Source organism: Pseudomonas sp. LB3P14 (assembly GCF_054898045.1).
Genome location: NZ_CM142714.1, coordinates 6,173,549 through 6,629,009, shown reverse-complemented (window position 1 = coordinate 6,629,009; position 455,461 = coordinate 6,173,549). Strand labels below are relative to the sequence as shown.

Annotated in this window: 418 protein-coding genes, 8 tRNA genes, 3 rRNA genes, 1 other RNA gene, 9 pseudogenes and 1 riboswitch (2 of these 440 cut by a window edge); of the genes and pseudogenes, 198 read left to right on the top strand and 241 right to left on the bottom strand. The window is 58.9% G+C overall.

All coding sequences use genetic code 11. The features are described 5' to 3' along the window. The 7 genes from dsbC to ffh form a co-directional block, all read right to left on the bottom strand. A protein-coding gene (dsbC, locus tag ACYZT5_RS30440; RefSeq protein WP_123365749.1) for a bifunctional protein-disulfide isomerase/oxidoreductase DsbC crosses the window boundary here: on the bottom strand, positions 1 to 225 show its 5' portion. It extends 507 nt beyond the left edge of the window; only the first 225 of its 732 coding nucleotides appear in the window; the start codon lies at positions 223 to 225; its stop codon lies off the left edge, out of view. A gap of 280 nt (positions 226 to 505) precedes the next feature. Next, positions 506 to 1,402, bottom strand: coding sequence for a site-specific tyrosine recombinase XerD (gene xerD / locus ACYZT5_RS30435; RefSeq protein ID WP_462048623.1), 897 nt, complete (start codon positions 1,400 to 1,402; stop codon positions 506 to 508). Positions 1,403 to 1,501: 99 nt separating this feature from the next. Then, positions 1,502 to 1,852 carry a 50S ribosomal protein L19 gene (gene rplS, locus ACYZT5_RS30430; protein WP_003175895.1) on the bottom strand — a complete coding sequence of 117 codons (351 nt, stop codon included), beginning with the start codon at positions 1,850 to 1,852 and terminating at the stop codon, positions 1,502 to 1,504. A 45-nt stretch (positions 1,853 to 1,897) separates the two neighbouring features. Continuing rightward, the gene (gene trmD / locus ACYZT5_RS30425; RefSeq protein WP_282377051.1) at positions 1,898 to 2,671 is read right to left on the bottom strand and encodes a tRNA (guanosine(37)-N1)-methyltransferase TrmD; all 774 of its coding nucleotides are present in this window, start codon (positions 2,669 to 2,671) and stop codon (positions 1,898 to 1,900) included. Further along, the gene (rimM, locus tag ACYZT5_RS30420) at positions 2,653 to 3,192 is read right to left on the bottom strand and encodes a ribosome maturation factor RimM (RefSeq protein WP_282377052.1); all 540 of its coding nucleotides are present in this window, start codon (positions 3,190 to 3,192) and stop codon (positions 2,653 to 2,655) included. Before rimM ends, trmD begins: the two co-directional genes overlap by 19 nt. Before the next feature lie 5 nt (positions 3,193 to 3,197). After that, positions 3,198 to 3,449 (bottom strand): 30S ribosomal protein S16, encoded by a 252-nt coding sequence (rpsP, locus tag ACYZT5_RS30415; protein WP_007944872.1) that lies wholly within the window; start codon positions 3,447 to 3,449, stop codon positions 3,198 to 3,200. A 409-nt stretch (positions 3,450 to 3,858) separates the two neighbouring features. Beyond that, positions 3,859 to 5,235, bottom strand: coding sequence for a signal recognition particle protein (ffh, locus tag ACYZT5_RS30410; protein ID WP_462048622.1), 1,377 nt, complete (start codon positions 5,233 to 5,235; stop codon positions 3,859 to 3,861). Between the two features lie 210 nt (positions 5,236 to 5,445). Between ffh and ACYZT5_RS30405 the strand changes: the two genes are divergently transcribed. Next, positions 5,446 to 6,258, top strand: a complete 813-nt coding sequence (locus ACYZT5_RS30405) for a cytochrome C assembly family protein (RefSeq protein ID WP_462048621.1) — start codon at positions 5,446 to 5,448, stop codon at positions 6,256 to 6,258. A gap of 12 nt (positions 6,259 to 6,270) precedes the next feature. Further along, positions 6,271 to 7,515 carry a transporter associated domain-containing protein gene (locus tag ACYZT5_RS30400; protein ID WP_462048620.1) on the top strand — a complete coding sequence of 415 codons (1,245 nt, stop codon included), beginning with the start codon at positions 6,271 to 6,273 and terminating at the stop codon, positions 7,513 to 7,515. Positions 7,516 to 7,554: 39 nt separating this feature from the next. On the opposite strand, the gene ACYZT5_RS30395 is transcribed toward ACYZT5_RS30400, so the two are convergent. Beyond that, positions 7,555 to 7,773 (bottom strand): hypothetical protein, encoded by a 219-nt coding sequence (locus ACYZT5_RS30395; protein ID WP_462048619.1) that lies wholly within the window; start codon positions 7,771 to 7,773, stop codon positions 7,555 to 7,557. A gap of 84 nt (positions 7,774 to 7,857) precedes the next feature. Here ACYZT5_RS30395 and ACYZT5_RS30390 point away from each other — a divergent pair, with 84 nt between their 5' ends. After that, on the top strand, positions 7,858 to 9,174 hold the full coding sequence (locus tag ACYZT5_RS30390; RefSeq protein WP_462048618.1) for an MFS transporter: 1,317 nt from the start codon (positions 7,858 to 7,860) through the stop codon (positions 9,172 to 9,174). A gap of 116 nt (positions 9,175 to 9,290) precedes the next feature. Here the strand turns inward: ACYZT5_RS30390 and purT are convergent, their stop codons facing one another. The 5 genes from purT to ACYZT5_RS30365 form a co-directional block, all read right to left on the bottom strand. Further along, on the bottom strand, positions 9,291 to 10,472 hold the full coding sequence (gene purT, locus ACYZT5_RS30385) for a formate-dependent phosphoribosylglycinamide formyltransferase (RefSeq protein ID WP_462048617.1): 1,182 nt from the start codon (positions 10,470 to 10,472) through the stop codon (positions 9,291 to 9,293). Between the two features lie 115 nt (positions 10,473 to 10,587). Beyond that, positions 10,588 to 11,055 carry a preQ0 transporter gene (locus ACYZT5_RS30380; RefSeq protein WP_462048616.1) on the bottom strand — a complete coding sequence of 156 codons (468 nt, stop codon included), beginning with the start codon at positions 11,053 to 11,055 and terminating at the stop codon, positions 10,588 to 10,590. A 134-nt stretch (positions 11,056 to 11,189) separates the two neighbouring features. After that, the gene (locus ACYZT5_RS30375; protein ID WP_462048615.1) at positions 11,190 to 11,405 is read right to left on the bottom strand and encodes a DUF1289 domain-containing protein; all 216 of its coding nucleotides are present in this window, start codon (positions 11,403 to 11,405) and stop codon (positions 11,190 to 11,192) included. Beyond that, positions 11,402 to 11,926 carry a gamma carbonic anhydrase family protein gene (locus ACYZT5_RS30370; protein ID WP_007944857.1) on the bottom strand — a complete coding sequence of 175 codons (525 nt, stop codon included), beginning with the start codon at positions 11,924 to 11,926 and terminating at the stop codon, positions 11,402 to 11,404. Before ACYZT5_RS30370 ends, ACYZT5_RS30375 begins: the two co-directional genes overlap by 4 nt. Before the next feature lie 69 nt (positions 11,927 to 11,995). Continuing rightward, positions 11,996 to 12,595, bottom strand: coding sequence for a CoA pyrophosphatase (locus ACYZT5_RS30365; protein ID WP_462048614.1), 600 nt, complete (start codon positions 12,593 to 12,595; stop codon positions 11,996 to 11,998). Between the two features lie 146 nt (positions 12,596 to 12,741). Between ACYZT5_RS30365 and ACYZT5_RS30360 the strand changes: the two genes are divergently transcribed. The 7 genes and pseudogenes from ACYZT5_RS30360 to nagE all read left to right on the top strand — a co-directional run bounded on the left by ACYZT5_RS30360 (position 12,742) and on the right by nagE (position 21,600). Next, positions 12,742 to 13,293, top strand: a complete 552-nt coding sequence (locus tag ACYZT5_RS30360) for an NUDIX hydrolase (protein ID WP_462048613.1) — start codon at positions 12,742 to 12,744, stop codon at positions 13,291 to 13,293. A gap of 64 nt (positions 13,294 to 13,357) precedes the next feature. Then, a complete protein-coding gene (locus tag ACYZT5_RS30355; protein WP_462048612.1) occupies positions 13,358 to 13,861 on the top strand; it encodes a L,D-transpeptidase family protein in 504 nt (167 codons plus the stop codon). Between the two features lie 418 nt (positions 13,862 to 14,279). Then, complete coding sequence (locus tag ACYZT5_RS30350) at positions 14,280 to 15,011, top strand: GntR family transcriptional regulator (RefSeq protein ID WP_462048611.1); 732 nt, start codon at positions 14,280 to 14,282, stop codon at positions 15,009 to 15,011. A 45-nt stretch (positions 15,012 to 15,056) separates the two neighbouring features. Next, complete coding sequence (gene nagA / locus ACYZT5_RS30345; RefSeq protein ID WP_462048610.1) at positions 15,057 to 16,163, top strand: N-acetylglucosamine-6-phosphate deacetylase; 1,107 nt, start codon at positions 15,057 to 15,059, stop codon at positions 16,161 to 16,163. After that, complete coding sequence (locus ACYZT5_RS30340) at positions 16,156 to 17,166, top strand: SIS domain-containing protein (protein ID WP_462052335.1); 1,011 nt, start codon at positions 16,156 to 16,158, stop codon at positions 17,164 to 17,166. The genes nagA and ACYZT5_RS30340 overlap by 8 nt, the downstream gene beginning before the upstream one ends. 156 nt (positions 17,167 to 17,322) lie before the next feature. After that, positions 17,323 to 19,839 (top strand): phosphoenolpyruvate--protein phosphotransferase, encoded by a 2,517-nt coding sequence (ptsP, locus tag ACYZT5_RS30335; protein WP_462048609.1) that lies wholly within the window; start codon positions 17,323 to 17,325, stop codon positions 19,837 to 19,839. A gap of 46 nt (positions 19,840 to 19,885) precedes the next feature. Continuing rightward, a pseudogene (gene nagE, locus ACYZT5_RS30330) lies at positions 19,886 to 21,600 on the top strand (N-acetylglucosamine-specific PTS transporter subunit IIBC). 184 nt (positions 21,601 to 21,784) lie between these two features. Here nagE and ACYZT5_RS30325 read toward each other — a convergent pair. Next, complete coding sequence (locus ACYZT5_RS30325; RefSeq protein ID WP_462048608.1) at positions 21,785 to 22,096, bottom strand: NGG1p interacting factor NIF3; 312 nt, start codon at positions 22,094 to 22,096, stop codon at positions 21,785 to 21,787. Between the two features lie 5 nt (positions 22,097 to 22,101). Further along, on the bottom strand, positions 22,102 to 25,998 hold the full coding sequence (purL, locus tag ACYZT5_RS30320) for a phosphoribosylformylglycinamidine synthase (RefSeq protein ID WP_462048607.1): 3,897 nt from the start codon (positions 25,996 to 25,998) through the stop codon (positions 22,102 to 22,104). A 274-nt stretch (positions 25,999 to 26,272) separates the two neighbouring features. On the opposite strand from purL, the gene mltF reads away from it, so the two are divergent. After that, positions 26,273 to 27,733: a membrane-bound lytic murein transglycosylase MltF gene (mltF, locus tag ACYZT5_RS30315; RefSeq protein WP_462048606.1), complete on the top strand. Its 1,461-nt coding sequence runs from the start codon at positions 26,273 to 26,275 to the stop codon at positions 27,731 to 27,733. A gap of 129 nt (positions 27,734 to 27,862) precedes the next feature. Here the strand turns inward: mltF and pdxJ are convergent, their stop codons facing one another. From pdxJ to lptF, 8 genes are all read right to left on the bottom strand, one after another. Next, positions 27,863 to 28,606: a pyridoxine 5'-phosphate synthase gene (gene pdxJ / locus ACYZT5_RS30310; RefSeq protein WP_462048605.1), complete on the bottom strand. Its 744-nt coding sequence runs from the start codon at positions 28,604 to 28,606 to the stop codon at positions 27,863 to 27,865. A 51-nt stretch (positions 28,607 to 28,657) separates the two neighbouring features. Beyond that, positions 28,658 to 29,347 carry a DNA repair protein RecO gene (gene recO / locus ACYZT5_RS30305; protein WP_462048604.1) on the bottom strand — a complete coding sequence of 230 codons (690 nt, stop codon included), beginning with the start codon at positions 29,345 to 29,347 and terminating at the stop codon, positions 28,658 to 28,660. Between the two features lie 174 nt (positions 29,348 to 29,521). Further along, positions 29,522 to 30,424 (bottom strand): GTPase Era, encoded by a 903-nt coding sequence (gene era / locus ACYZT5_RS30300; RefSeq protein ID WP_131062818.1) that lies wholly within the window; start codon positions 30,422 to 30,424, stop codon positions 29,522 to 29,524. Then, entirely contained in the window at positions 30,417 to 31,106 is a 690-nt protein-coding gene (rnc, locus tag ACYZT5_RS30295) for a ribonuclease III (RefSeq protein WP_059403405.1), read from the bottom strand. Before rnc ends, era begins: the two co-directional genes overlap by 8 nt. 184 nt (positions 31,107 to 31,290) lie before the next feature. Continuing rightward, positions 31,291 to 32,145: a signal peptidase I gene (gene lepB, locus ACYZT5_RS30290; RefSeq protein WP_462048603.1), complete on the bottom strand. Its 855-nt coding sequence runs from the start codon at positions 32,143 to 32,145 to the stop codon at positions 31,291 to 31,293. 5 nt (positions 32,146 to 32,150) lie between these two features. Continuing rightward, on the bottom strand, positions 32,151 to 33,950 hold the full coding sequence (gene lepA / locus ACYZT5_RS30285; RefSeq protein ID WP_150746888.1) for a translation elongation factor 4: 1,800 nt from the start codon (positions 33,948 to 33,950) through the stop codon (positions 32,151 to 32,153). 171 nt (positions 33,951 to 34,121) lie between these two features. Further along, positions 34,122 to 35,183: an LPS export ABC transporter permease LptG gene (gene lptG / locus ACYZT5_RS30280; RefSeq protein WP_462048602.1), complete on the bottom strand. Its 1,062-nt coding sequence runs from the start codon at positions 35,181 to 35,183 to the stop codon at positions 34,122 to 34,124. Next, on the bottom strand, positions 35,176 to 36,294 hold the full coding sequence (gene lptF / locus ACYZT5_RS30275) for an LPS export ABC transporter permease LptF (protein WP_462048601.1): 1,119 nt from the start codon (positions 36,292 to 36,294) through the stop codon (positions 35,176 to 35,178). The genes lptG and lptF overlap by 8 nt, the downstream gene beginning before the upstream one ends. 299 nt (positions 36,295 to 36,593) lie before the next feature. Between lptF and ACYZT5_RS30270 the strand changes: the two genes are divergently transcribed. The 4 genes from ACYZT5_RS30270 to ACYZT5_RS30255 all read left to right on the top strand — a co-directional run bounded on the left by ACYZT5_RS30270 (position 36,594) and on the right by ACYZT5_RS30255 (position 42,041). Further along, positions 36,594 to 38,084, top strand: coding sequence for a leucyl aminopeptidase (locus ACYZT5_RS30270; protein WP_462048600.1), 1,491 nt, complete (start codon positions 36,594 to 36,596; stop codon positions 38,082 to 38,084). A 60-nt stretch (positions 38,085 to 38,144) separates the two neighbouring features. Then, a complete protein-coding gene (locus ACYZT5_RS30265) occupies positions 38,145 to 38,573 on the top strand; it encodes a DNA polymerase III subunit chi (RefSeq protein WP_462048599.1) in 429 nt (142 codons plus the stop codon). A gap of 8 nt (positions 38,574 to 38,581) precedes the next feature. Continuing rightward, positions 38,582 to 38,971, top strand: a complete 390-nt coding sequence (locus ACYZT5_RS30260) for a DNA polymerase III subunit chi (RefSeq protein ID WP_462048598.1) — start codon at positions 38,582 to 38,584, stop codon at positions 38,969 to 38,971. A gap of 223 nt (positions 38,972 to 39,194) precedes the next feature. Beyond that, a complete protein-coding gene (locus ACYZT5_RS30255; RefSeq protein WP_462048597.1) occupies positions 39,195 to 42,041 on the top strand; it encodes a valine--tRNA ligase in 2,847 nt (948 codons plus the stop codon). Positions 42,042 to 42,087: 46 nt separating this feature from the next. Here the strand turns inward: ACYZT5_RS30255 and ACYZT5_RS30250 are convergent, their stop codons facing one another. Next, the gene (locus ACYZT5_RS30250) at positions 42,088 to 43,419 is read right to left on the bottom strand and encodes an IS4 family transposase (protein ID WP_462048596.1); all 1,332 of its coding nucleotides are present in this window, start codon (positions 43,417 to 43,419) and stop codon (positions 42,088 to 42,090) included. 115 nt (positions 43,420 to 43,534) lie between these two features. Continuing rightward, a complete protein-coding gene (locus ACYZT5_RS30245) occupies positions 43,535 to 43,924 on the bottom strand; it encodes a hypothetical protein (RefSeq protein ID WP_462048595.1) in 390 nt (129 codons plus the stop codon). A gap of 277 nt (positions 43,925 to 44,201) precedes the next feature. On the opposite strand from ACYZT5_RS30245, the gene rlmF reads away from it, so the two are divergent. Beyond that, positions 44,202 to 45,224: a 23S rRNA (adenine(1618)-N(6))-methyltransferase RlmF gene (gene rlmF / locus ACYZT5_RS30240; RefSeq protein ID WP_462048594.1), complete on the top strand. Its 1,023-nt coding sequence runs from the start codon at positions 44,202 to 44,204 to the stop codon at positions 45,222 to 45,224. Between the two features lie 102 nt (positions 45,225 to 45,326). On the opposite strand, the gene ACYZT5_RS30235 is transcribed toward rlmF, so the two are convergent. Then, positions 45,327 to 45,608 carry an HU family DNA-binding protein gene (locus tag ACYZT5_RS30235; RefSeq protein WP_007905514.1) on the bottom strand — a complete coding sequence of 94 codons (282 nt, stop codon included), beginning with the start codon at positions 45,606 to 45,608 and terminating at the stop codon, positions 45,327 to 45,329. A gap of 394 nt (positions 45,609 to 46,002) precedes the next feature. Here ACYZT5_RS30235 and yejK point away from each other — a divergent pair, with 394 nt between their 5' ends. Together yejK and ACYZT5_RS30225 are read left to right on the top strand one after the other, a co-directional pair. Then, positions 46,003 to 47,007: a nucleoid-associated protein YejK gene (yejK, locus tag ACYZT5_RS30230; protein WP_462048593.1), complete on the top strand. Its 1,005-nt coding sequence runs from the start codon at positions 46,003 to 46,005 to the stop codon at positions 47,005 to 47,007. Further along, a complete protein-coding gene (locus ACYZT5_RS30225) occupies positions 47,007 to 47,357 on the top strand; it encodes a glutaredoxin family protein (protein ID WP_462048592.1) in 351 nt (116 codons plus the stop codon). The genes yejK and ACYZT5_RS30225 overlap by 1 nt, the downstream gene beginning before the upstream one ends. 85 nt (positions 47,358 to 47,442) lie before the next feature. Here ACYZT5_RS30225 and ACYZT5_RS30220 read toward each other — a convergent pair whose 3' ends face one another. Both ACYZT5_RS30220 and ACYZT5_RS30215 read right to left on the bottom strand, forming a co-directional pair. After that, positions 47,443 to 48,378 carry a glutathione S-transferase family protein gene (locus ACYZT5_RS30220; protein ID WP_462048591.1) on the bottom strand — a complete coding sequence of 312 codons (936 nt, stop codon included), beginning with the start codon at positions 48,376 to 48,378 and terminating at the stop codon, positions 47,443 to 47,445. A gap of 88 nt (positions 48,379 to 48,466) precedes the next feature. After that, positions 48,467 to 48,535: pseudogene (locus ACYZT5_RS30215) on the bottom strand (GIY-YIG nuclease family protein); the annotation flags it as partial. 161 nt (positions 48,536 to 48,696) lie between these two features. On the opposite strand from ACYZT5_RS30215, the gene ACYZT5_RS30210 reads away from it, so the two are divergent. Further along, entirely contained in the window at positions 48,697 to 49,152 is a 456-nt protein-coding gene (locus tag ACYZT5_RS30210; RefSeq protein WP_462048590.1) for a Panacea domain-containing protein, read from the top strand. 518 nt (positions 49,153 to 49,670) lie between these two features. On the opposite strand, the gene ACYZT5_RS30205 is transcribed toward ACYZT5_RS30210, so the two are convergent. From ACYZT5_RS30205 to ACYZT5_RS30190, 4 genes are all read right to left on the bottom strand, one after another. Beyond that, the gene (locus tag ACYZT5_RS30205) at positions 49,671 to 49,982 is read right to left on the bottom strand and encodes a GIY-YIG nuclease family protein (RefSeq protein WP_462048589.1); all 312 of its coding nucleotides are present in this window, start codon (positions 49,980 to 49,982) and stop codon (positions 49,671 to 49,673) included. A 40-nt stretch (positions 49,983 to 50,022) separates the two neighbouring features. Continuing rightward, positions 50,023 to 50,493: a nuclear transport factor 2 family protein gene (locus tag ACYZT5_RS30200; RefSeq protein WP_462048588.1), complete on the bottom strand. Its 471-nt coding sequence runs from the start codon at positions 50,491 to 50,493 to the stop codon at positions 50,023 to 50,025. Positions 50,494 to 50,617: 124 nt separating this feature from the next. Next, a complete protein-coding gene (locus ACYZT5_RS30195; protein ID WP_462048587.1) occupies positions 50,618 to 51,934 on the bottom strand; it encodes a CynX/NimT family MFS transporter in 1,317 nt (438 codons plus the stop codon). After that, positions 51,924 to 52,583, bottom strand: coding sequence for a FadR/GntR family transcriptional regulator (locus tag ACYZT5_RS30190; protein WP_462048586.1), 660 nt, complete (start codon positions 52,581 to 52,583; stop codon positions 51,924 to 51,926). The genes ACYZT5_RS30195 and ACYZT5_RS30190 overlap by 11 nt, the downstream gene beginning before the upstream one ends. A gap of 166 nt (positions 52,584 to 52,749) precedes the next feature. Here ACYZT5_RS30190 and ACYZT5_RS30185 point away from each other — a divergent pair, with 166 nt between their 5' ends. Together ACYZT5_RS30185 and ACYZT5_RS30180 are read left to right on the top strand one after the other, a co-directional pair. After that, positions 52,750 to 53,061, top strand: coding sequence for a type II toxin-antitoxin system MqsR family toxin (locus ACYZT5_RS30185; RefSeq protein ID WP_462048585.1), 312 nt, complete (start codon positions 52,750 to 52,752; stop codon positions 53,059 to 53,061). Further along, a complete protein-coding gene (locus ACYZT5_RS30180; protein ID WP_462048584.1) occupies positions 53,058 to 53,546 on the top strand; it encodes a type II toxin-antitoxin system MqsA family antitoxin in 489 nt (162 codons plus the stop codon). The genes ACYZT5_RS30185 and ACYZT5_RS30180 overlap by 4 nt, the downstream gene beginning before the upstream one ends. Before the next feature lie 64 nt (positions 53,547 to 53,610). Here the strand turns inward: ACYZT5_RS30180 and ACYZT5_RS30175 are convergent, their stop codons facing one another. From ACYZT5_RS30175 to ACYZT5_RS30160, 4 genes are all read right to left on the bottom strand, one after another. Then, positions 53,611 to 54,375, bottom strand: coding sequence for an amino acid ABC transporter ATP-binding protein (locus ACYZT5_RS30175; protein ID WP_462048583.1), 765 nt, complete (start codon positions 54,373 to 54,375; stop codon positions 53,611 to 53,613). 11 nt (positions 54,376 to 54,386) lie between these two features. Continuing rightward, on the bottom strand, positions 54,387 to 55,484 hold the full coding sequence (locus ACYZT5_RS30170) for an amino acid ABC transporter permease (RefSeq protein ID WP_462048582.1): 1,098 nt from the start codon (positions 55,482 to 55,484) through the stop codon (positions 54,387 to 54,389). A 10-nt stretch (positions 55,485 to 55,494) separates the two neighbouring features. Next, the gene (locus ACYZT5_RS30165; RefSeq protein ID WP_462048581.1) at positions 55,495 to 56,676 is read right to left on the bottom strand and encodes an amino acid ABC transporter permease; all 1,182 of its coding nucleotides are present in this window, start codon (positions 56,674 to 56,676) and stop codon (positions 55,495 to 55,497) included. A 65-nt stretch (positions 56,677 to 56,741) separates the two neighbouring features. Next, the gene (locus tag ACYZT5_RS30160) at positions 56,742 to 57,770 is read right to left on the bottom strand and encodes an amino acid ABC transporter substrate-binding protein (protein ID WP_462048580.1); all 1,029 of its coding nucleotides are present in this window, start codon (positions 57,768 to 57,770) and stop codon (positions 56,742 to 56,744) included. Positions 57,771 to 58,237: 467 nt separating this feature from the next. Here ACYZT5_RS30160 and ACYZT5_RS30155 point away from each other — a divergent pair, with 467 nt between their 5' ends. The 5 genes from ACYZT5_RS30155 (at position 58,238) to ACYZT5_RS30135 (ending at position 63,599) form a co-directional block, all read left to right on the top strand. Further along, complete coding sequence (locus ACYZT5_RS30155) at positions 58,238 to 58,894, top strand: alpha/beta hydrolase (protein ID WP_462048579.1); 657 nt, start codon at positions 58,238 to 58,240, stop codon at positions 58,892 to 58,894. Positions 58,895 to 58,985: 91 nt separating this feature from the next. Further along, a complete protein-coding gene (rhlB, locus tag ACYZT5_RS30150) occupies positions 58,986 to 60,473 on the top strand; it encodes an ATP-dependent RNA helicase RhlB (RefSeq protein WP_462048578.1) in 1,488 nt (495 codons plus the stop codon). Positions 60,474 to 60,614: 141 nt separating this feature from the next. Continuing rightward, a complete protein-coding gene (locus ACYZT5_RS30145; protein WP_462048577.1) occupies positions 60,615 to 61,562 on the top strand; it encodes an ornithine cyclodeaminase family protein in 948 nt (315 codons plus the stop codon). Between the two features lie 160 nt (positions 61,563 to 61,722). Further along, positions 61,723 to 62,850 (top strand): NAD(P)/FAD-dependent oxidoreductase, encoded by a 1,128-nt coding sequence (locus ACYZT5_RS30140; RefSeq protein ID WP_462048576.1) that lies wholly within the window; start codon positions 61,723 to 61,725, stop codon positions 62,848 to 62,850. Positions 62,851 to 62,942: 92 nt separating this feature from the next. After that, positions 62,943 to 63,599, top strand: a complete 657-nt coding sequence (locus tag ACYZT5_RS30135; protein WP_462048575.1) for a helix-turn-helix transcriptional regulator — start codon at positions 62,943 to 62,945, stop codon at positions 63,597 to 63,599. 94 nt (positions 63,600 to 63,693) lie between these two features. Here the strand turns inward: ACYZT5_RS30135 and hmpA are convergent, their stop codons facing one another. Beyond that, on the bottom strand, positions 63,694 to 64,875 hold the full coding sequence (hmpA, locus tag ACYZT5_RS30130) for an NO-inducible flavohemoprotein (RefSeq protein ID WP_462048574.1): 1,182 nt from the start codon (positions 64,873 to 64,875) through the stop codon (positions 63,694 to 63,696). 157 nt (positions 64,876 to 65,032) lie between these two features. Here hmpA and norR point away from each other — a divergent pair, with 157 nt between their 5' ends. From norR to ACYZT5_RS30105, 5 genes are all read left to right on the top strand, one after another. Further along, positions 65,033 to 66,583: a nitric oxide reductase transcriptional regulator NorR gene (gene norR, locus ACYZT5_RS30125; protein WP_462048573.1), complete on the top strand. Its 1,551-nt coding sequence runs from the start codon at positions 65,033 to 65,035 to the stop codon at positions 66,581 to 66,583. Positions 66,584 to 66,849: 266 nt separating this feature from the next. Next, a complete protein-coding gene (locus ACYZT5_RS30120; RefSeq protein WP_223488608.1) occupies positions 66,850 to 67,752 on the top strand; it encodes a chemotaxis protein CheV in 903 nt (300 codons plus the stop codon). Between the two features lie 27 nt (positions 67,753 to 67,779). Further along, the gene (locus ACYZT5_RS30115; RefSeq protein WP_462048572.1) at positions 67,780 to 68,238 is read left to right on the top strand and encodes a GNAT family N-acetyltransferase; all 459 of its coding nucleotides are present in this window, start codon (positions 67,780 to 67,782) and stop codon (positions 68,236 to 68,238) included. Positions 68,239 to 68,281: 43 nt separating this feature from the next. Then, positions 68,282 to 68,608 (top strand): hypothetical protein, encoded by a 327-nt coding sequence (locus ACYZT5_RS30110; protein WP_462048571.1) that lies wholly within the window; start codon positions 68,282 to 68,284, stop codon positions 68,606 to 68,608. 83 nt (positions 68,609 to 68,691) lie between these two features. Continuing rightward, positions 68,692 to 69,441, top strand: coding sequence for a YkgJ family cysteine cluster protein (locus ACYZT5_RS30105; protein ID WP_462048570.1), 750 nt, complete (start codon positions 68,692 to 68,694; stop codon positions 69,439 to 69,441). Between the two features lie 155 nt (positions 69,442 to 69,596). On the opposite strand, the gene ACYZT5_RS30100 is transcribed toward ACYZT5_RS30105, so the two are convergent. Then, the gene (locus ACYZT5_RS30100) at positions 69,597 to 69,854 is read right to left on the bottom strand and encodes a hypothetical protein (RefSeq protein ID WP_007943495.1); all 258 of its coding nucleotides are present in this window, start codon (positions 69,852 to 69,854) and stop codon (positions 69,597 to 69,599) included. A gap of 439 nt (positions 69,855 to 70,293) precedes the next feature. Between ACYZT5_RS30100 and ACYZT5_RS30095 the strand changes: the two genes are divergently transcribed. The 6 genes from ACYZT5_RS30095 to ACYZT5_RS30070 all read left to right on the top strand — a co-directional run bounded on the left by ACYZT5_RS30095 (position 70,294) and on the right by ACYZT5_RS30070 (position 78,946). Then, a complete protein-coding gene (locus ACYZT5_RS30095) occupies positions 70,294 to 71,454 on the top strand; it encodes an efflux RND transporter periplasmic adaptor subunit (protein WP_462048569.1) in 1,161 nt (386 codons plus the stop codon). After that, positions 71,451 to 74,558 carry a multidrug efflux RND transporter permease subunit gene (locus ACYZT5_RS30090; RefSeq protein ID WP_462048568.1) on the top strand — a complete coding sequence of 1,036 codons (3,108 nt, stop codon included), beginning with the start codon at positions 71,451 to 71,453 and terminating at the stop codon, positions 74,556 to 74,558. The genes ACYZT5_RS30095 and ACYZT5_RS30090 overlap by 4 nt, the downstream gene beginning before the upstream one ends. Before the next feature lie 9 nt (positions 74,559 to 74,567). Next, the gene (locus tag ACYZT5_RS30085; RefSeq protein ID WP_462048567.1) at positions 74,568 to 75,245 is read left to right on the top strand and encodes a heavy metal response regulator transcription factor; all 678 of its coding nucleotides are present in this window, start codon (positions 74,568 to 74,570) and stop codon (positions 75,243 to 75,245) included. Beyond that, entirely contained in the window at positions 75,235 to 76,599 is a 1,365-nt protein-coding gene (locus ACYZT5_RS30080; protein ID WP_462048566.1) for a heavy metal sensor histidine kinase, read from the top strand. The genes ACYZT5_RS30085 and ACYZT5_RS30080 overlap by 11 nt, the downstream gene beginning before the upstream one ends. A gap of 235 nt (positions 76,600 to 76,834) precedes the next feature. Beyond that, entirely contained in the window at positions 76,835 to 77,059 is a 225-nt protein-coding gene (locus tag ACYZT5_RS30075) for a hypothetical protein (protein WP_462048565.1), read from the top strand. A gap of 390 nt (positions 77,060 to 77,449) precedes the next feature. Beyond that, complete coding sequence (locus tag ACYZT5_RS30070) at positions 77,450 to 78,946, top strand: GGDEF domain-containing protein (protein ID WP_462048564.1); 1,497 nt, start codon at positions 77,450 to 77,452, stop codon at positions 78,944 to 78,946. A gap of 69 nt (positions 78,947 to 79,015) precedes the next feature. Here ACYZT5_RS30070 and lpxC read toward each other — a convergent pair whose 3' ends face one another. From lpxC to rsmI, 18 genes are all read right to left on the bottom strand, one after another. Next, positions 79,016 to 79,927, bottom strand: a complete 912-nt coding sequence (gene lpxC, locus ACYZT5_RS30065) for a UDP-3-O-acyl-N-acetylglucosamine deacetylase (protein WP_462048563.1) — start codon at positions 79,925 to 79,927, stop codon at positions 79,016 to 79,018. Between the two features lie 112 nt (positions 79,928 to 80,039). Further along, complete coding sequence (gene ftsZ, locus ACYZT5_RS30060; RefSeq protein WP_462048562.1) at positions 80,040 to 81,233, bottom strand: cell division protein FtsZ; 1,194 nt, start codon at positions 81,231 to 81,233, stop codon at positions 80,040 to 80,042. Between the two features lie 75 nt (positions 81,234 to 81,308). Beyond that, entirely contained in the window at positions 81,309 to 82,568 is a 1,260-nt protein-coding gene (gene ftsA / locus ACYZT5_RS30055; RefSeq protein ID WP_033061341.1) for a cell division protein FtsA, read from the bottom strand. A 14-nt stretch (positions 82,569 to 82,582) separates the two neighbouring features. Next, positions 82,583 to 83,452, bottom strand: coding sequence for a cell division protein FtsQ/DivIB (locus ACYZT5_RS30050; RefSeq protein ID WP_462048561.1), 870 nt, complete (start codon positions 83,450 to 83,452; stop codon positions 82,583 to 82,585). 4 nt (positions 83,453 to 83,456) lie between these two features. Then, entirely contained in the window at positions 83,457 to 84,425 is a 969-nt protein-coding gene (locus tag ACYZT5_RS30045; RefSeq protein WP_462048560.1) for a D-alanine--D-alanine ligase, read from the bottom strand. Then, complete coding sequence (gene murC / locus ACYZT5_RS30040) at positions 84,422 to 85,882, bottom strand: UDP-N-acetylmuramate--L-alanine ligase (protein WP_462048559.1); 1,461 nt, start codon at positions 85,880 to 85,882, stop codon at positions 84,422 to 84,424. The genes ACYZT5_RS30045 and murC overlap by 4 nt, the downstream gene beginning before the upstream one ends. Continuing rightward, complete coding sequence (gene murG / locus ACYZT5_RS30035) at positions 85,875 to 86,945, bottom strand: undecaprenyldiphospho-muramoylpentapeptide beta-N-acetylglucosaminyltransferase (protein ID WP_462048558.1); 1,071 nt, start codon at positions 86,943 to 86,945, stop codon at positions 85,875 to 85,877. Before murG ends, murC begins: the two co-directional genes overlap by 8 nt. Further along, positions 86,935 to 88,152 (bottom strand): putative lipid II flippase FtsW, encoded by a 1,218-nt coding sequence (gene ftsW / locus ACYZT5_RS30030; protein WP_462048557.1) that lies wholly within the window; start codon positions 88,150 to 88,152, stop codon positions 86,935 to 86,937. The genes murG and ftsW overlap by 11 nt, the downstream gene beginning before the upstream one ends. Continuing rightward, the gene (gene murD / locus ACYZT5_RS30025) at positions 88,149 to 89,495 is read right to left on the bottom strand and encodes a UDP-N-acetylmuramoyl-L-alanine--D-glutamate ligase (RefSeq protein WP_462048556.1); all 1,347 of its coding nucleotides are present in this window, start codon (positions 89,493 to 89,495) and stop codon (positions 88,149 to 88,151) included. The genes ftsW and murD overlap by 4 nt, the downstream gene beginning before the upstream one ends. Positions 89,496 to 89,500: 5 nt before the next feature. Then, positions 89,501 to 90,583: a phospho-N-acetylmuramoyl-pentapeptide-transferase gene (gene mraY / locus ACYZT5_RS30020; protein ID WP_462048555.1), complete on the bottom strand. Its 1,083-nt coding sequence runs from the start codon at positions 90,581 to 90,583 to the stop codon at positions 89,501 to 89,503. Beyond that, entirely contained in the window at positions 90,583 to 91,950 is a 1,368-nt protein-coding gene (locus tag ACYZT5_RS30015; protein WP_462048554.1) for a UDP-N-acetylmuramoyl-tripeptide--D-alanyl-D-alanine ligase, read from the bottom strand. Before ACYZT5_RS30015 ends, mraY begins: the two co-directional genes overlap by 1 nt. Beyond that, positions 91,943 to 93,406, bottom strand: coding sequence for a UDP-N-acetylmuramoyl-L-alanyl-D-glutamate--2,6-diaminopimelate ligase (locus tag ACYZT5_RS30010; protein WP_462048553.1), 1,464 nt, complete (start codon positions 93,404 to 93,406; stop codon positions 91,943 to 91,945). Before ACYZT5_RS30010 ends, ACYZT5_RS30015 begins: the two co-directional genes overlap by 8 nt. Beyond that, complete coding sequence (locus tag ACYZT5_RS30005; protein WP_462052334.1) at positions 93,406 to 95,145, bottom strand: peptidoglycan D,D-transpeptidase FtsI family protein; 1,740 nt, start codon at positions 95,143 to 95,145, stop codon at positions 93,406 to 93,408. The genes ACYZT5_RS30010 and ACYZT5_RS30005 overlap by 1 nt, the downstream gene beginning before the upstream one ends. Further along, positions 95,145 to 95,438, bottom strand: coding sequence for a cell division protein FtsL (gene ftsL, locus ACYZT5_RS30000; protein ID WP_003205353.1), 294 nt, complete (start codon positions 95,436 to 95,438; stop codon positions 95,145 to 95,147). Before ftsL ends, ACYZT5_RS30005 begins: the two co-directional genes overlap by 1 nt. Further along, positions 95,435 to 96,382 carry a 16S rRNA (cytosine(1402)-N(4))-methyltransferase RsmH gene (gene rsmH / locus ACYZT5_RS29995; protein WP_462048552.1) on the bottom strand — a complete coding sequence of 316 codons (948 nt, stop codon included), beginning with the start codon at positions 96,380 to 96,382 and terminating at the stop codon, positions 95,435 to 95,437. Before rsmH ends, ftsL begins: the two co-directional genes overlap by 4 nt. Next, complete coding sequence (mraZ, locus tag ACYZT5_RS29990) at positions 96,379 to 96,834, bottom strand: division/cell wall cluster transcriptional repressor MraZ (RefSeq protein WP_008147486.1); 456 nt, start codon at positions 96,832 to 96,834, stop codon at positions 96,379 to 96,381. Before mraZ ends, rsmH begins: the two co-directional genes overlap by 4 nt. A 354-nt stretch (positions 96,835 to 97,188) precedes the next feature. After that, positions 97,189 to 97,542: RNase P RNA component class A (gene rnpB, locus ACYZT5_RS29985), an RNA gene on the bottom strand. Positions 97,543 to 97,617: 75 nt separating this feature from the next. Further along, positions 97,618 to 98,523, bottom strand: a complete 906-nt coding sequence (rsmI, locus tag ACYZT5_RS29980; protein WP_462048551.1) for a 16S rRNA (cytidine(1402)-2'-O)-methyltransferase — start codon at positions 98,521 to 98,523, stop codon at positions 97,618 to 97,620. 176 nt (positions 98,524 to 98,699) lie between these two features. On the opposite strand from rsmI, the gene ACYZT5_RS29975 reads away from it, so the two are divergent. The 4 genes from ACYZT5_RS29975 (at position 98,700) to ACYZT5_RS29960 (ending at position 102,146) form a co-directional block, all read left to right on the top strand. Further along, positions 98,700 to 100,511 carry a penicillin-binding protein activator gene (locus ACYZT5_RS29975; RefSeq protein WP_462048549.1) on the top strand — a complete coding sequence of 604 codons (1,812 nt, stop codon included), beginning with the start codon at positions 98,700 to 98,702 and terminating at the stop codon, positions 100,509 to 100,511. After that, a complete protein-coding gene (locus ACYZT5_RS29970) occupies positions 100,511 to 100,873 on the top strand; it encodes a YraN family protein (RefSeq protein WP_282481488.1) in 363 nt (120 codons plus the stop codon). Before ACYZT5_RS29975 ends, ACYZT5_RS29970 begins: the two co-directional genes overlap by 1 nt. Before the next feature lie 104 nt (positions 100,874 to 100,977). After that, entirely contained in the window at positions 100,978 to 101,571 is a 594-nt protein-coding gene (locus tag ACYZT5_RS29965) for a phosphoheptose isomerase (RefSeq protein WP_008025961.1), read from the top strand. Next, on the top strand, positions 101,568 to 102,146 hold the full coding sequence (locus ACYZT5_RS29960; protein ID WP_008147477.1) for a BON domain-containing protein: 579 nt from the start codon (positions 101,568 to 101,570) through the stop codon (positions 102,144 to 102,146). The genes ACYZT5_RS29965 and ACYZT5_RS29960 overlap by 4 nt, the downstream gene beginning before the upstream one ends. A gap of 118 nt (positions 102,147 to 102,264) precedes the next feature. On the opposite strand, the gene ACYZT5_RS29955 is transcribed toward ACYZT5_RS29960, so the two are convergent. The 7 genes from ACYZT5_RS29955 to rplM all read right to left on the bottom strand — a co-directional run bounded on the left by ACYZT5_RS29955 (position 102,265) and on the right by rplM (position 107,152). Beyond that, the gene (locus ACYZT5_RS29955; protein WP_462048548.1) at positions 102,265 to 102,678 is read right to left on the bottom strand and encodes a ClpXP protease specificity-enhancing factor; all 414 of its coding nucleotides are present in this window, start codon (positions 102,676 to 102,678) and stop codon (positions 102,265 to 102,267) included. A gap of 16 nt (positions 102,679 to 102,694) precedes the next feature. Then, positions 102,695 to 103,312: a glutathione S-transferase N-terminal domain-containing protein gene (locus ACYZT5_RS29950; protein WP_007905304.1), complete on the bottom strand. Its 618-nt coding sequence runs from the start codon at positions 103,310 to 103,312 to the stop codon at positions 102,695 to 102,697. Between the two features lie 150 nt (positions 103,313 to 103,462). Then, positions 103,463 to 104,245 carry a cytochrome c1 gene (locus ACYZT5_RS29945; protein WP_462048547.1) on the bottom strand — a complete coding sequence of 261 codons (783 nt, stop codon included), beginning with the start codon at positions 104,243 to 104,245 and terminating at the stop codon, positions 103,463 to 103,465. Next, positions 104,245 to 105,456 carry a cytochrome b gene (locus tag ACYZT5_RS29940; RefSeq protein ID WP_008155974.1) on the bottom strand — a complete coding sequence of 404 codons (1,212 nt, stop codon included), beginning with the start codon at positions 105,454 to 105,456 and terminating at the stop codon, positions 104,245 to 104,247. The genes ACYZT5_RS29945 and ACYZT5_RS29940 overlap by 1 nt, the downstream gene beginning before the upstream one ends. Beyond that, on the bottom strand, positions 105,456 to 106,049 hold the full coding sequence (gene petA / locus ACYZT5_RS29935; protein ID WP_046053402.1) for a ubiquinol-cytochrome c reductase iron-sulfur subunit: 594 nt from the start codon (positions 106,047 to 106,049) through the stop codon (positions 105,456 to 105,458). The genes ACYZT5_RS29940 and petA overlap by 1 nt, the downstream gene beginning before the upstream one ends. 267 nt (positions 106,050 to 106,316) lie before the next feature. Then, positions 106,317 to 106,709, bottom strand: coding sequence for a 30S ribosomal protein S9 (gene rpsI, locus ACYZT5_RS29930; RefSeq protein ID WP_003216038.1), 393 nt, complete (start codon positions 106,707 to 106,709; stop codon positions 106,317 to 106,319). Positions 106,710 to 106,723: 14 nt separating this feature from the next. Further along, positions 106,724 to 107,152: a 50S ribosomal protein L13 gene (gene rplM / locus ACYZT5_RS29925; RefSeq protein WP_007905295.1), complete on the bottom strand. Its 429-nt coding sequence runs from the start codon at positions 107,150 to 107,152 to the stop codon at positions 106,724 to 106,726. Between the two features lie 245 nt (positions 107,153 to 107,397). On the opposite strand from rplM, the gene ACYZT5_RS29920 reads away from it, so the two are divergent. After that, entirely contained in the window at positions 107,398 to 108,438 is a 1,041-nt protein-coding gene (locus ACYZT5_RS29920) for an NADP(H)-dependent aldo-keto reductase (protein WP_462048546.1), read from the top strand. 87 nt (positions 108,439 to 108,525) lie between these two features. On the opposite strand, the gene ACYZT5_RS29915 is transcribed toward ACYZT5_RS29920, so the two are convergent. Continuing rightward, entirely contained in the window at positions 108,526 to 109,662 is a 1,137-nt protein-coding gene (locus ACYZT5_RS29915) for an acyl-CoA dehydrogenase family protein (protein WP_462048545.1), read from the bottom strand. Between the two features lie 244 nt (positions 109,663 to 109,906). On the opposite strand from ACYZT5_RS29915, the gene ACYZT5_RS29910 reads away from it, so the two are divergent. The 5 genes and pseudogenes from ACYZT5_RS29910 to ACYZT5_RS29890 all read left to right on the top strand — a co-directional run bounded on the left by ACYZT5_RS29910 (position 109,907) and on the right by ACYZT5_RS29890 (position 116,361). Further along, positions 109,907 to 110,803 carry a GlxA family transcriptional regulator gene (locus tag ACYZT5_RS29910; protein ID WP_461971142.1) on the top strand — a complete coding sequence of 299 codons (897 nt, stop codon included), beginning with the start codon at positions 109,907 to 109,909 and terminating at the stop codon, positions 110,801 to 110,803. A 243-nt stretch (positions 110,804 to 111,046) separates the two neighbouring features. Further along, positions 111,047 to 112,989, top strand: a pseudogene (locus ACYZT5_RS29905) (flavin monoamine oxidase family protein). Between the two features lie 200 nt (positions 112,990 to 113,189). Then, positions 113,190 to 114,077, top strand: a complete 888-nt coding sequence (locus tag ACYZT5_RS29900; RefSeq protein ID WP_462048544.1) for a nitrilase family protein — start codon at positions 113,190 to 113,192, stop codon at positions 114,075 to 114,077. Positions 114,078 to 114,093: 16 nt separating this feature from the next. Then, positions 114,094 to 115,302 (top strand): hypothetical protein, encoded by a 1,209-nt coding sequence (locus tag ACYZT5_RS29895; RefSeq protein ID WP_462048543.1) that lies wholly within the window; start codon positions 114,094 to 114,096, stop codon positions 115,300 to 115,302. Positions 115,303 to 115,380: 78 nt separating this feature from the next. Continuing rightward, positions 115,381 to 116,361 (top strand): asparaginase, encoded by a 981-nt coding sequence (locus tag ACYZT5_RS29890; RefSeq protein ID WP_462048542.1) that lies wholly within the window; start codon positions 115,381 to 115,383, stop codon positions 116,359 to 116,361. A 74-nt stretch (positions 116,362 to 116,435) separates the two neighbouring features. Here ACYZT5_RS29890 and zapE read toward each other — a convergent pair whose 3' ends face one another. The 3 genes from zapE to ACYZT5_RS29875 all read right to left on the bottom strand — a co-directional run bounded on the left by zapE (position 116,436) and on the right by ACYZT5_RS29875 (position 119,630). Then, on the bottom strand, positions 116,436 to 117,530 hold the full coding sequence (zapE, locus tag ACYZT5_RS29885; protein ID WP_462048541.1) for a cell division protein ZapE: 1,095 nt from the start codon (positions 117,528 to 117,530) through the stop codon (positions 116,436 to 116,438). Between the two features lie 90 nt (positions 117,531 to 117,620). Then, the gene (locus tag ACYZT5_RS29880; protein ID WP_462048540.1) at positions 117,621 to 118,976 is read right to left on the bottom strand and encodes a tryptophan--tRNA ligase; all 1,356 of its coding nucleotides are present in this window, start codon (positions 118,974 to 118,976) and stop codon (positions 117,621 to 117,623) included. Between the two features lie 24 nt (positions 118,977 to 119,000). Beyond that, positions 119,001 to 119,630, bottom strand: a complete 630-nt coding sequence (locus ACYZT5_RS29875; protein ID WP_462052333.1) for an alpha/beta hydrolase — start codon at positions 119,628 to 119,630, stop codon at positions 119,001 to 119,003. Between the two features lie 144 nt (positions 119,631 to 119,774). On the opposite strand from ACYZT5_RS29875, the gene ACYZT5_RS29870 reads away from it, so the two are divergent. Next, the gene (locus ACYZT5_RS29870) at positions 119,775 to 120,209 is read left to right on the top strand and encodes a Z-ring associated ZapG family protein (RefSeq protein ID WP_283181616.1); all 435 of its coding nucleotides are present in this window, start codon (positions 119,775 to 119,777) and stop codon (positions 120,207 to 120,209) included. A gap of 85 nt (positions 120,210 to 120,294) precedes the next feature. Here the strand turns inward: ACYZT5_RS29870 and ACYZT5_RS29865 are convergent, their stop codons facing one another. From ACYZT5_RS29865 to ehuR, 8 genes are all read right to left on the bottom strand, one after another. Continuing rightward, positions 120,295 to 121,680, bottom strand: a complete 1,386-nt coding sequence (locus ACYZT5_RS29865) for an aminotransferase (RefSeq protein WP_462048539.1) — start codon at positions 121,678 to 121,680, stop codon at positions 120,295 to 120,297. A gap of 23 nt (positions 121,681 to 121,703) precedes the next feature. Beyond that, a complete protein-coding gene (locus ACYZT5_RS29860) occupies positions 121,704 to 123,176 on the bottom strand; it encodes an NAD-dependent succinate-semialdehyde dehydrogenase (RefSeq protein WP_462048538.1) in 1,473 nt (490 codons plus the stop codon). 144 nt (positions 123,177 to 123,320) lie between these two features. After that, complete coding sequence (locus ACYZT5_RS29855) at positions 123,321 to 123,800, bottom strand: Lrp/AsnC family transcriptional regulator (RefSeq protein ID WP_462048537.1); 480 nt, start codon at positions 123,798 to 123,800, stop codon at positions 123,321 to 123,323. Positions 123,801 to 123,910: 110 nt separating this feature from the next. Beyond that, positions 123,911 to 124,912, bottom strand: coding sequence for a N(2)-acetyl-L-2,4-diaminobutanoate deacetylase DoeB (gene doeB / locus ACYZT5_RS29850; protein ID WP_462048536.1), 1,002 nt, complete (start codon positions 124,910 to 124,912; stop codon positions 123,911 to 123,913). 3 nt (positions 124,913 to 124,915) lie between these two features. Continuing rightward, positions 124,916 to 126,106: an ectoine hydrolase DoeA gene (gene doeA, locus ACYZT5_RS29845; protein WP_462048535.1), complete on the bottom strand. Its 1,191-nt coding sequence runs from the start codon at positions 126,104 to 126,106 to the stop codon at positions 124,916 to 124,918. 42 nt (positions 126,107 to 126,148) lie between these two features. Further along, complete coding sequence (gene eutC / locus ACYZT5_RS29840) at positions 126,149 to 127,141, bottom strand: ectoine utilization protein EutC (protein ID WP_462048534.1); 993 nt, start codon at positions 127,139 to 127,141, stop codon at positions 126,149 to 126,151. 35 nt (positions 127,142 to 127,176) lie between these two features. After that, a complete protein-coding gene (eutB, locus tag ACYZT5_RS29835) occupies positions 127,177 to 128,148 on the bottom strand; it encodes a hydroxyectoine utilization dehydratase EutB (protein WP_462048533.1) in 972 nt (323 codons plus the stop codon). A 107-nt stretch (positions 128,149 to 128,255) separates the two neighbouring features. Beyond that, positions 128,256 to 129,650: a MocR-like ectoine utilization transcription factor EhuR gene (gene ehuR / locus ACYZT5_RS29830; protein WP_462052332.1), complete on the bottom strand. Its 1,395-nt coding sequence runs from the start codon at positions 129,648 to 129,650 to the stop codon at positions 128,256 to 128,258. A 281-nt stretch (positions 129,651 to 129,931) separates the two neighbouring features. Here ehuR and ehuB point away from each other — a divergent pair, with 281 nt between their 5' ends. The 4 genes from ehuB (at position 129,932) to ehuA (ending at position 133,046) form a co-directional block, all read left to right on the top strand. After that, positions 129,932 to 130,789: an ectoine/hydroxyectoine ABC transporter substrate-binding protein EhuB gene (gene ehuB / locus ACYZT5_RS29825; RefSeq protein WP_462048532.1), complete on the top strand. Its 858-nt coding sequence runs from the start codon at positions 129,932 to 129,934 to the stop codon at positions 130,787 to 130,789. A 69-nt stretch (positions 130,790 to 130,858) separates the two neighbouring features. Further along, complete coding sequence (ehuC, locus tag ACYZT5_RS29820) at positions 130,859 to 131,518, top strand: ectoine/hydroxyectoine ABC transporter permease subunit EhuC (RefSeq protein ID WP_462048531.1); 660 nt, start codon at positions 130,859 to 130,861, stop codon at positions 131,516 to 131,518. Continuing rightward, positions 131,515 to 132,171 carry an ectoine/hydroxyectoine ABC transporter permease subunit EhuD gene (gene ehuD / locus ACYZT5_RS29815; protein WP_240888109.1) on the top strand — a complete coding sequence of 219 codons (657 nt, stop codon included), beginning with the start codon at positions 131,515 to 131,517 and terminating at the stop codon, positions 132,169 to 132,171. Before ehuC ends, ehuD begins: the two co-directional genes overlap by 4 nt. After that, positions 132,171 to 133,046, top strand: coding sequence for an ectoine/hydroxyectoine ABC transporter ATP-binding protein EhuA (gene ehuA / locus ACYZT5_RS29810; protein WP_462048530.1), 876 nt, complete (start codon positions 132,171 to 132,173; stop codon positions 133,044 to 133,046). Before ehuD ends, ehuA begins: the two co-directional genes overlap by 1 nt. A gap of 134 nt (positions 133,047 to 133,180) precedes the next feature. On the opposite strand, the gene ACYZT5_RS29805 is transcribed toward ehuA, so the two are convergent. Together ACYZT5_RS29805 and ACYZT5_RS29800 are read right to left on the bottom strand one after the other, a co-directional pair. After that, on the bottom strand, positions 133,181 to 133,906 hold the full coding sequence (locus ACYZT5_RS29805; RefSeq protein WP_462048529.1) for an OmpA family protein: 726 nt from the start codon (positions 133,904 to 133,906) through the stop codon (positions 133,181 to 133,183). 117 nt (positions 133,907 to 134,023) lie between these two features. Continuing rightward, entirely contained in the window at positions 134,024 to 134,662 is a 639-nt protein-coding gene (locus tag ACYZT5_RS29800; protein WP_462048528.1) for an MBL fold metallo-hydrolase, read from the bottom strand. Between the two features lie 357 nt (positions 134,663 to 135,019). Between ACYZT5_RS29800 and ACYZT5_RS29795 the strand changes: the two genes are divergently transcribed. Genes ACYZT5_RS29795 through ACYZT5_RS29780 form a run of 4 tightly spaced genes read left to right on the top strand, consistent with a single transcriptional unit; the run spans position 135,020 to position 140,089 of the window. Continuing rightward, entirely contained in the window at positions 135,020 to 135,934 is a 915-nt protein-coding gene (locus tag ACYZT5_RS29795; protein ID WP_462048527.1) for a phosphoribosyltransferase-like protein, read from the top strand. A gap of 2 nt (positions 135,935 to 135,936) precedes the next feature. Beyond that, on the top strand, positions 135,937 to 137,922 hold the full coding sequence (locus ACYZT5_RS29790) for an ORC-CDC6 family AAA ATPase (protein ID WP_462048526.1): 1,986 nt from the start codon (positions 135,937 to 135,939) through the stop codon (positions 137,920 to 137,922). Continuing rightward, positions 137,922 to 138,809 (top strand): hypothetical protein, encoded by an 888-nt coding sequence (locus tag ACYZT5_RS29785; protein ID WP_462048525.1) that lies wholly within the window; start codon positions 137,922 to 137,924, stop codon positions 138,807 to 138,809. The genes ACYZT5_RS29790 and ACYZT5_RS29785 overlap by 1 nt, the downstream gene beginning before the upstream one ends. Continuing rightward, on the top strand, positions 138,806 to 140,089 hold the full coding sequence (locus ACYZT5_RS29780; protein ID WP_462048524.1) for an N-6 DNA methylase: 1,284 nt from the start codon (positions 138,806 to 138,808) through the stop codon (positions 140,087 to 140,089). The genes ACYZT5_RS29785 and ACYZT5_RS29780 overlap by 4 nt, the downstream gene beginning before the upstream one ends. A gap of 221 nt (positions 140,090 to 140,310) precedes the next feature. On the opposite strand, the gene ACYZT5_RS29775 is transcribed toward ACYZT5_RS29780, so the two are convergent. The 4 genes from ACYZT5_RS29775 to ACYZT5_RS29760 form a co-directional block, all read right to left on the bottom strand. Next, positions 140,311 to 143,049: a LuxR C-terminal-related transcriptional regulator gene (locus tag ACYZT5_RS29775; protein WP_462048523.1), complete on the bottom strand. Its 2,739-nt coding sequence runs from the start codon at positions 143,047 to 143,049 to the stop codon at positions 140,311 to 140,313. Positions 143,050 to 143,449: 400 nt separating this feature from the next. Continuing rightward, positions 143,450 to 144,814, bottom strand: a complete 1,365-nt coding sequence (locus ACYZT5_RS29770) for a DUF1329 domain-containing protein (protein WP_033061304.1) — start codon at positions 144,812 to 144,814, stop codon at positions 143,450 to 143,452. Between the two features lie 28 nt (positions 144,815 to 144,842). Continuing rightward, entirely contained in the window at positions 144,843 to 146,780 is a 1,938-nt protein-coding gene (locus ACYZT5_RS29765) for a DUF1302 domain-containing protein (protein ID WP_462048522.1), read from the bottom strand. Positions 146,781 to 147,116: 336 nt separating this feature from the next. Then, the gene (locus ACYZT5_RS29760) at positions 147,117 to 148,799 is read right to left on the bottom strand and encodes a fatty acid--CoA ligase (RefSeq protein WP_462048521.1); all 1,683 of its coding nucleotides are present in this window, start codon (positions 148,797 to 148,799) and stop codon (positions 147,117 to 147,119) included. Between the two features lie 347 nt (positions 148,800 to 149,146). Between ACYZT5_RS29760 and ACYZT5_RS29755 the strand changes: the two genes are divergently transcribed. Then, positions 149,147 to 150,040, top strand: a complete 894-nt coding sequence (locus ACYZT5_RS29755; protein ID WP_462048520.1) for a glycosyltransferase family 2 protein — start codon at positions 149,147 to 149,149, stop codon at positions 150,038 to 150,040. Positions 150,041 to 150,056: 16 nt separating this feature from the next. Here the strand turns inward: ACYZT5_RS29755 and ACYZT5_RS29750 are convergent, their stop codons facing one another. Continuing rightward, positions 150,057 to 150,686, bottom strand: a complete 630-nt coding sequence (locus ACYZT5_RS29750; RefSeq protein WP_462048519.1) for a LysE family translocator — start codon at positions 150,684 to 150,686, stop codon at positions 150,057 to 150,059. 92 nt (positions 150,687 to 150,778) lie between these two features. Between ACYZT5_RS29750 and ACYZT5_RS29745 the strand changes: the two genes are divergently transcribed. The 3 genes from ACYZT5_RS29745 (at position 150,779) to ACYZT5_RS29735 (ending at position 153,625) form a co-directional block, all read left to right on the top strand. Next, positions 150,779 to 151,744, top strand: a complete 966-nt coding sequence (locus tag ACYZT5_RS29745; protein WP_462048518.1) for a 2-hydroxyacid dehydrogenase — start codon at positions 150,779 to 150,781, stop codon at positions 151,742 to 151,744. A gap of 33 nt (positions 151,745 to 151,777) precedes the next feature. Then, entirely contained in the window at positions 151,778 to 152,776 is a 999-nt protein-coding gene (locus tag ACYZT5_RS29740; protein WP_462044302.1) for a methyltransferase, read from the top strand. Positions 152,777 to 152,827: 51 nt separating this feature from the next. After that, positions 152,828 to 152,952: riboswitch (yybP-ykoY riboswitch) on the top strand. Between the two features lie 88 nt (positions 152,953 to 153,040). Next, entirely contained in the window at positions 153,041 to 153,625 is a 585-nt protein-coding gene (locus ACYZT5_RS29735; protein WP_008155932.1) for a TMEM165/GDT1 family protein, read from the top strand. A gap of 129 nt (positions 153,626 to 153,754) precedes the next feature. Here the strand turns inward: ACYZT5_RS29735 and ACYZT5_RS29730 are convergent, their stop codons facing one another. Further along, on the bottom strand, positions 153,755 to 154,573 hold the full coding sequence (locus tag ACYZT5_RS29730; protein ID WP_462048517.1) for a M48 family metallopeptidase: 819 nt from the start codon (positions 154,571 to 154,573) through the stop codon (positions 153,755 to 153,757). Between the two features lie 198 nt (positions 154,574 to 154,771). Between ACYZT5_RS29730 and ACYZT5_RS29725 the strand changes: the two genes are divergently transcribed. Beyond that, positions 154,772 to 156,913 (top strand): methyl-accepting chemotaxis protein, encoded by a 2,142-nt coding sequence (locus tag ACYZT5_RS29725; RefSeq protein WP_462048516.1) that lies wholly within the window; start codon positions 154,772 to 154,774, stop codon positions 156,911 to 156,913. 98 nt (positions 156,914 to 157,011) lie between these two features. Here the strand turns inward: ACYZT5_RS29725 and ACYZT5_RS29720 are convergent, their stop codons facing one another. Genes ACYZT5_RS29720 through ACYZT5_RS29710 form a run of 3 tightly spaced genes read right to left on the bottom strand, consistent with a single transcriptional unit; the run spans position 157,012 to position 158,126 of the window. Further along, positions 157,012 to 157,635 carry an SOS response-associated peptidase gene (locus ACYZT5_RS29720; protein WP_462048515.1) on the bottom strand — a complete coding sequence of 208 codons (624 nt, stop codon included), beginning with the start codon at positions 157,633 to 157,635 and terminating at the stop codon, positions 157,012 to 157,014. A 35-nt stretch (positions 157,636 to 157,670) separates the two neighbouring features. Continuing rightward, on the bottom strand, positions 157,671 to 157,931 hold the full coding sequence (locus tag ACYZT5_RS29715) for a putative signal transducing protein (protein WP_462048514.1): 261 nt from the start codon (positions 157,929 to 157,931) through the stop codon (positions 157,671 to 157,673). 12 nt (positions 157,932 to 157,943) lie between these two features. Beyond that, positions 157,944 to 158,126 carry a CPXCG motif-containing cysteine-rich protein gene (locus ACYZT5_RS29710; protein ID WP_008153387.1) on the bottom strand — a complete coding sequence of 61 codons (183 nt, stop codon included), beginning with the start codon at positions 158,124 to 158,126 and terminating at the stop codon, positions 157,944 to 157,946. A 142-nt stretch (positions 158,127 to 158,268) separates the two neighbouring features. Between ACYZT5_RS29710 and ACYZT5_RS29705 the strand changes: the two genes are divergently transcribed. After that, a complete protein-coding gene (locus ACYZT5_RS29705; RefSeq protein ID WP_462048513.1) occupies positions 158,269 to 159,432 on the top strand; it encodes a 1-acyl-sn-glycerol-3-phosphate acyltransferase in 1,164 nt (387 codons plus the stop codon). A 64-nt stretch (positions 159,433 to 159,496) separates the two neighbouring features. On the opposite strand, the gene ACYZT5_RS29700 is transcribed toward ACYZT5_RS29705, so the two are convergent. Next, positions 159,497 to 159,781, bottom strand: coding sequence for a hypothetical protein (locus ACYZT5_RS29700; RefSeq protein ID WP_462048512.1), 285 nt, complete (start codon positions 159,779 to 159,781; stop codon positions 159,497 to 159,499). Positions 159,782 to 159,973: 192 nt separating this feature from the next. On the opposite strand from ACYZT5_RS29700, the gene ACYZT5_RS29695 reads away from it, so the two are divergent. Continuing rightward, positions 159,974 to 160,180, top strand: coding sequence for a hypothetical protein (locus ACYZT5_RS29695; protein WP_054045634.1), 207 nt, complete (start codon positions 159,974 to 159,976; stop codon positions 160,178 to 160,180). Between the two features lie 192 nt (positions 160,181 to 160,372). On the opposite strand, the gene ACYZT5_RS29690 is transcribed toward ACYZT5_RS29695, so the two are convergent. Beyond that, entirely contained in the window at positions 160,373 to 160,957 is a 585-nt protein-coding gene (locus ACYZT5_RS29690) for a YajG family lipoprotein (protein WP_033061281.1), read from the bottom strand. Between the two features lie 205 nt (positions 160,958 to 161,162). Here ACYZT5_RS29690 and ACYZT5_RS29685 point away from each other — a divergent pair, with 205 nt between their 5' ends. Next, on the top strand, positions 161,163 to 161,396 hold the full coding sequence (locus tag ACYZT5_RS29685; RefSeq protein WP_462048511.1) for a hypothetical protein: 234 nt from the start codon (positions 161,163 to 161,165) through the stop codon (positions 161,394 to 161,396). A 739-nt stretch (positions 161,397 to 162,135) separates the two neighbouring features. Continuing rightward, entirely contained in the window at positions 162,136 to 163,644 is a 1,509-nt protein-coding gene (mqo, locus tag ACYZT5_RS29680; RefSeq protein WP_462048510.1) for a malate dehydrogenase (quinone), read from the top strand. Between the two features lie 135 nt (positions 163,645 to 163,779). Here the strand turns inward: mqo and ACYZT5_RS29675 are convergent, their stop codons facing one another. The 3 genes from ACYZT5_RS29675 to ACYZT5_RS29665 form a co-directional block, all read right to left on the bottom strand. Then, positions 163,780 to 164,067 (bottom strand): PA4642 family protein, encoded by a 288-nt coding sequence (locus ACYZT5_RS29675; protein ID WP_462048509.1) that lies wholly within the window; start codon positions 164,065 to 164,067, stop codon positions 163,780 to 163,782. 63 nt (positions 164,068 to 164,130) lie between these two features. Continuing rightward, entirely contained in the window at positions 164,131 to 164,616 is a 486-nt protein-coding gene (locus tag ACYZT5_RS29670) for a hypothetical protein (protein ID WP_462048508.1), read from the bottom strand. 164 nt (positions 164,617 to 164,780) lie between these two features. After that, complete coding sequence (locus ACYZT5_RS29665) at positions 164,781 to 165,338, bottom strand: hypoxanthine-guanine phosphoribosyltransferase (RefSeq protein ID WP_462048507.1); 558 nt, start codon at positions 165,336 to 165,338, stop codon at positions 164,781 to 164,783. Positions 165,339 to 165,512: 174 nt separating this feature from the next. On the opposite strand from ACYZT5_RS29665, the gene upp reads away from it, so the two are divergent. Together upp and ACYZT5_RS29655 are read left to right on the top strand one after the other, a co-directional pair. Next, on the top strand, positions 165,513 to 166,151 hold the full coding sequence (gene upp / locus ACYZT5_RS29660; RefSeq protein ID WP_008025893.1) for a uracil phosphoribosyltransferase: 639 nt from the start codon (positions 165,513 to 165,515) through the stop codon (positions 166,149 to 166,151). 2 nt (positions 166,152 to 166,153) lie between these two features. Further along, positions 166,154 to 167,428 (top strand): uracil-xanthine permease family protein, encoded by a 1,275-nt coding sequence (locus ACYZT5_RS29655; protein WP_008153403.1) that lies wholly within the window; start codon positions 166,154 to 166,156, stop codon positions 167,426 to 167,428. Positions 167,429 to 167,467: 39 nt separating this feature from the next. Here ACYZT5_RS29655 and hemH read toward each other — a convergent pair whose 3' ends face one another. Together hemH and ACYZT5_RS29645 are read right to left on the bottom strand one after the other, a co-directional pair. Further along, the gene (gene hemH / locus ACYZT5_RS29650; protein ID WP_462048506.1) at positions 167,468 to 168,493 is read right to left on the bottom strand and encodes a ferrochelatase; all 1,026 of its coding nucleotides are present in this window, start codon (positions 168,491 to 168,493) and stop codon (positions 167,468 to 167,470) included. A 13-nt stretch (positions 168,494 to 168,506) separates the two neighbouring features. Then, positions 168,507 to 169,409 (bottom strand): TIGR01777 family oxidoreductase, encoded by a 903-nt coding sequence (locus ACYZT5_RS29645; RefSeq protein WP_462048505.1) that lies wholly within the window; start codon positions 169,407 to 169,409, stop codon positions 168,507 to 168,509. Between the two features lie 196 nt (positions 169,410 to 169,605). On the opposite strand from ACYZT5_RS29645, the gene ACYZT5_RS29640 reads away from it, so the two are divergent. From ACYZT5_RS29640 to ACYZT5_RS29615, 6 genes and pseudogenes are all read left to right on the top strand, one after another. Further along, entirely contained in the window at positions 169,606 to 170,592 is a 987-nt protein-coding gene (locus ACYZT5_RS29640; protein ID WP_462048504.1) for an NAD(P)/FAD-dependent oxidoreductase, read from the top strand. A 162-nt stretch (positions 170,593 to 170,754) separates the two neighbouring features. After that, positions 170,755 to 171,435: pseudogene (locus ACYZT5_RS29635) on the top strand (DUF1722 domain-containing protein); the annotation flags it as partial. A 10-nt stretch (positions 171,436 to 171,445) separates the two neighbouring features. Next, on the top strand, positions 171,446 to 172,387 hold the full coding sequence (locus ACYZT5_RS29630; RefSeq protein ID WP_462048503.1) for a MerR family transcriptional regulator: 942 nt from the start codon (positions 171,446 to 171,448) through the stop codon (positions 172,385 to 172,387). 33 nt (positions 172,388 to 172,420) lie between these two features. Next, positions 172,421 to 173,866 carry a deoxyribodipyrimidine photo-lyase gene (gene phrB, locus ACYZT5_RS29625; protein ID WP_462052331.1) on the top strand — a complete coding sequence of 482 codons (1,446 nt, stop codon included), beginning with the start codon at positions 172,421 to 172,423 and terminating at the stop codon, positions 173,864 to 173,866. Positions 173,867 to 173,879: 13 nt separating this feature from the next. Next, a complete protein-coding gene (locus tag ACYZT5_RS29620) occupies positions 173,880 to 174,659 on the top strand; it encodes an SDR family NAD(P)-dependent oxidoreductase (protein WP_462048502.1) in 780 nt (259 codons plus the stop codon). A 68-nt stretch (positions 174,660 to 174,727) separates the two neighbouring features. Beyond that, entirely contained in the window at positions 174,728 to 175,033 is a 306-nt protein-coding gene (locus ACYZT5_RS29615) for a YkgJ family cysteine cluster protein (RefSeq protein WP_282378837.1), read from the top strand. 124 nt (positions 175,034 to 175,157) lie between these two features. Here ACYZT5_RS29615 and ACYZT5_RS29610 read toward each other — a convergent pair whose 3' ends face one another. From ACYZT5_RS29610 to hemA, 6 genes are all read right to left on the bottom strand, one after another. Beyond that, complete coding sequence (locus ACYZT5_RS29610; protein ID WP_462048501.1) at positions 175,158 to 175,676, bottom strand: acyloxyacyl hydrolase; 519 nt, start codon at positions 175,674 to 175,676, stop codon at positions 175,158 to 175,160. A gap of 113 nt (positions 175,677 to 175,789) precedes the next feature. Next, positions 175,790 to 176,581 carry a glutamate racemase gene (murI, locus tag ACYZT5_RS29605; protein ID WP_462048500.1) on the bottom strand — a complete coding sequence of 264 codons (792 nt, stop codon included), beginning with the start codon at positions 176,579 to 176,581 and terminating at the stop codon, positions 175,790 to 175,792. Continuing rightward, positions 176,574 to 177,329 (bottom strand): molybdopterin-synthase adenylyltransferase MoeB, encoded by a 756-nt coding sequence (locus tag ACYZT5_RS29600; RefSeq protein WP_462048499.1) that lies wholly within the window; start codon positions 177,327 to 177,329, stop codon positions 176,574 to 176,576. The genes murI and ACYZT5_RS29600 overlap by 8 nt, the downstream gene beginning before the upstream one ends. Then, positions 177,323 to 178,153 (bottom strand): peptide chain release factor N(5)-glutamine methyltransferase, encoded by an 831-nt coding sequence (gene prmC / locus ACYZT5_RS29595; RefSeq protein ID WP_462048498.1) that lies wholly within the window; start codon positions 178,151 to 178,153, stop codon positions 177,323 to 177,325. Before prmC ends, ACYZT5_RS29600 begins: the two co-directional genes overlap by 7 nt. Further along, entirely contained in the window at positions 178,154 to 179,236 is a 1,083-nt protein-coding gene (gene prfA / locus ACYZT5_RS29590) for a peptide chain release factor 1 (RefSeq protein ID WP_462048497.1), read from the bottom strand. Next, positions 179,233 to 180,522, bottom strand: a complete 1,290-nt coding sequence (gene hemA / locus ACYZT5_RS29585; RefSeq protein ID WP_462002688.1) for a glutamyl-tRNA reductase — start codon at positions 180,520 to 180,522, stop codon at positions 179,233 to 179,235. The genes prfA and hemA overlap by 4 nt, the downstream gene beginning before the upstream one ends. A gap of 282 nt (positions 180,523 to 180,804) precedes the next feature. Here hemA and ACYZT5_RS29580 point away from each other — a divergent pair, with 282 nt between their 5' ends. The 8 genes from ACYZT5_RS29580 to ychF all read left to right on the top strand — a co-directional run bounded on the left by ACYZT5_RS29580 (position 180,805) and on the right by ychF (position 187,730). Then, positions 180,805 to 182,529 carry a tetratricopeptide repeat protein gene (locus tag ACYZT5_RS29580; RefSeq protein WP_462048496.1) on the top strand — a complete coding sequence of 575 codons (1,725 nt, stop codon included), beginning with the start codon at positions 180,805 to 180,807 and terminating at the stop codon, positions 182,527 to 182,529. A gap of 4 nt (positions 182,530 to 182,533) precedes the next feature. Then, positions 182,534 to 183,151: a lipoprotein insertase outer membrane protein LolB gene (gene lolB, locus ACYZT5_RS29575; protein WP_462048495.1), complete on the top strand. Its 618-nt coding sequence runs from the start codon at positions 182,534 to 182,536 to the stop codon at positions 183,149 to 183,151. Positions 183,152 to 183,153: 2 nt separating this feature from the next. Beyond that, positions 183,154 to 184,005 (top strand): 4-(cytidine 5'-diphospho)-2-C-methyl-D-erythritol kinase, encoded by an 852-nt coding sequence (gene ispE, locus ACYZT5_RS29570; protein ID WP_462052330.1) that lies wholly within the window; start codon positions 183,154 to 183,156, stop codon positions 184,003 to 184,005. 37 nt (positions 184,006 to 184,042) lie between these two features. Beyond that, positions 184,043 to 184,117 (top strand) — tRNA-Gln (locus ACYZT5_RS29565). Between the two features lie 47 nt (positions 184,118 to 184,164). Then, positions 184,165 to 185,106 carry a ribose-phosphate pyrophosphokinase gene (locus ACYZT5_RS29560; RefSeq protein WP_003208392.1) on the top strand — a complete coding sequence of 314 codons (942 nt, stop codon included), beginning with the start codon at positions 184,165 to 184,167 and terminating at the stop codon, positions 185,104 to 185,106. 141 nt (positions 185,107 to 185,247) lie between these two features. Further along, on the top strand, positions 185,248 to 185,853 hold the full coding sequence (locus ACYZT5_RS29555) for a 50S ribosomal protein L25/general stress protein Ctc (RefSeq protein ID WP_033061244.1): 606 nt from the start codon (positions 185,248 to 185,250) through the stop codon (positions 185,851 to 185,853). Positions 185,854 to 186,022: 169 nt separating this feature from the next. Further along, positions 186,023 to 186,607 (top strand): aminoacyl-tRNA hydrolase, encoded by a 585-nt coding sequence (gene pth, locus ACYZT5_RS29550; protein ID WP_046030136.1) that lies wholly within the window; start codon positions 186,023 to 186,025, stop codon positions 186,605 to 186,607. Positions 186,608 to 186,629: 22 nt separating this feature from the next. Beyond that, the gene (gene ychF, locus ACYZT5_RS29545) at positions 186,630 to 187,730 is read left to right on the top strand and encodes a redox-regulated ATPase YchF (RefSeq protein WP_449643090.1); all 1,101 of its coding nucleotides are present in this window, start codon (positions 186,630 to 186,632) and stop codon (positions 187,728 to 187,730) included. A gap of 184 nt (positions 187,731 to 187,914) precedes the next feature. On the opposite strand, the gene ACYZT5_RS29540 is transcribed toward ychF, so the two are convergent. After that, the gene (locus ACYZT5_RS29540; protein WP_462048494.1) at positions 187,915 to 189,132 is read right to left on the bottom strand and encodes an MFS transporter; all 1,218 of its coding nucleotides are present in this window, start codon (positions 189,130 to 189,132) and stop codon (positions 187,915 to 187,917) included. Between the two features lie 332 nt (positions 189,133 to 189,464). Here ACYZT5_RS29540 and ACYZT5_RS29535 point away from each other — a divergent pair, with 332 nt between their 5' ends. From ACYZT5_RS29535 to ACYZT5_RS29525, 3 genes are all read left to right on the top strand, one after another. After that, positions 189,465 to 191,522 (top strand): methyl-accepting chemotaxis protein, encoded by a 2,058-nt coding sequence (locus ACYZT5_RS29535; protein ID WP_462048493.1) that lies wholly within the window; start codon positions 189,465 to 189,467, stop codon positions 191,520 to 191,522. A gap of 116 nt (positions 191,523 to 191,638) precedes the next feature. Next, positions 191,639 to 191,715: transfer RNA gene (locus ACYZT5_RS29530), tRNA-Met, on the top strand. 144 nt (positions 191,716 to 191,859) lie between these two features. After that, a complete protein-coding gene (locus ACYZT5_RS29525) occupies positions 191,860 to 192,768 on the top strand; it encodes a bestrophin-like domain (protein WP_462048492.1) in 909 nt (302 codons plus the stop codon). Here ACYZT5_RS29525 and ACYZT5_RS29520 read toward each other — a convergent pair. Then, positions 192,672 to 193,781 (bottom strand): DUF2817 domain-containing protein, encoded by a 1,110-nt coding sequence (locus ACYZT5_RS29520; protein ID WP_462048491.1) that lies wholly within the window; start codon positions 193,779 to 193,781, stop codon positions 192,672 to 192,674. The genes ACYZT5_RS29525 and ACYZT5_RS29520 overlap by 97 nt on opposite strands. A 163-nt stretch (positions 193,782 to 193,944) precedes the next feature. On the opposite strand from ACYZT5_RS29520, the gene ggt reads away from it, so the two are divergent. Beyond that, positions 193,945 to 195,777 (top strand): gamma-glutamyltransferase, encoded by a 1,833-nt coding sequence (gene ggt / locus ACYZT5_RS29515; protein WP_462048490.1) that lies wholly within the window; start codon positions 193,945 to 193,947, stop codon positions 195,775 to 195,777. 64 nt (positions 195,778 to 195,841) lie between these two features. Here ggt and ACYZT5_RS29510 read toward each other — a convergent pair. The 4 genes and pseudogenes from ACYZT5_RS29510 to ACYZT5_RS29495 form a co-directional block, all read right to left on the bottom strand. Beyond that, positions 195,842 to 196,269 (bottom strand): annotated as a pseudogene (locus ACYZT5_RS29510) (TOBE domain-containing protein). A gap of 36 nt (positions 196,270 to 196,305) precedes the next feature. Beyond that, positions 196,306 to 197,400, bottom strand: coding sequence for a D-alanine--D-alanine ligase (ddlA, locus tag ACYZT5_RS29505; RefSeq protein ID WP_462048489.1), 1,095 nt, complete (start codon positions 197,398 to 197,400; stop codon positions 196,306 to 196,308). 136 nt (positions 197,401 to 197,536) lie between these two features. Then, positions 197,537 to 197,749 carry a helix-turn-helix domain-containing protein gene (locus ACYZT5_RS29500; RefSeq protein WP_123365625.1) on the bottom strand — a complete coding sequence of 71 codons (213 nt, stop codon included), beginning with the start codon at positions 197,747 to 197,749 and terminating at the stop codon, positions 197,537 to 197,539. Positions 197,750 to 197,756: 7 nt separating this feature from the next. Continuing rightward, on the bottom strand, positions 197,757 to 198,317 hold the full coding sequence (locus ACYZT5_RS29495) for a DUF2975 domain-containing protein (RefSeq protein WP_462048488.1): 561 nt from the start codon (positions 198,315 to 198,317) through the stop codon (positions 197,757 to 197,759). 163 nt (positions 198,318 to 198,480) lie between these two features. Here ACYZT5_RS29495 and ACYZT5_RS29490 point away from each other — a divergent pair, with 163 nt between their 5' ends. Together ACYZT5_RS29490 and ACYZT5_RS29485 are read left to right on the top strand one after the other, a co-directional pair. Continuing rightward, on the top strand, positions 198,481 to 199,290 hold the full coding sequence (locus ACYZT5_RS29490; protein WP_462048487.1) for an AraC family transcriptional regulator: 810 nt from the start codon (positions 198,481 to 198,483) through the stop codon (positions 199,288 to 199,290). A 76-nt stretch (positions 199,291 to 199,366) separates the two neighbouring features. Next, positions 199,367 to 199,735 (top strand): cupin domain-containing protein, encoded by a 369-nt coding sequence (locus ACYZT5_RS29485; RefSeq protein ID WP_046048322.1) that lies wholly within the window; start codon positions 199,367 to 199,369, stop codon positions 199,733 to 199,735. A gap of 12 nt (positions 199,736 to 199,747) precedes the next feature. On the opposite strand, the gene ACYZT5_RS29480 is transcribed toward ACYZT5_RS29485, so the two are convergent. From ACYZT5_RS29480 to ACYZT5_RS29460, 5 genes and pseudogenes are all read right to left on the bottom strand, one after another. Next, a complete protein-coding gene (locus ACYZT5_RS29480) occupies positions 199,748 to 200,347 on the bottom strand; it encodes a flavin reductase family protein (protein WP_462048486.1) in 600 nt (199 codons plus the stop codon). A 57-nt stretch (positions 200,348 to 200,404) separates the two neighbouring features. Beyond that, positions 200,405 to 200,842: pseudogene (locus ACYZT5_RS29475) on the bottom strand (methyl-accepting chemotaxis protein); the annotation flags it as partial. Between the two features lie 150 nt (positions 200,843 to 200,992). Next, a pseudogene (locus ACYZT5_RS29470) lies at positions 200,993 to 201,631 on the bottom strand (PAS domain-containing protein); the annotation flags it as partial. A 211-nt stretch (positions 201,632 to 201,842) separates the two neighbouring features. Then, a complete protein-coding gene (gene pseH, locus ACYZT5_RS29465; protein ID WP_462048485.1) occupies positions 201,843 to 202,397 on the bottom strand; it encodes a UDP-4-amino-4,6-dideoxy-N-acetyl-beta-L-altrosamine N-acetyltransferase in 555 nt (184 codons plus the stop codon). Between the two features lie 46 nt (positions 202,398 to 202,443). Then, the gene (locus tag ACYZT5_RS29460; RefSeq protein ID WP_462048484.1) at positions 202,444 to 203,757 is read right to left on the bottom strand and encodes an MFS transporter; all 1,314 of its coding nucleotides are present in this window, start codon (positions 203,755 to 203,757) and stop codon (positions 202,444 to 202,446) included. A gap of 201 nt (positions 203,758 to 203,958) precedes the next feature. Between ACYZT5_RS29460 and ACYZT5_RS29455 the strand changes: the two genes are divergently transcribed. The 4 genes from ACYZT5_RS29455 (at position 203,959) to ACYZT5_RS29440 (ending at position 209,208) form a co-directional block, all read left to right on the top strand. Next, positions 203,959 to 205,377, top strand: a complete 1,419-nt coding sequence (locus tag ACYZT5_RS29455) for a short-chain fatty acid transporter (protein WP_462048483.1) — start codon at positions 203,959 to 203,961, stop codon at positions 205,375 to 205,377. A 149-nt stretch (positions 205,378 to 205,526) separates the two neighbouring features. After that, positions 205,527 to 207,227 (top strand): acid phosphatase, encoded by a 1,701-nt coding sequence (locus ACYZT5_RS29450; protein WP_462048482.1) that lies wholly within the window; start codon positions 205,527 to 205,529, stop codon positions 207,225 to 207,227. A gap of 106 nt (positions 207,228 to 207,333) precedes the next feature. Further along, a complete protein-coding gene (locus ACYZT5_RS29445; RefSeq protein WP_462048481.1) occupies positions 207,334 to 208,506 on the top strand; it encodes a hypothetical protein in 1,173 nt (390 codons plus the stop codon). Between the two features lie 177 nt (positions 208,507 to 208,683). After that, positions 208,684 to 209,208, top strand: a complete 525-nt coding sequence (locus ACYZT5_RS29440; protein ID WP_462048480.1) for an SET domain-containing protein — start codon at positions 208,684 to 208,686, stop codon at positions 209,206 to 209,208. Positions 209,209 to 209,214: 6 nt separating this feature from the next. On the opposite strand, the gene can is transcribed toward ACYZT5_RS29440, so the two are convergent. Further along, a complete protein-coding gene (gene can / locus ACYZT5_RS29435; RefSeq protein ID WP_462048479.1) occupies positions 209,215 to 209,859 on the bottom strand; it encodes a carbonate dehydratase in 645 nt (214 codons plus the stop codon). A 141-nt stretch (positions 209,860 to 210,000) separates the two neighbouring features. On the opposite strand from can, the gene ACYZT5_RS29430 reads away from it, so the two are divergent. Continuing rightward, positions 210,001 to 210,405, top strand: a complete 405-nt coding sequence (locus ACYZT5_RS29430; protein ID WP_462048478.1) for a serine kinase/phosphatase — start codon at positions 210,001 to 210,003, stop codon at positions 210,403 to 210,405. Positions 210,406 to 210,530: 125 nt separating this feature from the next. On the opposite strand, the gene rimI is transcribed toward ACYZT5_RS29430, so the two are convergent. Together rimI and ACYZT5_RS29420 are read right to left on the bottom strand one after the other, a co-directional pair. Then, on the bottom strand, positions 210,531 to 210,983 hold the full coding sequence (gene rimI / locus ACYZT5_RS29425) for a ribosomal protein S18-alanine N-acetyltransferase (RefSeq protein WP_462048477.1): 453 nt from the start codon (positions 210,981 to 210,983) through the stop codon (positions 210,531 to 210,533). Next, positions 210,976 to 211,716, bottom strand: a complete 741-nt coding sequence (locus ACYZT5_RS29420; RefSeq protein ID WP_462052329.1) for an energy transducer TonB — start codon at positions 211,714 to 211,716, stop codon at positions 210,976 to 210,978. The genes rimI and ACYZT5_RS29420 overlap by 8 nt, the downstream gene beginning before the upstream one ends. 206 nt (positions 211,717 to 211,922) lie before the next feature. Here ACYZT5_RS29420 and mksB point away from each other — a divergent pair, with 206 nt between their 5' ends. From mksB to mksF, 3 genes are read left to right on the top strand one after another with little or no spacing between them, the layout of a single operon-like run. Next, the gene (gene mksB / locus ACYZT5_RS29415) at positions 211,923 to 213,212 is read left to right on the top strand and encodes an Mks condensin complex protein MksB (protein ID WP_462048476.1); all 1,290 of its coding nucleotides are present in this window, start codon (positions 211,923 to 211,925) and stop codon (positions 213,210 to 213,212) included. Next, entirely contained in the window at positions 213,202 to 213,903 is a 702-nt protein-coding gene (gene mksE, locus ACYZT5_RS29410; RefSeq protein ID WP_462048475.1) for an Mks condensin complex protein MksE, read from the top strand. The genes mksB and mksE overlap by 11 nt, the downstream gene beginning before the upstream one ends. Next, complete coding sequence (mksF, locus tag ACYZT5_RS29405) at positions 213,900 to 216,740, top strand: Mks condensin complex protein MksF (RefSeq protein WP_462048474.1); 2,841 nt, start codon at positions 213,900 to 213,902, stop codon at positions 216,738 to 216,740. Before mksE ends, mksF begins: the two co-directional genes overlap by 4 nt. A 74-nt stretch (positions 216,741 to 216,814) precedes the next feature. Here mksF and ACYZT5_RS29400 read toward each other — a convergent pair whose 3' ends face one another. The 14 genes from ACYZT5_RS29400 to ACYZT5_RS29335 form a co-directional block, all read right to left on the bottom strand. Further along, the gene (locus ACYZT5_RS29400; protein ID WP_462048473.1) at positions 216,815 to 219,118 is read right to left on the bottom strand and encodes a PqiB family protein; all 2,304 of its coding nucleotides are present in this window, start codon (positions 219,116 to 219,118) and stop codon (positions 216,815 to 216,817) included. Beyond that, a complete protein-coding gene (locus ACYZT5_RS29395; protein WP_462048472.1) occupies positions 219,111 to 219,734 on the bottom strand; it encodes a paraquat-inducible protein A in 624 nt (207 codons plus the stop codon). Before ACYZT5_RS29395 ends, ACYZT5_RS29400 begins: the two co-directional genes overlap by 8 nt. After that, the gene (locus tag ACYZT5_RS29390) at positions 219,721 to 220,380 is read right to left on the bottom strand and encodes a paraquat-inducible protein A (RefSeq protein WP_283181676.1); all 660 of its coding nucleotides are present in this window, start codon (positions 220,378 to 220,380) and stop codon (positions 219,721 to 219,723) included. Before ACYZT5_RS29390 ends, ACYZT5_RS29395 begins: the two co-directional genes overlap by 14 nt. A gap of 148 nt (positions 220,381 to 220,528) precedes the next feature. Next, positions 220,529 to 220,644 (bottom strand): 5S ribosomal RNA (gene rrf, locus ACYZT5_RS29385). Between the two features lie 150 nt (positions 220,645 to 220,794). After that, a 23S ribosomal RNA gene (locus tag ACYZT5_RS29380) occupies positions 220,795 to 223,686 on the bottom strand. A gap of 235 nt (positions 223,687 to 223,921) precedes the next feature. After that, positions 223,922 to 223,997: transfer RNA gene (locus tag ACYZT5_RS29375), tRNA-Ala, on the bottom strand. Between the two features lie 28 nt (positions 223,998 to 224,025). Next, positions 224,026 to 224,102, bottom strand: a tRNA-Ile gene (locus tag ACYZT5_RS29370). Positions 224,103 to 224,184: 82 nt separating this feature from the next. Next, positions 224,185 to 225,723, bottom strand: a 16S ribosomal RNA gene (locus ACYZT5_RS29365). Together the 16S, 23S and 5S rRNA genes with 2 tRNA genes alongside form the textbook arrangement of a ribosomal RNA operon. Before the next feature lie 544 nt (positions 225,724 to 226,267). Beyond that, a complete protein-coding gene (msrQ, locus tag ACYZT5_RS29360) occupies positions 226,268 to 226,888 on the bottom strand; it encodes a protein-methionine-sulfoxide reductase heme-binding subunit MsrQ (RefSeq protein WP_462048471.1) in 621 nt (206 codons plus the stop codon). Further along, entirely contained in the window at positions 226,888 to 227,901 is a 1,014-nt protein-coding gene (msrP, locus tag ACYZT5_RS29355) for a protein-methionine-sulfoxide reductase catalytic subunit MsrP (protein WP_462048470.1), read from the bottom strand. Before msrP ends, msrQ begins: the two co-directional genes overlap by 1 nt. Before the next feature lie 63 nt (positions 227,902 to 227,964). Continuing rightward, positions 227,965 to 228,822 carry a CDP-diacylglycerol--serine O-phosphatidyltransferase gene (pssA, locus tag ACYZT5_RS29350; RefSeq protein WP_462038985.1) on the bottom strand — a complete coding sequence of 286 codons (858 nt, stop codon included), beginning with the start codon at positions 228,820 to 228,822 and terminating at the stop codon, positions 227,965 to 227,967. Between the two features lie 143 nt (positions 228,823 to 228,965). Further along, a complete protein-coding gene (ilvC, locus tag ACYZT5_RS29345) occupies positions 228,966 to 229,982 on the bottom strand; it encodes a ketol-acid reductoisomerase (RefSeq protein ID WP_007948647.1) in 1,017 nt (338 codons plus the stop codon). A gap of 48 nt (positions 229,983 to 230,030) precedes the next feature. Next, a complete protein-coding gene (ilvN, locus tag ACYZT5_RS29340; protein ID WP_003176102.1) occupies positions 230,031 to 230,522 on the bottom strand; it encodes an acetolactate synthase small subunit in 492 nt (163 codons plus the stop codon). Positions 230,523 to 230,524: 2 nt separating this feature from the next. Next, positions 230,525 to 232,249: an acetolactate synthase 3 large subunit gene (locus ACYZT5_RS29335; RefSeq protein WP_462048469.1), complete on the bottom strand. Its 1,725-nt coding sequence runs from the start codon at positions 232,247 to 232,249 to the stop codon at positions 230,525 to 230,527. A gap of 401 nt (positions 232,250 to 232,650) precedes the next feature. On the opposite strand from ACYZT5_RS29335, the gene ACYZT5_RS29330 reads away from it, so the two are divergent. Next, positions 232,651 to 233,067 (top strand): DUF4124 domain-containing protein, encoded by a 417-nt coding sequence (locus tag ACYZT5_RS29330; RefSeq protein ID WP_462048468.1) that lies wholly within the window; start codon positions 232,651 to 232,653, stop codon positions 233,065 to 233,067. Between the two features lie 113 nt (positions 233,068 to 233,180). On the opposite strand, the gene ACYZT5_RS29325 is transcribed toward ACYZT5_RS29330, so the two are convergent. The 3 genes from ACYZT5_RS29325 to mrcB are packed head-to-tail and all read right to left on the bottom strand — an operon-like array spanning position 233,181 to position 236,591. Further along, a complete protein-coding gene (locus ACYZT5_RS29325; protein WP_033054374.1) occupies positions 233,181 to 233,516 on the bottom strand; it encodes a YqcC family protein in 336 nt (111 codons plus the stop codon). Then, entirely contained in the window at positions 233,516 to 234,250 is a 735-nt protein-coding gene (locus tag ACYZT5_RS29320) for a tetratricopeptide repeat protein (protein WP_462048467.1), read from the bottom strand. Before ACYZT5_RS29320 ends, ACYZT5_RS29325 begins: the two co-directional genes overlap by 1 nt. Before the next feature lie 16 nt (positions 234,251 to 234,266). Next, complete coding sequence (gene mrcB, locus ACYZT5_RS29315) at positions 234,267 to 236,591, bottom strand: penicillin-binding protein 1B (RefSeq protein ID WP_462048466.1); 2,325 nt, start codon at positions 236,589 to 236,591, stop codon at positions 234,267 to 234,269. Positions 236,592 to 236,709: 118 nt separating this feature from the next. On the opposite strand from mrcB, the gene ACYZT5_RS29310 reads away from it, so the two are divergent. From ACYZT5_RS29310 to ACYZT5_RS29295, 4 genes and pseudogenes are all read left to right on the top strand, one after another. After that, complete coding sequence (locus tag ACYZT5_RS29310; protein ID WP_462048465.1) at positions 236,710 to 238,266, top strand: bifunctional aminoglycoside phosphotransferase/ATP-binding protein; 1,557 nt, start codon at positions 236,710 to 236,712, stop codon at positions 238,264 to 238,266. 91 nt (positions 238,267 to 238,357) lie between these two features. Next, positions 238,358 to 238,702 (top strand): pentapeptide repeat-containing protein, encoded by a 345-nt coding sequence (locus ACYZT5_RS29305; RefSeq protein WP_008015079.1) that lies wholly within the window; start codon positions 238,358 to 238,360, stop codon positions 238,700 to 238,702. A 244-nt stretch (positions 238,703 to 238,946) separates the two neighbouring features. Continuing rightward, entirely contained in the window at positions 238,947 to 239,219 is a 273-nt protein-coding gene (locus ACYZT5_RS29300; RefSeq protein ID WP_003228231.1) for a TfoX/Sxy family protein, read from the top strand. Between the two features lie 15 nt (positions 239,220 to 239,234). Continuing rightward, a pseudogene (locus ACYZT5_RS29295) lies at positions 239,235 to 239,336 on the top strand (cAMP-binding protein); the annotation flags it as partial. Between the two features lie 330 nt (positions 239,337 to 239,666). Here ACYZT5_RS29295 and ACYZT5_RS29290 read toward each other — a convergent pair. Genes ACYZT5_RS29290 through ACYZT5_RS29275 form a run of 4 tightly spaced genes read right to left on the bottom strand, consistent with a single transcriptional unit; the run spans position 239,667 to position 243,213 of the window. Further along, positions 239,667 to 240,518 (bottom strand): ChaN family lipoprotein, encoded by an 852-nt coding sequence (locus tag ACYZT5_RS29290; protein WP_462048464.1) that lies wholly within the window; start codon positions 240,516 to 240,518, stop codon positions 239,667 to 239,669. Positions 240,519 to 240,539: 21 nt separating this feature from the next. After that, complete coding sequence (locus ACYZT5_RS29285; protein WP_462048463.1) at positions 240,540 to 241,307, bottom strand: heme ABC transporter ATP-binding protein; 768 nt, start codon at positions 241,305 to 241,307, stop codon at positions 240,540 to 240,542. Continuing rightward, a complete protein-coding gene (locus tag ACYZT5_RS29280; protein ID WP_462052328.1) occupies positions 241,307 to 242,290 on the bottom strand; it encodes a FecCD family ABC transporter permease in 984 nt (327 codons plus the stop codon). The genes ACYZT5_RS29285 and ACYZT5_RS29280 overlap by 1 nt, the downstream gene beginning before the upstream one ends. A 50-nt stretch (positions 242,291 to 242,340) precedes the next feature. Further along, positions 242,341 to 243,213, bottom strand: a complete 873-nt coding sequence (locus tag ACYZT5_RS29275; protein WP_462048462.1) for a heme/hemin ABC transporter substrate-binding protein — start codon at positions 243,211 to 243,213, stop codon at positions 242,341 to 242,343. Positions 243,214 to 243,379: 166 nt separating this feature from the next. On the opposite strand from ACYZT5_RS29275, the gene ACYZT5_RS29270 reads away from it, so the two are divergent. Further along, positions 243,380 to 243,697: a Rieske (2Fe-2S) protein gene (locus tag ACYZT5_RS29270; RefSeq protein ID WP_462048461.1), complete on the top strand. Its 318-nt coding sequence runs from the start codon at positions 243,380 to 243,382 to the stop codon at positions 243,695 to 243,697. Here ACYZT5_RS29270 and sfsA read toward each other — a convergent pair. Continuing rightward, positions 243,694 to 244,407: a DNA/RNA nuclease SfsA gene (sfsA, locus tag ACYZT5_RS29265; RefSeq protein ID WP_462048460.1), complete on the bottom strand. Its 714-nt coding sequence runs from the start codon at positions 244,405 to 244,407 to the stop codon at positions 243,694 to 243,696. The two genes, ACYZT5_RS29270 and sfsA, sit on opposite strands and share 4 nt — an antisense overlap. Then, the gene (locus ACYZT5_RS29260) at positions 244,407 to 245,579 is read right to left on the bottom strand and encodes a pyridoxal phosphate-dependent aminotransferase (RefSeq protein WP_462048459.1); all 1,173 of its coding nucleotides are present in this window, start codon (positions 245,577 to 245,579) and stop codon (positions 244,407 to 244,409) included. Before ACYZT5_RS29260 ends, sfsA begins: the two co-directional genes overlap by 1 nt. Positions 245,580 to 245,912: 333 nt before the next feature. Here ACYZT5_RS29260 and dksA point away from each other — a divergent pair, with 333 nt between their 5' ends. The 16 genes from dksA to ACYZT5_RS29180 all read left to right on the top strand — a co-directional run bounded on the left by dksA (position 245,913) and on the right by ACYZT5_RS29180 (position 266,685). Continuing rightward, complete coding sequence (gene dksA / locus ACYZT5_RS29255) at positions 245,913 to 246,353, top strand: RNA polymerase-binding protein DksA (RefSeq protein WP_007902025.1); 441 nt, start codon at positions 245,913 to 245,915, stop codon at positions 246,351 to 246,353. Between the two features lie 77 nt (positions 246,354 to 246,430). Beyond that, positions 246,431 to 247,327, top strand: coding sequence for a tRNA glutamyl-Q(34) synthetase GluQRS (gluQRS, locus tag ACYZT5_RS29250; RefSeq protein WP_462048458.1), 897 nt, complete (start codon positions 246,431 to 246,433; stop codon positions 247,325 to 247,327). A 77-nt stretch (positions 247,328 to 247,404) separates the two neighbouring features. Next, positions 247,405 to 247,581 (top strand): hypothetical protein, encoded by a 177-nt coding sequence (locus ACYZT5_RS29245; protein ID WP_003176118.1) that lies wholly within the window; start codon positions 247,405 to 247,407, stop codon positions 247,579 to 247,581. Then, a complete protein-coding gene (locus ACYZT5_RS29240) occupies positions 247,565 to 250,519 on the top strand; it encodes a sensor histidine kinase (RefSeq protein WP_462002726.1) in 2,955 nt (984 codons plus the stop codon). Before ACYZT5_RS29245 ends, ACYZT5_RS29240 begins: the two co-directional genes overlap by 17 nt. A gap of 22 nt (positions 250,520 to 250,541) precedes the next feature. Then, complete coding sequence (locus ACYZT5_RS29235; protein WP_462048457.1) at positions 250,542 to 251,978, top strand: sigma-54-dependent transcriptional regulator; 1,437 nt, start codon at positions 250,542 to 250,544, stop codon at positions 251,976 to 251,978. A 735-nt stretch (positions 251,979 to 252,713) separates the two neighbouring features. Continuing rightward, a complete protein-coding gene (locus ACYZT5_RS29230; protein WP_462048456.1) occupies positions 252,714 to 254,114 on the top strand; it encodes a polynucleotide adenylyltransferase PcnB in 1,401 nt (466 codons plus the stop codon). A gap of 3 nt (positions 254,115 to 254,117) precedes the next feature. Beyond that, positions 254,118 to 254,597, top strand: coding sequence for a 2-amino-4-hydroxy-6-hydroxymethyldihydropteridine diphosphokinase (gene folK / locus ACYZT5_RS29225; RefSeq protein WP_462048455.1), 480 nt, complete (start codon positions 254,118 to 254,120; stop codon positions 254,595 to 254,597). 370 nt (positions 254,598 to 254,967) lie between these two features. After that, positions 254,968 to 255,768 (top strand): 3-methyl-2-oxobutanoate hydroxymethyltransferase, encoded by an 801-nt coding sequence (gene panB, locus ACYZT5_RS29220; protein ID WP_462048454.1) that lies wholly within the window; start codon positions 254,968 to 254,970, stop codon positions 255,766 to 255,768. Then, positions 255,765 to 256,625: a pantoate--beta-alanine ligase gene (gene panC / locus ACYZT5_RS29215; RefSeq protein ID WP_462048453.1), complete on the top strand. Its 861-nt coding sequence runs from the start codon at positions 255,765 to 255,767 to the stop codon at positions 256,623 to 256,625. Before panB ends, panC begins: the two co-directional genes overlap by 4 nt. Positions 256,626 to 256,820: 195 nt before the next feature. Next, on the top strand, positions 256,821 to 257,201 hold the full coding sequence (gene panD, locus ACYZT5_RS29210; protein WP_003228271.1) for an aspartate 1-decarboxylase: 381 nt from the start codon (positions 256,821 to 256,823) through the stop codon (positions 257,199 to 257,201). Between the two features lie 229 nt (positions 257,202 to 257,430). Then, the gene (gene pgi / locus ACYZT5_RS29205; RefSeq protein WP_462048452.1) at positions 257,431 to 259,095 is read left to right on the top strand and encodes a glucose-6-phosphate isomerase; all 1,665 of its coding nucleotides are present in this window, start codon (positions 257,431 to 257,433) and stop codon (positions 259,093 to 259,095) included. Positions 259,096 to 259,280: 185 nt separating this feature from the next. Then, positions 259,281 to 261,218, top strand: coding sequence for an acetate--CoA ligase (gene acs / locus ACYZT5_RS29200; protein ID WP_462048451.1), 1,938 nt, complete (start codon positions 259,281 to 259,283; stop codon positions 261,216 to 261,218). A gap of 66 nt (positions 261,219 to 261,284) precedes the next feature. Beyond that, positions 261,285 to 262,154: an oxygenase MpaB family protein gene (locus ACYZT5_RS29195; protein WP_462048450.1), complete on the top strand. Its 870-nt coding sequence runs from the start codon at positions 261,285 to 261,287 to the stop codon at positions 262,152 to 262,154. Between the two features lie 173 nt (positions 262,155 to 262,327). Continuing rightward, positions 262,328 to 263,344 (top strand): class I SAM-dependent rRNA methyltransferase, encoded by a 1,017-nt coding sequence (locus ACYZT5_RS29190; RefSeq protein ID WP_462048449.1) that lies wholly within the window; start codon positions 262,328 to 262,330, stop codon positions 263,342 to 263,344. 93 nt (positions 263,345 to 263,437) lie between these two features. Further along, positions 263,438 to 266,389 (top strand): DUF748 domain-containing protein, encoded by a 2,952-nt coding sequence (locus tag ACYZT5_RS29185; RefSeq protein ID WP_462048448.1) that lies wholly within the window; start codon positions 263,438 to 263,440, stop codon positions 266,387 to 266,389. Further along, entirely contained in the window at positions 266,389 to 266,685 is a 297-nt protein-coding gene (locus ACYZT5_RS29180; protein WP_462052327.1) for a DUF2845 domain-containing protein, read from the top strand. Before ACYZT5_RS29185 ends, ACYZT5_RS29180 begins: the two co-directional genes overlap by 1 nt. Before the next feature lie 161 nt (positions 266,686 to 266,846). Here ACYZT5_RS29180 and ACYZT5_RS29175 read toward each other — a convergent pair whose 3' ends face one another. Further along, positions 266,847 to 267,203 carry a BON domain-containing protein gene (locus ACYZT5_RS29175; protein ID WP_462048447.1) on the bottom strand — a complete coding sequence of 119 codons (357 nt, stop codon included), beginning with the start codon at positions 267,201 to 267,203 and terminating at the stop codon, positions 266,847 to 266,849. Between the two features lie 318 nt (positions 267,204 to 267,521). Beyond that, complete coding sequence (locus tag ACYZT5_RS29170) at positions 267,522 to 267,932, bottom strand: pilin (protein WP_462048446.1); 411 nt, start codon at positions 267,930 to 267,932, stop codon at positions 267,522 to 267,524. A 225-nt stretch (positions 267,933 to 268,157) separates the two neighbouring features. On the opposite strand from ACYZT5_RS29170, the gene pilB reads away from it, so the two are divergent. From pilB to yacG, 5 genes are read left to right on the top strand one after another with little or no spacing between them, the layout of a single operon-like run. After that, positions 268,158 to 269,858, top strand: coding sequence for a type IV-A pilus assembly ATPase PilB (gene pilB / locus ACYZT5_RS29165; RefSeq protein WP_462048445.1), 1,701 nt, complete (start codon positions 268,158 to 268,160; stop codon positions 269,856 to 269,858). Between the two features lie 2 nt (positions 269,859 to 269,860). Next, positions 269,861 to 271,078 carry a type II secretion system F family protein gene (locus ACYZT5_RS29160; RefSeq protein WP_462048444.1) on the top strand — a complete coding sequence of 406 codons (1,218 nt, stop codon included), beginning with the start codon at positions 269,861 to 269,863 and terminating at the stop codon, positions 271,076 to 271,078. Position 271,079: 1 nt separating this feature from the next. Further along, positions 271,080 to 271,952 carry a prepilin peptidase gene (locus ACYZT5_RS29155; RefSeq protein ID WP_462048443.1) on the top strand — a complete coding sequence of 291 codons (873 nt, stop codon included), beginning with the start codon at positions 271,080 to 271,082 and terminating at the stop codon, positions 271,950 to 271,952. After that, positions 271,949 to 272,572, top strand: coding sequence for a dephospho-CoA kinase (gene coaE, locus ACYZT5_RS29150; RefSeq protein ID WP_462048442.1), 624 nt, complete (start codon positions 271,949 to 271,951; stop codon positions 272,570 to 272,572). Before ACYZT5_RS29155 ends, coaE begins: the two co-directional genes overlap by 4 nt. Beyond that, positions 272,569 to 272,769 (top strand): DNA gyrase inhibitor YacG, encoded by a 201-nt coding sequence (gene yacG / locus ACYZT5_RS29145; RefSeq protein ID WP_462048441.1) that lies wholly within the window; start codon positions 272,569 to 272,571, stop codon positions 272,767 to 272,769. The genes coaE and yacG overlap by 4 nt, the downstream gene beginning before the upstream one ends. A gap of 187 nt (positions 272,770 to 272,956) precedes the next feature. Here the strand turns inward: yacG and ACYZT5_RS29140 are convergent, their stop codons facing one another. Together ACYZT5_RS29140 and ACYZT5_RS29135 are read right to left on the bottom strand one after the other, a co-directional pair. Further along, positions 272,957 to 273,646 (bottom strand): energy-coupling factor ABC transporter permease, encoded by a 690-nt coding sequence (locus tag ACYZT5_RS29140; RefSeq protein ID WP_462048440.1) that lies wholly within the window; start codon positions 273,644 to 273,646, stop codon positions 272,957 to 272,959. A 76-nt stretch (positions 273,647 to 273,722) separates the two neighbouring features. After that, positions 273,723 to 274,655, bottom strand: a complete 933-nt coding sequence (locus tag ACYZT5_RS29135; protein WP_462048439.1) for a LysR family transcriptional regulator — start codon at positions 274,653 to 274,655, stop codon at positions 273,723 to 273,725. 121 nt (positions 274,656 to 274,776) lie between these two features. On the opposite strand from ACYZT5_RS29135, the gene ACYZT5_RS29130 reads away from it, so the two are divergent. Then, entirely contained in the window at positions 274,777 to 275,019 is a 243-nt protein-coding gene (locus ACYZT5_RS29130; protein WP_462048438.1) for a DUF2790 domain-containing protein, read from the top strand. Between the two features lie 8 nt (positions 275,020 to 275,027). On the opposite strand, the gene ACYZT5_RS29125 is transcribed toward ACYZT5_RS29130, so the two are convergent. From ACYZT5_RS29125 to ACYZT5_RS29115, 3 genes are read right to left on the bottom strand one after another with little or no spacing between them, the layout of a single operon-like run. Further along, entirely contained in the window at positions 275,028 to 276,296 is a 1,269-nt protein-coding gene (locus ACYZT5_RS29125) for an OprD family porin (RefSeq protein WP_462048437.1), read from the bottom strand. A gap of 17 nt (positions 276,297 to 276,313) precedes the next feature. Then, a complete protein-coding gene (locus ACYZT5_RS29120) occupies positions 276,314 to 277,534 on the bottom strand; it encodes a benzoate/H(+) symporter BenE family transporter (RefSeq protein ID WP_462048436.1) in 1,221 nt (406 codons plus the stop codon). Continuing rightward, a complete protein-coding gene (locus ACYZT5_RS29115; protein WP_462048435.1) occupies positions 277,531 to 278,898 on the bottom strand; it encodes an aromatic acid/H+ symport family MFS transporter in 1,368 nt (455 codons plus the stop codon). Before ACYZT5_RS29115 ends, ACYZT5_RS29120 begins: the two co-directional genes overlap by 4 nt. Before the next feature lie 252 nt (positions 278,899 to 279,150). Between ACYZT5_RS29115 and ACYZT5_RS29110 the strand changes: the two genes are divergently transcribed. The 5 genes from ACYZT5_RS29110 (at position 279,151) to ACYZT5_RS29090 (ending at position 282,618) form a co-directional block, all read left to right on the top strand. Then, positions 279,151 to 279,777: a DUF1780 domain-containing protein gene (locus tag ACYZT5_RS29110; RefSeq protein ID WP_007970534.1), complete on the top strand. Its 627-nt coding sequence runs from the start codon at positions 279,151 to 279,153 to the stop codon at positions 279,775 to 279,777. Next, the gene (locus ACYZT5_RS29105) at positions 279,774 to 280,301 is read left to right on the top strand and encodes an MOSC domain-containing protein (protein ID WP_462048434.1); all 528 of its coding nucleotides are present in this window, start codon (positions 279,774 to 279,776) and stop codon (positions 280,299 to 280,301) included. The genes ACYZT5_RS29110 and ACYZT5_RS29105 overlap by 4 nt, the downstream gene beginning before the upstream one ends. A gap of 54 nt (positions 280,302 to 280,355) precedes the next feature. After that, a complete protein-coding gene (locus ACYZT5_RS29100; protein ID WP_032830895.1) occupies positions 280,356 to 280,529 on the top strand; it encodes a DUF3094 domain-containing protein in 174 nt (57 codons plus the stop codon). Positions 280,530 to 280,589: 60 nt separating this feature from the next. Beyond that, positions 280,590 to 281,888 (top strand): NAD(P)/FAD-dependent oxidoreductase, encoded by a 1,299-nt coding sequence (locus tag ACYZT5_RS29095; RefSeq protein ID WP_462048433.1) that lies wholly within the window; start codon positions 280,590 to 280,592, stop codon positions 281,886 to 281,888. Positions 281,889 to 282,219: 331 nt separating this feature from the next. Then, positions 282,220 to 282,618 carry an HvfA family oxazolone/thioamide-modified RiPP metallophore gene (locus ACYZT5_RS29090; protein WP_462048432.1) on the top strand — a complete coding sequence of 133 codons (399 nt, stop codon included), beginning with the start codon at positions 282,220 to 282,222 and terminating at the stop codon, positions 282,616 to 282,618. Between the two features lie 62 nt (positions 282,619 to 282,680). Here ACYZT5_RS29090 and ACYZT5_RS29085 read toward each other — a convergent pair whose 3' ends face one another. The 8 genes from ACYZT5_RS29085 to rluD all read right to left on the bottom strand — a co-directional run bounded on the left by ACYZT5_RS29085 (position 282,681) and on the right by rluD (position 289,552). Next, on the bottom strand, positions 282,681 to 284,306 hold the full coding sequence (locus ACYZT5_RS29085) for a methyl-accepting chemotaxis protein (RefSeq protein WP_462048431.1): 1,626 nt from the start codon (positions 284,304 to 284,306) through the stop codon (positions 282,681 to 282,683). A 152-nt stretch (positions 284,307 to 284,458) separates the two neighbouring features. After that, positions 284,459 to 284,535, bottom strand: a tRNA-Pro gene (locus tag ACYZT5_RS29080). A gap of 96 nt (positions 284,536 to 284,631) precedes the next feature. Continuing rightward, positions 284,632 to 284,707, bottom strand: a tRNA-Lys gene (locus tag ACYZT5_RS29075). Between the two features lie 5 nt (positions 284,708 to 284,712). Continuing rightward, positions 284,713 to 284,789, bottom strand: a tRNA-Pro gene (locus ACYZT5_RS29070). 9 nt (positions 284,790 to 284,798) lie between these two features. After that, positions 284,799 to 284,874: transfer RNA gene (locus tag ACYZT5_RS29065), tRNA-Asn, on the bottom strand. Positions 284,875 to 285,172: 298 nt separating this feature from the next. Further along, on the bottom strand, positions 285,173 to 287,737 hold the full coding sequence (clpB, locus tag ACYZT5_RS29060; protein ID WP_462048430.1) for an ATP-dependent chaperone ClpB: 2,565 nt from the start codon (positions 287,735 to 287,737) through the stop codon (positions 285,173 to 285,175). 130 nt (positions 287,738 to 287,867) lie between these two features. Beyond that, positions 287,868 to 288,593 (bottom strand): peptidoglycan editing factor PgeF, encoded by a 726-nt coding sequence (pgeF, locus tag ACYZT5_RS29055; RefSeq protein ID WP_462048429.1) that lies wholly within the window; start codon positions 288,591 to 288,593, stop codon positions 287,868 to 287,870. After that, positions 288,590 to 289,552: a 23S rRNA pseudouridine(1911/1915/1917) synthase RluD gene (gene rluD / locus ACYZT5_RS29050; protein WP_140681055.1), complete on the bottom strand. Its 963-nt coding sequence runs from the start codon at positions 289,550 to 289,552 to the stop codon at positions 288,590 to 288,592. The genes pgeF and rluD overlap by 4 nt, the downstream gene beginning before the upstream one ends. Before the next feature lie 151 nt (positions 289,553 to 289,703). On the opposite strand from rluD, the gene ACYZT5_RS29045 reads away from it, so the two are divergent. The 4 genes from ACYZT5_RS29045 to ACYZT5_RS29030 all read left to right on the top strand — a co-directional run bounded on the left by ACYZT5_RS29045 (position 289,704) and on the right by ACYZT5_RS29030 (position 294,004). Continuing rightward, complete coding sequence (locus ACYZT5_RS29045; protein ID WP_462048428.1) at positions 289,704 to 290,726, top strand: outer membrane protein assembly factor BamD; 1,023 nt, start codon at positions 289,704 to 289,706, stop codon at positions 290,724 to 290,726. A gap of 122 nt (positions 290,727 to 290,848) precedes the next feature. Next, positions 290,849 to 291,082 (top strand): PP0621 family protein, encoded by a 234-nt coding sequence (locus tag ACYZT5_RS29040; RefSeq protein ID WP_462048427.1) that lies wholly within the window; start codon positions 290,849 to 290,851, stop codon positions 291,080 to 291,082. Continuing rightward, entirely contained in the window at positions 291,072 to 292,661 is a 1,590-nt protein-coding gene (locus tag ACYZT5_RS29035; RefSeq protein WP_462048426.1) for a sensor histidine kinase, read from the top strand. Before ACYZT5_RS29040 ends, ACYZT5_RS29035 begins: the two co-directional genes overlap by 11 nt. Further along, positions 292,658 to 294,004 (top strand): sigma-54-dependent transcriptional regulator, encoded by a 1,347-nt coding sequence (locus tag ACYZT5_RS29030; RefSeq protein WP_462048425.1) that lies wholly within the window; start codon positions 292,658 to 292,660, stop codon positions 294,002 to 294,004. The genes ACYZT5_RS29035 and ACYZT5_RS29030 overlap by 4 nt, the downstream gene beginning before the upstream one ends. 3 nt (positions 294,005 to 294,007) lie before the next feature. Here ACYZT5_RS29030 and thiO read toward each other — a convergent pair whose 3' ends face one another. From thiO to ACYZT5_RS28995, 7 genes are read right to left on the bottom strand one after another with little or no spacing between them, the layout of a single operon-like run. Next, positions 294,008 to 295,108 (bottom strand): glycine oxidase ThiO, encoded by a 1,101-nt coding sequence (gene thiO, locus ACYZT5_RS29025; RefSeq protein WP_462048424.1) that lies wholly within the window; start codon positions 295,106 to 295,108, stop codon positions 294,008 to 294,010. Between the two features lie 58 nt (positions 295,109 to 295,166). Continuing rightward, positions 295,167 to 295,568: a type IV pilin protein gene (locus ACYZT5_RS29020; protein WP_462048423.1), complete on the bottom strand. Its 402-nt coding sequence runs from the start codon at positions 295,566 to 295,568 to the stop codon at positions 295,167 to 295,169. 14 nt (positions 295,569 to 295,582) lie between these two features. Beyond that, positions 295,583 to 298,660, bottom strand: coding sequence for a pilus assembly protein (locus tag ACYZT5_RS29015; RefSeq protein WP_462048422.1), 3,078 nt, complete (start codon positions 298,658 to 298,660; stop codon positions 295,583 to 295,585). Next, on the bottom strand, positions 298,647 to 299,120 hold the full coding sequence (locus ACYZT5_RS29010) for a pilus assembly PilX family protein (RefSeq protein ID WP_462048421.1): 474 nt from the start codon (positions 299,118 to 299,120) through the stop codon (positions 298,647 to 298,649). The genes ACYZT5_RS29015 and ACYZT5_RS29010 overlap by 14 nt, the downstream gene beginning before the upstream one ends. An 11-nt stretch (positions 299,121 to 299,131) precedes the next feature. Beyond that, positions 299,132 to 299,893 carry a PilW family protein gene (locus tag ACYZT5_RS29005; protein WP_462048420.1) on the bottom strand — a complete coding sequence of 254 codons (762 nt, stop codon included), beginning with the start codon at positions 299,891 to 299,893 and terminating at the stop codon, positions 299,132 to 299,134. Beyond that, positions 299,890 to 300,339, bottom strand: a complete 450-nt coding sequence (gene pilV, locus ACYZT5_RS29000; RefSeq protein WP_462048419.1) for a type IV pilus modification protein PilV — start codon at positions 300,337 to 300,339, stop codon at positions 299,890 to 299,892. The genes ACYZT5_RS29005 and pilV overlap by 4 nt, the downstream gene beginning before the upstream one ends. Further along, positions 300,336 to 300,809, bottom strand: a complete 474-nt coding sequence (locus ACYZT5_RS28995) for a GspH/FimT family pseudopilin (RefSeq protein WP_462048418.1) — start codon at positions 300,807 to 300,809, stop codon at positions 300,336 to 300,338. Before ACYZT5_RS28995 ends, pilV begins: the two co-directional genes overlap by 4 nt. Positions 300,810 to 300,940: 131 nt before the next feature. Here ACYZT5_RS28995 and ACYZT5_RS28990 point away from each other — a divergent pair, with 131 nt between their 5' ends. Beyond that, complete coding sequence (locus tag ACYZT5_RS28990) at positions 300,941 to 301,498, top strand: GspH/FimT family pseudopilin (RefSeq protein WP_462052326.1); 558 nt, start codon at positions 300,941 to 300,943, stop codon at positions 301,496 to 301,498. Here the strand turns inward: ACYZT5_RS28990 and ispH are convergent. The 6 genes from ispH to murJ form a co-directional block, all read right to left on the bottom strand. After that, positions 301,467 to 302,414, bottom strand: coding sequence for a 4-hydroxy-3-methylbut-2-enyl diphosphate reductase (gene ispH / locus ACYZT5_RS28985; RefSeq protein WP_348124531.1), 948 nt, complete (start codon positions 302,412 to 302,414; stop codon positions 301,467 to 301,469). The genes ACYZT5_RS28990 and ispH overlap by 32 nt on opposite strands. A gap of 156 nt (positions 302,415 to 302,570) precedes the next feature. Further along, positions 302,571 to 303,008 (bottom strand): FKBP-type peptidyl-prolyl cis-trans isomerase, encoded by a 438-nt coding sequence (gene fkpB / locus ACYZT5_RS28980; protein ID WP_462052325.1) that lies wholly within the window; start codon positions 303,006 to 303,008, stop codon positions 302,571 to 302,573. A 7-nt stretch (positions 303,009 to 303,015) separates the two neighbouring features. Next, on the bottom strand, positions 303,016 to 303,528 hold the full coding sequence (gene lspA / locus ACYZT5_RS28975; protein ID WP_129441088.1) for a signal peptidase II: 513 nt from the start codon (positions 303,526 to 303,528) through the stop codon (positions 303,016 to 303,018). Then, entirely contained in the window at positions 303,521 to 306,352 is a 2,832-nt protein-coding gene (gene ileS, locus ACYZT5_RS28970) for an isoleucine--tRNA ligase (protein WP_462048417.1), read from the bottom strand. The genes lspA and ileS overlap by 8 nt, the downstream gene beginning before the upstream one ends. Beyond that, positions 306,353 to 307,303 carry a bifunctional riboflavin kinase/FAD synthetase gene (gene ribF / locus ACYZT5_RS28965; protein WP_056742826.1) on the bottom strand — a complete coding sequence of 317 codons (951 nt, stop codon included), beginning with the start codon at positions 307,301 to 307,303 and terminating at the stop codon, positions 306,353 to 306,355. 129 nt (positions 307,304 to 307,432) lie between these two features. Then, the gene (gene murJ, locus ACYZT5_RS28960) at positions 307,433 to 308,971 is read right to left on the bottom strand and encodes a murein biosynthesis integral membrane protein MurJ (protein WP_462048416.1); all 1,539 of its coding nucleotides are present in this window, start codon (positions 308,969 to 308,971) and stop codon (positions 307,433 to 307,435) included. A 252-nt stretch (positions 308,972 to 309,223) separates the two neighbouring features. Here murJ and rpsT point away from each other — a divergent pair, with 252 nt between their 5' ends. Next, positions 309,224 to 309,502: a 30S ribosomal protein S20 gene (rpsT, locus tag ACYZT5_RS28955; RefSeq protein WP_008154937.1), complete on the top strand. Its 279-nt coding sequence runs from the start codon at positions 309,224 to 309,226 to the stop codon at positions 309,500 to 309,502. Positions 309,503 to 309,618: 116 nt separating this feature from the next. Here the strand turns inward: rpsT and ACYZT5_RS28950 are convergent, their stop codons facing one another. The 5 genes from ACYZT5_RS28950 to rplU all read right to left on the bottom strand — a co-directional run bounded on the left by ACYZT5_RS28950 (position 309,619) and on the right by rplU (position 313,379). Next, positions 309,619 to 310,083 carry a CreA family protein gene (locus ACYZT5_RS28950; RefSeq protein WP_010467533.1) on the bottom strand — a complete coding sequence of 155 codons (465 nt, stop codon included), beginning with the start codon at positions 310,081 to 310,083 and terminating at the stop codon, positions 309,619 to 309,621. A gap of 12 nt (positions 310,084 to 310,095) precedes the next feature. Continuing rightward, positions 310,096 to 311,214 carry a glutamate 5-kinase gene (gene proB, locus ACYZT5_RS28945; protein ID WP_131061798.1) on the bottom strand — a complete coding sequence of 373 codons (1,119 nt, stop codon included), beginning with the start codon at positions 311,212 to 311,214 and terminating at the stop codon, positions 310,096 to 310,098. Between the two features lie 123 nt (positions 311,215 to 311,337). After that, positions 311,338 to 312,561: an Obg family GTPase CgtA gene (gene cgtA / locus ACYZT5_RS28940; RefSeq protein ID WP_461955782.1), complete on the bottom strand. Its 1,224-nt coding sequence runs from the start codon at positions 312,559 to 312,561 to the stop codon at positions 311,338 to 311,340. A 193-nt stretch (positions 312,562 to 312,754) separates the two neighbouring features. Further along, positions 312,755 to 313,030, bottom strand: coding sequence for a 50S ribosomal protein L27 (gene rpmA / locus ACYZT5_RS28935; RefSeq protein WP_003215862.1), 276 nt, complete (start codon positions 313,028 to 313,030; stop codon positions 312,755 to 312,757). Positions 313,031 to 313,064: 34 nt separating this feature from the next. Then, positions 313,065 to 313,379: a 50S ribosomal protein L21 gene (rplU, locus tag ACYZT5_RS28930; protein WP_007901869.1), complete on the bottom strand. Its 315-nt coding sequence runs from the start codon at positions 313,377 to 313,379 to the stop codon at positions 313,065 to 313,067. A 240-nt stretch (positions 313,380 to 313,619) separates the two neighbouring features. Between rplU and ACYZT5_RS28925 the strand changes: the two genes are divergently transcribed. The 3 genes from ACYZT5_RS28925 (at position 313,620) to ACYZT5_RS28915 (ending at position 315,504) form a co-directional block, all read left to right on the top strand. Then, positions 313,620 to 314,588 (top strand): polyprenyl synthetase family protein, encoded by a 969-nt coding sequence (locus ACYZT5_RS28925; protein ID WP_462048415.1) that lies wholly within the window; start codon positions 313,620 to 313,622, stop codon positions 314,586 to 314,588. A 111-nt stretch (positions 314,589 to 314,699) separates the two neighbouring features. Continuing rightward, positions 314,700 to 315,041 (top strand): zinc ribbon domain-containing protein YjdM, encoded by a 342-nt coding sequence (locus ACYZT5_RS28920; RefSeq protein WP_008154270.1) that lies wholly within the window; start codon positions 314,700 to 314,702, stop codon positions 315,039 to 315,041. A gap of 205 nt (positions 315,042 to 315,246) precedes the next feature. Beyond that, positions 315,247 to 315,504: a PA4570 family protein gene (locus ACYZT5_RS28915; protein ID WP_008154268.1), complete on the top strand. Its 258-nt coding sequence runs from the start codon at positions 315,247 to 315,249 to the stop codon at positions 315,502 to 315,504. Between the two features lie 116 nt (positions 315,505 to 315,620). On the opposite strand, the gene ACYZT5_RS28910 is transcribed toward ACYZT5_RS28915, so the two are convergent. From ACYZT5_RS28910 to ACYZT5_RS28900, 3 genes are all read right to left on the bottom strand, one after another. Then, positions 315,621 to 316,238, bottom strand: a complete 618-nt coding sequence (locus ACYZT5_RS28910; protein WP_462048414.1) for an FKBP-type peptidyl-prolyl cis-trans isomerase — start codon at positions 316,236 to 316,238, stop codon at positions 315,621 to 315,623. Between the two features lie 121 nt (positions 316,239 to 316,359). After that, positions 316,360 to 316,653, bottom strand: coding sequence for a DUF6482 family protein (locus ACYZT5_RS28905; protein WP_462048413.1), 294 nt, complete (start codon positions 316,651 to 316,653; stop codon positions 316,360 to 316,362). 133 nt (positions 316,654 to 316,786) lie between these two features. Further along, positions 316,787 to 317,275 (bottom strand): TIGR00645 family protein, encoded by a 489-nt coding sequence (locus ACYZT5_RS28900; protein ID WP_462048412.1) that lies wholly within the window; start codon positions 317,273 to 317,275, stop codon positions 316,787 to 316,789. Between the two features lie 159 nt (positions 317,276 to 317,434). Here ACYZT5_RS28900 and ACYZT5_RS28895 point away from each other — a divergent pair, with 159 nt between their 5' ends. Continuing rightward, positions 317,435 to 319,264, top strand: a complete 1,830-nt coding sequence (locus ACYZT5_RS28895; RefSeq protein WP_462048411.1) for a hypothetical protein — start codon at positions 317,435 to 317,437, stop codon at positions 319,262 to 319,264. Between the two features lie 5 nt (positions 319,265 to 319,269). Here the strand turns inward: ACYZT5_RS28895 and ACYZT5_RS28890 are convergent, their stop codons facing one another. Together ACYZT5_RS28890 and ACYZT5_RS28885 are read right to left on the bottom strand one after the other, a co-directional pair. Then, positions 319,270 to 319,611, bottom strand: coding sequence for a PA4575 family protein (locus ACYZT5_RS28890; protein WP_046048783.1), 342 nt, complete (start codon positions 319,609 to 319,611; stop codon positions 319,270 to 319,272). A 291-nt stretch (positions 319,612 to 319,902) separates the two neighbouring features. After that, complete coding sequence (locus tag ACYZT5_RS28885) at positions 319,903 to 322,341, bottom strand: Lon protease family protein (protein WP_462048410.1); 2,439 nt, start codon at positions 322,339 to 322,341, stop codon at positions 319,903 to 319,905. A gap of 276 nt (positions 322,342 to 322,617) precedes the next feature. Here ACYZT5_RS28885 and ACYZT5_RS28880 point away from each other — a divergent pair, with 276 nt between their 5' ends. The 4 genes from ACYZT5_RS28880 (at position 322,618) to ACYZT5_RS28865 (ending at position 326,070) form a co-directional block, all read left to right on the top strand. Continuing rightward, the gene (locus ACYZT5_RS28880; RefSeq protein ID WP_218537511.1) at positions 322,618 to 323,106 is read left to right on the top strand and encodes a DUF3015 domain-containing protein; all 489 of its coding nucleotides are present in this window, start codon (positions 322,618 to 322,620) and stop codon (positions 323,104 to 323,106) included. 105 nt (positions 323,107 to 323,211) lie between these two features. After that, positions 323,212 to 325,065 carry an Lnb N-terminal periplasmic domain-containing protein gene (locus tag ACYZT5_RS28875; RefSeq protein ID WP_462048409.1) on the top strand — a complete coding sequence of 618 codons (1,854 nt, stop codon included), beginning with the start codon at positions 323,212 to 323,214 and terminating at the stop codon, positions 325,063 to 325,065. Between the two features lie 83 nt (positions 325,066 to 325,148). Beyond that, complete coding sequence (locus ACYZT5_RS28870; RefSeq protein ID WP_462048408.1) at positions 325,149 to 325,505, top strand: hypothetical protein; 357 nt, start codon at positions 325,149 to 325,151, stop codon at positions 325,503 to 325,505. 70 nt (positions 325,506 to 325,575) lie between these two features. Continuing rightward, entirely contained in the window at positions 325,576 to 326,070 is a 495-nt protein-coding gene (locus tag ACYZT5_RS28865; protein WP_462048407.1) for a GreA/GreB family elongation factor, read from the top strand. Positions 326,071 to 326,157: 87 nt separating this feature from the next. Here the strand turns inward: ACYZT5_RS28865 and ettA are convergent, their stop codons facing one another. Then, positions 326,158 to 327,822, bottom strand: coding sequence for an energy-dependent translational throttle protein EttA (gene ettA / locus ACYZT5_RS28860; RefSeq protein ID WP_462048406.1), 1,665 nt, complete (start codon positions 327,820 to 327,822; stop codon positions 326,158 to 326,160). Between the two features lie 553 nt (positions 327,823 to 328,375). Between ettA and ACYZT5_RS28855 the strand changes: the two genes are divergently transcribed. From ACYZT5_RS28855 to ACYZT5_RS28835, 5 genes are all read left to right on the top strand, one after another. Continuing rightward, positions 328,376 to 332,224 (top strand): sensor domain-containing protein, encoded by a 3,849-nt coding sequence (locus ACYZT5_RS28855; RefSeq protein WP_462048405.1) that lies wholly within the window; start codon positions 328,376 to 328,378, stop codon positions 332,222 to 332,224. A gap of 254 nt (positions 332,225 to 332,478) precedes the next feature. Then, the gene (gene glyA, locus ACYZT5_RS28850; RefSeq protein ID WP_462048404.1) at positions 332,479 to 333,732 is read left to right on the top strand and encodes a serine hydroxymethyltransferase; all 1,254 of its coding nucleotides are present in this window, start codon (positions 332,479 to 332,481) and stop codon (positions 333,730 to 333,732) included. 277 nt (positions 333,733 to 334,009) lie between these two features. Then, complete coding sequence (locus ACYZT5_RS28845) at positions 334,010 to 335,323, top strand: C4-dicarboxylate transporter DctA (RefSeq protein ID WP_462048403.1); 1,314 nt, start codon at positions 334,010 to 334,012, stop codon at positions 335,321 to 335,323. 67 nt (positions 335,324 to 335,390) lie between these two features. After that, a complete protein-coding gene (locus ACYZT5_RS28840) occupies positions 335,391 to 336,095 on the top strand; it encodes a FadR/GntR family transcriptional regulator (RefSeq protein ID WP_462048402.1) in 705 nt (234 codons plus the stop codon). Between the two features lie 25 nt (positions 336,096 to 336,120). Next, positions 336,121 to 336,810, top strand: a complete 690-nt coding sequence (locus ACYZT5_RS28835; RefSeq protein WP_462048401.1) for a GntR family transcriptional regulator — start codon at positions 336,121 to 336,123, stop codon at positions 336,808 to 336,810. A gap of 131 nt (positions 336,811 to 336,941) precedes the next feature. Here the strand turns inward: ACYZT5_RS28835 and yjiA are convergent, their stop codons facing one another. From yjiA to ACYZT5_RS28820, 3 genes are all read right to left on the bottom strand, one after another. Then, positions 336,942 to 337,928, bottom strand: coding sequence for a GTPase (gene yjiA / locus ACYZT5_RS28830; protein WP_462048400.1), 987 nt, complete (start codon positions 337,926 to 337,928; stop codon positions 336,942 to 336,944). A 107-nt stretch (positions 337,929 to 338,035) separates the two neighbouring features. Continuing rightward, complete coding sequence (locus tag ACYZT5_RS28825) at positions 338,036 to 338,233, bottom strand: YbdD/YjiX family protein (protein ID WP_007895266.1); 198 nt, start codon at positions 338,231 to 338,233, stop codon at positions 338,036 to 338,038. A 14-nt stretch (positions 338,234 to 338,247) separates the two neighbouring features. Next, on the bottom strand, positions 338,248 to 340,314 hold the full coding sequence (locus ACYZT5_RS28820) for a carbon starvation CstA family protein (RefSeq protein WP_462048399.1): 2,067 nt from the start codon (positions 340,312 to 340,314) through the stop codon (positions 338,248 to 338,250). A 159-nt stretch (positions 340,315 to 340,473) separates the two neighbouring features. On the opposite strand from ACYZT5_RS28820, the gene ACYZT5_RS28815 reads away from it, so the two are divergent. Then, positions 340,474 to 340,842 (top strand): PilZ domain-containing protein, encoded by a 369-nt coding sequence (locus ACYZT5_RS28815; RefSeq protein ID WP_462048398.1) that lies wholly within the window; start codon positions 340,474 to 340,476, stop codon positions 340,840 to 340,842. Positions 340,843 to 340,860: 18 nt separating this feature from the next. Here ACYZT5_RS28815 and radA read toward each other — a convergent pair whose 3' ends face one another. The 3 genes from radA to ACYZT5_RS28800 are packed head-to-tail and all read right to left on the bottom strand — an operon-like array spanning position 340,861 to position 344,428. Beyond that, positions 340,861 to 342,228: a DNA repair protein RadA gene (gene radA / locus ACYZT5_RS28810; protein WP_462048397.1), complete on the bottom strand. Its 1,368-nt coding sequence runs from the start codon at positions 342,226 to 342,228 to the stop codon at positions 340,861 to 340,863. Between the two features lie 46 nt (positions 342,229 to 342,274). Then, a complete protein-coding gene (locus tag ACYZT5_RS28805) occupies positions 342,275 to 342,829 on the bottom strand; it encodes an ankyrin repeat domain-containing protein (RefSeq protein ID WP_462048396.1) in 555 nt (184 codons plus the stop codon). Between the two features lie 57 nt (positions 342,830 to 342,886). Then, positions 342,887 to 344,428, bottom strand: a complete 1,542-nt coding sequence (locus ACYZT5_RS28800) for a catalase (RefSeq protein ID WP_462048395.1) — start codon at positions 344,426 to 344,428, stop codon at positions 342,887 to 342,889. Between the two features lie 285 nt (positions 344,429 to 344,713). Between ACYZT5_RS28800 and mscL the strand changes: the two genes are divergently transcribed. Then, positions 344,714 to 345,127 (top strand): large-conductance mechanosensitive channel protein MscL, encoded by a 414-nt coding sequence (gene mscL, locus ACYZT5_RS28795; RefSeq protein ID WP_462048394.1) that lies wholly within the window; start codon positions 344,714 to 344,716, stop codon positions 345,125 to 345,127. Positions 345,128 to 345,174: 47 nt separating this feature from the next. On the opposite strand, the gene ACYZT5_RS28790 is transcribed toward mscL, so the two are convergent. Continuing rightward, positions 345,175 to 345,951, bottom strand: coding sequence for a ferredoxin--NADP reductase (locus ACYZT5_RS28790; protein WP_462048393.1), 777 nt, complete (start codon positions 345,949 to 345,951; stop codon positions 345,175 to 345,177). Positions 345,952 to 346,285: 334 nt separating this feature from the next. Here ACYZT5_RS28790 and ACYZT5_RS28785 point away from each other — a divergent pair, with 334 nt between their 5' ends. Both ACYZT5_RS28785 and ACYZT5_RS28780 read left to right on the top strand, forming a co-directional pair. Further along, positions 346,286 to 347,017: a helix-turn-helix transcriptional regulator gene (locus ACYZT5_RS28785; RefSeq protein WP_462048392.1), complete on the top strand. Its 732-nt coding sequence runs from the start codon at positions 346,286 to 346,288 to the stop codon at positions 347,015 to 347,017. 176 nt (positions 347,018 to 347,193) lie between these two features. Continuing rightward, a complete protein-coding gene (locus tag ACYZT5_RS28780) occupies positions 347,194 to 348,318 on the top strand; it encodes a methyltransferase (RefSeq protein WP_462048391.1) in 1,125 nt (374 codons plus the stop codon). A 225-nt stretch (positions 348,319 to 348,543) separates the two neighbouring features. On the opposite strand, the gene ACYZT5_RS28775 is transcribed toward ACYZT5_RS28780, so the two are convergent. From ACYZT5_RS28775 to ACYZT5_RS28765, 3 genes are read right to left on the bottom strand one after another with little or no spacing between them, the layout of a single operon-like run. After that, positions 348,544 to 348,711 (bottom strand): DUF2474 domain-containing protein, encoded by a 168-nt coding sequence (locus tag ACYZT5_RS28775; RefSeq protein WP_462052324.1) that lies wholly within the window; start codon positions 348,709 to 348,711, stop codon positions 348,544 to 348,546. A 57-nt stretch (positions 348,712 to 348,768) separates the two neighbouring features. After that, positions 348,769 to 349,776, bottom strand: coding sequence for a cytochrome d ubiquinol oxidase subunit II (gene cydB, locus ACYZT5_RS28770; protein WP_462048390.1), 1,008 nt, complete (start codon positions 349,774 to 349,776; stop codon positions 348,769 to 348,771). Positions 349,777 to 349,779: 3 nt separating this feature from the next. Beyond that, on the bottom strand, positions 349,780 to 351,219 hold the full coding sequence (locus ACYZT5_RS28765) for a cytochrome ubiquinol oxidase subunit I (protein WP_462048389.1): 1,440 nt from the start codon (positions 351,217 to 351,219) through the stop codon (positions 349,780 to 349,782). A gap of 522 nt (positions 351,220 to 351,741) precedes the next feature. Here ACYZT5_RS28765 and ACYZT5_RS28760 point away from each other — a divergent pair. The 3 genes from ACYZT5_RS28760 to ACYZT5_RS28750 all read left to right on the top strand — a co-directional run bounded on the left by ACYZT5_RS28760 (position 351,742) and on the right by ACYZT5_RS28750 (position 353,644). Further along, positions 351,742 to 352,980, top strand: a complete 1,239-nt coding sequence (locus tag ACYZT5_RS28760) for an MFS transporter (protein WP_462048388.1) — start codon at positions 351,742 to 351,744, stop codon at positions 352,978 to 352,980. Positions 352,981 to 353,064: 84 nt separating this feature from the next. Further along, positions 353,065 to 353,343, top strand: a complete 279-nt coding sequence (locus ACYZT5_RS28755) for a type II toxin-antitoxin system RelE/ParE family toxin (protein WP_462048387.1) — start codon at positions 353,065 to 353,067, stop codon at positions 353,341 to 353,343. A 13-nt stretch (positions 353,344 to 353,356) separates the two neighbouring features. Next, positions 353,357 to 353,644 (top strand): HigA family addiction module antitoxin, encoded by a 288-nt coding sequence (locus ACYZT5_RS28750; protein ID WP_462048386.1) that lies wholly within the window; start codon positions 353,357 to 353,359, stop codon positions 353,642 to 353,644. 6 nt (positions 353,645 to 353,650) lie between these two features. Here ACYZT5_RS28750 and ACYZT5_RS28745 read toward each other — a convergent pair whose 3' ends face one another. Beyond that, positions 353,651 to 354,202 (bottom strand): DJ-1 family glyoxalase III, encoded by a 552-nt coding sequence (locus ACYZT5_RS28745; RefSeq protein ID WP_462048385.1) that lies wholly within the window; start codon positions 354,200 to 354,202, stop codon positions 353,651 to 353,653. Between the two features lie 66 nt (positions 354,203 to 354,268). Next, positions 354,269 to 354,724 carry a DUF4879 domain-containing protein gene (locus tag ACYZT5_RS28740; protein WP_462048384.1) on the bottom strand — a complete coding sequence of 152 codons (456 nt, stop codon included), beginning with the start codon at positions 354,722 to 354,724 and terminating at the stop codon, positions 354,269 to 354,271. A gap of 214 nt (positions 354,725 to 354,938) precedes the next feature. Here ACYZT5_RS28740 and ACYZT5_RS28735 point away from each other — a divergent pair, with 214 nt between their 5' ends. Together ACYZT5_RS28735 and trmA are read left to right on the top strand one after the other, a co-directional pair. Then, positions 354,939 to 356,234 carry an NCS2 family permease gene (locus ACYZT5_RS28735; protein WP_462048383.1) on the top strand — a complete coding sequence of 432 codons (1,296 nt, stop codon included), beginning with the start codon at positions 354,939 to 354,941 and terminating at the stop codon, positions 356,232 to 356,234. Then, positions 356,231 to 357,310, top strand: a complete 1,080-nt coding sequence (gene trmA, locus ACYZT5_RS28730) for a tRNA (uridine(54)-C5)-methyltransferase TrmA (RefSeq protein ID WP_462048382.1) — start codon at positions 356,231 to 356,233, stop codon at positions 357,308 to 357,310. Before ACYZT5_RS28735 ends, trmA begins: the two co-directional genes overlap by 4 nt. 54 nt (positions 357,311 to 357,364) lie before the next feature. Here the strand turns inward: trmA and ACYZT5_RS28725 are convergent, their stop codons facing one another. The 3 genes from ACYZT5_RS28725 to ACYZT5_RS28715 all read right to left on the bottom strand — a co-directional run bounded on the left by ACYZT5_RS28725 (position 357,365) and on the right by ACYZT5_RS28715 (position 358,656). Continuing rightward, positions 357,365 to 357,811 carry a DUF2442 domain-containing protein gene (locus tag ACYZT5_RS28725; RefSeq protein ID WP_462048381.1) on the bottom strand — a complete coding sequence of 149 codons (447 nt, stop codon included), beginning with the start codon at positions 357,809 to 357,811 and terminating at the stop codon, positions 357,365 to 357,367. Beyond that, positions 357,808 to 358,236, bottom strand: coding sequence for a DUF4160 domain-containing protein (locus ACYZT5_RS28720; protein ID WP_462048380.1), 429 nt, complete (start codon positions 358,234 to 358,236; stop codon positions 357,808 to 357,810). Before ACYZT5_RS28720 ends, ACYZT5_RS28725 begins: the two co-directional genes overlap by 4 nt. 213 nt (positions 358,237 to 358,449) lie before the next feature. Beyond that, a complete protein-coding gene (locus ACYZT5_RS28715; RefSeq protein WP_462002807.1) occupies positions 358,450 to 358,656 on the bottom strand; it encodes a tautomerase family protein in 207 nt (68 codons plus the stop codon). A gap of 143 nt (positions 358,657 to 358,799) precedes the next feature. Here ACYZT5_RS28715 and ACYZT5_RS28710 point away from each other — a divergent pair, with 143 nt between their 5' ends. The 3 genes from ACYZT5_RS28710 (at position 358,800) to ACYZT5_RS28700 (ending at position 361,152) form a co-directional block, all read left to right on the top strand. Beyond that, positions 358,800 to 359,711: a LysR family transcriptional regulator gene (locus ACYZT5_RS28710; protein WP_462048379.1), complete on the top strand. Its 912-nt coding sequence runs from the start codon at positions 358,800 to 358,802 to the stop codon at positions 359,709 to 359,711. A 140-nt stretch (positions 359,712 to 359,851) separates the two neighbouring features. Beyond that, complete coding sequence (aroQ, locus tag ACYZT5_RS28705) at positions 359,852 to 360,292, top strand: type II 3-dehydroquinate dehydratase (protein ID WP_416129059.1); 441 nt, start codon at positions 359,852 to 359,854, stop codon at positions 360,290 to 360,292. Between the two features lie 5 nt (positions 360,293 to 360,297). Next, complete coding sequence (locus ACYZT5_RS28700; RefSeq protein WP_462048378.1) at positions 360,298 to 361,152, top strand: shikimate dehydrogenase; 855 nt, start codon at positions 360,298 to 360,300, stop codon at positions 361,150 to 361,152. 36 nt (positions 361,153 to 361,188) lie between these two features. Here the strand turns inward: ACYZT5_RS28700 and ACYZT5_RS28695 are convergent, their stop codons facing one another. Both ACYZT5_RS28695 and quiC read right to left on the bottom strand, forming a co-directional pair. Then, on the bottom strand, positions 361,189 to 361,866 hold the full coding sequence (locus ACYZT5_RS28695) for a TetR/AcrR family transcriptional regulator (protein WP_462048377.1): 678 nt from the start codon (positions 361,864 to 361,866) through the stop codon (positions 361,189 to 361,191). A gap of 102 nt (positions 361,867 to 361,968) precedes the next feature. Next, the gene (quiC, locus tag ACYZT5_RS28690) at positions 361,969 to 363,870 is read right to left on the bottom strand and encodes a 3-dehydroshikimate dehydratase QuiC (RefSeq protein ID WP_462048376.1); all 1,902 of its coding nucleotides are present in this window, start codon (positions 363,868 to 363,870) and stop codon (positions 361,969 to 361,971) included. A 511-nt stretch (positions 363,871 to 364,381) separates the two neighbouring features. On the opposite strand from quiC, the gene ACYZT5_RS28685 reads away from it, so the two are divergent. Further along, a complete protein-coding gene (locus ACYZT5_RS28685) occupies positions 364,382 to 365,719 on the top strand; it encodes an MFS transporter (RefSeq protein WP_462048375.1) in 1,338 nt (445 codons plus the stop codon). Between the two features lie 96 nt (positions 365,720 to 365,815). Next, positions 365,816 to 367,438, top strand: a complete 1,623-nt coding sequence (locus ACYZT5_RS28680; RefSeq protein ID WP_462048374.1) for a methyl-accepting chemotaxis protein — start codon at positions 365,816 to 365,818, stop codon at positions 367,436 to 367,438. Between the two features lie 6 nt (positions 367,439 to 367,444). On the opposite strand, the gene ACYZT5_RS28675 is transcribed toward ACYZT5_RS28680, so the two are convergent. From ACYZT5_RS28675 to ACYZT5_RS28660, 4 genes are all read right to left on the bottom strand, one after another. Next, positions 367,445 to 368,323, bottom strand: coding sequence for a DMT family transporter (locus ACYZT5_RS28675; protein ID WP_462048373.1), 879 nt, complete (start codon positions 368,321 to 368,323; stop codon positions 367,445 to 367,447). 42 nt (positions 368,324 to 368,365) lie between these two features. Beyond that, positions 368,366 to 369,181 (bottom strand): sugar phosphate isomerase/epimerase family protein, encoded by an 816-nt coding sequence (locus ACYZT5_RS28670; RefSeq protein ID WP_462048372.1) that lies wholly within the window; start codon positions 369,179 to 369,181, stop codon positions 368,366 to 368,368. A gap of 8 nt (positions 369,182 to 369,189) precedes the next feature. After that, complete coding sequence (locus ACYZT5_RS28665) at positions 369,190 to 370,245, bottom strand: Gfo/Idh/MocA family protein (RefSeq protein WP_462048371.1); 1,056 nt, start codon at positions 370,243 to 370,245, stop codon at positions 369,190 to 369,192. Between the two features lie 123 nt (positions 370,246 to 370,368). Further along, the gene (locus tag ACYZT5_RS28660; RefSeq protein ID WP_462048370.1) at positions 370,369 to 371,145 is read right to left on the bottom strand and encodes an IclR family transcriptional regulator; all 777 of its coding nucleotides are present in this window, start codon (positions 371,143 to 371,145) and stop codon (positions 370,369 to 370,371) included. Positions 371,146 to 371,322: 177 nt separating this feature from the next. On the opposite strand from ACYZT5_RS28660, the gene ACYZT5_RS28655 reads away from it, so the two are divergent. The 4 genes from ACYZT5_RS28655 (at position 371,323) to ACYZT5_RS28640 (ending at position 375,958) form a co-directional block, all read left to right on the top strand. Further along, on the top strand, positions 371,323 to 373,071 hold the full coding sequence (locus ACYZT5_RS28655; RefSeq protein ID WP_462048369.1) for an FAD-dependent oxidoreductase: 1,749 nt from the start codon (positions 371,323 to 371,325) through the stop codon (positions 373,069 to 373,071). Then, the gene (locus ACYZT5_RS28650) at positions 373,055 to 373,888 is read left to right on the top strand and encodes an aldo/keto reductase (protein WP_462048368.1); all 834 of its coding nucleotides are present in this window, start codon (positions 373,055 to 373,057) and stop codon (positions 373,886 to 373,888) included. The genes ACYZT5_RS28655 and ACYZT5_RS28650 overlap by 17 nt, the downstream gene beginning before the upstream one ends. Positions 373,889 to 374,104: 216 nt before the next feature. Then, positions 374,105 to 374,998, top strand: a complete 894-nt coding sequence (gene ypfJ, locus ACYZT5_RS28645; RefSeq protein WP_462048367.1) for a KPN_02809 family neutral zinc metallopeptidase — start codon at positions 374,105 to 374,107, stop codon at positions 374,996 to 374,998. Next, complete coding sequence (locus ACYZT5_RS28640) at positions 374,999 to 375,958, top strand: alpha/beta hydrolase (protein ID WP_462048366.1); 960 nt, start codon at positions 374,999 to 375,001, stop codon at positions 375,956 to 375,958. A gap of 97 nt (positions 375,959 to 376,055) precedes the next feature. On the opposite strand, the gene ACYZT5_RS28635 is transcribed toward ACYZT5_RS28640, so the two are convergent. From ACYZT5_RS28635 to ACYZT5_RS28625, 3 genes are all read right to left on the bottom strand, one after another. Beyond that, positions 376,056 to 376,649: an HAD family hydrolase gene (locus ACYZT5_RS28635; protein ID WP_462048365.1), complete on the bottom strand. Its 594-nt coding sequence runs from the start codon at positions 376,647 to 376,649 to the stop codon at positions 376,056 to 376,058. After that, positions 376,646 to 377,515 carry an acyl-CoA thioesterase II gene (gene tesB, locus ACYZT5_RS28630; protein ID WP_462048364.1) on the bottom strand — a complete coding sequence of 290 codons (870 nt, stop codon included), beginning with the start codon at positions 377,513 to 377,515 and terminating at the stop codon, positions 376,646 to 376,648. The genes ACYZT5_RS28635 and tesB overlap by 4 nt, the downstream gene beginning before the upstream one ends. Before the next feature lie 103 nt (positions 377,516 to 377,618). Next, positions 377,619 to 378,188 carry a GNAT family N-acetyltransferase gene (locus ACYZT5_RS28625; protein ID WP_462048363.1) on the bottom strand — a complete coding sequence of 190 codons (570 nt, stop codon included), beginning with the start codon at positions 378,186 to 378,188 and terminating at the stop codon, positions 377,619 to 377,621. 86 nt (positions 378,189 to 378,274) lie between these two features. Between ACYZT5_RS28625 and ACYZT5_RS28620 the strand changes: the two genes are divergently transcribed. Together ACYZT5_RS28620 and ACYZT5_RS28615 are read left to right on the top strand one after the other, a co-directional pair. Further along, on the top strand, positions 378,275 to 379,195 hold the full coding sequence (locus ACYZT5_RS28620; RefSeq protein ID WP_462048362.1) for a histone deacetylase family protein: 921 nt from the start codon (positions 378,275 to 378,277) through the stop codon (positions 379,193 to 379,195). Positions 379,196 to 379,382: 187 nt separating this feature from the next. Then, positions 379,383 to 380,624, top strand: coding sequence for a TIGR03862 family flavoprotein (locus ACYZT5_RS28615; protein ID WP_462048361.1), 1,242 nt, complete (start codon positions 379,383 to 379,385; stop codon positions 380,622 to 380,624). 114 nt (positions 380,625 to 380,738) lie between these two features. On the opposite strand, the gene ACYZT5_RS28610 is transcribed toward ACYZT5_RS28615, so the two are convergent. Further along, complete coding sequence (locus ACYZT5_RS28610) at positions 380,739 to 382,073, bottom strand: DEAD/DEAH box helicase (protein ID WP_462048360.1); 1,335 nt, start codon at positions 382,071 to 382,073, stop codon at positions 380,739 to 380,741. A gap of 78 nt (positions 382,074 to 382,151) precedes the next feature. Continuing rightward, positions 382,152 to 383,078: a drug/metabolite exporter YedA gene (gene yedA / locus ACYZT5_RS28605; RefSeq protein ID WP_462048359.1), complete on the bottom strand. Its 927-nt coding sequence runs from the start codon at positions 383,076 to 383,078 to the stop codon at positions 382,152 to 382,154. Between the two features lie 163 nt (positions 383,079 to 383,241). On the opposite strand from yedA, the gene ACYZT5_RS28600 reads away from it, so the two are divergent. Next, positions 383,242 to 383,691: an Lrp/AsnC family transcriptional regulator gene (locus ACYZT5_RS28600; RefSeq protein WP_074871128.1), complete on the top strand. Its 450-nt coding sequence runs from the start codon at positions 383,242 to 383,244 to the stop codon at positions 383,689 to 383,691. A gap of 123 nt (positions 383,692 to 383,814) precedes the next feature. Here ACYZT5_RS28600 and ACYZT5_RS28595 read toward each other — a convergent pair whose 3' ends face one another. The 3 genes from ACYZT5_RS28595 to ACYZT5_RS28585 form a co-directional block, all read right to left on the bottom strand. Further along, complete coding sequence (locus tag ACYZT5_RS28595; protein WP_046048736.1) at positions 383,815 to 384,426, bottom strand: 3'-5' exonuclease; 612 nt, start codon at positions 384,424 to 384,426, stop codon at positions 383,815 to 383,817. A gap of 22 nt (positions 384,427 to 384,448) precedes the next feature. Beyond that, complete coding sequence (locus tag ACYZT5_RS28590) at positions 384,449 to 384,928, bottom strand: LabA-like NYN domain-containing protein (RefSeq protein WP_046048735.1); 480 nt, start codon at positions 384,926 to 384,928, stop codon at positions 384,449 to 384,451. Positions 384,929 to 385,065: 137 nt separating this feature from the next. Continuing rightward, positions 385,066 to 385,821 (bottom strand): DUF2076 domain-containing protein, encoded by a 756-nt coding sequence (locus tag ACYZT5_RS28585; RefSeq protein ID WP_462048358.1) that lies wholly within the window; start codon positions 385,819 to 385,821, stop codon positions 385,066 to 385,068. Positions 385,822 to 385,995: 174 nt separating this feature from the next. On the opposite strand from ACYZT5_RS28585, the gene ACYZT5_RS28580 reads away from it, so the two are divergent. Beyond that, positions 385,996 to 386,670: a YciC family protein gene (locus tag ACYZT5_RS28580; protein ID WP_462048357.1), complete on the top strand. Its 675-nt coding sequence runs from the start codon at positions 385,996 to 385,998 to the stop codon at positions 386,668 to 386,670. A gap of 74 nt (positions 386,671 to 386,744) precedes the next feature. After that, complete coding sequence (locus ACYZT5_RS28575; protein WP_462048356.1) at positions 386,745 to 387,824, top strand: endonuclease/exonuclease/phosphatase family protein; 1,080 nt, start codon at positions 386,745 to 386,747, stop codon at positions 387,822 to 387,824. Positions 387,825 to 387,957: 133 nt separating this feature from the next. Here the strand turns inward: ACYZT5_RS28575 and ACYZT5_RS28570 are convergent, their stop codons facing one another. The 5 genes from ACYZT5_RS28570 to ACYZT5_RS28550 form a co-directional block, all read right to left on the bottom strand. Next, positions 387,958 to 388,794, bottom strand: a complete 837-nt coding sequence (locus ACYZT5_RS28570; RefSeq protein ID WP_462048355.1) for an ABC transporter ATP-binding protein — start codon at positions 388,792 to 388,794, stop codon at positions 387,958 to 387,960. Beyond that, on the bottom strand, positions 388,782 to 389,585 hold the full coding sequence (locus ACYZT5_RS28565; protein ID WP_462048354.1) for an ABC transporter permease: 804 nt from the start codon (positions 389,583 to 389,585) through the stop codon (positions 388,782 to 388,784). The genes ACYZT5_RS28570 and ACYZT5_RS28565 overlap by 13 nt, the downstream gene beginning before the upstream one ends. Positions 389,586 to 389,594: 9 nt before the next feature. After that, positions 389,595 to 390,581, bottom strand: a complete 987-nt coding sequence (locus ACYZT5_RS28560) for an ABC transporter substrate-binding protein (RefSeq protein WP_462048353.1) — start codon at positions 390,579 to 390,581, stop codon at positions 389,595 to 389,597. A gap of 384 nt (positions 390,582 to 390,965) precedes the next feature. After that, positions 390,966 to 392,336, bottom strand: coding sequence for an aspartate aminotransferase family protein (locus ACYZT5_RS28555; RefSeq protein WP_462048352.1), 1,371 nt, complete (start codon positions 392,334 to 392,336; stop codon positions 390,966 to 390,968). A 31-nt stretch (positions 392,337 to 392,367) separates the two neighbouring features. Next, the gene (locus tag ACYZT5_RS28550) at positions 392,368 to 393,861 is read right to left on the bottom strand and encodes an aldehyde dehydrogenase (RefSeq protein ID WP_462052323.1); all 1,494 of its coding nucleotides are present in this window, start codon (positions 393,859 to 393,861) and stop codon (positions 392,368 to 392,370) included. A gap of 225 nt (positions 393,862 to 394,086) precedes the next feature. On the opposite strand from ACYZT5_RS28550, the gene ACYZT5_RS28545 reads away from it, so the two are divergent. Further along, the gene (locus ACYZT5_RS28545) at positions 394,087 to 395,001 is read left to right on the top strand and encodes a LysR substrate-binding domain-containing protein (RefSeq protein WP_462048351.1); all 915 of its coding nucleotides are present in this window, start codon (positions 394,087 to 394,089) and stop codon (positions 394,999 to 395,001) included. A 196-nt stretch (positions 395,002 to 395,197) separates the two neighbouring features. Here ACYZT5_RS28545 and ACYZT5_RS28540 read toward each other — a convergent pair whose 3' ends face one another. The 4 genes from ACYZT5_RS28540 to ACYZT5_RS28525 all read right to left on the bottom strand — a co-directional run bounded on the left by ACYZT5_RS28540 (position 395,198) and on the right by ACYZT5_RS28525 (position 397,890). Continuing rightward, positions 395,198 to 395,359 (bottom strand): hypothetical protein, encoded by a 162-nt coding sequence (locus ACYZT5_RS28540; RefSeq protein ID WP_462048350.1) that lies wholly within the window; start codon positions 395,357 to 395,359, stop codon positions 395,198 to 395,200. Between the two features lie 3 nt (positions 395,360 to 395,362). Next, positions 395,363 to 395,620, bottom strand: a complete 258-nt coding sequence (locus ACYZT5_RS28535; protein WP_462048349.1) for a hypothetical protein — start codon at positions 395,618 to 395,620, stop codon at positions 395,363 to 395,365. Between the two features lie 433 nt (positions 395,621 to 396,053). After that, positions 396,054 to 396,986: a hypothetical protein gene (locus ACYZT5_RS28530; protein ID WP_462048348.1), complete on the bottom strand. Its 933-nt coding sequence runs from the start codon at positions 396,984 to 396,986 to the stop codon at positions 396,054 to 396,056. Then, positions 396,979 to 397,890, bottom strand: coding sequence for an alanyl-tRNA editing protein (locus tag ACYZT5_RS28525; RefSeq protein WP_462048347.1), 912 nt, complete (start codon positions 397,888 to 397,890; stop codon positions 396,979 to 396,981). Before ACYZT5_RS28525 ends, ACYZT5_RS28530 begins: the two co-directional genes overlap by 8 nt. A 108-nt stretch (positions 397,891 to 397,998) precedes the next feature. On the opposite strand from ACYZT5_RS28525, the pseudogene ACYZT5_RS28520 reads away from it, so the two are divergent. After that, positions 397,999 to 398,448: pseudogene (locus ACYZT5_RS28520) on the top strand (aromatic amino acid transporter AroP); the annotation flags it as partial. Between the two features lie 54 nt (positions 398,449 to 398,502). On the opposite strand, the gene hrpB reads toward ACYZT5_RS28520, so the two are convergent. Further along, positions 398,503 to 401,019 carry an ATP-dependent helicase HrpB gene (gene hrpB / locus ACYZT5_RS28515; RefSeq protein ID WP_462048346.1) on the bottom strand — a complete coding sequence of 839 codons (2,517 nt, stop codon included), beginning with the start codon at positions 401,017 to 401,019 and terminating at the stop codon, positions 398,503 to 398,505. A 109-nt stretch (positions 401,020 to 401,128) separates the two neighbouring features. Here hrpB and ACYZT5_RS28510 point away from each other — a divergent pair, with 109 nt between their 5' ends. Both ACYZT5_RS28510 and ACYZT5_RS28505 read left to right on the top strand, forming a co-directional pair. After that, positions 401,129 to 401,548, top strand: coding sequence for a polyribonucleotide nucleotidyltransferase (locus ACYZT5_RS28510; protein WP_415771593.1), 420 nt, complete (start codon positions 401,129 to 401,131; stop codon positions 401,546 to 401,548). A gap of 41 nt (positions 401,549 to 401,589) precedes the next feature. After that, positions 401,590 to 402,486 (top strand): cation diffusion facilitator family transporter, encoded by an 897-nt coding sequence (locus tag ACYZT5_RS28505; RefSeq protein WP_462048345.1) that lies wholly within the window; start codon positions 401,590 to 401,592, stop codon positions 402,484 to 402,486. Here ACYZT5_RS28505 and ACYZT5_RS28500 read toward each other — a convergent pair. Continuing rightward, positions 402,480 to 403,514 (bottom strand): DUF6515 family protein, encoded by a 1,035-nt coding sequence (locus ACYZT5_RS28500; RefSeq protein ID WP_462048344.1) that lies wholly within the window; start codon positions 403,512 to 403,514, stop codon positions 402,480 to 402,482. The two genes, ACYZT5_RS28505 and ACYZT5_RS28500, sit on opposite strands and share 7 nt — an antisense overlap. 435 nt (positions 403,515 to 403,949) lie before the next feature. On the opposite strand from ACYZT5_RS28500, the gene ACYZT5_RS28495 reads away from it, so the two are divergent. Continuing rightward, a complete protein-coding gene (locus ACYZT5_RS28495; protein ID WP_054052470.1) occupies positions 403,950 to 404,429 on the top strand; it encodes an Lrp/AsnC family transcriptional regulator in 480 nt (159 codons plus the stop codon). Positions 404,430 to 404,669: 240 nt separating this feature from the next. Then, positions 404,670 to 404,876: a DUF2788 domain-containing protein gene (locus ACYZT5_RS28490; RefSeq protein WP_462048343.1), complete on the top strand. Its 207-nt coding sequence runs from the start codon at positions 404,670 to 404,672 to the stop codon at positions 404,874 to 404,876. Here the strand turns inward: ACYZT5_RS28490 and ACYZT5_RS28485 are convergent. The 4 genes from ACYZT5_RS28485 to ACYZT5_RS28470 form a co-directional block, all read right to left on the bottom strand. Further along, positions 404,871 to 405,512, bottom strand: coding sequence for a pseudouridine synthase (locus ACYZT5_RS28485; protein WP_462048342.1), 642 nt, complete (start codon positions 405,510 to 405,512; stop codon positions 404,871 to 404,873). The two genes, ACYZT5_RS28490 and ACYZT5_RS28485, sit on opposite strands and share 6 nt — an antisense overlap. Positions 405,513 to 405,584: 72 nt before the next feature. Continuing rightward, positions 405,585 to 407,084, bottom strand: a complete 1,500-nt coding sequence (gene amn, locus ACYZT5_RS28480; protein WP_462048341.1) for an AMP nucleosidase — start codon at positions 407,082 to 407,084, stop codon at positions 405,585 to 405,587. 117 nt (positions 407,085 to 407,201) lie between these two features. Then, a complete protein-coding gene (locus ACYZT5_RS28475; RefSeq protein WP_462048340.1) occupies positions 407,202 to 408,851 on the bottom strand; it encodes an acyl-CoA dehydrogenase family protein in 1,650 nt (549 codons plus the stop codon). 74 nt (positions 408,852 to 408,925) lie between these two features. After that, positions 408,926 to 411,310 carry a 7TM diverse intracellular signaling domain-containing protein gene (locus tag ACYZT5_RS28470; protein WP_462048339.1) on the bottom strand — a complete coding sequence of 795 codons (2,385 nt, stop codon included), beginning with the start codon at positions 411,308 to 411,310 and terminating at the stop codon, positions 408,926 to 408,928. Positions 411,311 to 411,613: 303 nt separating this feature from the next. On the opposite strand from ACYZT5_RS28470, the gene ACYZT5_RS28465 reads away from it, so the two are divergent. The 4 genes from ACYZT5_RS28465 to ACYZT5_RS28450 all read left to right on the top strand — a co-directional run bounded on the left by ACYZT5_RS28465 (position 411,614) and on the right by ACYZT5_RS28450 (position 415,146). Beyond that, positions 411,614 to 412,411, top strand: a complete 798-nt coding sequence (locus ACYZT5_RS28465) for a hydroxymethylpyrimidine/phosphomethylpyrimidine kinase (RefSeq protein WP_008152868.1) — start codon at positions 411,614 to 411,616, stop codon at positions 412,409 to 412,411. A gap of 32 nt (positions 412,412 to 412,443) precedes the next feature. Continuing rightward, the gene (thiE, locus tag ACYZT5_RS28460; protein ID WP_462048338.1) at positions 412,444 to 413,067 is read left to right on the top strand and encodes a thiamine phosphate synthase; all 624 of its coding nucleotides are present in this window, start codon (positions 412,444 to 412,446) and stop codon (positions 413,065 to 413,067) included. Positions 413,068 to 413,082: 15 nt separating this feature from the next. Beyond that, positions 413,083 to 414,366 (top strand): glutamate-1-semialdehyde 2,1-aminomutase, encoded by a 1,284-nt coding sequence (gene hemL, locus ACYZT5_RS28455; RefSeq protein ID WP_462048337.1) that lies wholly within the window; start codon positions 413,083 to 413,085, stop codon positions 414,364 to 414,366. Between the two features lie 225 nt (positions 414,367 to 414,591). Beyond that, a complete protein-coding gene (locus tag ACYZT5_RS28450) occupies positions 414,592 to 415,146 on the top strand; it encodes a tetratricopeptide repeat protein (protein WP_449645734.1) in 555 nt (184 codons plus the stop codon). Between the two features lie 113 nt (positions 415,147 to 415,259). On the opposite strand, the gene ACYZT5_RS28445 is transcribed toward ACYZT5_RS28450, so the two are convergent. Further along, positions 415,260 to 415,589: a DUF1820 family protein gene (locus ACYZT5_RS28445; protein WP_007894425.1), complete on the bottom strand. Its 330-nt coding sequence runs from the start codon at positions 415,587 to 415,589 to the stop codon at positions 415,260 to 415,262. 135 nt (positions 415,590 to 415,724) lie between these two features. Here ACYZT5_RS28445 and miaB point away from each other — a divergent pair, with 135 nt between their 5' ends. From miaB to lnt, 5 genes are all read left to right on the top strand, one after another. Beyond that, complete coding sequence (gene miaB, locus ACYZT5_RS28440; RefSeq protein ID WP_462048336.1) at positions 415,725 to 417,050, top strand: tRNA (N6-isopentenyl adenosine(37)-C2)-methylthiotransferase MiaB; 1,326 nt, start codon at positions 415,725 to 415,727, stop codon at positions 417,048 to 417,050. 185 nt (positions 417,051 to 417,235) lie between these two features. After that, positions 417,236 to 418,240 carry a PhoH family protein gene (locus ACYZT5_RS28435; protein WP_462048335.1) on the top strand — a complete coding sequence of 335 codons (1,005 nt, stop codon included), beginning with the start codon at positions 417,236 to 417,238 and terminating at the stop codon, positions 418,238 to 418,240. After that, on the top strand, positions 418,233 to 418,727 hold the full coding sequence (ybeY, locus tag ACYZT5_RS28430) for an rRNA maturation RNase YbeY (protein WP_462048334.1): 495 nt from the start codon (positions 418,233 to 418,235) through the stop codon (positions 418,725 to 418,727). The genes ACYZT5_RS28435 and ybeY overlap by 8 nt, the downstream gene beginning before the upstream one ends. Before the next feature lie 5 nt (positions 418,728 to 418,732). Beyond that, on the top strand, positions 418,733 to 419,572 hold the full coding sequence (locus ACYZT5_RS28425) for an HlyC/CorC family transporter (RefSeq protein ID WP_008152854.1): 840 nt from the start codon (positions 418,733 to 418,735) through the stop codon (positions 419,570 to 419,572). A gap of 259 nt (positions 419,573 to 419,831) precedes the next feature. After that, on the top strand, positions 419,832 to 421,367 hold the full coding sequence (gene lnt, locus ACYZT5_RS28420) for an apolipoprotein N-acyltransferase (RefSeq protein ID WP_462048333.1): 1,536 nt from the start codon (positions 419,832 to 419,834) through the stop codon (positions 421,365 to 421,367). Between the two features lie 35 nt (positions 421,368 to 421,402). On the opposite strand, the gene ACYZT5_RS28415 is transcribed toward lnt, so the two are convergent. Both ACYZT5_RS28415 and ACYZT5_RS28410 read right to left on the bottom strand, forming a co-directional pair. Continuing rightward, on the bottom strand, positions 421,403 to 422,164 hold the full coding sequence (locus ACYZT5_RS28415; RefSeq protein WP_462048332.1) for a YdcF family protein: 762 nt from the start codon (positions 422,162 to 422,164) through the stop codon (positions 421,403 to 421,405). A gap of 107 nt (positions 422,165 to 422,271) precedes the next feature. Continuing rightward, on the bottom strand, positions 422,272 to 422,592 hold the full coding sequence (locus ACYZT5_RS28410) for a hypothetical protein (RefSeq protein ID WP_462048331.1): 321 nt from the start codon (positions 422,590 to 422,592) through the stop codon (positions 422,272 to 422,274). A gap of 279 nt (positions 422,593 to 422,871) precedes the next feature. On the opposite strand from ACYZT5_RS28410, the gene leuS reads away from it, so the two are divergent. From leuS to ACYZT5_RS28385, 5 genes are all read left to right on the top strand, one after another. Then, positions 422,872 to 425,478 (top strand): leucine--tRNA ligase, encoded by a 2,607-nt coding sequence (leuS, locus tag ACYZT5_RS28405; RefSeq protein ID WP_462048330.1) that lies wholly within the window; start codon positions 422,872 to 422,874, stop codon positions 425,476 to 425,478. A gap of 88 nt (positions 425,479 to 425,566) precedes the next feature. Next, positions 425,567 to 426,172: an LPS-assembly lipoprotein LptE gene (locus tag ACYZT5_RS28400; protein ID WP_462048329.1), complete on the top strand. Its 606-nt coding sequence runs from the start codon at positions 425,567 to 425,569 to the stop codon at positions 426,170 to 426,172. 39 nt (positions 426,173 to 426,211) lie between these two features. Then, complete coding sequence (holA, locus tag ACYZT5_RS28395; RefSeq protein WP_449645726.1) at positions 426,212 to 427,249, top strand: DNA polymerase III subunit delta; 1,038 nt, start codon at positions 426,212 to 426,214, stop codon at positions 427,247 to 427,249. A 184-nt stretch (positions 427,250 to 427,433) separates the two neighbouring features. Then, positions 427,434 to 427,598: an alternative ribosome rescue factor ArfA gene (gene arfA, locus ACYZT5_RS28390; protein ID WP_283189191.1), complete on the top strand. Its 165-nt coding sequence runs from the start codon at positions 427,434 to 427,436 to the stop codon at positions 427,596 to 427,598. A 62-nt stretch (positions 427,599 to 427,660) separates the two neighbouring features. Beyond that, the gene (locus ACYZT5_RS28385; protein WP_462048328.1) at positions 427,661 to 428,983 is read left to right on the top strand and encodes a lytic murein transglycosylase; all 1,323 of its coding nucleotides are present in this window, start codon (positions 427,661 to 427,663) and stop codon (positions 428,981 to 428,983) included. 123 nt (positions 428,984 to 429,106) lie between these two features. On the opposite strand, the gene ACYZT5_RS28380 is transcribed toward ACYZT5_RS28385, so the two are convergent. The 13 genes from ACYZT5_RS28380 to ACYZT5_RS28320 form a co-directional block, all read right to left on the bottom strand. Next, positions 429,107 to 430,057, bottom strand: a complete 951-nt coding sequence (locus ACYZT5_RS28380; protein ID WP_462048327.1) for a S66 peptidase family protein — start codon at positions 430,055 to 430,057, stop codon at positions 429,107 to 429,109. Positions 430,058 to 430,231: 174 nt separating this feature from the next. Next, positions 430,232 to 431,254, bottom strand: a complete 1,023-nt coding sequence (gene lipA, locus ACYZT5_RS28375) for a lipoyl synthase (RefSeq protein WP_007946663.1) — start codon at positions 431,252 to 431,254, stop codon at positions 430,232 to 430,234. Between the two features lies 1 nt (position 431,255). After that, positions 431,256 to 431,903 carry a lipoyl(octanoyl) transferase LipB gene (gene lipB / locus ACYZT5_RS28370; protein ID WP_095130754.1) on the bottom strand — a complete coding sequence of 216 codons (648 nt, stop codon included), beginning with the start codon at positions 431,901 to 431,903 and terminating at the stop codon, positions 431,256 to 431,258. Further along, entirely contained in the window at positions 431,903 to 432,178 is a 276-nt protein-coding gene (locus ACYZT5_RS28365) for a DUF493 domain-containing protein (protein WP_008152827.1), read from the bottom strand. The genes lipB and ACYZT5_RS28365 overlap by 1 nt, the downstream gene beginning before the upstream one ends. A gap of 80 nt (positions 432,179 to 432,258) precedes the next feature. Further along, positions 432,259 to 433,416 carry a D-alanyl-D-alanine carboxypeptidase family protein gene (locus tag ACYZT5_RS28360; RefSeq protein ID WP_462048326.1) on the bottom strand — a complete coding sequence of 386 codons (1,158 nt, stop codon included), beginning with the start codon at positions 433,414 to 433,416 and terminating at the stop codon, positions 432,259 to 432,261. Between the two features lie 181 nt (positions 433,417 to 433,597). After that, entirely contained in the window at positions 433,598 to 434,608 is a 1,011-nt protein-coding gene (locus ACYZT5_RS28355) for a septal ring lytic transglycosylase RlpA family protein (protein ID WP_462048325.1), read from the bottom strand. Then, positions 434,608 to 435,618 carry a lytic murein transglycosylase B gene (mltB, locus tag ACYZT5_RS28350; RefSeq protein WP_462048324.1) on the bottom strand — a complete coding sequence of 337 codons (1,011 nt, stop codon included), beginning with the start codon at positions 435,616 to 435,618 and terminating at the stop codon, positions 434,608 to 434,610. Before mltB ends, ACYZT5_RS28355 begins: the two co-directional genes overlap by 1 nt. A 17-nt stretch (positions 435,619 to 435,635) precedes the next feature. Next, entirely contained in the window at positions 435,636 to 436,739 is a 1,104-nt protein-coding gene (gene rodA / locus ACYZT5_RS28345) for a rod shape-determining protein RodA (protein WP_462005864.1), read from the bottom strand. A gap of 31 nt (positions 436,740 to 436,770) precedes the next feature. Further along, entirely contained in the window at positions 436,771 to 438,666 is a 1,896-nt protein-coding gene (gene mrdA / locus ACYZT5_RS28340; protein ID WP_462048323.1) for a penicillin-binding protein 2, read from the bottom strand. A gap of 10 nt (positions 438,667 to 438,676) precedes the next feature. Continuing rightward, a complete protein-coding gene (gene rlmH, locus ACYZT5_RS28335) occupies positions 438,677 to 439,144 on the bottom strand; it encodes a 23S rRNA (pseudouridine(1915)-N(3))-methyltransferase RlmH (protein WP_007937439.1) in 468 nt (155 codons plus the stop codon). 9 nt (positions 439,145 to 439,153) lie between these two features. After that, positions 439,154 to 439,648 carry a ribosome silencing factor gene (gene rsfS / locus ACYZT5_RS28330; RefSeq protein WP_282379099.1) on the bottom strand — a complete coding sequence of 165 codons (495 nt, stop codon included), beginning with the start codon at positions 439,646 to 439,648 and terminating at the stop codon, positions 439,154 to 439,156. Positions 439,649 to 439,720: 72 nt separating this feature from the next. Further along, positions 439,721 to 440,410 (bottom strand): nicotinate-nucleotide adenylyltransferase, encoded by a 690-nt coding sequence (gene nadD, locus ACYZT5_RS28325; protein ID WP_462048322.1) that lies wholly within the window; start codon positions 440,408 to 440,410, stop codon positions 439,721 to 439,723. Between the two features lies 1 nt (position 440,411). After that, positions 440,412 to 441,683: a glutamate-5-semialdehyde dehydrogenase gene (locus ACYZT5_RS28320; RefSeq protein ID WP_462048321.1), complete on the bottom strand. Its 1,272-nt coding sequence runs from the start codon at positions 441,681 to 441,683 to the stop codon at positions 440,412 to 440,414. A 189-nt stretch (positions 441,684 to 441,872) separates the two neighbouring features. Here ACYZT5_RS28320 and ACYZT5_RS28315 point away from each other — a divergent pair, with 189 nt between their 5' ends. The 5 genes from ACYZT5_RS28315 to ACYZT5_RS28295 all read left to right on the top strand — a co-directional run bounded on the left by ACYZT5_RS28315 (position 441,873) and on the right by ACYZT5_RS28295 (position 449,477). Continuing rightward, a complete protein-coding gene (locus ACYZT5_RS28315) occupies positions 441,873 to 442,571 on the top strand; it encodes a DNA-3-methyladenine glycosylase (protein ID WP_462048320.1) in 699 nt (232 codons plus the stop codon). 176 nt (positions 442,572 to 442,747) lie between these two features. Continuing rightward, positions 442,748 to 444,064, top strand: a complete 1,317-nt coding sequence (locus ACYZT5_RS28310) for a bifunctional DedA family/phosphatase PAP2 family protein (protein WP_462048319.1) — start codon at positions 442,748 to 442,750, stop codon at positions 444,062 to 444,064. 213 nt (positions 444,065 to 444,277) lie between these two features. Continuing rightward, entirely contained in the window at positions 444,278 to 447,733 is a 3,456-nt protein-coding gene (locus ACYZT5_RS28305; protein ID WP_462048318.1) for a calcium-binding protein, read from the top strand. A gap of 149 nt (positions 447,734 to 447,882) precedes the next feature. Then, positions 447,883 to 448,344 carry a hypothetical protein gene (locus tag ACYZT5_RS28300; RefSeq protein WP_462048317.1) on the top strand — a complete coding sequence of 154 codons (462 nt, stop codon included), beginning with the start codon at positions 447,883 to 447,885 and terminating at the stop codon, positions 448,342 to 448,344. Beyond that, positions 448,323 to 449,477, top strand: coding sequence for a hypothetical protein (locus ACYZT5_RS28295; RefSeq protein WP_462048316.1), 1,155 nt, complete (start codon positions 448,323 to 448,325; stop codon positions 449,475 to 449,477). Before ACYZT5_RS28300 ends, ACYZT5_RS28295 begins: the two co-directional genes overlap by 22 nt. A 55-nt stretch (positions 449,478 to 449,532) precedes the next feature. On the opposite strand, the gene ACYZT5_RS28290 is transcribed toward ACYZT5_RS28295, so the two are convergent. The 3 genes from ACYZT5_RS28290 to ACYZT5_RS28280 are packed head-to-tail and all read right to left on the bottom strand — an operon-like array spanning position 449,533 to position 451,209. After that, positions 449,533 to 450,123, bottom strand: coding sequence for an LON peptidase substrate-binding domain-containing protein (locus tag ACYZT5_RS28290; RefSeq protein ID WP_462048315.1), 591 nt, complete (start codon positions 450,121 to 450,123; stop codon positions 449,533 to 449,535). A gap of 10 nt (positions 450,124 to 450,133) precedes the next feature. Next, positions 450,134 to 450,850 carry an LrgB family protein gene (locus ACYZT5_RS28285; RefSeq protein ID WP_282379112.1) on the bottom strand — a complete coding sequence of 239 codons (717 nt, stop codon included), beginning with the start codon at positions 450,848 to 450,850 and terminating at the stop codon, positions 450,134 to 450,136. Further along, positions 450,847 to 451,209 carry a CidA/LrgA family protein gene (locus ACYZT5_RS28280; protein ID WP_462033253.1) on the bottom strand — a complete coding sequence of 121 codons (363 nt, stop codon included), beginning with the start codon at positions 451,207 to 451,209 and terminating at the stop codon, positions 450,847 to 450,849. The genes ACYZT5_RS28285 and ACYZT5_RS28280 overlap by 4 nt, the downstream gene beginning before the upstream one ends. A gap of 195 nt (positions 451,210 to 451,404) precedes the next feature. On the opposite strand from ACYZT5_RS28280, the gene ACYZT5_RS28275 reads away from it, so the two are divergent. The 3 genes from ACYZT5_RS28275 to ACYZT5_RS28265 all read left to right on the top strand — a co-directional run bounded on the left by ACYZT5_RS28275 (position 451,405) and on the right by ACYZT5_RS28265 (position 454,361). Then, positions 451,405 to 451,860 carry a MaoC family dehydratase gene (locus tag ACYZT5_RS28275; RefSeq protein ID WP_084319697.1) on the top strand — a complete coding sequence of 152 codons (456 nt, stop codon included), beginning with the start codon at positions 451,405 to 451,407 and terminating at the stop codon, positions 451,858 to 451,860. A 113-nt stretch (positions 451,861 to 451,973) separates the two neighbouring features. Further along, positions 451,974 to 453,692: a C13 family peptidase gene (locus ACYZT5_RS28270; protein WP_462048314.1), complete on the top strand. Its 1,719-nt coding sequence runs from the start codon at positions 451,974 to 451,976 to the stop codon at positions 453,690 to 453,692. Between the two features lie 27 nt (positions 453,693 to 453,719). Then, positions 453,720 to 454,361, top strand: a complete 642-nt coding sequence (locus ACYZT5_RS28265; protein ID WP_462048313.1) for an oxidoreductase — start codon at positions 453,720 to 453,722, stop codon at positions 454,359 to 454,361. Positions 454,362 to 454,495: 134 nt separating this feature from the next. Here the strand turns inward: ACYZT5_RS28265 and ACYZT5_RS28260 are convergent, their stop codons facing one another. The 3 genes in view from ACYZT5_RS28260 to mpl are tightly spaced (each overlapping or abutting the next) and all read right to left on the bottom strand, a layout consistent with a single transcriptional unit that may run on beyond the window. Then, complete coding sequence (locus tag ACYZT5_RS28260; RefSeq protein ID WP_282379122.1) at positions 454,496 to 454,780, bottom strand: YceK/YidQ family lipoprotein; 285 nt, start codon at positions 454,778 to 454,780, stop codon at positions 454,496 to 454,498. Beyond that, positions 454,773 to 455,405, bottom strand: a complete 633-nt coding sequence (gene ubiX, locus ACYZT5_RS28255; RefSeq protein ID WP_462048312.1) for a flavin prenyltransferase UbiX — start codon at positions 455,403 to 455,405, stop codon at positions 454,773 to 454,775. Before ubiX ends, ACYZT5_RS28260 begins: the two co-directional genes overlap by 8 nt. Beyond that, positions 455,402 to 455,461 carry the final stretch of a UDP-N-acetylmuramate:L-alanyl-gamma-D-glutamyl-meso-diaminopimelate ligase gene (gene mpl, locus ACYZT5_RS28250; protein WP_462048311.1) on the bottom strand. 1,290 nt of this gene lie beyond the right edge of the window, so the window shows 60 of its 1,350 coding nt (coding positions 1,291-1,350); its start codon lies beyond the right edge, outside the window; its stop codon occupies positions 455,402 to 455,404. Before mpl ends, ubiX begins: the two co-directional genes overlap by 4 nt.

Sequence of the window (455,461 nt, the reverse complement as noted above, 5' to 3'; positions counted from 1 at the left end):
CTGAACCACGTACTGGCCATCGGCGCTGGCGTAGAGCACGCGGCTGCCCTTGAGTTTGACTTCGTACAGACCTGGCAGCGGGCTGGCGGTGATGGTTTCTACTGGCACCTCGAGCTGGAGGTTTTCCAGGCTTTTACGAATGGCTTTGTCGGCCGCGTCATCGGCGACGGCAAAGGTGCTGACCAACGCAATGGCTGCGGCGGCGAAAATCTGGGTCAGACGCATGAGAACTCCTGAAGGCGGACAAATGGGACGATCAGAACGCCCGTGCCGAAACACCGGGTCATAACCGCCCATCGTGCAAACCGGCAAAGCCTACCACATAAGGCCCGCGTGGCCGAATGCGCCTGACAAAGACACCGCACTGCTACCTGACACCCATTATTGTGGCGAGGGGATTTATCCCCGCTGGACTGCGCAGCAGTCCCCTTTTTGGGGCTGCTTCGCAACCCAACGGGGATAAATCCCCTCGCCACGGGTCAGCATTCCACTTCAGGAACTGTGTTCAGCCGCGCGGGTGATGTTTGGCATGCAGGTCCTGCAAGCGTGCGCGGGCGACATGGGTATAGATCTGCGTGGTCGACAGATCGCTGTGGCCGAGTAGCATTTGCACCACCCGCAGGTCGGCTCCGTGGTTGAGCAGGTGCGTGGCGAAGGCATGACGCAGGGTATGCGGCGACAGTGACTTGCCGATCCCGGCGACCTTGGCCTGGTGCTTGATGCGATGCCAGAAGGTCTGCCGAGTCATCTGCTCGCCGCGCTGGCTGGGGAACATGACATCGCTGGGACGCCCGCCGAGCAATTCCTGGCGGCCATCGCGCATGTAACGCTCGACCCAGACAATCGCCTCCTCGCCCATCGGCACCAGCCGTTCCTTGCTGCCCTTGCCCATCACTCGCAGCACGCCCTGACGCAGGTTGACCTGCTCCAGCGTCAGGCTGATCAGCTCCGTCACACGCAAACCGCAGGCATAAAGCACTTCGAGCATGGCGCGGTCGCGCTGGCCTATGGCTTCGCTCAGGTCTGGTGCTTTCAGCAGTGCTTCCACGTCGGCTTCCGACAACGATTTAGGCAATGGCCTACCCAATTGCGGCATATCGACGCGCAAGGTTGGATCGACGGCGATCAGCTTTTCCCGCAGCAAATAGCGATAGAAGCCACGCACACCGGAGAGAAATCGCGCCGTCGAGCGGGGCTTGTAGTTTTGCTCCAGACGCCAGGCCAGGTGATCGAGGATCAACTCGCGGCCGGCGTTGATCAACTCCAACCCTTTCTCCTGCAGCCAGCCGTTGAACAGGGCCAGGTCGCTGCGATAGGCATCACGAGTGTTATCAGCGAGACCTTTCTCCAACCACAGAGCGTCGAGGAATTGGTCTATCAAAGGGTGATCGATGGCGGGCATAAAGGCTCAGGCAAGACCGACAGTACGGCCAAGGAAGATAAATCGCAGGCAACAAAAAAGCAGCCCGTAGGCTGCTTTTTTCTGCATCGGAAGCTGGACTTAAGCCAGTTTTTCCTTGATGCGAGCTGCTTTACCGGACAGGTCACGCAGGTAGTACAGCTTGGCTTTACGTACGTCACCGCGACGTTTAACGGCCATGCTGTCGATTTGCGGGCTGTAGGTCTGGAAAGTACGCTCTACGCCAACACCGTTGGAGATTTTACGAACGGTGAAAGCACTGTTTACGCCGCGGTTACGCTTGGCGATAACAACACCTTCGAACGCTTGCAGACGCGAACGGTCGCCTTCCTTCACTTTCACCTGAACGACAATGGTGTCGCCCGGGGCAAAGGTAGGGATCTCTTTGGTCATCTGCTCTGCTTCGAGTGCAAGGATGATTTTGTTAGTCATGCTGTGCTCCTAAGGTAAATCGTCGGATCTACCATCGATACGTTGTTAACTATCGTCCCGCTCGCGGATGTATTCCTCGAGCAGCTTCTTCTCTTCTCCAGAAAGCGAGCGGCTTTCCAGAAGATCGGCGCGTCGTTCAAAGGTCCTACCAAGGGACTGCTGTAAACGCCAACGCCGGATGTGCGCGTGATTGCCACTTAGCAATACGTCGGGAACACGCTGATCCGCATACACCTCCGGTCGGGTGTAGTGCGGGCAATCCAGCAAACCATCCGTAAAGGAATCTTCCTCGGCGGAGTCCGCATGCCCTAAAGCTCCAGGCAGCAGTCGTGTAACCGCATCGATCAGGACCATCGCCGGCAGCTCGCCGCCAGACAGTACATAGTCGCCAATCGACCACTCTTCATCGACATGAGCTTCAATAAAACGCTCGTCAATGCCTTCATAGCGGCCGGCAATCAGGATCAATGCATCCGAATTCGCCAACTCGCGTACCGCCGACTGAGTCAGTTGACGGCCTTGGGGGGACAGGTAAATTACCTTCGCCGCCTCCCCGGCTGCTGCCTTGGCCTGAACCAACGCATCTTCCAGGGGCTTGATCTTCATCACCATGCCCGGACCACCGCCAAATGGGCGATCGTCCACAGTGTGATGTCGATCCGTCGTGTAGTCTCGCGGATTCCAACAGGTGAGCTGCAAGAGCCCCTGTTTCACCGCACGACTGGTGATGCCGTACTCGCTGATGGCGGAAAACATCTCGGGAAACAAACTGATCACTTCTACGCGCAAGTTAGCCACGCTTAGAAGTCCGCATCCCATTCCACCTTCATCTCGCCTGCGGCAAGGTCGACAACCAACACGCATTGCTCCGTATAGGGCAACAGGCGTTCGCGATCGTCCAGGCTGCCAGCGCAAGGCTTGACCACCATGACATCGTTCGAGCCAGTCTCTAGCAGGTGATCGATTTTCCCGAGCAGTTGCCCGAGTTGGTCGATGACCTTGAGACCTTCCAGCTGGTACCAGTAGTACTCGCCGTCGGTCAGATCTGGAAACAGGTTACGCGGCACGCAGATCTCATAACCGGCCAGAAGACGAGCTTCTTCACGATCATCGAGACCCTTGAGCTTTGTGACCAGAAACTTGCCGTTATGTACACGGCCGCTGACCAGCTCTACCTGCCGTACAACGCCTTCGCGCTTGAGCGTCCAGGTTTTGTAGTCCAACAGGTTTCCAATTGGATCAGTAAAGGAAAAAACCTTCACTTCGCCGCGAACACCATGAATCGAATAGATTTTGCCGATAACGATCAAATCATCAGCAATGGCTGGCGTCGCGTTCATATTGCTCAGGCCGCAGCCTTAGCAGCGTCCTTCAACAACTGAGCAACACGCTCAGAAGGTTGTGCACCAACGCTCAGCCAGTAGGCTACGCGCTCTTGGTTCACGGACAGACGAACTTCTTGACCACGAGCAACAGGGTTGAAGAAACCAACCTGTTCCTTGTGCGAACCGTCGCGCGGGTTGCGGCTGTCGGTTACGGTCAAGTGGTAAAACGGGCGCTTTTTGGAGCCGCCAAGGGCAAGACGGATTGTTAGCATGTGAACATCGTTCCTGTAGTCGGTGCTGCAAATCTAAAGGCACTGCGGGCATAGGTGCCCGAAAGGCCGCATATTCTAAGGAATATCCGGACTTTTGCAAATGTCTTTTTCCGGCGGTCTATCGGCCGCCATCCAGATTTGCTATAGAGCCGTCGTTGAAAACGGCCAGTCAGCTCCCGCCAAGTGCGGGTTTGCTGGAGATCCCACTTCCGTGTGGGTAGCGCAAGAGCAAGCCCTTGCGCGAATTCTTTGTGTCCAGTCTCGCCAATAATGCTCATATTTTGGCGAGTGACTGTTGACCTCAGGCAAGGCGCCGCGACGAGTCATAGCTGGCTATGGCGAGGAGCGGCAACGCAGCATGAGGTCAACAGGCGCCGCCAAAATTGAGCAGTATTGGCGTGACTGGACACTATATTTTCGGCATGCCGCCGCCGGGCAACATACCGCCCATGCCGCGCATCATTTTGGCCATTCCGCCTTTGGCGGAGAATTTCTTCATCATCTTCTGCATCTGCTTGTGCTGCTTGATCAAGCGACCGATGTCCTGCACCTGGGTGCCGGAACCCATGGCGATCCGGCGTTTGCGCGAACCGCTGATCATCTCAGGGTCGCGGCGCTCGGCCGGGGTCATGGAATTGATGATGGCTTCCATCTGCTTGAATTGTTTCTCTGCCGCGCCCTGGGCGTTGCCCATCTGCGCCAGGTTCATACCACCGATGTTCGGCAGTTTGTCCATGAGGCCGCCGAGGCCGCCCATGTTTTTCATCTGTTGCAGTTGATCGCGGAAGTCCTCGAGGTCGAAGCCCTTGCCCTTCTTCAACTTCTTGGCCAGTTTGTCGGCCTTGTCCTTGTCGAGGGTCTGTTCGGCCTGCTCGATCAGGCTGAGTACGTCGCCCATGCCGAGGATGCGCGAAGCAATACGCTCTGGATGGAACGGTTCGAGCGCTTCGCTCTTCTCGCCCATACCGATGAATTTGATCGGCTTGCCGGTGATGGCGCGGACCGACAGCGCAGCACCGCCACGGGCGTCGCCGTCGACTTTGGTCAGGATCACACCGGTCAGCGGCAGTGCATCGCCGAAGGCCTTGGCCGTATTGGCGGCGTCCTGACCGGTCATGGCGTCGACCACGAACAGCGTTTCGACCGGGTTGATCGCGGCGTGCAGTGCCTTGATCTCGCCCATCATCTCTTCGTCGATGTGCAGACGACCGGCGGTATCGACGATGACGACGTCGATGAATTTCAGTTTTGCTTCTTTAATAGCCGCTTGCGCGATGTCGACCGGCTTCTGGCTCAGGTCGGACGGGAAGAAGGTAACGCCGACTTCACCCGCGAGCATCTCCAGCTGTTTGATCGCTGCCGGACGGTAAACGTCTGCAGACACAACCATGACCGACTTCTTCTTGCGCTCTTTGAGGAAGCGCGCGAGTTTGCCGGCGGTGGTGGTTTTACCCGCGCCCTGCAAACCGGCCATCAGCACGACGGCAGGAGGAACGGCGCTCAGGTTCAGGTCTTCGTTGGCCGCGCCCATCAGGCTTTCGAGTTCGGCCTGGACGATTTTCACGAAGGCCTGGCCCGGCGTCAGGCTGCGCGACACCTCGGTGCCGACGGCGCGCTCCTTGACCGAGTTGACGAAGTCTTTCACCACCGGCAAGGCGACGTCAGCTTCGAGCAACGCCATGCGCACTTCACGCAGGGTGTCTTTGATGTTGTCCTCGGTCAGCTTGGCCTTGCCGGTGACATGGCGCAGCGTCTGCGAGAGACGGTCGGTTAAGTTTTCAAACATTGCGCGATCCTTTCAGGCCCTGTGTAGACCGGGATAATGGCGGCCCAGACCGGAATAAGCATGTGCTCGGCGAGCCTGCGGCGTGGGCAGGTCGCGGATTATAGCGAAGACTGCGTCTGGCGGACACCTCGTCGTCAGGTTGCATGGTCTTTCGTGCTGCGGGGGTTCTATGCCAAACTCAGCGCCTTTCGGGCTTGCCTAACAGGATTTATGCTCCCCTTGTCACCCAGCTTGCTAACTACCCTCGCCGCCGCCTGCTTATATGCCGCTGCGACCCTCTATCAGGGCACTCGTCTGGCCACCGGCGCCAAGGCGAACAAACGCCTGCTGGTCACGCTCGGCGTGCTTGCGGTGCTGGCTCACAGCGCCAGCCTGCTCACCCACCTGCTGACACCGATCGGCCTGGGCCTGGATTTTTTCAGCGCCGCCAGCCTGATTGCGGCCGCGGTGATTGCCCTGACGCTACTGGCCTGCTCGCGGATCCCGGTGGAGAACCTGCTTATATTGCTGTTCCCGCTCGGCGCCGCCACTGTGCTGCTCGCACAATTCGCCCCCGCTGGCACCGTCCAGATCATCGACGAAGAACCGGGCATCCTCGCCCACATCCTGCTGTCGATCCTCGCTTACGGCATGTTCACCATCGCGGTGTTCCAGGCGTTACTGCTGCTGGTTCAAGATCATCAGCTCAAGCACAAGCATCCGTCCGGCCTGATCAAGAACTTCCCGCCACTGCAAACCATGGAAAGCCTGCTGTTCGGCTTCCTCTGGGCCGGCTGGACCCTGCTGTCGCTGTCGCTGATCTCCGGCTGGCTGTTCGTCGACAACCTGTTCGCCCAGCACCTGGTGCACAAAACCTTGCTGGCGTGCCTCGCCTGGATCGTTTTCAGCGTGCTGCTCTGGGGCCGTAATCGCCTAGGCTGGCGCGGACACAAGGCCATTCGCTGGACCCTCGCCGGTTTCTGCCTGCTGATGCTGGCGTATTTCGGCAGTAAGCTGGTTCGTGAATACATCCTGCATATCTGACGGGCGGCATTAATGGACGACTTGCCCATAGGGCCGATGCTCGCGGTAGTGGCCCTGCTGATTTTATGGTCGGGGCTGTTTACCGCCATCGAAGTTGCACAACAGCACTTGCTCGCCCAGCGGACTGCTTCGCGTTCGAGCGACAAACCGGTGGCAAAGCTGAGATTTGCGCTCAATAGCCTGATCCTCTGCAACACCCTGTGCCGCGCACTGGTCGTGGTCATCAGCACATTGCTGGCGATTTTCACCTGGGCGGAAAACGGTCCATGGGTTGCCTGCCTCGGGGCTGGCGCCGTGCTTCTGGTGTTCGCCGACTACCTGCCGCGCACCCTCGCCGTTCGCTATCCGGACGCCGTCCTGGCCTTGGGCAACACCTTGCTTGGCGCGCCACTGAAAATCGTCTATCCCGCCGCCTGGTTGCTCAATGGCATAAGCCAGTTGCTGATGCGACCGTTCGCCCGCAAAGTCAAAGTGGTGCAGCAGAGCGAAGACGAGGCACCGAACGATAGGCACAACGATCACGAACACGCCGTCTGCCGCCCGCACCCGCTGTCAGGCATCCATGCGCTGGACAACATCACGGTCAACGACATTCTGGTGCCACGCAGTGACGTCGACGGGATCAACCTGGACGACTCCCTCTCAGAGATCATCGAGCAGCTTCTCGCCAATAAACGCACGCGCTTGCCGGTTTTCCACAGCGACATCAATCAGGTCGAGGCGGTGCTCAATACCCGACAGATCCGTCATCTGCTGTCCGACGCCAGCCTGACCCCAGAGGCACTGCTGGCAGCCTGTCATGAACCCTACTTCGTGCCGGAAAGCACCCCGTTGCAGCTGCAACTGTTGAATTTCCACAAACAACAGCGACGCCTGGGCATGGTGGTCGACGAGTACGGCGAAGTGCTCGGCATCGTGACCCTGGAAGACATTCTCGAAGAAATCGTCGGCGAGTTCGAAAGCCAGCACAGCCTGAAAAACCCGCACATCCATCCACAGGCGGATGGCCGTTTGGTGATCGAAGGTGCGGCGTCGATTCGCGAACTGAACAAGAGCCTCGGCTGGCACCTGCCCAGCGACGGTCCGAAAACCCTCAACGGGTTGGTGACCGAGGCGTTGGAGACGATTCCGGAAAGTGCGGTATGCCTGAAGATCGGGCGCTATCGCCTGGAGATTCTGGAGACCGAGGATAATCGCGTTACCCGGGTGTTGATCTGGCATACCAGTTCGACGCCTGCGATTGCCTCTATCCGTTAGATAGTTAAAAGATCGCAGCCTCGCTTCGCTCGACAGCTCCTACAGTTTGGAATGCGTTCCCTTGTAGGAGCTGTCGAGCGAAGCGAGGCTGCGATCTTTTTCAATATCTATGCCTTGTTCGATCGTTAGCCGCCTTTCTATAATCGAGCCGCTTACCCAAGCCCCGCCGAACCACGTGCTTACCCCGCACGCAGCAGGTTCCGGCCAGATCATCGACAATATCCGCACCACACAGACGACTGTTCCTACCTTGAACATCGGCCGCGCCTCACTCCCACATCCCTGGGTGTTCGACCATAATAATTCGCTCCACTGGGGCACATGACTGTCAGGGATAACCGCATGACGACCAGCACGACTTATAACGACACCGCACCTGCGCAACCGACGAACTCCGCCACCCGCGTGGCGACCGCGAGTTTCATCGGCACCGCTATCGAGTTCTACGACTTCTACGTCTATGCCACTGCCGTTGCGCTGGTGATTGGTCCGGTGTTCTTTCCGCAGACCTCCGGCACGGCCCAGATGCTGTCGGCGTTCCTCACCTTCGGCATCGCCTTCCTTGCTCGACCGCTGGGCTCGGCGCTGTTCGGCCATTTCGGTGACCGCATCGGGCGCAAATCGACACTGGTTGCCTCGCTGCTGCTGATGGGCGTGTGCACCACGCTGATCGGCGTGCTACCGGGTTACGACAGCATCGGGGCCTGGGCGCCGATTTTGCTCTGCGTGCTGCGCTTCGGCCAAGGCCTGGGACTGGGCGGTGAATGGGGCGGCGCTGCGCTCCTGGCGACGGAGAATGCGCCGAAGGGCAAACGCGCCTGGTTCGGCATGTTCCCGCAACTCGGCCCTTCTATTGGCTTTCTCGCGGCCAACGGCCTGTTTCTGACGCTGACAATGACCCTGAACGACGAGCAGTTCCGCTCATGGGGCTGGCGGATTCCTTTCCTGCTCAGTGCCGCGCTGGTGATGGTGGGTCTGTACGTGCGCCTCAAGCTTCACGAAACGCCGGTATTTGCCAACGCAATGGCTCGCCAGGAGCGGGTGAAGATCCCGCTGGTCGAGCTGCTCAGTCAATACTGGGCACCGATGCTGCTGGGCGCCGGATCGATGGTGGTGTGCTACGCGCTGTTCTATATCTCGACGGTGTTTTCGCTGAGCTATGGCGTATCGACGCTCGGCTACACCCGCGAAACCTTCCTCGCGCTGCTGTGCTTCGCTGTACTGTTCATGGCCGCTGCCACCCCGCTGTCGGCCTGGGCCAGTGACCGTTACGGGCGCAAACCGGTGCTGATCATCGGTGGCGTGCTGGCGATTTTGTCCGGATTCCTGATGGAACCGCTGCTGACCCAAGGTTCAACCTGGGGCGTGGCACTGTTCCTGTGCATCGAGCTGTTTCTGATGGGCGTGACGTTTGCACCGATGGGCGCAATGCTGCCGGAGCTGTTCCCAACTCACGTGCGTTATACCGGTGCGTCGGCGGCCTACAACCTGGGCGGCATTGTCGGGGCCTCGGCGGCACCGTTCTTCGCACAGAAGCTGGTGGCAATGGGCGGTTTGAGTTATGTCGGCGGGTATGTGTCGGGGGCGGCGGTGCTGAGCTTGATTGCTGTGCTGTGCCTGAAGGAAACGCGAAATAACGATTTGAATCGGGTCTCATAAGATCGTTCCCACGCTCTGCGTGGGAACGCCTCAACGGACGCTCCGCGTCCGCTTTTGGGACGCGGAGCGTCCCGGGCTGCATTCCCACGCAGAGCGTGGGAACGATCTGTGTAGCCCTACAGCTCTACTTTTACGGCTTGAGAAGCACGAGTCGCTTTAGCACGAGCCGCTTCAATCGACTCATCCCGCGCCAACGCCACACCCATCCGACGCTGACCATTCACCTCAGGCTTGCCGAACAGACGCAACGCCGTATCCGGCTCGCTCAACGCAGCCCCCAGATTGGCGAACGCCGTCTGAGTCGACTGCCCTTCCACCAGAATGACCGCCGAAGCCGAAGGCCCGAACTGACGGATCAACGGAATCGGCAAGCCCAAAATCGCCCGCGCGTGCAGCGCGAACTGCGACAGGTCCTGGGAAATCAGGGTGACCAGACCGGTGTCATGTGGACGCGGCGAGACTTCGCTGAACCAGACTTGATCACCTTTGATGAACAGCTCAACACCAAACAGACCACGTCCACCCAGGGCTTCAGTGACGGCTTTGGCAACGCGCTCGGATTCGGCCAGGGCAATCGGGCTCATGGCTTGTGGCTGCCAGGATTCCTGATAGTCGCCCTTCTCCTGACGGTGACCGACTGGCGCGCAGAACGTAGTGCCGCCGACGTGACGCACGGTCAACAGGGTGATTTCGTAGTCGAAGTCGATAAAGCCTTCGACGATCACGCGGCCTTTACCGGCACGGCCGCCTTCCTGAGCGTAATCCCAGGCAGTTTTCACATCATCGACGCTGCGCAGCAGGCTCTGGCCTTTGCCCGAGGAACTCATGACGGGCTTGACCACGCACGGGAAGCCCAGGTCCTGGACGGCCTTGCTGTAATCCTCAAAGGTGTCGGCGAAGTGGTACGGCGAGGTCGGCAGGTCCAGCTCTTCAGCGGCTAGGCGACGGATGCCTTCGCGGTTCATGGTCAGCTGTGCGGCGCGAGCGGTAGGGATGACGGTGAAGCCTTCGGCTTCCAGTTCCACGAGGGTCGCGGTGGCAATGGCTTCGATTTCCGGCACGATGAAGTGCGGCTTTTCGGCCTCGATCACGGCACGCAGGGCGGCGCCGTCGAGCATGTTGATCACATGGCTGCGATGGGCGACCTGCATGGCCGGCGCATTGGCATAGCGATCCACGGCAATCACTTCAACGCCCAGGCGTTGCAGCTCGATCACCACTTCCTTGCCCAACTCGCCACAGCCACACAGCAATACGCGGGTCGCGGTTGGCGACAATGGAGTTCCGATACGGGTCATCTCAGGTCCTCAAGAAGCGGATCATCGAGGGTCGCGGCGAAAATAGCCTGTGTGGCCAAGCGCGCTTCCCATGGGGAGAAAGCGCGGCATTTTACATGAACCGAGGGGTTTGGCTTTAACCGGGAATCGCGTTCTTGCGTAGACGCCAGGCCATTGCGATCCAGACGACGGTGACACCCGCGAACTTTGAGCCCATGGCGGTGAGGATCACGCCCGGGGTGAACGCATCGATCATGCCGAAGAAGATGAAGGTATCGAGGGGAATACTCAGGGCCGAACTTATCCACAGACGGTCGTGCAAGGGACGCTTGGTGATACTGAACACCAGCCAGTCGATGCATTCGGACACCGCGAACGCGGTGGCGCTGGCCAGGGCGATGGACGGATCGGACGTCACATAGGACAACACCAGCGCGGCCAGCATCGCCGCGATCGAGCCATGGCCGAAACGGGTTTGCACCATGTCGCGCAAAACGAACACTAAACCACCCCAGGCCGACCAGATGATGTCCAGATGCGGAGCGGTGGAAAAGGCGTAGTTGATCAGCACGACACTGCTGATGTAAGCGATCAGGAAGAGCATGGGGTGGCGGGATACCTGTCAATTTTGCGCACAGGGTACCGTAGGAGCTGACGAGTGCAACGAGGCTGCGATCTTTTGACGTTGTTTTTAAAGACAAGATCAAAAGATCGCAGCCTCGTTGCACTCGTCAGCTCCTACAGGTCTGGTGTTTTGCCTAGCATCCAGAGAAGGCCGCTGGACTTGGCCCGCTCATGACACAACCCCAACACCTTGCGCCGCTCCTCGTTATCCATCCGGCTCCAGCGAGTAATCTCTTCCACCGTGCGCTGACACCCGGTGCAAATGTCATCCTCGTCCAGCGCACAGATATTCACGCAGGGCGATCGAACCGGGCGTTCGGGCGTGTTCATTCTTCCTGCTCAACCAGATCGCGGGCATAACGTTGCGAGTTATGCACATAGTGAGCAGCGCTGGCCTCCAGCATTTTTTTCTGCTGCTCGGTCAGCTCACGCACCACTTTGCCTGGCGAGCCCATGACCAGCGAACCGTCTGGAATCTCCTTGCCCTCACCGATCAGCGAGTTGGCGCCAATGATGCAGTTCTTGCCGATTTTCGCGCCGTTAAGGATCACCGCGTTAATGCCGATCAGACTGTAATCACCCACCGTGCAGCCATGAAGCATGGCGTTATGGCCGATGGTCACGCCGGTGCCGATCGTCAGCGGGTAACCCATGTCGGTGTGCATTACCGTGCCGTCCTGGACGTTGCTGTTCTTGCCGATCAGGATCAATTCGTTGTCACCGCGCAGCACGGCGTTGAACCAGACGTTAGCGCCCTCTTCCAGTTTGACCTTGCCCACCAGCACGGCATTGGGTGCGACCCAGCTCTGCGGATGGGTTTCGACGCGGGCGTCGCCCAGGCGATATTTCATCATAATTGTCCTCAAGGCCAGGCAGGCTCACTTGGAAAAAGCAGGGTTCAGGCCATACCAGCGATGGCTTCAGGTGTTGATAAAAGTCTTGGGCGGCTGATGCAGGCTGATTTTGGCGTCATAGAGCAGGTTGATCAACTCGACGATCATAATCGCCGTGAGGCCCCAGATTTTGTACTCGCCATAGCGATAGCTCGGCACGTACCAACTCTGGCCCTGGTAATCGATGCGATGGGTGTGTTCGCGCGGATCCTTGCGGAAGAACTCCAGCGGTACGCTGAAGACTGCGGCAATCTCGGCGTCGTTGGCCTGGTACTCAACAAAGTCCGGAATCACACCGACATAGGGTGTGACCTTGATGCCATGCAGGGAGATCAACGGGCTCAGCGGGCCGATCACTTCGACCAGCCCCGGCGGCAGGCCAATTTCTTCCTGGGCCTCACGTAGCGCAGTGAAAATCAGGTCAGGGTCTTCAGGGTCACGTCGCCCACCGGGAAAGGCCACTTCACCGCCATGGGTCGAGAGCCCGCTGGCGCGCAGGGTCAGAACCAGTTCAGGTTCGTCACTGCGGGTGATGGGCACCAATACCGCGGCTTCGGGGAAACGTCGGTCGGTTTCCAGGGTTAGCGGCGTGTGGTTGCTTACCCGGTGAAGTAGCTCGTCCAGCATGAGTCTTCTCGATTTATTCTCTACCCCGCATCATGCACCAATCGAACCGACCGCCCAACCCCATAACCGCTGCATGTCGCTAAACGACAACTTGCCGACAGACACCGCCGCACGCCAAGATAGGCGCAGCATTCAGGAACCCAAGCATGAAATTTTGCAGTCAGTGCGGCAACCCGGTGACCCAGCGCATCCCAGAAGGCGATTCGCGCCTGCGTTTTGTCTGTGACAGCTGCCAGGCGATTCACTACCAGAACCCCAATATCGTCGCCGGTTGCGTGGCGACCTGGGGCTCCAAGGTCTTGCTGTGCCGACGCGCCATCGAGCCTCGGCTCGGTTATTGGACCCTGCCCGCCGGTTTCATGGAAAACGGTGAAACCATCGAGCAGGCGGCCATTCGCGAGACGGCCGAAGAAGCCTGTGCGCGGGTACGCAACCTGACCATCTATACGTTGATCGACGTGCCGCACATCAGCCAGGTACATGTGTTTTTCCGCGCAGAGCTGGTGGACCTGGATTTTGCCGCCGGTCCCGAGAGCCTGGAAGTGCAGCTTTTCGAAGAAGCCGACATCCCTTGGTCCGAGCTGGCTTTCCGCACAGTGGGCCGTACCTTAGAATGCTTCTTCGCTGACCGGCAGACCGAGGTCTACCCCGTGCGGTCCGAGTCGATCCCGCCGCTTGTTCAGCCTGCCATCACATAAAGCTCCTGGTTCTAAAATCACCTATAACTAAATAGTCGCGACACCTCTTAGGGATATCGTTTCAATGCGCTGGTTGCTTGCCCTGTTTTGCTTGGCGTTCGTCGCTGTCTCCCAGGCTTCCGTTGCGGAAACCCTGGACGGCAAAGTCATCGAAAAAATCCTGGTTCTCAAATCCGCCCATCAATTGCAATTGATCAATGACGGCAAGCCGCTCAAGACCTATCGCATTTCCTTGGGTAAACGCCCCAAGGGGCCAAAGCTGATGGAAGGCGACAAACGCACGCCGGAAGGTTTTTATTGGCTGGACTGGCGCAAGACCAGTGACCGTTTCAACCTGTCGATGCACATCTCCTACCCGAACATCAGCGACTCCGCCCGCGCCCGGCGCGAAGGTGTCGAGCCCGGTGGCATGATCATGATCCATGGCACCCCGGACACCGAAGAGAACCCCGAAAACCTGTTCCACACGCTGGACTGGACCGACGGCTGCATCGCCATGCGCAACATGGACATACGCGAAGTCTGGAATCTGGTGCCGGACGGCACGATGATCGAAATCCGTCCGTAACCCCCTCCTATGATCGTTCCCACGCTCTGCGTGGGAATGCAGCCCGGGACGCTCTGCGTCCCATCCAGAGCCGAACGCGGAGCGTCCGTTGAGGCATTCCCACGCAGAGCGTGGGAACGATCAGTAACGCTACCGTCGGTCTCCTTCGAAAAATAATTTCAATAGATCGCAGGCTGCGGCAACTCCTACAGGGTTGATACCACTCGTGCCCGCAAGATCTGCCGAAGGCAGCGATCTTTGCTTCCAAAACCCCCACCTCTAATACCACTTAAAACCAACCATGATTCCAACCATCCAGAAGGGCAAGCTTTTACGCGCCTTTAGCAAAGTGGTCTCATTGACATGGTATTTAAGTGGTATTAATTTCCCCTCACCACCGAGCGACAACAATCCTACATCCGCATCGGACCAAACCTACATGAATGATCTCCAGGCCCTACGCCCTGACGACACCCAGCCCACGCCGTTGTACTTGCAACTGGCGCGCAACCTGGAAGCGGCGATCCACGCCGGCCAGTGGAAAGCCGAACAGGCCATGCCGTCGGAGCGCAACCTCAGCGAAATGCTGGGCATCTCCCGCGTCACCGCGCGCAAGGCGTTGGAAGTGCTGTTCGAACAAGGGCTGATCCGGCGCAACCAAGGTTCCGGCACGTTTATCACCCCACGCCTGGAACAACCGCTGTCGCGCCTCTCGGGTTTCAGCGAAATGCTGCGGCTGAAGGGCTTCGTCCCCGGCTCCCAATGGCTGGAACGGGAAATCACTCCGCCGACCCACGAAGAACTGATCCGCCTCGGTCTCTCGCCGAACGACAAGGTCGCGCGCCTCAAACGTCTGCGCAAGGCCGACGACACGGTCATGGCGATCGAAATGAGCACCCTGCCCGCCTCGATCATTCCCAAGCCACAAGCGGTGGGCGACTCCCTCTACGAATACCTCGACAGCATTGGCAAGCCGGTTGTCCGCGCCCTGCAGCACATTCAGGCGATCAACGCCTCGGACGAATTCGCCGCCCTGGTGGGCATCGCCCCCGGCACCGCCATGCTGCTGATGACCCGGGTCGGCTACCTCGAAGACAACACGCCGATCGAAGTCACCGACACCTATTGCCGCAACGACTACTACGACTTTGTCGCAGAGCTCCGCAGATAAAGAGCTCCGTAGATAAAGAGCTTCGCCGCTAACCGAGAACCGATCATGTCCGAAGACAACATCCTAACCGCCCACGGCTGGGTTCGCGGCCGGCTGATTCATGAACACGGCAAGGTCGTGTCGATCGAAGGCCAACCGTGCGATCCAGCCGACAACGACCTGCCTTACCTGCTGCCGGGTTTTATCGACCTGCACGTTCATGGCGGTGGAGGCAAAGACATCATGGAAGGCGCAACCGCCTTCGAGACCATCACCAAAACCCACGTGCGTTTCGGCACGACGTCGATGCTGGCGACCACCATGACCGCGCCGCCTGCAGAAATTTCCAGCGTACTCAAAGCCGTTGGCGAATTCTGTTTACAGCGCCCGAAAGGCAGCGCCCGGGTGCTGGGCGTACATCTCGAAGGCCCGTACATCAACCCCGGCAAACTCGGCGCCCAACCGAATTTCGCCCACACCGCGTTGATGGCCGAAGTCGAAGAATACCTGGCCCTGGCGCCGATCCGGGTGATCACCATCGCCCCGGAAATCGCCGGCCACGATGCGTTGATCCGCGCCCTCAGCGATCGCGGCGTGCGCATGCAAATCGGCCACACGCTCGGCAGTTACGAGGAAGGCGTTGCTGCGCTTGCGGCCGGCGCCAGCAGTTTCACCCACCTCTACAACGCCATGAGCCCGCTGCACCACCGCGAGCCAGGCATCGTCGGCGCGGCACTGGCTCACGCCAAATACGCCGAATTGATTCCGGACTTACTGCACGTTCACCCCGGCGCCATCCGCGTGGCCTTGCGCTCGATCCCCTGCCTGTATTGCGTCACCGATTCCACTGCCGCCGCCGGCATGCCCGACGGTGAATACAAGCTTGGCAGCCACACCGTGACCAAATGCCTGGGTGGCGTGCGCTTGCCCGACGGCACGCTCGCCGGCAGCACCCTGACCATGGATCAGGCCCTGCGCAATCTGGTGAAGATCGGTTTGCCGATCGCCGAAGCCTCGCAACGTCTTTCGCAATTCCCCGCCGACTACCTCGGCATCACCGAACGCGGGCGCCTGCAACCTGGCAGCTGGGCTGACTGCGTGCGGCTGGATCGCTCACTCACACTGACCGCCGTCATGGTCGAAGGAGAAGACATTGACTTCAAAAATGCTTGAAGAGGCGCTGTCCTCGTGCGAGGCCGTGCACGCCCAACTGCAACAACTCGACCCACACATGATCGAGATCGCCGGGCGCCTGCGCCGTCAGCCACCGCAAGTGGCGATGACCGTCGCTCGCGGCAGCTCCGACCATGCCGCCAGTTACTTCGCCTACCTGACCATGCAGCAATTGGGCATTCCGGTGGCATCGTTGCCGATGTCGGTGGTGACCATGCAGCAAGCGCCGTTGAAGGTCAGCGGCCAAGTGGCGTTCGCCTTCTCGCAGTCTGGGCAAAGTCCCGATCTGGTGAACAGCATGCGTCTGCTGCGCAAGCGTGGCGCCCTGAGCATTTCGATGGTCAATGCCGAGAGTTCGCCGCTGGAGGCCGCGTGTGAGTTCAGCCTGCCGCTGTGTGCCGGCACCGAAAACAGCGTCGCGGCGACCAAGAGTTTTATCGCCACCCTCAGCGCCAGCGCCCGTCTGATCGGCCATTGGAAAGAGGATGTGGAATTACTGGAGGCCGGCCTCGCGCTGCCAGAAGGTTTGCGCGACGCGGCGAAACAGGACTGGAGTGTGGCCATCGACGCCCTGCGCGATTGCCAGCACCTGATGGTGATTGGCCGTGGCGCCGGTTTCGCCATCGCCCAGGAAGCCGCACTGAAATTCAAGGAAACTTCGGCAATCCAGGCTGAAGCCTTCAGTAGCGCCGAAGTACGTCACGGCCCGATGGCGCTGATCGACGAAAATTACCCGCTGCTGATCTTCGCCCCACGCGGTGCCGAGCAAGCCGGTTTGCTGAGCCTCGCCGCCGACATGCGCCAGCGTGGTGCTCGCGTCCTGCTGGCTGCGCCGGATGACGTCGTCGAACGCGACCTCACCCTGAGCCGCGCCGAACACCCGATGTTTGATCCAATCCTGGCGATCCAGAGTTTCTACGTCATGGCCGCCGGTTTGGCCGTGGCCCGAGGCATGGACCCGGACCAGCCGCGTCACCTCAGCAAAGTCACGCGCACCCACTAATTCGAATGGCAACCCGATCCCCCTGTAGGAGCGAGGCTTGCCCGAGAAGAAGTCACCGCGGTCTATCTGAATGACCGCGTTATCGTTCTTCGCGGGCAAGCCTCGCTCCTACAGAGACCGCGTTGATCCGAACTGTATTTTTAATGAGACCGAGCCATGCACAACAATAATAAAGAGCTGACCCTCAGCGCCCCGCTCAGCGGCCCGGTGCTCACGCTCGCCAAAGTCCCGGACCCGGTGTTCGCCAGCGGCGCCATGGGCGACGGGATCGCTATCGATCCGCTGAACGACACCCTCCACGCCCCGTGCGCCGGCGTCGTGGTGCACGTTGCCCGCACCGGCCACGCCGTCACCTTGCGTGCCGACAATGGTGCCGAATTGCTGCTGCACCTGGGCCTCGACACCGTCGAGTTGCAGGGCGAAGGCTTCTCGATGCTGGTCAACGAAGGTGCGCGGGTCAGCAACGGCCAACCGCTGTTGCGCTACGACCTGGACAAGGTCGCGCAGCAGTGTAAAAGCCTCGTCAGCTTGATGATCCTGACCAACAGCCAGGACTTCCAGGCGCGGCCGATCACGCTGAAGTCGGTGAAAGTTGGCGAGCCCTTGCTGCACATCATTCGTCGGCACGCGCCTGGCGCGCAGGCTGAAGCGGAGCTTTCGGGGGACGAAATTGTCGGCCACATTCGCATCGCCCATCGTGGCGGTCTGCATGCTCGCCCGGCGGCGCTGATTCGTCAGACAGCGCAAGGGTTCAAGAGCAAATCGCAGCTGCATTTCGCCGGAAAATCGGCGACCTGTGACAGCTTGATCGGGCTGATGAGCTTGGCCGTCGGCGAGCAAGACGAGGTTCAGGTCAGCTGCCAAGGCCCGGATGCTGAAGCGGCATTGCAAGCGTTGCTGATCGCCTTGTCCACAGCGCTGGCCGAAGACAGCCACGCCGCCGCGCCGACACCGTTTTCCCAGCGTAAACGGGCAGCCGAAGCGGGCGTTCTGCACGGCGTCTGCGCCGCTCCCGGTTTGGTGGCCGGGCCGTTATTTCGCTTGAACGCCATCAGCCTGCCGGTGGTCGCCGGCCACCATGATCCCGAGCAACAACGGCAAACCCTCGACACTGCACTGACCGTCGTGCGCAGCGAAATCGACAACACGCTGGCCCAAGCCAGGAAGCAAAAAAACACCGACGAAGAAGCGATCTTCGCCGCGCACCTCGCCTTGCTTCAAGACCCGGCGCTGCTGGACGCTGCGAACACGTCCATCGATCAAGGCATGGCCGCGACGCACGCGTGGAGTCAATCGATCGACGTGCAGTGCGAGGTTCTCCAGCAACTCGGCAGCCCGTTGTTGGCCGAACGCGCCAACGATCTGCGCGACCTCAAACAACGCGTGCTGCGCGCCTTGCTCGGCGAAACCTGGCACTACGACGTACCGGCCGGCGCGATCGTCGCCGCGCATGAACTGACGCCGTCCGACTTACTGCAACTGAGCCAGCAAGGTGTCGCCGGGTTGTGCATGGCCGAGGGCGGCGCAACTTCTCACGTCGCCATTCTCGCGCGCGGCAAAGGCTTGCCGTGCATGGTTGCACTGGGTTCGACGCTGCTGGATCAGGCGCAAGGCCAAGCGGTGGTGCTGGATGCCGACGGTGGTCGCCTCGAATTGGCGCCTTCTGCCGAACGCTTGGCCGAAGTGCATCAAGCGCAACTCGACCATCAGCAACGTCGCGCGCTTCAACAATCTCAAGCGCACACCAGTGCATTGACGCTCGACGGCCTGCAGATTGAAGTCGCCGCCAACGTGGCCTCCAGCGCTGAAGCGGCTGATGCGCTGGCCAATGGCGCCGACGGCGTCGGCCTGCTGCGTACCGAGTTCCTCTTCGTTGACCGCAACACCGCGCCGGACGAACAGGAACAGCGCGTCGCCTACCAGGCCGTGCTCGACGCCATGGGCGACAAGTCGGTGATCATCCGCACCATCGACGTCGGCGGTGACAAGCAACTCGATTACCTGCCGCTGCCGGTTGAGGCCAATCCGGTGCTGGGCTTGCGTGGCATTCGCCTGGCTCAGGTCCGTCCGGAACTGCTCGATCAGCAACTGCGCGCGCTGCTGCACGTCAGCCCGCTCTCCCGGTGTCGGATCCTGTTGCCGATGGTCACCGAAGTCGATGAGCTGCTGCACATCCGCCAGCGTCTCGACGCGTTGTGCACTGAACTCGGTGTGAGTGAGCGCCCGGAACTGGGCGTGATGATCGAAGTCCCCGCCGCCGCATTGCTGGCCGAGCAACTGGCCGAACACGCGGACTTCCTGTCCATCGGCACCAACGACTTGTCCCAATACACCCTGGCCATGGACCGCGACCACGCCGGCCTCGCCTCGCGGGTCGACGCCATGCACCCGGCATTGCTGCGATTGATCGCCCAGACCTGCGCCGGTGCTGCGGTGCATAACCGCTGGGTCGGCGTCTGCGGCGCACTCGCCTCTGATCCGTTGGCCACGCCGGTGCTGATTGGCTTGGGCGTCAGCGAGTTGTCGGTCAGCCCGGTGCAGATCGGTGAAATCAAGGATCGCGTGCGCCACCTCGACGCCGCCGAATGCCGACGCATCAGCCATGACCTGCTCACGTTGAGCAGCGCCAGTGCAGTGCGTCACGCCTGTCACCAGCAATGGCCTCTGAGCTGAACAACTACAACAGCTCTAAAACAAAAAGAACACAGGGAGAACCGCCATGTACCAATACTTCATCGAAGGCCTGCAGCGCCTCGGCCGCGCGCTGATGCTGCCGATCGCGATCCTGCCGATTGCCGGCCTGTTGCTGCGCCTCGGCGACACCGATCTGCTGAACATCGCGATTATCCACGACGCCGGCCAGGTGATCTTCGCCAACCTGGCGATGATCTTCGCCATCGGCATCGCGGTCGGTTTCGCCAAGGACAACAACGGCACGGCAGGCCTCGCCGGAGTGATTGGCTACCTGGTGATGATCTCCACCCTCAAGGTGCTCGACGCGAGCATCAACATGGGCATGCTCGCCGGGATCATCAGCGGCTTGATGGCTGGCGCGCTGTACAACCGCTTCAAAGACATCAAGTTGCCGGAGTACCTGGCGTTCTTTGGTGGTCGGCGCTTCGTGCCAATTGTCACCGGGTTCGCCGCCGTCGGCCTGGGCGTGATCTTTGGTCTGATCTGGCCGCCGATCCAGCACGGCATCAACAGCTTTGGCACGCTGATGATGGAGAGCGGCAGCTTCGGCGCGTTCGTCTTCGGCGTGTTCAACCGCCTGCTGATCGTCACCGGGCTGCATCACATCCTCAACAACATGGCGTGGTTCGTCTTCGGCAACTTCACCGACCCGACCACGGGCGCCATCGTCACCGGCGACTTGTCGCGCTACTTCGCGGGTGACCCGAAGGGCGGCCAGTTCATGACCGGCATGTTCCCGATGATGATCTTCGGCCTGCCCGCCGCATGCCTGGCGATGTACCGCAACGCCTTGCCGGAACGGCGCAAGGTGATGGGCGGGATCTTCCTGTCGATGGCGCTGACTTCGTTTTTGACGGGTGTGACGGAGCCGATCGAATTCGCCTTCATGTTCCTCGCGCCGCTGCTTTATCTCGTGCATGCGTTGCTGACCGGCCTGTCGATGGCGATCACCAACCTGCTGAACATTCACCTCGGGTTTACGTTTTCCGGTGGCTTCATCGACATGATTCTCGGCTGGGGTAAATCCACCAACGGCTGGTTGGTGATACCGGTCGGGCTGGCGTATGCGGTGATCTACTACGTGGTGTTTGATTTCTGCATTCGCCGCTTCAACCTCAAGACGCCGGGGCGCGAAGAGGTGCCGACGGGCGACAAGGTTGTGGTCGCCGAGAATGAGCGAGCCGGGGCTTACATTAAGGCATTGGGTGGTGCGCAGAATTTGATCACCGTGGGTGCGTGCACCACTCGGCTGCGGTTGGACATGGTGGATCGCAACAAGGCGTCGGATGCGGACTTGAAAGCGCTGGGTGCGATGGCGGTGGTTCGGCCGGGCAAGGGTGGGAGTTTGCAGGTAGTGGTCGGGCCGATGGCCGACAGCATTGCCGATGAGATTCGGCTGGCGATGCCGGCGTTGGGCCGCGCAGTCGTGTCCTCCCCCGCTGCTGCTGTCGATGCGCCGAAACCTGCGGCGGTGACGACGCCGCAAGCGCAGCAATGGCTGAAGGCGTTGGGCGGTGGCGAGAACGTGCTGCAGATGGATTGCATCGCCATGACCCGGATCCGACTGCAACTGGCGGATGGCAAGGCGTTGTCGGATGTGATTTGAAAACGCTGGGTTGCCAGGGCGTCAGCCAGTTGGATGGAGGGGTTTGGCACCTGCTGATTGGCGACAAGGCGCAGAGTTTGAGTGGGGCGCTGGAAGCGTTGGTTAATCGGAGTGAGGTGAGTGCCAAGGTTTAGATCTTGGTCCGATCGTTCCCACGCTCTGCGTGGGAATGCCGCCAGGGACGCTCCGCGTTCCGCTTCAAAATGTGACGCAGAGCGTCACGGGATGCATTCCCACGCAGAGCGTGGGAACGATCATTTCAGGCATAAAAAACCCGCTGATCTTCATCAGCGGGTTTCTCATTTCAGCAGCGGAAGATCAGAAATCCTCCAACCGCCACACCTCATAAGCCGGCGTCTCGTAGGGATGACTCTGCTTCAGAGCCAACACCACAGAACGAATCAACTCATCCGCCACGACAAGCTCAACCTTCCATTCCTCAACCTGCTCGACCTGCCCCGCCTCACCAATGAACGGCTGACTGCCGTCCAACGGGCGAAACTGGCCAAGGCCGAGTACTTGCCAGGCGCAATGGTCGTAAGCACCAATCCGTCCGCCACCCGCGGCGAACACAGCACTTTTGACCTGTTCCACATGACTGGCCGGAACAAAAAAGCTGAGCTTATACACGGCTCTTAATTCACCCACACACGAGCATTACGGAACATACGCATCCAAGGTGCGTCTTCGTTCCAGTCTTCCGAGCGCCACGAGTTCTGCACTGCGCGGAACACACGCTCCGGGTGCGGCATCATGATCGTCACGCGACCGTCACGGCTGGTCAAACCGGTGATCCCACGCGGCGAGCCGTTCGGGTTGGCCGGGTAGCTCTCGGTGACCTTGCCATGGTTGTCGACGAAACGCATCGCCACGCAACCCGACAGATCGGCTTCCAGCAACGCTTCTTCGCTGGCGAACTCGGCATGCCCTTCACCGTGTGCGATAGCGATCGGCATACGCGAACCGGCCATGCCTTGCAGGAAGATCGAGTTCGACTCCTGGACCTGAACCATCGCCACACGCGCTTCGAACTGCTCGGAACGGTTACGCACAAAGTGCGGCCAGAACTCGCTGCCCGGGATCAGCTCGTGCAGGTTGGACATCATCTGGCAACCGTTGCACACGCCGAGGGTGAAGCTGTCGTTACGTTCGAAGAAGCCCTGGAACGCATCGCGAGCGCGGCTGTTGAACAGCGCGGACTTGGCCCAGCCTTCGCCGGCGCCCAGTACGTCGCCGTAGGAGAAACCACCGCAGGCCACCAGACCTTTGAACTCATTCAGGTCGACACGGCCGGCCAGAATGTCGCTCATGTGCACGTCGATCGCGTTGAAACCGGCGCGGTCGAACGCGGCCGCCATTTCCACCTGACCGTTGACGCCCTGCTCACGCAGCACGGCAACTTGTGGGCGGATGCCTTTCTTGATGTAAGGCGCGGCGACGTCCTGGTTGACGTCGTAGCTCAGCTTGACACTCAGGCCAGGGTTGTCTTCTTCCAGCAGCACGTCGAACTCTTGTTCGGCGCAATCGGCGTTATCACGCAGACGCTGGATCTGGTAGCTGGTTTCAGCCCACTGACGTTGCAGCAGACGACGCTGACCTTCGAACACGGTTTCGCCGTTGAAGGTGATGTTGATCTGGCCGTTGTTCATTGGCTGACCGATCACCGACACGCACTCGCCCAAACCAGCAGCGCTGAACTGCGCGAGGATGTCCGGGGTAGCGTCCTGACGAACCTGGATCACAGCGCCCAGTTCTTCGTTGAACAGGATCGCGGCGATGTCGGCGGAGGTTTCTGCCATACCGTCGAGGTTCAGGCTCAGGCCGCAGTGGCCGGCGAACGCCATCTCCACCACGCTGGTCAGCAGACCACCGTCGGAACGGTCGTGGTAAGCCAGCAGGTGACCGTCGGCGTTGAGGCCCTGGATCACGGCGAAGAAGGCTTTGAGGTCTTCGGAGTCATCGACGTCCGGCGCTTGAGAGCCGAGCTTGCCGTGAACCTGGGCCAGGATCGAGGCGCCCATGCGGTTTTGGCCACGACCCAGATCGATCAGGATCAGGTCGGTGGTGCCCTTGTCCATGCGCAGTTCCGGCGTCAGGGTCTGACGGATGTCAGCCACAGGCGCGAAACCGGTCACGATCAGGGACATCGGCGACGTCACGGTCTTGTCGACGCCTTCGTCGCTCCAGCGGGTGGCCATGGACATGGAGTCCTTACCCACCGGAATGGTAATGCCCAGCTCAGGGCACAGTTCCATGCCGACCGCTTTCACGGTGTCGTACAGACGCGCGTCTTCACCTGGGTGACCGGCAGCGGACATCCAGTTCGCCGACAGTTTGATGTCGGAGATCTTGTTGATGCGCGAAGCGGCGATGTTGGTCAGGGTTTCGCCAATGGCCATACGGCCCGACGCCGGAGCGTCCAGCAGTGCCAGCGGAGTGCGCTCGCCCATGGCCATGGCTTCACCGGTGTAGACGTCGAAGCTGGTGGCGGTGACGGCAACGTCGGCCACCGGAACCTGCCACGGGCCGACCATCTGATCACGGGCAACGAGGCCGGTGATGGTGCGGTCGCCGATGGTGATCAGGAAGCTTTTGCTGGCCACGGCAGGGTGATGCAGAACGCGCTCGACGCAGTCGGCAATGTCCAGCGTGCTTGGATCGAAATCGTCACCCAGTTCGTTTTCGCGAACGGCCGAACGGTGCATGCGCGGGGCTTTGCCCAGCAGCACTTCCAGCGGCATGTCCACCGGGCTGTTGCCGAAGTGGCTGTCGGTGACCGTCAGTTGCGGCTCGGCAGTGGCTTCGCCGACGACGGCAAACGGGCAACGCTCACGTTCGCAGATCGCCTGGAAGCGTTCGAAGTCAGCCGGGCCGACCGCCAGAACGTAGCGTTCCTGGGATTCGTTACTCCAGATTTCGTGCGGGGCCATGCCCGGCTCGTCGTTTGGAATGTTGCGCAGTTCGAAGCGACCGCCACGGTTGCCGTCGTTGACCAGTTCCGGGAAGGCGTTGGACAGACCGCCCGCGCCCACGTCGTGGATGAAGCTGATCGGGTTGTGTTCACCCAACTGCCAGCAACGGTCGATGACTTCCTGGCAGCGACGTTCCATTTCAGGGTTTTCGCGTTGTACGGAAGCGAAGTCCAGGTCCGCCGAGCTGGTGCCGGTGGCCATGGAAGAAGCAGCGCCGCCGCCCAGACCGATCAACATCGCCGGGCCGCCGAGGACGATCAGCTTGGAGCCAACGGTGATCTCGCCTTTCTGCACGTGTTCGGCACGGATGTTACCCATGCCGCCGGCCAGCATGATCGGCTTGTGATAACCGCGAACTTCGTCGCCACGCGGGGTGGTGATCGACTGTTCGAAGGTCCGGAAGTAACCGGTCAGGGCCGGACGACCGAATTCGTTGTTGAACGCGGCGCCACCCAGTGGGCCTTCGATCATGATGTCCAGCGCGGTAACGATGCGCTCAGGCTTGCCGTACGGCACTTCCCACGGCTGTTCGAAACCCGGGATTTGCAGGTTGGACACGGTGAAACCAGTCAGGCCAGCCTTTGGCTTGGCGCCGCGACCGGTGGCACCTTCGTCGCGAATCTCGCCGCCGGAGCCGGTGGACGCGCCTGGGAACGGGGCAATCGCAGTCGGGTGGTTGTGAGTTTCGACTTTCATCAGGATGTGCACCGGTTCCTGCACCGCGCCGTACTGGCGGGTTTCAGGGTCCGGGAAGAAACGGCCGGCGACGTTGCCGACGATGACCGAAGCGTTGTCCTTATAAGCCGACAGAACGCCTTCGCTGTGCATCACGTAGGTGTTCTTGATCATGCCGAACAGGCTTTTTTCCTGGCTCTGACCGTCGATGTCCCAACTGGCGTTGAAGATCTTGTGACGGCAGTGCTCGGAGTTCGCCTGGGCGAACATCATCAGTTCGATGTCGTGCGGGTTGCGCTTCAAGCCGACGAAGGCGTTGACCAGGTAGTCGATCTCGTCTTCGGCAAGAGCCAGGCCCAGCTCGGTGTTGGCCTTTTCCAGCGCGGCGCGGCCGCCACCCAAGACGTCGATCGCGGTCAGCGGTTTCGGCTCGGCGTGGCTGAACAGGCCGGCGGCTTGTTCGAGGTTGCCCAATACGATCTGGGTCATGCGGTCGTGGAGCGCATCGGAGATGAGCTGCGCTTCGGCGTCGCTGAACTGGCCGGCGACGTAGAAAGCAATGCCGCGCTCCAGGCGCTGGATTTTCGTCAGGCCGCAGTTGCGAGCGATGTCGCTGGCTTTACTGGACCACGGCGAGATGGTGCCGAAACGCGGCAACACCAGGAATAGACGACCGGTCGGCTCTTGTACCGGAACACTTGGGCCGTACTTCAGAAGGCGCGCGAGCACCTGCTGTTCGTCGCCGGTCAGGACGCCAGTGACTTCGGCGAAGTGAGCGAATTCAGCATACAGGCCGCTGACAGCCGGGACCTTCTGGCTCAGTTGCTCAAGGAGTTTGCTGTGGCGAAAGGCAGAAAGGGCAGGAGCGCCGCGCAGGATCAACATCTTCGGGACAGCCTCGGGAAGGGGTGTGCTTTGAGGCCGTGCATTCTAGCCTAAACAGCCCGCGACATCACCCGAAACGGTACGGGCGGCTGCACCCGGGCGTCGGGTCGGGTGTTTGGGCCTGAAACAGGGGGGCGCCAGGGGTTATTTTTGCTGTCACACATTAGCGTCCGAGCCCATTCCTGCGGGCTTCACGCAGGTTTATCGCTCTCTAGCAGACAAGCCCTTCGCTGTCGAGATATGGCGCTCGTGGTCCTTTGCGTATACTGCGCAGATGTTTTCCCCAACGGCTTTGCGTCCGCGGTACGCCAAATGGCTGATCGCAACCGGACTCTTCCTGATGCTCAGTGGCTGTGTTGATAAACCCAACACGCTGGAGCGCGTAAAGGAGGATGGCGTGCTGCGGGTGGTTACCCGTAACAGCCCCGCCACCTACTTTCAGGATCGCAACGGTGAAACCGGCTTCGAATACGAGCTGGTGAAGCGCTTCGCCGACGATCTGGGGGTGGAACTCAAAATCGAAACCGCCGACAACCTCGACGACCTGTTTGATCAGGTGGGCAAACCCAACGGCCCAGTGATCGCTGCTGCCGGCCTGGTCAGCAGCGAAGTACGCAAAAAGCAGGTACGGTTTTCCCACTCCTATCTCGAAGTCACCCCGCAGATCATCTATCGCAACGGCCAATCGCGGCCGACCGACGCGAAGGATCTGGTGGGTAAGAAGATCATGGTGCTCAAGGGCAGCACCCACGCCGAGCAATTGGCGGAGCTGAAAAAGAAATACCCCGGCATTGATTACGAAGAGTCCGACGCCGTTGAAGTCGTCGACCTGCTGCGGATGGTCGATGAAGGCCAGATTGATCTGACCCTGGTCGACTCAAACGAAGTGGCGATGAACCAGGTCTACTTCCCCAACGTGCGGGTAGCCTTTGACCTCGGTGACGCCAGCAACCAGAGCTGGGCAGTGGCCGCCGGCGACGACAACAGCTTGCTCAACGAGATCAACGCCTACCTCGACAAGGTGAAGAAGAACGGCACTCTGCAACGTCTGAAAGACCGCTATTACGGGCACGTCGATGTTCTCGGCTACATGGGCGCCTATACCTTCGCCCAGCACTTGCAGCAACGGCTGCCCAAGTACGAGAAGCACTTCAAGGCTTACGCCAAGGAAGAGAAAGTCGACTGGCGTCTGCTGGCAGCGATCGGCTATCAGGAGTCCCTGTGGCAACCGGCCGTCACGTCGAAGACCGGCGTGCGCGGCCTGATGATGCTGACCCAGAACACCGCGCAGGCCATGGGCGTCTCCAATCGACTGGACCCCAAACAAAGCATCATGGGCGGCGCCAAGTACCTGGCCTACATGAAGGATCAGCTGGATGAGTCGATCCAGGAGCCGGATCGCACATGGTTTGCACTGGCGGCCTACAACGTAGGCAGCGGTCACCTGGATGACGCACGCAAACTGGCGGCCAAGGAAGGATTGAACCCGGACAAGTGGCTGGACGTGAAAAAGATCCTGCCGCGCCTGTCCGAGAAGAAGTGGTTCAGCAAAACCCGTTACGGCTACGCCCGTGGCGGCGAACCCGTTCACTTCGTGGCGAACATCCGCCGCTACTACGACATCCTGACATGGGTTACGCAGCCGCAGCTTGAAGGCAATCAGGTCGCCGAGGGCAACCTGCATGTGCCAGGGGTCGACAAGACCAAGCCGAATCAGGAAACCCCACAGCTCTGACACTGATCGTTCCCACGCTCCGCGTGGGAATGCCGCCAGGGACGCTCCGCGTTCCGCTTCAAGAGCTTGACGCGGAGCGTCAGGGGATGCATTCCCACGCAGAGCGTGGGAACGATCAGTAGGGAATTCTTAGGCTTTTGCAGCGGCCAGGATCAATGCTTTCATCTCGGAAACAGCCGACTTGAGCCCGACAAATAACGCATGAGCCACCAGCGCATGGCCGATGTTCAGTTCGTTGATGCCTTTGATCGCCGCGACCGCTTCGACGTTGTGATAGTGCAGGCCGTGACCAGCATTGACTATCAGGCCTTGAGCCAGACCAAACGCCACGCCATCCGCCACACGCTTGAGCTCTTCAGCCACATCGGTTGGCGTCTCGGCGTCCGCGTAACGACCCGTGTGCAACTCAATAGCCGGCGCGCCAACGCGTTTGGACGCTTCGATCTGCCGCTCGTCAGCATCAATGAACAGCGACACTTCGCAGCCGATCTTTGACAGGCGATCCACCGCGGCTTTGATCCGAGCTTCCTGCCCCGCCACGTCCAGGCCACCTTCGGTCGTCAGCTCCTGACGGGTTTCCGGCACCAGGCAAATATGCGCCGGACGAATGCGCTCGGCGAACGCCATCATCTCTTCGGTAACGCCCATTTCGAAGTTCATGCGGGTTTGCAGCACATCCTTGAGCAGCAACACATCGCGCTCCTGAATATGCCGGCGGTCTTCGCGCAGGTGCACGGTGATGCCGTCAGCGCCCGCCTCTTCCGCGTCCAGTGCTGCCTTGACCGGATCCGGATAGCGCGTGCCCCGGGCCTGACGCAGAGTGGCTACGTGATCGATGTTCACGCCAAGAAGAATGCGATTGCTGGTGGTCACGGAAGCGCTCCTGAAAATGGAAAAGTTCGGCGCACAGCATACACGGGGAATTTACGGCTTTCGAAACAACTCTCGGGAAACCAGCGGACGACCGCCCAAGTGAACGGCCAATGCCTGGCGCATCAATCGCTTGGCTGCTGATAGCGCGCCTGGGGCTGACCAATCTGCATCGGCCATGGCCAACAGTTCGGTGCCATTGAACAGACCGGGTTGCAGCAAGTAGACCCGTTCGAGCCCCGCGTCCACTTGCAAGCGGTAGAGACCGTCCGGCGCGATGGGCTTGTCGTGGATATCGGTGGTCAGGGCAAAGCCGTAACCCAAGTCGTCAAGCAGCCGCCACTCGAAGGATCGCAACAAGGGCTCCAGCGGACGGCCTTCGGCAAGCGCAAGCAGGGTCGCGGCGTAATGATCGAACACACCGGGGTGCGGGTCTTCGGACGGCAGCAGCCGAATCAACAATTCATTGAGGTAGAGACCACTGAACAGCGCCTCACCGTTGAGCCAGGTGGAAACGCCAGCGCTTTCCATGCGTCCGACATTCTTCAATTCACCACGGCCACGGAACTCGACTTCCAGCGGCACAAACGGCCGCGCCAGCGTCCCGGCCTTGCCCCGCGCACTGCGCAACACCGCCCGCAGCCGACCTTGCGGCGTGAGGAAGTCCACCAAAGCGCTGCTTTCGCGGTAGGCGCGGCTGTGAAGCACGTAGGCGAGTTGGCCGATGGGTGGGGTTTGAGACATGGAAGTCAGAGTTCTCAATGAACGAGCACAGCTTTATAAACTACCCAAAACCAATGTGGGAGCGAGCCTGCTCGCGAATGCGGTGTGACAGTCAACATCATTGCTGAATGTTACATCGTCTTCGCGAGCAGGCTCGCTCCCACAGGGTTTCTCTGGTGTATCAGAAACCGAGACTTACAGGTCGCCGTAACCCAGCGAACGCAAGGCGCGTTCATCGTCGGACCAGCCGCCTTTCACTTTCACCCAAAGGTTGAGCATGATCTTGGAGTCGAACAGCAGCTCCATGTCCTTGCGCGCCTCGGTGCCGATGCGTTTGATGCGCTCGCCCTTGTCGCCAATGATGATTTTCTTCTGGCCGTCGCGCTCAACGAGGATCAAGGCATGGATGTGCAGGGTTTTGCCCTGCTGCTTGAACTCTTCGATTTCGACGGTGATCTGGTATGGCAGCTCGGCGCCCATCTGGCGCATGATTTTCTCGCGCACCAGTTCAGCGGCGAGGAAGCGGCTGCTGCGGTCGGTGATCTGGTCTTCCGGGAAGAAGTGATCGTTTTCCGGCAGGTAACCGGCAATCACACGCTCCAGCGCTTCGAGGTTGTGCCCGTGCTGGGCCGAGATCGGCATGATCTGCGCGTTCGGCAACTGTTCCTGCAACCAGGTCAGGTGCGGCATCAGCTCGGATTTGTCTTCGATGCGGTCCGTCTTGTTCAGCGCCACGATCAGCGGGCCGGTCACGTATTGAACGCGCTCGAGGACCATCTGGTCTTCGTCGGTCCACTTGGTGCGGTCAACCACGAAGATCACCACGTCGACGTCTTTCAACGCCGCCGAAGCGGTCTTGTTCATGTAGCGGTTCAGGGCTTTCTCGCCACCTTTGTGCATGCCGGGGGTGTCGACGTAGATCGCCTGCACGGCGCCTTCGGTCTTGATGCCGAGCATGTTGTGGCGAGTGGTCTGAGGCTTGCGCGAGGTGATCGCTAGCTTCTGACCGAGGATGTGGTTCAGCAGCGTGGACTTGCCCACGTTGGGACGGCCGACGATGGCGACATAGCCACAGCGAGTTGCAGTTGAATCAGTCATGGCCATTCTCCACGCCCAGGGCAATCAGTGCTGCGGCGGCCGCTACCTGTTCGGCAATACGACGACTCACACCCTGACCTCGGCTTTTTTCATTCAGTAAGGTGATTTCACATTCGACGAAGAACGTCCGGCAATGCGGCTCACCCTGGATATCCACCACTTCGTAACGCGGCAGCTCACAACCCCGCGACTGCAGGAATTCTTGCAGGCGGGTTTTTGGATCTTTGTTGGTGTCGACCAGCGTCAGGCCTTCGAACTCCCCGGCCAGCCAGGCCAGCACGCGTTCACGTGCCATGTCCATGCCGGCGTCCAGGTAGATCGCACCAATCAGCGCTTCAAGGGCATCGGCCAGAATCGACTCACGACGGAAACCGCCACTTTTCAATTCACCGGAACCCAGGCGCAGGTAATCGCCCAGGTCGAAACCGCGGGCCAGTACGGCCAGGGTCTCGCCTTTCACCAGGCGTGCGCGCAAACGCGACAACTGGCCTTCGCGGGCCAACGGGAAGCGATCGAACAGCGCCTCGCCAGCGACGAAGTTAAGGATGGCATCACCGAGGAATTCCAGGCGTTCGTTGTTTCGCCCGGCAAAGCTGCGGTGAGTCAGGGCCAGGACCATCAGTTCCTGATCCTTGAAGGTGTAGCCGAGCTGACGCTCAAGACGGCTTAAGGAAACGCTCACGGTTTACCCACGCTGAGTTCGTGGCTGGATTCCACCGCCATCGCCGTGATGCGGCGCAGGCTTGGGACAATTAACGCTGTGTTCAAAAATAACGTCCTGAATATCATTGTTTTCATGCTTCTGGCGCCGATTGTGCCGGTTCCAGAAATGCATTCGGCGCTGTGTTCAACAGCGCCGTGTGTGATTACTTGATCAGGCCAACCCGCGAGAAATTCGGCAGGTGACTGAGTTTAGGTTCCGGCCAGCTCATCCAGACTGCGAAGGCCTTGCCGACAATATTCTTGTCGGGAACCATGCCCAGCAGATCCTTGGGAATACTCGGATCATCCCAGTAGCGACTGTCGTTCGAGTTATCGCGGTTGTCGCCCATCATGAAGAAGTGCCCGGCAGGCACGGTCCACGAATGGTCCGGCGTTGCGCGGTAACGGCTCATTTCCTTGCGGATCAGGTGCTCGGCGGCGCCGAGTTTTTCCTTGTAGAGCTCAGCGCTGCCCAACGTGCCCGGCTCGGAGCCGACCAGTTGTTCGGCAATCGAATCACCGTTGACGAACAGACGCTTGTCGGCGGTGTATCGAATCTGGTCACCCGGCAGGCCCACCACACGTTTAATATAGTTGACGTTCGGATCGCTCGGGTAGCGGAACACCATCACATCGCCGCGCTGTGGGTCACCCACTTCGATGACTTTCTTGTCGATCACCGGCAAGCGGATCCCGTAAGAAAACTTGTTCACCAGAATGAAGTCGCCAACGTCCAGGGTCGGTTTCATCGAGCCGGAAGGAATCTGGAACGGTTCCACCAGGAACGAACGCAGTACCAGCACGATGAACAACACCGGGAAGAACGACTTGCCGTATTCGACCAGCAGCGGCTCTTTGTTCAGTTTCTCGACGACCACCATGTCAGCCTGGCTGACACTCCCCTGATAGGAGTTGATGGCAGCCCGGCGCCGTGGCGCCAGGAACAGCAGATCGAGCAACGCCAACAGGCCGCAGACGAACACGGCGATGACCAGCAACAGCGGGAAATTTAGTGACATAGGACCTAACTATCCAACCTGAGCACTGCAAGGAAGGCTTCTTGTGGAATTTCCACGTTACCGACTTGCTTCATGCGTTTTTTACCGGCCTTTTGCTTTTCCAACAGCTTGCGCTTACGGCTAACGTCACCACCGTAGCATTTGGCCAATACGTTCTTTCTGAGCGCCTTGACAGAGGTCCGCGCAATAATCTGCCCGCCAATGGCGGCCTGGATTGCGACGTCGAACATCTGACGTGGAATCAGTTCTTTCATCTTCTCGGTCAGCTGGCGACCTTTGTAGTGCGCGTTATCCTTGTGCACGATCAACGCCAGGGCGTCGACTTTGTCACCGTTGATCAGCACATCCAGTTTCACCAGATTAGCCGATTGATAACGATCGAAATGGTAATCCAGCGATGCATAGCCACGGCTGGTGGATTTCAGACGGTCGAAGAAGTCCAGGACCACTTCGTTCATCGGCAAATCGTAGGTCACTTGAACCTGAGTACCGAGGAACAGCATGTCGTGCTGTACGCCACGCTTCTCGATGCACAGGGTAATGACGTTGCCCAGATGCTCTTGCGGCACAAGAATATTGGCCCGCACGATCGGTTCACGCATGTCTTCGATCGAGGACAGGTCTGGAAGCTTCGACGGGTTGTCGACGTAAATCGTTTCACCGGTTTTCAGCAACAGCTCGAAAATTACCGTCGGCGCCGTGGTGATCAGGTCCAGGTCGTACTCGCGCTCCAGGCGCTCCTGGATGATTTCCATGTGCAGCATGCCGAGGAACCCGCAACGGAAACCGAAGCCCAGGGCGTCGGAGCTTTCCGGGGTGTATTGCAGGGACGAGTCGTTGAGCGTGAGCTTTTGCAGGGCTTCACGGAAATCTTCGAAGTCGTCGGAGCTGACCGGGAACAGGCCGGCGTACACCTGCGGTTGAATGCGTTTGAAACCGGGCAACACGTCGACGTCGGGCGTGGAGCTCAAGGTCAGGGTGTCACCGACCGGTGCACCGTGAATGTCCTTGATGCCGGCGATGATGAAACCCACTTCGCCAGCCTTCAGGTCAACGGTAGCGGTGTGTTTCGGGTTGAAGACACCGACGCTGTCCACGAGGTGGATCTTGCCGGTGGACTTGACCAGGATCTTGTCGCCTTTCTTCACGCGACCGTGGCGCACGCGTACCAGGGAAACAACGCCCAGGTAATTGTCGAACCAGGAGTCGATGATCAACGCTTGCAACGGATCTTCGTAATTGCCGGTCGGCGCAGGAATGGTTTGAACCAGACGTTCGAGCACTTCATCGACACCCAGGCCGGTCTTGGCGCTGCACTCGACCGCGTCGGTGGCATCGATACCGATGATTTTTTCGATTTCTTCTTTAACGCGGTCCGGATCAGCCTGTGGCAGGTCGATCTTGTTCAGGACTGGCATGACTTCCAGGCCCTGCTCAATCGCGGTGTAGCAGTTGGCAACCGACTGCGCTTCAACGCCCTGACCGGCATCGACCACCAGCAACGCGCCTTCACAGGCCGCCAGCGACCGGCTGACTTCATAGGTGAAGTCGACGTGGCCCGGGGTGTCAATGAAGTTCAACTGGTACTTGATGCCATCGCGAGCGGTGTAATACAGGGTGACGCTGTGGGCCTTGATGGTGATCCCGCGTTCACGTTCCAGGTCCATGGAATCCAGAACCTGGGCTTCCATTTCGCGCTCGGCAAGGCCGCCGCACATCTGGATGAAGCGATCGGCCAGCGTCGACTTGCCATGGTCAATGTGGGCGATGATGGAGAAATTGCGGATATGACTCAAATCACTCACGGATCAACACTCAAAAAGGCTGCAGGCATAGCCCGCCGAAAAATAGCCGGGAATTGTACCTGATCCACGGCGCAAGCGTCACGTTCGCAGGTCAGACGGCGGATACAAAAACGCCCCGGTCTTGCGACAGGGGCGCTTTGAGTGACCAGCAAGGTCAGGAGAAACCCCTGATCAACCGGCCCGGCGCAACAACCACACCCCGGCCAAGGCACAAACACCTGCCGGAACAAGTACCGCAAACAGTGGCGAGAAACCGAAGACCAGGCTCGAAGGACCGAGCAAATCCTGAACGATGCGGAAGGTGAAGCCCACCAGCACGCCAGTGAACACCCGCTGACCGAGGGTCACCGAGCGCAACGGACCGAAGATGAAGGAAATCGCCATCAGCACCAGCGCGGCGGTCACCAGCGGCTGCAACACCTTGACCCAAAACGCCAGCCAGTAACGGCCATTGCTCAGGCCCTGGTCAGCCAGGTAGTGGATGTAACCCCACAGACCGCTGATCGACAGCGTCTCAGGCGACATGACCACGGTACTCAACAGCTGCGGGCTCAAGGCGACATCCCAGCGCTCGTCCGGGGCGGTGACCACTTCAGTGCTCTTTTCATGGAACAGCGTGGTGGTGACGTCGCTCAATTGCCAGTGATCCTGATCGAACTTCGCCCGCTTGGCGAAGCTGGAAGACAGCATATGACGCTCATTGTCGAAACGATAACGGGTGACGCCGTACAGCAGACCGTTGGGCTGCACAGAGTTGACGTGAATAAACTCATCACCCTGGCGGTGCCACAAACCATGCTTGGCGCTTTGCGCATCGCCGCCGCCCTGAGCCAGGGAGCGATTGGCCTGAGCGGTGACTTCGGTGGCCGGCGCGACGTATTCGCCGATCAGCACACCCACCGCCATCAGGATCAGCATTGGTTTCATGACCGCCCAGACGATTCGCCCGATCGACACGCCCGCAGCGCGCATGATGGTCAGCTCGCTGTGACTGGCCAGACTGCCGAGGCCGATCAGGCAACCGATCAGCGCTGCCATTGGCAACATGTCGTAAAGACGGCGCGGCGCGGTCAACAGGACATAACTCAACACGTCGACCAAGGTGTAGGTATCGCTGACCTCACTCATTTCATCGATGAAAGCGAACAGTGTTGCCAGACCGAGAATGATCCCCAGTACTGCCAGAATCGCCACGAACACGCTGCTACCAATGTAGCGATCGAGCTTAACCACGAGCCACCTCCAGCGCGCTGCGGCGACTCGCCAGCTTCAACTGCAAGGGTTCCCAATAGAGCAAGCCCAGGCCGATGACCAGGAAGATTGCATGCACCCACCACAACCCCAGAGCAGGCGGGATTTTGCCCTTTTCAAGGGCGCCGCGAGCGGCAATCAGGATGGACAGGTAAGCCATATAAAGAAGAATCGCCGGCAACAGCTTGAGGAAGCGGCCCTGACGCGGGTTGACCCGCGATAACGGCACCGCCATCAAGGTCACGATGAAGACCAGCAATGGCAAGGACAGACGCCATTGCAGTTCGGTACTCGAACGGATGTCGTCACTGCCCATCAACGACGCGGTGGTCATTGCGTCACGGTCGGTCACTTCGTCGCTGACGTCCGGCTTGGGCAGCAATACGCCGTACTCGTCGTACTTGATCGCCCGGTAGTCGGCCTGACCCGGATTGCCGTCATAGCGATAGCCGTTGTCGAGAATCAGGTAACGGTTACCGTCGGGGCGAATTTCCTGACGACCCTTCTCGGCCACCAGTACGGAAATTCCACGATCCTTCTCATCGGACGAGACGTTTTTTTGCGAAATGAAGACGCCTCCGAGGTTGATGCGGTCATCCGACAGCGTTTCGGTGTAGGTCACCCGCGTGCCGTCACGCAAAGCCTGGAAGCGACCCGGTTCCAGGGTGTCGAACTCGGTCAGGGCATCCTGCTTGTTCAACAGCAACTGGAATTGATTGGCGCCTTGTGGCGCCAGGCTCAGGCTCAGCCACGCCACCACCAGTGCAACCAGGGTGGCTGGAAAAAGGGTCATGATAAACAGACGCTGCTGGCTCATGCCGGTGGCAGACAGCACCGTCATTTCACTTTCAAGGTACAGGCGACCGTAGGCCAGCAGGATGCCGAGAAACAGGCCCAGAGGCAAAATCAGCTGCAGGAAACCCGGCAGACGAAAGCCCATGATCAGGAATAGCGAGCCCGGATCCAGGAGGCCTGAGGCCGCCTGGGCGAGGTACTTGATGAAGCGACCGCTCATGATGATGACCAGCAGCACAGCGCTGACGGCGCTCAAGGTCAACAGGACTTCGCGGGATAGATAACGGAAGACGATCAAACCAGACACTCCAGGGTTGTCAGGCTAAGGCGGCCAAACAAGCAAACGCATCAGCCGGCTCGAAGGGCAGAGCCGCCGAAAAAGATGCGCATTATCCTGTGATTGAGCGCGCCTGTCACTGCGCACGCTCAAGCAGGCGGTTAAAGCGTTGAAGATCGTACAACCGAGGGTTGTCAGGCGCCGGTAGCGAGGTTCAAACTGCGGCCTTTGTCGCAGGCCGTGACCTGCGTCTTTCTATTTATAAGCAAGCTCGAACGCATGCCGTCGAGCGTGTTGACCATTAATTCAGGGACCCGGACATGGAACTGGTTGTAAAAAGCGTTAGCCCAGAAACGTTGAAAACCGCCACTCTGGTAGTCGCCGTCGGCGAAGGCCGCAAGCTCGGCGCCGTCGCCAAACAACTCGACGAACTAAGCGGTGGCGCCATCAGCGCTGTGCTCAAGCGCGGCGACCTGGCGGGTAAAGTCGGCCAGAGTCTGTTGCTGCACAGCCTGCCGAACCTCAAGGCCGAGCGCGTGCTGCTGGTCGGCGTGGGCAAAGACGAAGAGCTGGGCGACCGCCCGTTCCGTAAAATCATCGTCGGCATCCTCAACACCCTCAAAGGCCTGGGCGGCAGCGACGCAGTACTGGCCCTGGACGAAGTTGCGGTCAAAGGCCGAGACAGCTATGGCAAGACCCGCCTGCTGGCCGAAACCCTGGTCGACGGCGAATACACCTTCGATCAGTTCAAGAGTCAGAAAGCCGAGCCTCGCACCCTGAAGAAAGTCACCTTGGTGACCATCAAGGCTGCCCAGGCTGAAGTTGAGCGCGCCGTGGCCCACGCCACCGCCATCGCCAACGGCATGGCGTTCACCCGCAACCTGGGCAATCTGCCGCCGAACATCTGCCACCCGACGTTCCTGGGTGAGCAGGCCAAAGACCTGGGTAAAGAATTCAAGAGCCTGAAAGTCGAAGTCCTCGATGAGAAGAAGATCAAGGACCTGGGCATGGGCTCGTTCTACGCCGTCGGCCAGGGCAGCGCCCAGCCACCGCGCCTTATCGTCATGCAATACAACGGCGGCAAGAAATCCGAGAAGCCATACGCACTGGTCGGCAAAGGCATCACCTTTGACACTGGCGGCATCAGCCTGAAACCGGGCGCCGGCATGGATGAAATGAAGTACGACATGGGCGGCGCTGCCAGCGTATTCGGCACCCTGCGTGCCGTGCTCGAGCTGAAACTGCCGATCAACCTGGTGTGCATCCTGGCGTGCGCCGAGAACATGCCGAGCGGCAATGCTTCGCGTCCTGGCGATATCGTCACCACGATGAGCGGCCAGACCGTGGAAATCCTCAACACCGATGCCGAAGGCCGCCTGGTGTTGTGCGATGCCCTGACCTACTCCGAGCGCTTCAAGCCGCAAGCGGTGATCGACATCGCGACCCTGACCGGCGCTTGCGTCGTCGCGCTGGGCTCCCACACCTCGGGCCTGCTGGGCAACAACGACGAATTGATCAGCCAACTGCTGAGCGCCGGCCAGTCCGCCGACGACCGCGCCTGGCAACTGCCGTTGTTCGATGAGTACCAGGAACAGTTGGACAGCCCGTTCGCCGACATCGCCAACATTGGCGGTCCGAAAGCCGGCACCATCACCGCGGCCTGCTTCCTGTCGCGCTTCACCAAGAACCTCAACTGGGCGCACCTGGACATCGCCGGCACGGCCTGGACCAGCGGCGGCAAGGACAAGGGCGCCACTGGCCGCCCGGTTCCCCTGCTGACCCAATACCTGCTGGATCGTGCCAAAGCCTGAAACCGATGACCTCGGGCGGCGTCACTTTCGGGCGACGCCGCTCAAGGCTCAGGAACCGCAATGACCAAAGTCGACTTCTATATCCTGCCCAGCGCCGATCCTTTGGCACGGCTGGATTTCGCCTGCAAGCTCACCGAAAAAGCCTGGCGCATGGGCCATCGCATCTACCTGCATTGCAGCGATGCTGCAGAGCGCGACGATCTCGATGCGCGTCTATGGGCGTTCAAAGGCGAAAGCTTCGTGCCTCATGGCCCTGCTGAAAATGAGCCGGACAGTTTGATTGTATTGGGTCTTGGCGATGACTGCGGTCAACATCAGGATTTGCTGGTCAACCTTGACCTGAAAGTCCCGGTCTTTGCTAAACAGTTCGCCCGTGTGGCGGAAGTGGTGGTGGAAGATCCGACCATTCGTACGGCTGCGCGGGAGAGTTTCCGCTTCTACCGCGAACAGGGCTATCCTCTGCAAGATCACCGTTTACAGCGACTCTGAGCATTCCGATGGACACTCCAAAACCGCAACAAAAGTCCGCGCACCTGCTGGACGACCTCGAGTCGATCCGCCAATTGCTCGGCGATGACAACCTGCAACCACCCTTGCTCACCGATACGGTCGAGGAAGGTGATCAGGAACAGATTCCGATGCTGTTCGATACGGTCGGCGTCAACCCACCAACCCTCGAACCGGCACCACCCGCCCCTGCTGCCCAACCGGCGCCCTCCGCCAGCAAAGGCCCTGACGCTCTGCTGCACCTGGACAGCGAATTGCGCGCCGCCGCGCAATTGATCATGCAAGACGTGATCGACGACTTCGCCCCGCACATCGAAACCGAAATCAAACGCCGCCTCAGTGCGCGGATGGAACGGTTGTTGAGCCAGTACAACGACTGAGCTAAACAGAGATCCCCTGTGGGAGCGAGCCTGCTCGCGAAAGCGGTGTACCAGTCAACGTCAATGGCGACTGAAACACCGCTTTCGCGAGCAGGCTCGCTCCCACATTTGATCTGCGTCGTTTTTGATGATGCGCCCTGTCTGCACCTGCTCGCCCTACGCCCCATGCCCCGCTATACTTGCCGGCTTTTCCTGAATAAATGCCAATAGGGTCCCGCCGCGCATGGATAAGACCTACCAGCCGCACGCCATTGAAACTTCCTGGTACAACACCTGGGAGTCAGAGAATTACTTCGCCCCGCAAGGCGCGGGCGAGTCCTACACCATCATGATCCCGCCGCCGAACGTCACCGGCAGCCTGCACATGGGTCACGGTTTCAACAACGCGATCATGGACGCCCTGATCCGTTTCCGCCGCATGCAGGGTCGTAACACCCTGTGGCAACCGGGTACCGACCACGCCGGTATCGCCACACAAATGCTGGTGGAGCGTCAACTCGAAGCCCAGGGCCAGAATCGCCACGACCTGGGCCGCGAAAAATTCCTCGAAAAAGTCTGGGAATGGAAGGATCAGTCCGGTGGCAACATCAGCCGTCAGATCCGCCGCCTCGGCTCGTCCGTCGACTGGAGCCGCGAGCGCTTCACCATGGACGACGGTCTCTCGGAAGCCGTTAAAGAAGCGTTCGTGCGCCTGCACGAAGACGGCCTGATCTACCGCGGCAAGCGCCTGGTCAACTGGGACACCAAGTTGCACACGGCGATTTCCGACCTCGAAGTGGAAAACCACGACGAGAAAGGTTTCCTGTGGAACCTGAAATACCCGCTGGCCGATGGCGCCAAGACCGCTGAAGGCCAGGATTACCTGATCGTCGCGACCACTCGCCCGGAAACCATGCTCGGCGACGCCGCCGTCGCGGTTAACCCGAACGATGAACGCTACCAAGCCCTGATCGGCAAATTTGTCGAGCTGCCGCTGGTCGGCCGCCGCATTCCGATCATCGCCGACGATTACTGCGATCCAGAATTCGGCACCGGCTGCGTGAAAATCACCCCGGCCCACGATTTCAACGACTACGAAGTCGGCAAGCGCCACAACCTGCCGCTGCTGAACATCTTCGACAAGAACGCCGCCGTCTTGCCGGCCTGTCAGGTGTTCAACCTGGATGGCACGCTCAACGAAAGCATCGACGGCAAGATCCCGGCCGACTACGCCGGCCTCGACCGCTTCGAAGCGCGCAAGCAGATCGTTGCGGCGTTCGATGCTGCCGGCCTCTTGGTCAGCGTCAACGATCACGCTCTGAAAGTGCCGAAAGGCGACCGTTCCGGGACCATTATCGAACCGTGGCTGACCGACCAGTGGTACGTGTCGACCAAGCCATTGGCCGAGCCTGCGATTGCCGCCGTTGAAGACGGCCGCATTCAGTTCGTGCCCAAGCAATACGAAAACATGTACTTCTCGTGGATGCGCGACATCCAGGACTGGTGCATCAGCCGTCAGCTGTGGTGGGGCCACCGGATTCCGGCCTGGTACGACGAGTCGGGCAAGGTCTATGTCGGTCGCGACGAAGCCGAAGTACGTGCCAAGCACAACCTCGGCCCGGACGTTGCCCTGCAACAAGACAACGACGTTCTCGACACCTGGTTCAGTTCGGGCCTGTGGACGTTCTCCACGCTCGGCTGGCCTGAGCAGACCGAATTCCTGAAGAAATTCCACTCCACCGACGTGCTGGTCACTGGTTTCGACATCATTTTCTTCTGGGTTGCCCGGATGATCATGCTCACCATGCACTTGGTGAAGAACGAAGACGGCACGCCACAGGTTCCGTTCAAGACCGTTTATGTTCATGGTCTGGTGCGTGATGGCCAGGGCCAGAAGATGTCCAAGTCCAAGGGCAACGTCCTGGACCCGCTGGACATCATCGACGGTATCGAGCTGGAAGAGCTGGTGCAGAAACGCACCTCCGGCATGATGCAGCCGAAACTGGCGAAGAAGATCGAGAAGCAGACCCGCGACGAGTTCGCCGACGGCATCGCCAGCTACGGCACTGACGCCCTGCGATTCACCTTCTGCTCGCTGGCCTCCACCGGTCGCGACATCAAGTTCGACATGGGTCGCGTCGAAGGCTATCGCAACTTCTGCAACAAGATCTGGAACGCCGCGCGCTACGTGCTGGACAAGGGCGAAGACTGCGGCCAGAACGGCGAGGCTTACGAGCTGTCGCTGGCGGATCGCTGGATCATTTCGCAGCTGCAACGCACCGAAGCCGAAGTGACCCGTCAACTCGATCAGTTCCGTTTCGACCTGGCCGCACAAGCCTTGTACGAGTTCATCTGGAACCAGTATTGCGACTGGTACCTGGAACTCTCCAAGCCTGTGCTGTGGGACGAAAACGCGCCGGTCGAACGTCAGCGCGGCACCCGCCGCACCTTGGTTCGGGTGCTGGAAGTTGCCCTGCGTCTGGCGCACCCGTTCATGCCGTTCATCACCGAAGAAATCTGGCAGCGCATCGCGCCGCTGGCCGGTATCGAAGGCAAGACGATCATGCTGCAACCCTGGCCAGTGGCCAATGAAGAGCGCATCGATCCGGCCGCCGAGAACGATATCGAATGGCTCAAGGGCCTGATGCTCGGCACGCGCAACATCCGTGGCGAAATGAACATCGGTCCAGGCAAGCCGCTGAACCTGTTCCTGAAAAACGTCAGTGCCGAAGATCAGCGCCGCCTCACCGAGAACGAAGCCCTGCTGAAGAAGCTGGCTCGCCTTGAATCGATCACCGTGTTGGCCGCCGGCGAAGAAGCGCCGCTGTCCGCCACTGCTCTGGTCGGCGAGATGGAAGTGCTGGTGCCGATGGCTGGCCTGATCGACAAAGATGCCGAGTTGGCACGTCTGGACAAGGAAATCCTGCGTCTGCAGGGCGAAGTTCAGCGCGTGGGCGGCAAGCTGTCCAACGCTGGCTTCGTCGACAAGGCTCCGGCCGAAGTCATCGACAAGGAACGCGCCAAACTGGCCGAAGCTGAACAGGCTTTGGGCAAGTTGGCCGAGCAGCACGCGCGGATTGCCAGCCTGTAACGGCAAATCGCAATGAAAGCGGGAGGCCCATTTGGCCTAATGCCAGTCAGTTAAGCTGACTGGCATTTTTATTTTTGATCGGATACTTCGGGGATTTGAGCCTAATAGCCCGAGGATAAATGCGTTCCTCCCGCCGCTGAGGCAGGACGTAATGCATGGCTGAGGCATGAAGCTCGGCCAGGTACTTGGGGATGTTCCCGGAACGGTCGGCGGAGACGCTGTTGATAAACCCGAGAATCGCCCAGGTGCACGCGCTAAAGCTCATTTCGCATGGGTAAATTCCTGGACAGTGACGACTCATTTCCACCATCTGATAGCGCAACAAGTTGTAGCCCAGCAGTACTCCCCACAGCTCCTGCTCGATCATCTCCGGCGTCTTGCTGCGCAGCGTGTAACTGCTGTTGAGCAAAGTCTGTTTCATCTCCCGAAATCCTAATTCGATCTCCCATCGCTGGCTGTACAGGTCGACGATTTCGTCGGGCGGAAAGCGCAGCGGATCGGCCATCGACGTCAGGATCTGACACACCTTGCCCTTGACCGTTTTGCTCAGGAGCCGCGCGGTCAGGCGCTCCGGCAGCCCCGGCCATTGCTTGCGGGCCTGCGGCGAAGTGCTTAATGAGACAACCGCATCCTGGCGCCCCAAACGCTGAAGCACTTCGTACTGCGAGCCTTTTTTCAGCGGCATCAGCCAGTGACGCTCGATCCCTGCCTGCTGCCATTGATGCAGTAAACCTAACGAATAAAAACCACGATCAAACAGCGTCAGCGAGTGATCAGGGGTGGTTTCGATCAACTGCTCCGCCAGTTTCATCTCGTTGCTGCGATAGCCGTCAAACGCACTGCCGATGAGCAAATGGCTGGTCAACTCCATTTGGCAGACCATGCGTACCCGAGGAAAACCGGTGTCGCCATGCTGGTTGCTGGCGGAGTCGTAACGCGCACGGTTTTCCAGCGTATCGGGCGTTCGCCAGACAACGCCATCGACCCCCAGTAAACGCAAACCGGCCCAAGTTGGATGAGAGGCCGCTTCATGCCAACTTTTCTGAGTCAGATGGAAGACTTGTCGTACAGCCTCGCTGCCCAATCTCTGACGGGCTTGAACCACGGCGCTGGGTGCCACCAGCGGGCGCTGGCCCGGCAGCATGATATTCATGCGGCTGACCACATCCCACGCCGACATGCGCCGAAAGAACGCCATGGAGATCACGCACCAAAGCATCATTTCCAACGGCAAGCGCCGCTTGCGCAGGGTCGCTACGCCTGCCTGTTCAAGTGCTTGCTCGACCAAAGAAGGGTCGAGCAAGGAGTCCAATCCCTCGATTGAGTTTGGAGTGGAGACGATGGTGTGGGTCAGTTCCAGTGCCCGAGCGAGACGCATAAAAAAATCCGATGCCAGTACAGGCATCGGATTTTGATTTCTTGCGGCCAAAGGTCAAGCGAAAGGGCTTAACTGATCGGCATTACCCATTTGGCCTCCCTTTTTCATGCCTGAATTATTCTTCTGGACAGAAATCTCCTGCCGCGTCAACCAAAACAACCTGAACATGGGCCTTAGTAGATTCGCCACCATTGATGGTATAGGCGGCTCGCGCCGATCCATCTCGAATGGGCTTGATGTGCTTATAATAATCGCCAATAGTTTTTATCAATCCCTTGTTAATATCTTCCGGGGTAACAAAATGATTGAGTGATGTCGCCGTTTCAGGAATAGGCTCTTTGCCTTCTCTGTCTTTGTATCCTAACCATGAAAGTTTCAATACTGCGCCGACCTGTACTCCAGTCAGCGAGCCAATTTTTACTCGGATACCTCGTACAGGATTCGAATTGCAGTTAATAATTCCATACATCGGATCAGCATCTGGAAACTCAATAGCTGGATTCATAGTCGTTCTCCATTACATCGTAGTTGGTCAGGTTTTGAGCCACTGATATATGCGACTGAAGCGGCTGTTCAAATTCGCAGTAAACTGAATCCAAGCAGTCAGCAGTCAACGACGTAAGTAAACGTGAAAAATGACTGGGTAGACCACTGTCATAAGTGACAGTTTTTTAGACTTACTTCGCATAATAAAACGCAACAATCACACAATGCAGACCGGTCTAATAGTAGATGTGGGACAATACCCGCCACTTTTAGCCATACCCGAATCGACAACGCCCATGAACGCCCCCCGCACACCAAGACCTGCGCGCAAGAAGCCTGACACCGCCACCCCGGCCAAAGCCGTGGAGCCTCGCGAGAAGGCCAGCCTGCACCCGCGCAACCGCCATCAGGGTCGTTACGACTTCCCGGCGCTGATCAAAACCACGCCGGAACTGGCGAAGTTCGTGATCATCAACCCGTATGGCAAGGAAAGCATCGACTTCGCCAGCCCGGACGCGGTGCGTGTGTTCAACCGGGCGCTGCTCAAATCCTTTTATGGCATCGCCCACTGGGACATCCCGGCTGATTATCTCTGCCCCCCGGTTCCGGGCCGTGCCGATTACGTGCATTTCCTGGCCGACCTGCTGGCCAGCGTCAACGACGGCGAGATCCCTCGCGGCGCGCCGGTCAAGGTGCTCGATATCGGCATGGGCGCGAACTGCGTCTATCCGTTGATCGGCTACAGCGACTACCGCTGGCACTTCCTGGGCTCGGAAATCGACCCGACGGCCGTGGCCGCTGCCAAAGCCATCGTGCAGTCCAACGGGTTGAACAAAGCCATCCAGTTGCGTCAGCAAAGCAATCCCAAGCACATTCTGCTGGGTCTGCTGGAACCCGGCGAACGCTTTGACCTGACCATGTGCAACCCGCCGTTCCACGCCTCAATGGACGAGGCCACCAAGGGCAGCGAGCGTAAATGGCGCGCGCTGGGCCGCGCCGACCCGAAGCGCAAACTGCCGGTGCTGAACTTTGGCGGTCAATCGGCCGAACTGTGGTGTGAAGGTGGCGAAGCACGGTTTGTGACGCAACTGATCGCTGAGAGCGCGCACTTTCAACACAAAGTGCTTTGGTTCAGCACGCTGGTTTCGAAGGCCTCCAACCTGCCGTCGATCCAGACCGCACTGAAAAAGGCTGGCGTATTGGAAAGCCAGGTCGTGGAAATGTCCCAAGGGCAGAAGCAAAGCCGTTTTGTCGCTTGGACCTTCCAGACCAAATCCGAGCAACAAACCTGGCGCGAACGCTGGGTTCGCAAGAGCTGAGTAGCGACTGAAACAGCGATTGGCCCCTGGTCAATCGCTGAATCGCAGACACAAAAAAACCGTGCCCGGATTGCTCCGGAGCACGGTTTTTTTTACTGCGTCTTACTTGTTAACAGCGTCGGTCAGGCCTTTGGCCACAACCAGCTTGATAACTTTCTTGGCAGCGATTTCGATGGCAGCGCCAGTCGAAGGGTTGCGGCCAGTGCGGGCAGGACGCTCAGTCACTTTCAGTTTGCCGATACCTGGCAGAGTGATTTCGCCGCCGTTTTCCAGCTGATCGGCAACGATTTGGCCCAGTTGGTCCAAAGCGTTACGCGCGGTGGTTTTTGGCGCGTCGATAGCTTCAGCGATGTCGGCGATCAGTTGGTCTTTAGTAAGAGCCATGTAGTGTTCCTTCCCTATCAAATTCATATGGATTGCAGAGTGCAGTGTCAGCCATCGAGCCCGATCTTCTGGATCTGGCACCCTCGGCCAATAACCACGGGATCGGGGTTATAGATACCGAAATCAGGGTTTGGTTCGACCTGACAAATGCTGAATGCACGCTTAACGCAGTGACTTCGCGTAAGACCGGGCAAAACTAGCACAGAGACGGGGAAATATCCGCCTCTAGCTACCCATTTGGTCAGCTTTATTGCTCTAAAAGTGTAAAAAACAGCATAAGCGTCATCGGACACCCGCGAATCGCCCTTCGTGCCGCGCCAAAACCAGTGGTTGCGGTACACTGAGCGCTTTTTCGGGGAGCACGCCCTCCTCTCTTCAATCAGCCGAGAAGCCCATGCCGATCCGTCATTGCATCGTCCACCTGATCGACAAAAAACCCGACGGCACACCTGCAGTTCTCCATGCTCGCGACGAAGAACTGCCCGAGTCGAGCGCCATCGAGTACATGCTTGCCGACCTCAATGAGAGCTACAACGCCAAACAAGGCAAGGCCTGGGGTTTCTTCCATGCCGAGTCCGGGGCGCATCCGTTCAGCGGCTGGCTGAAGGAATACCTCGATGACGGCAAGGACTTCACCGCGTTTAGCCGTGTGGCGGTAGAACATCTGCAAAAGCTGATGGAAGAGTCGAACCTCTCTGTGGGCGGCCACGTGCTGTTTGCGCATTATCAGCAAGGCATGACCGACTACTTGGCGATCGCCCTTCTGCACCACAGTGAAGGCGTTGCAGTGACCGATCAGCTGGACGTGACTCCGTCCCGGCATCTGGATTTGGGCCAACTGCATCTGGCGGCACGGATCAACGTGTCCGAGTGGCAGAACAACAAGCAGTCCAAGCAGTACATTTCGTTCATCAAAGGCAAGAACGGCAAAAAGGTTTCGGAGTATTTCCGAGACTTCATCGGCTGCCAGGAAGGCGTTGATGGCCCGGGCGAAACCCGCACCCTGCTCAAGGCCTTCAGTGACTTCGTCGAAAGCGAAGACCTGCCGGAAGAGTCCGCCCGCGAGAAGACCAAGACCCTGGTGGATTACGCCAGCAGCCAGGCAAAATTGGGCGAACCCATGGGCCTGGAAGAACTCTCGGAGCTGATCGACGAAGAGCGCCCGAAAGCCTTTTACGACCACATCCGCAACAAGGACTACGGCCTGTCGCCGGAGATCCCGGCAGATAAACGCACCCTTAATCAGTTCCGCCGCTTCACCGGTCGCGCCGAAGGCCTGTCCATCAGCTTCGAAGCGCACCTGTTGGGCTCGAAGATCGAATACGACGAAGAAGCCGGCACGCTGATCATCAAAGGCCTGCCGACCCAACTCACCGACCAGCTCAAGCGACGTAACTGATGCTCGGCGGCGTGCTGAAGAAATTCCTGCTGATCTTGCTGGTGGTCGTGGTTTATCAGAACTGGGGCAAGATCGAGCGGATGTTCCACCCGGCGCAGGTGGTGTCCGAGCAGACTCAGGCCAAGGCCAACGTCGTGCTCTACGCCACCGAATGGTGCGGTTACTGCAAATTGACTCGGCGCTTTCTCGACCAGAAAGGCATTCCTTATAAGGAATTCGATATCGAGAAGGATGCCGAGGCGCGCAAGGCCTATGAGGCGCTGGGTGGCGGCGGGATTCCGATTATCGATGTGAACGGGACGTTGATTCGCGGGTATGACCCGGACAGCATTCTCGCCGCGCTGAAATGATTTGAAGATCAAAGATCGTCCGAAGGCTCGGGCCGCGTTCGGACGATCTTGGCGATATCCCTATCGCCAGAGTATTAGTAATGGATCAGCGTTTTTCGATGCGAAACCCAAACCGCGGAAAGTGCACATGCACCACGCCGCCCCGCTCGTCTTCACGCCGCAGAATCAATTCTTCGCTGCCTGCAAACAGCAACTCACCGGCGACCGGGTTCACGCCGTAGTCCGTGGCAGCAATGACCACCTGCTGGCCAACCTCAAAACCATTCGGTTCGTCGAGTTGCTCATCCGGCAACGCGGCCGGTGTGGCACTACGCGCCACTTCCAGCGCCTCCTCGGACGTCATCTCGCTGAACGCGCCATGACCGAAGCCCATCACGCGACCAAACCAGGCCGAAACCGCCGGATAAGCATCGACCAGCGGTGACGTCACCGGCGTGGCTTTGAGGAACCACAGCGGATGGGCCAGGGCAAAGTCGGCAATCGACGGCTCGCCGAACAGGAAGTCGCCCTGCTCGCGCTGAAGCTGTTGCTCCAGACGCGTCATGATGGTCGGCCATTGATGCCGGGCTTGCTCGGCCGACAACCGTGTAGCACTGCCACCACTGAACAACTCGGCGCGGTCAGCCATGAACGCCTTGATCGCCTCCGGCGGCAAATTGCCGAAACGCACGGCTATCGATTCCGGCTGAAATACCAGGCTGACCGCGTGCTGGAACACCACAGAATCCGCCCACGTGGCGAAGGTCGCGGCGATCATTTCCTGACCTTCCGGGAAGAATGCCGGCAAGGCTTTTTCCTGCTCCAGACGGCGGGCGATCAGCGACGTGTCGCAATAGATATCCGCGCCAACCTGCAACACCGGTGTCCTGCGGTAGCCGCCGGTCAGCGCGGTCAGATCGGGTTTAGGCATCACCGGCGAGATCTTCACCGAGCGCCAGGACAGCCCCTTGAAGCCCAGCAGCAGGCGGGCCTTTTCGGCGAAAGGGGACGTCGGGTAATGATGAAGAATTAACTCTGACATGCTCGGCTCCGCCGCACGGATAGGGAATCCGCAGCTTAGCGCGCATTCCATGTGCAGCCCACCGATCTGCCTGATGGGCACTTATCAGTCAGATTGATAAGCCTGCGGCAGCGCTTGCGACCAGACATCCCTTGGCGCTTTTCTTGAGTTTTTTAATCGGCGAGCCATGGAGGCTGGAATTTGAAGATTGGACTCTGGATGATTCCAAGCACGCCAACTATCGGTTAACCACTGTACATATAGACACATAGGTTTATATCCGGCACATTTCGCCTCCGTTGTTATAATTTGAGTCTACAAACCCAAGGAGATTGAAAAATGCCTGCTCAACACATCCCGGTTCGGGCTGTCGATGTAGCAGCCGCCATCCAGGAAAGGATGGGGGAAATGACAGCTATGAAACTTCAAAAACTTGTTTACTACAGCCAGGCTTGGTCACTTGTATGGGACGAGGCACCGCTGATATCGGAGCAGGTGCAGGCTTGGGCAAATGGACCTGTAATTCCTGAGCTCTACACCGCTCATCGGGGCCTTTACACTGTCGCGCCGGGCCAGATCGAAGGCAATCCACGCAAACTCGACAAGGACCAGCTTGAAACGGTTGAAGCTGTTTTACAGCATTACGGCGACAAGCACTCTCAATGGCTAAGTGACCTAACGCACGCGGAAGACCCGTGGAAAAATGCACGCCAGCAGGCAGGCTTGACTGACGGAGCACGCGGCAACGTGGAAATTAGCCAAGCGGCTATGGCCGAGTACTACAGCTCTCTGTGAGGTTACATGGCGAAGGGATCGCAAAAGAAAGTACCTAAAACTCGCGTAGCCCCAACTTTCGACAAACCCGCAAAGCACCCGCATTCACGAGAGATGCCAGTGACCGGCATTTCATGGCGCTTTAGTCGTATTGATAAAGGTGGGCCGTTCTCGTGGTCCGATCTCGCAGAACCCGCCGACTACAAAGCAGTAATGGAGCGCTTGCACTGCTTTGAAACCATGTGTGCTCGGGAGATACGCGAAAGCGGGTCCCACGACATTGAGATTGCCGGCCTATCGAAAGAGGCGCGACAACGTCTCCAAGAAATCCAACAAGACGACATTGACTCCCTAATGTCGTTTCGCATTACTGGGCCCAAACGAGTTTTCTGTATTCGAGAACGTGAGGTTATGAGAGTACTTTGGTACGACCCCGATCACCGAGTCTGCCCCTCCATTAAGAAGCACACTTGAGCGGAGCTTGCACGGCTGCAGGTTTAGTACATAGCTCCAGAACTCTCACGTTCTTGATCAAACAATCAGATTGATAAGCCTGCAGCAGCGCTTGCGACCAGACATTCCTTGGCGCTTTTCTTGAGTTTTTTGATCAAGCGTTCCTGGCGCAGCGCTTCGCTTTTGTCGCGGCAGACTTCGGTGTAAACCAAGGCCACGGCCGGGCTGGAGAGGAAGAATCGCGCACCCTTGCCGCTCTGGTGAGTAGCGAATCGGCGCACGGGATCATCACTGATCCCGCAGTAGAGCGAACCATTGGCCGCGCGAACGAGGTAGACGAACCAGGGTTTGCTCACCGGCGTGTCGGCATCGACGGAGATTTCGCTGAGGGTGTTCACGTGACGATCAAGGCTTGAAAGGAAACAAGCCGCGATCTTATCAGCGACTGGCCTGGAATGCCTTCAGCCCCTTCAAGGCTTGAGCGCGAACAGCGTTTCTCACCGCTGGCGTCCAGCCCAACAGCAGCCCTTTGAAACCCAGTGCCTGCCGGGACCAGGTCCACATGTCGAAGCTGTCGTGATGCTCGCAGATCTTGCCATCGCGAAAAACGAAGCGTGCCTGAATATCGTTGACCACCGTGTTGCCGGTCTGGCTGAACAGGTACGTCGCCACCCAATGGGCACCACCAGCGCGCTCATCGCTGCGCACGTTATCGAACGTCAGGGAAAAGTCCTTGGCCCGGGTGGTGAGCATGCGCCACATGTCGCCGGCATCGCGGCCGCGCAGTTCGCCGAACGCTGGATCGCTGAACAGCACATCGTCGGTATAGCAGGCACTCATGGCCTCGGCATCCAGCCGCTGGAAAGCTTGGTAGAACTGGGTGATCAATGCGCTGTGGGCATCACTCATGGGCAGGCTCCCTGATGTGCAAATAGATGTGCAAAATGGTTTTGAAAGATTGCCTGCACGATAGTCAACAAACGCGCGGAACACTATCGGCATTCGTGGGCCGAATACCGACAGTGTGCGGGTGTCAGATCTTTTCGCTTTCGACCTGGACGTACAGCGAACGTCCGGCGCCGAGACCGGCAATGATCGCCCCGAGGCCAATGATGCCAAAGATCCAGCCCAGGGCGTTCCAGCCGCCGGTCCAGTCATGCACGATACCGACCGCGAACGGCCCCATGGACGCGAGGGTGTAACCGAAGCCCTGGGCCATGCTCGACAGGTTTGCCGCGACATGCGAGTCCCGCGAGCGCAGCACAATCAGGGTCAGCGCCAGACTGAACGTACCGCCCTGCCCCAGACCGAGCAGGATCGCCCAGCCCCACAAGCCTTCGATCGGCGCGTAGAGGCAACCGAATAAACCGCCAAGGGTCAGCAGCATGACGATGACGATCGCCAGACGCTGGTCCTTGCCGCGGGTCGCCAGCCACGGCGCGGCCAGTGAACTGGCCAACTGGACAATGACAGAACCCGAGAGCACCAGGCCGGCCTGGGTCGGGGTCAGGCCGCGGCCAATCAGGATCGATGGCAACCAGCCGAACACGATGTAGGCCAGGGACGATTGCAGGCCCATGTAGAGCGTCACTTGCCAGGCCAGCGGATCACGCAACAGACCGCGAACCCGATAGGCGACGTTGTGTGCGCCGTGTTTCTGCCCGACTTGTGGCAACCAGAAAATCGCCGCGACCAATGCCGGCACCACCCAGAAGCCGAGGCCCAGTGCCCAGCTCTTGTCGAAATGCTCGCTCAACGGCACGGTCGCGCCCGCCGCCATCGCCGCGCCCAGGCACAGGGCCATGGTGTAGACGCCGGTCATGGTCCCGGCCTGTTTCGCGAAGTCGCGTTTAACGATGCCTGGCAGCAACACGCCGATCACACCGATGCTGGCGCCGGCCAGCACGCTCCCGGCAAACAGGCCGATCTCGCCGAACGAACTGCGCAGGATGATCCCGCCGGCCAGCATCAAAAGAATCCCCAACACCACCCGCTCGGCGCCAAAACGTCGTGCCAGCACGGGCGCCAGCGGTGCAAACAAGCCGAGGCACAGCACCGGCAACGTCGTCAGCAAACCGGCCTGGGCTGCCGACAAACCGAGGGTCTTCGAGACCTCGCTGAGCATCGGCGCCATGCTCGACAGCGCCGGGCGCAGGTTCAGCGCCACCAGAATCAGGCCCAGCAGCAGCAACCACGGACGACGCAGGATCGGGTGGCTTTGCTGGACCTGTTCGTCATCGGCCTCGGCGTCGATCAGCAGTTCTTCGAGCTCCGCTGTGCGCTTGGCTTGGGGGATGCTGCTGTTGTTGACCTGCTGGCTGGACATGGGATTCTCGGTTTCAAGGTTCATTGATCAACTGCCTCGACAGGGCTTTGGCCCGTTCCGGGTCGCGTTGCTCGACGGCATCAAGCAGTGCGATATGAAGGTCGAACACCTCCTGGCGTCGGGGGCTGATGTTCAGGGTCTCGCGCAGCTGTGCACCGACGATGCTGGAGAAATAGCGATACAACTCGCTAAGCGTCGGGTTGTGCGCGGCGTCCACCAGACGACGGTGAAACACCAGATCGCAGGCGATATAAGTGTCGAGATCGCCGTGATAGTGACTGCCGCTGATGCCTAGCGCCTCACGCAGCGCCACAAGGTCTTCGTCGGTACGCCGCAGTGCGGCCAGACCGATGGCCTCGACTTCCAGAATGTGCCGAGTCTCCCGGGCTTGCTCGTGGGAGCAGCGGGACAACGCCTTCATGGTGTCGAGCGGATCGACCACCGCGCGCAGATAACTGCCATCGCCCTGACGGATTTCGATCAACCCGGAAAACGCCAACACGCGCATGGCTTCGCGCACGGTGTTACGGCTGATGCCTAGCTCCGCGGACAGCTCGGGCTCTGTGGGCAAGCGCTGGCCGACCGTCCAGACACCTTCGGTGATGCGCAGGCGTAATTGGTCCAAGGCCTGGTCAACCAGGGACCGTTTAACAAGCGGAGAAATGTCTGACATAGATTCGCCCTTTCATCCAATCATAGGATGAATTTTCTGACATGTTAGTCAGCTCCACGTAGGACGGCAACCGCCTACGGTCAGAGAGAGGGAAATGGAGCGGGATTTTCGATTAGTCAAAATTACCCTTTAAGGGTAATTTCAGGGATAGGGCTTTTAGTTTCTTATGGAAAAGAACACACCCCATTACGACTTGGCAGTGGTCAAGGCGGAGGTTGTCAGGTTTGGCAAAAAGGCGTTCACCCGACGGGCTCTGGAATCGGGCAATGACATGGGTTTCAACCTCTGGCAAATGATCCAGGCGATCTGTGCACTGGAGCGCCGAATGCTCTTCAAATCCATGACCTCCTATGTCGACCACCGGGTCTGGCAAGACGTTTATCACACAACATTTCATGGAATGGAGATTTACATCAAAGTGTCTTACCGCCCCGGCGGTGGACACCCGGTAGTCTCCTTCAAGGAGAAAAACCTATGAGAACGCAGCAATGCGTCAACTGCGGCACTCACGATGGAATGGGACACTTCGAAGGACGTACCCTCTCCGTCAATTACAAACAGATGTCGCGACTTGTTTACGATCTTGCAGGTTGGGAATGCAGGGTTTGCGGTGAAATCGAATTCGATCATGACACCGACAGCGCCGATCGCTATTCGGATGCCGGCGATCAATTGCTCAAGGACTGCCTGCAACTTATTGGCTCCGAGATAAAGCGTATCCGCCGCAAACTCCAACTCACGCAAAAAAACGCAGTGAAGTTGCTGTCCGGCGGTGGGAACAATGCCTTTTCGCGGTATGAGCGTGGAGAGCTGCCTGCGCCCAAACCGTTACTCACACTGATGCAGCTGTTGGATCGTCATCCCTATTTACTGGCGCAAATTCAGGTGTTGAACGAAGGTGCCGCCCTCAAACAACTATTGGCCGCCCGCCATCCGGAACTGGAAGCGGCACTAACCTCCTGACCTAAAACCCCAGACAAAAATAAACCCGGATCAAGTCCGGGTTCATTTCAACACTTGCGCAGGATCAATGCAGGATCTGACTCAAGAACAACTTCGTACGCACATTCTGCGGATTATCGAAGAAGTCGTTCGGCGCGGCCTGTTCGACGATTTCGCCCTTGTCCATGAAGATCACGCGATTGGCCACGGTGCGGGCGAAGCCCATTTCGTGGGTGACACAAAGCATGGTCATGCCGTCTTCAGCCAGGCCGATCATGGTGTCCAGAACCTCTTTCACCATCTCCGGGTCGAGTGCCGAGGTCGGTTCATCGAACAGCATGATTTTCGGTTTCATGCACAAGGCACGGGCAATCGCCACACGCTGTTGCTGACCGCCGGACAGTTGCCCCGGGAATTTATGCGCCTGCTCCGGAATGCGGACGCGTTCCAGGTAATGCATGGCGATTTCTTCGGCCTTGCGCTTGGGCATCTTGCGCACCCACATCGGCGCCAGCGTGCAGTTCTGCAGGATGGTCAGGTGCGGGAACAGGTTGAAGTGCTGGAACACCATACCCACTTCGCGGCGGACCGATTCGATCTGCTTGAGGTCGTTGGTCAGCTCCACGCCATCGACCACGATGCGCCCCTGCTGGTGTTCTTCCAGACGGTTGAGGCAACGGATGGTGGTGGATTTGCCGGAACCCGACGGGCCACACAGGACGATACGCTCGCCCTGTTTAACGTTCAGGTTGATGTCTTTCAACACGTGGAACTGGCCGTACCACTTGTTCACGCCCTGCATCTGAATAATGCCTTCAGGGCTCACAGGCTGTTTGATCGCTTCACTCATAAACTACGCTCCTAACGCTTGTGGCCAGTGTCCAGCTTACGTTCCAAATGCATGGAGTAGCGGGACATACCAAAACAGAAAATCCAGAACACCAGGGCCGCGAACACATAGCCTTCGGTGGCCATGCCCAACCATTTCGGGTCGGCGGCGGCTTGTTTCACGCTGTTGAGCAAGTCGAACAGGCCGATGATGATCACCAGGCTCGTGTCCTTGAACAGCGCAATGAAGGTGTTGACGATACCGGGGATCACCAGCTTCAGGGCTTGCGGCAGAATCACCAGGCCCATGCTGCGCCAGTAACCGAGGCCCATCGCTGCAGCCGCTTCGTACTGACCCTTGGGAATCGCTTGCAGACCGCCGCGCACCACTTCGGCGACGTAGGCCGACTGGAACAGGATCACGCCGATCAGCGCTCGCAGCAGTTTGTCGAAGTTCATGCCTTCAGGCAGGAACAACGGCAGCATCACCGAAGACATGAACAGCACCGTGATCAACGGCACGCCGCGCCAGAATTCGATGAAGGTCACGCAGACCACCCGAATCGCCGGCATGTTCGAACGACGGCCCAGCGCCAGGACGATACCCAGCGGCAACGCACCGGCAATACCGACGGTGGCGATCACCAGGGTCAGCATCAGGCCGCCCCACTGACTGGTCGCCACGGTGCTCAGGCCGAAGAGACCACCATGCAACAGGAAGTAGGCAATGATCGGGTACAGCACCAGGAAGCTCAGGCCATACACCGCTTTATGGTGAAAGCGCGAGATAAACAACGGTGCCACGCCGATGACCGCCAGCCACACGGTCAGGTCCACGCGCCAGCGCAGGTCTGTCGGGTAGTAGCCGTACATGAACTGGCCAAAGCGCTGTTGGATGAACACCCAGCAGGCGCCCTCCTTCGTGCAGTCGGCGCGGGTAGTGCCGACCCAGTTGGCATCGAGGATCGCCCAGCTCAGGATCGGCGGCACCACCAGGTAGATCAGGTAGAACGCGAACAGGGTCAGCAGGGTGTTGAGCCAGCTGGAGAACATGTTGGCGCGCATCCACGCCACGACACCGATGCTGCGGCTCGGGGGTGGCATGTCAGGTTTGAAAGTATGAGTACTCATGCGCTTTTCCTTACCGCTCGATCAGCGCAATGCGCTTGTTGTACCAGTTCATCAGCAGGGAAATGCTGATACTGATCGCCAGGTACACGCTCATGGTGATGGCAATCACCTCGATCGCCTGCCCGGTCTGGTTCAGCACCGTACCGGCAAACAACGACACCATCTCCGGATAACCGATACCGGCCGCCAGCGAGGAGTTCTTCGCCAGGTTCAGGTATTGGCTGGTCAGCGGTGGAATGATCACGCGCAGGGCTTGCGGGATGATCACCTTGCGCAGCGTCGGACCGTTGCGCAAACCCAACGAGTGCGCCGCTTCGGTTTGGCCGTGGCTGACCGATTTGATGCCCGAACGCACGATCTCGGCGATGAACGCCGCGGTGTACACCGTCAGGGCCAGGGTCAGCGCCAGCAGTTCCGGGATCAGCACCCAGCCACCGACGAAGTTGAAGCCTTGCAGCTTCGGCATTTCCCAGTGCACCGGCGCGCCGAAGATCAATGCGCACAGCGCAGGGATCACCAGAAACAGCGCCAGGCCCACCCAGAATTTGTGGAACGGTACGCCGGTTGCTTCAAAGCGCTTGGTCGCCCAGCGATTCATCAGCACGATGGCGACAATGGCCACGACGATACTGACCACAAACGGCCAGAAACCCTCTGCCACCAGAGCGGCCGGCATGTTCAGGCCGCGGCTGCTGACGAAGAAGGTGTCGCCGAAGTTATGGCTGTTGCGTGGCCCCGGCATGGTCAGGAACACCGCGAAGTACCAGAACAGGATTTGCAGCAGCGGCGGAATGTTACGGAAAACCTCGACATACACCGTCGCCAGCTTGGCAATGATCCAGTTCTTCGACAGCCGTGACACACCGACGATAAACCCGAGGATCGTCGCCAGGATCACGCCGATGAAGGTCACCAGCAGCGTATTGAGCAGGCCGATGACAAACACCCGGGCATACGTGTCCGATTCGGTGTAGTCGATCAGGTGTTGAGCGATGCCGAAACCGGCACTGCGCTCCAGAAAGCTGAAGCCGGAGGTAATGCCCCGGTGTTGAAGGTTGGTCTGTGTGTTATCGAACAGGTACCAGCCCATCGAGACCACCGCCACAATGGTGATGATCTGAAATAGCCACGCACGCACTTTCGGATCGCTGAGGCTGAGCCTCTGCTTTGGTGCGCCGATTGAATTTTGCATGAAGTGCCCCGCAAATAATGGAACAGAACATCACCCGGCGGTTGGCCCACCGGGTGATAGAACCATCAGCGCACTGGTGGTGCGTATTGAATGCCGCCGTTGTTCCACAGAGCGTTCAGCCCGCGGTCAATGGCCAGTGGAGTGCCCTTGCCGAGGTTTTTCTCGAACACTTCACCGTAGTTACCCACTTGTTTGACGATCTGGACGACCCAGTCCTTCTTCACTTTCAGGTCTTTGCCGTATTCACCGTCAGAGCCCAGCAGACGAGCAACGTCCGGGTTCTTGGTGGCTTTGGCTTCAGCTTCAACGTTTTTCTGGGTGATGCCCATTTCTTCAGCGTTGAGCATCGCGAACAGGGTCCACTTGACGATGCTGAACCACTCTTCGTCGCCTTTACGCACGACCGGGCCCAGAGGCTCCTTGGAGATGGTTTCCGGCAGAACGACGTAGTCGGTCGGGGTCGCCAGCTTGCTGCGTTGTGCGTAGAGCTGGGATTTGTCGGAGGTCAGCACGTCGCAACGACCGGATTCCAGCGACTTGGCGCTTTCATCGGAGGTGTCGAAGGTGATCGGGGTGTATTTCAGACCGTTGCCGCGGAAGTAGTCGGAAACGTTCAGCTCGGTGGTGGTACCGGCTTGAATGCAGATGGTGGCGCCGTCGAGCTCTTTAGCGCTCTTCACGCCCAGCTTGTTGTTCACCAGGAAGCCGATGCCGTCGTAGTACGTCACGCCGGCAAACACCAGACCCATGCCCGAATCGCGCGAGCTGGTCCAGGTGGTGTTACGCGACAGCACGTCGATTTCGCCGGACTGCAGCGCGGTGAAGCGCTCTTTGGCGTTCAACTGGCTGAATTTGACTTTGGTCGCGTCGCCGAAAACGGCAGCGGCCACAGCGCGGCAGACGTCAGCATCGATACCGATGATCTTGCCAGTCGAGTCCGGTACCGAGAAGCCCGGCAGACCGTCACTTACACCGCACTGTACGAAACCTTTCTTTTGCACTGCATCCAGGGTTGCACCCGCCTGAGCGAACCCACTGACACCGAGTACTGCGGCTGCAGTCACGATAGCCAGGGTGGATTTCAACATCTTCATTCAAACCTCCAGTTTTGCTCTTGTTGTGTCGGAGCTTGAGTCCCGTCGCACCCTTATGAGGCGTTGTTGACCCGTGTTGGCTTTTTTTGGGGTCAACCGACGTAAGACCTGCGCTATGAGTCTAGTAGGAGAAAATCCACATCATGGACAACTCACTTCTCACCAATCGGCCGAACGGGCTGTAGCCCTTTCACGTTCGCGAAGCCCGTAGCGGCCACTGGCGAACATCCATCACCGGATTCTTTGCTATCCCACCGCTAGCAGTACACTGATAGTGTTACCGCAAGGCGCGAGATGGGTTGCACCGTTTTCCCATAGCAAAGCCCGTACCAGACCGCTCGCAGAAGCGATTCAGCGACAGGTCAATAGCAAAACTTGTAGCCTTGCGACATCTTCTTAACTGATCAACCAGGCGCGCACTCGGATCTCGCACTGAATGAGCGCGCACGCACATATATGGAGCACCCATGACCGAGCCCTTGATTCTTCAACCCGTCAAGCCCGCAGACGCCTGCGTTATATGGCTGCACGGCCTGGGCGCCGACCGCTACGACTTCCTGCCGGTGGCCGAAGCGCTGCAGGAAATCCTGCTGACCACCCGCTTCGTTCTCCCTCAGGCACCGACCTGCGCCGTGACCATCAATGGTGGTTACGAGATGCCGAGCTGGTACGACATATTGGCCATGAGCCCCGCGCGCGCGATCAACCGCGAGCAGCTTGAAGCGTCCGCGCAAAGGGTCTTTGGTTTAATTGAAGAGCAGCGCGCCAGCGGAATAGACGCTTCGCGAATATTTCTTGCAGGCTTTTCCCAAGGTGGCGCCGTGGTGCTACACACCGCCTTTCTGAAATGGCAGGGGCCGTTGGGTGGCGTACTAGCCCTCTCGACTTATGCACCGACCTTCAGCGATGAACTGGAGCTTTCCGCCAGCCAGCAGCGCATTCCTGTGCTGTCTTTGCACGGCCAGTACGATGACGTGGTGCAAAACTCCATGGGCCGGACCGCCTACGAGTATTTAAAGCAGCATGGTGTCACCGTGACATGGCAGGAATACCCAATGGGTCACGAAGTGTTACCCGAGGAAATTCGCGACATCGGTGTCTGGCTCGCCGAGCGCTTGCGTTAACTGTTTATGTGAAAAGCAGCCCATTGATCCATCCCACTACGCCGCGCCCGATTCTTGCATTACACTGGCCGGCACTTAACCAATTGATGAGATGACCGTGCTCAAAGCACTCAAGAAAATGTTCGGTAAAAGCGAGACTGAGCAGCTCGCGCCAGTCTCCAGCGCTCCGTCTCACCATCCCAGCCACCGCGCCGACGGTAATCAGTCTGGCCGGACCGCAACCGTAGCGGTACCGAAGCACGAGCCGATGGCCATACCGGCCGTCCAACCCGTTGAGGCTCAAGCCTCTGAAGAACCGAGCAGCGAAGCTGCGAAACCTGCAAAACCGCGTCGCGAACCGAAGCCAAAAGCGCCGGTTATTCCCTGGAAACTCGAAGACTTCGCCGTCGAACCCCAGGAAGGCAAAACCCGATTCCACGATTTCAAACTCGCCCCTGAACTGATGCACGCCATCCAGGACCTGGGCTTCCCGTATTGCACGCCGATTCAGGCACAGGTGCTTGGCTTCACCCTGGCGGGCAAAGACGCCATCGGTCGCGCCCAGACCGGCACTGGCAAAACCGCTGCATTCCTGATTTCGATCATCACCCAACTGCTGCAAACCCCGCCGCCGAAAGAGCGTTACATGGGTGAGCCGCGGGCGCTGATCATTGCTCCGACCCGTGAACTGGTGGTGCAGATCGCCAAGGACGCGGCCGACCTGACCAAATACACCGGCCTCAACGTCATGACGTTTGTCGGCGGCATGGACTTCGATAAGCAGCTCAAACACCTCGAAGCTCGTCATTGCGACATCCTCGTGGCCACCCCGGGCCGTCTGCTGGACTTCAACCAGCGCGGCGACGTGCATCTGGACATGGTCGAAGTCATGGTCCTGGACGAAGCCGACCGGATGCTCGACATGGGTTTCATCCCACAAGTGCGTCAGATCATTCGCCAGACTCCGCCGAAGAACGAGCGTCAGACGCTGCTGTTCTCCGCGACCTTCACCGAAGACGTGATGAACCTGGCCAAACAATGGACCACCGACCCGTCGATCGTCGAGATCGAGTCGCAGAACGTGGCCAGCGAAAACGTCGAGCAACACATTTATGCCGTTGCCGGCGCCGACAAATACAAACTGCTCTACAACCTGGTCAACGACAACGGTTGGGAGCGGGTGATGGTGTTTGCCAACCGCAAGGACGAAGTGCGGCGCATCGAAGAACGCCTGGTACGTGATGGCGTCAATGCCGCGCAACTGTCCGGCGACGTGCCGCAGCACAAGCGCATCAAGACCCTCGAAGGTTTCCGCGAAGGCAAGATCCGCGTACTGGTCGCCACCGATGTGGCCGGTCGCGGCATTCACATCGACGGGATCAGCCACGTAATCAACTTCACCTTGCCGGAAGTTCCGGACGACTACGTGCACCGCATCGGTCGCACCGGTCGTGCTGGCGCCGATGGCGTGTCTATCAGTTTTGCCGGTGAAGACGACTCCTACCAGCTACCGTCCATCGAGGCGCTGCTGGGTCGCAAGATCAGCTGTGAAACGCCACCGACACATCTACTGCGGGCGGTTGAGCGCAAGCGTCCGTAACGCGGGTCGCACTAAAAGAGGCGCAGCCGGAAACGGACTGCGCTTTTTTTTCGTCCGGCTTTTTTTCAACAGGAGCTTGCTCGCGACAACTAAAAGTCCATAATGGACAAATTAGTTTACTTCCAGCTCCCGGAGCCGACCATGTCCAGTACGCCCTACGTGATCACCCAACCCCAGGCCCGCGAGCTGCTGGCGCAGGTCGACGTGCCGCAGATCTTGCGCAAGCTGTTCCGCGACCTGGCTGCCGGGCAAGCCATGCAACCAGCGCAGCAACTGGTGGAGTTTCCGCAGGGCGCTGGCGACTTCATCAACTACCTGGGTGTGCTGGCCGAAGACGGTGTTTACGGGGTCAAGACCTCGCCGTACATCGTGCGTGAACAAGGCCCGCTGGTGACCGCCTGGACGCTGCTGATGTCGATGCAGTCCGGCCAGCCGCTGTTGCTCTGTGATGCCGGCGAACTGACCACGGCACGCACCGCTGCAACCACGGCAGTGGCGGTCGACGCCCTCGCCCCGCTGAAGGCCCGGCGCCTGACGATCATCGGCAGCGGCAAGGTCGCCCAGGCGCACCTGCACTACGTGAAACGTCTGCGCGAATGGCAGAGCATCAGCCTCTATTCGCCGAGCCTTAGCGACGAGAATCCCGAAGTATTGGCGCAGCTCAAAAGCCTCGATCCACGCCTGACCATCGCCGACAGTCGTGAAGCGGCGATTCAGGACGCTGACGTGATCATGCTCTGCACCTCGTCCGCAGGGCCGGTGATCGACCCTTCAAGCTTGAGCAAACCGGCGCTGATCACTTCCATCAGCACCAACGCACCGCGTGCCCATGAAGTACCGCCGCAGAGCCTCAATGACATGCACGTGTTCTGCGACTATCGCCTGACCACCCCGGGCTCGGCCGGCGAGATGCTGATTGCCGGTGAACAACATGGTTGGGACAAGAACGCGATTGTCGGCGACTTGCCTGATCTGCTCAGCGAAAAAGTCCAGCGCCCCGACTACGACCGTCATGTGTTCTTCCGCTCCATCGGTCTGGGCCTGGAAGACATTGCACTGGCGAATGCCCTTTACCGCTTGCAGCGCTAACACCACGAACCCTTGTAGGAGCTGTCGAGTGAAACGAGGCTGCGATCTTTTGACTTTGCTTTTAAAGGCAAGATCAAAAGATCGCAGCCTCGTTTCACTCGACAGCTCCTACAGGGGGCCATCGAAAACATTGGCATTTGCGCCCCATCAGGAGACGTTCATGAGCCAGGCAGATTTCATCATCATCGGCGGCGGGATTGCCGGCGCTTCCACCGGTTTCTGGCTGTCGCAGCACGCCCGAGTAATCGTGCTCGAACGCGAATCCCATCCGGCCTACCACTCCACCGGACGTTCGGCCGCACTGTTTACCGCCGCATACGGTACGCCTCAAGTTCGGGCGCTGACCCAGGCCAGCCGTGATTTCTTCGACGCGCCGCCATCCGGTTTCTGCGAACACCCGCTGCTGACCCCGCGTGGCGAGATGACCGTGGACTTCACCGGCGACCCGGCCGAACTGAACCATCAATACCTGAGCGCCAAAACCACCGTGCCGGAAATGCAGCTACTCAGCGTCGACGAGGCCTGCGTACGCTTGCCGATCCTGCGCCGGGAAAAAGTCCATGGCGCGATTTACGATCCGACCGCCAGCGACATCGACACCGATGCCTTGCACCAGGGTTACCTGCGCGGTATCCGACGCAATAAAGGCGAAGTTCATACCGACAACGAAGTCCTGAGCCTGACCCGTGACGCCGAAGGTGTGTGGCACGTGCAAACCAACGGTCAGACCTTCAGCGCCCCGATCATCATCAACGCGGCAGGCGCCTGGGCCGACAAAATCGGTGAGCTGGCCGGTGCCAAACCTCTGGGCCTGCAACCCAAGCGGCGCGCAGCGTTCATCTTCGCCGGCCCCGAGGGCGTGGACATCCATCATTGGCCAATGCTGGTCAGCCTCGACGAATCCTTCTACATGAAGCCCGACGCGGGGATGTTCCTCGGCTCGCCAGCCAACGCCGACCCGGTAGAACCGCACGACGTGCAGCCCGAAGAGCTGGACATCGCGATGGGCATCTACCAGATCGAAGAAGCCACCACCCTGACCATCCGCCGTCCGACCCGCACCTGGGCCGGCTTGCGCAGTTTCGTCAGCGACGGTGACTTGCTGTCCGGTTTCGATCCGCAGGTACCGGGGCTATTCTGGGTAGCGGCACAAGGCGGTTATGGCATCCAGACCTCGCCGGCCATGGGCCAGGCCAGCGCAGCACTGGTGCGCGGTGAAGCCTTGCCCGAGCAACTGACTCGCTTCGGTCTGAACACCGAGATGCTCTCCCCCGCGCGGCTGGGCTGACGTTCAGACTCAGGTGACGTGTCGACACGATTGCGGCAAACTTCCAGCGCCCTTTTTTGACGGGGCGCTGATGCTGCCTGGAGCTCCATTTTATGAACGCCCAAGAACAAGATCCGGCCCTTGATGACTCTCCATTGAAGAGCTCGCCGCTGGACAACTTCCGAGCGATCGCCGATGCCATCGCCACGTTGTTCTTTCCTCACGCCGAGGTGGTGCTGCACGATCTGCGCACACAGAAGGTCGACTATATCGCCAACAACCTGTCCAAACGGGAAGTCGGTGACGACTCGGCGCTGGAGGACATGCTCAGTGAAGAGATCAGCGAACGAAACATCGGGCCGTACGAAAAGCTCAATTGGGATGGCCAGAAGATTCGCAGCCTGAGCAGCGTGCTGCGCGACAACGAAGGTCATCCGCTGGCGGTGCTGTGCATCAATCTGAATATTTCGCTGTTCGAAAATGCCAAGGCCGCTTTGGATCTGTTCCTGTCACCGAGCAAGTTGATTCCGCAACCGGACTCCCTGTTTCGCGATGATTGGCAGGAGCGGATCAACACCTTCCTCCACGCCTGGCTGCGCGAACGTCAGCTGAGCCTGAACCTGCTGACCCGCGACCATAAACGCGAACTGGTGCTGGCACTGCACGCCGAAGGCGCCTTCAAAGGTAAAAGCGCCTCCAACTATGTGGCGAACGTGCTGAACATGGGCCGGGCGACGGTGTACAAACATTTGAAGGAATTGAAGGGCTGAAAGACCGACACGCACTCGTAGGAGCACGGCTTGCCGGCGAAGGCGTCCGCAAGATCGCTTTCGCCGGCAAGCCGTGCTCCTACGAGATAAGCGGTTACTCCAGCGCCGAAGCCGGCCCGAAGAATTCGTAACGGCTTTGCTTTTCCGGTACACCCAAGGCTTTGAGGTGGCGCTTGATCGCCGCCATGAAGCCTTTAGGCCCGAGGAAGTACGCGTCCAGATCGCGCTGTTGCGGCAACCACTCGCCCAGTTGCTCCTGGCTTAACAGGCCAACCTTGTGCGCCGCCGGGCTTACGCCATCATCTTCGTCGTAGCAATAGAAGCGTTTGAGTTGCGGGTGACGCTCGGCCAAGCCATCGATCCAGTCGCGGAAGGCGTGAACGCTACCGTTGCGTGCGCAGTGAATAAAGTGCACCGGCCGCTCGGTCGCCAGCGCCGCTTCGAGCATCGCCAGCGTCGGAGTGATACCGACGCCGCCGCTGATCAACACCAATGGTTTGTCGCTTTCGGTCAGGGTGAATTCGCCCGATGGCGGGAACAGTTGGATGCTGGCACCCACATGCAGTTGATCGTGCAAATGGTTAGAGGCGCGGCCACCGGTTTCACGCTTGACGCTGATGCGGTACTGACCCTTGTTCGCCAAGGCCGACAGCGAGTAGTTACGACGAATCTCTTCGCCATCGAGGATCAGTTTCATGCCGATGTATTGGCCTGGCTCTGCCGCCAGAATCGGGCCTTTGTCAGCCGGTTCGAAGTAGAACGAGATGATTTCCGCACTCTCCTCGATCTTGGCCACCACGATGAATTCCCGCGCCCCGCGCCAGCCGCCCGGTGCCTGCTCCTTCTGGTCGTAGATGCTGGTTTCGGCGCCGATCAGGATGTCGGCCAATTGACCGTAGGCAGCCCCCCAGGCGGCCATCACTTCAGGGGTGGCAATCTCGTCGCCCAGCACTTCGGAGATAGCTCGCAGCAGGCAGGAGCCGACAATCGGGTAGTGTTCCGGGAGAATTTGCAGGGCCACGTGCTTATTGATGATCTTGGCCACCAGGTCGCCCAACTGGTCGAGTTGGTCGATGTGCCGCGCATACATCAAGACACCGTTCGCCAGGGCACGCGGCTGATCACCGCTGGCCTGGTGAGCCTGGTTGAACAGCGGGCGGACTTCCGGGTACTCGGAGAGCATCATGCGGTAGAAATGAGTGATCAATGCTTCGCCACCGCTTTCCAGCAAGGGCACGGTGGATTTGACGATTGCACGGTCTTGAACGCTAAGCATAAAGGAGACTCCTGATCTACTTGGGGTGCCAACTGATTGCCTTATGCTTATCAGTTTCCGTGCCACAAATTAAAACGCTATAAATCAATAACTTGAATTCTTAATAGTCATATCGACACAGACTGTTTTATAGTCATACCGACTACATGGAGTCACTATGACTGCAAAATCCCTGCTTACCGCCCTGCTGCCACTGGTCTCCGACCTGTCCCGCGAACTCCCTGAAGGCGAGCGTTATCGGCGCTTGCTCGAAGCCATGCGTGCCCTGCTCCCCTGCGATGCCGCCGCCCTGCTGCGCCTCGATGGCGAATGGCTGGTGCCGCTGGCCGTCGACGGGTTGAGCACCGACACCCTCGGCCGACGCTTCAAAGTCAGCGAACACCCACGTTTCGAAGCCTTGCTCAGCAGCCCCGGCCCGACTCGCTTCGCCGCCGACAGCGAATTGCCCGACCCTTACGACGGCCTGGTCGATGGCCTCGACGATCATCTGGAAGTCCATGACTGCATGGGTTGCCCGCTGTTTATCGACGAACGTCCGTGGGGCTTGCTGACCCTCGACGCACTCGATCCGGAGCGCTTCGAACCGATCGAACTGGACGCCCTGGAAGCCTTCGCCAGCCTGGCCGCCGCCACGGTCAACGCCGCCGAGCGCATCGAACGCCTGGCCAATCGTGTCGAAGACGAACATCAGCGTGCCGAGGTTTACCGACAAGCCAGCGGCCAGCAGAACCGCGAGATGATTGGTCAGAGCAAGGCCCACAAACGGCTGGTGGAAGAAATCAATCTGGTGGGCGGCAGCGATCTTACTGTGCTGATCACCGGTGAAACCGGGGTCGGCAAGGAACTGGTAGCCCAAGCCATCCACGCCGCATCGCCCCGGGCCGACAAGCCGATCATCAGCCTCAACTGCGCAGCACTGCCGGACACGCTGGTGGAGAGCGAATTGTTCGGCCATGTCCGCGGTGCCTTCACCGGCGCAATGAACGATCGGCGCGGCAAGTTCGAACTGGCCAATGGCGGTACGCTGTTTCTCGATGAAGTCGGTGAGCTGTCCCTGACCGTCCAGGCCAAATTGCTGCGAGTTCTGCAAAGCGGTCAATTGCAGCGGTTGGGTTCGGATAAAGAGCATCAGGTCGACGTACGACTGATCGCCGCGACCAACCGCGATCTGGCGGAGGAAGTGCGCAGCGGCCGCTACCGTGCCGACTTCTATCACCGACTGAGCGTTTATCCATTGTTGGTGCCAGCACTGCGTGATCGTGGTCGGGATGTGTTGCTGCTCAGCGGCTATTTCCTGGAGCAGAACCGCTCTCGCATGGGCCTCAACAGCCTGCGCCTGAACAGCGACGCCCAGGCTGCATTGCTGGCGTATACATGGCCGGGAAATGTGCGGGAACTGGAGCACTTGATTGGCCGCAGTGCCTTGAAGGCGCTCGGTAATTGCAAGGAACGGCCGAAGATTCTCAGCTTGAGTGCGGCGGATCTGGATTTGCCCAATGGCAGTGTTGAGCCGGCAGCCGAGCCAGCCCCTGTCAGCCCTGCTGCTTTGGTCTCGGGAGACTTGCGGGTGGCGACCGAGGATTATCAGCGTCGACTGATCAACGCCTGTCTGGAACGGCACCATAACAATTGGGCGAGTGCGGCACGTGAGCTAGGCTTGGATCGGGCGAATCTTGGAAGGATGGCCAAACGCTTGGGAATGAAATAACGCGACCCCTTGCAGCTGCCGAAGGCTGCGTTCGACTGCGCAGCAGTCGTAAACCGGTAAACGCGGTGCCTCCGATACAACGCATTGCCCGGTTCAGCGAGGACTTCGCCCTCGAACGCAGCCTTCGGCAGCTGCTACAAAGTTCGCGTTGGTCGGCGATACCGGGTATTTAACCTAAAGCCTGCCCGCAACAAGTCGATAACCCGGCATCGATAGCTGTTGGCGATCCCGCGATCGCCCATCACCTTTTTCCACAGAAGGTTTTTATGTCTTCAAACAAAGCCCGCGCAGACTCACTTTCGCTTCTGCTGTTTACCTTGCGCAGCGGCAAGCTGATGGCGATCAACCTGCTGAAAGTCAGTGAAATCATTCCCTGCCCGCCGCTGACCAAACTGCCGGAGTCGCATCCCCACGTCAAAGGCATCGCCACCCTGCGCGGTGCGTCGTTGTCGGTGATCGACCTCAGCCGTGCCATCGGTGAACGGCCGCTGGAAGACCCTAACGGTGGTTGCCTGATCGTCACCGATGTCAGCCGCTCCAAGCAGGGTTTGCACGTTCAAGCGGTGAGCAAGATCGTCCACTGCCTGACTACCGACATCCGTCCGCCGCCCTTTGGCTCTGGCGGCGTGCGGTCGTACATCACTGGCGTGACCTCGGTCGACGGCACGTTGGTACAGGTGCTGGACATCGAAAAAGTGATCCATGGCATCGCCCCAGCGCAGATCGAAATGGCCCCGACCGAACTGAGCATGGAAGACGCCGAAGTACTCGGTAACGCGCGAATTCTGGTGGTCGACGACAGCCAGGTTGCGTTGCAGCAATCGGTTCACACCCTGCGCAACCTCGGCCTGCAATGCCACACCGCCCGCAGTGCCAAGGAAGCCATCGACTGCCTGCTGGACCTGCAAGGCACGGCCCAGCAAATCAACCTGATCGTCTCGGACATCGAAATGTCGGAAATGGACGGCTACGCCTTCACCCGCACCTTGCGTGAAACCCCGGATTTCTCGCACCTCTATGTGCTGCTGCACACCTCTTTGGACAGCGCGATGAACAGCGAAAAGGCCCGTCTTGCCGGCGCGAACGCGGTGCTGACCAAGTTCTCCTCTCCAGAATTGACCAAGTGCCTGATCGAAGCAGCCAAGGCTGTCGCTGAACAAGGTCATTGAGGCTTGAGCAAGGACTTCTGCTTTCTAATGCGGCGCAACCTCGCTGAAGGTGTGCCTGCGATCACTTGGCCTCAGGGAATCGTCCTCAGCGAATACCGCCCCGATCTGGCAGAAGCTGTTCATCGTTTGATGGAACTGGGTTATCAGCAAGGTGGCGGTCGCGTGCCGGCACTGGACGTCTGGCAACAGCGTTTTGAAACCGATCCGGAATACGACCCGACCCTGTGCTTCATCGCTCTGGATGCCGAAGGTATTGTGGGTGTTTGCCAGTGCTGGACAAGTGCCTACATCAAAAACCTGGTGGTGCATCCACGAGCTCAGGGCCTCGGGCTAGGCCGCGCATTGCTGGCACAAGCTTTCAAAGTGTTCCAGGAACGACGCGAAGGTTTTGTAGATTTGAAGGTGCTTGAGGGCAACCTTCGGGCGCAGCGTTTGTATGAAAGCGCCGGGATGCGTGTGGTCCGCCGGGAACCGGTTCCGGCCTGACAGACTCAGACCTAGGTCAATACCCGCCCACGGATGCCAGAATATGAAAGCCTCAACCCTGACCTTCCTCTGCCTCAGCGCCCTGGCCACCCAGGCCCACGCCTCGAGCCCCGACGCCTGGGCCGCGTACGACAAAGCCGTGCTCGCCAGTTGCACCAAGGCCAGCGGCCTGAAGAATGCCAAACCTGTCGGCAACGCCGCACAGTTTGATGACCGGGTTGGCTACACCGCACTTCTGTTACAAGGCCAATACCCGCAAAAACACATGAAAGGCCAGCAAGGCACCGAGCTGTGCCTTTACAACAAGAAAAGCAAAACCGCTTATGTCACCGAATGGGACTCCATCCGCCCAGCCGCCAAGGCGCAGTGACTGGCGCATAACTTGCTTCGACAGTGGCCTTTGCGGCGGCATTCTGTCGCCGTTTCATGCCCTCATAGGCGACTGGCCGCTCAATGAATACGACGTTTTCCTGCGTAGGTTGTGGCAAATGCTGCAACGACCACCACGTGCCCCTGACCCTGAGCGAAGCCCGGATGTGGGCGGCCGATGGCGGTCAGGTGATCGTGCTGGTGGAAGGTTTCCTGGGCAATGGCCTGGGCCTGCCCATGCAGCAACGCGAGCACGCCGAACGCCGTTCGGTGATGGTTCGAAGCGGCGCATCCGAGGCGTACATAGCCATCACCTTTGCCGCCTACAACGTCGGTCCTTGCCGGAATCTTGACGAAGACAACCTCTGCCGCATCTACGAACGTCGGCCGCTGGTGTGCCGCATCTACCCGATGGAAATCAATCCGCACATTCCCCTGAACACTGCGGTGAAGGAATGTCCGCCCGAGTCGTGGGAAAAGGGACTGGATCTGATTGTGGGTGGTGAATTGGTGGCTCAGGAACTGGCCGGATTAATCCAGCGCTCCCGTCAGGCTGATCGCGATGACGTTCGGACCAAGGATGCGATTTGTGCGTTGCTAGGAATTCGGACTACAGCGCTGAAGGGCGATGGCTTTACCGCTTATCTGCCGGATATGACCGCGTTTTCGATGGTCATCGATCAGGTTGCGGCGCAGCCGCTGGCTGAATCACACGCTGATTGGCTGTTTCATGTGTCGGGTGAGGACATTGCCGGGCAAGTGCAGGCGGCGGGTGCGCACGTGGCGACAGATACACCCGTGAACTATGCGTTTATTTCGTTGCGGGCGGCTTGATTCAGAAGTTGTATTGCCTGATATGGCCCCTTCGCGAGCAGGCTCGCTCCCACAATGGATCTTCGTCATACACAAAATCTGTGTGCTATGGAGATCAACTGTGGGAGCGAGCCTGCTCGCGAAGGCGATAGATCAGGCACCGCAGAGTTTGAAGCTCAGCGCTTACCCATCGACCGGCGGGTGCCGGGAGGCGCTGCGCCCGGAGTCTTGGTATGGCCGTTCTTGGCGCCGTTCTTGTACCAAGGCTGGCTGGCGTTCTTCGCTGCGGCCAGGTCGCCCGGCTTGAACGGGAACTTGAACGCCGGGATGGCGGCTTTGGTTTCGCTGTCTGCGCTGGAGTCGACGCTGTCTGGCAGGTCTGCCTGGTCGTCGCTCAAAGCGTCGGCAACCGGCGGTTGTGTCGGGGAAGTCATGAAAGCTCCGGGTGATGCACAAAGAGTCGGGCCCGGACAGCGAGCCACGAAAGGCGGCAGTATAACTGGATGAAGCGCCGCAAGCTTCAAGCGGCAAGCAACAAGCGACAAGTAACGGGGATCTCCCGCCCAGCCGCTGAATTTGCAGACCGTTGTATCAGGTAAGCGGCTTTGAAAAGTGTCCACCATGTCTCCGAACATGTGTCCACCATGTGTCCGGTACAAACAGGCGGTTGCCAAAGTGACACGCCGTAAGGGTGAAACCCTAAGTGGCCGTTACCGCAGAAATGGATATGTACAAGGCATCAGCCCGAAACCGCAAAGCCCAAACTGACAGCGCCGTCAGTTACCCGTCACCTTCCTGACCGGCGAACAGGTTTATAAAGGAAGGTATAAACCTGAAAAAACTCCGACCACCCAGCCCCGGCGCCCCACTCGCATGCGAATTCAGAAAAAACCCGCCCTGCTCGCAGCCCTTCTGATCGTTCTGGCAGCGCTGGGCCTGTGGTACGCCACCAAACCCGTCACGACAAAACTCGCCGCCCCTACCGCCATCCCCGTGCGGGTCGTCAGCGTCACCGAAAAAGACGTCCCCCGCTACGTCAGCGGCATCGGCTCGGTGCTGTCCTTGCACAGCGTTGTGGTGCGCCCGCAGATCGACGGCATCCTCACCAAATTGCTGGTCAAGGAAGGCCAACGGGTGAACAAAGGCGACCTGCTGGCCACCATCGACGACCGCTCGATCCGCGCCAGCCTCGACCAGGCCCGGGCGCAACTCGGGGAAAGCCAGGCGCAACTGCAAGTCGCACTGGTCAACCTCAAACGCTACAAATTGCTGAGCGTCGATGACGGCGTTTCCAAGCAGACCTACGACCAGCAACAAGCCTTGGTCAATCAACTCAAAGCCACCGCCCAAGGCAACCAAGCGTCGATCGACGCCGCTCAGGTGCAGCTTTCCTACACACAGATTCGCTCTCCGGTCACCGGCCGCGTCGGTATTCGCACGGTGGATGAAGGCAACTTCCTGCGCATGACCGACGCCCAAGGGCTATTCACGGTGACCCAGATCGACCCGATCGCCGTGGAGTTCTCCCTGCCACAGCAAATGCTGCCGACCCTGCAGGGCCTGATCGGCGACCCACAACGCGCACAAGTGAAAGCCTACATCGGTGCCGACACTGACGGCGAAACCGGCAATCTGCTCGGCGAGGGTCATTTGACCCTGATCGACAACCAGATCAACGCCAACACCGGGACCATCCGCGCCAAGGCTGAATTCGACAACCCCGGGCAGAAACTCTGGCCGGGCCTGCTGGTGACGGTAAAAATTCAGACAGCCCTGGATAAAGATGCGCTGGTGGTGCCGCCCACTGTCGTACAACGCGGGCTCGATCAACATTTCGTCTACCGGGTCAACGGCGACAAGGTCGAGACCGTGCAAGTGCAGATGGTCTACCAGGGCAGCGGTCAGGACATCATCAAAGGCGTGAAGCCTGGCGACATATTGGTCAGCGACGGCCAGTCACGGCTCAAACCGGGTTCGACCGTCCAGGTACTGACCGACCCGGCGCAAGTGGTCCAATCGGAGCCGAAACCATGAAGGGCCATGGCTCGATCTCTGCCTGGTGCATCGATCATCCGGTCGCGACGATCCTGATGACCTTCGCGCTGGTGCTGCTCGGTGTCATCGCCTTCCCGAAGCTGCCGATCGCGCCGTTGCCGGAAGCCGAATTCCCCACCATCCAGGTCGCCGCGCAATTGCCCGGCGCCAGCCCGGAAACCATGGCGTCGTCGGTGGCCACGCCGCTTGAAGTGCAATTCAGCGCCATCCCGGGCGTGACCCAAATGACCTCGAGCAGCGCTCTGGGCTCGACCAACCTGACCCTGCAATTCACCCTCGACAAAAGCATCGATACCGCCGCTCAGGAAGTCCAGGCAGCCATCAACACCGCCGCCGGCAAACTGCCCAAGGACATGCCGACCCTGCCGACCTGGAGGAAGGTCAACCCGGCCGACAGCCCGGTGCTGATCCTCAGCGTCAACTCAACCCAGATGCCCGGCACCGAACTCAGCGACTTGGTGGAAACCTTGCTCGCCCGTCAGATCAGTCAGATCGACGGCGTAGGCCAAATCAACATCACCGGTCAGCAGCGTCCGGCGATTCGCGTACAGGCCTCGGCCGACAAACTCGCGGCCATCGGCCTGACCCTGGCAGACATTCGCCTGGAGATCCAGCAGACCAGCCTCAACCTGGCCAAAGGTGCGTTATACGGTGAGTCGAGCATCTCGACCCTGTCGACCAACGACCAGTTGTTCCACCCCGAGGAATACAGCCAGCTCATCGTTTCCTACAAGGACGGCGCCCCGGTTCACCTCAAGGATGTGGCCAAAGTCGTCAACGGCTCGGAAGATGCCTACGTGCAAGCTTGGGCCGGTGATAAGCCGGGGGTGAACCTGGTGATTTCCCGGCAACCGGGCGCCAACATCGTCGAAACCGTGGACCGAATTCAGGCCGCCCTGCCCGGCCTCGAAGCCATGCTGCCAGCCTCGGTGCAGGTCAAGGTGCTGGTCGACCGCACCCAGACCATCCGCGCTTCGCTGCATGAAGTGGAAATCACCCTGCTGATCGCGATCATGCTGGTGGTGGCGGTGATGGCGCTGTTCCTGCGCCAATGGTCGGCGACGATGATTGTCTCCGCCGTGCTGGGCGTGTCGCTGACCGCCAGTTTTGCCCTGATGTACATCATGGGCTTCAGCCTGAACAACCTGACGCTGGTGGCCATCGTGGTAGCCGTGGGGTTTGTGGTCGACGATGCGATTGTGGTGGTGGAGAACATTCACCGTCACCTGGAAGCCGGCGACGGCATGCGCGAGGCGGCGATCAAGGGTGCCGGCGAGATTGGTTTTACTGTGGTCTCGATCAGTTTTTCGCTGGTGGCGGCATTCATTCCGCTGCTGTTCATGGGCGGTGTGGTCGGGCGGCTGTTCAAGGAATTCGCCCTGACTGCGACTTCGACCATCATGATTTCGGTGGTGGTGTCGCTGACGTTGGCGCCGACCCTGGCCGCGCTGTTCATGCGTGCGCCCGTGCATCACGCCCACAGCAAACCCACGTTCGGCGAACGCTTGCTGGCAGGCTATGAAAAACTTCTACGCCGCGCCCTCGCCCACCAAAAGCTGATGATCGGTGTGTTCTGCCTGTCTCTGGGCCTGGCGATTGCCGGTTACATCTTTATCCCCAAGGGATTCTTCCCGGTGCAGGACACCGGTTTTGTCCTCGGCACCACCGAAGCCGCCGCCGATATTTCCTACGGCGATATGGTGAAAAAACACCTGGCGATGGCCGAAATCGTCGCTGCGGATCCAGCGGTCGCGGCGTTTTCCCACTCGGTGGGCGTCTCGGGCAGCAACCAGACCATCGCCAACGGTCGCTTCTGGATCTCCCTGAAAAAGCGCGGCGACCGCGACGTGTCAGCCAGCCAATTCATCGACCGGATTCGTCCGCAACTGATGAAGGTCCCGGGTATCGTGCTGTACCTGCGCGCCGGGCAAGACATCAACCTCAGCTCCGGCCCAAGCCGCGCCCAGTACCAATACGTACTCAAGAGCAATGACGGTGCAGTCCTCAGCACCTGGACCCAGCGCCTTACGGAAAAACTGCGCAGTAACCCGGCGTTCCGTGACATTTCCAACGACCTGCAACTGGGCGGCAGCATCACCCACATCAGCATCGACCGCAGCGCTGCCGCGCGTTTCGGCCTGACCGCCAGCGATGTCGATGAAGCACTGTACGACGCTTTCGGTCAGCGCCAGATCAACGAATTCCAGACTCAGATCAACCAGTACAACGTGATTCTGGAACTGGACACCAAGCAGCGTGGCAAGGCTGAAAGCCTCAACTATTTCTACCTGCGCTCGCCCCTGAGCGGGGAAATGGTGCCGCTGTCGGCGCTGGCGAAATTCGATGCGCCGACCGTGGGTCCGCTGTCCATCGCCCATGACGGCATGTTCCCGGCCGCCAACCTGTCGTTCAACCTGGCGCCCGGTGTGGCGTTGGGCGATGCGGTGATCATGCTCAACCAGGCCAAGGCTGAAATTGGCATGCCGGCGGCCATGAGCGGTAACTTCCAGGGAGCGGCCCAGGCGTTCCAGAGTTCGCTGGCCAGCCAACCGTGGTTGATCCTGGCGGCGCTGGTGGCGGTGTACATCATTCTCGGCGTGCTGTACGAGAGCTTCGTCCACCCGTTGACCATCATCTCGACGCTGCCCTCCGCCGGGCTCGGCGCGGTGATCATGCTGTGGATTTGCGGGCAGGACTTTTCGATCATGGCGCTGATCGGGCTGGTGTTGCTGATCGGGATCGTGAAGAAGAACGGCATCCTGATGATCGACTTCGCGCTCGAAGCCCAGCGCAAAGGTGGCTTGCCACCGGAAGAGGCGATCTACCAGGCCTGTATCACGCGGTTCCGGCCGATCATCATGACCACCCTCGCCGCCCTGCTCGGTGCGCTGCCATTGATGCTCGGCTACGGCACCGGTGCCGAACTGCGCCAACCCTTGGGGATCGCGGTCGTGGGCGGCTTGCTGGTGAGCCAGGCGCTGACGCTGTTCACCACTCCAGTCATATACTTGTGGCTTGAGCGGCTATTCCATCGGCCCAAACCAGCACCAGTACCGACGCCGGCGCTGGCGACCACAGACTGAGGCGGGGTCATGCGCGTTCTGATTATCGAAGACGAGGAAAAAACCGCGGATTATCTGCACCGCGGCCTGACGGAACAGGGTTACACCGTGGACCTGGCGCGCGACGGCGTCGAAGGCCTGCACCTGGCGCTGGAGGGCGACTACGCGGTGATCGTCCTCGACGTCATGCTGCCGGGCCTCGACGGCTTCGGTGTTTTGCGCGCCTTGCGTGCGCGCAAACAAACCCCGGTGATCATGCTCACCGCCCGCGAGCGTGTGGAAGATCGCATCAAAGGCTTGCGTGACGGTGCCGACGATTACCTTGGCAAACCGTTTTCCTTTCTCGAACTGGTGGCGCGCCTGCAAGCGCTGACCCGCCGCAGCGGCGGTCACGAACCGGTGCAGGTGAGCATCGCCGACCTGTGGATAGATTTGATCAGCCGCAAAGCGACCCGCGCCGGCGCCCGCCTGGACCTGACCGCCAAGGAGTTCTCGCTGCTGAGCGTGCTGGCCCGCCGTCAGGGTGAAATTCTTTCGAAAACCGCCATCGCCGAAATGGTCTGGGACATCAATTTCGACAGCGACGCCAACGTCGTCGAAGTCGCGATCAAGCGCTTGCGGGCCAAGCTCGACGGGCCGTTCGACGAGAAACTGCTGCACACGATTCGTGGCATGGGTTATGTGCTGGAGAGCCGCGGTGTCCAGTAATTCTATTGCGCTACGCCTGAGCGGGATGTTTACGCTAGTGGCGCTTTTGGTGTTCCTGTTGATCGGCTGGGCGCTGTATCAACAGGTCGATAAAGGTTTGGGCTTGCTGCCCGAGGCTGAGTTGGACGCGCGTTACAGTGTGCTCGAATCAACGGTCGGCCGTTATGGCACGCCCGAGCATTGGGTGAAGATCAACAACAAGCTCAAGCTGCTCGGAGAGGAAGACAAACGCATCAGTTTCTGGATTATCAGCGGCGATCCGCACTACGAATACGGCAACCTGACGCCGCAGATCCGCGCCTTTGCCGAAGGCCCGCTGGGCATGCGTGATTTGAATCTGCCGGATCAGCCTTATCCACTGAAAGTGCTGGTCAGCCAGTTCCCCGCCAAGGATCAACGTCCACCGCTGCGCTTCATGATCGGCATCGACACCGAGACGTTTTTGCAGACTCAGCACCATTTGCTGATTGCCCTGATCAGCCTTGCGATCATCGGCGTGTTGCTGGCGTCGGCCCTCGGTTATTGGGTGGCGCGGATCGGCCTCAAGCCGCTGATCAAGTTGTCCCAGGAAGCCCAGCGACTGGCCCCGCCGTTGTTGTCCGGTCGGCTGCAATTGTCACCGCTGCCGCCCGAACTGAATCAGTTCGTCAATTCGTTTAACTCGACACTGGAGCGGGTCGAACAGGCTTACTCGCGCCTTGAGTCGTTCAACGCGGACGTGGCCCATGAACTGCGCTCGCCGCTGACCAATCTGATCGGCCAGACCCAGGTGGCGCTGACTCGCGGGCGATCCGCCGAACACTATTTTGAAGTGTTGCAATCGAACCTTGAAGAGCTTGAGCGACTGCGCTCGATCATCAATGACATGCTGTTCCTCGCCAGCGCGGATCAGGGCAGCAAGGCCACCAAACTGACCTCCACCTCGCTGGCGGATGAAGTGGCGACGACCCTGGAGTATCTGGATTTCATTCTTGAAGACGCGCAGGTGCAGGTGCAGGTCAGTGGTGACGCGCAGGTGCGGATCGAGATTGCTCATCTGCGCCGGGCGTTGATCAACTTGCTGAGTAACGCGGTGCAGCACACCGAGCCTGGGCAAGTGATTCAGGTACGGATCGAGGTTGAGGAGCATCAGGTCAGCATCGGGGTTGCGAACCCTGGGTCGCCGATTGCCAGCGAGCATTTACCGCGATTGTTTGAGCGTTTTTATCGGGTGGATGCGTCGCGCAGCAACAGTGGGAACAACCATGGGCTGGGGTTGGCGATCGTCAAGGCGATTGCGTTGATGCATGGGGGGGATGTGTTTGTGCGCAGTGATCACGGCATGAACATCTTCGGCATCCACCTCCCGGTTTAACCCCACCAAATGATCGTTCCCACGCTCCGCGTGGGAATGCAGCCAGGGACGCTCCGCATCCCATCCCAAGCCGAACGCGGAGCGTCCGTTGAGACATTCCCACGCAGAGCGTGGGAACGATCAACTCTTACCCTATACGCAACAGTCCTTTCACCAATCCGCTCTTTTTCCCCTCTTCAAACCCCCTTATCTTTGCCGCACCAAACAGCACTTGCCAAGCAAGAAGGTTTTAACGATGTCCAACACTATGGGTATTGCCAGCACTTTCGTTTTGTCCTCTTTGTTTCTGTCTCCGTTCGCCATCGCTGAAGAGTCGCAGACGTTCGCCGTGCAAAATTCCGCACGAGCTGCTGCGTTCGAACAGTATCAGAGCGAACTGACGGCCAAGGCTCCGGAAGCTGCGCAAACCCCACAAGCGTCGACTACTCAACCCCGGCCACCGGTTGAGAAAGACAGCTGATTATTAATTATCCATCTGTTTCCCTCGACACTTTTCATCGGCTCTTCCCTTGACAAGTTGTCTTCAAAGCCGCTGCTATCAGCGGCTTTTTTTCGTTGTGTGTCTCGTCCTGAATAAGGTTTACACCTTCTGACTTCATATCAGGAAGGTGCAATGGATACGGTCTCTTACTCCCGGGGTGTGCTGGATCAGGACACCGATGAATACCGGGTGATCGTCGACTACCCGCTCAATGTCTTCTAAGCTTCAATTAGTAAAAGGCCAGCACGTTTTGCTGGCCTTTTTTTTATCCGGGATTTATACAGGCGCTCTGAACGAAAACGGTTTCTGGGATTCTGCCCGATTCTTGCAAAAAACTTTCATAACGCCTCATTAGCAGAAGTCAGAACCATGAGTGTGAGCAGTGCAACATCTCACCAACCGGTCCGGTCGACGCGATCGGAGCGGCTTCTGGTTCTCAGCAGTTTGCTGTTGGTGATTGCGATATTGAGCATCGTGGCGTTCCTGCTCATTCGCGAACGCGCCAATGCTGAACAGTCTGCCACTCGCGCAGCAAGCAATATCGTGCAACTGATCGACGCAGACGTGTTACGCAACGTCGAACTCTATGACCTGTCCTTGCAAGGCTTGATCGCCGCCTCACGCCGCGACGACCTCAAGACCGTTTCTCCCGTCATCCGCCATTTGGCCTTATTCGACCGCGCCACCGCCGCACCGTACAAGGGCGACATACTGTTGCTCGATGCGCGTGGAGAGGTGGTCGCCGACTCGGCGTCGGTGGAGCCACGGCAGGGTAATTTCGCGGACCGTGAATACTTCCAGTCCCACGTCAACAACCCGAACCCAGGCATGTTCATCAGTCGGCCCTTCCGGTCCAGACAGCCCGAACATGAATGGCGTATCAGTTTCAGCCGCCGGATCAGCGGTACACACGGCGAATTTCTCGGCGTAGCTGAAGCGGCCATGCGCTTGAGCTACTTCGACCAGTTGTTCAACAGTTTGAGCATTGGTCGTGACAGCTCGGTCAATCTGATCAGCAAGGACGGGATTCTTCTGGCCCAGGAACCCCGCCTGGCCGAAGAGCTGATTGGCAAGGACTTCAGCAACCGCCCCAACTTCCAGCGCATCGTCAAAGAAGGCGACGGCAGCTTCACCAGTGTTTCAAGCCATTATCAGGACAAACGCCTTTACACGTTTTCCAAGGTGGGCAACTTGCCGTTGATCGTCATCGTTGCGCTGTCCAGTGATGAAGTTTTTGCGTCGTGGAAGCGCACGGCTATGGTGGTCAGCCTTGCGACCCTTGCGCTGTGCGTCAGCCTGCTCTGGCTGACCTGGTTGCTCAGCCGGGAATTGCGCCTGCGCCACAATGCCGAGCAGGAACTGGCGCAACTGGCGGCCACCGATGCCTTGACCGGCCTGGCCAACCGCCGAACGCTGGACCAGGCCCTGCGCCATGAGTGGTTCCGCGCCCAACGCTCCGGCCTGCCGTTATCGCTGCTGATGATCGATGCCGACCACTTCAAGGCGTTCAACGATCGTCACGGGCATCAGGGTGGCGATGATGCCTTGCGCTCGGTGGCCAAGGTGATCTCCGCCAATGTGAGGCGACCAGCGGATCTGGTCGCTCGTTACGGCGGCGAGGAATTTTCGGTGATCCTCGCGGAAACCGACAGCCAGGGTGCACAACAGATTGCCGAACACATCCGAGCGACGGTGGAGCAATTGCCGTTGGTGGCAGGTGCCGAGTCGCCGATTACTGTCAGTATCGGTATCAGTACCTGGACCACATCCGCCGAGATCAGTCTGGAACAACTGCTGTTCGCAGCGGACAAGGCGTTGTATCAGGCCAAGGAAAGTGGACGTAATCGGGTGGTGGCTGCGGCTTGAGGCCTTTCCCGCAGGCATAAAAAAAGGCCACCCGAAGGTAGCCTTTAAAAAACTAGAGAGGTTTTTTACTTACACGGCCGCAACTGGACGCATGTAAGAGATCGGTGCGGTGCTGGCGTCATCGAACGTCACGACTTCCCAAGCATCTGTCTGCTCAATCAACTTGCGCAGCAGCTGGTTGTTCAATGCGTGTCCAGACTTGAAGCCCCTGAACTCACCAATCAGGCTATTGCCCAACAGGTAGAGGTCACCAATTGCATCGAGGATCTTGTGCTTCACGAATTCGTCTTCATAGCGAAGGCCGTCTTCGTTCAGTACACCATCTGCGTCGACCACAATTGCGTTTTCAACGCTGCCGCCGAGTGCGAGGTTGTGCTTGCGCAGGTACTCGATGTCACTCATGAAACCAAAGGTACGGGCGCGGCTGACTTCTTTTACGAACGAAGTGCTGGAAAAATCCACGCTTGCACTTTGTGTGCGGTTACGGAAAACCGGGTGATCGAAATCGATCTCGAAGCTCACTTTGAAGCCTTCGAAAGGGACGAAAGTGGCGCGCTTGTCGCCGTCTTCCACTGTCACTTCGCGCAGGATCCGGATGAACTTCTTCGGTGCGTCCTGTTCTTCCAGGCCGGCCGACTGAATCAGAAATACGAAGGGTCCAGCGCTACCATCCATGATCGGAACTTCGGACGCGGAGAGCTCGACGTAGGCGTTATCGATGCCCAGGCCAGCCATGGCCGAGAGCAAGTGCTCCACCGTATCCACTTTGGTGTCACCACTGACCAACGTGGTCGACATCGTGGTTTCACCGACGTTTTCCGCGCGGGCAGGAATCTGCACCACAGGGTCGAGGTCGGCACGACAAAACACAATGCCGGTGTCGATAGGTGCGGGCTTGAGGGTCAGGTATACCTTCTCCCCGGAGTGCAGGCCTACACCTGTGGCACGGATAATATTTTTCAGTGTGCGTTGTTTAATCATGGCTTGGGCCGCTTCAGCGCAAATTGCGAACTGGTATCAACAAAGGCTGGCGATAATAGCAGACCAGGCCTTTGCTGAACACCAATCACCTTCATAGCCCTGATACATTCCATCAATCAGCCTGACGACGCAGGAAAGCCGGGATGTCCAGGTAGTCCAGGTCATCTTGCGGATTCATCTTCGCGGCAGTCGCAGCACCGGCCTGAGCCTGGTTGCGCATGACGGTCGGACGGTCCAGGTCACGGTAGTTTACCGCTGGCTGTTCATGACGTGCAGGAGTTTGTTGCTGTGGCTGAGAAGCCATGGAGGTGTGAACGCTATTGTCGATGACCTTCACAGGTTTCTCGATTTTCGCGCCCAGACCGGTGGCAACCACGGTCACGTGCAGCTCGTCGCGCATGTCCGGATCGATAACGGTACCGACCTTGACCATTGCGTGTTCGGAAGCGAAGGCTTCGATGATGCTACCCACGTCGGAGTACTCACCCAGGGACAGGTCAGGACCGGCGGTGATATTCACCAGGATGCCGCGTGCACCTTGCAGGTTCACGTCTTCCAGCAGTGGGTTGCGAATGGCCGCTTCGGTGGCCTCGCGTGCACGGTTCGGACCGCTGGCGCAGCCAGTGCCCATCATCGCCATGCCCATTTCGCTCATCACGGTACGCACGTCGGCAAAGTCGACGTTAATCATGCCCGGACGCTTGATGATGTCGGAGATACCGCGAACGGCACCGGCCAGTACATCGTCAGCCTTGGCGAATGCGGACAGCAGGCTTGCGTCCTTGCCAAGGATAGTCAGCAGCTTCTCGTTGGGAATGGTGATCAACGAGTCGACGCTTTCAGACAGCAGACGGATACCTTCGTCGGCGATCTGCATGCGCTTGCGGCCTTCGAACGGGAACGGACGAGTCACCACCGCAACGGTGAGAATCCCCATTTCCTTGGCCACTTCAGCAATGATCGGCGCAGCACCGGTACCGGTACCACCGCCCATGCCAGTGGTGATGAACACCATATTGGTGCCCTGCAGGACTTCGGCAATGCGCTCACGATCTTCGAGAGCGGCCTGACGACCTACTTCAGGGTTGGCGCCAGCGCCGAGACCTTTGGTCACGCCGGTGCCCAGTTGCAGGATGGTCCGCGCGCCGATACTTTTCAGCGCCTGGGCATCAGTGTTGGCGCAGATGAATTCAACGCCTTCAATGTTGCTCTTGACCATGTGGTTGACGGCGTTGCCGCCGCCTCCGCCAACACCGATAACTTTAATAACCGGGCTTGCGGGGATGTTGTCTACGAGTTCGAACATTTTCCCTCTCCTTACATTCTCTAGTTTTTTCGCCTACTGCTTTTTGAAACGGTGCTGCGGTGCTGCGGTAAATCTTTAGAAGTTGCCTTGTACCCAGCTCTTGAAGCGATCGAGCAAGGCGACTTTCGGTTCTTCATTGCTGTAACTGTCGCGGCTGCTGATGCCCGAGAACGAAATCCCGTCGGACTGCTTCTGCAGGCCGTACATCAACAGGCCAACGCCGGTGGAATAAATCGGGTTGCGAACCACATCGTCCAGACCCTTGACGCCATGCGGCACGCCCAGGCGGACCGGCATGTGGAAGATCTCTTCGGCCAGTTCGACCGCGCCTTCCATCTTCGACGTACCGCCGGTCAGCACGATGCCGGCCGGGATCAGGTCTTCGTAGCCGCTGCGACGCAGTTCGGCCTGGATCAGCGTGAACAGCTCGTCGTAACGCGGCTCGACCACTTCGGCCAGGGCCTGGCGGGACAGCTCGCGCGGTGGACGGTCGCCGACACTTGGGACCTTGATGGTTTCACCGGCACCGGCCAGTTTGGCCAGGGCGCAGGCGTAGCGAATCTTGATTTCTTCGGCGTACTGGGTCGGGGTGCGCAACGCCATGGCGATGTCGTTGGTCACCTGATCGCCCGCGATCGGGATCACCGCGGTGTGACGGATCGCGCCTTCGGTGAAGATCGCGATGTCGGTGGTACCGCCACCGATGTCCACCAGGCACACGCCCAGCTCTTTCTCGTCGTCGGTCAGGACCGAATACGCGGAAGCCAGCTGCTCGAGAATGATGTCGTCGATTTCCAGGCCGCAGCGACGCACACATTTTTCAATGTTCTGTGCGGCGTTGACGGCGCAGGTGACCACGTGAACCTTGGCTTCCAGACGTACGCCCGACATACCCAGAGGCTCACGAACACCTTCCTGGTTATCGATCACGTAATCCTGCGGCAGGGTGTGCAGCACGCGCTGGTCAGCCGGGATTGCCACGGCCTGGGCGGCGTCGAGCACGCGTTCGAGGTCGGCGGAGCTGACTTCGCGATCACGAATCGCCACGATGCCGTGAGAGTTCAGGCTGCGGATATGATTGCCAGCCACGCCGACGAACGCCGAGTGAATGCGGCAACCAGCCATCAGCTGCGCCTCTTCGATCGCGCGCTGGATCGATTGCACGGTGGACTCGATGTTCACCACCACGCCTTTCTTCAGGCCACGGGACGGATGGGTACCGATCCCGACGATTTCCAGCGTGCCGTCGTCCGAGACCTCGCCGACCAGCGCCACCACCTTGGAGGTGCCGATATCGAGACCGACGATCATTTTGCCGCTTTGCACGTTTGCCATGGTCCTGCCTCTTCTTAATTCTTCGCGACAGCGGGTTGGGCTGTCGTGGGCGCTACAGGTTCCCGCCAGCCAACAGCGAGGCCGTTGGCGTAGCGCAGATCGATGCGCGCAATGTTCGTAATCTGTTCTTTAAGCGTCTTGTCATAGATGGCAATGAAGCGGCGCATCTTTTCCAGCAGGTTGCCGCGTCCCAGCAGCAGTTCGATTCCCGGGCCTGCGCTGCCGGCGCCGGTGGTCAGGAACCAGCTGCCTCGGTCACGCAACTCCAGGCGCGCAATCGAGAAGCCCAACGGCCTGAGCATCTGGCTCAGCACCTGGTATTGCTGCATCACTTGCTGTTGGGCCCGTTGTGGGCCGAACAGCTGTGGCAAGTGTTCGTAGTTCGCCAGCTCACGCGGGGTGAACGCCTGACCCTGGTTGTTCAACAGCGACTCATCGCCCCAACGGGCCACCGGCAGCTGTTCTTCCAGGCGGATCACCACTTGATCCGGCCACACTCGCCGCACTTCGGCGTGGGCAATCCATGGCATCGTTTCAAGCTCGGTACGCATGCTCTCAAGGTCGATAGTGAAGAAGCTCGACGCCACGTACGGGGCGATCCGCTGCTGCACCGCTTGCTGGCTGATGTAACTCAAATCGCCCTGCACATTGATCTTGGTGATCGGCCGGTCGGCGTACGGCAACAAACGCTGCGCGCCTTCGTAAGTGCCGAAACCCAGCGCGACCAACAGCACCGGCCAGAACAAAGCTTTCAGAAAGCCAAAATTGGCTTTCGGCAGGCGCGCAGACATCGGCTCTTTGGCCACCATTCGGCTGGCACCCCGCGGCACCGGCTTGCGGCCGGGTGGTGCGGAGGGCTGATGTCTCAGCTGAGCGCCTTGCATGGTCTTAACCTCGCGGCTCGTTGTTGCTGGCAATGCTGGCGGCCAAAATCGCCAGAACCAGTTGCTGGAAATCCAGACCGGCAGCACGGGCCGCCATCGGCACCAGACTGTGATCGGTCATGCCCGGTGCGGTATTGACTTCCAGGAACCAGAACTGCCCGTCGGCGTCCTGCATCACGTCTGCCCTGCCCCAACCGGCGATACCCAGCGCCTCACAGGCTTTCGCCGTGAGGTCCATGAGTTCTTTTTCTTTGCTGCTGTCGAGGCCACAGGGGATCCGGTACTGGGTATCGGAAGCCACGTACTTGGCGTCGTAGTCGTAGAAACTGTGCGTCGTGCCCAGGGCAATCGGTGGCAACACCTGGTCACGCAGGGTGGCGATGGTGAACTCCGGACCTTGAATCCATTGCTCGACCAACACTTGCGAATCGTAGGTACTGGCCGCTTTCCATGCGTCGATCAACTCAAGAGCTGAAGACACTTTGGCCATCCCGATACTTGAACCTTCATGGGCCGGTTTGACGATCAAAGGGAAGCCCAGTTCCGTCGCTGCCGAAATACAATCGGCCTCAGAGCTCAGTACCGCATGGCGTGGCGTCGGAATCCCGAGGCTGTGCCAGACCTGTTTGGTGCGCAATTTGTCCATGGCCAGTGCCGAGGCAAGAATGCCACTGCCGGTGTACGGAATACCCAGGCATTCGAGCAGGCCCTGCATGCTGCCGTCTTCACCACCACGACCGTGGAGAATGATGAAGGCGCGGTCGATTTTTTCGTTCAGCAGACGCTGCAAAAGGTCATCGCCCACGTCGAGACCAAACGCGTCCACACCGGCGCTTAGCAGCGCGTCGAGAACCGCGTTACCCGACTTCAGGGAAACCTCACGCTCGGCACTCTTGCCGCCGAACAGCACGGCAACGCGGCCGAAGTCTTTCGGCGCGAGTGTGGAGACGAGGTTGGCGTAAGCAGCAGTCATTTCAACTTCCCCACGCTTGGCGCGGCAACGGCGCCTGCGAACAACGGACTTTTCAACAGTTTCGGTGCAAGACCGCCGATATCACCGGCGCCCTGGCACAGCAGGATGTCGCCGGCACGCAGCAGCGGTTTGACGATGGGTGCGAGGTCGACACCGCGCTCGATGTAGATCGGGTCGAGCTGACCGCGCTGACGGATGCTGTTGCACAACTTGCGGCTGTCGGCGCCCGGGATCGGTTCTTCACCGGCCGGGTAGACTTCCATCAGCAGCAGAACGTTGGCGTCGGCCAATACATTGACGAAATCGTCGTACAGGTCGCGGGTCCGGCTGTAACGGTGCGGCTGGTAGACCATCACCAGACGGCGTTCCGGCCAGCCACCGCGCACGGCTTTGATCACGGCGGCGACTTCGGTCGGGTGGTGACCGTAGTCGTCGACCAGCATCACGTTGCCGCCTTCTACCGGCAGTTCGCCGTAGACCTGGAAGCGTCGGCCGACACCCTGGAACCCGGAAAGGCCCTGGACAATGGCTTCATCGCTGACGCCCTCGTCGGTGGCGATGCAGATGGTTGCCAGTGCGTTCAACACGTTGTGGTTACCCGGCATGTTCACCGAGACATCCAGCGGATCGCGATCAGGACGCAGCACGGTGAAGAAGGTCTGCATGCCCTGCTGGCGCACATTGATCGCGCGCACATCGCAGTCGTCGCCGAAGCCGTAAGTGACCGTAGGACGTTTCACCTGTGGCAGGATTTCACGCACCACCGGATCGTCCAGGCACACCACCGCCAGACCATAGAACGGCAGGTTGTGGAGGAACTCGACGAAGGTTTTCTTCAGTTTGTTGAAGTCGCCGTCGTAGGTCGCCATGTGGTCGGCGTCGATGTTGGTGACCACGGCCACCAGCGGCTGCAGGTGCAGGAAGCTGGCGTCGCTTTCATCGGCTTCGGCGATCAGGTAACGGCTGGTGCCGAGCTGGGCATTGGTGCCCGCGGCATTCAGACGTCCACCGATGACGAATGTCGGGTCCAGGCCACCGGCGGCAAACACCGAAGCGATCAGGCTGGTGGTGGTGGTTTTGCCATGGGTACCGGCGACGGCGATGCCGTGGCGGTAGCGCATCAGCTCGGCCAGCATTTCAGCGCGCGGCACCACCGGAATGCGGCGCTCCAGGGCGGTGGCGACTTCCGGGTTGGACGTGTTCACGGCACTGGAGGTGACCAGCACATCGGCGGTCGCGGCGTTCTCGGCACGGTGGCCGATAAAGATCTGGGCACCGAAGGACTCGAGACGCTCGGTCACCGGCGAAGCTTTCAGGTCGGAACCGGACACTTCATAGCCCAGGTTCAGCAACACTTCGGCGATGCCGCACATGCCCACGCCGCCGATCCCGACGAAGTGGATGCGACGGATGCGGCGCATTTCCGGGTGCGGCATGGCTTTCTGATTCTCAACCATGGGCCACCTCCAGGCAGGTATCGACCACGTTACGGGTTGCATCGGGTTTGGCCAGGCGGCGTGCAGCGGTGGCCATGTCGGTCAGTCGTTGTGGTTGCATCAGGACCTCTGTCAGGCGTGCGGCAAGATCCGCTGCGCCAGTCGTTCTTTGCGGCATCAGGAAGGCAGCGCCTTCACGGGCCAAATAATCGGCGTTGCGGGTCTGGTGATCGTCGATCGCATGGGGCAAAGGCACCAGCATCGAGGGCAGACCGGCGGCAGCCAGTTCACTGATGGTCAGCGCGCCTGCGCGGCACACCACCAGGTCGGCCCAGCCATAGGCTTGGGCCATGTCTTTGATGAAAGGCTGCACTTGCGCCTCGACGCCAGCCGCGCGATAGCGCTCTGCAGTCACTTCATCGTGGTTTTTGCCGGCCTGATGGAACACTTCCGGGCGCAGGTCGGGGGCGACTTGCGACAGGGCTTCAGGCAGCAACTTGTTCAACGGCTCTGCGCCCAGGCTTCCGCCCAGGATCAGCAAACGCGCCTTGCGACCGGCCAGAGCCTGTCGCGGTGTTTCGAGGAACAGCTCGGTGCGCACCGGGTTACCGGTGGTCCGACGGCTGTTCGACAGGGTAAAGGTGTCGGGGAACGCTTCACAGACTCGGGCGGCCAACGGCACCAGCAACCGATTGGCGGTACCGGCCACGGCGTTCTGCTCGTGAACGATCACCGGCACGCCAGCCAGTTTGGCTGCAACGCCGCCAGGACCGGTCACATAACCACCAAAGCCAACCACACAGACTGGCCGCAGCTGACGAATGATCGCCCGCGCCTGCCAGATCGACTTGAGCAACATGAACGGTGCCTTGAGCAAGGACAACTTGCCCTTGCCGCGCAAACCGCTGGCATTGATCCGATACAGCTCGATTCCGGCCATCGGCACCAGATCGTTCTCGATGCCACGCGGTGTCCCGAGCCAATGCACGGTGTAACCGCGGGCCTGAAACTCGCGAGCGCACGCCAGTGCCGGGAACACGTGGCCACCAGTACCACCCGCCATGATCAATACGTTAGCGCCCATGGGTCGGCTCCTCGGCGAAGTCGCTCTCATGGAACTCCATCTCTTCACTGCCCAGGTGGGTTCGACTTTCCCACTCGATGCGCAGCAACAATCCAAGACAGGCACAGCAGATCACCAACGAACTACCGCCATAACTGAGGAACGGCAGGGTCAGACCTTTGGTCGGCAGCAGGCCGACGTTCACCCCGATGTTGATCAGGAACTGACCAATCCACAGGAACGACAGGCCGTACGCGATGTAGGCGGCGAAGAATTGCTTGGCCTTCTCGGCCCAAAAACCGATGTACATGCCACGAATACAAACGAAGACGAACAGCGCCACGGTGCACAAGGACCCCACGGCCCCCAGCTCTTCGGCCAGGACCGAGAACACGAAGTCGGTGTGGGCTTCCGGCAGGTAGAACTGTTTCTGCACGCTGTTACCCAGGCCAACGCCTAGCCATTCGCCGCGCCCAAACGCGATCAATGCTTGAGACAACTGGTAGCCAGCACCGAACTGGTCGGCCCACGGGTCCGCAAAGTTGGTCAGTCGCGCCATTCGATACGGCTGTACCTGAATCAAGAGCACCACCGCCGCCACTGCGAGGATCACCATCAAGGAAAAACGGAAAAGCCCGACCCCACCGAGGAACAGCATCGCCGCAGCCGCCCCCATCATCACGACGGTGGCACCGAAGTCCGGCTCCATCAGCAACAGACCGGCCATCGGCAGAAGCACGATGAACGGCTTGAAGAAGCCCATCCAGCTTTCACGCACTTCTTTCTGGCGACGCACCAGATAACCGGCGAGGTAGATCACCACAAACACCTTGGCGATCTCGGAAGGCTGAACGTTGAAGAAACTGAAGCCGATCCAGCGCATCGAACCGTTCACTTCACGGCCGATCCCCGGGATGATCACCATCACCAGCAAGCCGAACGCACCAATCAGCATCAGCCAGCCCAGGCGCTGCCAAGTGGCGATCGGAATCATCATGGTGACGATGCAGGCTCCCAGGCCCAGCACCACGTAGATCAGGTGGCGAATCATGTAGTACAGGGCACTGCCCGACTGTACTGCCGCTACTTCGGTCGATGCCGATGCAATCATGACCAACCCTAAGCCAATCAATGCCAGGCAGCCGGCGAGCATCGGGAAGTCGAGGTCGATACCGCGCCCGGTAATGATCGGCGACGGGTATGGCTTGATGATATTTCTCAGGCTCATGCCAGATCCTCCACCGCTTGGACGAACTGGTGACCACGGTCTTCGTAATTCTTGAACATGTCGAAACTGGCGCAGGCCGGGGACAGCAGCACCGCGTCGCCCGGTTCGGCGATGGTGCGGCATTGCGCGACCGCTTCGATCAGCGAGTTGACACGAATCAGTGGCACGGCATTGCCGATGGCCTGAGCGATCAGCTCGGAGTCGCGACCCATCAGCACCACGGCGCGGCAATTAACCGCGACCGGATCACGCAGGTCCTTGAACTCGGCACCCTTGCCATCGCCACCGGCGATCAGCACGAGCTTGCCGTCGATGTCCGCGCCCAGGCCTTCGATGGCAGCCAGTGCGGCGCCGACGTTGGTGGCTTTGGAATCGTTGTAGTAGCCCACGCCATTCAGGTCGCGGACCCATTGGCAGCGATGCTCAAGCCCGGCGAAAGTACGCAGGCTCGACAGCATGGCGTCGAACGGCAGGCCAACAGCATGGCCCAAGGCCAATGCCGCCAGGGCGTTGGACTGGTTATGGGCGCCGCGAATTTTCAACTCGCGCACCGGCATCAGGTTCTGGAACTCGAAGGCCAGGTACTTCTCGCCGTCTTCTTCGCGAATACCAAAGGCCTTGAAATCAGGTTTGCTCAAACCGAAAGTCCAGCATGGCTGACCTTCGCCCATCAGCGGGCGGCTCAGGGCATCCTGACGGTTGACCACAAACTGCTTCGCACCACGGAAGATCCGGTGCTTGGCCAGATGGTAGGCCGGCAGACCGCTGTAGCGGTCCATGTGGTCTTCGCTGACGTTGAGCACGGTCGCCACTTCGGCGTTCAGTTGATCGGTGGTTTCGAGCTGGAAGCTCGACAACTCCATCACGTACAACTCGACGTCGTCACTGAGCAGATCCAGCGCCGGCGTACCGAGGTTGCCGCCGACGGCGACACGCTTGCCGGCCGCTGCAGCCATCTCGCCCACCAACGTGGTGACGGTGCTTTTCGCGTTGGAACCGCTGATGGCGACAATCGGCGCCTTCGCGTTACGCGCGAACAGCTCGATGTCACCGGACAATTTCACGCCACGGGAGGCGGCGGCCTGCAGGGTCGGGGTCGCCAGCGCCAGGCCGGGGCTCACGTAGAGCTCGTCGGCGCGGCACAGGAACTCGACGTCCAACTCGCCACAACGCACTTCCACGTGCGGATAGTCACGCTTGAGCGTGGCCAGTTCCGGTGGATTTTCCCGCGTATCGGCGACAGCAAACGACACGCCCCGGTTCGCCAGGAAGCGAACCAGGGACATGCCGCTCTTGCCGAGGCCGACAACGATGCGGAAGTGGTCAGAAGCGATCAGAGACACTCGTTCTACCTCAGCTTCAGGGTGGCAAGGCCAACCAGCACGAGAATCACGGTGATGATCCAGAAACGGACGATCACACGTGGCTCGGGCCAGCCCTTGAGTTCAAAGTGGTGGTGAATCGGTGCCATGCGGAACACACGGCGACCGGTGAGCTTAAAGGAAGCAACCTGAATGACGACTGACAGGGTCTCCATCACGAACACGCCGCCCATGATGAACAGGACGATTTCCTGACGGACGATCACCGCGATCGTGCCCAGGGCCGCACCCAGCGCCAGTGCGCCGACGTCGCCCATGAACACCTGAGCCGGATACGTGTTGAACCAGAGGAAACCGAGGCCTGCGCCGATCAAGGCGCCGCAGAACACGATCAACTCACCCGCGCCCGGCACATACGGGATCAGCAGGTATTCAGCGAATTTCACGTTACCCGACAGGTAGCAGAAGATCCCCAACCCGCCGCCGACCATTACAGTGGGCATGATCGCCAGACCGTCGAGGCCGTCGGTCAGGTTGACCGCGTTGCTCGAGCCGACGATCACGAAGTACGTCAGGACGATGAAACCTGCGCCCAGCGCAACGCTGTGGTCCTTGAGCATCGGCAGGATCAGGGTGGTTTCTACCGGTGTCGCTGCGGTCATATAAAGGAAGATCGCCGCGCCCAGGCCGAACACCGATTGCCAGAAATACTTCCAGCGGCTCGGCAAGCCACGGGAATTCTTCTCGATCACTTTGCGGTAGTCGTCGACCCAGCCGATGGCGCCGAACAACAAGGTCACCAGCAGCACGGTCCACACGTAACGGTTGGTCAGGTCAGCCCAAAGCAAAGTGCTGACGCCGATGGACGAAAGAATCAGCGCGCCGCCCATGGTCGGGGTGCCCGACTTGGACAGGTGCGATTGTGGACCGTCGTTACGAACGGATTGACCGATCTGACGGTTCTGCAAAGTGCGGATCATCCACGGGCCATAGCACAGCGACAAAACCAACGCGGTCAGCACACCGAGAATCCCGCGCAGGGTCAGGTACTGAAAGACCGCGAAGCCTTTGTAGAACTGTTGTAGGTACTCCGCTAGCAGCAGCAGCATTAATGTTTCTCCAGGCTGGTCCCGCACAAAGCGGCGACGATGTTTTCCATCGCAGCGCTGCGCGAGCCCTTGATCAAAATGGTGGTGTTTGTGTCTTGCTCGGCGCTTAGGGCCTTGATCAGCTCAGCCTGAGTGGCAAAGTGAAAAGCCTGTGGACCGAAAGCGTTCACGGCGTGAGCCATCATTGGCCCGACGGCGTATAGCGCGCAAACCTTGCCGCGGGCGTACTCGCCCACATCGCGGTGCCCCTGCTCCGCCCAATCGCCCAGCTCGCCGATATCTCCTAGCACCAGAACGGTGCGGCCGGAAAAGCCGGCGAGTATATCAACGGCGGCGCACATCGAGGTGGGGTTCGCGTTGTACGTGTCATCGATCACGCGCATGCCATTGGTGGCCAGTTGCGCGACGGTGCGACCCTTGACCGGTTGCACCGCGCCGAGGCCGGTGGCGATGCCGAACAGCGACACGCCCAAGGCATGCGCGGCAGCGGCGGCGGCCATGGCATTGGCGACGTTATGGGTGCCGAGCAGGTTCAGTTGAACGCGCGCCACACCTTCAGGACTGTGCAGGTTGAACGCCGGGCAACCGCGAGCGTCACGGTCCAGATCGCTGGCGTAGAAATCGGCGCTGACATTGCTCAGGGCGAAGGTCAGGACCTTGCGACCGGCAGCGCGGGTCTTCCAGATGTTGAACGCCTTGTCGTCAAGATTGAGAACGGCGACGCCATCGGCATCCAGCCCTTCAATAATCTCGCCCTTGGCTTCAACGATTTTTTCCGGCCCGCCGAACTCACCGACGTGGGCGGTCCCGGCGTTGTTGAGCACGGCCACATGAGGCTTGGTCATGCCGACGGTGTAGGCAATTTCGCCGAGTCGCGAAGCACCGAGTTCGATGACTGCGGCGGTATGTTCCGGCGCGAGTTCGAGCAGGGTCAGCGGAACGCCGAGGTCATTGTTCAGGTTGCCACGGGTCGCCAGCACCGGACCACGGGTGCGCAGGATGCTCGCGAGCATTTCCTTGACCGTGGTTTTGCCGCTGGAGCCAGTGATGGCCGCGACCGGGTGGGTATAAGCAGCACGGTTCATCGCGCCCAGTTGACCGAGGGCCTGGCGGGTATCTTTGACCAGCAATTGCGGCAGTGTGCTGTCGATGACTTCGCGCTCGACCAGCGCCGCTACGGCGCCTTTTGCGGCAACGTCATTAAGATAGTCATGACCATCGAAACGCGGACCGGTCAGGGCAATAAAGAGTTGGCCTGGTTTGATCGCACGACTGTCGATGCTGACACCGTCGAAGTTGGCATCGGCAGTGATCAAGCGGGCATTCAGCGCGCCGGTCAGTTCGCTCAATTTCAAGGCTTTAAGCATGAGCCACCTCCCACGCGGTGAGGGCGTGATCAGCTTCGACCAGGTCGGAGAAATCGTGACGCTGGCCGTTGATTTCCTGATAGTCCTCGTGACCTTTACCGGCCAGGACAATCACGTCATCCGCCGAAGCGCTGGCGATCAATTGGGCAATCGCCTGGCCACGGCCAGCGACGAAGGTGACTGTATCCACAGCCTTGAAACCGGCGCGGATGTCGTCGAAGATCACTGCCGGGTCTTCGGTACGCGGGTTGTCATCGGTCACCAGCACGCCGTCAGCCAGGCGCTCGACCACTTCGGCCATCAGCGGACGCTTGCCGCGATCGCGATCTCCGCCGCAACCGAACAAGCACAGCAAACGGCCTTTGGCGTGAGGACGCAGGGCCATCAAGACTTTTTCCAGCGCATCCGGCGTGTGGGCGTAATCGACCACGACCAGCGGCTGAGTGCCACCGCCAAGGCGCTGCATGCGTCCGGCCGGGCCTTCGAGTTTCGGCAGGACCTTGAGGATTTCGTCCAGCGCATAGTCCAGACCGAGCAAAGCGCCGACCGCGGCCAGCACGTTGCTCAGGTTGAAGCGACCGAGCAAGGTGCTGCGCAGATGATGCTCGCCCTGAGGCGTGACCAACGTGGCGCGCACGCCTTCGTCATCGAACTGCGCTTCACGGCAATAAAGGTAAGCGCTGGCATTTTCCAGGCTGTAGGTGATCAAGCGCGATTCGAGTTTATCCGCAGCCAGTTGCCGGCCGAAATCGTCGTCGAGGTTGACCACCCGGCACTTCAAATCATTCCAGGCAAACAGCTTGGCCTTGGCGTCGCCGTAGGCTTGCATGGTGCCGTGGTAATCCAGGTGATCGCGGGACAGGTTGGTCATCACCGCCACATCAAACGCCAGTGCGGTCACGCGGCCCTGGTCCAGACCGTGAGAGGAGACTTCCATGGCGACCGCTTTGGCGCCGGCCTTTTTCAGGTCAGCAAGGGTCGCCTGCACGGCGATCGGGTTCGGCGTGGTGTGCAAGCCGCTTTCGAGCGCGCCGTAAAAACCGGTACCCAACGTGCCGACGATGCCGCAGTGCTGGCCGAGCAGGTCGAGCGCCTGGGCAACCAACTGAGTCACGCTGGTTTTGCCGTTGGTGCCGGTCACGCCGATCAGGTTCAGGTGACGGCTCGGGTCGCCATAAAAGCGCCCGGCGATGTCCGACAACTGCGCCGCCAGGCCTTTGACCGGAATCAACGGCACATCGGTAATCGGCAATACGGTCGCGCCTTCAACTTCATACGCCACAGCGGCAGCGCCGCGTTGCAAGGCGTCGGCAATGTGCGCACGACCGTCGAATTTGCCACCAGGGACGGCGAGAAACAGATCGCCAGCCCGCACGTTGCGGCTGTCCAGGGTCAGTTCGCGGATCAACAGATCGCGGCCGGCGTGGGCGAAAATCTTGTTCAGGCTCAGAGACATCAGCCGCGCCCTCCATTGGCTTTCAGCGGAACGACCGGTACTGCGTTCGCTTGTTGAGTAGGTGGCAGGTTGTCCGGAGTAATGTTCATCAGGCGCAGGGTCCCGGACATCACTTTGCTGAACACCGGAGCCGAGACCAGACCACCGAAGTAACCGGCCTTGGTCGGCTCATCAATCACCACCACGATTGCGTAACGCGGATCGCTCATCGGGCCGAAGCCTGCGAACAGCGAACGGTAGGAATTCTCGGCGTAGCCTTTGGTGCCCACCGACGTCTTGCGCGCAGTACCCGACTTGCCGGCCACGTGATAGGCCGGCACCTGCGCACGGAACACACCACGCGGGGCTTCGATCACTTGGGTCAGCATGCCTTGCATGGTTTTCGCGACCGCTTCGGGCAATACCTGTGTGGTTTGCGGTGGCTTGTCGGTTTTGATCAGGGTCAACGGCGCGAGGCGACCGTTATTGGCCAGGGCCGAAAAGGCGTGAACCAACTGGATCGCGGTCACGGAGATACCGTAGCCGTAGGACAGGGTGGCGGTTTCAGCCTTGCGCCATTCGCGGTAGTTCGGCAGGTTGCCGACGCGCTCGCCCGGGAAGCCCAGACCCGTGTCCTGGCCGAGGCCGACTTTTTGCGCCAGACGGAAAATCGTTTCGCCGCCGATATCGAAGGCGACCTTACTCATGCCGACGTTACTGGAGTTGATCAGGATGCCGGTCAGGTCGAGCACCGGGCCTTCGGTCTTGGAGACGTCCTTGATGGTGTATTTACCAATCTGCAAGCTGCCCGGATACACCTCGACGGTGTCGCTCGGCTTCCAGCGCCCGGTTTCAATCGCGGCGCTCATGGAAATCGCTTTCATGGTCGAACCCGGTTCGAACACGTCGATCATCGCGCGGTTACGCATCATCGCCGGTTGCAGGTTGCGACGGTTGTTCGGGTTGTAGGTCGGCTGGTTGACCATGGCGAGGATCTCGCCGGTCTTCACGTCCATGATCACCAGGCTGCCAGCCTTGGCGCCGTTCTCGATGATCGCGTTACGCAGTTCGCGGTTGGCCAGGTATTGCAGGCGCAGATCAATGGACAACGCCAAGGGCTTTCCGGCCTTGGCGTTTTTGGTGACCTGAACATCCTTGATAAGTCGGCCACGCCGATCCTTGATGACCTGTCGCTTGCCGGCGACCCCGGCCAGCCATTCGTCGTAGGCCAGCTCGACACCTTCACGACCGTGGTCATCGATGTCGGTAAAACCGACCATGTGAGCAGTGACTTCGCCGGCCGGGTAGAAACGCCGAAATTCTTCGATGCCATAAACGCCCGGCACTTTCAGATCGAGCACGGACTGGCCCTGCTCGGGAGTCAGCCCGCGCACCAGGTAAATGAATTCTTTATTGGCTTGAGCCTCGAGACGCTCGGTCAGGGCTTTCGGGTCCTGGCCCAGAGCAGCCGCCAGTGCAGGCCACTTCTCTTTGGCCAGCTGCATTTCCTTGGCGTTGGCCCACAACGTGGTGACCGGCGTACTGACGGCCAAAGGCTCGCCGTTACGATCAGTGATCAGACCACGGTGAGCCGGAATCGGAATATGACGAACGCTGCGCGCATCGCCCTGACCTTTAAGGAAGGCACGGTCAACCACTTGCAGGTCGATAATGCGCCAGGCAATCGCCGCAACCATAACGCCGAGCAAACCCAGCACCAGGCGGAATCGCCACGGAAAGAGTGCGCCCTCGAGTTTCATCATGGCGCCACCATCTGCACTTCAGCTGCGCCAGGAATACGCATCTTCAGTTGCTCGGTCGCCAGGACTTCGATACGGCTGTGGGCGGTCCAGGTGCTCTGTTCGAGAATCAAACGGCCCCACTCCGCTTGCGCCTTGTCACGCACGCTCAATTCGTTGTACAGCGAATTCAACAGCTGACGGTTCCAGTGGGCGCTGTAGGAAACGCCGATGGCCGACACGAGCACGCCAATAAACAGCAGCAGCATGAAAAAGCTTCCGCCGGGAAGTGGCTTGGCGAAAAGCTTGCTCACCGCAGCTTCTCCGCGACGCGCATGACGGCGCTACGGGAACGTGGGTTGGCTTTGAGTTCGGCCTCGGAGGCGGACTGCGCTTTGCCATGGATTTTGATGATCGGTTCGAAGGCAACGTGACGGACCGGCAGGTTGCGCGGCAGGTTGTCGGCTTCGCCTTTCACCAGTTTGCGCATGAACAGTTTGACGATGCGGTCTTCCAGCGAGTGGAAGCTGATGACGACCAGACGGCCGCCGATTTCAAGGCATTCCAGCGCGGCTTCGAGGCCGGTTTGCAGATCGCCCAGTTCGTTGTTGACGTGAATACGCAAGCCCTGGAACGCACGGGTCGCCGGATTCTTGCCCTTTTCCCACGCCGGGTTGGCAACTTTCAGGACTTCAGCCAGATCGGCAGTGCGCTCGAACGGCTTGATGTCGCGACGCTCGGCCACGGCACGGGCCATGCGACCGGAGAAACGTTCTTCGCCATATTCCTTGAACACCCGGGCGATTTCTTCCACCGGGGCGGTGTTGACGAATTCGGCAGCGCTGATCCCGCGGGATGGGTCCATGCGCATGTCCAGCGGGCCATCATTGAGGAAACTAAAGCCGCGCTCAGGGTCGTCGAGCTGCGGCGAAGACACGCCGAGGTCGAGCAAAACGCCACTGACCTTGCCGTCCAGACCCCGTTCGGCGACTTCCGAACCGAGCTCGGCAAAGCTGCGCTGTACAACGACAAAGCGGCCGTCTTCGGCCGCTAGCGTTTGCCCGGTGGCAATCGCTTGAGGATCTTTATCGAATCCGAGTACCCGGCCATCGGGACCGAGCTGGCTTAAGATCAACCTGCTGTGTCCGCCGCGCCCGAACGTACCGTCCAGATAGCAGCCATCAGGGCGTACGGCGAGAGCCTCCACGGCTTCGTCAAGCAGTACGGTGATGTGGTTAAAGCCGCTATCAATAGTCACAGGATCAAATCACGCAGTTCATCAGGCATGGCGCCCGGTTGTTGAATAGCAGCCAGGTCAGCGGCAGAAACCGCATCCCAGGCATCCTCGTCCCACAATTGGAACTTGTTCAGTTGGCCTACCAACATCGCGCGCTTATCCAACTTGGCATATTCACGAAGACGCGGCGGAACCAGAAAACGACCACTGCCATCGAGCTCGAGGTCGACGGCATTACCAATCAGTAAACGTTGCAGGCGGCGGTTCTCTTCGCGAAGCGAAGGCAGTGCGCGCAGTTTGGTTTCAATAATTTCCCACTCATCGAGGGGGTAAACACACAAACACGGATCAACGGCATCAATTGTGACGATTAACTGACCGGAACTACGCGAAACGAGCTCGTCACGGTACCGGCTCGGCATGGCGAGACGGCCCTTTGCGTCGAGACTGATAGCGTTAGCTCCGCGAAACACGACAGCGTTCTCCAAATTTTAGCGTTTTGAGTTCAAAAACCCCACTTCATGCCACTTTCCGCCACTTGTGCACACTATAGGAATGCGGCCACCGCACCGTCAAGGCGCGGATTAAAGGAAAAGCCTTACAGAACGGAGATTTAGGAGCGTATTAGGGGGGGGAAGGAGAATCAGATGTGTCATCAAGATCAATAACTTGAACCAGCACTGATGGCTGCGCTCGAAAGTTAAAGTAATTTATTAAGAGTAAGATTTTTTCGGTATTACGAAAGTGTTTCTGCCGACGATTGTGTAAGGAGGGAAATTGCCATCACCAGCACCCTGCTCAATGATTTAAGCAGAGGAGAGAAAAAGGTGGAGAGTCGATCTGTAAGCCGGGTTCTGTCTTGAACAGTCATTCGTCTACGATGGCCATCACTGGACATCTTTAGCAACCTACCCGGTCCCAGCGCGGGCCACGCCTTGGGACCCTATTTGGTCTTGCTCCAAGTGGGGTTTACCTAGCCACGAACTGTTGCCAGACGTGCGGTGCGCTCTTACCGCACCTTTTCACCCTTACCGGCGCCGAAGCGCTTAGGCGGTTATTTTCTGTGGCACTTTCCGTAGGCTCACGCCTCCCAGGCATTACCTGGCACTTCGCCCTATGGAGCCCGGACTTTCCTCCCCCCCCTAATTTTCATAGAGGGCAGCGACTGTCCGATCGACTCTCCGCCGCAAAGGTTAACGGCAGAGCGGCTGAAGAACAAGTGCTAAACGCCTTTGGCCACTCCTGCACGTCGGGTTTTACTCGCCCTTCTGTTTGTCCAGCGCAACCTGGTAGAGAACATTTTTACGCTCCCCGGTAATTTGCGCCGCCAAGGCTGCGGCACGCTTGAGCGGCATTTCTTCAAGCAACAGATTCAGAACGCGCATCGCTTCGCTGCTGACAGCGTCCTCGGTCTCGGGGGCAGACCAACCCGCCACCAATACCACGCACTCGCCGCGCTGCTGATTGCTGTCCGACTCGACGAACTCGCGTAACTCGGCCAGCGGCAAGCCTTTAAGGGTTTCGAAAGTCTTGGTCAGCTCGCGCGCCAGTAACGCTGGACGCTCGCCGCCAAATACCAGCTCCATGTCTTGCAGGCACTCAAGGATCCGGTGCGGGGCTTCATAAAAGATCAGCGTGCGTGGCTCTTCCTTTACCAGCTCAAGACGAGCGCGCCGACCGACAGCCTTGGCCGGCAGGAAGCCTTCGAAGATGAAACGGTCCGACGGCAGCCCCGCCGCCGACAACGCCGCGATCAGCGCGCAGGCGCCCGGAACCGGCACCACGTTGATCCCGGCGGCACGGGCCTGACGCACGAGGTGATAACCCGGATCGGAAATCAACGGCGTGCCGGCATCGGAAATCAGCGCCACATCGTCGCCGGCGAGCAAGCGGGTGATAAAGCGGCTACCTTCATCCCGCTCATTGTGTTCATGACAGGCCGCCAACGGTGTTGGAATGCCGAAATGCTGCATCAATCGCTGGGAGTGGCGGGTATCTTCGGCAGCGATCAGGGCGACCTCGCGCAGGATCTTCAGCGCACGCGCACTGATATCGTCCAGGTTGCCGATGGGCGTCGCCACCACATAAAGCGAGCCAGCAGCGGAATTCAAAGCACCTGGAGCAGTCAAAGCGCACACCTCATGATCGGTAAAAGCCGCCATTGTAGCGCGTCGTGACGCTCGCGATACGCGCAAGCAGCCCTCGGTTTTGCAGCCCTTTGTGCAGTGCCGCAACATTTGCACGAGCTAAATTGATCGATTCACGCCAGTAACATCGCGCCCCGGCCAGTGCTTGGGTACAATTCCACGCTAATTTGATCGAGTATCAGGAACACTACATGATCGCTTGCCTGCGGCTGTTCACTGCCCTCTGCCTCGCTGCCTTGCTGGCGGCTTGCGCCAGCTCGCCCTCCTCCAGCCTTGGCGAACTTCCACGGACCCCGGATGCCAGTATCGAGCAATTGCTCGCACAGGCAGCCCAAAGCAAAGACCCGGAAAAAGCCGCCCTGTTGCGCCTGAGCGCGGCTGACCTGGCTTATCGTCAGGGGAATGCCGGCCAGTCCGCGCAAATCCTGCAACAAGTCCCCGTCGAACAACTCAAACCTGGCCAACAGGTTTTCGCCAGCACCCTGGCGGCTGAATTGGCCATGGTTCGCAATCAGCCCAAAGCGGCGCTGACGGCCTTGAGTCATCCGAGCCTGCAACGCCTGAGCGAACTGCCGGTCGAGCAACAGGTTCGCACCGGCACCGTTCATGCCCGCGCCCTTGAAGCCGACGGCCAGACCCTGGCTGCCGCACGGGAGCGGATCTTCATCGCGCCAATGCTTGAAGGTGAAGCCGCCAGCAAAAACCACGAAGCGATCTGGACCCTGATCGCTTCGTTGCCAACCGATCAATTGCAGCCGACCGCCACCGACGATCTCGGCGGCTGGATGGGCCTGGCGCTGGCGGTAAAAACCGCCGGTACCCTGGAACAGCAGCAAGCCGCGATCGACAACTGGCGCGCGCAGAATCCAAAGCACCCGGCCGCTCTTCAATTGCCGCTGCCACTGACCAAACTCAAGGAACTGGCCAGCCAGCCCTTGGGGAAAATCGCCCTGCTGCTGCCGCAAGACGGCCCGCTGGCGTCGGTCGGCAAAGCACTGCGCGAAGGCTTCATGGCCGCTCACTACCAGGCGCAACAAGCCGGGCAGAAGCCGCCAGCCATCGAGTTCTATGACAGCTCGCGCCTGACGTCCATGGATGAGTTTTATCGCAAGGCACAGGCCGATGGCGTGCAACTGGTCGTCGGCCCATTGGAAAAGCCGCTGGTCAAACAGCTCAGCGCTCGTCCACAACTGCCAATCACCACCCTGGCGCTGAATTACAGCGAAGGCGAACAAGGTCCGGCCCAGCTGTTCCAGTTTGGCCTTGCTGCTGAAGACGAAGCCCGCGAAGTGTCGCGTCGTGCTCGCGCCGATGGCCTGCATCGCGCAGCCATCATGGTGCCAAAAGGCGAATGGGGCGATCGAGTGCTGAGAGCGTTCAGCCAGGATTGGCAAGCCAACGGTGGCAGCATCGTCGCTACCGAACGGGTCGACCAGCCGGTTCAACTGGCCCAGCAGATTGCCGACATGTTCCAGCTGCGTCAGAGCGAAGGTCGTGCCAAGACTTTGCAAAGCACCGTTGGCTCGCAGGTAGCCGCACAGCCTTCGCGTCGCCAGGACATCGAGTTCATCTTCCTGGCCGCAACACCTCAGCAAGCCCAGCAGATCAAACCGACCCTGAACTTCCAGTACGCCGGCGACGTGCCGGTTTACGCCACCTCCCACGTGTTCAGCGCCAGCGGTGACGTGAATCAGTACAACGACATGAACGGTATTCGCTTCTGCGAAACCCCATGGTTGCTGGAGCCCAACGACCCACTGCGCAAACAAGTGACGGCTCAATGGCCACAAGCTGCTGGCAGCCTGGGCCGCCTGTACGCGATGGGTGTCGACGCCTATCGCCTGGCACCACGCCTGGGGCAACTCAAGGCTTTGCCGGACAGCCGCATCGAAGGTCAATCAGGCAGCCTTGGCATGACTGCAAACCAACGCGTCGTGCGTCAGTTGCCGTGGGCCCAGTTCGCCAACGGCCAGGTTCAACGCCTGCCGGATACCCCGCACTGATGCCCGACAGGTCACGCCAGCAAAGCGGTAAAGATGCCGAGCGTCATGCGCTCGAGCATCTTCAACAACAGGGTCTGCGCCTGCTGGCGCAGAACTGGTTGTGTAAACGCGGTGAGCTTGATCTGGTCATGCTTGATGGCGATACAGTAGTATTCGTCGAAGTCCGCTACAGAAAAAACACTCAATGGGGTGGCGCGCTCGATAGCATCGATGAGCGCAAACGGCAGAAACTGATAGTTGCCGCGCAGTATTTTCTTCAGCGCGAGTCGCGTTGGGCCAATTCCCCTTGCCGTTTCGACGTGGTTGCCATCGACAGCAACCTCGATCAGTTGAACTGGTTGCAGAATGCCTTCGACAGCTGATCGCGTACGTTCCGAACCGGACACTTTCACCCAACACTTTTGCTCTTTGCTTTGCGGGCTGCACATTCATGTGCCGAGTAGCCGCGCTAATTAAGGTCACACAGATGGACATGCAATCCCGAATTCGCCAGCTTTTTCAGGCCAGTATCGACACCAAGCAAATGGCGATGGACGTACTTGCACCGCACATCGAGCAAGCCAGCCAGGTGATGGTCAACGCCCTGCTCAACGAAGGCAAAATGCTGTCCTGCGGCAATGGCGGCTCTGCCGGTGATGCCCAGCACTTCTCGTCCGAGCTGCTCAATCGCTTCGAGCGCGAACGTCCGAGTCTGCCAGCCATCGCGCTGACCACCGACAGCTCGACGATCACCTCGATCGCCAACGACTACAGCTACAACGAAATCTTCTCCAAACAGATCCGCGCCCTCGGCCAGCCGGGTGACGTATTGCTGGCGATTTCCACCAGCGGCAACTCGGCGAACATAATTCAAGCGATCCAGGCCGCACATGATCGCGAAATGATTGTCGTAGCATTGACCGGTCGCGATGGCGGCGGCATGGCATCGCTGCTATTGCCCGAGGACGTCGAGATTCGCGTACCGGCCAACGTCACCGCACGTATTCAGGAAGTCCACCTGCTGGCGATCCATTGCCTTTGCGATTTGATCGACAGCCAACTGTTCGGGAGTGAAGAATGACCCCTAATCGCCTAGGCCTTCTGGCCTTGACCCTGTGCCTTGGCATCAGCGGCTGCACCTCGGTGGTTAACGCCAGCCGTGAAGCGCCGATTGAAGATGACCGCGGCACCCGCACCTTCGGCAGCAAGATCGACGACTCTCTGATCGACACCAAGGTCGGCGTGAACATCGCCAAGGCCGACCCGGCCCTGGACAACGATTCGCACATCGTCGTCACGAGCTTCAACGGTGTTGTGCTGCTCGCCGGGCAAACCCCGCGAGCAGACCTCAAGGCCAAGGCCGAACAGGCTGCTGCTGCAGTTCAGCGGGTGAAGACGGTTCACAACGAACTGCAGGTCCTGCCACCCTCCGGCTTCCTTGCCCGCCAGAACGACACTTGGCTGACTTCCAAGATCAAGACCCAGATGCTCACCGACCCGAACATCCCTGGCTCGCGCATCAAGGTTGTTACCGAGAACGGCATCGTCTACCTGCTGGGCCTGCTGACCAAACAGGAAGCCGCTCAGGCCACCAACCTGGTGCAAGGCGTTTCCGGCGTGCAGAAGATCGTGAAGCTGTTTGAATACATCGACTGATATCTCTCTCCTGTAGGAGCACGGCTTGCCGGCGAAGGCGATTTCAAGGACGCCTTCGCCGGCAAGCCTGGCTCCTACAAGTAATAAAAAAGGCGATCCATCCGGATCGCCTTTTTTATTACTTCACCACTTTCAAACTGGGTCGACCGCTGGGACGCGGCGGCTCGCTGTCGGGTGGCGGAATATCATCATCCGGCTCGATCTCTTCCTCGTCTTCCAAAGGCGATTCCAGATCGAACACCATGCCCTGACCGTTCTCCCGAGCGTAAATGCCCAGGATCGATGCGATAGGCACGTACAGGGTGTGCGGCACGCCACCGAAGCGCCCTTCGAAGCTGACCGCTTCGTTGTCCATGTGCAGATGACGCACGGCTGCCGGTGATACGTTCAGGACAATCTGTCCGTCACTGGCAAAACCCTGAGGCACCTGCACCGACGGATACTCGGAATTGACCAGCATGTGCGGGGTGCAATCGTTGTCCACAATCCACTCGTAGAGCGCGCGGACCAGATAAGGTCGACTGGAGTTCATAGCGGCTCCTTAAGCCTTAGCGCATATCGCGTTCGACGCCAGACAGACTCGCCTGGAAAGCCTCACGCGCAAACGAGCGCTCCATATAATCAAGCAGCGGCTTGGCAGGCCGCGGCAGTTCAATACCCAAAATCGGCAATCGCCAGAGTATTGGCAATAGGCAGCAATCCACCAGACTTTGTTCCTCGCTGAGGAAAAACGGCTTGTCGGCGAACAACGGCGACACGCCGGTCAGGCTTTCGCGCAGCTCTTTACGAGCCACGACACGGGCTGCTTCCTTGGTCCGCGAATCCAGGATCAGATCCACCAGACCACACCAGTCACGCTGAATACGATGAATCAGCAGACGGCTGTTGGCACGCGCCACAGGATAAACCGGCAGTAACGGCGGGTGCGGGTAACGCTCATCCAGATATTCCATCACCACGGTCGACTCCCACAACGCCAGGTCACGATCGACCAGGGTGGGCAGGCTGCCGTAAGGGTTCACTTCAATCAGTTTAGGCGGCTGGCGACCAGCTTCCACGTAAATGATCTCGGCGCTGACACCCTTCTCTGCAAGTACGATACGCACTCGGTGGGAATAGTGGTCGGCGGGGTCGGAGTAACAGGCCAACCGATTGGTCACGCCCATGGCGGTCCTCCTCGCTTGTTGAAATTATCGGAAGCGGAAAAACGCACGCGCCCAGAGGGCGCCTCCCGTAACGCCTGGTTCACCAGGCTCGTTACACCTTCAGAGACGCCCTTGGGCGCGCGCGATTAACAGCAATTGCTTACAGCTTTATCAATGGACGTCTTTCCAGTATTCACGCTTGAGCAAGTAAGCGAATACGAAGAAGAACGCCAGGTACAGCAACACATAGGTACCGATGCGCTGATGCTGCAGCTTCACCGGGTTGGCCGAGTAGGCCAGGAAGGTCACCAGATTCTTGACCTTCTCGTCGAACTGCTCTTCGTTCAGCGTGCCGGTTTTCGGCAGTATGGTCAGCTGGTCGCAGGCTTCATGAGTCAAAGCCGTGCCGGTCAGCGGATCGTATTGCTTCTTGCCGTCTTCGACGATTTGAACTTGTTTACAGCCTACCACCTGACGCCCCTGCAGGCCGACCAGAACGTTAGGCATCCCGACGTTCGGGAACACCTTGTTGTTCACGCCCCAAGGACGCGACGGGTCTTCATAGAAGGATTTCAGGTAACCGTAGAGCCAGTCAGTACCACGAACGCGGGCGACCAGGGTCAGGTCCGGCGGTGCCGCACCGAACCAGGTCTTGGCGTCAGCCGGCTGCATGCCGACGCTCATGTGGTCGCCGATCTTGGCGCCGGTGAACACCAGCTTCGAGAGCATCAGGTCGTGCGGAATGCCCAGATCATCGGCGACACGCTCGTAACGCTGGAACTTGGCGCTGTGGCAGCCCATGCAGTAGTTGGCGAATGTACGCGCACCATCCTGCATTGCAGCCTTGTCGGCAACGTCAATGTCGACTTTTTCCAGCTCAGGACCACCGTGTTCGGCCGCGAAGGACAGCACAGGCAAAGCAGCAAGAATCAGTACAGCAAATAGCTTTTTCATCAGCCAGTCACCCTTTCCGGAACCGGTTTGGTCTTCTCGAGCCTGGTGTAGAACGGCATCAGAATGAAGTAGGCGAAGTACAGGAAGGTACATACCTGCGACAGCAACGTCCGCTCAGGGGTTGGGGCCAATACGCCCAGCACGCCCAGGATCACGAACGAGATGCAGAACACCCAGAGCCAGATCTTGCTCAGCCAGCCTTTGTAGCGCATCGACTTGACCGGGCTGCGATCCAGCCATGGCAGGACGAACAGCACAGCGATGGCGGCGCCCATGGCGATAACGCCCAGGAGCTTGTCCGGAATCGCCCGCAGAATCGCGTAGAACGGCGTGAAGTACCAGACCGGAGCGATGTGCTCCGGGGTCTTGAAGGCGTTCGCCACTTCAAAGTTCGGCTTCTCGAGGAAGTAGCCGCCCATTTCCGGGAAGAAGAACACGATCGAGCAGAAGATGAACAGGAACACCACCACGCCGACGATATCTTTCACGGTGTAATACGGATGGAAGGCAATGCCGTCCAGCGGTACCCCGTTTTCGTCTTTGAATTTCTTGATGTCCACGCCGTCCGGGTTGTTCGAACCGACTTCGTGCAGCGCCAGAACGTGCAGCACCACCAGACCGAGAATCACGATCGGCAAGGCAACAACGTGCAGGGCGAAGAAGCGGTTCAGGGTGATACCGGAAATCAGGTAGTCACCACGGATCCACTGGGTCAGATCGTTGCCGATGACCGGGATCGCACCGAACAGCGAGATGATCACCTGGGCACCCCAGTAGGACATCTGGCCCCACGGCAGCAGGTAACCCATGAAGGCTTCAGCCATCAGCGCCAGGTAGATCAGCATGCCGAAGACCCACACCAGCTCACGCGGCTTCTGGTACGAACCGTAGAGCAAGCCACGGAACATGTGCAGATAGACCACGATGAAGAACGCCGAGGCGCCGGTGGAGTGCAGCAGACGCAGGATCGAGCCGTACTCGACGTCGCGCATGATGTATTCGACGGAAGCAAACGCTTCTTCTGCCGACGGGGTGTAGCTCATGGTCAGCCAGACACCGGTAACGATCTGGTTGACCAGAACGAGCAATGCAAGGGAGCCAAAGAAATAGAAGAAGTTGAAGTTCTTCGGGGCGTAGTACTTGCTGAGATGGTCTTCCCACATTTTGGTCGCGGGAAAGCGCGCATCAACCCAATCCATGAACTTGCTCATCACGCTTTCTCCGTATCGACGCCAATGACAATGATGTCATCGGTCTCATAGGAATGCGGGGGAACTGGCAGGTTCAAAGGCGCAGGTTGCGACTTGTAGACGCGACCAGCCAGATCGTAGTGGGAACCGTGGCAAGGGCAGAAATAACCACCTACCCAGTCCTTGCCCAGATCCGCAGGTGCCACTTCTGGACGGAAGGTCGGCGAGCAACCCAGGTGTGTGCAGATACCGATCAGCAGCAGAACCTCTGGCTTGATCGACCGCGTTTGCGGGTCGACATAGGTCGGTTGTGTCGAGTTCTTGGAGGTCGGGTCAGATAGCTGGCCCTCGATCTTTTTCAGATTCCCCAGGATTTCCTCGGTACGGCGGACAATGAACACCGGCTGACCACGCCACTCAGCAATCATCTGCTGGCCTGGCTCGATTTTGCTGACATTCACCTTCACCGGTGCACCTGCGGCTTTCGCCTTGGCACTGGGAAACCATGACCCCACGAACGGGACCGCAGCCCCCACCGCTCCTGCAGCACCCACCACGGATGTGGCTGCTACCAAGAAGCGACGCCGGCCTGCATTCACGCCGTCATTGCTCATTCAGTCCTCTCCCATCAGCTTTGTGGCCTGTTAAATCAGGCATCTACTAAGTAAAAATCTGAACTTATAAAAATTTTGCCGAATGGTAATGAAAAGCCCCAATTCTGACAAGGTAATTACCGAGGGGCTCCACTGCCAAGCCTTGCAGTATAGGGCTTCTACGGCTGTGGCAAGTTGTCACAGAGCAATTCTTTAATAAATCGCGCCCATAAAAAAACGCCCAGCTTCGCGAGGAAACTGGGCGTTCTTTTTGAACGCGAAAGCGAATTAACGCTTCGAGTACTGCGGACGCTTACGCGCTTTACGCAGACCAACTTTCTTACGTTCAACTTCACGAGCATCGCGAGTAACGAAGCCAGCTTTGCGCAGAGCGCCACGCAGGGTTTCGTCGTACTGCATCAGTGCGCGAGTGATACCGTGGCGGATTGCGCCAGCTTGACCACTTACACCACCACCGATCACGGTGACGTAGATGTCGAATTTCTCGACAGTCTCAGTCAGTTCCAGCGGCTGACGAACTACCATGCGGGCAGTTTCGCGGCCGAAGAAATTTTCCAGGGTGCGGTTGTTGATGGAGATGTTACCAGTACCCGGACGCAGGAAAACGCGTGCGGTTGCGGTCTTGCGACGGCCAGTGCCGTAATTTTGAGTCGCCGACATAATGAACTATTCCGTTAAAACTTCAGTTCTTGGGGCTGCTGAGCAGTATGAGGGTGTACAGCGCCCGCATAGACTTTCAGCTTACGATACATGTCGCGACCCAGCGGGTTCTTAGGCAGCATGCCTTTGACCGCGGTCTCGATCACGCGCTCAGGGGCTTTAGCGATCAGCTTTTCGAAGTTGATCGACTTGATGCCGCCCGGGAAACCGGAGTGGGAGTAGTAGATTTTGTCGGTGGTTTTAGCACCGGTTACACGAATCTGCTCGGCATTGATAACGACGATGTAATCGCCGGTGTCAACGTGAGGAGTGTACTCAGCTTTATGCTTGCCACGCAGACGGCTCGCGATTTCGGTGGCCAGACGACCCAGGGTCTGACCTGCAGCGTCGACGACAAACCAGTCGCGCTGTACTGTTTCCGGTTTAGCAGTAAAAGTTTTCATTCTTTATAGCCTCAGGGGCCGCCCTGTAAATTAGACGGCGGATCTTACTGAATAGTGCGTACTTTGACAAGTCAAAGGCAGCCGGATACAGACGCTTTCGGGGGCTCGGGTCGGCGCGTCCGTTCAACGGCAAGATTCTTCGGCGGCGGCGCATCACTTCCACTGCAGAAAGAGGTGCGCAATTATGCAGATTGCGAAAAATAATTCAACCTGCTTTTATGATTGTTTTGCCAAGGGAGCACCCGATGGACTATCGCCAGCTAGGCCGAACCAATCTGAACGTGAGTGCAATCTGCCTCGGAACCATGACCTGGGGCGAGCAAAACAGCGAGGCTGAAGCCTTCGCCCAGATTGAACGGGCCAAGAGCGCCGGGATCAATTTCATCGATACCGCCGAGATGTACCCGGTGCCACCCAAGGCCGAAACCTACGCCACCACCGAGCGCTACATCGGCAATTACTTCAAAAGCCGTGGCGATCGCGCGGACTGGATCCTGGCCAGCAAGATCGCCGGCCCCGGCAACACCATTGACTACATTCGCGACAAAAACCTGCGGCACAACCGCCAACACATCAGCGAAGCCGTGGACGCCAGCCTCAAGCGCTTGCAGACCGACTACATCGACCTCTACCAGCTGCATTGGCCGGAACGCAGCACCAATTTCTTCGGTCAGCTCGGTTACAAACACAAGATCGAAGCCAATCTCACGCCACTTGAGGACACCCTCGAAGCGCTGGACGAACAGGTCAAGGCCGGCAAGATCCGCCACATCGGCCTGTCCAACGAGACGCCGTGGGGCACCATGCGCTTCCTGGCCCTGGCCGAAGCCCGTGGCTGGCCGCGTGCGGTGTCGATCCAGAACCCGTACAACCTGCTCAACCGCAGCTTCGAAGTCGGCTTGGCGGAAATCGCCATTCGCGAACAGTGCGGCTTGCTCGCCTATTCGCCGCTGGCGTTCGGCTTCCTGTCGGGCAAGTACGAAGGTGGCGCGCGTCCGCCGAAGGGGCGCCTGAGCCTCTACAGCCGCTTCAGCCGCTATTTCAATCCGCAGTCGGAAGCCGCATGCAGTCGTTATGTGGCATTGGCGCGGGAACACGGCCTGGACCCGGCGCAAATGGCGTTGGCGTTTGTCACTCAGCAGCCGTTTGTGACCAGCAACATCATTGGCGCGACGACAATGGAGCAATTGGACAGCAACATTGCCAGCTTCGACTTGAAGCTGTCGGATGAAGTGCTGGAGGGGATTGAGGCGATCCACAAGGATCACCCGAATCCTGCACCTTGATCGATTTCTAGATCCATTCGCGAGCAGGCTCGCTCCCACAGGAGATCACTTAACCTGCTCGCGAAGGCGGTCAACGATCACGCTGCATTACAGCGACCGCGCAATAATCTCCTTCATGATTTCGTTGGTGCCGGCATAGATCCGCTGCACCCGCGCATCCGCCCACGCCCGGGCGATCGGGTATTCCCACATGAAACCGTAACCGCCATGCAACTGCACGCACTCGTCGAGCACCTTGCATTGCAAGTCCGTGCCCCAATACTTGGCCATCGCCGCTGTCGGCACGTCGAGCTTGCCTTGCAGGTGCAGCTCCAGGCAACGATCGACAAAGACCCGACCGATCTGAATCTCGGTCGCCATCTCCGCCAGTTTGAAGCGGGTGTTCTGGAAGTCAGCGATCGCCTTGCCGAATGCCTTGCGCTCGCGGGTGTAATCCAGCGTCCATTGCAGCGCAGCTTCAGCCGAAGCAAGCCCCCCAATGGCAACGGTAAGACGCTCCTGCGGCAACTCCTGCATCAGGTAGGCAAAGCCCATCCCGGCCTGCCCCAACAGGTTTTCCTTGGGCACCCGAACGTCCTGGAAGAACAGTTCCGAGGTGTCTTGAGCCTTCATGCCGACTTTTTCCAGGCGCTTGCCCTTGGCGAAGCCTGGGGTGTCGGCTTCCACCAGAAACAGGCTGGTGCCTTTCGCGCCGGCCTTCGGATCGGTCTTGGCCACGACAATCACCAGGTCAGCGAGAAAGCCGTTGGTGATAAAGGTCTTGGAACCGTTGATCACGTACTCATCGCCTTCCAGCACGGCGGTAGTTTTCACCCCTTGAAGGTCGGAACCGGCACCGGGTTCGGTCATGGCAATCGCGGTGACCATCTCGCCAGACACCAGCTTCGGCAGGTATTTGTGTTTCAGCGCTTCACTGCCGTAATGCAGGATGTAAGGTGCGACGATGTCCGAATGCAGGGAAAAACCGATACCGGTCAGACCGAGACGACCGATCTCTTCGATGACCACCGCGCTGTAGAGAAAGTCCGCCCCCAGCCCCCCGTACTCTTCCGGCAGATGCGAGCACAACATTCCCGCCTCCCCTGCCTTGCTCCAGAGTTTGCGGTCGATATAGCCTTGTTTTTCCCATTGTCCATGGAACGGCACGGCCTCTTTTTCGAGGAACGTTCGCACGCTGTCGCGAAAAAGCTCGTGCTCGGAACTGAACAATGTTCTGGGGATCATGCGGCACCTGTCGTTGTTGTAAGCCGGAATTGACCTTCAGAGACTAAGCCTCGTATCCGATACAGGACACTGGACACATCAGACAAAAAATAAGACGATCCAGCCGTCTGGTGACCACTTTCCCCTATAAGAATAAAGTTGAATTATGTCTAACCAAGTCTCCACGCCTTTGCGGCGCGTCAGCATCCTGGCTATCGACCGGGTTTTCGCCTCCACCCTCATGCAAGCCAAGGATTTCTTCCACCTGGCCAGCCTGCGTTACGGCAAACAACTGGGCCACGGCCTGACGCCGGCGTTTGAAACCCGCCTGGTCAGCCCCGACGGCAAACCGGTGAACAGCTTCAGTGATGTGATCATGCCGGTGGACGGCGGTCTGGAAAACGCCGACATCATTGTCCTTCCAGCCTTCTGGGACGATTTCGACACCCTTTGCCAACGTTATCCACAGGTCCTGCCTTGGCTGCGCCAGCAACATGCTCGAGGCGCAGTGCTCTGCGGCGAAGCCACCGGGGTGTTCTGGCTGGCCGAGGCCGGGCTGCTCGACGGCAAGGAAGCGACCACTTACTGGCGCTTCTTCAATGCGTTTGCCGAACGCTTCCCACGGGTTCAGCTCAATCAGGACAAGCACCTGACCGACGCCGATAACCTGTATTGCGCTGGCGGCACCACCTCGGCCTGCGACCTTTACATCTACCTTATCGAACGCTTCTGCGGCGCCAACGTGTCCCAGGCCGTGGCGCGAGACATTCTCTATGAAGTGCAGCGCAGCTACTCGCCGGGACGCATCGGTTTCGGCGGTCAGAAGCTGCACCAGGACGTGATCATCCTGCAGATCCAGCACTGGCTCGAAGAACACTTCGCCGACAAATTCCGCTTCGAAGACGTGGCTCGCGAACACGGCATGAGCATCCGCAATTTCATGCGGCGCTTCCAGACCGCCACCGGCGACAAACCGCTGCATTACCTGCAACGACTGCGCATCGAAACCGCCAAAGGCTTGCTGTCCGGCAGCCGCAAGAGCATCAAGACCATCAGCTATGAAGTCGGTTACGACGATGCCAGCTTCTTCGCGCGGTTGTTTCGCCAGCACACCGAATTGTCGCCGAACCAGTATCGGCAGCAGTTTCAGCAAGCGGCTTAACGAAACGCGCCTCCTGTAGGAGCTCAGCTTGCTGGCGATGAACGATGACTCGGTTGCCTGATGCACCCTGTCGCTGCAGTCGTGCGCAAGCCTTGCTCCTACAAGTATCAGCGGTTTTCGAATATCTTTTTCCCACACTGAATCGGGAATTCAGAGCAGCGCAGAACCCAATTCTGCTCACATACACGCCCCCCGAAAAACGCCAACATCTTTCCCTGCCAATCACATCAGGGAAGATCAACAGTGACCATCGGATCAAGCTACAACTACCCATCATTTGTCGCCAAGACCGTTCGGGCAAAGCGTTCGACTGAAAACAAATGGGCGACTCGCTTTCCAAATCCACCCGACTTGTGCTTCGACTATCGAGCATTGGTTGAACAGAAAAACGGCATCGCCAAGCCAACTGACCCACAACATAAAATTTGCATTATTGGCGCCGGCATCACCGGACTGACTGCCGCCAGAGAACTTTATCGTTGCGGGTTCACCCATATCACCCTCATAGAACAATCCAGACGCATAGGCGGCAGACACCTGACCGTCCCTGGAAGCCCGAACTCGGCGATGAGTCATACACCGTTTGAAATGGGGGCCATGCGCATGCCCTTCTTCAACCGGGCGGACGAGTCACCGACAGAGGGCCGGTCGCTTTTGGCTTACTACGCCAAGGCGTTCGACCTGGCGTTTTCAGATTTTGCCAATCCCGGAAGCCAATGGGTCACTTCGACCGGGATCTATCTGCGAGAGGGCAGCATGGGCGGCGGACCGACTCCGCAGATGCTGATCTGGAAAAATGAAGATGGCAAGACACCACCTCCCGGTGAAGAACTGCAAAAGGTTTATGCAAAGTGGAAGGCCTTTGCCGATCGCATGACCCGGCACGTCGCAGAGGTTTACGCCAGTCAGGAATGGGAGCCATGTGGGCCGCTATCGTCGAAAAATACGAGAGCGTTTCGTTTCGCGATCTGGTCAGTATGCCCACCCTGCAAGCATGGGATGAACGCTCACCGGGGGACTTTGGCGGAATGGGAATGTCCGCGCAGGAGTCCGCGATCTTCTATGCCATTGGCATCGGCGACGGTAGCTGGGGTGCCTTTTACGATGTCTGCTCCCTTTATCCCCTGCGCACTGCCATTTTTGGATTCAGCAGCCAGCTGCAATTGATCCATGGTCGGGTCGACTCAATTGGCGATCCGCTGGATTCACCCTGCCTGCACAACGAAGCCGTTTTTGACTCAAGGGGGTTAAGTTTCGACAGCCCACGCTACATCGGACTCGCAGCGCTGGCCGAATGCCTGCTGTTCATGAAAACCGACGAAACCGGAAAGTCCTTCTACGAACACTGCCGGGAAAGAAACAACGGTTTGCTCATGGACTCATCCGTTACAAAACTTAAAAAACTGACGAACCAGAAAACACGCGTCTACTACAACTCGAAACATAGCCAACCCGAGCAAATCCAGGAGCACTACGATGACTTTGATTCGGTCATCACGACCCTTCCCTCCTGGCTGATCGAAACTCGCATCAAGCTTGAAAACTTCACGCCACAGATGCTGCCGTTCGAGACGATCAATGCCTATAAAACCGCGCACTGGGAAACCAGTTGCAAAGTCTTCGCACCGTTAAAAAAATCCTTCCTTTCGAAAAACAGCAAAATCCCGCAAGTCATCGTCACTGACAGCTTCATTCACGACGTCTACACCTACCGCTACAACGATAACTACAGTTATGACTGCATCCTATTAAGTTACACATGGGAGGATGACGCCACCAAACTGGCCTCTTTCACCGACAAGGAACTGGTGAACAAGTGTGCCAAAGAGCTGGACCGGATCCTTATGCATTCCGCCAATATCCAGGAGAAAATCACTCCCTACATTGACCTGGACCAAGCCGTGGTCCAACGCTGGATCTCCGATAAAAATGCGCTGGGTTGTGCAAAGTTATACCGACCCGGCACCTACTACGACGCCGTCAGCCTGATGAAGTACAACCGGGACTTCGCGCATGTTTCAGGTCTGTATTTTTCCGGGGAGTCATTTTCAGTCGATGCTGGCTGGACCGAGCCGTGCTTTCGGGGCGCCGTCGATGCGGTCATTCATATCTGCAACAATACCGGTGCGGCCTTCCATGGCGGTTTTTCCATGAGCGACTATCCGCACTATAACGTCAGAACCTGATCACCTTCCTTGCCCTGGAGCCATGCACGACGTGCATTGGCTCTACTTTGGCGACCCTCCTGCCAAGCGCCTCGCGCAGTCATATTGGGATACGGACTACACCCTAAACGGAAGTAGCTGACTTACGCGTTCTCGCCGATTCGACTCTCATAAGCACGCAATTAAACAGCGTGAATAACAATAAAAAGAGGTCATCGGGAATGAGTGAGCCAACAAGCCCTGTTCGTGTAGCAGTCGTGCAATTCGATCCACAAGTCGGCATGCAAAATCGCGAAGCAAATCTGCGTAACAGCCTGGAATTAGCGTTGGAAGCGGCAAATGACGGTGCGAATCTCATCGTCCTGCCCGAGCTTTCAAGCACAGGTTACTTCTTCAAAACCCGGCAGGATGCGTTCGAGCATTCGGAGGCCGTTCCCAGCGGGCCGAGCGTGCAGAGCTGGATGGACTTTGCCCGCCAGCACAAGGTTTATCTGGTCGCCGGTTTGACGGAGCGCGACGGCATGCAGCTGTTCAACACCGGCGTTCTTGTCGGGCCTGACGGCTTCATCGGCAAGTACCGAAAAGCACATTTATGGAATCTGGAAAAATTGTGGTTCACGCCGGGCGATCTGGGCTTCCCGGTTTTCGACACCCCAATCGGTCGCATAGGGTTGTTGATCTGCTGGGATATCTGGTTCCCGGAAGTACCGCGTATTTTGAGCCAGCAAGGCGCCGACATTATTTGCAGCCTGAACAACTGGGTCTGGACCCCGCCGCCCCTGTTCGATGACGCCGGCAAGTGCATGGCGTCGTACCTGACGATGACGGCGGCTCACGTCAACAATGTGTTTATTGCGGCGGCGAGCCGGATCGGCGAAGAGCGAGGTGCACGTTACCTGGGTTGTTCGCTGATCGCGGGCACCAACGGCTGGCCGATTGGCCAGGTGGCTTCAGCGGACAAGCAGGAAATCCTGTTTGCCGACATCGACCTGACCAGTTCGCGCAGCGCGCCGATCTGGAACAACTTGAACGATCTGCATCGTGATCGTCGAGCCGATCTCTACGATCAAATGCTCGGTTACACCCAGCACCCTTGTCTACCGCGCTGATAAGGGGGCATGACTGATGGAAACCGCAAACGAAAAACCGAAAAATCGGCTTGCCGCCAGGTCACCGCTGGATACGGCGATCATCTGGCTGATGCTCGGCACGGCACTGTTGATCATCTGGCTTTCATTCACCTACCGGACATCCTGGTCAGCCCATTGGCCAGACTACAGTCACATGGTATCGAGCCTCCCGGAGCCAAGTGCCTGGATGCGTTGGGTCCCGGGAGACATCAGCGAGGTGGCGTTCTACAAACATGAGTTCGCTTCGATCGGGCTGCTTGCAGGCGCCTATCTGGCCTACTGGGCGAATCGAACGGGAAAAGCCTGGCAAGGTTTTACCATTTGCTACGGCAGCGGATTATGGCCGTGGCTCGTCACCAGCTCGTTGCTTGGCCTGTTGTTGAGCAACCTTCTGTGGGGCTGGACGGTGACGGCCACCAGCTGGCAGCCCACGTTTGCCGCCTTTGTTTCGTTGCCGGCGGCGATGGTGCTGATGTTTGGCGGCGGCTGGAAGGTCACGATCAATGGCGCAATCATGGGCGCCGTGTTCGTCACTCCGATGTGCTTGTTGATCGTCAATTACGTCTGCAATCCCCTCGGATTACCAGCTGTGATCGGCAACGTCACGGGCATGGCGGTCGCCAGCGTCGGCGCTTTTCTGCTCTGCCGTTACCTGCCGAGCCTGGTGAGGTCCGACCCACTCAAGAAGCCGTCCGCCCCTGTGCCCGCACCCGCCATCACCAAAACGCCGGATTATGGCGTCGTGTGGAGTCTACGCCGGGTGTTGGCCGACTTTTCGGAAGCGCCGTTCTTCGGCAATGAATGGGCCAGTCTCGGCTTGATCGCGGGCGCCTTGCTGGCTTACACCTTGAACCCGACGAGCCCGGTGTATGGCACGGGCTTGCTGCCCCAATTGATCGCCGCACAGGCGTTGACCTCGGCGTTAGGGGTAATGATCTGGCGTCGACAATGGATATTGCGTGGTTGGTATCCCACCTATGTTCCATTGGTGTCAGTCGTGCCGGCGGCCGTTCTGACGTACGGTGGCAGCTGGCAGGTCATCGCCTCAAGCGCACTATTGGGGGCACTGATAGCGCCACCGCTGGCGTGCGCGATTGCCAAGCGGTTGCCGGCCGACATGCACGGTTTCATCGGCAATGTATTGGCCATGGCCATCAGTACGTTGCTGATCATTCCGTTTGTCGGACTGCTGGTAGCCAACTGACGAACGTCGCGATTGGGCTGTATCACGGACTCAAATCCGGATACAGCCACTTTTCATCACTAGCTAATGAGGTATCACATGGACCTGCCCAAACTGGCCATTGCGGCGCTCGGCGGCACCGTGAGCATGCAAGCCAGCAACGCCGGTGAAGGGGTGATCCCGATCGTCAGCGGCGAAACCCTGCTGGCCTCGGTGCCAGAGTTGGCGACCTTGGCACGGGTCACCGTAGAAACGCTCGGACTGTTGCCGAGTGCCTCACTGGATTTCGAATTTTTGCTGAGCGTCCTTTCCTGGGCGCATGTTCAAATCAGGCAAGGTGCGGTGGGTGTTGTCATCACTCAAGGCACGGACACCCTCGAAGAAACGGCCACATTTTTCGACTATTTGTGGGACCACGACGAGCCGTTGGTCCTGACCGGCGCCATGCGTTCGGCAGCCCAGGCAGGGGCCGATGGCCCGGCGAATCTGCTGGATGCTTGCCGGGTTGCACTGGCTGGAAGCAGCCGTCAACGAGGCGTTCACGTGGTGATGAACGGACAGATTCATTCAGCGAGCGCCGTCCGCAAAACCGATTCATTGGCATTGCAGGCGTTTTCCTCCCCTATCGTTGGTCCTGCCGGCATGCTGATGGAAAACACCGTCAACTATCTGCGCCTGCCAGTCCGGCGCAGGGTCCTGCCGTTGCCACAGCTGACCACACAGAAGATTGCCCTGCTGGAAGCGTCGCTTTGCGCCGATACCCTGTTAATCGAGAACATCCTCGAACTGGGTTACGACGGGCTGGTGATTGCGGGTTTCGGTGCAGGACACGTTGGCGCGAGCTGGGCGGATGTCATTGAAACCATTGCCAGAAAAATCCCTGTCATCGTTGCCACCCGGACAGGTTCCGGCTCCACGGCTCAATCAACCTACGGATTTATTGGCAGCGAGATGGACCTGATCAGTAAAGGTGCATTGATGGCTGGATTTCTCTGTCCACGCAAAGCCCGAATCCTGCTGTGGCTGCTCGTCGGCTGCCAGCGACAAGATGAAGTGGCGCGCTTTCTCGTTCAAAACTGACACACAGCGCACAAAAAAGGCCTGCATTTGCAGGCCCTTTTTTATTTTCCGAAACGTTCTACTTTTTTATCGCTCTACGGCCTGTGCGCCCGGGACAGGAACTCGTGGGACTGCATTTCCAACAGACGGCTGAGGGTGCGCTGGAACTCGAAGTTCAGGCGACCGCCGGTGTAGAGGTCCTTGAGCTCGACTTCAGCGGAAATGATCAGCTTCACGTTGCGGTCGTAGAACTCGTCGACCATGTTGATAAAGCGCCGGGCGATGTCGTCGGTGGTGACGCTCATCTGCTCGACACCGCTAAGCAACACGGCGTGGAAGATCTTGCCCAGCTCGATGTAATCGTTCTGGCTGCGCGGGCCGTCGCAGAGTTCGCGGAAGTCGAACCAGGCCACGTCATCGCAGGTGCGCAAGGCACGGATTTCGCGATTTTCGATCATCAGCACGTCGTTTTCGATGGCTGCCGTGCATTCCGGCGTCAGGGCGCGGAAGCTCTTGCGCAAGCTTTCGTGGGATTCATCGTCGAGCGGGAAATGAAACAGCTCCGCTTGTTCAAGGTGGCGCAGACGATAATCGACGCCGCTGTCGACGTTGACGATCTCGGTGTTCTGCTTGATCAGCGCAATGGCCGGCAGGAAGCGCGCACGTTGCAGGCCGTCCTTGTACAGACCGTCCGGCACGATGTTCGAGGTCGCGACCAGGGTCACGCCGTTCTTGAACAGCTCTTCCATCAGCGTGCCGAGGATCATCGCGTCAGTGATGTCGGACACGAAGAACTCATCGAAACAAATCACCCGGGCTTCGTCGGAGAAGCGCTTGGCGATGATGGTCAGCGGGTTTTTTTCGCCGCCGAGGGTCTTCATCTCTTCGTGCACGCGCTTCATGAAGCGGTGGAAGTGGGTGCGGACCTTTTCCTTGAACGGCAGCGCTTCGAAGAAGGTGTCGACCAGATAGGTCTTGCCGCGACCGACACCACCCCAGAAGTACAGACCCTTGACCGGCGCCGCGTCTTTCTTGCCAAACAGTTTGCCGAACAGACCCGGTTTGCTGTGCGAGGCCGCGACCAGATCGTCGTACAGGCGCTGCAAATGGCGCACCGCAGTTTCCTGCGCGGCGTCATGGAAGAATTCCGGGCGTTTCAGATCAGCTTGATATCGTTCTAGGGGCGTCATAATTCGTTAGCAAGGCAACAAAAACGGGCCGTCACTGTAGCGACGGCCCGTGGGAATGGCAATCGGCCCTTGGTCGGACCGAGCCGTTGATTATTCCTGAACCGGGGTCAGGGCAACTCGCAAGGCATCGATGGCGACGTCGCGAGCGGCGTTGTCAGCAAAAGTCGGGCTGTCGGCCACGCACTCGCCTTCCAGCCAGACGCTGAAACTGCGGTCTTCACTGCGCACCTCCAACGGCTGACCCGATTGCAACTGCTTGGTCACCTGACCTGCGGTTTTGCCGTCGGCGAAGTTGCGCGACAACAGCAGCTGCTCGCCATCGGCCGCCAGCAGACGGAAACGGAAACTGCTGTCTTCTTCGCGGAAACTGACAAAACGCGCGGCTTTCGCGGTTTTCTTCTTGGTGGTGGTCGCGACTTGGGTCTGAGCGACGAAAGAGCGCAGGCCAACCGCTTCACGCAGTTCGTGGAGGAACGGTGTCGCGACCGAACGAGCCTTTTTGGCGCCGATTTGCAGGATGTCTTCCAGGTCTGCCGGGCGTTCGATCAGCTGGTAATACCGCTCGCGGGACTCGCCCAATTCGTTGTCCAGCAGCTGGAACAGACGATTCTTCGCCTCACCCCAACCCAGGCCCTGCAGCAGTTCGCTGCGGAATTCGTCGGCCTGCGCCGCCGTGGCAAACGCCTGGAACAGAGTGAACAGGTGCGAATTGTCCGGATCCTTCGCTTCGCCCGGAGCACGGGAGTCGGTGACGATCCGCGAAATGGCGTCCTTCATTTCCTTGGCGCTGCTGAACAACGGAATGGTGTTGTCGTAGCTCTTCGACATTTTACGACCGTCGAGGCCTGGCAGCGTCGCGACGCTTTCTTCAATCAGCGCCTCGGGCATGGTGAAGAATTCTTTGCCCTGACCGAACAGATGGTTGAAGCGCTGGCCGATGTCTCGGGCCATTTCCACGTGCTGGATCTGGTCACGACCGACCGGCACCTTATGGGCGTTGAACATCAGAATGTCCGCCGCCATCAGCACCGGGTAGCTGTACAAGCCCATGGTGATGCCGGCATCCGGGTCTTCGCCGGTTTCAACGTTCTTGTCCACCGACGCCTTGTAGGCGTGTGCACGGTTGAGCAGGCCCTTGGCGGCGACGCAGGTGAGCAGCCAGGTCAGCTCGGGGATTTCCGGGATGTCGGACTGGCGATAAAAGGTTACGCGGTCCACGTCCAGGCCACCGGCCAGCCAGGTCGCGGCGATTTCCAGACGCGAGCGCTGGATGCGCAGCGGGTCATCGCATTTGATCAGGGCGTGGTAGTCGGCCAGGAAGTAGAACGAATCGGCATTGCTGTCACGGCTGGCGACGATCGCCGGGCGGATGGCGCCGGCGTAGTTGCCCAGGTGCGGCGTGCCGGTGGTGGTGATGCCGGTGAGGATACGGGTACGAGTCGTCATGGGTAATCGCTTGTCAGACTGCAATCAATTCGAAAGGCGCGGCAGGATCAGATCCTTGAGATCAGTCAGCTTGCCATGAAAAAAGTGTCCGCATTCTGCCACTTTCAGCAGCTCATGGGGGCGCTCGAGTTTCGAAGACCAGTCGTAGACAGCTTGCGGATCGATCACTTCGTCGGTTTCCGGCTGGATCAGGGTCAACTCGCCTTGCTGCGGCAGTTGATCCTGATCACCCAGGCGCATGACCGCAGGCGCGACCATGAACAAATGTTTCAGTTGTTCGCCCTTCGCTTCCAGGCGTCCGCCGAGACTTGCGGCAACAAAACCGCCAAAGGAGAACCCGAACAGGGTCAGCGGCAAGTCTGGATGTTTGGCCCGCAGCCATTCGGCGACCGCTTGTGCATCATCGACTTCGCCCGTGCCCATATCGTGGGTGCCTTCGCTGGCACCGACGCCGCGATAGTTGAAGCGCACCGTAATCAAACCGGCATCGCGCGCGGTGCGCTGCAAGGTCGAGACGACTTTGTTGAGCATGGTGCCGCCCTGCACCGGGTTTGGGTGGCAGATCAGCGCCACGCCGCGGGCCTGGTCGTTGTCCAGGTAAAGTGCTTCCAGTTGTCCGACCGGACCATCAATCACTACAGGGGTTTCGCGCATAAGCAAGGAAGGAACTCCGTGACCTCGAATCGGGTCGACTCGTCTAGCAAATTGTCTGTGCCAATCTATTGCGAGTGAATCGCGGTATACAGCGCAGGTTCGAGCCGTTAACGTAAAGCAAAGCCGTTTATAGAGGAAGGACTCGTGGAACACTCGCTCTTAGTTTGGTTGTTGCCGACTCTTGCCCTGGTTGTGGGTGTCGCCATTGGATTCCTGATCGCTCGCCTGGTGCCGAATGCCGCTCCTAGCAGCACACAACGTCAGCTGGATGACGTTCAGGAACGTTTCGACAGTTATCAGAACGAGGTGGTCACCCACTTCAACAGCACTGCAACCCTGGTCAAGAAACTGACTCAGAGCTATCAGGAAGTGCAGGATCATCTCGCCGAGGGTGCCAACCGCCTGGCCCTGGACGAGCAGACCCGTCAACGCTTGCTGGCCTCCCTGCATGCCGACGCGGCAGTGGCCCCACGGGAACGCCTGACGCCACCGCGCAATCAGGAGCCGCCTCGCGATTACGCCCCCAAAGCCCCGAACGCGCCGGGCATGCTCGATGAGCATTACGGCCTGAAGAAGTAATCAGGTTTCGCGCGACATGAAAAAGCCCTCGGACGAGTGATTGTTCGAGGGCTTTTTTGTGGTCGAAGTTTATTGGTCGCCTGAGTTAGCCAAGCACTTCGCTGGCCACGTGATCGACCGCACTTTTGGTGATGTCGACGATCAGGTCGGCCTCTTCCTCGGTCAGGATCAACGGCGGTGCAAAGCCGAGAATGTCGCCATGGGGCATCGCCCGGGCAATCATGCCGCGCTCGAGACAGGCTGCCGATACTTTCGGGCCGACCTTCAACGCTGCATCGAACGGCGTACGTTGCTCACGATCAGCCATGAACTCGACCGCGGCAAGCATGCCATCACCACGCACTTCGCCCACCAGCGGATGACCTTCCAGGGTTTCGCGCAACCGACGGTTCAGGTAGCTGCCGACCTTCTCGGCATTGGCCGTCAAGTTTTCCCGTTCCAGGATATCGAGGTTGGCCAAGGCCGCCGCCGCGCAAATCGGATGCCCGGAGTAAGTCCAACCGTGACCCATGGCACCTTCGGATTCTGAGGCTTTTTCAATCACGTCCCAGACCTTTTCGCCGACGATCACCGCCGACAACGGCGCGTAGGCGCTGGTCAGGCCTTTGGCGGTAGTGATCAAGTCCGGGCGCATGCCGTAGCGCTGACTGCCCATCTTCGAACCTAGCCGACCAAAGGCGCAGACCACTTCATCGGCGATCAGCAACACGTCGTATTTGTTCAGCACTGCTTGAATCGCCGTCCAGTAGCCAGCCGGTGGAACGATGATGCCGCCGGTGCCCATCAGCGGTTCACCGATGAACGCAGCGACGGTGTCCGGCCCTTCGGCCAGGATCATCTTTTCCAGTTCGTCGGCGCAGTAGCGCACAAACGCCGCTTCATCCATGCCAGCCGGAGCCTTGCGGTACCAGTGCGGGCAAACGGTGTGTTTGACGCCTTCGGCCGGCAGGTCGAAATGCTGATGGAAGGTCGGCAAGCCAGTGAGGCTGCCGGTCATGATGCCCGAGCCGTGATAACCGCGATCACGGGAGATGATTTTCTTCTTCTGCGGGCGACCCAGCACGTTGTTGTAGTAACGCACCAGTTTGACCTGGGTTTCGTTGGCGTCGGAACCGGACAGGCCGTAGTAGACCTTTTTCATGCCCTCGGGCGCCCAGTCCATGATGCGGCTCGACAGCTCGATGATCGCCTCGGTCGAGTGGCCCATGTAGGTGTGGTAATAGGCCAGTTCCTTGGCCTGCTTGTAGATCGCGTCGGCCACTTCGGTGCGGCCGTAGCCGATGTTCACGCAGTACAGACCGGCAAAGGCGTCGATGAAATCACGCCCCTCGTGGTCGCGAATACGAATGCCCGACGCACTCTTGATGATGCGCCCCTTGAGCGCGCCGCTGGCGTGGTCATGGGCGTGGGTCGACGGGTGCATGAAGTGCGCACGGTCTTGTTCGAACAGCGTATCGAGTTCTTGGTTCATGGCATGTCTCCTGAGAACTGGCCTTAGAACTGGCCTTGATGGTGCAGGCAAAAGTATTTGGTTTCGACAAACGCTTCGAAGCCCTCGGTGCCGCCTTCGCGGCCCAGACCCGAGGCTTTCATGCCACCGAACGGGATCGGGTGGCCGGTGAACTTGACGCCGTTGACTGCGACCATCGCATGGTCGAGGCGGCGAATCAGTGGGTAGATCAGGTCCAGACGGTTGGAACAAATGTAGGCGGCCAAACCGTATTCGGTGTCGTTGGCCATTTCGATGGCTTGCTCGAGGGTGTCGAAAGGCATCACCCCGGCAATCGGCGCGAAATTTTCTTCGCGGTAGATGCGCATCTGCGGCGTGACATCGGCCAGCACCGTCGGCTGGTAGAACAACCCGCCAAGGGCATGGGCCTCGCCACCGACCAAGCGTTGTGCACCGTGTTGCAAGGCATCCGCGACGCGCTCGGCAGTGACATCGAATGCGCCCTGATGCATCAACGGACCAATGTCGACGCTTTGCTCCCGGTCGCCCACCAGCGCCGGGCCGACCCGCAGTTCGCGCACGGCGGCGGCAAAGCGGCTGAGGAATGCCGGGTAGATTGAGCGCTGCACCATGATCCGGTTGGCCGCGCAGCAATCCTGGCCGGAGGTCTGGAACTTGGCCTCCACCGCGACTTTCACCGCCAGTTCCAGATCGGCATCGGCGCAGACAATGAACGGCGCGTTGCCGCCCAGTTCCAACGACACCTTCTTCACATCCTGGGCCGCCGCTTGCAGGACCAACTTACCGACCCGGGTCGAGCCGGTGAAGCTGACGGATCGCACGCGGCTGTCCTGAACCAGGGTCTGCATGGTCATCTGCGGTTCACCCAACACCACGTTGAACACGCCTGCCGGAAAGCCTGCTTCTTCCGCCAATTGCGCCAGGGCCAATGCCGAATAAGGCGTTTCGTGGGCCGGTTTGATTACCACGGTGCAACCCGCAGCCAATGCTGCGGCGGCTTTACGGGTGATCATCGCCGACGGGAAATTCCACGGTGTCAGCAGTGCACAGACGCCAACCGGTTCCTTGATCGTGCCCAGATGCGCGCCGGGGATATGGCTGGGAATGTTCTGTCCATAAAGGCGCCGCGCCTCTTCGGCAAACCACGGAATGAAACTGGCGGCGTAGGCGATTTCGCCGCGTGACTCGGCCAGGGGTTTGCCTTGCTCCTGACTGAGGATGCGCGCCAGGTCTTCCTGATGCTCAAGGATCAACGCCGCCCAGCGCCGCAGAATCGTCCCGCGGGCATCGAGGCTTTGCTCACGCCAGGCCGCAAACGCCCGGTGTGCAGCATCAACGGCGGCGACGATCTGAGGCTGATCGAGCATCGGCACATGGCCGATCAACTTCCCATCGGCCGGGTTGTGCACGGCGACGCTGTGGCCGCTGTCACTGTGGACCCAGTGCCCGTCGACGTAGCAAAGTGCTTTGAACAACAGCGGATGTTTGTATGTCATGGCGTTCACTCCAAACCGTGTGCGTGAATCCATGCTAGGGCAGTGCGGCCCGGGTGATTTGGCGTTTGGCGGGGCGCAACACGCGGTTTTTTCTGATTGAGCATCGGCAAACAGCGGCTTTTTGCGGTGAGGTTTTGCGCTGGCTTATGGCTCCTGCGCCAACTCGGCCGGCAACGCTCCGGCGGTCTTGATGGTCTTGGTCACGATGTAGGTGAAGTAGCGTTCGATGCCCAGATCATCGAGCAACAACTGGTCGATAAAACGCTGGTAGTGGTCGATGTCCGGCGCCTGGATCATTGCCATGTAATCGACGCCGCCACCGGTGGCGTAACAGAACGCCACCTCGGCAGCCTCGTTCATGCGTTGCTCGAAACGCCGCATGTCCTGGGCGGTGTGCCGGGCCAAAGTGATTTCCACCAGCACCTGCTGACTTTTGAACACGGCGTTCCAGTCGATCTGCGCGCGGTAGCCCTTGATCAAGCCCAGGGCTTCGAGTTTGCGCACGCGTTCCCATGCCGGCGTCACCGAGAGATTGATCGCCTCGGCCAGGCTCGACTTGGTGATCCGTCCGTCTTCGGCGAGGATCCGCAGGATGTTCAGGTCATAGCGATCGAGCTTGTGCATGGACGAAAACCTCCGGGCAAATGAGCCGCTATTCGTAGGAGCCAGGCTTGCCGGCGAAGGCGTACTTAAGAGCGCCTTCGCCGGCAAGCCTGGCTCCTACAGGGTTTGTGTTACACCAACACATCCGCGATGACTGCAACAGTATCGCCACACTGCACCAACCCGGGAAAATGCCGCGCAGCCAGCAGACCGCCACGCGCAGCGCGATATTCCACTGGGGCCACCCCGCTGCGGGTGGCGTCGTAAACGCGGGCAATCACCTCACCCTTGCTCACCTTGTCACCCAGATCGCGGCACATTTCCAGCAGGCCGTCGTGCTCGCTGGCGATGAAACAATCGGCGTCGGGCATGTCGAGCATGATCGACTCTGCGGTCTGGACCTCACCTTCGAGAATCCCCGCATGCACCAGCAGATTGCGCACCCCGCGCTCGGCAATCGCCACACTGCGCGCACTGGACGAACCACCGCCACCCAGTTCGGTCGTGACGAACACTTTGCCCTGACGCTCGGCGGCGGTGTCGTACATCGCCCCGGCATCCAACTCCAACATGCGCATGCTGTAAGGCGCATTGAACGCGCGCATGCCCGCTTCGCACTGGGCCTGCTGATGTTTATCGGGCAGCACATGGCAAGCGGCGAACGGCAGGAAATCCAGGGTGCGGCCGCCGGAATGAATGTCCAGCACGATATCGGCCAAGGGCAACAAGGTCCGGTTGAAATAATCGGCGATTTTCTCGGTCACCGTGCCGTCCGGCTTGCCGGGGAAACTGCGATTCAGGTTGCCCTTGTCGATGGGTGAAGTCCGCCGCCCGGCATGGAACGCCGGGGTGTTCATGAACGGGACGATAATCACCCGTCCGGTCACTTCGGCAGCCGTCAGGCCCTGCGCCAGTTTGCTCAGCGCCACCGGACCTTCGTATTCGTCACCGTGGTTACCGCCGGTGAGCAGTGCAGTCGGCCCCTGACCGCGCTGAATCACCGTGACCGGAATCATCACCGCCCCCCAGGCCGAGTCGTCCCGGGAATACGGCAATTTGAGAAATCCGTGCTGCACGCCTTCGCGGGCAAAATCCACCGTGGCGCTGATCGGGTTGTCAGGCAGGTCGCTCATGGCTCAATCCTTCACGAACAGTTGGCGTGGCACATTGCACAGCGTCTCGACGCCGGTCTCGGTGATCAAAATGCTTTCGGTGATTTCCAGCCCCCAATCGTCCATCCACAGGCCCGGCATGAAGTGGAAAGTCATGCCCGGTTGCAACACGCTGGTGTCGCCGGGACGCAGGCTCATGGTGCGCTCGCCCCAGTCCGGCGGATAACTGATCCCGATCGGGTAGCCGCAACGGCTGTCCTTGTGGATGCCGAACTTCTCCAGCACCTTGAAAAATGCTACGGCAATGTCGCCGGTGGTGTTGCCCGGTTTGGCCGCGTCGAGCCCAGCCGCAATGCCTTCGACCACGGCTTTCTCGCCGTCGAGAAAGTACTGTGGTGGTTTGCCCAAATAAATCGTGCGCGACAGCGGGCAGTGATAGCGCTTGTAGCAACCGGCGATTTCAAAGAAGGTCCCGGCACCTTTTTCGAACGGCGAATCGTCCCAGGTCAGGTGCGGCGCGCTGGCGTCGGCACCCGTGGGCAAAAGCGGCACGATGGCCGGGTAATCGCCGCCATGACCGTCGGCGCCGAGAATGCCGCTGCTGTAGATTTCAGCCACCAGTTCATTTTTGCGCATGCCCGGCTCGATCCGTTCGAGGATCCGCCCGTGCATGTTTTCGACGATGCGCGCAGCGATGCGCATGTAAGCGATTTCCTGGGGTGACTTGATCGCCCGCTGCCAGTTCACCAACCCGACCGCGTCGATCAGCCTGGCCTGCGGCAGGTTTTTCTGCAGCGACAAATACGCGGCGGCGCTGAAGTAATAGTTGTCCATTTCCACGCCAATGGTCAGCGCGTCCCAACCCCGGGCACTGATGACTTCCCGCGACAAATAATCCATGGGATGGCGTTCCCGGGACTGCACGTAGATGTCCGGGTAACCGACGATGTTCTCGTGCTGCATGAACACGGTACGTTTGGCACCGTTGGCATCTTGCCCGCGACCGAACCAGACAGGCTCGCCGTCGAGCGCCAACAACACGCACTGGTGGACGTAAAACGACCAACCGTCATAGCCGGTCAACCAGGCCATGTTCGATGGATCGGTCACCAGCAACAGTTCGATGCCCTGGGTCTGCATGGCCGCTCGAACCTTGGCCAGACGCTGGGCGTATTCCTCCCGTTCGAACGGGAGATTGACGACTATCTGAGACATGCACATGCCCTCTGATAAATGACGCACGAATGAAAAAACCGATTAGCTGCCGAACTGGAAACCCTTGCCGGCCGAGCGCGCGCGCTCGAAGGCCAGATTGGCCATGGCCGTGTCCTGCGCGCCGGTGCCGGTGAGGTCGCACAAGGTGACTTGCGCCGAGCGGGTCCGACCCGGGCGTTGGCCTGCGAGCACCTGACCCAATTCGGCCAGGCCCGATTCGTCGGCGATAACGCCGGCCGCCAAGGCGTGATGCAACTCGCCGAGGATTCGGGTCTGGCTCAAGCGATCCGCCACGTAGCGATCGACCTTGACCAGCGCCTGGGGAGAAATTTCGTTTTTGTGTTCGGCGTCCGAGCCCATGGCGGTGATGTGCAGGCCGGGGTGCAGATGGCGCGCTTCGATCAAGGGTTCGCGGCTCGGGGTGCAGGTGATCGCAATGTCCACGCCGGCCATGGCCTCGTCGATGCTCGCGCAAGGCGTGACCACCAGACCGCTGTCGCGCGCCAGCTCGGCGCTGAAGGCTTCAGCCTTGGCGATGTCGCGTGCCCAGACCCGTACGTTTTCAATCGGGCGAACCAGACGCAACGCCTGAAGCTGCAACGCGGCCTGCTCGCCGGCACCGATCAGCGCGACGCTGCGACTGTCGGCCCGCGACAGGGCACGCGCAGCGACAGCACCGGCCGCGGCTGTGCGCACGGCGGTCAGGTAACCGTTATCCAGCAACAAGGCATCCAGCAAACCGGTGCGTGCCGACAGCAACATCATCATGCCGTTGAGGCTCGGCAGGCCGAGTTTCGGATTGTCGAAAAAACCCGGACTGACCTTGATCGCAAAGCGTTCCAGGCCCGGCAGGTACGCAGTCTTCACGTCCACTTCGCCGTTGTATTCGGGGATGTCCAAACGCAGGATCGGCGGCATCGCCACTGCCGCCGTGGCCAGCAACACAAAGGCTTGTTCGATGGCCTCGATGCTCGGCAGATCCAGCGCCACGCAGGCGCGCAGATCCGCTTCGCTCAATAAGGTGATTTCACTCATCAACGCAGCTCCAGTCAGACGGTTATTGTTTGGATTCATGCATCCGCGCCCGTCAGGACGCGTAAATGCTGATCGATGTCGACGTTACGGCCGCTGACCACCACCACGATCGGTCCGCGCGGTTCGATCAAGCCGTCGAGCAGCGCCGCGATGCCGACCACCGCCGCGCCTTCCAGCACCAGACGCTCTTCGCGATAGGCATGGCGGATGGCATTGGCGATGGAGTTTTCACTGAGCAGGTGCAGGTGATCGCACAGGTCGCGGGTCATGTTGAAGGTGTAACGATTATCCAGACCGATGCCGCCGCCCAGGGAGTCGGCCAGGGTCGGCAACTCTTCGACTTCCACCGGATGCCCGGCCGCGAGGCTGGCGTGCATGGCCGCACCACGCTGCATGCTGATGCCGTGAGTGACGATGTTTGCACTGGCACTTTTGATCGCCAATGCGACGCCGGCAAATAGACCGCCGCCGGACAACGGCACGAGGATTTGCGCCACGTTCGGTTGCTGTTCGAGGATTTCCAGACCGAGGGTGCCCTGCCCGGCGATGATGGCCGGATGATCGAACGGCGGCAGCAATGTCGCGCCGTGCTCGCTGGCAATCCGTTCGGCTTCGCGCTGGGCATCGTCCTGGGACTGGCCGACGATGCACACCTGGGCGCCAAGATCTCGAATCGCCTGAACCTTATTCGCGGGCACCCGGTGCGACAGGCAAATCGTCGCCTTCACGCCTTGCCGGGAAGCGGCATACGCCAGTGCACGACCGTGATTACCGGTCGACGCCGCCACCACGCCACGCACTTTCTCCTCGGCGCTGAGCTGCGCTACGGCATTGCTCGCGCCGCGCAATTTGAAACTGCCGGTGATTTGCTGGGATTCGAGTTTCAGGTACACCGCCACGCCCAATTGCTGCGAAAGGCTCGGCGAATATTCCATGGCTGTGCGCCGGACCAGCGATTCGATTCGCTGGCGAGCGAGGTAAACATCGTTTAGTTGCAGCGCTGACATGACCGCATCCCGACTGAGGTGTTGGGCGCAGTCTAAGAGGGCTGGATTGTCGCGATGAATGTACTAGGGCAATTTAGCCGACAAACTTTTTGCGGACTTTTTTCCGCTCAAAAGTCATGGATTTGTGGGTACTGACTGAATATCTCGCGCATGCCAATCAGCGCATCGCGCATTTCTTCGTCGCTGCATTCGGCGCCGACACACATCCTCACCGCTCGAGCCCGAGGCGTGCCACGCACGGTAAACGGGTCAGGCGACGTGACGGCAATGTGCCGGTGACGCAGGGCCCGCACCAGGCTGTCGACCTCCCAGTGCGGGGGAATGCCGACCCACGCATTCAATGCATGAGGATGCTGGCCGAGCAGGTATTCGCCCAGGTATTCGCTGACCATCGCCTGACGGCCGGCCAACAGTTTGCGCTGCAAACGCACGAGTGTGTCGGCGCGACCGTCGCGAATCCAGCGCGCGGCGATTTCGGAGACCATGGGCGTGGCCATCCAGCTGTTGACCCGCAAGATGCTCTCGGTGCGCAACGCCAGACGCTTGGGCACCACCAGATAGCCGATGCGCAAACCGGTCAGCACCGACTTGGTCATGCTGGTGCAATAGAACGACAGTTCCGGCAGGTAATGGCTGATCGGCGGCGCGCGCTGTTCATCCAGCAATGGGCCGTACACATCGTCCTCGATGATGTGCACACCGAAACGCCGGGCGATGTCGGCAATCTCACGCCGGCGGCTGTCCGGCATCAGGCTGGTGGTCGGGTTGTTCAGGTTCGGCGTGCACACCAGCGCGGTGATGCGCTCGTTGCTGCACATGTCTTCGAAATGTTCCGGGTCAATGCCATAGCGGTCCATCTCCAGGCCTTTGAGGGTAAATCCCAGCACCTGCGAGTTGCCGATCACGCCGTGGTCAGTCACGCCTTCACAGAGCACCACATCATCGGGGCCGGCTAGCGACGCCAAGGCGAGGAAGATGCCGTGGGCCGCGCCGTTGGTGATCAGGATGTCATCGCGCTCGACCCGCAGTCCTTGCCGTCCGATCCAGTGCATGGCCGCCTCGCGGTGCGATTCGAAACCGGCAATCGGACGAAACGCGTGAATCCACGGCTGATCCTCTTCAGTGCTGAGCTCCCGACAGGTGTCACGCCAGAACTGGTCGTGCTCGCGGGTGTGCAGGATCCGCGCGATGGAAAAATCCACCAGGGCCCGTTCGGGGCTATCGAGAATATACGTAGCCACCCGATCGCTCATGCGCCGCGATACAAAGCTGCCGCGCCCGACTTCGCAACGCACCAGCCCCTGGCGCTCCAGTTCTTTATAGGCGTTGGTGACCGTCTGCACGCTGATGCCCATGGCATCGGCAACGTGCCGCTGGGGTGGCAGGCGCTGATCGTTGGCCAAGACACCCTGCTCGATATCGTCGGCAATCGCCTGCACCAGGATTTTGTATTTGGACTCGCCGCTGCGGGCGATTTCCAATGCTGCTTTCCACTTGTCCATCAGCGCTAAAACCCGCGTCTGTGCTCGTCGGGACAGCATCCCGCGAGAATCCATGCAAAGCAATTGTCCTAGTGCAATGCAATGATGCTCGGGGCTTTTGTATGCTCGGTTCAAGGTCGATAGCCGGGCACGTTTCAAGCCCCCACAACAAAACCAATTGACCTGTACCGGAACTGTGTCCCGATCCATGGGATCAGTCCTTGTACGCTTTGCTCTTGTAACACTGCCTCCTACCACAGAGCCGTCAACGACGGGTCCACAAGAAACAGGAGATTTTATCGATGAGCAATTTCCCCTCCGGCACCACCCATGTTTTGCGTCGCCTGTTCGTGGCTTGCGCGATGTTCGGCCTGGCCGCTAGCGCCCACGCCGCCAGTACGTTGGAAACTGTCAAACAGAACAGCAGCATCCGCATCGGTTACGCCAACGAAACCCCGTTCGCCTTTACCGAAACCGACGGCAGGGTCACCGGTGAATCGCCGGAAATCGCCAAAGCCATCTTCGCCAAAATGGGTATTTCCAAGGTCGACGGCGTATTGACCGAGTGGGGTTCATTGATTCCGGGTTTGCGCGCCGGTCGTTTCGATGTGATTGCCGCCGGCATGTACATCACTCCGGCTCGTTGCAAGCAGGTGCTGTTTACCGATCCGCAGTATCAACTGCCGGACGCGCTGCTCACGGCAAAAGGCAACCCGAAGGGGCTGCACAGCTATGAAGACATTGCCAAGAATCCCGAGGTGAAACTGGCGATCATGGCCGGTACGGTGAACCTGGCATATGCGCGGGATTCGGGCGTGAAGGATGCGCAAATCCTGCAAGTACCGGACACCACCGCCCAGTTGCAAGCCGTGCGCGCCGGCCGAGCCGATGCCGCCGTGGGTACTCAACTGACCATGAAAGGCCTGGCCGCCAAGGGTGGCGAAAAAGTCGAAGCGGTCACCGAGTTCAAGGACGACCCGTCGCACATCGGTTACGGTGCGCTCGCCTTCCGTCCGGAAGACAAAGACCTGCGCGATGCGGTCAACGCCGAGTTGAAAAAGTGGCTGGGCTCCGAAGAACACCTCAAGGCTGTTGCCCCTTTCGGGTTCGACAAATCCAACGTGACAAGCAAAACGGCTGCCGAGCTCTGCGCTCAATAGCCGAAACAGGCATGGCGCCACGGCGCGATGCCTATTTCCCTGCTTAATCCGGATGGCCAGGTTTAAACCATGGGTGAATTACTTCCGCTATTGATACAAGGCGCCTGGGTGACGCTCCAGGTGACAATTTTCGGTTCGCTGCTGGCGATTGTCGCGGCGATTCTCGCGGCGCTGGGGCGCATGTCGCCATGGCGGCCATTGCGCTGGTTTTCCATTGTCTACATTGAAGTGTTTCGCGGCACGTCGTTGCTGGTGCAATTGTTCTGGCTGTTTTTCGTGCTGCCGCTGCCACCGTTCAACCTTGAACTGAGTCCCTACAGCGTGGCCATCGTCGGCCTCGGCTTGCACATCGGCGCTTACGGCGCGGAGGTGATGCGCGGTGCGATCAGCTCTGTCGCCAAGGGTCAGTACGAGGCGTCCACGGCGCTGAACTTCAGCGGCTACAAGCGTTTTCGCCGAATCATTCTTCCGCAGGCGTTGCTGGCGGCTATCCCGCCGGGCACCAATCTGCTGATCGAATTGCTGAAGAACACCTCGCTGGTATCGCTGATCACTTTGTCCGACCTGAGCTTCCGGGCTCGGCAACTGGATCAAGCGACCTTCCAGACCCTGGAAATTTTCAGTCTGGCGCTGGTGATGTATTTCGTCCTGGCCCAAGCCATCAACATCGGCATGCGCCAGATTGAACGGCGCCTGGCTCGCGGGCGGATGCGTGGAGGTCTGTCATGACACTGTTCGACTGGACCTACGCCTGGCAAATCCTCCCTGATTTGCTGCGCGCTTCGCTCAACACCGTGGGGATTACCCTGATCGGCTTCCTGATCGCCATTGTGCTTGGGCTGTTCCTGGCTATCGGCCGACGCAGCCGCAGAGTCTGGCTATCGTGGCCGGCCACCGCCGTGATCGAGTTCATTCGCAGCACGCCGCTGCTGATCCAGGTGTATTTCCTCTACTACGTGCTGCCCAACTACGGCGTCAGCATGACCGCCATGCAAGTCGGGATTCTCGGCATCGGCCTGCATTACGCCTGCTACATCGCCGAGGTGTATCGCGGCGGCCTCGACGCGGTGCCGCGCGCACAATGGGAAGCGGTCACGGCGCTGAACATCGCCCCGTACAGCGCTTATCGCAACATCATCCTGCCCCAGGCCTTGCGGCCGATCCTGCCGCCATTGGGCAACTACCTGGTGGCGATGCTCAAGGACACGCCGGTGCTGTCGGCGATTACCGTGGTGGAAATCATGCAACAGGCCAAGAACATCGGCTCCGAGAACTTCCGCTACCTGGAGCCGATCACCATGGTCGGTCTGTTTTTCCTCGCCCTGAGCATCGCTTTGGCTTATCTGGTACGGCGCCTTGAAGTGCGCCTGGAGCTACGCTAATGACTTCTCCACTCTCGACACCCAGCGACCTTTCCCGGCACAGCAACCCGACCCCGCTGCATCCGCAGGAGGCCACGGCCATGCAGGAAACCAAACCGGTCAAGCCGATCGTCAGCTTCCAGGACGTCACCAAGAGCTACGGCAACTTCACCGTGCTCGACCACTTGAACCTGGACGTCACGCCGGGTGAGAAAGTCGCGATCATCGGCCCCAGCGGTTCGGGCAAATCCACGCTGCTGCGGGTCTTGATGACGCTCGAAGGCATCGATGACGGACTGATCCGCATCGAGGACGACCTGCTGACCCACATGCCCAATCGCAACGGTGTGCTGGTGCCGGCCAACGATCGGCATATCCGTCGAGTGCGCGGCAAAATCGGCATGGTGTTCCAGAGCTTCAACCTGTTCCCGCACATGACGGCGCTGCAAAATGTCATCGAGGCGCCCGTGCAGGTCCTCGGCATGAAACCTGTCGAGGCTCGGGAGCGAGCGGCGGACTTGCTGGAACTGGTGGGTCTGGGCAGTAAACTCGGGCATTACCCTTCGCAGCTGTCCGGGGGCCAGCAACAACGGGTCGCCATTGCCCGAGCACTGGCCATGCGGCCTAAAGTCATGCTGTTCGACGAAGTGACTTCGGCGCTCGACCCGGAACTGTGCGGCGAAGTGCTCAACGTGATCCGCAAGCTCGGCACCGAACACAACCTGACCATGCTGATGGTGACGCACCAAATGGGGTTCGCCCGGGAGTTCGCCGATCGTGTGTGCTTTTTCTACAAGGGGCAGATTCACGAACAGGGCACCCCGGCGAAGATCTTCGAACACCCGCAGCAGGAGCGCACATGCGCGTTTCTCAGCGCGGTGAAAGAGGCCAATTAGGAAAGTCGGGTTAGGCACAAACCCAATGTGGGAGCGAGCCTGCTCGCGAAAGCGGTGTGCCAGGCGACATTAATGTCGTCTGACACGCCCTCTTCGCGAGCAGGCTCGCTCCCACAGTTTTTATTGCGCAGATATTACTGGTATTGCTGAACAGGTTGACCCTGCTGCTGATATTGCTGACCCGGAATCGCCTTCAGGTTGACCTCGACCCGACGGTTCTGCGCCCGGCCATTGACGTCGCCGTTGCTGGCAATCGGGTTATCCGGCCCGGCACCGCGAGCCGACAGGTTGGCACCGCTCACGCCTTGCGACGTCAGGTAAGTCGCCACGCTCTGGGCGCGACGCTGGGACAGGTCCATATTGTGCTGTCGGGCGCCGGTGCTGTCGGTGTAACCGACGATCTCGATCTGGTTCTGGCTGAACTCCTTGAGCGAGCCTGCCAGATTGTTCAGCGGCTGGTAGAAGCCCGACGCGATGTTCGCCGAATCGGTCGCGAAGGTGATGTTGCCCGGCATGATCAGTTTGATCTGATCGCCCTGGCGCTGCACTTCCACCCCGGTGTTGGCCATGCTGGCGCGCAGTTTCTTCTCCTGCTGGTCGGCGTAATACCCGTAACCGGCGGCGGAAGCACCGACCACGGCAGCGCCAATCAGCGCGCCCTTGCCACGGTTGTCGTGACCGATGGCGGCACCGGCCAACGCACCGGCCAGAGCGCCGAGGCCACCGTACTTGGCGGTTTTGCTCATGCCCGTGGAGCCACCGTCGGCCTGCCCCTGACTGTCGTAAGGGTTAGGCGAGGCGCAGCCAGACAACAAGGCCACAGCAGTAGCGACAATAATCAAACGACGCTTGGTGAACATGAAGAGCTCCTACTTTTTGCATTCTGTGGTGCAACGGACCAAGGCATTGAACCTTTGCGGGCGTTGGATCATTGCGGATGAAAAAAATTCCGCGGCGCGTCCTCCCAACTGCAGAAATCAGGCCCGCACAAAAGGGTTCTCGCGCATTTCATCACCCAGACGCGTGTCCGGACCATGCCCGGTCACCACCGTCGCCTCTTCATCGAGGGTGTACAGCCGCTGCTTGATCGACCGCACGATGGTCGCTTGATCGCCACCCCACAAATCCGTGCGCCCTACCCCGCGACGAAACAACGTGTCACCGGCAATCAGCAGCTTTGCCTCTGAAAACCAAAAGCTCATGGAGCCCGGCGTATGACCCGGCGTGTGCAACGCTACGCCGCAACCGCACGCCAGCTCTTCATCATCGGCCAACCAGCGATCCGGCGATGGCACCGGCGTGTAAGGCACACCGAACATCTGGCACTGCATCTCCAGGTTGTCCCAGAGAAATTGATCTTCTTTATGCAAATGCAGGGTTGCGCCGGTTTTCTCCTTCAACTGACCGGAAGCCAGGAAGTGATCAAGGTGCGCGTGGGTGTGAATGATGCTGACCACCTTCAGGCCCAGTGCGTCGAGCCGCGCGAGGATCAGTTCGTGATTGCCCCCAGGATCGACCACGATGGCCTTTTTGGTGATCGGATCGCCGATGATTGTGCAGTTGCACTGCAACGGGCCGACGGGGAAGGTTTCGCGGATGAGAGGTACATTGGTCATATGTAATCCTTACTAAAATTTTTTCGCATGACGTTGAGCGAGCTAACGAGGAAACCAAGCAGACCTGAGTTTTTTGCCGAAATAATCAGATTGTCGATTTCGGCTTTCAAATCAAAGAACGGACAGATCAAGCACGGAGGCATGAAAACGCGCCTCCAAATCAACCAGATATCAACGAACCCAAGGTAACCGACCTGATTTCACCCTATAGAGAAAAAAGCACGCAACCCCAGGTAACTCGACCTTCGCAACAAGGAGGGGGAAACTAGACCTCCCTCCGTGCCCAAAACCACGCCCCAAATGGTATCGTACAGATTATCGAGCAGCGATAGCCCAACCTAAACTTTGAGTAATGATATGACCGACTTTTTCGGGGAACAAGGGATTCTCTTCTATGAAAATGTCCTTACATCTACTAAAACATTAATCAGCTCTGGTTTATGGAAAGACATAAATCTACGTTCTATCGAAAAATGGACTGAGTATTTTGAAAGTAACGAAGAAAAAACTCTTTGCGGCCTACTTCTAGACTCACTTACATTTAGATCCAGAGTACAAACCCAAGCCTTACTCTCTAACATCATAGAAAAATCCATACCTCAAGCAACTTTGAAGTCAAACATTACTTTTAATAACAGCCTCCAGAAAATACTTACTGAACAATATCCAGGAGCCAACAAGGATATTATTAAAATAGTACCTGTTATAAGCGATATGGACCCACCTACAAAAAGCGGCCCTCTTGTAGCACGACTCTATAAAAAAGAAATAGGCGTAAACGAAAAATTCATGGAGTGGCCGTGGAAACTTGAAAACCACGCAGACACCGTAAAGCTCGTCGTATTCATTGATGACTTTATTGGGACTGGCGACCAATTCCTAGAATTTCTAGACCGTTTCTTCCCCACAGGCAATTTCAAAGATGGAACAGAATACATATACGCTCCTTTAGGTGCCTGCCAAAGCGGAGTAAGTCACATTATTGAAAACGCCCCAAGAATAAAGATATGTCAATCAGAGCTTATTAAAAAAGAGAATTATTTTTTTTCCGGCCTAAGTTCTCGATACAAAGAACTAGATGACAATTTTGCTGACAACCTACGCTCGGTTTATCTAGACTTCTTAAACAAAGTCGGACTTAAATCCTTAAAGAACAAATTTGGATATGGAGATCTTGAACTAACATATGCTTACTCTCATGGTACGCCTAATGCGACGCTGCCAATTTTTTGGGCGGCTAATAAAAACTACCAACCAGCTTTCTCGAGGTAACCATGGAGCTCAACTATAAAGACAGCTTAAGCGCCGTGCTGGCAAACAACAGAAGTGAACACATTGGAATGGATGTATGGGAAGACTTCGTACTTCCTTACTTTTATAAAAAAATCGACTTCAATAGCAGCTTCCCTCTTAGAATTGAAGGAGGAAGAGGTTGTGGCAAAACGATGCTTTTAAGATACCTTTCCTACCACAGCCGTTTTTCAGACAAAAGAACTAATATCCCTTTATCAGAGCTTGAAGCCATTGGGCTATACTTGAGAGCCGACACACAGTTCCTTAGGCAACTACAGAAAAGAGGTCTTGAGGAGCACAAGTGGCAATCAATTTTTTCACACTATATCAATGTCTGCCTGCTGACAGAAGCAACAAGCGCACTTCTCAAAATATCAAGCGCAAGTTACTCGGAAGGTGAAAGCTTTGACGTCAACAACTTAGAACTGCTATCGCTTAAAATTTATGGCGACAACTTTAGCGGCACAATCCAGGCATTGTTTGAAGAGTTTAGAAATCAAAGGAAATTATGCGAACTTGCGGTTGCAAACCCGAGAATGATTGATGACTTGCTAATACTTCCAGACTCCGCCCTGACCGACCTAATTAATGAAGTAAAAGAGAAAGTAGCCCCTAGAGAACTAAAATTTAAAGTTTACTTTGACGAATACGAAAACCTACTAAAATACCAACAGCTCATTATTAATACGCGCATGAAGCATTCCGAACCTCCGCTAATATTCAATATCGCGGCGAAACTCAACGGCGTGCCTTACTCAGAAACAACCGGAAACGAATCACTTTCATACAAACACGATTACACGATTGAAAATCTAGACAATCGACTCGCAGAGGAATCATTTGAGTGTTTTGCAGCAGAGATTCTATTTTTAAGACTGTCTAAAAGTGATGCCAAATATAAAGAAATTTTTGGTGGCGCCCAGCTAAATTCAATCGCTGATTTAGAAAAGCGATTAGAGAGTGGGTATCAAGAACGCGTATTGGCTGCAGCAAAGAGTTTACTCCCGGGTAAAACTCATGAAGGTTTAGCCGAAGAGATTTTTTCAGACCCGAAACTTTTAAAGAAACTGAGAAACGAATTAACTATCGGCCTAAAAAACAAATCTTCAAATCTGAGTCCTGACTTGTTCATCGATACCAACTATAAAAAAGCGTCGATAGTTGCGTCTTCATTAATATTCAGAAAGAAACTTAGCCCTGATGACATTGCACTCCAACTAAAAAATTTACGAGAGGATAAAGATAATAAATTTACAGGTACCACTTCTTGGGTTCAAAACTTTTTCATCGGTAGCTACCTAAAACTTATTCGTTCTTTTAAAACCGAGTCAACCTTCTACGCAGGCTTCGACGTATATGTACTCTTATCCAACGCAAATATGCGACATTTTCTTGAGTTATGCCGAACAGCATTCTCAAATTTCACACTGAAAAGCTCTGAAAACCTAAGCATTGATTGTCGGGCGCAACATATTTCGGCAATGCAAACCAGCGAAATACTTTTCAGAGAAATTTCAAGTTTCATGCCCCACGGAAAAAGGCTAAAGATTTTCTGCGGCAGACTGGGTGAAGTATTTGGTCTATTTCAAGAGCGAAATTCACAAAGCGAACCTGAAATAACCCATTTCAATATAAAGGGAGGTTTTCTAACTCTTAACTCAGAAGAGCAAGATTTCCTTAAAGAAGCTGAAAAATGGGGAATTCTCTATAGAACGGATTCGACCAAGGGAAAAAGTCTAGATATAAAGGACGATAGTGACTGGGTGCTAAACCCTATTTACACCCCTTACTTTTTTATAAGCTATAGAAAAATTCGAAAAACATACTTTGAACCAGAGGAACTGAGTTCCATCATCGCCGAATCTGAAGCGGAATTCGAGAGCATCCGTAACGCCAGAAAGAAGAAGCTTGATCTAATAGAAGATACCGAAGGCCAGGATAGTTTTTACCAAAAAGGACTTTTTTAATGGAAATTATTGAATACAGTTCTTTGCCAGAAATTGCCGAGTATCGATGGAACATCGCGATTCACGGGAAACACGCTGATGAGCGAGACAAAGAAATCAGGACTTTTTTCAAAGAATCTTGTGATGAAGTTCATATCTTTCAGTACGACCGTTTAGAGATGCAAGTTAACCTTTCAATGGAAATACTAGAGCTACATGACATAGAAGAAGCATTAAAAAAATTCGTCGGACTCAGTATTATTATTGACGCAACTTCTTTCGACGTAGCGGAGCTAGCCATAATTTGCGTAGGCTTGAAAGGCGCCGGCATAGTGAGTTTTGATGTCATTTATGCGGAACCGTCAGAATATTCTCACGACTCAACTAATGGGGAAAAGAACTATAATTTGTCTGAGAGCTTACTCGGATTTGAAGAAGCAGGCATCCCTGGTATATCCAAGGCAATTCCAACAGACGATCCAAAGCTTTTTATTTTTTTTATGGGCTATGAGGGAGACCGATTTAAAAATGCACTTGAGCTATCCGAGCTATCGGGAAAAGAGTGCAACTTAGTTTTTGGAGTTCCCGCCTTTAAATTTGGATGGGATAAAAATTCTCTACTCAGTAGTGCACGATCAATCTTAGAAAACAGCCTTCAAGACTCATTCTTGTTCTGCGGCGCAACGAACATTTATGGAGTTTCACGGCTACTCGAAGAGTTGCGTCAGAAGTTCACAAGAGAAACATTTTTTCTCGTGCCGCTTGGGCCAAAACCCATGAGTATAGGAGCAATAAAATTTCTTTGTGATGATAAAAACTCCTCATTGCTGTATGATCACCCAGCTCGATCACTCAATAGATCGAAAGGTATTGCAAGCATTCATTTAGTTCGAGGGTTCCTTTCTTGAGGAATTGTTTCTTCCCAACGCCTGAAGCTGTTGTTCAAACCATAATTAAAGCTGAAGCTTCTGGGCATCATCAGTGCGTCCTCGAGCCGGCTGTAGGAGACGGCGCATTACTTCGGGCGCTAGATGAAAACTATCGAAAGTTAGTAGCATTTGATATAAGTCAAGAAAACCTAGACAAAGTATCTACATTTGCAAACGCATCAAAAACTCAATTATGGTGCGCAGATTTTTTGAGTTCTACCTTGGACTCTCATTACGATTTGATACTATCCAACCCTCCATTTAACAATAATCTTGCTCACCATGTAAGTTACAACGGTAAAAAAATGCCAGTTGAGGCTGCTTTTGTCCTCAAGTGCCTAGATCACTTGAGCCTAGGAGGCAAGGCGATTTTCATTCTACCGCCGTCGATCATGACAGGAGATAAAATGAAATGGCTAAGAATACATTTAGCCACTCACTATAAAATATCCTCTATTTATAAACTCCCGAAGTTCTCCTTTAGCAAAGTAGAGGGGGGGTTTTATGTACTTTGTGTCGAAAGAGCTCGAGAGAACAACTACACATTACAATTACATTCTGAAACCCATGCCAAACAACTCATAAATTCCGCACAGCTTCATACGTACGATTATTACCTAGACCCAGATCATCTCAAACGACTGATAACTTACAAAAAACACCTAGCACGACTCGGAAGCACATCACTTTCTGAAATAAGCAGAATAACTCGAGGGACTGTTGGAGCCACAGGCAATATAAAATCAGTTTATCACTCTACCGACTTCAAATCCCACATTGCCACAGCAAAACCACTGGACGGTTTAATTAAAAGTTCTGCTACGCTAAGCAAATACGACATAGTTATTAAACGTGTATGCAGATCCGCGAGCGCGAGCTTTTCTGTGTATATGGGTCCTATGGACACGCCATACAGTGATTGTCTAATTGCAATATCTCCTTTAGTCAAAAATAGAATCTCATCCGCTCGACTGCTACTTATGCTCCGTGTTTCTGTGCTGCTAGGGGCCGATGCAAACTTCGAAAACTCAGGAAGCGGAGCTAACTATATATCCCTAGGAAGACTTAGAACACTCGACATCCCATTCTCACTACTCGCCAACGATACAAAACTCGTAGAAAAATACTCCAGATTTATTTTTTCCGGGAAGATTACGGAGGCTTTAGACGTCGAACAAAAGCTCGCTAGAACATTAACTGCAGAAACTTTTAACAATCAGACCCTTATAGATTACAAGCAATTATCCAGTGCGTATTGAGAATCAAGTGCAATCTAGGTAACATCGAGCGAATGATTCTGCTGCGATTAAAAAGCGAACTAACTATTTGATTTCGTTTCGACAAAAACTTTTTCCGGTTTAGTTTCTTCTTTGTTAAAAACGATTTTATGATTCTATCCACTCGTCCGGCATCCTAATACCATCGTCTGCGTTCTCTGAGTTCAGGGATGAGAAGTGGTCCAATATACAGCTCCTTACGATTACCCCAACACCCCCAACTCCTTCGCCCGCGCCACCGCCTGCGTACGCCGCTCCACCCCAAGCTTGCTGTTGATATGGCTGGCATGGGTTTTCACCGTGTGCAGCGAAATAAACAGCTGATCGCTGATTTCCTGATTCGAACAGCCCTGGGCGATCAGTCGCAGGACGGCCATTTCCCGCGCACTGAGTTGTTCCGCCGCGGCGGATGACTCCGTTGCGGGACGGGCTATCACTGCCGGAAGTTTTTCTGAAAGGCTCAATGAAACAGGAGTCGGCACACCGAGTTGAAGTTGGTTACGCAGCCAGTCCGGATGTTCAGCCAACAACCCGTCAAACGGTTGCAGCACACCACCGGCCGCCGCCTCCAGGGCTTGAGCCAACGTTTTGCGGGCCTCGGGTTCGCGCCCGCTCCCCAGCAACAACGTCACTTTCTGAGTCAACGCCATTACGCTGAGCATCTGCCTGCCGGTTTGCTGCCCATGCTCAAGCAACGCATTCAATCGTCCTTCGGCCCGCATCGGTTGCCCTTGAATGACCTCCAGCAAGGCCTGCTGCAACTCGATATGCAGCGGCAGTTGCGGATGGAACTCCGGAGGCGCTGCAGCGTGTTCGCCGTTATAGGTCTGGCCCAAGCGAGCGAGCCAGGCTTCGGCCAGATCGGTACGACCCTGGGCTAGCCAGAGCTCGCATTTGACCAGCGTGATCATCGCCAGGTAGTAAATCGGCGGTACGTCCCAGATGTGCATCAAGCGCTCGGCTTCGGCGAGTTCGGCAAAGGCTTTGGCGAATTCGCCGCTGCTGCCCTCGAGCCTGGCGATCACGCAGTGACCGATCAATACGCTGATGTCGCGACAGGCTCGTGCTTCACTCAAACCGGCTTGCAAACGTGCCCGTGCAGCTTGCGGTTGCAAGCGCAGGGCCAGTAAAAAGCCCTCGTACAAGGTCAGCCGAGCGCGCACCGCATAGAGCCGTTGCGGGGATAACCCTTGCAGGCGTTGCAGCCCCTGACGCACTTCATCCAGCGAACGAAGGATTTCCCCTCGCGCTTGCAGCACGCGAGCGCGGTCGTAATGGGCCAGCGCTTCGAACAGCGGGTTGCCCACCCGTTGCGCCAACTCCAGAGACTCACGGTTCAACCCGCGTGCTCGCCACAAGTCGCCGTCGGCAATGGCCAGGTTGGACAGGGTCGAGAGGCACATCAGGCGTTGCCCGTAGCGTTTGGCCGGCAGGCTCTCCTGCGCTTCGGTGCAATAGAGCAACGTCAGCTCGCGATTGCCGCGCCCGCGAGCGATGATTCCGCTCAGGGCCAGCCATTGCGCCAGCATGGATTTTTGCGCAGTGGCTGACGGGGCCGGCAGGAAGCGGCTCAAATGACTGGCCAGTTCCTCGGCGGCGTCCAGCTGACAAGCCAGCCCCAACGCCCAGCTGTACAGCACGATCAACCGTGGCGTGCTGATCAGCAGGCTGTCGGGCAAGTCCATCTTCCAGCGCAGCAACATGCCGACGTTCTGTTCGGCCAGCAGTTGTTCTTCGGAGAGGTTCTGGACCAGGTTCGCCGCGACATCCAGGTGCCCGGCACGCAACGCCTGCTCGACCGCCTCATCGAGCAGCCCCTGGGCATTGAACCATCGACAGGCGCGCAGGTGCAGGCTGGCCGCCGGCACCATCGCCTGCGCGGTAGGCCGGGTGCGCAGCAGGTCGGAGAACAAATGGTGGTAGCGATACCAGTGACCCTGTTCGTCCAGCGGTACCAGGAACACCTGGTGCGCCAGCAGGAAACCCAGGATCTCGGCGCTGTCATGGGCTTCGCGAACGGCGTCGCACAGTTCGCTGCAAAAGCGTTCCTGGGGTGCGGTGTCGTAAAGGAATGACTGCACCTCGGCGGGCAGACAATCGATGACTTCTTCGAGCAGGTAATCGCGGATCAGCCCTTCCCCGCCATGCAGCGTCTGCGGCAAAGCACCCTGGGTGCCCGCTTCGGACGCCGCCAGCAGCCAGAAACGCAGCCCGGCGACCCAACCTTCGCTGCGCTGGATGAGGCTCTCCAGCGCTTCGCCGCGCAAGGAACTGCTATGACGATCAAGCAGGGTCAAGGCTTCGTCGTGAGTCAGGCGCAAGTCCTGTTCATTCAACTCGAGCAGTTGCCGTGACAGCCGCAGACGCGCCAGATGCCAGTCCGGCCGCTGCCGACTGGTGACCATGACCAGCAAGCCGTCAGGCAGATGATTGAGGAAAAATTGCAGGCAGCGGTCGAGAACCGGGCCCTGCGCCAGATGGTAGTCATCAAGCACCAATAGCAAAGGCGTACTCGATACCAGGTGCACAGCCAACTCATCGAGCAAACCGTCCAGCCATTCTTCAAAGGCAAACGGCTGATGGCGCTGCCTCATTTTCAGCAGTCCCAGGGACTGACTGCCGAGTTGCGGATAATAGTCCTGGAGGCCTTCGAGCAACCGCTCAAGAAAACGCCCTGGATCGCTGTCTCGCGGACTCAACCCCAGCCACAGACTTTGCCAGTGAGCCGGCAAGCCCTGACAGAACTCCACTGCCAACGAACTTTTGCCAAACCCCGCCGGTGCGCTGACCAGCAATAGCCTGCCACCGAGCCCCGCACTCAGGCGCTCGCACAGACGAGGCCGCAGCACATGGCCGTCGGGCAACGGAGGCCGAAAAAAGCGCCCGTCCAGTGCCGCGACGGCAACGCTTGCAGGGCCCGGGGGTGGGGACAGATCAGTCATGGCCGGCTCTTGTTTGAATGGCGGTTGGCGGCGTTGCAGATGTCCGCAGCCTAGCGGTAAACGAAGACGGAATGAAGGTTATTGCTACAAATGGCTACAAAAAGAATACAAGCAGAAGTGTCGAGCAAACCCGATAGTCACACCGCCCTCGCAGCTGTCGAGCTTGCGAGGCTGCGTTCGGCTCGGTCCGCGCTCGGGCGAAGCAGTCGTGAAATCGAGCGCTGCGGTGTTCCAGGACAACCTTGCATTCAGGTTTTACGACTGCTGCGCCCGAGCGCGGACCGAGCCGAACGCAGCCTCGCAAGCTCGACAGCTGCTACACGACCTTTATGAAATTCAAAAAAAACGCCCCGAACCAGTCGGGGCGTTTTTCGAGGATGCGGCCTCTGTTGAGTACCGCTTAGCGAACACCATCCTGGCGCAGCGCGGCCGGGGTGAAGTCGCTGGTGGTGGCGGTGAAGCCGAAGTCATACGCCGATTTCTCTTCGTTCTTCATGCCCAGTGCCAGGTAGCGGCCCGATTGCAGGTCGTACAAGGTTTCCAGGGTGTACCACGGCACCTGAACGTTGTAGTAGTTCTGGGAGTGAGCTTCCGCCACACGCCACAGTTGATTACGACCGTCGTAGTGATCGATCACAGCCGCCTGCCAGGTGTCTTCGTCGATGTAGAAGTCACGCTTGGCGTAGATGTGACGCTGACCTTCCTTCAAGGTCGCTACCACATGCCAGACCCGGCGCAGCTCGTAACGAGCCAGGTCCTGGTTGATGTGACCGGCCTTGATGATGTCGTCGTACTTGAGTTGAGGCGAGTCGAGCTTGTAGCTGTCGGAGGCGATGTACATCTCTTTCTTGCCTTCGAGCTTCCAGTCGTAACGATCCGGCGCGCCGTTGTACATGTCCAGGTTGTCGGAGGTACGCAGGCCATCCGCCGCAGTACCCGGCCCGTCATAGGACACTTGTGGCGCGCGACGCACGCGCCGTTGACCGGCGTTGTAGACCCACGCCGAACGCGGTTCTTTAACCTGGTCGAGGGTTTCGTGCACCAGCAGCACACCACCGGCCAGACGTGCTGGCGCGGTCACTTTCTGCTTGAAGTAGAACAGGATGTTGCCCGGGTTCGCCGGATCGTAATCCTTCATCTTGTCGCGGAACACGAACTGATCCTGGAAGTACACCAGGCTGTACGAGCCGTTCGGTTGTGGCGTAGCCTGGGTTACCAGGCGGGTCACGCTGCCACCGCGATAGCGGGTGATGTGGTTCCAGATGACTTCGACGCCGGTTTTCGGAATAGGGAACGGTACCGCCGTTTCGAAGTTCTCCAGGCCGTTGCCGCCGGACACCAGGTTCGTGGCGGTGGCGTTTTTCTTGATGGAGGCAAACACGGCATCCGGCACGGTCGCGCCGCGATGGGACGGGTAGACCGGCATCTTGAAGGTTTCCGGGTAGCGCTTGAACATCGCGTACTGTCCCGGTGCGAGCTTGTCCTTGTACTGGTCGACGTTCTGCGCCGTGATGGTGAACAGCGGTTTTTCACTGGCGTACGGGTCGGACAGGAAACCTTTGCTGTCGGCGGTGCCGGCGTTTTTCGCCATTGGTTTCCAGGCCGGGATAGACCCGTCAGCGTTGCCCGCCATCTCGGCGCCCATCGGGGTCAGGCTCTTGCCCAGTTTGTCCGCTTCGGCCGCAGGGACCGCCGCCATGACACCGGTCGCCAGCAGCGAAAGTCCCAGAACACCGACGTGGAACAGACTCTTTGTTATTTTCATAGGTGTGTTCGTCCTGATAATGCAGTGCTTAGAAGTTCACGCCGAAGCTGAGCGCAACGAAGTCGCGGTCGTCGACGGTGGTGTACTTGCCGTCGAAGAAGTTGGTGTACGCCAGGCTCGCGGTGTAGGTGTTCTGGTATTCGGCATCAACGCCCAGGCTGACCGCTTTGCGACCTTCCTCGAAGTTGCCGCCAGGGCCAGGCGAGTAGCCTTCCACGTCATGGGACCAGGCCACGTTCGGCTTGAGGTTCACACCGGCGAATACGTCGTTGTATTCCCAGATGGCACGACCGCGGTAGCCCCAGGAGTTTGCGGTGGTGAATCCGTCGTTTTCGCAGTAGCGGCTCACGTTGTTTTGCGCACCGCCTGCCAGGGTAGAGGTGTTCAATGCCACGCATTGACCACTTGGCAATGGGCCAGGGCCGTAGCTCGGATCACGACCGTAACGCGCTTTGGAAGTGCTTTCCAGACCGCCAACGTGAGTAAAACCGACCTCGCCCACCAGGGTCAGTCGCTCGGCGCCCATCACCTGGTCGAAGAAGTGAGTAAGGGTCGTCTGGAGCTGAGTCACTTCCTTGCGGCGATAGCCTTTTTGATCCTGCCCTGGCGTACCCTGGAGCACGGAAACGTTAGGGTTCAGGGGCGTCAGACCGGAAAAGAGAATGTCGGTGGTGTTGAGCTGAACCGGAGCATTCGGCCGGTAGCTGACTTCACCACTCCACGCCGTACCTGTAGGTAACGTGGTGGAGAAGCTCAAGCCATACAGGCGAATATCTTCAGGGTACTCGACGTAGTAGCTGGAGTTACCGGCCACCACCAACGGCAGCAAGGTCGGGGCCAGGCCTGCCGCGACACCGGCCGGAACACCCGCAGCCCTCAATGAACCCACCAGGCCCGCCGCGCTGTAAGCGCTCGCCGGAGCACCTTTGCCGCTGAAAATCGGCGCACGGCTGTGGTAGTTCATGAAGTAGGCGCCGAACTCGGTGTCCAGCGGATCGAACATGTATTTGAAGGACACGCCAAATTGACCGCTGTCACGGGCATCGCGATCCGGACCGCGACGAACGATGACACCTTCATCCGGGTTACCCCACGTCACGCCATTGGCAGCGAGGGTGTTGATGCTGGCATTACGCAGCGAAGCCGGCAGCCCCGCAGCCGTCAATGCGCTGTTGAGTCCGTTACGGGTGCGCAGTACGGCCAGGTTGTTGTCGCAGCCATCCGCAATCACGTCCGGTTGCGAGAAGAAGGTGCCGCAGTTGTCGACAACGGTCTGGTCCCATTCGAGCTGGTAGAAGGCTTCGGTCGAGAGGTTCTCGGTGAGGCTCTGCGAGACGTAGAACATGTTGACCGGGATCAGGCCTTCCTTGATCTCGGCACCGGGGCGACGGAACGCGGACACGTCGATAGGGTTGATCGAGTTGATACCGCCGCCGATGAAGGTACTTTCACCCCAACTCACTACTTGCTTGCCCAGACGCACGGAACCCGGCTGATCGGCAATGGCGTAGTTGTGGTAGACGAAGGCGTCGAGGATTTGGCCGCCGGAGGACTTGGCGCCTTCCTTGCGGTTGTTGTCGCTGATGTCCTTGAACTCGCGGCTTTCGTCCTTGAGTTCAAAGTCGTACCAGTATTTGCCACGGACGAAAACGCCGGTGTCGCCGTATTTCAATTCAAGGTCATGGATGCCCTTGAAGATCTTGGAGAACGTTTCGCCGCTCTTGAAGTTCAAGTGACCATCGTCGGAAGTCTGGGACAGGCCATGCCCGCCATTGTTGACGCCGATAAGGTTCTTGTTGGCACCTTCAGTAGACCAACTGGCACCGATCGACAGGGACGAGTCGAACTGACCTTCGATTTCACCAACGTTGAAACTGACGCCGAATGCTGGCCCGGCGAGCGTAGAGGCAAGACTGACCGCCAGGGGCAGTTTCGCCCGGCGCCAGAACTGGTTTACTGATGTCATCGACGCTACTCCATGTGCATTATTTTTATGGCAGTGAGCACTTCTAAAAACGCTGTGGATGACTGGGAGCCAAGGTGTCCCTAAGTCATTCCAAAGATGCATCGCCCCGGTTTGTGCGTTTGCTCCGTTCTTAAAAATCCTTGAGCGGACTATAGCCAGCAGGTAGTACTGCTTGATCCCTCTAAAGTGTGATTTGCAGCTGCCAGCCACTCTGGAACAGTCCTTTGCCGTGCCGACACCTGTCGGCCCGGCAAGGATGGCTGAAAATTCAAATTTAACAAGCCAAGCGCTTGCTTGGTGGGGCTGGCGTGCCCTTTCGGGCACGCCAAATGACGCTTAAAGCGTCGAGAGGAAGGTGCTGTTGTTGGCTTGCCATTCAGTGATGTCGACGCGAATGCGCTTCTTGTCGAGCTTGCCGACACTGGTCTTGGGAATTTCAGTAACAAGAGCGATCTGGCTCGGGATGGCCCACTTGCTCAGGTGCCCCAATTCCACGAATGGCTTGAGGTGTTCCTTCAGCTCCTTCGCCCCGATCACATGGCCTTCGCGGACCACCAGCAGTGCGAACGGACGCTCGCCCCACTGCGGATCGGCAATCCCCACCACTGCTACTTCGCGTACCGCCACGTGGCGACTGATCAGGTCTTCCAGGTCCAGTGAGGAGATCCACTCACCGCCGGTCTTGATCACGTCTTTGATCCGGTCGCGAATATCGATCACACCCATGCTGTCCAGGGTCGCTACGTCACCGGTGTGCAGCCAGCCCCCGGCCCAGAGCTCGGCGCCCTTTTGCGGCTCGTTGAAATAGCCCTCGGTGAGCCACGGCGCACGCAGCACCAGTTCGCCCTGGGTCTCGCCATCGGCGGGCAGGAAGTTGCCATCGGTGTCGACGATTGCCGCTTCCACCAATGGCCCCGGCACACCGGCCTTGATCCGATACGTGGTGCGTTCGTCTTCGGTGCCGGCCATCAGCTCATCGTTGAGGTGTGCGCACGACACCAGCGGCCCGGTTTCCGACATGCCGTAAGCAGCGGTCAGTTGAATGCCCTTGGCCTTGGCCGCTTCGTATAGCGCACGGTTCAGCGCACTGCCGCCGATCACGATTTTCCAGCCACCAAAGTCGGCGCCTTGCGCGGCCTTGGAGTTAAGGATCATTTGCAGAATGGTTGGCACGCAATGGGAAAAGGTGACCTTTTCCTTGCGCCACAGCTCCACCAGATATTCCGGGTCGTAACGGCCGGGATAGACCTGCTTGAGCCCGAGCATGGTCGCCACATATGGCAGGCCCCAGGCGTGCACATGGAACATCGGGGTGATCGGCATGTAGACGTCGTTGGTGCCCAGCAAACGCACGCTGTCGATGGCGCCCATGATGGTCGACACGCCCATGGTGTGCAGCACCAGTTGCCGATGAGTGAAGTACACGCCTTTGGGATTACCGGTGGTGCCGGTGGTGTAGAACGTGGTCGCGACCGAATTTTCGTCGAAGTCCTGGAAGTCGTATTGCGTGCTCGCGGCCGCCAACAACTGTTCGTACTCGCCGATCAGGTTCGGCACGTCGGCAGTTTTCTCCGGCAAGTCGGTCAGCAGCAGGGTTTTCTCCACCGTGGTCAGGTGCCCGGCAATGGCCTGGTACAACCCGACGAACTCGCTGTTGACCAGCACAAAGCGGTCCTCGGCGTGGTTCATGGTGTAGAGGATCTGTTCCGGCGACAGGCGCACGTTGATGGTGTGGATCACCGCGCCGATCATCGGGATGGCGAACATGCATTCCAGATAACGATGGCTGTCCCAGTCCATCACCGCCACGGTATCGCCAGCCTTGACGCCGGCCGCCGTCAGCACGTTGGCCAGCCTTGCAACCCGTTCAATCAGGGTCGGATAGCTGTAGCGCAACTGGTCGCGGTAAATGATCTCGCGGGTTTTCTCATAACGAGCGCCGGACATCAGCAGCCGTTTAATCAGCAACGGATACTGGTAAGCGCCTTCGGCTGGGGGGATAACGCGAGTCTGCAACATAAGAGTCCCTTTTCTGACTGCACGGTCGTGGCTGAAAGTAAGCACTTTAGTGCCCTTGAACGCCAGCCAAATCAGCCAAAGGAATGATTTGCAGATCCGGGCAAAATGCTAGCTTTGCGCCACTACTTGACGTGTTTCGTCGGGAATTAGGGACCTGCGCTGTAAAACGTTGCAACGCATGCGCGCAACACTTGTCTGTGAGCCTACGTAACATACGGACACGATGAGCCGATCGGTTGGCAGCCGAACAGTTGCCCCAAGTCACCCGACCCTCCACCTCATCTTCAAGAGAAAGATCTTGCTCACTAGACCTGTCTGGTCACACGCCATCGGTATTGCATACAACAATGAGTATTGAACTGATCACCCCCGAGAACGGCCCCTCCACACAAGCGCCCCTGGTGTCCATCGTGGCGCCCTGTTTCAACGCGCAAAAGTACCTGGAAGACGCTATCAAGAGCATCTTCGCCCAAGACTACCCGAACATCGAAGTCATCATCGTGGACGATGGCTCCAGCGACGACAGCCTCGCCATACTCAAGCGATTACAACAAACCTATGACTTCCAGCTGTATTCGCAACCGAACCAGGGTGTGAGTGCGGCGCTCAACCACGGCTTGCGATATGCCAAAGGTGTCTATGTGTCGACCCCGGACCTGGATGACATCATGCTGCCGGAGTCGGTGCGCATTCGCGCCGAATACCTGGACCAGCACCCGAATGTCGGCTGCGTCGGCGCGCTGATCAGCTACATGGACAGCGATGGCAACACCATCAAGCAGCAGCAACGCGACCAGATCCACACCTACAACTTCGATCAGGTCCTCAGAGGTGCCGTCGTAATCGGTGCCCCAGTTGCGCTCTATCGCATGAAAGCCATGCGAAGTGCCGAATTCTACGCGCCGAAGCTGCGGGTTCAGGACTTCCAGATGACGTTGCGGATTGCCCGGCTGGGCTATGAGATCCATGAACTGCCGGTCTGCATGACTCGCTATCGCCGCCATGCCAACAACCTGTCGAGAAAATACCGGATATTGCTCCAGGCCGACCTTGAGGCCATCGCACCGTACGCGAACCATCCCGGCTACCACAGCGCCCGCACCAAACTGGTGAACAAGGCTCTCAAATATGCCGTCGTCGAAGACAAGAAAGAAGCCTGGCAGCTGTTGCGCTCGATTCCCTGGCGGCACCTCAATAGAACCACCTTCAAACGCTTCAAGCGGCTGGTATTACATCGCTAGCCGCATCCCAGGGCCTCTAGTGCATTTCGGTAAACGCAAGTTTCACACCGATGGCGATCAATACCGCGCCCATGGTCCGGTCGAACCAGTGGCCCATGCGGGCGAAACCGGCGCGCACACGCTGCTGGCTGAACAGCATCGCCACCAGGCAGAACCACACAGCGGTGGCCACCGCGAGGTAGACGCCGTAGCCAGCCTGTACCGCCAGCGGTGTATGCGGATTGATCACCACGGTGAACAGCGAGAGGAAGAACAGCGTCGCCTTCGGGTTCAGACCGTTGGTCACGAAACCCGACGTGAAGGCGCCGCGAGCCGTGCGCTCGCCTGCTTCCTTGTGTAGATCGTCAGTCACCGGTTTGGCCGGTTGCGCGCGCAAGGCCTTGAAGCCGATGTACAGCAGGTACGCGGCGGCAGCCCATTTAAGGGCATTAAACAACACGATCGATTGGGACACGATCAGGCCGATGCCGAGCAGCGAATAGCCAACGTGCAGGAAAATCGCCGTGCCGACACCCAGCGCCGTCCAGGTACCCGCGCGACGCCCATGGGTCACGCTCTCACGCACCACCACGGCAAAATCCGGGCCGGGGCTGGCCACGGCCAGCAAGTGAATCAGGGCAACGGTCAAAAACTCTGTCCAGTACATGGGGGGATCCTTTTGGCCAAGCGTAACTGTTTGTTTCATCTGGTAGGCTCGGCAGATTACGCCTTCAGTTCATTGCACAAAAGGTACAGTTGATGACGAACACTCACCGCGCCGTTTTCCTCGACCACCCGTCCCTGGACCTGGGCGACCTCGACCTCAGCCCGCTGCGAGAGTGTTTCAGCGACTTACAGCTGTTCGCCCAGACCACGCCGGATCAGGTGATCGAACGCCTCAAGGGCGCCACCGTCGCCATCAGCAACAAGATCCTGATCGATGCCGCCGCCATCGCTGCCAGCCCCGAGTTGAAGCTGATCCTGATCACCGCCACCGGCACCAACAACGTTGACCTCGCGGCTGCCCGCGCCCACGGGATTACCGTCTGCAACTGCCAGGGTTACGGCACGCCGTCGGTGGCGCAGCACACGATTATGTTGCTGCTCAATCTGGCAACGCGCCTGGCCGATTATCAAAAGGCTGTCGGCGAAGGTCGGTGGCAGCAAGCGAAACAGTTCTGTCTGCTGGATTATCCGATTGTCGAACTGGAAGGCAAAACCCTCGGTCTGCTCGGTCATGGCGAACTGGGCGGCGCGGTCGCACGACTGGCCGAAGCCTTTGGCATGCGCGTACTGCTCGGACAGATTCCCGGGCGCCCTGCCCGACCGGATCGTTTGCCGCTGGATGAGCTGCTGCCGCAAATCGACGCGCTGACCCTGCACTGTCCGCTCAACGAACACACCCGCCACTTCATCGGAGCCCGTGAGCTGGCCTCGATGAAACCCGGTGCGTTCGTGGTCAACACCGCACGCGGTGGTTTGATCGACGAGCAGGCGCTGGCCGATGCCTTGCGCAACGGTCACCTGGGGGGGGCGGCCACCGATGTGTTGAGTGTCGAGCCGCCGACCGCCGGCAATCCGCTGCTGGCCCATGACATTCCACGGCTGATTGTCACCCCGCACAACGCCTGGGGCAGTCGCGAGGCACGCCAGCGGATCGTGGGCCAGTTGACCGAAAACGCGCAGGGATACTTCAGCGGTAAAGCGCTGCGGGTCGTCAGTTGATAGACTGCGGCACTTTTTTCACAGGAGCAGAGTATGGATCCGCGCAGTGAAGTACTGCTTCGTCAGGCCGAGTTATTCCAGGGTTCGGTGCTGCTGGCCGGTTTGCCCGCCGATGATCTGCTGGGCCGTCTGCCCGACGCTCATGGCTGGTGCTGGCATGCCGGCGATCAAGCAGCGCTGGACGCCCGCTTCGCCGAGCGCAGCCATTTCGGTGTGACTGTATCGGAGCGCGCGTTCGACACCGCCGTGGTGTTTCTGCCCAAGTCCAAGGATTTGACCGACTACATCCTCAACGCCCTCGCCTCTAAACTGGCCGGTCGTGAACTGTATCTGGTGGGTGAAAAACGTAGCGGCATCGAAGGCGCGGCCAAGCAACTGAACCCCTTCGGCAAACCGCGCAAGCTCGACAGCGCGCGGCATTGCCAGCTCTGGCAGGTCACCGTGGCCACTGCGCCAGAAGCCAAATCGCTGGAAAGCCTGGCCGAGACTTATGAGTTGCCGCTAGCCGAAGGTCCGTTGAAAGTCATCAGCCTGCCGGGCGTGTTCAGCCACGGTCGGCTGGATCGCGGCAGCGCGCTGTTGCTGGAGCATCTGGACAAATTGCCGAGCGGCCATTTGCTGGATTTTGGTTGTGGCGCGGGCGTATTGGGTGCGGCCGTGAAACGTCGTTATCCACACAACCAGGTCACTTTGCTCGACGTTGATGCCTTTGCCGCCGCCAGCAGTCGCCTGACATTGGCTGCCAACGGTCTGGAAGCTGACGTGATTACCGGTGACGGCATCGACGCTGCACCGATGGGCTTGAGTGCAATTCTGAGCAATCCACCGTTCCATGTCGGCGTTCACACCGACTACTTCGCTACCGAGAACTTGCTGCGAAAAGCAGCCAAACATCTGAAAAACGGAGGCGAACTGCGCTTGGTGGCGAACAGCTTCCTGAAGTACCAGCCGCTGATCGAAGAGCACCTCGGGGTGTGCGCAATCAAGGCTGAAGGACAGGGTTTCAGAATCTATCGAGCCAAACGCGGCTAGGCCTTCTTTTTAAAAAAGAGGCTTGCCCAATCGGATTTGCCTAGGCAGAATCCGCTCCGTCCTAGGGGAGTAGTCTCCCACGAGCGCCATGCTCGTCCGGCATACGTCAACATACTTGGTCAACAGACCATGGCGTATGCGACCCAAGCGTCCGCATCAGACGGATCGCAGGGTTTGACAAGACCTATGACACGAACACCTTACCCGGGGCGGGAAGGCTGTACGTGTCATAGCCGTGTCGACCCGCCCCTTAGGAAAACCCTGATGTTGGACTCTCTACTCGTTCCCACCGCAATCGTTGCCTTGGCCGAAATCGGCGACAAGACGCAACTGCTCGCGCTCATTCTCGCCGCTCGCTTTCGCAAACCCTGGCCGATCATCGCCGGTATCGTCGCTGCAACCCTGGCCAACCACGCGGCAGCCGGTGCGGTAGGTGCCTGGGTCGGTAGTTTCTTCTCGAATGCGACGCTGCACTGGATCCTCGCCGCGAGCTTCACCGCGACGGCATTGTGGACCCTGGTGCCGGACAAGATGGACGACGACGAAGCCAGCACCGCCCGCAAATTCGGACCGTTCCTGACCACGTTGATCGCGTTTTTCCTTGCGGAAATGGGCGACAAGACCCAGGTCGCCACCGTGATGCTTGCTGCGCAATACCCGGAACTGTGGCTGGTGATTATCGGCACCACTGCCGGGATGTTGATTGCCAACGTGCCGGTGGTTTTGGCGGGTAACTTTGCCGCGGATAAATTGCCGCTCACCCTGATCCGTCGCCTGGCGGCGTCGGCGTTCTTCATCCTCGCCATTGTCGCTGTGTACAAGGCGATGCAGAGCAGCGGGTGGGTCTGACCCCAGACACCGATCGTTCCCACGCTCTGCGTGGGAATGCCGCCTTGGACGCTCCGCGTCCGCTTTAACGTCGTGACGCAGAGCGTCACAGGATGCATTCCCACGCAGAGCGTGGGAACGATCATCGGTTCAGGATTTCTTGGCTTTCTCGTACAGCGGCATGACTTTCGGAATCGCCGCTTGCAACGAAGCAATACGACTTGACGACGCCGGGTGAGTGCTCATGAACTCCGGCGGCGAACCTTCCGAGGCCTTGGTCATCTTGTTCCACAGGGTGATCGCGGCGTTCGGGTTGTAACCGGCGCGAGCCGCCAGTTCCAGGCCGATCAGGTCCGCCTCGTTTTCATTGGCGCGACTGTTGGGCAAGGTCATGCCGTAGTTGGCCACGGTATCCGCCAGTGCCAGGCTGTCCTGACCCAGACCGAACAAGGCACCGGCGCCCTGCTTGGCCATTTCGATGCCGTACGCCTTGGACATCGCTTCACGACCGTGCTCGCGCAGGGCGTGGGCAATTTCATGACCCATGATCGCGGCAATTTCATCGTCGGTCAGTTGCAGGCTGTCGATCAGGCCGGTGTAGAAAATGATCTTGCCGCCAGGCCCGCAGTTGGCGTTGAGCTCGTCGCTCTTGATCAGGTTGACCTCCCACTTCCACTGGGCCGAATCCGGTCGGAAAATCGGCGCCTGGGCAATCAGCCGGTCGGCAATGGCCTGGACACGTTTGGCCTCGCTACTGGTCTTGTCCAGCACGCCTTTACTGCTCGCCTCGCCGACGGTCTTTTGATAAGACTGGGCGTACATCTGGTTGACCTCGTCAGTCGACAGCATGCTGAACATGTACTGTTTGCGCTCAACGCCCACTGCGCCACCGCTGGTGGTGTTGACCGACTGACAACCGGCGAGTAGCAAACCTGCGCTCAGTGCGCACAAAACCAATGTCTTATTCATCAAAAGTCTCCCTGAAAACATGCGGCGTATCCTAGGCGGTGAATTGTATCGGCGCCAGATACAACGGACGTGTAGCACACGCTAATTCATTTACGACATCAAACATTCCAAAACAGCCAATTCGCCATCCCCCGCTCATGGCCATCGACACTCCGGCCGATACAGCACCGCAGACGTCCTCTTGCGTGCGGAGCACCCATGAAATTCAAGTCGATCCAGTTTTCCGTGGCAGCCCTCGCCGGCGCCATCGTTCTTAGTGTCGTGGCAGCCCTGGTGCTGTACGCGCTGTTTTCCGGCGCACGGACACAAGACATGGTCCAGGAGCGGACCCAGGCACAATTCGAGCAAGTCATCGAACAGCGCCTGACGTCACTGGCGCAAACCCAGGTCAGCCAGATCCAGCGCGAGCTCGAAGCGCCACTGCTGATTGCCGGCGGACTGGTGCGAGTCAACGCATTGATCGGCACACCGGGCGCCGATGGCCAGCCACAGTTGAGCCTGAGCCGTGAGCAGTTGATCAGCCTGATCAAGGAAAACGTCACCAAGAACCCGAAGATTCTCGGCACCTACATTGGTTGGGAAAAAAACGCCCTCGATCACAACGATGCGGCCTACGTCGACACCAAGGTGGTCGGCATCGACGCCAGCAACGGCCGCTTCCTGCCGTGGTGGTTCCGCAACGAAGACGGCAGCCTTGGCCTGGACAAACTGGTGGACGTCGACGACCAGAAAACCCTGTCCACCGGCGTGCGCGCCAGCGAGTACTACCTGTGCTCGAAAGAAACCAAAAAATCCTGCGTGATCGATCCGGCGCCCTACAAGGTCGGCGACAAGATCGTCATGCTCGCCTCCTTTATTGAACCGATCATGCTCAACGGGGCCTTTCAAGGCATCGTCGGCGCCGATTTGTCAGTGAACTTCATTCAGGAAATGCTCCTGGGTGCGAATCAGAAGTTGTACAGCGGTGCCGGTGAAATGGCCCTGATCGGCGGTAATGGCCGGATCGTTGCCTACACCAAGGACCCGAGCAAATTCGGTGAGAAAGTCAGCGACATCCTTGACAGCCAGCAGATCGCCAACATGGCCAATCTCAAGCGCGGCGAAGTCACCTATACCGTCGACAAGGCCCAGGGCCGGATCGAGTTGTACCTGCCGTTTGGCATCGGCCAGACCGACGCTCGCTGGACCCTCATGCTGCAACTGCCGCTGAACGCGGTGATGGCCGACCTGCAAAAACTTCAGGGCGATCTGGACGCTCAGCGCAAGTCCGACACCTTTGGCATGGCCATGGTCGGTTTGTTGATCGCCGGTATCGGTTTGCTGGTGATCTGGCTGGTAGGCCACGGCATTGCCCGGCCGCTGAAGCAGATGGTCGCCATGCTCGACGACATCGCTCAGGGCGAAGGCGACCTGACTCGCCGCCTGACCAGCGACCGCGCCGATGAACTGGGCTCGATCGCCAAAGGCTTCAATACCTTCCTGGCCAAGTTGCAGGCGATGATCACCCAGGTGGTGACGTCGGTGCAGAGCGTCAGCGACTCGTCGGAACACACCGCCGACATCGCCATCCGCACCAACATCGGCGTGCACAAGCAAATGGCCGAGATCGATCAGGTGGCCACGGCGGTGCATGAAATGACCGCCACCGCCCAGGACGTCGCGCGCAACGCGACCCAGGCTGCGCAAGCCGCCAGCCATGCGGATAAGGCGGCGGCCCAAGGCATGCAAATCGTGCGCGATACGTCGAACTCGATCGGCGTGCTGGCGGTGGAAATCGGCAAGGCCGTCAGTGTGGTACAGACCCTGGCCAAGGACAGCGAGAACATCAACGCGATCCTCACCGCCATTCGCGGGATCGCAGAACAGACCAACCTGCTGGCCTTGAACGCCGCCATTGAAGCGGCCCGTGCCGGTGAGCAGGGACGTGGTTTTGCGGTGGTGGCCGATGAAGTGCGCAATCTGGCGCAGAAGACTCAGAAAGCCACTGAAGAAATTCAGACCATGATTCAGCAGTTGCAACAAGGCACGCGCGATGTGGTGCGGGTGATGGAAGACAGCCAGAACCGCACCGACGAAAGCGTGCAGCATGCGGCGAAAGCGGCCGAGGCGTTGGAGACGATTACTCAGGCGGTGTCGGTGATCAACGACATGAACACGCAGATTGCCAGTGCGGCCGAGGAACAGAGCGCGGTGGCTGACGACATTAATCGGAACGTGATCAACATTGGGCAAGTGGCCAATGAAGTGGCTGGCGGGGCGGATGAATCGAGTGCGGCGAGTGCGGATTTGACCAAGTTGGCGGAACAGCAGCGGCGGTTGATTAATCAGTTCAAGGTTTGATCCAAAGGCCCCTTCGCGGGCAAGCCTCGCTCCTACAGGTTAGGTAATCCCCCTGTAGGAGCGAGGCTTGCCCGCGAAGGCGTCAGCGCAGACAACCTTTAACCCGGAGTAAGACACTCCGGCCCATTCAACTTCGGATCATTCACCAAATTCGCCAACACCCGCTCGCGCAACGCAGCAGGCTCACTGGCGAGCAACGCCTGCAACGCATGCAACGGCGTTTCGGGATTCAGCCACGCCTCCTGCCCCTCAGCATCGAGAATCAACGGCCGGCGCTGACTCGCCGCCGGCTGCGTGATCACCGCCGTGCTCAGCCACACCTGCTCCTGCACCGGATACGCTTCCCAGATTGCCGCGAAGAACAGCGTCGAGCCCTCCCCCGGTGTCAGCCAGTACGGACGCTTGCGGGTCGTGCCCCGCCACTCGTAAAAACCATTGGCCGGCAGCAGGCAACGGCGTTCGCGCAGGGCTTGGCGAAACATCGGTTGTTCAGCGACGGTTTCGGCACGGGCATGGGCCGGGGTACGGGAAAGATCGGTCAGCCACGGCGGCGTCAAACCCCAACGCGCCCGAGCCAACTCACGCTGACCGTCAACGCCTGCACGTAGCATCAGCACCGAATCGTTGGGAGAAATATTCCACTGGGCCTGCTGATCGGCGGGGAAGCCAGGCAGGGCCGCGAAGGCGGGGTTCCAGCGAAACAGGGCATAACGTCCACACATGGGGCAACACGGCTCTTGATAAAACGAACGTCAGCCTAACAGACCAGCGTGCCGGGAAAACTTTCCGGTTCATCACCGGGCAGTGGCAGCGCGGCATTGTACGCGGTGATCAGCTCCCGGGCGTATTCGGCCTGGTCGTTATCAACCGATAAACCCAGCAGGCCGAAGATCGGCAATTCGCCGGTGCCGCCGAGCAAATCACGCCCCACCAGATGCGCTTCGATGCCCTCGCTGGCCAACATGCTTTGCAGCAACTCGCCTTCCATAAGGTTTTCCGGCTCGTAGATTCGCTGCATGGGGTGCCCCTTTCATTCGTTTTCGCTGTGAACTTCGAGCAACCATTCCTGACCGTCAGTCTGCAGAACAAACGTGATCGGACGACAACACACCGGACAGTCTTCGATATAGGTCTGATCGCCACCGGACAAGTCCAGAACAGCCTCAGCCTCTTCACCACAATACGGACATTCGTAGCGCTCGGTTTCCAGCATCGCGGTCTCCCAGGTGACTTGTGCGTATAATCGCCGGTCTATTTGCAGGGCTATTTTTGTCTGGCTACCGTTTCAGACCGTGCCCCGTTGGTTTTCGATCAAAACCTTTACTTACCCTAGCCGTTTCTAACAAGAGAGCATGATGGGCGAATTCGATGCCATCCGACCGTACGACGACAGCGAAGTCCCAGCGGTGCTGGACCGGCTGCTCGGTGACAAGGCGTTTCTAGATATCCTCATCCACTTCCGCTTCCCGCGTTTTGCCGGTGCTTTCGGCTGGATGCTCAAACCTCTTATAGCTCATCGGCTGCGCCGTGAGTTCGCCGGCGTCACGTCGGTGGCCACGTTGCAGGATAAAGTCGAGATGTACGTCGACCACACCATCGAACGGGCCACGGACGGTGTGACGTACACCGGCGTCGAGCAGTTCAAGTCCGGCAGCGCCTACCTGTTCATCGCCAATCACCGCGACATCGTGATGGACCCGGCCTTCGTCAACTACGCCGTGTACCACGCCGGCCTGCCGACACCGCGCATCGCGATTGGCGACAACCTGCTGCAAAAGCCCTTCGTCAGCGATCTGATGCGCCTGAACAAGAGTTTCATCGTGCACCGCTCGATCACCGGTCGCCGCGAGAAGATGGCGGCGTATCAACTGCTGTCGGCCTACATCAACCACTCGATCCGCAACGATTGCGCCTCGATCTGGATCGCCCAGGCCGAAGGCCGGGCCAAGGACGGCGATGATCGCACCGAGTCGGCCATCCTCAAGATGTTCCACATGAGCCGCAAGGACGAGCCGTTCGGCGAGGTCATTCGCTCGCTGAACATCACCCCGGTGTCGATCAGCTACGAATATGACCCGTGCGATCAAGCCAAGGCTCGCGAGCTATTCATCCGCGCCACCACCGGCAGCTACAGCAAAGTGCCGGGCGAGGACGACGTGAGCATCGCCAAGGGCATCACCGGCTACAAGGGCCGGGTCCACGTAAACTTCGCCTCGCCGATCACCGAGCTGTTCGACGACACCAAGCAATTGGCGATCGAAATGGACCGGCAGATCCTCGGTGGCTACCGCCTGTTCCCGGTGCACTACCTGGCCTACGCCCAATGGAAAGACGCCGACCCGCAATTGCAGGTCCCGAAAGCGGCTGAGGTGTTTGCGGCCGACGAACTGGCCAAGGCTCAAGAACAATGGCAACAGCGTCTTGACGCTTGCCCGGAGGAACATCGTCCGTTCCTGGTGCTGCAATACGCGACGCCGGTGCGCAATCAGTACCGAGTGAAAGCGGGATTGCCGCTGTAAAGTTTTTGGCTGGATACGACAACGGCGCCCTTGGGCGCCGTTTTCATTGCTGCTTTTTTTGCTGTCAGACCCGCGTGCTGATCCACGACACCAGCAGCGCCAATCCCAGGCAGGCAAAACCGAATCGATAGAAAAACCGGTTCATGCGCAAGGTCGCGCCGTCCAGCATCAACGTCGGTTCATCGATACGACGGCTCTGGGTTTGCGCGTCGAGAATGGCCAACGCGCGCTGTTCGCGGCGACGAGTGGCATGCAGCAACCAGCCGCCCGGAAAGGCAAACAGCAAGGCCAACAGGTTGATCAACTTGGCGGGATGGTTGGTAAACAGCGAAATCAAATGCAACGACATCACGGACCTCAGCAAAACAGGTGTGGCAGACGCCGAACCGACGGCCGCGGCGCGAATTCTACCGAAAGCCTGCCCAACTGCCCTGCCTTTCCGACAAATAACGAAACATCTGAGCAAATGTTGCCCTGTGTCACGGCTCCGTCATTTGTATACGCCAGTCTGGCGCCCCTCAAAACCGACATGGAAACCGTCATGCTGCACGCCGAAAACCAGGATCGCCTCTACCTCATCGCCCAGAGCGACGAACAACAAAACCTCGTTGGCAGCCTCGCCTTTAATGTTCAGGACCGCCACTGGTTGGTGTATTGCGCGCTGGGTGGGCATCAACATGCGGACTTGCCGGAGACGGATTTGTTGACTGGGGTGAGTGTGCTGGATTTCTATTCGGAAGCGGCCTGACACCACTGCTCCACTTGTGGGAGCGAGCCTGCTCGCGAAAGCGGTGTGTCAGTCACCTTCAATGCTGGATGTCAGAAAGCCTTCGCGAGCAGGCTCGCTCCCACAGTTATTCTGTGTACATCTGCTGAATCGGCGGGCATGAAAAAACCCGGAACCACCACTGGCACCGGGTTTTTTTAATCCAGCGAAAATTTATTCGCCGAGAATCTGACCAATCGTCGGATCCTTGAACAACCGCGTCAACGCATCGCTCAACACATCACTGACCAGCTTGGTATTAGTCTCCTGATTCGGCGCCATACCAAAACGCTGATCCAGGGAAGCACCATACCGACCGCTGTAACGACGATTGGCATTCTGCACATCGGAGCGGAACGTCGCGCCAATGGTCGCCTCAGTCACATACATGCCTTCTTTAGGCGACTGATACTTCAGCTCCGCCAGCGTCACGGTCAACTGCGGAGCATTCAGCGCATTGGAAGTTGGGGTAAAGCCCAACAACCGCACGGCCGCCTCAGCCTGAGCCTGCAACTTCGGCAGAATCTGCGCGCCCTGCACGGTGATCGCACTGGTCTCAGGGTACAGGCCACCACGAGTGCCCAGGGTCGGCGACGGACGACCGTCCACCACACGCACCACCACCGGCTGACCATGGCCGACCGGTGCCAGCTGAGTCGTCAGCTTGGGTTCCGGATTCAGTTGTTGCGGGCTGTGGGCGCAGCCGACCAGGGTCAAACTGGTCACAGTGATCAAACCGAACAACAGGCGTTGCAACATGCTCTTCTCTCCAGAATCAGGCACAAACAGGCCGGCAGTATAGCGGTGGGCCACTGCGGGTAACTAGCACCTCACAGGGAATACTGAAATCTCTGACAAACCCTTCAGATCGCGGTTCCTGTCACGCATCTGTCACCGCCCATACACTTTCACGTCACGGTCCACTGGCAACCTTCACAGCAGTCACCCCACAAGGTACTTCGCCATGCGCTATCTCACCTCGCTGTTCACCCCACGCCCTCTGCATCGCTGCTTCGCCCTGCTCGATCGCAACGGCCACTGCCAGGCTTTCAAACAGTGCAGCCTCCAGCCCATGGGCGATAGCTGGGTCGAAATCGAAGAAATCCGTCTCAATTGGTTGCACCATCCCCTGCCCCCTAGCGCCCGTGTCAGCCAGCGCCAACCACGTGCGCGGGCTCAGCAACTGCTGGCCACCTGACCAGACGTCTAATAAAAGTCATTAAACACGACCATTTCCCTGCGTTTCTTCGCTACAATCTCCCCCCGATTATAAGGACGTCTCCTGATCGGGCCTCGCAGCATCGTCAATACGCTTGTATTGACACCCCGCACCGCCCACAGAGAGCCGCCCACACAGATCGAGTGAAGCTGGCGCGCTTGCTGTTCATTAAGCAAAACCCCCACTTTTCGCGAATCTGCAGAGCTGTCATTACGCTCGGTTACTGAGCTGTTTGCCCGTTTTGCCTGTCATGTATTCCATGGCGGCAATCCATCCGGGCACGGTGCCAGGCTGGGGCAGCCCTTTTTTGAGGTTCACGTCTTCAAAAGAGCGTGAAAAAAACGGGTTTTCACAACTTCACAAGAGTGTGGCGAGCAAATGAATAGTTTTGCGTCTGAATATGCACCATTAGCGTCTGAAACAGCCCAACGACACAGGACCGAGTACTCCTCGAACACCGGAGCCTGAAGCCTGTCCGCTACGGATTTGGTTGCACAAACGGATGTATCGACCATAAGTCGAATTGCCAGCCGCGCGTTGAAGTGAGTTCATGTAACTCTTTCAGACCCGGTCGGTAGCGTCCGTCGAAGTTGCGAAAAATTGCGAAGATTCGGACGTGGCGATACTGCCATGGGTACCTGGGGCATCACTGACACGCCCCTGAACGCCTGGCAGCCATGCCGACAATTTGGTGCTGCAGATTTTGGAGACGCGTTAAATGGCGCATAACGAAGCAGTCGACGTAGTACTGGTTGGGGCCGGCATCATGAGTGCCACCCTTGCTGTACTGCTCAAAGAGCTCGACCCCGCGATCAAGCTGGAAGTCGTCGAGCTGATGGATTCCGGTGCCGCGGAGAGTTCGAACCCGTGGAACAACGCCGGTACCGGTCACGCCGGGCTGTGTGAGCTCAACTACACGCCGCAGGCCGCCGACGGCACCGTCGACATCAAGAAAGCCGTGCACATCAACACCCAGTTCGAGGTGTCGAAGCAGTTCTGGTCCTACCTGACCAAGAAAAGCACGTTCGGCTCGTGCAAGACGTTCATCAGCCCGGTGCCGCACCTGAGCTTCGTGCAGGGCGACAATGGCGTTTCCTTCCTCAAGGAACGCTTCAAGACGCTGAGCAAGCACCACGCCTTCTCGGACATGGAATACACCGAAGACAAGGCCACCATGGCCGAGTGGATGCCGCTGATGATGCCTGGCCGGCCGGCCGACGAAGTCGTCGCCGCCACCCGCGTCATGAACGGCACCGACGTCAACTTCGGCGCCCTGACCAATCAACTGCTCAAGCACCTGACCAGCGCACCCGATGCCCAGGTCAAGTACTGCAAGCGCGTGACCGGCCTCAAGCGTAACGGCAGCGGCTGGACCGTCAGCATCAAGGACGTCAACAGCGGCAACTCGCGTGACGTCGACGCGAAATTCGTGTTCCTCGGCGCCGGTGGCGCGGCACTGCCGCTGCTGCAAGCGTCGGGCATCGAAGAAAGCAAAGGCTTCGGCGGCTTCCCGATCAGTGGACAGTGGCTGCGTTGCGACAACCCGGAAGTGGTCAAGCACCACCAGGCCAAGGTTTACAGCCAGGCGGCTGTGGGTTCGCCACCTATGTCGGTGCCGCACCTGGACACCCGCGTAGTCGATGGCAACAAGTCCCTGCTGTTCGGACCCTACGCCGGTTTCACCACCAAGTTCCTCAAGCACGGCTCCTTCATGGACCTGCCGATGTCGGTTCGCGCCGGCAACATCGGCCCGATGCTGGCCGTCGCCAAAAACAACATGGACCTGACCAAGTACCTGGTCAGCGAAGTGATGCAGTCGATGGAACAGCGTCTGGACTCGCTGCGTCGCTTCTACCCTGAAGCGAAAGCCGAAGACTGGCGCCTGGAAGTGGCCGGCCAACGGGTGCAGATCATCAAGAAAGACCCGAAAAAGGGCGGCATTCTGCAGTTCGGTACCGAACTGGTCGCGGCCAAGGACGGCAGCCTTGCCGCCCTGCTCGGCGCTTCGCCAGGCGCGTCGGTGACCGTTTCGATCATGCTGGAACTGATCGAAAAGTGCTTTCCGAACAAAGCGTCTGGTGAGTGGGCTGCCAAGCTCGCGGAAATCTTCCCGGCTCGCGAAAAGGTTCTGGAAACCGATGCTGCGCTGTATCGCAAGCTCAATGTGCAGAACAACGTCGCGCTGGAACTGGTTGAAGCCAGCAACGAGACCGAAAGCTACGCTTGATTCGGCCGCATAAAAAACGCCCCGTTCTCATTGAGAGCGGGGCGTTTTTTTTGCCTGTCTGTAGGAGCACGGCTTGCCGGCGATGGCGTCCTTGAGAACGCTATCGCCGGCAAGCCGTGCTCCTACAGGTAAGGGTTAGCCGCGAGCCTTTTCGATCAGCTCGATGTACTCGGCCGCGTTGCGCTGATCCTTGATCAAGGCAACGAAGTCATTACCGTGCTCATCCTTGCCGTCCAGATCCAGACCGGCTTCGACGAAGAACGTCAGAAAAAGCTCGAAGTCATCGATACGCAGGCCGCGGTAGGCCTTGATCAGTTTGTGCAGCGACGGCGACGTGGCGTCGACCGGTTCGAAATCGAGGAACAGCTTGATCTGCTCATCGCCGATCTCGTCACCAATCACTTGCTTCTTATCTTTACGCATTGCCGACTCCAGCTCGCAGACATTTCACGGGGCGGGCAGTTTACCCCTCCCCGGGCACAGGGCTCAACGCGGACGAACGCTGCCTGTGTGCAGATCGGCCCAGATATGGCCGTTGGCGTAGCTGAGGAACTGGCAATACACCGTGTCATTGCGCAATAAGTCGATCACCACGCGGTACTGGGCCATCGGGTAAAACAGCGTCAGGGTTTTGCTCTTGTCGTCGTAGATCGGCTTTTTCAGGCTTTTGCTTTCGCCATCGAAGTTGACCAGCACCTGGGTGATGGTCGCACCCTTGTTCAAGGATTTGCCCTTGAGACGGATCAGCAAGGGTGACGTCACCGGAATCGGCTGCTGGTTGGACTGGCGTTGACTGCCGACCACCACCGAATACTCGGTGACTTGCAACAGCTGTTGCTGCTCGGGCTCCGCATCACGCAGGGTCAGGTCATCCGAGGGCAGGAACTGCGCATGCATCGGCGCCGGGGCGGCCGCCAGAGGCAGGCTGAGGGTCAGCAACAGGGCGGCGCAGCTGCGGATCAAAAGGCTCATGACAGGCTCCGGAGGCGGGGCCGAGCACTCTAGCATGGGTTTAAAAGCAAAAGATCGCAGCCTTCGGCAGCTCCTACAGAGAACCGGATACACCCGATAATCTTCGGGTGAACTCAATCATGTAGGAGCTGCCGCAGGCTGCGATCTTTTGGGGCGCTACGGTCTTACATGCCTTTAACGGCAAAAATCCCGTTGGCGTTACGCCAGTAGCCTTTGTAGTCCATGCCGTAACCGAAGATGTAACGGTCGATGCATGGCAGGCCGACGAAATCGGCTTTCAGGTCCGGGCGAGCCTTGCGGTCATGGTCCTTGTCGATCAGCACGGCGGTGTGCACAGCGCGTGCGCCGGCGTGTTTGCAGAAGTCGATGATCGCGCCCAGGGTGTGACCTTCGTCGAGGATGTCGTCGATGATCAGCACGTCACGGTCGATGAACGAGACTTCCGGCTTGGCTTTCCAGAACAGGTCGCCGCCGCTGGTTTCATTGCGATAACGGGTGGCGTGCAGGTAGGACGCTTCCAGCGGGAATTGCAGATGGGTCAGCAGCTTCCCGGCGAAGATCAGGCCGCCGTTCATCACACAGAAGACCACCGGATTGCTGTCAGCCAGCTGTTCGTTGATGTGTGCACCGACGCGGGCGATGGCCGCCTCGACTTCTGCTTCGGTGTACAGGCAGTCAGCCTCTCGCATGATTTGACGGATATGCTCGAGATCAGCGGACATGGCGCTCTCCAGGGGGGTGAGGGGAGGGACGGGTTCAGGAAAAGCGGGCAAAGGTACGCATCAAGCGAGGCCAGATCAAGCGTTTGTGGACTAACGTACTTTATGTCTATAGGACAACACCCTCGGATAGATTAATCTAGGCCGGTTTTTTTGCCCGCCGCCGGAGCCTTTCCCATGCCCATCCTCGAGATCCGCCATCCGCTGATCCGTCATAAACTTGGCCTTATGCGCCGCGCCGACATCAGCACGAAGAATTTCCGTGAGCTCGCTCAGGAAGTCGGTGCCCTGCTGACCTATGAAGCCACCAAAGACTTGCCGCTGGAATCCTACGATATCGAAGGCTGGTGCGGCACCGTGTCGGTCGAGAAAATCGCCGGCAAGAAAATCACCGTGGTGCCGATCCTGCGCGCCGGCATCGGCATGCTCGAAGGCGTGTTGAGCCTGATCCCGGGCGCCAAAGTCAGCGCCGTCGGCGTGGCCCGCAACGAACAAACCTTGCAGGCCCACACCTACCTGGAAAAACTCGTTCCGGAAATCAACGAACGCCTGGCGATGATCATCGACCCGATGCTCGCCACCGGCAGTTCCATGGTCGCTACCATCGACCTGCTGAAAAAGGCCGGTTGCCGCGACATTCGCGCGATGGTGCTGGTGGCTGCCCCTGAAGGCATCGCCGCCGTGGAGAAGGCTCACCCGGACGTGACCATCTACACCGCTTCCATTGACGAGAAACTCAACGAACACGGTTACATCATCCCAGGCCTGGGCGATGCCGGTGACAAGATCTTCGGCACCAAGCAGAAGGACGCTTGAGCATGCAACAAGAGTTCAACGATCCGCTCTGGCGCACGGTGCTGTCTGGCGCACAGATGCTGTTCGTGGCCTTCGGCGCCCTGGTGTTGATGCCGCTGATTACCGGCCTCGATCCGAACGTGGCGCTGTTCACCGCGGGCCTGGGGACGATTCTGTTCCAGATCGTCACCGGGCGTCAGGTGCCGGTATTCCTGGCATCGAGCTTTGCCTTCATCACCCCGATCATCCTCGCCAAGGGCCAGTTCGGCCTCGCGGCGACCATGGGCGGCGTGATGGCGGCGGGTTTCGTCTATACCTTCCTCGGCCTTGCGGTGAAGATCAAAGGCACCGGCTTCATTGACCGTCTGCTGCCACCGGTGGTGATTGGCCCGGTGATCATCTCCATCGGCCTGGCCATGGCGCCGATCGCCGCCAACATGGCGATGGGCAAGGCTGGCGACGGCACTGAGCTGATTCATTACCAAACGGCAATGTTGATCTCGATGCCAGCGCTGCTGACCACCCTGATCGTCGCGGTGTTCGGTAAAGGCATTTTCCGCCTGGTGCCCATTATCTCCGGCGTGCTGGTGGGCTTTGCGATGGCGTTCTACTTCGGTGTCGTCGATACCGCGAAAATTGCCGCCGCACCGTGGTTTGCCATCCCGCACTTCACCGCGCCGGAATTCAACTGGCAAGCGATTCTGTTCATCGTTCCAGTGGCCCTGGCCCCGGCCATCGAGCACATCGGCGGCGTGATTGCAGTCGGTAGCGTGACCGGTCGCGATTACCTGAAGAAACCCGGCCTGCACCGCACCCTGCTCGGCGATGGCATTGCCACCACCGCGGCGGGCCTGTTTGGCGGTCCACCCAACACCACCTACGCCGAAGTGACGGGCGCGGTGATGCTGACCAAGAACTACAACCCGAAGATCATGACCTGGGCGGCGATTTTCGCCATCAGCCTGGCGTTCATCGGCAAGTTCGGCGCGCTGCTGCAAAGCATTCCGGTGCCGGTGATGGGCGGGATTCTGTGCCTGTTGTTTGGTTCGATTGCGGCGGTGGGGATGAATACGCTGATTCGCCACAAGATCGACCTGGGCGAAGCGCGCAATCTGGTGATTGTCTCGGTGACCCTGGTGTTCGGGATTGGCGGCGTACTGGTCGGCACTGGCACTGGGCCGGACGACTTCGGCCTCAAAGGCATCGCGCTGTGCGCGGTGACGGCGATTGCGCTGAACCTGCTGCTGCCGGGTAATGACAGCTGGAAGCACAAGAAGGCGAATGAGTCGTTGCTCTGAGTGAACTGATCGTTCCCACGCTCTGCGTGGGAACGATCATCAGAGGGCCAGCGGGGCTCTTTCGCACAAGGTGTTCAACGCCTTCGCCCACTGCGGGTCATCGTTGAGACATGGCACCAGCACCAACTCCTCCCCCCCTGCTTCGCGGAACTGCTCCAGCCCGCGATCACCGATTTCTTCCAGCGTCTCAATACAATCGGCGACAAACGCCGGGCACATCACCAGCACTTTCCTCACGCCCATTCCAGCCAACTCATCGAGGCGCGCTTCGGTGTAGGGTTCGATCCATTTGGCTCGACCCAGTCGCGACTGAAATGACACCGACCACTTGCCGTCCGCCAAGCCCATGCGCTTGGCAAACTCGGAGGCGGTGCGCAGGCACTGGGCGCGGTAACAGGTGACCAACACTTCGGGGGAAGCGTTCTTGCAGCAGTCTTCATTCTTGAAGCAATGCTGCCCGGTCGGATCGAGCTTGGTCAGGTGCCGTTCCGGCAAACCGTGAAAACTCAGCAGCAGGTGATCAAAATCCTGCTGCAAATACGGTTTGGCACTGGCCACCAGCGCATCGAGGTATTCCGGTTGATCGTAGAACGGCTGCAGAATCGAAAACTGCACATCCAGTTTTTTCTCGCGCACCACCCGCCTGGCTTCCTCGATCACCGTGGTCACGGTGCTGTCGGCGAACTGTGGATAGAGCGGTGCGAGAGTGACCCTCTTGTGCCCTTGGGTTGCCAGGCGCACCAGCGTCGATTCAATGGACGGTTCACCGTAACGCATCGCCAACTCCACCGGACCGTGGGTCCACTGGGCAGTCATGGCCTGTTGCAGGCGACGGCTGAGCACCACCAACGGCGAGCCCTCCTCCCACCAGATCGAGGCGTAGGCGTGGGCTGACTGCTCCGGGCGCCTGAACAGGATCAGCGACACCAGCAAACGTCGCACCGGCCATGGCAGGTCGATCACATACGGGTCCATCAGAAATTGATTGAGGTAACTGCGCACATCCGCCACCGAGGTGGAGGCCGGTGAGCCCAGATTGACCAGAAGCAATGCGTGATCGGTCATGCAACGTCCTATTTCAAAGGCGGCTGGAAAGGTCGTCCAGAGCCGCGCGCAAATCTGTGAACTGGAAAGTGAAACCCGCTTCCAGCAAGCGAGCCGGTACTGCCTTCTGGCCGCCCAGCAACAGCAATGACAACTCGCCCAGACACACCTTTAAAGCCAGGGCCGGCATGGGCATGAACGTCGGGCGGTTCAGCACACTGCCCAACGTCTTGGCGAACTCGCGATTGCGCACCGGCTTGGGCGCGCAGGCATTATAAGGACCGCTGGCGTCTTTCTGATGCAGAAGAAAATCAATCAGGGCGATTTGATCGTTGATATGGATCCATGGCATCCACTGCCGGCCATTGCCGATAGGCCCGCCCAGCCCCAGTTTGAACGGCAGCAACAGCCGCGACAAAAAGCCGCCCTCGGCTGACAACACCAGCCCGGTGCGAATGAAAATCACGCGAATGCCCAAGGCTTCGGCACGCTGGGCGGTTTCTTCCCAAGCGATACACAACTGGCTGGCAAAATCATCGATGACCGGTGGAGATTTCTCGGTCAATTCCCGCTCGCCCCCGTCGCCGTACCAACCGATCGCAGACCCCGAAATCAACACCTGCGGTTTTTGCTCGCGGGTGTCGAGCCAGGCCAGCAGCGTTTCGGTCAGGGCGATTCGGCTACTCCACAACAGCGCTTTGCGTTTGGTTGTCCAGGGCCGATCGGCAATCGGTGCGCCCGCGAGGTTGATAATCGCATCCACCGGCTCCTGGCCGATGTCCTCGAGGCGAGCCACTGCGCGCACTTGGGCGCCGCAGATGTTCGCAACTTTTTCAGGCTTTCGACTCCAGACCGTCAGACGATGTCCCTGACTCAACCAGTGTCGGCAGAGCTGACGTCCTATCAAACCAGTACCGCCGGTCAGCAATATGTGCATGACTTCTTCCTCGCGTGGCGTTTTACCTTGATCACTAGTCTATTTTTATAAGCAGGGATCTTTGGTATCGGGCAGGCTCTGTGTTTAACCATAGGCCAAGCTGTCAGAACGAGAACGCTAAAAGTTATACCAAAAAACAATATTGTACAGGTTTCAACCACGGCGTAGTCTGTACAGAAAGGTAAACGAGGCCCCTATGACTGTACCTATCGCAATCGTCGGCACCGGCATCGCCGGGCTCTCCGCCGCCCAGGCCCTGACAGAGGTCGGGCATGTCGTTCAACTTTTCGATAAAAGCCGTGGCAGCGGTGGACGCATGTCGAGCAAGCGCAGCGATGCGGGTGCTCTGGACTTGGGCGCGCAATATTTCACCGCCCGCGATCGCCGCTTCGTCACTGAAGTCCAGCGCTGGCAAGGCAACGGCTGGGTCGCCGAATGGATGCCGCAGCTCTACACCTACCACGGCGGCCAGCTCAGCCTGTCGCCGGACGAACAGACTCGCTGGGTCGGCACGCCACGTATGAGCGCTATTACCCGCGGCCTGCTCGGAGACCTCGAAGTGCATTTCGCCTGCCGGGTCACCGAGGTCTATCGCGGTGAAGAACACTGGCATCTGCAGGACGCCGAGGGTTTCACCCACGGCCCGTTCAGTCATGTGGTGATCGCCACGCCGGCGCCACAGGCTACTGCACTGCTGGCCTCGGCGCCGAAACTCGCCGGTGCTGCCGCCGGGGTGAAAATGGACCCGACCTGGGCTGTCGCGCTGGCGTTCGAGACACCGCTGGATACGCCCATGGAAGGCTGCTTCGTACAGGACAGCCCGCTCGACTGGCTGGCTCGCAACCGCAGCAAACCGGGACGTGACAACACGCTGGACACTTGGGTCCTGCACGCCACCAGCGCCTGGAGCCGGCAACATATCGACCTGTCCAAAGAAGCAGTGATCGAGCAATTGCACGGCGCATTTGCCGAACTGCTGCACGACGCCATGCCCGCCCCGACCTTCAGCCTCGCCCACCGCTGGCTCTACGCCCGACCCGCCAGCAGCCATGAATGGGGAGCCCTGGCCGATGCCGATCTGGGCTTGTATGTGTGTGGCGACTGGTGCTTGTCCGGCCGCGTCGAAGGCGCGTGGCTCAGCGGCCAGGAAGCCGCCCGCCGCTTGCATGCGCATCTGCAGTGAAGCGCATCAATCCGGTAGGAGTCTTCGGCAGCTCCTACGGGGAGCGACGGTAAAACCTATACAAATAATTTGACTTGTACACCTTTGAATCTATGATGAAACCATGTTGTACAGAATCAACACTCTGTACAGGTTTAGACTCGAGGTGCCCCGATGCCCCACGTCCCCGTGAAACCGAAAATCGCCATCGGCCTCGGCATTCCTCGGGAGCCGATCCGGCTGGTCGGCGGTCCTGAATATCCCGAGGCTGTCGGCACCGTCACCCCTGAGCTCAATGTCACTGTGCCGCTGGCCGAGTACGGTCAGAAAATGGCCGCGGAACTGGCCGAAGAAGACGGTCGACTGAACGACCCGGTGCTGCGAGAAAACTTCCTCACCCGCGTGTTCGCCTACAGCGCCTGGCAGCAGTTGTTGCGTGAAGGCCTGACTCGCCGTGGCCTCACGGACTTTCACTCGCGCTACAAATACCTGCTGATGGCCCACAACCCGGTGCAATACAAAACCCTGGGTACCCTGCTGGGCAACATGGGCCAGACCGACCCGAACGAACTCGGCCCACGCTATTTCAGCGAACTGATGGCGGCCTTGAAAAAATGCGCCACGCGCCGCACCCACACCAATGTCTTGCACCACATCAGTGGCTATCTCAAACAGACGATCAGCCCTGAAGACAAACAGGAAGTGCAGCACGTCATCGACCAGTACCGCCACGGCATCGTGCCGCTTGTGGTGCCGTTGACGCTGCTCAAACACTACTTCCGCCAACACCCGGATCCGTACATTGCGCAACAGGTCTACCTGCAACCGCATCCGGAAAATCTCAGTCTGCGAAACGCGATCTAATGACAACCTAATGAAAAGCCCACTCGACACCAGCGCCAGCGAAGACCTCGGCGACGACTTTAAAAAGGCTCTGGATGAAGGCTGGCTGCCAATCCGTGAAGTGGCCCGGCAGACCGGCGTCAACGCCGTCACCCTGCGCGCCTGGGAACGGCGTTATGGCCTGATCGTGCCGCAACGCACGCCCAAAGGCCATCGGCTGTTCTCGGCCGAACACGTTCAACGCATTCTGACGATCCTCACCTGGCTCAACCGTGGCGTGGCCGTCAGCCAGGTCAAGCAACTGCTCGACACCCCGCAGACCTTTGCCGGATCCGTTGAAAACGATTGGCAAGTGCTGTGCAATTCGCTGCTGCAAGCAGTCACTCAACTGAACGAACGCACCCTCGATGACACCGTCAATCAGGCCATGGCGCTGTATCCACCGCGTACCTTGTGCCGACAACTGCTGATGCCGTTGCTGGCTGAACTGGAGCAACGCTGGCAAGGCCAGTTCGGCGCGCAGATGGAGCGGGTGTTTTTTTTCTCCTGGCTACGCAGCAAATTTGGCGCACGCATCTACCATAACAACCGTCAGTTACGTACCGCGCCACTGCTGTTGATCAATCACTCGGACCTGCCACTGGAACCTCACCTGTGGCTGACCGCCTGGCTGATCAGCAGCGCCGATTGCCCGGTGGAGGTTTTCGACTGGCCACTCCCCGCCGGCGAACTCGCGATGGCGGTCGATCACTTGAAAGCTCGCGGCGTACTGCTGTATTCCAGCAAAGCCATGAATCTTTCGCAGCTGTCGAAACTTCTGAATGGTGTCAGTTGCCCAAAAATGATTGCCGGTCCAACGGTATGCATCCACCACGCCGAGTTATCCGCACGAATGTACAAGATCACTGATTTGTTCCTGGCTGAAGATCCGTTAGCTGCTCATCAGGACCTGGTTCAGCGCGGGCTTATTTAAGGTGAATTTTTAATGAATCGTGCGGACACCACCCTGCAATTGATCTGGCTGCGCAGCGACTTGCGCCTACACGACAATACCGCCCTCTCGGCCGCCGCAGCCCGCGGCCCGACTGTGGCGGTGTATCTGCTGAGCCCGGAGCAATGGCTGGAGCACAATGACGCGCCATGCAAAGTGGATTTCTGGCTGCGCAACCTGAACGAGTTAAGCCGCCCGTTGGGCGAGCTGAACATTCCCTTGTTGATCCGCAAGGCACCACGCTGGGATGAAGCACCCAAGATTCTGCTCGATCTTTGCCAACAGTTGAAAATCGACGCGGTACACGTCAACGAGGAATACGGCATTCATGAAAGCCGTCGTGATGCAGCCGTGGTCGAAACGCTGAAAGCCAATGGCATCGACTTTTATAGCTACCTTGATCAACTGCTGTTCAAACCGGGCACCGTGCTGACCAAGACGGGCACTTACTTTCAGGTGTTCAGCCAGTTCCGCAAGGTGTGCTACGACCGCCTGCGCGGGTCATTACCGAAGCTGGTCTCAGCACCCGCCGTGCAGGCGCCGCTGGCGATCAGCAGCGACAAGATCCCATTAAACGTTGAAGGTTTCGCAACGCCCAGCGACAGCTTGCGCGGTCTTTGGCCTGCCGGTGAAGCCTGCGCCCGACGCCGCCTCAACACCTTCGCCGATGCCCAGATCGACGACTACAAAAACGAACGCGACTTCCCGGCCAAACTCGGTACCAGTCAGCTTTCGGCCTATCTCGCCGCCGGCATAATTTCCCCCCGTCAGTGTCTGCACGCCGCGCTGCAAACCAATCAGGGCGAGTTCGAAAGTGGCAAGGTCGGCGCCGTCACCTGGATCAACGAATTACTGTGGCGCGAGTTCTACAAACACATTCTGGTGGGTTACCCACGGGTCTCCCGTCACCGCGCGTTCCGCCCGGAAACCGAAGCCCTGGCCTGGCGCGATGCACCGGACGAACTCGCGGCCTGGCAGGAGGCTCGCACCGGATTGCCAATTATCGACGCGGCCATGCGCCAATTGCTCGAAACCGGCTGGATGCACAATCGCCTGCGCATGGTGGTGGCAATGTTCCTGACCAAAAACCTGCTGATTGACTGGCGTGAAGGCGAGCGCTTTTTCATGCGGCATCTGATCGATGGCGACCTGGCGGCGAACAACGGTGGCTGGCAATGGAGCTCTTCCACCGGCACCGATTCGGCGCCCTACTTCCGGATTTTCAACCCGCTGAGCCAGTCGGAGAAATTCGACAGCGAAGGGCTGTTCATCAAGCACTGGCTGCCGGAACTGGCCGGGCTGAACAAGAAGGAAGTGCACAACCCGGCGAACTTCGGCGGTTTGTTCGGCGCGGTGGATTATCCGTCGCCAATCGTCAATCTGAGCACCTCTCGCCAACGGGCGCTGGCCGCGTTCAAGAACCTGCCAGCGCGACAAAATGCCGGGCGATTGCCTGGATGAATAGGAGAATGGGATGAGTTTTACACCTCCACGGCGATACTGGTTGACTGGCGCCAGCAACGGCATTGGTGCCTCGCTGGCCGAAGAAATACTGAAAACCGGTGCTCACCTCGCGGTGAGTTCTCGCTCGGTGGCGCCACTCAAAGTCTTGTCCCAGCGTTATCCGGGGCAAGTGCTGGTGGTGGCAGGTGACCTGACCAACAGCCAGACCGTGCGAGAAATCGGCGAGCAGATTGCTGAGGAGTGGGGAACGCTGGACACGGTGATCCTCAACGCCGGCACCTGCGAATACGTCGACGTTCAGCAGTTCGATTCGTCGATCGTCGAGCACGTGGTGCGCACCAACCTGCTTGCCAGCAGCTATTGCATCGAAGCCGCCCTGCCACTATTACGCGCCGGCACCGCGCCGCATCTGGTGGGCCTCGCCAGCTCGGTAACCTACCTGCCGCTGCCGCGGGCCGAGGCCCATGGAGCGTCAAAGCCCGGGCTGCGATACCTGTTCGAATCGGTGCGCATTGATCTTGCACCGGTAGGCATCGAAGTCACCGTGGTCAGTCCAGGGTTTGTCGAGACGCCGCTAACAACGGAAAACGTCCCCATGCCACTCAGCTGGCCAGCGGACAAAGCGGCGCGGCACATTTTCGCCGAACTCAAGAACCGTCCGCCGGAGATAGCCTTTCCGGCGTTGTTCATGGCCTCTCTCTGGCCACTGCCGAAAATACCCAACCGGGGGAAATTGGCGATCGGCAAACGCATGGTGCGCAGCAATCCGCCGATCAAGGATCAGCCGTAAAAATCGCCAATGTCGGCGTCCGTCAGGCCTTTCACACAGCCCCGGCCCACTGCCTTACACTGCGTGCCATGAAAACCATTCCCCACACGCAAATCGCCGAACCGGTGGTCACTTGCTCAACCTGCGCAGCTTGCTGCTGTCAGCTCGAAGTCATGCTGATTACCGACACAGGCGTGCCCGAACGTTTTATCGATACTGATGACTGGGGTGGGGAAGTCATGTTGCGTCTGGATGACGGCTGGTGCGCCGCGCTGGATCGCAACACGATGATGTGCACCATCTACGAAAAACGCCCGCTGATCTGCAGGGAGTTCGAGATGGGTGCGCCTGAATGTATCGACGAACGCCAAGGGATTACCACGGCGTATCGCTGAACTCGAAGTCACCGAAGATCCAATGTGGGAGCGAGCTTGCTCGCGATAGCGGCGTGTCAGTCAACATGAGTGTTGAAGGTGCAATCGCAATCGCGAGCAGGCTCGCTCCCACAAGGTTTTGACCTTACAACGGCATCGTGTAGTGAAGCGCGTAGCTTTCTACACCATCGTTCGGGCTGCTGATCCCGGCATTGGAATAGTGCGTCGCACGAATCCCGACTTCATGTCCGCCCGCAAAGCGCAGCCCAAAGCCGAAACGGTCTTCGAACTGAAAGGCATTGCCGAGGTTGTTGTTTTCGACTTCGGTATTGGCGAACACCGCCACGCCAACCCCCAACTCCAGGTAGGGTTTGACGGTTTGACCGGCAAACTCGTAAACCAGCACCGGTGCGAACGACAGGCTGTGGTTGCTGGAGGTCCTGTCGCCATCCCAATAGGTGTAGGCACCACTCCAGTAACCGGTCAAACGACCGACATCACTCTGCAACCAGCTCTTGTCCCAATCGAATTGCATGCCCAATCGATAGGTCATGGTCGACTCGCTGGTCTCGCCAACCGCGAACTCCACGCCTGCCGCCTGTGCGGTAAAACTGTGCCCCATCAGTGCGGCCGCAATCGCGGCCAAGCAGAATAGTCGCTTCATTAGAAACATCCTTTTCCGAACGATTTCGTATGGTTTTTTTGTTGCTTGACGCTATAGAAGTCGACGCTTAATCAGAAGTTCACCCCAATTATTCGTTTGCCCCAGGGTTTGGTTTACCCCTTGAAGCTTTGCACAACGCCAGCGGTATTCCACAGTATTGGCAAGATATTTCTGAAATGTTCCGGATCGGAACTCGTCCAGAACTGTGCGGAACGAGCAGGCCCTTCGGCGAGCAATTCACGCTCGGCCAACAGGCGCTGAAGTTGCCGCGCTACAGCGGCGCCGGTGTCAATCAAACTGATGTCATCGGGGATCATCTGCTTAAGCAACGGCTTTAGGAAGGGATAATGCGTGCAGCCGAGAATTATCGTGTCGCACCCAGCGCCGAGCAGCGGTTCGACATACCTGGCGAGCAACTGACGCAGGGCCGGACTGTGCAGATCGCCGTTTTCAATCAGCTCCACCAGGCCGGGGCACGGCTGAGTGATGACGCGTACATCGATGGCGAAACGGTCGAGCAAGGCTGCAAACTTTGCGCTCTGCAACGTGCCGGTGGTGGCGAGTACGCCGACCACGCCACTGCGGGTCGCGGCAGCGGCCGGTTTGACCGCCGGCTCCATGCCGACGATGGGCCACTCGGGATAATCGCGCCGCAAGTCTGCAACGCCAGCGACAGTCGCCGTGTTACAAGCCAGCACCAAGGCCTTGGCGCCCTGCTGCTGAAAAAAACCAGCCATCACGCTGCAACGATGACGGATGAATTCCGGGGTTTTCTCGCCGTAGGGAATATTCCCGCAATCGGCGACGTACAACAGTGACTCGTTGGGCAGCAAACGCTGGATCTCGGCCAGCACCGAAAGCCCACCGACGCCGGAGTCGAACACGCCAATCGGCGCTTCACGCATGCTTCGAACCACAGACGCTGCAGCCCGGATCACGCTTGACCCGTAATTCGCGAAAGCGCGAGCCCAAGGCATCGATCAACAACAGGCGCCCCACCAGCGGCTCGCCGAAACCCACCAGCAATTTCATGGCTTCCAGCGCCTGGAGGCTGCCAACCAGCCCAACCAAAGGCCCCACGACGCCGGCTTCGCTGCACGTCAATTCGGCTTCGCTGCCGTGACCATATAAACAGTGGTAGCACGGACTCTCCGGACGACGCGGGTCGAACACCGACAACTGCCCTTCCAGCCGAATCGCAGCGCCACTGACCAGAGGTTTGCGGGCGGCGACACACGCAGCGTTGACCGCTTCGCGGGTGGAGAAATTGTCGGAACAGTCCAGCACCAGATCCACAGCGGCCACCGCAAAGGCCAGGGAATCTTCGTCCAGCGCGGTGCGATGGGCGATCAACTGAATCTCGGGATTGATCGCGCTCAGTCGGCGAATGGCCGAATCGACCTTGCTCAGGCCGACGCTGTCGGTGTCGTGAACAATCTGGCGTTGCAGATTGGTCAGGTCGACGGTGTCGAAGTCTGCCAAATGCAGCTCACCGACGCCGGCCGCTGCCAGATACAGCGCAACAGGGGAGCCGAGACCGCCGAGACCGACGATCAACACGCGGCTTTCTTTCAGTCGCAACTGGCCGTCGATGTCGACGTGCTGCAACAGAATCTGCCGACTGTAGCGCAACAATTCCTGATCATTCAGCACGGTAGGCGCCCCAGGCTGATACGTTCGTGACCGCCCAGATCGGTGCGGCTGTGGACTTCTTCAAAGCCGCGGGTCAGTAGCAAATCGCGCACTGCATTGGCTTGATCGTAACCGTGTTCGAGCATCAACCAACCGCCCGTTTCAAGGTAATCCGGCGCCTGGGCGACGATCAGACGCAGATCATCGAGCCCGTCGACGCCGGCCACCAAGGCACTGGCCGGTTCGAAGCGCACATCACCTTCCACCAGATGCGGGTCGGCGGATGCGATGTAAGGCGGGTTGCTGATGATCAGTTGAAAACGCTGACCTTCCAGGGCACTGAACCAATGACTGCTCAGCACCGTGGCGTTGTTCAGGTGCAAGCGCTGGCGATTGCGCTCGGCCAGGGCCACGGCTTCGAGCACGCGATCCACGGCGGTCACCTTCCAGGCCGGACGCTCGCTGGCCAGGGCCAGGGCAATGGCGCCGCTGCCGGTGCCGAGGTCGAGGACCTTGGCAGGCGTGGCTGGCAGGAGTTCAAGCGCCGCTTCCACCAACAGCTCGGTGTCCGGGCGCGGGATGAGCGTGTGTGGCGCAACTTCCAGATCAAGCTTCCAGAAACCTTGCTGGCCGAGGATGTAGGCCACCGGCTCACCGCCACGACGGCGTTGCAGGTACTCGGCAAACTTCAGCGCCGCTTCGCTCGGAACGATGCGCTCGGGCCAGGTGTGCAGAAAACTGCGGGACTTGCCCAACGCAGCGGCCAGCAACAATTCGGCATCCAGACGCGCGGAGGGCGAATCCGGCAGGTCGGCGGCGCGTAACAAACTGGCAATGATCGTCATTTACTCACCTATCGCTGCCAATTGGTCAGCCTGGTATTCGGCCAGCAACGGTTCGATCACTGCATCGACACCACCCGCGAGGATTTCGTCGAGGGAATACAACGTCAGGTTGACCCGGTGGTCGGTGACCCGGCCCTGGGCAAAGTTGTAGGTGCGGATTCGCTCGGAGCGATCACCCGAGCCCACCAGCAATTTACGCTCGCTGGCGATGGCATTGGCGGCGGCGCTGGTCTGCTGGTCATTGAGCTTGGCCGATAACCAGGACATCGCCCGCGCGCGGTTCTTATGCTGGGAACGCTCTTCCTGGCACTCGACGACAATACCGGACGGCAAGTGAGTGATGCGGATCGCCGAGTCGGTCTTGTTGACGTGCTGACCGCCGGCACCGGAGGATTTATAGGTATCGATCCGCAAATCCGAGGGGTTGATCTCGATCGCTTCCTGCTCGTCCGGCTCGGGCAACACCGCCACCGTGCAAGCCGAGGTGTGGATGCGACCTTGGGACTCAGTGGCCGGAACCCGTTGCACGCGGTGCGCACCGGATTCGAATTTCAACTTGCCGTAGACACTGTCGCCCTCGACCCGGGCGATGACTTCTTTATAGCCGCCGTGCTCGCCGATGTTCTCCGAGAGGATCTCCACCCGCCAGCCACGCCGCTCGGCGTAACGCGAATACATACGGAACAGGTCGCCGGAGAAAATCGCCGCCTCGTCACCGCCGGTGCCGGCGCGGATTTCGAGGAACACGTTGCGCCCATCATTCGGATCCTTGGGCAGCAGCATGCGTTGCAGGCTGGCTTCGATGTCGATCAGTTGCTCTTTGGCTTCGCGGACTTCTTCCACGGCCATTTCGCGCATGTCCGGATCGCTGTCCTTGAGCAGGGCCTGGGCGCCTTCAAGGTCGCGTTGCACTTTGAGCAACTGTTTATAGGCATCGACAATCGGCTCGACTTCCGCGTATTCCTTGGAATAGGTGCGGAATTTGTTCTGATCGGAAATGACTTCGCCGTCGCCAAGCAAGGCGGTCAATTCCTCGAAACGGTCCTGGAGGATGTCCAGCTTATTGAGCAGTGACGCTTTCATTGCGGTTTCTTATCCGAAAAGCTATCCGATGAGCCCTCATTCAGGGCAAAGAGTTCCTGGGCCATGGCCAGCGCATCAAGGCGACCTTCGGCAGAGAGCTTTTTCAACTGCACGCTCGGTGCATGCAGGAGTTTGTTGGTCAGGCCCCGCGCCAGTTGCACCAGCACGTCTTCGGCGCTGCTGCCGTTGGCCAGCATGCGCTGGGCCTTCTGCAATTCTTCGTCGCGCATGCGCTCGCTTTGTTGGCGATAGGCCTTGAGCACATCCACCGCCGCCAGTTCACGCAGGCGGACCATGAAATCTTCGGCACCCACCGAGACCATCTCTTCCGCCGCTTGGGCTGCACCCTGGCGGCTCTTGAGGTTCTCGGCGACCACTTCGTGGAGATCGTCGACGCTATACAGGTAAACGTCGTCCAGTTCGCCGACTTCCGGCTCGATATCCCGGGGGACGGCGATGTCTACCATGAAGATCGGCTTGTGCTTGCGCAGTTTCAAGGCGCTTTCCACCGCGCCCTTGCCCAGGATCGGCAACTGGCTGGCAGTGGAACTGATCACGATGTCGCTGCGCACCAGTTCGGCCGGGATGTCCGAGAGCAACACCGCATGGGCACCGAACTGCTCGGCCAGAATGCTCGCGCGCTCCAGGGTGCGGTTGGCGACCACAATGCGCTTCACACCCAACTCGTGCAGATGGCGGGCGACCAGGGTAATGGTCTCACCGGCGCCGATCAGCAAGGCCTGACTGCGTTGCAGGTCACTGAAAATCTGTTTTGCCAGGCTAACCGCGGCAAACGCCACGGACACCGGGTTCTCGCCGATGGCGGTGTCGGTGCGCACCTGTTTGGCCGCATTGAACGTCGCCTGGAACAACCGCCCGAGCAACGGACCGATGGTGCCGGCTTCGCGGGCTACGGCGTAGGCCGATTTCATCTGGCCGAGAATCTGCGGTTCGCCCAAGACCAGCGAGTCGAGCCCGGAGGCCACCCGCATCATGTGACGAACTGCCGCATCATCTTCGTGCACATAAGCGCTCGCGCGCAGCTCTTCGAGGCTCAAATGGTGATAATCGGCCAGCCAGCGCAGCACGACATCAGCCGAAAGGTGATCCTGTTCTATATACAGTTCACTGCGATTGCAGGTGGAGAGGATCGCAGCTTCGCGGCTGTCGGTGAGTCGGCAGAGCTGCTGCAAGGCCTCCACCAGCTGCTCAGGGGTAAAGGCCACGCGCTCGCGGACGTCTACTGAAGCAGTCTTGTGGTTAATACCGAGTGCAAGAAAGGCCATTCAAGGTCGCTGATGGTGACGTGAAGCCGGCAATTGTCCTACTTCGACACAGCCAGAACAACTATTCGATATCTATCGCCCCTGTAGGAGCTGCCGAAGGCTGCGATCTTTTCAGGTTTCAAAGGTGCCGCACAGGCAAGATCAAAAGATCGCAGCCTGCGGCAGCTCCTACGATTGTCCCAATGACCTGCCCCTGTAAAGGCATCAACTGAGACTCGGTTATGTTTGGTCGAAGGCTTGTGTCATGATGATCCGACCGCAGGTTAGTCGTCCTCTTCCTATATGAATAGATCTTCCGCGTTGCTCCTCGCTTTTGTCTTCCTCAGCGGCTGCCAGGCCTTGGCGCCCGTTTCGTCGGACGGTACGCCGCCGGTCGAAGACAGCACTCCGGCCCCTGAAAAGCCCAAGGTTTACAGCTCATTCAGTGAAGAAACTGTCTTCAGCCTGCTGAGCGCCGAACTGGCTGGCCAGCGCAATCGTTTCGACATTGCCTTGGACAACTACGTCACCCAGGCCATTAACACTCAGGATCCGGGCATCTCCGAACGGGCATTTCGCATCGCCGAGTACCTGGGCGCCGATCAGGCTGCCCTGGACACCGCGCTGATCTGGGCGAAAAACGCCCCGGACGACCTCGAGGCGCAACGGGCCGCTGCCGTGCAACTGGCTCGCGCCGGGCGTTATGACGACTCCATGGTTTATATGGAGAAAGTCCTGCAAGGCAAGGGCGACACGCATTTCGACTTTCTCGCCCTGTCGGCGGCCGATACCGACCAGGACACGCGTAACGGCTTGATGAAAAGTTTTGACCGCTTATTGCAGCGCCATCCAGACAACAGCCAACTGATTTTCGGCAAAGCCTTGCTGCTGCAACAGGACGGTGACGCCAAGGGTGCGTTGGGCCTGCTGGAAGACAATCCACCGGACGACGGCGAAATAGCACCGATCCTGCTGCGTGCACGCTTGCTGCAAACGCTCAACCGTGGCGATGAAGCCTTGCCGCTGCTGCAAAAAAGCATCAAGAAGTACCCGGACGACAAACGCCTGCGCCTGACTTACGCGCGCATGCTGGTTGAACAGAACCGCATGGACGATGCCAAAGTCGAGTTCTCAAGCCTGGTTCAGCAATACCCGGAAGACGACGAACTGCGTTACTCCCTGGCGCTGGTCTGCCTGGAAGCCAAGGCTTGGGATGAGGCCAAGGGCTATCTGGAAGACCTGATCACCCGTGAAAGCCACGTCGATTCGGCGCACCTGAACCTCGGTCGTATCGCTGAAGAACGCAACGACCCCCAAGGCGCGCTGATCGAATACGCCCAGGTCGGCCCGGGCAACGATTACCTGCCGGCGCAATTGCGTCAGGCCGATATCCTGATGAACAACGGCAAGACCGCCGAAGCCCAAAGCCGTCTGGCGGCGGAGCGCGACGAGCAGCCCGATTACGCCATTCAGTTGTATTTGATCGAAGCCGAAACCTTGTCCGCCAATAAACAGCCCGACAAGGCCTGGAATGTATTGCAGCAAGCCTTGCAGAAATACCCGGACGATCTGAATCTGCTGTACACCCGCGCCATGCAAGCGGAAAAACGCAATGACCTGGCGCAGATGGAAAAAGACCTGCGGCTGATCATCAAGCGCGACCCGGACAACGCGATGGCGCTGAACGCCCTTGGTTACACCCTGTCCGACCGTACGACGCGCTACGCCGAAGCCAAGGCCTTGATCGAACAGGCACACCAGATCAATCCGGAAGACCCGGCGGTACTCGACAGCCTCGGCTGGGTGAACTTCCGCATGGGCAATCTCGACGAAGCCGAACGCCTGCTGCGCCAGGCACTGGAGCGTTTCCCCGATCAGGAAGTCGCCGCGCACCTGGGTGAAGTTCTGTGGGCCAATGGCAAGCAACGCGAAGCCAAGCAAATCTGGGACAAGTTCCTCAAGGCGCAACCCGACAGCCCTCTCCTGCGCAGCACCATCAAGCGCCTGACCGGATCAGAGACTCTTTAAGATTATGTTTTTGCGCCACCTCATTGTTTTCAGCTTCATCACCCTGCTCGCCGGTTGCGCAGGCTTCGGTGCCCGCGAATCGGTCCAGGGTCAAGGCAACCCCGCCCAATGGCGCGTGTACAAACAGCAACTGACCAGTCTCGACGGCTGGCAGATCAACGGCAAGATCGGCATTCGCGCCCCGAAAGACTCGGGCAGCGGCACGTTGTTCTGGCTGCAGCGACAGGATTATTACGACATTCGCCTCTCCGGCCCCCTGGGTCGTGGCGCAGCACGCTTGACGGGTCACCCTGGCAAAGTCTCGCTGGAAGTGGCCAATCAGGGCCGTTATGACGCAACGACACCAGAGGCGCTGGTCGAAGAACAGCTCGGCTGGAAGTTACCCGTTTCCAACCTGGCCTGGTGGGTTCGCGGGCTCCCGGCGCCGGACAGCAAAAGTCGCCTGACCCTGGATGCCGATAGCCGCCTGGCCAATCTAGAACAGGATGGCTGGCAGGTCGAATACTTGAGTTACGCCGAGCAAAACGGTTATTGGTTGCCCGAGCGGATCAAACTGCACGGCACCGACCTTGATATCACGCTGGTGATCAAGGAATGGCAACCTCGCAAACTGGGGCAGTGAACATGACGGCTCCTCGCTTGACGCTGCCCTCCCCGGCCAAACTCAATCTGATGCTGCACATCCTCGGTCGCCGCGAAGACGGTTACCATGAGCTGCAGACGATTTTTCAGTTTCTCGACTACGGCGATGAAATCACCTTCGCCGTTCGTGATGACGGTGTGATTCGGTTGCACACTGAATTCGATGGCGTCCCTCACGACAGCAATCTGATCGTCAAAGCCGCAAAAAAACTTCAGGAGCAATCCGGTTGTTCGCTCGGGATTGATATCTGGATCGAAAAAATTCTGCCCATGGGCGGTGGCATCGGTGGTGGTAGCTCAAATGCCGCGACCACTTTGCTGGGCCTCAATCATCTCTGGCAACTGGGTTGGGATGAGGATCGGCTGGCCACTTTGGGCCTGACGCTGGGCGCGGACGTCCCGGTTTTCGTGCGTGGGCACGCGGCTTTCGCCGAGGGCGTGGGGGAGAAACTGACCCCTGTTTACCCCATCGAGCCGTGGTATCTCGTGCTTGTGCCGCAAGTCTCTGTAAGTACAGCAGAAATTTTTTCAGATCCGTTGTTGACACGTAACTCTTCTCCCATTAAAGTGCGCCCCGTTCCCAAGGGAAACAGTCGAAATGACTGCTTACCGGTGGTAGCAAGGCGTTATCCAGATGTACGTAACGCATTGAATTTGTTAGGTAAATTTACCGAAGCAAAACTCACCGGAACTGGAAGTTGTGTGTTTGGGGGCTTCCCAAGCAAAGCTGAAGCTGATAAAGTCTCGGCCCTTCTTACAGAGACCCTTACAGGGTTTGTAGCAAAGGGAAGCAACGTTTCGATGTTGCATCGCAAGCTGCAAAGTCTGCTCTAAAAGGAACCGAGTACTGGGTACTCGTTGCAACAGATACAGGGGCGTCGCCAAGCGGTAAGGCAGCAGGTTTTGATCCTGCCATGCGTTGGTTCGAATCCAGCCGCCCCTGCCATTTTCCTATACTCATCCAGGTATACCCTCAGCCTTCAGGTACTGCGCGTGTCCAAGATGATGGTCTTTACGGGGAACGCTAACCCCGATCTGGCTCGGCGTGTTGTACGTCAGCTGCATATCCCTCTCGGTGACATCTCTGTCGGTAAATTTTCCGACGGCGAAATTACTGCCGAGATCAATGAAAACGTCCGCGGTAAAGATGTCTTCATTATTCAGCCGACTTGCGCTCCGACCAACGATAACCTGATGGAACTGGTAGTGATGGCTGACGCCTTCCGCCGCTCCTCGGCTACTCGTATCACTGCTGTAATTCCTTACTTTGGTTATGCCCGTCAGGATCGCCGTCCGCGTTCCGCACGTGTGGCTATCAGCGCGAAAGTCGTGGCTGACATGCTTACCGTAGTCGGCATCGACCGTGTTCTCACGGTTGATCTGCATGCTGACCAAATCCAGGGTTTCTTCGATATTCCGGTAGATAACATCTACGGCTCCCCGGTATTGGTGGATGACATTGAAGATCAGCGCTTCGAAAACCTGATGATCGTGTCCCCGGACATTGGTGGCGTCGTGCGTGCACGTGCTGTTGCCAAATCCCTGGGCGTGGATCTCGGGATCATCGACAAACGCCGTGAGAAAGCCAATCACTCCGAAGTGATGCATATCATCGGTGATGTCGAAGGGCGTACCTGTATTCTGGTCGATGACATGGTCGATACCGCCGGCACTCTGTGTCACGCGGCCAAGGCCCTGAAAGAGCATGGCGCTGCCAAGGTTTTCGCCTACTGCACACACCCTGTGCTGTCCGGTCGGGCGATCGAAAACATTGAAAATTCCATGCTGGACGAACTGGTGGTGACTAACACCATCCCGTTGTCCGCTGCTGCTCAAGCCTGCTCGCGTATCCGTCAACTGGATATCGCGCCGGTTGTTGCCGAAGCGGTCCGCCGCATCAGCAATGAAGAATCGATCAGCGCGATGTTCCGCTAAGGGCCCTGCCCTTCTCGAACATCTCGTTGACGAAAAGCGCCCCGCCCCGGCATTCCTGTCGGGGCGGGGCTTTTTTGCCCATATCGCCTTTAGCGCTGGTCGCAAACGCTGGGGCGAATGTGGTTATTTTGGAGATACAACATGAACGATTTTACTCTGAATGCTGAAGTGCGTTCCGACCTGGGGAAAGGTGCGAGCCGCCGCCTGCGTCGTCTCGCAAGCCTGGTACCTGCTGTAGTTTACGGTGGCGAAAAAGCCCCTGAATCCATCAGCATGCTGGCTAAAGAAGTTGCCAAACTGCTCGAAAACGAAGCGGCTTATAGCCACATCATCGAGCTGAACGTTGGCGGCACCAAGCAAAACGTAATCATCAAAGCTCTGCAGCGTCACCCGGCCAAAGGCCACGTGATGCACGCTGACTTCGTACGCGTTGTAGCTGGCCAGAAACTGACCGCTATCGTGCCTGTACACTTTGTTGGTGAAGAAGCTCCGATCAAGAAAGGCGGCGAAGTTTCGCACGTTGTTGCTGAAATCGAAGTTTCGTGCCTGCCGAAAGACCTGCCTGAATTCATCGAAGTCGACCTGGCTAACGCCGAAATCGGTTCGATCATTCACCTGTCTGACCTCAAAGCCCCTAAAGGCGTTGAGTTTGTTGCTCTGGCACACGGCGATGACAAGGCTGTTGCCAACGTCCACGCTCCACGTGTTGCTCCAGAAGCTACTACTGAAGAAGGCGCAGCAGAGTAATTTCACTCTGTTCGCCGGAGTGACCGGAAACATCGCGGACTAGAGCGTAGCGAGAAAGCGGGCGATAACGCGGAGTTTACATAATGGTAAATGAGCACTTGTCGTCCACTTTCGCCGCACTCCTTGAATGCGGCGATGTTATCCACCACTCCAAGGAAGGGCCCCTATCGTGACTGCCATCAAACTGATCGTTGGCCTGGGAAATCCAGGCGCTGAATACGAACAGACCCGGCATAACGCAGGGGCCCTTTTTGTTGAGCGCATCGCGAACGCACAAGGCGTGAACCTTGTGGCGGATCGCAAATATTTCGGCCTGACCGGGCGCTATTCGCATCAGGGTCAGGATGTTCGTCTGCTGATTCCCACCACCTACATGAACCGTAGCGGCCAGGCCGTCGCGGCACTTGCCGGCTTCTTCCGCATCAAGCCTGAAGAAATCCTGGTGGCGCATGACGAACTCGACCTGCCACCGGGCGTTGCCAAACTCAAACAGGGCGGCGGCCACGGCGGTCACAACGGGTTGCGCGACATCATCGCGCAACTGGGCAATCAGAATACCTTTCACCGCTTGCGGCTTGGCATTGGCCACCCGGGCGTTGCCAGTATGGTTTCAAACTTCGTCCTGGGTCGTGCGCCACGCGCCGAACAGGAAAAACTCGATGCCAGCATCGACTTTGCCCTCGGCGTGCTGCCGGATATCCTCGCCGGTGAATGGAACCGCGCGATGAAAAACCTGCACAGCCAGAAGGCCTGACTCTTATCCGAGGGGAAACACCATGGGATTCAATTGCGGCATCGTCGGCCTGCCTAACGTCGGCAAGTCCACCCTGTTCAACGCCCTGACCAAATCCGGGATCGCGGCCGAGAACTTCCCCTTCTGCACCATCGAGCCGAACACCGGCATCGTGCCGATGCCGGATTCGCGCCTGGAAGCCCTGGCAGCCATCGTCAATCCCAAGCGCATCCTGCCGACCACCATGGAATTCGTCGACATCGCAGGCCTGGTGGCTGGCGCCTCGAAAGGTGAAGGCCTGGGCAACAAATTCCTCGCCAACATCCGTGAAACCGATGCCATCGCGCACGTGGTCCGCTGCTTCGAAGACGAGAACGTGATTCACGTCTCCAACAGCGTCGACCCGAAACGTGACATCGAAATCATCGACCTGGAACTGATCTTCGCCGACCTCGACAGCTGCGAGAAGCAACTGCAGAAAGTCGCCCGCAACGCCAAGGGTGGTGACAAGGACGCCGTGGTCCAGAAAGGCCTGCTGGAGCAACTGATCGCTCACTTCACCCTCGGCAAGCCTGCGCGCACCCTGATGAAAACCATGAACGCCGACGAGAAAGCGGTGATTCGTGGTTTCCACCTGCTGACCACCAAGCCGGTCATGTACATCGCCAACGTCGCCGAAGACGGTTTCGAGAACAACCCGCTGTTGGACATCGTCAAGGCCATTGCCGAAGAAGAAGGCGCCATGGTGGTTCCGGTCTGCAACAAGATCGAAGCCGAAATCGCCGAGCTGGATGACGGCGAAGAGAAAGACATGTTCCTCGAAGCCCTGGGCCTCGAAGAACCAGGCCTGAACCGCGTGATCCGCGCTGGCTACGAGATGCTGCACCTGCAGACCTACTTCACCGCCGGTGTCGAAGAAGTCCGCGCCTGGACCGTACGCGTCGGTGCTACCGCACCACAAGCCGCTGGTGTGATCCACACCGACTTCGAAAAAGGCTTCATCCGCGCCGAAGTCATCGCCTACGACGACTTCATCCAGTACAAGGGCGAAGCCGGCACCAAAGAAGCCGGTAAATGGCGTCTGGAAGGTAAGGATTACATCGTTAAAGACGGCGATGTGATGCACTTCCGTTTTAACGTGTAAAACACCCGCTCAAGAAAAAGCCGCGTTTGATACGCGGCTTTTTTGTGCCTGGTGTCTTTCCAGCGAACAATAAAGATCCCTGTGGGAGCGGGCTTGCCCGCGAAGGCATTGTGTCAGCTGCATAAATGTCGACTGACACTCCGCCTTCGCGGGCAAGCCCGCTCCCACAGGGTTTTGCGTTGACTCAGGATTTCTTCGTCCGAGGCAGCAAGATCGCCAACACACCTAACAACGGCAGGAACGAGCACAGGAAGTACACGTATTCGATGCCGTGAATGTCGGCCAAATGCCCCAGCAACGCCGCACCAATCCCGCCAAAGCCGAACATCAGTCCGAAGAACACCCCGGCAATCATTCCGACATTGCCCGGCACCAGTTCTTGCGCATACACCACGATGGCCGAGAACGCCGAGGCGAGGATGAAGCCGATCACGACGCTCAGGATACTGGTCCAGAACAGGTCGACGTGAGGCAGGATCAGCGTGAACGGCGCTACGCCGAGGATCGAGAACCAGATCACGGCCTTACGCCCGATCTTGTCGCCAATCGGCCCACCGAAGAACGTCCCCGCCGCTACCGCTCCGAGAAACAGGAACAGGTGCAACTGCGAACTCGCCACCGACAGGTCGAATTTCTCGATCAGGTAGAAGGTGAAGTAACTGGTGAAACTGGCCATGTAGAAATACTTGGAGAACACCAGCAGCCCGAGTACCACCAGTGCACTGATCACGCGGTTCTTCGACAAGCCATGCGTCGCCGCCTGACCTTGCTTGAGTTTGAACAGACTCAGGTGGTTGGCGTACCAGCGGCTGATCCGATAGAGCACGAACAACGCAAACACCGCGAACAATCCAAACCAGGCCACATGGCCCTGACCGAAAGGAATGATGATCGCCGCTGCCAGCAACGGACCGAAGGCCGAACCCGCATTACCGCCGACCTGAAAGGTCGATTGCGCCAGGCCGAATCGCCCGCCCGAGGCCAACCGCGCCACGCGAGAGGCTTCCGGGTGAAAGGTCGAGGAGCCGATGCCGATCAACCCGGCCGCCAGCAGAATCATCGGAAAGCTGCCCACCACTGACATCATCAGAATGCCGATCAACGTGCAGACTGTTCCGGCCGGTAGCAGCCAGGGTTTAGGGTGCCGATCGGTGTGATAACCCACCCACGGCTGCAATAGCGAAGCCGTCAGCTGGAACGTCAAAGTGATCAAGCCAACCTGGGTGAAGGTCAGGCCATAGTTGGCCTTGAGCATCGGATAAATCGATGGCAGCACCGACTGGATCAAGTCGTTGATCAAATGCGCCAGCGCCACGGCGCCGATGATGCGCATGACCAAAGGGTTGCTTTGTGAAGTCGCGGATGCCGGCGCTGTGCCGGTCTGGGCATTGCTGATAGCCATAAGAGTTTCCGTACAACAGATGGGTGCACACGGGCAGGTGCGTCAATGTGCCATTTTTCAGTGCATCAGCGCCATCCCCTTAGCCTGCTAACGACCTCGACTTTCATCGCTGAAAAGGTGATAGCGCAACGCCATGGTCTGAATCTTGCCTCTGTAATCCGCTTCAACGCGGCCCCTTACAAAGGGGACCGAGAATGGGAAGTTTCGCCACAGAGCCGGCCTACAGAGCTGACGAGGGTGGACTTTCGAGGCCTTTTAAAAGGGCACACGTCGCGGCCACAACGGTCTCGACGCACGCCGATGGTGCGTGGTGTCCAGAGGAGTTTTGGGGCATGCAGGCTTTTTTATCACCGGGGATCGGGTTGCTGGGGCGTTTTGGTTTCGCACGCAAATTTCAGCTGTTGTTCCTGCTGTTTATCCTGCCGCTGACGGGCAGTCTGTGGATGATCGGTCAGGACTATCGCGACAAACTGAACCTCATCTCCGGCGAACGTGCCGGGGTTCGGCAACTGCTTGCCCTGGATGCTCTCGATAACCTGCTCGCCGCCCAGCGTGACCGCGCGGCTCGCTGGCGCGCCACGGAAACCAATCGCCAGCCGACGCCAGCGACTATCGCGGCGATGGCTGCTTTCGATACGGTTCAACCCGCCGTCACCCAAGCCACCTCCGACCTCGGCAACGCACTGCAAACCGAAGGCGCCGAGGGCGAAACCCTGGCCCGTTATCAAACCCTGCAAACCGCCCTCAATGGCCTGGACTCGAAAAGCCTGAGCAGCGTCGGTTGGTGGCCGGACGGTTACGATCGGTTCACCAATGCCTTGAGTGCCCTGCAAGCCTTGCGCGAGCAGATCGCCATGGATAATCGCCTGACGTTGGCGCCGTGGCTGGAGACCTATCTGCTGACCCAGATCTCCACGCAGCACGCGCCAGACCTGATTGAACGAGTCGGCCGCCTCGCCAGCGTCGGCCAGGCATCAGTGGTGTCTGGACAGTTCACCCTGCAAAGCCGTCTGCAATTGCGCGACTTGCGCAGCCGCATCGGCGATGCCCGGGAGCAGCTGGTCAAAACCGCGAGCCTGCTGGAGGCGCGGCTGCCCAGCGCGTTGCAAGCCTGGTCCGGGCAATACCATGACAGCCTCAAGCACCTGGACGCCGAGTTGAAAGCCCTCGATGACGGCGTGTTCGGCGGCAGCATCAAGCTCAAGCCGGAAGAGTTCGAACGCAATCTCGACGCCCTGCTCTCCGATTTCGCTTCGTTGCGTCAGCAGTCGCTGGTGTCGCTGGATCAGCGTCTGGATTACTACCACGGTTCGGCCATTCGCCAGTTCATCTTCGTCGCGACCATTTTTGGCTGTCTGCTCTTGGCCGCGCTGTACCTGTTCATCTGCTTGCAGGCCTCGATTCGTCGCAGCGCCAGCGGCATCACCTTGCTGGCCGAAGCCTTGCGTGACGGCAATCTGAGCCTGCAAGTACCGGTGCAGGGCCGCGACGAACTGGCTGCCATCAGCACCGCCCTCAATGTCGCGGTAGTGCAGCTGCGCAATAGCCTGCTGGGGGTCGATCATGAAACCTTGCAGCTAAGCAACGCGGTGCGCACCCTCAACCATCACTCCAGCGGTGCCCTGGGGGAAGTCGAAGCTCAGCAGTTGCAGATCAGCCAGATCGCCGCGGCCGCCACACAATTGGCCGCCACCTCGCAAGGGGTTGCCCAGAGTTGCGAACAGGCCTCCGGCAGCGCTCAGCACACCCAGCGCATCGCCGCCGACAGCAGCCGTGACAGCCAGCGCACCACGGCAAGCATTCAGCAACTCAATCAGCGATTGAACGACACCGCTGCGGCACTGGGCCGGGTCAGCGAGCAAGGGCAGCAGATTCAATTGGTGGTGGACACCATTCGCGGGGTTGCCGAGCAGACGAACCTGTTGGCACTTAACGCCGCCATCGAGGCCGCTCGCGCGGGTGAGCAAGGTCGCGGTTTTGCGGTGGTGGCCGACGAAGTACGCAGCCTGTCGCAACGCACCCAGTCCTCCACCGCGCAGATTGCCGGCACCGTCGACAGCTTGCGCAGCACGGTGAACGAAGCGGTGAGCCTGATGGAAGCGGCCTGTAGCCAGGCGCAAAGCGATGCGCAGTCGGTCACAGGGTTGGGCGAACGCCTCGGGGAAATTGCCCACGCGGTACAAGGCGTCACTGACACCCTGGCGCAAATTGCTACGGCGGTGGAAGAACAGGCCAGCACCGCCGACGAAGTCAGCGGCAACATCCAGCAAGTCGATCAGGCAGCGGTACGCTTGCTCGAAGGTGCGCGGGCGGTGAACCTGGCGGCGGACACCTTGAGCCAGGGCAGCAAGGCCTTGAGTGCCAATACCGGGAGATTTCAGCTCAGTTGACGCCCTCCCCTGGCCCGGTTTTTCGAGTCAGGTGGATAAGCGGTTGAAAGCGTAGAGAAATATTTTAGATTTACGCTTGACACATCATCGTTACGAGCCAATAATGCGCGCCACTTGGCTACATAGCTCAGTTGGTTAGAGCATAGCATTCATAATGCTGGGGTCCGGGGTTCAAGTCCCTGTGTAGCCACCAAGTACTAAAAACGGCTTACCGAAAGGTAGGCCGTTTTTTTATGCCTCGAGAAAAGTGCCCCAAAACCACAGGGCGGTAAATTTACGCCCGTGGCGGTTCTCTCCTAAAGTTAATGCCAAAGCTTGAACGCAGAGAGACCATCCTATGCATTGGGGCCTGGACGAAATCATTCTGTTTTTCATCGTGGTCGCCATCTTCTGCGTGGTGCTGGAACTCGCTTTCCGTCTCGGCCGTCATCACCGAACTCACAGCAGTGATTCGACCCGATCCCACCTCAGTGCCTTGCAAACCGCCCTCCTCGGTCTGCTCGCCTTGTTGCTGGGTTTCAACTTCGCCATGGCCACCTCACGTTTCGAAGCGCGCAAAACACTGATTCAAGATGAAGTCACGGTGATCGGCTCGACCTATCTGCGAGCGAAGTTACTGCCGTCTGATCTGCGCGGAAAAGTGTCTGCGCTGCTCAAGGATTATGTCTCGGCGCGGATAGAATTCATGCGTGCCGGCACGGACGAGAAACTGCTGAAGGCGGCCAGCGAATCGTCCCGGACGATCGAGGACCAGTTATGGAATCTGGCCGCAGCCGCCGAGGCCCGTGGCGAAGCGACAGCCCCCATGAACCTGGTGATCCAGTCGCTGACCGACGTGTATAACGCCAATGAAAAGCGCCGTGCCGCGCAGGACAATCATGTCCCGGCAACCGTCATCAATCTGCTGTTTGTCGTGGCGATCGGCGCGTTGGGCTTCATCGCTTACAGCTATGGCCTGGGCCACCGTCGACGGCATGGTTCGACAGTCATCTTCGCGATCCTGATTGCCATGGTCTTCACCATCATCCTCGACCTGGATCAGCCCCGCAGCGGTTTCATCCGCGTCGGCGAAGAAAGCATGCTGCGGTTGCAGGAAGATCTGAACCGAATGAGTTCGGGCAACGAGAGGCCACGTCCCCGTAAATTACGTCAGGAACGAATTGCCGGCAATGCTGACAACGCCCGCTCCCAAATCTGCCAGGTGCGCAGCCAGACCATCGCCTGCCAGTCGCTGTCGACGGGATAGAACTGCTCCACCAGATTCAGTTTTATCGCGCGTCCCACGCCATCACTTGGATTGCCATGCAGGTGCAGCCAGTGATCGTCGCGCAGATAACGATGAACCTCGGCGCCGGGATACGTCCCGCACTCAATCACAAACGGCATCAACCGCACGTGCGGTAGCGCATTGATCAACGCCTGCGAGGTGTAACCGGTGGCGGTGGCCGCAACGCCGGTTTCGCTCAGCGTGTCGGCGCCGGTCAGCAGCGTGTAGAGCCACGGGCCGTAAATGGCCTGAGCATCTGCAAGCGCTGGATACGCCGCCTCGGTAATGGTCAGCAACATCGGATGACCGTACTCCCCGGCGCCGGTGTGCAAGTCGAAACACATGGCCACTTCGGCCTGGGAGACATGCTTTTGAAGGATCTGATGCAACGTGCGGTTCGACCAGCTCGGCGCCCGTCCGCCGTAAAACAAACCATCGGGATGACGGTGCTGGCCGCCCTCGACAATCGACATCACCGCTGGCCAGCCGTGTTCGCCGATCTGCGCATTGAGCAACGCATCGGCGCGATCACGCTCAGGGCCTTGCAACTCCGTGCAGGCATAGATTTCATGCAGCGCTGCGTAGGCCTGATTATCCGGCAATGCGTGGTCGAAGTTCAGGTGATTGCGGTTCAGGTCGATGTTGTCTTCGTTGACCCGACGCAGCCACGCAGTGCCCCATGGATTGATCAGGTGGATCATCACCACCGCGACATCGGCCGGCAATGAACGCTTGCCCAACTCCTGCAACCACTTGATCTGACATCCCGAACCATAGAAGCCTTCAACGCCGTGAGTGCCGCTCAGCGCAATCAGCAAACGCTTCGCGCCCGGATCGCCAAGTACCGCCACATCAGTGCTCAGTGACTCACCGAACGGCCCGTTGAGTGGATGCGGGTACTCGGTCAGCGTCGCACCGGCCGCTGTCGCAGCGGCCAGGAATTGATCACGCTGAGTGCGGTAACTTGGCTGGGTGGGGAACTCGGTCTGCATGTCTGCCTCTTGTTGATCTTCTGGCCAGTCTGTTGCCTCGACCCTACAGAAAATCCTCTACTTCATGAAGGACAAAAGTGTCTTTGCTGTAGGCCTTGGTTTGCGTCGCTCCCTGTCGGCCGATAAAGTCCCCTGATCTTTCCCACGGACGGAGTGCCCCCACGTGTTCTCAGCCTTCCACTTGAGCCACTATCGCCTGTCAGCCTTTTCGCTGATCGCCGCGGCTTTAACCCTCGCAGCCTGTAGTGCCCCGACCTCTTCGACGTTGCCTGTTGCGCCGGAAATCGCTTCGGGTTATCGCGCCGATCTGCAGACCCAACACGCCTCAAAACACATGGCGGCCGCGGCCAATCCGCTGGCAGCCGAGGCCGGACGGGAGATGTTGCGTCAGGGCGGGTCGGCAATCGATGCCGCGATTGCGATGCAGGCCGTGCTGACGCTGGTCGAGCCGCAATCCTCGGGCATTGGCGGTGGCGCGTTGATCGTGTTGTGGGATGGCAAGGCCGTGCGCACTTATGACGGTCGCGAAACCGCTCCGGCCGGCGCCACCGAGAAGCTTTTCCTGCAAGCCGACGGCAAACCGATGCCGTTCACCCAGGCGCAGATTGGCGGTCGTTCGGTGGGGACACCGGGCGTGTTGCGGGCACTTGAGTTGGCCCATCAGAAACACGGTCGCCTGCCGTGGGCGCAGCTGTTCGAACCGGCCATCAAACTCGCGGAGCAAGGCTTCGCCATCTCGCCACGCCTTCACCAGTTGATCGCCTCGGACTCGTCCATTCGACGCTCACCGGACATGGTGGCCTACTTCCTGAATGCCGATGGCAGTCCCAAAGCCGTCGGCACGGCGCTGAAAAACCCGGCACTGGCCGCTGTGTTCAAACGCATCGCCAAGGAAGGACCGGATGCCTTGTACAAAGGCCCCATCGCACAAGAGATTGTCGCCAAGGTTCAGGGCCACGCCAACCCCGGCAGCCTGTCGCTGAAGGACCTCAACGGCTACAGCGCCAAGGAGCGCGCGCCGCTGTGCACCGACTACAAACGCTGGCAGGTCTGCGGCATGCCGCCACCGTCGTCGGGCGGGATCGCCGTGGCGCAGATCCTCGGCACCTTGCAGGCCCTGGAAACCCGTGACCCGCGCTTTGCCCTGGCATCGCTCAAGCCGGTCAAGACAAACAAACCAGCGGGCATCGAACCGACGCCTGAAGCCGTGCACCTGATCTCCGAAGCCGAGCGACTGGCCTACGCCGACCGCGCGCTGTACGTGGCCGACGCAGACTTCGTGCCCGTCCCCGTCAAAGGTCTGGTGGACCCGACTTACCTGGCCAGCCGCGCCGCGCTGATCGGGGATCGCAGCATGGGCACGGCCAAACCCGGCACCCCGCCGGGCATTCAGGTCGCCTATGCGCCGGACCGCTCGCCGCTACGCATCTCCACCTCGCAAGTGGTGGCGGTGGATGACGAAGGCGGCGCCGTGTCCATGACCACCACCGTGGAAGCCGCGTTTGGCTCGCACCTGATGGTCCAGGGCTTCCTGCTCAACAACCAGATGACCGACTTCTCGTTCATCCCCGAAGAGAATGGCCAGAAGGTTGCCAACCGCGTCGAACCCGGCAAACGCCCACGCTCATCCATGGCACCGACCCTGATCTTCGACCGCCAGAGCGGCGAATTCCTCGCCAGCGTCGGCTCCCCCGGCGGCTCGCAGATCATCGAATACGTCGCCAAATCCGCCATCGGCCTGCTCGACTGGAACCTCGACCCACAAGCCGCCATCAGCCTGCCCAACTTCGGCAGCCGCAACGGCCCGACGGAACTGGAACAGGGGCAGTTCAGCCCGGCGCTGATTCAGGCGCTGAAGGACAAAGGGCACAGCGTCAACGAGATCGACATGACCAGCGGGACCCAGGCGATTGTTCGGGTGAAGGATGCGCAGGGGAAAACGTCGTTGGCGGGAGGGGCCGACCCGCGGCGTGAGGGGGCAGCGTTGGGGGATTGAGTCTTACGCAGGAATGAGCAAGGGCTTACCGGGAGGTAGGCCCTTTTTTGTAAGTAACCTGAAATCAGGCCGGCACACCCAAAATGATATGCGACGCCTTGATCACCGCCGTCGCACTCACGCCCGGCGCCAGGCCCAGCTCTGCCACAGCCTGACGGGTCACGATCGAATAGACCTCGGTGCCGCCGTCGAGCTGGATGACGACTTCGGCGTTCACGGCGCCATCGATGACACTGGTGACCTTGCCTTCCAGGCAGTTGCGCGCCGACAGGCGAATGTCGCTGGATTCGGTCATCAACATGACCCACGGCGCCTTCACCAGCGCGATCGCTTCCTTGCCGACCGCCAGCCGAGGTTCTTCACGCTCTCCATAGTCACCACGGCCACCAGTTCATTGCCGCCCGACAGTTTCAGTGAGACTTCGGCGTTCACCGCGCCGGGTTGCAATCGACTGATGGTGCCTTTGAATACGTTACGCGCACTGACTTTCATGGCGTGTCTCCTCGAATAATTATTATTGTATTCAGGCTAGCGAGAGATCTTCAGCGCCTGCCGCGCCTTATGCTTCTCCAGCGCCAGCTCGATCAATCGGCTGACCAGCTCGCTGTAAGTCATACCGGTGGCCTGCCATAGCTTGGGGTACATGCTGATGCGGGTGAAGCCGGGCAACGAATTGATCTCATTGATCAGCACTTCGCCGCCGTCGGTCAGGAACACATCCACACGCGCCAGCCCCGAACAGCCCAACACCTGGAACGCCTCGACGGCCAGGGCACGAATGCGTTCACTGGCCTCGATGCTGATGTTAGCCGGCACCACGACTTGCGCCGCTTGAGCATCGATGTATTTGCTGTCGTAGGAATAGAACCCGCTGCGCACCACGATCTCGCCACAACCGCTGGCGATGGCGTCTTCGTTGCCGAGCACCGCGCATTCAATCTCGCGGCCGCTGACGGCGGACTCGACCAAGACTTTCTCATCGAAACCCAGCGCCAGCTCTACCGCTGCCGCGTACTCGGCTTCGTCATTCACCTTGCTCACGCCCACGGAAGATCCCTGGTTCGCCGGTTTGACGAACAGGGGCAGGCCGAGTTTGCCTTGCACCTCGGCGAACCCGGTGCGCGCCGCGGTGGCGCGGGTCAGGGTGACGAACGGCGTGACTGCCAACCCGGCGTCACGCAACAGGCGTTTGCTGATGTCCTTGTCCATGCAGACGGCCGATCCGAGCACGTCGGAGCCGACAAACGGCAGGTCAGCCATGCGCAGCAAACCTTGCAGGCAACCGTCTTCGCCCAAGGTGCCGTGGACGATCGGGAAGATCACATCGACGTGACCCAGCAGTTCCTGACTGGAAGTTTCCACCAGTTGCTGACTGACCTTGCCCGGCACGACGGCCAGTTCGCGATTGGACCGGTTGAGGGCGATCAGCGCCGGGTTTTCCTGATTGAGCAGGAAGTTTGAAGGGTCGTTAAGGTGCCAGTGGCCTTGCTTGTCGATACCGATCAGCACCGGCTCGAAGCGCGAACGATCCAGCGCATCGACGATGTTTTTCGCTGATTGCAGCGACACTTCGTGTTCAGCCGAACGGCCGCCAAAAATAATGCCTACCCGCAGCTTGCTCATTCAGAACTCCTCAACGATTGGCCACCAGATGCGCGCCGAACAGTAGGTAGCAAATACCGGCGCCAACTCCATGAACCGCCGTGGCGTTAATGAGTTGGACGTAACGCAAGAAGCAGGCGCTATGAAGCGCTTACTTTTACTCGACGTCAGGCACATGGATCAACAGGTCACCCGGCTGACAATTCAAATGTTTGCAAATCGCGTCCAGAGTCGCCAGGCGCAGCCCCTTGACCTTGCCCTGCTTCAACAGCGACAGGTTCGCTTCGGTAATCCCGATAGCGGCGGCGAGGTCTTTGGATTTGACTTTGCGCAATGCAAGCATCACGTCCAGCTGGATGACAATTGACATAAAAATCTCAAACAAAGGTGCGGTATTCAGAGTCCACTTCACTGGCCTGCCTGAGAATACGCGCAATGATCGATATACACGCAGCCAGGAACAGCGCGACAAAGGTGGGAGCCGTGACACTAAGGGTAATCAGCCGTTCACCGATCGGCGCATTCATCGTCACCCAGAAGCTGAGCACGGGCTCGCACAGGAAATCGAGCAACACCCAGAATGCCACGGCCCTTGCGACGAGACCTAAATGAACAGCCGACTCACTGGAAAAATATTCACCGCGCGAATAATTCTGGAACAGTCGACGCAAATTTCCCAACCCGTATGCCAGTGCCAGCAATGGCACGCTCGACAACAGAATACCGCCTAGTATTTGCCACCACGGGAACAACATCGCTTTATCGGTGATATGCGAAAGCTGGCGATCGGTAAGCGCAAAACCGAGCCCCCATCCATCCTTCGCCGCCAGGAAAGGAAAGAGCCAAAGCACAACATTGATCGCCAGCATTGCGACGATAAGGAAAAGAGTCACAGCAGCCATGCGTTGGCTCAATTGAGCGAGACGATTGGAAGTCACGGCAATACCTCACAGGAATGAATGTGAGCAAAAGCTAAACCACAAATTATCGCAAAACAATAATATATTACTGTAATACATATATAGAAACGCTTCCGCAGACATTAAATCCCCCTTGGGGTAATGTTCCACTCACAGGTTCAAGGCAATCGAGCATCCTCGGATGGGCAAAAAAATCGTTCACCACGACTGGTTCCACCGCGCACCCGACGTCGGCGGGCTTCAGCGTTTCGAGGCGTTTTTTGCAGGCCACGGCTACGACCTTCACCGCCACGACACCTATGCGATCGGCCACACACTGGCCGGTGTGCAGAGCTTTCAGTACCGCGGTGGCTGGCGCCACAGTCTGCCGGGCGCAACCATGGTGCTGCACCCGGACGAAGTTCACGATGGCGAAGCCGGCACCGAGACCGGGTTCCAATACCGAATGATGTACATCGAGCCGGCGCTGATCCAGCAGATACTCGGCGGACAGCCGTTGCCGTTTATCAAGACCGGCCTGTCGACCGACCCACGTTTATTCGCCGCCACCGGCGTGCTGCTGCGAAGCCTCGATTGTCCTCTCGAGCCTATGGAAGAACAGGATGCGCTGTTCGATCTGGCTCAAGCCTTGAACCGCGTTTGCGGAGTGCCTGCCACCCGCCAGAGCTTCGACTATGTGGCCGCCGAACGCGCGCGGGAATTCATTCACAGCGCCCTGGATCGCACCGTGACGCTGGAAGAACTGGCGCAACACAGCGGTCGCGATCGCTGGAGTCTGTCGCGGGATTTTCGCCTGTTGTTCGGCACCAGCCCTTATCGATACCTGACCATGCGCCGCCTCGACCTGGTCCGCTCGCTGCTGATCCAAGGCCAGTCACTGGTCAGCGCCGCGCTGATCGCCGGCTTCACCGATCAAAGCCACATGACCCGGCAGTTCAGCAAAACCTACGGCCTGTCGCCGGCCCGCTGGATGAAAATGCACCGCCGCTGAGCCACGCACAATCGTTCAAGAAGCACGCCGATGCGCGGGCTATCGTGGATTTACGATCAACCACGAGAGCTGCTTCATGAAAGCTTACGAAAGCCTGAATTTCGCTGAAAAAATCGCCAGGATCGACCCGTACTGGACGCCTCGGGTCATCGCCGAGATGAACGACTACCAGTTCAAGGTGGTGAAACTGCTGGGAGATTTCATCTGGCACGATCACCTTGATACCGACGAAACCTTCATCGTTCTCGAAGGGCAATTACGCATCGACTTTCGCGATGGCCACGTGTTGGTGAACGCCGGCGAAATGTATGTGGTGTCAAAAGGTGTCGAGCACAAACCGTTTGCCGAGCAGGAGGTAAAACTCCTGCTGATCGAACCCAAGGGTGTGCTGAACACTGGCAACGAAGGTGGCGAGCGCACTGCGCAGAATGACGTTTGGGTGTGACAGGCAGGCTGCTTACGGCTGCAAGGCCTTGCCGTCCACTGGATCGCCGATCTTCAGGAAATGTCCGCCCGCCACATGGTGCAGGGTGCGCAACGCGTCTTGCCCTTCGAAGTGCCAGCGACCTTCACTGAACACTCGCTCGTCTGCCTGAGCAGCAATCACTTCGGCCAGGAACAAATCGTACTGCTGGTGATTGTCGGGTTCAGGCAGCAGTCGGCATTCCAGCCAGGCGACGCAGCCCTCGAGCATCGGCGCATCGATCAATTCAGCGCTGAAGGTCGGCAAGCCATAGACCTGGAACTTGTCCCGGCCTTGGTCCCGGGTCAATTCCAGTCCGGACGTCGAACCCACGGTCTGGACGATATCGGCCTGGGCGGCGCAGGGAACATTCAGCACAAATGTCCCCGAAGCCTCCAGCAATTGCCGGGTCCAGGTGGACTTGTCCAGCACCACGGCAATTTTTGGCGGCTCGAAATCCAGCGGCATGGCCCAGGCCGCCGCCATGATGTTGCGCTGGCCGTCATGGGCCGCGCTGACCAACACGGTCGGGCCGTGGTTGAGCAGACGGTAAGCCTTGGCCAAGGGAACCGGACGGCGGTGAAAAACGCTCATGATGGCTGCTCCTGGGGAAAACGCCGATTGTAGCGATTTCCACCGGGATGGCAGGCATCAAGTCGCCAGCTGATTGGCAAACTGCCCGACCGCGTTCACCACTTTCTGTGCACCGTCCTGAATTTCGACAATCACCGTGCCTGCCTCTGCCGCCAGCGCCAGCCCCTGTTCGGCCTGGAGCTTGCCTTCGGTCATCAACGCCACGGCGTTGCGCGCCATATCCTGGTTCTGACGTACCACGCCGACGATTTCATCGGTTGCCTGGCTGGTGCGCGAAGCCAATTGCCGGACCTCATCCGCCACCACCGCGAAACCACGACCCTGTTCTCCGGCCCGAGCGGCTTCGATGGCCGCGTTGAGCGCCAGCAGGTTGGTCTGTTCGGCAATCCCGCTGATGGTTTTGACAATGGTGCCAATCACCAGCGATTGCTCGTTCAGCGCTTCGATGCCTTCGCCGGCGGTCTGCATGTGCCTGGCAAGGTCACGCATCACGTTCACCGCCTGAGTCACCACGGCGTTACCGCGCTGCGCGCTGCTGTCGGTTTGCTGCGAGGTGCTGTAGGCAATGTTCGCCGCTTCGGCGACGGCCTGCTCCTGATTGACTTGATCAGTAATCATCGTGGCGAACTTCACCACTTTGTAGAGCTTGTTGTTGGCATCGGTCACCGGGTTGTAGGAAGCCTCCAGCCAGACCACGCGGCCATGGCTGTCGATGCGTTTGAAACGGCCAGCGACGAACTCGCCTGTATTCAGGCGGCGCCAGAAGTCCTGGTACGCGGCACTGTTGTAATCCTCCGGTTCGCAGAAGGTGCGGTGATGTTTGCCCTTGATCTGCGCCAGGCTGTAGCCCATGCCGCTGAGGAACCGGTCGTTGGCTGCCAGCACGTTGCCATTGAGGTCGAACTCGATGACCGCCGTGGAGCGCACGAGCGCGCCGATCAGGTTCTCATGCTCACGGGACGCCTCGATGGTGCGGGTCAGGTCACTGGAGTAAATCGAGAAGTGCTTGATCCGGCCGTCCGCGGACCGGACCGGCTGCACGATCGAGCGCAGCCAGGCTTCCTGGCCATTGCCGCGCAACAAACGCACCGTGCCGGCAAAGTGCTCGCCACGGGTCAGCGCGGCTTTGAAACGGTGGTGGAATTCGTCCGATTTCACATGGGCCGGGACGATGTCTTCGATGTGTCGACCCATCAGGTCGTTGCTGTTGTAGAGCATCTCGCCGATGAAGTTCTGGTTGACCGATTGAATCCGCCCATCGGCATCGAGGGTCAGGACCAGCATCTCCCTTTCCAGACTTTCCTTCACTTGCTGGAGGCTGGAGATTTCTTCGCGAAGAGCCGACAGCTCCTGCTTCAAGCGTTTGTTGAACATGGGGATACACCGATGGACAGGGATAGAAAGCGGTATGCAGCCTAGCCATCGGCCTTGGGGAAATTTTCTGAAGAGTGTTACAGAGCTGTCCTACAAAAATAGTTGCAGAATGACCACCTGATCAGCTGACACGGTTCAGTCGTGCCATCACGTCTTCCATCTTCGGCCGTCGCGCAGCCCATTCCTGTCGAGTAATGCCCAGCATCACCACATCGATTCTGACGTTGTCCTTGATGATGTTCTGGCGTCGCACGCCCTCAATGGAGAAGCCGAACTTCTGGTGCAACCTGATCACCGCCGGGTTGCTCTGCAGCACCTCACAGTTGAGTTTTTCCAGTCCTGCCACGCCGAACGCATGGTCCAGAAGCCAGAACTCCAACCGACTGCCCAGCCCTTGTCCTTGCAGATCACTGTCGAGATAAAAAGCCCAGTCAGCCGTTTTGTGCAGCGTGCTGATCGAGTTCAACGACACCACGCCACGGGCTGTACCGTCGAGCATGAGTACGAACACGGATTGACGCGGATTGCCCTTTAACGACCCGAGCCAGGCAGAGTGCTCGGCGTCAGATATCTCATGATCGGTGTACATATACTTGCGAACATCAGGCTGATTGCGCAAATCCCGCACACGTGACTGAAGCTGGCTGGAGACTTCAAGGATGGGTACCAATTGCATTGTGCTGCTCCTTTGCATCGCAGGTCACCGAACCCGCTGACAGTCGCTAGACGCAGGGCGCCACGCTGCGGCTACCAACGTTGGGCATGCGCGCGCCGAAATACGCCGCGCTGCTGATGCCCACAGCCCCCATCACCGCGCAGAAGATCACGCAGATCCATGGGCTCCACGGCATCAGACCGATCAGCAACAACGGTGTGATACTCGCCCAGGCGGCGTAGGCGATGTTGTAAGTGAAGGAAATTCCCGAGACACGAATCCGCACCGGGAACAGGCTAACCATCACCGACGGCACCGCACCGACCACCCCGCAACAGAGACCAGCCACCGCATACGCCAGACCGATCCAGTTGCCACCGATGATCAGGCAGGTATAGAGAACGCCGATGCCCAGTGGCAGCAGCAGGCTATAGAGCATCACCGTGCGCCAGGCGCCAATGCGGTCGACTAGCAGCCCGGCGAGTACGCAGCCGACATTCAGAAAAACAATGCCCAAGGCACTCAAGGCAAAGGTGTGGCTGGCGGTCATGCCGAAGGTTTTCTGCATCATGGTCGGGGTGATCACCACGAACACCACCACCGCCGAGGTCAGTACGCAGGTGAGGATCATTGCCGGCAGCATGGCCAGGCGATGCTCACGCAAGACCGTGCGCAGCGGCAGCTCGACGGCTGCATCGCGTTGCGCCTGCATGGCCATGAACACCGGGGTTTCGCTGAGCCAGCGGCGTAGCCAGACGCCAATTACGCCGAACACGCCGCCCAGCAGGAACGGGTAACGCCAAGCGTAATCGAGGATTTCTGCCGGGGTGAATGCCTGTGCCAGAAACGTCGCCGTCAGGGCGCCGATCAGGTAGCCAAAGGTCAGCCCGGCCTGCAGGAAACCGAGGGCATAACCGCGATGCCCGGCCGGTGCATGCTCGGCGACAAACACCCAGGCGCTTGGCACTTCACCGCCCACCGCCGCGCCTTGGAGGATTCGCAGGGCCAACAGCAGCAGCGGGGCGAAATAACCGATCTGGGCGTAGGTCGGCATGATGCCGATCAACAGGCACGGCAGCGCCATCATCAGGATGCTCAGGCTGAAGACCTTTTTGCGGCCCAGTCGGTCGGCGAAATGCGCCATCAGAATCCCGCCCAACGGCCGCGCCAGATAACCGGTGGCGAAGATCCCGAAGCTTTGCAGCAGGCGCAGCCACTCCGGCATTTGCGGCGGGAAGAACAGCTGGCTGAGGGTCAGGGCGAAAAATACGAAAATGATGAAATCGTAGATTTCCAGCGCGCCACCTAATGCCGCAAGGCCCAGGGTCTTGTAGTCCGAACGGTTGAACGGCGCCGGGCGCGAATCGGTATTGGCAGTCATGAAAAGAACTCTGGCATGGGCAAAAAACCAAGGCGCCCATGGTCTACGCAAACGAGCCAACGGACAACCCGTTAGACCAAAGTCTCAGACTCGTAAAACTTCGTCACAAAAAAGGACCGATTGATTTACTGTTGGCACCTGTCTGGAAGGGCCTTTGCGGCCCTGAAGACCACAACAAACATAAAAATTCGAGGTAGTCCCGTGGCCGCTGTTATCGAAGATACCCGCTCTGCCCGCTTTGCCCTGCGCTGCTCAAGCTTTGCCGAACGCTGGTTCCCCGATTCCTGGGTGTTTGCCGCACTGGCGGTGATTATCGTCGCCGTGGCCACCCTGTTCATGGGCGCCAAGCCGACCGACGCCGCCATGGCCTTCGGTGACGGTTTCTGGAGCCTGATCCCGTTCACCATGCAGATGGCTTTCGTGGTGATCGGCGGTTATGTGGTCGCCAGCTCGCCACCGGCGGTGAAATTGATCGACCGGCTGGCGCGAATCCCGAAAAACGGCCGCTCGGCCGTGGCCTGGGTTGCGTTGATCTCCATGGTCGCTTCGCTGCTGAACTGGGGGCTGTCGCTGGTGTTTGGCGGTTTGCTGGTGCGCGCCCTCGCCCGCCGTACCGATCTGAAAATGGATTACCGTGCCGCCGGTGCCGCCGCCTATCTGGGCCTCGGAGCGGTGTGGGCCTTGGGCCTGTCCTCGTCCGCCGCGCAATTGCAGGCCAACCCGGCCAGCCTGCCGCCGTCGATTCTGTCGATCACCGGCGTGATTCCATTCACGCAAACGATCTTTCTCTGGCAGTCCGGCGTGATGTTGCTGGCACTGATCGTGATCTCGCTGATCATTGCCTACGCCACTGCACCCGGCCCGAACTCGGCCCGTGATGCCAAGGCCTGCGGGATAGATCCGAGCTTTAATCTGCCGCCATTGCAACCGCGCACCCGCCCCGGCGAATGGCTGGAGCACAGCCCGCTGCTGACGATTTTGCTGGTGCTGCTGGCGGCCGGGTGGCTGTTCCATGAGTTCTCGACCAAACCGGCGATCAGCGCGATTTCCGGGCTGAACACCTACAACTTCCTGTTCATCATGCTCGGTGCCTTGCTGCACTGGCGCCCGCGCAGCTTCCTTGACGCCGTGGCCCGCGCGGTACCGACCACCACGGGTGTGCTGATTCAGTTCCCGTTGTACGGCTCAATCGCCGCGCTGATGACCACCGTCAAAGGCACTGACGCTCAGACGCTGGCTCACCACATCTCGACCTTTTTCGTACAAATCGCGTCCCACGACACCTACGCGCTGCTGATGGGCGTGTACTCGGCGATCCTCGGTTTCTTCATCCCGTCCGGCGGGGGCAAGTGGATCATCGAAGCGCCATACGTCATGCAAGTGGCCACCGACCTGAACTACCACCTGGGCTGGGCCGTGCAGATCTACAACGCCGCCGAAGCCCTGCCGAACCTGATCAACCCGTTTTACATGCTGCCGCTACTGGGTGTGCTCGGGTTGAAGGCGCGGGACTTGATCGGATTTTCGTTCGTGCAACTGCTGGTGCACACGCCGCTGGTGCTGTTTCTGCTGTGGGCGTTGGGGACGACGCTTGCGTATACGGCGCCGGTGATGCCGTAGCCCGGATCTACAAATCATGGGAGTGGGCTTGCTCACTCCCGCATTAGAACGTGTTGTCTGTCGAACTGTTGCAATAACCCTTCTGTCACATCTCACTGCTAGCGTCCGGCCGAAACATATCGCAACAGTTTTGCGAAACAGGAGCCGGAATGAACGACGAAACACAGCGAAGCGACGTCCCCTCCCCTGAAGCCGATCAACCCACCGATACCAGTCGCCGCCGTTTCCTCGGTGGTGTTGCAGTGTTGGGTGTCGGTGCCACCCTAAGTGCCTGCGGCAGTCATGGAGATGAGCCCGGCAAACCGGTCGAGCGCCCGCTGACGCCCGCCGAACTGGACAAGGCCTTACACGACCAAGTGAAAAACGTCGTGGTGATCTACGGCGAAAACCGCAGCTTCAATAACCTTTTTGCCGATTTCCCCGGCGTCGAAAAACCGCTGTCCGCGCTCAAACCGGACGACTACCGTCAACGGGACCGCGACGGCAGTGTGCTGTCGAGCCTGCCGCCAGTCTGGGGTGGCTTGAATCAGGTCGGCCCGCAAACCCTCGATGGCGTGACGTACCCCAGCGGTACGCAATTTCAGGAACATCTGCCCAATGCACCCTTCGCCCTCAAAGGCCCCCAAGGCGAAGACTTGCCGCTGGGCCTGGTGACTCGCGACCTGTGGCATGTGTTCTATCAAAACCAGATGCAAATCAATGACGGCAAGAATGACCGGTTTGTGGCGTGGGCAGATTCGGGTGGCCTGACGTTTGGCCACTACACCCAGACCCGCTATTCATTGCGCCTGTGGGATGTCGCCAAAGAATTCGTACTCTGCGACAACTTTTTCCAGGGCGCTTTCGGCGGTTCGTACTTGAACCATCAATATCTGATCAGCGCCCAGGTTCCTTTTTATCCGGATGCCGCCAACTCGGTGGCCAAGACACAGATCGCCACGCTGCTGAGTGATGACCCGACGGACACTCGCCTCAAACCCCTTGAACAGTCACCCGCCAGCGCCATGACCGGCCCGCCGCAATTCGGCCCCAGCCTGCTGACACCCGATGGCTATGCCGTGAACACCATGGCTCCGCCCTACTGGCCGACCTGGATCCGTGATCCGCAGCGCCCGGACTACGCCAAAGCCGACTTGCCCAGCGTGCTTGTCCCACAGATCCACGAGCACATCGGCGACAAGCTCTCGAAGAAAAACGTTGACTGGGCCTGGTACGGCGGCGCGTGGCAAGCAACGATTGATGAGTACAAGGATTCGGGGGCCATTCCGAAGATTCCGAATTTCCAGTACCACCATCAGCCATTCAACTATTTCAAGCGCCAGGGTCCGCAAAACCCCGTGGAACGCAGCAAGCGTCTGCGCGATGGCGGTTTGGGCGATGAGTCGAGCACCAACAAGTTCCTGGCTGACGCTGAAGCCGGCAAGCTGCCAGCGGTGACCTTTTACAAACCTCAGGGCAACCTGAACATGCACGCGGGTTACGCCGACGTGGCATCGGGCGACCGGCATATCGTCCGGACGCTGAAAGTGCTGCAGCAAAGCCCGCAATGGACAAACATGGTGGTGGTGATCACCGTCGATGAAAACGGCGGCTGGTGGGACCACGTTGCTCCGCCCAAAGGCGATCGCTGGGGGCCTGGAACGCGCATCCCGGCGTTGGTGATTTCACCGTTCTCGCGCAAGGGCACGGTGGATCACACGGTCTATGACACGGCTTCGATCCTGCGGCTGATCACCAGGGTGTTTCAACTGGAGACCCTCGACGGGATCAAACTGCGGGATGAGTCGATGATCGCCCGCGGCCAACAGCCCATGGGGGATTTGACCAATGCGCTGCATTTTCCAGTTTGATTGATTGAAGATCTTTTTTGCATCGACACTGGACCACCTGACACATCTGGTTCCAGTATGTATACGCCCCACCTACGAGGGCCCACACGCTGAAAAGGATCTGAGCATGTTCAAATTCGCAGGACTCACCTTCGCGGCCCTCACCCTGAGTGCCGCTGCCCATGCCAATGTCGATCTGAAGCTGGGCAGTACCGAACGCGTCACCCGGTTGTTCGCTTATCCCAACAATTGCAACGTGATCTGCTTTCGCAACTGGACGCTGGAGCAAACGGTCGAGCATTACCTGACCCAAAGCGTGCAGCGCGATGGTTACAGCGCGGCGAAAGTGCTGGTCAAAACCGATAACGATCAGCTCTACGCCGAAATCAGCGGCGTACCCAATGGCTATGAAAAACCGTTGGCGGCGTTGCTCGATGCCGGTGATCTGGCCTACACCGGCGCCAGCAAGCTGAATGCCGACGGCAAGTGGGCTTTTAGCTGGTATCTGTTCCTGCCACTGGGCATGGCCCTGGAAAACCGTAAAAGCGTTGAACTGTTGCACTTCCCGCCAGACTATTCGTTGACCCAGGCTCAGGATTACCTGCGATCTGCCACCACCGATCGCTGGGCCACGCTGCTGACGGACAACGGTATCCCCGCTGATCAGACGCCGGGCTATCAGACCATCATCGACATCGCGCCGATTGCCGCACCCTCCAGCGCTGGCAAAGATCTGGAAGGTGTCTACGACTATTTCAAGGACTACCAGACCACCATGGTCAAGCAACTCAGCCAGAACGCCAGTGGTGCGGCGTTGCCGATGGTCGCCTTCGGCGCGCCAGTGCGTAACTGGATCAAGCAGCAATACGGGCCGACCGTGAACGTGCTGGGCCTGGTCAGCATCAGTCCGAGCGAAGGGGTGAAAGTGTCAGTGCTGGGTTCCAACCACCCAAGTTACATTTGGTACGCCGCCGACCCGGAAAGCTATACTGGCAACGATGCCCAGGCCAAGGCCGACGCGGCTGGCCTTAAAGTCATGGGCCAGGATTTGAGTGCCGCGTGCTGGCAGGCCGCCATGGGCCGCCAACCGGACAGTAATCCCGACGTTGAACTGAAAAGTTGCACCCAGACCTGGCAAGTGGCCCAGTCAGAAAAAACCTGCGAGCTGTTCTATACCTCGATCCGCAACCTGACGCCCGAAAAAGCCGTGGCCAAGTGCGCGACGGCACCGATCAAATCTCAGCTCAAACAGCTGAAAGCCCCGGTACCCGCGACTGCGATCCCGACGCCTGCGCTGTAATCGCCCTTGCACTTTTGCGCGTGAGCGAAGGCTTACGCGCAAAAGCGCACTTTCCTCCTGTCAGTTATGACAGTAGACCCCTCGTTTTATTTGCGAGATCGTGAGAACCCGCTGTGTTGCAGGGCTGACAGGGTCGTCGGCTTTGGAAGTCGCCACACGCTGCCGACAAGGATCGTTATGAAAGCTCATCCGCTGCACCGGACGCCTGCACAGCCGCCTGATGGCATTTATCCCTCTCCAGAGCTGTCGGTCAGCCTTGGATTTCCCTCCCGAAAAGATTTCGAGATTATCTACAACGCCAATGAATCGGCGGTGGCCGTCGCGGCCTTGCGCGAGTTTCCACGCATCAGCCGAATCTGCCGCGTGTCGGGACATTTACTGCCTTACCGCAATCAGCATACCCGGCAACTGGCGCCGGGCATTCATGTCTGCGACCCACATTTCAGCGGACTGCTGGAACACTCCTGCTGCCCCAACGTCTTTTTCGACATGAGCGAGCTGTGGTTGTGGGCGCTGAAGGACATTCAGAAAGGCGACCACTTGACCATGGATTTCGCCACAACCGAAGACAAGCTACTGCGCCAGTTCGCCTGCTGTTGCGGTTGTCCCGAATGCCGAGAGTGGATCTGCGGCTACAATGAGCCGCCGAACGCCGACGGCCAGCTGTATTACCACCACTGTCGTCGGCGCAGTCTCTGTTAAACGGCTTTACAACGCCTCGACCGGACGCAAACGGTATTGCGGCGGCAGTTGTTCAAAACCACTGATGGTCGTGTTCAGGCTTTTCCAGCGGCCGTCCTTGATGCCGTAAATGCAACCGTGGATCGACAGGTTCTGCCCGCGATGCCAGGCGTTTTGCACAATGCTGGTGTGCCCGACATTGGCCACTTGCTGGATCACGTTGAGCTCGCAGAGACGGTCGACCCGCTCTTCTTCGGTCGGCAACTCCGCCAGTTCTTCGCGCTTTTCGTAATACAGATCGCGAATCGAGCGCAGCCAGCCGTCGATCAGGCCCAGCTGACGGTCCTGCATCGAGGCGCGCACGCCGCCGCAGCCATAGTGGCCGGTAACGAGGATGTGTTTGACCTTGAGTACGTCGACCGCGTACTGAATCACCGACAGGCAGTTGAGGTCGGTGTGCAGCACCACGTTGGCCACGTTGCGGTGGACGAACAGGTCGCCGGGCAGCATGCCGACGATCTCGTTGGCCGGCACGCGGGCGTCGGAACAGCCAATCCACAAGTATTCCGGCGTCTGTTGGCGGGCCAGCTTGGAGAAGAAGTCCGGATCTTCCTGTTTGATCGCTTCGGCCCAGCGTTCGTTGTTATCAATCAGATCTTGTAATTCGTTCATGCTTTAAAGCCTCAAGAATGATGCGCTGGTTTGACAGACAACCGCCCGTCGGGGTCACGCGCTTGATACAAGTATGGCCGGTGGAATTCTCAGCAGCCCAGTGGGTCCACCCTAGTAAGGCCCACAGTATGAGGAATTGCCATGACTGAATCACGACGTCCGTACGATGCGGTGCAACCCGAGCCCATCGATGACAACGAAGACCGCATGGGATCGATGCATGAGCTGGATTTCGACGAGGAAACACCCAGCGGCAAAATCGGCGATGAGCTACCGGAAACGGAGCGCGAGCGGCTGATGCCTCGGGAACGTGTGCGTGAAGCGGGCATGACCGGGGCCTCGACCGACGACCATGAGTCTACCGATGATGACATGAGCCCGGAAAACCTGATCCGTGAAGACGGTGCACGCGATGCCAATGAGGCCGGCGAAGGCGAACAGGCCGATTGGGATTTGAGCATTGTCGATGAAGACGACATTGGCGGTGGCAATGGGCTGGATGAAGCGGAAATGGCGCAGCGCGATCCGATAGACGGTAATCGTTGATCTTCGGCGCCTGGTAGGCCGCCATCGCGAGCAAGCTCGCTCCCACAGTGGATCGGTTTAGTACACAAATTCTGTGACTAACATAAAACCTGTGGGAGCGAGCCTGCTCGCGAAGCTTTTAAGGCTCAATCCACCAAAGTGCAGGCCATCACCACAGCATCTTCCCGCCCGCTAACCGCCGGGTAGTAATCGCGCCGCCGGCCGATCTCGTTAAACCCATAACGCTCATACAACTTAAACGCACCACGGTTGCTGTCTCGCACTTCCAGAAAACACTCCCGTGCCTTGGCGTCATACGCCCGGGACATTAAATGCTCCAGCAACGTCAAGCCCAGGCCACGGCCCTGGTTCTCCGGTTTGACGGTGATGTTCAGCAGATGCGCCTCGTCGAGAATGATCTGCACCACACCGTGCCCGACCTGCTGCTGACCTTCGAACATCAGCCAGATCTGATACTTGCCCAGGCCATCGAGAAAAATTCCGCGGGTCCACGGGTGGCTATAAGCCGCGTATTCGATTTTCAGTACAGCGTCCATGTCCGCCTCGATCATTGGGCGGAACGATACAGCGTCACTCATTCGATTCTTTCCAGCGCGCCATCAGCCGACGCATGGCTTGCCAGACTTCAGCCTTACGCTGTGGCTCTTCCATTAATAATTCCAGACCCGGCAGGGCCCAGACCGAGCCCAGGCCTTCGACCTGGAGTTCACGGTTGAAGGATTCGGCGTTCGCTTCACCCGCGAAACGCACCGCCGGCAGGCCGATCAGCCACACGCAGACGCAGGGAGCGTCTTCCAGCCGGGCCGAGAGAAAACCTTGCACGAAGTCACGAGCCGCTTCCGGGCCTTGATCCATGGTGCCCCGAACCAGCAACGGCCAGCGCACCGGCTCACCGACGATTTGCGGGCTGTCCGGCAGACCGGCGGCACGCAGCATGTCCTTGAGCAACAGATAGGCGGGGTCGCGGGTCTGGAACGATTCGCCTGTGGGTAACTCGACCAACAGCAGGCAGCGCCCGGCCCGCAGCAATTGCAGGGCGAAACGCGGCGGCGGCACGACCGGCGCCTTGACCGCGACCGGAGCCACCTCTTCTTCGACCTTGGCGTTCGTGCGCGTGCTGGCCAACGATGGCCGAGGCACTTCGATTTTCACCCGTTCGGCCGGTTTGACCACAGGTTCCACGGGCGCCTCAGCCACAGGAGCCGGCGCCACCGGGGCGACGACCAACGGCTCGGGCATCTCCAGCAGTTCAGGGCGCGAGGGCGCAGCAAAGGGCAATTCGGTGCGCGGCAGCCAGTTGACCACCTGCATGGCGGTCAAATAAGCGCGGCGACGGGACTCGATAAGCAAAGGTCGGCCACTTGTGGATAACTAAAGTGCGGTGATTCTACCGCCCTTCGCTCAAGATCGCCCACGCTTGATCGATAGAAAGCCAACTGTCCGTCCCGAGAGTGAATCGCAACGGGCGTGATGCAGTACAATCGCTGCTTTTAATTGCCAACCAGCCGGCCATTCCGATGATCGAACCCAAGCGCGTCTTGCGCGCCCTCGCTGAACACTGGGCACTTCTGGAGCCACTGTGCGAGCACTTCGACCAAGGCACCTTGAGCCTCAACGAACTGCGCACGCAACTGGGCGCCCAGCAACTGGACAGTACGCCGCAGGACATCACCAGCCTGCTGGACGTGTGGATCCGCCTCGACATTCTGGTTCCCGTGGCAAAAAGCCCGAACCGTTTCGAGCTCAACGCTCAGATTCACGACTTCCTCGCTTACCTGCGCCGTGAGCACCGTCTGGGCTTGTGCCTGGAAATCGAAGCCTATTTGCGTCACCTCGAGCGCTTGGCCGGTTACATCCAGGACGCCTTCGACATTCGCGATGGCCACGACCTGGCGCGCCAGTTGCGCCTGCTCGACATGCGCGTGCGGGACGTTCTGAAGAAACTCGCCAACGACGAACAGGCCCTGGTGGCCGTCGCCGAGCGCGCCAAGACCAGCGACCGGCAGATCCCGCTGCGTCAGCGTTACGCTGAAGTGCTCGCGACCTGGGACGAATACGTCGAGCCGATGATTCAGTTGGTGAACGCCGACGGCGCCTTCGAACAAGGCGTGCGCAAGGTCGAGAACGTCCTGCTGAAGATGCTCACCGAGCAGCAGCGCCTCGGCCATCTGGTTGATGACGACATGCTGCTGCGTACCCATGCACGCATCCTCGAAATGCAGACCAGCGCTCAACTGACCCTGCGTCATGCCCGCGAACTGCTGCTGCCGCTGCGTGAAGAAGCCCGTCGCCATAACGCTGTGACCCGTGGCGCGGCGCTGGCCTTGTCGGCCATCCGTCGCAAAGGCATCGATGCGGCGCCGCAAGCGGCGATGCCAATGTTCACCCGGCCGCAAAGCACGTTCCTCGGCAGCGCCAGCCAGGTCGAAGCCTACGTTTATGCGTTGGCCCGCTTCGAGCCAAAACCGGCGCGCTTCCCCAAGGCCCACAAGACGCAGAAAGGCGAAGTGCCGCGCGCGCCTCGCACGGTTCGGGAAATGCTCGAACGCTGCGAAGACGCCCTGCCGATGCCGGACCTGATGACCTGGCTGCTGGAACAGGAGCCGGACGGCGCTACCGACGAATTGCTCTACTGGTTCTCGCGTCTGTCGCGGGAAAAACGCTTCAACCGCGAGCGTCTGGAACGCCGCGATTACCACACTCACGAGCACCAGGTCAGCCTGCGCTCCTTCGCCCTGCTCTCGGCCCGCGACAGCGCCGAGGATTCTGCGAGCACACCCTATGCAAGTACTCCCCATGCAACTTGATCTATCCGAACTGTCCCAGCTGGCACCGATCTTTCGCGAGCTGTTCAAGGGCTACCACGTCAGCCGCCGTGACCCGGAGCTGTACGCGCAACTGTCGAACTTCCAGGATCAGTACCGCACGCTGTTCAAGGCGTTGGGCTTTGAACTGGTCTGCGACACCCGGGGTTTCTACTACTTCGTACCGGACCTCGCGGCTGCAGCGGTGAACAAGACTGCACAACGTCTGGCGCTGTTCACCTTCATCCTCGTCGAGCATCTGGCTGATCAGGGCCGCGACCCCGTCGCCGTGCTGGATGGTGGTAGCCTCGGCCGCGATGAGTTGCCGTCGCTGCTGGAGAAATACCGCGACCTGTTTATCCAGGCCGAAGTGCAGACCGTCGAAGAACTCGAAGAAAAAATCATGCGCCGCATGACCCAACTCGGTTTCGCCGGCGAAGAAAACGGCATCTACCGTTTCCTGCCGCCGATGCACCGTTTCCTCGACGTTTGCCTGTCAGTCCAGCAGGACCGCGATCTGGCGGCCAGCCTGCACAGCGTGCTGCCGCTGCCGGTTCCGGTGCTGATCGACGACGATAGCGACGAAAAACTTTTGGAAACCGATGATCCGCTGGACCTCAGCGACTTCGAAGAAGAAAGCGAAGAAGACGCCATGGCCCGTGCCATTGCCGAAGAACAGGAGATCGACGCATGAGCAAGGAACGCTACGGCATTCGCCGCTTTGCCCTTTTGAACACCGCCGGTTACAGCCTCGGCCTGTTCCCGCTGGAAGAACCGTTGTCGGTTTACGGTGCGAACAACCTCGGCAAATCCGCCTCGATCAACGCCTTGCAGTTCCCGATCCTGGCGCGCATGTCGGACATGAGTTTCGGCAAATACAGCCTGGAACAATCCCGGCGCTTCTACTTCGCTTCAGACACCAGCTACATCCTGGTCGAAGTCTCGCTGCCGCACGGTCCGCACGTGATCGGTGTGGTCGGTCGCGGCCCGGGCGGTGGTTTCGGTCACCAGTTTTTTGCCTACGCCGGCAAGCTGGATTTGGCCCACTACCAGAAAAACGACACCTGCCTGCGTCAGAAAGAATTATTCACCAACCTTGAGCGCGAGGGCCTGAAAGCCTACGAACTCAAGCCGGATGAACTGCGTCGCTTGCTGGTCGGCGGTCACACCTCGATCCCGCTGGACCTGACGTTGATCCCGTTGCGCTCCACCAGCGAGCAGAGCCTGAAGACGTTCCGCGCACTGTTCATCAATCTGCTGCACATGCGCGAAATCACCGCGGCCAAGCTCAAGCAGCTGTTTCTCGATGCCTTCGAACACAGCCTGCGTTCCGGCAGCGTTGATTACATCGCCGCGTGCGAAGAAGCCTTCCGCGATGTCCGTCGCATGGAACAGGATTACAACTCGCTGGTCACTGCTGGCCCATTGGTCGAAGCCCTTGCGGCAGGCGTGACCCAGCGCAATATCCTGCGCGGCAAACTGCACCGTATTTCCCCGCTGCTCGATTCCCTGCTCGGTACCTGGTCGGACTACGCCAGTGCGCGCAAGGAAGAGCTGACGATTCAGGCCGAACACTACCGCAACGAGCAAGACGCGCTGCAAAACGATCAGCGCGGCGGCACTCAGGAGCTGATGCGCCTGGAACGGGAAATCACCGGCATCCAGCGCTGGCTCGGCGAGTTGTCGGTGCTCAAGCATCGTTTCGCGTTGGTTACTGACGTCAAAGTCCTTGAGCAGCAACTGCTCGCGGCCAAGGACGCACACGATGAACTGGCCGGTGCGCTGGCGCAGTCGCGGCAGTTCAGCGCCGAAGATTTGGAAGAGCGTCTGCGGGATCTGGAAAAACGCCTGAAGTCGGTCAAGCAGCAACTCGATCACGCCGACAACAACAGCTACGCCCGTCTGCGCGAGGAGTTCTCGCAACAGGATGTCGAGCGCCTGATGCGCCTGTTCAACAGCGCACTGTTCAGCCTGCCGCTGGGTGAGCACGGGATTACGCTGGATGAGGACGGTCAGTGGGTCAAATCCATGGAGCTGATCCTCGATGGCTTCAAAGGCGAACGTTTCGAAGTGCCGGGGCTGTCCATCGACATCTCGCATATCGAGCCTCCAGCGCTGCAAGCCCTGGCTGACCGCGCGGCATTGCGTGATCAGAAAGAGCGTCTGGACAAAGAACTCAAGCAACTGAAAACCCAGCAAGCTGTTGCCGCCGATCGCGCAGCGAGCAAGACCCAGACGGAAGCGCTGTACCAGCAAGTGCTGGATGCGCAGAAAGCTTTGGAAGACTTCCGCCGCGCGCAAACTCTGAGTGCCGAGGAAGGCGACAAGCTGGAACAGCTGGCGCAGATGGAAGCCGCTCAGGACGAGTTGAAGCGTTCCAGCGACGCCTTCACCGAACGCGTCCAGCAACTGTCGGCCAAGCTGCAACTGGTCGGCCGGCAGATCGGCGACATGGAAGCCAAGCAACGCACCCTCGACGACGCCCTGCGCCGCCGTCAGCTGTTGCCGGCAGACCTGCCGTTCGGTACGCCATTCATGGACCCGATCGACGATTCCATGGACAACCTGCTGCCGCTGCTCAATGACTATCAGGACAGCTGGCAAGGTTTGTTGCGCAGCGATGGTCAGATCGAGGCGCTGTACGCTCAGGTCCGCCTCAAGGGCGTGGCCAAGTTCGACAGCGAAGACGACATGGAGCGTCGCCTGCAACTGCTGATTAACGCGTATGCGCACCGCACCGACGAAGCCCTGACCCTTGGCAAGGCACGTCGTGCGGCCGTTACCGACATCGCCCGGACTCTGCGCAACATCCGCAGCGACTACGACAGCCTCGAGCATCAACTGGCGCTGTTCAACCGCGAGATCAACAAGCGTCAGGTCTCCAACCTGCAGAGTTTCCGTATCGTGCTGGCGCCGAACAAGGAAGCGCTCAAGCACATCGACCAGATCATCCACAGCGCCGGCCAGTACGAAGAAGGCGAAACCCTTTCGGTTTTCGACCTGAGCCAAAGCGCTGATCAGGACAACAAGAACGAAGAAGCCAAGGAATACCTGGCGCGGCTGGTGGCAGCGAACCACAACCAGCTCGGCCTCAAGGACTTGTTCGAACTGGCGTTCGAGATCACCAAGGTCAACGGTCAGCCGGTGATTCATACCGACATCGATGGCGCCGCCTCCAACGGCACGACCATGACCATCAAGGCGCTAACCAACATGTACTTGTTGCTGCACTTGATGGACCGCGATCAGGCCGGTCGCGTGCGCTTGCCTTACTACCTCGACGAGGCGGCGGACATCGACGAAAAGAACCAGGCAGCGCTGCTGGAAACCAGTCTGCAACTGGGCTTCGTGCCGATCCTGGCGAGTGTGAAGCCGCAGGTCTGCGCCAGTGTCGCCATCGACCTGGAAGGCGGCAGCGGCCCGAACGGTATCTACATCGACGAGGCAGACTGGAAGTACATCCGTCGTCACGATGAAGTGAAGGCTGCCGTTAATGTTGAAGCGGACGAGCCTGAGCTGGATGCAGTCTGATTTGCGTTAATCGAAGGCAATAAAAAGGCCGCGATCCAATGGATCGCGGCCTTTTTCATGTCTGCTGTTTGGGCTTACTTGCCGATCGAAATCTTCGGCGCCCAGGTCAGCCATTCGTCTTCAAACTTATCGAACAGCGGGAACGTCTGTTCGGGTCGCGCCGGACTGCCCATACGCTCACCGTCCGGCGTGGCGAAAGCGATGCCGCCCTGAATCAGCGTCTCCAGCGATTCGGTTCGCATCGTCGCGCCCTTGAACAAGCCGTAATCAAAGCCGAAACCACTGGAGTTCCAGAAACGTGTGCCGCTGCGCACCAACGGCGCGTACTTCGGCTCGATCAGGATGTGCACCAACACTCGATCGGCGGTCTCGCCGAGTTCATAGCCAGTCACTTTGCCCACGGTGATTTCGCGATACGTTACCGGCACACCGGTTTTCAGCGAACCACGGCGGGCAGCACTCAATACCAGACTCAAACCGGCTTCTTGTTTAGCGGTTTCCGGCGGATTGGCCAAGGCGACGAAGTTCTTCTGCGGGCCAAGGTTTTTCGCTGCCGGTTGCACTTCGATGTATTGGCCAGTGACCAGCGTTTCGAGGTTGGAAGTCTTGATCAGACCCAGTTCAGGTTTGACTACCCAGAACTGACTGCCAACCCGAGCGATACGCTCAGGCACTTCTGTGATTCGCGCAGTCAGCAGAACCGATTGCAGGTCTTCACTCAGATCGACGTCCTCAATCTTGCCGACATCCAGGCCTTTGAATCTCACAGGTGTGCCGTTGCGTAAGCCATCGGCGCGATCGACCTTGATCGTGACCACGGTGCCTTTCTGGTTGGCCTCGTCATGATTGGCGAACAGACGAAAACGCGGAATCCGCTTCTGCAACGGCGCCTTGGCTTCCGGAGTTTCGAAGGCAATACCGCCGGCCATCAGGCTTTGCAACGACTCACTTTTGACCTGGATCCCCCCCGTCAGTCCACCCGTCAGCGTGATGCCGCTGGCATTCCAGAACCGTGTCGAGGCGTTGACCAAACCTTCGTATTCCTTCTCGATGTGTACGCCGATCACCAACTGTTTTTTGGTACGCGAGAACTGATAGCTCTGGACCGAACCGACCTTGACCTGTTTGTAGAGAATCGGACTGCCGACTTCCAGTGAACCGAGGTTTTCGGTGAACAGCACCAGGTGCAATCCTGGCGCACGCAAGTCGAGCGGCGGTGCCTTCGGCCGTGCCACAAACTCGCGCTGCGGTGCGGCGCCTTTGTCTCCTGGACGCACGGCGATGTAGTTACCTTTGACCAACGCTTCGAGACCGGTGATACCGGCAAGCGAAATCGACGGTTTGACCACCCAGAACTGGGTGCCTTCGACCAAGTAATCTTCAGCCAGAGGATCGAGGGTCAATTCGGCGGTGGCACTGGATAGGTCAGGATCGATCTTGAGCGCTTTCAGATTGCCGACCTGGATGCCTTTGTACATCACCGGTGTGCGACCAGCCTGCATTCCTTCGAAGTCGCTGAGTTTGACCTTGACCCGAATACCGGCGGCGGCGGCATCGAAATCTTCGTAGAGACGGAACGGCAGGCTCGGGTCGGTGGGCGGACTGTCCTTGCGGTTCTCCGGTGTGGCAAACGCGATACCGCCGGCAACGATGCTGGCCAGGGACTCGCTGCGCACTTTCACACCCGACAGGTTGGCGTCGATACTGATGCCGCTGGCGTTCCAGAAACGCGTGTGTTTGCGCACCAGTTTGGCGTAGGTTGGCTCGATGAAAACCTTGAGTTCGACGGTGCTTTGGTCTTCGGACAGCAGGTAACTTTTGATCTGGCCGACCCTGATCTGCTTATAGAACACAGGGCTACCACGATTGAGTGAACCGAGACGATCAGCCTTGATGGTCAGGTGTAGACCGGGCTGGGCGTCCGACAGCGGCGGCTCTTCGGCCAAGGCTTTGAACTTGCGAGTCGGCTCACCCTCGCCCGGGCTTATCGCGACGTAGTTACCCGAGACCAGCGTCTCCAGGCCAGTGATGCCGGCCAGGGTTACGCTCGGCTTGACCAGCCAGAAACGGGTGCTGGTCCGCAGGTATTGCTCCACGTCCTTATTCATCTCAACGGTGGCGATCACGCCTTTTGAGTTGCCTTCGTCATCGAGTTTGAGGGTCTTCACCTTGCCTACCGACATGCCTTTGTAGACGACTTCGGTCTTGTTGGCCTGAATGCCTTCACCACTTTCGAAACGCACCTGAATCTCGATGCCGGTCTCGTTGTAGGCACGCCAGCCGAGCCAGCCACCGATGATCAGGGCGATCAGGGGCAACACCCAAATAGCTGACCAGTTCGAGGCCGGTCGGGTTTTCGCTGTAGGCAAATCAGTCATGGTCGTCGTCCGACTCCGTGTTATCCCAAATCAGTCGGGGATCGAAAGTTACTGCGGCAAGCATCGTCAGAATCACCACACTGGCGAAAGCGATGGCGCCAAGATTGGCTTCGACGCTGGCAAGCCGTCCGAAATTCACAACCGCCACCAGGATGGCGATCACAAAGATATCGAGCATCGACCAGCGGCCAATGAACTCAATAAAGCGATACATCCAAATGCGTTGGCGAGCCGACAGTGGCTGGCGGCGCTGCACGGAAAATAGAAGCAGTCCGATGCCCACCAATTTGAACGTTGGTACCAAAATACTGGCGATAAAAACCACGGCGGCGATGGGGATCATGCCGTGCTGAACCAGTTGGATCACACCGGACATGATGGTGCTGGGATCGCCCTGCCCCAGTGAGCTGACGGTCATGATCGGCAGCACGTTGGCCGGGATGTAGAGAACCGCGCCGGTCACCAGCAACGCCCAGGTACGCATCACACTGTTCGGGCGACGGGCGTGAACCAGCGCGCCGCAACGGGTGCAGACCTGCTCGTCGGTATCGGCTTCCTGCTTGTTCAATTCATGGCATTCGGCGCAAATAAGAATGCCTGCATCAATCGCCCGCATGGGCATCCTCTCCTGATAAAGCCTGCCAGATCTGATGAGGCGACATCACAACCTCCAACCAGACCTGAACCAACAACAACCCGATAAAGCACGCCAGGCCAAGGCCGACGGTAATTGCTGCCATATCTGCCAGTTTGACAATCGCTACCAGTACGCCCATGAGGTAAACCTCGAGCATCCCCCAATCGCGTAAATGGTGATAAATACGGTAGAGCAACAGGCCGTAACTGCGTCCTATATCAAAACGAATACTCAGCAGTACAACCAGCTGGCAAAGCAGCTTGAGCAGCGGGATTCCCATACTGCAGAGAAACACTACGACTGCTACGCCCTGCATTCCGGTATCGAACAGGCCAACAACGCCAGTCCAGACAGTGTCATGCGATGACTGCCCGAGTAGATGGAGCTGCATGATGGGTAAAAAGTTCGCCGGGATATACAACAACAGAGCGGCGAGAACCAAGGCGAGACTGCGCTGTACGACGTTATGCCGATGGGCGTAGAGCTCGTAACCGCAGCGCGGACAGAGGGCTTTCTCGCCATGGGCGAGCTTGGGCTTGCGCATCAGCAAGTCGCACTCATGACACGCTACCAAGTCGTCCAGCGGTAATTCTGACAGCCCAGGGGCGTCAACCGGATCTGGCATAAAGGCTCTGGCTCCGAAAAAGTTGGACCTATTCTAGTGTCATGGATCGAAAATAACTGTGCAAATTTGAGCTGTAACTGAAAGCCACTTTCCTTCGGACAAAACAAAACCCCTACCTGCATACGCAGATAGGGGTTTCGGAATTTAATCTTGACGATGACCTACTCTCACATGGGGAAACCCCACACTACCATCGGCGATGCATCGTTTCACTGCTGAGTTCGGGATGGGATCAGGTGGTTCCAATGCTCTATGGTCGTCAAGAAATTCGGTAGCCAGGTCGTGGGCCTTTGCAGGTTCACGCTCCAGCGAATGGGCAGGTGATAGATTTGTGGGTTGCGTTGCGAATTTTCGACTTGTGTCGTCTTCACACACCGCAATCTGGCCTTTCGACGCAAATTGCTTGGGTGTTATATGGTCAAGCCTCACGGGCAATTAGTATTGGTTAGCTCAACGCCTCACAGCGCTTACACACCCAACCTATCAACGTCGTAGTCTTCGACGGCCCTTCAGGGGACTCAAGGTCCCAGTGAGATCTCATCTTGAGGCTAGTTTCCCGCTTAGATGCTTTCAGCGGTTATCTATTCCGAACATAGCTACCCGGCAATGCCACTGGCGTGACAACCGGAACACCAGAGGTTCGTCCACTCCGGTCCTCTCGTACTAGGAGCAGCCCCTCTCAAATCTCAAACGTCCACGGCAGATAGGGACCGAACTGTCTCACGACGTTCTAAACCCAGCTCGCGTACCACTTTAAATGGCGAACAGCCATACCCTTGGGACCGGCTTCAGCCCCAGGATGTGATGAGCCGACATCGAGGTGCCAAACACCGCCGTCGATATGAACTCTTGGGCGGTATCAGCCTGTTATCCCCGGAGTACCTTTTATCCGTTGAGCGATGGCCCTTCCATACAGAACCACCGGATCACTAAGACCTACTTTCGTACCTGCTCGACGTGTCTGTCTCGCAGTCAAGCGCGCTTTTGCCTTTATACTCTACGACCGATTTCCGACCGGTCTGAGCGCACCTTCGTACTCCTCCGTTACTCTTTAGGAGGAGACCGCCCCAGTCAAACTACCCACCATACACTGTCCTCGATCCGGATAACGGACCTGAGTTAGAACCTCAAAGTTGCCAGGGTGGTATTTCAAGGTTGGCTCCACGCGAACTGGCGTCCACGCTTCAAAGCCTCCCACCTATCCTACACAAGCAAATTCAAAGTCCAGTGCAAAGCTATAGTAAAGGTTCACGGGGTCTTTCCGTCTAGCCGCGGATACACTGCATCTTCACAGCGATTTCAATTTCACTGAGTCTCGGGTGGAGACAGCGCCGCCATCGTTACGCCATTCGTGCAGGTCGGAACTTACCCGACAAGGAATTTCGCTACCTTAGGACCGTTATAGTTACGGCCGCCGTTTACCGGGGCTTCGATCAAGAGCTTCGCGTTAGCTAACCCCATCAATTAACCTTCCGGCACCGGGCAGGCGTCACACCCTATACGTCCACTTTCGTGTTTGCAGAGTGCTGTGTTTTTAATAAACAGTCGCAGCGGCCTGGTATCTTCGACCGGCATGGGCTTACGCAGTAAATGCTTCACCCTCACCGGCGCACCTTCTCCCGAAGTTACGGTGCCATTTTGCCTAGTTCCTTCACCCGAGTTCTCTCAAGCGCCTTGGTATTCTCTACCCAACCACCTGTGTCGGTTTGGGGTACGGTTCCTGGTTACCTGAAGCTTAGAAGCTTTTCTTGGAAGCATGGCATCAACCACTTCGTCACCCAAAGGGTAACTCGTCATCAGCTCTCGGCCTTGGAATCCCGGATTTACCTAAGATTCCAGCCTACCACCTTAAACTTGGACAACCAACGCCAAGCTGGCCTAGCCTTCTCCGTCCCTCCATCGCAATAACCAGAAGTACAGGAATATTAACCTGTTTTCCATCGACTACGCTTTTCAGCCTCGCCTTAGGGACCGACTAACCCTGCGTCGATTAACGTTGCGCAGGAAACCTTGGTCTTTCGGCGTGGGTGTTTTTCACACCCATTGTCGTTACTCATGTCAGCATTCGCACTTCTGATACCTCCAGCAAGCTTCTCAACTCACCTTCACAGGCTTACAGAACGCTCCTCTACCGCATCACCTAAGTGATACCCGTAGCTTCGGTGTATGGTTTGAGCCCCGTTACATCTTCCGCGCAGGCCGACTCGACTAGTGAGCTATTACGCTTTCTTTAAAGGGTGGCTGCTTCTAAGCCAACCTCCTAGCTGTCTAAGCCTTCCCACATCGTTTCCCACTTAACCATAACTTTGGGACCTTAGCTGACGGTCTGGGTTGTTTCCCTTTTCACGACGGACGTTAGCACCCGCCGTGTGTCTCCCATGCTCGGCACTTGTAGGTATTCGGAGTTTGCATCGGTTTGGTAAGTCGGGATGACCCCCTAGCCGAAACAGTGCTCTACCCCCTACAGTGATACATGAGGCGCTACCTAAATAGCTTTCGAGGAGAACCAGCTATCTCCGAGCTTGATTAGCCTTTCACTCCGATCCACAGGTCATCCGCTAACTTTTCAACGGTAGTCGGTTCGGTCCTCCAGTTAGTGTTACCCAACCTTCAACCTGCCCATGGATAGATCGCCCGGTTTCGGGTCTATTCCCAGCGACTAGACGCCCTATTAAGACTCGCTTTCGCTACGCCTCCCCTATTCGGTTAAGCTCGCCACTGAAAATAAGTCGCTGACCCATTATACAAAAGGTACGCAGTCACCCAACAAAGTGGGCTCCCACTGCTTGTACGCATACGGTTTCAGGATCTATTTCACTCCCCTCTCCGGGGTTCTTTTCGCCTTTCCCTCACGGTACTAGTTCACTATCGGTCAGTCAGTAGTATTTAGCCTTGGAGGATGGTCCCCCCATATTCAGACAAAGTTTCTCGTGCTCCGTCCTACTCGATTTCATGGCCAAGAGATTTTCGCGTACAGGGCTATCACCCACTATGGCCGCACTTTCCAGAGCGTTCCGCTAATCTCAAAGCCACTTAAGGGCTAGTCCCCGTTCGCTCGCCACTACTAAGGGAATCTCGGTTGATTTCTTTTCCTCAGGGTACTTAGATGTTTCAGTTCCCCTGGTTCGCCTCTTAAGCCTATGTATTCAGCTTAAGATAACCATCTTATGATGGCTGGGTTCCCCCATTCAGACATCTCCGGATCACAGTCTGTTTGCCGACTCCCCGAAGCTTTTCGCAGGCTACCACGTCTTTCATCGCCTCTGACTGCCAAGGCATCCACCGTATGCGCTTCTTCACTTGACCATATAACCCCAAGCAATCTGGTTATACTGTGAAGACGACATTCGCCGAAAATTCGCAATTTAACTCACAAATTTTACCTTAGCCTGATCCGTTACCAGTGAAAGTAACGTTCAGTCTATCTTTCTATCACATACCCAAATTTTTAAAGAACGATCTAGCCAAAGACTAGAAATCAACATTCACCATCATCACGATGGAATGCTCATTTCTAAGCTTTCAACAACAGAAGCAGTAGTGGTGGAGCCAAACGGGATCGAACCGTTGACCTCCTGCGTGCAAGGCAGGCGCTCTCCCAGCTGAGCTATGGCCCCGTATTGCTACAGGTTCCCACACAAAAATTGGTGGGTCTGGGCAGATTCGAACTGCCGACCTCACCCTTATCAGGGGTGCGCTCTAACCAACTGAGCTACAGACCCAATTTCGGGCTGCTTCTTATCGTCTTCTTCAATGAATCAAGCAATTCGTGTGGGAACTTATGGAGCAGCTGATGTCGTCGATTAAGGAGGTGATCCAGCCGCAGGTTCCCCTACGGCTACCTTGTTACGACTTCACCCCAGTCATGAATCACACCGTGGTAACCGTCCCCCCGAAGGTTAGACTAGCTACTTCTGGTGCAACCCACTCCCATGGTGTGACGGGCGGTGTGTACAAGGCCCGGGAACGTATTCACCGCGACATTCTGATTCGCGATTACTAGCGATTCCGACTTCACGCAGTCGAGTTGCAGACTGCGATCCGGACTACGATCGGTTTTCTGGGATTAGCTCCACCTCGCGGCTTGGCAACCCTCTGTACCGACCATTGTAGCACGTGTGTAGCCCAGGCCGTAAGGGCCATGATGACTTGACGTCATCCCCACCTTCCTCCGGTTTGTCACCGGCAGTCTCCTTAGAGTGCCCACCATGACGTGCTGGTAACTAAGGACAAGGGTTGCGCTCGTTACGGGACTTAACCCAACATCTCACGACACGAGCTGACGACAGCCATGCAGCACCTGTCTCAATGTTCCCGAAGGCACCGATCCATCTCTGGAAAGTTCATTGGATGTCAAGGCCTGGTAAGGTTCTTCGCGTTGCTTCGAATTAAACCACATGCTCCACCGCTTGTGCGGGCCCCCGTCAATTCATTTGAGTTTTAACCTTGCGGCCGTACTCCCCAGGCGGTCAACTTAATGCGTTAGCTGCGCCACTAAGAGCTCAAGGCTCCCAACGGCTAGTTGACATCGTTTACGGCGTGGACTACCAGGGTATCTAATCCTGTTTGCTCCCCACGCTTTCGCACCTCAGTGTCAGTATCAGTCCAGGTGGTCGCCTTCGCCACTGGTGTTCCTTCCTATATCTACGCATTTCACCGCTACACAGGAAATTCCACCACCCTCTACCATACTCTAGCTCGACAGTTTTGAATGCAGTTCCCAGGTTGAGCCCGGGGATTTCACATCCAACTTAACGAACCACCTACGCGCGCTTTACGCCCAGTAATTCCGATTAACGCTTGCACCCTCTGTATTACCGCGGCTGCTGGCACAGAGTTAGCCGGTGCTTATTCTGTCGGTAACGTCAAAACACTTACGTATTAGGTAAATGCCCTTCCTCCCAACTTAAAGTGCTTTACAATCCGAAGACCTTCTTCACACACGCGGCATGGCTGGATCAGGCTTTCGCCCATTGTCCAATATTCCCCACTGCTGCCTCCCGTAGGAGTCTGGACCGTGTCTCAGTTCCAGTGTGACTGATCATCCTCTCAGACCAGTTACGGATCGTCGCCTTGGTGAGCCATTACCTCACCAACTAGCTAATCCGACCTAGGCTCATCTGATAGCGCAAGGCCCGAAGGTCCCCTGCTTTCTCCCGTAGGACGTATGCGGTATTAGCGTCCGTTTCCGAGCGTTATCCCCCACTACCAGGCAGATTCCTAGGCATTACTCACCCGTCCGCCGCTCGCCACCAAGTACAAGTACCCGTGCTGCCGCTCGACTTGCATGTGTTAGGCCTGCCGCCAGCGTTCAATCTGAGCCATGATCAAACTCTTCAGTTCAAACATCTTTGGGTTTTTAAGAAACCCTAAACTTGGCTCAGCAATCGTTGGTTACATCTTTGATTTCTCGCGGAGTAACTTGTGATGCTGATAATCTTGTTGACTATCAGTCTGACTCCACAAGCACCCACACGAATTGCTTGATTCAGTTGTTAAAGAGCGGTTGGTTAAGAGCTTTCGTCTCAACCGAGGCGCGCATTCTACAGCAGCCTCTGTTGCTGTCAAGCGGTTATTTTCAGAAGTTTTCAAAGTTTCCTTTGTAACTTCAACCACTTGCGCTTTCGATCTCTCGTTGGCGGGAGGCGAATTCTACAGCGTTACTCGCTGCTGTCAACACCTCTTTTACACCGCTTTCGACCGAGAAGATCGAATCGTCAATTAGGCGAAAACACACTGCCTGACCGACTCCTTCTGGCTTCGATGAACTGAAGCGTAACCGCTGCCGAAAACTGCGTAACTCATTGTTTACCAAGGAGTTTTCCGTTTCGACTGCGCCGGAAGTGGGGCGAATTATAGACGTCCAGAATCTGCCGTCAACACCTAATTACGCTTTTCTCGCAGAAGGTGCCTTTTTAGCAATTAAACGAGGGATTCGGCGGGTTACTGAGGGTATCCGCAACACTAATAGCAATGCACCGATAGAGGCATAAACCGCCCACTCCTTCAGATCGGCGCGAACAATCCACAACATATGGAGCAACCCGAGCCCAAGAACCACATAGGCAAGACGATGCAGCTTCTTCCAGCGAGAACCCAACCGCCGCTGACTATAACGATTTGAGGTCACCGCCAGCGCCAATAAACAGAGAAACCCCAGCGCCCCGACAATAATGTACGGTCGCTTACGCAACTCGACACCCAATTGCGACCAATCAAAGCCAAGGATGAAGGCGGTATACCCACTCAAATGCAAAACCACATAGGCGAAGCACCACAACCCCAGTTGCCGCCGGACAGCAATCCACCCCGCCCAACCGGTAAGCTTCTGCAGAGGTGTCATGCTTAAAGTAATGAGCAGCAGGACAAGCGTCCCAAGCCCCAACCGGTCAACCAGCACCTTGCCCGGGTCAGGCCCAAGCACATCCCCCCAGGCCTGGTACAGCCAAAGCAGCGGCCACACCCCTGCAGCTATAAAGACACCCATTCGCCAAAACGGAAATCGCATCAATAGTTCTTCCGCAAATCGAGCCCTGCGTATAGAGAGGCGACTTCATCCGAGTAGCCATTGAACATCTGCGTGTCCCGAACATTGGGCTTGAACAGCCCACTCGGCAAACGCCGCTCACGCGCCTGGGTCCAACGAGGATGGTCGACCGTAGGATTCACGTTCGCATAAAAACCATACTCATCCGAGGCAATGCTCTGCCAAGTGGTTTTCGGCTGCTCACTCACCAGACTGATCCGTACGATGGATTTAACGCTCTTGAAACCATACTTCCAAGGCACCACCAAACGCAGAGGCGCGCCGTTCTGATTAGGCAACTCCCGCCCATACATACCCACAGCAAGAATCGCCAACGGATTCATCGCCTCATCCAGACGCAGCCCTTCCACATAAGGCCAGTCGATCAAGGCAAAACCGGAACGCTGCCCGGGCATGTTCTTGGGATCCTCCAGGGTTTCGAAGCGAATGAATTTAGCTTTGGAAGTCGGCTCGACTTCCTTGAGTAACGCCGAGATGGGAAAACCGATCCATGGAATGACCATCGACCAAGCCTCTACACAGCGAAGACGGTAGATGCGCTCCTCCAACTGATAAGGCTTCATGAAGTCTTCCAGTGCGTACCGTCCCGGCTTGCCTACCTCCCCGTCCACCACCACACTCCAAGGCTCGGTTTTCAGTGTGCCGGCGTTGGCAGCGGGATCACCTTTATCGGTACCGAACTCATAAAAGTTGTTGTAATGAGTCGCGTCCTTGAATGGCGTGATCGACTCATCCTTGACGTTTACCGCGCCCCACTGGGTAGAAGGACGTTTTTCGGCAAACCAGGAAGGCGCCTTGCCAGGCTCAACATCCGCATAACGCACAGCATCACCAGCAGAGGCCCAACGCGGCAGGCTGCTCACGGCCAAACCGGCAACGGCGGCACCAAGAACATTGCGACGAGATAGATAGAAGGACTCAGGCGTGACGTCCGACTCATGGCAGTCAGACGCTTTGGAGACTTTGATCAGCATGGCAACTCCGCAGCATTGGAGGACAGATGCACCAATAGACTGCGGAGTATGGGGGAAATTACATCACTCGGCGCTTTTGTGCCGACGAAGACGCAGCAGGTACTGCACCGGACCAGAAGCCGCATAGGCAAGGAAAACCAGCAGCAGGATGCGCGGCGGATCACTGAAAACCACGGCAAACACCAACACCACGGCGAGAATCGCCACGAAGGGTACGCGCCCTTTCAAATCCAGCTCTTTGAAGCTGTTGTACTTGATATTGCTGACCATCAACATGCCGGCGGCTGCGACCATCAGCGCAACCAGGAAGGACATCTTGGAACCCTGGATGCCGTAATCACTGAACGCCCAGACAATGCCTGCGACCACACCAGCAGCAGCCGGACTGGCCAGGCCGATGAAGTAGCGCTTGTCCGCGGTGCCGACCTGGGTATTGAAACGCGCCAGGCGCAACGCCGCACCGGCGACATAAATGAAGGCGACCATCCAGCCGACCTTACCCATATCGCCCAATGCCCAACCGAACGCCAACAATGCTGGCGCCACACCAAAGGCAACCATGTCCGACAGCGAGTCGTACTCGGCACCGAAGGCGCTCTGGGTATTGGTCATACGGGCGACGCGACCATCGAGGCCGTCGAGCACCATCGCAACAAAAATCGCAATTGCTGCAAAAGCAAAATACTTGCTCGCACCAATCGAATCACCGGCACTCAAGGCGCTCTGGGCGCTCATCGAGTTGATGATGGAATAAAACCCTGCGAACAGATTCGCAGTGGTGAACAGATTCGGCAGAAGATAGATACCACGATGCCGGACTTTACGACCTTCAGCGTCATGCCCTTCCTCGATGTGTTCATCGATGGGCAGCAGACTTTCGGCGTCAGAAGCCTGGTTTGGCTCTTCGGGACGTTCGCTCATGGACATTACCTTGCAACGGGGTGGAAAGTTGGACAGGTGTCTGGGACGACGGTTCGGCCGCAAACGATGCAGCTTTATACCAGAACCGGTCACCCAAACGAAAAAACGCGGCCTAGGCCGCGTTTTCCGTACAAGTGCGCGACTTAGTTTTTAGCTTTGTCGACGATCTTGTTGGCACCGATCCACGGCATCATGGAGCGCAGTTGCTCACCGATGATTTCGATACCGTGAGCGGCGTTGTTACGACGCTTGGCGGTCATCGAAGGATAGCCGGTAGCGCCTTCGCTGATGAACATCTTGGCGTATTCGCCGTCCTGAATACGTTTCAGGGCGTTGCGCATCGCTTGACGGGATTCGGCGTTGATCACTTCCGGACCGGTCACGTACTCGCCGTATTCAGCGTTGTTGGAGATCGAGTAGTTCATGTTGGCGATACCGCCTTCGTACATGAGGTCAACGATCAGCTTCAGTTCGTGCAGGCACTCGAAGTAGGCCATTTCTGGCGCGTAGCCAGCTTCAACTAGAGTTTCGAAACCGGCTTTGACCAGTTCAACAGTACCGCCGCACAGAACGGCTTGTTCGCCGAACAGGTCGGTTTCGGTCTCGTCCTTGAAGGTGGTTTCGATGATGCCGGTACGACCGCCACCAACGCCAGCGGCGTAGGACAGCGCAACGTTCTTGGCGTTGCCCGAGGCGTCCTGATAGATAGCGATCAGATCAGGAATACCGCCGCCCTTCACGAATTCGGAACGCACGGTGTGGCCTGGAGCTTTCGGCGCGATCATGATCACGTCGAGGTCAGCGCGCGGCACAACCTGGTTGTAGTGGATCGCGAAACCGTGGGAAAAGGCCAGGGTGGCGCCTTTCTTGATGTTCGGCTCGATTTCGTTCTTGTACAGAGCGGACTGGAACTCGTCCGGGGTCAGGATCATGACCAGGTCGGCAGCCGCAACAGCGGAAGCAACGTCGGTCACTTTCAGGCCGTGAGCTTCAGCCTTGGCAACAGTCGCCGAGCCTTTACGCAGGCCAACGGTAACGTCAACGCCGGAGTCTTTCAGGTTGCACGCTTGAGCGTGGCCTTGGGAGCCGTAACCGATGATGGCAACTTTCTTGCCCTGGATGATCGACAGGTCGCAGTCTTTTTCGTAATAAACTTTCATGAATTTCCCCTATATATCCAGGCCGTTCAGGCCATTCGCTAATTTGGTTTAGATGCTGAGTACTTTGTCGCCGCGGGCAATACCGGTTACGCCGCTGCGGACGGTTTCCAGAATCGAGGCGGTGCCAATGGACTGAATGAAGCTGTCGAGCTTGTCGCTGGTACCGGTCAATTGAACGGTATACACGCTAGCGCTGACATCGACGATCTGCCCACGATAAATATCGGTCGTACGCTTGATCTCGGCGCGCTGGGCGCCGGTGGCCTTGACCTTTACCAGCATCAGTTCGCGCTCGATGTGAGCACTCTCCGACAGGTCGACCAATTTGACCACTTCGATCAGCTTGTTCAGGTTCTTGGTGATCTGCTCGATGACTTCATCGTGGCCGACAGTGGTCAGCGTCAGACGCGACAGGGTCGGGTCCTCGGTAGGTGCCACGGTCAGGCTTTCGATGTTGTAGTTGCGCTGTGAGAACAGGCCGACTACACGAGACAGAGCGCCCGGTTCGTTTTCCAGAAGCAAGGAAATAATGTGCCGCATGATTAAGTACGCTCCGTCTTGCTCAGCCACATATCGCGCATGGAGCCGTCTTTGATCTGCATCGGGTAGACGTGCTCGCTGGTATCAACCGAAATGTCGATAACCACCAGGCGATCTTTCATGGCGAACGCCTCTTCCATCTTCGACTTCAAATCTTTCGAGTCGGTGATGCGCATGCCAACGTGACCATAGGCTTCTGCCAGCTTGACGAAGTCAGGCAGCGACTCCATGTAGGAGTGCGAGTGACGGCTGCCGTAACTCATGTCTTGCCACTGACGAACCATACCCAGCACGCCATTGTTCAGGATCACGATTTTTACCGGCAAACCGTATTGCAGGCAGGTCGACAGTTCCTGAATGTTCATCTGGATGCTGCCCTCGCCCGTTACGCAGGCGACGTCGGCATCCGGGAAGCTCAACTTGATACCCATGGCCGCCGGGAAACCGAAGCCCATGGTGCCCAGGCCACCGGAGTTGATCCAGCGGTTCGGCTTGTTGAACTTGTAGTACTGCGCCGCGAACATTTGGTGCTGACCCACGTCGGAGGCCACAAAGGCATCGCCCTTGGTCACTTCGCACAGGGTTTCGATCACGGTCTGAGGCTTGATGACGCTGCCGTCGCCCTTGTCGTAAGGGAACAGGCCGCGGTCACCGCGCCACTCATCAACTTGCTTCCACCAACTGGCAACGGATTCCTTGTTCGGGGTCTCGCCAATTTCCTTGAGGATCGCGACCATTTCGGTCAGGACACTCTCGACCGGACCGACGATTGGCACGTCGGCCTTGATGGTCTTGGAGATCGAAGCCGGGTCGATGTCGATGTGAATGATCTTGGCATTCGGGCAGAACTTGGCCGGGCCGTTAATCACGCGGTCGTCGAAACGCGCACCGACTGCCAGGATCACGTCGGCATGGTGCATCGCCAGGTTAGCGGTGTAGCTGCCGTGCATGCCGAGCATGCCGATGAACTGACGGTCGGTGCCAGGGTAGGCACCCAGGCCCATCAGGGTATTGGTCACTGGCAGGTTGAGCATCTTCGCCAATTCGGTCAGTGGCGCGGAGCCACCACCGAGGATCACACCGCCGCCTGCGTACATCACAGGACGCTTGGCCGCCAGGAGCATTTCTGCTGCCTTGCGGATTTGCCCGGAGTGACCGCGAACGGCCGGACTGTAGGAACGCAGCTTGGCTTTTTTCGGGAAGATGTATTCGAACTTCTCGGCTGGGTTGGTCATGTCTTTCGGGATATCGACCACGACCGGACCCGGACGACCGGATTGCGCCAGGTAGAACGCTTTCTTCATGACTTCCGGGATTTCCGAGGCGTGCTTGATCATGAAGCTGTGCTTCACGATCGGCCGGGAGATACCGATCATGTCGGTTTCCTGGAACGCATCGGTGCCCACCATGGTGCTAGGCACCTGGCCAGAAATGACCACCATCGGAATGGAGTCCATGTAGGCCGTGGCAATACCGGTGATGGCGTTGGTTGCGCCCGGGCCGGAAGTGACCAGTACCACACCGGCTTTACCGGTGGCACGGGCATAACCGTCAGCCATATGGGTCGCAGCCTGTTCGTGACGAACCAGGATGTGGGTCACTTCCGGTTCTTTGAACAGGGCATCGTAGACATGAAGAAGAGCACCACCCGGGTACCCGTAGATATATTTGACGCCTTCGTCACGCAAAAAGCGGACGAGCATCTCACCGCCAGATAAAAGCTCCACGTTGTTCACCTCTAAAACGCCAGAATACCGCCCACATAAAAAGAGGACGGGTCTTAATAGGTTTACTTCTCAGCAGAGCATGAGCGACGGTGGTCGCCGACTACGTCAGCACTGACTGAGCAAGTATTGGGATCGTCCCAAGTGTTGCGGGCCTTTCCCACCCAGCGCGAGGTAACGCGTTGCGGGTGTAACAGGTCGGCGCGGGTGTGCGCCTCATGATCTGCTGAGCGGGCCTGCTTCTGGCAGTCCCTCTACAGCGGACTTTGGATTCTTCTGTTTCGTCCTCTCCAAGTCAAGTCGTCTATGTGCTTTATTGAACTAAGCACATGAGAAAGCAAGAAAAAACCGCTAAACAGCAACTGTGTTAGCTTCAATTGCGCAACCCATGACAAGGAAAAGGCATGCGAACGATCTTCTTCATGGTCACCCTGCTCATCAGCTCTTTATGCATGGCAGGCCAGATCTACAAATGGGTCGACGCCCAGGGCGTTACCCACTTCGACGCCCAGCCGCCCCAAGGCCGGGAAGCCACAACGGTGGTCACGCCCTCCGCGCCTGCCAGCAACCAGGCCCCACCGCCACGCAGCGGTGCCATTGGCGATCAACAGGCCATCGACAAAAAAGTGAAAAAGCAGGTCGCCGAGCAGCAAGCCCAGCTGAAGGTGTTCTGCGAACAGGCGCGAACGAACCTGGCTCAACTGCAGAACAATCCGCGAATACGGGAGGATGTCGACGGTGAGACGCGCCGCCTGACCGACCAGCAACGTCAGGAGCGCATCACCGAAGCACAGAAACAGATTGCGGGTAACTGCCAGTAGACACCTGTAGGAGCTGTCGAGTGAAACGAGGCTGCGATCTTTTTAGAAGCAAAGTCAAAAGATCGCAGCCTCGTTTCACTCGACAGCTCCTACAACGAATCGGCGGATCGGCGTTAGCGGGAGGCGGTAATCAGTAGATCAAACTCTTTGAGCAGCACCTGCAGTTGCCGATCCTTACCCTGGACATTACGGGCGGCGAAGACCATTTCGGCCATCTCCTGAATGCCCGAAGCGTTTGGCAAGGGCAGGTCCTGCTCGAGAATCACCTTCATCCGCGGAAGGAAGATCCATTGCAGCCACTGCTCGAAATCCAGCGTGTCGACCGAGAATGGCTCGACACTGGAAAGCGCTTCAGCAGATGGCGAGACTTCGTCCCACCAACCCTGGACCCGCAGCTCACGCTCGATCAACAGCAACTGCTCGGCAATTTTCGGAAAGCGTGCATCCATCACAGCGAAACCTTGGCCTTCTGACGGGCCAATGCTGAGCCAGCGGAATCACCCTGTTTCTCACGCGCCTGAGCGATCAATTCCCACAGGCTGGCCTGAAGCGCCGGACGACCATTGGCGAAGGTCAAGCCACGACGAGCAAACTGCTCGGCTTGTGGCGCATCGCCTTGAGCCATGCGCACCTGAGCCAGGCGATAAAGCACTTGTGGCTCACGCGGTGCAACACGCTGGGCGCGCTCAAGACTGGAGGACGCACCGTTGAGATCACCGCTCGCCTGTTGCTGCTGAGCGGTAGTCAGCAAGGCCAGAACCGGACCGTCCAATTGCTCGTCGGCAGACAAGCCACCGGAGTTCGCTGAAGGAATCCCGCTCGGCGTCGACGGCATGCTGTAGCTACCCTGATTGACCGGTGCCGACTGGACCGGCGCGGTATCGATCGGCCCCGGGGTAATCGGGCCTGGCGTGATCGGCGAAGAGCTGATCGGTGCGGACGCCACTGCGCCGCCACCTGGCACCATCACGACGACGCCGGTATCACCTTGTGGAATTGCCTGAGTCTGGGCTTGCGCAGGACGTTTTGTCGTCGACTGACGGAAACCGCCATTCGCCGACACTCGCTCACTGTTGGAGACAGCGCTGCCGGAATCCACAACTGGAATCGAACCGCGTTGTACGGAGGAGCAACCGCTGAGCAAAGCCACGGCGGTAACCGCTGGAATCAACCACTTGTTCACTTGAAACCCTCTTTGCTTAATTCATCCAGCCTTTGACCCAATCCATCACCGTTTCACCGGAAACAGGGCTTTCGCCACCGCAAGCGGCACCGGGAGGCGGTTCGCTGCCGCGAATATACGGCATCTGCACGGCACCTGGGCAGTTGGCATCAGAGCCTTGTCCAGTGCGCGAATCAACCCAGGCCTGAACAATGTTATCTGGCTGCGGCATGTCCAGCGGCAACGGATCGGCCTTACGCATGAAACTGGTCCAGACCTGCAGCGCACCGGTGGCACCGGTGAACGGTGTCTTGCCGTTGTCATCGCGACCCAGCCAGACCACTGCAAGCAGGTCCTGGCTGAAACCGGCGAACCAGCTGTCCCGCGAATCGTTACTGGTACCGGTCTTGCCGGCCAGTGTCAGGGTTTTAGGCAACACGTTGTAAACCGAACTGCCGGTACCTTCACGCATGACCCGCTGCATGGCGCTCTGGATCAGGTAAATGGAGGCCGGATCGAAACGCTGCTGAATCTGGAACGGATAACGCTTGAGCGGTTCCCCTTCGGCGGTCAGTACGCTACGGATCCCGCGCATCGGCGTATTGAAACCACCGTTGGCCAGCGTCTGGTACATGGTCGCCACTTCGATCGGGGTCATGCCGCCAGCGCCCAGCAACATCGACGGGAACGCCGGGAATTCGCGACTCACACCGAGACGTGCCAGGGTCTTCAGGACATTCGGTACGCCCACCGCCAACCCGAGACGCGCGGTCGACAGGTTGTAGGAATGCGCCAGGCCCTGATACAGAAATACGGTGCCGTGAGAACGGCGATCGTAGTTCTGCGGTTTCCAGACTTGACCGTCCGCGCCTTTGACAGAGAAGTAGTCGTCCGACAGCCAACTGGTCAAGGTGTACTGGCTCGGTTTCTCAAGGGCTGTCAGATAAACCGCCGGTTTGATCAAGGAGCCGATCGGTCGTACAGCATCCAGCGCACGGTTGAAGCCGGCAAAACTTGCCTGACGACTGCCAATCATGGCCTGCACTTCACCGGTTTCCGGGTTGGTCACGACCATGGCCGCTTCGACGTCATCGGAGCCTTTGCGCCCGGAAAGTCGCTTGAAGGTGTCGTTGACCGACGCTTCCGCTTTCATTTGCAGGATCGGGTCGAAGCTGGTGAAGATCCTCAGACCTTCTTCGGTCAAGTCTTCGTCGCGATAGTCTTCGCGCAACTGGCGCTTGACCAGATCGAGGAAGCCAGGGAATGAGCTGTCGGCCAGCTTGCCGCGAGTCGTCACACCCAGTGGCATTTTCTTCGCAGCAGCGACCTGATCGGCGGTGGCAACACCTTGTTGCTCAAGTACATCGAGCACGAGATTGCGCCGTTCAAGCGCCCGTTCAGGGTTGCGACGAGGGTTGTAATAGGACGGCCCCTTGACCATGCCCACCAGCATCGCGACTTGATGCAGCTTCAGTTCAGACAACGGCTGGCCGAAGAAAAACTGGCTTGCCAAGCCGAAACCGTGCACCGCACGCTGGCCATCCTGACCGACGAACACTTCATTGAGGTAGGCCTCAAGAATTTCTCGTTTGTCGTAATGCAGCTCAAGCAACATCGCCATCATGGCTTCGGTGAGTTTACGGGTCAGGCTGCGTTCGCTGGTCAGGTAGAAGTTCTTGACCAATTGTTGTGTCAGCGTACTGCCGCCCTGGGTCATCTTGCCGCCAGAGGTGTTGACATAGATGGCTCGGGCAATCGACTTGGGCGACACGCCCCAGTGGCTGTAGAAGTCCCGGTCTTCCACAGCGACCAGGGTTTCCAGCAGATACGGCGGGACCTGATCAATTTTGATCAAAATGCGATCTTCGAGATTTTTTGGGTAAATCCCGCCGATCAATAGCGGTTCCAACCGCACCACAGAAAGCTTCGAACCGTTGGTCGCCGAAAGTTCGGCCACGTAGTCGCCAGAGAAACGCACCCGTACTGGTTGCGCTTGCTCCAGGCCTTCATAGAACTGGAAGCCACGGGTATTCAAGTCGACGGTATTGCCGCTGACCGCCGCCGCGCCGGGTCCATTGCTCACGCTTTCACGTCGGTAGCCCAAGGCGTCGAGCTCGGTGAGGAAGTCATCCTTGCTCAGCTTCTGGCCGGTAAACAGCTCGAGCGGGCGCGCGTACACCTTGGCCGGAATGGTCCAGCGCTTGCCGGAGAACTTCTCCTGGACGATGGCGTCGAGGTAAACCGCGAATCCGGCGAGCACCACGAGGCCGACCAGACTGAGTTTAAGGGCCCAGCCCAGCCAGGGGCTCAGGCCCTTGGAAGGTGGTTTTTTGGGGGTGCGGGGGGATCGAGTACGAGTCATGGCGGCGGATTATACGCACTTTATTCATACTCAACAGGAGCCCTCCAAGGTTTGCGTCAGACGGACTTACGGCCATAATGGCGGCCGTGAATTTTCCCCAGACACTGAAGGATCGCTTGTGAGCCAGTCCCTGATCGCTGCCCTGCAAAACCCGGCCCTCTACCCGCATCCCGTAGACGGGTTCCAGGTCATCGAAACCCACATCTCATGGGTAATCCTCACCGGCCCCTTTGCTTATAAAGTGAAGAAACCAGTGAATTTCGGCTTCCTGGATTTCACCAGCCTCGATGCTCGCAAGCATTTTTGCGGGGAGGAGCTGCGTCTTAACCAGCGCCTGACCAACGATTTGTATCTCGAAGTGTTACCAATCACCGGCAGCGTCGAAGCACCACAATTGGACGGCAAGGGTCCGGTCGTCGATTACGCACTGAAAATGCGTCAATTCCCACAGAGCCAACTGCTCAGCACGCTGCAAGCCAATGGCGAATTGACCACCACGCACATCGACGAGATGGCCGCGCAAATCGCTCAATTCCACCTCAGCGCGCCGAAAGTGCCTGCCGAGCACGAAGCCGGCACACCGGACAGCGTGATGGCGCCGGTACGCCAGAACTTCGAACAGATCCGCCCGTTCCTCAGCGACAAGGCCGATCTGCTGCAACTCGACGCCCTGCAAGCCTGGGCCGAAAGCAGCTTCGAACGCCTCAAGCCACTGTTCGCCCAGCGCAAGGCCGAAGGTTTCATCCGCGAATGCCACGGCGACATCCACCTGGGCAACGCCACCGTGATCGACGGCAAGGTCGTGATTTTCGACTGCATTGAGTTCAACGAACCGTTCCGCTTCACCGACGTTTACGCCGACACCGGATTCCTAGCGATGGACCTCGAAGACCGTGGCCTGAAAAGTCTGGCGCGTCGCTTCATCAGCCAGTACCTGGAACTGACCGGCGATTACCAGGGCCTTGAGTTGCTGAACTTCTATAAAGCCTACCGCGCACTGGTTCGCGCCAAGGTCAGCCTGTTCAGCATGCCGGCCGAGGCCGACCCGGTGCAGCGAGCCACCACCCTGCGTCAGTACCGCAACTACGCCAACCTGGCGGAAAGCTACAGCACCATTCCTTCGCGCTTCATGGCCATCACCCACGGTGTTTCTGCCGTCGGCAAAAGCCATGTGGCCATGCGTCTGGTGGAAGCGTTGGGCGCTATTCGCCTGCGTTCCGATGTAGAGCGCAAACGTCTGTTCGGCGAGCAAACCGTACCCAACGACCCTCAGGCCGGCATCTATAGTGCAGACGCCAGCGCCGCCACTTACACCCGCCTGCATGAAATTGCCGCGGTGATCCTGCGTGCTGGTTTCCCGGTGGTGATCGATGCGACTTACCTCAAACGCGACCAGCGTGACGGCGCAGCGAAAATCGCCGAAGCCACCGGCGCGCCATTCCTGATCCTCGATTGCAATGCGCCGCAAGCGGTGATCGAGAGCTGGCTGGCGCTGCGCCAGGCAGACAAAAAGGACCCGTCCGACGCCAACCTGACCGTTATCGAAGCCCAGCAAGCCACTCGTGAGGCCCTGACGCCAGCAGAAATTCTCTGCAGCAAACGCGTTCAGACCAATGAAAGCGGAACCCTCGACACAGTCGTTGCACAGATTCGCCAGCGCCTGCCGGGTCTGTAAGAAGCTATTTCAGCCGTGAAGCCTTCGCCGGCTTCACGGCTGCCAAATAGTGGCACTATACTGGCGTCATAAAACCAACAGGTGATGTGACATGAGCCAGCCGAAACTACTCGACACCCCGCTTTATGCGTTGCTGCACAAAGACGACATCACCGGTTTCAACAACGAGCGTCCTAAAGACGGACCTATCGACATGGTCGGTGGCGATTTCCGGGGTTTGGACCTGCGTGAGCTGAACGCCGACGGTGTCGACTTTACCGATGCCTATTTTCGCTCCGCCGACTTGCGCGGCATCGACTTTCGCAACGCCTCCCTGGAAGGCGCGAGCCTTGCTCATGCACAGATCTCCGGCGCCTACTTCCCGCCAGAGCTGAGTGCTGACGAGATCCTGATGTCGATGAATTTCGGTACACGCCTGCGTTATCGCACCCGCTAAAAGCGACCGTTAACTGCCACGTTCGGCGCCCCCCTTTGCGCTGAACTCTGGGCATATGTGGCCTGGAGACCTGATTCCACCGTCCTCTCTTCCTACCGCATTCGCGGACTTTCACGCCGCTGGGGGACTTCGCCTCTTAGAAGCTTTTGCGTCGAAACCGACCAAACAATCACGCTTTTCCTACTGATGGCTACACTCCTGAGAAGCTCGCCCACGCACCGTTCGACCGTCGCAAGGAGGCTTGATGAATGATGAACTGCAGCACCTGAAGAATCTTGGCAAGACGTCGGCGCAGTGGCTGCATGCCGTGGGCATCCACAGCGCTTCGGACTTGCGTCGCCTTGGGGCGGTGGATGCTTATCGGGCCGTGCGCACGCGCGGGTTTCGGGCGTCCAAGGTGTTGTTGTATGCCATCGAAGGTGCCCTGATGGATGTGCACTGGAACGACATTCCCGCAGAGCGCAAGGACGCCTTGAACAAACAGCTGGAAGCTATTTCGTCACGTCACAAGAACTGAACGGGCGCAGCAACCATGTACCTACTTGGGGAACAACCGGCTTACGCCGACGCGTTGATCAACCGACTGCAACATATTCCCGTCCGGCTGCTGGAAGGTTTGATGCCTTGCGGACCGCGAAGATCGCCCACAGCCTGATCAAGAGCATAGCCCGACGCATCGACCTGCTGAACAAGCACATCACTCAGCTGAGTTCGCTCAACCGCACAGGCTGAAACCCAATGATTACGGGCGTTTCCCGCCAGTGGACAGCGTAATTCAAATTATTGAGAAATCAGCGGTTGACTTGGTAATGAGAATCGCTATGATTATCACAACTGGTCGCGAGACTGGTCGATATTTGAAAAGCCCTTGGTTCGGACTCTCAGATATCTCCTCATCAGGCTAATCACGGTTATTTGACCCGGCTCTTGCCGGGTCTTTTTTTGCCTGAAAAAAGTCGTTCGATCACTTGCCAAATTGCTTACGCATTTGCGCGCAGTAATCCTGGGGCGGTGTGGCCGGCGTGTACCAGACGTAATCCGCCATGGCCGGGGTGACCTCGCTACCCTGCTCCGCCAGCATCAACACCGCAGGCGCCTGGGGTTCTCCCAGATCAAGCACATGGATCGGCACGCCGACATCCTTGCGCGCATGGTAAGCGCCGGCAAACAACAGTGAAGGCGTAGGCGCAGCCAGCAAGCGCTCGGCCATCCGTCGGTCACGTTGCTGTTGGACCGCCAGCATCGCCGGCATCTGCGATTCAGGCAGCAAACCACAGTGGGAGTCGCTGATTTGCTCCAGTAACTCGTCCTTGACTGAAACAGCGTTGGCGCCCGATCCGCTCAATGTCGGGGGATTGGCGTAAACGGCACGGACTTCAAGCATGTCCAGATTGGCTGCCAGCAGCGGATATGGCTGGGCCAGCGCGAAACGAACGACCGGCCCGTACACATTCCAGTCCCAGCCAGACTGCCAGGCCAATGCAGCGGGCAAATTCGCCGGTGGCGGCGAGGCGCGGCGAACGTCGTCGACGCGCAGCTGTTGATCCGGCGTAAGCATTTCCAGCAACAGACTACCTTGAGCTCGCCGCTCACCCAGCGACTGCAATAACCACAGTTGCAGTTGATGGTGATCGCGATTGTCATGCTGTTCACCCACGATCAACCGCGAAGGCTTCTCCAGCCGCGTAACCAGCTCCTGAGCCGTGAGGGCCTGGCCGCTGCGCAAGTCCCGAATCTCGCCGACAACCGGCGGCGGAGTCGAAACATGCTGACAGGCACTCAGCATCAGCAAGGCCAGCATCAAAATCCCACGCATGTGTTCACCCCCATAAAAAACTCAGCGGGCGATGATCAGCGGATGCCCACGCTCCGGGTGCTGCTGCACCAATACTTCCAGCCCGAACACGGCCTTGAGTGGTTCCGGGCGCAACACCTGCTCCGGGACATCGAGCGCCACCGGACGCCCCCTTTCGAGCAGTAACAGGCGATCACAATAGCGCGCCGCCAGGTTCAGATCATGCAGGATCACCAGCACCGCCGCGCCGCGATTGGCGAACTCGCGTACAGCTTGCAAAGTGATGTGCTGATGAAGCGGGTCGAGCATCGATGTGGGCTCGTCGAGCAACAACGTTTGCCCTGCTTCGCCCGGCCAGAGCTGCGCCAGAACTCGAGCCAGATGCACCCGCTGACGTTCGCCACCGGACAAGGCCAGATAGCTGCGGCCACTCAAATGCCCGGCATCGGCAGCGTGCAACGCGGCGGCGACGATCTCGTCATCGCGGACCCGACCGCTTTGATGCGGCAAGCGGCCCATGCCGACCACTTCTTCGACACGAAAGGCGAAGTCCAGAGTCGACACCTGCGGCAACACCGCCAAACGCTGCGCTCGCGCCGTCCCGGTCCAATCGCTCAACGCGCGCTCGTCGAGCCAGACGCTGCCGTGATCAGCCTGCAACTCACCGCACAAGGCGCCGAGCAAGGTGCTTTTACCGGCGCCGTTAGGCCCCAGCACACCGAGGACTTCGCCCGGCTTGAGCTCAAGCGTGATGTCCGTCAGGACAATCTTTCGACCCCGACGGATTTGCAGATTTTGCGTTCGCAACATCAGGCACGTCCTCTGAGCAATAAATACAGAAAGAACGGCGCACCGATGAAAGCCGTGACGATCCCGATCGGCAATTCGGCCGGTGCCAGGGCCAGTCGCGCCACCAGATCGGCAAACAACAACAGACTGGCACCCGCCAATACTGACGCTGGCAACAACACCCGATGATCCGGACCGGCCAATAGTCGCACCAGATGCGGCACCACCAGACCGACAAACCCGATCATCCCCGCGGCGGCCACCGCTGCACCGACACCCAGCGCCGTGCAGAACACCAATTCACGCTTGAGCCTTTCGACGTCGATGCCCAAGTGACCGGCCTCCGACTCACCCAGCAACAACGCATTCAAGGCCTTGGCCCGACGCGGCAGCCACAGTGCCACGCCGGCACTGATCAGCAGCAACGGCCAGAGCCGCGAATAGCTGGCGCCATTGAGGCTGCCCAGGTTCCAGAACGTCAGGGTGCGCAACGTCGCGTCATCTGCCAGATAGGTGAACAGCCCCACGGCGGAGCCGGCCAGCGCAGTCAACGCAATACCGGCCAGCAACATGGTCGCGACGTTGGTCTGCCCGTTGCGCCGGCCCAGTCGATACACCAGCGCCGTCACGCCGAGCCCGCCGAGAAACGCGCACAGCGATAACAGATAAGGCCCGAAGGATTCAGGCAGACCGCCGAACACAGAACCACCGACGATCGCGATCGCCGCGCCCAATGCCGCACCGCTGGAGACGCCGACCAGTCCCGGATCGGCTAGGGGATTACGAAACAGCCCCTGCATCGCCACGCCGGACAGTGCCAACACACCCCCCACGGCCAACCCCAATAAGGTTCGCGGCAAGCGAATCTGCCCGAGGATCAGCTCAGCCTGTTCCAGTCCGTCGGGCGCGATCGGTACCCCCACCAGCCGCAGGGCTGCACGCAAGGTGTCGAGCAACGGCAAGCTCACCGGCCCAAGCGCCAAAGACAGCCAGATGGCCAACACACACAGCAGGATCAGACCAATAAATAAAGCACGGGGTTTAACCAGAATGGTCATTGGCCGGCGGTACCGGGGTAAAAAGCGTCAGACAGTTTTTTCAGCGCATCAGGTAGCCGCGGCCCCAAGCCCCCGACCAACAACGTCGGATCAAGCTCCATGACTCGCCCATCCTTGGCCGCACGGGTCGAGGACAGGATCGGGTTCTCCTTGAACAACGCCGCACGTGCCGCATCGCCGGTCAGTGCACGATCGGCAAACACCAGCACCTCGGGATCCAGATTGACCAGGGATTCGACAGAAAAGGGTTTGTAGCCGGTATGCGTGGCCAGATTGTGCCCACCGGCCTGCTGCAGCGACCAATCGGCGGCGGTGTCCTTGCCGGCGATGAGCGGTTTGCCGCCCGCGTGGCCAAGCAACAACAGCACGCCCGGCGACTTTTGCTTCAACTGTGCCCGAGTGACCCGGACCTGTTGCTGATCAAGTTGCTGTTGATAGGTCTGAAACAATTGTGAGGCCTGATCTTCAGCGCCGAGCAACTTGCCCAGGTGTTGCAAATTGCCCTGCAAGGTCGGCAGATCCGGCTGGGCCGAGAACAGATCGATCTGCACACCCGCACTGCGAATCTGCGAAAGCACCGGTGGCGACCCCATTTCCTCGGTCCCGACCAGAATCTGCGGGCGTAAGCTCAAGATGCCCTCCGCCGACAATTGCCGTTGATACCCGATGCTCGGCAATGCCTTGAGCGATTCCGGGTGCAGACTGGTGGTATCGACACCGACCAGTTTCGATTCACCGCCCAGTGCGCTGATCCATTCCGACAAAGCACCACCGGCACTGACCCAACGTTGTGGCAACTCGGCCGCTGCGGCTTTGTGGCTGACGAGGAGTCCGACACAGAGCGCAGCAACGCGGGTACTCAGGCGCATAAACAGCTTCCTTTAAGGGTTTTCCCGGGCATCGAGATGACAGGCCAAGTATCCTCGGCATCTGGCACCTGAACCCGACAGGCAAGGCGGCCATTTGATAATTGTTTGCATTTGAACGTCAAGCTCGGACATATCCGGTCACGAGCCGCAGGACTTGAGGATAGACATGAAGTTTCTTTGTGCAGGCGTTGAGCTGGCCGATGCCAACAGTCGCGGCTTCGACATCGACGGCCAGAAGCTCTTTGCCGTACGCCGTGGCGGCCAGGTTTACGTCTACATCAATCGCTGCCCGCACCGTGGCGTCGGACTTGAATGGAAGCCCGACCAGTTTCTCGACCCCAGCAACAGCCTGATCCAGTGCGCAACCCACGGCGCACTGTTTCTGATCGAAGACGGGGAATGCGTCGCCGGCCCTTGCGCAGGACAGTCCCTGACCACCGTCGCCTGCCACGAAGACGAGCAAGGGATCTGGATCAGCCTTTAACCGTTGAGCAACACGCCCAGACGCCGATCGACCACCATCTCTTCGTGGGTCAAGTGCACGCCATAGGCCAGCACCTCGACCCCACACGACACCGCCTCACGCAAGGCTGCGGCGTAGGCCGAATCGATTTCTTCTGCAGGACGCACGGCGTCGATGCCGGTGAGATTGACGCAATACAACTGCACCGCACGAATTCCGTCCCGAGCCAAATGCGCCAATTCGCGCAAATGCTTCGCCCCACGCTGGGTCACTGCATCAGGAAACGCCGCCACCGAAGAACCATCGAAGCCCAGGGTCACGCTTTTGACTTCCACATAAGCCGGCCCGCTCGGGTAATCGAGACGGAAATCGATGCGGCTGCTTTCCTGACCGTAGGCTACTTCGCGCTTCAGCTCGGTAAAGCCGTTCAGTTCGGTGATGACACCTGCCCGCAGCGCTTCTTCGATTAAACCGTTGGCCCGCCCGGTGTTCACGCAAAACAAGCGTCCCTGCGGGGTTTCGCCGATTTCCCAGGTGCCGGGCAACTTGCGCTTGGGGTCGTTGGAACGGCTGAACCAGACCTGCCCGCCTTCGACCTGGCAATTGAGCATCGAGCCGGTGTTCGGGCAGTGAATGGTCAGCAACTCGCCACTAGCGGTTTCGATATCGGCGAGAAAACGCTTGTAGCGACGAATCAAACGGCCTTCTTCGAGGGGAGGATGGAAATGCATCAGCCTTGCCAGCTCCGTAGACCGCGACCGATGCGCTCGACCGCTTCCTGCAAGCGCGGCAGGCTTTGGGTGTAGGCAAACCGCACGTGATGCCCGGCCTGATAGCGCCCGAAGTCCAGGCCGGGGGTGATCGCCACATGCTCGGTTTCGAGGAAATGCCGGCAGAAAGCGAAGGCATCGCCGCCGAATTTGCTGATATCGGCATACAAGTAGAACGCACCTTCAGGCTCAACGGCGATACCAAAGCCCAACGCTCGCAGGGCTGGCAACAGGAAATCCCGACGACGGCCGAATTCGGCGCGACGCTCTTCCAGAATGCTGATCGTGGCCGGTTCGAAGCAGGCCAAAGCGGCGTGCTGGGCCATGCTCGGGGCGCTGATGTAGAGGTTCTGGGCGAGCTTTTCCAGCTCACCGACCGCCGCTTCCGGCGCCACCAGCCAACCAAGGCGCCAGCCGGTCATACCGAAATACTTTGAAAAACTATTCAGCACAAAGGCGCTGTCATCGACTTCCAGCACGCTGGCCGCATCAGTGCCGTAAGTCAGACCGTGATAGATCTCGTCCACTACCAGATGACCGTGGCGCTCCTTGATCGCGGCAGACAAGCCCGCCAGCTCATCGCGGGTCAGGATTGTCCCGGTCGGGTTGGCTGGCGATGCCACCAAGGCGCCGACGCTGTCCTGATCCCAATGGCGGGCCACCAGCTCCGGCGTCAGCTGATAACGCACGTCCGGACCTACAGGGACAAGCTGTGCCGCGCCTTCCACCAACCGCAGGAAATGCCGATTGCAGGGATAGCCTGGGTCCGCCAGCAGCCAGTGCTTGCCCGGGTCCACCAACAAAGCGCTGGCCAGCAGCAACGCGCCAGAACCGCCGGGCGTAATGAGAATTCGCTGCGGATCGATGTTCAGGCCATAACGCTGCTGATAAAAGCCCGAAATGGCCTCACGCAATTCGGGAATACCCCGCGCGGCGGTGTAACGGGTTTTCCCCGCCGTCAATGCGGCCTGGCCGGCCTGAATGATTGGCTCGGCGGTGGTGAAGTCCGGTTCGCCGATCTCCAGGTGGATCACGTCGTGGCCAGCCGCTTGCAATTCATTGGCACGCGCCAGCAGCGCCATGACATGGAAAGGTTCGATCGCGCGACTGCGGGCACTGTAGGGCTGAGCCATTAGCCTTCCTTCAACGGGGAAAAAAATTGATTCTACCCAAGCGCAGGAACGAGCGAGAACCTAAAGCGGTCAGACGCGTAATAACCTTGGACACAAACGACTCGAGCGTGTGCCCCAGGTTTGACTAAAATCAATTATTGATCAGGTCTCCAGCACCGCCAGACAAGGCTTTGCAATCATTTGCAAGCACAGCGGGCCACTACCTCGACATCCGGGAGTAGCGCGGTCCGATTTGATCTGGTAAGTTCGCCCGCTTGCAGCCGCAGGGCCGGCAGGTGTCGGTGATGGAGCAATCCTGCGCAATGGATTACAAGAGTAGAGGCGGTCCATTTCATGCCCACCCAAGCAAAGCAGCAAAACCAGTCGATCAGCGGCTTCGAACCCTACAAAGAAGTGAAGGGCGAGGAATACATGGGCAAGCCCATGCGCGCTCACTTCACCAAGATCCTGAATAAGTGGAAACAGGACTTGATGCAGGAAGTCGACCGCACGGTTGATCACATGAAAGACGAAGCGGCCAACTTCCCTGACCCGGCAGACCGTGCCAGCCAGGAAGAAGAATTCAGCCTTGAATTGCGCGCCCGCGATCGTGAGCGCAAGTTGATCAAGAAGATCGACAAGACGCTGCAATTGATCGAAGACGAAGAATATGGCTGGTGCGAGTCCTGCGGCGTCGAAATTGGCGTCAAGCGACTGGAAGCCCGCCCTACCGCCGACATGTGCGTTGACTGCAAGACCCTGGCGGAAATCAAGGAAAAGCAAGTCGGTAAGTAATCTCGACCTGAACGAAAAACGGAGCGTGCGAACGCTCCGTTTTTGTTTCTGATGTTTTTTGACTTTAAATAGCCGCCATGACCGCCATCGCTTCCCCCACCTACATCGGGCGCTTCGCCCCCACGCCCAGTGGACATCTGCATTTCGGTTCGCTGGTCGCAGCGCTGGCCTCGTACCTCGACGCGCGCTCGGTGGGGGGCCGCTGGCTAATGCGCATGGAAGACCTCGATCCGCCACGGGAAGAACCCGGCGCTCAAGCGGCGATCCTTAAAGCCCTGGAAAGCTACGGTTTCGAGTGGGATGGCGAAATGGTCCGACAGAGTGACCGGCACGATGCCTACGCCGAAGTCCTCAATCGCCTGTTCAATCACGGTCTGGCCTACGCGTGCACCTGTTCGCGCAAAACACTTGCGCCCTATCACGGGATTTATCCGGGACTGTGCCGCAATGCCGGTCACGGCACTGAACATGCCGCGATTCGCCTGCGTGTCCCCGAGCTGGAATATCACTTTATTGATCGGGTACAAGGCGAATACCGCCAACACCTGGGCCGGGACGTCGGCGATTTCGTGATCCGTCGCCGCGACGGGCTCTACGCCTACCAGCTGGCAGTGGTGCTGGACGACGCCTGGCAAGGCATCACCGATATCGTCCGTGGCGCCGACCTGCTCGACTCCACACCGCGCCAGCTCTACCTGCAGGAACTACTCGGCCTGCCGCAACCGCGCTATCTACATATCCCACTGATTACCCAGCCCGATGGCAACAAACTCGGCAAGTCCTACCGTTCGCCGCCGTTGACGGAAGATCAGGCAACCCCGTTGTTGTTGCGTGCGTTGCGCGCATTGGGGCAGAACCCCGGTGCCGAGCTGGCTTACGCCACACCCCGGGAAGTGCTGAACTGGGGCATTGCACACTGGGACGCATTATTGATCCCGCGCACACTCAACCTGCCTGAAGCGCAACTACAGTGATCACACTTGCAGTGGCGCGCCCATCCGTTACCATCGCCGCACCTTTTCGGGCACGCGTATAAAAAAGAGAGGCCGGGATGTACATCTATCGCTTGGTCCTGCTCCTGGTAGTGGGGATTTATCTGTTCTCCCCGGCCATCATGGATTGGTGGATCGACGCCACTGGCGCCTGGTATCGCCCTTATCTGCTCTGGCTGATTCTGATCGTCGTGACCTTCATCCTGCAGAGCCAAAAAGATGCCGATGAGCTTTAGCCTGACCCAGATGATCCTGATCAGCGCCGCGTACCTGGCGGTGCTGTTCGGCGTAGCCTGGGTCAGCGAACGGGGCATGATCCCCCGGGCGATCATTCGCCACCCGCTGACTTACACCCTGTCGCTGGGCGTTTACGCCAGTGCCTGGGCGTTTTACGGCACGGTGGGCCTGGCCTATCAATACGGCTACGGCTTTTTGTCCAGTTACCTCGGGGTGTCCGGTGCGTTTCTGCTGGCGCCGGTGTTGTTGTATCCAATCCTGAAGATCACCCGCACGTATCAGCTGTCGTCGCTGGCCGATCTGTTCGCCTTCCGCTTTCGCAGCACCTGGGCCGGTGCGCTGACCACGATCTTCATGCTGATCGGCGTGCTGCCGCTACTGGCCTTGCAAATTCAGGCGGTCGCCGACTCCATCGGCATCCTCACCCGCGAACCGGTGCAGCATCGCGTGGCGCTGAGCTTCTGCGCACTGATTACGCTGTTCACGATTTTCTTCGGCTCGCGCCACATTGCCACCCGCGAGAAACACGAAGGCCTGGTGTTCGCGATTGCCTTCGAGTCGGTGATCAAACTGATCGCCATCGGCGGCGTCGGCCTGTATGCCCTTTATGGCGTGTTCGACGGCCCGCAACAGCTGGAGCTGTGGCTGCTGCAAAACCAGACCGCCCTCGCCGCCCTGCACACACCGTTGCAGGAAGGTCCATGGCGTACGTTGCTGCTGGTGTTCTTCGCCTCGGCGATCGTGATGCCGCACATGTACCACATGACGTTTACCGAAAACCTCAACCCGCGCTCGCTGGTCAGTGCGAGCTGGGGCTTGCCGCTCTTCCTGCTGTTGATGAGCCTGGCGGTACCACTGATTCTCTGGGCCGGACTGAAACTTGGCGCCACCACCAACCCGGAATACTTCACGCTGGGCATCGGCATCGCGGCCAACAGCAAGGCTTTGGCGCTATTGGCCTATGTGGGCGGATTGTCGGCAGCCAGCGGGCTGATCATCGTCACCACCCTGGCGCTGTCCGGGATGGCGCTGAACCACCTGGTGCTGCCGCTCTATCAGCCGCCGGCCGAAGGCAACATCTATCGCTGGTTGAAGTGGACCCGTCGGGCGCTGATCGTTGCGATCATCATGGCCGGTTACGGTTTCTACCTGCTGCTGGGTGCAGAACAGGATCTGGCGAATCTGGGCATTGTCGCCTTCGTCGCCACTCTGCAATTCCTGCCGGGCGTGCTGTCGGTACTGTACTGGCCGACCGCCAACCGCCGCGGCTTCATCGCCGGTTTGCTCGCGGGGATTCTGGTCTGGCTGGTGACCATGCTGCTGCCACTGGTGGGCAATCTGCAGGGTTTCTACATTCCGCTGCTGAACATGATCTACGTGCTGGACGACACCAGTTGGCACATGGCGGCGATCGCGTCGCTGGCTGCCAACGTGCTGATGTTCACCCTGATCTCGCTGTTTACCAACGCCAGCAGCGAGGAGGCCAGCGCGGCGGAAGCCTGCGCCGTGGACAACGTGCGCCGGCCGCAACGACGCGAACTGCACGCCGCCTCACCCCAGGAGTTCGCCACGCAACTGGCCAAACCCTTGGGCGCCAAGGCCGCACAGAAAGAAGTCGAACAGGCCCTGCGCGACCTCTATCTGCCTTTCGATGAGCGCCGGCCTTACGCCTTGCGCCGATTGCGCGACCGTATCGAAGCCAACCTCTCCGGCCTGATGGGGCCGAGCGTGGCGCAGGACATGGTCGAGACATTCCTGCCTTATAAAGCCGGTGGCGAAAACTACGTCACCGAAGACATCCACTTCATCGAAAGTCGCCTCGAGGATTACCACTCGCGCCTGACCGGGCTTGCCGCCGAACTCGATGCCCTGCGCCGCTATCACCGCCAGACCTTGCAGGAGTTGCCGATGGGCGTTTGCTCGCTGGCCAAGGATCAGGAAATCCTCATGTGGAACAAAGCCATGGAGGAGCTGACCGGGATTGCCGCGCAGCGTGTGGTCGGTTCGCGCCTGAGCACCATCGCCGATCCATGGAAAGAGCTGCTGCAAGGCTTCATCAATCTGCCGGACGAGCATTTGCACAAACAGCACCTGGCCCTCGACGGCCAGACCCGCTGGTTGAACCTGCACAAAGCGGCGATCGATGAACCGCTCGCACCGGGTAACAGCGGTTTGGTGTTGCTGGTAGAAGACCTGACCGAAACCCAGATGCTCGAAGACAAACTGGTGCACTCCGAGCGTTTGGCCAGTATCGGCCGACTGGCCGCGGGCGTGGCCCATGAAATCGGCAACCCGATCACCGGCATCGCCTGCCTGGCGCAGAACCTGCGCGAAGAGCGCGAAGAAGACAGCGAACTGAAGGAAATCAGCGGGCAGATCCTTGAGCAGACCAAGCGCGTGTCGCGTATCGTTCAGTCGCTGATGAGCTTCGCCCACGCTGGCAGTCATCAGCACAGCGACGAGCCCGTCTGTCTGGCGGAAGTGGCCCAGGATGCGATAGGCCTGCTGGCTCTGAACCGACGTAATTTCGAAGTGCAATTCTACAACCTGTGCGACCCCGATCACTGGGTCGAAGGCGACCCTCAGCGGCTCGCGCAAGTACTGATCAACCTGCTCTCAAACGCCCGCGATGCCTCGCCTCCCGGCAGTGCGGTGCGCGTCAAAAGCGAAGCCGGCGAACACACGGTCGACTTGATCGTGGAAGACGAAGGCAGCGGTATTCCGAAGAACATCATGGATAGATTGTTCGAACCTTTCTTCACCACCAAGGATCCTGGCGAAGGCACCGGTCTGGGCCTTGCACTGGTCTATTCCATCGTTGAAGAGCATTATGGACAAATCACCATCGACAGCCCGGCTGATGTTCAAAGCCAACGCGGCACCCGTATCCGGGTGACCTTGCCGCGTCATGTCGAAGCGACGTCCGCTGTGAACTGAGACCGTCGAGAGTATCGAATCAATGCCGCACATTTTGATCGTCGAAGACGAAACAATTATCCGCTCCGCCTTGCGCCGCCTGCTGGAACGTAACCAGTACCAGGTCAGCGAAGCCGGTTCAGTGCAGGAAGCACAAGAACGCTTCACCATTCCCACGTTCGACCTGATCGTCAGCGACCTGCGCCTGCCTGGCGCGCCTGGTACCGAGTTGATCAAACTCGGCCAGGGCACTCCGGTGCTGATCATGACCAGCTACGCCAGCCTGCGTTCGGCAGTCGACTCGATGAAGATGGGCGCGGTGGATTACATCGCCAAGCCTTTCGATCACGACGAAATGCTCCAGGCCGTCGCGCGAATCCTGCGTGACCGGCAATCAGTGCAAGCCAGCGGTGAACCGGTCGCCGGCAAAGCCGGCAATGGCGCCGCGAAACCGGGTGCCAATAACAGCAACGGCGAAATCGGCATCATCGGCTCCTGCCCACCTATGCAGGATCTGTACAGCAAGATCCGCAAAGTCGCGCCAACCGACTCCAATGTCCTGATCCAGGGCGAATCCGGCACCGGTAAAGAACTGGTCGCGCGCGCCCTGCACAATCTGTCCAAACGCGCCAAGGCGCCGATGATTTCTGTGAACTGCGCCGCCATTCCGGAAAGCCTGATCGAGTCCGAACTGTTCGGCCACGAAAAAGGCGCATTCACTGGCGCCAGCGCCGGGCGTGCCGGTCTGGTGGAAGCGGCCGATGGCGGCACCTTGTTCCTCGACGAAATCGGCGAACTGCCACTGGAAGCCCAAGCCCGCCTGCTGCGCGTGCTGCAAGAAGGTGAAATTCGTCGTGTGGGTTCGGTGCAGTCCCAGAAAGTCGATGTGCGCCTGATCGCCGCGACTCACCGGGATCTCAAAAGCCTGGCGAAGATCGGACAGTTCCGTGAAGACTTGTATTACCGCCTTCATGTAATCGCCCTGAAACTGCCGGCCCTGCGCGAGCGCGGCGCGGACGTCAACGAAATTGCCACCGCGTTCCTGGCGCGGCAGAGCGCGCGGGTCAACCGCACCGATCTGAAGTTCGCCCCGGATGCCGAACAGGCGATTCGTCATTACTCCTGGCCGGGTAACGTTCGAGAGCTGGAAAACGCAGTAGAACGTGCGGTCATCCTGTGCGAGAGCCCGGAAATTTCCGCCGAGCTGCTGGGTATCGACATCGAACTGAGCGATCTGGAGGACGATGACTTCATCGGCCTGGCGCCCCAACAGGGCAACAACACCAGCAACTCCAGCCACGAGCCGACCGAGGACCTGTCACTGGAAGACTACTTCCAACACTTCGTTCTCGAGCATCAGGACCATATGACCGAAACCGAGTTGGCGCGCAAACTCGGCGTCAGTCGCAAATGCCTGTGGGAACGCCGTCAGCGCCTGGGCATTCCGCGACGCAAGACCGGGGTGGCCAGCGAGAGCTGAACCTCGCCTGTCTGATGCGCAGGTAACACGTGACATTGTGGAAAAACTGTTACCTCAGCTTTTTCACGTAACAGAAGCCGGGGCTTACGGTAACGAAGCCCCGGTTTTTTTTGGCCTCTGAAAACCTCATCAGCCGGCCTAACCCCTTGTTTTACTGGGCCTCGCAAAAGTTGGCACGCCCCCTGCTATATGTTTGGTACAAGAACAATAACAAGCAATGCACAAGACAATAAAAATAAGACGAATCGACTCACGCACAATAAAAACAAGACGGCGAGAGGCGCAGCTAACTGATTCTTTTGGAGAGGCGTTGTATTTGGGGCTTGCCCCACGACCAGGCCGAGAACAACAAAAACTGTCACAAGACAGAGCCTGCACTGGTTGGATCGCAAGATCACTGCAACACAGCGACCAAAGCAATCCGTTTGCTCTTGGCTCCCGATTGGGAGGGTCATGAAGGAAAAACTTCATGGCGAGGGCACTCAACAAAAACAAGAAGCCCGAATCAAAAATAAAAACAGAGCATGCAACTACTTTCTTGGGGAGCTTCGGCTCCCCTTGTAGTTTCTGCGATTCGGCATTCCCACTGCCCCTGCTACAGATCGCGTATACCAGACACGCCCTTCAAGCGGTTTTTCAGCTTCCTACACCATCCCCCGACTAAATGCTAGAATCCCCGCCCATCATGCGGTCATTCTTCGTTTTGGCCGAACATTCCTTCAAACAGTGCATCCCATGCTGAAGAAGCTGTTCCAGTCATTCCGTTCTCCCAAGCGTCATACGCAACACATTCGCAGTACGCCTGAAGTGCTCAACAGCGGCCAACATTCGCTGCAAAAGGCTCAATTCAGTCGCTACGCGGTGAACATCGTCGAACGCCTGCAGAACGCCGGTTACCAGGCTTATCTGGTCGGCGGCTGTGTGCGTGACATGCTGCTGGGCATCACGCCAAAAGATTTCGACGTCGCCACCAGTGCCACGCCTGAACAGGTTCGGGCCGAATTCCGCAACGCGCGGATCATCGGTCGACGCTTCAAGCTGGTGCATATCCACTTTGGGCGCGAAATCATTGAAGTCGCGACCTTCCGCGCCAATCACCCGCAAAACGATGAAGAGGAAGACAGCAACCAGTCCTCGCGCAACGAGAGCGGGCGCATCCTGCGCGATAACGTCTATGGCACGCTGGAAGAAGATGCGCAACGCCGCGACTTCACCATCAACGCCTTGTATTACGATCCGGTCAGCGAGCGCATTCTCGACTACGCCAACGGCGTACACGACATCCGCAATCACCTGATCCGCCTGATCGGCGATCCGAAGCAACGCTACCAGGAAGACCCGGTACGGATGCTGCGAGCCGTGCGCTTCGCCGCCAAGCTGAATTTCGGCATCGAAAAGCACAGCGCCGCGCCAATCCGCGACCTGGCGCCGATGCTGCGCGAGATCCCATCGGCCCGCCTGTTCGAAGAAGTGCTCAAGCTGTTCCTCTCCGGCCATGCCGCGGACACCTTCGAGATGCTGGTCGACCTGCAGTTGTTCGATCCGCTGTTCCCGGCCAGTGCCGAGGCGTTGGAATACAACCCGACGTACACCCACACGCTGATCAGCGAAGCGCTGATCAACACCGATCTGCGGATCAAACAGAACAAACCGGTAACCCCGGCGTTCCTGTTTGCTGCCCTGCTTTGGCCTGCCCTTCCGGCTCGCGTACTGCGCCTGCAAGAACGTGGCATGCCGCCGATTCCGGCCATGCAGGAAGCCGCTCATGAGCTGATCGCCGAACAGTGCCAGCGCATCGCAATTCCGAAACGCTTCACCATGCCGATCCGCGAGATCTGGGACATGCAGGAGCGTCTGCCACGCCGCAGCGGCAAGCGCGCCGACCTGTTGCTGGACAACCCACGGTTCCGTGCCGGTTACGACTTCCTGCTGCTGCGTGAAAGCGCCGGCGAGCAGACCGATGGCCTGGGCGAATGGTGGACGGACTATCAGGACGCCAACGACAGCGAACGTCGCGACATGATCCGCGACCTCAGCGGCAAGGATGACGGCACCGGCGCTCCACGCAAACGTCGCCGCAGCGGTGGCGCCAAGCGCAAACGCACCGCAGGCGCACCGAGCACCACGGGCGAGTAATCCATGGAACGCATCTACATCGGCATGGGCAGCAATCTGGCTGACCCCGCCGAACAATTGCGCAGCGCCGTCGAGGCGCTGGCGCAGTTGCCGCAGACCGAACTAATCGGGGTTTCCGCGTTTTATCAGAGCGACTCGCTGCTGCCCGGCCAACCGCGTTACACCAATGCGGTCGCCGCCCTCGACAGCACTCTTGCGCCGCTGGACCTGCTTGATGCGCTGCAAGCCATCGAGAACGAACAGGGCCGCGAGCGTGTTGAACGCTGGGGACCACGCACACTTGATCTCGACATCGTGCTGTTCGGTAATCGGCTGATCGACGAACCTCGCCTCAAGGTTCCTCACTACCATCTGCAGGAACGCGCTTTCGTTCTGTATCCTCTGGCCGAACTGGCGCCTGCGGATTTGCGTTTGGCAGATGGTCGCAGCCTGAGTGACTTGCTCGCTGCCTGCCCGTTCGTCGGGCTGGAGCGTCTCTCCTGACCTCCGCCATCCCTCTGTAGGAGCGAAGCTTGCTCGCGAACGCGGACTGCCATTCAATATTGATGTCGGCTGTCACACCGCCTTCGCGAGCAAGCTTCGCTCCTACAAAAATCTAACGAACTGCCAGATCCCGCCTGCTGAATCGCATCAGTTACCCCGGTAACACCCCACGCGTAACAACGCGGTAACACACGCAATTGACTTCCCGAGTTCTCCTCACGACTATAGGCGTCCCGCTGCCGCCAACACGGCGTTGAAGGGCGCAATCCAGGCCTTAAAAGCACGACAAAAGACCGTGCGCCTGTATTTAACGAAGAATCACGCGCGTTACTCGCAGTAGTTTCCACAGCGCCTGAATGAGGAACTTTTCATGCCAGCCATCACCCTGACCACTCTGCAAGGTCTCAAGCAAAAAGGTGAAAAAATCACCATGCTGACCTGCTATGACGCGACCTTCGCTCACGCCTGCAATGAGGCGGGTGTCGAAGTGCTGCTGGTGGGCGACTCCCTTGGCATGGTTTTGCAAGGTCACGACAGCACCCTGCCGGTCACCACCGCGGAAATGGCTTACCACGTGGCGGCCGTCAAACGCGGCAACACCGACGCGTTGATCCTCGCCGACCTGCCCTTCATGGCCTACGCCACCACCGAACAAGCCATGACCAACAGCGCCCTGTTGATGCAGGCCGGTGCGCATATGGTCAAAGTTGAAGGTGCACTGTGGCTGGCGGACTCGATCCGTCTGCTGGCCGAACGCGGTATCCCGGTGTGCGCGCACATGGGGTTGACACCGCAATCGGTAAATATCCTCGGCGGTTACAAAGTCCAGGGTCGCAACGAAAACCAGGCACGGCAGATGCGTGCTGATGCGATTGCCCTGGAACAGGCCGGCGCGGCGATGTTGCTGCTCGAATGCGTACCGAGCGAGCTCGCCGAAGAAATCACCCAAGCCGTGAAGATCCCGGTAATCGGCATCGGCGCCGGCAGTGGCACCGACGGCCAGGTATTGGTTCTGCACGACATGCTCGGCCTGTCGATCACTGGCCGTGTGCCGAAGTTCGTGAAGAATTTCATGGCGGGGCAACAAAACATTCAAGCGGCGCTTGGCGCTTACGTCACTGAAGTCAAAGCGGCGACTTTCCCAGGTATCGAACACGGATTCTCTGCATGAACACCGTAAAAACCGTACGCGAATTGCGGGCCGCCGTGGCCCGTGCCCGTAGCGAAGGCAAGCGAATCGGCTTCGTGCCGACCATGGGTAACCTGCACAGCGGTCATGTCGCACTGATTACCAAAGCCACCCAACGGGTGGATTTCGTGGTCGCGAGCATTTTCGTCAACCCGCTGCAGTTCGGCGCCGGCGAAGACCTCGACAAGTACCCGCGCACCCTCGCGGCCGATCAGGAGAAACTGCTCCAAGCCGGTTGCCACTTGCTGTTCGCGCCAACCGTTGAAGAAATGTACCCCGACGGCATGGCCGGCCAGACCCGCGTCAGCGTTCCACAACTCTCCGAAGGCCTCTGCGGCGCCAGCCGTCCCGGGCATTTCGAAGGTGTGGCAACGGTGGTCACCAAGCTATTCAACATGGTCCAGCCGGACCTGGCGATCTTCGGTCAGAAAGACTTCCAGCAACTGGCGGTGATCCGCGCCCTGGTGCATGACCTGAACATGCCGATCCAGATCATCGGAGAACCGACGGTACGTGCAGCCGATGGCCTGGCGCTGTCGTCGCGCAATGGTTTCCTCAGCGAAGAACAGCGGGCCGTTGCGCCGGTTGTGTATCGCGGTTTGAACCAGATTGCCGACGCGATCAAACGCGGCGAGCGGGATTTCCCGGCCTTGATCGGCGCGCAGATCAAGCAGCTTGAGGCGGCCGGTTTGCGTCCTGATTATCTGGAAATTCGTCATGCCCTGACGCTACGTCCGGCCACCCCGGAGGATCGGGACCTGGTGATTCTGGTGGCGGCGTTCCTGGGTATTACGCGGTTGATCGATAACCTGCACCTGAACCTCGACGCGACTGCCTAAACACCGCAAAACAATTGTGGGAGCGAGCCTGCTCGCGAAAGCGGTGGATCACTCGGCATCAATGCTGAATGGCACACCGCATTCGCGAGCAGGCTCGCTCCCACATTGGATCTACGTCTGATCCCAAGCTGTATTGCTGCCCACAATGCCTTTGGGCACAATGCCCGCCGTTCGATTCCGACCTGGGAAACACTCATGCACGCCATCATGCTCAAAGCCAAGCTGCATCGCGCCGAAGTCACCCACGCTGTACTCGATTACGAAGGTTCTTGCGCCATCGACGGCGAATGGCTGGACCTGTCCGGCATCCGTGAATACGAGCAGATCCAGATCTACAACGTCGACAATGGCGAACGCTTTACCACCTACGCGATCCGTGGCGAAGAAGGTTCGCGCATGATCTCGGTCAACGGTGCAGCCGCACACAAGGCCAAGGTTGGCGACCGCGTGATCATCTGCGCCTACGCCCACTACAGCGAAGCCGAGCTGCTCAACTTCAAGCCACGCATGCTCTACATGGCGCCGGGTAATGAACTGAGCCACACCAGCAATGCCATTCCGGTTCAGGTCGCCTGATCCAGTCTTAGCCCATTCCCCTTCCGTTTGTCGGACCGTTCCCAGCTCGATGTATAAAAAAGTACCGGGAACGGGTCAGACAAAGTCAAGACAGATCGCGGCGCGAGGTTTACTGTATTCGCCCTGTGTCATGAAATCGTGTCGACGCAGTTGACCGGACGCCCACCCACAGCGCTCCGGGATTTTTTGTGTTCAAAAGGCCGTTCAAGTAAAAAGGAAACCCGCAGCGATGGCGTATTACCGCACCCCTCACGACGTTACCGCTCTGCCCGCCTGGCAAGCGTTGAATGATCACCGCCAAGCCATGCAAGATTTCAGCATGCGCGAAGCCTTTAATGCCGATCCGCAGCGCTTTACCCAATTCACCCTCAGCAGCTGCGGCCTGTTTCTCGATTATTCGAAAAACCTGATCAACGCCGAGACCCGCGATCTGCTGGTGGGCCTGGCCAACGAAGTCGATCTCCAGGGCGCGATCAAAGCGCTGTTCGAAGGCGAAATCGTCAACTCCTCCGAAGGCCGCCCCGCCTTGCACACGGCACTGCGCCGTCCGGTTGGCGACAAGCTGTCGGTCAATGGCGTCAACGTGATGCCGGAAGTGCACAAGGTCCTGAACCAGATCACTGACCTCGTGGGCCGTATCCACGACGGTCTGTGGCGCGGTTACTCTGAGAAGCCGATCACCGACGTGGTGAACATCGGCATCGGTGGCTCGTTCCTCGGCCCGGAGCTGGTCTCCGAAGCACTGCTGTCCTACGCCCAGAAGGGCGTGCGCTGCCATTACCTGGCAAACATCGACGGCAGTGAGTTCCACGAACTGACCATGAAACTGCGTGCCGAAACCACGCTGTTCATCGTTTCGTCGAAATCCTTCAACACCCTCGAAACCCTGAAGAATGCCCAGGCCGCACGCGCCTGGTACCTGGCTCAGGGTGGTTCGGAAGCCGAGCTGTATCGTCACTTCATCGCCGTCTCCAGCAACAATGCAGCGGCTGTGGCCTTCGGGATCCGCGAAGAAAACATCTTCCCGATGTGGGACTGGGTTGGCGGCCGTTACTCGCTGTGGTCGGCCATCGGTTTGCCGATTGCCCTGGCCATCGGCATGTCGAACTTCAAGGAACTGCTGTCCGGTGCCTACACCATGGACCAGCACTTCCAGAGCACGCCTTTCGAGCAGAACATGCCGGTGCTGCTGGCCTTGCTCGGCATCTGGTATGGCAACTTCTGGGGTGCGCAGAGCCACGCGATCCTGCCGTACGACCATTACCTGCGCAACATCACCAAGCACTTGCAACAGCTGGACATGGAATCCAACGGCAAGAGCGTGCGCCAGGACGGCACTCCGGTGTCCACCGACACAGGTCCTGTGATCTGGGGTGGCGTCGGCTGCAACGGTCAGCACGCGTATCACCAGTTGCTGCATCAGGGCACTCAACTGATCCCGGCCGACTTCATCGTGCCGATCGTCAGCTTCAACCCGGTGGCCGACCACCATCAGTGGCTGTACGCCAACTGCCTGTCGCAAAGCCAGGCGCTGATGCTGGGCAAGACCCTTGCCGAGGCCGAAGCCGAGTTGCGCGACAAAGGCATGAGCGAAGAAGACGTGCAGAAACTCGCGCCACACAAGGTGATCCCGGGCAACCGTCCGAGCAATACGTTGGTGGTCGAACGCATCAGCCCGCGTCGTCTCGGCGCCTTGGTGGCGATGTACGAACACAAAGTCTTCGTGCAAAGCGTGGTCTGGGGCATCAACGCCTTCGACCAGTGGGGCGTGGAGCTGGGTAAAGAGCTGGGCAAAGGCGTCTACAACCGCCTGGTCGGCAGCGAAGAAACCCCGGCTGACGATGCTTCAACCCAAGGCCTGATCAACTACTTCCGCGGTCGTCACCGCGGCTAACGCCATCCCTGTAGGAGCGAAGCTTGCTCGCGAAGAACGATAACTCGGTGTACCTGATACACCGAGCCGCCTTCTTCGCGAGCAAGCTTCGCTCCTACAGGGTTGTGTTTGTTTTCAAGTCTTGAACCCTCTCCCCACTCGGCGCATCTTTAGATCTTGTCGCAAAACAAGAATAAGGAACCGTCATGTTCGATATCAGCACGTTCCCCCAAGCCGATGCCGTCCGCCGGGCTGCACAATTAAGTCAAGACGACTACAAGCGCCTGTACCGCCAATCCATCGACCACCCGAGCACCTTCTGGGCCGAACAGGCCACACGTTTTCTCGACTGGAGTACGCCGTGGGATACCGTCCAGCGCTATAACCTGAAAACCGGTGAGGCGAGCTGGTTCGCCGGCGGAAAGTTAAATGTCAGTTACAACTGCATCGACCGTCACCTGGAAAAACGCGGCGATCAAATCGCGATCATCTGGGAAGGCGACGACCCCGCCGAATCCGCGCAGATCACCTACAAAAAACTCCATCACAACGTCTGTCGCCTGGCCAACGTGCTCAAAAGCCGTGGCGTGAAGAAAGGTGATCGCGTGTGCATCTACATGCCGATGATCCCCGAAGCCGCCTACGCCATGCTCGCCTGCACGCGGATCGGCGCGGTGCATTCGGTGGTGTTCGGTGGTTTCTCTCCGGACTCCGTGCGTGACCGGATTCTCGATGCCGACTGCCGCACTGTGATCACCGCCGATGAAGGCGTGCGCGGCGGTAAATTCGTGCCGCTCAAGCAGAAGGTCGACAAGGCGCTGCAAAGTTGTCCGAACGTCAGCACCGTCATCGTGGTCGAGCGCACCCAGGGCGAAGTGGACTGGGTTGACGGCCGGGACATCTGGTATCACCAGGCGCTGCGCGACGTCAGCGACGATTGCCCGCCTGAGCCGATGGACGCCGAAGACCCGCTGTTTATCCTCTACACCTCCGGCAGCACCGGCAAACCCAAAGGTGTGCTGCACACCACCGGTGGCTACCTGCTGCAAGCGGCGATGACCTTCAAGTACGTGCTCGACTACCGCGACGACGAAGTCTTTTGGTGCACCGCCGATGTCGGCTGGGTCACCGGCCACAGCTACATCGTCTACGGTCCTCTGGCCAACGGCGCGACCACGCTGATCTTCGAAGGCGTGCCGAGCTACCCGACCAGCTCGCGCTTCTGGCAGGTGATCGATAAGCACCAGGTGAACATTTTCTATACCGCCCCGACCGCCCTGCGTTCCCTGATGCGTGAAGGCCCCGAACCGTTGAAGGAAACCTCCCGCGCGAGCCTCAGATTACTCGGCAGCGTCGGTGAACCGATCAACCCGGAAGCGTGGGACTGGTACTTCAATGCCGTCGGCGAACAGCGTTGCCCGATCGTCGATACCTGGTGGCAGACCGAAACCGGCGGCATCATGCTCAGCCCTCTGGTCAGCGCTCAACGGATCAAACCCGGCTGCGCCACGCAACCGATGTTCGGCGTGCAACCGGTGCTGCTCGATGAAACGGGCAAGGAAATCAAAGGCGCCGGCAGCGGCGTGCTGGCGATCAAATCCAGCTGGCCGGCGCAGATCCGCAGCGTCTACGGCGACCCGCAACGAATGGTCGACACCTACTTCAAGCCCTACCCCGGCTACTACTTCACCGGCGACGGCGCCAGGCGCGACGAGGACGGCGACTACTGGATCACCGGACGCATCGACGACGTGATCAACGTCTCCGGGCACCGTATCGGCACCGCCGAAGTGGAAAGCGCCCTGGTGCTGCACGACAGCATTGCCGAAGCCGCTGTGGTCGGTTACCCCCACGATGTCAAAGGCCAGGGCATCTACGCCTTTGTCACCCCCATGAACGGCATCGAGCCCACTGACGAATTGAAGAAAGAACTGCTGGCTCACGTCAGCCAGGAAATCGGCAGCTTCGCCAAACCGGACCTGATCCAGTGGGCGCCGGCCTTGCCGAAAACCCGTTCGGGCAAGATCATGCGGCGCATTCTGCGCAAGATCGCCTGCAACGAACTAGACAGCCTGGGCGATACGTCGACACTGGCCGACCCAAGCGTGGTCCAGGAGTTGGTCGATAAACGCCTGAATCAATAAGCTCATGCTTTAAACTTCCCAGCGCGGCCCGTAACAGCCGCGCCACTTTTTCACCACAGAGTCGCCATGGAATTCATCCGCACCCGTATTGAAACCCAGATCATGAGCCTGACCGGTCTGTCTCTGGGCAAGCTCGATCTGGAAAACCCCAAGGGTGATCCCGGCCTGTTCGGGCCGGATTCTGTGAGCTGGCAAGTTCACGGCGACTTCAGCAGCATGCTGATCGGCGGCATCAGCGCCTTGATGCTGCAAGCCCTGCATCCACTGGCCCTGGCCGGGGTCTGGGACCATTCGAATTTTCGCGAGGACATGATTGGCCGACTGCGCCGCACCGGGCAGTTCATTTCCGGCACCACGTTCGGTTCGCGAAAGGACGCCGACTGGCTGATCGAGAAAGTCCGCACCATCCACCTGCAAGTGACCGGCACTGCACCGGATGGCCGGCCTTATGCCGCCAGCGATCCTGATCTACTGACCTGGGTGCACGTGGCCGAGGTCAGCAACTTTCTCGCTGCGCACCTGCGTTACCGCAATCCAAACCTGTCCCTGGCCGATCAGGACCGTTATTACGCGGAAATCGCGCTGGTCGCCGAACGGCTGGGCGCCCGAAACGTGCCGCGTTCACGGCAGGAAATGGCCGATTACCTTGAACGAATTCGCCCACAACTGCTGTGCGACGAACGCAGTCGCGAAGTGTTGCGACTGTTGCTGAACGCCCCCTCCCCCAGTCGTTTGGCCAGGCCTTTCGGCGGTTTGATGATGCAAGCCGGGATCGACCTGCTGCCGGACTGGGCCAGTGACATGCTGGGTGTCCAACAGAGCCCGCTGCAACGCAAGCTGATCCGCGCCGGCGTCAACCGCAGCACGCCGATGCTGCGTTGGGCGGTGCGTAACGGCTCAGTGCACCGGGCCAAACGCCGGATGGGACTGCTGTAGGTTTGATCGTTCCCACGCTCTGCGTGGGAATGCAGCCCGGGACGCTCTGCGTCCCAAGAACGAACGCAGAGCGTCCGGTGAGGCATTCCCACGCAGAGCGTGGGAACGATCAGTCGTTCTCTGCTCAAGCTGTTAAACTCCCGCGCCAAATTCCCTCCTGCAAGGCGCCCAGCATGTCTTCCTTGAATCAGGCGCTGCGCGCCGCCCTCGATCGTCGCCAGGACCTGCTGGCCGAACTGCATCAGCAAGGCACCGATTGCTATCGCCTGTTCCATGGCAGCCAGGAAGGCGCCGGCGGCCTGACGATCGACCGCTACGGCCCGCAATTGCTGGTGCAAAGCTTTCACCAGTCGCTGGAACGTGATGCGTTGCTGCATTTGCACGAAACCATCAATCAGCACCTGGGCCTCGAAACGCTGCTGGTCTACAACGATCGCTCCCGTGGCAACTCGCGCATCGACCGCGAAGACACCGTCTACCGCGCAGACGAGGCCGCCCTGCAAGACCTGATCGGCCACGAATGGGGGCTCAATTACCGGGTTCGCGGTCGCCATGCCGGCCAGGATCCGCTGCTGTTCCTCGACCTGCGCAACACGCGCGGCTGGGTCAAGCAGCACAGCAAAAACAAAAGTGTGCTGAACCTGTTTGCCTACACGTGCGGCGTCGGCCTGAGTGCTGCGGCCGGTGGCGCGAGCGAAGTCTGCAACCTCGATTTCGCTGAGGGCAACCTGGCCGTCGGCCGCGAGAACGGCCTGCTCAATCCCCAGTTGCCGACCATGGACTTCATCCAGTCCGACTACTTCCCGGCCATCCGCCAATTGGCCGGCCTGCCGATCAGCCAGCGCCGCGGGCAGAAACTGCCAAGCTATCAACGTCTGGAACAGCGTCAGTACGACCTGGTGCTGCTGGATCCGCCAGCCTGGGCCAAGAGTGCTTTCGGCACCGTCGACTTGCTGCGCGACTATCAGAGCCTGCTGAAGCCGGCGCTGCTGACCACCGCCGACAATGGCGTGTTGATCTGCTGCAATAACCTGGCAAAAGTCAGCATGGACGACTGGCGCGAGCAAGTTTTGCGCTGTGCCGAGAAAGCCGGGCGTCCGGTGCGTGAATGGAGCGTAATGAAACCGGGCGGTGATTTTCCGTCAATGGACCAACAACCGCCGCTGAAAACGCTGATTCTGCAGCTCTGAGATTCGTCCGCAAAATCAGATAAATCCTATAAAGCATGATCCCTTCGGAACCGGAAACGCGTGCCATACTCCAACGCACTCCGATTCAGACAGATGAAGCCGCACATGCCCAAAGGATTGATTCGCGCTATTGGCGCTCTGTTGACTGCTCTAGCCCTCTACAGCCTGCTGGGGTTTCTGATTTTGCCGGGCATCGCGTTGCGGGTGGCCAACCAACAATTGGCCAGTTACGCGACGACGCCCGCTACGATTTCGCGGATCGAACTCAACCCGTTCAGCCTTGAAGTGACCCTGTGGGGCTTGATCATCGGCGATCCGGGCAAGGAGCAGGTCGGCTTCGAGCGGCTGTATGCCAATCTACAGATCGACAGCCTCTGGACCAAGGCGCTGCACCTGTCCGATATCGAAATAGACAAACCCAAGACCGAAATCCTCTTCGGCAAGGACGGCAAACTCAATCTGCTCGGCCTGTTCAAATTACCCGCCAGCGAGCCGACCCCGGCCGACCCGAACGCTAAACCGTTCCCGCTACGCGTGGAGCGCATCAAACTGGCCGATGGCTATGTGCACTTCCAGGATGCGCGCCCTAGCGAGCCCATCGAATTCCTCTACGACAAGCTCGATTTCGAACTGAAGAACCTCAGCACCCTGCCAGAAGATAACGCCGCCATGACCCTGGTGGCTGTCGGTCCAGCTGGCGGACAAATCGACTGGAGCGGTAATTTCAGCCTGATCCCGATTGCCTCCGAAGGTAAGTTGAAAGTCACCGATGCCAACATGAAAGTCTGGTGGCCTTACGTGCGCGACTCGGTTCCGCTGGATCTGGAAAACGGCACCCTGAACCTGAACACCGATTACAAGCTGAACCTGTCCAAAGAAACCGAACTGCTGCTGAGCAATGTCGCCGTCAGCATCGCCCCCTTCAACATCAAGGCTCCGGACGGTCGACCGCTGGCGAAGCTTGCACGGCTGGACATCAGTGAAACGACCGTAGACCTGGCCAAGCAGCAAGTGGTCGTCGGCAAGATCCGCAGCCAAAAACTGGAGACCTGGGCCGCCCTCGAAGCCGACGGGCAACTCGATTGGCAGAAACTGTTCGCCAGCCAACCCTCCAAACCGGCCGCCAAAGCCAACGCCGAACCGGCCAGCACCCCGGCAGCCGCCGACTCACCAAAGCCTGAGCCGGCGCCGCCAAGCAAACCTTGGCAGGTGCTGCTCAAAGACGTGCAAGTGCGTGATTACCAGGTGCATCTGGCCGACCGCAAGGCGCAACCCGCCGTGGCGCTGGACGTCGGCCCGCTGAACCTGGACCTGCAGAATTTCGACAGCCTCAATGGCTCGCCTTTTAACCTCAAGCTCGATACGGGCCTGGGCAAGCAAGGCAAAATCACGGCAGACGGCGTAGTCAATCTCGCCCCGGTCAGCGCCAAGTTAAACGTGCAGACCAAGGACATCGACCTGCGCGTTGCCCAGTCCTACATCAACCCGTTCATTCGCCTGGAACTGCGCAGCGGCATGCTCGGCAGTGATCTGGCGGTCGATCTGAAAAGCACCGAGCCACTGGCGTTCAGCGTCACAGGCCGCGCTCAGGTCGATCAACTGCATACCCTCGACACCCTCAAAACCCGCGACTTCCTCAAGTGGCAGCAGTTGGTGCTCGAAGGCTTGAATTATCAACACGGCGACAGCCTGTCGATCGACAAGGTCAACCTGTTCCAGCCTTATGTGCGCTTCATGATCAATGATGACCGCACCACTAACGTCGATGACTTGCTGATCCCGCAACCGCCCGACTCCGGTGCCAAGACCGCGGCGGCTAAACCTGCCAGCAAGGAAAAGCCGCTGGGCATCCACATTGGCGGCATTGCCATCAATGACGGCTCGGCCAACTTCGCCGACTTCAGCCTGACCCCGAACTTCGCCACCGCCGTCCAGCAGCTCAACGGGCAAATTGGCACTATCGACAGCCGTCAGGCGAAACCGGCCAGTGTCGATATCAAGGGCAAGGTCGACCGCTATGCGCCGGTGACCATCAAGGGCTCGGTCAATCCGTTCGACCCGATGGCCAGCCTCGACATCGCCACCAGTTTCAAACGTGTTGAACTGACCACGCTGACGCCCTACTCCGGCAAGTTCGCCGGCTATCGCATCCGCAAGGGCCGACTCAATCTCGACCTGCATTACCTGATCACCAAGGGCCAGCTCAAGGCCGAAAACAAAGTGGTGGTCGAGCAGCTGCAACTGGGTGAGAAAGTCGACAGTCCAGACGCCGTGAGCCTGCCGCTGAAACTGGCGATCGCGTTGCTCAAGGACGTCGACGGCAAAATCTCCATTGAGCTGCCGGTGACCGGCGACCTGAACAACCCGCAGTTCAGCGTCATGCCCATCATCTGGCAGACCCTGCGCAATCTGATCGTCAAAGCCGCCGCGGCGCCGTTCAAAATGATTGGCGGGCTGGTCAGTGGCGGTGGTTCGGAAGATTTGGGCACTGTCTCGTTTGCGCCAGGTTCAAGCGACCTGAGCAAGGATGCCGAGGGTTCGCTGGTCAAACTGTCCCAGGCCCTCAAGGGACGTCCAGCCTTGCGCCTGGAAATCGAAGGCACTGCTGCCGCAAGCAGCGACGGCCCGTTGATTGCTGAGCAGCGGCTTGAGCGCGAATACCAATACAACTACTACAAAATGCTCCAGCGCCGCGGTGACAAGGTGCCGGCCCAGGCTTCGTTGGTGCAAGTGCCGGACAGCGAGAAAAGTCCGCTGCTGGAAGGGATCTACCGCACGCGCCTGAAGGCGCAGCCGCCCGCCGAATGGAAAGACCTGGGCAAGGAAGAACGCACGGCGAAGATGCGCGCAGACGTGATCAAATTCTGGAGTTCCAGCGACGTTCTCTTACGCCAGCTGGGCCAGGAACGCGCCAGCAGCATCAAGGACTATCTGGTCGACAAGGGTCAGTTGGCCGATGACCGCGTGTACTTCATCGACGCTAACCTCGGCGAAGCGCAAAGTGACGGCCGGGTGGTTACGCCGATGCATCTGGATGCCGAATGATGGGCGCGAAATGGTTGATGAGCCTGGCACTGGCGATGGCCGCCAGTCAGGTCTCGGCAGCCGATACCCTGCGCTGCGGCAGTCAATTGGTCAGTGTCGGGGACAGGTCCAGTGAAGTGCTGCAGAAATGCGGTGAACCAGTCAGCCGCGATCTGTTGGGCTACAAGCGCAGCGCTAACCGGCGGGAAGAATTTCAGGTCGAGGAATGGACCTACGGGCCCAACGGCGGAATGTATCAGTACCTGCGTTTTGAAGGTAATCGTTTGAGGCAGATCACCAGCAAGCGCGGCAACTGAAGATCTTTTGCGTTTGCCAAATAGAACAGGCCCCGACACGAATGCCGGGGCCTGTAATGGCCACATCCTTATGGCCTTTCGCATGAACTCTCCAGAGGCGGCAGACGTATTACTCGGCCCGCCTACCACGCCTTCTCCCAGTCCAGGCGAGAAGCCTTGCCTTACTCGGCTTTCAGGCCGTCAGCGGAGACCGCCTTGACGCCTTTGATTTTCTTGGTGATGGCCACAGCGGTGGCTTTCTGAGCGTCTGTCACCGCAACGGTGGACGACAGGGACACGACGCCTTTGTTGGTTTCGACTTTAATGTCGGTACCAGGAATGCCTTTTTCGGTCACCAAGTCACTTTTGACTTTGGTAGTGATCCAAGTATCGGAAGTAGCTTCCGTGGCCTTGGTCATTTCACCAGCCGCCAGAGTCATCGGGGCCTGGGTGGTTTGGGTGGTCTGTGCAAAAGCTGCGTTGGCCATGGTCAGGGTCAGCGCGGTAGCAGTAGCGGCGGCGATAGCGAACTTCTTCATACGAGTAACTCCTGTTTTTCTATAAAGTCTGCTGCGTGTCTTGTCAGCAGGGTTACCAGAGATATTGCGAACGCTGTGCCAACTTTGAGACGAGAAATAAATGCTTATAAAACAATAACTTACCAAATCAACTGATTTTCGGAATCATGCAAAATGCATGACTTCGAAATTATGTACATGCAAGTTGCGGGTTTTAGCACAGGCCTAAGGCCATGAATTGTTGGGGTTTTCTTGATTATTTGAATCGCTCCCCAAATGACGGACAAAAAAATGCTCCGCGTCGTGAAAGGCGGGGCATGGGACAGACTTGGCGATGGATTAGACGCCAGGGCAACCCGTAGGCGCGTACTCTTTGAGTACCGTTGAGGCGCAAGTCCAGCCACCGGCCAGCGCGCGCGAAAGCGTGATGGTCTTGCCGGCCACCTGACCGTTTGCATTGAGGATCGTGCAGCCAATACTGCCAACACCAGAAGTGATGTTGCCCGCCACCGCAATCGTGCAATTGCCTGTGGTCGCGCTAACGCCGAGCAGAGCGAGGGTGGGGACGGTGCCTTGATTCATAATGTCTTCGTAGGGGACCTTCAATGCCGATATTTCAGCAAGACCGGCGGTGACCTTCGCCCGCGATTGATACTTCGAATACTGCGGCAGCGCAACCGTCGCCAGAATCCCGATGATCGCCACCACGATCAACAGTTCGATCAGGGTAAAACCTTTTTGAGTATTCATAGACAAGCTCCATGCATGAGTCGAAATCTCATGATCTGAATTAGCCGCAGCACAGCCCATGCCAAGCCCTTCGCCCCCTGTTATAGGGGCACGAGGCCAACACAAAGCCCTTTCCTACCCCCAGGATCCGCACTATCTGACACTTTTTGTCACCTGAGCAGTGCTGGTTTGGTTCCGCTGCTTGACTAGGCTATAAGTCATGAACTGTCTGCGTCCGGTATCCCCATGAATGACATCGCCCTTAGCGGTCTGGCCAAGCAATTAGTCCTGGCCGAGCTGCTCACTGATAAAAGCGCGCAACAGGCGTATCAGCAAGCCCTACGCAATCGCATCTCCCTGGTGACTTACCTGGTGCAGAGCAAACTGGTGCAAAGCCGCCAGGTGGCCGAGATTGCCTCGGAACACTTTGGCATGGCCTTGCTGGACCTCAACTGCCTGAACAAGGAGACCCAGCCCAAGGGACTGGTCAGCGAGAAACTGCTCCGTCAGCACCATGCCCTGCCCCTCTGGCGGCGCGGCAACAAGTTGTTCGTGGGGGTTTCCGACCCGACCAATCAGCAAGCCATCAATGACATCCAGTTCAGCACCGGGCTGAACACTGAAGCCATCCTGGTGGAGGAGGACAAACTCAGCGACGCCATCGAAAAATTCTTCGATACCCAAGGCGCCGGCATGGAAGACATGGCCGATGTCGACCTTGATGGTGTGGACATCGAGTCGATCGATGACGACAAACTGGAAGCCATCGCCGGCCAGGATGCCGATGACGCGCCGGTGGTGCGCTTTGTCCACAAGATGTTGCTCGATGCTATCAAGAGCGGCTCTTCCGACCTGCATTTCGAACCCTATGAAAAAACCTACCGCGTGCGGGTGCGTACCGACGGACTTTTGCGTGAAGTAGCCAAACCACCGATTCAACTGGCCAATCGCATCGCCGCGCGGCTGAAAGTCATGGCCAGCCTCGACATCTCCGAACGGCGCCGGCCCCAGGACGGGCGGATCAAAATGCGCCTGTCCAAGAGCAAATCCATAGACTTCCGGGTCAACACCCTACCGACCCTGTGGGGCGAGAAAGTGGTAATCCGGATCCTCGACCCGTCCAGCGCTCAAATGGGCATCGACGCCCTCGGCTATGAGCCCGACCAGAAAGACCTGTACATGGCCGCCCTCAAGCAGCCACAGGGGATGATTCTGGTGACCGGGCCCACCGGTTCGGGCAAAACCGTGTCGCTCTACACCGGGCTGAACATTCTCAATACCGTGGACATCAACATCTCCACCGCCGAAGACCCGGTGGAGATCAACATGGAAGGCATCAACCAGGTCAACGTCAATCCCAAACAGGGAATGGACTTCGCCCAGGCACTGCGCTCATTTCTGCGACAGGACCCGGACGTGATCATGGTCGGTGAGATCCGCGACCTCGAAACCGCCGAAATCGCCATCAAGGCCGCCCAGACCGGGCATCTGGTGCTGTCGACCCTGCACACCAACAGCGCCGCCGAAACCCTCACTCGCCTGCACAACATGGGCATCCCCGGGTTCAACATTGCCACCTCGATCAGCCTGATCATTGCCCAGCGCCTGGCACGCAAGCTGTGCAGCCATTGCAAGAAACCCATCGAGATTCCCCGTGAGGCGCTACTCAAAGAAGGCTTCCCCGAGGAACGCATCGGCTCGTTCACGATCTATGAGCCCGTCGGTTGCGATCAGTGCAATGGCGGTTACAAAGGCCGAGTCGGGATTTATGAAGTGGTGAAGAACACACCGGACCTGCAACGGCTGATCATGGCCGAAGGCAATTCACTGGAAATCGACAGTCAGATGCGCAAAGACGGCTTCAACGACCTGCGTACGTCGGGCCTGCTCAAGGCCATGCAAGGCATCACCAGCCTTGAAGAAATCAACCGGGTCACCAAGGACTGAATATGGCGGTCAAAGCAGCAAAAATCAGCGTCTACGCCTGGGAAGGTACAGACCGCAAAGGCACCAAAGTGACGGGTGAGTTGAGCGGTCAGAACCCGGCGTTGATCAAGGCCCAGTTGCGCAAGCAGGGCATCAACCCCGGCAAGGTACGCAAGAAGTCCACCTCGATTTTCAACATGGGCAAGCGCATCAAGGCCCGGGACATTGCCCTGTTCACCCGGCAGATGGCGACCATGATGAAAGCCGGTGTACCGCTTTTGCAGTCCTTCGACATCATTGGTGAAGGCTTTGATAACCCGGCCATGCGCACACTGATAGAAGAGGTAAAACAGGAAGTCGCGGCGGGTAACAGCTTCGCCGCGTCCCTGCGCAAAAAGCCCCAATACTTCGATGAGCTCTACTGCAACCTGGTCGATGCCGGCGAGCAGGCTGGCGCCCTCGATACTCTGTTGGAGAGAGTGGCTACCTATAAGGAAAAGAGCGAAAGCCTCAAGGCCAAGATCAAGAAAGCCATGACCTACCCGCTGGCAGTGGTGGTCATTGCGATCATTGTGTCCGGGATTCTGCTGGTCAAAGTGGTGCCGCAGTTCGAATCGGTATTCAAAGGGTTTGGCGCCGAATTGCCGGCTTTCACTGTGATGGTCATTGGCTTGTCGGAGTTCATGCAGACGTGGTGGTGGATGTTGCTCGGCGTACTGATCGCGGTGATCTTCGGCGTGCGCCACGCCTTTAAAACGTCGCAGGGCTTTCGGGACTGGATGGACACCTGGTTACTGAAACTGCCGTTGATTGGCACGCTGATGTACAAGTCTGCCGTGGCCCGTTACGCCCGCACACTGTCGACCACCTTCGCCGCCGGGGTGCCGCTGGTGGAAGCCCTGGATTCAGTGGCCGGCGCGACAGGCAACATCGTATTCAAGCGTGCGGTGCTGCGTATCAAGCAGGACGTATCCACCGGTATGCAGCTGAATTTTTCCATGCGCACCTCCGGCATCTTTCCCAGCATGGCGATTCAGATGACCGCCATTGGCGAAGAGTCCGGCGCGCTGGACGACATGCTCGACAAAGTCGCGAGCTTCTACGAGGACGAAGTGGACAACATGGTTGATAACCTCACCAGCCTGATGGAGCCGTTCATCATGGTGGTGCTGGGTGTTATCGTCGGTGGCCTGGTGGTTGCGATGTACCTGCCCATCTTCCAACTCGGCTCAGCGATCTGACATGCCCTTGAACGACATTCTGACCCTCTACCCGATGGCCTTCTTGATCGCAGCGATGTTGGTCGGCTTGCTGATTGGCAGCTTTCTCAATGTGGTGATCTGGCGCCTGCCAAAAATGCTTGACCGCGAATGGCGCCAGGAGGCCCGGGACGTTTTGGGCTTGCCAAGCGAGACACCGCTGCCGACCTTCAACTTGATGCTGCCCCATTCCCAGTGCCCTCATTGCGGCCATCGAATCCGCGCCTGGGAAAATATTCCGCTGCTCAGTTATCTGTTTTTACGGGGTCGGTGCTCTAACTGCGCGGCAGCGATCAGCAAACGCTACCCGCTGACCGAACTGGCGTGCGGTCTGCTCTCGGCGCTGATCGCGTGGCATTTCGGTTTCGGCTGGCAGGCCTGCATGGCGCTGGTCCTGGGCTGGGGGTTGCTGACGATGAGCCTGATCGATGCCGAGCACCAACTGCTGCCTGATGTGCTGGTGCTGCCACTCATATGGCTGGGGCTGATCGTCAACAGCTTCGAGCTCTTCGTGTCCCTGCATGACGCAGTGTGGGGCGCGGTGGCCGGCTATATGGCGTTGTGGTCGGTGTTCTGGCTGTTCAAGCTGATTACCGGCAAGGACGGCATCGGCCACGGCGATTTCAAGTTATTGGCAATGCTCGGGGCCTGGGGTGGCTGGCAGATTCTGCCCCTGACTATCCTGCTGTCATCGCTCGTGGGGGCGATCATCGGGGTGATTTTACTGCGCCTGCGCAACGCGAAAGCGTCGACACCGATCCCCTTCGGGCCCTTTCTGGCGATTGCCGGCTGGATTGCCTTGCTCTGGGGTGGTCAAATAACCGACTTCTATTGGCAGTTTGTCGGTTTGAAATGAATACCCCTGTGGAAAAACCCTGGATTCTCGGCCTGACCGGCGGCATCGGCAGCGGCAAAAGCGCGGCTGCACAGCACTTCCTCGACCTGGGCGTGCACGTAGTGGACGCTGATCATGCGGCGCGTTGGGTGGTGGAACCGGGGCGCCCGGCGCTGGCAACGATCGCCGAACACTTCGGCCCCGGCGTATTGCAAGCCGACGGGCAACTGGATCGCGCTGCGTTGCGTAAACTGATCTTCGAAGTGCCAGACGAACGCCGCTGGCTCGAAGCGCTACTGCATCCGCTGATCGCCAAGGAAATCGCCGATCATCTGGCCAAGGCACAATCGCCTTACGCCATTCTGGTTTCGCCGCTGCTGATCGAGTCCGGGCAGTACGCCATGGTCCAACGGGTCCTGGTCATCGATGCCCCGGAACAGCTACAGATCGAGCGCACCCTGCAGCGTGACCAGACCAGCGAGCAACAAGTCCAGGCGATCCTCAAGGCCCAGTCCAGCCGACAGGACCGCGTGAGCCATGCCGACGAGGTGGTGGTCAACGACCGCGACCTCGCCTGGCTGCACAGCGAGGTCGAACGCCTGCATCACTTTTACCTTACTTTGCGTGGAGGCCAGTCATGAGCCAAACCCCAACCGTCGAATGCCCAACCTGCGGCGCCCCTGTTGAATGGAGCCCCGAGAGCAAATTCCGGCCATTCTGTTCGGACCGTTGCAAACTGATTGACCTGGGCGCCTGGGCATCGGAAGAACACAAGATTCCGGTGAGCCCGGATGCCGAAGACGACCTGTTCAGCGAAGACTTTGACCCGCGTCACTGATCTTCAAGGCCGCATTAAACCGTAGTCCTGGCTGTCATCGAGGTTTTCCGCAAGAAAACGCAACTCATCGGCCAGGTCTTCGGCGCTGCGCACCGCCTTGCTCTGTTGCACCGTAGACACTCATTTCGATGCTCCTTAAGGTTTTCCCGAGCATGGATTCGTGAGCGATTTTTGGATTTGATGTGGATCAAGATTTGGGATCGTCGTCTTTCCAGGGCGCCGAAAGGTAGCGCGTGCGATTGAAGGTCTCCAGCCACTCAGGGCAAAACACCACCAGCGCGCTGACCACCATGCCATTGATAAATGCTTCCGGGAAAATCAGTAGCCACAGATAACCGACAAAATCTTCCAGCCAATACGGCATGGCGAAACGTTCGTCGAACCACAGCAACCACAGCGCCAACAGCAGGCACAGCAACGCGGACAGCGCCGCTGCAAAAAAACCGGACACGAAGATATACACAAAGGGATTACGCGGCTGCGCTCGCTCCACCAGGATCGCGCAGCATTCGGTGATCAGCACCGGCAGCAGAATCAGCAGCGCGCCGTTGACCCCCATCGCCGCCAGATCTTGTCGCCCGAGCAGCACTAATCCCGCTTGCGCGACCAACCCGCCGACAATTGCCAGCGGCCAGTCGAGCAACAGGGTGACGGCGGTCATGCCGATTAAGTGGTAGGACACGCCGGTGTCGAAGTCTTGTCGCACCAGCCAGAGCATGAACAGCGCGAACACCGTACCGAACAACAGATGCTGGCGGCGGCTGTCGCTGACCAGTTCGACCCACGGTGCTCGCGCAACGGCCCAGATCAGCACTGATACGTAGATCAACCACCCCGTCGTGAGGGTTTCCGGTGACAGTAACTCGGCGCCGATCATGGCTGGGCACACTCCCTTGTCTTGCCGAAAGAGAACAGGCCCTCAGTCTACACCGCCCTTCGCACGCCCTTCGACTTCAGGCCCAATGCCGTGGATCGTTCATCACCGCCTCGTGTTCAGCGAATAGTTTGGGTAATTCGGTCTTGAGAAAGTCCACCCAGGTCCGGACCTTGGCATCGAGAAAGCGCCGCGACGGGTACAGCGCATACACATTGCGCTGACGGGGGCGCCAGGCCGGCAGCAAGCGCAACAAGGTGCCATCGCTCAAGGGGCGCGTCGCGGTGTAGAACGGAATCAGGCTGATCCCCATGCCGGCTTCCGACGCTTTGACCATCGACTCGGCGACATTGCACTGAAAAGTTTTGGCCGGGCTGACGGCCTGCTCGCCCTCTTCGTCCTGGAACACCCATTCATCGCTGTACAACGGGTCGAGCATACGCAGGCACTGATGATCGTTCAGCGCCATCGGTGTGTGCGGCACGCCACGCCGTTGCAGGTATTGCGGGGAGGCGCAGGGCACGCTGTAAATCTGCCCGATGGTCTGGGCGACCAATTGCGAATCGGCCAGTTCATGGGCAATCGAAATCACCACATCGTGCCCTTCCTCCAGCGGATCGGGATTGCGCTGCGACAGAGTCAGCTCGAACACCACATCGGGGTAAAGCTCGCTGTAGCGGGCGATCAACGGCGTGATCAACACGCCCAGGCCATTCATGCTGTGAACTCGCAGCCGTCCACTCGGTTTGAGATGGGCGCCGCGGGCCTCAGCCGTTGCCTCCTCCATTTCTTCGAGTATTTGCCGACTGCGCAGCAGGAATCGTTCACCGGCCTCGGTCAGGCTCAATCGCCGCGTGGTGCGTTGCAGCAAGCGAGCTTGCACATGCTGCTCCAGATCCGCCACCAGTCGCGACACTTGCGCGGTCGACAGGTTCAGCGCGTCGGCGGCGGCGGTGAAACTTGCGCAGTCCACCACGCGGACGAACACCCGCAAGTTATTGAGCAAATCCATAGGCCCTCCGGGGGCGGTGACTGTTACGTTTCATGTAAGGCTGCATCAGGCGCTGGCCCCTTTATCGGTCGCGGGCAAAGACTAGAATTCAGGTATCGGAATCAACACGGAGCACAGAAAAATGAAAACCCTGATCAGCCTGTTTCTGACCGTTGTCGCCACCTCGGCCATGGCCGCCGGCAACGAGCCAGCGGCCACCCGTTACAACCCGGCACAGCCGCTGGACATCGCCGAAGTGGTTTCAGTGACAGACACCGCAACGGCCTGCGACGTTGTGCCAGCCACCATGGTCTACATCGATCATCAGGGCCAGACTCATCGCGTGACGTATCAGGTGATGGGTAACTGCATGAGCAACCTGTGATCGCTGCTTCATAGCAACGTCCACGTATAACTGAGGATCAAACGGTTCTCGTCGATGTCACTGCGGTAGTTGGAGCGCGCCATCGCGTTGCGCACGCGAATCCCAAGGCCTTTGAGGCTGCCACTCTGCAGCACATAGCCGAGATCGAGATCACGCTCGCGGTCCTTGCCCTCAAACCCTTGGCCGGTGTCGACATTGTTGCCGGTGATGTAGCGCACGGTACTGGTCAGCCCCGGCACGCCGAGGGCCGCGAAATCGTAGTCGTAACGCGCCTGCCAGGAGCGCTCATCGGTGTAGGCAAACTCGTAGGTCGGCACCTCGTTGCCCAGCGGTGAGATGTTGGCAAAGACTCGCGGGAAGGCGCTGTCGCCGAACATGCCCTGATAGCCGACATAAAACGTGTGCCCGCCGCGCTTGGCCGACAGCAAAGAGAAGAACGCCTGGTTGTCGATGTTGCCCAACAATTTTTTGCCGTCTTCGCGCGAATCGTAATAACCAAGGTTGGCGCCCAGGGTCCAGTTGCCCAACGGCTGGCTGTGCTTGAAGCCGAGAAAGCGCTGGTTGTAGATATCTTCCAGTTGCCCGAACCAGGCGCTGACCGAGCTGCGTTTATCGTTGAAGGCGTAGTCGGCTCCGGCAAAGTTGAAGCCATCACTGCTGACCTGACGCTGCGGTACATGACCGAGCATGGCTTGCATCTTTTCGTCGCCGGCCTCGTTGCGCAGGCTGGTCGAACTCAAGTGACCGCCCTGCACCGTCAGGCCATTGATCTCGTTCGAGCTGATGCTTGCGCCTTGATAGCTGGGCGGCAGCAGCCGGATATCGCTGAAGGCCAGTACTGGCAGGTTGGGTTGCAACTCACCCACCTTCAGTTCGGTTTTGGAGTAACGCACCTTCAACGCGCCTTCCAGACGGCTGTAATCATTTGCCGCACGCCCGTCATCCTGCACCGGCAGCAAACCGGTATTGACCCGATCCGGGCTGCTGTCGAGTTTGAGGCCGAGCAGGCCAATGACATCCACACCAAAACCGACGGGGCCCTGGGTGTAACCGGATTTGACGTTGAGAATGAAGCCCTGCGCCCACTCTTCTGCCTTCGACTGTTTGTTCGCACCGACGATGTCGGAAAAGTCCCGGCTGAAGTAGTAATTGCGTGCTTGCAAGGAGGCGGTGGTGTCTTCGATGAAGCCGCCCTCGGCCGCCATCGCACCGGCGGAGAAACTCGAGACGACCGCCATGGACAACACTGAACCGGTTGTTGGAAGAATTTGTTTCATCGTTTTTTCTCTTATTTTTATTGATCGACAGGTTGAAGTGCTTCAGCCGCAGCGGATTCGCTGCGAGGAACGGGACGACGGGCGTTTAACAACACGTGGGTGACCATGCCGAAAATCAGCCCCCAAAAAGCGGCGGACAAACCCAACAACGACATGCCCGACGCGGTGGTCAGAAAGGTCACCAACGCGGCTTCGCGGTCACTCGGCACGGCCATTGCGCCGGCCAACGCCCCGGCAATCGCGGCGAACAGCGCCAGCCCGGCCAGGGCCGCGATCAGCTCTTTGGGGAACGCCGAAAACAGTGAAACGAGAGTGGCACCGAAGACCCCCAGCACCAGGTAACACAGCCCGCCTACAACCCCGGCCACATAGCGTTTGTCGGGATCTTCATGGGCCTCGCGCCCGGTACAAATGGCTGCGGTAATCGCCGCGAGGTTCAGCCCATGGCAACCGAACGGTGCCAACAGCGCCGTGCCCAGCGCACTGCTGGCGATGATCGGGCTTGCCGGCGTTGGGTAACCGCTGGCACGCAGCACCGCCATGCCGGGAACAAACTGGCCGGTCAGCGCCACCATCACCAGAGGCAAGGCGATATTCAGGGTCGCGCTCAGGCTGAACGCGGGCGTGATCCATACCGGCGTGGCCAAGCCGATCACCAACGCGTCGCTGTGCAAATCTCCGACGAAAAAGGCGATGGAGCAGCCCACCAGCAGCACCATCAACACCGCATAACGCGGCATCACCCGCTTGCAGATCAGGTACGTGGCAAACATCGCCAGTACCAGCAGCGGCTTGCCCTGCAACGAGACGAACAACCCGGTGCCGAAGCTGAACAGAATCCCCGCCAGCATCGCTGCCGCAATCGCCGCCGGCAGTTTGCTGATGATCCGGTCAAACGCCCCCGAGACCCCGACCAGAAAGACAATCAGGCTGCTGACCAGGTAAGCACCCACCGCCTCCGGCATGGAGATCCCCGGCAACAGCGCCACCAGCAAGGCCGAACCTGGCGCCGACCACGCGATGATCACCGGGACGCGGTAACGCAGGCTCAGACCAATGCCGAGCACGGCGCTGCCGATGGATATCGCCCAGACCCAGGAAGACAACACCTCCCGCGAGAGGTGCGCGGTCTCAGCGGCCTGAAAGATGATCACCAACGGGCCTGCGTAGGAAATCACCGTGGCGATAAATCCGGCGACGGCTGCAGACAGGGAAAAGTCCCGGACCAACGCTTTCATGAAACGTCGCCGACAGATCCGTCGGGCGAACCGTGGCGCAGGCCCGAGAGCGCTTGTTTGGTGCTGCGCCGGCTGCTGATGGCGAACACCGTCATGGCGACGGCGGCCACGGCACCCGGCAAGGCAAACGCCATGAAATTCAGTTGCAGCGGCAGGCTGATTCCCAGCAAGGCACCGCCCAGCAGCGGCCCGACGATGGCGCCGTTGCGCCCGATGCCCGACGCCCAGCCCAGTCCGGTGGAACGAATGGTCATGGAGTAGAACTGCGCGGCGCAGGCGTACAGCAGAATCTGCGAGCCGATGGTGGTGGCGCCAGCAATGGCGATCAGCAGGTACAACAGCGGCATCGGGCTGTTGAATCCCAGCAAGGTGATCGACACGGCAGCCACAGCGAAGAACACCGCCAACACCCGCGGCAGGTTGAGTTTGTCCCCCAGCACACCGCCGCCGACCGCGCCAAAAATGGCGCCGAAGTTGAGCACCAGCAGGAACGACAAACTCGAGCCCAGGCTGTAACCGGCGTTGGCCATCAGTTTTGGCAGCCAGGAACTCAAGGCGTAGACCATCAGCAGGCAGCAGAAGAACGCCAGCCACAGCATCAGCGTGCGCAGCGCACGACCCTCGCGGAACAGTTGCAACACGGGGGTGCCGGTGCCCTTCACTTCGCTCATGTGCAACTGATCGCTGGCGTGTGAGACGTAAGCCGGATCAATCCGTTCCAGAATGTTGCGCGCCTCTGCATTGCGCCCCTGACGCAGCATGAAACCCACCGACTCGGGCAGGAAGTACATGATCAACGGCAACAACAGCAACGGCATCATCGCCACGTAAAACACCGATTGCCAGCCAAAACTCGGAATCAGCACGATACCGAGCCCCGCCGAGAGCATGCCGCCCACTGAATAGCCGCTGAACATGATCGCCACCAGCGTGCTGCGGATCTTCTTCGGCGCGTACTCATTCATCAGCGCCACAACGTTGGGCATCACCCCGCCAATGCCGAGCCCGGCAATGAACCGGCAGAGGCCAAACTCGGTCGGGTTACTGGCAAAACCGTTGAGCACGGTAAAACCGCTGAAGAGCATCACGCAGATCGTAATGGTTTTTTTGCGGCCAATCTTGTCCGAGAGCGGGCCGAAAAACAGCGCGCCGAACATCATGCCGAACAGTGCATAGCTGCCCAGTGCGCCCGCTTGCAGGGGACTGAGCCCCCACTCTTTCATCAGCATCGGCAGCACCACGCCGTAGATCACCAAATCGTAACCGTCGAAAATGATAATCAGGGCACACCAAAACAGCACCATCCAGTGGAAGCGGTTGAATCGTGCGTTGTCGATAACCTCATGTACGTCAATCTTGCGCATGGCATCTATCTCTTGTTGTTGTTTTTTTAAGAGCGTCGGTAACGCGGCTAACGTCCGTACAGCCGAGGGTAAAGTTGCCAGGCGCGGGGCAATATCCGCGTAGCGCAGATCGCTATCCGTTTTGTGCAGGGCCCTGAAACGGGCGCGGGATGAGGCTTGTCGCGGGCATGGCGCGCCGCAAATCCGGCAGTTCTGACCTTCTCCGATAAACTGTCTTCTTTGCGATCGCATTTGAACGCTAAGCTTGGGCCTATGGATGACTCAGATTATTTACGCCTGCTGACCATCGCGGCCGAGCAAGCCAACGCGTTCCTGTCCAATGCCCGCAAATGGGAGCGTGAGCGTTGGGTCTGTCAGCGCCTGCTGCAAGGCCTGAACATTCCCTATCGCGCCGACGAATTCGCCCCGGCCGGGGAGCCGCCGGACGTGCTGTTTCGTGACGCCAGTTTCGAAGTGTTTTTCGTGCTCGATGAAGGCCGACGCCTCAACGACGAATGGCGCGATGAGCTGCAACGCCGGCGCAGCGCATTTTCCCTGAGTCAGCTGGTACGCCGCGAGGCCAAACCCCGGCGCATCCCGGCCAATGAATTTCTGCTGAGACTGGCGCCGACCTTGCGCAAAAAAGCGCACAACTACAAAGAGCGTGGCATGGACCTGGGCGAACTGGACATCATCGCCTTCGCCAGCCTCAAGCGCGAAGTGCTGGACCTCAACAGCCATTTCCCACCGCCGACCGAATACCTGCGCCAGGGCTGGCGCTCGTTGTCGCTGGTCGGTCCAACTTTCGCCCGTGTGCTGTTCGCGCACCCGGACGCACCGGATTTCCTGCGCAGCAACCTGGGCCGCAGCATTGTTTTCGATGTCGGGATCAGCCTGTGAGTCCGTTGCAGGAACTGATTGCCGAAGTGCCGCAACAGGGCCAGGTCCGCTGGATCGGCGTGCGACCGCAATCACGTTCTCAGATGCTCGAACTCGATGCCGTGGAGGCGCGGCTTGAAGCCGGTTTGACCGGTGATCACGCGCGTCCCGGCGCGCGCAATGCACGGCAGGTAACGCTGATTCAATGGGAGCATCTGGCGGTGATCAATGCGCTGATGGGCCGCCCGGTCGATCAACCGGTGTTGGCGCATGATTTGCGGCGCAACCTGGTCATCAGCGGCATCAATTTGTTCAGTCTCAAAGGCCGACGCTTCAAGATCGGCCAGGCGATTTTCGAAACTACGGGCTGGTGCCAGCCCTGCGCCCGCCTCGAGAATAACCTCGGCCCCGGGACCTTTCAGGCCGTTCGCGGACATGGCGGAATCACCGCCCGAGTGTTACAAAGTGGAATCATTCGCCTGGACGATACGGTGAGCGTCGAGCCTGTTCCAGACAGCGGCTATGCTCCGTTCAACGTTCGTTAAATCAGCCTGTAGCTTCTACACATTCAGCAACGTCTACCCCTGACGAGGCCCAATATGACCAGCCGCCTGAACCCCGACGACCAAAAGCATGTCGAAGAGTACCTGCACCTGTCCCAGCACCGAGTCGAGCGCCGGCCTTTCCGGCCGTGGATGCTCCTGGTGGTGGTGTTGGCAGTGACCATTGGTTTAGGCCTGTTGAGCCGACTTATCAGTTACCTGACGCTATGAGCTGCTTCGCGCTCGCTCGGTTGACTGCACCGATTTCTTTTAGCCTTGCGAGATATCCCCATGACTCATCGTATTGTCATCGTTGGCGGCGGCGCCGGCGGTCTGGAGTTGGCTACCCGTCTGGGTAAGACTCTGGGCAAGCGCGGCACGGCCAGTGTGATGCTGGTCGACGCGAACCTGACCCACATCTGGAAACCGCTGTTGCACGAAGTGGCGGCAGGTTCCCTGAACTCTTCCGAAGACGAACTCAACTATGTTGCCCAAGCAAAATGGAACCACTTCGAGTTCCAGCTGGGGCGCATGAGCGGGCTTGATCGCGCACAGAAGAAAATCCAGCTGGCCGCCACCTACGACGAAGCCGGCATTGAATTGGTCCCGGCGCGCGAAGTGGGTTACGACTCGCTGGTGATCGCAGTCGGCAGCACCACCAACGATTTCGGTACTCAGGGCGCGGCGCAACACTGCCTGTTCCTCGACACCCGCAAACAGGCCGAGCGTTTCCACCAACAACTGCTCAACCACTACCTGCGCGCCCATGCCGGACAGACCGACAAGGTCGAGCAGATCAGCGTGGCCATCGTCGGCGCCGGCGCCACCGGGGTCGAACTGGCTGCCGAACTGCACAACGCCGCCCATGAACTGGCGGCTTACGGCCTGGACCGGATCAAACCGGAAAACATGCACATTACCTTGATCGAAGCCGGGCCACGGGTGTTGCCAGCGCTGCCGGAACGCATCGGCGGGCCGGTGCATAAAACCCTGGAGAAACTCGGCGTTAACGTAATGACTAATGCTGCGGTCAGTGAAGTGACAGCCGACAGCCTGATGACCGCCGATGGCAAAGTCATCAACGCCAGCCTGAAAGTCTGGGCGGCCGGGATTCGGGCACCGGGCTTCCTCAAGGACATCGATGGTCTGGAGACCAACCGGATCAATCAGCTGCAAGTGCTGCCGACCCTGCAAACCACCCGCGACGAAAACATCTTCGCCTTCGGTGACTGCGCGGCCTGCCCGCAGCCGGGCACCGATCGCAATGTACCGCCGCGCGCCCAGGCCGCGCATCAGCAGGCTTCGTTGCTGGCCAAATCGCTGAAGCTGCGGATCGAAGGCAAGCCTCTGCCGGCGTACACATACACCGACTACGGCTCGCTGATCTCGCTGTCGCGTTTTTCGGCTGTGGGTAACTTGATGGGCAACCTCACCGGTAGCGTGATGCTTGAGGGTTGGCTGGCGCGGATGTTTTACGTGTCGCTGTATCGCATGCACCAGATGGCGCTGTATGGCGCGTTCCGCACGGCGATGCTGATGTTGGGCAGCAAGATCGGGCGCGGGACTGAGCCGCGGCTCAAACTGCATTAAGATCTTCAGCGTCCATTAGGGCCTCTTCGCGGGCAAGTCGGATCGCCGCACCGCTCGCTCCTACAAGGTCACCACCGATCTGTGGGAGCGAGGCTTGCCCGCGAAAGAGGCACCTCGGCCCCACTATCTTGCACTTGTGTGTCTCACTGTATCTCTCCCCCCGTTTCATCCCCTTCGCTTACAAACTCCCCCCTTGCGCGACACAGTAGCGATACACCCCGCCCTTTAAATGGCCACATCCGAGCAAGGCAACTCGCCCGCTACGGTTATCGCCGCACTTACGTGGCGTCCTTTATCGAACGGTTGTGTCGTGCAACCCAGGAGTATTGAAATGTCCCGTACCACCAAAAACACTATTGGTCTGCTCGGCGCAGTTTTGGCCGGTGGCATGATGTTGTCCGGCTCGGTGTTCGCCTCGCAACCGCTGACTCAGGGCTACCTGCTGGCCTCGGCCGAACAGGTCGTGAAAACCCCTGAAGGCAAATGTGGCGAAGGTAAGTGTGGCGATGCGTCGATGGCAAAAACCGACACTGATAGCGACGGCAAGGTGTCCCGTGCGGAATTCCTGAAAGTCGCGCCAAAGTCCAATTTCGACAAGATCGACACCAACCATGATGGCTTCATCGACGAACAAGAGGCCTTCGATAACGTGAAAGCCAACTACGAAGCCAATGGCAAGAAAATGCCAAAAGGTTTGTTCGAGCACCTGAAAGACCAAGACGGCGCCTAAGTTTCCGAGATCCAAACCGCGCTTCTCCATCGAGAAGCGCGGTTTTTTTGCGTCTGGAACATTTAAAGCTGGAAGCGCCGCACCATGCCCTGCAAGGCATTAGCCAGTTGTGATAGCTCATGGCTGGACGCGCTGGTCTGATCCGCCCCGGTGGCGGAACGCACCGAAAGGTCGCGAATATTCACCAGATTGCGATCCACTTCACGCGCCACCTGCGCCTGTTCTTCGGCGGCGCTGGCGATCACCAGGTTGCGCTCGTGGATCTGGTGTACTGACGCGGTAATGGTCTGCAACGCTTCGCCTGCGCGTTCGGCCAGGGCCAATGTACTGGCCGCACGGGTTGAGCTGGCTTGCATGGAATCCAGCGCCTGAGTTGAGCCGTTGCGCATGCCCTGAACCATTTGCTCGATTTCCTGAGTCGATTGCTGCGTGCGATAAGCCAAGGCTCGAACTTCGTCGGCAACCACCGCGAAACCTCGACCGCTCTCCCCGGCGCGCGCCGCTTCAATGGCAGCGTTGAGGGCCAGCAAGTTGGTTTGCTCGGCAATCGCACGAATTACATCCAGTACCTTGCCGATGTCCTGAGACTGGTTGGCCAGGGACTGCACCAACCCGCCAGTGATCTGCACATCGCTGGCGAGTGCGCCAATGGCGCTAACCGTTTCACTGACCCGCTCCTGGCCCGCGTGCGCGGACTCACTGGATTGGCGCGTGGCGTCGGAGGTAGACACCGCGTTGCGGGCAACCTCCTCCACCGCGGTAGTCATTTCAGTGACCGCCGTCGCGGCTTGTTCGATTTCGTTGTTCTGCTGTTGCAGGTTCTGCGTGCTGTCGAGCGTGACCGCATTCAACTCGTCAGCCGCTGTCGTCAATTGCGCCGCCGAACCGCTGATACCTTGCAAGGTTTCACGCAGGTTGTGTTGCATGGTCGCCAACGCCTTGAGCAAGCGACTCACTTCATCGTTGCCATGGGTTTCGATGGGGCGAGTCAAGTCGCCTCGTGCCACGTTTTCCGCGGCATTCAACGCTTCGCTCAACGGCTTGACGATGCTGCGGGTCAGCAGCATGGCCAGGGCGACAGTGGCCAACGCCGCCAACGCGATAAACAGGCTGACGATCATCCGCGATGTTTCGTAATGCGCTTCAGATTTCTGGCTCTCGGCGGCGACTTGTTTGGCGAACAGATCCGCCAGGTCAGTGAGCTGTTTGCCGGAACCATCGACCACGGTTTTCATGTCTACCAGCAGCAACTTGGTCAATTCGTCATGACGACCCTGTTCGGCCAGGGAAAAAGATTGGGCAATGCCGGCACGATAAGCCGCGAAGGTGGTTTTGAACTGGTCATACAAGGCCTTGCCTTCTGCGGTGTTGACCAACTTGTCATAAGCCGCAATCTTTTCGCTCAATTCTTTATCGCGGGTGTCCATCTGGCCACGGTAGACAGGAATGTTCTTCGGATCCTGATCCAGGGCCATGCGCAGGGAAATAGTACGGATGCGCAACATAATTTCGCGGATCTCGTCACCACCGCGAATGCTCGGCAGCCATTGCTTCTCCACCGCCACCTCGCTGTCGCGAATGCTCGACATTTGTCCCAGCGCAAAAATCCCGAGCAACGCCACCAACACCGCGATCAAGGCGAAACCCAATGCGGCACGCGGGGCAATATTTAACTGACGAAGAAACATAACGAGCGCCTTTTCTTTTTGTTGGCTTGAAGTGGAGGCCCAGTCTGCGCCCCGTTAGCTCGTTATCGGCAAGTTGTACGATGACTTGAAACAATGTGCTTTTTCGAAGACAAAAAAAATCCCCGTATCTTTCGATACGAGGATTTTTAATATGGTCGGGGTAAGGGGATTCGAACTCCTGACATCCTGCTCCCAAAGCAGGCGCGCTACCGGACTGCGCTATACCCCGGTAAAAAAAAGGCGACCTTCACAAGTCGCCTTCTTCGATCAGTGCTTTTGGCCTCTGATCTTAAGATCTGATCCCAGCGTTAACTGGTTTCAAAAATGGTGGGTCGTGTGGGATTCGAACCTACGACCAATTGGTTAAAAGCCAACTGCTCTACCAACTGAGCTAACGACCCAAAAATGGTCGGGGTAAGGGGATTCGAACTCCTGACATCCTGCTCCCAAAGCAGGCGCGCTACCGGACTGCGCTATACCCCGGCTTGAAATTGGCTCCGTGACCAGGACTCGAACCTGGGACCCAATGATTAACAGTCATTTGCTCTACCGACTGAGCTATCACGGAACTACATATTTCAATTTACAACTGTGAAGCTTGCTTCACCTCTTCGACCCGTTCGCATCACTGCGTTCGTGTGTCTGAGGCGCGCTATTCTACAATCTTAAGCACCTCTGTCAACCCCCTAAATTGCTTTCAAGTTAATGATTTGCAACTTATTTCAGATTCCTGCTTGGGGAGCAGAAACCCTTCAGGGCGACTTACTGCGGGGCGCACTTTACAAGCCTTTTCCTTTCAGTTCAACAGCCTGGCGAAAAAAAGGCCTCGCAATGCGAGGCCTCTTCAATTTTGCTGCCGCCGTGGATCAGACGAATACGATTTCGTCGTTTTCCACGACGCCTTTCGCGGTCTCGCCGGGCATGAAACGGCCCGACAGAATCAGCTGCGCCAGCGGGTTCTCGATCCAGCGCTGGATCGCTCGTTTGAGCGGCCGTGCGCCGTACACCGGGTCGTAACCGACAGCGATCAGCTTATCCATCGCCTCAGGGCTGAGCTCAAGCTTCAGCTCGCGCTCGGTCAGGCGACTGCGCAGACGACCCAACTGGATCTCGGTAATGCCCGCGATCTGATCCCGAGCCAACGGTTCGAAGATCACCACTTCGTCGACCCGGTTGATGAACTCCGGCCGGAAGTGCGTGGAAATCGCATCCATTACCGCCGCACGTTGCGCCTCACGATCACCGACCAGTTCCTGGATCTGTACCGAGCCCAGGTTGGAAGTCATGACAATCACGGTATTTTTGAAATCCACCGTGCGGCCATGACTGTCGGTCAGTCGTCCATCTTCCAGCACTTGCAGCAAGATATTGAAGACGTCCGGGTGGGCCTTCTCGACCTCGTCCAGGAGGATTACCGAATAAGGCTTGCGACGCACCGCCTCGGTCAGGTAACCGCCCTCTTCATAGCCCACGTAGCCTGGTGGCGCGCCGATCAGTCGAGCCACGGAATGTTTCTCCATGAACTCGGACATGTCGATCCGTACCATCGCCTCTTCAGTATCAAAGAGGAACTCGGCCAGTGCCTTGCACAGCTCGGTTTTACCGACACCGGTCGGGCCGAGGAACATGAACGAACCGCTCGGGCGATTCGGGTCGGACAACCCGGCACGAGAACGCCGCACCGCGTTGGAGACCGCGATCACCGCTTCGTCCTGGCCGATCACACGTTGGTGCAACAAGCTTTCCATCTTCATCAGTTTGTCGCGCTCGCCTTCGAGCATTTTCGACACCGGAATACCGGTCCACTTGGACACCACTTCGGCGATCTCTTCTTCGGTCACCTTGCTGCGCAGTAACTGGTTTTCAGTTTTGCCGTGCTGGTCGACCATTTGCAGGCTGCGCTCCAGGTCCGGGATGATCCCGTACTGCAGCTCGGCCATGCGATTCAAGTCGCCTTTGCGGCGGGCCGCTTCCAGTTCCTGACGGGACTGTTCGATTTTTTGCTGGATCTGCGCAGAACCCTGAACTTCGGCTTTTTCCGCGTTCCAGACTTCTTCCAGGTCCGAGTACTCACGCTCGAGACGGACGATTTCTTCCTGGAGTTTTTCCAGACGTTTTATGGCCGCTTCGTCGCTTTCTTTCTTCAGCGCCTGGGATTCGACCTTCAACTGAATCAGGCGGCGCTCAAGACGATCCAAAACTTCCGGTTTGGAGTCGATCTCCATGCGGATGCGGCTGGCCGCTTCGTCGATCAGGTCGATGGCCTTGTCCGGCAGCTGACGATCGGTTATGTAGCGGTGACTGAGCTTGGCCGCGGCAATGATCGCGCCGTCTGTGATTGCTACCTTGTGGTGAACCTCGTAACGCTCTTTCAGGCCACGCAGGATAGCGATGGTGTCTTCTTCACTCGGCTCGTCCACCAGAACTTTCTGGAAGCGCCGTTCGAGGGCCGCATCCTTCTCTATATATTGGCGGTACTCGTTGAGCGTGGTCGCACCGACGCAGTGCAGCTCACCGCGAGCCAACGCCGGCTTAAGCATGTTGCCCGCGTCCATCGAGCCTTCGCCCTTACCGGCGCCGACCATGGTGTGCAGTTCGTCGATGAACAGAATGATCTGCCCTTCCTGCTTCGACAGTTCGTTGAGCAGGGATTTGAGGCGCTCTTCGAACTCGCCACGGTACTTGGCGCCGGCAATCAACGACCCCATGTCCAGGGACAACAGGCGTTTGCCTTTCAGTCCATCGGGCACTTCACCGTTGATGATGCGTTGGGCCAGGCCTTCGGCGATGGCGGTTTTACCCACGCCAGGTTCACCGATCAGCACCGGGTTGTTCTTGGTGCGGCGCTGCAGGACCTGAATGGTCCGACGAATTTCGTCGTCACGGCCGATCACTGGATCGAGCTTGCCTTCTTCGGCGCGCTTGGTCAGGTCGACGGTGTATTTATCCAGTGCCTGGCGCGACTCTTCGTGGTTGGCGTCATTGACGGCCTCACCACCGCGCAGGTTGTTGATTGCATTTTCCAGGGCTTTCTTGCTGACGCCCTGGCCGAGCAACAATTTGCCGAGCTTGCTGTTCTCGTCCATGGCGGCGAGCAGCACCAGTTCGCTGGAGATAAACTGGTCGCCCTTCTGCTGGGCCAGGCGATCGGCCTGGTTGAGCAGGCGCGCCAAGTCCTGCGACATGTTCACATCGCCGGTCGGGTTCTGGATTTTTGGTAGCTGGTCGAGCTCTTTGGTCAGCTCTTTACGCAAGCTGTTGACGTCGAAACCTACCTGCATCAGCAGGGGTTTGATCGAACCACCCTGCTGCTCAAGCATGGCCTGCATCAAGTGCGCCGGCTCAATGCCGGGATGGTCAAGGCCGACGGCCAGGGATTGGGCGTCGGACAAAGCTAACTGCAACTTGCTGGTTAAACGGTCTATACGCATGGGTCACCTTCCTTTTGAGCAGGCCGGACCGATAAAACATCCTGAATGAAGAAACCTGCCAGATACCGCTATAGATGCGGTCGATTCTGGAAGATTCAAGCGTCAAGCAGTTGATGTAGATCAGCGAAGTTTAGCGTTCGAGCCATACAAGGGAGGCAAACCGACCGGTGCGTGGACTGCGGCGGTAAGAAAAGAAACGTGGATCGGTCACGGTGCAGAAGCCGCCACCATAAACAGCGGTGACACCGCGAGCCGCCAGGCGTAAACGCGCCAGCTCATAGATGTCGGCCATGAATTTGCCAGCATTGGCACTCGGCACAAAGGCTTGGGCGGCTTCGGGCAATTGCTCGACGAAGGTTTCGCGCACTTCAGGGCCGACTTCAAAGGCTTGCGGGCCAATGGCCGGGCCAAGCCAGACCAGCACCTCGGCAGGCGGCACGGCCAGAGTGTCGAGCGTCGCTTCCAGCACACCCATCGCCAACCCGCGCCAACCGGCATGGGCCGCCGCTACGCGAGTGCCGGCACGGTCGCAAAACAATGCCGGCAGGCAATCAGCGGTCATCGCCGTGCAGGCGATACCGGGCGTTGCGGTCCAGCTGGCATCGGCAGTGGCCACCTGGCTTGGGTCTGCGTGGGCCACGGCGATGCCGTGAACCTGCTTTAACCAGGCCGGTTGAATAGAGAAATGATCGGTGAGGCGACGGCGGTTTTCGACAACGGCATCGGGGCTGTCGTCGACGTGATCGCCGAGGTTGAGGCTGTCGAACGGCGCCAGACTGACGCCGCCCGCTCGGGTGGTAACGCAGGCTTTCACCCTGGCCGGCGCTGGCCAGTCAGGAATCAGCCAGTCACTCATCCGATGAACGCCTCGCGGTCTTGCTTGAGCAGCGTCAGCAACCAGACGAAATCGTCCGGAAGTGGCGATTCCCAGCTCATCCGCTTACCGGTCGTCGGGTGATCCAGCTCCAGGAACCGCGCATGCAGTGCCTGACGCGGGAACGCCTTCAACGATTCGACCATGGTCACGCTGGCTGCCGGCGGAATGCGGAAACGACCGCCGTAGGCAGGGTCTCCGACCAACGGGAAGTTGATGTGAGCCATATGCACACGAATCTGGTGCGTACGACCGGTTTCCAGCTTCACCCGCACGTGAGTGTGGGAGCGGAAACGCTCGAGCACGCGGTAATGACTGACGGCTTGCTTGCCACCTTCCATCACCGCCATGCGCTGGCGTTGCTGACCGTGACGACCGATCGGCGCGTTGATCTTGCCGCCGGCAGTCACCACACCGATCACGATGCACTCGTAGATCCGGCTTACGCTACGGCTCTGCAATTGCGTGACAAGCTGTGTCTGTGCCTGAATGGTCTTGGCCACCACCATCAGACCGGTGGTGTCCTTGTCCAGGCGGTGCACGATACCGGCGCGGGGCACATTGATAATGTCCGGCACGTGGTGCAGCAAGGCATTGAGCAAGGTGCCATCGGCGTGACCGGCGGCAGGATGCACCACCAGACCCGCGGGTTTGTTGATCACCAGGATGTCGTCATCTTCATAGACGATGTCCAGTTCGATGTCTTGAGCGATCCATTCGCCCTGAGCTTCCTGCTCGGCAGTGAGCTCAAGAATGGCGCCACCATGAACGATGTCTCGCGGGCGGATAACCGCCCCATCCACAGTCAGGCGGCCGTCTTTGATCCAGGCGGAAAGGCGCGAGCGCGAGTGCTCAGCGAATAATTGTGCGGCGACTTGATCGAGGCGTTGGCCGCCCAATTCGGACGGCACCTCTGCGCGAAGTTCAATTTTATCGGACATGCTCGGACTAGGCGTCGGCACAGCCTTTGGTTTCGGCTGCGCGCTTGTGGTTAAATACGGCGTCTTTTGCCCCGAGGCTATTCAACGGGGCGCTCATCATAACAGGACGGCCCCGCCCAAGACAGCGGCCGTCATAGGGACGCAAGCCGCCATGCAAGTGAAACACCTGCTGCTGATCGCCATCCTCGCATTGACCGCTGCTTGCTCATCGAAGGAAGTCGTAGACGAAAACCTGAGCGAAGTCGAGCTGTACCAGCAGGCTCAGCACGATCTGGACAACAATAGCTACACCGCCGCCACAGCCAAGCTGAAGGCGCTGGAGTCGCGTTATCCGTTCGGTCGCTACGCCGATCAGGCTCAACTCGAGCTCATCTACGCCAACTATAAGAACACCGAGCCTGAAGCTGCAAAGTCCGCCGCCGAGCGCTTCATTCGCCTGCACCCGCAGCACCCGAACGTGGATTACGCGTATTACCTCAAGGGCCTGACTTCTTTCGACCAGGACGTCGGCCTGCTGTCGCGCTTCCTGCCGTTGGACATGACCAAGCGTGACCCGGGTGCCGCTCGCGACTCCTACAACGAGTTCGCCCAGCTGACCAGCCGCTTCCCCAACAGCCGCTACTCACCGGACGCCAAGCAGCGCATGATCTACCTGCGCAACCTGCTGGCGGCCTACGAGATTCACGTTGCCGACTACTACCTGACCCGTCAGGCCTATGTCGCCGCCGCGAACCGTGGTCGTTATGTGGTGGAAAACTTCCAGGAAACCCCTTCGGTCGGTGACGGCCTGGCGGTGATGACAGAGGCCTACCAGCGTCTGCACCTGGACGAACTGGCCAACACAAGCCTCGAAACCCTGAAGCTCAACTACCCGAACCATCCAAGCCTGGTCGACGGTCAGTTCGTGCCATCGGTGGCCGAAGCCGACAACCGTTCGTGGTTGAGCAAAGCGACCCTGGGCCTGATCGAATCCCGTCCACCGCTGCCGCCGGGCGAAACCCGCGCCAACCAGGACGTGCAAAAGCAGTTCCAGGACGCCAAGGACGCGATTCCGAACGATCTCAAGCCTAAAGACGAAAATGGCGACGTGATCGAAGAAGAGGAACACGAGTCCGAAGCCAACAACAGCGACCGCTCGTGGTTCAGCTACATGACCTTCGGTGTGTTTGACTGATACGTCGGGTGGTACAAGAAGGAGCCTTTCGAGGCTCCTTTTTTATGGGCTCGATTATTACGCTGTGCGCTGGTCATGTCCTTGGCTAAACTGGCTAATCACTAGCCAAAAAGCTGCTCATCATGCTTCGTTTATTGTTCTGGATCGCCCTGATTGCCGCTGCGGTATGGTTCTGGCGCAAGTTCAAGGGAACGTCTACTGCTCCCAAGTCCACTGCCGAGCTGGAAGCGGCCCCGATGGTCCGCTGCGCCCATTGCGGCGTACACCTGCCACGCGACCGCGCGCTGAGCCTTCAACAACAGTGGTATTGCAGCCAGGCTCATCTTGAGCAAGGCCCGGGTCCAAGTGATCGCTGAGACGTCCAGTCCCGGCATCAAACAGGCCCAGCGACTGCTGCGCCTCTATCATCTTTACCGTTTGAGCGTCGGCATCACCTTGGTGCTGTTGATCTCCAGCGACATGGACAACCAGCTGCTGACGTTCACCAATGACGACCTGCTGCGCAGTGGCAGCTGGGTATACCTGGTACTGAATATCCTGCTGGTGGTGTTCCTCGGGAACACCCGGCGTCCGGCGCAACTGTTCAGCCTGGCGCTGACCGACGTCCTGCTGCTATGCGGTTTGTTCTACGCCGCCGGTGGTGTGGCCAGTGCCATCGGCAACCTGCTGATCGTATCGGTAGCCATCAGCAACACCTTGTTGCGAGGGCGCATCGGCCTGTTGATTGCCGCCGTCGGCGCGCTCGGCATCGTGGGGCTGAGCTTCCTCCTGAGTTTCAGCCATCCCGCCACCCCCAATGATTACTTGCAAGCCGGCACGCTCGGCGCCCTGTGTTTTGCTGCGGCATTGCTGGTGCAAGGGCTGATCCGACGCCTGGAAGTCAGCGAAACCCTGGCCGAACAGTGGGCCAGCGAAGTCGTCGGTCTCGAAGCCCTCAACGCACTGATCCTGCAACGCATGCGTACCGGCATCCTGGTACTCGACGACCAGCGGCGGGTTCAACTGGCCAACCACAGCGCCTTGAACCTGTTAGGCAGGGAAAGCCTTGTAGGCCAACTGATCGACGAGTACTCACCCACCCTGGTCGAACGTCTGCAACTGTGGCTCAACAACCCGACGCTGCGCCCCCAGAGCCTGAAAGTCGCCAATAGTGGTCTGGAGTTGCAACCGAGCTTCATTGCCCTGGACCAAAGCCCACACCACCAGACCCTGGTCTTTCTCGAAGACCTCGCGCAAATCGCCCAACAGGCCCAACAACTGAAGCTGGCCGCCCTCGGTCGCCTGACCGCCGGTATCGCCCATGAAATCCGCAATCCACTGGGCGCCATTAGTCATGCCGCGCAGCTATTGCAAGAATCAGAGGAACTGAACAGCGCGGATCGACGTCTGACACAGATTATTCAAGACCACTCTCAGCGAATGAATCGGGTAATCGAAAACGTCCTGCAACTGTCTCGCCGCCAGCAAACCGTGCCGCAAAGGCTCGATCTGAAGCCGTGGCTGGAGCAGTTCGTCGCCGAAACCCGCGAAGGCGCGACCGAGGGTCAGCAGATTCACCTGCGCATTGGCTCGGGAGACTTCAAAACCCTGATGGACCCCAACCAGCTGACCCAGATTCTCGACAATCTGTTGCGCAACGCCTGGCGCCATAGCGCCTTGAATCACGACCCGGCTCAGGTCTGGCTCGAGTTGTTTGTCGACCCGGATAGCCAGCTGCCAATCCTCGAGGTCCTGGATAATGGCCCCGGCGTGGCACCGGAGCATCAAGCGCACTTGTTCGAACCGTTCTTCACCACGAGCACCCAAGGCACCGGCCTGGGGCTTTATCTGTCCCGTGAGCTGTGCGAAAGCAACCAGGCCCGCCTAGACTTCAAACCACGCCAAGGCGGCGGCTGCTTTCGCATCACCTTTGCTCACGGACGGAAACAAAGTTGAACATATGCCCACGGCAAAAAGTCCTGATCGTCGACGACGAACCGGATATCCGCGAACTCCTGGAAATCACCCTGGGACGGATGAAACTCGACACCTTCAGTGCCCGCAACCTCGGCGAAGCCCGAGCCCTGCTGACGCGGGAGACGTTCGACCTGTGCCTGACCGACATGCGTCTGCCGGACGGCACCGGCCTTGAGCTGGTGCAATACATCCAGCAACGCCACCCACAAGTACCGGTGGCAATGATTACCGCTTACGGCAGCCTGGAAACGGCGATCAATGCCCTCAAGGCCGGCGCCTTTGACTTCCTGACCAAACCGGTGGACCTTACCCGCCTGCGGGAACTGGTCAGCAGCGCGCTGCGTTTGCCTGCGTCGGGCGGCACCGGCACCGCCATCGATCGCCGGCTGCTGGGTGACTCACTGCCCATGCGTGCCCTGCGCAAACACATCGACAAACTGGCCCGCAGCCAGGCGCCGGTGTACATCAGCGGCGAATCCGGCAGCGGCAAGGAATTGGTCGCGCGACTGATCCACGAGCAAGGACCGCGCGCCAGCCAGCCGTTTATTCCGATCAACTGCGGGGCGATTCCGTCGGAATTGATGGAGAGCGAATTTTTCGGCCATCGCAAAGGCAGCTTCAGCGGTGCCATCGAAGACAAACCCGGACTGTTCCAGGCCGCCCATGGCGGCACCCTGTTCCTCGACGAAGTGGCGGATTTGCCGCTGGCGATGCAGGTCAAGCTGCTACGGGCAATACAGGAAAAAGCCGTTCGCGGTGTCGGCGAGCAGCAGGAAACCGTGGTCGATGTGCGTATCCTTTGCGCCACCCACAAAGACCTCGACGCCGAAGTCGCCGCCGAACGCTTTCGCCAGGATTTGTACTACCGGTTGAACGTGATCGAACTACGGGTGCCGCCCTTGCGCGAACGCCGTGACGACATCGAATCGCTCGCCAGCCATGTGCTCAAACGCCTGGCCATCAGCACCGGCCAACCCGTCGCAAAACTCCACCCGGATGCCCTCGACGCGCTGAAAAGTTATCGCTTCCCCGGCAACGTGCGGGAACTGGAGAACGTGCTCGAACGGGCTCACACGTTGTGCGAAAACAAGCAGATCGAAGCCAGCGACCTGCGACTGGCCGAAGGCAACTGCAACCCGGAAGGCGGTGTGCCGGACCTGACGCAGATCGACAACCTGGAAGACTACCTGGAAAACGTCGAACGCAAACTCATCCTCCAGGCCCTGGAAGAAACCCGCTGGAACCGCACGGCGGCGGCTCAGCGGTTGAGTCTTTCATTCAGGTCGATGCGCTACAGGCTCAAAAAACTGGGACTCGATTGAGTCTCAGATCCGTCCAACCGGCGCATACGGTGCCGGATCAATGATCGGCTCACGCCCCAGCATCACATCCGCAAACAACTGACACGACGCCGGCGCCAGCACCAAGCCGTTACGGTAATGCCCGCAATTGAGCCAAAGCCCATCGAACCCCGGCACCCGACCGATGAATGGAATGCCTTCCGGCGAGCCCGGGCGCAACCCGGCCCAGTGCCCCACGACCTCGGCATCCGCCAGTGCAGGAATCAACTCCACCGCCGACGCCCTCAAACTTTCCAGGGCAGCTTCGGTCGGTGTCTTGTCGAAGCCTTCGTGTTCCAACGTACTGCCAATCAGAATGTGCCCATCGCGCCGAGGAATTGCATAACGCCCCTTGGCCAGAACCATGCTCGGCAGGAAATCCGCGGCGCATTTGTAGAGAATCATCTGCCCTTTCACCGGCTCGACCGGCAGGTCAAGGCCCAGGCTTTTTAGTAAATCACCGCTCCAGGCACCAGCGGTCAGCACCACCTGATCGCCGTGGATAATGCCCGTTGACGTCTGCACACCGACGACTTTATCGCCGTTGCGAACAAACCCGCTGACTTCGCACTGCTCCTGGATCGTCACATTCGGCAGCGACAGCAATGCAGCCTTGAGCGATTTCACCAACCGCGGATTGCGCACATTGGCTACGTCTGCCATGTAGATCGCCCGGGAAAAACCCGAGCCCAATACCGGCACAGCGTCATGAGCCGCCGAGATATCCACAGCCCGCAACGGACGGTTTTCCCGCTCGGCCCAAGCCAGGGCCTCGGCCTCATCATCCAGATCCAGCCAGTACAACCCGGTGGTATGCACTTCAGGATCGACACCGGTGGCTGCAAACAATCGCTCGCCCAGCTGTGGATAAAAATCCTGGGACCAATGCGCCAACGCGGTGACCGCCGGGCTGTAGCGCCATGGATAGAGCGGAGAAACGATGCCGCCGCCGGCCCAGGACGATTCCTGACCGACGTTCGAGCGATCCAGCAGCACGACGCTTTGCACTTCGGACGCGAGATTGAACGCCGTCAGCAGGCCAATCACGCCACCGCCGACAATCACCACTTGCTGTTGCCTGGTCATGTTCTGATCCAACCGTTAAATAGACAGAGGGCGCAAAAAGGCGCCCGAAAAAAGAAACTCAGCGACCCCAGCAATCTTTCGTGGCAAGCCCGGACGCCGCATTGACCATGCTTCTGACACCGGTGTTGGTGATGGTGAAATCCCCACACTTGTCAGTCTCCATGGCTTTGCCAGCCTTGCGAACTGCCGTCAGCAGGAAGGTCTGATCGGTCAGGGTCTGGGTAATGGTGTAAAAGTCATTGCCGGCGCTCAGGCCTGCGGCGTTGGTGTAGACATTGCTGTTCGAATAAAAACGCTCGAGGATCTGCGCCTGCTCGGAGAGCAGCCCGGCCACTTCAGTTCGACGGCCCTTTTTCACGTATTCGGTGAGACTCGGGTAGCCAATGGTGATGACGATCCCGATGATCGCAATCACGATCATGATTTCGATCAGGGTAAAACCTCGGTTGGATCTGCGCATGCCTCAACTCTCACTTACTGTATTTGTCGCCACATGATGCGACGGTTGTCACCGCCGCCGGGCTTTTCCACCAGCGTAGTCACGCCGCCACTGGAGTCGTTCACAATCTTGCGGGTCGCTCCGTTGACGATGGCATTCAGGGTCGGAATGCCACCGGTAAAGATCACCCCGCTGGATACCGTGTCGGTGCTGTCGACCACCCCGTCGCCGTTGCTGTCGAGCACCGCGTAGTTGAGCATCTTACCGCTGAACGCATCCAGTTCGACCAGTTTGCCAGTGCCAAAACTGGCACAGGGGTCCGTGGTGTCCACGCTCGCCGTGGTAAATACAATCCGCTGCCCCACCAGACTGGCCTGATTGATTACCCGCTCGCCGGTCAACACGTTGTTGTATACCAATGGTAGATACCAGCCCTTCTTTGCCGGATAGGTCACGTCGTTCTGGCTGGTGGTGATGAGTTGCCCACTGCTACCCGAGACCACGCCAGTCACCGCCTGAGCCTGCAAACTGGACGTTTTGATTTTCCCGGAGCCACCTTCCGCATCCCACACTGCATAGAACGCCTGAATGTCTTTGTTGGTCTTGTCGGCAGTCTCATTGAATTTACCGGTACCGAAAAACACTTCCGTCCCCCCCAACGAATTATCCGCCAGCAAGGGTTGCGCGGTAATCGGCTGGGTGACGCCGCCCGCAGTGGTAAACAGCGGTTTGCGGGAAAACGCCAGGTCCCACGACGCCGGGGCGGTGTCGGTGGGGCTCAAATCAAACTTCCACAGCCTCCCCTTCAAGTCGCCGCCATAAGCGGCCTGCACCACATTCTGCGAGTTAACCCGAAGCTTTACCGACGACAGGCCGTTGGTCGTCTCGGAGCCGTCGACCACTATTTTCTTGATCAGCGAGCCGTCACGAATGTCGACCACGTACAACGCTGCCACCCCGGAGTTGCTGCCATAACCATTGGAGATGAATGCCGCCCATCGACCATCGGCCAAGCGTGCCACTTCCGGTCGTGCATAGGCATAACCCAGATCATTGAAATCGTTCTCGGAGTCGGGGGTTGTCGGCGCGCTGATCTCCCACAACGCCTTGGTCACATTGCCTGCCGAGGCGTCGAACAGTTGCAGCGCATAGAAGGTTCGCCCCCCCGCCCCTGTCCCGCCCAACGCGAGGGTTTTCCAGGCGCTGTCGAGCTGGGCATCGAACACGCCCACCTGACCGTCCACCAAAAACTTGTGGCTCACCCCATTTATGTAAGTGGTGTCGGCGATGTAGTGCAGTGACGGCAACACACTGGACGGCATAAAAGCGTAACGCCGCGTGCCATTGGACGTGTTGATGACGTTTACAAAGCCGTCATTGGCGTTCACCACCAGGCTGGCGTTCATGGTTGTCGCTTTGGTTGCCAGATACGTGCTGTAAGTGGTGTCGCCTGACAGATCGGCCGCGGTTTTATCCGTGGGTGATGCCAGGGCCAATGGCGAATTGATGATGTCGCCAAGCAGCACACTGCGCACTTTCAGGCCGGCCTTGTTGGTGCCCTTGCTCCACTCCACCAGATCGCTGCCGGTGATACCGGTGGGCAAACTCTGGCTGAGGGATATTTGCTGGTCAATGGAAAATTGGTCGTGTGTCAACGTCACAGCCACTTTGGTCAGAGTGTTCCAGGATTGGTAGGTCGGCGCAGTGGCACCGGGCACGATGGCGGTATCAGTGGTCCATAACACCGAGGCGGTGTCGACCGCGCCACCGGAGGTAAATCCGTAGGACTTGATCGTGCCGCGCCAGTCCTTGGGATCGTAACTGGTCTGGAAGAAACTCGACCCGCTGGCCAGAGTGGTCCCACTGGCGACGCCCCCCCCACCGGAGCCGGCCTTGGAGGTGATGTCGCTCAGCGCCGACGACAGTGCACTGTTGAGTCCTGTACTGTCGGTCGCTTGGTAATACTTGCCCTGCCCGTAACTCGCCGCGTCCGACAACATCTGGTTCGAAGTGGCGAAACCCACGGTGTAAGTGTTCATGTTCTGCTGTGGAAAATCCGCTGCGTCCCAGCTTTTGCTCGCAAAATCGGTGCCGGTCGTGCGCATGTCGATATCGAAGGCGAACTTGGCGATGTCATCCAGATAAAGGGTGTCGCCCTCATCGTCGCCACCGGGGCCGTCATTGTCCACATCGTCCCAATTGGGAAGACTGGGACCGCCCTGAGCAACGGCTTGTGGATCGTCAGTCGGAAAGGTCCGGTCGAAGGTTGGCAAGCCGTCGGTAATCACCACCCCATAGTTTTTCTGGCAACGGTACTGGATCGGACTGCTGTAGGTGGCGGGCGTTGAGTTGTAGAACGGCACCATGCCGCGCATGTACCGGGTGACTTCGTAATAGGCTTCTGCCAATGGCGTGTTGGCGATGGCTCTCAAGGCGCCGATCGAGTCGGTCAGCGCTTTGAATTTGGCATTACTCGACAGATCGTCGATGGGTATGGCGATATAGCCACCATTGCCGCGGTTGTTGCTGGTGACCGCGTTGAAGGTCGCAAGACCGATGCGCAGCTTGCGATTCGCGGTGACCAGCGCGGTCGATACGTTGCGCGCCACGCTCATGCGCGATTCGGTGGGGATGATTGAGTTGGTTGAAAAGTCAGTTCTTTGACCATTGGCCAGTCCGACTACGTACGAGATGTAATCTGCCGAATATCGTGTATCACCCTTGCCTGCCGGGTCCGGCAACTTGATGCACAAAGGAGTAACACTGTTGTTGTAGAACGCGTAGTAGCCGCCCGAGCAGCCCGAGGTCGCCAGGCTCGAGAGGAACACTGAATCCCCTGTGATGGGCGTCGAGGTCTCGCATACGCCCGACACGGCGTGGCATTCCCGGGCCGGCGTCCGGTTTACGGCGGGGTCGAATGCGGCAGCATAGATGATGTTGTTCATGCTCCCCGAATCGTCGATCAATAACATCACGTTCGGCGCGACGGCCGCGGCGCTCAACAGCGGAGAATCCGACGGCGTGAAGGCATACGCTGGCGCTGAGAGATAAAAACCCAACAGTGCGCCACATAACAGCTGAAACAACCCGGCGCGTGTTTTAGTACTTCGCATAAATACTCTCCAACACACTGCGCGAGTTGCCCGCAATGCCCACGGCGGTTACGCGGTACAGCGTCACGTAGTCGCCGTTCATGTTCACCCCAGCGCTGGTAACTCCAATATTCTGTACCCCGTAAAAGCCACTGCCGGAGGCTTTCCAGGTCACGCCTGAGGTTGAATTAACCCCTGCGGCGGTGATTAGCGACGACTCAGCCGGCGGCGCGCACTGGGGGGGGACATCGATGCATAACTTCAACGAGTAAGTCTTCAGTTCCACCTCACTTTCGCCAACGCGCAACGCCGCTTCGGCGCTCTGGAATGACTGGTTGCGCAAGGACACGCTGCCAGCCATTTTTTCCTGCAAAGTGGCGCTCTGCATCGAAGAAAGACCGATCAGGGTCAGCAACAGAAGAAACACGAGACTCACCAGCAACGCCATACCACGCTGAGAGTGAGAGTTGATTGAAAACATTGCTCCTCTCCTCATCGCAGCCGGTTGCGCAAAGCGGCAACCACGCTGTAGGTTTGATCGCGCACCCGCTTTTTCGGGTCTGTGAGGGTCAGGGTCAGGCGCACACTACGGATTAACTCCAGATCGGAAGGGGTGGGGGTGCTGCTGTATCTGGAGGCGGCAAAGTCGTCGACTGTTTTGGCGAGGCCGAACATCACACTGAACACACTGACGTTGTCCACCAACACAGCCTGAGCCGGCGTACCCGCGCCAGTGCCCATCAACAGCTGATTGTTGCTGAAACTGTAGATCAGCCGCCGTATCGGAAACGCTAGTTGCCCCGATGTCACTTGTTCCTGCGTCAGGGGCCGCGCGCCAGTGTAGGCAGTGGAACTGGGGGGAGGGGTGGGGCTGGCGGGGAGGCTGGCTCGACACTCGGAAACCACCGTCCAGGTCGGCACACTACTACTGCCGACATCCGCAGTCACCAGGGTCAGCTTGCTGTTCGCGTTGTCCCAACTGATGGGCGTTGCCCGGGCAGCAGCGAAATCACCGACCAAGCTTGAATCGGTGATCGCCTCCAGGCACCCGAACATGCCGACCATACGAATTTCCTGAATCATCTTGCTCAGCACGAATCGTGCGTCTTCCTGCATGTTAGCCGCAGCGTTCTGGCTGACATAAGTGTTCTTGGCCGCGATGAAGACCTGCGCCACACCCAGCACCACGATCAGGCTCAACGCCATGGCAATCAGCAACTCGATCAGGCCGAAACCTTGATTGGACCGGTTCATTGCGGAACCTTCGGTTCGGCAGTGGCGCGACTGGTCAAGACGAAGCTGCGTCGCGAATTGGCCACATTGGCGGCCCGCGAGTCATCCCAAGTGATGGTAATGGTGTACACCCGCTTATCGAGCGTAACGCTGCCGGTGGCAGTGGCGCCGCCGAAATTGACGATGTTGGTAGTGAAGTCGTAGAGGTCCTGATCCCGGGCGACGCTCAGGTTGCCCGAGGTCGGTGGCGTGATGGTGTAATCCTCTGCGGAGTTGGCGCGAATGCGGTCCATCATGTCGTAGGCGATAAAACTCGCCTGGCTGGTCATCCGCGCGCTGTCGGTGTACTTCAGCGCATTGAGCTGAATCGCCGCCGCCCCCAACAGCCCAACACCCAGAATCAACAACGCAACCAAGACTTCGATCAGCGTCATGCCCTCCTGTGCCCGCTTGCTCCATGCCCTCATCCGCAACTTCCACCCAATAGAATTCGTCCGTTCAAACACACATTCAGCGTCCTGCTTTGCGCCCCCAGTACATAGCTGATCACTACCGCCGTGGACGGTGCCGACAACCCGCCCAGATTGTTGAAATCGATGGCGGTCACTCCTGAGGTTAGCGTCAGAGTCGCCCCGCTGCTCATCGCTGGAACAACCCGCAATACATTGGCCAATTCGCCAGTACCGTCATAGACCGACAGATCCCCGGTCCAGGCACCGCCTTCCGTCGTTGGGCGAACCCGGGTGGTGACACCCCGATCGATCGCCTCGAGCCTGGCGAAATTCAGACCCCGTTGCAGATCACCGATTTCGGTGTCGGCCTTGGTGATTTGCACCGAACGGGTAAACGCCGGTACGGCCAGTGTGATCAGGATCAGAAATACCGCGAGCGCGACCAGTAACTCAATCAGCGTGAAACCTTTTGTACGATGATCCATCGGTGCCCTCCGTTGCCGTCGGCTATACCTGCTTCTACACGCTAGAACATTCGACCGGCAGATGTTCGTTTGTTTTGCCATTACTCGCGCAGGGATCGCGCGGGCCGCAGCACTCCAGGGAGGGAGATGACATGCATCAGCGAGGTTTCAGCCTGATCGAACTGCTCATGGGACTGACAATTGTCGGGATTGTTCTGCTACTGGTCAGTCCGGCATTCGCAGCACTGACTGAATCGAACCATCGCGAGCAGGTGGCGCAGTTGCTTATCGGCGGTATACGCAATGCCAGAACCGTTGCCATCACACGCAACCAGAGCGTCGTGATTCACGGCATCAATGGCGACTGGAGTCAGGGCTGGCGGATCATTCTGGATATCAGTGGTAAAGGGGCGGACGACAACAGCAATCCGCTGCTGGTTGAGCGCGCGAGTGGCGCTCGGGTACCGATTGTCGGCAACTGGCCGGTCAGGCGATACATTCGTTTCAACAGTATCGGCGAACCACAGATGCCCGGCCGGGCCTTTCAAGCGGGGACATTGCACCTCTGCGCAGCCCGCGAACCCGTCAGTCAGCTGCGGGTGGTACTGGCGGCGACGGGCCGCGTGCGCCTGGAGAACCAAAAGGTTGAGCAGGCGCTGTGTGCAGAGGAGAAAAGGCTTAAAGCAACGAGCGGACGCGCAACTCTTTAGGCATGGAGAACGTGATGTTCTCCTCTCGACCGGCCAGTTCATCGGCGCCGGTCGCGCCCCACGCCTGCAACTGCTGGATCACGCCACGTACCAGGACTTCCGGCGCGGAGGCGCCAGCGGTGATGCCGATTCGCTCGACACCCTCGAACCAGCTCTTTTGCAGGTCTTCAGCACCGTCGATCAGGTAGGCCGGGGTGGCCATGCGCTCGGCCAGTTCACGCAGTCGATTGGAGTTGGAGCTGTTCGGGCTGCCGACCACCAGCACTACGTCGCATTCGTCGGCCAGTTGTTTGACCGCGTCCTGACGGTTTTGCGTGGCGTAGCAGATGTCATCCTTGCGCGGGCCACCGATCGCAGGGAAGCGCGTACGCAGTGCGTCGATAACGCGGCTGGTATCGTCCATGGACAGGGTGGTCTGGGTCACGAACGCCAGTTTTTCAGGGTTGTTCACCTGCAATGCGGCGACGTCTTTCTCGTCTTCGACCAGATAGATCGCGCCACCGTTGCTGCCATCGTACTGGCCCATGGTGCCTTCGACTTCCGGATGACCGGCGTGGCCAATGAGGATGCATTCACGACCGTCGCGGCTGTAGCGCGCCACCTCGATGTGCACCTTGGTCACCAACGGACAGGTAGCGTCGAACACTTTCAGGCCACGACCGGCGGCTTCGGTACGCACGGCCTGGGAAACACCGTGGGCACTGAAGATCACGATGACGTCATCTGGCACCTGATCCAGTTCTTCGACGAAGATCGCTCCACGAGCACGCAGGTCTTCGACGACGAATTTGTTGTGGACCACTTCGTGGCGCACGTAGATCGGCGGCCCGAAGACTTCCAGGGCACGGTTGACGATTTCGATCGCCCGGTCCACACCGGCGCAGAAGCCACGGGGGTTGGCGAGTTTGATTTGCATGCTGTGCCTCGTGTCTTGCGCGCAAGAAGTTAGATCATTAAAACCTGTAGGAGCAGAGCTTGCTCGCGATGGCGCAATTACAGTCGAAGTCAATGTTGACTGATCCACCGCTTTCGCGAGCAAGCTCTGCTCCTACATTTGACCGTGTCCGGTCAGTTACAGCGATTTGACGCTGATGATCTCGACGTCAAAGGTCAATGTCTTGCCGGCCAGCGGGTGGTTGAAGTCGATGGTCACTTGCTCCTCATCGAATTCCTTCACTACACCGGGCAACTCAGTATTAGCCGCGTCGTTAAAGATCACCAGCAAGCCAGGCGACAGTTCCATGTCCTTGAACTGCGAGCGCGGGATGATCTGTACGTTCTGCGGGTTGGGTTGGCCAAAAGCGTTTTCCGGCTGAATCGTCAGCGTACGCTTGTCGCCAGCCTTGAAGCCGAACAGCGCTGCTTCGAAACCTGGCAACAGGTTACCGTCACCGACCTTGAAGGTCGCCGGGGCTTTGTCGAAGGTGCTGTCGACGGTGTCGCCGTTCTCCAGGCGCAGTGCAAAGTGCAAGGTGACTTCCGTGTTCTGGCGGATGCGTTGCTCAGCCAATACCTGTTCAGTCATGAACGGCTTCTCCGGTCTTTTTGCTTTTGAACATATCCAGCGCAAGCATCACCGCACCGACAGTAATTGCACTGTCGGCAAAGTTGAACGCCGGGAAATACCAGCGGTTCTGCCAATGCACCAGAATGAAATCGATCACATGGCCCAGGGCAATGCGGTCATACAGATTGCCCAGCGCGCCACCCAGAACCAGCGCCAAAGCGACGGCCAGCCAGGTTTCGTTGCGCCCCAGACGCTTGAGCCAGACCACCAGCACGGCACTGACCACCACAGCGATCAGGGCAAACAACCAGCGTTGCCAGCCAGAGCTGTCGGCCAGGAAACTGAACGCCGCGCCTGTGTTGTAGGCCAGTGTCCAGCTGAACAGATCGGGAATCACCACGATTTGCTGGAACATCTCGAGCTTGCCTTCGAAGTAGAACTTGCTGGCCTGGTCGATGACCAGGACCAGCAAACTCAACCAGAGCCAGCTCAGCCGTCCGAAACGGCCAGCAGCATTAGGCATAGTGACGAACCTCGCCAGCGCCGCTGATGTTGTCGACGCAACGGCCACAGATTTCCGGATGCTCCGGGTTCACGCCGACGTCTTCACGGCAGTGCCAGCAACGGGCGCATTTGGCGTGGCTCGACTTGACCACTTGCAGTTTCAAACCGGTGACTTCGGTAACCACGGCATCAGCCGGCGCCTGCACGAACGGTGCAACAGTAGCGGTCGATGTGATCAACACGAAGCGCAGTTCGTTGCTCAGCTTGGCCAGGTCGGCGCTCAGCGCCTCTTCGGCGAACAGCGTCACTTCGGCTTGCAGGTTGCCGCCGACGGCCTTGGCCGCGCGCTGGATTTCCATTTCCTTGTTGACCGCGACCTTCACCGCCATGATCCGCTCCCAGTAGGCGCGGTCCAGCTCGACGTCTGCCGGCAGTTCGGTCAGACCTTCGTACCAGGTGTTGAGCATTACCGATTCGTTACGCTCGCCCGGCAGGTATTCCCACAGTTCGTCAGCGGTGAATGCCAGGATCGGCGCGATCCAGCGCACCAGCGCTTCGGAGATGTGGTATAGCGCGGTTTGCGCCGAACGGCGGGCCTTGCTGTTGGCGCCAGTGGTGTACTGACGGTCCTTGATGATGTCGAGGTAGAAACCGCCCAGCTCCTGCACGCAGAAGTTGTGGATCTTGGAGTAGACGTTCCAGAAACGGTATTCACCGTAATGCTCTTGCAACTCGCGTTGCAGCAGCAGGGTGCGGTCCACGGCCCAACGGTCCAGCGCCAGCATTTCTTCGGCCGGCAGGATGTCGGTGGCCGGGTTGAAGCCAGTCAGGTTCGAGAGCAGGAAGCGCGCGGTGTTACGGATACGCCGGTAGGCGTCCGCACTGCGTTGCAGGATCTGCTCGGAAACTGCCATTTCACCCGAGTAATCGGTGGAAGCGACCCACAGACGCATGATGTCGGCGCCCAGCGTGTCGTTGACCTTTTGTGGAGCGATCACGTTGCCCAAGGACTTGGACATCTTGCGACCGGACTCGTCGACGGTGAAGCCGTGAGTCAGCAGCTCGCGGTACGGCGCGTGATTGTCGATGGCGCAACCGGTCAGCAGCGACGAGTGGAACCAGCCACGGTGCTGGTCGGAGCCTTCCAGATACAAGTCGGCACGCGGGCCGGTTTCGTGGCCCATCGGGTGCGAACCGCGCAGGACATGCCAGTGCGTGGTGCCCGAATCGAACCAGACGTCCAGGGTGTCGCTGATCTTGTCGTACTGCGGTGCTTCGTCACCGAGCAACTCGGCGGCGTCCATCTTGAACCAGGCTTCGATGCCTTCGACTTCGACGCGCTTGGCGACGTCTTCCATCAGCTCGGCGGTACGTGGGTGCAGCTCGCCGCTTTCCTTGTTCAGGAAGAACGGGATAGGCACGCCCCAGTTGCGCTGACGGGAGATGCACCAGTCCGGACGGTTGGCGATCATCGAGTGCAGGCGCGCCTGGCCCCAGGCCGGAACGAACTTGGTGTCTTCGATGGCTTTGATCGCGCGCTTGCGCAGGGTGTCGCCGGTCGTTGGCTCTTTGTCCATGCCGATGAACCACTGCGCGGTGGCGCGGTAGATCAGCGGAGTCTTGTGACGCCAGCAGTGCATGTAACTGTGTTCGATGGTTTCGGTGTGCAGCAACGCGCCGACGTCCGACAGCTTGTCGACGATGGCCGGGTTGGCCTTCCAGATGAACTGGCCGCCGAAGAACTCCAGCGACGTCGCGTAGACGCCGTTGCTCTGTACCGGATTGAGGATGTCGTCGTTGACCATGCCGTACTTCTTGCAGGTCACGAAGTCGTCCACGCCATAGGCTGGCGAGGAGTGAACCACGCCGGTGCCGGCGCCCAGTTCGACGTACTCGGCCAGGTAAACCGGCGACAGACGGTCGTAGAACGGGTGACGGAAGTTGATCAGTTCCAGCTCTTTACCGGTGGTGGTCGCGATGACCGAACCTTCCAGGCTGTAACGGGCCAGGCACGACTCGACCAGCTCTTCAGCCAGCACCAACAGTTTGTCGCCGACGTCGACCAGGGCGTAGTTAAATTCCGGGTGAACGTTCAGCGCCTGGTTAGCCGGAATGGTCCACGGGGTGGTGGTCCAGATCACGATCGAAGCAGGTTTGCCCAGCGACGGCAGACCGAAAGCAGCCGCCAGCTTGGCTTCGTCGGCAATCGGGAACGCCACGTCGATGGTCGAGGACTTTTTGTTCTCGTACTCGACTTCCGCTTCAGCCAGGGCCGAACCACAGTCGAAGCACCAGTTCACAGGCTTCAGGCCCTTGAACACAAAACCGCCCTTGACGATTTCAGCCAGGGCGCGGATTTCACCGGCCTCGTTTTTGAAGTCCATGGTCTTGTACGGGTTGGCAAAGTCGCCCAACACGCCCAGACGGATGAATTCGGACTTCTGGCCTTCGATCTGCTCAGTGGCATAGGCACGGCACAGTTCGCGGGTCTTGTCCGCGCCCAGGTTCTTGCCGTGGGTCACTTCGACTTTGTGCTCGATCGGCAGACCGTGGCAGTCCCAGCCCGGAACATAAGGCGCATCGAAACCCGACAGGGTTTTCGAGCGGATGATCATGTCCTTGAGAATCTTGTTCAGCGCATGACCGATGTGAATCGTGCCGTTGGCGTACGGAGGACCGTCGTGCAGAACGAACTTCGGACGATCCTTGCCAATCTCGCGCAACTTACCGTACAGGCCAATGCTGTCCCAGCGCTGCAGAATCTGCGGTTCGCGCTGAGGCAGGCCGGCCTTCATTGGGAAGGCGGTGTCCGGAAGGTTTAGCGTGGCTTTATAGTCGGTCATTTAAGGCTCTTCATTAGCGATTGGCGCTAGGTGCGACAGGGCACGGGCGGCGGCAACATCCGCATTGATCGCCGTCTTAAGCGCCTCCAGAGAGGCGAAACGCTGCTCTTCACGCAGCTTGTGGTGGAAAACCACCGTCAAACGCCGGTCATACAGATCGCCGGCAAAATCTAAAAGATGCACTTCGAGGTGGGCTTTGCCATCACCTTGGACCGTTGGCCGCACGCCGATATTGGCGACGCCTGGCCAGGTCTTGCCGTCGATGTCGACGTTGACCAGGTAAACCCCGGTCAGCGGTACGCGACGACGCTTGAGTTGTATGTTGGCCGTGGGCGTACCCAATTGGCGCGCCAGCTTCTGGCCATGCAGGACTCGCCCGGCAATCCGGAACGGACGACCGAGCAGCCGTTCGGCAAGGGCAAAATCGGCAGCGGCCAGGGCATTGCGGACCTGAGTGCTGCTGACGCGAATACCGTCCAGCTCCACGGTCTGCGCCGCTTCCACGGTAAAACCCTGAAGGACGCCAGCCTGTTGCAGGAAATCGAAATCCCCTACCCGGTCACAGCCGAAACGGAAGTCGTCACCGACCTCCAGATGCTGGACCCCGAGGCCGTCCACCAGAATGGTATCAACGAACTCGCTGGCGCTGAGCTTGCTCAGGCGCTGGTTGAACGCCAGGCACAAGACCCGGTCGACACCTTCCTCAGCCAGCAGCTGCAGTTTGTCCCGTAGCCGGGCCAGACGGGCCGGAGCCGTGTCAGGGGCAAAGAATTCTCGCGGCTGCGGCTCAAAAATCACCACGCAGCTGGGCACGCCCAACTCGAGCGCACGCTCACGGAGCCTCGCCAGGATAGCCTGGTGGCCACGGTGAACACCGTCAAAGTTGCCAATAGTGGCGACACAGCCCCGATGCTGGGGGCGCAGGTTGTGGAGGCCTCGAACCAGCTGCATAACGCGCTTCTTGCTCATAAAGTGGTCGATTATAACCACACCCGGCGGCCGACGACAGGCAACACCGTAACCCAAAGTGATCGAGCCGACAAAACCGTCGATTCGCCCGTGTTTATCAAGGCAAAGACCTCAGCTCAAGGTCTTGCGATTGAAGTCGCGCAAACGGAAGCCCATCAACAGCAACATGCCGAAATAAGCGACCACACCAGCAGCAACCAGTGCGCCCAGACGCAGGAACCGTTCAAGCATGTGCCCCTGATCCCACGCCGGCATAAAGTGCATCCCGACCAGTAGCACAGCAGACATCACCAATACCGCAATCACTAGTTTGGCACCGAATTTCGCCCAGCCCGGTTGCGGCTGATACATCTGCTGCTTGCGCAGTTGATAGAACAGCAGGCTGGCGTTAATGCACGCACCGATGCTGATGGCCAGTGCCAGACCGGCGTGGGCCAGCGGGCCGATCAATACCAGGTTGAACAATTGGGTAACGATCAAGGTGAAAATCGCGATTTTTACCGGCGTACGGATATTTTGTTGCGCATAAAAGCCCGGCGCCAGCACTTTGATCACGATAATCCCGAGCAAACCGACCGAATAAGCGATCAGCGCCCGTTGAGTCATGGAGGCGTCAAACGCGCTGAACTGGCCGTACTGGAACAGCGAAACGGTCAACGGCTCGGCGAGAATCCCCAGCGCCAGCGAGCACGGCAAGACCAGCACGAAACACAGACGCAGGCCCCAATCGAGGATCCTCGAATATTCCTGGCGATCCTTGCTGGCGTAAGTCTTGGCCAGGGTCGGCAGGAGAATCGTACCCAGCGCCACACCCAGAACACCGGAGGGCAACTCCATCAAACGGTCGGCGTAGTACATCCAGGACACGGAACCGGCGACCAGGAACGAGGCGAAAATGGTATTGATGATCAGCGAAATCTGGCTCACGGACACGCCGAGAATCGCCGGCAGCATTTGTTTCATGACCCGCCAGACGCCGCTGTCACGCAGGTTCAGTCGTGGCAACACCAGCAGGCCGATCTTTTTCAGGTGCGGCAGCTGATAGAGCAATTGCGCCAGACCGCCCACCAGTACTGCCCAGCCCAGTGCCATGACCGGCGGATCGAAATAGGGTGTCAGGAATAGCGAAAAGATGATCATGCTGACATTGAGCAGGGTCGGCACGAAGGCCGGCACCGAGAAACGGTTATACGTATTGAGGATCGCCCCGGCCAATGAAGACAGGGAGATCAGCAATATATAAGGAAAGGTCACGCGCAACAGGCTGGACGTCAGCTCGAATTTTTCCGGCGTATCGATGAAACCCGGCGCGGTCACCCAGATGACCCACGGCGCGGCGATCATGCCCAAAGCGGTGACCAACGCCAACACCAGCGTCAGCAGACCCGATATGTAGGCAATGAAGGTTCGCGTCGCCTCCTCGCCCTTCTGGCTTTTGTATTCAGCAAGAATCGGCACGAACGCCTGGGAGAATGCCCCCTCGGCGAAAATCCGCCGCAGCAGATTGGGCAGTTTGAAGGCGATAAAGAAGGCGTCGGTCGCCATCCCCGCGCCAAATGTACGCGCGATAAGGGTGTCACGTACGAACCCCAAAACCCGGGAAAGCATCGTGATAGAGCTGACGGCGGCCAACGATTTGAGCAGATTCATTGAAAGAGTTTGTGCCTGTCGATAAACAGCAGGCGAACAAAGCGCCTACTTATGCGATACTCCGCGCCGCAGCAGCACAGAGCCAAAGCTCGCGAGTTTACAGGTCAAGCGCCGGAAATAAATATCCCGCCTCTTTATACCTACCACTTAGCGGAACGTCTCAACCGCCCTTGACAAGACATCAACTCATCGGCATGATTCGCGGCCTATTTTGTTTGCTATTTCCTAAAAAGTCTTTCGAGGAGCTCGACGGTGGCCAACACACCTTCCGCCAAAAAACGTGCAAAACAGGCTGAGAAGCGTCGCAGCCACAACGCCAGCCTGCGTTCCATGGTTCGTACCTACATCAAGAATGTAGTTAAAGCCATTGACGCAAAAGACGCTGAAAAAGCTCAAGCTGCTTACGTTCTGGCCGTGCCAGTTATCGACCGTATGGCCGATAAAGGCATCATCCACAAGAACAAGGCTGCTCGTCATAAGAGCCGCCTGAACGGTCACGTCAAGGCTCTGAACCTTGCTGTTGCCGCATAAGCGATAAGCTTGTTGAAAAACCGACCCCAGGGTCGGTTTTTTATTGCCTGCGATTTGATGAATACAGCACAAAAAAATGTGGGAGCAAGCTCCCACATTTTGGATCTTCGCTCAATTTATTGGGCGTGCGTCCACGGCAGGATCGGGATTGCGGTGACCGCATTCTGCGGACTGCCCTCGATCAAACGATCGCTGTAGACCAGGTACACCAGCGTATTGCGCTTCTTGTCGAGGAATCGCACCACCTGCATGGTCTTGAACACCAGCGACGTGCGCTCCTTGAACACCTCGTCGCCATCCTTCAACTCGCCTTTGAAGCTGATCGGCCCGACCTGACGGCAAGCGATGGAGGCTTCAGCGCGATCTTCAGCCAGCCCCAAACCACCCTTCACGCCGCCGGTCTTGGCTCGCGACAGGTAGCAGGTCACGCCCTCGACCTTTGGATCATCAAACGCCTCAACGACGATACGATCGTTCGGGCCGACGAACTTGAACACCGTTGATACCTGACCAATCTCCTCGGCCGAAGCCAGCAGCGGCATCGCCAGTAGCAGACCCAACAATCCTTTTGCAACGCGCATTCAGGTATTCCCTCAGACCAGGATCAGGTTATCGCGGTGAACCAGTTCCGGCTCCGCCATGTAACCCAACAGACCGACAATCGCCTCAGACGACTGGCCGATGATTTTTTGTGCTTCCAGCGCGCTGTAGTTCGCCAGGCCTCGGGCGATTTCACGGCCGTCCGGCGCCACGCAAACCACCATCTCGCCACGACGGAAGCTGCCCTGGACCAGCTTGACACCCACAGGCAGCAAACTTTTGTTGCCTTGGGACAGCGCCGTCACCGCACCAGCATCCAGCACCAGCGTGCCGCGGGTTTGCAGATGCCCGGCCAGCCATTGCTTGCGCGCCGCCAGCATGCCGCGCTCAGGCGACAGCAAGGTGCCGATGCGCTCGCCCGCCTTGAGACGATCCAGCACGCGCTCAATACGCCCGCCGACGATGATGGTGTGTGCACCGGAACGAGCGGCCAGCCGCGCAGCACGCAATTTGGTCTGCATGCCACCACGACCCAGCGCACCACCCGTACCGCCCGCCACCGCATCCAGCGCCGGATCATCGGCGCGCGCTTCGTAAATCAGATTGGCGTTAGGGTTGTTGCGTGGATCGGCGTCGAACATACCGTCGCGATCGGTGAGGATCACCAGCAAGTCAGCTTCGACCAGGTTGGCTACCAGCGCCGCCAGGGTGTCGTTGTCACCGAAACGGATTTCGTCAGTGACCACGGTGTCGTTTTCGTTGATCACCGGAATAACTTTCAGCTCAACTAACGCTCGCAAGGTGCTGCGGGCGTTCAGGTAGCGCTTGCGGTCGGACAAGTCGTCGTGAGTAAGGAGAATCTGTGCGGTATGTCGACCATGCTCGGCAAAGCTCGACTCCCAGGCCTGCACCAGCCCCATCTGACCGATGGCGGCAGCAGCCTGCAACTCGTGCATCGCACTGGGTCGTACGGTCCAGCCCAGGCGACTCATGCCGGCCGCCACCGCCCCGGAGGACACCAGCACCAGTTCGACGCCAGCCTCATGCAAAGCCACCATCTGCTCGACCCAAACACCCATTGCCGCGCGATCCAGGCCCTTGCCGTCCGCTGTCAGCAAAGCGCTGCCGATCTTCACGACCCAACGCTGCGCACCTGTCACCTTGCTCCGCATCATCTTCAACCTTAGCTTGAGGACAGCGCGACCCAGCGCTGCCCGTGACGTTATTCGTGACTACCGATTTCCAGATACTAAAACGCCGCTCGATTGAGCGGCGCTTAAGTTTACTGCAACGAATCAGTCGCGCACGTAAATGATTTCCGGACCGTCTTCGTCATCCACATCTTCTTCATCCCAATCATCGTCGCCGATGTCGTGGACCGACTTCACGCCGCTACGGCGCAGGGCACGCTGGTCATCCAGCGCCTGCAGCTGAGCACGGGCTTCGTCTTCGATGCGTTGATCGAGCTCGGCCAACTCTTCCTTGTAGGCCGGGTCGTTAGCCAGGCGATCGGCACGATCTTCCATGTAACGCATGATGTCGTGGCAAAGACGCTCAGTGCCCAGCTTGGAGATGGCCGAGATCACGTAGACCGGACCAGTCCATTCCAGGCGATCAACGATCTCCTTGACGCGAGCATCATGCTCTTCTTCAAGGATCTGGTCGCACTTGTTCAACACCAACCAACGATCACGCTCAGCCAGGGACGGGCTGAACTTGGTCAGTTCGCTGACGATCACTTCAGCAGCATCCGGCGCGCTGGCGTCATCGAGCGGCGCCATGTCCACGAGGTGCAGCAGCAGACGCGTACGCGACAAGTGCTTGAGGAAACGAATCCCCAGACCCGCGCCATCAGAAGCGCCTTCGATCAGACCCGGAATGTCCGCGACCACGAAGCTTTTCCAGCGATCGACACTGACCACGCCCAGGTTCGGCACCAACGTGGTGAACGGGTAGTCAGCGACTTTCGGCTTGGCGGCCGAGACCGAACGAATGAAGGTACTTTTGCCAGCATTCGGCAAGCCCAGCAGACCAACGTCAGCCAACACCTTCATTTCCAGCTTCAGATCACGCGCCTCACCCGGTTTGCCCGGAGTGGTCTGACGCGGAGCACGGTTGGTACTGGACTTGAATCGAGTGTTACCCAGACCGTGCCAGCCGCCGTGAGCAACCAACAGACGCTGACCTGCTTTTGTCAGGTCGCCAATCACTTCCTGAGTAGCGGAGTCGATGACGGTGGTGCCGACCGGGACACGCAGCACCAGCTCTTCACCTTTCTTGCCGGTGCAGTCGGTGCTGCCGCCGTTGGAACCGCGCTCGGCATCGAAGTGCCGGGTGTAACGGTAGTCCACCAGGGTGTTGAGGTTTTCGTCGGCGATCATGTAGACCGAGCCGCCATCACCACCGTCACCGCCGTTCGGGCCGCCGTTTTCAATGAATTTTTCGCGACGAAAGCTCATGCAACCGTTGCCGCCGTCACCGGCCTTTACTCGAATCGATACTTCATCAACAAACTTCATAACAAAACGCCTCTCGCCATACGGACGAGCCGAAAAAACCTAGACATAAGACTCTTGCAAAAATGAGCGCAGCGACCTCAATCAACGACCGCAAATCCAGCGCTGGAGCCCATCACAAACAGCTTTGCAAGAGACTCACCCCACAAACGAAAAAGCCCCGTCGCAAGACAGGGCTTTTCCAGCATCTACGTAATTATGCCGCGACGACTTCAGTCTTCGGGACAATGCTTACGTAACGGCGATTGAAAGCGCCTTTTACTTCGAACTTGATCACGCCGTCGATTTTAGCGAACAGAGTGTGATCTTTGCCCATGCCAACGCCGTAGCCAGCGTGGAATTGGGTGCCGCGCTGACGCACGATGATGTTGCCCGGAATGATAACCTGGCCGCCATACATCTTCACGCCAAGGCGTTTGGCTTCTGAGTCGCGACCGTTACGGGTACTACCACCAGCTTTTTTGTGTGCCATGAGTCAATTCTCCTAGTGAGGAATTAGGCTGAAATTAAGCCTGAATACCGGTGATTTTGATCTCGGTGTACCACTGGCGGTGGCCCATACGCTTCATGTGGTGCTTACGACGACGGAACTTGATGATGCGGACTTTATCGTGACGACCTTGGGAGATCACTTCAGCCACAACGGTAGCGCCAGGAACAACTGGAGCGCCGATATTCACGTCGTCGCCATTGGCAACCAACAGAACGCGATCAAAAGTAACGGATTCGCCGGTAGCGATTTCCAGTTTTTCGATCTTCAGGTATTCACCTGGAGCAACTTTGTACTGCTTGCCACCAGTAACGATTACTGCATAAGACATGGTATTTCTCCGATAATCCTGCTCACCCAGCTCTTTATAAGAAGAGGTATTGGCTGGCATGGCTGCATAGGGCTGGAAGGCCCGTTTGCAATTGCGTAAGGCAGGTGCTGCCCAGGAAGTTCAGGGTGCGCGATTGTACGCAAGCTACCGGGGCGATGCAATAGGCCGTCCATCGTGCCTTGACACCCGCCGACGCGGGTCCTAGCATGCCGCGCAACCCTTCTGGAGCAACTGTCGCTGATGCAACCCCAAGCTTTCTACCGCGCGGTGGCGGACGATTTTAGCGCCGTCGACGGCATCATCAAGAAGCAGCTGACTTCCCGAGTACCGCTGGTATCGAAAATCGGCGACTACATTACCTCGGCTGGCGGCAAACGCCTGCGTCCATTATTAGTGTTGCTGTGTGGCAAGGCTCTGGGCCGCGAAGGCGATGACCTGCGCCTGCTGGCCGCGACCATCGAGTTCCTGCACACCGCCACCCTGCTGCATGACGACGTGGTCGACATGTCCGGCATGCGCCGTGGCCGCTCGACCGCCAACGCCATGTGGGGTAACGCCCCAAGCGTGCTGGTGGGCGACTTCCTGTATTCGCGGTCCTTCGAGATGATGGTCGAACTGGGCTCCATGCCGGTGATGAAGATTCTTTCGCAAGCCACGCGCATCATCGCCGAAGGCGAAGTGTTGCAGCTGTCGAAGGTTCGCGACGCCAGCACCACTGAAGAAACCTACATGGAAGTCATCCGCGGCAAGACCGCGATGCTCTTCGAAGCCTCGACTCACAGTGCCGCAGCTCTCTGCGAAGCCACAGCGGAACAGGCTGAAGCGCTGCGCACCTTCGGCGATCATCTGGGCGTAGCCTTCCAACTGGTCGACGACCTGCTGGACTACCGTGGCGACGCGGAAACCCTGGGCAAGAACGTCGGTGACGACCTGGCTGAAGGCAAACCGACTCTGCCGCTGATCTACACCATGCGTGAAGGTACGCCGGAGCAGGCTGCACTGGTGCGCAAGGCGATCCAGAAAGGCGGCATCGAAGACCTGGAAAGCATCCGCGAAGCCGTGGAAGCGTCAGGCTCGCTGGATTACACCGCCCAGTTGGCTCGCGACTACGTGGCTCGCGCGATCAAATGCCTCGACGCGCTGCCTGCCAGCGAATACCGCGATGCTCTGGTCGAGTTGAGCGAGTTTGCGGTCGCGCGCACGCACTGACAGACCTCAACCTGTGGGGGCCCTCTTCCACAGGTTGCTCCCTCGCCCTCATCCGCCTAAAAACCCTATACAATGTGCGCTTTTTAGCGATCCTGAATCCAAGGAGCTTTAGTGAGCACGTTGCCACCCTGCCCAAAATGCAATTCCGAATACACCTACGAAGACGGCGCTCAGCTGATCTGCCCTGAGTGCGCCCACGAGTGGTCCGCCAGCGGCGAAGCCGAAGCCGTGTCCGATGACACCGTAAAAAAGGATTCGGTGGGCAATGTCCTGCAGGACGGCGACACCATCACCGTGATCAAGGACCTCAAGGTCAAAGGCACGTCGCTGGTGGTCAAGGTCGGCACCAAGGTCAAGAACATCCGCCTGTGCGATGGCGATCACGACATCGATTGCAAGATCGACGGCATCGGCCCGATGAAGCTCAAATCCGAGTTCGTCAGAAAAGTCTGAGCCTGCTGTATTCCATCCTGCGCCCTGCGTGGGATGGTGTTTCACCCTCCTCGCCTTACCCAACAATCCTTCGCAATAGCCAAACGCCAGCCGTTTTGACCTGACGCACTCTTTACCCAGAAAAAAACACAAACCGCCAATAGGCCCTTGCTATTTATTGAACAGGAATTATTCTCATTGAAACCCATCAATGGAGATGAGACCCATGACTTATTTGATCGATGCCTGGCTGGACCGGCCACACCCTTACCTCAGGATCCTGCATCGGGAAACCGGGGAAGTCTGTGCGGTGCTTGAAGAAGAAGCCTTGAACGAGCTGCAGGATCAGGGTGATCTGGACGTCAACGGCTTGAGTTCCAGCGAGCCGGTGGTGCTCAAGGAACTGGTGCGCAATCTGTTTCTGTTCTGCTATGCCCGGGCATTGCGCCCGACAAGCGAACTGCACCACAAGATCGAGATATGAGAAACACTGAAAACCTCTGTAGGAGCGAGGCTTGCCCGCGAAACAGGCAGCTCGGTTTCGACTTGAAACCAAGGTGATGCATTCGCGAGCAAGCTTCGCTCCTACAGGGTCATGTGTTACAGAACGTCGAGCAGCTCGACGTCGAACACCAGTACGCTGTGCGGCGGAATGCTGCCAACGCCTTGAGCGCCGTAAGCCAGTTCGCTCGGCACGTACAGACGCCATTTGCTACCGGCGCTCATCAGTTGCAGGGCTTCGGTCCAGCCAGCGATCACGCCGCCGACCGGGAATTCTGCAGGCTGACCACGATCGTAGGAGCTGTCGAACACAGTGCCGTCGATCAGGGTGCCGTGGTAGTGAGTACGCACTTGATCTTCACGGGTTGGCTTGGCGCCTTCACCTTGAGTCAGCACTTCGAATTGCAGGCCGGAAGCCAGGGTGGTGATGCCCTCACGCTTGGCGTTTTCAGCCAGGAATGCCAGGCCTTCGCCAGCAGCTGCTTCAGCTTTGGCGGCTGCTTCAGCTTGCATGATTTCGCGGATAACCTTGAAGCTTGCGGACATTTCTTCCTGACCCACACGGCTTTCCTTGCCGGCGAATGCGTCGGTCAGACCCGCCAGGATCGCGTCCAGGCTAACGCCCGGTGGCGGGTTGTCGCGCAGCTGGTCGCCCAGCTGACGGCCAATACCGTAGCTGACGCGGGTTTCGTCGGTGGACAGATTTACTTCGGACATAACACTGCTCCGCTGTGCGGACGGCCCTGGAACTTGCCGTGCGTGCACAGCGCATCCCGGAGCGCCCGGAACCAAAAGGGCCAGCAGACTAGCACAGATGCCATCGTGTTGATGAGAGCCGTCAGTGCTGCCACGCGATGGGTACCTTCAGGCTTTCCTCGATGCCGAGTCCACACATCTCGTCATGAACCGAAACATGTACAAGGTTGAATGGCAACCTGGGAAAGGCATGAAGCACTTGACGGGCATGCTCGACCGAGCGCAGATGAAACGCCTCGCCGCTGGCATCACTCAATGGATACCCCGCCCCGTGCATCCGCGCCTCCAACAGGTAGATCCCACCTTCCATCGAGATCAGGTTGAGTTCATCGATCTTCCCGGCGATGGCATAGGCATTCAACTCTTGCAGGTTCATGAACACACCTCACACAGTGGCGAGCCAAGACCCTTACAGGCATAGGCCTCGGCGCATCAAAGTACAAGCCACAAACGACACCGCCCGTCTGTTTCGCAACAGACGGGCGGTTTGGTATAGCGATAAAAAGCGATCAGTGCTTGGTCAGCTTATCCAGATAACCCATGGCGAACGCCGAGACCACAAAGGTCATGTGAATAACCACGTACCACTTCAAGTGCTCGGGATCGACGTTCTTGGCGTCCATGAAAATCCGCAGCAGGTGGATGGACGAAATCGCCACGATGGAGGCTGCCACTTTCATCTTCAGCGAAGAAGAATCCATGGTGCCCAGCCAGTTGAGCTTTTCCTTGTCGTCGTCGATATCCAGTTGGGAAACGAAGTTCTCGTAACCGGAAATCATCACCATCACCAGCAAACCGCCCACCAGTGCCATGTCGATCAGCGACAGCAGCACCAAAATCAGATCCGACTCGGCCATCGAGAACACGTTAGGGATGACGTGAAACACTTCCTGGAAGAATTTCAGCGCCAGCGCCAGCAGCCCGAGGGACAGACCGAAGTAGATCGGCGCCAGCAGCCAGCGGGAGGCGTACATTGTATTTTCGATAAAGCGTTCCATTAAATCTCACATGTGGGCTGGAAATGGCCGCGAGTATATCAGCCACCCGTTACACCCAGAAACCGCCGGGAAATCCGCAACCTGCGCGTGTGTGACAAGGTTTTTCTGCTAGTGTCCAAAGCATTGACAGTTCAGCGACATCGGACAGGAAGACGGGAAATGGATGTGCGATTGCCTTTAACGAGCGCCGGAATTTGCCTGGCTTTGCTGATGAGCGCCTGCTCTCCCAGCGATGAGAAGCGCCAGGTCAGCCTCGAGGAAAAGACTGCACAGTTCGGGAAGTCTCTGGATGCGATTCAGGATCCGAAACTCAAGGATGCCGTGGCTGAACTCGGCGGCTCACTGTTGTTGCTCGAGCGTGCGCAACTCAAGCTCGACAGCAAACCGGTGGAAACAGAATATGGCGAAGACGCCCTCGCCGTGCTCAAGCACTACCCCACGCCACAAGCCTTGGTCGACACGTACATCAACGGTCTGTTCGTGCTGCACAAAGGTTCAAGCTCCGACTACCTGACCGATCTGCAACCGGTGTTCCCTTTCAACTTCAACATTCCGGCCGCGTTTCTCTTTCCCCATGGCCTGGAATGGCAATCGGTGACCCTGAGCAACAAACGCGTCATCCCGTTTCAGCCGGAATGGTCGGAAACCGATCCCGGTATTCAGTTGAGTCCGTCGAGCTCAAACCTGACCAACCCCGACGACCTGACGGTGACCTATCCCTTCATCGATGGCCTGGACGTCGAAAACAAGAACCAGCCACAACCGGTGAGCCTGCAAGGCAAGGTAGAAGTGATCGCACCGCGCCGGCTCTACAGCTTCGACCTGACGAAAAAGGACGTTGGCCATTCTCGCACCAACGATAACCTCAGCGTCACCCTGCTGAACCTTGCCAACAACTACGCCGAACTCGAATTCAACAACAGCGCACCACTGGCCCCCGAGGTCAGCGAAACACCGTTGAACCCGCTGATCGTTCAGGCCAAGGACAGCACCGGGCAATTTCTCTCGCGCTCAGGCTCGATCAACGAAACCGCCGCACAAATTGCTTTCTATCAACAGCAACTGGCGAAAATGCAGCAGCAGAAGGCCTGGAGCGAAAGCTTCGAAAAACAGATCGATGAAGAACAGCGCGCGTTTGAGAAACAACAGAGCCACCATTATTCCAAGGTGTACTTCAATGGGCCGATCGAGACCCTCGAGGTCAGCGTACTGGACTTTTCAACCGCCACGGTGACCCGCAAGGACCTGGACCTGCCTGTCCGTCGCTTCGACCCACACACCACGGAAAAGACCATCCAGCCACTGACGTTGCCAGTGGTGGTGTACGACGACCAGGCCCCGAACTGGCTCAAGGGCGCAACGCTTGGCGAGGAACAACTGAAAAAGAACGTCAGCATCAGTCAGTCGGTCGAAGACCCCAGCGCCGCGCGTATCGAGTTCGATCACTCCAAAAGCTTCAATGACGAGTTGCTCGGCACCTCCTTCACCCCCGGTGAGAGTCCGGTCAGTTTCTTTACCGAGGACGGTAACGGCAAACGCGATGAACCGATTGAATTGCCGCCGGAGGCTTACCAGGTTGATCCCCTGCGCGGCACCATCACCTACGACTTGAACTTGTTTCCGGAAACCCCGGCTTACGCGGTGGGCTCCATGCCGCTGTTCCTCGCCACCGTCGAAAAGAAAACCATCGACGCCCACCAATTGCCCAAAGGCCTGGTGCTCAAAGGCAACGCGCTGGTGGTTGATCTGAAGCTGTTTCCCGCCCAGGACTGGCGTTTCTTCGCCAAGGACGACAGCGGCAATTATCTGAAGGAGATTCTTTCGGTCATTCACGATGCGAGCGCAGAAGGCCCGGCATTATTGGGCGTGCATTACTTCTACGGGCAACCTGCCCGACTGGAAACCTATCAACGAACCGACCTCGCCACCGTGCAATATGGATTCGAGGTGAAACTCGACAAGGCGGATACGCCCCACCTTGCCCAATAGCCTGTTCAGTGCTCAGGGCGAAATTCGAAACCTCCAGGATTGCGGCAACGGCCACCATTGATTTCCCGCAGCTGAGCTTGCAGGTGCAGGCACCAGATTTGCGGATCATCGGCCAGCTCATAGCCGTGCAGCGTGAGGCTTTCAACGATGGTGTCGAGGATCGACTCAGCCACAAAGGGACCATGAAACGGGCCTTGGGCTTTGATGGCAGAAGGTTGTTCGCCGGCCATTCCGGCGGCAAAGAGTAAGGTCCACATGCCCGTATCTCCCGCCAATGGGCGGATGGCACACTCGATACGGGTCACAAGGCCCAGGCATTGACGGGTGAGGCAGAGGTTGCGCGACATGGCGGCGACCCTCGGTAGATCCGGTATTCAGCCCCCACGGGAGGGCTGTCTCGATCCAGTGATTACTGTCGATATCCTTGAGCTGAGAATAGAGGAAAAGTTTGACTTGTACGTCAGGTGAGACCGAAAGGCGCCGAATGGTCATTGTGTGAATATTGACGCCAGACTGATGGCACTGATCGTTCCCACGCTCTGCGTGGGAATGCAGCCCCGGACGCTCCGCGTCCCAAAAAGCGTGACGCAGAGTGTCACAGGAGGCGTTCCCACGCAGAGCGTGGGAACGATCACCGTTTAGGCTGGTTTGGCCTCGACCAGTGCTTCCAGCGCAGCTTCTTTCTCGGCTTCCTTGAGGTCTTCTTCGCTGATCATTTCTGCGATGACCCGCAAGCGTTCTACCACCCGCGCGTTAACGCTGCCTTCAGGGAACTGGCCATCGGCGTCTGGCGCACCGGCCGGCTCGCCAACCAACAGGCTCAGCGCCTCATCGGCCTGGCGTACGGCGTAGACGTGGAACTGCCCCGCGCGCACTGCCGCCAGCACTTTCTCGTCAAGCATCAGCGTGGCAACGTTGGCCTGAGGAATGATCGCCCCTTGCTCACCGGTCAACCCGCGCGCTTCGCAGAGTCGGAAGAAGCCTTCGATCTTCTCGTTGACCCCACCCACCGCCTGCACTTCACCGAACTGGTTGATCGAGCCGGTGATCGCAAAACACTGCTTGAGCGGGGTTTTCGACAAGGCCGAAATCAAGGTGCAAGCCTCGCCCAGCGATGCACTGTCGCCATCCACGTAACCGTAGGACTGCTCCAGGGCGATACTCGCGGAAATCGCCAGCGGGAATTCCTGGGCGTAACGGCTGCCCAGATACCCGGTGAGGATCATCACGCCTTTGGAGTGAATGGGCTGGCCGAGGTTGACCTCGCGCTCGATGTCGACAATGCCGCTACCGCCCGGATACACCGTGGCGGAAATCCGCGCCGGCACACCGAACGCCGAGTCACCGACCTCCAGCACTGTCAGCCCGTTACATTTGCCCACCGCCGCGCCATCCGTGTCGATCAGGATGATCCCCGCCAGCATGTCATCAAGAATCCGCGCCGAGACGCGCCCGGTGCGTGTGGCCTTGGCCTTGAGCGCACGTTCGATGTGCCCGGCGTCGGTCATTTCATCACCGGCCAGCTGGCGAATGAAATCCGCCTCGCTGACCAGTTGGAACAGGTCACCGATCCGCGCCGACAAACGCCCCTGGTGCTCAGCCAGGCGAGCACTGTAAGTCGCCAGACGCGCCACCGCATCAGCGGTCAGCGGCGCCATGCCTTCTTCGGAGGTGCGGGTTTTGAGCAACTGGGCGAATTGCTCAAGGCTTTCGTCAACCATCGGGATGTCTTCGTCGAAGTCCACCAGAACGCGGAACATCTCTTGAAAGTCCGGATCCAGATCCTGCAGCGTGTAGTACAGCTGCCGGGCGCCGATGATGACGACTTTGACCTGCAACGGAATATGTTGCGGAGTAAGGGTCACGGTGGCGAAACGGCCCATCTCGCCCAGCGGCGATTCCATTTTCAATTTGCGCGATTGCAGGGCGCGTTTGAGCGCATCCCACACGAACGGCTCGCTGAGCATTTTTTCCGCTTCGAGGATCAGGAAACCGCCGTTGGCCCGGTGAAAGGCACCCGGTCGCAGCTGCCGATAGGTCGTGTAGAGCGCGCCCTGATCGGTGGTGTATTCGATGCGGCCGAACAGGTTTTCGTAAGTGGGGTGCGGCTCAAAGACCACTGGCGCACCACCGCTGGCCGGATGTCCGACCACCAGGCTCGGCGCGTATTGCTCTTCCAGCAGCTTGCGGGCGATGGCGTCAGTTTTGCTGTCGTCCACCAGTTGCTCGACCACCGTCTTGAGCAGATACACCTGCATCGCTTGCAGGTAACCGCAAACGCCGGCGTTTTCCGCGTACTTTTCCGACAGCGGCGCGAGCAATGGTTGCAAGGCCAGGGTGATGGTTTCTTCGTTGAGCTGGCGCATTTGATTGCTCGACTCACGCTTCCACTGCGGCAGGCTGGCGAGCTCTTCGTTCAGCCGCTCTTCCAGCCACGAAATATCGTCGTGAAAACGCTCGCGATCGGCTTCCGGCAACTGGGCAAATTCGGCTTCGTCCACGGCCTTGCCTTCGCTCATCGGGGTGAAGGCGATATTGGTGCTGTCGCGGTACAGCGCAACTTCCTTTTCCAGCGCCAGGCGCTCAATCACATCCAGCGCGCGGTCATAGCGTTGATTGAAGGCGCGGTCGATGGCGCTTTTCTTCTGCTGGTAGGACGGGTGCTCGAACACAGCCGGAAAAGTCGCCAGCAGGTTGTCGATCAAGCCGTTGATGTCATCGATAAAGGCACCGGCGGTGCCCGAGGGCAATTCCAGGGCGCGAGGTTCGCGAGGGTCATCGAAATTGTTGACGTAGACCCAGTCCGCCGGCGTCTGCAGGCGTTTGCCCTCGGCTTTCAGGTAGCGTTTGACGAACGAGAACCGGCCAGTGCCGGGCTCACCCATGACGAAGACGTTGTAACCGGGGCGTGGCATTGCCACACCGAACTGCAAGGCTTCGACCGCACGTTCCTGGCCAAGCACACCGCGGAAGGGCTCCAAATCATTGGTGGTAGAGAAGCTGAACTGTTCAGCGGAAAACGGACGGGTCAGCGCTTCAGGCGCTAGACGCAAGCTGGCAGCAACAGGATCAGGCATCGGGCTTCCTTACATCAGGCGGGGCAGATAGCGGCATTCTGGCGCTGCCCATACCTCACTTGCAAGGCGCACCTCTAGCCAAAGCATAGACAAAGCGGCATCGCTAAGCAGGCCGGGCCTAAATCAATGTTTTCAACGAATGTTATGCAAAAAATAACGGAACCCTAGGAACGTGCCTAAACTCCAAACTGCGCGGCTGGAACAATAACCGGCCTACTGGCGCCAGATCGGGCCAGACCCCTTGTCCATTGGTATGCACATAAAGAGAACAAAGCTATGAAACGGATTCTTCTCGGTACTCTCTTCACCGTTGTATCCCTCAATGCCATGGCTCAGGCGCCAGGCGGCCCGGATTGCGGTTGGGGCAACATGCTGTTCGAAGGTCAGCGTGGCACCCCGGCTCACTTCCTGGCATCCACCACCAACGGCACTTCCGGCAACGCAACGTTCGGTATGACTTCTGGTACCAACGGTTGCTCGACCAATGCGTCGCTGACCTATGGCGGCAAATCCTGGATTGCCATGAATGGCATGATGAACGAGCTGTCCGAAGACATGGCTAAAGGTCAGGGCGAAGCGCTGACCACTTACGCTGTGGTACTGGGCGTGGCGCCGGAAGACCGTGCGCATTTCGCCGCCGTCACTCATGAGCACTTCCAGCAGATCTTCAGCAAGGCTGACGTGACCGCTGACGACGTGCATACCAACACCCTGGCCGTTCTGAAGAGCGATCCGCGTCTGGCCAAGTACGCCACTCAAGCTTAAGCTCGACCCGCCCGCTCTCTTGGGGAGCGGGTTTTATTTTTTGAACCTGGCCCTTTTTGGCCTGCCCCTTTGGGTCTTTGTTTCTTTCGACTTAAGTTGCTCACTATGCTCAAACGCCTTGCCTGGCTGGCGCTCTGTGTCTGCGCCCCGCTGTCTGCCGCGCCACATATAGACAATCAACGTTTGCAGCAACTGGCCAACGACCCCTTCTGGATTTCCCTGGGCCATTACGAAACCGCCAAGCTCGGCGGCTGGCGCAGCTATGTCAGCGACAGGAAATTCTTCCTCGCCGCCGACGGCAATGAACATCCTGACCGTGAGCTGGCGGCGACCGTGCAAGCGCTGTACGCCCCGGCCAGCGCCGGCGAAAAACATGCGCAATGCGTCTACCCCGCCCGCACCCGCTGGCTGAAGGCACAGCTCAACCTGAGCGATCTGCCGACGCTTCCCTGCACTGAATTCAAGCAATGGTTCAAGGATGTTTCGCCCCACAGTGCGGTGATGATTTTCCCGGCGGCGTATCTGAACAGCCCGTCATCGATGTTCGGCCACACGCTGCTGCGCATCGACCAGGCCAATGTGCAGAGCGATCAAACCGCCCTGCTCAGTTATGCGATCAACTTCGGCGCGTACATTGAAGGTTCCGACAACAGCATCCTGTATGCCTGGAAAGGCTTGATGGGTGGCTATCCTGGTTTGTTTGCGTTGGTGCCTTATCAGGAAAAACTCTCGGAATACCGCAGCCTCGAGAACCGCGATCTGTGGGAATACCGCCTGAACCTGACCCAGGCAGAAACCGAGCGCATGGTCGAGCACGTCTGGGAACTGAAACAGATCCAGTTCGACTATTTCTTCTTTGACGAAAATTGCTCTTATCGTCTGCTGGAATTGCTGCAAGTGGCCCGCCCGAGCCTGCGATTGACCGAACAATTCCCGCTGACCGCGATTCCTACGGACACCGTGAAAGCGGTGAAAGAAGCCGGACTGGTGGAATCCATTCAATATCGACCGTCTCGCGAACGTGAACTGCTGAGCCGCGCCGAGCCGTTGACCGATGAAGAACAGGATTGGGTGCTGAACGTCAGCGCCGACCAGAAGCAGTTGCAGGCGCCGGCGTTCAAGGCTCAACCGCGCGAGCGTCAGGCGCTGATCATCGACGCGGCCTATCGCTTGGAGCGCTACCGCGCCAACGGTCAGGAACGTGACCCGCAACGGGCGCAGCGCAGTTTCGAACTGCTGCGGGCGATCAACCAGAACCCGGCGCCGGAACTGGACATCCCGCAACCCGGCCTGCCCGAGGATGGCCATGAATCGCGAACCTGGCAGGCCGGCATCGGCACCCGGGGCGACAAGGCTTTTGGCGAATATGGCCTGCGCATGGCGTATCACGATCTCAACGACAATGCCGAGAGCTTCCCCCTCGGTGCACAGATCGAAATCCTGCAAATGAAACTTCGCCAGTACGAAGGCAATCACTGGCAGTTGCAGCAATTGGACCTGGCGACCATCCGCTCACTAACCCCGCGCAATGAGTTGCTGCAACCGCTCTCGTGGCAGGTCACCGGCGGCCTGGAGCGAGTGCCCGGCAAACATGATGACGAAACCCTGGTCAGCCACGTCAATGGTGGCGGCGGCGGTACCTGGCAACTGGGCGACGACATGCTCGGCTTTGCCTTGGGCACCGTGCGCGTGGAGCACAACAACGACTTCGCCGGTTTCATCGCTCCGGCGGCGGGTTTCAATACGGGCCTGCTGTGGAAAAACCCGCTGGGCAACTTCAGCCTGGAGGCCAAAGGTGATTACTTCACCAATGGCGAAGTGCGCCGTAGCGTGAGTCTGAATCAGCAGTGGGAATTGTCGCGCAACCTGGGTATGCGCCTGAGTGCCCAGCGAGAGTTCAGCCACCTGGCTTCGCCTGAGAACGAAGTAATGCTTGAGGTGAAGTGGTATCACTACTGATCTTTTGATCTCTCTTTCACATCCCATCGACGAATCCACTCCTAGACTTCTCATATAGGCCGTTGACGGCCTGGGAGTCTGAGATGTGGCGTTACGTGTGTGTGGTGGGTTTGCTGATGTTGATCGCGGGTTGCCAGACGACCCACGAGGATCTGATCGCCAAGGGCTATCCACCGGCGTTCGCCGATGGCTTCGATGACGGTTGCAGCAGTGGCCGGCAAGCCGCTGGCGCAATCACGGGTGAGTTTCGCAAAAACGTCCCGCGTTACCTCAAGGACAAGCAGTACGCCGAGGGCTGGAGCGATGGCTTCCGTCAGTGTCAGGCGATGCGCGAAAGCGAGGATCGCGAAGATTATCGCAGCCATCATTGGGACGACCGGGACAAAGCCTGGCGGCAGCAAAAGGATCAGGACGCCGCCCGTGCGTATCGCTCGCAATGAGTCGCTGATAGACATCAGTCGAAACTAAAAGCCTGCGACCATGGCCCAAACCCTATAACGGGAGAAAACCATGAGTCGCGCCTTCGTCAATGAAGATAACGCCGCCGCGCAAACCGATCAGCCAGTCGAACGGCAGGTCAGCGCGCAGCCCAACTATGTCACCCCGGCCGGGCTCGCCCAGCTTCAGGCGAAACTCGCCGAGGTGCAAAATCTGCTCAATGAGCAAAGTGCGAAAGGTGAACTGGCCGACAAACAGCGCCAGGCCGACCTTGAGCGTGACTGGCGGTATTTCAATCAACGCCTGCAAAGCGCTCAGTTAGTCGTGCCGGCCTCTTCGACCAACAAAGTGCAGATTGGCGCCTGGGTGACGTTTGCCGATGAACAGGGCAACGAACAACGCGTGCAATTAGTGGGCGAGGATCAGGCGGATGCCGCGAGCGGGCTGATCAATTGGGGTTCGCCGCTGGGTCGGGCGTTGCTGGGTGCGCAGGTCGGGGATGAAGTGCTGTGGAAGCGGCCGGCGGGGGATTTGGTGATTGAGGTTCTGAGCATAGAAATCGGGTGATTGGGAGGACGCCTTCGCGATCTCACTAAAAAACCCAAAAAAAAACGGAGCCCGAAGGCTCCGCTTTTTCATGCAACCAACCTGAAATCAGGCCAGTTTTTTGTGCCGTACACGGTGCGGCTGAGTCGCCGCTTCGCCCAGGCGTTTGCGGCGATCGGCTTCGTACTCGGAGTAGTTACCTTCGAAGAACACCGCTTGCGAGTCGTCTTCGTACGCCAGGATGTGAGTCGCGACGCGGTCAAGGAACCACCGATCGTGAGAGATCACAATGGCGGCGCCCGGGAAGTCCAGCAGGGCTTCTTCCAGGGAACGCAGGGTTTCAACGTCGAGGTCGTTGGACGGTTCGTCGAGCAGCAGGACGTTGCCGCCCTCTTTCAGGGTCAGGGCCAGGTGCAAGCGGCCGCGCTCACCACCGGACAGGTCCTTGACGAACTTCTGTTGATCGCCGCCCTTGAAGTTGAAGCGACCGACGTAGGTGCGCGACGGGATCTCGTAGTTGCCGATGCGGATCTGGTCGGAACCGTCGGAGATTTGCTGGAATACAGTCTTGCTGCCGTCCAGGTCTTCGCGGCTCTGATCGACGCACGCCAGTTGCACGGTTTCGCCGACTTCGATGCTGCCCGAATCCGGAGTTTCCTTGCCCATCAGCATGCGGAACAGAGTCGATTTACCGGCACCGTTACCGCCGATCACGCCAACGATGGCGCCTTTAGGCATGGCGAACGACAGGTTGTCGATCAACACGCGATCGCCATAGCCCTTGGAGACGTTCTTGAACTCGATGACCTTGTCGCCCAGGCGCGGACCGGCCGGGATGTAGATCTCGTTGGTTTCGCTGCGCTTCTGGAATTCCTGCGATTGCATTTCTTCGAAGCGTTGCAGACGAGCCTTGGATTTGGACTGGCGGGCCTTGGCGCCTTTGCGCACCCACTCCAGTTCTTCCTTCATGGCTTTTTCATGGGCCGACTGCTGTTTGGATTCGGCAGCCAGACGATCGGACTTGGCTTCAAGCCAACCCGAATAGTTGCCCTCGTACGGGATACCGGCGCCGCGGTCGAGCTCGAGGATCCAGCCGGCGACGTTGTCCAGGAAGTAACGGTCGTGCGTGATCGCGACCACAGTGCCCGGGAAATCGTGGAGGAAATGCTCCAGCCAGGCGACGGAGTCGGCGTCCAGGTGGTTGGTCGGTTCGTCGAGCAGCAGCATGTCGGGTGCGGACAGCAACAGGCGGCACAGGGCCACACGACGCTTCTCACCACCGGACAGGAATTCAACCTTGGCATCCCACGCTGGCAGACGCAGCGCATCGGCGGCGACTTCCAGTTGACGATCCAGGTTGTGACCGTCACTGGCCTGCAGGATGGCTTCGAGCTTGGCTTGTTCAGCGGCCAGTTTGTCGAAATCAGCATCCTCATCAGCGTAAGCCGCGTAGACCTCGTCCAGGCGCGCCTGGGCGTTCTTGATCACGCTGACCGCTTCCTCGACCACTTCACGCACAGTCTTGGTCGGGTCCAGGATCGGTTCTTGCGGCAGGTAGCCGATGTTCAGGTCCGGCATCGGACGGGCTTCGCCGTCGAACTCGGTGTCGACGCCAGCCATAATTTTCAACAGCGTGGATTTACCCGAACCGTTAAGGCCGAGTACGCCAATCTTGGCGCCCGGGAAGAACGACAGCGAAATGTTTTTCAGGATTTCCCGCTTCGGCGGAACAACTTTACCCAGCCGATGCATGGTGAATACGTATTGAGCCATGGAGAACCTTGGGTCAGTGACTGATGAATGATTGGAGCGCAGGCGATGCCTGGCCAGGCTGTGCGCGTCGGCCGATTGATGGGTATCAATGCGTGCGCGCTGAAAAAGCCTGAGTCTAGGGGGCGTTCTCAATTAGTTTCCCCTCCGCGTTGTTGCCTTAAAGCGGGCCAGGCAAGGCGGAGGCCGCAGGTAATGGTTGTTCCCTTTCCAAGGCCTCCAACGCAGCATGGCCCTCTTTAAGGCACAACCCGGAGGGCCGGGCCTGCTGTTGTGCAGGGCTGCGTTGCTCGAAGCTTATTTGGAATGACCAAACCACGCTTCTCGCGCCTTGCCCTGCACAACAGCAGACCCGGCGCGGCGGGGAAACTAATTGAGAACGCCCCCTAGGAGCTGGAACGCCCCCGCGTAACCGGCAAAGCTACCTTAATGACGAGAGGCAGTCCAGCCGAGCGGGACTGGCACTTTGCCACAACTCAAGGCATGCTAGCCGCCCTCCGGGCGTCCGGCTTATAGTGCACGTCGCGCCAGTCCAGCCAAACCGCAGGATTACAGTTTGTCTAATGTCTCTCCCCCTTCTTCCGTGAGCGCACTCAATCCTGCGACCGGCTCACCCCTGCGTGGATCCTTGAAGGGCGCGCTGGCGATGCTCGTCCTGTTACTGCTCGCGCTGCTGTTTTGGCAGTTGCTGGATCAGCTTCGCGATACCCAAAGACACCAGCGTCAGTACAACATCGATTACACCGCCGATCTGGCCTCGCAAGTCAGCCTGAACATGGCGCTCAACGCCCAGATCGCCCTCAACCTGCTACCGATCGTCGAACAACCAAAAAGCGCCGACGAACTGCAGGTGCTGCTGCGCACGCTGCAAAAATCATTGCCCGACCTGCGCAGCCTTGCGTTGCTCAGCCCTTCCGGGAAAGTCCTCAGTGACAGTGCCGACGACAGCAACGACGCCGACTACCTGAGCGAACTGGTGCGGCGCAGTCGCGCCCAGTCCCATTATTTCAGCAACGCCAATGACGGCTCGATGGTGCATCTGCTCCTGCATCAGGCCAGTGGTAGCACCCGCGGCTACTGGGTTCTGCGCCTGACGCCGACATTTTTCTCGTCGTTGACCAAACCAAATGAAGCCGGTATTCGCCCGCTGTGGCTGGTGGAAAATCGCGTCAATCACCAGATCGTCAGCCGCGACGATGCGCAGCCCTTGGCCACACCGGCGTTGATGTCACCGGATGAACTGGCCAACAGCGTGTTGACAGTGCCCCTGGGCAGCAGCGACTGGCAACTGCGCGGGCTGTTCGACCGGCAACGGGTGATCGAACACCTGCTGCCAGCGTTCATCGGCAAATGCCTTCTGGGCCTGGCCTTCTCCCTGCTGCCGTTCATCGCCCTGCTGAACATCCGCCGCCGCCAGCGCCAGGTGCACGAAGGTCGTCGACGCTACCAGGATATTTTCGAAGGCACCGGCGTCGCCCTGTGTGTGCTCGACGTGTACGGGCTCAAAAGCTTCTTCGACAAGGCTCAGCTGCACAGCAGCGAACAACTGAAGGCCTGGCTCGAGACGCCGCAGCAACGCCAGCACCTGCTTCAGGAGCTGCGCATCACCGAGGTCAACCTGGTCGCCCTGCAACTGCTCAACGTCAACGCTTGCGATCAAGCCTGGAAACTGCTGATCGACGGCAATCCGCAGGACGGCACCGCCATCGGCAATCAAGTGCTCGAAGCGGTGCTCAACCAACAGAGACAGCTTGAACTGGAAATCAAACTGCAGGACGCCAATGGCCGCGACCAGCACTTGTGGCTGGTCCTGCGGTTGCCGGAAGACCTGGACGACTATAAAGCGGTGATCCTGAGCATCACTGACATCACCAGCCGCAAGCTCGTCGAATTGTCGCTGCTGGAGCGTGAAGGATTCTGGTCCGACGTGGTGCGCACCGTGCCGGATCATCTGTACGTGCAAGACGTGATCAGCCAGCGAATGATTTTCAGCAACCACCACCTGGGCCAGACGCTGGGTTACAACCGTACCGAACTGCACCAGATGGGCGAGTATTTCTGGGAAATTCTCCTGCATCCCGAAGATGCCGACTTCTACCACCGCTCGCGCCAGACCCAGCGGCAGGCCGGCTACAGACAATTGCTGCAATGCCAACTGCGCTTCCGCCATCGGGACGGTATATGGCGGCGTTTCGACATCCGCGAACAGGCGCTGGCGCGGGACAAGCACGATCAGGTCACGCGGATCATCGGCGTGGCCAAGGACATCACCGAACAGATCGAAGCCAGTGAGTCCCTGCGCGACAGCGAGCAGCGTTACCGGATGCTCGCCGAAAGCATCAGCGACGTGATTTTCTCAACCGACAGCAAGATGGCGCTCAACTACGTCAGCCCGTCGGTGCACGCCGTGCTGGGCTACGACGCCGACTGGATTTTTCAGAACGGCTGGCAATCGACCATCGCCAACCCGCAACAACTGACCGGCATTTACACCCTGATGGACCGGGTCAGCAAAGCGCTGAATAAACCCGACCAACTGGCGCTGTTGCGCAGTCAGGTGCAGACCCAACTGTTTTTGTTCGACTGCCTGCGGGCCGACGGGCGCAAGATTCCCATCGAGCTGCGGCTGGTGCTGGTCTGGGACGAACACGGTGCATTCGAAGGCGTGCTGGGCGTCGGTCGCGACATCAGCCAGCAGCGCCGGGCCGAAAAAGACCTGCGCATGGCTGCGACAGTATTTGAGCACTCGACTTCGGCGATCCTGATCACCGATCCGGCCGGCTACATTGTCCAGGCCAACGAAGCCTTCAGCCGTGTCAGCGGTTATGCGGTGGAGCAGGTGCTCGACCAGTTGCCGAACATGCTGACCGTCGACGAGCAGCAGGAATCCCATCTGCGTTACGTGCTCAAGCAACTGCATCAGCACAGCACATGGGAAGGCGAAGTCTGGCTCAAACGACGCAATGGCGAGCATTACCCGGCCTGGGTCGGGATTACGGCGGTGCTGGATGACGAAGGCGATCTGGCCAGCTACGTGTGCTTCTTTAGCGACATCAGCGAGCGCAAGGCCAGTGAGCAGCGGATTCACCGCCTCGCCTATTACGACGCCCTGACCCACCTGCCCAACCGCACGCTGTTCCAGGATCGCCTGCACACGGCGCTGCAATCGGCCGAACGGCAGAAGTCCTGGGTGGTGCTGATGTTCCTCGACCTGGACCGCTTCAAACCGATCAACGACTCCCTGGGCCACGCCGCCGGTGATCGCATGCTCAAGGAAATGGCCACGCGCTTGCTTGGTTGCGTCGACGATGACGACACCGTGGCGCGCATGGGCGGCGATGAATTCACCTTGCTGCTGCAACCGCGGCCCACCCGTGAAATTGCCTTGAACCGGGCGATTCATGTGGCTGAACAGATTCTCGCCAGCCTGGTGAAACCGTTCGTGCTTGAAGGTCGCGAGTTCTTCGTCACCGCCAGTATCGGGATCGCCCTGAGCCCTCAGGACGGCAACGAACTCAGCCAACTGATGAAAAACGCCGACACCGCGATGTATCACGCCAAGGAGCGTGGCAAGAACAACTTCCAGTTCTATCAGGCCGACATGAACGCCAGCGCCCTGGAGCGTCTGGAGCTGGAAAGCGACTTGCGTCACGCCCTGGAACAGAACGAATTCGTCCTCTACTACCAACCACAGTTCAGCGGCGATGGCAAACGCCTGACCGGCGCCGAAGCCTTGCTGCGCTGGCGCCATCCGCGACGCGGTCTGGTACCGCCGGGAGACTTCATCCCGGTGCTCGAAGAGCTCGGTCTGGTGGTGGATGTCGGCGACTGGGTGATCAGTGAGGCTTGCCGTCAGCTCAAGACCTGGCATCAGGCCAAGGTCCGGGTGCCCAAGGTGTCGGTGAACATTTCGGCCCGGCAATTCTCCGACGGCCAACTCGGGACGCGGATCGCCACCATCCTCAAGGAAACCGGCCTGCCGCCAGCGTGCCTGGAACTGGAGCTGACCGAAAGTATCCTGATGCGCGAAGTCAGCGAAGCGATGCAGATACTCGCAGGGCTAAAAAATCTCGGCCTGAGCATTGCGGTCGACGACTTCGGCACCGGTTACTCATCGCTCAACTACCTCAAGCAGTTCCCGATCGACGTGCTGAAAATCGACCGCACGTTCGTCGACGGCCTGCCGTCGGGCGAACAGGATGCGCAGATTGCCCGCGCGATTATCGCCATGGCCCATAGCCTCAATCTGGCGGTGATCGCCGAGGGCGTGGAAACCCACGAGCAGCTCGACTTCCTGCGTGAGCATGGTTGCGACGAGGTTCAGGGGTATCTGTTTGGCCGTCCGATGCCGGCGAGCCGGTTTGAAGCGCAGTTCAGCAATGATGCGTTGTTCATGTTCGATTGAGATTGATCGTTCCCACGCTCTGCGTGGGAATGCAGCCAGTGACGCTCCGCGTCACATGCCGAAGCGGACGCAGAGCGTCCAGTGAGGCATTCCCACGCAGAGCGTGGGAACGATCACCTGTCACCGCGGGACACGATCACCGCTGATCCCAGCATGAACGCCACTTGTCTGCGACATGATGTCCTTTCATATGCCATCTAAAACCCATTGGGTTAGAATGCCCCCCTTTTCTGCCCCGATCCTTGAGGACCGCCATGTTCAGCCGTGATTTGACTATTGCCAAGTACGACGCCGATCTCTTTGCCGCCATGGAGCAAGAAGCTCAGCGCCAGGAAGAACATATTGAGTTGATCGCTTCGGAAAACTACACCAGCCCAGCGGTGATGGAAGCTCAAGGCTCGGTACTGACCAACAAGTACGCCGAAGGCTACCCGGGCAAGCGCTACTACGGTGGTTGCGAGTACGTCGACGTGGTCGAGCAACTGGCCATCGATCGTGCAAAAGAACTGTTCGGCGCCGATTACGCCAACGTTCAACCGCACGCCGGTTCGCAAGCCAACAGCGCCGTTTACCTGGCTCTGCTGCAAGCGGGCGACACCCTCCTGGGCATGAGCCTGGCTCACGGCGGTCACCTGACCCACGGTGCCAGCGTTTCCTCCTCCGGCAAGCTGTACAACGCCGTTCAATACGGCATCGACGGCAACGGCCTGATCGACTACGACGAAGTCGAGCGTCTGGCCGTTGAGCACAAGCCAAAAATGATCGTGGCCGGTTTCTCTGCTTACTCGCAGATCCTGGACTTCCCGCGCTTCCGCGAAATCGCTGACAAAGTCGGCGCCTACCTGTTCGTCGACATGGCCCACGTGGCTGGTCTGGTCGCCGCTGGCGTCTACCCGAACCCGGTGCCTTTCGCTGACGTCGTGACCACCACCACGCACAAGACCCTGCGCGGTCCACGTGGCGGCCTGATCCTGGCTCGCGCCAACGCCGACATCGAGAAGAAGCTGAATTCCGCGGTATTCCCGGGCGCCCAGGGTGGCCCGCTGGAGCACGTGATCGCCGCCAAAGCGATCTGTTTCAAGGAAGCGCTGCAGCCTGAGTTCAAGACTTACCAGCAACAAGTGGTGAAGAACGCCAAGGCCATGGCCGGCGTATTCATCGAGCGCGGTTTCGACGTGGTATCGGGCGGTACTGAAAACCACCTGTTCCTGCTGTCGCTGATCAAGCAGGAAATCTCCGGTAAAGACGCCGACGCCGCTCTGGGCAAAGCGTTCATCACCGTGAACAAGAACTCCGTGCCAAACGATCCACGCTCCCCGTTCGTCACTTCCGGCCTGCGCTTCGGCACTCCGGCTGTGACCACTCGTGGCTTCAAAGAAGCAGAGTGCAAAGAGCTGGCCGGCTGGATCTGCGACATCCTGGCTGATCTTTCCAACGAAGCGGTGATCGATGCCGTTCGCGAGAAAGTCAAAGCCATCTGCAAGAAGCTGCCGGTATACGGCGCCTAATCAGCCCGCTAAACCGCAGCAATGAAAAAACCGGCCAGTGATGGCCGGTTTTTTTTCGTCTGCAATTTTTTTCAAACAGCGGAAAGGCTCAAGGTCGGGGCATTGCGCTCAACTGGTAAGACCGGTCATGCCAATCACTCAAATTCTGCTTGCGATCACCCAAAAACAGCGCCTAGACTGCGCCTGCACTGGACATACCGGTAAGACCACAATAATTAAGTCCTGAATCTGATGCGCCAAGCGCACGGCAGCCAGGACACCGACCAGGATTCCTCCCATGCTCAGATGGTGCTCGCGTTCAATCTTCCTCCAAGTGGTTCTCGGACTGGTGCTCGGCATCGTCTGTGGGCTGACCCTTCCTGAATACTCCGCCCAGCTCAAACCTCTCGGCGATGGCTTCATCAAACTGATCAAGATGCTCATCGGTCTGATCGTGTTCTGCGTGGTGGTCAGCGGCATCAGCGGTGCCGGCGACCTGAAGAAGGTCGGACGTATCGGCCTGAAATCGGTGATCTACTTCGAAGTCCTGACCACCATCGCCCTGGTGATTGGTCTGGTGTTCGCCTTCAGCACCGGCATCGGCAGCGGCGCGAACATTCATCTGGATCAGCTTTCCGCTGCCGACATGGGCGACATTGCCCAGCGCGGTCAGCACATGCATACCACCACGCAATTCCTGATGGACCTGATCCCGACCTCGGTGATCGGCGCCTTTGCCGACAACAACATCCTGCAAGTCCTGCTGTTTTCGGTGCTGTTCGGCAGCGCCCTGAATCTGGTGGGTGAAGCGGCCTCCGGTATTTCCCGGTTGATCAACGAACTCAGCCACGTGATCTTCCGCATCATGGGCATGATCGTGCGCCTGGCGCCGATTGGTGTGTTCGGGGCGATTGCCTTCACGACCAGCAAATATGGCCTGGACTCGCTGCAACACCTGGGCAGCCTGGTTGGCCTGTTTTACCTGACCTGTTTCGCGTTCGTGTCGTTGATTCTTGGCCTGGTGATGCGCCTTTCCGGCCTGCGGATGTGGCCACTGCTCAAGTACCTGCGCGAAGAACTGCTGATCGTGATGGGCACCGCCTCTTCCGACGCCGTTCTGCCACAAATCATGCGCAAGCTTGAGCATTTGGGCATCGGTAGCTCGACGGTCGGGCTGGTGATTCCAACCGGTTACTCGTTCAACCTGGACGGTTTTTCGATCTACCTGACCCTGGCCATCGTGTTCATCGCCAATGCCACCGGCACGCCGCTGGCCATGACCGACTTGCTGACGATTCTGCTGGTGTCGCTGATCACCTCCAAAGGTGCCCACGGGATTCCCGGTTCGGCGCTGGTGATTCTCGCGGCGACACTCACGGCGATCCCGGCGATTCCGGTGGTCGGCCTGGTGCTGGTGTTGGCGGTGGACTGGTTCATGGGCATTGGCCGGGCGCTGACCAACCTGATCGGCAACTGCGTGGCTACCGTGGCCATCGCCCGCTGGGAGAAGGACATCGATATCCAACGGGCGAACAAAGTACTTTCCGGCCAGCTGGGTTATACCTTCCAGCCGAGAAAACCTGTTGGCCCGGCACATCAGCAGGAATTCTGAATAATCGCCGTGCCTGCCTGCGGGTAGGCACGGTCATCAATCGTTATGGATGCTCATGGAGCGAACAGTGATCACCTCGTCGACCGTTGTGAATTCAGTAGTAGAAAAACTTCGGGCCGCGTTGGCCCGTGGTCAGTGGCGCTCCGGCGAGATGCTGCCGGGGCAGCGTGAGCTGGCCGAACAACTGGGCATCAGCCGCCCGAGCCTGCGTGAAGCCGTCATCGTGCTGGAAACCCTCGGGCTGGTGCGCTCCATGCCAGGTAAAGGCGTGGTGGTGCTGGAGGCCAATCTCAGCGACAGCCAAAGCCACGACAGCGCGGTTGCCGGTGCAAGCCTGGAAGACGTGCTGCAACTGCGCTACACCCTCGAGCCGTTCATTGTCGGGCTGGTCGCGCAGTCGATCAGCAGCAAGGAAGTCAGGCAACTGCGCCTGACCCTGATGGACATGCGCGAAGCGCTGGAGGCCAACGACAGTGAAGCCGGCGTGAACGCCTACATCGCGTTCCACGAAGAGCTGTTCACGCTGACCTCGAATCCGATTTTCCAGAGTGTGGTGCAACAGACCAGCAACGCCCTCAAGCAAAGCGCCGACGTGCTGCGCAACTCCCCGGAGCATTTGGCCGAGCGCCTTGAGGAGAACGAAGCCGTGGTGCGCGCTATCCGCAGCAAAAACAGCGCCCAGGCCAGTGCCGAGATGCGTCGGCACATCCTTCGGGAAGGCCAGCGGATGGGCATCGAATTGAATATTCCGGATGACAACCTCGTCAGTTGAGTCCGCTTCGAACTGGAGACAAGCCATGAACAGCTTCGCTTCACCGCAGACTCTTACTGCCATGCCCTTCCCCTCGCCGGTGGATAATCTTTATGCGCGGGTTTTCGATGCCATTCTCGAACAGCGCATCCATGCATCCAGTCGCTTTACCGAAGAAAGCCTGGCGCAGATGTTCGGTGTTCGACGCAGTGACATTCGTGGCGTACTCACGCAACTGTCCCATCAGCAGATCATCGTCCTTCGGGCGAACCATCGGCCCCGCGTTGCCGCGCTCGATGCCGAGCAGACCCGGCAGACGCTGCATGCACGGCGGCTGACCGAGATCACGCTGGTGCGACTGGCCTGCCGGCAACCTCGTGCGCAAGACTTGGACCGCCTGCATGCCTTGATCGATAGCGAGCGCCACTGTACAGCGCATGGCCCGGCGATTCGGTTGTCAGGGGAATTTCATTTGCAGTTGGCGGAAATGGCGGGGAATGCACCGTTGGCGCATTTTCTTGGCAGTTTGGTGCCGCTTACTTCACTGGCGATTGCGCAGTTTGAGGCGCGGGTGGAGGGTTATTGCGGGTGGCAGGTGCATGAGGAAATTGTAAATGCGGTGGAGCGTGGGGATGCCCTGAGGGCCGAGACATTGCTAAGCGGGCATCTGGATTATTTGGAGGCGGTATTGCTGAACTCACAACCGATATCCCGCCAGAATCGTGCTGCCGGTTAGATCGCCTTCGCGAGCAGGCTCGCTCCCACATTGAATCTTCGTATGACCCATTTCTTGTGGCCGGCACAGATCAATTGTGGGAGCGAGCCTGCTCGCGATGACGGCATCAGCCCCGCTGAAAATGTCAGGCTTTAGTCCGCCGCTACCCGAGCAAACCCTTCACGGATTTTCTCTTCCGGCAAATCATCGGCGATGAACACGATCACGCTTTCTCGCGTTTCGCCGTCAGCCCACTCGGTGTCCCAATCGAATCCGTATAACTTCAACACGCCCTGAAACACCATGCGCCGTGGCTCACCCAGGATGTTCAACACGCCTTTGTAGCGCAGCAGTTGCTTGCCATGGTCTTCCAGCAGCTCGTTCATGAACTCGCTGAGTTTGCCGATATCCAGCGGCTTGTCGGTGCGCAGCACCAGGCTGGAAATGCGGTCGATGGACGGCGCTTTGCTCACCGGGCGCAGGCTGACGCCGCCGCCAAGGTCGGCATTGAGATTGAAACCGCGCACGTCAAGCAATTCGGCCAGGTCAATCTTGCCGTGCTCGACCACGCGAATCGGTGCGCGACGGTTGATCCGGGTCAGCCGTTCGCTGAGGGCGTTGAAGGTCGATTCGTCCACCAGATCGCGTTTGCTCACCAGCAAGCGGTCGGCGAAACCAATCTGCGCCTGGGCGATGGTTTGGATCAGGTGAGTGTCGGCATGAGCGGCGTCCACCAAAGTGATGATGCCGTCAAGGATGTAGCGCTCGCGCAGCTCTTCATCGATGAAGAACGTTTGTGCCACCGGTGCCGGGTCGGCCAGGCCGGTGCATTCGATCACCAGACGGTCGAAGGCGATTTCGCCGCTGTCCAGGCGTTCGAGCAGCAAATACAAAGCCTTTGTCAGATCGGTGTGGATGGTGCAGCAGACGCAGCCGTTGGACAGCGTCATCACTTGCACCGGTTCGTCGCCCAATAGTTGGGTGTCGATGCCGGCGTCGCTGAATTCGTTCTCGATTACGGCGATTTTCAGGCCGTGTTCGGCTTTGAGCAGGTGGCGCAACAGCGTGGTCTTGCCGGCGCCGAGGAAGCCGCTGAGGATTGTTACCGGGATAGGGGGTAGCAAAAGAAGGTCTCCCATACACTGAAAAAACTGTAGGAGCCTGGCTTGCCAGCGATGGCGTCTTCAAGATCGCTATCGCCGGCAAGCCGTGCTCCTACAAGTTTGTGTTGCCTAGGCGTCGTGCATCAACAGCACTTCGGCCCACCCTTGCCACCGTAACGAGCCTCTTGGCGTTCCCGGAAGAACATCTCGTAGCTCATCACCGGTTTGTCCGGGTGTTTGGTTTGCATATGCTCGACGTAATTGTCGTAGTCGGGCATCCCGACCATCAGGCGCGCGGCCTGACCGAGGTACTTACCGAGGCGACTCAGGTCATTGAACATGGTGCATTCCTCGATTACGCGTCCGGCAGAGCCTGGAATGGCGATTCTTTATCCGTACGTTCTTTGGTGCCCCAGGCGGCGATACCGACCTTCAGCGCATAGAACAGGATACTGAAGACCACGAACAGGAACAGCGCCGTCAGCGTTGCGTTGGTGTAGGCGTTGAAGATCACATGCTGCATCTGCGTGATGTCCTTGGCCGGGGCGAGGATCTGACCGTTGGCCAGGGCATCGCTGTATTTCTTGGCCAGCGACAGGAAGCCGATCGCCGGGTTGGCATCGAACAGCTTGATAAAACCGGCGGTGGTGGTGCAGATCAGTAACCACGCCGCTGGCAGTATGGTGACCCAGACGTAGCGTTGGCGTTTCATTTTGATCAGCACAACGGTTGCCAACATCAGCGCGATACCGGCCAGCATCTGGTTGGAGATACCGAACAACGGCCACAAGGTGTTGATGCCACCCAGCGGATCAATCACGCCTTGGTACAGCAACCAACCCCACATCGCCACGCAACCGGCGGTCGCGATCAGGTTGGCGGTCCAGGATTCGGTGCGTTTCAGCGCCGGCACGAAGGAACCGAGCAAGTCCTGCAGCATGAAACGGCCGGCACGGGTACCGGCGTCGACGGCGGTCAGGATGAACAGCGCTTCGAACAGGATCGCGAAGTGGTACCAGAACGCCATGGTGTTTTGACCCGGCAGCACACTGTGCAGGATCTGCGCGATACCGACCGCCAGGGTCGGCGCACCGCCGGCACGGGCCAGGACGGTGGTTTCCCCGATGTCCTTGGCCACCGCTTGCAGGGCTTCCGGCGTAATTGCAAAGCCCCAACTGCTGACGGTTTGTGCCACAGCCATCACGTCACCGCCGACGATCGCCGCCGGACTGTTCATGGCGAAATACACGCCTGGCTCGATCACCGACGCGGCAACCATGGCCATGATGGCCACGAAGGACTCCATCAGCATGCCGCCGTAACCGATGTAACGGGCATGGCCTTCGTTAGCTAACAGTTTCGGCGTGGTCCCCGAAGCGATCAGCGCATGGAAACCCGACACCGCGCCACAGGCGATGGTGATGAACAGGAACGGGAACAGCCCGCCCTTCCACACCGGTCCGGTGCCATCGATGAACTGGGTCAGCGCTGGCATTTTCAAGTCGGGCATGGTGATCAAGATGCCGATCGCCAAGGCCACGATGGTGCCGATTTTCAGGAAGGTCGACAGGTAATCCCGCGGGGCCAGAATCAGCCACACCGGTAGTACTGCAGCGACGAAACCGTAGCCGATCAGCATCCAGGTGATCTGGATGCCGGTGAAGCTGAACGCCTTGGCCCAGACCGGATCAGCGGCAATCTGCCCGCCCAGCCAGATCGAACCGAGCAGCAGCAACACGCCGACCACGGAGATTTCGCCGATGCGGCCCGGGCGGATGTAGCGCATGTAGATGCCCATGAACATCGCGATCGGGATGGTCGCCATCACCGTGAAAATCCCCCACGGGCTCTCGGCCAGGGCCTTGACCACGATCAGCGCCAGCACCGCGAGGATGATGATCATGATCAGGAAGCAGCCAAACAGCGCGATGGTGCCGGGGATGCGGCCCATTTCTTCGCGGACCATGTCACCGAGGGAGCGACCGTTGCGGCGGGTGGACATGAACAAGACCATGAAGTCCTGAACGGCACCGGCCAGCACTACGCCGGCAATCAGCCATAGCGTGCCGGGCAAATAGCCCATCTGCGCCGCCAGGACCGGACCGACCAACGGCCCCGCGCCAGCGATGGCTGCGAAGTGGTGACCGAAGAGGATGTGTTTGTTGGTTGGAACATAGTCCAGACCGTCATTGTTGATCACGGCGGGGGTGGCCCGTCGCGGGTCGAGCTGCATCACATTGTTAGCGATGAACAGACTGTAGTAACGATACGCAACCAGATAGATGGCCACGGCAGCGACCACAATCCACAAGGCGTTGATCGCCTCGCCTCGGCGCAATGCCACTACACCAAGGGCGCACGCTCCCAGGATTGCCAGCAGCAGCCAGGGTAAGTGGCGTAGCAGGCTATTATTATTTTTCATTTTATGATTCCAGCCAGGGTGGACAAGAAAGACAGCCACCCCGAGTTTAGCTCTCCTGACGGCAAAGGCCATACCCCGACATTGGTCTAGACGCCTGTCTTGGCTGGCAGGCTTTGACAATGCGGGTCTATAGTCAGCGGACATTCAGAGGATTGCGCCATGAGCGACCACCTTGCCGATCGCCGCCGTTTCAAACGTATTGCGTTCGATGCCCGAACCGAGCTGAGCCAGGGGGAATTCATCTGGCCGGTGAAGCTGATCGACCTGTCACTCAAGGGACTGTTGATCGAGAAGCCAGAACCGTGGTTGGGTAATCCAGAGTGGCATTTCCTGGTCGATATTCATCTCAACGAAGACGTCGAGATCAAGATGGATGTGATGTTGACCCACGATGACCATGGCCAGCTCGGCTTCGTCTGCAAACACATCAGCCTGGAATCTATCGAGCGCTTGCGCCGGTTGATTGAGTTCAACTTGGGCGACCCAGAGGAGCTAGAGCGCGAACTAGGGGCGCTGATCGAAGTCTGATCAACACCCCAGGCTTCGTTACTCGAACAACGCGTCCAACGCCTGTTCCAGACGCGTCACGGCAATAATCTGCAACCCCGCCGGAGCCTCTTTCGGTGCATTGCCTTTAGGCACGATGGCACGCTTGAAGCCATGCTTGGCCGCTTCCTTCAGGCGTTCCTGACCACTTGGCACCGGGCGCACTTCGCCGGACAACCCGACTTCACCGAACACCAGCAAGTCATGGGGCAGTGGCCGGTTGCGCAAACTGGACATGACCGCCGCCATCAGCGCCAGGTCGGATGCCGTTTCCAGCACCTTCACCCCGCCAACCACATTGAGAAACACGTCCTGATCGTGGGTCGGAATGCCGCCGTGACGGTGTAGCACCGCCAGCAACATCGCCAGACGATTCTGATCCAGACCCAGCGTTACCCGACGTGGATTGGCGAGGTGGCTGTCATCCACCAACGCCTGGACTTCCACCAACATCGGCCGCGTACCTTCCCACGTCGCCATGACCACACTGCCCGGCACTTCTTCCTGAGCACGAGTGAGAAAAATCGCCGAAGGGTTAGAGACTTCTTTCAGACCCTTGTCGGTCATACCGAAAACGCCCAGCTCGTTGACGGCGCCAAATCGGTTTTTCACCGCCCGCAGCAAACGCAAGCGCCCATCGGATTCGCCTTCGAAATACAGAACTGTGTCGACCATGTGCTCCAGCACTCGCGGCCCCGCCAATGAACCTTCTTTGGTCACGTGGCCGACCAGGAAAATCGCTGTGCCGCTCTGCTTGGCATAGCGCACCAGCAACGCCGCACTTTCCCGAACCTGCGACACGCCGCCCGGTGCCGATTGCAGCTGCTCGGTGAAGATCGTCTGGATCGAGTCGATCACCATCACCTTGGGTTTTTCCTGCCGGGCCGTGGCGATGATGGTTTCAATGCAGGTTTCGGTCATCACCCGCAGTTGATCCTGAGGCAAGCCGAGACGGCGGGCCCGCATGGCCACTTGCTGTTGGGACTCTTCGCCAGTGACGTACAGTGCCGGCATGACTTTGGCGAGGTTGCACAAGGTTTGCAGCAGAATGGTCGATTTGCCGATGCCCGGATCACCGCCGATCAGCACCACCGAACCGTCTACCAGGCCGCCGCCCAGCACCCGATCGAGCTCGCTGGAGGCTGTGGAAAAGCGCGGGATTTCTTCGACGCTGACTTCGGCCAGGGTCCTGATCTGTGCCTGCTGGCCGGTCCAGCCGGTGCGACCGCTTGGAGCTGCGGCGCCGCCACTCTCGACCATGGTTTCCGTCAGGGTATTCCAGGCCCCGCACTCACCGCACTGGCCAGCCCACTTGGGGAAGGTTGATCCGCACTCGGTGCAGCCGTACATGCGCTTGGCCTTGGCCATCTGAACTCCCGGCAAAAAAACGCGATGATAGCTCAGCTGGAGCGGATCAGCGCGGCACCGCGGTGCGGATTTCACCGCTGGCCAGACGCGCGGCGCTATTGCCCAGCGGATCCTCGGCGTAAAGGTCCGCCCCCTTGGCTTTGAGCGCATCGAGCAATTCGACGCGTTTGAACAATCCGGCGTACATCGCTGCGGTCTGCCCGGCGCCATTGAGTTGATCGGGGCTGCAATTGGCCGCTAACAACGCTCGAGCAATCTGCACTTCGCCCTTGAAAATCGCGCCCATCAGCGCCGTATTGCCACGCAGGTCCTGAGCACAAGCGTCTGCTCCGGCAGCGAGCAATCGGTCCACTGCCGCACTCTGCCCGTGATAAGCCGCCAGAATCAGTGCGGTGTAACCTTTGTTATCGCGAGTATCGAGGGCGTATCCAGCCTCGATGAAGGTCTCGAGCATCGGCACATCGCCGCGACGGGCAGCATCGAAGTAGTAGTCCTGCAATTGGGCTTTCAGCACAGCAGGATCTTTCGTGACGTGCGTGGCCGGCCCGGCGAACACGCCGAACGGCAGACACGCCAGAAAAAAACACAGATAAAAACGCATGACAAGGCTCCCTGGCCAGACGGGACCTCGCATGAGGCCCCGCTTGAGGCTGAAAAATCAGTCGACCAGTTTGGCCGCCAGCACCTTGACCCGGCTCAGATCCCCCTTGGCAACCTTGGTCACCCCGGTCCCGTACTCCGGGTCGGCCTTATAGAGGAAGGACAGCATGATGTGTTTGCTCTCATCATCGGTGGTGACCAGCGACCCACCGAAGCTCTCGATCAGGTCCTTGCGTTCTTTCTTGCTGAAGGAGCGATACAGATCGCCGGCCTGCTTGAAGTTTTGTTCACGCGCAATCTTCGCCTGCTGCGTGCTGCCCGACAGCACCGATTGGCTGTAGCGTGCGGTTTGCAGCTCTTCACGAGGCAGCAAACGGCTTGGCTGGTAATTCACCCCAGTGCTGCTGTGGCCGATATTCATTGCGCCGTCCTGATTGCCGTTGTTTACCGCAATCTTTGGAGCATTGATCGGCAACTGCATCGCATTGGTCCCCAGGCGATACAGTTGCGTATCAGCATAAGAGAACACTCGACCCTGCAACAATCGGTCTTCCGAAGGTTCTATACCGGGAACAAGATTGGTTGGCGCCATGGCAACTTGTTCCGTTTCCTGGAAGACATTCGCAGGATTACGATTCAAGACCATCTGTCCAACTTTTCGCTGTGGAACGCCGGGCCAAATCTTGGTTGCATCCAAAGGGTCGAAATCAAACTTGTACAAGTCTTGAGGATTTAAAACCTGAACGTACAAGTCCCACTTCGGAAAATCGCCTTTGTTAATATGTGCAACCAAGTCATTAGTCATATGGCTATAGTCTTTACCTTGAACCTTGGTCACCGCTTTCGGATCGAGATTATTAATCCCTTGCAAACTTTTCCAGTGGAACTTCACGTAGTGAACTTCACCCTTGGCGTTAATTAACTTATAGGCGTGAACACCATTACCATCCATTTGCCGATAACTGGCCGGTGTACCGGAGTTAGAGTACAACTCGGTCAGGGTGCGAGTCGCTTCCGGAACATGCGAGAAGAAATCGAAACGACGGGCGTCATCGTCGCGGTTGGTACGCGGGTCAGGCTTGAAGGCATGAACCATGTCGGGAAACTTGATGGCGTCACGGATGAAGAAGGTCGGGAAATTGTTGCCGACCAGGTCCCAATTGCCGTCCGCGGTGTAGAACTTGGTGGCAAAACCGCGAGGGTCACGCAGGGTTTCCGGCGAATGGTTGCCGTGGACCACCGCCGAAAAGCGTACGAACACTGGTGTGTTCTGGCCAGCGGCGAATACCTTGGCCTTGGTCAGATCGCTGAGGTCGTCAGTCACGCTGAAGGTGCCATGGGCGCCAGTGCCGCGGGCATGCACTACTCGCTCAGGAATACGTTCACGGTCAAAGCGCTGGAGCTTCTGGATCAATTGCACGTCTTGCAGCAACACCGGGCCGGCCGCGCCTGCGGTTTGCGAGTTCTGGTTGTCGCCCACCGCGGCACCGTTATCGCGGGTCAGGGTTGCTGCGTTGACGGAGAAGGACAGCAGACTGGCGGTCAAAACGCCAAGGGTGCGCCGGTGGGAAAAAGCCCCGAGGCCAATGGTCGAATACATTTCAGGTTCCTCTGTTTTTAAGGCGCAATCCAAGTGCGCTTTTCAGAGGCTAGAGGTCGAAGCCGCAGAACATAAATAGAAAGAACGTAACGCGATGATTTAGAATTTTATGTGGATAATCAGCTGGTTAACGCGTATTTCGCGCGCGATTGATGGCACTTTGTAAACTAATTACCGGCAAATGTGTCGATAACAACGAGCATTGTAAGAAGGTGTTTCGAGCAAGTCCCGTTTTGCTGATTTACACTGCGTTCACCAACCTCATCTGTAACAAGGAAATAACCTATGGGCGTGATAACTGAGTTCAAGGCCTTCGCGGTCAAAGGTAATGTGGTCGACATGGCCGTCGGTATCATCATCGGCGCCGCCTTCGGCAAGATCGTTTCATCGTTTGTCGGCGACGTGGTCATGCCACCTATCGGCCTGTTGATCGGTGGGGTGGATTTCAGTGACCTGGCCATTACGCTCAAGGCAGCCAACGGGGACATCCCGGCGGTGATGCTGGCGTACGGTAAATTCATCCAGAGCATGATTGACTTCATCATCGTCGCCTTCGCGATCTTCATGGGCGTCAAAGCCATTAACCGTCTAAAGCGCGAAGAGGCCGTTGCGCCAACGCTGCCGCCGGTTCCGACCAAAGAAGAGGAGCTGTTGGAGGAGATCCGCGATCTGCTCAAGGCTCAGAACAATCGGCCCTGAACGCTTTAGTGAAACAAGAAACGGCGCCCTCGAGGCGTCGTTTTTTTTTACCAGTAGTTTTCCACCGCCACTTGCCCGGGCCGTCGACTGAGGCTCAAGTGCATGTGGCGTTGTTTGAGCAGTTTGCGCGTGTCATCGATCATCTGCGGATTGCCGCAGAGCATGATCCGCGAGTGCTCGGCCGTCAGCGCCAAGCCTGCCGCCCGCTCCAGCTCGCCATTTTCGATCAGCGTAGTGATCCGTCCACTCAGGGCCCCAGGATGCTGCTCGCGAGTGACGGTAGTGATGAACTGCAGCTTGTGCGCAAACTCAGCTAAATAGTCGCGCTGCGCCAACCCGCTGATGAGCTCCTGATACGCCAGCTCCCGGGCTTCGCGCACGCTGTAGACCAGGATGATTCGCTCGAATTTCTCCCAGACCTCGAAGTCCTGCAGGATCGACAGAAACGGCGCCAGGCCGGTGCCTGTGGATAACAGCCAGAGATCACGGCCGTCGACAAAGCGATCGAGCGTCAGGTAACCAAAGGCCTGGCGTTCGACCAGCAGCGTATCACCGACGCCCAGCCGACTCAGCTCGCTGGTGAACTCCCCACCCGGCACCACAATGGAAAAGAACTCGAGGAATTCGTCATAGGCCGACGACACCATGGAATAGGCGCGCCATACGGTGCTGCCATCAGCTTTGGTAACGCCCAACCGGGCGAATTGCCCGGCACGAAAACGAAAACCTGGGTCCCGGGTGGTCCGCAGAGTGAACAGGCTGGGGGTCAACGGCTGGACGTCGAGCAAGGTCTGGCGAGTGAATTTTTCTGCACTGGCGGTCATGGGGCGCTCCATTCAACAGATAGCCACAGTGTCCCGCAAAGCGGATGGCTTAAACACCGGTGATTTGTAGTGGCTTTAGCCAGATACTCTCAATCGCATTAATTTCAAATAAACGATTCTTGGTTAACTCACAAATACAAGCCCGATTATATTAACCCGACGTCTCGTTAACTACGCCCTTGCTGCCTTAGGTTAGAACCAGATATTTGTTTAAAAACCGTAAGCAACGCCAAAAATTCTCAACGCGCACATGGGAATTATCCTACACTCGGTTCGTGCCTTATTTTGGATCCAAAAAAGCACCCCCAGGTAATTCCACAAATGGAGAGACGAGATGGAGAGGTGGAAGGAATCACAGCTCAACCAATTATCGTGTGCAACGGAGATTGATACTGCCTTCGGGATTTCACTTGGCTTCGCCAAAAACATTGGATTTAAATTTTTCTCCTTTTCAACAACATACCAAACAAAAGCTGACCATTTTAATACGGTTCAGCTCAACAACTACCCCACGGACTGGAACATTGAATATGAACAAAAAAACTTTGCCGCGATAGATCCAGCAGTAGCTCATTGCAATCACTCCAGGTTACCTGTTCTTTGGAGTGAAGAACTTTTTTCAAAGACCCCGAGGTTGTGGGACGCGCTTGAGCAACAAGGATTGCAACACGGTTGTTCACAATCGTTCCATGACGAGGAAAGCGATCTTTGCAGCATTCTGAGCCTGGCCAGAAGCCATTGCCCGATCACTGCGTATGAGCTGTATGAAAATCTCGGTTTTTTAGTATTCATCGGGTGCCATCTGCATACGTTGATCGTACAGACACTGCCCAAGAAAGCTGCGAAGCCCTCCGCACCGCATTTGTCCCCCCGCGAAATCGACGTATTGAAACTGGCGGCTGTGGGTAAGACCGCGTATGAGAGTGCCAGAATCCTCAACCTCAGCGCACGCACGGTCAATTTCCATGTGCAAAGCGCGATTTTGAAACTGGGGGTCAATAACAAGATTTCCGCAGTTATCGCCGCCACCAAGGAAGGCTTTCTCAACAGAAGCGCGATACGTTGACCCAAAAAACCTGCAAGTAATCCAAAAGAAAAAAACGTACCATTTGCGGTCCCTCCTGAGTGATGACGCGTGAACCTTCACGACGCAGTACACTCGGACGGTCTCGCCCGCTACAACGCCCCTGGGCCGCGGGACACCAGTTGATGACCCCTGTTGATTACCCAGAGCCCCGCCTCATGCCCTTGCTCGAAACACCCTTCGCCCGACTCGACCTGATCCGCCAGCCCGACCAGCAGAACGAACCGCTGCAGGCGTTTGATGCCGCAGACGAATACCTGCTCAATCATCTGGCTGACCAACAACCCTCGGCCGACACTCGGGTTTTGGTGCTCAACGACAGTTTTGGCGCATTGGCCGCCAGCCTGGCGGGCAAGGTTCAAGTGACCAGCAGCGGCGACTCGTTCCTGGCCTTTCAGGGGCTGGAAAAGAATCTGATCCGTAACGGCCAGGCGTTTGATGCGGTGCCGAGCGTACCTGCCAGCGAAGCCTTTTCCGGCCCCTTTGACCGGGTACTGATCCGGGTCCCGAAAACCCTCGCCTTGCTGGAAGAGCAATTGATTCGCTTGCAGGGGCAACTCGCGCCGGGTGCTCAGGTGATTGCTGCCGCGATGATCAAGCATTTACCCCGAGCCGCGGGCGATCTGCTGGAACGCTACATCGGCCCGGTGCAAGCCTCATTGGCGGTGAAGAAGGCTCGGCTATTGATCGCGAGCGCTGAAGTCAAAGCGCCCGTCGTGTCCCCCTACCCGACCCGTTATCGACTCGACACACCTGAGATCGAACTGCTCAATCACGCCAATGTGTTCTGCCGCGAAGGGCTGGATATCGGCACGCGAGCGTTTTTGCCGCACCTGCCAAAGAACCTCGGCTCGGCGCGGGTCGCCGACCTCGGTTGCGGTAACGGGGTTTTGGCCATCGCCAGCGCTTTGCAAAACCCTGAGGCCCATTACACGATGGTGGACGAGTCGTTCATGGCGGTGCAATCGGCGGCCGAAAACTGGCGCGCGGCGCTGGGTGACCGGGAAGTGGTTGTTCGTGCCGACGATGGTTTGGCGGGTCAGGAACCTCAGTCTCTGGACGTCGTGTTGTGCAACCCACCGTTTCACCAGCAACAAGTCGTCGGCGACTTCCTGGCCTGGCGCATGTTCCAGCAGGCCCGAGAGGCTCTGGTGGTAGGCGGCGCGCTGTACATCGTCGGCAACCGTCATCTGGGTTATCACAGCAAGCTCGCGCGGTTGTTCCGCGGCGTCGAGCAAGTGGCGGCCACACCCAAGTTCGTGATCCTTAAAGCCCGCAAATGAAGGGTAAAAAAACCCCTCCATCGGGAGTAATACTGTTCACTTAAGGTTGGGGTACATATCCGTTTCTGGGGTCACGGCCGTGACCGCAGCAACGGATATGTACACGACCAAAACCCGGTCGGCTCTCAGGCCACCATCCATTTTCTTAAATGAACAGCATTACTCCATCGGGAGGGTTGTAAATCCGTGCCGCAAGGCAACGGGATGGGGTCAGGTGTCAAAAAATCAGTGGGTCGTCAGGCCCGCGGCATTCATGAACATGCGCATCAGGCTGGCCATGATGAACAGCGCCACAACGCTGCCGGTCCAGATCATCGCCAGCCAGCCGAGTCGCTGCCAGAGCGGTTTTTTCTCTGCTGCTTCGATTTCCTGCAAGGAATGTTTACCCGCCATCATCGCAATCTCCTCTGAAATGGCGCAGGTATCAGCCCTGCGCCGCTGTCGCGTGTTCTAGTGGTAACCATCTTCGTGGGTGACCTTGCCGCGGAACACGTAGTAGCTCCAGAAGGTGTAACCCAGGATGAACGGAATGATGAACAACGTGCCCACCAGCATGAAGCCCTGACTTTGCGGCGGTGCGGCAGCGTCCCAGATCGAAATCGACGGCGGCACGATGTTTGGCCACAGGCTGATACCCAGACCACTGTAGCCGAGGAAGATCAGCACCAGGGTCAGCAGAAATGGCGTGTAGTGCGCATTGCGAGCCACAGCGCGGATCAGACCGTACATGGTCACCAGCACCAGAATCGGTACCGGCAGGAACCAGAACAGGTTCGGCAGGGTGAACCAGCGAGCGGCAATCTCGGCGTGGGTCAGCGGGGTCCAGATGCTGACGATACCGATCACTGCCAGCACCACGAAAGCCAGTGGCCGAGCCAGGTCATGCATCTGCTCCTGCAACTTGCCTTCGGTTTTCATGATCAGCCACGTGCAGCCGAGCAGCGCATAAGCCACTACCAGTGCCACGCCGCAGAACAGGGTGAACGGCGTCAACCAGTCCAGTGACCCCCCGGCAAATTGGCGATTGACCACCGGCAACCCATCAATGAACGCACCCAACGCCACGCCCTGGAAGAAGGTGGCGGCGATTGAGCCCCCGATGAACGCCTTGTCCCAGAGATGGCGCTTGTCGTCCCTGGCCTTGAAGCGGAACTCGAAGGCCACGCCGCGGAAGATCAGCCCGATCAGCATGAAAATCAGCGGCAGGTACAACGCCGAGAGCACCACCGAATACGCCAGCGGGAAGGCACCGAACAACGCTGCACCACCCAGTACCAGCCAGGTTTCGTTACCGTCCCAGACCGGCGCGACGGTGTTCATCATCACGTCACGGTCGGTCTTGCCCTTGATGAACGGGAAGAGAATCCCGATACCCAGGTCGAAGCCGTCCATGACCACGTACATCATGATGCCGAAGATGATGATCACGGCCCAGATCAGCGGAAGATCAATACCCATGATTCAAATCTCCTTGGTCAGGCTGGGGCTGTGGTCGCCGTCACCGTTGTCATCGGCGGCGGACAGCGGACGGGCCGGTGTGCGTTTCTTACCAGGACCGCCCTCGGGCGTTTCCTTGCCTTCGTCGATCTTCGGCCCTTTGCGCACCAGGCGCATCATGTAGCCCAGACCGGCACCGAACAGCGCGAAATAGACCACGACGAACATGATCAACGTGATGCTCATCTGCATGAAGCTGTGATTGGAGGACGCATCTGCCGTGCGCATCAAGCCGTAGACCACCCACGGCTGACGGCCGATTTCAGTGGTAAACCAACCGGCGAGGATCGCGATCAGACCGGACGGGCCCATCCACAACGCCAGGTACAGGAACGGCCGCGAGGTATAGAGCTTGTCGCGTTTGCGCAGCCACAGGCTCCACAAACCGGTGAAAATCATCAGGAAGCCGAGCCCGACCATGATCCGAAACGACCAGAACACGATGGTCGAATTCGGCCGGTCTTCAGGCGGGAATTCCTTGAGCGCCGGTACCTGCTTGTCCAGGGAGTGCGTGAGGATCAGGCTGCCCAGATACGGAATCTCTACAGCGAATTTGGTCTTCTCGGCTTTCATGTCCGGCCAGCCGAAAAGGATCAGCGGAGTCGGTTCGTCACCGACGTTTTCCCAGTGGCCTTCAATCGCGGCGATTTTCGCTGGCTGATGCTCAAGCGTATTCAGCCCGTGGAAGTCACCGATGACGGCCTGAATCGGCGCCACGATCAACGCCATCCACATGGCCATCGAGAGCATGGTCCGGATCGCCGGGTTGTCCTTGCCGCGCAGCAAATGCCAGGCCGCCGAGGAACCGACGAAGAATGCGGTCGCGACGAACGCCGCCGTCGCCATGTGCATCAGGCGGTAGGGGAACGACGGGTTGAAGATCACCGCCAGCCAGTCCACCGGAATGACCTGGCCATTGACGATTTCGTAGCCCTGCGGGGTCTGCATCCAGCTGTTGGAGGCGAGAATCCAGAAGGTCGAAATCAGTGTGCCGATGGCCACCATGACCGTGGCGAAGAAGTGCAGCTTGCGGCCGACCTTGTTCCAGCCGAACAGCATGACGCCGAGGAAACCGGCTTCGAGGAAGAACGCTGTGAGTACTTCGTACGTCAGCAGCGGCCCGGTCACGGAGCCGGCGAAATCCGAGAAGCGGCTCCAGTTAGTGCCGAACTGATAGGCCATGACGAGCCCGGAGACCACGCCCATGCCGAAGTTGACGGCAAAGATCTTCGACCAGAAGTGGTACAGATCGCGGTACGTGTCGTTATGCGTTTTCAGCCACAGGCCTTCGAGCACCGCCAGGTAACTCGCCAGGCCAATGGTGATGGCGGGAAATAGAATGTGAAACGAAATGGTGAACGCGAACTGCATCCGGGCGAGATCAAGAGCCTCCAAACCGAACATAAGTCTTCCTCTGTCAGGTAATACCGGCTGAAGGCTTGTGGCCTACACCCACTGCCCCCACGGATATGGAGTGTGGCGAATTTGAATTCGTTCTTTTTTTACAAACATCACAACGTAGGGAGTCTGGCCAACTGGCCTCCGGATCATTTCCACGAACGGTCTTGATCTGGATCAAGCACCGTTAAAAGAGTAGTCCCATTTTTGACGATGGACGGTGTGGTCTTTTGCCGCGTGACAGGTTGCCTCATACCGTCGCCGGCTGCCCTGCAGCGGCCGAAGGCTGCGTTCGGTTCGGGCCGCGTTCGGACGCAGCAGTCGCAAATCCGACTGGCGCTGGTTACCTGACACACCCAACGCGCCTGATTTCACGACTGCTTCGCAGTCGAACGCAGCCTTCGGCAGCTGCTACAAGGTATAGGACCCCAGATCGGTGTCTAGCTAACGAAATTTCCCGACCCTGCAACTTTTAGTTACAGCTTGGTGATAATCTCGACCCTCCCCTCGCTCAAGACCTGCCCTCAGATGCCCAGCCAAGCGCCCTTGCTGTTACGTCATCACCGCCCATTTATCGCGTTCTGGCTGGCTCGGGTGTTTACCGCCAGCGGTTTTCAGATGCTCACGGTGGCCATTGGCTGGAACCTCTACCAACTGACCGGCAATGTGCTCGATCTGGGCTTGGTCGGTCTGGTGGAGTTCGCCCCGCGAGTGCTGTTCATGCTGCACACCGGGCATGTCGCCGACCGCTATGACCGACGCAAGGTCGCGGCAATCTGTCAGTCCGTGCAGGCGTTGATCGCCCTGTCGCTGGCCATTGGCAGCGCGACCGACCACGTCACCCGGGAGATGATTTTCATCCTCGCGTTCCTGCTCGGTGCCGCGCGCTCCTTCGAGATGCCGACCACTCAGGCCTTGTTGCCGAGCATCGTGCCCAGCGCACTGTTTCCCCGCGCCGTCGCCGCCGCACAATCGGCACAGCAATCAGCAACCATCGTCGCCCCGGCATTGGGTGGTTTGCTTTACGCCTTCGGCAGCGTCTGGGTCTATGGCCCGACCGTAATCCTCTACATCATCGCCTGCTTGCTGATGCTCAACCTGCCTGCACGGCAGACACCGTTGAACAAGGGCAAGGCAACCCTGGATTCGTTGCTGGCGGGCATTCGCTTCATTCGTAGTCGTCCGGACATTCTCGGGGCGATTTCCCTGGATCTGTTTGCCGTCCTGCTCGGTGGTGCGACGGCGTTACTGCCGGTGTTCGCCAAGGACATCCTGCTGACCGGCCCTTGGGGCTTGGGCCTGCTGCGTTCAGCTCCGGCAGTCGGTGCGCTGCTGATGTCGTTGTACCTGGCGAGATTTGCCGTGGAACACAACGTCGGACGGGTCATGTTCACTGCTGTGGGTATATTTGGCGTCGCGACGATCGCGTTCGGCCTGTCGACCTCGTTCTGGTTTTCCCTGGCGGTGTTGGTGGTATTGGGCGCGGCGGACATGATCAGCATGGTGATCCGCGCCTCCTTCGTGCAACTGGAAACCCCGGATGAAATGCGCGGCCGGGTCAGTGCCGTGAACGGCTTGTTCATCGGCGCTTCGAATCAGTTGGGTGAATTCGAATCCGGCTTGACCGCCCATTGGTTCGGTACCGTGCCAGCGGTGGTCATGGGCGGTATCGGCACATTGGTGGTGACTGGGGCGTGGATCAAACTGTTCCCGACCCTGGCCAACCGCGACCGCATGCATGTGCCGGTGGAAGCAGTGAAGGCTTGAAGCAGTTGCCGATCACAAATTTGCCGAGCAGGTGCAATACATAGATAGTGCATCAGGTGTAATGTATCGCCTTACACTTGCCCCATGATCAAATCCTTTCAGCACAAAGGCCTTCGTGGCTTCTATGAAACAGGTTCGACTCGTGGGATCCGCGCAGACCATGCGAAGCGCCTGTCTCGAATGCTTCAGTTCATGGACCGCGCAACGCTACCTGGCGACCTAGACCTTCCGGGATGGCGATTACACCCACTCAGGGGAGAGCTGACCGAATACTGGTCACTGAGCGTTTCGGGGAACTGGCGAGTTATTTTTCGTTTTATCGGTTCAGATATCGAACTGGTCGACTATCTGGACTACCACTGACAGGAGGCAGGACATGCCCATGCACAACCCGCCACACCCTGGCGAAACCCTTTTGATGGATGTATTGCCTGAACTTGGCATCAGCGTCACTGAACTGGCAAGGCACCTGCGATTTGCGCGCCCGCATCTATCGCGAGTACTGCATGGCCACGCGCCGATCAGTCCTGATTTGGCGGTACGCCTGGAGCGGGCTGGAATCGGTAAGGCCAGAATGTGGCTGGGCGTTCAGACCGACTACGATCTCTGGCAAGCGGAGCAGCGTGAGCAACCGGTCATCGAACTCATTGCCGTCCACGCCTGACACTTTCTAAACCACCAACTCCCCCGCCACCGCCGCTCGCGTGGCCTTACCGCAGAGTTGTTCCACCAGCGTCAGGGCGAACTGCAACACCGCCCCTGAACCCTGCGCGGTGATGCAGTTGCCATCGACCACCACCGGCTGATCGACGAAGTTGCACCCCAGCAGTTGATGGCTGGCCGATGGCAGGCAGGTCATGCGCCGCTGACGCAGTACGCCAAAGGCTTGCAGCGCCAGCGCCGGGGCTTCGGCGATACCGGCGAAAAGACGCCCGGCCGCCGCCTGATCCTTGAGCAATTGTTGCAGGGGTTGATGCGCCGCCAGATGTTGCGCCCCCACGGCACCGCCGGGCAGGACGATCAGGTCGAACGGCTGGGCCAGCACGTCCACCAGCATCGCATCGGACGTCACTCGAGTGCCGCGCGCGCAGGTGAGCATGCGCCGCCGCTCGATGCTGGCCACCACCAGTTCAACCTTGGCGCGGCGCAACACATCAATCAGGGTCACTGATTGCAGGTCATCGATGCCCTCGGCGAGGGTAATCAGAGCTCTAAAGGTCATGGGCGCAGTCCACAGGATGATCTTTAAAGCGTAGTCAGCTTTCCTGCCCCTTGTTCGAACCCGCCGTTACTTGATGTAAAGCTGCGTCGACAGCGTATTGCCTGGCGCGTTGATCGACGTGTTGCTGAAGGTGAATGTGCCTTCCTGCTTGCCGGCCAGATCGAAGACATACAAATAGCCGACGGTTTTTCTCCCGACGGTGCACTCGGTCAGGTTGCCATTATCAAAAGCACAGACCGGGGTTCGGGTGCCGTTCACGTCAAAACCATCCAGCCCGACATGTGCCCCACGGCCGTAACCGACTTCCAGCACGTAGATCCTGATGTTCGGTCCGCTGTGATTGCAGCGGGTTTGCTCTTGACCCTGCGCAATGTCTTCGAAGCCACAGCTCGGCGACTCGACCTTGACTACCTTCACCTGACTCAACGGCGGCGCCGCTGCAGCCGAGGCGGTGTGTGCCCCCAGGAACAAGGCGATCGACACTCCGAATACGGCAATCAGACGTTTATTCATGCAATACATAAGTACCCCCAAAACCAGCACGCAGTATGGCGCAGTTGGCTTTAGCGCAAAACATCGACGACGATCGCAGCCATAAGCAGCCATAGCCCCACGCTGCTGGTATGATGCGCGGCTTTTTCCGACCCACAGAAAATACCAGGGCGCCATTAGCGGTCTGTGCTTTGCTGTTGAGGTCGATACATTCACGGCGCCGGGCGCGCCACGGGGAGCAGACATGCTGGAAAGGCTGTTTCAACTCAAGGCACACAACACCAACGTGCGGACCGAGATTCTGGCGGGCGTCACGACCTTTTTGGCCATGGCCTACATTCTGTTCGTCAACCCGAGCATCCTCGGCGAGACCGGCATGGACAAGGGCGCGGTGTTCGTCGCCACGTGCCTGGCAGCCGCCATCGGCTCCACGGTGATGGGCCTGATCGCCAACTACCCGATCGCCCTCGCGCCGGGCATGGGCCTGAACGCCTTCTTTACCTACACCGTGGTCCTGCACATGGGCCATACCTGGCAAGTGGCGCTGGGGGCGGTGTTCATCTCGGCGGTGCTGTTTTTCCTGCTGTCGATCTTCCGAATCCGCGAATGGATCATCAACAGCATCCCGCTGCCGCTGCGCTCGGCGATTGCCGCCGGTATCGGCCTGTTCCTGGCCCTGATCGCCCTGCATAACGCCGGCATCGTGGTGAGCAACCCGGCAACCATGGTCGGCCTCGGCGATTTGAAACAACCGGCCCCGATCCTCGCGACCCTCGGCTTTGCCCTGATCGTGGCACTTGAAGCGCTTAAAGTGCGCGGTGCGGTACTGATCGGCATTCTGGCGGTGACCATCGTTTCGATCGCGATGGGCTTCACCCCGTTTGGCGGCGTGATGTCGATGCCGCCGTCCCTGGCCCCGACGTTCCTGCAACTGGACATCAAAGGTGCCCTGGACATCGGGCTGGTCAGCGTCATTTTCGCCTTCCTATTCGTCGATCTGTTCGACAACTCCGGCACCCTGATCGGCGTCGCCAAGCGCGCCGGCCTGATGGGCAAGGACGGCCATATGCCGAAAATGGGTCGCGCCCTGATCGCAGACAGTACCGCGGCCATGGCCGGTTCGCTGCTGGGCACCTCGACCACCACCAGTTACATCGAATCCGCAGCCGGCGTGAGTGCCGGTGGCCGCACCGGCCTGACCGCCGTTGTCGTGGCGATTCTGTTCCTGTTGGCGCTGTTTTTCTCGCCATTGGCGGCCAGCATTCCAGCCTTTGCTACCGCGCCTGCACTGCTGTTCGTCGCGGTACTGATGACATCCGGCCTGGCCGAAATAGACTGGGACGACATCACCGTCGCCGCACCGGTCGTGGTCACCGCCCTGGCCATGCCGTTCACTTATTCCATCGCCAACGGCATCGCCTTCGGTTTCATCTCCTGGACCGCGATCAAGTTGCTGTCCGGCCGCGCCCGTGAGCTCAACTCGGCGCTGGTGATTCTGTCGATTCTGTTCGTGATCAAGTTGGGTTGGTTCAACGCATGACTTTTGATTCCCAGGCTTACGCCGTTCAGCTCGAAGAAAAGGTCACGCGCCTGCGTGACCTGCTGGCCCCGTTCGGTGCGCCAGAACCTGCAGTGTTCGACTCGCCGCTGCAAAATTTCCGCCTGCGCGCCGAGTTCCGCTTGTGGCGCGAAGCCGGCGAGCGTCACTACGCGATGTTTTCCCAGGAAGATAAACGCACACCGATCCTGATCGAAGCGTTCCCGATCGCCAGCACGCGTATCAATGAGTTGATGCCGCAGCTGAAGGCGGCGTGGCAAGCGAGTGCGGCCCTGAGCCACAAACTGTTTCAGGTGGAGTTCCTGACCACGCTGGCTGGCGATGCGATGATCACGCTGTGCTATCACCGCCCGCTGGATGAGCACTGGCACGCGGCGGCCTCGAAACTGGCCGCCGACCTGAACGTCAGCATCATCGGCCGTTCCAAGGGCAAACGCGAAGTGATCGGTCACGATTACGTGGTCGAGCAGATGGACGTCGGCGGTCGCATCTTCAGCTACCGCCAGCCGGAAGGCGCGTTCACCCAGCCCAACGGCACCGTGAACCAGAAGATGCTCAACTGGGCTTACGACTCACTCGGTGATCGCTCCGACGATTTGCTGGAGCTGTATTGCGGCAACGGCAACTTCACCTTGCCGCTCGCGACGCGCGTGCGCAAAGTGCTGGCCACCGAAATCAGCAAGGCCTCGGTTAACGCAGCGTTGAGCAATCTGAGCGAAAACGCTGTGGATAACGTCACGTTGGTGCGTTTGTCCGCCGAAGAGCTGACCGAAGCCCTGAACGAAGTTCGTCCGTTCCGTCGTCTGCACGGCATCGATCTGAAGAGCTACGAATTCGGTAGTGTCTTCGTCGATCCGCCTCGCGCCGGTATGGACCCGGACACCTGCGAACTGACCCGTCGCTTCGACAACATCCTCTATATTTCCTGCAACCCGGAAACCCTGGCGGCCAACATCACCCAATTGCACGACACCCACCGCATCACCCGATGCGCAATGTTCGACCAGTTTCCGTGGACCCATCACATGGAATCCGGGGTGTTGTTGACTCGCCGGTAATTGCTGCGATCTCATACAAATCAGCCGTCATCACGACGGCTTTTTTGTGGATGTTCAAAGAACGACATCAACCTTGCGCGGACGCCCGCCTCTACGACCGTTAGCCCGCGCGGCCTCAGCCTTGGCAGCGCTGCTCCGGCGACCATTGCGCGAGGCGACTACAGAGGCAGCCATGTCCATCAGCGGTTTGCTCGTCGAAATCATACCGGCGATAGACATCTGCAGATCCTTGCCCTCATGGCACAGGGCGGTCCCTGAAAAACCGATTTTCAGGCTGGCGAAATCTTCGGCCTCGAATCCATCGAATTCCGCGTAGTGCCTCACTGGAAGCAGCACGCCACTACCATCGCCGAAGCTGACTGTCAGACACGGTTCCAGAAACACCACCGCCGTCGCCTGCAAACCGCTGTTGCGTCGCAAGTTGCCCCGCTCGATCGCGTCATCCAGAACCGCATCGGTCACGGGCCGATCTGCCACCATTTTTGCCTTGATTGCTTTCATAGTTCGATCTCCACACCCTCCAATGCCCCGATCAGGGTCAATAGGGTTTTGTTCTCCCGAGGCTCATAACAAGCCGAGTCAATCATGTAGGTGGTACTGGTGATCCGCTTCATCACAACGACTTCACTGGTCTGCCAATCCCATAGCTGATGGTCGAGACAGGCCGTCTGCAATTTGCTCCACCAAATGTCGCGAGCACGCCGTAAATGGGCAGGTTGCCTGAGCGTCTGACGCAAGCCCTCCAGCACCGCCAGTGGTGGCCTGCGCGAGTGCGGGACAACATCCCAAAGCTCGACGCCGTTGTGCCAGAAGCTGAACTTGAATCGTGCACTCCAGGTACCTGCATCTACATGCGCATGAGGCGGACAATGTTCGTCGCGCAACATAATCACCATTGAAAACCCTTTGTAGCTGCATACTTTCATGCTAACCCATCCGTTAGGTTAATGAGCCCGAAAACTCGACATTCCTTGGAAAACCCGACAACTGGCGGTGAGCATTCGATCATCCATCCGCCATTGAGCCTAGCGCTCAGGCCCTCGTCGGGCCGGTGGTTAACGGCGCAAATTGGTAAGCAATCCTTTCACCGCATCCACAAAAAAGCCGTCACGAGGACGGCTTTCCGGTTTTCTACACACTCACCCTGGCTGATTTTTTCGATACTCGGTCGTGGTCATTCCGGCATAACCCCAATTATCCGTGTCGACCTCCTCAATCACGATGTGGGTCAGCTCCGGTGGCTTGCCGAGGACTCGCTGCAAGGTGTCGGTGATTTCGGCGATGACCTGGGCTTTCTGCTCCCGGGTCACGCCGTCACGGGTAATACGTACGCTGACGAAAGGCATGACGTTTCTCCTGTCCGGTGATTAAAAAAGACTGACCACTTGCCGGTGATGAAATCGGCGCTGGTCAAGTAAAGCACCGCTTCGGAGATTTCATCTACAGTGGCGAAATCCAGCACTTCATTTGATCCCCGGTGTAATCAATCATGCAGCGACAATTCGACGATCTTCAACTGGGCAGCATCGAACTGTTTTGTCTGGCCGCCGAGGCTGGCAGCTTTACCGCCGCCGCGCTGGTGGCTGGCGTGACGCCGGCAGCCGTGAGCCGCTCGGTGTCGCGCATGGAAGAGCGCCTGGGCGTGCGGTTGTTCGCCCGCACCACCCGCAGCGTCAAACTGACCGACAGTGGTCGGCGGTACTACGAGGAATGCCGCCAGGCGCTGGCGCAACTGGTCGAGGCCCAGCGCGAAGTCATGGGCCAGCAGCAACAGCCTTCCGGTACCTTGCGCATCAGCATTCCCACCACCTATGCCCATCACCGAATCCTGCCATTGCTACCGGCTTTTCGGGCACGCTTTCCCGCGGTGAAGGTCGAGTCGCACATCAGCAATCGCAATATCGATTTTGTCGGCGAGGGCTATGACATGGCGATCCGCGTGCGGGCGATTCCGGATTCCGGCCTGATCGCCCGGCACCTGGAGGATGCGGCACTGGTGATGATTGCCAGTCCCGATTACCTGAAACGTGCCGGCGTCCCGCACACCCTGGATGACCTTCAGCAGCACGAATGCATTCAGTACGAACTGCCCAGCAGCGGCCGACGCATTGCCTGGTTGTTCAACGACAATGGCGAGCCGCGGGAGATTCTGGCCGAGGGCAACCTCAGTTGTTCCGACGATGTGCTGGGGGGCGTGACCCTGGCAAAACATGGAGCCGGGTTGTTTCAGACGTATCGCTTCATTGTCGAAAACGAACTGGCCGACGGCTCGCTGGTGGAAGTGCTCAAGCCTTATGGCGGGCGCTCGCGGCCGTTCACGCTGCTCTACCCGCAAAGTCGCCATATGCCGCTGCGGTTAAGGGCGTTCATCGATTTTCTGGTTGAGCATCTGCCTCGCTGAAAACCGAAACCGTCCGATCACCGCACACAAAAACCGGAGACATCGCCTCTTCAATTGACCAAATTAACCATCTAGTACAATTTATCTCCACAGGCTGAAACCCTCAGCCAATGCCAAAAATAATAAGTGGAGAGACCCCGATGTCCCCTATCATTCTGGTGCTCAACGGCCCGAATCTGAACCTGCTCGGCACCCGTGAACCGGCGACTTACGGCCACGAAACCCTGGCAGACATCTCGGCCTTGTGCGGACGTGCCGCCGAGGAGTTCGGCCTGGCGGTGGAGTTTCGCCAGACCAACCATGAAGGTGAATTGCTCGACTGGATTCACGCCGCCCGCGGCCGTTGCGCCGGGATCGTCATCAACCCGGCTGCCTGGACCCATACCTCGGTCGCGATCCGCGATGCGTTGGTCGCCAGCGAATTGCCGGTGATCGAAGTCCACCTGTCCAACGTTCATGCCCGCGAGCCATTCCGCCATCACTCCTTTGTCTCCGCCATCGCCACGGCGGTGATGGCCGGTTTCGGCAGCCATGGCTATCGCCTGGCGCTGGAGCATTTCAGCCAACGTTTGAAGGGGTGAAGGCCGTGACTCAGAACAACGCGGTATTGGCCGGACTGATCGGCGCCGGCATCCAGGCTTCTCGCACCCCGGCGCTGCACGAGCATGAAGGCGATGCACAGGGTTTGCGTTACCTCTATCGCCTGATCGATCTGGATCAGTTGAAACTCGACAGCGGCGCCCTGTCCGACCTGTTGATGGCCGCCGAACGCATGAACTTCACCGGCCTGAACATCACCTTCCCGTGCAAGCAGACGATCATCCCGCTGCTCGACGAACTGTCACCGGAAGCCCGAGGCATTGGGGCGGTGAACACGGTCGTGCTGAAAGACGGCAAACGCATCGGCCACAACACCGATTGCCTGGGGTTCGCCGAGGGTTTTCGTCGTGGCTTGAAGGGCGTTGCCCTTGAGCGCGTCGTACAAATGGGTGCCGGTGGCGCCGGCGCGGCAGTGGCCCACGCACTATTGAGCGAAGGCGTACAGCAGCTGAGCATTTTCGATGTGGAGATCAGCCGCGCTCAGTCGCTGGCGAACAACCTCAATCAGCATTTCGGTGCTGGCCGGGCCGTGGCAGGTCATGATTTGCCGAGCACCCTGGCCCAGGCTGATGGTCTGGTGAACACCACCCCCATGGGCATGAAAAAACTGCCGGGCATGCCAGTGCCGGTGGAACTGCTTCGAGGTGAATTGTGGGTGGCGGAGATTGTTTACTTCCCGCTGGAAACCGAACTGCTGCGCAACGCCCGCGCGCTGGGTTGCCGAACGCTGGACGGCGGCAACATGGCAGTGTTTCAGGCGGTGAAGGCGTTTGAATTGTTCAGCGGCGTGGTGCCGGATGCGCAGCGGATGCTCGAGCATTTTCAGAGCATGAATGGCTGAACGGATGTGGCGAGGGGGCAACCCCCTCACCCCACATCAGGCCTGCAGGTACCGTAAAACCGACTCGCAAATCATTTCGCGATGACGCTGCTTGATGTTTTCGTCCGGCAAGTCGATCTGAAAAATCTCACCGAAGGTATGGCGGTTCGACACGCGATAGAAGCAGAACGAGCTGATCAGCAGGTGCACATCCAACGGCTCAAGTCCCGCGCGAAACACGCCTTCCTCAGCACCGCGACGCAAAATCACGCCCAGTGAATCGAGAACGGTGTTGTTCATCGCCTTGATCGCATCCGAACGTTTCACGTATTCAGCGTTGTGAATGTTCTCGATGCTGACAATCCGCACAAAGTCGACGTTGCGATCATGGTGGTCGAACGTGAATTCAACCAGCCGACGAATCGCTTCCACCGGCGCCAGTTCGGTCAGGTGCAGACGGTTTTCGGTGTTGCGGATATCGCCGTAGAGTTTCTCCAGCACCTCGACGTAGAGCTGTTCCTTACTGCCGAAGTAGTAATAGATCATGCGTTTGGAGGTGTGGATGCGCTCGGCGATCGCATCGACGCGAGCGCCGGAAAGCCCCTGCTGGACGAACTCGACAATGGCTTCTTGAAGGATGTTCTCGCGGGTCTTTTCCGGGTTGTTCTTGCGACTCTTGCGGGGCTCGGCCATGGGTTCGTCGGGCGCTGGGGAGAGTTCTGAAATTATTGTCATTGCGGGCTCACGGCCATCACTGCACAGGCTGGCGATTATGGGCCGCGCCGCACAGTGAAGGAAGCCGCGCGGCGGCGGTTTGTATCCGTGCTTACGATTTTCCTACAACTTTGCCTGACGTACGGCACCACTTCGAGACTTGGCCATGGCCGCCAGGCGCACCGCTACGTTGGCCGCACCGTAACCGACGTAGCCATTTTTGCGCTGAATGATTTCAAAGAAGAACCGCCCTTCGAACGGCTCGGTGTACACATGGAACAGCTCGCCGCCCTGTGCATCACGGTCATAAAGAACGTTGAAGTACGCCAACTCACTGAGGAACTCGTCGTCGAAATCGAACCGCGCGGCGAGGTCATCGTAGTAATTGAGCGGGATATCCAACAACGGTACACCCGCCTCTTTGGCCCGGCTGACTTCGGCAAAGATGTCGTCGCAATCAAAGGCGATGTGATGCACACCGGAGCCGCGATAACTCGACAGCGCATGTGAGATCGCGGTGTTGCGGTTTTCGGAAATGTTCAGTGGCAAGCGGATGGAACTGTCCCGGCTGCGCAGCGCCCGGCTCTTCACCAAGCCATACGGATCGGGAAGCACCACTTCATCGTCGGCCTCGAAATCCAGCAGGCTTTTATAGAACAGCACCCAACTGTCGAGGCTGTCGGCCGGCAACGCTATCGCCATGTGGTCAATGCGCTTGAGGCCGCCGCTGGCCACGGCGGAGGGTTGCAGGTTGAAGTCAGTGCCGTAGACGTCGGCATCCTGATCCACCAGATAAATCAGACTGCCATCCGGTGCGCGCACCGCGGCCAGTTCCAGTTCATTGGGGCCAACCAGCCCGCGATACGGCTGACCTTTATAGGCCACGGCCCGCGCCAGCGCACTGGCGCTGTCCTTGACCCGCACGGCGGTGGCGCACAGCGATGGGCCGTGTGACTCGAAAAAACTGTGGGCGAAGGAATAGGGTTCGGAGTTAAGGATCAAGTTGATATCGCCCTGACGCAGCAGGCTGACGCTCTTGGAGCGATGTTGCCCTGCCTTGACGAAACCCAGTCGCTCCAGCCAATGGGAGAGCTTGGCGCCAAGGCTTTCATCCACTGCGAATTCAAGAAACTCGATGCCGTTGTACTCGCTGGCCTTGGGCGTCTCGAACAGAATGTCGATAGTGGCCGGTGGCTTGGCTTCCTGCGCCAGACGTTCGCGGGTTTTCTCTTCCAGGTACAGCAACGAGCGCAAACCATCGGCGGCATTGGCCCGTGGGGGCGCGGCGCGGAAGCCGTCGTTGAAGATCTCAAGCGACAACGGCCCGGTGTAACCACTCTTGATGATTGGCGCGAGGAAACCCGGCAGATCGAATTCGCCCTGGCCCGGGAAACAGCGGAAATGCCGGCTCCATTCCAGCACGTCCATGGCCAGAATGGGTGCGTCAGCCATTTGTACGAAGAAAATCTTGTCGCCGGGAATCTCGGCGATAGCACTCGGATCACCCTTGAGCGACAGCGTGTGAAAGCTGTCCAGCAACACGCCAAGGCTCGCATGATCGGCCTGGCGAACGATGTTCCACACCTGTTGATAAGTGTTCACATGCCGGCCCCAGGCCAACGCTTCGTAGCCGATCCGCAGGCCACGAGCACCCGCGTGTTCGGCCAGCAGGCGCAAGTCGTCGATGAGGATTTGTTCATCACCGATGGAGTCGGCCGAGGCGTTGCTGCACACCAGCACCAGGTCCGTACCCAGCTCCTGCATCAGGTCGAACTTGCGCTCGGCCCGCTCCAGGTTGCGCGGCAAGCGGTCGCGGCGGCAACCTTCGAAGTCCCGGAAAGGTTGAAACAGCGTGATGGCGATCCCGAGATCGGCACACATCTGTTTAATTTCCCGTGGGCTGCCGTCGTAGTAGAGAAGGTCGTTCTCGAAAATCTCTACCCCGTCGAAACCGGCGGCGGCGATGGCTTCGAGTTTTTCCGGCAGGGTACCGCTCAAGGACACGGTGGCAATGGAACGCTGCATATTTCGACTCCCGGTGGAGGCTTCGGCTACAGGGAATTTGCGCCGCTTTTAAAAGAATGTGCGAATTATTGAGCCGGGATGTTTAATGAGCAATTCAAAGTGTACTACCCAGTTAGTTTTGCGTGCGATTATCGAACACAATGGCCATTAGCGAATTGACGATTTTTCGTCCACTGCGCAACATCAACACCACATTGGGTCTGGCCGTAAACAACAGGACCCGGTTACCAAAGACCCAGAACACCACATAAAAATTTCAAAAAACGGGTACACGCTCATGCGCTCATTCAACGCCTTGCTCCCTCGCTCCAATCCTCACACGCCCTGCCCGGCGTCCATCCGAACGTCTCGCGCCTCAGGCCGAACCGTGCCGCTCGCTGAATAAAACGTTTTCGTCACAGGACGAAACCACCTCAGCCGATCAATCCCCCGTGCACACCGCAGCCGATTGATCACGCGCCCTTGAAGTCCCGACGAGCTTCGCTTGTCAGTCATTGAACGGATGGCAAACATGTTTCCTTCTCAGAGTTCTAACTCGGCTCCGGCCCTGAGCGTCGCCACTGGCGGCATCGGCGACAAGATCCGCGGCGCCATGGCGGTCGGCAAAACCCGTTGGGGCATGCTGGCGCTGGTGTTCTTCGCCACCACCCTGAACTACATCGACCGCGCCGCCCTCGGCGTCATGCAGCCTATCCTCGCCAAGGAAATGAGCTGGACGGCGATGGACTACGCCAACATCAACTTCTGGTTCCAGGTCGGCTACGCCATCGGTTTCGTGCTGCAAGGCCGGTTGATCGATCGGGTCGGCGTCAAGCGCGTGTTCTTCTTCGCCGTGCTGCTCTGGAGCCTGGCGACCGGCGCTCATGGCCTGGCCACTTCGGCCGTTGGCTTCATGGTCTGCCGATTCATACTGGGTCTGACTGAAGCCGCCAACTACCCGGCGTGCGTGAAAACCACGCGGCTGTGGTTCCCGGCCGGCGAACGCGCCGTGGCCACCGGCATCTTCAACGCCGGGACCAACGTCGGTGCGATGTTCACCCCCATGTTGTTGCCGCTGATCCTCCACGTCTGGGGCTGGCAGGCCGCGTTCCTGTGCATGTCGTCGCTGGGCGGGATCTGGTTGGTGTTCTGGGGCTTGAAGTACTTCAACCCGGAAGATCACCCGAGCGTTAAGCAATCAGAACTGGACTACATCCAGAAAGAAGTCGAACCGGAACAATCCCGCGTGCCGTTCTCGAAAATCCTGCGCATGCGTGGCACCTGGGCCTTCGCCCTGGCCTACTCGATCACCGCGCCGGTGTTCTGGTTCTACCTCTACTGGCTGCCGCCGTTCCTCAATCAGCAATACAACCTGGGGATCAACGTGACCCAGATGGGAATCCCGCTGATCATCATCTACCTCACCGCCGATTTCGGCAGCGTCGGCGGCGGGATCCTGTCCTCGTTCCTGATCGGCCGCGGGATCAACCCGATCAAGGCTCGGCTGATGTCCATGTTCCTGTTCGCCTGCTGCATCGTCGGCGTGATCATGGCGGCGGGTTCGAGCAGTCTGTGGGTCGCGGTGTTCGCCATCTCCCTGGCCATCGGTGCGCACCAGGCCTGGACCGCGAACATCTGGAGCCTGGTGATGGACTACACGCCCAAGCACATGATGAGTACGGTGTTCGGCTTCGGTGGCATGTGTGCGGCCATCGGCGGGATGTTCATGACCCAGTTGGTCGGCCACATTCTGACAGTCACCAACAACAACTACACCGTGCTGTTCACCATGATTCCGGCGATGTACTTCATCGCGCTGATCTGGATGTACTTCATGGCACCGCGCAAGATTCCGACCGTAGCAGTCTGATGTTCCCTCGGCGCAGGCCTGATTTCAGGCCTGCGTTTTTTTATGCCCGCCGTTCGTGCATTCACGTTTTTTTCTCGATTCCACAGAGGTCAACCCATGTCGCTAGGTCACCTGAGCATCGCCAAACGCGCCGTGATCAGCTTCGGGGTCATTGCCCTGCTGGTCTTGTTGCAGGGATTGTTCGCCCTCAAACAGGTCGCCGAAGTGCGCGCCACCGGCCAGCACACTGAAAATATCTCCCTGCCCAGCACCCGCTACCTGGGTGAAATCCGCGATTACGTGCTGAGTATTCGCGTGCTCAGCCTGCGCATGGCGCTCAACCGCGAGCCCAAGGTGCTCGACGCTACCCTCGCTCGTCTGCACCAGGTGCAAGGGTGGCTTGAGCAGAGCCTGGACAAATTCACGCCTTTGGTCGGCGACTACAACCGGGGGCCGTACGAAAAATTCGTCGCCACTGTCACCCTTTACCGCCAGGCGCTGGCGCAATACGAAACGCTGTCGCGGGAAAACCGCAGCGAAGAAATGACGGCGTTGCTCAATGGTAAAATCCAGGAGTACTCGACCCAGACCGGTGACCAGTTCGCCGAACTGATGGCCCTCACCGCCAACGAAGTCAGCCAGTCGGCCCAGCAGGCCGACTCACTCTACAGCCAGGTTAAAACCACCGTGATCGGGGCCCTTATTGCTGTCTCGGTCCTGACCATGTGCCTGGCCTGGTTGTTGATTCGCAGCATCGTCGTGCCGATCCGCCAGGCGGTGAAGGTGGCCGAGCAAGTCGCCGCCGGAGACCTGAGCACACCGATCCAGAGCCACGGCGCCGATGAAACAGCGCGTTTGCTCAACGCCTTGTCGGTCATGCAAACCAGCCTGCGCGAAACCCTGCAATTGATCAGCGCCACGTCGACCCAACTGGCCGCAGCCGCCGGGCAGATGAACCAGAGCACTCAGCAGGATTCCAGTCGCCTGCAGCAGCAACACAATGAAATCGAGCAAGCCGCCACGGCAGTCAATGAGATGACTGTCGCGGTGGAAGAAGTCGCACGCAATGCTGTGTCGACCTCCGACAGCACGCGCCAGTCCACACAGCAAGCGAGCGAGGGTCAGGCGCGGGTGATCGAAACACTGGATTCGATTCAGGCGATGAGCGCCGATGCCGGCATCGCATTGCAGCAGGTTCAGACCCTGGCCGAACAATCCCGGGAAATCGGCAAGGTGCTGGACGTGATCCGCTCCATCGCCGAACAGACCAACCTGTTGGCACTCAATGCCGCTATTGAAGCTGCCCGTGCCGGTGAAGCCGGGCGCGGTTTTGCGGTGGTCGCCGATGAAGTCCGGGCACTGGCCCATCGTACCCAGCAATCGACCCGGGAAATCGAACAGATGATCGGCCGGGTTCAGGGCGATACCGACAGCGTGGTGCTGTCGATGCACGGCAACAGTCAGCGCGTGGCCCAAACCCTGTCGATTGCCGAACAGGCGGGCCTGGCACTGGGGCAAATTACCCAAGCGATGGAGCTGATCCATGAACGGAATCTGGTCATCGCCAGCGCCTCGGAAGAACAGGCGCAGGTGGCCCGGGAGGTGGATCGCAACCTGCTGAACATTCGCGACCTGTCGCTTGAAAGCGCCGACGCCTCGACCCGGACTCGCGCCACCAGCGAGGTGTTATCGCAACTGGCGGCAGGCCTGCAAAACCTGGTCGTGCGCTTCAGGTTCTGACCGGCATCACCGACGACTCTGCTGCCACGCAGCCGCCAACCCGCTGCAGCAAATCACCGCGATCCCGACCACCGTGGTCAGCGTCGGCGTGTGAGAAAACAGCAACCAGCCCAGCAAACCGGCAAAGACAATCTGGCAATAACCGAACGGCGCCAACAGCGCCGGAGCGGCGTGACGGAAGGCTTGCGTCAGAAACAGGTGCGCCGTCATCCCGCAGGCGCCCAGCGCCACCATCATAAATCCATGCCCCAGGCTGGGTACTTGCCAGAAGAATGGCACCAGCGCGCTCATCACCAGCGTGTTACACAGCCCGGCGAAGAAGTTGCTGGTGGTCGGGCTGTCGATGTTGCTGAGCTTGCGGGTGAGCAACTGATAGAAGCAGAAAAACAGCGCCGAGCAGAGCGGCAGCAACACCGCAGGGGTAAAGAGTTCCCCGCCGGGATGGACGATGATCAATACGCCGATGAATCCGCACATCACCGCAATCCACTGGCCACGAGTGACGTGTTCACCCAGCAGTGGCACCGACAGCGCCGTCACCAAAACCGGCGCAAGGAAGTTGACCGCCGTGGCTTCGGCCAATGGGATGTACTGTAAGCCGGAGGTGAAAAACAGACTGGTGCCCAGCAGGCACAACGCCCGCAACAGCTGAAGTAACGGCCGTTTGGTTCGTAGGACACCCAGCCCGGATTGCGGCAGGAAAATCCCGGCCATCAGTAAGGTGTGAACCAGATAACGGGCCCAGACCACCATGACGATCGGGTAGAACCCTGAGAGGTATTTCGAAAAGGCGTCGTGACTGGAAAACAGGAAGGTTGCAACGACAATCAGCAGAATCCCTTTAAAGGGTTGGTTTACGCCGGAGAGCGGAGTGCTGACGGTCATTCGGTATCCCTTGTGTTGTGCATCAACTATTTAAAAGCGCCCTTACAGCCCCGCTAACAATTCACGGGTTTTACTCAACGCCATCCGTGCCCGCTGCAACCCGCTCACACCCTGCTCAAGCAACTTCACGGTGGGGATCTCCAGGCTCAACGGAATATCAGCCGGTAAACATTGCAACAACCCCGCCAGATCACAATCGCCATCGCCCGGAAAACGCCGTTCGTTACGGGCCTGGCGCAAAATCTCCGCCATGTCCGTCGGTCGCGGCCCCGCAACGTCACACAACTGTGCATACCGTAACCGTGACGGCGCAACCCTGGCCAGATCTTCCAGCCGCGAAGCCGAACGGTCGAAATGAAAGGCATCCACCAACACCGCGCCGTTTTCACGCCCTGCGTTGTCGACGATGCGCACAGCCTGTTCGAGATTGCGCGCATCAGTCCACGGCATGAACTCCAGATGAGGATGAAGCTCGTAAGGTGCTGCCAGATCACAGAGCCGAGCGAAGTTATCGGTGAGCCGCTGCTCGTCAGAATCGTTACCGGCCACCAGTAATTCACTGGCACCGAATTCGGCACCGACCGCCAGAATTTTCTCGAAGTCGGCGACGACGGTATCCGGTTTAAGACGCAGGATTTCGACATCCAATACACGAATGCCGGTATCGCGCAGTCGCGCCAAAGTCCTGCGCCGTAACCCGACATCGGCGACCAGCGCAAAGTGGTGTTCTTCAGGCGTCGCAGGCTCCAAACGTAATCCGACATGACTGTAACCGGCCCGTGCCGCCACTTCGACCATCTCGGGCGGTGACAATTCCAGCACCGTCAGGCTGGCCAGGGAAAAGATCCGTTCGTTCATGTGCAGGGTCATCCTTCGATCAAGGTCGGTGCGCAGGCACGGCCGGTTTCGGCGGCCTCGCGAATGGCTTCAATCAGCGCCAACGTGCGGGCGGCATCGGCGACGCTCACCAACGGTTCGACTTCCCGACGCGCCACGCGCACAAAATGCTGCAACTGCAAACGTAACGCTTCATCGGCGCTGAAGCTTTCCTGCACCGCCAGCAACGGTCGATACCATCCCCCATCGGTGTCGGCGTAGTGCCAACGCTTAAGCTGCGGAATGCTCAACGCACCGCCCGTCCCGGCCAGCAGATAACACGGCTGATCGGCCTGACGCGGATACACCGGGTTCTCCCCGGAATCCAGCTCCCAGCTCCAGGGCGCCGCGACCGCATCGGAACCGGTCAGACTACCCAGCGCGCCGCTGTCGAATTGCAGCAATACCGCCGCGCAATCTTCGTTGGCAAACCCGCGCACCGCGTTGCTGGTGATCGCCTGGACCTGCCGCACTTCGCCACACAAATGCCGGAGCAGATCGAGGTCGTGAATCAGGTTGGTCAGCAACATTCCCGCGCCGGCCTCACGGCGCCAGGGCGTCTCGAAATAGCTGTCGGGTTTGCGCAACTGCCAGAGTGCAGTCACCGTCGTCAGCCGGCCCAACGCGCCGCTTTGCACCAGTTCATGGGCGCGGACAATCAGCGGGTTGTGCCGGCGATGATGACCGACCAGCACGGGAACGCCCGTGGCTTTCGACGCGGCGACCAGCTCACGGACTTCATCCATGTGCACACCCACCGGTTTTTCCAGCAGGACTGGCACACCGACAGCGAGGCAATCGAGGGCGGTGCTGACGTGCAGCGTGTTCGGGTTGGCGACGATCACTGCGTCCGGCTTCACTTGCTCCAGCATCTGACAATGATCGGCGAAATACGCCACGCCCCACTCCGCCGCGAGGCCCGCTGCTTGCGGGCCCGGATCGGCCACGGCGCACAAGGTCGCTTCCACCAGGGATTGCAGATGCTGGTAATGCTGCCGGCCCATGTTGCCAGCACCGATCAAGGCAATACGAAGGGGGGAGTTCATCGTGCGGTCCTCTTGTGATTATTGTTGGAAGGGTGAATTCCAATAATTTAGAACCTGGTTCCAGATTCTTACACAAGCAAACCGAAAAAGTGTGCGAACAACGCACAGCTTCTGTAGGAGCAATCAGATGAACAACTCCGACGCCAGACTGGCCGCCGACAGCTCCTCGGTAAATTTCAACAACAGCGGCGCCAACTCATGCAGCCGCGCGCCCGGCATCCGCGCGCTGGGCCCGGCGATGCTCAGCACACCGATGACTCGACCGTCACTCGGATGTCGCACGACCGCAGCAATCGCCGAGGTGCCCACTGCCGAACTCTCCTCGACCCAGGCATAACCCTGCTCCCGCGCCATACGCAGGCGCTCCAGCAATTCGATGTTGGAACGCGGTGCATTCGGCCCAAGGTCCTTCGGCCGCTCGCCCCCCTGCCGCTCTACCAGGGATAGCGCCTCGGCATCGCTCATACAGGCCAGCCACGCATGCCCCGACGCGGTGTAAAACAAGGGTGCATCACGGCCCATGTCCGGGTCGTAACGCAAGCCGGAACGGGCGCCCTGGGATTTGGCGATCCAGATCTGCCGCTCACCTTCGATCACCCCAAGACGCACCAGCTCGCCGGTTTCCTGGGCGAGGCGATCAAGCACCGGCTGCACAATGTCTGCGCCACTGCCCGACAAATAGCGGAAACCCATGGCCACCAGTTTGGTCGACAGGTGATACCGCAGGTTATCCGGATTCTGCCGCACATAACCCAGCCGAATCAGCTCGGCGAGCAACCGGTGGGTCGCGCTTTTGGGGATATCCAGTTGCTCTGCCAGCGTCTGCATCGGCACGCCACGAGGGTCACTGGTGAGGTTTTCAAGCACGCTGAAAACACGTTCGATCTGACTGCCGGCCATGGGAGGTTCCACACAAAATTTGTCCGATTCTAGAAGACAACCGACCGAATGCGAAATCTGGAACTCACTGTCCGATAACCGCCCGTTTTACCGGATGAAAAGTTGCCGAGTTCGATTACGCTCCTATATTTTCTGGAATCAAATTCTAAAAAATACAAACCGCTGGAGCTTCAGACGATGCCTGCCGACCCCAATAATCTCCCGGATATCGATTGCGACGTGCTGATCGTCGGCTCCGGTGCGGCCGGACTATCGGCTGCAGTGACCGCGGCGTGGCACGGTTTGAAAGTCATCGTGGTCGAAAAAGATCCGGTGTTTGGCGGCGCCACGGCGTGGTCCGGTGGCTGGGCCTGGGTGCCGTGCAATCCCCTGGCGCGACGCGCCGGTATTGTCGAAGACATCGAGCAACCCCGCACTTACCTGAAACATGAACTGGGCGAGCGCTACGAGCCGGCCATGATCGATGCTTTCCTCGAAGCCGGCCCGCGGATGGTGGCGTTCTTCGAGCAGCACACCTCACTGCAATTTGCCGACGGCAACGCCATCGCCGACATTCATGGCGATACACCGGGCGCCGGCACGGGAGGACGTTCGGTGATCGCGGCACCTTATGACGGACGAAAAGTCGGCAAGCTGCTCAAGCGTCTTCGCAAAACCCTGCGGGAAACGTCGTTCATGGGCATGCCCATCATGGCAGGTGCGGACCTCTCGGCATTTCTCAACCTGACGCGCTCGCCGTCGGCCGCCTGGCACGTGACCCGACGCTTTACGCGGCATCTGCTCGACCTCGCCGTTCATGGTCGGGCGATGCAGTTGGTCAACGGTGTGGCGCTGGTGGCTCGGCTGGCAAAATCCGCCGAAGACCTCGGCGTATTGCTCTGGGAGTCGGCGCCCGTTACCGAGCTGCTGCGCGATGGCGATCAGGTTCGAGGCGCGGTGATCAGCACCGCCAAAGGCAAGGTCCGCATCCATGCGCGCAAGGCCGTGGTGCTGGCGGCCGGCGGTTTTGCCAATGACATTGAGCGGCGCAAGGCATTGTTTCCCCGTACGCCAACCGGGCATGAACACCTGGCGTTGCCCCCTCTCGGCGTCTGCGGCGATGGCCTGCGACTGGGCGAAAGTGCAGGTGCGCGGGTAAATACCAATCTGGCGTCGCCCGTGGCCTGGGCACCGGTTTCGCAAGTGCCGCACAAGGACGGCAGCATCGGCCACTTCCCGCACATCATCGAGCGCGGCAAACCAGGGATCATCGGCGTGTTGAGCAACGGCCAGCGCTTCGTCAACGAAGCCAACGGCTACTACGACTATGTGACCGCCATGGTCGCCGCCGCCCCGAAGGGCGAAGCAGTCGCCTCCTGGCTGGTCTGCACCCATGGTTTTCAGCGGCGTTATGGCCTGGGTATCTCTCGGCCGTTTCCGGTACCGCTGTCGTCCTTTATCCGCAGCGGCTATCTGAAAACCGGCAACACGATCGAGGCATTGGCCGAGGCCTGCGGCATTGATCCGAATGGTTTGCGCAGCACTGTGTCCGAATACAACCGGCACGCGCGCACCGGTGAGGACCCACTGTTCGGTCGTGGTTCGACGCCTTACAACCGCAAACAGGGTGATGCGTTGCAGCAACCCAACCCTTGCGTCGCACCGATCGAACAAGGTCCGTTCTATGCCGTGAAAGTCCAGCCCGGCTGCTTCGGCACCTTCGCCGGCCTCAAGGTCAATGAACACGCTCAGGTTCTCGGCGAATCGAATAACGTCATCGCCGGGCTGTATGCAGCGGGCGGCGACATGGCCAGCATCATGGGCGGGCACTACCCCGCCGGCGGCATCAATCTTGGCCCGGCGCTGACCTTCGGCTACATCGCCGCGCGACATATCGCAGGTATTACCGCTTACGAACAGGAGATCGACCATGCAGCGCATCGTTAACGCACAGGGTTTGAACATGCCCAAACTCGGCCTCGGCACCTGGCCGATGCTCGGCGAGGAATGCACACGCGCCGTGGAACAGGCCTTGGCAGTGGGTTATCGGCACATCGACACCGCAGCGGCCTACAACAACGAAGACGCCGTCGGCCAAGCGCTGGTGAACAGTCCCACCCCTCGCAATCACATCCACGTCACCACCAAAGTCTGGTGGGATCAGCTTCAACCCGACGCCATGCGCCATTCCATGGACCGCAGCCTCAAGGCCTTGCGCAGCGATTACGTTGACCTGTTCATGATCCACTGGCCGACCACCGACTGGGACCTGTCGCGCACGATCGAGACCCTGGTGTCGTTCAAGGAACAAGGACTGGCGCGCAACATCGGTGTGGCGAATTTTCCACTGCCGTTGTTGCGCAAAGTCGTCGAGGAACTGGGTACGCCGCTGTCAGCCATCCAGGTCGAGTACCACGTACTGCTCGGACAAAACGCTCTGCTGGACTACGCCCGTCAACATGACCTGGCGCTGACCGCCTACACGCCACTGGCCCGCAACAAGGTCTCGGACATCCCGCACATTCAGCAAATCGCCGCCAAACACGGAGTCCTGCCCACGCAGGTGGCACTCAAGTGGCTGCTGGATCAACCGAACGTGGCCGCCATTCCAAAAGCCAGTAGCAAGGCTAATCAACTGGCCAACCTGGCAGCGCTCGACGTGAATCTGGATGACGAAGACCGAGCGCTGATTGCCGGTTTGTCCAAGCGCGAACGTCAGGTCAATCCGGACTTTGCGCCGGTGTGGGATGCGTTCGACCAGTAATCCCGCCGACGCAGGCGGTCGCCTGCTCGATAAAAACCCATCACCTGAAGGAATTAGATGGGTTGTCCGTGTTCAATACGAGTCTGGAGTATTCCCGGCAACCCATCACAGGTTGCCGGGAAGGCTCCTGCGCGCAACAAAAGATGGACGACCGGACTGGCGCCGCTCCCACTCAGCAGCAACACTCATCCCCACGGACAATCAGAGGATTCCCACATGCTATGGAAAAAAGGCCGACGCAGCGACAACGTGGTCGATGCCCGTGGAGATGATGTCGGCAGTGGTGGTGGCGGGATGCGCTTCGGTGGCGGCAAGGGCCTGAGCCTGACGGCGATTATATTGATCGTCGGGATCGGCTGGATCACCGGCCAGGACCCGATGCAAATCCTCGGGCAACTGACCGGACAGGTGAGCGAGCAATCGGCACCCGCACCGACCGAAACCCGCAAGACCCCGCCGGCCAATGATGAAGGGGCCGAGTTCGTGCGCTCGATCCTCGGCGATACCGAAGACACCTGGGGTCAGATTTTCCAGCAGGCGGGCCGTCAATATAAGGAACCGACCCTGGTGCTGTTCAGTAGCCGCGTCAATTCGGCCTGTGGCCTGGCAACATCGGCGACCGGCCCTTTCTATTGCCCGGCGGACCAGAAGGTCTACCTGGACATGAGTTTCTTCCAGGAAATGTCCCAACGCTTTTCAGCTGCTGGCGACTTCGCTCAGGCCTACGTGATCGCTCACGAAATCGGACACCATGTGCAGACCTTGCTCGGTGTCTCGGCGAAAATTCAGACGGCCCGCCAACAGGGCCGGCAGATGGAAGGCGACGGCGGTTTGCTGGTACGCCAGGAACTTCAAGCCGATTGCCTGGCCGGGGTCTGGGCCAATAATGCGCAGAAACGTCTGAACTGGCTGGAACCCGGTGACATCGAAGAAGCCTTGAACGCCGCCAACGCCATCGGCGATGACCGTTTGCAGCAGCAAGGCCAGGGGCGCGTGGTCCCGGACTCGTTTACGCATGGTACGTCGGCGCAAAGGGTGCGCTGGTTCAAAACCGGATTCGCGCAAGGCCAGGTCGGCCAGTGCGATACCTTTGCAGCGAAAAACCTATAAATGAATAAGTGGCTGTTAGCTCTACTGATCACCTGCGCAAGCGCCCAGGCTGCCGAGCATGCGGTCAAGGAGGTCAGCCCCGGACGCTTGCTGTTGACTTCAGGTGAAATCGCGGTGGGCATCGGCCCGGCGCCGAAGAAAATCGAACGCGTGCTGATCATCATCCATGGTCGATTGCGCAATGCCGATACCTATCGCCAGAGCGCCGAGCGCGCGGCCGAACAGGCCGGGCAAAGCGCGAGCACCTTGGTGCTCGCCCCGCAATTTCTCAATGAAACCGACATCGCGGCCCATCCCGTGGCTGACAGCGTATTACGCTGGCAGGGCAATGACTGGATGGCGGGTGACTTATCCACCGCTCCGTTTTCCCTGAGTTCCTACGCTGCGCTCGACGAAATCATCGCCCGAATCGGCGATCGCCGACAGTTTCCGGACGTGAAGCAAATCGTCATCGCCGGTCACTCCGGTGGCGCTCAGGTGGTGCAGCGATACGCGTTGCTGGGCCACGATCAGCCAGCGCTCAAGGCGGCCGACATACAGGTGCGTTACGTCATTGCCAACCCGTCTTCTTACGCGTACTTCGATGAACGACGGCCAGTGGCGTTCAGCCACGCCGGTTGCCCAAATTTCAATCGCTGGAAGTACGGGCTGACGGATTTACCCGCCTATGCCCAAGGGCAATCAGCCAAGCAGTTGGAGGAAAACTACGTCAAACGCGATGTCGTTTATCTACTCGGGCAGCAGGACATCGACCCGAAGCAGCCCGCGCTGGATAAAAGCTGTGAGGCCCAAGCTCAGGGAGCCAATCGATTGGTTCGCGGGCGCAATTATTTTGCTTCTCTGAAACGGCTGCATCCTCAAGGATTGAGTCAGCAACTGATCGAAGTGCCTGGGGTCGGGCATGATGGGGATGGGATGTTTAACTCGCCTGAGGGGCAGAAAGCGTTGTTCAGTCAGTGAGTTTTTGTGGTGGCTGGCAGGGCCCCTTCGCGAGCAGGCTCGCTCCCACAGGAGACCGCATTCCACTGTGGGAGCGAGCCTGCTCGCGAAGGGGCCCTCAAGCCGAAAGCATTTCCCGCAACACCACACAATCCGCCGCATGCCAATCAGTCAACTCAGGCCACGGATTATCGGGCAGGTTCACCAACACCGTCCTTGTCCCCGCCGCCCGGCCGCAATCCAGATCAAAGCGGTAATCACCGACCATCACCATCTCACTGGCTGGCACATTCCAGGCCTGGGCCAACTTCAGCAAACCACCTGGATGGGGTTTTGGCGGTGCTTCATCACGGCCCAGCACATCCTCTACCGCGAAGCAGTCGGCCAGGCCGATCGCCTCCAGCGTGACATGCGCCAGTTCGCGAGCATTGCGGGTGAGAATGCCCAGGCGATAGCCGCGCCCGGCCAGCTCACGCACCAGTGCTACCGCGCCCGGTGCCGCTTTCGAACCCAGCGCCAGGTCTCGTTCGTGTTCCAGCAACCACGCATGTTTGGCCGCGGCTTCATCGGCCGGGAGCGCGGCGAGGTGGGTCAGGATGTCGTCTTCGGCAGGAATCGCCAACGCCACGCGGATCGCCGCGAAGTCATGCACGGCCACCGTCAGGGTACCGTCCATGTCGAACACCCAGTGCCGCACCTCGGCCAGGCTCATGCCCAATCCTTGCGGTGGCGAATCAGGCCTTCCTGCGTGACCGACGCCACCAGTTGCCCGGCGCGGTTGAACACGCTGCCACGGGTAAAGCCACGGGAATTGCCGGCCCACGGACTGTCCATCGCGTAGAGCAACCAGTCATCGGCGCGAAGATCGGCGTGGAACCACAGCGCATGATCAAGGCTGGCAACCTGCATGTCTTTCTGCCAGACCGATTTGCCATGGGGCTGCATCGAGGTGGTCAGCAAACCGAAGTCCGAGGCGTACGCCAGCAAGTATTTGTGCAGCGCTGGAGAGTCAGCCAACGCACCGTCGGCGCGAAACCAGACGTATTTGATCGGATCGGACGGTGGCGGGTTGTAGGGATCTTTCTCGGTGATCGGTCGAAATTCGATCGGTTTGGGGCACAGCAGTTTTTCACGCATGTGCTCGGGGATCAGGTGCGCGCGCTGTTGAGCGAGTTCCAGCTCCGACGGCAGGTTTTCCGGGCCGACCACGGTCGGCATCTCGGCCTGGTGCTCGAAGCCTTTTTCGTCGTACTGGAACGAGGCGCTGCAGGTAAAAATCGGGTTGCCCTTCTGAATCGCCGTGACCCGGCGCGTACTGAAGCTGCCGCCGTCGCGTACCCGATCAACCTGATAAACCACTGGCAACGCGGAATCGCCCGGACGCAGGAAATAACCGTGCATGGAATGCACATGGCGCGCTTCTTCGACCGTCTGACTGGCCGCCGACAGGGACTGACCAATCACCTGACCGCCGAACAGCTGACGAAAACCCAGGTCCTGGCTGCGGCCACGGAACAGGTTTTCTTCGATCGGTTCCAGGGTCAACAGGTCAACCAGATCATCCAACACTTGGCTCATTCAGACTCTCCTCACACAACGCATGCCGCGCAGTCTTGGCTGCGACGGTCGATTCAATTTCTGGCCAGGGCCCATGGGAGCCATTGTAAACGTCCGTGCCGGCTTATCCATGCAAGGTTTGCAGCCATTGTTCACGAGTGATGCGGTACAGCACATGGTGACGCAGGGGATGATCGACCGCGAGCCTCGGGTGTTCGAAATCATCCGCTGAATCATGGTGCATGCCGATCGCCTGCATGACTTTCTGCGACGGCAGGTTGGTTTCGCTGGTGAAGGACACGACTTCTTTCAGCGGCAACCGGTCAAACCCGCAGCGCAGAGCGGTCCACGCCGCTTCACTGGCGTAGCCAAGGCCCCAGTGCTCGCGGGCCAGGCGCCAGCCGATTTCGGTGGCCGGGGTGAAAGGCGCGTCGAAACCGACCACTGCGAGCCCGGTAAACCCGATAAATGCCCCGGTATCCTTGCGCTCCAGCGCCCAGAGACCGAAGCCATGCTCGGCAAAATGGCCACGAATCCGTCCGATCAGCGAAGCACTTTCCAGTCGACTCAAGGGCGCCGGAAAATATCGCATCACCTGTGGATCGGCGCACATCGCCGCAAACTCCGGCAAATCCTCATCACGCCACTGCCGTAACAGCAGTCGCGCGCTCTCGAGTTTCAGTATCGGCTCCATCGTGCCCCCCCATTTCCATGCCGCAAGTCTACATCGCTGGTAGGATCCTTCACTCATTCCTACAGGCCTTCCTGGATAAATCAGCCATGCCCCTGCCCCTGATCTACCACGAAGACTACAGTCCCGAGTTCCCGGCGGATCACCGCTTCCCCATGGACAAGTTTCGCCTGCTGCGCGATCACCTGGTGGACAGTGGCCTGACCCGCGACGCCGACCTGCTGCGCCCCGACCTCTGCCCGCCAGAGATTCTCGCCCTCGCACATGACTCTGCGTATATCGAACGCTACATGGGCGGCGAGTTGTCCCGCGAAGACCAGCGGCGCCTCGGTCTGCCGTGGAGCGAAGCGCTGGCCCGACGCACGGTGCGGGCAGTTGGCGGCTCGCTTCTGGCCGCCGAGCAGGCGCTGGAACATGGTTTGGCCTGTCATTTGGCGGGCGGCACCCATCACGCTCACTACGACCATCCTGCCGGGTTTTGCATCTTCAATGACCTGGCAGTGATCAGCCATTTCTTGCTGGAAAGCGGCCGTGTGAATCGAGTGTTGATCTTCGACTGCGATGTGCATCAGGGCGACGGGACTGCACGGATTCTGCATAACACCCCGGAGGCGGTGACCGTTTCCCTGCACTGCGAAAAGAATTTTCCTGCACGCAAAGCCGAAAGTGACTGGGACATTCCACTGCCCATGGGGATGGGCGATGCCGATTACCTGACGGTGGTGGACGATGCGCTCAACTATTTGCTGCCGCTCTACCAACCTGACCTGGTGCTGTATGACGCTGGCGTCGATGTGCATAAAGATGACGCGCTCGGCTACCTGAAGCTGACGGACGAAGGCGTCGCCGCTCGCGATGAAAGTGTGATGCGTCATTGCCTGGGCCGCGATATTCCGGTGGTCGGAGTGATCGGCGGCGGCTACAGCAAGGACCGCAAGGCGTTGGCGCGTCGTCATGGAATCCTCCATCACAGCGCGCAGCGGGTCTGGCAGTCATCAGGTTGTCATTGAGGTGTGGGTCTTTACCCACAATGCCTGTGGAACTGCCTGTGGATAACCTGAGTGAAAGGTCCTACAGGCTATGCTGCCTATAGCCTGCAAAGGGGTGGTTGTTTTTTGATCAGCTTCTTCAACAACGCCCACAATGATTCGTGCTGGTAGAATGCGCGGCTTATTCCGCCACGCCGCAGCTCTAGCCATGACCCAGCCCTCGCCCTCCTCCTCTTCTCACGTTGCCATCATCGGCGGCGGCCCCGCCGGTTTGATGGCGGCTGAAGTACTGAGCCAGGCCGGGATCAAGGTTGATCTGTACGACGGCATGCCTTCAGTTGGGCGAAAATTCCTGCTGGCCGGTGTGGGTGGCATGAACATCACCCATTCCGAAGCCTACCCGGCGTTTCTCTCGCGCTACGCCGAACGCGCGCCGCACATTGCGCCGTTGCTGCGAGGTTTCGGTGCCGAAGCCTTGTGCCAATGGATTCATGACCTGGGCATCGAAACCTTTGTCGGCAGCTCCGGCCGAGTTTTTCCTACAGACATGAAAGCCGCCCCCCTGTTGCGTGCATGGCTCAAACGTCTGCGTGACAGCGGCGTCGTTATCCACACCCGTCACCGCTGGCGCGGCTGGAATGACAGCGGCGAATTGCGCATCGACAGCCCCGAGGGTGAAAAAACCGTCAAGCCTGACGCAACCTTGCTGGCCCTCGGCGGCGGCAGCTGGTCGCGCCTCGGTTCGGACGGCGCCTGGATGCTGCCACTGGAACAACGCGGTATAGCGCTGGCAACCCTGCAACCGAGCAATTGCGGCTTCGAGGTGCAGGCCTGGAGCGAGTTGATGGTCAGCAAATTCGCCGGCGCACCGCTGAAAAACATCGCCATTGGCCTCAATGACGACGTCCCACGGCTCGGCGAATGTGTGATCACGGCGACCGGGATTGAAGGCAGTTTGATCTACGCCTTGTCGGCGCCGATCCGCGAAGCCATCAATCAGCACGGCTCGGCGACCGTTCACCTCGACCTGTTGCCGGGCAGGCCTGTAGATAAAGTGCAGGCTGCGCTGAGCAAACCGCGAGGGTCTCGTTCCATGTCGAAACATCTGCACAGCCAGCTCGGGATCGATGGTGTGAAAGCAGCGTTGCTGCGCGAACTTACTCCGGCCGAATGTTTTGCCGATGTGGCGCTGCTGGCCAAAGCGATCAAGGCGTTGCCACTGACGCTGGTGAAAACCCGTCCGCTGGATGAAGCCATCAGCAGCGCCGGGGGCGTGATGTTCGAATCGATGGATGAACGATTGATGCTCAAGCAACTGCCTGGCGTGTTCTGCGCGGGGGAAATGCTGGATTGGGAAGCGCCGACGGGGGGGTATTTGCTGACGGCGTGTTTTGCCAGTGGGAGAGCGGCGGGGTTGGGGATGGTGGAGTGGTTGACGCGAGGGGCGTGATGATCGTTCCCACGCTCTGCGTGGGAATGCAGCCATGGACGCTCTGCGTCCAGCGTGACGCGGAGCGTCACAAGAGGCATTCCCACGCAGAGCGTGGGAACGATCATTGGGTGATCAAGGCTTACGCTTACGCGGCCCAGTGTTGAACACCGGCACCTTCCGCACAGGCTTGATCGAAGGCTCCGGCGCCGAAGCATCCCCACTCTCAACCCATTTACCCAGATTGCGTTTGCCGCCACTGGACGTCTTCGGCTTCTTCGGTTTTTTCGGCTTCTTGACCACCTGACCGCTGGCATCGGTATCCGGCACCCGGTGCTCAGGCTCGAAGTCATGCTCCATCTGGCGAGGCAATGTCTGACGGGTCAACGTCTCGATGGCCGACAGCAGATTCACTTCATCGGCGCAGACCAGCGAAATAGCCTGCCCGGTTGCACCCGCGCGACCGGTACGACCGATCCGATGGATGTAGTCCTCAGCCACGATCGGCAGGTCGAAGTTGACCACCAACGGTAAATCTTCGATATCCAGACCACGGGCCGCGACGTCGGTGGCCACAAGAATCTGCACTTCACTGGCCTTGAAACGGTCCAGGGCACGCTGACGGGTCGCCTGCGGTTTGTCGCCGTGGATGCCGTCGGCGTTGATGCCCAGGCCCTGGAGTTTTTCCACCAGCGCGTCCACGCCATTGCGGGTCTTGGCGAACACCAGCACCTGCTTCCACTTGCCCTTGCGCAGCAAATGGATGAACAGTTCCGGCTTGCGCTTCTTGTCCACCACCACAACCCATTGCTTGACGGTGCTGGCGGCGACGTTGCGCGGGCTGACTTCGATGCTCAGCGGATCGTTGAGCATTTGCCCGGCCAGCAAACGGATGGCGTCGGAGAAAGTCGCGGAAAACAACAGCGTCTGACGCTGCTTTGGCAGCACGCGGTAAATGTTCCCCAGTTCCTCGGAAAAGCCCAGATCGAGCATGCGGTCGGCTTCGTCCAGGATCAGGGTTTGCAGCTGATTGAACTTGAGGGCCTTCTGCCGATACAGGTCGAGCAAACGACCCGGGGTCGCCACCAGCACGTCGACACCTTTGCGCAGCTTCATCATTTGCGGGTTGATGCTGACGCCGCCGTACACCGCGTAAGTGCTCAACGGCAGGTTCTCGGCGTACTGACGCACGGCTTCGTGAACCTGTTCCGCCAGTTCGCGGGTCGGCACCAGGATCAGGGCGCGCACCGAGTTGGAGGCAACCTTCGGCCCTTCCATGGCCAGCAACTGCAGCAGCGGCAACGCGAAACCGGCGGTCTTGCCGGTGCCGGTCTGGGCCGCAGCCATCAGGTCGCGACCGGCCAGCACCGCCGGAATGGCTTGCGCCTGAACCGGCGTAGGAGTCTGGTAGCCGAGCGTCTCGAGAGAGCGCAGCAAGGGTTCGATCAGGCCAAGGGAGGCGAAAGTCATGGGATTACCGTAGGAAAATTCAGCGCGGGTTTTTCAAAACAAGTGTGCAAAACGAGATGCAATGGCGCGCAGTTTACCCTAATTCACACGGGATTCTGTCGGCACCGCTACGGCAGGTTGAACGGGAGCTCGACGCCACTGCGGCAACCCGATCAACACCACGGCACTGATGATCACCAGCATCGCCAGCCCTTCTTCAATACCAATGGTCTCGCCAACAAACACGATCCCCAGCAACACCGCCACCGCCGGGTTGACGTAGGCATAACTGGTGGCTGCCGCCGGACGCACGTTTTTCAACAGGTACATGTAGGCGTTGAAAGCGATGATCGAACCGAAGACAGTCAGGTAGGCCAGGGCCGCCCAACCTTCGATCGGCGGCATACGTTCCAGATGCTCACCGCTCAGCGCACTGCCGATCAACAACGCCGCGCCGCCCACCAGCATCTCCACGGCACTGGCCATCGCGCCCTGGGGCAGCGGCAAGTGTTTGCTCCAGACCGAACCGAAGGCCCAGGAAGCCGCCGCGAACACCAGCAATGCGGCGCCCAGCGGGCTCGATTGCAAGTTGGAGCCGAGGTTGAGCATGGCAATGCCAATCAGCCCGAGCACAATCCCGGCCCATTCGAGACGGGTATTACGCGCGCCCCAGAAATATCCACAGAGCAAGGTAAACAGCGGCACTGTCGCCACCGCTAATGCAGCAACACCGGAGGCGACCCCCGTGTGTTCAGCCACACTGACCGCGCCGTTACCGCACGTCAGCAGCAAGATCCCGATGATCCCGGCGGATTTCCACTGCGCCCAGGTCGGTGCAGGTGCCCCGCGCCAGCGCAGGAAGGCGTACATCAAGGTCCCGGCGATCACGAAACGGATACCGCCGAGCAGCAACGGCGGCCAGTACTCCACGCCGATGCGAATCACCAGGTAGGTCGAACCCCAAATCACGTACAACGCGAAAAAGGCGGCGATCAACGGTAAGGGAAAACGGCGTAGGCCAGGCATGGGACAGCTCGTAGGCAAGACAAGTGAACAGCTATTCTAGAAAGGCCAGCGGCGTAAAATAAGTTACAAAACCTGTTTATAGCGCCGGTACACTTTTCAAAACACGGAGATTGCCGTTATAAACCGTGCTTTCGAAAGTCAGTCATTTTTCAGGAATGCCACGATGGATAAATACGACCGCATGCTCCTCAGCGCCCTGCTGGAAAACGGTCGTGCGTCCTACGCCGACCTGGCGCGCAAAGTGAACCTGTCCGCCCCGGCCGTGGCAGAGCGCGTGGCCAAACTCGAAGCCTGCGGAGTCATCACCGGGTACCAGGCGAAAGTCGACATGGCCAAGCTTGGATTGCCGATCCAGTGCGTCATCGAACTGCGCCTGAACCAGCACGGTAATCAGAAGGCCTACGACGATCTGATCAAAATCCCACAATTGACCGAATGCCACCGGGTGACGGGTGATCCGTGCGTGATCATGCAGGCTGCGGTGGGATCGATGCCGGAGCTCGAAGAGTTGATCAACCGGATCGCCAAGTTCGGGTTCAGCAAGACCTCGATCGTGCTGTCGAGCGCCATCGAGAAGCGCGTGCCGTTGGGGCAGTTGGAGGGGAAGCCCTGACCAGATCGTTCCCACGCTCCGCGTGGGAATGCAGCCCGGGACGCTCCGCGTCCCAGAAGCGGACGCAGAGCGTCCATTGAGGCATTCCCACGCAGAGCGTGGGAACGATCAGTGGCGGTGTATTTAGAACCCGCGATGCCGCTTCAGATGCTCATTGATCTTCGCCGCCGGTACTTTCTGCAAACTGACGAGCAGATCATGCGACAACTCGCGCAAGCCGTGTTTCTGCCGCAACTCCTGGGCCAGGTGCGCCGTTAGGTTGGCCGCCATCTCGGCATCGGCCATGGCCCGGTGAGCTTTACCGGTGTGAGGCAGGTTGGCGAACGTGGTAAGGGTGCCGAGTTTGTGGTTCGGCGCGGCGGGCATCAAACGGCGGGCGAGTAGCAGCGAGCAGGCAAAGTTCTGCAAGCGCGTGCGTTTGATGCGGCCGAGTTCAAAGTCCCAGAACTTCTGGTCGAACGCGGCGTTGTGCGCCAGCAGCGGTGTGATGCCGACGAATTCGTTGACTTCGTTCATCACCTGCTCGGCCGACGGCGCGGTGCGCAGCATGGCGTTGCTGATGCCGGTGAGTTGTTCGATGAAGGCCGGGACGCGCACGCCGGCATTCATCAGGCTTTGGTAACGCTCGACGATGCGCCCCTGTTCAAGGATCACCACGGCAATTTCCGTGGCCCGGCAGCTGCTGCTCGGGGAGATCCCGGTGGTTTCAAAGTCGATGACTGCTATGCGTTCCAAACCTGTTTCAACTCCGTAAAAATCAATTCTTGAGCAGCAACGCGCCTTCGATCGGCACGTAGCGGCTGGCGGCGCGGATCAGCGAGTTGGCCGTCAGGCCTGGCACGCCGTAGGCCACTGCTTGCACCCCGTGCTTTGTGATGATGCGCTCCAGCAGCATGTCGAAATCACCGTCACCGGAGGCCAGCACCACTTCGTCGACATGATCGGCGGCGTCCATGATGTCGAGGGTGATGCCCACGTCCCAGTCGCCTTTGGCCGAGCCATCGCTGCGCTGGATGTAAGGCTTGAGCTTCACAACGAAACCGAGGTTGCGCAGGATCTGCTGGAATTGCTGTTGTTTGCTGTCGCCGCGATCGATTGCGTAGGCATAGGCCTCGACGATATCGCCCTGTTTGCTGATATCAGCCCACAGCGCGGCATAGTTGAAATGGCAACCATAGGCCTGACGCACGGTGTAATAGAGGTTCTGGACATCGGCGAACACTGCGATTTTTTTCACCGGTCATCCTCGTTGGCGCGCCGGAGCGCGGGCAGGATCAGGCACCAGGCCCGAAAAGTTGCCCAGTATGCCAGCCTGAAGGATTGTTCCGCGAATAATCGGCCCGAAGCGCCGCAGCGCTCCGGACGAATGGCGTATCAGACGAAGGAATCGTCGTCGCCGCCGAAGAACGATGAACTGTCATCGCTGTAGTCGGCATCGGTAAAGCCGCCCTGATCGTTGGAGTTGTCAGCCACACGCTGATCATCGCCCCAGCCGTTATCACCGCTCTGATCATTGACCTGAGCCGGTTCTTCCTTGATGACTTCAACCACTTCCGGCTGCTGATTGTGGTGGAACAGGCTGCTGATGCCTTGCGCCAGCATCACGCCACCGGCCACGCCGGCTGCGGTTTTCAATGCACCACCGAGGAAACTGCTGCCGGCAGGCTGTTGCGGGGCGTAATTCTGCTGAGGAGGCGCAGCACCGAAGTTCTGTTGTGGCGGCTGCGAGTTGAACGACGGCCGCGCCGGTTCACGCCAGCCGCCACCGCTCGATGCGGGTGGGCTTTGGGTGGGCGCAGGCTGCGGATCACGGGAACCGCCGCCGAATATGCTCGATAGAAAGCCGCCGCCGCTGGTTGCCGGAGCAGCCGGCTGAGCTTTGGCCTGCTGCAGTTCGGCCTGCAATTGCTGGACTTGCTGGGCGAGCTGCTTGTTCTGTTCGTCGAGGCTCTTGATGGCAGCCTCTTGCACCAGAATCGCCTGGGTCATGAAATAGCCTGCCGCTGGCTGGCGAGTCAGGTGTTCCTTGATCCGCGCCTCGGCCTGGGCGTCGCGCGGGGCTGAGTCCGTTTCGGCCTGTTGCAGCCGGGAAAACAGTCCATCGATCAGGGTTTGTTCTTCGCTGTTCATGGCGACCTCGTAGATTGCCGGGATATCTGCCCTATCCACTGTGGATAAGGGACACCCCTCTAATGGAGGTTGATGCAGGATGTTTCAATGGTCTTTACCGAACGTTTACGTTTGCGCCCCAAAGCGCTTCATCGGTTAAAGTGGGCCACTGCTTCCAACCTGCGATACCGACTGATGAATTCGTTCGATGTACTGCGTGACTCTCTGTATTTCTTCAAACGCAATCTGGGCCAGATCGTTCGGCTGTGCCTGCCGCTGGTGATCTTCGAGGCGCTGTTGCAACTAGTGGTCGACCACTCCACCGAGCCGGACAGTTTTCCTGGCATCAGCGTGATGGTCGGCTTGCTGGTCTACCCGCTGTACACCGCCGCACTGATCCTGTTTCTCGATGCCCGCAGCCGTGGCGAATCGCCGCGCAATCGCGACCTGCTGGCGATGTCCGCGACCCTGTGGCCACGCTTCGCCCTACTCACCGCCCTCAATACCCTGCTGATCCTGATCGGCCTGTCGCTGTATTTCCTGCCGGGCATCTGGTTGATGGTGACCCTGGCGTTTGGCGAATACCTGCTGGTGCTGCGTGGCCTGGCCCCGCTGGCGGCGATGAAGGAAAGCCTGCGCCTGACCCGCGGCCACTTCCTGCGTATTCTGGTGTGCATTTTGTGTGTGATGGGCCCGTTGTGGGTGCTCAAAGGGGCGACCCTGGCGGTATACCCGGAGCCGCAGAACCCGATAATTTCCCTGCTGATCGACAGCGCCCACAGCTTCCTGCAACTGTTCACCAGCGTGGTGCTGTTCCGCTTGTTCATGCTGATCAGCGAAGTCCCCGAGAAAATTGACGGGCCGCTCTGACCGCTCTACCCGTGGGCTTAAGCCCGTCTGTCGGTTATGCTCGGGTCAACTTTTGTAACGCTATAAGCCGAGCCATGACCCGTCTACTGCGCTACACCCTGCTGGGCCTGTTGATTGTGACCGGCCTGATTGCCTTGCTGATCTACAGCCTGACCTGGCGCCCCGAAGCCAAGGAAGCATCACCGGTCAGTTGCAACGCCCAGGCACCGACGCTGGTGCCCGGCCAGGCGCTGAAGGTGATGACCTGGAACGTCCAGTACCTGGCGGGAAAACGCTATGTATTCTGGAATGACCTGGCGGCCGGCAATGACGAAAAACCCACGCCCGATGACATGGCCTTCAGCCTCGATGAAGTGGCGCGGGTGATCCGCGACGAGCAACCGGATGTCGTGCTGTTGCAGGAGCTCGATGACGGCGCCAAGGCCAGCGATTACCAAAACCAATTCAAGCTGCTTCAGGAGCGGGTCGCGGACCTTTATCCGTGCAGCGCTCACGCCTTCGACTGGAAAGCCGATTTCGTGCCTGAGCCGCACCTCTTCGGCAGCGTCGGCCGGCAACTGGCCACCCTCAGCCGCTATCAGATTGAACACGCCGAACGTCTGCAATTACCAGTCGCACCGGCCAACTTCGTCACCCGCCAGTTCAAACCGAAAAACGCCTTGCTGGTCTCCTATCTGCCCTTGAGTGACCGCGGTCAGATAGTGGTGCTCAACACCCATCTGGACCGCGTCATCCAGCCCGACGAAACCCTGCAAGCCCAGATAACGGCCGTGGCCAAAGTGCTCGACAAGTTCGAAAGCCGTGGCTCGCCGTGGTTGATTGGCGGGGACTTCAACCTGTTGCCGCTGGGGCAATATCGGCGCCTGCCCGATGAGCAACGCACGCCCTACTCCGCCGACAGCGCGCTGCATGTGCTGTGGGACAAATACCCGATGATCCCGACCAACAACGAAGCCAGCGGCATTGATCGGGCGCAGTGGCTGACCCACTACCCGAACGATCCGGGCTTGAGCGGCCCGGACCGGACTGTCGATTACCTGTTCTACAGTCCGCGGATCAAACGGGTCGAGGCGACGGTGAGGCAGGACGATACCTTGCGCATTTCCGATCACTTGCCGGTGATCGCAAGGTTCCTCTTGCCTGCGGCGCCTTAGTGCCTGCTCGATGCATCACCTGTGGGAGCGAGCCTGCTCGCGAAGGCGGCAGTACATTCAACCTTGATGTTGGCTGACACAATGCTTTCGCGAGCAGGCTCGCTCCCACAGGGATGGCGCACGACGCACAGGCTCAATGTTCCTCCTCCAGCTCATCGTGCAATAACCCGAAGATCTTTCGCTTCATGTCGATGAACGAGCGCTCCATGACCATGTCCAGGGTGCGTGGACGCTCGATCGGCACGTCCAGAATCTGCTTGATCCGCCCAGGCCTGGCCCCCATCACGTAGACCCGGTCACCCAGCAGAATCGCCTCGTCGATATCGTGGGTCACGAACAATACAGTCTTCTTGCTGTTGCCCCAGACCCGCAACAACAGCTGCTGCATTTGCAGGCGTGTCTGGCTGTCGAGTGCACCGAAGGGCTCGTCCATCAGCAGGATTTGCGGGTCGTTGGCCAGCGCCCGAGCAATGGCGACGCGCTGCATCATGCCGCCGGAAAGCTGCTTGGCGTAGTTGTCGGCGAATCCCGTCAGGCCGACTTCATTGACGTAATAGTCGACGATTTCCTTGCGCTGGGCGGCGGCCATGCCACGACGCTTGAGACCGAATTCGACGTTCTGGCGCACGGTCAGCCACGGGAACAACGTATAGCTCTGGAACACCATGCCGCGATCCGCGCCTGGGCCCTGCACTTGCTGGCCGCCGACGTAGATTTCGCCTTCCGTGGGCTCATTCAGACCGGCAGTGAGGTACAGCAGACTCGACTTGCCGCAGCCCGAAGGCCCGACCAGCACGGCGAATTGTTGATCCGGCACTTCGAACGACACCTGCTCTAACGCTGTGAACATGCCGCCGTCAGGTTTTTGATAGCGCAGGCTGACCTTGTCCACTTGCAGCCGTGGCGCAGCGTGCACCGGGGCGGCCGTGGGTGTGACGAAACGAGGGTTGACGGCGCTTACTGAGCCCATGCGGCGATCCTCAGACGTAGGAAACGGAACAGTTGATCGGTGACCAGGCCCAGCAGGCCGATGATCGCGATTGCCAGGAAAATCACATCCACCTGAAAGCCGCGCATGGCTTTGAGGCTCAGATAGCCCAGACCACTGGAAGCCGCGACCAGCTCGGCGACCACCAGGTAAGTCCAGGCCCAGCCCATGGTCACACGCAAGGTGTCGAGCACGCCCGGCAACGACGCCGGGGCGATCACATGCAGCACCGCATCGCGGCGATTCGAGCCCAAGGTGTAAGACGCGTTGATCAAGTCCTTGGAGATGCCTTTGGACACGTCCGCGATCATCACCAGTTGCTGGAAAAACACGCCGAAGATGATCACCGACACCCGCTGCTCCAGACCGATGCCGATCCACAGAATGAACAGCGGCACGAACGAGGTCACCGGCAGGTAGCGGATGAAATTGACCATCGGCTCAAGGAACGCCTGGACGATGCGAAAGCTGCCCATCAGCAACCCCAGTGGCACCGCCACCAGCGACGAGATGATGAAACCGACCATCACCACTTCGAGGCTGGCCCACACGTGCTGGCCGAGCGTACCGTCGCGGCTCAGGCGCACGGCGGCCTCGACCACCGCGCCCGGTGTCGGCAGGAACATGCCCGGCACCACGCCGCCGTACGACAACCCGGCCCACAGGCCGATCAACAACACCCAGGCCAGACCGCTCGCGCTCCAGATGACCTGTACTGGCAGGCCGGTCTTGGGCGTGATGCAGCGGCTCAGCCATGAATTGCGCTTGAACATGCGGACCTCCTAGAGCGGGCTGACGAAGCGGTTGTCGATCAGGTCGTCATTGCTGACGTTGTAGGGTTTGCCCTGCAATTCACTGGCGGTCTCGTTGGCCAGTTTGATCAGCGGCTCGCTGTCACCCGGCTTGCCCGGCGAGCCGAGGAGTTTTTCGCTCATGGCCTGATCGTAGAAACGCACGCCTTGTGCGGCAGCGGCCAGTTCCTTCGGATCGGCCAGGTAACCGCCGACACCTTTGGCCATGATTTTGTAGGCTTCTTCCGGATGGTCCTGGGTGTATTTCACCGCTTTGTACAGACCGGCGACCAACGCCTTGACGTCTGCCGGCTGCTTCTCGATGACCGTGCAGTTGAGCGCGACCACGTCGACAATCACTCCCGGCGTGCTGCTGCTGTCGATCAGCACCTTGCCTTGTTGCTTGCTGCGGACCATCGACAGATGCGGTTCCCACGTCACGGCGGCCGGCACGCGACCGGCGATGAACGCGGTAGCGGCATCGTCGGCGGTCATGTTCTGCACGGTGATGTCGCTCATTGTCATGCCGTGTTTTTTCAGCAAATAGGACAACCAGAACTGCGAGGTCGAACCTTCGTTCACCGCCACGGCTTTGCCCTTCAGCTCCTGCAGGCTCTTGACGTCCTTGCCCACGAGCACGCCGTCGCCACCATGGCTGTCATCGAGTACGGCCACCGCTTTGAAGCAGAATTGCGGGCGGTACTTGAGCACTTCGTCGATGGTCGACGCCGAGCCCGATAACTCTCCCGAGGCTTGCGCAGCCATGTACATCGAAGCCTCTTCGACGACGGGTAAATCGACGGTCAAACCGCCTTCCTTGAAGTAGCCCAGGTCCTGGGCGAGGTAGAGGGTGCCGTAGCCAACCCATGTGGTGTGACCGATGGACAGGGTGCCGGCCTGGGCGCTGGTGGCGACCGTCGCGGCGATGGCGGTGACCGCCAGTGGATGAGCGAAGCGGGTAAGCAAGGACTTGATCATGGAGCACTCCCAAAGCTGTTGATTTAGTTTTGTCATGGGCAGTACGGCCAGTGGCCTTGGAGCAGAAGCAACCTGAGGTCTCTGATGGACCTTTCGGTGGTCAGCGTTTGGCTGACTGGCGAGGTCGATGTTGGCCCAAGGCGGGGATTAGGAAAATTAGGAAATATGTCGCTGCGAGCGATGAAAAAACTGGGTAGCGCGCACTGCGAAAGGGCGCTGTGGGCGGGGGTGCCCGAGGTGGGTGCAAACAGTGAGACGAAGATCGTTCCCACGCTCTGCGTGGGAATGCCTCAATGGACGCTCTGCGTCCGCTTTTGGGACGCGGAGCGTCCCGGGCTGCATTCCCACGCGGGAGCGTGGGAACGATCAGCGGTCAGAGGGGTGTCAGAGCCGGCCGTATTCCTGCGCCGTACGATCCACCGCACGCAAGGTTTTGCCGACCAACTCATCAACCTCTTCACGACTGGCAATCAACGCCGGCGCCATGATCATCCGCCCCAGCGTCGAGCGAATAATCACCCCTTCTTCGAAGCCGATCGTGCGGCAACGCCAGGCGATGCCGTTCTCATTGGCAAAGCGCTTGCGACTGGTTTTGTCTTCCGCCAATTGCAGCGCCGCCACCATCCCGACACCCTGAATATCGCCCACCAACGGGTGATTGCCGAACACCTCGCGCAAGCACTGTTGCAGGTAGGGGCCGATGTCATCCTTGACCCGCGTCACCACCCCTTCATCACGCAGCGCCTTGAGGTTGGCGATGGCCACCGCCGCTGCCACCGGGTGCCCGGAGTAGGTCAAGCCGTGGGCAAACACCCCGCCCTGCTCCACCAGCACCTGGGCCATTTTTTTCGACAGAATCAATCCGCCCATGGGGATGTAACCCGAGGTCAAACCCTTGGCGATCGACAGCGTGTCCGGCTCGAAACCGAAGTGCTCGTGGGCGAACCATTCGCCGGTGCGACCGAAGCCGCCGATCACTTCATCGGCGCACAACAGCACGTCGTACTTGCGGCAGATCCGCTGGATTTCTGGCCAGTAGCTCTCAGGCGGAAAGATCATCCCGCCGGCACCCTGGAACGGTTCAGCGATAAACCCGGCGACCTTGTCCGCGCCGAGTTCGAGAATCTTCGCTTCCAGTTGTTGCGCCGCCCGCAAGCCAAATTCAGCCGGGGTCAGGTTGCCCTCGTGGGCGAAAAAGTACGGCTCATCGATGTGTTCGATGTCGGGGAGCATGCCACCCATTTCGTGCATGAACTTCATGCCACCGAGCGCCGTCGCCGCCAGGGTCGAGCCGTGGTATCCGTTCCAGCGACCGATCATGATTTTCTTCTCGGGCTTGCCGAGGATCGTCCAGTAACGACGCACGGTGCGGATCAGCACCTCGTTGGCCTCGGAGCCGGAGTTGGTGTAGATCGCGTGGCTGTAGTGCCCCGGCAACAGGCTGAACAGCAGCTCCGAGAGCTCGATCACTTGCGGGTGAGTGGTGTGGAAAAACATGTTGTAGTACGGCAACTGCTCCAGTTGCCGGGACGCGGCGGCAGCCAGGTCCTTGCGGCCGTAACCGAGGTTGGTGCACCACAGTCCGGACATGCCGTCGAGGTAACGCCGACCATCGTTGTCCCACAGGTGCAGGCGCTCACCACGGACCATCACCCGGGGCCCTTCGTCGTTGAGTGCCTTTTGATCGACGAACGCGTGAATGTGGTGCGCAGCATCGGCGGCCTGGTAGTCGCGGGTTTCACGTGGTGTGGTCATCGCCAGTTCTCCGTTTTGTTATTAGCGGCTGTTATGAGCGCAGCTGAAACCAGGTGGTTTTCAACTGGGTGTATTTATCGAATGAATGCAACGACAGGTCGCGGCCGAAACCGGATTGTTTACCGCCGCCGAAAGGCACGGTCACATCCAGCGCATCGACGCTGTTGACCGACACCGTGCCTGCTCGCAATTGCCGCGCCACGCGGTGGGCGCGATTGAAATCATCGGTCCACAGCGAGGCCGCCAATCCGTAGACGCTGTCGTTGGCCAGCTGCAAGGCGTGGGCTTCATCATCGAACGCCGTGACCGCCAGCACCGGGCCGAACACTTCATCGCGAAACAGCGGCATGTCCGCACTCACACCCGTGAAAATCGTCGGCTGAATGAAGTTGTCGGAACCGTTGAAAATCGACTGCCGACCGCCACACACCCGGGTCGCGCCTTGGCGTTCGGCCTGCTGGATGAACTTCATGATGCGTGCCGTCTGACGGCTGTCGACAATCGCCCCGGCGCGGCTCGCCGGGTCCAGCGGATCACCCGGCTGCCAGCATTCGGCCTGCGCCTTGAGGCGCCCGACGAACTCGTCATGGATCGAACGCTCCACCAGCAACCGCGAGTTGGCCGAACACACTTCACCCTGATTGAAGAAGATCCCGAACGCGGCTTTCTGCGCCGCCAGATCGAGGTCCTGGCAATCGGCGAACACCAGATTGGCGCTCTTGCCGCCGCACTCCAGCCACACCTGTTTCAGGTTCGATTGCGCCGAGTACTGCATGAAATACTTGCCCACTTCGGTGGAGCCGGTGAACACCAGGCAATCGACATCCGGGTGCAAACCGAGGGCTTTGCCGGTCTGCTCGCCGAGCCCGGGCAGCACGTTCAGCACGCCTGCTGGCAGCCCGGCTTCCAGCGCCAGCTCGGCCAGACGCAGGGCGGAAAACGGTGACTGTTCGGCGGGTTTGAGGATCACCGAATTGCCCGCGGCCAGCGCTGGCGCGAGTTTCCAGGCGGCCATGTCCAGCGGGAAATTCCAGGGCACTACCGCCGCGACCACACCCAACGCTTCTCGGGTAATGGTTGCCAACACGTTTTGCGCACTGGGGGCGATCTGATCATAGAGTTTGTCGAGGCTTTCGGCGTACCAGCGAAACACCCCGGCGGCGCCCGGCACGTCGACGTTGTAGGCGTCCATCACCGGTTTGCCCATGTTCAGCGAGTCGAGCAGCGCCAGTTCTTCGCGGTGGGCCATGATCAGGTCGGCGAGGCGCAGCAGCACTTGCTTGCGCTCGCCCGGCGATCGCGCCGACCAGGTCCCGGCCTCGAACACTTGCCGCGCATTGCTGACCGCGGCGTTCACCTCTTCATCGCCGCACGCAGTCACATTCGCCAGGCACTGGCCGGTGGCGGGGTTGATCGCTGCGAAGGTCTGGCCCGACTGCGCCGAGCGGGGTTTGCCGTCGATGACGGCCTGGTCGGGTAACCGCAGCGCGGCGCCTTTGTTCTGCCAATATGCAAGCTCGAACACGTTCAGATGCTCCATGGACTTTTCTTGTGTCTGGATGGTGGCTCAGGCCCGTGTCGAGGAAAAATAGTAAAAATATCTTTGCAGACCATGAAAAAACTGGGCAGCCAATCTCCCCGGTGGCGCGGTATGTGGTTATTGTTCAGGCATAACAACACCGTCGTCAGAACGGATGCAGTCGGCGCAAAAATTGCCTGGATGTCGAGTCCATCCGCCCCGAGGTTTGCCGTGGCTGCCTACAATCTGCGTCAATTGAAGTACTTCATCACCACCGTCGAATGCGGCAGCGTCGCCGAGGCTTCGCGCAAGCTGTACATCGCCCAACCGGCGATCTCCACGGCGATCAAAGGTCTGGAAGACAGCTTCGGCGTGCAACTGCTGATCCGTCATCACGCTCAGGGCGTATCCTTGACCCCCAGCGGCGCGCGCTTCTATCGCAAGGCCCAGGAACTGTTGCGCATGGCCAAGGAGTTCGAACAGAACGCCCTCGCCGACAACGACGTGGTGGCCGGACAAATCGATATCGGTTGCTTCGAAACGGTCGCTCCGCTGTACCTGCCGCAGTTGATTGCCGGGTTCTCGGCGCTGTATCCGGGGGTGAAAATCCGCATCCGCGACGGCGAGCAGCAAGAGCTGGTGCAAGGCCTGACCTCGGGCACCTTCGACCTGGCGATCCTGTATGAACACGACCTCGACGCCACCATCCAGACCGAACCACTGATGCCGGCGCAGCGGCCTTATGCGTTACTGCCGGCGGATCATCGCTTTGCTCAGCTCAAGCAAGTGTCGCTGCGCGATCTGTGCCTGGAGCCGATGATTTTGCTGGACGTGCAACCGAGCCGGACCTACTTCGTCAGCCTGTTCGAGGAGTTGGACCTGGCACCGAATATCGCCTTCAGCTCGCCGTCGATCGAGATGGTGCGGGGGATGGTCGGGCAAGGGTTCGGCTTCTCGATCCTCGTCACCCGGCCGCATTCGGAATGCACCTATGACGGCAAGAAAGTGGTGTGCGTGGACATCGTCGAAGACGTCACCGGCTCAGGGCTGGTGGCGGCGTGGCTCAAGCGCGGGCAACTGACCAAACCGGCGCAGTTATTTGCTGATTATTGTCGGGAGCAACTTACTGCGAAGGCCGGTGCTTGAAAGCCCCGGCCCCATTCAGGAAACCTGAGGTGACCTGCGTTCGATCTCGATGCCGATGCCAATGCCAATGCCAATGCCAAATGACCGTTTACACAAAACTAATTACACCCTCGACTTATTTTTTTGAGCCTCAAGTAGTGAGGACATCAAAATCGGTGGGGACTTCAGACCTTTACAAAATAGCGCGCGAGACCCATCAGTTTTCGGGTGTTGCCTCAAGCGCAGCCTGGATGACGAGCGCCAGACTTTCCCAACTTCTGATATAGCCATCAAGGTGAGGGTGACGAGGAACAAGCCCCGTTTCAATTGCTTTCATCATTGCTGCTTTGATCATTTCAACGGTTGCTGGTTTAGCCATGACTTACTGTCCTTTAAACGTTATTTGATCCAGCGCGTCGACACCATCCTGCAACAACAAATAGGCTGGAAGTATCAGTCGGAAGAAGTCCGCATCAACAGTATGTTTTACGGTTACGGATGTCAGCGCCTCTAAAAGCCTGGTGGCGGCGCGTATTCTGAAACAGGCATCTTCAAACAACAGGCTGGGTGCGGCATGCGAGTCTATATAGAAAGTTGGGGTGTTGGATGCGTTAGCTTTAAGAGGCTGATAACGATTCACGGATGAACTCCTTAAAAACGTTTAGGTTATGGCAATGCGAAAACTTGCTTTTAATTAAAAGTGATATTGCTAGTCTTGTTTGACTGCTGAGCCAGCGCGCAAGGACAATAGCTCAAAGTTCATTCGATATTTATGCGACCTGAGTGCTAACTGAAGCCTGGCTTGCACATACAGGACTATTCGGCGGGCGAGGATTTGTCATCGCGACCCAGGCAACCAAGTCGAGATCCAGAGCACTGTTAAACGTTCGCCAAACAGCTGACGAAGTTTTTCAACAACCAGAGTATTCATTAGTCTCATCCCTGTTCTGACTGATCACTGCCAGTTTTCTTTTTATCTGCCGGATCACCGCGCTATCCCGCGCACTCCTGTGAGCGGTCGACGGTCGCGAATCAATGAACAAAGAAGGCGATGACACCCGCCTCCTGCATGTTCATTCCTTGGTACTTTTGGTCTTTCGAGCCGCACGCCCGTCATACTCCTGACGGCCAGAAACAATTAACCCAAAGAAATAAGGTTGGGCGCCTGAGTCCTCGAGCTGACGCCCTGACTTGTTATGCACTTCAATGAGAGAGAAAAGATCCACAAGACGGTCCTGAATCTGTTCTATTTCCGCGTCTTTCAGTGTCACCATAGAGCTGTATTTGAAAGTACCTGAAACATCAAAGTATTCACTTTTTTCAGGCTTGAGCAGCGACCGTTCCACTTCATGGCGCAGGAACTGATCCTTCAACCTCAACGCATCAACTGTTCTGGGCATCCTCAGCGTTGGTGCATGACGAACAAAGGAATCTTCAGGTGCTTTCCGTTCCATGGAGACAAGGCTCAGGAAAGCTTCCGTATGTTGATCGTAGGCAAGGCCAATTTGTTGGCACACCCACTGGATTTCAGCAACGGAGGCACTGTCCACCATATAGAGATAAGTCATCAATGGCAGCAGTTCAAAGTTCTCTTCGAATGCTGCGATCACCTCTTCGGTGATGATGAACTCACGCTCATACCGACTTAAACTCAGCGCCCGACGTAAAATTTTCGAATCATGCTCTCTCAGCTCAAGCCTGGAAGAAAGATCCGTGACTTCGACACCTTTACCAAACAGCATCTCGTGGACGTTAGCGGGCAACAAGTCTCTGAAGTAATGCCAAAAATAATCAAAACTGACTTTGCTTGAGGCGTCGATACCAAGATGGTCATGCAACTCCACGGCGGCATCAATACTCAGGTATTTCCTTCCGGCCTCAACGTCACGATAGTAATTGGCCGAAAATGGAATATTGACCTCATCGAGAAACGTTGAAACCTTCAGGTGCCCCGTTTCGATCCGCAACTGCAGGAGAAACGCACCAAACGCTCGTTTACTATCCAAGCTCTTCAGCCTCTGCCGACAGAGTGACAACCACTCTGGTCGTATTTTTCTTGATTTTCATACTGGAAGTTACCACGCCTATTTCCTGCGTATTACGCACATGAACTCCCCCACAGGGAATTGACCAGTCTTCGCATTGCCACCAACGAAATCCATGTCCTTTGCTCGTATCCGCTTCCGTACGAATCTCATGACTTGCAGAGCAAAACTCGTTCAAGGCATCCGTCGCTCGCCTCAAACTGTCTTCGTCGAACTCTCCGATAAACTCGTATTGATTCTCCCCACCGTCGTCACTCAATGGAGAGCGTACCGGGTGTGGAATGGACCGCCCAAGCGTCTGCTCTAGCATGCAGTGCATCAAATGCATGGCCGAATGAAGACGCATCTGATGATATCGCAATGGCCAATCAAGCGTTGCCGTAGCCTGCTGGCCAATCGCGCACTCTCTCAGCAGCGTGAACGCCTCATCGTCAACGCTCAAGTAGTGCCTGATCTGATCATCCCTTTTCTTGGTCGACACAATCTCCAACGCTCGCAGTGCCTCATCCTTCCCTTGGTCCGGAATATTCAACACGCCTCGATCTCCGAGCTGTCCGCCTCCTTGCGGGTAGAATACTGTCTCGCCAAGGAGCGCAAAAGGAAGACCCGCGTCGTCGCGTTCAAGCAAGTCGACTCGACATTCCAGTTGCTTCAGATACGGTTTTTCGTGAAATAAAGGCTGCGTTTCGCTCATTTTTACCTCGAGTAAAGTCTCACCGGGTTGCGCTGGGAGCCCTCGCGAATCATCGAGGGCTTCCATGGAGTCGTTGGCATCTCCGTCTGCGATGCATTGAATACCACCCACACCTATAAACTCAACAGATAGAAATATGTTTCTTCCGCAAGATGTTTCCAAGCTGCGCATGCGACCTCGCTGCATGTCGAGCCGAAGGACAACCCAACTGATTGATATATTTTGAAAATAAGTCAAGTCTTCGAAGACCGTATGACCATGGAAAAGCCGCAATCACCATTGCTGGGCCTGGCCGAACAAGGTGACGCCCCGCAAAGCCTGGTCAGGATCGACAGGCGCGGGGTCCCCGTGCGCTCCATCCTCGCGTCGGCGGCCGTGACCCTGATCGCGGTGCTGATGAACTACATGATCCCGCAGCATGCCCTGGAATTGCTGCTGTCTCTGGTTGCGACGCTGGTGATCAATTGGGCGATGATCAGCCTGTCCCACATCAAATTTCGCCAGCACATGAACAACACCCGACAGACATCGCGGTTCAAGGCGCTGTGGTACCCCTATGGCAACTATGTTTGCCTGGCATTCGTGGTGTTTATATTGGGCGTCATGCTGCTGGATCCCATCTATCAGATGGCGGTGTACGCGATACCGATATGGATTGCGTTGATGTGGATCTGCCATGGCATCAAGCACAAACGCAGTGTTTCGCAGGGCCTCTACGGGGAGGCCTGAACGATTGCAAGTCTCGGACTGCCGTCGCCCGGCTGAGGCCGGGCATGTACGTCCTTACTTGCGGGGTTTGATCCGCGCGGTCGCTTCGGCCACCAGCGGATCATCCGGCCAATAATGCTTCGGATAACGCCCTTTCAAATCTTTCTTCACCTCGGCATACGTGCTGCGCCAGAAGTTCGCCAGATCCTGGGTCACCTGCACCGGTCGCCGCGCCGGGGACAGCAGATGCAGTTTGACCACCTGCCGGCCACCGGCAATGCGTGGGGTCTCTGCCAGGCCGAACAACTCCTGCAACCGCACCGCCAGAATCGGCGGCTGCTCGCTGTAATCCAGACGAATCGACGAACCCGACGGCACGCTCAAATGATGCGGCGCCAGCTCATCCAGCCGTTGCGGCAGGGGCCATGGCAGCAGGTTATGAACGATGCTCGACAGGTCCAGATTGGCGAAATGGCTGAGCCGCGAGACTTTGCCCAGATACGGCATCAACCAATGTTCGAGGCTTTTGAGCAATGCAGCATCGCTGACATCCGGCCATTCACTCTGATCTTTACTGCTGAGGTCCAGCTGTCGCAGCAACGCCACTCGCGCTTGCCACTGACGCAGTTCCGGGGTCCATGGCAGCAGCTCCAGACCTTTACGTCGCACCAGATTCACCAACGCCTGACTGCGGGCCGTTTCATCGAGACCGGTCAGCGGTTCACGGCTGAGGATCAACTCGCCAACCTTGCGCTGCCGCTCGGCGCGCAACACGCCTTCGCGCTCGTCCCAATCCAGTTGATCGACCACGCGAACCTGCTCGGCCAGCACCGAGTCGAACAGCGCCGGATCGAAATCCGCCGCCAGATAAATGCGTTCTTCACGCTGGCCCTGACGACTGCCGAGGTCGGCGATCACCAGCCACGGTTGCTTCATCAAACTGTCGGCTTCGGCGAACAGCGCTGCGCGACCGTTAGCCAGGCGATACTCCGCGCCACCGGCACGACGCTGCTGGGCAACGCGGTCGGGATAGGCCAACGCCAACAACGCGCCGAGCCAACGCGGATGATCCGGATCGCTGACAGGTTCCGACGCTTTACCCCGCAGGTAACCGCGAAATTGCCGCGCCAGTTGCCGGGCACGTTGAACGCCACCCTGAGCGCCGCGTGCGGCCCGTTCTTCGCCGGACAACAGCACCAATCGGCTGTGCAGATCCGCCCCGGCGCCACGCAAAATATCCCGCTCACCGAGCAATGCCGCAACATCGCACGCCATGTCGGCCAAGCCGAGTGCCTGACCGCGTAACAGCAAATGGGCGATGCGTGGATGAGCCGGCAGTTCGGCCATGGCCTGACCGTGACGGGTCAGCGCTTCTGCGTCCAATGCACCCAAGCGCTCCAGCAGATCTTGAGCCTGTGCATAAGCCGCCGCGGGCGGTACGTCGAGCCAAACCAACTGTCCCGGCGTAACGCCCCAGCGACCGAGTTGCAAGGCCAGGCCGGCAAGGTCCGCCGAGAGGATTTCCGCGCTGGCGTAGGCCGCCAATTGTTCGTGCTGATCCTGCGACCACAACCGATAACACACGCCCGGCTCCAACCGCCCTGCCCGACCCGCACGCTGAGTGGCGCTGGCACGAGAGATACGTTGGGTGTCGAGGCGGGTCATGCCGCTGCCGGGATCGAAGCGCGGCACTCGCGCCAACCCGGCATCGATCACCACGCGCACGCCGTCGATGGTCAGACTGGTCTCGGCGATGTTGGTGGCCAGCACCACTTTGCGTTTTCCGGCCGGTGCCGGATCGATTGCGGCGCGTTGCGCGGCCAGATCCAGTTCGCCGTGCAACGGGCAAAGCAGTACCTGTGTGCTCGCGCCCAGCGCATCGGCGAGTTGTTGATGCACGCGACGGATTTCCGCCTGCCCTGGCAGAAACACCAGCACGCTGCCGGTTTCGTCATTCAGTGCTTCGAGAATGGTCTGCACCAAACGCGGCTCGATGAATTCACCAGGCTGGAACGGTCGGCCCCAGCGCATCGCCACCGGGTACATACGGCCTTCGCTGCGCAGAATCGGCGCGTCATCGAGCAACCCGGCCAGGCGTTCGCCTTCCAGCGTGGCCGACATCAACAGGATTTTCAGCGGTTGGTCGTCGCGGAACAGCTCGCGGCCATTCAGACTCAAGGCCAGCGCCAGATCGGCGTCGAGGCTGCGCTCGTGGAATTCGTCGAAGATCAGCAGGCCAACGCCTTCGAGCGCCGGGTCGTCCTGCAAGCGCCGAGTGAGAATACCTTCGGTGACCACTTCAATGCGGGTGTTGGGGCCGACTTTGCTGTCGAGACGAATGCGATAACCGACGGTTTCGCCGACCTTCTCGCCCAGCTCACTGGCCAGCCGCTCCGCTGCTGCTCGTGCGGCCAACCGGCGCGGTTCGAGCATCAGAATGGTCTGCCCGGCCAGCCAGGACTCGTTGAGCAAGGCCAACGGCACGCGGGTGGTTTTACCGGCACCGGGCGGTGCTTCGAGCACGGCTTCGTGGCGTGTCGCCAAGGCATCACGCAGGGCGGGTAAAACTTCATCAATCGGCAAGGAAATCATGCTGGCTCCAAAACAGAGGGCCGAGTATAACGGCGAACTGCTCGGCGTTAATCACGGTCCTAATTCATACAGGCGCCCTTTCGTTTTGAAATTACCCAGGAGATTTCATATGCGTGTTCCCTTTCGCTTGATTGGCGGTGTATTGGTCGCGACGTTGCTGACCCAGGTGACCGCTTGCGGATCGATTTTCTACCCTGACCGTCGCGGTCAGATCGATGGCAAGATCGACCCGGCCATCGCCGCGCTCGATGCCGTGGGTCTGCTGTTCTACATCATCCCCGGCCTGATCGCGTTTGCCGTGGACTTCGCCACTGGCGCGATTTACTTCGAGCCCGGCAAGACCGCCCAGGTGGCCCCGGAAAAACTCAAGGAAGCCATCGGCGCCGACGGCAAGGTCGATAACCACAAGTTGCAGACTATTCTCGAAACCGAACTGGGACGTAGCTTCCCGCTGGACGACCCGCGTCTGATTCAGCACAAGGGCAGCACCCAGCAACTGGCCATGTTTGGCCTGCAACCTGCCGCATAATCCGTGCCTGTGAAGGATCACTCAAAGGAATCGCCGCCCCTATGATCGCAAGCTCCGAACACGCCCGCCTGCTGCGGCTGGCGACCCGCGCCTCGGTGGCGGTGGCGTGCACGTTGATCGTCGCCAAAGCCATCGCCTGGTGGTTGAGCGGTTCGGTGAGCATGCTCGCCGGGCTGACCGACTCGGCCCTCGACGGTGTCACTTCGCTACTCAACCTGCTCGCTGTGCATTACGCCTTGCGCCCGGCCGACGACGATCATCGGTACGGGCACGGCAAAGCCGAGTCGTTGGCGGGCATGGCCCAGGCGTTGTTCATTGGTGGCAGTGCGGTACTGATTGCCTTGCAGGCGATCGATCGACTCAAACACCCGGAACCGGTGGGGGCGCCATGGATCAGTATCGGGGTGATTGTGTTTTCCCTGGTGCTGACGCTGGCCCTGCTGATGTTGCAACATCGGGTCGTCAAGGCGACCGGCTCCAGCGCGGTGCGCGCCGACTCTCTGCATTACCGCTCGGACATGCTGCTCAACGGCAGCATTCTGGTGGCGCTGGTGCTCGCCGGGTTTGGCTGGCATCAGGTCGACCCTTGGTTTGGATTGGCGATCGCCCTCTACATCCTCTGGAGCGCGATTCAGATCGGCCGGGAAAGTTTTACGGTGCTGATGGATGAAGAACTACCGTCAGACGTCAGCCAGCACATGCTCGAACTGGCCTGTAGCGTACCGGGAGTATTGGGGGCGCACGACTTGCGCACACGGATTTCGGGGAGCCAGTGGTTCGTGCAGTTGCACCTGGAATTGCCGGGGGATTTGACCCTGTCAGTCGCTCACGGCATCAGCGATCAAGCCGCCGATGCCATTCACGCTGCCTACCCGCGAGCCGAAGTGCTGGTGCACGCCGACCCGCAGGAAGTGGTGCAGGCCACCCCGGCTCAGTAACTCACCTGATAACCGCGACTGCTCAGGCAGTTGCCCTGGGCCTGGCGGTAGGCTTGCACCACCGACGGGTCCGGCTGGTAGGTGGCCGTCCGCGGATCGAAGCCACTCTGCTGCACTGCGTATTGATAGCACTCGTAACCGTCCTGGTTGACCTGCTCCGGCGACTGACCATTGGCCGGATACGCCACCACGTCATAACTATTGCTGACCGGTTGCGGCTGCGGTTGCACGGGCGGCTCGACCACGACGTAATCCTGAGTGCTTTCTTCGTAGGCGTAGTAAGAGCCGGCCGCGAGGAATAACAGCGCACCGCCGATCCACACTTCACGGGCGTAATCGGGCATGTAGTGGACACGAATCCCGCGTGGCGGCTGCACCACCACATAACGCGGGCCGAGCGGGCGATACCAGTAGCCGCCGGAGTAGAAGTAATCCTGACCACGATACGGCACGCGGTAATCCCGGTCCGGGAAGCGATCGATCACATGACCGGGTCGGTACTGCGGGCCGGAGCCCCAGCCATTACCGTGCCCATCCGGACGACCGGACCAGCGATGGTCATCGGGACGCGGACCGTTGTTCTGCCAGTGCTGGTTGTTATCGCTGCGCCGCGGAACGTCCTGATAGTAACCACGCTGCGGCTGCTGGGTCTGGCGCACGGTGTCAGGCCGGCCCTGAATCGGCAGGTCATTGGCCGGTAGTTGCGGCGGTGGCGGTGACGGTCGAACCGGACTGTTGTAGTCGTGCGTCTGACGGTTCTGCTGATTCTGGCCGTTGTGCTCGAACTGACGGCTGTTGTCGCCACGAATGATGTCGTTGTTCTGCTGACGCGGCTGATTCTGCTGCGGATTGTTCTGCGGCCGTGGCTGATTATTGCCGCCATGGCCCTGATTGTTTCCCTGATGGCCGTCCGAGCCATGTTGTCCACCCTCGGGACCCCGGTTTTGCGGCTCATCGGCCAGCGATTGCGCAGTGACACTGATACACAGCAAACCAACACCGGCCAAACGCCAGATGCGCGACTTCATGCTTTTCCTCACTGCGGGTTAGGGCCTGTACGTAAGACTGGGAAAGCACCGGCCGGTTCTGCAACAGGTTATCAGTCATGCAACTTATTTATTGAGCGGCTTCACCAAATTCCGGGCAAAAGAAAAGGGAGACCCGTCGGCCTCCCTTTGAGAACTTCGTCCGTGCTCGACGCTTTTGACGTCGGCTCACCTCACGCCGTCTTGTGGACAGTGTGTAGCTCGGGGGCCGGCACATCCCCTGTGGGGGTGGCGACCGCAGCTGGCCTGATTAGGCGAGCCGCTGTGGACTGTTTGTCCGAGCAGTGATTCTGGTGATAAGAATAGGCTCGCGGTGCCAGCAGAGGATTGCGAAGATTGCTCAAATAAACATCACTTGCGCAATTTTTAACCCTGGATAGATAATCCACCGCAATAGTTATGACAAAGGCCTGATTGATGAGCAAACTCGACCGATACGACCTGAGCATTTTGGCGGAATTGCAGCGTGACGCGCGCATCTCCAACCAGGAGCTGGCCGAACGCATCGGCCTGTCTCCCTCGCCATGCTCACGGCGGGTCAAGCAGCTGGAAGACGACGGTTACATCTCCCGCCAGGTAGCCCTGCTGGACCGCAAGATGCTCGGCCTGAGCCTGACGGCTTACGTGTTGATCGGTATGGACCGACACACGCCGGAGCGTTTCGAAAACTTCGAAGCGGCCATTCGTACCTTGCCGCAAGTGCTGGAGTGCAGCTTGGTGACCGGGATGGATGCCGACTATCAGCTCAAGGTGGTGGTGCCGGACATGGACCATTATCAGAAATTGCTGCTGGGGCATCTGACCCGGATTGAAGGGGTGACGAGTGTGCGGTCGAGTTTTGTGTTGAACCAGGTGCTCAACAGTACCGAGTTGCCGCTGACTCATCTGCGTGGCTGAACCATTCCCCGCGCTGATCGTTCCCACGCTCCGCGTGGGAATGCATCCTGTGACGCTCTGCGTCACGATCCACAGCGGACGCAGAGCGTCCATGGCGGCATTCCCACGCAGAGCGTGGGAACGATCACTAACAGGGCGACGAATAGCTGCGGCACACCGCCGCAGGTCAATGCTCCGCCAATCCGCCTTGGCGTATACTCGCCCCGCCCTTTTTAGCCTCGCCCGCGCTGGAGATGTTCGATGGATCCTGCAGTATTCGAAGAGTGGATGATGACCGGACTGGTCAGCATCCTGATCATTTTCATGGGTTTCATCGTCTGGGATCTGGCGAAGAAGTCCAAGGCGGGCAAGTTCGGCACCCTGATTCTGTTCTTCGTGCTGGGCCTGGGGATCTTCGCGTTCATCGTCAAAAGCGTGGTCATCGCTTACATCGAAAACCATTCATAACCGCGCCGGCACTTCCTTCCACTGGCCCTGATCAAGCCCTTCGATCGACCAGTCGCCGATTCTGACCCGCACCAGGCGCAACGTCGGCAAGCCAACCGCCGCGGTCATGCGCCGTACCTGGCGGTTGCGACCTTCGCGAATCACCAGCTCCAGCCAACTGGTCGGCACACTTTTGCGAAAGCGCACCGGCGGGTTGCGTGGCCACAACTGCGGCTCATCCAGTTGCCGCGCCTCGGCCGGCAACGTCATGCCATCGTTCAGCTCGACGCCATCGCGCAAGCGCTGCAATTGCTCGGCGTTCGGCTCGCCTTCCACTTGCACCCAATAGGTCTTGGCCAGTTTGTGTTTCGGATCGGCGATCCGCGCCTGAAGCTGGCCGTCGTTGGTCAGCAACAGTAAACCTTCGCTGTCAAGGTCCAGTCGTCCTGCCGGGTAAATCCCGGGAATCTCGATGAAATCCTTGAGCGTCGCCCGCCCTTCGCCGTCGCTGAATTGCGTCAGCACATCAAAAGGTTTGTTGAACAGAATCAGCTTCGGCTCGGCCGGCGGCGCTTTGGCGACTCGGCGCGGGGCTGAGGAAGATGGCGCAGGCTTCACGCCAGGGCGGCGGGAAACGGGACGTTGAGGACGAGACATGGGGAAAACAACATCTAACGGTCAGGGCTGCTAATGCTAGTGCCCCGACCGCCAAATGACCACGACAAACCGTTAGCGGAACGGTGGTTCGTCGAAGCTGCGCAGTTTGCGCGAGTGCAGCGAGTTGAGCTCGGTGCGCAACAGGTCCACCGCCTCGATCCCGATCTTCAAGTGCTGGCTGACCGCGCGCTCATAGAAGGCGTTGGCCGAACCCGGCAGCTTGATTTCGCTGTGCAACGGTTTGTCCGAGACACAGAGCAACGTGCCGTACGGAACCCGCAAGCGATAACCTTGCGCGGCGATGGTGCCGCTTTCCATGTCCACCGCCACGGCGCGAGACAGGTTGATCAGCGGACGTTCCTGAGCCCAGCGCAATTCCCAGTTACGGTCGTCGTAGGTCAGTACGGTGCCAGTGCGCAGGCGCTTTTTCAGCTCGTCGCCCTTCTCACCGGTGATGTTGGCCGCCGCTTGCTGCAACGCCATCTGCACTTCGGCCAGGGCCGGAATCGGGATATTCGGCGGCACGACCCGATCGAGTATTCCGTCGCGACGCATGTAGGCGTGCGCCAGCACGTAATCGCCAATGGTCTGCGACTGACGCAAGCCGCCACAGTGGCCGATCATCAGCCAGCAATGCGGACGCAGCACTGCCAGGTGGTCGGTGATGTTCTTGGCGTTGGACGGGCCGACGCCGATGTTGACCAGGGTCACGCCATGGCCGTCGGTGGCGATCAGGTGATAGGCCGGCATTTGATAGCGGTGCCAAACCACGCCCGCCGCAATCGCCGAGGCTTCGCCGTGGTCCATGCTCTTTTCGATGATCACGTTGCCCGGCAAGACCATGCGCACGAAACGCGGATCGCTGCGCAACTGTTCCAGACCATGGACGATGAACTGGTCAACATAGCGGTGGTAGTTGGTCAGCAGAATCCACGGTTGCACATGACGCCAGTCGCTGCCGGTGTAATGCACCAGGCGGCGCAGGGAGAAATCCACCCGCGCGGCGTCGAACAAGGCCAACGGCAGCGGATCGGTGTTTTCCCAATCGTACAAACCGTCGGCGATGCCATCAGTCGCGGCCGACAGGTCGGTACTCGGGAACACCCGCGCCAGCACGGCTGCTGTGACGCCGGAGCCGGCCAGCTCATCGCCCTGCTCGACCACGTACGGATAAGGAATGTTTTGCTGGCTGATGCCAACTTCCACGGTCACGGTGAAGTCGTGCATCAACGGAACGAGTTGTTCCAGCAGGTATTTACGGAAGGCCGCCGGATGGGTGACGGTGACGCTGTAGGTCCCCGGCAACTGAACCTTGGCATAGGCGCGCGTGGTTTGTGGGACTTCGCCCTGGCAATGGTAGGTCAGACGCAGTTCTGGATAACGAAACATCGCACGCTGTTCGGCGTCCGGTTCGACACGATCCTTGAGGTAACGCTTGAGCGCCTGGTTCAGCGCGGTGGTTGCACGATTGTGCAAGAGCGCAAGCCGATCCACGGCTTGCTCGGCGGTTTGAACGACAATAAAAGCTTCGGTCACGATCAGCATCCTGTGTTCTGACTTGCAGACCTTCATCTTGCCTGCATCATCGCTTCACGGGAACAGCGAAAAAAGATCGCAGCCTTCGGCAGCTCCTACACAGGTTCGTCGTACATCCGTAGGAGCTGCCGAAGGCTGCGATCTTTTCACGTCTCAAAAACCTTGAGGAGTTGACCGGGCGACAATCGCTGCCACCTCCAGCCCTCGTGGCAACGCGCCATACACCCGACCGGCGGAACCGAGGCGGCTGGCAATGAACGCGTCACTGACGGCACTGTTGCCAGCCTCCAGCAACAGCTTGGCCTGAAGGCCCAAAGCAATATCTTCGGTGAGCTGGCGGGCGCGGTATTGAATGTCGCTGGTGTCCTTGAAGGCCGACTTCAATTGGCTGATGTGCACGGCCAGGCGTTGGTCGCCAAGGCCGTCACCCAATTCGCTGAACAATACGTCGAGCACACCCGACTCCTTCGACAACGCTCGCAAAACGTCGAGGCATTGCACGTTGCCGGAACCTTCCCACGTCGAATTGACCGGTGCCTCACGGTACAACCGCGGCAAGATGCTGTCTTCGACATAACCGGCACCGCCCATGCATTCGGCGGCTTCATTGATCATTCCGGGCGCGCGTTTGCAGATCCAGTACTTGCCTACCGCCGTGACTAGCCGAGCGAATTTGGCTTCATGGTCGTCATCCAGATGATCCAGCGCCCGACCCATGCGCAGGCTCAAGGCCAGGGCGGCTTCGCTTTCCAGGGCCAGGTCGGCCAGTACGTTCTGCATCAAAGGTTGTTCGCTGAGTAACTTGCCGCCGACCTTGCGGTGAGCGCAGTGATGGCTGGCCTGGGTCAGGGCCTGGCGCATCAGCGAACTGGAACCGACCATGCAATCGAAGCGGGTCATGGCGACCATTTCGATAATGGTCGGAACGCCCCGCCCCTCCTCGCCGACCATCCATGCCAGCGCACCACGGAACTCCACTTCACTGGAAGCGTTGGAACAATTGCCGAGTTTGTTCTTCAGTCGCTGTATGTAGAACTGATTGCGCGTGTCGTCCGGACGGTGGCGCGGCAGCAGGAAACAAGTCAACCCCTTGTCAGTCTGGGCCAGGGTCAGGAAGGCATCGCACATCGGTGCCGAACAGAACCACTTGTGACCCACCAGCTCATACGCCTGGCCCGGACCACTGGCGCCGACCGGATAAGCCTTGGTGGTGTTGGCCCGCACGTCGGTGCCGCCCTGTTTCTCGGTCATCGCCATACCGATCGTGACCCCGGCCTTGTGGGCCATGCCGACATTGCGCGGGTCGTATTCGGTAGAGAGGATTTTCGGCAGCCACTGCTTGGCCAGATCCGGTTGCAAACGCATCGCCGGGACGCTGGCGAAGGTCATGGTCAGCGGGCAACCACTACCGGCTTCGGCCTGGCTGTGCAGGTAGGTCATGGCGGCGCGGGCGACGTGGGCGCCGGACTGCGGATGCACCCAAGGCAACGAGGTCAAACCGTGCTCGACCGCCGTGCGCATCAGCTCGTGATAGGCCGGGTGAAATTCCACCAGGTCGATGCGATGGCCGTAACGGTCATGACTGCTGAAAACCGGCTTGTTCTGATTGGCCAGGAACCCCGCTTCCATCAGCGGCCCGCCGGCCAGGGCACCGTAAGCGTCGATCCGAGACTCGGCCCACCCGGCCCCGAAACGCCGCGACCACTCCTGCAACGGCAGGTCGATGCGATACAGGTTGGTGCCGTCCAGCGACGGTGGCTGGTTGGTGACTTCGTGGGTTTCGGCGAACTGATGCAGGTTCATGACGGGGCTCCTTTGGTCAGCCAAGGGACTTCAGTTAAGCACCGCCCCTTAGCTGAACAAAGTGTCATATCTGCCTAACTGTCGGCGCTTTCGCCTTGCTTCGGACACAGCACGCGACGATAGAGCGCTGCCTGCAGGTCTTCGAACTTCACCGGCTTGTTCAGGTAATCGATCAAGGCGCCGGTCGGGTAGCGTTCCCGATCAATGCTCAAGGCAATCACGAATACCGGCATTTCGGTGCAGCCCGGCAACGCGCGGATCTGGCAACAGAGGGACGCGCCGTCCAGAGGTGTTAGCTGGCAATCGAGCAATACCGCATCAAAGGTTTCGCGTTGCAAGTGATCGAGCGCGCTAGCCCCATTGTCGGCGGTGCGCACCCGGAACCCCAGCTTGAGCAACATCCCGCGCATCACCAATTGATTGATGCTGTTGTCATCAACCAGCAGCACCCTGCAGTCCTGAGGCAGTCGCAGGCGAGGAAATTCCCGGGTCATCAAGGGCACTGACGGCCGTTCCACCACGGGCAGTTCGAACTCGACGTCGAGCTGGAAGCGGCTGCCCCGCCCAGGCTCTGAGCGGTGAGTCAGGCGCCCGCCGAGCAACTCCACCAGTTGCCGACAGATCGCCAGGCCGACGCCCAGACCGCCATATTCTCGGGTCATTGAGCCGTCGAGCTGGAAGAACCGCTGATAAAGGGTCGCCTCCCCCAGATCGGTGAAGCCGATGCCGGTGTCGATCACCGCAAACGACAGTGCCAGTCGGTTGGGCTCCAGGGGTTTACCCGTCACCCGCAGCGCTAACCCGCCAATTCGAGTGAACTTGATCGCGTTATCCAGCAGGCATTCCAGGCACTGCGCCAACTTGGCGCTGTCGCCGTGCAAGCGATCCGGCAGCCCCGCCGTCACGTCGACTTTGAAGTCCAGCGACTTGCTCAGAGCGTTGCCCTCGAACTGCAGGCGCAAAGCCTCAACCACGCCGCGCAAACTGAAGGTGGCCGGATAGGCCTTGAGTTTGCCGGCCTGCAACTCGGTCAGGGTCAGGATGCCGTTGACCATGCGCATCATGTCTCGCGCCGAGCCTGCGGCCGTTTGCTGGTAGTGCTCCAGCTCCGGGTCCATCTCGACGGTCTGCATCAGCTCCAGCGAACCGATCACGCCATTCATGGGCGTGCGCAGTTCGTGGGTCAGGGTGGCGAGGAATTCGTCCTTGAGCTTGTTACTGTGCGCCAGTTGCTGGTTCAGCACTTCGAGCTTTTGGCCGGCATCGAACAGGGTCTGCGCCTGTTGCTCGCGCATGGCATTGATGCGATCGGCCAGTGCCAGGGACAGCAGCGCCACTTCAATTGCCGAGCCGATCTGGCTGGAATACATGGTCAGGAACACGTTCGGCAGGTAACCCAGCACCATCAGGGTGTTGACGATGCCGCCGAGTAAAAACGCCGACCAGGCAATGATGAAATAACGCGCCACGCGCAGGCCACGCAGCCAGGCGAAAATCCCTGCGGCAAAAATCACCACAGTGAAGACCAATGCCAGCGCTGTCGCCAGACGCAAGGCCAGGGCGTAACTGGCCATCAATGACAACCCGACCACCACCGCGCTGAACGCAATCAAGGCCACAAGCAAGCGGTCGAGCCAACGACTGTACGTTGTGGTCTGCAAGAAACTACGGGCGAACTGGCTGCCGAAGAGCCCCGCGCAACCGATGAAAAACGGCGTGGCGGCGTTGGCCCACCACGGGTTGTTCGGCCAGAAATATTCCACGGCTGCGCCGTTTACCGACAACTGATACAGGCCGAACGAGGCGATGTAGAAGATGTAATAGAGGTAACTGGTATCGCGCACGCTGAGGTAGATGAACAGGTTGTAGACCAGCATGCCCAGCAACACGCCGTAGATCAGCCCCAACACATAGAGTCGGACCGGTTGTTGTTCGAGGAAAGCTGTGCTCGACCACAAGGTGACTGGCGCCTGGATCGACCCTTGACTCTGCAGGCGCAGGTACACGGTTTGCGCTTGATCAGCGGTGAAGTTCAAATCGAACAGGTAGTTGTTCTGGCGGATCTCGCGAGTGGCGAACGGCAAGGCATCACCGGTCTGTCGTGCCAGTTGATAGCCACCGGCAGCATCGGGCAAGTACAGATCAAGGTGATCAAGGGGCGGATAGGCCAGTTCCAGCAGCCAGGTGCGTTGCACCGCGGGGTTGGTGGGGCGGTAATGCAGGTCGATTTTCAACCAGAACGCTGAACGCGAGTAACCGGCGTTGAGGGTGTCTTTGTCGTGGGGCTTGAAGTTTCCGGCCGCGGCTTGCGCACGGACATCGGCGATGGTCGCCTGACCGCCCGCGTCTTCGAACACTTGCAGGGTTCGGCCCAGGGGAAGGCTTTGAGTGAATTCATCAAACTCGACTGCACTCGCCATGAGGGGCAAGCACAACAGCAACATCAGCAAATAGCGCATTTAAGCCCCAGCGTGGCCTGTCCGGTTATCTCAGGAAGCCCCTCATTCCTTTTGAGTAGACGTAAAACCGGTATTACCTGTTATTGGTTTGGATCCACTCTAGCATAGCCGTTGGTGGCCATTGAACACCATTGAAATTTTTCCTACAAAGGCTCTAGCACGGGCGTTCCAGCACCATGTTTTGAGATAGAGCTGTTTGCCCGATCAGAGTGCGACAATGGCCGGAAGGCGCACGCCTTTTCTCGTTCCAAAGCTTATTGGTCGACACCCGAAAATAGATGTTTGGTGGTAAGCTCGCGCACCATGAATATCTACAGCTCTCGCCCCGTTGTCCTCTGTCTCTCCGGCCACGACCCAAGTGGTGGCGCCGGCTTGCAGGCAGATATCGAAGCCCTGCTCGCTCAGGGTTGTCATGCGGCCCCGGCCGTCACCGCCCTGACCGTGCAAGACACGGTCAACGTCACGGACTTCCGCGTCCTCGACCGAGAGTGGGTGTTGGCCCAGGCCAACGCCGTGCTCAACGATTCGACGGTAGCCGCAGTCAAACTGGGCATGCTCGGATCCCTGGAAATGGTCGACACCGTGGTCGAACTGCTGTCGGCGCACCCGCATTTGCCGGTGGTCTGCGACCCGGTGCTGCGCGCCGGTGGCGGCGGACGCCTGGGCAAGGACGAAGTCGGCTACGCCATGCGCGAACGCCTGCTGCCCCTGTCGATCATCGCCACCCCTAATCTTCCCGAAGCCCGCATCCTCGCCGAACTGCCCGAAGGCACCGCGGACGAGTGCGCTGAAAAACTCCTGCCCTTCGTCAAACACCTGCTGATCACCGGCGGCCATGGCGATGAACACGAAATCCACAATCGCCTGTACAGCCGCGACGGTCACCGCGAAACCTTCACCTGCCAACGCCTGCCCGGCAGTTATCACGGTTCCGGTTGCACCTTGGCCAGCGCCCTGGCGGGTCGTCTGGCCCTGGGTGAAAACCTCGCTAGCGCCGTGCAGACGGCGCTTAACTACACTTGGCGTACCCTGCGTGACGCGGAGCAGCTAGGCAAAGGCCAGTTCGTGCCGCGTCGCCTGCCGCTGGATTTCTGTTCGTAACTTTCTATAAGCAATGCGGTGAGGCTTGTCCGATGAAACTACGTGGCCTGTACGCCATTACCGATAGCCAGCTGCTCGCCGGTAAATTGCTTGAGTACGTGGAGGCGGCGCTGGAAGGCGGCGTCACCCTGCTGCAATACCGCGACAAGAGCAGCGACGAAGCCCGCCGTCTGCGCGAGGCCGAAGCCTTGCGCGATCTGTGCGAGCGCTACAAGACCCAACTGATCATTAATGACGATGCCGAACTGGCCGCGCGCCTGAACGTCGGCGTGCACCTGGGCCAGACCGATGGCCCGTTGACCCCGGCCCGCGCGTTGCTCGGTCGCCAGGCGATCATCGGTTCGACCTGTCACGCTCAGCTCGAACTCGCCGAGCAAGCGGCGAAAGAAGGTGCCAGTTACGTCGCCTTCGGCCGCTTCTTCAACTCCAACACTAAACCCGGCGCACCGACCTGCAGTCTCGAACTGCTCGACCAGGCCCGCAGCAAACTGCACCTGCCGATCTGCGCGATCGGCGGCATCACGCTGGACAACGCCGCGCCGCTGGTGGCCCATGGGGTCGATCTGCTGGCGGTGGTCCACGGTTTGTTTGGCGCCGAGAGCACGGCTGAAGTGACGCGCCGCGCCCGCGCCTTTAACGAATTACTTAAAGTCTGATTTGAGAGCCCGATCATGTCTCGTTCCGAAACGCTGTTTGCCAATGCCCAGAAACACATTCCCGGTGGCGTGAATTCGCCTGTTCGGGCGTTCAAAAGCGTCGGCGGCACGCCGTTGTTCTTCAAACATGCCGAAGGCGCCTACGTCACCGACGAAGACAACAAGCGTTATGTGGATTACGTCGGTTCCTGGGGGCCGATGATTCTCGGTCACAGTCATCCGGACGTGCTGGACGCGGTACGCAAACAGCTTGAGCACGGATTGTCCTACGGCGCACCGACCGAGATGGAAACCCAGATGGCTGATCTGGTCTGCTCGATCGTGCCATCGATGGAAATGGTGCGCATGGTCAGCTCCGGTACCGAAGCGACCATGAGCGCGATTCGTCTGGCCCGTGGTTTCACCGGCCGCGACAGCATCATCAAGTTCGAAGGCTGCTACCACGGCCACTCCGACAGCCTGCTGGTCAAGGCCGGTTCCGGTGCCCTGACCCAAGGCGTGCCGAGCTCGGCCGGTGTGCCGGCGGCATTCGCCAAACACACCCTGACCCTGCCGTTCAACGACATCGATGCCGTAGACACCCTGCTCGCCGAAGTGGGCCAGGAAGTGGCGTGCATCATCGTCGAGCCAGTGGCCGGCAACATGAACTGCGTGCCCCCGGCGCCAGGTTTCCTCGAAGGCCTGCGGACCCTGTGCGACAAGCATGGCGTGGTGCTGATTTTCGATGAAGTGATGACCGGTTTCCGTGTCGCCCTCGGCGGTGCCCAAGTTCACTACGGCGTGACGCCTGACCTGACCACCTTCGGCAAAATCATCGGTGGTGGCATGCCGGTTGGCTGCTTCGGCGGCAAGCGCGAAATCATGTCGCACATCGCGCCATTGGGCCCTGTCTATCAGGCGGGCACATTGTCGGGTAACCCGCTGGCCATGGCTGCCGGTCTGACGACCCTGCGACTGATCAGCCGTCCGGGCTTCCACGCCGAGCTGAGCGACTACACCAGTCGCCTGCTCGATGGCCTGCAACAGCGCGCCGATGCGGCGGGCATTCCGTTCGTGACCACACAGGCCGGCGGCATGTTCGGCCTGTACTTCAGCGGCGCCGACGACATCGTGACCTTCGATGACGTGATGGCCAGCGACGCTGCCCTGTTCGGGCGCTTCTTCCACCTGATGCTCGAGGGCGGCGTGTACCTGGCGCCGAGCGCATTCGAAGCGGGCTTCACCTCGATCGCCCATGGCGAAACCGAGCTGAAACTGACGCTGGATGCCGCCGAGCGTGCATTTGCCGCATTGAAATAACGCTGTGCCGCTGACGTTGGCGATTGCCAGCGTCAGCTTTCACCTACATTCATGCCCTTATTCCTACGCTTCTGCTTAAGATCCCCAGCAAAGTGGGCGATATATTCCCCGCGCAGCAGAAAAACGAGTAAAGACTTTGTAAGGTTGGCCCTGCTTATTTCATAATGCGCGCTTATTGGATCCCCTCGATGGGTCCGCGCGCCCTTCAGAGGTAAGTCGATTCCCATGAACCGCACCGGCCGCGCCCTTGCATTGGGCTGCCTGTTGCTCCTTCAGCCCCTGCTCGCGCTCGCACAAGCAGGCGGCAACTCGTTGTTAATCCCAGCGATGGGTCGTTGCACCCTCAATACTCAGCCGCAAGACCTGGCGCAGGCTCTCGCCGCCTGCCAGAAAGCGTCGGATGAAGGGGATGCGCAAGCGCAATACGAGTTGGGTGAGTTCTACTACGACGGCAAAAACACGCCGCGCGACCTCAAAAAAGCCCTGGGCTACTTCGAAAAGGCCTCGTTGCAAGGCCACGCTCAGGCGCAGTTCAAACTCGGCACCATGTTCTTCCACGGCGAAGGCGTACCGGCCAATAACATCCAGGCTTATATCGTGCTGAAAATGGCTGCGGTCAATGGCGCTGAAGATGCGTTGGACACCGCCGACGAAGTCGCCGAGAAAATGCCCCGCGAAGAACTTGAGGTGGCTACCCAGGTGCTCGGGCAAATCTTCCGCAAGTACCTGATGGAATTGCAAAGCGCCGATGGGCGTACGCCGTTCTCGCCACTTCCCTGATTTCTGCGTCGAACTTTCTGGCCCCTTCGCGGGCAAGCCTCGCTCCTACAAGGGCAGCGCCAGTCCTGTAGGAGCGAGGCTTGCCCGCGAAGGGTGCGACTCGGTCTTGAGGCCTACTTCTCAGGCATCGGCATCGGAAACGGCATGACATTGCCGACCGCACCGCGGGCCTCGCTGATTTTCGGCGTACCGAGGCGCTCGACCTCGTCGATGCGCACGATCGAATGCATCGGCACAAAACTGCGCACAACGCCTTCGAACTGAGCCTTGAGTTTCTCTTCGCTCGGATCGACGACCACTTGCGTGCGCTCGCCAAAGACGAACTCTTCCACTTCCAGGAAGCCCCACAGATCACTTTGATAGATCTGCTTGGCATACATTTCGTACACCTGGCCCTGGTTGAGGAAAATCACCTTGTAGATTGGAGCTTCACGTTTGGTCATGGTGGGCGAGCAACACATCGGGGATAAAAATGAGGGCGCGAACTATAGCATAGCCGCCGGACGCACAGCGGTAGGAACCTTGGGACATGTTCCCTATAATGCGCGGTTCTTTGAATCACGTGATGACTCTTTCCCATGGCCAAGAAGCTTTACATCGAAACCCACGGTTGCCAGATGAACGAGTACGACAGCTCGCGCATGGTCGATCTGCTGGGTGAACATCAGGCCCTGGAAGTCACTGCCCGCGCTGAAGACGCCGACGTGATCCTGCTCAATACCTGTTCGATCCGCGAACGCGCCCAGGACCGTGTGTACTCCCAACTGGGCCGCTGGCGCGAACTGAAACTGGCAAACCCGGACATGGTCATCGCCGTCGGCGGTTGCGTGGCCAGTCAGGAAGGCGCGGCCATCCGCGACCGCGCTCCGTATGTCGACGTCGTGTTCGGCCCGCAAACTTTGCACCGCCTGCCGGAAATGATCGACGCCGCGCGCGCCACCAAACTGCCTCAAGTTGACGTCTCGTTCCCGGAAATCGAGAAATTCGACCACTTGCCCGAGCCGCGCATCGACGGGCCGAGCGCCTATGTGTCGGTGATGGAAGGTTGCAGCAAGTACTGCACCTTCTGCGTGGTGCCCTACACCCGCGGTGAAGAAGTCAGCCGACCATTCGATGACGTGATCGCCGAGATCATCCACCTGGCCGAAAACGGTGTGCGCGAAGTGACCCTGCTGGGGCAGAACGTCAATGGCTATCGCGGGACCACTCATGATGGTCGTTTGGCTGACCTGGCCGAACTGATCCGGGTGGTGGCCGCCGTCGATGGCATCGACCGCATCCGTTACACCACCTCACACCCGCTGGAATTCTCCGACAGCCTGATCCAGGCCCACGCCGACGTGCCGGAACTGGTCAAGCATCTGCACTTGCCGGTGCAGTCGGGCTCGGACCGAATCCTGGCGGCGATGAAGCGCAACCACACCGCGCTGGAATACAAATCCAAACTGCGCAAGCTGCGTGCCGCCGTGCCGGGGATCTGCATCAGTTCGGACTTCATCGTCGGCTTCCCGGGCGAGACCGAAAAAGATTTCGAACAGACCATGAAGCTGATCGAAGACGTCGGTTTCGACTTCTCCTACTCGTTCGTCTATAGCCAGCGCCCAGGCACTCCAGCTGCCGATCTGGCCGACGAAACGCCGGAAGAGCTGAAGAAAGAACGCCTGAATGCGCTGCAACATCGCCTGAACCAGCAAGGTTTCGAGATCAGCCGACAAATGGTCGGTTCGATCCAGCGGATCCTGGTGACCGATTATTCGAAAAAAGACCCCGGCGAACTGCAAGGCCGGACCGAGAATAACCGTATCGTCAACTTCCGCTGCGACAATCCCACGCTGATTGGCCAGTTTGCCGACGTGCACATCGACGCCGCCCAACCGCACTCGCTGCGCGGCTCGCTGTTGTAGGAGCGAAGCTTGCTCGCGAAGGCCGCGCCGCGATCTGTCTGACAGATCGCGTTATCGTTCTTCGCGAGCAAGCTTCGCTCCTACAGGACTGTGATCGACATTGGGTTATTTAAGAGCTTTCGCACCCAGCCCACTGGCGTTATCCTTGATTTCATCTTATTGCCCCAGGGCGGCTAAATACGACCTTGAACGCACCCATAGAACCACATCGTTTTATCCTCGAGCCCTTTGAGGCCCGTCGCTTCGCCAATCTGTGCGGGATGTTCGACGAGCACCTGCGCTTGATCGAGCAACGCCTGACCATCGAGATCCGCAACCGCGGAAACCAGTTCGAGCTGATCGGCGACCCCAAACACACCACCTCCGCGGAAAACCTCCTGCGCCGCTTGTACCGGGAAACCAAGGGTACCGAGCTGTCGCCGGACGTGGTTCACCTGTTCCTGCAGGAATCGGCCGTCGAAGAGTTGGACAATGTCTCCCCCTCCGAACCCTCCGTCGCCCTGCGCACCAAAAAAGGCATGATTCGCCCTCGCGGCTTGAATCAGTTGCGCTACGTGAAGGAAATCCTCGGTAACGACATCAATTTCGGCATCGGCCCGGCCGGTACCGGCAAGACCTATCTGGCCGTCGCCTGCGCGGTAGACGCGCTGGAACGCGAGCAGATTCGCCGCATCCTGCTGGTGCGTCCGGCGGTTGAAGCGGGCGAAAAGCTCGGCTTCCTGCCCGGCGACCTGTCGCAGAAGATCGACCCGTACCTGCGCCCGCTCTACGACGCCCTCTACGAAATGCTTGGCTTCGAACACGTCGCCAAGTTGATCGAGCGTCAAGTGATCGAAGTTGCGCCGCTGGCCTACATGCGCGGTCGCACCCTGAACAACAGTTTCATCATCCTCGACGAAAGCCAGAACACCACCGTCGAGCAAATGAAGATGTTCCTGACCCGGATCGGCTTCGGCTCCACCGCCGTGATCACCGGTGACATCACCCAGGTCGACCTGCCAAAAGGCACCAAGTCTGGCCTGCACCATGTTATCGAGGTGCTGAAAGACGTGCCGGGCATCAGCTTCACCCATTTCAAACCCAAGGACGTTGTGCGCCATCCACTGGTGCAACGCATCGTCGAAGCCTATGAGCGCTTCGAAAATCGCGTGGCCGATGAAGCCCCGAAGGATAGCCGCCGCGATGCTTGAGCTTGATCTGCAACTGGCTACCGAAGCGCCTGCCCCAAGCGAAGCCGAATTCCGCCAATGGTGCGAACTGGCCCTGCGCCAGCGCACAGCTGACTCCGAAATGACCATCCGTTTGGTTGATGAACCCGAAGGTCGCGAGCTGAACCACACCTGGCGGCAAAAGGATTATGCCACTAACGTTCTTTCGTTCCCCGCCGATGTCCCCGACGAATTTCTGGATATCCCGCTGCTGGGCGACCTGGTGATCTGCGTGGCGGTGGTCGAGCGCGAAGCTGTCGAACAAGGCAAGGCTCTCAAGGCCCATTGGGCGCATCTGGTCATTCACGGCTGCTTGCATCTGCTGGGTTACGACCATATAGATGACGACGAAGCCGAAGAAATGGAAGCACTGGAACGAACGTTGCTTGCAGAACTGGGCTATCCCGACCCTTATGCGGACGACGAAACAGACGCATCCCCCATCGTTACAACAAAGGATTCAGAGTAATCGCTATGAGCGAAGATCGATCGAGCAACGGGCAAAAGTCATGGTTGGGTAAGCTCACCCAAGCTTTTGCCCACGAGCCGAAGAACCGCCAGGAGCTGCTGGAGCTGCTGCGCGATGCACACCAAAACAAGTTGCTGGACAGCGAAGCGCTGGCCATCGTCGAAGGCGCCATCCAGGTCGCTGACCTGCAAGTACGGGACATCATGGTCCCGCGCTCGCAGATGATCAGTATCAAGGCGACCCAGACACCCCGCGAGTTTTTGCCCGCCGTGGTCGACTCGGCCCACTCCCGCTACCCGGTGATCGGCGAAAGCCACGATGACGTAATGGGCGTGTTGCTGGCCAAGGACTTGCTGCCGTTGATCCTCAAGGAGAACGGCGACAGCTTCAACATCAAGGACCTGCTGCGCCCGGCCACTTTCGTGCCCGAATCCAAGCGTCTGAATGTGCTGCTGCGCGAGTTCCGCGCCAACCACAACCACATGGCCATCGTCATTGACGAATACGGCGGTGTGGCGGGTCTGGTGACCATCGAAGACGTGCTGGAACAAATCGTCGGCGATATCGAAGACGAGCATGACGTCGAAGAAGACAGCTACATCAAGCCGCTGCCCAGCGGTGACTTCCTGATCAAGGCCCTGACGCCGATCGAGAACTTCAACGAGTTCTTCGACAGCCAATTCTCCGATGACGAATTCGACACCGTCGGCGGCTTGGTGATGAGTGCGTTCGGGCACCTGCCAAAACGTAATGAAATCACTGAAATCGGCCCTTATCGCTTCCGTATCCTCAATGCGGATAGCCGTCGAATCCATTTGCTGCGCCTGACTCCCATTGCCCGTTAAGGATTAGGGGTGTGTCATCAGCTATTTCCTGCATCGCGTTGCGCCTGAAAGCGGGCCAGGCAAGGCGCAGTCCGCAGGGAATGGCATTCCCTTTCCAAGGACTGCAACGCAGCATGGCCCGCTTTCAGGCGCAACCCGAAGGGCCGGGTCTGCTGTTACGCAGGGCTGCGTTACTCGTCGCTCATTTGAAAAACCAAACCACACTCCTCGTGCCTTGCCCTGCGTAACAGCAGGCCCGGCGCGATACAGGAAATAGCTGATGACACACCCCTTGCTCCGCGTAACCCGCCCCGGCTGGCCCGGTAATCTGCTGGCCGTGGCGGCCGGTGCAATCACCACCCTGGCCCTGGCGCCGTTCGATATCTGGCCGTTGGCGTTGCTGGCGGTCGGCTTCTTCTATGCCGGCTTGCGTGAACTGAACCCCCGCCAGGCTCTGGGACGGGGCTGGTGCTTCGGTTTCGGTCTGTTTGGCGCCGGTACCAGCTGGATCTACTACAGCATTCACCACTTCGGCGGCGCTTCAGTGCTGCTGGCCGGTTTCCTGATGTTGATCTTCACGGCGGCGATTGCCTGGTTCTTCGCCCTGCCCGCCTGGATCTGGGCGCGCTGGCTGCGCCGTAACGAAGCACCGCTGGCCGACGCCCTGGCGTTCGCGGCGTTGTGGGTCGGTCAGGAAGCCTTTCGCGGCTGGTTCCTGACCGGTTTCCCCTGGCTTTATTCCGGCTACAGTCAGCTCAACGGCCCGCTGGCCGGGCTCGCGCCAGTCGGCGGAATGTGGCTGATTTCCTTCACCCTGGCCCTGACGGCCGCGCTGCTCTATAACGCTTTGCGCCTGGTCCGCACGGGCCGCAAAGGTTTCATCGCCGCAGGTGTGATGCTGCTGGTCGGCCCTTGGGTGACCGGCATGGCGCTCAAGGAGCACGCCTGGACAACCCCGGCGGGTGCTCCGCTGAGTGTCGCGGCGATTCAGGGCAACATCGAACAGAGCATGAAGTGGGACCCGGCGCAGCTCAACGCGCAGTTGGCGCTGTACCGCGACATGAGCTTCAGTTCAAAACGGGTCGACCTGCTGATCTGGCCGGAAACGGCCATCCCGGTGCTCAAGGAGTCCGCCGAGGGCTACTTGAACATGATGGGAAACTTCGCCGCAGAGCGTAAGTCCGCGCTGATCACCGGCGTACCGATCCGCGAGGAAGTCCATCACCAGAAACGGTTCTACAACGGCATCACCGTCGCGGGTGAAGGCGATGGCACTTACCTCAAGCAGAAACTGGTGCCGTTTGGCGAATACGTTCCGTTGCAGGACGTGTTGCGGGGGCTGATCGCTTTCTTCGATCTGCCGATGTCGGACTTTGCCCGTGGCCCGGCCGACCAGCCGATGCTGCAAGCCAAGGGTTATCAGATTGCACCGTTCATCTGCTACGAAGTGGTTTATCCGGAATTTGCCGCCAGCCTCGCGGCGCGTAGCGATTTGCTGCTGACCATCAGCAATGACACCTGGTTCGGCACCTCCATCGGCCCGTTGCAACACTTGCAGATGGCGCAGATGCGCGCGCTTGAGGCCGGTCGCTGGATGATCCGCGCCACCAACAACGGCGTAACCGGTTTGATCAACCCGTTCGGCCAGATCACCGTGCAGATCCCGCAGTTCGAACGCGGCATTCTGTACGGTGAAGTGGTGCCAATGCACAACCTGACGCCTTATCTGGAATGGCGCTCGTGGCCGCTGATCATTGTTTGCGTGCTGTTGTTTGGCTGGGCGCTGATCGCGAGCCGGATGGCCAAGACTGTCTAATGATCGTTCCCACGCTCCGCGTGGGAACGATCAAATCAGCGATAAAAAATTGAATACCCGATTTGCCCCACCGCCTCATTCATCAACTGCCCGCTCTGCCAGATCGACTTGAATTCCGGCATCCAGCCGCCCAGTGGCCGGGCGTGATCCACGCCTAAAAACCCCACCGGCGCTGGCACCACTTCAAATCCTGCCTTTTTGAAACTCCAGACCGCTCGCGGCATGTGCCAGGCCTGAGTCACGACCACCACGCGCTTGATTCCTTCCGGCAATAACACCTCGGCGCTGAACTGCGCGTTCTCCCAAGTGGTGCGGCTGCGCCCTTCCTGCCAACGCACGGTCACGCCGAAATCATCTTGCAACGAGTCAGCCATCAACCTGGCTTCAGTCGGCGGCGTGCCGTAATGCAGGCCGCCACTGGTCAGGACCGGCAAGCCCGACGCCTTGGCCAGCCGCGCCGTATAACGCTCGCGCTGCAGCGCCACACCCGTCGGCTGGTCGCCGCCCCAGGCCAGGTCACCACGCTCGCGCCCAGCACCCAGCACCACAATCGCGTCGGCGTGCTGCGCCAATGTTGCCCATTCGTCACGCGCCAATGGCGCTTCACGTTCCAGCGTCTTGGCGCCCCACTGCACCACCACCGGCAGGCTCATCAGCCAGAAGCCGCCCACGCCCAGCGCAAAGCACAATCCGGCAAGGCGCGGTCTTGAGCGGCGTAACCACCACGCAAGCACCAACAGCAGCAAAAGAATGCCGGGGGGCAACAGAAGTTGTTTAACGAAATATCGAAAAGGCATCGAGCATCTCCAAAAGATGCCCGAAGCCTAAGTGGGTTGACGCAATGCGACAACAAATGCGGAAGGACTATGCTTCAAAAAACCATACGTCATGGCCTCAAGTGCCCTTACTTGAATTGCAGAGACCGGACCTTTACCGCGTCCCTGCCGGGTGTTTTGTCCTTGAGCCAGATGATCTTGGCCGAACGTGGTGCGTCGAGTTGCTTCACTGCTTCTGACAGGCATCCCTGTGTCTCACGTTCACTGCGATCGAGATACGCCTGGACCAGTGCAAACTCTGCGGGGCTCAAGCCTCGCAATTCCAGTTCCAGCGGACGTTCATCGCGTAACCGACCAGCGGTTTTGGCCGCGTCCAGGGCCATTCCCAGACGATCGATCAATCTTTCGTACAGCTCCGGTTTTGTAACTTTTTGCCGTGACTCAACCATCCCTCACCTCATTGAAGATAAGACTCACTCCCCAATTAGAGCTTAGCTTCCATCATCAAACCGGCTGAGCGCTGCGACCAACGGCCCTCGCAGCGGGTTTTGGGTAGCCCGCAGCAGTAATCAAGGTTTCCCTCGGTAGAGTGCGGTCATGTATGCTACGGCGCTTCCTGTAACTCCACTTCCAGCTCGTCTGGACACCGAAACGCCGATTTGGCGTGTTCACCGTCCAGCGTTGCATTGAAGAGGATTAGGCCACCCCTATTCAGTTCAAAAGTAGCCATGCACGAACAATATCAGCCCCGTGAAATCGAAGCCGCCGCCCAGTCGTTCTGGGACGAGCAAAAGTCCTTTGAAGTCAGTGAACAGCCAGGCAAGGAGACTTTCTATTGCCTGTCGATGTTCCCTTACCCCAGCGGCAAGCTACACATGGGGCACGTGCGCAACTACACCATCGGCGACGTGATCTCCCGCTACCAGCGCATGCAAGGCAAAAACGTCCTGCAACCCATGGGTTGGGACGCCTTCGGCATGCCGGCGGAAAACGCCGCGATGAAGAACAACGTAGCGCCCGCCAAGTGGACCTACGAAAACATTGCGTACATGAAAACCCAGCTGCGCAGCCTGGGCCTGGCGGTGGACTGGTCCCGCGAGGTGACTACCTGCAAGCCTGATTACTACCGCTGGGAACAATGGCTGTTCACTCGCCTGTTTGAAAAAGGAGTGATTTACAAAAAAAGCGGCACCGTGAACTGGGACCCGGTCGACCAGACCGTTCTGGCCAACGAACAGGTGATCGACGGTCGCGGCTGGCGTTCCGGCGCGCTGATCGAAAAACGCGAAATTCCGATGTACTACTTCAAGATCACCGCCTACGCGGATGAGCTGCTGGAGAGCCTCGACGAACTGACTGGCTGGCCTGAACAGGTCAAGACCATGCAGCGCAACTGGATCGGCAAGTCCCGCGGCATGGAAGTGCAGTTCCCGTACGACGTCGCTTCCATCGGCGAAGCCGGCGTAATGAAAGTCTTCACTACCCGCCCGGACACCCTGATGGGCGCGACCTACGTTGCTGTGGCCGCCGAACACCATCTGGCGACCCTGGCCGCGCAGAACAACCCTGAGCTGCAAGCGTTCATTGCTGAATGCAAAGGCGGCAGCGTTGCTGAAGCCGACGTCGCCACCCAAGAGAAAAAAGGCCTGGCAACCTCGTTGTTCGTCGAGCACCCGCTGACCGGTGAGAAGCTCCCGGTGTGGGTCGCCAACTACGTGCTGATGCACTACGGCGACGGCGCAGTAATGGCGGTTCCGGCGCACGACGAACGTGATTTCGAGTTCGCCACCAAGTACAACCTGCCGATCAAATCCGTGGTGCGCACCCGTTCGGGCGACACCAACCCGTCCCCGTGGCAAGACGCCTACGGCGAGCACGGCACGCTGATCAATTCCGGCGAGTTCGACGGCCTCGATTTCGAAGGCGCCTTCGATGCCATCGAAGTCGCGCTGATCAAGAAAAACCTCGGCGCCTCGCGCACCCAGTTCCGCCTGCGCGACTGGGGCATCAGCCGTCAGCGCTACTGGGGCTGCCCGATCCCGATCATCCACTGCGACACCTGCGGTGATGTGCCGGTCCCGGAAGATCAATTGCCTGTCGTGCTGCCGGAAGACGTTGTACCGGATGGCGCCGGTTCGCCGCTGGCGCGCATGCCCGAGTTCTACGAGTGCGCTTGCCCGAAATGTGGTGCACCGGCCAAGCGTGAAACCGACACCATGGACACCTTCGTCGAGTCCTCGTGGTACTACGCCCGTTACGCCTCGCCACACTATGAAGGCGGCCTGGTGGAAAAAGCCGCGGCCGACCACTGGCTGCCGGTAGATCAGTACATCGGCGGTATCGAACACGCGATTCTTCACCTGCTGTACGCGCGTTTCTTCCACAAGCTGATGCGCGACGAAGGCCTGGTGAGTTCCAACGAACCGTTCAAGAACCTGCTGACCCAAGGCATGGTGATCGCCGAGACTTACTATCGTCGCGAAGCCAATGGTGCTTACACCTGGTTTAACCCGGCGGACGTCGAACTTGAGCGTGACAGCAAGGCTAAGGTCATCAGCGCCAAGCTGATCGCGGACGGCCTGCCGGTGGAAATCGGCGGCACCGAGAAGATGGCCAAGTCGAAGAACAACGGCGTCGACCCACAGTCGATGATCGACCAATTCGGCGCAGACACCTGCCGCCTGTTCATGATGTTCGCCTCGCCACCCGACATGAGCGCGGAATGGTCCGACTCCGGAGTAGAAGGTTCGCACCGTTTCCTCAAGCGCGTCTGGCGTCTGGCTCAAGCCCACGTCACTCACGGCTTGCCGGGCAAACTGGACGTTGCCAGCCTGAACGACGAGCAGAAAGCCATTCGCCGCTCGATCCACCTGGCCATCAAGCAGGCCAGCCACGACGTCGGCCAGAACCACAAATTCAACACCGCCATCGCTCAGGTGATGACGCTGATGAATGTGCTGGAAAAAGCCGCGCAAGGCACCGAACAGGATCGCGCACTGGTTCACGAAGGTCTGGAAGCCGTGACTTTGTTGCTGGCTCCGATCACCCCGCACATCTGCCACGATCTGTGGCATCGGTTGGGTCACGCTGCTCCGGTGATCGATGCCGGTTGGCCGGTGCTGGACGAGAGCGCTCTGGTACAAGACAGTCTGCAACTGGTCATTCAGGTCAACGGTAAACTGCGCGGCCACATCGAAATGCCGGCCAGCGCCAGCCGCGAAGAAGTCGAAGCGGCTGCTCGGGCCAACGAGAACGTACTGCGTTTTGTCGACGGCCTGACTATTCGTAAAGTGATCGTAGTGCCCGGGAAACTGGTCAATATCGTCGCCAGCTAATTGGATCAGGCGCCAGGTCATGCCTGGCGCCGCGTAAAACCTTTCGGGCCGCACGATCGGCCCACCTGGTTTCAAGGGGAGCAACAAGATGATCAAACGCAATTTGCTGGTGATGGGCCTTGCGGTCCTGTTGAGCGCCTGCGGTTTCCAGCTGCGCGGCACCGGCACCACTGAACTGGCGATCAAGGAACTCGACCTGAGTGCCCGCAATGCCTACGGCGAAATCGTGACGCAAATGCGTCAGGTGCTGCAAAGCAGCGGCGTCAAGGTCTACAGCGGCGCACCTTACAAACTGGTGCTGACCGATGAGCAAGAAAGCCAGCGCATCCTCAGCTACGCGGGCGCCGGCCGTACTGGCGAGTACCAGATGACCCTTGTGTTGAACTACGACATCCGTGGTCAGGGCGACCTGCCGCTGCTGGACGACAAGCTCGAAGTGCAGAAAGTCTTCATCCACGACGGCAACAACCTGGTGGGTTCCGACCAGGAAGCCAACGATGCCCGCAAAGAGATGCGTCGCGAACTGGTTCAACGCATGATGCTGCGTCTGCAACAGCTGACTCCGACTCAGTTGGAGCAGTTGCAACAGACCGCCGATGCCAAGGCCAAGGCTGAAGCCGCGGCACTGGAAGCGGCGCAGAAGGCTGAAGCGGCAACCCCGCGCCAGTCGCCTATCGAACTGCCGAAGCAGTAAGACTTACGGGGCGCTCAGGCGCCCCGTTCGCCCTCTCCCATGAAACTCGCCCCCGCCCAACTCGCTAAACACCTGCAAGGTGCCCTCGCGCCGGTCTACATCATCAGTGGCGATGACCCACTGCTGTGTCAGGAAGCCGCCGACGCCATTCGTGCCGCCGCCCGCCAACAGGGATTCGACGAACGCCAGGTCTTCGCCGCCGACGCCAGTTTCGACTGGGGTACGTTGCTGCAAGCCGGCGCGAGCATGTCATTGTTCGCCGAAAAGCGTCTGCTGGAACTGCGTCTGCCGTCCGGCAAACCCGGTGACAAAGGCGCCGCCGCGTTCATCGAGTACTGCTCGCGACCGGCCGAAGACACGGTGTTGCTGATCAGCCTGCCCAAGCTTGATGGCAGTGCGCAGAAAACCAAGTGGGGCAAGGCGCTGGTCGAAGGTCAGCAGACCCAGTTCGTGCAAATCTGGCCGGTAGAGGCCAACCAGTTGCCGAGCTGGATCCGTCAACGGCTGTCCCAGGCCGGGCTTTCCGCCAGCCAGGACGCCGTCGAATTGATCGCCGCACGGGTCGAGGGCAATCTGCTGGCTGCCGCCCAGGAAATCGAAAAGCTCAAACTGATGGCCGAAGGCGGTCAGATTACCGTTGAAACCGTGCAAGCGGCAGTGGCCGACAGTGCGCGCTTCGATGTCTTCGGCCTGACCGACGCTATCCTCAACGGTGAAGCGGCCCACGCCCTGCGCATGCTCGAAGGGCTGCGCGGTGAGGGCGTCGAACCGCCCGTGATTCTCTGGGCGCTGGCTCGGGAGCTGCGTCTGCTGGCCAACTTGTCGCTGCAATACAGCCAGGGTGTGCCACTGGACAAAGCGTTCAGCTCTGCCCGACCGCCGGTCTGGGACAAACGCAAACCGCTGATGAGCAAAGCCCTGCAACGCTACTCGGCGCAACGCTGGGCGCAGTTATTGCTGGAAGCGCAGCGCATCGACGCACAGATCAAAGGCCAGGCCGCCGGTTCACCGTGGATGAGTTTGAGTCGGTTGTCGTTGTTGATGGCCGGCCAGAGATTGTCATTGCCTGCCGAGTAAGGCTTTCGACCGCGGCGCGGCCATTCGCGGGCAAACCTCGCTCCTACAGATCACGCAATTCAGTAGGAGCGAGGCTTGCCCGCGAAGGCGTCCGAAAGGTCCTACACAATGTGGGGACTAGACAAAGCCCTAGCTTCGGCCGATGATTTGCACCGCAAAACCCACTCACTTGCGAGAATTCATCATGAGCAAAAAGCCATCGAAGCGTGGCCCCAACAAGGCCAAATCCATCATCGCCCAGCCACTGTTCCGCAGCCGTCAGGAACCCGCCGGCAAGGGCAAAGGCAGCTACCGCCGCGAAGCCTTCCAGTCTAATAGCTGGGAGGCTTCTTACTTTCTGGCGGCCTGAAAGGCAAGCGTTCGCTCAACATGTTAAGGTCTGCACCTGATTCGTACTCCCTGGACCCGTGCATGCCCCTTTGTATTTCCCGTCGTTGGCACCTGCGCCAACTGATAGCTGCCTCCAGCCTTATTTTGCTTGTTGCCTGCGCGGAAAAACCCACCGCAGCCGACGCCAAGCCGCTTCAGACCCTTCCCGTCGCAACAGCCCCTGCGGTCATTCCGCCCGTGGTGCCGACCGGTGAAGACCTCGACATCCAGCCAACCCAGACCTTCGCCGAATGGCAGGCGGGTTTCCGCAAGGATGCGCTGGCCGCCGGCATCCGCGCCGACCTGTTCGATCGCGCCTTCGCCAATGTCAGCCTGGACACCAGCGTCATCCGTGCCGACCGCAGCCAGCCGGAATTCGCCCGCCCGGTCTGGGAATACCTCGACGGCGCCCTTTCGCCGCTGCGGGTACGTAATGGTCAAGCGCTGGTCAGCCAGTACGCCGACATCCTGCAAAGCATTGAACAGCGCTACGGCGTCGACCGTCAGGCACTGGTCTCGGTGTGGGGCATGGAAAGTAACTTCGGGCAGTTCCAGGGCAACAAGTCGGTGATTAATTCCCTGGCGACCCTGGCTTATGAAGGCCGGCGTCCCGGATTTGCCCACGCACAACTGATCGCCGCCCTGCAGATCCTGCAACAAGGCGATATCGAACCTGAGAAAATGCTCGGTTCCTGGGCCGGCGCCATGGGCCAGACCCAGTTCATCCCGACGACCTACAACACCCATGCCGTGGACTTCGATGGCGATGGTCGCCGCGACATCTGGGGCAGCCCGGCCGACGCCCTGGCCTCGACGGCGCACTACCTGCAAAGCTCAGGCTGGCAGAAAGGCCAGCCGTGGGGCTTCGAAGTGCAACTGGCGAGTGGCTTCAACTACGTCCTGGCCGATGGCACGATGCGCAAGAGCGTCGCTGAATGGCTGCAACTGGGCGTCACCCTGCCCAATGGCGGCCAGGTTCCGGCAGGCGCCGAACACCTGTCAGCCGCCCTGTTGCTGCCGGCCGGATACCGTGGCCCGGCGTTCCTGGTCCTCGACAACTTCCGCGCGATCCTCAAGTACAACAACTCGTCGTCCTACGCATTGGCCGTGAGTCTGTTGTCCGAGCGTTTCAACGGTGCGGGTTTGATCAACGGCTCATGGCCCAAAGATGATTTGCCGTTGAGCCGTACCGAGCGGATCGAATTGCAAAGCCTGTTGAGCGCGCAAAACTACGACGCGGGCACCGCCGATGGCATCATCGGCGCCAACACGCGCAAAGCGATCCGCAGCGCCCAGCAGTCGTTTGGCTGGCCAGCGGACGGGTATCCGACGCACCAGTTGCTCGAAGGACTGCGTAACCGCTAAAAAAGCTTCGCGGGCAAGTCGGATCGCCGCACCGCTCGCTCCTACGGATCACACAATCGTGTAGGAGCGAGCGGTGCGGCGATCCGACTTGCCCGCGAAGACTGACTAATAAGCAACCACGATCTAACGCTTGACCACCACATCCTGTTCCAACACCAACTCCTTGTTCCCCGCATCCAGCCTCACCAGTGCGCCCATCGGCAATGTCAGATTCGGATCGCAATGCCCGCTGCGCCACCCTGCCAGCACCGGTATGCGCAGCGGCTCAAAGGTCTGCTTGAGCAAACGCTCCAGCGCAACCCCATCAACCCCCGCCACATCCCCCACCAGAACCCCGCGCAGCTTGTGCAGCGTGCCGGCCAGGCGCAGATGGGTCAGCAGCCGGTCGATGCGATACAACGGCTCGTTGATGTCCTCGATGAACAGAATGACGCCCTCGGCATCCATCTCATACGGCGTGCCCATGGTCGCGGCGATCAGCGACAAATTGCCCCCCAGCAAACGCCCGTGCGCGATGCCAGGCTCAATCGTGGTCAACGGGTAGGCCACCGGGTGCGCCAGCACGCTGCCCGCCTTCACCTGTCCTCTCAGCATGTTGAAGAACGAAGATTCGGTAGGTTTTTGCTTGTCACCCAGCAGGTCGGCATTGAGCAACGGGCCATGAAAGGTCACGAAACCCGCATAACGGCTGATCGCCAGGTGCAACGCTGTCATGTCGCTGTAGCCGATGAACGGCTTGGCATTGTTGCGCAGCAATTCGAAATCAATACGATCGAGTAGCCGCGGCGTACCGTAACCACCGCGCAGACAGATGATGGCGTCGACCTCACTGTCGGCGAACGCCCCGTGCAGATCATTGAGCCGTACATCATCACTGCCGGCCAGGTAATCATCTTTCTCGTACACGCCGGGGAAAATCCGCAGTGAATATCCGCGAGCGCGCATCCAGGCGATGGCTTTATCGGTGTCCAGCGGTGCGGGACCGGCGGGCGCGATGACGCCAATCAGCCCTTCCGATGGCAAGGCCGGAACGGGTGTGTGAGGACAAAGTGTGTGGGTCGGTCGAACGGTCATCCATGAATCTCCCTGCGTGAAAGCGTCAAGCACACAGTAGTCAGGAACGGGGACAAACAGAAGAGGGTTCGTTGCCCCGCAGGTTGCAGGAAAAAGCACTGATTGCCATGGGCAAGGCAAAAAAACGCCCGCAAGGCGCAATGCCTTGCGGGCGTTTTCATGTCATGCAGCTAATCAGGACGACATCAGCTCGGCCTTAACCAGTTTCGCCTGCTCGTCGGCGTGGTACGAGGAACGTACCAACGGGCCGGAAGCGACGTTCTTGAAGCCCATCTTGTAACCTTCCTCGGCGAACCAGGCGAAGGTGTCCGGGTGCACAAAACGCTGCACCGGCAAGTGGCTGCGGGACGGTTGCAGGTACTGGCCCAGGGTCAACATGTCGATGTCGTGTTCGCGCATGCGCTTCATGACTTCGATGACTTCTTCGTCGGTCTCACCCAGCCCCAGCATCAGGCCGGACTTGGTCGGAATGTGCGGCATCATCTGCTTGAAGCGTTGCAGCAGGGTCAGCGACCACTGGTAATCCGAACCCGGACGCGCAGCCTTGTACAGGCGCGGCACGGTTTCCAGGTTGTGGTTGAACACATCCGGCGGCTCGGCAGCGGTGATTTCCAGCGCGACGTCCATACGGCCGCGGTAGTCCGGAACCAGGGTTTCGAGCTGTACGTTTGGCGACAGCTTGCGGATCTCGCGGATGCAGTCGGCAAAGTGCTGGGCACCGCCGTCACGCAGGTCGTCGCGGTCTACGGAGGTGATCACCACGTACTTGAGTTTCAGGTCGGCAATGGCAATGGCCAGGCTTTCCGGCTCGTTGACGTCCAGTGGCTTCGGACGACCGTGACCCACATCGCAGAACGGGCAGCGACGGGTGCAGATGTCACCCATGATCATGAAGGTCGCGGTGCCGCCAGAGAAGCATTCGCCCAGGTTCGGGCAGGACGCCTCTTCGCACACACTGTGCAGCTTGTGTTTGCGCAACAGGGCCTTGATGCGATCGACTTCCGGGGAAACCGGGATGCGCACGCGGATCCAGTCGGGTTTCTTCGGCAGTTCGGTGGTCGGAATGATCTTCACCGGGATACGTGCAACCTTCTCGGCGCCGCGCAGCTTGACGCCGGCTTCAACCTTGGCACGCGGGGCCGGACGCTCGGTGACATCGAGCGTCGGGATCATGGTTTGCACTGCATCAGTAGTCATATCAGTCGATTCCGCCCGTTAGGGTCGTCTGCTCAGCATAGTCGAGGTGTTTGACGAGCTGCGCGCGCAGCCGGGCACTTACCTCGGCAAATTCAATCGATCCTGCGTGATCGCTCAGCTGGGTCATCGCCAGCCCGGCGTAGCCGCAGGGATTAATCCGTCGAAACGGTTCCAGGTTCATGTCCACGTTCAGGGCCAGGCCATGAAAGGAACAACCATGGCGGATCCGCAGACCGAGAGAAGCGATTTTCGCCCCATTGACATAGACACCCGGAGCATCCGGCTTGGCCACGGCAGTGACGCCGTAGCTGGCCAGCAACTCAATCAGGCATTGTTCCATGCGGCTGACCAGGTCACGCACGCCGAAACCCAGCTTGCGTACGTCGAGCAACAGGTAGGCCACTAATTGACCGGGACCGTGATAAGTCACCTGACCACCGCGATCCACCTTCACCACCGGAATATCCCCCGGCAGCAACACGTGCTCGGCCTTGCCGGCCTGCCCCTGGGTGAACACCGGTGGGTGCTCGACCAGCCAGATCTCGTCCGCTGCATCGCTGCCGCGTTCGTTGGTGAAGCGTTGCATGGCATGCCAGACCGGCTCGTAAGCCATCTGGCCGAGCTCGCGAAAGCCCAGCGTGCCAGACATCACAGCACCATGTGCACGAAACCGGTAGCCCGCAACTCGCTGTTGATGTCGTACAGCTGTTCTTGACCGGTGGCGATGATGTGCAACTGGATGGTCGTGTACTTGCCGTTGGTGCTCTGGCGCTCGGCCAGGGTCTTGTGGTCAACGGTCGCGTGCTTCTCAAGGATCGCGATGATCTTGTCCTTGAAACCCACGCCGGTGTCGCCGATCACCTTAATAGGGTAATCCGCGCAGGGGAATTCGATCTTTGGCGCCTTTACTTCGGTGTCTGTCATGGCGTAACGGCCTCGTAAGCCGTGGCAACGGACATGGCCCCGCTCCGGATTGGAACAGGGCCATGCAAGTCCACACTAATTCAGTTGAACAAGCCGTAGAAGAATAGACGGATGCTATCCCACATGCGACGGAAGATACCACCCTCGTCGACCGCGTCCAGAGCGATCAGATCAGCGCTGTGCACGACCTTGTCGTCCAGTTTCACTTCGACTTTACCGATCACGTCGCCCTTGGCGATTGGCGCAACCAGTTGTGGGTTCATGGTCATGTTGGCGGCGAGCTTTTTCAGCTGGCCTTTTGGCAGGGTCATGGTCAGGTCTTCAGCCAGGCCGGCCTTGACTTGATTGGTGGTGCCTTTCCAGACAGGAGCCTGAGCCAGCTCGGCGCCTTTCTGATAGAAGGTCTGGGTTTCGAAGAAGCGGAAACCATAAGTCAGCAGCTTCTGGGTTTCGGCTGCGCGAGCCACTTCGCTGTTGGTGCCGAACACCACGGCGATCAGGCGCATGCCATCACGCACGGCCGAAGAGACCATGCAGTAGCCGGCTTCGTCGGTGTGGCCGGTTTTCAAGCCGTCGACCGTCTTGTCGCGCCACAGCAGCAGGTTGCGGTTAGGTTGCTTGATGCCGTTCCAGAAGAACTCTTTCTGCGAGTAGATCGCATAGTGAGCAGGGTCTTCGTGGATGATCGCGCGAGCCAGCACGGCCATGTCGTGAGCCGACGAGTAGTGCTCAGGGTTCGGCAGACCGGTCGGGTTCATGAAGTGGCTGTTGGTCATGCGAAGGTCGGCCACGGTTTTGTTCATCATGTCAGCGAAGGCGTCTTCGCTGCCGGCGATGTGCTCGGAGAGCGCAACACTGGCGTCGTTACCCGACTGAATGATGATGCCGTGCAGCAGGTCGCTGACAGTCACCTGCGAGCCGACTTTAATGAACATCCGCGAACCGCCGGTACGCCAGGCGTTTTCGCTGACGGTCACCGGATCGTTTTCACCGATCTGGCCACGACGGATTTCCAGGGTCGCGATGTACGCGGTCATCAGCTTGGTCAGGCTGGCCGGAGGCAGACGCTGGTCACCGTTGTTCTCTACCAGCACGTTGCCGCTGCTGGCGTCCATGAGTACGTAGGCTTTGGCGGCCAGTTGCGGTGGCGACGGCATCATCTCGACCGCGAAAGCGGCAGGCGAGAGGAGCAGCGGGACTAGCAGACACAGGCGTTTGGCAAAGGTGGTGATGTTCATCCGTCTCTCGAAATCGCTAATGGAAACTGCCCGAAGGCAAAACTAATCAGACAGCTTTCTAACGAGCTGTCGCGTGTTCAGTTGTTCACTCAGAACCCTTGCCGGGCTTTTGTTCTTCAACGAGCCAACAACCCGGTTCGCCCCCCAAACCGCAAGCGAACCGTCAATCAAGTACTACGTATTACTCGGCAGTGACCAGGCTCGGTGAACCGAGATTGGCCGTTCGCACGCTGTTCTGCACTTGCTGGATTTCACCCGGCGAACCGATTGGCCCCAGGCGCACCCGATGCAGCGTCTGTTGATTGCGCACGATCGAACTGATGAACACCGGAGCGCTCACCATCCCGCTGAGCTTCGATCTCAGGAGTTCTGCAGCGTCCGGGTTGGCGAACGCGCCCACCTGCAGATACTGGCCAGAGGCTGGTACAGAAGCGTTTTTTTTTGCATCGATCTGCACGGGCACAACGGCCGCGGCGTGTTGCTGCGGCGGTGGCGTCCATTGCTCGACCGTGCCGGCCGAAGCCGTAATCGTCGGGGCGCTATTCTGCGCGACTTGCGGCTCGTTGAGCATCAAAGGCGCCGGACGGCCCTTTTGTGCCCACCACTGCTGCGGATCGATACCTTCGACCTTGACCCGCGCCGTACCGGTTTCGGCGTAACCGAGCTTTTTGGCGGCCGCGTAGGACAAGTCGATGATCCGGTCCGAGTAGAACGGCCCACGGTCGTTGACCCGCAGGATCACGCTCTTGTTATTGTCCAGGTTGGTCACCCGAACGTAACTTGGCAGTGGCAGGGTCTTGTGCGCGGCGCTCATGCCGTACAGGTCGTAAACCTCGCCATTGGCGGTGTTCTGACCGTGGAACTTGGTGCCGTACCAGGACGCCGTGCCCGAAGCGACATAGGTCTTGGAGTCTTGCAGCGGGAAGTAGGTCTTGCCCAATACGGTGTAGGGGTTGGCTTTATAGGGACCGGTGTGCAGGGTCGGCGTGGCATCCGGAATGCGCGATACGTCGACGTCCCACCACGGCGCGCCATCTTTGTGCGCGCGGTTGATGTCCAGGCCTGGCGCTGCGCGCACGGCGGTGGAAGACTTTTGGGTCGGCGAACGGCTGGTCGAGCAACTGGCAACCAGCACCGCCAGCGCGGCGAATGCCATCAGCTTCAGGGGTTTATTCATAGGCAATGCCCGCATTACTTGACGCCCCGTGCTTGGACCAGCTGTTCAGACAGTTGATGTACGGCCATGGCGTACATCACGCTGCGGTTATAACGCGTGATCGCATAAAAATTCGTCAGGCCCATCCAGTATTCAGGGCCATTGTCACCTTCCAGGCGGAAAGCCGTTACCGGCATATCATCGCGCAGCGCATCATGACTTGACCACCCTAGCGCCCGCAACTCCCCGACGGTTTTAGTCGGTTCGATGCCGGTGGTCAAACCTTCGTCCACGTGCTCCCCACGAACATCGGCGCGACTGACCACAGGTTCGCCGGCCACCCAGCCGTGACGCTTGAAATAACTGGCGACGCTGCCAATGGCATCGTCCGGATTGGTCCAGATATTGATGTGGCCGTCACCGTCGAAGTCCACCGCATAGGCGCGAAAACTGCTCGGCATGAACTGCGGCAAGCCCATTGCTCCGGCGTAAGAGCCTTTGAGGGTCAGCGGATCGACCTGCTCTTCCCGGGCCAGCAACAGGAACTCACGCAATTCCTTGCGGAAAAATTCGGCACGGGGAGGATAGTCGAAACCCAGGGTCGACAAGGCATCGACCACCCGGAAATTACCGGTATTTCGGCCGAAAAAGGTCTCAACACCAATGATCGAAACAATAACCTGCGCCGGCACGCCGTATTCCTGCTCCGCGCGAGCCAGTACTGCCTCGTGCTGACGCCAGAAGTCGACACCACGGGCGATACGCGCGTCGGTGATGAACATCGGGCGATATTCGTTCCACTGCTTGACTCGCTCGGCAGGTTTGGAGATAGCGTCCAGAATCGACTGCTTGCGCTCTGCTTCGCGGAACACGCCCATCAGCTGTTCACCGGCGAAACCGTAGTCGCGGGTCATTTCACCGACGAATTCGGCCACCTGGGGTGAGCCTTCGTAATCGCCGGCCAACGCTTCCTGCGCTGTGCCAAGGATGCTTACCAGGCCGACCCATGGCGCATATCGAGTCGCCCAGCCACGCATTACTTGCATTGAAATCTTCACCTTATTCAAACCTGAGCGATCCACTTACGATGGGTATGGATCGACATCAAAACCCCAAACGCTGACAGCAGCGTCACCAGCGAGGTTCCTCCGTAGCTAATGAACGGCAACGGCACCCCCACAACCGGCAACAGGCCACTGACCATACCGATGTTGACGAAAACGTAAACAAAAAACGTCATGGTCAGGCTGCCCGCGAGCAATTTGCCGAACAATGTCTGGGCCTGGGCAGTAATCACCAGTCCCCGACCGATTAAAAGCAGGTAAATCAGCAGCAGTGCGCAAATACCCACCAGGCCGAATTCTTCGCCCATGACCGCAATAATAAAGTCGGTATGGCTTTCCGGCAGGAAGTCCAGGTGCGATTGGGTACCGAGCAACCAGCCCTTGCCGAACACACCGCCGGAACCGATGGCGGCTTTCGACTGAATAATGTTCCAGCCAGTGCCCAGCGGATCGCTCTCTGGATCGAGGAAGGTCAGGATTCGCTGCTTCTGGTAGTCATGCATGATGAAGAACCACATCGCGACGGCCACCGGCACGGCGGCGGCGATCACGCTGATGATCCAGCGCCAGCGCAAGCCGCCCATGAACAACACGAAAGCGCCACCGGCGAGAATCAGCAACGAAGTGCCGAGGTCGGGCTGACGCACGATCAGGATGAACGGCAACCCGATCAGAAACAGACTGACGCCCACATGCTTGAGCTGCGGCGGCAAGGTGCGCTTGGACAAGTACCAGGCGATGGTCGCGGGCATCAGGATCTTCATGAATTCCGAAGGCTGGAAGCGGATCACCCCGGGAATGTTGATCCAGCGTGTGGCACCCATGGCGTTATGGCCCATGACGTCCACCACCACCAGCAACAGCACACCGAGCACATAACCGACTGGCACCCAACGGGCCATGAAGCGCGGTTCGAACTGAGCAATGACGATCATCGACACCAGGCCGATGCCGAACGAAGTGGCTTGCTTGGCCAGCAGATCCCAGCTCTTGCCGCTGGCCGAATACAGCACGAACAGGCTGCCGGCCGCGAGGGTCAGCAGCAGGATCAGCAACGGGCCGTCGATGTGCAGGCGTTGCAACAGCGTCGCGCGGCGACGCATCACATCCTCACTGGAGAGGATGCGATCGAAATTACTCTTCACGGGCCGTAGCCTCCGCACTGATAGGGCTGGCGTATTCGGCCTTCAACCGACCGTCCTGGTCCAGAAGCCAGGCGTCCATGACTTGACGCACCACGGGCGCCGCGACGCCGGAGCCGGACTCACCGTTCTCGACCATCACCGACACCACGATTTGCGGGTTGTCGGCCGGCGCGAAGCCGACGAACAAGGCGTGGTCGCGATGGCGTTCCTGAACCTTGGAGCGGTCGTACTTCTCGCCCTGCTTGATCGCGACGACCTGGGCCGTACCACTTTTGCCAGCAATCCGGTATTGAGCGCCGATCGATGCCTTGCGCGCCGTACCACGGGCACCGTGCATGACCTGCTGCATCCCGTGATTGACTTTGGTCCAGTCGGACGGGTCACGCAGGACGATGTCCGGCATCGGGTTGTCGTCCTTCGGCCGCTCGCCTTCGACGGTCTTGGCCAGGTGCGGACGGTTCCAGATCCCCTTGTTCGCCACCAGCGCCGTGGCCTGGGCCAATTGCAGCGGAGTGGACTGCATGTAGCCCTGACCAATCCCGAGAATCAGCGTTTCACCCGGGAACCAGGCCTGACGACGGGTCGCACGCTTCCACTCACGGGACGGCATCAGCCCCGGCGATTCTTCGAACATGTCCAGGGAAACCTTCTGGCCGATGCCGAACTTGCCCATGTACGCCGACAGCCGATCGATGCCCAACTTGTGGGCCAGGTCATAGAAATAGGTGTCGTTGGACCGCATGATCGCCGTATCGAGGTCAACGTAGCCGTCGCCGGTCCGGTTCCAGTTACGGTACTTGTGATCGTAGTTGGGCAGTTGGTAGTAGCCAGGGTCGAAGACCCGAGTCGATGCGGTGACCACGCCCGAATCCAGGCCGGCAATCGCCACCGCCGGTTTGATGGTCGAGCCCGGCGGGTACAGACCACGCAACACGCGGTTGAACAGCGGCCGGTCAATGGAATCGCGCAGCTCGGAATAGGCCTTGAAACTGATACCGGTGACGAACAGGTTCGGGTCGAAACTCGGCTGACTGACCATCGCCAGCACTTCACCGGTTTTCGGGTCCAGCGCTACAACAGCGCCACGACGACCACCGAGGGCGGCTTCGGCGGCTTCCTGCAATTTGATGTCCAGGCTCAGGACGATGTCCTTGCCGGAAATCGGTTCGGTACGCTTGAGCACCCGCAGCACGCGGCCACGGGCGTTGGTCTCGACTTCTTCGTAACCGACCTGACCGTGCAACTCCGGCTCGTAGAAGCGCTCGATGCCGGTTTTACCGATTTGATGGGTGCCGCTGTAACTCACCGGATCAAGAGACTTCAGCTCCTTCTCGTTGATCCGCCCCATGTAACCCACCGAGTGCGCAAAATGCGCGCCCTGCGGATAGTGACGTACCAGCTGCGCGACCACCTCCACACCCGGCAGACGGAACTGATTCACCGCGATGCGGGCGATCTGCTCTTCGGTCAGCTCAAACAGGACCGGCACCGGCTCGAATGGCCGGCGCCCCTGACGCATGCGCTTCTCGAAGATCACCCTATCTTCCGGCGTCAGCTCCAGCACTTCGACGATCACGTCGAGCACTTGCTGCCAGTCGCCTGAGCGCTCGCGGGTCATGCTCAGGCTGAAGCTGGGCCGGTTATCGGCCACCACCACACCATTGCGATCGAAGATCAACCCGCGAGTGGGCGGAATCGGCTGCACATGGACGCGGTTGTTTTCGGACAGGGTCGAGTGGTACTCGTACTGAATTACCTGGAGGAAATACAGCCGCGCGATCAGCACACCGATCAGCGTCACGACCGCAATTGCCCCGAACACGACGCGACCACGCACCAGACGGGCGTCTTTTTCGTGGTCCTTGATGCGGATCGGCTGGGGCATGAGGGCAGAACTACTTGTGGTAAGGGTGGCCGGACAAGACTGTCCAGGCACGATACAGCTGTTCGCCGATCAGAATTCGCACCAGCGGGTGCGGCAACGTCAACGGCGAGAGCGACCAGCGCTGATCGGCCCGGGCACAGACTTCCGGCGCCAGCCCTTCGGGGCCACCGACCATGAAATTCACCGTGCGCGAGTCCAGCCGCCAGCGATCGAGCTCGACCGCCAGTTGCTCGGTGCTCCAGGGCTTGCCGTGGACTTCGAGGGTCACAACGCGCTCGTTCGGCCCGACCTTGGCCAGCATGGCTTCGCCTTCCTGACGGATGAAGCGTGCCACGTCGGCGTTCTTGCCACGGGTGTTGAGCGGTATTTCCACCAGTTCCAGCGCCAGTTCGGACGGAAGACGCTTGGCATATTCATGCCAGCCTTCTTCCACCCACTTGGGCATGCGTGAACCGACGGCGATCAGTCGCAGTCGCACAGCGGTCCCTTATTGCTGGTCTTTGTTGAGCTTGACGAAGTGCTCATGGGTGTTTTCCGGGCTGTGGTGAGCCGCGTTCAGAGCACGGCTCTGTTCTGCACCGGACCACAGACGCTCCAGGTCGTAAAACTGACGAGCCGAGGCGGTCATCATGTGCACGATGACGTCATCCATATCCAGCAGCACCCAGTCGCTGTCGCCCTTGCCTTCTTCACCCAACGGCTTGACGCCCAGGGCTTTGACCGCTTCGCGGACCTTGTCCAGCATCGCGCCGATCTGACGGTTCGAAGTACCGGTGGCGATGATCATGAAGTCAGTGATGCTCTGCTTTTCACGAACGTCGATGACCTGGATGTCCTGGCCCTTCACGTCTTCCAGGGCTGCTACGGCAACCTTGACCAGCTCTTCACCGCGCAGCTCCGGCCCGGTTTGAGCCTCTACTGGCAGCGGGGCGCTCTTGAACGTGCCTTTGCGCTTTACTTTAGTTACGTCTTTGTTCGTCATATAAAACTCGTTTTGCTCGTATGTTCGGGCGCTTCGTTACACGTGATCACGTGCCTTGAAGCGCGCCCTTTTTCAGTTCGACGCACGGTAAAGTCCGTGCGCATCGATGTAGGCCAGGACCGCGTCGGGCACCAGGAAACGTACCGACTTACCGCTGGCCAGCAGTTGACGGATCTGGGTGGCGGATACCGCGAGCGGTGTCTGCCAGACGAATGCAATCTGTCCGCTCGGCCCCTTGAGGGCCAGCGGGTCGCTTACCGAGCGCGCTGCCAGCAGATTGCGCAAGGCATCCGGCGGTTCGCTGTCGGCATCCGGGCGTTGCAGCACCAGGATGTGGCAATGCTGGAGCAACTCTTCCCAGCGGTGCCAAGTGGGCAGGCCGCAAAATGCGTCCCAGCCCAAAAGTAGAAAAACCTGGTCTTGCGCGGCCAATTCAGCGCGCATCAGTTCCAGGGTGTCGAGGGTGTAGGACGGTTTGTCCCGCTGCAATTCGCGGGCGTCCACCACCAACGGTGCCACACCGGCCACCGCGCACTCGACCATCGCCAGACGGTCCTTTGCCGACACCTGCGGCGTACCGCGATGCGGCGGTCTGGCACTGGGTGTCAGACGCAACTCGTCGAGCGTCAGCGATTCGGCGACTTCCAGCGCACCACGCAAATGGCCGATGTGCACCGGGTCGAAGGTCCCGCCCAACACGCCAATGCGTCGAGGCGCAGGCTCGCTGGCGGTTTCCGGGGCTGACAGGTCGAGGTCGCCCAAGTCAGACCGACGCCTGGCCGCGCAACTGACCATCACCGACCACGATGTACTTCTCGCAGGTCAGCCCTTCGAGGCCCACCGGGCCGCGGGCGTGCAGCTTATCAGTAGAAATGCCAATCTCGGCACCCAATCCGTATTCGAAGCCATCGGCGAAGCACGTCGGGGTGTTGATCATCACCGACGAGGAATCGACTTCCGCGACGAAACGCCGGGTGTCTGCAAGGTTTTCGCTGACGATCGAATCGGTGTGGTGGGAGCCGTACGTATTAATGTGCTCGATGGCCTGGTCCAGCCCGTCGACCACGCGGATCGACAGAATCGGTGCCAGGTATTCGGTGTTCCAGTCTTCTTCAGTGGCTGCGATAACGTCGATGATCGTCCGGGTGCGTTCGCAACCGCGTAGTTCGACGCCTTTTTCGCGGAACTGTGCAGCCATCGACGGCAGGAAATCCTTGGCGACCACTTGGTCCACCAGCAGGGTTTCCATGGCGCCGCAAATACCATAGCGGTAGGTCTTGGCATTGAATGCGATGCGCTGGGCTTTCGGCAGGTCGGCGTGGGCACTCACGTAAACGTGACAGATGCCGTCCAAGTGTTTGATCACCGGCACGCGGGCATCGCGACTGACCCGTTCGATCAGGCCGCGACCGCCACGGGGCACGATGACGTCGACGTATTCAGGCATGGTGATCAGCGCGCCAACGGCGGCACGATCGGTCGTTTCGACCACTTGCACCACAGCGGCGGGCAAATCGGCCTCGGCCAGACCGCGCTGGATGCAGGCGGCAATGGCACGATTGGAATGAATCGCCTCGGAGCCGCCACGCAGGATGGTCGCGTTGCCGGACTTCAGGCACAGGCTGGCGGCATCGATAGTCACGTTCGGCCGAGATTCGTAGATGATCCCGATCACGCCCAACGGCACGCGCATCTTGCCGACCTGAATGCCCGAAGGCCGATAGCTCATGTCGCGGATCGCGCCGACCGGGTCCGGCAGAGCCGCCACCTGACGCAGACCCACAATCATGCCGTCGATGCGTTCCGGGGTCAGCGCCAGACGCTCAAGCAATGCGGGTTCAAGACCATTGGCACGGCCAGCAGCCAAATCCAGCTCATTGGCAGCCGTCAGCTCGGCGCGTGCAGCGTCCAACGCGTTGGCAGCAGCTTGCAAGGCGCGGTTTTTCTGCGCGGTGCTGGCACGGCCGATGACGCGAGAAGCTTCGCGGGCAGCGCGACCCAATCGGGTCATGTAGTCAAGAACGGACTCAGTCATGGTCTGGAGTGGTCTTTGCTAAGGTCTTGGTAAAGAGTAAAGCGGCAGATTATAGCTGTCGCGTCCCGGGACTAACAGCGGTGACGGGCGGATGGTCGAAATGGAGGGCAATTTGCCGACGTTCAGCCGTGATTAAGCTGCAAATTGTTATCATCACGACTCAATCAACCCTGATTAACGCCGTTCATCATGTCCAACCTGACTGTTCGCACGTCCGCTACGAGCCTGCCCAAGGGGCTCACGGATGCATTTTTCGACAGAGATGCCCAAACGCTGGCCCGGGATTTACTCGGCAAAGTCATCCGTCACCGGGTCGGTGACCTGTGGCTCAGCGCCCGGATTATCGAGACTGAGGCCTATTACTTCGAAGAAAAAGGCAGTCACGCCTCCCTCGGCTACACAGAAAAACGTAAGGCTTTGTTTCTGGATGGTGGTCACATCTATATGTATTACGCCCGGGGCGGCGATTCCCTGAACTTCAGCGCCCAGGGTCCGGGCAACGCCGTACTGATCAAATCCGCTTATCCGTGGATCGATGACTTGAGCGGGCCGGCGAGCCTGGCGCAGATGCTGTTGAACAATCCCGATGCTCAAGGTCGCCCTCGCCCATCACAAAAGCTTTGCGCCGGACAGACTTTGCTCTGCAAGGCGCTGGGCCTGAAGGTACCAGTCTGGGACGCCAAGCGCTTCGACCATGAAGTGTTGCTGGTGGAAGATGTCGGCCCAGCGCCTGCTCACATCATACAAACCACGCGCCTGGGCATTCCTCACGGACGCGATGAGCATTTGATGTACCGCTTCGTCGATGCGGCTTACGCGCCGTATTGCACGCGGAACCCGTTGCGACGGGGACAGGTCGAAGGTCGCGATTATTTTTTGCTGACTTGATGATGGAACAACCCCTTGTGGGAGTGAGCCTGCTCGCGAAAGCGGACTGATAGTCGAGGCAGATGTCGCCTGACACTCCGCTTTCGCGAGCAGGCTCGCTCCCACAAGGGTTCTGTTGTGTTTTACAGATTGCGTTCGTCCCATGGGACTAATAAACATCAGATGGAGTTGTTTTTATGGGCCCATGGCTCGATAGCGTGACCGGTTGGTTGACGGTCAACCCGCAATGGCTGGCCGTGGCGGTGTTCATAGTGGCCTGCGTGGAATGCCTGGCGATTGCCGGGCTGATCGTGCCCGGCACGGTGTTGCTGTTTGCCGTGGCGGTACTGGCCGGCAGCGGAGCGCTTTCGTTGGGTGAAACGCTATTGCTGGGCTTCCTCGGCGGCGTGCTGGGCGACATCATTTCGTACTTCCTCGGGCGACACTTCCATCAGAACATCCGGCGCCTGCCAGGGTTACGCCATCATCCGGAATGGATCGCCGGGGCCGAGGCCTATTTCCAGCGTTACGGTATCGCCAGCCTTTTGGTCGGGCGTTTCATCGGCCCGCTGCGGCCGATGTTACCGATGGTCGCCGGAATGTTCGACATGCCCTTCCCGCGTTTCGCTGCCGTCAGCCTGCTGGCCGCCGCCGGCTGGAGCGTCGCGTACCTGCTGCCCGGCTGGGCCACGGGGGCGGCGATTCGCTTGCCGTTGCCAGAGGGTTTCTGGCCTGAGGCCGGAATCGTCGCCGGCAGCATCGCCGTCATGCTGGGCTTGAGCGTCACCAGCAGTCTGCGCCGCCATCGCAAGGCCACCGTGCTGATTACCGGGATGAGCTTTCTGATTCTGGGGGGACTGTTTATCGGCTACCCGCACCTGACCGCCCTCGATCAGGGCGTGATGACCCTGGTGCAGGAACACCGCAGCCCGTTGCTCGATGAGGTGGCGGTGACGTTCACGCTGATTGGCGAGTTCCGCAACATGCTGCTGTTCAGCGCCCTGCTGACCGGTTTGTTGTTGCTCACCCGACAATGGCGACAAGCGATTTTCGCTGGCAGCACCCTACTCTGCACCGCACTCGGCAACACGTTCACCAAACAGTTTTTCGCCCGCGTGCGCCCGGAAGTACTGAGTGATCCGCTGGTGAGCTACAGCATGCCTAGCGGCCACGCGTCGGGATCATTCGCGCTTTTTCTGACACTCGCCGTCCTGGCCGGCCGCGGACAACCCCCGCGGATGCGTCTGACCTGGTTGCTGATTGCCTGCCTACCGGCACTGGCGATTGCTCTTTCCCGTGTGTACCTCGGCGCGCATTGGCCGACTGACGTGCTGGCTGGCGCGATGCTGGCAGCCTGCGTGTGTGCAGCGAGCTTGTGGCTGAATCAGCGCAAGACTCAGCTCGGCGCAATGTCGTTTAAAGTCTGGTGGCTGGTGTTGCCGGCGCTGGTGGCGCTGTTCAGCTTCTTTGCGTTACGCCACTTTCCCCACGCGATGCTGCGGTATGCATATTGAGGCCACACATCTCTTTGCGAGACCAGCATCAAACCAAGTGGGGAAACCCAATAAATAACGCACGGAACACCAGAAATTTCACACTACACGCAACACACAACACACAAATAGAAAATAAAAAACGCCTGATCACACAACGCACTTTGTGCCACCTTGGAAGACAACATTTGTCACTCGACAACAAACTATCGCCTTCTTGAAAGATCATTACCCTTGAATACACACTCAATCAATAAACAGGGAACTTATCCTACAGCCCTCATTAAAATATCTGATATTGACATTCCATCTCATCCGACAGACACCACTTCCTTCGGCAAGACGCCAACCCTGCAGGATGTGGACAAACTGTTCGGCCCGCTGCAGATCGGTGAATTCACCGTCAGCCGGCAAGAGCTTCAGGCATTGGGAGCCAGACTCAGCGGCGAAGACATAACGGCCACTACTACCTATTTTTCCGATCCCGACCAGCACTTCTTCGATTCTCTGGAGTTTGACCCGAGCAAAGTAGAGCAGCGGATCAAGTCAGTCGACGCGCAGGACAGCCGACTCGTCTCGACGCTGCTTTATGAAATTGTCACGCAACGCTCACCCAATGCCGCTGCACTGATGAGCGAGCTGCCCACGGGTGCCTCCACAGAGCCTATTAACAAAATCAGCAAACTATTGACCGCCACACAGCGCCTGGACATTCGCAAAAACCCGCTGCCCGAGCATTTACCGAGCTGGGTGGACAAGGCTAAGAGCCGCGGAATGACCAGCATGGGCGCAGGGCTGCAAGCCTATGGTCTGTACAGTGCTTACATCGGCACTATCGACGCGCTGAAGAAAGGGGAAACGGGTGAAGCGCTGATCAATATCGGTGGAGGCGTGGCGGAAATCGGCTCGTTGGGGCTGGAGTACGCTCTGAACCGGACCGGTGAAAAGATGCTTCGCCAAGGCGCCATGACCTTCGAGCAATTCGGCAAGACCAGCATGGGCAAATGGCTGTGCCGGGGGGCGGGGTTGATCGCCAGTGTGCTCACGCTCCCCTTCGATATCTATACCGCCATCAAATCCTTCAGCGACGCGGCCAAGGCCGAGGGCAAACAAGCGCAGGATCTTTATGTCACCGGCGGGCTGAGCGTGTTCAGCGCCGGGCTCTCCCTCATGCTCGGCTGCGCCGCACTGATGGGTTTCCAGGCCGCCGGCCCTGTAGGCATTGCCGCTGCCGCGATCCTTATTGTCGGAGCGCGAATCTACAGTGCCGCCCGAGTAGTCGATGACATGGACGACTACATCGAATTGAGCATCAACGAACGCTGGCGCGCCGGCTGGTTTGCGTTTACGGGCCAGGATCAGGATGCGGCAGTCATGGATCGTTTCACCGTGGCCAAGACTTACAGCGACTACGCCAAGGCACTCAAAAGCAAAAGTCTCGGCTGGCTCGACAATGAACTGAAGGACAGTGTCGATGCAGTGGTGAACGGCCGTTTCGAGGTGCAGCTGCAGCCCACCCGCATCTATAACTACCAGTGGGACGAAACCAAGGGTGAATCGCCCTATAAAACGGTCAATGCGCCAGTCATTCACGAGACCGACGATGTATACGATGCCCGGGACGGCCTGCCAACCGGCAACTCCAACATCATTACCGTTCAGAGCGATCCTGCAAAAGGTGTCCTGTGGAATCTAGGCGGCGGCAACGACAGGGTTCACGGCGCTCGCAACAAGCCGAATCACTTCAACTACGGCACGGGTAGAAAGCGCCTGAGTGGCGGCGACAAAGATGATTCCTTTCTCTTCCAGTCGGCATCCGCAGCGCTCGCATCGGCCCCGGATCAAGTCAGCCACCTGCACGGCGGTGACGGCACGGATCTGTTGTGGCTGCAAGGCAAGCACATCCGCCAAGATCAGAGCCCGGGCACCCCGCACTACACCGGTTACGACATCCACCTGAAAAACGGCAAGCTCAGCCTACGCCCTTCGGATGCGACAGCCGAAACCGTACCCCACTCAACCTTTGACTCCATCGAAAGAGTCGAGACACTCGCCGGCGCGATCAACCGAGTCACCGGGTCGAACCAGGCAGACTTCATCACCGCCAATGGCGAAGACCTAATCAATGCCGGCGCAGGCGACGATCAGGTTTCGATCCGTGGCACCCACGCCATCGTTGACGGCGGCAGCGGGGCCGACACCTACCACATCGACCAGATGAGCCTTGAAGTATCCATCACCGAAGACGGTCAGGAGCAAAGCAAGGTCTATCTCGGCGTGCCGCTCGAGGCGATCCAGCGCTGGTGCATTCGCGATAATGCGCTGGTGATCGAGACGCTGCGCGACGATGACCCACAGGTGTCGCAGCGGCAGCTGACGGTCGAGGCGGTCTACCAGACGATCAATGGCAAACGTTCACTGCGCAACGACAAATGGATATTCATCACCCAGGACGGTTATCACCTGCAACCGGACTGGCCCGCCGAAACGGCGAATCTGACGGAGCAAATCCTCAACGTCGTCGTTATCACTGCAGGCGTCAGCAAAACGCCCCCTTTTTTGTTGCACGACCGCCCACATACTATCTCCCCGAGCCCACACTCGTTCTACTACGTGTCCCGCGACAGCCATCACACGATCCTGCGGGCGGGCAAGCAGGTTGCCCGCAGCACCCTGTATGTCGACTTCGACAGCACCGAGATTGACGAGGTCAGGGCCATCTATACCGTACACGCAGCGCGGCATGGCGCCTACACAGCCCTGAGTCATCAAAACGTCCACTTCACCATCACGTTCGTGCAAGGCGGTGGACTGCTCTCGCTGCACGGCGGCGTGAGCGAACAGTCCGCCAGGAAAACCGATATGGGCGCCGGCATTCTGGCCTCCCCATGGCAGATGAATCACCACTTCACACTGGTGATGCGAGATGGCGTCTCTTACTACCTCGACTTCCCCCGGAATACTTATCGGGAAGACGCAAAAAAGCCCGGTTACAACATGATTCAAAGCCGAGGGTCGCTACGTGAACGGGCCGGGAAGTACACCTTCGTGAAACCGTCAGTCGAAAAAAGGACGCTGAAGAACACAGCACAACGGATCGAATTCAAGTCAGCCCCCCACAGCGCCATTTATGCACTTGAAGGAAGATCGTCACACTACGATCTTTATCCGGCCAGCAACATGTCCATCCGGCTATCGACAGCGGCAGCTGATGCGAAAATGACCGGTTCTTCGACCTGGGACATTTACACGCAACAGCTTGAGGAAACGATTACCCGCAACCAACTCAACATCAAAGACAATCTGCTGAAGATCGACAGCATTCACATTTACTTGCCAGACAGCAGCGACCCGCTGCTACCCCTGGAAAGTGTCGATGTCATTCTTTCTTCCGGACACCGTTACCGAATCAATGCCTTGTTCGAAGTTATCGGTCTTATCGCAATTAATGCATTGGCTTGCCCCTCGCCCCAGGCAATCGTCGCGCTGATACAAGAACATAAAGAACAAGATGATCTTGAAAGCAATGAAATCCACATTCAAAACATCCGCTTGCCGGATGCCGCGCCAGGAAAGATTTTTTACAGCGCGGATACCGGGCGCTGGAAAATCGATAGCGATCCGACGCGTCCGATTAACGCGGAGCAACTCATCTTTCAAGAAATATCCGTGCCTGTAACAGCCACTTAACTGACCGAATTTTGCAACCGACTTTTTAATCGTCAAGGAATGACACTATGCGCCCCAAACCACCTTCGCCCCCCAACGCCCCGAAAGTGAACCCGCCAACGCAGTTTGCCCCGGGATCATATCGATCACGGCCAGACGCAGAACTGCCTTTGCTGCATCAGACGACATTCGGTGGGACAAATCGGCCTGTTGTCACACCCGATCAAGGACAGGGCAGCCGGCCCGACGGCTCCGGTCCATCAAGGATCGAAATTTCAGACTTGCCCAGCGTCCAGCCCGAATCGCACGCCGGACTGAGCAGCTATCTGTTGAACTCAGCCTTGCTGCGCAACATGCAGCCCGCCGACGACGACGGTTTTCGCTTCATCGTCGGGCGCACCTTCGTCGACGTCAAAGACATCGGCACCGTGCAAGTGGAATTCGATACAGGACTTGGCGCTTATCGGGCAACGGATCTGTACAAGAAGCTGCCGCCTGGCCCCGGACTCTTCAAAAATGCCAACGAGGCAACCTGGAGTCCGGCCCGGCAGGTGGACTCACAAAGCCCGTTAAAACGCCCCCCCACAAGGTCAATGACGGCGACACGCAGTTGCCGGCCAAACAACTGCTGACCTCGCCACTTTCGGCGCATGAGGCGACCGCTCAACTGCTTGGCGATTCACTGGTCAGGATGTATCCGCAAATGATTCACGGCGACCGAGTCGAGCTGCTGCGTTCCTACAACCTTTCGCCCGGGCAGCACGTCCAGCTGCGCAACGACTTGATCGCCAATCCCTGGGTTATGCCGGAGTGGGCCGAACAGCACCAGTTACGTTCCATGGATGCGAACGACCCGACCCGCTTCGACCAGCTCCATCAGGAAATCGAACCGCTGCTCCGGCCCTTGAGAAATGGCACGCTGCTGCGCAGCGGGCTGGTCGATTTCGACCAAAGTGTCAGCCGCGAATTTCTCGACGCATTCCTGGCAAAACTGGGTTACTTGCGCAACAGCAATGACTGCTTGTACCGCACAGACATCCCCGGTCTGTTCAGGGCCGATGAGCGTACGCCATTCGAGTTTTATAACGACGGGCGGATGCTGCCTCGCTTGAAACACCCGCGCGGCGCCACGACCGAGAAACCGATCAGTGCAACGGTCAGCCACAAACTGGTCAAGATGTATGCCGGCAAAGGCACCGACGCCCCCGATCCCGAGTATCTGCGCTACAACAACCAGAAGAACAAATACCCCGGAAAAAAACCGGGCGAATCTGATAATGACTCCGGCCGCTCCGATGACGAATGGTCTGACACATCAGACGTAGAGCTGGACGCCGAACGCAACTACGAAACGATCCGACATGATCAAAAATTCATATTCGCCTATGTCATCGATACACGAAAAATGGAGGTTGTCCTCGCAGAAGAGAACAGTTTCCTGAATTCGGGTGCCCGGAACCGGGGCGCCTGGTTTCCCGAGGACGAACTCGAGGCGCTGATATCGACTTCGAAGCGGGGCATCGAATCAGAACGTCTCTGGATACTCGATTCAACCTTCACTCGCGCAGCGAAGGTCGACGACGTTGCCGCAGAAGGCCAAAGTGACTATATCGGCAGCTCCATTGAAGAGCGCACGCACAGTGGTGTTTTCAACCGGCGAGAATACGACGCCTTGATCGACGCGGTTGCCAGGGCAGGCAAGCCGATATTGACACTGGAAAACGGAAAAGTCTGGTTCGCCAACGATATCGTCTGGCCCGAGTAATCGAACTATCGAACCCATCTGAACGCCGGCGGCGAGAGGCATTGCGCCGCCGGCCCTAAGCGAACAACTCACCCTGCAACTCATCCAGCAACGCCTGAATCGCATCCAGTCGCTGCTGCGGATCATCGAGTTGCAGCAGGTCGATCTTGTCCACTTCGGCAAACGGCAACAGATACGCCAACTGATTGGCCAGCGACTGTTGCCCGGTCGCTTCGGTGCCCATGTTCAATGCTTCGACCATCGGGTGTTCAGCCAAGGCTTTAAGCAGCGCAACCAGGTCGGCGTCCTCATCCTGCAGCGGTTGCTCAGGTTCGTCTTCCAGCCACTCGACCTCGGCGACGGTCAGATGATCGCGCTGAATCTCGGTGCGCAACACATGGAAACGCCGTCCGCCCTGCACCCGGATGCCCAGCAAGCCATTGTCCTGCTGTTTGAAGTCAGTGATCAGCGCCTCGCACCCGACCAGCGCGTAGCCCGCCGGGGCGATGCCGACTTCTTCGCCGTCGAGGATGCAAACCACGCCGAAGCCGCCGCCCTGTTTCATGCAGCGACTGATCATGTCCAGGTAGCGCACCTCGAAAATCTGCAAATCGAGGATGCAGCCCGGAAACAGCACCGTGTTCAGCGGAAAAAGCGGCAAGCTCATAGACATTTCCTTACACCACCATCGACACCGCCAACGGCAGGAAAACTGCCGTGGCCACGCCCATCAGACTCATCGCCAGCGCCGCGAAGGCGCCGCACTCTTCACTTTCCTGCATCGCCACCGCCGTGCCGACCGCGTGGGCGGTCATGCCAAGCGCCATACCGCGCGCCTCGGGGCTGTGAACACCAAGTCGGGTCAAAAGACTCGGCCCGAAGATCGCCCCGATCACCCCGGTGATCAATACGAATACGGCCGCCAGCGCCGCGACACCACCGATCTGTTCTGCCACCAGCATGGCAATCGGCGAAGTCACCGACTTCGGTGCCATGGTCATCAGGATCATGTGCTCGGCACCAAACGACCAGCCCAGCAATACGCCCATGCCGGTGGCGACGACGCCACCTATCACCAGCGTAGTAAATATCGGCCAGAACAACTGCCGAATGCGTCGCAGATTGAGGTACAGCGGCACGGCCAGTGCCACTGTCGCAGGCCCGAGCAAAATGCTGAGGATCTCGGTGCTCTTACGGTACTCGGCATAGGTCAGGCCGCAGCCCACCAGAACGCCGATCACCAGCAGCATCGAGACCAGCACCGGTTGCAGAAAGATCCAGCGGGTTTTCTCGAACGCCGCCAGCACCAGCTGATAAGCACCCAGCGTAATGCCGATGCCGAACAACGGATGATGAATCACCGACGCCCAGGCGCCGTGCCAGTCGAAGATCATTGGCCGTCCTCACGATGAGCGTGACGCTTGACCATGCGCTGCATCAGCACGCCGGCGAAGGCCAGGGACAGCAACAGTGACAACACCAGCGCGCCGACGATGGCCCAGAAATCCGCGGCAATGTCTTTGGCGTAAACCATCACACCCACGGCGGGCGGCACCAGCAACAACGGCAGGTAACGCAGCAGACTGCTGGCCGCGAGGTTCAGCGGTTCGCCGACCTCGCCACGGCTGATCAGGAACACCAGCAACAACAGCAGGCCGACAATCGGCCCCGGCAGCACCGGCAAAAACAAGTGGTTGATGGCTGTGCCCAGCAATTGGAACAGCACCAGCCAGGTCAGGCCACGTAACAACATCTGTCATCTCCCGCCAATATCCTCCCGCACAAGCGGGCCGACCATTATAAGCACGCCAACGCTATAGACCGGCATTCGCCAAATGCATTGTCAGTTGACCGGAGCCATTTGCCATGATGATCTAAAGTGGTAATCCGGGAGGTCAAATCCCCTCACCTCAACACTATAAAACCGATGAACCCAAGGAGATGCTCAATGCCCTATGTTCCCGTTGCAGAGCTTAAAGATTATGTCGGCAAGGAACTCGGACGTTCCGAATGGCTCACCATCGATCAGGAGCGCATCAACCTGTTCGCCGAAGCCACAGGGGACTATCAGTTCATCCACGTCGATCCGGTCAAAGCCGCGCAAACGCCATTTGGCAGCACCATTGCACACGGTTTCCTGTCGCTGTCGCTGATTCCCAAACTGATGGAAGACATCCTGATCCTGCCTGAAGGGGCGAAGATGGTGGTCAACTACGGCTTGGACAGCGTACGTTTCATCCAGCCAGTGAAGGTCAACTCCAGGGTTCGACTCAAGGTCGACATGAACGAAGTCACCGAGAAAAAACCCGGCCAATGGCTACTCAAGGCCACCGCCACGCTTGAGATCGAAGGCTCGGACAAACCGGCCTACATCGCCGAGCCACTGTCCCTCTGCTTCGTGTAAACCATCCCGGATGCGAAGCAGCTCACGCTGTTTCGCGCCCTCTCCTGTTTTCCCGGCTATATAAGGTCATAGAGCTGCGGCATACTCGCTCGCCTAATTGCCCGGATCCCGCTATGCGCTCACTTGCACTCCTCGCTCTGACCCTGATGCTCACCGCTTGCGGCGACGGCGAATCGCTATTGCCCCCCGACGCCCGATTGCCGGACGGCGGACGCTATCGCGGTGAACTGGTCAACGGATTGCTGCAAGGCCAGGGCCGTATCGATTACCCGAACGGCAGCTGGTACGCCGGCGCCTTCGACAAGGGCCAATGGCATGGCCAGGGGGAGTGGCACGGCAGCAACGGCGAAGTCTATCGCGGGGAATTCAATCAAGGGCTGTTCGACGGCAAGGGCACACTGACCACCAGCGGCAGTAGCTTTGCCGGCGGCTTCAAAGCCGGTCGACGGGACGGCGAAGGCACCCTCAAAGAAAACGGTATGACCTACCGCGGTGAATTCAAAGCCGATCAATATTCCGGGCTCGGTCGCCTCGAACTCGAAGACGGCAGCTCATATCAGGGCCAGTTCGCCCACGGCAAACCCAATGGCGAAGGCCAACGCGGCGACGCCAGCGGCAATCAGTTCACAGGGCATTTCGTCGACGGTCAGCTCGAAGGCAATGGGACGTTCAACAGCGCCGATGGCGATATCTATGTCGGCGGTTTCAAGAACAACCAACTGCACGGCAAGGGTCGCTACGAGAACGCCGACGGTGATGTCTGGCTCGGTCAGTTCAAGGAAGGATCGCTGAACGGCAAGGGTGAGTTGATTGGCGCCGACGGCAGCCATTACATCGGCCTGTTCAGTGACTGGCGCTTCACCGGCCAAGGTCGGTTGAACCTGTCCGACGGCAGCTTCTACATCGGCCAATTCGACGCTGACAGTTACTCGGGGCGCGGCACACTGGTGCTGACTGATGGCACAGTGCAAAGCGGTACGTGGATCAATGGCCAGCGTGTTCGCGATGCCGATGGCAAGTTGCTACCCGATAGCCTGGAACTCGGTTTGCTGGCCCAGGGCCGCTTGCTCAACGATGCGCTGTTCAACGTGCCGGCTTCGACCCCAGCGGTCGAGTTGTACACCCTGACAGTCGGCGGTGACGGCAAGCAAAGCGTGTTCCTGCGCGAATCCGATTACGTCAGCAACATGCTCAGCAGCCGCTTTGGTGCGTTTGGCCAGATCCGCCTGGTGAACCATCGCGACCACCTCGTCGACCGACCGATGGCCACCCGGGAAAACCTGCGCCGCGCCGCCGCCACCCTGGCCGAACGCAGCGGCCCGGAAGACTTGATCTTCATCTACATGACCAGCCACGGCACCAGCGAACACGAACTGGTGCTCGACCAGCCGCGCATGGAACTGTCCGACCTGCCGGCCGACGAACTCGCCGCGGTGCTCGCTCCGCTGAAAAACCGCGACAAGATCATCGTGATTTCGTCCTGCTACTCCGGTGGCTTCATCCCCGCTCTCAAGGATGAACGCACCCTGATCATGACCGCCTCGCGCGCTGACCGCGTGTCCTTCGGCTGCTCGGAAGAAGCCAACTTCACCTACTTCGGCGACGCGCTGTTCGCCCAGGCACTGAACCAGACCGACGATCTGGAGCAAGCCTTCACACTGGCCAAGGCTACCGTCGCCGAGCGCGAACTGGCGGACAGCTTCGAAGCCTCCGAGCCGCAGATCTGGGCACCGAAAACCGTTCTGTCCCACTGGCAACTGTTACGTAAACAGCAGGCACGAAAAGCACTACAAAGTGTCTCTATCAGCAGCAAGGATGCAAAGAACAACTAAGCTGAACTGTATCAAGGGGGAAACACTATGTACTTGACACCTCAGCATGTATTGCTTGCCGGAGCTACCGGGTTAACCGGTGAACATTTGCTTGATCGTCTGCTCAATGAGCCAACGATTTCAAGGGTATTGGCCCCCTCACGCCGGCCACTGGCCGAGCATCCCCATCTGGAAAACCCGGTCGGCGACCCGGCGGTGTTCCTGCCGCAATTGAACGGCCGCGTTGACATCGCCTACTGCTGCCTCGGCACCACCATCAAGCAGGCCGGCTCGGAACAGGCGTTTCGCGCGGTGGACCTGGACATGGTGGTGGCGTTCGCCAAACGTGCGCGGGAAATGGGTGCACGGCACCTGATCGTGATCAGTGCCTTGGGGGCCGACCGGAGATCCTCGATTTTCTACAACCGGGTCAAAGGTGAGATGGAATACGCATTGCGCGCGCAGGACTGGCCGCAGTTGACCATTTGCCGACCTTCGGTGTTGCTGGGCGAGCGACTCGAACCGCGCACGGCCGAGCAATTCGTCGGGCCGTTGTCCCGCTTGATCCCCGGCAAATACCGCGGCATCGAAGCCTGCCAACTGGCGCGGGCAATGTGGCGACTGGCGCTGGAAGAGCAGGATGGGGTGCGGATTGTTGAGTCGGATGAGTTGAGGAAGTTGGGCAAGTAACGCCCTACAAAGATCGTTCCCACGCTCTGCGTGGGAATGCAGCCCGGGACGCTCCGCGTCCCAAAGCGGACGCAGAGCGTCCATTGAGGCATTCCCACGCAGACGGTTCGACGCCTCGACGCGGGAACGATCAGTCAGAGACCACCAGTCGCCTGAAAACTTACCCCGATCACCGTCAGCACCGACAGTGGCAATAGCAGCGTGTCGAGCAACGCACTGGCCGGCAGGTCGATACCCGGATAGCTCGGGGCTTCGGCGCCGAATCGATCCATGGCGCAGCAGCCGCCGTTCATGGCATACAAATCCAGACGCGTCCCCGAATACACCACTGGCGCCCCCGGTTTGGCGGCATCCAGCGTGCGCGCCGTGGCGCAGCCAGCCAATTGCAATGCCAGCACAATCGTCAGCAGCTTATTCATCGCTGGTCAGATGGTGTTCGCCCCAACGCGGCAGCATGTCCTGGGGAATGTTCAGCAGATTGAGAATTCGCGCGACGACGAAATCGATCAGGTCGTCGATGGTTTGCGGCTGATGATAAAAACCTGGCGACGCCGGTAAAATCGTCACGCCCATGTTCGACAACTTGAGCATGTTCTCCAGATGGATGCTTGAATACGGCGCCTCCCGCGGTACCAGAATCAGCTGACGACGTTCCTTCAAGGTGACGTCGGCGGCACGCTCGATCAGGTTGTTGCAGGCTCCCGTCGCGATGGCCGACAAGGTCCCCGTGGAACACGGCACCACCACCATCGCCGCCGGCGAGCCGGAACCCGAGGCTACCGGTGACATCCAGTCTTCCCTGCCGTACACGCGAATCTGTCCGGCCGCAGCGCCGGTATACTCGGTGAGGAAGGCCTGCATCATCTGGGTTTTCGGTGGCAACGAAACATCCGTCTCGGTGGCCATCACCAGTTGCGCAGCCTTGGAGATCAGGAAATGCACCTCGCGATCTTCGCGCACCAGACAGTCCAGCAGGCGCAAACCATATTGAGCGCCCGAAGCGCCGGTCATCGCCAGCGTGATGCGTTCCGGGCCGTTGTTCATTGCAGCGCCTCAGCCAGTTTGCCGTGCAGGCCGCCGAAGCCGCCATTGCTCATGAT

Excerpts from the sequence above, each read along its gene's own strand:
- ACYZT5_RS28635 (WP_462048365.1), bottom strand. The coding sequence starts at position 376,649 with ATGAGCCTGGCCGAGGTGCGGCACTGGGTGTTCGACATGGACGGTACC.
- ACYZT5_RS28950 (WP_010467533.1), bottom strand. The coding sequence starts at position 310,083 with ATGCGCGTTGCAAAAGGATTGTTGGGTCTGCTACTGGCGATGCCGCTG.
- ACYZT5_RS28450 (WP_449645734.1), top strand. The coding sequence starts at position 414,592 with ATGAACCGCACCGGCCGCGCCCTTGCATTGGGCTGCCTGTTGCTCCTT.
- ACYZT5_RS28525 (WP_462048347.1), bottom strand. The coding sequence starts at position 397,890 with ATGCGCAGCTTGGAAACATCTTGCGGAAGAAACATATTTCTATCTGTT.
- ACYZT5_RS29640 (WP_462048504.1), top strand. The coding sequence starts at position 169,606 with ATGACTGTACCTATCGCAATCGTCGGCACCGGCATCGCCGGGCTCTCC.
- ACYZT5_RS29895 (WP_462048543.1), top strand. The coding sequence starts at position 114,094 with ATGGAAACCGCAAACGAAAAACCGAAAAATCGGCTTGCCGCCAGGTCA.
- ehuD (WP_240888109.1), top strand. The coding sequence starts at position 131,515 with ATGACACTGTTCGACTGGACCTACGCCTGGCAAATCCTCCCTGATTTG.
- murJ (WP_462048416.1), bottom strand. The coding sequence starts at position 308,971 with ATGAATCTGCTCAAATCGTTGGCCGCCGTCAGCTCTATCACGATGCTT.
- ACYZT5_RS29920 (WP_462048546.1), top strand. The coding sequence starts at position 107,398 with ATGGACTATCGCCAGCTAGGCCGAACCAATCTGAACGTGAGTGCAATC.
- lepB (WP_462048603.1), bottom strand. The coding sequence starts at position 32,145 with ATGTCACTAAATTTCCCGCTGTTGCTGGTCATCGCCGTGTTCGTCTGC.
- ACYZT5_RS28410 (WP_462048331.1), bottom strand. The coding sequence starts at position 422,592 with ATGGTTGAGTCACGGCAAAAAGTTACAAAACCGGAGCTGTACGAAAGA.
- ACYZT5_RS28995 (WP_462048418.1), bottom strand. The coding sequence starts at position 300,809 with ATGGATCATCGTACAAAAGGTTTCACGCTGATTGAGTTACTGGTCGCG.
- ACYZT5_RS29610 (WP_462048501.1), bottom strand. The coding sequence starts at position 175,676 with ATGAAGCGACTATTCTGCTTGGCCGCGATTGCGGCCGCACTGATGGGG.
- ACYZT5_RS30010 (WP_462048553.1), bottom strand. The coding sequence starts at position 93,406 with ATGTCTCTGAGCCTGAACAAGATTTTCGCCCACGCCGGCCGCGATCTG.
- ACYZT5_RS28785 (WP_462048392.1), top strand. The coding sequence starts at position 346,286 with ATGGAGAGGTGGAAGGAATCACAGCTCAACCAATTATCGTGTGCAACG.
- mksB (WP_462048476.1), top strand. The coding sequence starts at position 211,923 with ATGATCGAACCCAAGCGCGTCTTGCGCGCCCTCGCTGAACACTGGGCA.
- ACYZT5_RS28650 (WP_462048368.1), top strand. The coding sequence starts at position 373,055 with ATGCAGCGCATCGTTAACGCACAGGGTTTGAACATGCCCAAACTCGGC.
- ACYZT5_RS29975 (WP_462048549.1), top strand. The coding sequence starts at position 98,700 with ATGATCGCTTGCCTGCGGCTGTTCACTGCCCTCTGCCTCGCTGCCTTG.
- ACYZT5_RS29865 (WP_462048539.1), bottom strand. The coding sequence starts at position 121,680 with ATGAACCAAGAACTCGATACGCTGTTCGAACAAGACCGTGCGCACTTC.
- ACYZT5_RS29720 (WP_462048515.1), bottom strand. The coding sequence starts at position 157,635 with ATGTGTGGACGTTATGCCCTGTTTCGCTGGAACCCCGCCTTCGCGGCC.
- ACYZT5_RS29330 (WP_462048468.1), top strand. The coding sequence starts at position 232,651 with ATGCGAACGATCTTCTTCATGGTCACCCTGCTCATCAGCTCTTTATGC.
- ACYZT5_RS30105 (WP_462048570.1), top strand. The coding sequence starts at position 68,692 with ATGAATACGACGTTTTCCTGCGTAGGTTGTGGCAAATGCTGCAACGAC.
- ftsW (WP_462048557.1), bottom strand. The coding sequence starts at position 88,152 with ATGAGCCTGAGAAATATCATCAAGCCATACCCGTCGCCGATCATTACC.
- ACYZT5_RS28670 (WP_462048372.1), bottom strand. The coding sequence starts at position 369,181 with ATGAACGAACGGATCTTTTCCCTGGCCAGCCTGACGGTGCTGGAATTG.
- ACYZT5_RS30265 (WP_462048599.1), top strand. The coding sequence starts at position 38,145 with ATGACCAAAGTCGACTTCTATATCCTGCCCAGCGCCGATCCTTTGGCA.
- ACYZT5_RS29450 (WP_462048482.1), top strand. The coding sequence starts at position 205,527 with ATGAACGACGAAACACAGCGAAGCGACGTCCCCTCCCCTGAAGCCGAT.
- ACYZT5_RS30365 (WP_462048614.1), bottom strand. The coding sequence starts at position 12,595 with ATGCTGGACGAGCTACTTCACCGGGTAAGCAACCACACGCCGCTAACC.
- doeA (WP_462048535.1), bottom strand. The coding sequence starts at position 126,106 with ATGTCTCAGATAGTCGTCAATCTCCCGTTCGAACGGGAGGAATACGCC.
- ACYZT5_RS29305 (WP_008015079.1), top strand. The coding sequence starts at position 238,358 with ATGAGCCAGCCGAAACTACTCGACACCCCGCTTTATGCGTTGCTGCAC.
- ACYZT5_RS28485 (WP_462048342.1), bottom strand. The coding sequence starts at position 405,512 with ATGTCTCGTCCTCAACGTCCCGTTTCCCGCCGCCCTGGCGTGAAGCCT.
- ACYZT5_RS29785 (WP_462048525.1), top strand. The coding sequence starts at position 137,922 with ATGGAAATTATTGAATACAGTTCTTTGCCAGAAATTGCCGAGTATCGA.
- ACYZT5_RS29440 (WP_462048480.1), top strand. The coding sequence starts at position 208,684 with ATGAAAGCTCATCCGCTGCACCGGACGCCTGCACAGCCGCCTGATGGC.
- radA (WP_462048397.1), bottom strand. The coding sequence starts at position 342,228 with ATGGCCAAGGCCAAGCGCATGTACGGCTGCACCGAGTGCGGATCAACC.
- ACYZT5_RS28780 (WP_462048391.1), top strand. The coding sequence starts at position 347,194 with ATGCCCTTGCTCGAAACACCCTTCGCCCGACTCGACCTGATCCGCCAG.
- ACYZT5_RS30095 (WP_462048569.1), top strand. The coding sequence starts at position 70,294 with ATGCGAATTCAGAAAAAACCCGCCCTGCTCGCAGCCCTTCTGATCGTT.
- lipB (WP_095130754.1), bottom strand. The coding sequence starts at position 431,903 with ATGTCTGGCACGCTGGGCTTTCGCGAGCTCGGCCAGATGGCTTACGAG.
- zapE (WP_462048541.1), bottom strand. The coding sequence starts at position 117,530 with ATGACGCCCCTAGAACGATATCAAGCTGATCTGAAACGCCCGGAATTC.
- murC (WP_462048559.1), bottom strand. The coding sequence starts at position 85,882 with ATGGTTGAGAATCAGAAAGCCATGCCGCACCCGGAAATGCGCCGCATC.
- thiE (WP_462048338.1), top strand. The coding sequence starts at position 412,444 with ATGAAACTACGTGGCCTGTACGCCATTACCGATAGCCAGCTGCTCGCC.
- ACYZT5_RS29725 (WP_462048516.1), top strand. The coding sequence starts at position 154,772 with ATGAAATTCAAGTCGATCCAGTTTTCCGTGGCAGCCCTCGCCGGCGCC.
- ACYZT5_RS29420 (WP_462052329.1), bottom strand. The coding sequence starts at position 211,716 with ATGCAGGTGGTCAACTGGCTGCCGCGCACCGAATTGCCCTTTGCTGCG.
- panC (WP_462048453.1), top strand. The coding sequence starts at position 255,765 with ATGAACACCGTAAAAACCGTACGCGAATTGCGGGCCGCCGTGGCCCGT.
- ACYZT5_RS30210 (WP_462048590.1), top strand. The coding sequence starts at position 48,697 with ATGCCTGCTCAACACATCCCGGTTCGGGCTGTCGATGTAGCAGCCGCC.
- panB (WP_462048454.1), top strand. The coding sequence starts at position 254,968 with ATGCCAGCCATCACCCTGACCACTCTGCAAGGTCTCAAGCAAAAAGGT.
- rsmI (WP_462048551.1), bottom strand. The coding sequence starts at position 98,523 with ATGGCGGCTTTTACCGATCATGAGGTGTGCGCTTTGACTGCTCCAGGT.
- ACYZT5_RS29630 (WP_462048503.1), top strand. The coding sequence starts at position 171,446 with ATGAAAAGCCCACTCGACACCAGCGCCAGCGAAGACCTCGGCGACGAC.
- ACYZT5_RS28260 (WP_282379122.1), bottom strand. The coding sequence starts at position 454,780 with ATGAATAAGCTGCTGACGATTGTGCTGGCATTGCAATTGGCTGGCTGC.
- ACYZT5_RS29555 (WP_033061244.1), top strand. The coding sequence starts at position 185,248 with ATGAACGATTTTACTCTGAATGCTGAAGTGCGTTCCGACCTGGGGAAA.
- ACYZT5_RS29245 (WP_003176118.1), top strand. The coding sequence starts at position 247,405 with ATGTACATCTATCGCTTGGTCCTGCTCCTGGTAGTGGGGATTTATCTG.
- ACYZT5_RS29180 (WP_462052327.1), top strand. The coding sequence starts at position 266,389 with ATGGGCGCGAAATGGTTGATGAGCCTGGCACTGGCGATGGCCGCCAGT.
- ACYZT5_RS28290 (WP_462048315.1), bottom strand. The coding sequence starts at position 450,123 with ATGAGCTTGCCGCTTTTTCCGCTGAACACGGTGCTGTTTCCGGGCTGC.
- ACYZT5_RS29480 (WP_462048486.1), bottom strand. The coding sequence starts at position 200,347 with ATGAGCGTTTTTCACCGCCGTCCGGTTCCCTTGGCCAAGGCTTACCGT.
- ACYZT5_RS29760 (WP_462048521.1), bottom strand. The coding sequence starts at position 148,799 with ATGTTGCAGACTCGCGTTATCCCCCCAGCCGAAGGCGCTTACCAGTAT.
- prfA (WP_462048497.1), bottom strand. The coding sequence starts at position 179,236 with ATGAAAGCGTCACTGCTCAATAAGCTGGACATCCTCCAGGACCGTTTC.
- ACYZT5_RS30115 (WP_462048572.1), top strand. The coding sequence starts at position 67,780 with ATGCGGCGCAACCTCGCTGAAGGTGTGCCTGCGATCACTTGGCCTCAG.
- ACYZT5_RS29795 (WP_462048527.1), top strand. The coding sequence starts at position 135,020 with ATGACCGACTTTTTCGGGGAACAAGGGATTCTCTTCTATGAAAATGTC.
- ACYZT5_RS28315 (WP_462048320.1), top strand. The coding sequence starts at position 441,873 with ATGTCCAACCTGACTGTTCGCACGTCCGCTACGAGCCTGCCCAAGGGG.
- ACYZT5_RS28990 (WP_462052326.1), top strand. The coding sequence starts at position 300,941 with ATGCATCAGCGAGGTTTCAGCCTGATCGAACTGCTCATGGGACTGACA.
- purT (WP_462048617.1), bottom strand. The coding sequence starts at position 10,472 with ATGACCCGTATCGGAACTCCATTGTCGCCAACCGCGACCCGCGTATTG.
- ACYZT5_RS29775 (WP_462048523.1), bottom strand. The coding sequence starts at position 143,049 with ATGACTGATCTGTCCCCACCCCCGGGCCCTGCAAGCGTTGCCGTCGCG.
- ACYZT5_RS28320 (WP_462048321.1), bottom strand. The coding sequence starts at position 441,683 with ATGACTGAGTCCGTTCTTGACTACATGACCCGATTGGGTCGCGCTGCC.
- leuS (WP_462048330.1), top strand. The coding sequence starts at position 422,872 with ATGCACGAACAATATCAGCCCCGTGAAATCGAAGCCGCCGCCCAGTCG.
- ACYZT5_RS29085 (WP_462048431.1), bottom strand. The coding sequence starts at position 284,306 with ATGTTTCTTCGTCAGTTAAATATTGCCCCGCGTGCCGCATTGGGTTTC.
- ACYZT5_RS29110 (WP_007970534.1), top strand. The coding sequence starts at position 279,151 with ATGGATGACTCAGATTATTTACGCCTGCTGACCATCGCGGCCGAGCAA.
- proB (WP_131061798.1), bottom strand. The coding sequence starts at position 311,214 with ATGCGGAGCAAGGTGACAGGTGCGCAGCGTTGGGTCGTGAAGATCGGC.
- ACYZT5_RS29970 (WP_282481488.1), top strand. The coding sequence starts at position 100,511 with ATGCCCGACAGGTCACGCCAGCAAAGCGGTAAAGATGCCGAGCGTCAT.
- ACYZT5_RS28385 (WP_462048328.1), top strand. The coding sequence starts at position 427,661 with ATGCCCCTTTGTATTTCCCGTCGTTGGCACCTGCGCCAACTGATAGCT.
- ACYZT5_RS29275 (WP_462048462.1), bottom strand. The coding sequence starts at position 243,213 with ATGCGCCTGAGTACCCGCGTTGCTGCGCTCTGTGTCGGACTCCTCGTC.
- folK (WP_462048455.1), top strand. The coding sequence starts at position 254,118 with ATGGAACGCATCTACATCGGCATGGGCAGCAATCTGGCTGACCCCGCC.
- holA (WP_449645726.1), top strand. The coding sequence starts at position 426,212 with ATGAAACTCGCCCCCGCCCAACTCGCTAAACACCTGCAAGGTGCCCTC.
- cydB (WP_462048390.1), bottom strand. The coding sequence starts at position 349,776 with ATGGGTATTGATCTTCCGCTGATCTGGGCCGTGATCATCATCTTCGGC.
- ACYZT5_RS28355 (WP_462048325.1), bottom strand. The coding sequence starts at position 434,608 with ATGCGGGCATTGCCTATGAATAAACCCCTGAAGCTGATGGCATTCGCC.
- ACYZT5_RS28285 (WP_282379112.1), bottom strand. The coding sequence starts at position 450,850 with ATGATCTTCGACTGGCACGGCGCCTGGGCGTCGGTGATTCATCATCCG.
- yacG (WP_462048441.1), top strand. The coding sequence starts at position 272,569 with ATGAGCCAAACCCCAACCGTCGAATGCCCAACCTGCGGCGCCCCTGTT.
- pilV (WP_462048419.1), bottom strand. The coding sequence starts at position 300,339 with ATGAGGGCATGGAGCAAGCGGGCACAGGAGGGCATGACGCTGATCGAA.
- pgi (WP_462048452.1), top strand. The coding sequence starts at position 257,431 with ATGGCGTATTACCGCACCCCTCACGACGTTACCGCTCTGCCCGCCTGG.
- ACYZT5_RS30390 (WP_462048618.1), top strand. The coding sequence starts at position 7,858 with ATGACGACCAGCACGACTTATAACGACACCGCACCTGCGCAACCGACG.
- rimI (WP_462048477.1), bottom strand. The coding sequence starts at position 210,983 with ATGAGTGACGCTGTATCGTTCCGCCCAATGATCGAGGCGGACATGGAC.
- lolB (WP_462048495.1), top strand. The coding sequence starts at position 182,534 with ATGTTTTTGCGCCACCTCATTGTTTTCAGCTTCATCACCCTGCTCGCC.
- ACYZT5_RS29750 (WP_462048519.1), bottom strand. The coding sequence starts at position 150,686 with ATGTACTGGACAGAGTTTTTGACCGTTGCCCTGATTCACTTGCTGGCC.
- mqo (WP_462048510.1), top strand. The coding sequence starts at position 162,136 with ATGGCGCATAACGAAGCAGTCGACGTAGTACTGGTTGGGGCCGGCATC.
- eutB (WP_462048533.1), bottom strand. The coding sequence starts at position 128,148 with ATGTCAGCGCTGCAACTAAACGATGTTTACCTCGCTCGCCAGCGAATC.
- yedA (WP_462048359.1), bottom strand. The coding sequence starts at position 383,078 with ATGCCTGGCCTACGCCGTTTTCCCTTACCGTTGATCGCCGCCTTTTTC.
- ACYZT5_RS28560 (WP_462048353.1), bottom strand. The coding sequence starts at position 390,581 with ATGATCAAGTCCTTGCTTACCCGCTTCGCTCATCCACTGGCGGTCACC.
- ACYZT5_RS29675 (WP_462048509.1), bottom strand. The coding sequence starts at position 164,067 with ATGCGTAAAGATAAGAAGCAAGTGATTGGTGACGAGATCGGCGATGAG.
- ACYZT5_RS29130 (WP_462048438.1), top strand. The coding sequence starts at position 274,777 with ATGAAAACCCTGATCAGCCTGTTTCTGACCGTTGTCGCCACCTCGGCC.
- ACYZT5_RS28600 (WP_074871128.1), top strand. The coding sequence starts at position 383,242 with ATGGATAAATACGACCGCATGCTCCTCAGCGCCCTGCTGGAAAACGGT.
- ACYZT5_RS29965 (WP_008025961.1), top strand. The coding sequence starts at position 100,978 with ATGGACATGCAATCCCGAATTCGCCAGCTTTTTCAGGCCAGTATCGAC.
- ACYZT5_RS28735 (WP_462048383.1), top strand. The coding sequence starts at position 354,939 with ATGCTGGAAAGGCTGTTTCAACTCAAGGCACACAACACCAACGTGCGG.
- ffh (WP_462048622.1), bottom strand. The coding sequence starts at position 5,235 with ATGTTTGAAAACTTAACCGACCGTCTCTCGCAGACGCTGCGCCATGTC.
- ACYZT5_RS28790 (WP_462048393.1), bottom strand. The coding sequence starts at position 345,951 with ATGACCGCCAGTGCAGAAAAATTCACTCGCCAGACCTTGCTCGACGTC.
- rpsI (WP_003216038.1), bottom strand. The coding sequence starts at position 106,709 with ATGTCGGCGACTCAAAATTACGGCACTGGCCGTCGCAAGACCGCAACC.
- mraY (WP_462048555.1), bottom strand. The coding sequence starts at position 90,583 with ATGCTGCTGCTGCTAGCGGAGTACCTACAACAGTTCTACAAAGGCTTC.
- ACYZT5_RS30225 (WP_462048592.1), top strand. The coding sequence starts at position 47,007 with ATGCTCGGCGGCGTGCTGAAGAAATTCCTGCTGATCTTGCTGGTGGTC.
- coaE (WP_462048442.1), top strand. The coding sequence starts at position 271,949 with ATGAATACCCCTGTGGAAAAACCCTGGATTCTCGGCCTGACCGGCGGC.
- ACYZT5_RS28640 (WP_462048366.1), top strand. The coding sequence starts at position 374,999 with ATGAATAAGTGGCTGTTAGCTCTACTGATCACCTGCGCAAGCGCCCAG.
- ACYZT5_RS29270 (WP_462048461.1), top strand. The coding sequence starts at position 243,380 with ATGAAGTTTCTTTGTGCAGGCGTTGAGCTGGCCGATGCCAACAGTCGC.
- ptsP (WP_462048609.1), top strand. The coding sequence starts at position 17,323 with ATGCACAACAATAATAAAGAGCTGACCCTCAGCGCCCCGCTCAGCGGC.
- ACYZT5_RS29645 (WP_462048505.1), bottom strand. The coding sequence starts at position 169,409 with ATGCACATATTGCTGACCGGCGGTACTGGTTTGATAGGACGTCAGCTC.
- ACYZT5_RS28815 (WP_462048398.1), top strand. The coding sequence starts at position 340,474 with ATGAGCGACCACCTTGCCGATCGCCGCCGTTTCAAACGTATTGCGTTC.
- ACYZT5_RS30135 (WP_462048575.1), top strand. The coding sequence starts at position 62,943 with ATGAACGCCCAAGAACAAGATCCGGCCCTTGATGACTCTCCATTGAAG.
- ACYZT5_RS29855 (WP_462048537.1), bottom strand. The coding sequence starts at position 123,800 with ATGCACAAGCTCGATCGCTATGACCTGAACATCCTGCGGATCCTCGCC.
- ACYZT5_RS30255 (WP_462048597.1), top strand. The coding sequence starts at position 39,195 with ATGGATAAGACCTACCAGCCGCACGCCATTGAAACTTCCTGGTACAAC.
- ACYZT5_RS30005 (WP_462052334.1), bottom strand. The coding sequence starts at position 95,145 with ATGAAACTCGAGGGCGCACTCTTTCCGTGGCGATTCCGCCTGGTGCTG.
- ACYZT5_RS29670 (WP_462048508.1), bottom strand. The coding sequence starts at position 164,616 with ATGAGCCTTTTGATCCGCAGCTGCGCCGCCCTGTTGCTGACCCTCAGC.
- ACYZT5_RS30085 (WP_462048567.1), top strand. The coding sequence starts at position 74,568 with ATGCGCGTTCTGATTATCGAAGACGAGGAAAAAACCGCGGATTATCTG.
- ACYZT5_RS30145 (WP_462048577.1), top strand. The coding sequence starts at position 60,615 with ATGTCCAGTACGCCCTACGTGATCACCCAACCCCAGGCCCGCGAGCTG.
- ACYZT5_RS28875 (WP_462048409.1), top strand. The coding sequence starts at position 323,212 with ATGCTCAAACGCCTTGCCTGGCTGGCGCTCTGTGTCTGCGCCCCGCTG.
- ACYZT5_RS29015 (WP_462048422.1), bottom strand. The coding sequence starts at position 298,660 with ATGCGAAGTACTAAAACACGCGCCGGGTTGTTTCAGCTGTTATGTGGC.
- cgtA (WP_461955782.1), bottom strand. The coding sequence starts at position 312,561 with ATGAAGTTTGTTGATGAAGTATCGATTCGAGTAAAGGCCGGTGACGGC.
- ddlA (WP_462048489.1), bottom strand. The coding sequence starts at position 197,400 with ATGAGCAAGCTGCGGGTAGGCATTATTTTTGGCGGCCGTTCGGCTGAA.
- ACYZT5_RS29155 (WP_462048443.1), top strand. The coding sequence starts at position 271,080 with ATGCCCTTGAACGACATTCTGACCCTCTACCCGATGGCCTTCTTGATC.
- ACYZT5_RS29300 (WP_003228231.1), top strand. The coding sequence starts at position 238,947 with ATGAATGATGAACTGCAGCACCTGAAGAATCTTGGCAAGACGTCGGCG.
- ACYZT5_RS28540 (WP_462048350.1), bottom strand. The coding sequence starts at position 395,359 with ATGGCTAAACCAGCAACCGTTGAAATGATCAAAGCAGCAATGATGAAA.
- ACYZT5_RS30360 (WP_462048613.1), top strand. The coding sequence starts at position 12,742 with ATGAAATTTTGCAGTCAGTGCGGCAACCCGGTGACCCAGCGCATCCCA.
- ACYZT5_RS30380 (WP_462048616.1), bottom strand. The coding sequence starts at position 11,055 with ATGCTCTTCCTGATCGCTTACATCAGCAGTGTCGTGCTGATCAACTAC.
- ACYZT5_RS28805 (WP_462048396.1), bottom strand. The coding sequence starts at position 342,829 with ATGCGTTTTTATCTGTGTTTTTTTCTGGCGTGTCTGCCGTTCGGCGTG.
- ACYZT5_RS29135 (WP_462048439.1), bottom strand. The coding sequence starts at position 274,655 with ATGGATTTGCTCAATAACTTGCGGGTGTTCGTCCGCGTGGTGGACTGC.
- ACYZT5_RS28280 (WP_462033253.1), bottom strand. The coding sequence starts at position 451,209 with ATGTTGTTACGTGGCCTGACCTGGCTGGTGCTGTTCCAATTGCTGGGC.
- ACYZT5_RS28360 (WP_462048326.1), bottom strand. The coding sequence starts at position 433,416 with ATGAACATCACCACCTTTGCCAAACGCCTGTGTCTGCTAGTCCCGCTG.
- ACYZT5_RS29240 (WP_462002726.1), top strand. The coding sequence starts at position 247,565 with ATGCCGATGAGCTTTAGCCTGACCCAGATGATCCTGATCAGCGCCGCG.
- ACYZT5_RS29580 (WP_462048496.1), top strand. The coding sequence starts at position 180,805 with ATGAATAGATCTTCCGCGTTGCTCCTCGCTTTTGTCTTCCTCAGCGGC.
- glyA (WP_462048404.1), top strand. The coding sequence starts at position 332,479 with ATGTTCAGCCGTGATTTGACTATTGCCAAGTACGACGCCGATCTCTTT.
- ACYZT5_RS28710 (WP_462048379.1), top strand. The coding sequence starts at position 358,800 with ATGCAGCGACAATTCGACGATCTTCAACTGGGCAGCATCGAACTGTTT.
- ribF (WP_056742826.1), bottom strand. The coding sequence starts at position 307,303 with ATGCAGCTGGTTCGAGGCCTCCACAACCTGCGCCCCCAGCATCGGGGC.
- purL (WP_462048607.1), bottom strand. The coding sequence starts at position 25,998 with ATGTTGATCCTGCGCGGCGCTCCTGCCCTTTCTGCCTTTCGCCACAGC.
- ACYZT5_RS30405 (WP_462048621.1), top strand. The coding sequence starts at position 5,446 with ATGCTCCCCTTGTCACCCAGCTTGCTAACTACCCTCGCCGCCGCCTGC.
- ACYZT5_RS29615 (WP_282378837.1), top strand. The coding sequence starts at position 174,728 with ATGAAAACCATTCCCCACACGCAAATCGCCGAACCGGTGGTCACTTGC.
- ACYZT5_RS28620 (WP_462048362.1), top strand. The coding sequence starts at position 378,275 with ATGCCCCTGCCCCTGATCTACCACGAAGACTACAGTCCCGAGTTCCCG.
- petA (WP_046053402.1), bottom strand. The coding sequence starts at position 106,049 with ATGAGCAATGACGGCGTGAATGCAGGCCGGCGTCGCTTCTTGGTAGCA.
- rplM (WP_007905295.1), bottom strand. The coding sequence starts at position 107,152 with ATGAAAACTTTTACTGCTAAACCGGAAACAGTACAGCGCGACTGGTTT.
- hmpA (WP_462048574.1), bottom strand. The coding sequence starts at position 64,875 with ATGCTTAGCGTTCAAGACCGTGCAATCGTCAAATCCACCGTGCCCTTG.
- ychF (WP_449643090.1), top strand. The coding sequence starts at position 186,630 with ATGGGATTCAATTGCGGCATCGTCGGCCTGCCTAACGTCGGCAAGTCC.
- ACYZT5_RS29525 (WP_462048492.1), top strand. The coding sequence starts at position 191,860 with ATGCATTGGGGCCTGGACGAAATCATTCTGTTTTTCATCGTGGTCGCC.
- ACYZT5_RS29800 (WP_462048528.1), bottom strand. The coding sequence starts at position 134,662 with ATGACCAATGTACCTCTCATCCGCGAAACCTTCCCCGTCGGCCCGTTG.
- mksF (WP_462048474.1), top strand. The coding sequence starts at position 213,900 with ATGAGCAAGGAACGCTACGGCATTCGCCGCTTTGCCCTTTTGAACACC.
- ACYZT5_RS30075 (WP_462048565.1), top strand. The coding sequence starts at position 76,835 with ATGTCCAACACTATGGGTATTGCCAGCACTTTCGTTTTGTCCTCTTTG.
- ACYZT5_RS29770 (WP_033061304.1), bottom strand. The coding sequence starts at position 144,814 with ATGAAAATAACAAAGAGTCTGTTCCACGTCGGTGTTCTGGGACTTTCG.
- ACYZT5_RS29040 (WP_462048427.1), top strand. The coding sequence starts at position 290,849 with ATGCTTCGTTTATTGTTCTGGATCGCCCTGATTGCCGCTGCGGTATGG.
- ybeY (WP_462048334.1), top strand. The coding sequence starts at position 418,233 with ATGCTTGAGCTTGATCTGCAACTGGCTACCGAAGCGCCTGCCCCAAGC.
- ACYZT5_RS28925 (WP_462048415.1), top strand. The coding sequence starts at position 313,620 with ATGCAACCCCAAGCTTTCTACCGCGCGGTGGCGGACGATTTTAGCGCC.
- ACYZT5_RS28555 (WP_462048352.1), bottom strand. The coding sequence starts at position 392,336 with ATGACCACACCACGTGAAACCCGCGACTACCAGGCCGCCGATGCTGCG.
- mrcB (WP_462048466.1), bottom strand. The coding sequence starts at position 236,591 with ATGACTCGTACTCGATCCCCCCGCACCCCCAAAAAACCACCTTCCAAG.
- can (WP_462048479.1), bottom strand. The coding sequence starts at position 209,859 with ATGAACGAATTACAAGATCTGATTGATAACAACGAACGCTGGGCCGAA.
- ACYZT5_RS30180 (WP_462048584.1), top strand. The coding sequence starts at position 53,058 with ATGAGAACGCAGCAATGCGTCAACTGCGGCACTCACGATGGAATGGGA.
- ACYZT5_RS29740 (WP_462044302.1), top strand. The coding sequence starts at position 151,778 with ATGGATCCGCGCAGTGAAGTACTGCTTCGTCAGGCCGAGTTATTCCAG.
- mltB (WP_462048324.1), bottom strand. The coding sequence starts at position 435,618 with ATGCAAGTAATGCGTGGCTGGGCGACTCGATATGCGCCATGGGTCGGC.
- ACYZT5_RS29115 (WP_462048435.1), bottom strand. The coding sequence starts at position 278,898 with ATGCGCAAGATTGACGTACATGAGGTTATCGACAACGCACGATTCAAC.
- ACYZT5_RS29730 (WP_462048517.1), bottom strand. The coding sequence starts at position 154,573 with ATGAATAAGACATTGGTTTTGTGCGCACTGAGCGCAGGTTTGCTACTC.
- ACYZT5_RS29140 (WP_462048440.1), bottom strand. The coding sequence starts at position 273,646 with ATGATCGGCGCCGAGTTACTGTCACCGGAAACCCTCACGACGGGGTGG.
- ACYZT5_RS29400 (WP_462048473.1), bottom strand. The coding sequence starts at position 219,118 with ATGACTGATTTGCCTACAGCGAAAACCCGACCGGCCTCGAACTGGTCA.
- ACYZT5_RS29875 (WP_462052333.1), bottom strand. The coding sequence starts at position 119,630 with ATGCGCGAAACCCCTGTAGTGATTGATGGTCCGGTCGGACAACTGGAA.
- ACYZT5_RS29120 (WP_462048436.1), bottom strand. The coding sequence starts at position 277,534 with ATGAAAGCGTTGGTCCGGGACTTTTCCCTGTCTGCAGCCGTCGCCGGA.
- ACYZT5_RS28565 (WP_462048354.1), bottom strand. The coding sequence starts at position 389,585 with ATGTTCAAGCGCAATTCATGGCTGAGCCGCTGCATCACGCCCAAGACC.
- eutC (WP_462048534.1), bottom strand. The coding sequence starts at position 127,141 with ATGAGTGAAATCACCTTATTGAGCGAAGCGGATCTGCGCGCCTGCGTG.
- ACYZT5_RS29395 (WP_462048472.1), bottom strand. The coding sequence starts at position 219,734 with ATGCGGGCGATTGATGCAGGCATTCTTATTTGCGCCGAATGCCATGAA.
- ACYZT5_RS29020 (WP_462048423.1), bottom strand. The coding sequence starts at position 295,568 with ATGCGCAGATCCAACCGAGGTTTTACCCTGATCGAAATCATGATCGTG.
- pssA (WP_462038985.1), bottom strand. The coding sequence starts at position 228,822 with ATGAGCGAACGTCCCGAAGAGCCAAACCAGGCTTCTGACGCCGAAAGT.
- ACYZT5_RS29745 (WP_462048518.1), top strand. The coding sequence starts at position 150,779 with ATGACGAACACTCACCGCGCCGTTTTCCTCGACCACCCGTCCCTGGAC.
- ACYZT5_RS30045 (WP_462048560.1), bottom strand. The coding sequence starts at position 84,425 with ATGACTGCTGCTTACGCCAACCTCGTCTCCACACTCGCGCCGAAAGAC.
- ACYZT5_RS28890 (WP_046048783.1), bottom strand. The coding sequence starts at position 319,611 with ATGTCGCGCAACCTCTGCCTCACCCGTCAATGCCTGGGCCTTGTGACC.
- ACYZT5_RS29125 (WP_462048437.1), bottom strand. The coding sequence starts at position 276,296 with ATGAAACAAATTCTTCCAACAACCGGTTCAGTGTTGTCCATGGCGGTC.
- ACYZT5_RS30015 (WP_462048554.1), bottom strand. The coding sequence starts at position 91,950 with ATGCTTAAAGCCTTGAAATTGAGCGAACTGACCGGCGCGCTGAATGCC.
- pseH (WP_462048485.1), bottom strand. The coding sequence starts at position 202,397 with ATGCAATTGGTACCCATCCTTGAAGTCTCCAGCCAGCTTCAGTCACGT.
- ACYZT5_RS29100 (WP_032830895.1), top strand. The coding sequence starts at position 280,356 with ATGACCAGCCGCCTGAACCCCGACGACCAAAAGCATGTCGAAGAGTAC.
- ACYZT5_RS28625 (WP_462048363.1), bottom strand. The coding sequence starts at position 378,188 with ATGGAGCCGATACTGAAACTCGAGAGCGCGCGACTGCTGTTACGGCAG.
- ACYZT5_RS29790 (WP_462048526.1), top strand. The coding sequence starts at position 135,937 with ATGGAGCTCAACTATAAAGACAGCTTAAGCGCCGTGCTGGCAAACAAC.
- ACYZT5_RS30050 (WP_462048561.1), bottom strand. The coding sequence starts at position 83,452 with ATGCAAGGCGCTCAGCTGAGACATCAGCCCTCCGCACCACCCGGCCGC.
- ACYZT5_RS28800 (WP_462048395.1), bottom strand. The coding sequence starts at position 344,428 with ATGTATTCGACCATTGGCCTCGGGGCTTTTTCCCACCGGCGCACCCTT.
- ACYZT5_RS29430 (WP_462048478.1), top strand. The coding sequence starts at position 210,001 with ATGACTGAATCACGACGTCCGTACGATGCGGTGCAACCCGAGCCCATC.
- ispE (WP_462052330.1), top strand. The coding sequence starts at position 183,154 with ATGACGGCTCCTCGCTTGACGCTGCCCTCCCCGGCCAAACTCAATCTG.
- doeB (WP_462048536.1), bottom strand. The coding sequence starts at position 124,912 with ATGAGCGACCTGCCTGACAACCCGATCAGCGCCACGGTGGATTTTGCC.
- ACYZT5_RS29535 (WP_462048493.1), top strand. The coding sequence starts at position 189,465 with ATGCAGGCTTTTTTATCACCGGGGATCGGGTTGCTGGGGCGTTTTGGT.
- sfsA (WP_462048460.1), bottom strand. The coding sequence starts at position 244,407 with ATGCATTTCCATCCTCCCCTCGAAGAAGGCCGTTTGATTCGTCGCTAC.
- rplS (WP_003175895.1), bottom strand. The coding sequence starts at position 1,852 with ATGACTAACAAAATCATCCTTGCACTCGAAGCAGAGCAGATGACCAAA.
- ACYZT5_RS28265 (WP_462048313.1), top strand. The coding sequence starts at position 453,720 with ATGTACTTGACACCTCAGCATGTATTGCTTGCCGGAGCTACCGGGTTA.
- ACYZT5_RS29045 (WP_462048428.1), top strand. The coding sequence starts at position 289,704 with ATGCAAGTGAAACACCTGCTGCTGATCGCCATCCTCGCATTGACCGCT.
- ACYZT5_RS28740 (WP_462048384.1), bottom strand. The coding sequence starts at position 354,724 with ATGTATTGCATGAATAAACGTCTGATTGCCGTATTCGGAGTGTCGATC.
- ACYZT5_RS29945 (WP_462048547.1), bottom strand. The coding sequence starts at position 104,245 with ATGAAAAAGCTATTTGCTGTACTGATTCTTGCTGCTTTGCCTGTGCTG.
- ACYZT5_RS30175 (WP_462048583.1), bottom strand. The coding sequence starts at position 54,375 with ATGAGTGAAGCGATCAAACAGCCTGTGAGCCCTGAAGGCATTATTCAG.
- quiC (WP_462048376.1), bottom strand. The coding sequence starts at position 363,870 with ATGCAGCGTTCCATTGCCACCGTGTCCTTGAGCGGTACCCTGCCGGAA.
- ehuB (WP_462048532.1), top strand. The coding sequence starts at position 129,932 with ATGAGCAATTTCCCCTCCGGCACCACCCATGTTTTGCGTCGCCTGTTC.
- ACYZT5_RS28445 (WP_007894425.1), bottom strand. The coding sequence starts at position 415,589 with ATGACCAAACGTGAAGCTCCAATCTACAAGGTGATTTTCCTCAACCAG.
- ACYZT5_RS30270 (WP_462048600.1), top strand. The coding sequence starts at position 36,594 with ATGGAACTGGTTGTAAAAAGCGTTAGCCCAGAAACGTTGAAAACCGCC.
- ACYZT5_RS29520 (WP_462048491.1), bottom strand. The coding sequence starts at position 193,781 with ATGCAGACCGAGTTCCCCACCCAGCCAAGTTACCGCACTCAGCGTGAT.
- ACYZT5_RS30140 (WP_462048576.1), top strand. The coding sequence starts at position 61,723 with ATGAGCCAGGCAGATTTCATCATCATCGGCGGCGGGATTGCCGGCGCT.
- ACYZT5_RS29860 (WP_462048538.1), bottom strand. The coding sequence starts at position 123,176 with ATGACATACAAACATCCGCTGTTGTTCAAAGCACTTTGCTACGTCGAC.
- aroQ (WP_416129059.1), top strand. The coding sequence starts at position 359,852 with ATGTCCCCTATCATTCTGGTGCTCAACGGCCCGAATCTGAACCTGCTC.
- ACYZT5_RS28570 (WP_462048355.1), bottom strand. The coding sequence starts at position 388,794 with ATGGGCTCAGTAAGCGCCGTCAACCCTCGTTTCGTCACACCCACGGCC.
- ACYZT5_RS29195 (WP_462048450.1), top strand. The coding sequence starts at position 261,285 with ATGGAATTCATCCGCACCCGTATTGAAACCCAGATCATGAGCCTGACC.
- mrdA (WP_462048323.1), bottom strand. The coding sequence starts at position 438,666 with ATGCCCCAGCCGATCCGCATCAAGGACCACGAAAAAGACGCCCGTCTG.
- ettA (WP_462048406.1), bottom strand. The coding sequence starts at position 327,822 with ATGGCTCAATACGTATTCACCATGCATCGGCTGGGTAAAGTTGTTCCG.
- ACYZT5_RS29890 (WP_462048542.1), top strand. The coding sequence starts at position 115,381 with ATGGACCTGCCCAAACTGGCCATTGCGGCGCTCGGCGGCACCGTGAGC.
- ACYZT5_RS28680 (WP_462048374.1), top strand. The coding sequence starts at position 365,816 with ATGTCGCTAGGTCACCTGAGCATCGCCAAACGCGCCGTGATCAGCTTC.
- ACYZT5_RS28660 (WP_462048370.1), bottom strand. The coding sequence starts at position 371,145 with ATGGCCGGCAGTCAGATCGAACGTGTTTTCAGCGTGCTTGAAAACCTC.
- norR (WP_462048573.1), top strand. The coding sequence starts at position 65,033 with ATGACTGCAAAATCCCTGCTTACCGCCCTGCTGCCACTGGTCTCCGAC.
- lipA (WP_007946663.1), bottom strand. The coding sequence starts at position 431,254 with ATGACTACTGATGCAGTGCAAACCATGATCCCGACGCTCGATGTCACC.
- hemA (WP_462002688.1), bottom strand. The coding sequence starts at position 180,522 with ATGGCCTTTCTTGCACTCGGTATTAACCACAAGACTGCTTCAGTAGAC.
- ACYZT5_RS30350 (WP_462048611.1), top strand. The coding sequence starts at position 14,280 with ATGAATGATCTCCAGGCCCTACGCCCTGACGACACCCAGCCCACGCCG.
- rhlB (WP_462048578.1), top strand. The coding sequence starts at position 58,986 with ATGACCGTGCTCAAAGCACTCAAGAAAATGTTCGGTAAAAGCGAGACT.
- ileS (WP_462048417.1), bottom strand. The coding sequence starts at position 306,352 with ATGACCGACTATAAAGCCACGCTAAACCTTCCGGACACCGCCTTCCCA.
- ACYZT5_RS29175 (WP_462048447.1), bottom strand. The coding sequence starts at position 267,203 with ATGAAGAAGTTCGCTATCGCCGCCGCTACTGCTACCGCGCTGACCCTG.
- murI (WP_462048500.1), bottom strand. The coding sequence starts at position 176,581 with ATGCGTGAAGCGCCGATTGGCGTGTTCGACTCCGGCGTCGGTGGGCTT.
- panD (WP_003228271.1), top strand. The coding sequence starts at position 256,821 with ATGCACGCCATCATGCTCAAAGCCAAGCTGCATCGCGCCGAAGTCACC.
- ACYZT5_RS29185 (WP_462048448.1), top strand. The coding sequence starts at position 263,438 with ATGAAGCCGCACATGCCCAAAGGATTGATTCGCGCTATTGGCGCTCTG.
- ACYZT5_RS28835 (WP_462048401.1), top strand. The coding sequence starts at position 336,121 with ATGAACAGCTTCGCTTCACCGCAGACTCTTACTGCCATGCCCTTCCCC.
- yjiA (WP_462048400.1), bottom strand. The coding sequence starts at position 337,928 with ATGGGAGACCTTCTTTTGCTACCCCCTATCCCGGTAACAATCCTCAGC.
- ACYZT5_RS28775 (WP_462052324.1), bottom strand. The coding sequence starts at position 348,711 with ATGGCGGGTAAACATTCCTTGCAGGAAATCGAAGCAGCAGAGAAAAAA.
- ACYZT5_RS28580 (WP_462048357.1), top strand. The coding sequence starts at position 385,996 with ATGAATTCGTTCGATGTACTGCGTGACTCTCTGTATTTCTTCAAACGC.
- ACYZT5_RS29710 (WP_008153387.1), bottom strand. The coding sequence starts at position 158,126 with ATGCTGGAAACCGAGCGCTACGAATGTCCGTATTGTGGTGAAGAGGCT.
- ACYZT5_RS29655 (WP_008153403.1), top strand. The coding sequence starts at position 166,154 with ATGCAACAAGAGTTCAACGATCCGCTCTGGCGCACGGTGCTGTCTGGC.
- ACYZT5_RS28760 (WP_462048388.1), top strand. The coding sequence starts at position 351,742 with ATGCCCAGCCAAGCGCCCTTGCTGTTACGTCATCACCGCCCATTTATC.
- ACYZT5_RS29290 (WP_462048464.1), bottom strand. The coding sequence starts at position 240,518 with ATGCGTGGGATTTTGATGCTGGCCTTGCTGATGCTGAGTGCCTGTCAG.
- mksE (WP_462048475.1), top strand. The coding sequence starts at position 213,202 with ATGCAACTTGATCTATCCGAACTGTCCCAGCTGGCACCGATCTTTCGC.
- rluD (WP_140681055.1), bottom strand. The coding sequence starts at position 289,552 with ATGTCCGATAAAATTGAACTTCGCGCAGAGGTGCCGTCCGAATTGGGC.
- ACYZT5_RS29230 (WP_462048456.1), top strand. The coding sequence starts at position 252,714 with ATGCTGAAGAAGCTGTTCCAGTCATTCCGTTCTCCCAAGCGTCATACG.
- ACYZT5_RS28275 (WP_084319697.1), top strand. The coding sequence starts at position 451,405 with ATGCCCTATGTTCCCGTTGCAGAGCTTAAAGATTATGTCGGCAAGGAA.
- ACYZT5_RS30090 (WP_462048568.1), top strand. The coding sequence starts at position 71,451 with ATGAAGGGCCATGGCTCGATCTCTGCCTGGTGCATCGATCATCCGGTC.
- ACYZT5_RS30185 (WP_462048585.1), top strand. The coding sequence starts at position 52,750 with ATGGAAAAGAACACACCCCATTACGACTTGGCAGTGGTCAAGGCGGAG.
- ACYZT5_RS29500 (WP_123365625.1), bottom strand. The coding sequence starts at position 197,749 with ATGTCAATTGTCATCCAGCTGGACGTGATGCTTGCATTGCGCAAAGTC.
- ACYZT5_RS30100 (WP_007943495.1), bottom strand. The coding sequence starts at position 69,854 with ATGACTTCCCCGACACAACCGCCGGTTGCCGACGCTTTGAGCGACGAC.
- nagA (WP_462048610.1), top strand. The coding sequence starts at position 15,057 with ATGTCCGAAGACAACATCCTAACCGCCCACGGCTGGGTTCGCGGCCGG.
- ACYZT5_RS28575 (WP_462048356.1), top strand. The coding sequence starts at position 386,745 with ATGACCCGTCTACTGCGCTACACCCTGCTGGGCCTGTTGATTGTGACC.
- ACYZT5_RS29260 (WP_462048459.1), bottom strand. The coding sequence starts at position 245,579 with ATGGCTCAGCCCTACAGTGCCCGCAGTCGCGCGATCGAACCTTTCCAT.
- ACYZT5_RS28820 (WP_462048399.1), bottom strand. The coding sequence starts at position 340,314 with ATGAAAAATAATAATAGCCTGCTACGCCACTTACCCTGGCTGCTGCTG.
- lpxC (WP_462048563.1), bottom strand. The coding sequence starts at position 79,927 with ATGATTAAACAACGCACACTGAAAAATATTATCCGTGCCACAGGTGTA.
- ACYZT5_RS28310 (WP_462048319.1), top strand. The coding sequence starts at position 442,748 with ATGGGCCCATGGCTCGATAGCGTGACCGGTTGGTTGACGGTCAACCCG.
- ACYZT5_RS28900 (WP_462048412.1), bottom strand. The coding sequence starts at position 317,275 with ATGGAACGCTTTATCGAAAATACAATGTACGCCTCCCGCTGGCTGCTG.
- ACYZT5_RS28490 (WP_462048343.1), top strand. The coding sequence starts at position 404,670 with ATGGATCCTGCAGTATTCGAAGAGTGGATGATGACCGGACTGGTCAGC.
- ACYZT5_RS29805 (WP_462048529.1), bottom strand. The coding sequence starts at position 133,906 with ATGTTCACCAAGCGTCGTTTGATTATTGTCGCTACTGCTGTGGCCTTG.
- ehuC (WP_462048531.1), top strand. The coding sequence starts at position 130,859 with ATGGGTGAATTACTTCCGCTATTGATACAAGGCGCCTGGGTGACGCTC.
- ACYZT5_RS28510 (WP_415771593.1), top strand. The coding sequence starts at position 401,129 with ATGCGTGTTCCCTTTCGCTTGATTGGCGGTGTATTGGTCGCGACGTTG.
- pilB (WP_462048445.1), top strand. The coding sequence starts at position 268,158 with ATGAATGACATCGCCCTTAGCGGTCTGGCCAAGCAATTAGTCCTGGCC.
- ispH (WP_348124531.1), bottom strand. The coding sequence starts at position 302,414 with ATGCAAATCAAACTCGCCAACCCCCGTGGCTTCTGCGCCGGTGTGGAC.
- yejK (WP_462048593.1), top strand. The coding sequence starts at position 46,003 with ATGCCGATCCGTCATTGCATCGTCCACCTGATCGACAAAAAACCCGAC.
- trmA (WP_462048382.1), top strand. The coding sequence starts at position 356,231 with ATGACTTTTGATTCCCAGGCTTACGCCGTTCAGCTCGAAGAAAAGGTC.
- ACYZT5_RS29445 (WP_462048481.1), top strand. The coding sequence starts at position 207,334 with ATGTTCAAATTCGCAGGACTCACCTTCGCGGCCCTCACCCTGAGTGCC.
- ACYZT5_RS28400 (WP_462048329.1), top strand. The coding sequence starts at position 425,567 with ATGATCAAACGCAATTTGCTGGTGATGGGCCTTGCGGTCCTGTTGAGC.
- ACYZT5_RS30245 (WP_462048595.1), bottom strand. The coding sequence starts at position 43,924 with ATGAATCCAGCTATTGAGTTTCCAGATGCTGATCCGATGTATGGAATT.
- lnt (WP_462048333.1), top strand. The coding sequence starts at position 419,832 with ATGACACACCCCTTGCTCCGCGTAACCCGCCCCGGCTGGCCCGGTAAT.
- ACYZT5_RS29880 (WP_462048540.1), bottom strand. The coding sequence starts at position 118,976 with ATGACGACTCGTACCCGTATCCTCACCGGCATCACCACCACCGGCACG.
- rsfS (WP_282379099.1), bottom strand. The coding sequence starts at position 439,648 with ATGACGAACAAAGACGTAACTAAAGTAAAGCGCAAAGGCACGTTCAAG.
- ACYZT5_RS29735 (WP_008155932.1), top strand. The coding sequence starts at position 153,041 with ATGTTGGACTCTCTACTCGTTCCCACCGCAATCGTTGCCTTGGCCGAA.
- dksA (WP_007902025.1), top strand. The coding sequence starts at position 245,913 with ATGCCCACCCAAGCAAAGCAGCAAAACCAGTCGATCAGCGGCTTCGAA.
- ACYZT5_RS29620 (WP_462048502.1), top strand. The coding sequence starts at position 173,880 with ATGAGTTTTACACCTCCACGGCGATACTGGTTGACTGGCGCCAGCAAC.
- ACYZT5_RS30165 (WP_462048581.1), bottom strand. The coding sequence starts at position 56,676 with ATGCAAAATTCAATCGGCGCACCAAAGCAGAGGCTCAGCCTCAGCGAT.
- hemL (WP_462048337.1), top strand. The coding sequence starts at position 413,083 with ATGTCTCGTTCCGAAACGCTGTTTGCCAATGCCCAGAAACACATTCCC.
- msrP (WP_462048470.1), bottom strand. The coding sequence starts at position 227,901 with ATGCTGATCAAAGTCTCCAAAGCGTCTGACTGCCATGAGTCGGACGTC.
- ACYZT5_RS28765 (WP_462048389.1), bottom strand. The coding sequence starts at position 351,219 with ATGTTCGGTTTGGAGGCTCTTGATCTCGCCCGGATGCAGTTCGCGTTC.
- pgeF (WP_462048429.1), bottom strand. The coding sequence starts at position 288,593 with ATGAGTGACTGGCTGATTCCTGACTGGCCAGCGCCGGCCAGGGTGAAA.
- ACYZT5_RS28715 (WP_462002807.1), bottom strand. The coding sequence starts at position 358,656 with ATGCCTTTCGTCAGCGTACGTATTACCCGTGACGGCGTGACCCGGGAG.
- amn (WP_462048341.1), bottom strand. The coding sequence starts at position 407,084 with ATGAAGGTCTGCAAGTCAGAACACAGGATGCTGATCGTGACCGAAGCT.
- ACYZT5_RS30395 (WP_462048619.1), bottom strand. The coding sequence starts at position 7,773 with ATGTTCAAGGTAGGAACAGTCGTCTGTGTGGTGCGGATATTGTCGATG.
- ACYZT5_RS28725 (WP_462048381.1), bottom strand. The coding sequence starts at position 357,811 with ATGAAAGCAATCAAGGCAAAAATGGTGGCAGATCGGCCCGTGACCGAT.
- ACYZT5_RS29190 (WP_462048449.1), top strand. The coding sequence starts at position 262,328 with ATGTCTTCCTTGAATCAGGCGCTGCGCGCCGCCCTCGATCGTCGCCAG.
- ACYZT5_RS29755 (WP_462048520.1), top strand. The coding sequence starts at position 149,147 with ATGAGTATTGAACTGATCACCCCCGAGAACGGCCCCTCCACACAAGCG.
- era (WP_131062818.1), bottom strand. The coding sequence starts at position 30,424 with ATGACTGATTCAACTGCAACTCGCTGTGGCTATGTCGCCATCGTCGGC.
- ACYZT5_RS29665 (WP_462048507.1), bottom strand. The coding sequence starts at position 165,338 with ATGTCCGCTGATCTCGAGCATATCCGTCAAATCATGCGAGAGGCTGAC.
- ACYZT5_RS28895 (WP_462048411.1), top strand. The coding sequence starts at position 317,435 with ATGGATGTGCGATTGCCTTTAACGAGCGCCGGAATTTGCCTGGCTTTG.
- rodA (WP_462005864.1), bottom strand. The coding sequence starts at position 436,739 with ATGCGTCGCCGCGCGACGCTGTTGCAACGCCTGCACATCGACGGCCCG.
- hrpB (WP_462048346.1), bottom strand. The coding sequence starts at position 401,019 with ATGATTTCCTTGCCGATTGATGAAGTTTTACCCGCCCTGCGTGATGCC.
- ACYZT5_RS29900 (WP_462048544.1), top strand. The coding sequence starts at position 113,190 with ATGAGTGAGCCAACAAGCCCTGTTCGTGTAGCAGTCGTGCAATTCGAT.
- ACYZT5_RS29705 (WP_462048513.1), top strand. The coding sequence starts at position 158,269 with ATGGGCGAATTCGATGCCATCCGACCGTACGACGACAGCGAAGTCCCA.
- ACYZT5_RS30110 (WP_462048571.1), top strand. The coding sequence starts at position 68,282 with ATGAAAGCCTCAACCCTGACCTTCCTCTGCCTCAGCGCCCTGGCCACC.
- ACYZT5_RS30250 (WP_462048596.1), bottom strand. The coding sequence starts at position 43,419 with ATGCGTCTCGCTCGGGCACTGGAACTGACCCACACCATCGTCTCCACT.
- ACYZT5_RS29170 (WP_462048446.1), bottom strand. The coding sequence starts at position 267,932 with ATGAATACTCAAAAAGGTTTTACCCTGATCGAACTGTTGATCGTGGTG.
- ACYZT5_RS28825 (WP_007895266.1), bottom strand. The coding sequence starts at position 338,233 with ATGTTCAATGACCTGAGTCGCCTCGGTAAGTACCTCGGTCAGGCCGCG.
- mltF (WP_462048606.1), top strand. The coding sequence starts at position 26,273 with ATGTTTTCCCCAACGGCTTTGCGTCCGCGGTACGCCAAATGGCTGATC.
- ypfJ (WP_462048367.1), top strand. The coding sequence starts at position 374,105 with ATGCTATGGAAAAAAGGCCGACGCAGCGACAACGTGGTCGATGCCCGT.
- ubiX (WP_462048312.1), bottom strand. The coding sequence starts at position 455,405 with ATGAACAACGGCCCGGAACGCATCACGCTGGCGATGACCGGCGCTTCG.
- ACYZT5_RS29160 (WP_462048444.1), top strand. The coding sequence starts at position 269,861 with ATGGCGGTCAAAGCAGCAAAAATCAGCGTCTACGCCTGGGAAGGTACA.
- ACYZT5_RS28685 (WP_462048375.1), top strand. The coding sequence starts at position 364,382 with ATGTTTCCTTCTCAGAGTTCTAACTCGGCTCCGGCCCTGAGCGTCGCC.
- ilvC (WP_007948647.1), bottom strand. The coding sequence starts at position 229,982 with ATGAAAGTTTATTACGAAAAAGACTGCGACCTGTCGATCATCCAGGGC.
- recO (WP_462048604.1), bottom strand. The coding sequence starts at position 29,347 with ATGTCTCAAACCCCACCCATCGGCCAACTCGCCTACGTGCTTCACAGC.
- ACYZT5_RS29090 (WP_462048432.1), top strand. The coding sequence starts at position 282,220 with ATGTCCCGTACCACCAAAAACACTATTGGTCTGCTCGGCGCAGTTTTG.
- ACYZT5_RS28495 (WP_054052470.1), top strand. The coding sequence starts at position 403,950 with ATGAGCAAACTCGACCGATACGACCTGAGCATTTTGGCGGAATTGCAG.
- msrQ (WP_462048471.1), bottom strand. The coding sequence starts at position 226,888 with ATGCGATTTCCGTTTTGGCGAATGGGTGTCTTTATAGCTGCAGGGGTG.
- acs (WP_462048451.1), top strand. The coding sequence starts at position 259,281 with ATGTTCGATATCAGCACGTTCCCCCAAGCCGATGCCGTCCGCCGGGCT.
- ACYZT5_RS29715 (WP_462048514.1), bottom strand. The coding sequence starts at position 157,931 with ATGCAGCGAATCTACGAGCCGGAAAACCTTATGGAAGGCGAGTTGCTG.
- ACYZT5_RS29765 (WP_462048522.1), bottom strand. The coding sequence starts at position 146,780 with ATGACATCAGTAAACCAGTTCTGGCGCCGGGCGAAACTGCCCCTGGCG.
- ACYZT5_RS29950 (WP_007905304.1), bottom strand. The coding sequence starts at position 103,312 with ATGGGCGTGACCAATCGGTTGGCCTGTTACTCCGACCCCGCCGACCAC.
- ACYZT5_RS28655 (WP_462048369.1), top strand. The coding sequence starts at position 371,323 with ATGCCTGCCGACCCCAATAATCTCCCGGATATCGATTGCGACGTGCTG.
- ACYZT5_RS30375 (WP_462048615.1), bottom strand. The coding sequence starts at position 11,405 with ATGAACACGCCCGAACGCCCGGTTCGATCGCCCTGCGTGAATATCTGT.
- upp (WP_008025893.1), top strand. The coding sequence starts at position 165,513 with ATGCCCATCCTCGAGATCCGCCATCCGCTGATCCGTCATAAACTTGGC.
- ACYZT5_RS28380 (WP_462048327.1), bottom strand. The coding sequence starts at position 430,057 with ATGACCGTTCGACCGACCCACACACTTTGTCCTCACACACCCGTTCCG.
- murG (WP_462048558.1), bottom strand. The coding sequence starts at position 86,945 with ATGGGCGCTAACGTATTGATCATGGCGGGTGGTACTGGTGGCCACGTG.
- trmD (WP_282377051.1), bottom strand. The coding sequence starts at position 2,671 with ATGGGATGCGGACTTCTAAGCGTGGCTAACTTGCGCGTAGAAGTGATC.
- ACYZT5_RS28585 (WP_462048358.1), bottom strand. The coding sequence starts at position 385,821 with ATGAACAGCGAAGAACAAACCCTGATCGATGGACTGTTTTCCCGGCTG.
- ACYZT5_RS30235 (WP_007905514.1), bottom strand. The coding sequence starts at position 45,608 with ATGGCTCTTACTAAAGACCAACTGATCGCCGACATCGCTGAAGCTATC.
- ACYZT5_RS28470 (WP_462048339.1), bottom strand. The coding sequence starts at position 411,310 with ATGCGCTATTTGCTGATGTTGCTGTTGTGCTTGCCCCTCATGGCGAGT.
- miaB (WP_462048336.1), top strand. The coding sequence starts at position 415,725 with ATGGCCAAGAAGCTTTACATCGAAACCCACGGTTGCCAGATGAACGAG.
- ACYZT5_RS30220 (WP_462048591.1), bottom strand. The coding sequence starts at position 48,378 with ATGTCAGAGTTAATTCTTCATCATTACCCGACGTCCCCTTTCGCCGAA.
- ACYZT5_RS28415 (WP_462048332.1), bottom strand. The coding sequence starts at position 422,164 with ATGCCTTTTCGATATTTCGTTAAACAACTTCTGTTGCCCCCCGGCATT.
- ACYZT5_RS29005 (WP_462048420.1), bottom strand. The coding sequence starts at position 299,893 with ATGAACCGGTCCAATCAAGGTTTCGGCCTGATCGAGTTGCTGATTGCC.
- thiO (WP_462048424.1), bottom strand. The coding sequence starts at position 295,108 with ATGACCAGGCAACAGCAAGTGGTGATTGTCGGCGGTGGCGTGATTGGC.
- ehuR (WP_462052332.1), bottom strand. The coding sequence starts at position 129,650 with ATGGACAAGTGGAAAGCAGCATTGGAAATCGCCCGCAGCGGCGAGTCC.
- ACYZT5_RS28505 (WP_462048345.1), top strand. The coding sequence starts at position 401,590 with ATGATCGCAAGCTCCGAACACGCCCGCCTGCTGCGGCTGGCGACCCGC.
- ACYZT5_RS29285 (WP_462048463.1), bottom strand. The coding sequence starts at position 241,307 with ATGTTGCGAACGCAAAATCTGCAAATCCGTCGGGGTCGAAAGATTGTC.
- ehuA (WP_462048530.1), top strand. The coding sequence starts at position 132,171 with ATGACTTCTCCACTCTCGACACCCAGCGACCTTTCCCGGCACAGCAAC.
- ACYZT5_RS29390 (WP_283181676.1), bottom strand. The coding sequence starts at position 220,380 with ATGCCAGATCCGGTTGACGCCCCTGGGCTGTCAGAATTACCGCTGGAC.
- ACYZT5_RS30260 (WP_462048598.1), top strand. The coding sequence starts at position 38,582 with ATGGACACTCCAAAACCGCAACAAAAGTCCGCGCACCTGCTGGACGAC.
- ACYZT5_RS29915 (WP_462048545.1), bottom strand. The coding sequence starts at position 109,662 with ATGATCCCCAGAACATTGTTCAGTTCCGAGCACGAGCTTTTTCGCGAC.
- ACYZT5_RS28870 (WP_462048408.1), top strand. The coding sequence starts at position 325,149 with ATGTGGCGTTACGTGTGTGTGGTGGGTTTGCTGATGTTGATCGCGGGT.
- ACYZT5_RS28865 (WP_462048407.1), top strand. The coding sequence starts at position 325,576 with ATGAGTCGCGCCTTCGTCAATGAAGATAACGCCGCCGCGCAAACCGAT.
- ACYZT5_RS28675 (WP_462048373.1), bottom strand. The coding sequence starts at position 368,323 with ATGACCGTCAGCACTCCGCTCTCCGGCGTAAACCAACCCTTTAAAGGG.
- ACYZT5_RS29235 (WP_462048457.1), top strand. The coding sequence starts at position 250,542 with ATGCCGCACATTTTGATCGTCGAAGACGAAACAATTATCCGCTCCGCC.
- ACYZT5_RS29695 (WP_054045634.1), top strand. The coding sequence starts at position 159,974 with ATGCTGCACGCCGAAAACCAGGATCGCCTCTACCTCATCGCCCAGAGC.
- ACYZT5_RS28845 (WP_462048403.1), top strand. The coding sequence starts at position 334,010 with ATGCTCAGATGGTGCTCGCGTTCAATCTTCCTCCAAGTGGTTCTCGGA.
- ACYZT5_RS30155 (WP_462048579.1), top strand. The coding sequence starts at position 58,238 with ATGACCGAGCCCTTGATTCTTCAACCCGTCAAGCCCGCAGACGCCTGC.
- ACYZT5_RS29010 (WP_462048421.1), bottom strand. The coding sequence starts at position 299,120 with ATGTTTTCAATCAACTCTCACTCTCAGCGTGGTATGGCGTTGCTGGTG.
- ACYZT5_RS29460 (WP_462048484.1), bottom strand. The coding sequence starts at position 203,757 with ATGACTGCCAATACCGATTCGCGCCCGGCGCCGTTCAACCGTTCGGAC.
- prmC (WP_462048498.1), bottom strand. The coding sequence starts at position 178,153 with ATGACGATCATTGCCAGTTTGTTACGCGCCGCCGACCTGCCGGATTCG.
- rimM (WP_282377052.1), bottom strand. The coding sequence starts at position 3,192 with ATGAACGCGACGCCAGCCATTGCTGATGATTTGATCGTTATCGGCAAA.
- ACYZT5_RS28745 (WP_462048385.1), bottom strand. The coding sequence starts at position 354,202 with ATGACCTTTAGAGCTCTGATTACCCTCGCCGAGGGCATCGATGACCTG.
- rpsP (WP_007944872.1), bottom strand. The coding sequence starts at position 3,449 with ATGCTAACAATCCGTCTTGCCCTTGGCGGCTCCAAAAAGCGCCCGTTT.
- ACYZT5_RS28425 (WP_008152854.1), top strand. The coding sequence starts at position 418,733 with ATGAGCGAAGATCGATCGAGCAACGGGCAAAAGTCATGGTTGGGTAAG.
- ACYZT5_RS29325 (WP_033054374.1), bottom strand. The coding sequence starts at position 233,516 with ATGGATGCACGCTTTCCGAAAATTGCCGAGCAGTTGCTGTTGATCGAG.
- rlmF (WP_462048594.1), top strand. The coding sequence starts at position 44,202 with ATGAACGCCCCCCGCACACCAAGACCTGCGCGCAAGAAGCCTGACACC.
- ACYZT5_RS30200 (WP_462048588.1), bottom strand. The coding sequence starts at position 50,493 with ATGAGTGATGCCCACAGCGCATTGATCACCCAGTTCTACCAAGCTTTC.
- ilvN (WP_003176102.1), bottom strand. The coding sequence starts at position 230,522 with ATGCGGCACATTATTTCCTTGCTTCTGGAAAACGAACCGGGCGCTCTG.
- ACYZT5_RS28270 (WP_462048314.1), top strand. The coding sequence starts at position 451,974 with ATGCGCTCACTTGCACTCCTCGCTCTGACCCTGATGCTCACCGCTTGC.
- hemH (WP_462048506.1), bottom strand. The coding sequence starts at position 168,493 with ATGACCGATCACGCATTGCTTCTGGTCAATCTGGGCTCACCGGCCTCC.
- arfA (WP_283189191.1), top strand. The coding sequence starts at position 427,434 with ATGAGCAAAAAGCCATCGAAGCGTGGCCCCAACAAGGCCAAATCCATC.
- ACYZT5_RS30070 (WP_462048564.1), top strand. The coding sequence starts at position 77,450 with ATGAGTGTGAGCAGTGCAACATCTCACCAACCGGTCCGGTCGACGCGA.
- ACYZT5_RS29940 (WP_008155974.1), bottom strand. The coding sequence starts at position 105,456 with ATGAGCAAGTTCATGGATTGGGTTGATGCGCGCTTTCCCGCGACCAAA.
- ACYZT5_RS30120 (WP_223488608.1), top strand. The coding sequence starts at position 66,850 with ATGTCTTCAAACAAAGCCCGCGCAGACTCACTTTCGCTTCTGCTGTTT.
- ACYZT5_RS29485 (WP_046048322.1), top strand. The coding sequence starts at position 199,367 with ATGAAAGCTTACGAAAGCCTGAATTTCGCTGAAAAAATCGCCAGGATC.
- ACYZT5_RS30340 (WP_462052335.1), top strand. The coding sequence starts at position 16,156 with ATGCTTGAAGAGGCGCTGTCCTCGTGCGAGGCCGTGCACGCCCAACTG.
- ACYZT5_RS30370 (WP_007944857.1), bottom strand. The coding sequence starts at position 11,926 with ATGAAATATCGCCTGGGCGACGCCCGCGTCGAAACCCATCCGCAGAGC.
- ACYZT5_RS28750 (WP_462048386.1), top strand. The coding sequence starts at position 353,357 with ATGCCCATGCACAACCCGCCACACCCTGGCGAAACCCTTTTGATGGAT.
- gluQRS (WP_462048458.1), top strand. The coding sequence starts at position 246,431 with ATGACCGCCATCGCTTCCCCCACCTACATCGGGCGCTTCGCCCCCACG.
- ACYZT5_RS28910 (WP_462048414.1), bottom strand. The coding sequence starts at position 316,238 with ATGTCCGAAGTAAATCTGTCCACCGACGAAACCCGCGTCAGCTACGGT.
- ACYZT5_RS28365 (WP_008152827.1), bottom strand. The coding sequence starts at position 432,178 with ATGACAGACACCGAAGTAAAGGCGCCAAAGATCGAATTCCCCTGCGCG.
- ACYZT5_RS29095 (WP_462048433.1), top strand. The coding sequence starts at position 280,590 with ATGACTCATCGTATTGTCATCGTTGGCGGCGGCGCCGGCGGTCTGGAG.
- tesB (WP_462048364.1), bottom strand. The coding sequence starts at position 377,515 with ATGAGCCAAGTGTTGGATGATCTGGTTGACCTGTTGACCCTGGAACCG.
- ACYZT5_RS29540 (WP_462048494.1), bottom strand. The coding sequence starts at position 189,132 with ATGGCTATCAGCAATGCCCAGACCGGCACAGCGCCGGCATCCGCGACT.
- ACYZT5_RS28615 (WP_462048361.1), top strand. The coding sequence starts at position 379,383 with ATGACCCAGCCCTCGCCCTCCTCCTCTTCTCACGTTGCCATCATCGGC.
- ACYZT5_RS28905 (WP_462048413.1), bottom strand. The coding sequence starts at position 316,653 with ATGAACCTGCAAGAGTTGAATGCCTATGCCATCGCCGGGAAGATCGAT.
- ACYZT5_RS28880 (WP_218537511.1), top strand. The coding sequence starts at position 322,618 with ATGAAACGGATTCTTCTCGGTACTCTCTTCACCGTTGTATCCCTCAAT.
- ACYZT5_RS28915 (WP_008154268.1), top strand. The coding sequence starts at position 315,247 with ATGACTTATTTGATCGATGCCTGGCTGGACCGGCCACACCCTTACCTC.
- ACYZT5_RS29700 (WP_462048512.1), bottom strand. The coding sequence starts at position 159,781 with ATGTCGTTGCATTTGATTTCGCTGTTTACCAACCATCCCGCCAAGTTG.
- ACYZT5_RS30400 (WP_462048620.1), top strand. The coding sequence starts at position 6,271 with ATGGACGACTTGCCCATAGGGCCGATGCTCGCGGTAGTGGCCCTGCTG.
- ACYZT5_RS30160 (WP_462048580.1), bottom strand. The coding sequence starts at position 57,770 with ATGAAGATGTTGAAATCCACCCTGGCTATCGTGACTGCAGCCGCAGTA.
- rplU (WP_007901869.1), bottom strand. The coding sequence starts at position 313,379 with ATGTCTTATGCAGTAATCGTTACTGGTGGCAAGCAGTACAAAGTTGCT.
- ACYZT5_RS29490 (WP_462048487.1), top strand. The coding sequence starts at position 198,481 with ATGGGCAAAAAAATCGTTCACCACGACTGGTTCCACCGCGCACCCGAC.
- ACYZT5_RS28610 (WP_462048360.1), bottom strand. The coding sequence starts at position 382,073 with ATGACTTTCGCCTCCCTTGGCCTGATCGAACCCTTGCTGCGCTCTCTC.
- ACYZT5_RS29960 (WP_008147477.1), top strand. The coding sequence starts at position 101,568 with ATGACCCCTAATCGCCTAGGCCTTCTGGCCTTGACCCTGTGCCTTGGC.
- ACYZT5_RS28500 (WP_462048344.1), bottom strand. The coding sequence starts at position 403,514 with ATGAAGTCGCGCATCTGGCGTTTGGCCGGTGTTGGTTTGCTGTGTATC.
- ACYZT5_RS28720 (WP_462048380.1), bottom strand. The coding sequence starts at position 358,236 with ATGAAAGTATGCAGCTACAAAGGGTTTTCAATGGTGATTATGTTGCGC.
- ACYZT5_RS29685 (WP_462048511.1), top strand. The coding sequence starts at position 161,163 with ATGCGCTATCTCACCTCGCTGTTCACCCCACGCCCTCTGCATCGCTGC.
- ACYZT5_RS29690 (WP_033061281.1), bottom strand. The coding sequence starts at position 160,957 with ATGTTGCAACGCCTGTTGTTCGGTTTGATCACTGTGACCAGTTTGACC.
- ACYZT5_RS30170 (WP_462048582.1), bottom strand. The coding sequence starts at position 55,484 with ATGAGTACTCATACTTTCAAACCTGACATGCCACCCCCGAGCCGCAGC.
- ACYZT5_RS30190 (WP_462048586.1), bottom strand. The coding sequence starts at position 52,583 with ATGTCAGACATTTCTCCGCTTGTTAAACGGTCCCTGGTTGACCAGGCC.
- ACYZT5_RS29955 (WP_462048548.1), bottom strand. The coding sequence starts at position 102,678 with ATGAACTCCAGTCGACCTTATCTGGTCCGCGCGCTCTACGAGTGGATT.
- xerD (WP_462048623.1), bottom strand. The coding sequence starts at position 1,402 with ATGCCCGCCATCGATCACCCTTTGATAGACCAATTCCTCGACGCTCTG.
- ftsA (WP_033061341.1), bottom strand. The coding sequence starts at position 82,568 with ATGGCAAACGTGCAAAGCGGCAAAATGATCGTCGGTCTCGATATCGGC.
- ACYZT5_RS28695 (WP_462048377.1), bottom strand. The coding sequence starts at position 361,866 with ATGACAATAATTTCAGAACTCTCCCCAGCGCCCGACGAACCCATGGCC.
- ACYZT5_RS28885 (WP_462048410.1), bottom strand. The coding sequence starts at position 322,341 with ATGCCTGATCCTGTTGCTGCCAGCTTGCGTCTAGCGCCTGAAGCGCTG.
- clpB (WP_462048430.1), bottom strand. The coding sequence starts at position 287,737 with ATGCGTATAGACCGTTTAACCAGCAAGTTGCAGTTAGCTTTGTCCGAC.
- ACYZT5_RS30195 (WP_462048587.1), bottom strand. The coding sequence starts at position 51,934 with ATGAACCTTGAAACCGAGAATCCCATGTCCAGCCAGCAGGTCAACAAC.
- ACYZT5_RS28665 (WP_462048371.1), bottom strand. The coding sequence starts at position 370,245 with ATGAACTCCCCCCTTCGTATTGCCTTGATCGGTGCTGGCAACATGGGC.
- ACYZT5_RS28755 (WP_462048387.1), top strand. The coding sequence starts at position 353,065 with ATGATCAAATCCTTTCAGCACAAAGGCCTTCGTGGCTTCTATGAAACA.
- mscL (WP_462048394.1), top strand. The coding sequence starts at position 344,714 with ATGGGCGTGATAACTGAGTTCAAGGCCTTCGCGGTCAAAGGTAATGTG.
- ACYZT5_RS28465 (WP_008152868.1), top strand. The coding sequence starts at position 411,614 with ATGAATATCTACAGCTCTCGCCCCGTTGTCCTCTGTCTCTCCGGCCAC.
- rpmA (WP_003215862.1), bottom strand. The coding sequence starts at position 313,030 with ATGGCACACAAAAAAGCTGGTGGTAGTACCCGTAACGGTCGCGACTCA.
- ACYZT5_RS30355 (WP_462048612.1), top strand. The coding sequence starts at position 13,358 with ATGCGCTGGTTGCTTGCCCTGTTTTGCTTGGCGTTCGTCGCTGTCTCC.
- lspA (WP_129441088.1), bottom strand. The coding sequence starts at position 303,528 with ATGCCTAATGCTGCTGGCCGTTTCGGACGGCTGAGCTGGCTCTGGTTG.
- ftsZ (WP_462048562.1), bottom strand. The coding sequence starts at position 81,233 with ATGTTCGAACTCGTAGACAACATCCCCGCAAGCCCGGTTATTAAAGTT.
- ACYZT5_RS28475 (WP_462048340.1), bottom strand. The coding sequence starts at position 408,851 with ATGAACCTGCATCAGTTCGCCGAAACCCACGAAGTCACCAACCAGCCA.